This is a genomic window from Halorientalis brevis, assembly GCF_023077655.1.
On record NZ_JALLGV010000004.1, the window covers coordinates 55,566 to 500,283 of the forward strand.

Below are 444,718 nucleotides of genomic sequence, written 5' to 3' on the forward strand. Positions count from 1 at the left end.
TGCCGCATGGGATAAGCCACCAGCAGATGCTCACGTACTACGAAATCTGACAACTGTCTGCCGCACACACTATCCTGATGCACCGGGAACAACTGTAGAACCCAGTGAGGAGGCCAATAGCCTCGAATAACAACTCCCCATCTAACGGGCTGGAAATGTAAAGAAAATTACGAGATGGGTTCGGACGGATTTGAACCGTCGGCCTCCTCCATGTCAAGGAGGTGTCGTAACCAGTCTAGACCACGAACCCTTGCTGCTTGCACTCAAGCGTAATCGGCAGTGGTAATTGAAGGTTTCGGATTCGTCATCGGCGTGCCGTCTGCCAATCAGGACCATGGAAGAGGTGTAGTCAGGAATTGCGGGTTTGTTTGTACGCGAGCGACTTTGTCGCTCGCGCTTTTTTGGTCCAGATTTTTTGATGGGGGTTGAGCGCTCGCCTGCGGCGAGCGCGATGCCCCCATGAAAAAAGGTGGTCCGAAGGGATTAAGTTGATGTACGGATTTGTACATCGTAACACAGACTAGTTCATTGGTGACCACAATGCAGGACTACATAGAACGAGTGACAGAGGGCGAGGATCTCACGCTCGAAGAGGCGCGGGAGGCGGCGACGCTCGTCTTCGAGGGGGCGACGGAGGCACAGATCGGGGCGCTGCTGTCGGCGCTGCGAGCCAAAGGCGAGACCGAGACCGAGATCGCCGGGTTCGCACAGGGGATGCGCGCAGCTGCACGAACAATCGAACCGGAGCGGACGCCGCTGGTGGACACCTGCGGCACCGGTGGCGACGACTACAACACGATCAACGTCTCGACGACGAGCGCCATCGTCGCCAGCGGGGCAGGGGTTCCCATCGCCAAGCACGGCAACTACTCGGTGTCCTCGTCGTCCGGGAGCGCGGACGTCCTGGAAGTCGCCGGCGTCAACGTCGAGGCCGAACCGCCGGCAGTCGAGGACGCGATCGAGAGCAGCGGGATCGGGTTCATGCTCGCGCCGGTGTTCCACCCGGCGATGAAGGCGGTCATCGGGCCGCGGAAGGAGCTCGGCATGCGGACCATCTTCAACATTCTCGGGCCGCTGACGAACCCCGCGGGCGCAGACGCGCAGGTACTCGGCGTGTACGACCCCGACCTGGTGCCGCTCATCGCCAACGCGCTGAAACACATGCCCGTCGAGCACGCCATGGTCGTCCACGGCTCCGGACTGGACGAGATCACTATCCACGACGAGACGACCGTCGCGGAAGTCCAGGGGACCGACGTCGAAGAGTACACCATCGAACCGGCGGATCTGAACCTCGAACGGGCCAGCATCGAGGCCGTCGCGGGCGGCACGCCCGAGGAGAACGCGGCCGACCTCCGTGGGATCGTCGAGGGCGACGTGAACGGGCCGAAACAGGACATCATCCTCGCGAACGCCGGGGCGGCGATCTACCTCTCCGGCGAGGCGGACTCGCATCGCGAGGGCGTCGAGGTCGCGCAGCAGGCGATCGACTCCGGGAGCGCCGCCGAGCAGCTCGCCGAGTTGTGTTCGGGGCAGGCATGACGCGGACGAAGATCTGTGGGATCACGCGCGAGACGGACCTCGACGCGGTCGTGGACGCGGGCGCGGACGCGGTCGGAGTCACCGCGGCCGTGTCGGTCGACACGCCGCGAGAGGTCTCGGTCGACCGCGCAGCGGACCTGATCGCTGCTGTCCCGCCGTTCGTCACGGGCGTTCTGGTCACCATGCCCGAGACGGTCGCGCGCGCTGTCGAACTGGTCGAAGCCGTCGAGCCCGACGCCGTCCAGCTCCACGGCACCCTCGACCCAGACGAGATCGCTGCGGTCGGGCGGGACGTGCCCTCGAAGGTGATTGCAGCGATCGACGCTGAGAGCGACTCGATCGAGGCGTACGCCGCGGCGGCCGACGCACTGCTCGTCGACTCCGTGGACGAACAGGGCGGTGGCGGGACGGGCGAGACGCACGACTGGGATCGCACGCGCGAACTCGTCACCGACCTCGACGTGCCTGTCGTGCTGGCGGGAGGGCTGACGCCGGACAACGTCGCCGCGGCAGTCGAGACGGTCGAACCGTTCGCAGTGGACGTGGCGAGCGGGGTTGAGCAGGAGGGCGGCGTGAAAGACCAGGCGGCAGTACAGGCGTTCGTCGAGCGGGCCACGCGCGCCCGGGTGGAAGCATGATGGACACGTCGCGCGAGGAGTTCGTCGAGCTGGGAGACGAGGCACGAAGCGAAGGCGAGCGACCGGCCGTCGTGCGCGTCGCCGCGGACCTCGACGTGGACGTCGAACCGCTCTCGGCGTACGCCGCGCTGACCGGGCGCACAGCCGAGGCCGACCCCGCTCCCTACGCGTTCCTGCTGGAAAGCGCCGAGAAGGTCGCCTCCAGCGACCCCGACGGAGCGTTCGCACCCTCGATGGAGGAACGCCACGCCCGCTACTCGTTCGTCGGGTACGACCCCGAGGCCGTCGTGACGGTCGACGCCGACGAGACCACGGTCGAGACGTTCGACGACCGCTACGCCGATTACGTGACGCCGGACCGAGACGGCGACACCGTCGACAGTCTGCGCGGGGCGCTCCCGGACGCGACGCTCCGGGGGTTCAACGGCGAGGACCGCCAGCACCTCGACGGCGGACTCGTGGGCTTTCTCTCCTACGACGCCGTGTACGACCTCTGGCTCGACGAGGTCGGCCTCGACCACCCGGACTCCCGATTTCCGGACGCTCAGTTCGTCCTGAACACCAGGACGCTCGTCTTCGACGACATCGACGACACCGTCTCGCTCGTGTTCACGCCCCTCCTGACGCCGGGCGAGGACGCCGGCGACCGGTACGACGAACTGCGTGCGGAAGCGGACCGCGTCGCCGACCTTCTCGCAGGAGACGTGCGCGTCGAGACAGGCGGCTTCGCCCACGAGCGCGACACGGCCGGCCCGCGCGAGGAGTACGAGGACGCCGTCCGCACCGCCAAAGAGCACGTCCTCGACGGCGACATCTACCAGGGCGTCATCTCCCGGAAACGCGAGCTGTACGGCGACGTCGATCCGCTCGGGTTCTACGAGGCGCTGCGCGCGGTCAACCCCTCGCCGTACATGTACCTCCTGGGATACGACGGGATGACGGTCGTCGGAGCGAGTCCGGAGACGCTCATCTCCGTGCGCGGGCGGGACGTGATGTCCAACCCCATCGCGGGCACCTGCGACCGCGGATCGAGCCCGGTCGAGGACCGCCGGCTGGCCGGCGAGATGCTCGCAGACGGGAAGGAACGCGCCGAACACACGATGCTGGTCGACCTCGCACGCAACGACGTGCGGCGCGTATCCGAACCGGGGAGCGTCCGCGTCGAGGAGTTCATGAACGTGCTGAAGTACTCGCACGTCCAGCACATCGAGTCCACCGTCACGGGCTCGCTGGCCGCCGACTCGGACCCGTTCGACGCGACGCGGGCGTCGTTCCCGGCGGGAACGCTCTCGGGCGCACCGAAGATCAGGGCGATGGAGATCATCGACGACCTGGAACGCTCGCCCCGCGGTCTGTACGGCGGCGGCGTGGGCTACTACTCCTGGACCGGCGACGCCGACTTCGCCATCGTCATCCGAACGGCGACGGTCGAGAGCGGAGACGGCCCCTACACCGACGACCTGGCCGGCGACGCGGACCGCATCACGGTCCAGGCCGGCGCGGGGATCGTCGCCGACAGCGACCCCGCGAGCGAGTACTTCGAGACGGAGAAGAAGATGAACGGCGTCCTCACGGCGCTGGACCGCATCGCCGACGTGGACGTGAGCGCCGACAGCGAACCCGCCCCGGATCGGGCGGCCGGTGCCGAGGAGGTGCAGCGATGACCGCCCACGTCACCGACGCCGCGACCGACAGCGAGGAGAAACGAGTGCTGTTCGTCGACAACTTCGACTCGTTCACCTACAACCTCGTCGAGTACACGAGCGAGCACGCCGAGACCGAAGTCCTCCGGAACACGGCCTCGCTCGCCGACGTTCGCGAGGTCGACCCCGACGCGATCATCATCAGCCCCGGCCCCGGCCATCCGAAAAACAGCCGCGACGTGGGCGTGACGATGGACGTCCTCGACGAACTGAGTCCCGAAATCCCGACGCTCGGCGTCTGTCTCGGCCTGGAGGCCGCAGTGTACGCCTACGGCGGGGAGGTCGGGCGTGCGCCCGAGCCAGTCCACGGGAAGGCATTCGCCATCCAGCACGACGGCGAGGGCGTCTTCGCGGGACTGGACCAGGGCTTCCAGGCCGGACGCTATCACTCGCTCGTCGCGACGCGCGTTCCGGACTGTTACGAGGTGAGCGCCACCTGCGAGAGCGACGGGAACGACCTCGTGATGGGCGTCCGCCATCGCGAGTATCCGATCGAGTGCGTGCAGTTCCATCCCGAGTCGGTCCTGACGGCCGTCGGTCACGACGTCATCGCGAACTTCGTCGACGCCGTCTGAGCCGGCGCGCGCGATCAGCCGGCGGCCAGCAGCGTTTCGATCCCGGGCAGTCCGAGACCGAGAACCTGATTCAGCACCAGCATCGTCCCGAGAACGACCAGCCCGACGATGGCGACCTTGATAGCCAGGCCGATCAGGAATCGGACGAGCATGACGACGCCGACGAGGGCGACCAGCCCCACGACGAGTTCCGGCATCGAGAGCATCTGGCTGAGTTGCAACGCGACCATACTCGAATGTGGTAGTCTTGGGACATAAACGCTGCTGGCCGAGCGAACCGCGCCGTCGAAGCGCTCCTTCTCTCGGGTCGCGAAGTCGATCGCTCGCCCGCCGACAGTCGGCGCCTCGACCGCCGCAATCCCTGCGACGTCTACGGGTTTTGAGACGTTCAGTCGCCATCGGCGCACGACGAGTCGGACCTGTCGTCGCGGGCGCACAAATCGCGGTCGAACCCCCGACGATTTCCACTGGACTCCCACGCCACGTCTGTCGATTCTGTCGTCGGTTGTTTCACTTTCACTTCGGTCTGGTAGGCATTAAGACGGGCCGTCACGTTGCTATCCAGCGTAGACAACAGGCCCGCAGATGGCCATTTGCGAGTACGGACTTACAGAACAGTGACAACTGTGTCGAGCCGGTAGAGCAACCCAAAGAGAAGGGTTATTTAGCGATCAATGAGTACACGAATTCCGCCAGAGATGACAGGTCTGAGGCCCACATATCACCAGAGTATCGTACGCCAGGCAGCAACGGAGGAGCCACTATGAGTCGGAACGAACTGACGGTCGACGAAGTAACACTCCCGATCAAGCGGACGGAGGGGGACACGCTCGAAGAGCGATTGACGGGGAACGCCTATCACAACATTCTGCCCGCGCGCTATCTGCGGAAGAACGCGGACGGCAATCTCATCGAAGAACAGGAGGATCTGTTCGACCGCGTCGCGAAGAACATCGCCCTCGCCGAGGCGGTCTACGAAGCCGACAAACGGGACGAACAGATCACGGTCACGCCCGACCAGCTCAAGCCCGACCACCCGCGCCGCGACGAGCTCGCCGCGGAAGTGTTCGGCAAGGGCGTCGCCGCGGACGACGACGCAGAGACGACGCTCTCTATCTACAACGTCAACAAGTTCGCCTACGACACGCTGGTCCCCGAACTCCCCGCGGACATCAAGGAACACGTCGAGGACACCGCCGAGGAGTTCCAGAACCTGATGGAGCGCCTCGCTTTCATGCCAAATTCGCCGACGCTCATGAACGCGGGCGACGAACTACAGCAGCTGTCGGCCTGTTTCGTCGACTCCCCGGCCGACGACATCGACGACATTCACCAGACCGCCAAGGAGGCCGCGCAGGTGTTCCAGAGCGGCGGTGGGATGGGGTACGCCTTCTGGAAGCTGCGCCCGTACGGCGACGCCGTCGGCTCGACCGGTGGCATCGCCTCCGGGCCGATCACCTTCATGCGGACGTACGATCAGATGTGTGAGACGATCGCACAGGGTGGCGCTCGTCGGGGCGCCCAGATGGGCGTCATGCGCGTCTCCCACCCGGACGTCATCCAGTTCATCCACGCCAAGAACAAGGACGTCTCGCTCGCACACTCGCTGCGCCTCAACGACCCCGACGACTACACCCACACGTCCTTCGCGGACGCCCTGGACGAGGCCCGCGAACTCATCGACGACGACGGCAAGGTGCCCAAGCACCTCCGCAACGCCGTCGAGGGCCACCTCTCGAACTTCAACATCTCGGTCGGCGTCACCGACCGGTTCATGGAAGCAGTCCAGAACGACGAGGAGTTCACGTTCACCAACCCGCGCACCGAGGAGCCCCACGTCGCCACCGAGGAGACCAAGGAACTGTACGAGATGTTCGACCTCGGCGAGTACGTCGAGGTCGGCGAGGTCCTCTCGGTCCCCGCCAACGAGGTCTGGCAGCGTATCGTCGAGGGCGCCCACGAGAACGGCGAACCGGGCATCGTCTTCCTCGAACGCATCAACAAACAGCACTCCTTCGACGTGGAGAAGCACCCGGACCACCAGATCCTCGCGACGAACCCCTGTGGCGAGCAGCCCCTCGAAGAGTACGAGGCCTGCAACCTCGGTCACATCAACCTCTCGACGCTCGCCGCTCAGGAGGGGCCGGACTGGCGCGTCTGGTACGACGAGCACGGCGACGAGTACGACTCCATCGAGGCCGCCGTCGACGCCTTCTTGGAGGAGGCCATCGACTTCGAGGAGTTCGACCACCGCATCGAGATGGGGACGCGCTTCCTCGAGAACGTCGTCACCATGTCGGACTTCCCGGTGCCCAAGATCGAACAGAAGGTCCGCGAGATGCGCAAGATCGGCCTGGGCATCATGGGTCTGGCGCAGCTGTACATCCAGCTCGGCATGGAGTACGGCAGCGAGGCCTCCAACGAGGTCGCCCGGCAGGTCATGACCCACATCAACCACGGCTCGAAGTGGGCGTCCCACGAACTCGCCGAAGAGCGCGACGTCTTCGACGAGTGGGACAACTCGAAGTACGCCGACCCCACGGAGTACCGCGAGTGGTTCGAGAAACAGACCGGCCTGGACGCCGACGACTGGGCGGACGGCTTCCCGGTCCGCAACCACAACACGACCACCATCGCACCGACCGGCACGACCTCGATGGTCGGCAACACCACCGGCGGCTGTGAGCCCATCTACAACGTCGCCTACTACAAGAACGTCTCCGACGACGTCCAGGGCGACGAGATGCTCGTCGAGTTCGACGACTACTTCCTCCGGACGCTGGAGGCCAACGACTTAGACGTCGAGGCCGTCAAGGAAGAGGCCCAGGAGCAGATGGCCAACAACGAGTTCGACGGCCTGGAAGGCCTCGAAACGGTGCCGGACGCCATCGGCGAACTGTTCGTCACGACCGGCGACCTCACGGCCAAGCAGCACGCAGCCATCCAGTGTGCCTGCCAGGAGGGCGTCGACTCGGCCATCTCGAAGACGGTCAACGCGCCCAACGACTCCTCGGTCGAGGACGCCGCGGACGTGTTCGAGTACATCTACGAACACGGCGGCAAAGGCGTCACCTACTACCGCGACGGCACCCGCTCGAAGCAGGTGCTGACGACGCGCGCCGACAACGCCGAGTTCTCCGAGATGGACGAAGACGAGGCCGCCGAGGTCCTCACCGAGCAGATCGAGGACATCTTCGGCAGCTTCGAGGAGTTCCTCGAACACGAGGGCGTCCGGGCCGAGGTCGACACCGAGGTCGAGGACCTGTTCGACTTCGAGGCGGCCAAGTACGCCGAGAAGCGCTCGCGACCGGCCGCACTCCGGGGCGTCTCCCAGCGCATCGACACCGGCTACGGCAAGGTGTACGTCACCATCAACGAGGACCCCGCGACGGGCGAGCCGTTCGAGCTGTTCGCGAACATCGGTCACTCCGGCGGCTTCACCAACTCCTTCACCGAGGCGCTGGCGAAGGTCATCTCGACGGCGCTCCGCTCGGGCGTCGATCCGGTCGAGATCGTCGACGAACTCCAGGGCACCCGATCGCCGAAAGTCGCCTGGGACAAGGGCGAGCAGATCCAGTCCATCCCGGACGCCATCGGTACGGCGATGCGCCGCTACCTCGACGACGAGGTCGACAAGCCCTACCCCAAGCAACAGACTCTCGACGAGACCGCGACCGAGGTCGCCGAAGACCCGAACGCCGACGCCGCGACGAACACCGGCTCCGGCGCGCCCGAACCCGACGGCGGTCCCGGCGGTGCGACAGCGAGTGCCGGCGGTGCCGGCGCCAAAGAAGACGCCACCCAGGACCTCATCGCCAGCGGCGAGAGCCCGGAGTGTCCCGAGTGTGGTGCGATGACGCTGTACTACTCCGAAGGCTGCAAGCACTGCGAGTCCTGCGGCTGGTCGGAGTGCTGAGCGGGTAGAATCCGGCGCGTGTGACACGACGGAGCCAGAACCGATCGCCGACGACTGGTCGGTCGCGCCCGCGCGGCGTTACCGACCGATCGATGCCGGTTGCTGCTGTTTTCGTCCACCAGCGAGCGTTTCGCGCGTGATCGTCTGCTGTGCGCGTCTCAGCCGTTTCGACAGCGCTTGCTGTGAGATGCCGAGTTCGTCGGCCAGTTCGGACAGCGTCGTCTCGCGAGGAACGTCGAAGTACCCGAGCTGCTGGGCGGCGACGAGCGCCTCGCGCTGTTTGTCCGTGAGCAGAAACTGGCCGTCGGCGACCGGCGACTCGGGCGTGCGGAGCCGGTCGAGCGTCACCGAGCAGGTCGCTTCGCGGAGTCGATTCCGGTAGGCCGCCAGCGTCTCGTGGTCGGTGGCTCGGACCCTGAAGGTCCACCCGGTCGCACGGCCGACCAGCGTCAGCACCGTGACGTCCGCATCGATGAGCGTCCCGATGCGGCGTTCGACCGCGGGAACCCACTCGATCTCGTAGAGCGCACCGGACCCGGACGTCGCCCGACACGCGACGCGGCGGGTCGTCGGATCGGCGTCGAGTTCTCGCTCGACGTCGATCGCCGTCCCGACCGCCCAGAGGAACGGGATCGAACTGCCGGACGCGTGTGCGACCGTCCGTTCGGCTTCCAGTACCAAGCCCGGTACCTGCGAAAACGTTTCGGCGAGCGCAAACGCCCGGTGCGGAAGCGTGAACTCCGCGATGACACACATATGCTCGCAATCCTGTCGTTCCCACAAGGGGATTATTTCGGCTTCCTTGCGGGGTTCAGCCCTTACGACTCCCGGATCAAGCAGACTTGCTCAGACTCGGTCCCGTCGACTGTCACCGTGTAGCCAGCGTACGAAAAAGTCAGCGTGCGGCTCGCCGTCCCCGCACGGCCGGGAGCGGGCTCGAAGACTGCATCGACGGCGTCGGGGTCGAGAACGCGTGCGAGCGGTGGCAGCTCAAGGGGATCGGTTTCGTCGACCGTCGCGACCAGGCGGACGACCGCTTCGCTCACCGCCTCGCTCTCGCCGACGACTGTCCGACACTGGTCGTCACCATCGGTAACTACGTCGATTCCTGTCATTGTTGTCAGTACTGTCACTCCACGTTCGCTCACCCTGACTGACCTGGTTGTATGTGAAACGTGTTTATGTGGGGGCTACAGCCCTCTGTGCCCCGTTCACGAGGGTCACGGCAACTGGCGTCGTCGCCGGTTGCCCCGTGGCAGGGACGACGGCGACGGTCAGTCGATCGTCTGTGCGACCCAGCCGGTCGGCCCGCTCGGAAACGCGCCCGACCGCTCGCTGGACTGGCGCGCTCCGGTCCCGTCGATCGCCCGGACGACGACCTCGTGGCTGCCGGTCGGCGGGTCGTAGGCGTAGCGCCACTGCCGCCAGACGTCGTCGCCGGGCAGTTCCGCCGAGAGCGTCGCCTCGGTCCAGGTCCCGCCACTGTCGGTCGAAACCTCGACCGACCGGATGCCACGCGTGCCAGCGTAGGCGTGTCCGCCGACCTCCGTGCGGCCGTCGTCGAGATCGTTGACGGCGTGGAGTTTCGCGACGGTGTTGACCGGGCCCGTGCCGTGCCAGCCGCGTTTCTCCCAGTAGCCGTCCACCTCTCTGTCGAGGATCTCGATCTCCGTGAGCCACTTGACGTTGATCTCGCCCCAGTGGCCGGGGATGAGCGCGCGGGCCGGATGCCCGTGCGCCCGCGGCAGTTCGGTCCCGTTCATGCCGTACGCGAGCAACCCGTTTTCCATCGCGGCGATGGGGAACTCCTCGTAGTAGTCGTCGGCAGCCCGCAGCATCACGCAGCCACACCCGCTGTGGGGGTTCGCCCGCTCGACGAGGTCCATGATCGGAACGCCCGTCCAGAGCGCGTTGTCCATCTTGTGGCCGTTGAGGTCCTCACCGACACAGCGGAGCGTCTCGAACCGATCTTCGGACTGCATGGACGTGAGGTCGTCCAGCGTGTAGGTGACCTCCCGTTCGACCGCGCCCGTCACGGTGAGCGTCCAGTCGTCGCCGTCGACTGCCGGGTTGACGGCGCTGTAGTCGACCTCGTAGAAAGTCTCGCTGACGAGCGGCTCGATGCCCGTGACGCCGAGCGACTTCGCGTCGGCGTCGTCGAGCAGCCGCTGGATCTGCTCCGTGCGACTCAGTGACTCGGGCGTCGTGGTGCGCTGGGTTCCCAGGACGTACCCCCCAGCACTGAGTCCCAGTACCGAGAGCGCAGTCGCGAGGACGGTCCGTCGGTCCTCGTCGATCCCGGTCGCGATCGGAAGTGAGGGAACGGCGACTGCGAGCAACACGACCGCCCCTGCGGCCAGCCCCGCGCCGAGCGAGAGCAGCAGGCTCCCGGTCAGCATCACAGCCATGCCCCAGGTTCCAACGGTCGTCAAGACGACCGGCAGTGCCCGGTTGGTGAGCCACTGGCCGACGAACAGCGACAGCGCGGCGATGGTCGCGATACCGCCGATCACCAGCAGGAACGCAGTCAAGAGGTTGAGTTGTTGGCCGAGGCTCCCCAGCACCGTGATCGCGTACCGGACGACGACGTCCGGCATCACCGTCCGGAGCAAGTCCGCGACCGGCGAGACGACGAACGTCGGGGTGTACCCCGCGACGGCGAACGAGCCGACGACGCCAGCCACGCCAGCGAAGACGCCGACGAGAACCGTCGGGAGCGCGCGCCGCACGAGCGTGACAATTCGTGACATGGCCATCGTGAGAGCTAGGGCGCCAGCGGTATTACGTCCACTGTCGCGCAGCTAACAGTGCACCGGCGATCAGACGGCCTCGTTCCCACCCCACCGGCTCGTCGCATCGACGCTCGGCGGGTCACTGGGCCCGTCGACTGGAATTATACGGGACGCGGGTCGGCAGGCCAGCAGTCGGCCGGACACGTCCAGAACAGTCAAGCACGTTCAACAGCACCACACACGTATGGACGACGGTCGCGGGGCCGACGGGACCGACCGGACCGAGAGCGACAGTACCGGCGACGAGCGCAGTGAGCAACCAGTCGGCGGCCGTCCGTGTCCGCGCTGTGAGCGGCCGATGTACAGTCGCCACTGCAAGTACGTCTGTCCGGAACACGGCGTCATTTTCGACTGTGCGGACACCTTCTACTGAGCGACTGCGGTTCAGGGACGTGTGCGGAGCGTCGCCGCGGAGTGACTGCACAGCCGTCTGTCAGGCCAGGTCACCGCCGTCGCGCAGGTGGCGGTACGCCGGGCCGGCCAGCACGAGCACGGCCAGCGAGCCCGCGCCGACCACCAGCGGAAGGCCGCTACTGAGTCCCTGGAGCGAGAGGGTCCGCATCGAACTGCCGGCCGTCACCGCTGCGATCACCCAGGGCGTCTCGCCCAGCGCAGTCCCGACGAGCATCGTCACCGCCGAGACCTGCGAGAGGCCCGCAGCGTACGACACGCCGTCTGCGGGGAGCGGGGCCAGCCGCGCGGCCACGATGCCGCGGAGCGCGCCGGTCGCCTCGACCAGTCGGTCGCCACGCTGCCCGAGGTATCCGAACACGCCGTCGTCGGATCGAACGTAGCGCGCCAGCACGAACGGCGGGAGGCTCGTGACGACGGCCCCGGCGAGCCCCAACGGGATTCCGATCGCCACGCCGTAGACGTAGCCGACCAGCACGGAGACGGCGCTGATCGGCCAGAGCACGAACGGGCGGAACAGATAGATGACTGTCAACGCGGCGAGAAACAGGGCCGGCCGCGACGACAGCGTCTCGGCCTGTCCGAGCACTGCCGCCGGTGAGAGGACGACTGCGGCCGCGAGCACGGCTCCGCCCGCGAGAACGCTGCCGAACAGTTGCCGGCGCGTCGCCCGTTGCATCTATCCATGTGCCCACCGTCTCCGGTAAAACCTCTTGTGGTCGTCTCGGCGCCAACTGGCGTGACACAACGCTTACTTCACCGGCTGTCCCAGCAACGAGTGTGCCCGACAGCGATCAGGTCGCGCTCGGTCTCGACCTGCTGGCCAGTCTGGAACACGAGGAGCTGTCCGTCGCCGAGGCGCTCGACCGGATCGAAACCATCACGACCGATCCGAACGTCCAGCGCGAAATCCTCGACACCGCAGAAGTTCGCGGCATCATCGACCGCGAGGCTGGGTTCGTCCGCCCGACGAGCCACAACTACGTGAGTTTCGAGTCCGACGTCGTCTCCCGGGAGGGCGAGTTTACCTGCCAGCGATGCGGGACCGGCATCTCGACCGGGTACTTCATCAGCTTCGACGCCGGCGAGCACGGTCCCTTCGGCTCGTCGTGTATCCGAAAAGTCACCGGCAGAGAGTAGCCTCAGGCGCGCCCTTCGCGGAGTTCCGCGATGAGCTGATCGATCGTCTCTTGCTGGCTCTCCAGCAGTTCGTTCTGTCGCTCGACGACGGCAGTCAACTCGTCGAGCTGTGTTTTGAGCGCAGCGACGTCGGCCTGCGTACTGGTTTGCTGTGAGGTCTGACTCGACGACTGAGCCTCAGATCCGGACGCTTGTTGGGACGTCCCGCTCGACCCTGAGCCGGACTGGGACGTGGCCGCATCGGCCGTCGCCGCGTCGCTCTGCGTGGTGCGCGATTGCGTCGAGGACGGCTGCGACTGGGTCGATTGGGTCGCTCCCGACTGTTCGTCGTCTGACTCGTCGCTGTCAGTGACCAGCGGGTCGATGCCGTCGCCGATCTCGATGTCGCTGCGACTCTGTCTCGCCGTGCCGCCGGCGTCTGCGGCGTCCTCGGTCGGCGCGATCTCGGCGTTGAGTTGCTCGAGCGAGGAAACCCCGTAGTAGTGGAAGACCGCCTTTTCGAGGACCTGCTGGACCTTCCGCGCGTCGTCGTTCGGGGTTTTGATGCGGCGCGGGTGGCCGTCGATCTCGATGACGATCTCGGTGGCGACGCTGCCGCGGTCGAACGAGAGGTGCGTGAGGTCGGCGAAGGCGTAGACCTCGTAATCGTCGGTCCAGACGTCGGCGCCGATGTGTTTTACGACGCTCGTCTCGGTGACGATCACCGCGAGTTCGCTGAATCGGAACACGCCCGCCAGCGTCTCGTCGGGGGCAGTGACGTCGGCCGCGCGAAGGACGCCCGTCAACAGCAGTTCGAGGACGGGGTCGGCGCGGTTACCCGGGACGGTGAACGTCTCGGTCCCGTCGACGTATTCGAGAACGAACTTCGTCTTGCGTCGTCCCTCCTTGACGTCGAGGCGCTCAACGTCGTGAGTGAACTCTTCGACTTTCTCGTCGCTCAGCAGTCCCTCGGCCCGGTAGAGGAGCGTGCGCGATCCGGTGAGATAGACCGTGTCTTCGTCACCGAGGTTGACGCTCGCCTCGATCTCCTCGCCCCCGAGCACGTTCCGGACGAGGCTAGGTACCTCCATGCCCGTTGTGTGCCGTCCGGGTGGCTTAAATCCGCGGGTAGTTCCACCCCGTCGTGACAACAACCGGACCGTTCGTCGGCCATCCCCGAACGCACCAGTCGGTGCGGTACTGCCCAGCAAACCACCCGGTTCGGCGTCCGCGGGGAACGCTTCTGTGCTCGTCCCGACGTGTCGCGGCCCGCGCCGATCCCCTCTCGGCAGACCACGACAGGGCTATGTCCCAGCGCGTTCGGTGTGTCGCCCCTCGGATGGTGGGGAAAATCCGCCCCACTGTTCAACTGGCTGAACAGTCCCGGGTGTCGGCGAGGGAATCCGCGGACGGAGATGGGAAGCTTAAAGGTGGGCACTCAACTACGAACGAGTGCGCCCGGGTGGCTTAGCTGGACATAGCGCCGCACTCATAGGGTTATCGAGACTCACGCGGCGTGCTCCCGGTCCCCCGAGGAACGTCGAACCTCGAACCTGGGACATGCGGAGATCGAGGGTTCGGAGCCCTCCCCGGGCATTTCCTTTCGTCGCTCGCTTCGTCGAGCGACAGCGCTCGAAATGCCAGCGGTGGGCGGAGAACCCGGGAGGGTCTGCGCGAACGCCAGTGAGCGCAGAGTAGGGAAATCTTCGATTTCCCGTAGTTCGCGGGCCCTCCCCGGGCATTTTCACAGAAACCAGGATCGATAGTGAGCGGTGATGCTGTACAACGCCGCGGCCTGTCACTCCAGCGCGACCGTCCAGTCCCCGTCGGCCTGGACGGCGACCCAGCCGAGGCCGTCGAACCGGAACGCCGACTCGCCCTCGAACTGGCCGATCTCGTTGACGACGAGTTCGGCGAACGCTCCCGCCACCGGATACACCTCGACGATGAAGTTACTCTCGCCGGAGTGGGTCGCGCTCGCGACGTGAGTGCCGGTGAATTGGAAAGGGCCGGAAACGCTGGGACCACTCCCGCGCAGTGACTGTGGCAGCGGTTCGCCGCGTGCCGCCCGTGGCTGGCGGATCTCGACCGCCCAGTCGCCGTCGGCGTCGACGTCGAGGAGATACGATCCCTGTTCGAGCAGCGCTGCGGTCTCACCCTCGTACTCGCCGATGGCGTTCACGAACAGGTCGTCGAACTCGCCCTCTCCGACGAGCGTGACGACGAAGTTCGACGTCCCAGCGTGCGTGGCCGAAACGACGGTCAAGCCCCCCTCGATCTCGATCCCGCGTTCGACGCTCGGCCCGGAGCCGGTGAACGATTGCACCGCCGGCCCGGTCGGGCTCTGGCCTGGCGTCTGGCCGCCGGGCTGTCCGTCCGCAGTTGCTGTCCCAGTCTCCCTGCCGGAATCTCCCTGGGTGGCGTTCGCTCCTCGCTGGCCGTGCAAACCGAGAACGGCCGTCGTCGTTGCAATCGCGGCGAGGTAGCGGCGTCTGTTCATACCCTGCTCTCGGTGGAGTGATTGCAAAACCGTTGGGACGCGTTAGCACTGTTTGGTTCGCGAGCGGTGGTGTCTCCCGCCAGAGAAGCCTGGATCTGTTCAACAGTCGTATTGCAGATGACTCCGAGATTGCGGAGTTTTCGGGCGGAAGGCGGGGAGAAGGCGACAGCGGACGGCGGGCGGCAAACGACTGCCGCGGCGGGATCGAGGCAACCGTGACGGGTTCCGTGTCCTGCTGACTCAGTCAGAGTCGGTCACCGACACCTGGCCGTCGCTGGAAACGACGACCCGATAGCCGAAGTACGTGAACGAGACGGTCCCGTTCGCGCTAGACCGCGAAGGAGGGAAAAGAGCGAATCGAGCGCGTCGGGACCGATCACCTCGGAGAGTGGAACGGGAATGTCGACGAGTTCGATCACCAGGTTCTGCTGATGGGTCAGTAGTTCCCGAACGTTGACGACGCCGTGGACGTCGATCACTTCCGCTGCGAGGCGCGCCCGGTCGCCAGTCGATGCCGTCGCAGTCACCGACGTTCCACCAGCATCTCCGGAAAGCAGAGAAGAAAGTGTTCGATTCGCTGATGGACATTGCTGCGACACAGCCACCGGTCGAGCAGTAACCGAGGTCGGGACCATCTAGCCGCCCGCCCCTCGATACGGCGGTGGTTCCTACTTCCGGACGTCGACGACGTGGTCCGTCGCGATCCACGCGTCACTGTTCCCGGGTTCCGTGAACACCGCGTGACTGCCGTCGCTCTCGTACGCCGCGATCCGCGGCGTCCCAGTCCGCGGCCCGCACTGTGGCTCGTCCTGCCCACTGCACCCCCATGCTTCCTCTCCCGTGTCGTCAGCCTGACTCATGTGTATTGGACACTACCCACAGGATCCGGGGTAGCCGTTCTGCGAACATTGTATGGTCCTTTTTTAACGGCCCAGCAGCGCGAAACAGTCGCAGTGTATCGAGCTATTAGTGCGACGCCCGCGGACGGACACGTATGGACAAGCACTCCCTTCGAGAGCGGGTGTGGGACACCCTCGAAGCGTCGGGGGACGCTCGCTTCCCCTTCCCGCCCCACGGGCGCATCCCCAACTTCGCCGGTGCCGACGACGCGGCAGAGCGGTTGGCTGCCACCGACGAGTGGCAGGCAGCGGCGACGATCAAGGCCAATCCCGACTCGCCCCAGCGACCCGTCCGCCGACGGGCGCTCGAAGCCGGCAAGACCGTCTACATGGCCGTTCCGCGGCTCAGCGACGAACAGTGTTTCCTGGAACTCGACCCGGCGCGCATCGACGACGTCGACCGCGCGACGACGATCTCGGGGTCGTCGGAACTGGGCGAACAGGTCGGCCCGGAAGCCGTTGGGCCGATCGATCTGATCGTCTCCGGTAGCGTCGCCGTGACGACCGACGGCGCCCGAGTCGGGAAGGGAGAAGGGTACAGTGACCTGGAGTACGCGGTGCTTCGCGAACTCGGGCTCGTCGACGCGGAGACGCCCGTGGCGACCACGGTCCACGAGAGCCAGGTCGTCGACGACGAGGTTCCCATCGAGTCTCACGACGTCCCGATGGACGTCGTCGCCACGCCCGAACGGACCGTCCACACGGAGACGGCAGCGACGAAACCCGCGGGGATCGACTGGGACCTGCTGTCCGAGGAGCGCCGCGCGGAGATTCCCGTCCTCGATCGGTTCGCGCCGGAGTGAGCGGCCGTGCGGCGAGCACCGACGGCGACGCCAGCGGAGCGTGCTCGTGACGGTACCGCTAAGGAACGGCCGCTCGAACGGCCGGTATCATGTATCTCTCACCCGTGGTGCGAACGCTCCGGGACGATCCCGTCCCCGGCGAGCGAGTGACGCTCCTGCTCTCGCTGGCGGACGAGCACGCAGACGACACGGCGGCGGTCGAAGCCGACATCGAGGAAACGGTCTCCGAGGCCGGCGGTACCGTCGAGGAGAAACTCCAGTTCAACACGATCGCCGTGACGATTCCCCACGAAGGGATTCCAGCGCTCTGTGAACTCGACGGCGTGGCCTCGATCGAGACGGACGAGACGATCGGCATCACTCCGGGGGACGCGGGAGAAGACTTGGACGGGCTGGATTCGCCCGGGGACACGGAGCGAACCGAGGACTAGGTCGCTTCGGATTCTGCCACTCTGGCCACGTGTTCGACCAGTTCGGAGTAGAGCCCCCGCCTGCCGTCTTTCTGGATCATCTCCGTGATTCCATCGGGGGTCGGTTGCTCGAACAGTTCCCGAGCCTGACTGGTAAAGAGAATAAAGGGTACGTCCGCACAGGTTTCCTCGACCGCCTCCAGGAACTCGAACCCGTTCATCTCGGGCATCTTGTAGTCACTCACGATACAATCGACGTCGACGTTTCGCTCGCGCAACTGCTCGAGGGCGGCAGCCGCGCTCGTCTCCGTCCGCACCGAGAACCGGCTGTCGGTGTGCTCCAGATACTCGCTGGCGAGGTCGACGACGGCGGGGTTGTCGTCGACTACCAACACCCGAACGGTCTCTGCGTCCGCTCCATCCGAAACCATCTGTCTACCAGTAACGTATAACTCTAAAACTATAAACAGAGACGAGTGTTTTCAGAGCGCGAAAACACCCGCGTTGGGCGGGGCCGAGGACGACGAGCCCTGCCCGGGCGACGCGACGAGTCGCCGCGGGAATAATGTGGCTGGAACGCCGATAGCCGGTGAATGGAAGTCTCCGAGTCGATAACGCGTGCCGCTCTCGATACGCTGTCGAGCCAGGTCGCAGTGCTCGACGCCGAGGGCCACATTCTCTTTACCAACAGTGCCTGGGGGACCACGAGCAACGAGTCCGCCCCCGGTTCCGAACCCGAAGGGACCAACTACTTCGATTCGGTCGATCCGACCGACGACGACTACGCAACCGAGGCAGTCAGCGGTATCAGAGCGGTTCTGAACGGTGAGACCGACGCGTTCCGCCTGGAGTACCCCTGTCACTCGCCCGACCAACAGCGGTGGTTCATGATGCGCGCGACGTCGTTCTCCCTGGAGGGGCGAACCTTCGCGACGGTCGCCCACATCGACATCACCGAGCGCCGCCTCGCAGAGATCGAGGCGAACGAGAACGCCGAACAGGCCGAGCGTGAGCGGCAGAATCTCGAACACCTCGTCGACCGCATCAACGGACTCGTCCAGGACATCACACAGTTACTCGTCGGGGCGGCGTCCCGCGAGGAGATGGAAGACGGCGTCTGCGAGCGGCTGGTCGACACCGATCCCTACGTCTGTGCCTGGATCGGTGACGCCGACTTCCCCGAGGAGTACGTCGAGCCGCGGGCGGTCGCCAGCACCGTCGACGTCGCCATCGAGTCGACCGATCAACAGCTCGGCGAGTCGGCGGGCGATCCGAGCGGGCGCGCACTCGCCACCCGAACGGTCCAGATCGTCGAGTCCGCGGGCGACGACGAGCACCTCGCTCGCGTCTACGGCGCCGACAACGTCGCCTCGCTCATCGCGATCCCGCTGGTCGCACGGGACGCCAGTTACGGCGTCCTGACGGTGTGTGCCAGCGAGCCCGACGCGTTCGACGAGCGCGAGCAGGTCGTCCTCGAAGCGCTCGGCCGGGTGATCGCGAACGCCATGAACGCCGTCCAGAGCAAGCGAACGCTCACCACGAACCGCATCATCGAGATGGAAGTCACTCTGGCCGACCAGTCGCTGTTCCCGTGTCGGTTGTCGGCCGAGTTGGACTGTCGGCTCTCCTACTCCGGGTCCGTCTACAAATCAGAGGGCCTGCTCCAGGAGTTCTACACCGTCACCGGTGCCGACTCGGATTCGGTGGCGGCGTTCGCAGACGCAGACGAGGACGTCGTCGGGTATCGACTGCTCGCGGACCACGACGAGGAGTCGCTGTTTCAGTTCACGTTCGACGGATCGCTCATCGACACGCTCGTCGACCGCGGCGCCGTCACCCAGGAGGTCACGAGCGAGAACGGACAGGCTCGATTCACCGTCGAACTCCCCCAGGAAGCCGACGCGAAGTCGCTGTTCGAGTCGCTCTCCGAGCGGTACGACCGGGTCGACCTCGTCGGCTATCACGAACACGAGCGGCCAGTCCAGACCCGCCAGGAGTTCCGCGCCAGCCTCGAAGACCGACTCACCGACCGACAGTTCACCGCCCTCCGAACGGCCTACTACAGCGGGTTCTTCGACTGGCCCCGGGGCGTCGACGGCGACGAACTCGCCGCCATGATGGACATCTCCCGGTCGACCTTCCACCAGCACCTCAGGGTCGCCGAACGGAAGGTCCTCGACGCGTTCTTCGAGCGCGAGTGATACTTTCGAGTATTCGTCGTTCACCCCATCAAAACCCGTTTCACGGGCCAGGGCATGTGCCCAGATACCGGTACATCGTTCGACATGCCAAATACGTAAGGTAGTGGTCATTTATGAGAGCCGTCCCAATCTACCGTACGTAATGTCCCACGAAACTGGCGTGAGTGCTGGGATCGAAGAGGATATCGAGGACGACATCGAGGAGGACATCGACCGCAACGCGGGGTACGATCACGAAGCGGCGAGTGAGATCCAGACGTCGATCGCGGAACTGGAGAGCTCCTCGGTGGAGATCGCCGAGCGAACGCGAGAGATCTCCCAGCTCGCGAACGAACAACACGAGGGGATGGCAGAGGTCGCAAACGAGGTGTCGACGCTGAGCGCGTCCGTCGAGGAGATCGCCTCCTCCGCCGAGGAGGTCGCAGCCTCCAGCAAACAGGCCAGAGACCTCGCCGACGAAGGGCAGGCTTCCGCCGAGGAGGTCGTCGGTGCGATGGAAGAGATTCGAGAGGCGGCCGACAGCGTCGCCGAGGACGTCCGGACCATCCAGGCGAGCGTCACGGAGATCGACGAGATCGTCGACATCATCAACGACATCGCCGACCAGACGAACATCCTGGCGCTGAACGCCTCCATCGAGGCCGCCCGCGCCGGGGAAGCCGGCGAGGGGTTCGCCGTCGTCGCAGACGAGATCAAGGACCTGGCGGGCGAGTCCCAGGCCCAGGCCGGCGAGATCGAGGGGATGATCGAGGAGATTCAGGAGAACACCGAACGAGCGGTGGGAAGCTTAGAGGAGAACAACGAGCGCATCGACCGGGGAATTTCGTCGGTCGACGAGGCGATGGCGAACTTAGAGGAGATCGGCGAGGCAGTTCGCGAGGTGAACAACGGCATCGAAGAGGTCGCGACCGCCACCGACCAGCAGGCAGCCTCCACCGAAGAAGTCGCCAGCATGGTCGATCAGGCGACCACGAACGCCGAAGACATCGCGACCCAGGTCGACGAGATCACTGACGAAGTCGACGGCCAGACCGACCAGATCGTCGACATCAACCAGGCCGTCGACGACCTCATCGAGGACGTCGAGACCATGGCCGCAGCCGACGACTGAGCGGAGCAATTCCTTCGCGTCGTCACGGTCAAGTTCCTGCGGCCGTCAGCACGTGCATGGGGACAGAGTCCGACGACCCGTCCGTCATCCGTTCGATCGCTATCAGCACGGAGGACCTGGTCGCTGCCCTCGAATCTGCCCAGCGGAGCGGCCGTGACGCGGTTCTCCGAGTGACACCGCCGTTCAGTGGCCGCATGCGCGCCCGGCTCCACGTCGAAGGCGACGACCAGTACGACGATCCTTCTCCCATCCACGTCGATCCGACGACGCTCGTCGCCGAGTCCGCACCCGACTATCCCACGCCCGCCCAGACAGAGGACGAAATTCGAGCAGACCCAACGGAGACGTACTCTCGCGAGCGTCACCACGAACGCCACGCGACTGCCGTCGGCGAGTGGCGAGCGAACCTCGGCAGCCACGTCGTCGAAACCACCACCATCGACACGCAGTCCGGCTCCCACGAGATCGAAGTCACACTTCTCGGGTAATCTGAAGGTGGCCTGATACCGCAGTATCGTGCTAACTGGCCACACACCACGCACAACAGAGTTCGTCGCCCGTTATTTTAACCACCTCTCTATCGTAATTTTTGACATGGAGCAACCGCCTAGACTGGCTTAGATACAGCGGTAAAACGTTAGATTCCCTTTGCGTACGTTATGAAAGGTCGGCGCCGAGAGAGCGTCGCGGTGAAATGAGTCGAAACGTGTCGAACTCTCGGCCGGTTATAAGAGGTAGTCGGGCCTTATCTCGAAGTAGACCAACACGATGTCCCCGTCAAGTCCCTCACGAACAGAACTACGAACGGTGCTCGCAGAGAGTGGCGTCCTTCCATCGCTCTCTCGCTACGGCACTGGACTGAAAGCCGGCGTGACCAGCGTCGCGTTCTGGAGCGCCATCATCCTCCCGTTCCTCCACCTCCCTCTCCTGGCGACCGGTCTGGAAAGTACGTCGGTCACGATCGCCTTCACAGCCCTCGTTGCACTGAACGTCCTCACCGCCGTCGTCGGTCATTTCCACCGGGCCGAGTAGCCCGACGACTGCTTGTCACTCCCGCGCCAGCGCCGCCCGCAGCTTCGGGAGTTCGGCCGCCAGCGCGTCGCGTTTCAGTAACGCGAATCCGACGACGATGACCAGAAAGCCGACCGCGGTGTAGCCGTCGATGACCTCGTCGAGCACCAGATAGCCGGAGACGGCTGCGAAGACGGGTGCGACGTACGACACGAGGTTGATTTCGACCGGCCCGAGTCTGTCGAGTAGATCGAAGTAGATGAGAAAGCCCACGGCACTGGCTGCGATCGAGAGGTAGCCCAGCGCTGCCAGTGCTTCCGGCGTCCATCGGACCGCACCCAGCGACTCCGAGGGGAGCGCGACGCTGACGGCGTGCATCAGCGCTGCCCCGCTGAGCATCGACCACGCCTCCATGGTCTCGATCGAGAGGTCGGCGTCGATGCGCCGGGTCAGGACGCTGCCGAGCGCAAAGGAGAGCGCGGCGACGAACACCAGCCCCTTGGCGACGACGTCGGCCGTCAGGAGGTTCGCGGGGTCCGGTCGCGTCAGGATGCCGACGCCCAGCAGTCCCAGCATCGTCCCGACGACGCCGGTCACGGTGAGCCGTTCGTCAGGGAGCAGCGCCCGCGCGAAGCCGGTGGTCAGGATGGGTGAGAGACTGACGATGACCGCCGCCGCCGCACTCGTCGTCTGCTGTTCGCCGACGAACAGAAACGCGTGATAGCTGCCGATCATCAGCGCACCACCGACGATCACCTGCGTCCAGCCGGCCCGGGTCGTCGGCACCCACTTGTCAGTCACCCAGCCGGCGTACCCGAGCATGATGACGCCCGCGAGGTCGTACCGGATGGCCGCGAACAGCACCGGGGGAAAGTACGCCAGCCCGGCCTTGATCGCCATGAACGCGGAACCCCACAGCGCTGCCAGCGTCAGAAACAGGAGGGCGTTGCGATAACGCGTCACGGCCGTGATTCTCCCGTGCCGGCCGAGAAACTTTCGTTTGTCGTCGTGTTTACCCAATGATTATTATCGCTGTTGGCGCTCGTCGCGGAGCGCCCTGAGCATGTCCTCACGGGCGATGATCCCGACGACTGCGCCGTCTTCCACGACTGGAAGCCGGTTGATATCTCGCTCGTCACACAGCAGGTCCAGCGCGTGGTCGATGGTGTCGTCAGGCGCGACTGTCACGACGTCTGTGGTCATCACCGTGCTGATGGGCTTGTTGGCGTTCCGGGCCAGGTCGATGCCGACGTCCAGTTCGTCCCACGAGAGGTCGATGGCGTAGGTCTGGCTCTCCAGGAACGGCGGCAGTCCGACGGGGAGCCACAGCGTCCGATCCGAGGGCTGGAACAGATCCACGAGGTCGCCCTGCGTGACGATCCCCACCAGCTCGCCCTCTCGCGAATCGGTCCCTTCCCCGCTCGATGTTTCCGAGTCACTTCGTGACTCGCCGTCCTCGACGACTGGGTACCCGTTGAACTCCGCGCGAGCCAGGCGCGTGAGGACGTCGGCGACGTCCTCGTCCGGTGCGACGGTCTCGACTTCGCTCTCCATGATGTCACGGGCGGTCAACATAGCTGAAGTGAGGAGTGGCCCATCCGTATGCGTTCCGATCACCTACACCCGCCGTGAGCAGAGAGGGATCGGAGATCCCTCAAGCAGTCGGGCAGAACCCGACGACGGCGGGGTTTGTCGGTGAACTCCCGGTCTGTCCACTATACCGTGGAAGGCGAATACTCGCCGTTTCCGTTCAACGTTCCCGACTTCAGGGCGAGGTGATGGGTCGCCCCTCCAGACCCAGACTTGAGCCGGTTCTGGATGTATCTGTGTGCGATATTGCGTGCCGCGTTATAGTCGGCGTGTAGCTCTTTGCCACACTTCTGGCAGGTGAACTTGTCGCTGTCGCGGTTGTCCTCGTGGGTGAAGCCACAGTCGGCGTGACTGCACCGCTGGCTGGTGTAGGCCGGATGGACTGACTCGACAGTGATGCCTTCGGCATGGGCTTTGTACTCGATCTGACGTTTCAACTCGCGGAACGCCCACTGCTGGAATTTCGAGGCGTTCGAGATACGCTCGCGTATCTGCTCTAAGTCCTCGAACACGATGACCGAACAGCCCTTTGAGACGGCTTCTGCGACCAGTCGCTTCGACGCTTGATGTAAGAAGTCCTCGGACCACCGGGCAAACCTGTCTCCGATGGACTCGATAGTGAGGTGTGCGCTTCGCGTGCCCTGCTGTTGCAGTTGACCGCGGCGACGTTCGTATTCGCGGCGCTTGTGATTCAGGAGGTCGGCGTTGCCGATGAACACCCCCGTGCTGGTGACGGCGAGATACCCGTTCACGTTCCGATCTACACCGAGAACTGTTCGGTTCTCGGTTTCTCCCGACGACTCATCGCGTTCCTGTTTGATGGAAACGTGGAGGTAGTAGGTATCCGTCTGCTGATCGTAGCGGAGTTTCGCGCCCTGTTTGGTCCACTCGTCGCTTTCCATGTACTCGGCCTGCGGGGAGTCGTCCGGGTAGACGTACTCAGCGTGAACACGCCCGTTGCCGTATGCGGCCAGCGAACAGTAGCCGTCAAAGTAGCTGATGGCGTTCGTATTGTAGACGGTCGTGTTCGACGTGAACACGGGTTTCGAGGTTCGTTCGCCCGCTTTCATTTTCTCGACGCACTGTGTGAGCGCGTCGGCGGCATGGTTGACAGCGGCCACGGTCAGGTCCGAGTGCAACCCGGTATCGTCCCGAATGTCGTCGTAGACGAGCGGCTGGAGCCGAGAGCGCGACGTTATCACGTACCCGTCGTCGTCTCCTTGCCATCCCCGGTCGGCAAACCGCTGTGCGGCGTCCCGAAACGTGTTCATGGTGCGTTTCAGCTCGTCGCAGCGCTCATCGGGGACGGCGAGTTTGACGACGGCGGTACGCTGAATCTCCATCGACAGGCCACGGGTGGCACTGACTATCTATAAAAGTCAGGGAGTTAGCCGGGCAGTGACGTGGCAGTTGGTCACGGGAGCTTCCGCGATTCCCGCCCGTCCTGTGGTTCGAGAATCTTCGATTCTCGTCATTATGAAAATCCCCGATTTCCGAACGACCTTACGGAAAGGTCGGACTCCCTCGGTGGCTAAGGTGGGTCCAGGGACTGCTGCTGTCCACCATTGGTTGCGGTCTGCCCATATATTTAAATTCCTCCCGCGATATAGACGACGTATGGCCGCTTACGGCCGGCCGTCCCTTCGGGACTTGTTCGACGAGTCGCCAACGCCGCACATCGCACACCCCCCTCGCACCCATCATCGGGACTTCTACCTCGCAACAGACGGTTCCTTCAGAGGATCGGGTGCCGTCGCCACAGACGGCGGCGACGGGGCAACCAGACCCGCCGGCGGACTCGGCGTTGTTATCGAAACACGCGACGGAGAGCGCGTCGCACGTCTGTCGCTTCCCGACGACGCGCCCGACAACAACGTCGCGGAGTATCGCGCCCTGCACCTGGGACTGGATGTCCTCGCCGCGCGTGCGCCCGACGATGCACGGGTCGGCGTCCTCATCGACCACGACGACCTCGCGGGGAACGTCAACCAGGCGGTCCTGGCGTCCCGCGGCGCAGACTGGGGCACCCACGACGTGTCCGTCCCCGGAGCGACCACGAACCACTGGCGCGGCATCCGCGCGCGCATCAGCGGGTTCGGCGAACTCCGGGCCGCCCGGATTAACAGCGACGTGAACCCGGCGCACCCACTCGCGAACGCTCCCGACCAGTACGACCACGTCAATCACGAATCAGACCGGTGCGTCCTTCCCGAGACGCCGCGTTCGACCGGTGGCACGGACGACCGGTACCCACCGCCGTCCCGAGCCGATCGGCACGCGAGCGACTGACGGCCAGTTGCTTGCTTTTGCAGCCTCGCGTCCGACCCGTGCGGAGTGCCTTTGCTCGACTGTGAAACGATGACCCGAGAGCGTGAGGCTCACCGGACCCGGAGGAAACTCGTCGCCGTTCGACTCGCGCGGGGACCGGGGCACTGGGCGATCCACGCGAGGTCGCCAGCGATCGGCAACAACCCCGAAGACACAGCGACCTTGTGTCAGCAGATTCAGGCACGATGGACTTCAGCGCCGACGCCCGAGAGACGCCACGGGCAAGTCGGGCAGCGAGTGGTTCCAGCGGGCACATCACCGTGACACACGGACAGAACGGCGATCGGGAGGACGAGCGAACCGGAGCGACTGAGCAAGTGCGAGCCCCATCCAGCGTGCGTGCGGGGACCAGACACCATGACTGAGACACAGCAAACGCTCGCAACCTGGCGACTCGACAACGCAGCGATCGACCGCGGGACGTTCTGCTTGTTGGACACCGACCGTCCGGGCATGTGGATAAGTTGTGAACAGCCAGTGTCAGTGAGACACTTCACCGGCCTGTGAACAGGGCCGTGCGCTCGGCGTCAGCGAAGCCCCCGCTCCGAGCGAGGGGTGACGGCGCGGTCGTCCGCGAAAACAGTGCGTGTGACTAGGGCCCGGAGACGTTCCCGGGCATGGACGGCGTCGTGATCCCACCGGGACCGCTCGCAGCCGAATCGGTGGCGGGCGCGTTCGATTCCTTGTCGCCGGTCACGAGGAACTGCGCGAGGTTGCTCACGAACGCGTCGTTGTCGGCGACGGTCGCGGTCGCCGGCGCGAGGAAGTCGGTGTCACCGACGGTCGCCACGTTGCCGACCCGGGCAGCGACCGCGTACGCGTCGGCTCGGCGCGTCGAGGAGAGGCGAGCGCCGTCGCTCTCGACCACTCGCGTCACGTTCGTACTGGTCGTCAGCGGGGTCGCGTCGCGGACGACGACCCGGTCCACGCCCGAGGCGAGCGAGTCGTTTCCGACCGGGCGCGCGAAGACGCTCTGGAAGTTGTTGGCGTTTTCCTCCATGTTGTACAGGTAGCCGGACCCGAAGGAGATGCCAAAGCGCGCGGCGAGGTTCGTCGGCTGACCGGGCGTCACGGTATTCCCGCCCGAGCTACCGATGAGGGGAATCGAGACGGACTGGCTCTGTGACGCGCTGACCGGGTCGGCCAGCATGAGGACGCGACCGCCGGCGTCGGCGAAGGACTCGACGCCGTCGATCTCGCTCTCCGAGTACGTGCTGCTCGGATTGACGACGACGAACGCGTCAGCCGATTCGAGCGTCGAGTTCAGGTTGGAGCTACCGCCGGCCCCACCGAAGCTCTGGCTCTGACCGCCGGTGTAGAACCGGACGTCGTGTCCGTCGCGAACGAGCGCGTCGACCAGCGGCTGTATCTCGCCTTCGCTGACGGCGTTTCCGTGGCTCTTGTCGATGACGATCGTCTTCGCGTCTGCTTCGTCGGGTGCGTCGACGGTCCCGTCGTCGTCGACCGCCGTCGGCAGGAGGGCGTCCGAATCGTACGCCGAGACGTTCACCGCGTTCGAGGTCGTCGACGAGCCTGTCAGGAGCGTTCCCGTGGCCACCGTGCCCGCGAGGACGACGACGACCACGAGTCCGAATACTCCGAGGCCCTTCAACAGATCAGTTCGTGGCATTGGATGTCACCTCAGTTGTGTCCGCAGCAGTCGGAGCGTTCAGCTGTCCGTACACCATGTAATACCGACCTGTCTCGAGGTCGGTGGCGTTGAGCCGTTCCGCTCCGGACGCTCCGGAAGCGTTCAGTCCGAGCTGGCTCAGCGGGCTCTGTGCCGGCGAGCGCATCCGAGCTGTCTGGTAGTCGGACAGTTCCGCCTGCTCGGCCGCGTAGTTGATCGCCGCGTCGAGACCGCCGACCCCGTCGGCGAGACCGAGTTCGACGCCGCGCGTCCCCGAATAGACCTTCGCGTGGGACAGTTCCGTTCGGGAGAGTTCGAGTTTCTCTCCCCGTTCCTCGAAGACTGCACCGACGAACGCGCGCCGCATGGTTTCGACCCGTCGCCGTGCCTCGGCCTGCGTCGCGCTCGTGCTCTTGTCCGGACCAGTCGTAATCTGACCGTCAGGTGCCCCCTGCGGTGGTACGGGTCCTTTGACGCCGATACTCCCGACGACGGTCGCCGGCGAGACGAATATCTTGTCCGCGGGCGCGCTCGTGTAGTACCCGCCGGACGCTGCCATCCCGGTGACGGACACAGCGACCGGCATCTGTTGCTCTGTCCGCTTCACCGCGAGGTAGAGCTGCTCGCTGGACGACGCCAGTCCGCCGCGTGTGTTGACGTCGAGGACGACCGCTTCGATCGACTCGTTCCGTCGTGCTTCTCGCAGGTCATCGACGGCGGTCGTCGCAGTGTCCTCCGTGATCAAGCCGTGCACTTCGATGACAGCCACGGTCCCATCGGACGCCGTCGCGGCGTTCCACGCGTACGGCACGAGTGCGCCACCGACGAGCATTCCGATCACGGCGAAGACGACGAGCGGGCCCCCGAGTCTGTCGAGGAGACTGGGCGAGTCGGGTTTCATGGCGCGACAGCCTCCTGCGCACCAACGCCGGGCGTCTGCGGGGCTCGCAGGCTGACGTCGGTGAATCGAATCGTCTCGGTGACCTCCTGCCCGTCAGCGCGCCAGGTCGACTCCAGCCGGATCGGGACCATGCGTTCGACGTCGACCGAGACCCGCCGTTCGATCAGTCGGGGCTGGTCGGAGTCACCGCTCTGGTTGGTCGCGGGAGTGAGAGAGTAGATAGCCACCCGGCGGTCATCGACCGTCGCCGTCCCGTCGTACACGACGTCGTTGCGCTCGACGAGGTCGGCTGCGAGCGCGCCGTACACCTCCGAAGCGTCGGCGCGGCCGGTCGCAGCGGCTCCGTCCGAGAACAGTCGCGACGGTTCGGGATCGTCGATCACCGTGACCGTGCCGGCGTTCGGCCCGTCCCGGTAGGCGATGCGGAGATAGTCCCCCTTATCGAAGGCCACCGTCGCTCGCGTCGTGTTGTTGTGGCCGCCACGCTCGACCGTCCGAACCATGGTGGCCTGGAAGCCGTCGAGTGCTTCGTAGCGCGATTCAACGTGATCCGCGACGGCGTTCGAGTCGTCGATCTCGGTCCCGGCCGGCGCGAGACAGCCGGCAGTGACGAACAGGAGACCGACGAGTCCGACGAGCGGAAGCCGTCGTGGATTGTCGGGATGGTTCCGTGACATTCAACGGCCGTGGCTACACACGAACCCAATAAGAGACCCTCCGAGAGTTTCTGAACCAGAAAACGGGAGCGGGTTTTATATGTGCTGACAGCACAGTAATTTGATAATCGCTGGTTTTGCCGCGGATCGCGTCCGACGGTCGGGACCGCTCGTCCAAAGATCTGGACCAAAAAGCGCCGACTCAGTAGTCGTTCTGCTGGGCGTCCACAACCCACCTTTTTCCGGTTCGGGGTCGCTGCGCGACCCACTCACCGCAAAAATCTGGACCAAAAAGCGCCGACTCAGTAGTCGTTCTGCTGGGCGTCCACGACCGCGACGGACGCCAGGTTCACGATGTCTTTGACCTCGTCGCCGCGCTGGAGGACGTGGACGGGCTTGTCCATGCCGACGAGCATCGGGCCGATCGCCTCCGCGCCGCCGAGGCGCTGGAGGAGTTTGTAGCCGATGTTGCCGGCTTCGAGGTTCGGGAACACGAGAATGTTCGCTGGCTCTTCCAGGTCCGAGAACTCGTAGGTCCCGTTGAGAATCTCCTCGACGACCGCAGTGTCGGCCTGCATCTCCCCGTCGACCGGGAAGTCACAGGCGGGATCGTCGCGGAGGATCTCGGCGGCCTGGCGCGGCTTGCGCGTGCCCTCGTTGTCCACGGAGCCGAAGTTCGAGTACGACAGCATGGCGGCGCGCGGCTCGATGTTGAACCGACGGGCCAACTCGGCCGTGTGGCCCGTGACCTCGGCGAGCACCTCCGCGTTGGGGTTCTGGTTGACGGTGGTGTCGACGCAGAACACGACGCGGTTCTTGAACGTCAGCATGTACACGCCGGCCGCGTAGTTGGCGTCGTCGGCGGTTCCGATGACCTGCAGCGGCGGGCGCAGCGCCGAGGGGTAGTTGTGCATCAGACCGGTGAGCATCGCGTCGGCGTCGCCCATCTCGACCATGACGCTGCCGAGGTAGTTGCCGTCCTGGATGAGTTCGTCGGCCTCGCGCCGGGTGATGCCCTTGCGCTTGCGGAGTTCGTAGAGTCGCTCGGCGTACGGCGCGAGGTTCCCCTCGCCGGGGTCGATGATCTCCGGGTCGAAATCCAGCGCCAGCGTCTCCATGATCGCCCAGATGCGCTCGCGGTCGCCGATGAGCACCGGCTGTGCGATCCCCTGGTCGACCAGCTGTGCGGCCGCCCGGATCATCTTCTCGTCGTCGCCCTCCGCGAGGACGACGCGCTTTGGCTCGTTCTTGGCCTTGTTCAGGACGACCCGCATCATCTCGCGGGACTTCCCGAGGCGGGCCTCCAGTTCCTCGACGTACTCCTCGATGTCGAGTTCCTGTCGCGCGGCGCCGCTGTCGACGGCAGCCTGGGCGACGGCCGGCGCGACCTCGAAGAGGACCCGCGGATCGAGCGGTTTCGGGATGATGTAGTCGGGGCCGAACTGGAGCGGCTGATCGCCGTAGGCCTTCACGACGGCGTCGGGCACGTCCTGGCGGGCGAGATCTGCCAGCGCTTCGGCGGCGGCGACTTTCATCTCCTCGTTGATTTCCGTCGCACGCACGTCGAGCGCGCCGCGGAAGATGAACGGGAAGCCCAGCACGTTGTTGACCTGATTCGGGTAGTCCGAGCGGCCCGTGGCCATGATGACCGTGTCGTCGCGGGCGGCTTTCGCCTCCTCGTAGCCGATCTCGGGGTCGGGGTTGGCCATCGCGAAGATGATCGGGTCGTCGGCCATCGAGGCGACCATCTCCTGGTCGACGATGCCGCCGACCGAGAGGCCGACGAACACGTCGGCGTCGCGCATCGCGTCCGCGAGGTCGCCCTCGGCGGTGTCCTGTGCGAACTCCCGTTTGAACTCGTTGACGTCGCCCTGTTCGGCGCGGGCCTCGGTGATGATCCCCGAGGAGTCACACATCGTGATGTTCTCGCGTGAGGCGCCGAGCGAGACGTAGAAGCGGGCCGACGCGAGGGCGCTCGCGCCAGCACCGGAGAAGACGATGTCCAGGTCTTCGACGTCCTTGCCCGCGATGTCCGCGGCGTTGAGCAGGGCGGCCCCGGAGATGATGGCCGTGCCGTGCTGGTCGTCGTGGAACACGGGAATGTCCATCTTCTCGCGGAGTTGCTCTTCGACCTCGAAACACTCCGGCGCCTTGATGTCCTCCAGATTGATCCCGCCGAAGGTCGGTTCCATCGAGGCGATGGAGTCGATCATCGCCTGCGTGTCGTTCTCGTCGAGTTCGATGTCGAAGACGTCGATGTCCGCGAAGCGCTTGAAGAGGACGCCCTTGCCCTCCATGACGGGTTTCGAGGCCTGCGCGCCGATGTCACCGAGGCCGAGGACGGCCGTGCCGTCGGAGACGACACCGACGAGATTCCCCTTCGCGGTGTAGCTGAACGCGTCGTCGGGGTTGTCGCGAATGGAGCGACACGGCGCTGCGACGCCCGGAGAGTACGCGAGACTCAGGTCTCGCTGCGTGTTAGTAGGCTTCGTCGTCGAGATCTCGATCTTCCCGGGAGGGTCTTCCCGGTGATAATCGAGTGAATCCTCGTCCAGTCCCATGATGAAACTGGCACCGGGCCAGCGTAAAAAGATAACCGAAAGTGACATTCGACAGTCGTCGATTCCGCGTTACACGTCGACCAATTTATGCCCTCGTGGGCAATAGCTGCGTGTTCCGGTTCGAACGTCGGAACGTTCCACGGACCGCAACTAAGTGGTCGCATTTGTGGAGTGAGTGCAGTGCAACGGTGACCAGAGCGGTCGGTCGGGAGTCAGGACCGAATGGCGGACGTGGAACCGACGCTGAGCGACTGTCGCTGGCGATATCGGGAATCGGACGACTAAACGTATCGATCCGTTATCACGCGCCGGGAACGAAAAGCCGGGTCTAAATACTCGTAGTCCTCACGATTTGGTATGCGATACAGGTTTCGCCACCTCGCCGCGGTGACGACGGGGTTTACCTTCGCGCTCATCCTCCTGGGCGTGTACACGGGTGCAGCCGGCGCGGGGCTGTCCTGTGGTGCAAAGTGGCCGCTCTGTGACGGCTGGATGGGACTGTTCCCTGCAAACTGGCCGAGTTTCATCGAGTGGTTCCACCGTCTCGTCGCGATGGTGACCGGGTTCATGATCATCGGGACCGCCGTCCAGGCGTGGCGCCAGGACCGGTCCAAACGCATCCGCTGGGCCATGACCGCCGCAGTTGCCGTCCTCCCGGTTCAGATCCTGCTCGGCGGGAACACCGTCCTCAATTTCGGCGTCATGGCGTCAGTCGCCCACCACGCCGCCGCACAGATCATCTTCGCGTCGATGATCGCCACGACCGCCTGGTCGTTCGAGGCCGCCAAAACGCCGACCGGGGCCGACGCGGACACCGACACCGACACCGACGCAGGGGCCGAGTCCGGTCAATCGGGACCGGTCCGGCTCTGAGTCGGTCGCTCTTCTCTACGCGACCTACATGAAATCGCCGAGGCCGGACTGCTGGTCGTCGTCAGTGGCCTCCGCGTCCGCGTCCTCGGACCCGTCGTCCGCGCCCTCGTTGTCGCTCGCCGAGTCCTCGTCACCGCTGGCGCTCGCCGCCAGCGTCGCCTGCCCGTCACCGTCGTCCGCATCGTCCGCCCCGTCCGAATCGTCGTCCTCGTCGTCAGTCGTCGATCGCCGCGCTCCCTCGAAGGCACCGCCCGAGTGTTCGACGGCGGCTTCCTCCCGCAACTGCTCTGCGTCCTCGACGATGCGCTGAACCTTGTTGGTATCCTTCCCAGAGCCGGTAATAAATGAGACGTGTTCGGCGCTCAGATCGTAGCGAGCGGCCATCGCAACGGTGAGCTCGCGGTTCTTGCAGTGGTGGGTCATCACCGCCAGGTGGGGCATGATCTCGCGGCGGGCCGTCGCCATGCTGACGCCGCCCTCCTCTGCGATCTGCTGGGCGATGTGGTCGCGTTTGTTCCGCGTGCCACGCGAGCGACCGAGTTTCGACCAGTAACTCGGCGGGCCGTAGCGCGTCCAGCCGCCCTTCTTGCCGTCGCGGGCGGCCGCGACGCCGGCCGTCATGTTGTCGCCGGCGTACCGCCAGTACGAGTAGTCCTGCGTCGCGCGCACGCGACCGAGCCAGCGGTCGGCGTTGGCCAGAAAGTCGTAGGCCCGCGCCAGTTCCGCGCCCTCGTAGTCCTTGGGCATGTTGTCCTCGATCCAGTTGATGAGGTCGTCCGGCGTCTCGTCGACGTCGTAGGACGCTTCCAGGGCCTCCTGGGCGTCGGCCTTCTTGATGACCGTATCGAGGTAGTCGAAGACGCCGTTGGTCGTGTCGCGCTCGCCGGTGACGACGTTCTCCGCCCGGAGTTTCTCGCGGCCTTCACCGAGTGCCTGGAGGTCGTTGATGGCGCCGCGCAGGTCGCCGCTGTTGGTCTGGGCGATCTGTTCGAGCGCCTCGTCCTCGAATTCGAGCCCTTCCTGGCGGCAGACGTCCCGCAGCACCGGCACGATCGAGCGCTTGCCCACGTCCCGGAACTCGATGTCCTGGCAGGCGTTGCGCAGGGAGTTCGACATCTCGTAGTAGTCGTTGGCGATGAGGACCATCGGCTGGCCGGCCGACTTGACGATCGACGTCACGGCCCGCGAGCCACCGCGGTCGACGTTACCGTGGAAGTTGTCGGCCTCGTCGACGATGATGAGCTGGCGACCGCTCCCGCCGAGCGTGGCGTTCTGGGCGGCCCGGCCCGCCATCCGTTCGATGTCGTCTTTCGTCCGCGAGTCGCTGGCGTTGAGTTCCACGGTGTCCCACCCCATGTCGTTTGCCAGCGCGTGTGCCGCCGAGGTCTTCCCGATGCCCGGACTGCCGTGGACGATGACGGCCTCGCGGTGGTCCGCCCACGTGTCGGCCCACTTTTTGAGGGCGTCACGGGCCTTGTCGTTCCCCCGGACCTCCGCCAGCGTCGACGGCCGGTACTTCTCGGTCCAGTCGCTCATTGCACGATGGGAAGCGCGGCCCGCGTTTAGGGATTGCGGAGCGTCACTCGTCGCCGACGCCCTTCAGATCGAGTCGTGGCGCGAACGACTCGTACGTCTCGTCGCTAGACACGATGGGGTCACCGTCGGATTCGACGAGATGAATCGCATCGAACGGCGTGAACCCGTGGTCTTCGACGTACGTCGCCGCCGCGACCACGGTGTCGACGTCGCCGCGAACCTCGACGAGTTGTGCAGCGTTCGTGACGACTCGTTCGGTATCGCGGTCTTCCCGGTAGGCGACCATCAGGAGTTCGATGAGCGTGAACTGGGACGTCCAGAGTGCGTCTTCGTGTTCCCGGTACACCGTTTCGGCCGCCTCGCCCAGCCAGTCTTCGTCCTTGATGAGCGCGAGCAGAAAGTCCGTTTCGGCGTACATTCAGCGCCCGGCCTCGTCCAGCGACGCTTCGCGCGCCTCCGCTCGGAGTTCGTCGGACGACTTGTCCACGTCGTCGAATTCGTCACGAAGTGCTTCGAGAGGGTCTTCGGCGACCGGAATCAACTTGATTCCGTCGTGGACGTCGACGACGTGGTAGTTGTCGCCGTAGCGCTCTCGAATCTCCTTCGGGAGCGTGAGACGCCCGCGGTCGTCGAGCGTTGCATCGGACATATTTCTCTATACGATGGGTGAGTCTAAAAGAGTTCCCCAGATCTATCGTTCTACCCATCACCGACCTCGGGTTTCAGATCACGTTTTAGTGAGTAGGTGGAGTCACCGAAACACACGAGAGACACGCGATTCGGCCAACCGATCGGTCCAATCGCTACCGGTACGGCACGGAAAACTAAGATTTAATAACTCAATGGCCATGAGTTAATACATGACCGTCGTCAGCGTCTCGATGCCGGACGAACTCCTCGAACGGATCGACGATTTCGCGGACAATCACGGCTACACCGGCCGGAGCGAAGTGTTCCGCGAGGCCGCGCGGAACCTCCTCGGCGAGTTCCAGGACAAGCGCCTGGAGGACCGGGAGTTGATGGCCGTCGTCACCGTCATGTTCGACTACGAGACGACGACCGTCGAGGAGAAGATGATGCACCTGCGCCACGACCACGAGGAACTCGTGGCGTCGAACTTCCACAGCCACGTCGGCGACCACTACTGCATGGAACTGTTCGTGCTGGAGGGAGAACTGGAGGACATCTCGACCTTCGTCGGGAAAATCAGAGCGACGAAAGACACCATGTCCGTCGACTACTCGGTGCTGCCGGTCGACGACATCGGCATGCTGTCCTGAGGGCGGGCCCGACCAGCCGCCGTCTCAGCGGTCGCAGTTCCGATCCAGACGCGACCCGCGACGAGACCACCGCCTCCTGCTGCTTCTATCCGTGTGAATCTGATCCGGTAGCTGCTGGCCAACCGCGTTCGAAGCCCGCCGGGAACTGTGCCTGTCTCCAGCCCCTCGAGCGAGCAACAAGTGTCACCGGAACACTATTAATAAAACTTCACATCCCAATCATAGGAGTTATTAGAATAGGCTTTAGATTTAATAATATATGCCGACGCACACTCGTCGAGAGATCATCAGCGCAGGGATCGCACTGGGAGCCGCGGGGACGCTGGCAGGATGTCTGTCGGGGGAATCCAGTCAGACGGGAACGACGGCGCAGGCGTCGTTCCACGTCTTCGGGGACTTCGCATCGAAGGTCGCGGGCGAGACGGCGACGGCGGAGACGCTCGTCCCGCTCGGGCAACACGGCCACGGCTGGGAGCCGGGGCCGCGCGTTCAGGGCGACGTACTCGACGCTGACCTGTTCGTCCACGGCATGGAAGGGTTCCAGCCGTGGGCCGACGACATCGTCACGTCGATCGAGAGCGACGACGCCGCCGTCCGCTCCATCTCTGCAGCCGAGGGAATCGACCTGCACGAGCCCGGAGCGCACCAGGACCACGAGGAGGACGGACACGACGATCATCAGGAAACGGACGGCCACGGCGGGCACGAGACCGAGACCGCCCACGAGGAATCGGACGGCCACGACCACTCGGGAGGGGCAGACCCGCACTTCTGGCTCGATCCGATGCGGGCGAAGCAGGCCGTCGACAACGTTCGAGCGGGGTTCGTCGCCGTGGACCGCGACAACGCTGACGCCTACGCGGAGAACGCCGAGCGCTACCGCGCTGCACTCGACGACCTCCACGAGACGTTCCAGCAGCGACTCGAACCCGCGACGAAGAGCACCATCTTCGTCGCCGGCCACGACGCGTTCGGCTACCTCGGCGAGCGCTACGGGTTCCAGGTCGAGACGCTGACCGGGCTTTCGCCCGACGACACGCCGACGCCCCGGGACATCAGGGCCGCCCAGGAGATCATCGCGACCCACGACGTCGAGTACGTCTGCGCGGACCCGCTGGAATCACAGCAGGCCGCCGAGCAACTGGTCGCCGAGACCGACGCGAGCGAGGTGCTACCGCTCACGTCGATCCCCGGACAGACCGAGGCCTGGGACGAGGACGGCTGGGGATACGTCGAGATCATGGAGAACCTGAACCTGCCGACGCTCGAAGCGGCACTGGACGCGAAATGAGCGAGCGCGACGCAGCGAGCGACCGGTCGGAGCGTCACGTCGTCAGGTTCGACGGCGTGAGCTTCGGGTTCGGCGAGCGACCCGTTCTCGAAGACGTCTCACTGACCATCGATTCCGGCGCGTTCCTCGGACTCGTCGGCCCGAACGGCTCGGGAAAGACGACGCTGGTCGAACTCCTGCTCGGACTTCGGCGACCCGACGAGGGGCGCGTCACACTGTTCGGCGAACCGGCGCACGCGTTCGACGACGGGGAGCGCCTCGGCTACGTGGCCCAGCACGCCACGGAGGCCGCCAGTCGGATGCCAGTGACCGTTCGGGAAGTCGTCAGGATGGGGCGATATCCCCACCGACTCGTCGGTCGGTTCTCCGACGCGGACCGCCGAGCCATCGACGAGGCGCTCGATCGCGTCGACGTCACGGACCTGGCCGACCGCCGCGTGGGGAACCTCTCGGGCGGCCAGCGCCAGCGGGTGTTCATCGCCCGCGCGCTCGCGGCGGAGGCCGACCTGCTCGTCCTCGACGAGCCCACGGTCGGCGTCGACATGGAGTCGCGCGAGCGGTTCTACGACCTCCTCCACGATCTCAACGAGGAGGGACTCACCATCGTCCTCATCGAACACGACATCGGCGTCGTCACGACCCACGCGACCGAGATCGCGTGTCTGAACCGCCAGTTGTACTTCCACGGCGACCCCGAGACGTTCGTCGAGACAGACGCGCTCGCCGACGCCTACGGCGGGAATCAGGCCCCGATCCATCACAGTCACTAACATGCTTACACGAACTCTCCTCCAGACGACGGTCACGGAGCCGCTCAGGGCTGCGTTCGAGTGGTTCCTGCGGGACGCGTGGGGCGCGTTGATGAACGGGCTGAGCGCCGAGCTCGGCGTTCGGATGCTGGGCTATCCGTTCATGCAGCGGGCGTACCTCGCGGCGATCTGCATCGGGATTATCGGCCCGCTCGTCGGGACCTTCCTCGTCCACCGCGAGATCTCGATGATCGCGGACACGCTGGCACACACTGCCTTCGCGGGGGTCGCAGTCGGCCTGTTCCTGAACAGCGCGCTCGCGCTGAACCTCTCACCCATCACCACCGCGTTCGTCGTCGCCATCTGTACGGCCCTGCTCGTGGAACTGCTGGTCCAGCGCGGGTCGGTGACGACGGACACGTCGCTGGCGATGGTCCTGACCGGCGGCTTCGCGCTGGGGAGCGTCCTCATCTCGGTGACCGACGGCGGCATCGCCGTCGGCATCAACGCCTACCTGTTCGGCTCGCTCGCGACCGTCTCGAAGGCCGACGTCGGACTGCTGGTGCTGATGACGCTGCTCGTCTCCTCGGTCATCGGGCTCGCCTATCGACCGCTGTTGTACGTGACGTTCGACCCGACGGCGGCGCGCGTCGCCGGCATCAGCGGCGCGTGGTTCAACCGGCTGATGACCGTCCTCACCGCCCTGGTCGTCGTCAGTGCGATGCAGATCATGGGCGTCATCCTCGTGGCGGCGCTGCTCGTCGTCCCGGTCGCCACCGCCGGTGGCGCTCGCAGTTTCCGGCGGTCGCTCGTCACCGGCGTTCTCGCCGCCGAACTCGGCATCCTCTTCGGGATCACCATCGCCTATCAGTACGGCCTCGCGGCCGGCGGCACCGTCGTCCTGACGGCGATCGGGCTCTACGCCCTCAGGGTCGCAGGCCGACAGGTCGGGGTAGGACGGCTGCTGAGTGGCAGACCCGCAACTGCCGACCGAACGGGGTCGCGACCCAAGGCCGACGGGAGCGACGAGGACTGACGCCGCCGCGGCACAGTCCGCGGGACCGTCACGTCTCGCGGAGCCGACCACCGACGACGACGAGACTCGTCAACACCAGCAGGAACTGCCAGCCGGTCTCGACGAAGGGAAACACGCGGCGGACGTGCTTCGGCTCGGCACCGCGCGTGGGGTCGACGCCGCTGTCGACGTGCATCTCCTGGGTGGAGCCGAGCGGTTTCGCCTCCACCATCCCGGTGTCGAGTTCGACGAACGTCTGGACGAACCCCTGCTTGTTCGAGAGGATCGCTTTCCCGTTGAGCCGGTAGAACTGGTCGTGGAGCGGGTAAAAGAGGTTCACGCCGCTCGTGAAAAAGTCCAGCCCGATGGCCGAGAGGACGACGGCGACGAGGCTGACCCATCCGATCCGTGGCGCGTCCGTACCGAACCGGGCGCGGAGCAGCGACGAGTCGCGAATCCGCGTGTCGTAGGCGAGTGCGGCGGCGACGCCGAGCGGAACGAGGAGCGTGTGAAAGGCTGCCCGGTGGGCGCTCGTGACGACGAGACCGACGAACACGTCGAAGTCCACGAGGACGACGGCGGCCAACACGACGGCGAGACTCCGAGCCGAGAACGCGCGTCCGAGCAATCCGGCGGCGATCAATCCGGCGAGGGCGAGATGAACCACCGTGGAGGGCATACCACAGATGGATGGGCCGACAGCCCCATATTGGTTCCAGCAAGTGTTACCTGTCCGTCGGTGCCTTCCGACCGAGAGGTCGCTGTCGATACGCTTTTGCGTCGGACGTGAGAGGGGATTCAACATGCCTCGCGGCCCCCGTCGGGAACTCGCCGAGAAGATCGCCGGCGAGATCACGCTCAGTGACGATCCGGGCGCCACCCTCCGGAAGTGGCGCACTGATTTCGATGTCTCCCAGACTGAACTCGCCAACCAACTCGACGTCTCCTCGTCGGTCATCTCCGACTACGAGAGCGGTCGCCGGTCGAGTCCGGGGATCGGGATCATCAACCGCGTCGTCGCCGCACTGCTCGACATCGACGAACACCGCGGCGGCGGTCGGATCCGTCAGCACGCCCGCGTGCTCTCGGCCGGCTTCGAGAGCGACATCGTCCACGACCTGCGAGAGTACCCGGCGACCATTCCGGTCGAACGATACTACGACGCCATCGACGCCACCGAAGTCGTCCGGGGCGCCCAGGACACCGTCGCCGGCCACACCGTCATCGACAGCATCGAAGCGATCACGCGCCTCTCCAGCGAGGAGTTCTACCGCCTGTACGGCCAGTCGACGAATCGTGCGCTGGTGTTCACGAGCGTCACGCGCGGCGAGTCACCGCTCGTCGCCATGCGCGTCGTCAATCCCACGCCCAACGCCGTCGTCCTCCACGGCCTGAACGAAGACGCCCTCTGGGAGCACGCCCCGGCGCTCGCCCGCATCGACGGCTTCTCGCTCGCGGTGACGACGGCGGACCTGCCGACGATGCTCGAGAGTCTCGACGAACTTCCCTGACAGCGTGGGTCGCGGCTCCGATCCGGCCTGGTCGCACTACCCGAAAAAGTACGGAATCCCCCACACCGACCCCAGGAGGAACAGGACGACAACGGCGAGCACCAGCACGACTTTCCCGACGGGCGTGCTCGGCGTGACGAACCCGAACAGTCGTTTGGTCCGCGGACCGGCGTGTTTCAACACCGTGTAGAGAACGCGCGCGAACGACATCGCGATCAACAGCGACACGACCGTCGTCGCCAGAAAGATCAAACTGACAAACAGCGGTCGCGGGAGGTTCGCATCCGCCCACGTGACCCCGTCGACGATGAGCGCGGTCCCGGGCGAAAGGAGCCTCGACACACGGTTCGGGAGGACGGCGTACGCGGCACCCGCCACCACGAGGATGCCGACGGACACCTTCTCGGCGAGGCTGGTCATATCCAGGAGTATAGCCTCACTGGATTTGAATCTTCTCGCCGACTGTTCGAAAAGAGATACGTACCGCCAGACGGCAACGGAACCACCCGTGCGTTCGTCAGCCACCTGTCTGACGAACGGTCCGTCCGCGACGCGATTCGTTACTCGACGTACCGGTATTTCCGCTCGCCCATGCGCCCCCAGCCGTCGAAGACGAACTCGCCCTCCGGAGGCGTGAACGCCTCCGCCTCGGCGTCCGTGTCCTTGTCGTGGTTGTGGACGTCGTGGATGTGCTCGTACTCTTCGTAGGAGATGCTGTAGCGGTTGTCGAGTTGCTCGTCGACGTTGAGGGCCGCGATCTCGTCTTCCCAGCCGGACTGGACGGTCTCGGCGTGGACTTCTGCCTGGGCACCGCTGCCGTAGGACGCGACGCCGAGCGTCGCCCCGGTCAGATCCATGTCGTTTTCGAGCGCGTGTTTGAGGCCGCTCGCGCGGGCGACGTGGACGCTGCCCGTGTACCAGTTCCCGACTTCGCGGCTGATCTCGAGCGTCGGGTCGACGACGCGGTCGTACCAGTCACGGTACTGGTCGGTCTCGACGAGCTCGTCCGTGTACTCACCCATCGCGTCGACGTAAGCCTCGTCGGAGTCGAACGCCTCCGGACGGGGCTGGCGACCGATGTCCTCGGCGAGTTCCTCCTCGATCTCCGTGTCGCGGATCGTGTGGCGATAGGCCAGCGCGGCGGCCTTCCGGACCATCCCCGGGAACGGCGTGTGGAAGGGAAGCAGGGTGAAATCGTCCGGGTGGATCGTCCCGGCGACGGACTCGAAGTCCCTGACGGCCTCTCGCATGCGTGCGAGATACACCTGGACGGACCGCTTGCCGTCCACGGAGGGGAACTGCTGGTTCGGCTTGAGGAAGTCCGTCTCGTCCGCGCTCCCGAAACCCTGTTCGGTCGAGAGTTCCACGACGTCGGGGTCTTCGCTGATGAGCATCGCGACGGCACCCGCGCCCTGGGTCGCCTCGCCGGGGTCGCCCCGGGCGTACAGCGCGGTGTCGGTCGCGATGACCAGCGCCGAGCGACCGCGGTGGCGGCCGGCGCGGATCCAGTTGTACGCGTCGTCGATGCTCTGGGTGCCCGCGACGCACGCGAACTTCCGTTCGCCCTTGTTGGCGTGGTGGAAGTCCTCGTCGAACACCTGCTCCAGGCAGCCCGCGATGTACGTCGAGACCGGCTTGGAGTTGTCGAACGCGCTCTCGGTCGCGACGTCGATGCGGCCGATGTCCGCGGGCGTCAGCCCTTTGCGCTCCATCAGCCGATGGGCGGCGTTCGCTCCCATCGTCACGATGTCCTCGTATGCGTCGGGGAACGAACTGGCGTGGAGTCCGAGCCCTTTCGTGTACTTTTCGGGGTCGTCGCCCTTCGCTGGCGCGAACGTCTCAGCCAGGTCGAGTTCTAACTTGCCCGTCCGGATCTCGATGGCGTCGATGCCGACCGCTGTCATATCCTATTCTCAGGAGAGCTACTATAATATATTGTCGTCTGAGCTATCGACAACTGTCGAAGTCAGACGGCCAGGCCCGACGCTCCAATCCGACATCGACGCACAGAGGCATAAACTAATATGTGCTGGCGGCAAATAGACATTTCACTCAATAAATACCGATCTCGACGGCCGGATTCCGGCGGATCGCTGATCGACCGACACTGTCAGAGTATGATACTAGCATGACTTGTTCATCGTCGCGAAAGAAAGTACGAGCAGTGTTTCTGGTGATCGTCGTCGGCCTTTCGACAGTTACGATGACCGCGTCTCTGACGGGAACGGCCGCGGCGACGAACGCGCCGCTGGAGGTCGCCGGGAACGACCTCCCGTCGTCGGCGATCTACCTGGGACAGGAGCTGGAGGTCGGCGTGACCGGCTCGTCCAATCAGGATTTCGAGGTCGACGACGGGGAGACGGTGTTTTTCTACGAGCTACTGGACGGGGACGACATCAGACTGATCGACACCGAGACGGTCGAAAACGGCGAGATAACGCTCGACACCGCCACGCTCGACGACGGCGGTCAGTTCGCGATCAACAACCGGAGTTCCGACGAAGCGTATCAGACCGAGTTCGGGATCTTAGAGCAGGAGTTCGACGCCGAGTGGTCACAGGAGACGGTCACCGAGACCGACGAGGCGGTGGCGCTGGAGATTTCCAGCAATCGCGATCCCGCGTACAACGTGACGATCAGCGCAGACGGTCTCGACTACGACGAACTGAACGCGACGTTCATCCATCCCGGGACGGGACTCACGGAAGTGACCGATCCGAGCCACCTCCCGCTCGACCGCCTCGGATTCGACCGCGACGAGGGCGACGGCCTCAGGGAGCTCCGGAACAGCGGCTACATCACGCTGAACCTCTCGACCTCGACGCGCTTCGCGAACGAAGAAGAGATCGTCGCGAACTTCACGAACGTCGATGCGGAGGAGGGCCTGGCGGCCGGCGAAGAGTACGAGTTCGAGATATTCGTCACCGACACGACCGCGTCGGACAACGTCACGCTCCAGACCGGCGAGACGACTGCCGAGTTCGACCAGGAGCTGTACACGCGTGCCGCCGGCGACCTCGCCGAGTTCTCCGTGTCGCTGGGCGCGACCGACGAAGCCTGGGTCCAGTTCGTCGATCCGGACAGCAACTTCGTGGACGTCCTCTACCTGAGCGACGACGACAACGACGGGGAGGTGACGTTCACCGCCAACACCCGCCTCGTCGGAACCGACCACGCCAGCGTGAGCGGACTCAGCGACGACGACACCGACGTCGTCTACCACTCCAGCGGCGACACCGTCACCAGTCACATTCACGACGAAGCGATCGCCAACAGGGGCACGGCCGTCACGAGTGCGACGTTCTACGACGAGACGGTCGCGGACGAGAACGAGCTGACGTTCAGCGAGTACGTCGAGGACGTGAACGGCAACAGCCCCACGGCACAACTCTCCCGGCCGCTACAGCCGACCGACTACGACCTCGTCGTGGCCAACAACGGTCGGTTCGTCGCCGAGGACGGGGAGCCGACGGTCGACGACGAGATCGGGTCCGCCGAGTTCGACCTCGTGCAACCGAGCATCAGGGACGTCCACACGTGGGCCGCCCCGCGGGGACAGGCCGACGAGGAGAGCACGGTCGCGGACCTCTCGCCGGACCTCACGGCCCGCGACGAGATCGCGCTGGGCGACCGGGCAGTCGTCCAGTTCAACGCGACCGGCCTCGTCGGCGCGATGGCGACCATCGACTACGTCGAAAACGGGAACGACATCACCGACGGACTGGAGGAGGGATTCCCGCCGAACGTCCTGCACGAACTCGCCGTCGGCGAGACGGCGTGGGAAGGCGAGGGCATCCACTTCTCGTTCGAGGGCGAGAAGTTGGTCAACCGGGACCGCAACGAGATTGCCCTCGCGGGGGCGTCCGACAGCGACGCGTACGTGCTGGTCGACCAGCAGACGGCAGAAGACAACGTCGGCGTCGTGAACGTCGTGGTGGACACCGACGCGGAACCGTTCGACGACGGGCTGCAAGACGGCGAGCGGTTCGAGACGGGGTTGCTCTACGACGCGGCCGGCAGTGCGTTTTCCTTCGACGGGGCGGGCCCGCTCGGCGGGCAAAACGGCGACGAGACAAATCCCGCATACCCGTACTTCCCGGACGGATTCAGGGAGAACGTCACCGAGGCTGCGGCGATCACGTTCGGGGAGCCGACTGTCCGGTTCGCGAACACTGACGGGGAAGGCGACGACGAAACCGTCCAGCTGGCACCGGACACCGACGCGCTGGTGTCAGGCACCACGAACGTCGCACCAGGTTCGGAGGCGATGGTGAGCGTCCGGCTCACGCCGCCGGATCAACAGCTGCCGGAGGAGGACCCGAGCTTCCTGGCCCGACAGCAGGTCGACGTCGAGGACGACGGCTCCTTCAGCACCGAACTCGACCTGGGCAGTCGCGTCGTCGGTGAGGAGGGCTACGTCCAGTTCCAGGTCGGCGAGGAGACGATCGACACCTACGACGTCGTCTTCCGCAACGTCAGCCAGGTCGAGGAGCCGTACTTCGACGTGACCGTCGATGCACCCGCACAGACCGCCTACAACGCCACCTTCGACGTGTCCGCCACCGTCACGAACACCGGCGACAGCGCTGGCACCGGCGAGTTGGCGATCGCCGTCGACGGGGACACCGCCGTCAGGGGCGTGTTCGACCTGGACCGCGGGGAGTCCGAGACGCTGACCCAGGAGCTGACGGCGGATCGAACCGCGATCGAAATCGTCGCACGCAGTCAGGACACCGTCGCGAATCGGACCATCAGCGTTCTCGGGGACGACGTCGCAACGGAACAGAACGGGACCGACGCGACCACGAACGGAACAGTCACGACGACGCCCGCGGAGAGTTCACCAGCGGCAACGCCGGACGAGCAGCCGGACAGCGGGACGCCGACCGAACAGCGGACCGGGCAGGAGGAGCGCGGACTGATCGGCTTCGTCCCGGATTACGTCTTCGGGGCGGGCGTCATCACGCTCGCGGGTGGTGGGATCGTGCTGTTCCGCCGCTGGAACACGGTCTAACCGCGCCCCGACGGGTGAGCCGACTGGCCCAGAACGCGGACGGAGTTCCTGACGGCACAAATGGCTAAATGATTATATGTGCGAGGTCTGTCTAGACGGTATGGACGACCAGCGGCGATTGTTCCTCCGAGCCCTCGGCGCCGGGCTCGGGCTGGGATCGGCGGGCTGTCTCACGCGCGGCCCGACCGAGCGGACGCCGGACGCGGAGGTCGTGACCACCCGAGCGGTGACCGACCAACCCGTCGAGGAAACCCCGGAGACTGTCACGACCGAACCCTCGGAACCGGACGTTGACGAGCAGGCGGAGGTGACCGAGGCAGAGGCCAGACTCGCCGAGACGACCGACCGGATCATGGACGAGTTGGCGTGGTTCGCCACCGAATACCCGAACGCGATCGAGGCGTACAAGGAGGCTGGCGACGAGGTCACGTCGGCGGTCAGTGAGGTCGGCGAGACGGTCCCGCTCACCGAGCAGGACGTGCGACGGCTCGACGGCGAGATCGACCGACCCCAGATGGATCAGGGGTGGCCCTGGAACATCTGGTGGGAGAAAGGCGAGAAGCGCTGGCGACGGATAGACGTCGACTGGCAGGAGCCGAGCGAGGACCAGTCGGACGAGACGCCGCTGGCCGCGTCGGACGTCGAGCGGCTACGAGACGAGACACAGGCGTTCGCAGACACCTTCGAAGCGGAGTTCGACCCCCACTTCACTGGTGGGAAGAAGGAACGGCAGTTCAGTAAAAACACGATCGACGTCATCAAGCGGTTCAACGACTTGGGTGACCGGGCGATGGTGGTCGCTGGCCTCGTTCGACTGTTCGAGCATTACGAGGCCGTTGTCAGCGCGGCGTATGTCCAAAAGAACCTCTCCAATGACCCGATACAGAATCGGTTGGCCGACTATATGGTTTCAGACGCTGATACGATCCCTGCTCCGCCGCTTTTCGAGGTCGAGTACCACCAGGGCCAACTCGGTCACACGGCGTTTGTTAACCAGCAGTCAGTAGGCACTGAGCGAACTGAGGCACTGTATCAGGCCAAGCCGACAGCGACCATCGACGGATCGAATCTGGAATCCGGTCAGCTTCGATTGCAGGACGTCGTCGAAGAACTGGAGGTCGGCACGAGTCGGGTCGACAGGTGCTACTGTATCGTATCCGCGTGGGTAGACCTCGACGAGAAGTATTACAGCTCCGAACTCCCCTCACAATCGGTGTTCGTCCAACGGTACCGGGACGCCGACGCCGCTGGCACCGCGCACGAACGACTTCTTGATCGAGACGGCGTGTCCCGGATCGACGGGACCGAAATCGTGCTCGGCGACGGAGATGGCACGACGTGGGAACCAATCATCTTCCCGTTTCGGAGCGAATCCTGGTATGCGTTATCGAAACGAAGCGGGCGCAACCTGTTGATTGCGGCTGTCAGCCGACGGCCGTTCGAGCACCGGGACGGTGAATCTGAGGGCAGTTTACTTCAGCGGGTACTCGGGCTATCGTGGCTACGTTCCGCGCCCGACTTCGATTAGCACAAGATTCCTGAAGGCAGAGGTTTATTCTCTAAGGAATTAACAGGTTTTCTTATTTTCGTTATTACTGTTACCATCAGCCTTCCCCTTAATGACTTTACAGACTTTATTGCCTGCGTCATCTTCTGCTTCGAGTTGTATCTCGTACTGATTGTCGTAATCCCAATTACCTGAGGAAGTCTCCGTTTTGTCTAATCCAGAGAAGGTATCTTGCATTTCGTTGTCGTCTTTGTTGTATACGAATACCGTTACCGAGTCTGGACCGATATCCCCGTCTGGATCTGTAACGGTCCATTCTATCTCGTAGAGAGCTGAACTATACCACCCTATCTCAAAGCTATTGTCAGTCACGTCAAACGTTTCGATAATCGGCGGTTGACCATCTCCATCTCCATCGCCATCTCCACCACCACCACCGCCACCACCGCCGCCTGACGCTTGCACAGTCACGTCGAACGTCACTTCCTGCTCTGCAGGAACGCTGTCCGGGACGTCGTCTTGCTCGCTCGCGCTGAACACGATGTCCTTGTCGCCGGTGCTGCTCGGCTCGTAGGAAAACGAGACGCGGCCATCAGCGCTTGTCGTTTTCTTCACGTCATCGAACTCGCTGCTATCAGCATCCGAATCACCCTCGTCTAGTTCGACCGTCACGTCACTGAGTGGGTTGTTGTGCTCGTCCCGGGCCTCGATGACGAGTTCCTGGGTGTTGCCCTCCGTCACCGAGGATCCGTCGCCTTCGACGTCAGTTACGTACGCCAGTTCCCGCTCCGGAATGCCGTTTCCAACCCCGACGTTCGCCATCCTGAGATTGTAATTCGTGTCGGGTTCCAGTTCGAGAGTGATATCGTAGGGAGAGTCGTCCCCCGTATCGCTGATGTCGGAAATATACTTGTCCGGAGCCGTGCCGTCGGGATCGTACTCCGCTTCGAGTATCGATTCCCAGGTCGCTTCCGGGAACTGTGATTTGAACGTGAGTTCGACGTTACCGGAACCTGTGTCCGTTACCTGAATGGTTCTGTCCGAGGAGCTAACCGGTTCGACGTCGACGCTCACGGTGTCCGAGGCTGCTCGGTCGAGTTTCCCATCGAGCGTGATGACCGTGATGTCTTTGCCGTCGATCAGCGTCTGTCCGGTGACGGGACGATTGCCATCCCGGAACCGGTTGAACAGGACCGAATGCTCGTAGACGCTCACTGGCGCACCCTGATAGACGTTGTACGAGGGATCGTAGACGAGAATCCCAGTGTTGAACGACCGGTCGCCGTTCCAGAAGTCGTCCGTTTCCTCGTCGGTCGCCCTGATATTCGAGAAATCGAACGACGCGCTGTCCGTTTCGTCGGTCCACTGCGTCCGGAGCGATCCCGAAACCGGGCCGGGATTGCGCGCGACCAGTCGGCTGGGGTACCTGGTGCCGAGCGCCACTGACACCGACTTGGAACTGCTCGCGCCCGGCATCGACACGATCGCGTTGCGCACCTCCTGGAGCTGGCCCTGGACGCGCTGATTGTGGTTGAACTCGACGTTCTCGTTCTGGTTCGGGACGACGAACGCCTGGTACGTGCTGAAACTGATGACGAGAATACCAAACAGCAGGACGGCGCCGATCTGAATGGCCTGTGCCCTGTCGTCGTCCCGGAGTTGCATTTCACTGCGATTTGGGTACCCGGACTGATATAAATAGCGGACGGGTCACCCACAGAGGGGCAGCGCTGCCGCTGCGGGAGTGACGCGCATCGGAGAAACGAACGCGCCAGCGCTTACTCGCCCTCTTCGTCCTCTTCGACGACCTCCGGATCGCTCATCGCGGTCTGGAGGCTGTCTAGCCCGTTGACCCACTCGGCGACGAGGCCGAACTCCAGGTCCTCTGCCAGTTCCATCGACAGTTCCTGCCCGTCGATGATGCGCGTCCCTGCCTGGGCACAGTACCCCAGCGCCGCGTCGAGGTCTTCCTCGGCTTCCGCGTCCGCGGCGGCGCGGACGTACTCCTCGATGGTGCCGTCCTCTGCGACGCCGCCCGCGATGTACTCCTCGGCCGCGTAGAACACGCAGACCAGGGAGGTCTGGACGCCGTCGACGAGCATCAGTTTCTCCTCGTCGTCGAGGGTGACCTCCGCGAGGACGATGTCGCGGACGTCCGCGAGCTCGTCAACGGCCTCGTCTTCCTCCAGGTGGCCGTCGTCGTAGGCCGTGATGATCTTGGCGACCGCGATCGCGGTGTCGTCCTGGAGGTTCAACAGGAGGCGCGCCGAATCCTCGTCTTCCGGATCGATGTCTTCTTCGTCGATCCTGTCGATCCAGTTCTGCCAACGCTCTTCCGTGTAGTACGCACCCGGCGGTTCACTCATACCTCGCCCTATACACAGCCGGGAATATAAACACCCTGAGCTACGACCGCCAGCGACGAAGACCTGTCACCGCGACTCAATACCATCCTAACAGGTTCGTCCCGCCCCGCCGATCGCCTACTCGTCGAGGACCGCGTACTGGCGCACGAGCCCACACTCCGGGCACAGCACGGTCACGACCCGCTTGCGTTCGTGGAGTCCGAGCTGCCCTAACAGCCCTTCGCGACGCTCTTCAGTGCGCACGTACGGTGCCTGGTACTCCTCGAGGCCCGCTTTCATCCCGTACTGGACCTGTCGCATGGCCACGCCGCAGTCGGGGCAGTCGACGTCCATGCCCGGCGTTCGGTCCCGCGAGAAATCAGTGGTTCGGCCCTGGCGATCAGGAATCGAGCGTTGCCTCGGTGTCGATGTCGTACACGCGCGAGGGGGTCTCCACGTGTGCGTTCCGGACGGCGTCGTCGTAGCCCTCCTGCAGGAGCCAGCGCACGCGCCGTGGCACGGTCTTGGGACCGAGCACCGCGCCCGGGCGGTCGGGATCGTCGATGAAGTCCGTCTCCATCAGGAACGGCTCGCCCGCCTGGGCCGCGACTTCCAGTTCGTCCTTGTTGCTGAGAACGCTCGGGGTGGGGCCTTCGACGTGGCCGCCCGAGTAGTGTTTGACGACGCGCTCGCGCGGGAGCCCGCGGTCCTCGGCCCACTCGGCGACCTGACGGAAGTCCTCGCCGCCCTCCGTGTGGAGCTGGACGGCACAGCCCGCCTCGGCGCCCAACTCGAAGGCGTGTTTCATCACGTCGTTCGAGGCGTCCCAGCTCTCGTCGCTCACCTCGTAGTGGGGGCGGCCGGACTTGAGCGCCAGCGCAGGCCCGTCGGCGACGTACTCGGCGGCGACGTCGAGGCCGGCCTGCATCAGATCGCGTGCTTCCGCAGGGTCGTACCCGCGGTCTTCCAGCTGAGAGATGAGCGCCGGGTGGACGCCGAGAACGGGCCAGGCGCGCCCGTCCAGCACGTCGGTGGCGTCCGCAGCCGCCTCGACGGTGAGGTCGAACACCTCGCGGAAGTCCTCGGGGGCGTCGACGTCGACCCCGAGCGACCACGAGGGCTTGTTCAGCACGAGGAGGTGCGTGCCGCCGTGGTCGGCGAACTCCTCGACGGCCTCGGTGTTCCGGCCGTTCACCGGATCGAGGTGGAGGTGGTCGTCCAGCACCGGCGTGTCGAGTTCGTCCATGTCCGTACGCGGGCCTGCCGTCGCCAAAAGCGGTTCGTCTCACCACCCGGCCTGCGCAACGGCTTTGTGGATTCCCCCTGAGGTCCCGCACGATGGCCGAGGCCTCTGCGTTCGACGTCGGCGTCATCTTGGTGGCGACGCTCGCGGTCTGGAAGGGGAGCGACTGGCTCGAAGGCGCCAGCGATCAGCTCTCGACGTACTACGGCCTCCCGCTGGTCGTCCAGGGCGCGATCGTCGCCGCGGTCGGTTCGAGTTTCCCCGAACTCGCGTCGGTCGTGTTCGCCGCCGTGTTCGCCGGCTCGCTCGAACTCGGCGTCGGCGCGATCGTCGGCTCCGCGATCTTCAACATCCTGGTGATCCCGGCGCTGGCCGGCATCCTGACCGAGGACGACATCGAGTCCAACCGCACGCTCGTCTACAAGGAAGCGCAGTTCTACATGCTCGCGGTCTCGGTGTTGGTCATCACGTTCGCGCTCGCGGTCATCTACTATCCCGACCCGAACGCCACCAGCGACCTCGTCGGCCTCGTGACGCGCCCGCTCGCCATCATTCCGCTGGGGCTGTACGGCCTCTACATCTTCATCCAGATTCAGGACACGGGCGACTACGAGGCCGAGGAACCCCCGGCCGACCTCGACGTGAAAACGCAGTGGGGCTACCTCCTGGCGGGCCTGGTCGTCATCCTGGTGGCCGTCGAGCGCCTCGTTCACTCCGTCGACCTCATCGGGCAGTCGCTGGGCGTCCCGGGGTTCATCATGGGCGTGACGATCCTGGCGGCGGCGACGAGCATGCCGGACGCCCTGGTGAGCGTCCGGCAGGCGCGCGACGAGCGCGGCGTCGCGTCGCTGGCAAACGTCCTGGGCTCGAACACGTTCGACCTCCTCGTCGCGATCCCCGTCGGCGTCCTCATCGTCGGCCAGTCGCCCATCGACTTCGCCATGGCCGTCCCGATGTTCGGGGTGCTGACCGCCGCAACCATCCTCCTCTTTACCGTCATGCGGACCGACCTCTCGCTGACGGACGGCGAGTCCGCCCTCCTGCTCGTCGCCTACGTGGTGTTCATCGCCTGGGTCATCGCCGAGAGCACGACCACGGTCGTCGACTTCCTCCCGAACTGACGCGGTGGTGGGCGGTGAGTTCGTGTATGGACTTTTACTATCCGGTCGTGAGAACGCCGACACGTGACCAGCGTGAACGCGATCCTCGTCGGCAGTATCGCCGTGGTCGTCGGAGTGGGTGCGCTCGTCCAGGCGCGCGCGCCGTACGGCCGATTCAAGACGATTGCCCAGTTGCTGACCACGACCGAGCAGAAACTCGCGCCGGGCGCGGAGACGATCGTCCGCAGGCGGACGCGCGTGCGGGACCAGGCGACGCCGGAGCGGACGCCCCCCGAGCCGATCGACGGGGCCGCGCCCGCACTCTGGGCCTGGCGGGTCCGCCGGAAGCGAGACGACGACGCAGCCGACGGGAGCCGCTGGACCACCGTCGAGAGCGGGCTCGCCGTCGGCGACTTCGAGTTTACTGACGAGTGGGGACCGGTCAGGTTCGACGAGTCGTGGGTCAGCACCGACCTGGCGGAGTCGCTCGAACGGATAGACGACCCCTTCGAGGCGTCGGACCTCGAACTCGGCACCCCGGACGTCGATCGACCGCTCGGCGAGCCCGGTCTGCTCACTCGGCTCTCGGAGCACCTCGGTCTGACGGGCGAGGACGGACTCCTCGCGGGGCTGGAACTCGGTCGCCGCCTCGGCCTCGAATCGGAGACGCCGGACCGGTACCAGGCCACCATCGTCCGTGACGGCGAGAGACTCCTGCTCCGCGGCGAGATCGCGCGCACTGACGACGGACTCGTCGTTCGCGACACGACGGAGATGCCGCTCGTGGTGGCAAACGGTGCGCTCGAAGACGGGGGCCGACGCCTGCAGTTCAGAGCACGTACGCAAGCGGTCGCCGGGGCCGCGTTGGTGCTCCTCGGCGGTGCGGTCGCCGCTGGTCTGTTTCTCTGAGGGTCGCCGTCACTCCAGCGTGACGGCGTCGTGGGCTGCGGTCCGGAGGGCGTCGGAGCGGCCGTATTCACCGGGCGCGATCGCGAACGTTCGGACGTTGCGTCGGGCGGCCGCCTCGACGACCGGTTTGAAGTCTGTGTCGCGCGAGGCGATGGCCAGCACGTCGATGGCGTCTTCGGCGACGAGCGCGGTCGCATCGACGGCGAGTTTCACGTCCACGTCGCCGCTGGTCGTGACGACCTCGAACCCGTTGGCTTCGGCCGCCTGGATCAGCCCCGGCGAGGCGTGTTCGTCGAGATACAGCCGCGTGACGACGAGGTGGCCCCTGGTTTCGGCGGCGTCGCGAACGTCCGAGAGATCGACGTCGAACTCGGAGCGCAGGACGTTCGGTCCGTCGACGAACAGTCCGACGCGCACGGCTTCGCTCCCATCGAGTAACCGGCCCAGCAGTCCCATATCCTCGCATACGTGGCGGTTGATAAATGACTGGCCGTTTCGGTCGGCGCCGGGAACCCCAGTGGGTACAGCTGCGGGCGGTATTCCGATCGAGTTGCTCGTCGGCGAGCGCCAGATCCTCCGCCAGGAGAAAAGTGCCATCATTGACGCGTCGCGGAACGGCGTCCTCAGCGACGCCGTCGGCGAACGCCTGCTCGAAGAGGTGAACCTCAACCTCGACTACGTCCGTGACGGCATGAGTACCGTCGAAGGCGAACGGGAGGGGTACCAGGAGTTCTGGCGACAGCGAGCGGCCGAACTGGACGTCTACGAACAGTCGACGCCCGTCGAGGGTCCGGAGGAACCCGAGACGACGGTCGACAACGAACGCCCCGACACGCAGCCGACGTAGGGACGCCGGTAACCGGGTGACGGGAGCCGGGTTGATATATAAACACCTTCGGAAGCCAAGCAGGGGTAGTATATGGGTTCGAATGAAAAGGCAGGATTGAGATGAACGCCGATTTATTAGGGCAACAAGCTGGCACGACACTGACTGGTCGCGCTCGGTGCTCGTCTGGAATCTGGACGGGGACGCACGGATGGGGTCGCAGCCGCAGGACTGTTAGATCCTGACATGATGGACGCGAGCTACCGCGTGGCTGGACAGCGCGGAGTGAACGATGAGCAGGGGCCCGAACGGCGGAGCACCTCACCGAGAGGATCCCTCGGACGGCCGGCACGGGACGTCTCGCGGCCAGTGGACGCCGAGGCGGGGACATGAGCGTCATCGCAAGCGTCCGCCTCTCCGCGTCGGATTTCGCGCTCGGCCGGGCATTCCAGGCGGTTCCGGACGCGACGCTTAGCGTCGAGTCGATCGTCCCGATCTCCTCGACAGTGATGCCGTACGTCTGGGTCGAAACTGCCGAGACCGGCGCACTCATCGACGCGCTGGACGAAACCGAGTACGTCGAGCGCGTGACGGTCGTCGCCGAGATGGAGGCGAGACAGCTCCTCGACATCGAGTGGGACGACAGCCCAGACGATCTGATTCCGGTCCTGCTCGAAACGGACGCGATCGTCCTCGAAGCGTCGATGCGGGACGACGAGTGGACCTTCCGACTGCGGTTTCGCGAGTACGAAGCGCTCTCGACGTTCAGCCGCCGCTGTCGGGAGAAAGACATCCGGATCCAGTTACAGCAGTTGTACAGTCCGAGCAAGGCGACCGACGTGCCACAGTGCGATCTGACTCCCGAACAGCGGGAGGTGCTGCAGACCGCGATGGAACACGGCTACTTCGAGGTCCCGCGAGCGGTGACGCTGGACGAACTCGGCGATCTGCTCGACATCTCCGACTCCGCTGCCTCACAGCGGCTCCGGCGCGGACTGGCAACGCTCCTCGAAGCGACGCTCAGCGAAACCACGAGCGACGCGTCCTGAGGCGTCAGGCACCAGAAGCGGACGGGGCCGACTGAACGGTGATCACGCCGTCGTCGCGTGCCGTCACGACCTGTCCAGCGAGTTCGAAGGTGACCGAAACGCTGCCGTCACCCGGGCCGGACGCCAGGAGCGATCCCAGTGCGTCGGCGTCCAGCACGTCGTTCAGGGGTTCGGACATCTCCAGCGGATCGATCTCGGCGGTCTCAGCGACGGCACGGACTACGGTACTCGTGAGCGAGTCCGGGTCTGATTGGTCCCAGGTCCGCCGGCTGCCGTCCTCTGGCCCCCCGTCCGTGACGATCGCTGGCTGCGCGTCCGACTCATCGTCGTCCACTTCGTTTCGGTCAGACCCCATACTCGCGCAAATAACGACCGCGATTATCAAAGTACGGCTTGTATCTCTCCCCGAGGGCGGCCGGCTTGGAGCCATCGCTCGGGCGCGAAGAGAGCCGGGAAAGGACGGTCCGTGCGATCCGCTTGGCGATGCGACGAATCCGGACGCCCGGCGACTCGTCACGAGAGGTCGGGAACGAGCGGCGCCTCGGCCTCGGCGTCGGTTGCGACGCCTCCCGCAGTCGTGATGCGACCGCCTCCGTCGGCCGCGTACGTGTCAGTTGCGAACTCTGGCACCATCGGGTCGATCTCGTCTCGTCGAGGCCGGGTCATGGTCAGTCTGGACGCGATGTCCTCACTCACTCGTCCGACGCCTACGCCCATAAACCTCATGATCGTTCATTATACAACGGGCGGGCGCCAGAGCCGCGGGAGCGTTGACGAACCGTGACCAACAGCGCTCGAAGCGACCCAGCGTTCGAGAAGAGCGTCCCCAGGCGGACGGACGGTCATCCCGTCAGCCGGTACGGTCCGCTCGTCGCCGGATGCGGTCGGCTGCCGATCGGCAGTCGAGACCGACAGTGCACGCTATTCGAGTCGTTCGACCGCTCCAGCGACGGTCAGCGGCGGGTCCGACTCGTCGAGCCGGGAGAACAGCTCGACCACCTGCGGCGGGACGAGATCGCACCGTTCGAGGAGCCCGGTGTCGGTCAGGACCGCACGGGCCGGTCCGTCCCGGACGATGGTCCCGTCGGTGTCGAGCAGCACCACCCTATCGGCGACGTGGGGGGCGAGTTCGGTGTCGGGCGTCGAGACGACGAGGGTCACGCCCTCGGCGGCGAGTTCGTCGAGCAGGTCGAGAATGGCCCGACGATTGGCCGCGTCGACGTTGCTCACGGGCTCGTCGAGGAGGAGGACGTCCGGCTCCGTCGCCAGCGCGCTGGCCAGCGCCGCTCGTCGCTTCTCGCCGCCGCTCAGCCGGAACGGCGGCTTGTCGAGCAGCCCTTCGAGGCCCAATCGGTCCGCGAGGCGGTCGACTCGCTCGTCGGCTTCGGCGGGCGGCACGTCGAGCTGGGCGGGACCGTACTCGACGTCCTCGCGAACGGTGGGATTGAACAGGTAGTCCGCGGGGTTCTGCGTACAGACGCTGACGCGGTCGCGGACCTCGCCTGGAGGCTGATCGGTGCCGAAGTACCGGACTGTACCGCCGTCGGGATCGAGCAGCCCGCCGAGCAACTGGAGCAGCGTGCTCTTGCCCGCGCCGTTCGGCCCCAGGAGCGCCACCCGGTCGCCGCGTTCGATCGCGAGATCGACGCCGTCGAGCGCGAGCGTGCCATCAGGGTACGCGTACCTGACCTCGGACGCCTCGATCACGCTCACAGCACCACCGCCACGACGGCGACCGCGACCAGCGCCGCGAACGCGGCGTCAGCCCGACCGAGTGACTGCGTCCGATCGTAGTGAGTCAGCTGCGTGCCGCCCCGGGCGCGTGCGGCCCGCTGGACGCGCTCGCCACGCTCGATGCTCCGCAGGAGGAAGGTCCCGGTGAAGTTCCCCGAGTCCCGCCACGTCTTCCGGATCCCACGGGCTCGGATGGTGCGGCTCTCGCGTGCGCGAACCATCCGTTCGAGTTCCGCGAAGAAGACCAGCAGATAGCGGTACGTGATCGCCAGCAGCGTCACGGCGACGCCGGGCGCGCGGAGCCGGCGAAGTCCCGCCAGCAGGTCCGTAAATCGCGTGGTCAGCAGCACGAGCGAGAGGAAACCGACGCAGGCCGCGACCCGAACGACGAACAGGACGACGTAGCTCACGCCGGGTTCCGAGAATGGCGTCCCGCCCAGTGCCGGGCCGTCCATCAGGACGGCCTGGGGAGCCACGACGAGGAACGCGAACGCCGGCGGGGCGCTCACCCGCCCGAAGAACGCTCTCGCGGGCACCCGCGACGCGAGCGCGAGCAGCCACGCGAGGCCGCCGAGTGCGGCCGCCGCCGCGAGCGCATCCCTGGTCGCCGCGAGGGCGACGAGCGCGACGAGACCGACCAGCTTCACCGACGGGGCAACGGCCTGGAGGAACCCGTCGCGGTCGGGCGTCTGTTCGGCCAGGAGAAACCAGCGCGCTTTCCCCGCGAGGTTGCCGACCGTGCGGGCGAACAGGTCACTCCGCGTCATGTGTCTGGCCGACGAGTCGACCCAGTCCAGTCGCGACGACCAGCGTGACCGCTGTCCCGACGACGGCCGAGAGGAACGTCCCACTCACTGACCCGAGCCCGGGCACGCTGTAATCGGGCAGGACGCCGGTGTGGACAGGGTCCGCGTCGTCGGCTGCCCCCGTCTCTTCGGCGGCGTTTTCGAGCGGTTCGGCGTACCCGACCTGGCCGGCGGCCCACCCGAACACCGGAGCGAGGACGACGAGGACCAGCAGGACGAGGGCGGCGCGACTGCGCCAGCCGTCGAGATCAGCGCGGGTCATCAGACGCTCACCTCCGGGTCAGCGCCGGGGCGGAGGTCCGGACGCGCGTCGGCGAGGTAGCGGTAGACGACCGCCGTGATCGCACCCTCGACGAGGCCGAGCAGAAGGTGGCCGACGCCCATGATGGCGACCGTCGTCGTCAGTTCGTAGGCGAACGCCGAGGAGAGGCCGAGCTGGACGCCGGCCGTGACGGCAGCGGCGGTGATGCTGAGCCAGCCGGCGACGAACGCCGCCCGAACGTCGCCCACCGGCGAGAGCACCCGATAGACGGCGTACCCGACGTACACCTGGACGATGGCCATGTTGAACACGTTCGCGCCGAGGACGACGACGCCGCCGTCGCCGAACACGAGGCTCTGGATGACGACCACCGTGGCGACACAGAGCGCGCCCAGATGCGGGCCGAGCAGGATGGCGCTGAACGCGCCACCGACGAAGTGAGCACTGGTGCCGCCGGGGATCGGCCAGTTGAGCATCTGCGCTGCGAAGACGCCGGCGGCGACGACGCCGAGCAGGGGCGCCCGCGCGTCGGTTAGCTCGTCACCGCCACGGCGAGCAGCGACGGCGAGGACCACCACCGACGCGACGGCGAGCGCCACCGCGAGCGGCAGGTCCACGTATCCATCGGGAATGTGCATATGTTCACTGACCGACCGGCGCAAATAATACTTTCTCCTTCGCCAGTATTACTGGTCGACGGGGCGCCGGAAAGAAGCGTGAGCCAACCCCTATAGGGACCGGTTTCCTACGCGACGCCATGAGCGACGACATCGACCGGATCAGTCTGACGCTGCCGCCGGACATGGTCGAGCGTCTCGACGGTATCGTCGGCGACTGGGAGTACGCGAGTCGGTCGGAGGCGATTCGGGACGCCCTCCGCGATTTCTTCGCCGCCTACGAGTGGGAGGAAGGGACCCACGAGCGCCACCACGGGACCATCGTCATCGTCCACGACCACCACGAGGACGGCATCGCGGACGCCCTCCAGAACATCCAACACGAGATGGCCGACATCATCACCTCCGTCCAGCACATCCACCTCTCCCACGACACCTGCATGGAGACGCTGGTCGTCGAGGGTCCCGGCGACGCGATCAGCGAACTGGCGAACCGGCTCCGGGCGCAGAGCGGCGTCCAGCAGGTCAAGGTCGTCGTCGTCGACGAGTGACCGCTCGATGTTAACCCGGTGCTGCTTCTTCCCACCGTGGCTATGCGCCGACGTGAGCAAAGTTTATCACCGAGTGGTATTCACTAGTTGTCCATGTCTCGGACCCAGCTAGCGCGTGCACGTGACGGCGAGATAACCGACGCGATGGAGCGAGTCGCCGAGCGGGAGAACCGCGATCCGGCGTTCGTCCGCGAGCAAGTCGCTGCGGGGCAGGCCGTCATTCCGGCGAACCACGACCACGCGGCGCTGGACCCGATGATTATCGGGCGCGAGTTCGCGACCAAGGTCAACGCCAACATCGGCAACAGCGAGACGACCAGCGATCTCGACGGCGAGCTTCGGAAGCTCCACACTGCCGTCCACTACGGCGCGGACACGGTGATGGACCTCTCGACCGGGGACGACTTAGACGAGATCCGCCGGGCGAACGTCGAACACTCGCCCGTGCCGATCGGGACCGTCCCCATCTACGAGGCCGTCAAACGCGCCGGCGGCGCGGCCGAGTTGACCCACGAACTCCTGCTGGACGTCATCGAGAAGCAGGCCGAACAGGGCGTCGACTACATGACGATCCACGCCGGAGTGCGCATGGAACACCTCCCGCTGACCGACGGCCGGACGACGGGCATAGTCTCCCGCGGCGGTTCGATCCTCGCCCAGTGGATGGAGGAAAACGGGATGCAGAACCCCCTCTACGCGAAGTTCGAGGAGATCTGCGAAATCTTCCGCGAGCACGACGTGACCGTTAGCCTCGGCGACGGGCTGCGCCCGGGCTGTCTCGCCGACGCCGGCGACGAGGCGCAGTTTGCGGAACTGGAGACCCTCGGCGAGTTGACTCGGGTGGCCTGGGACCGCGACGTGCAGGTGATGGTCGAAGGCCCGGGCCACGTTCCCCTCGACGACGTGGCCGACAACGTCGAACGCCAGCAGGAGGTCTGTGACGGAGCGCCGTTCTACCTGCTCGGGCCGCTGGTGACCGACGTCGCGCCGGGGTACGACCACATCACGAGCGCCATCGGCGCGACCGAGGCCGCCAGAGCCGGCGCGGCGATGCTCTGTTACGTCACGCCCAAGGAGCACCTGGGTCTCCCCGAGGCAGAAGACGTGCGCGACGGCCTCGCGGCGTATCGGATCGCGGCCCACGCGGGCGACGTGGCCGCCGGCCTGCCGGGCGCTCGCGACTGGGACGACGCGCTCTCGGCGGCCCGCTACGACTTCGACTGGCGCCGGCAGTTCGACCTCGCGCTCGATCCCGAGCGCGCGCGAGCGTACCACGATCAGACCCTGCCCGGCGACAACTACAAGGAAGCGCGCTTCTGCTCGATGTGCGGCGTGGAGTTCTGCTCGATGCGCATCGACCAGGACGCCCGCGACGTGGCCGACGGCGAGATGGACGCCATCGACGGGGCGACGGACCTGGAGTCCTCGGCGGCCGCCGAGGTGAACCTCCCGCCGACCGGTACCCACGACATGAGCCGCGTTCCCGACCTGCCCGAGGCGGTGAGCCCCGACCACGACCACGCGACCGAGTCGGGCGAAGCAGACGACTAGCCGCTCGCACCGAACCGGCTCGAATCCGCGTCTCCGTGCCGACGCACGCGTTCCGGCGCCCGACCGCCCATCGGCCCCTCTTTCTCCCGCCATCTGCTCGACTGTCCACTTCCAGCCGCTAGAATCGTCGTTCCCACGACGAGTGCGCATTTGGCCTGGGGAATATTGACCTATATTAGGTAGACTAGGACGTATGCCCACTAAGCTTTTGTAACAGTAGACGTTCGTTACAGTCGATGAGCGTAGACAGGTCAAACGTCGATTCCGACTCACCGTTCGAACCGTCCGAAACGCCGCCGCTGCGTCTGAGTGCCAGTTACATGGGCTGTCGTCACTGTGAGGAAGGATCGCTCGTGTACGACGCCGACGCCGGCGGCTCACGCTGCCGAACGTGTGGGAAACTCGACTGACGGCTCGCACCCAACCATGAGCATCACCGACAAACTTCGAGGCCACCTGGACAGCACCCCGGCGTTCGCCTGTACGTACTGCGGGCTCACGTTCGAGCAGGACCGGCTCAACTGTCCGGCCTGCGGGTGCGACGTGCGCGACACTCGGTAGTTCGACGGCGAACCCACAGTGCCCGGTAGCGTCGGCGAGCAGTCGTCCCGACCAGTGCCCGAGCTAGCGGACGACGGAATCTACGAGGAGAGAAACGGCAGCGACCCCGTTCAGGACGAGGCGTTACTGCTCGAGAAGTTCGACTTCGTGGCCGTCGTTCGTCTTGGTGAACGCGTAGCGGTCGTCACAGCTCTCGGGATCGCGGTAGTCCTCGGCGTGGCGGGCCATCAGCGTGTCCCAGTCCTCGTGGAGGTCGTCTGCCCGGACCGCGAGGTGGCCCCAGGCGTCGCCCAGTTCGTAGCTCCGGCCGTCGTAGTTGTAGGTGAGTTCGACGGACATCTCCTCGGGGGCAGCGTCCTCGGGTTTGAGGAAGTACAGCGCGAAGTCGTCGAACTCCTCGCGGCGGAACAGGTCGTACTCCAGTTTGCGGGTGTACCAGCCGATAGCGGCGTCGGCGTCCTCGACGCGGACCATGGTGTGATCGAGGCTCCACTTGGCGCCGTGGTCGCGCTCGACGATCTCGATCTCGTGGCCGTCCGGGTCCGTCACGAAGGCGTAGCTCCCGCCGCAGGAGTCGGGGTCGCGGTAGTCCTCGACGCCCTGGTCCAGCAGTTCCTCGTAGGCGTCGTAGACGTCGTCACAGCGGACGGCGATGTGGCCCCAGGCGTCGCCCATGTCGTAGCTCCGGTCGTCGTGATTGTAGGTGAGTTCCAGCATCGCACCGTCATCGTGTTTGTCCGGCGGGGCGAGGTAGACGTTGGTGAACGTCTCGGCCTCCCACCGACCGTACTCCTCGTAGTCGAGGTAGGTCTTGTACCAGTCCAGGGACTCTTCGAGGTCCTCGACGCGCATCATCACGTGGTCGAGCGTCGCGTGCATACACGACGGCACGGGCGGCACGGCGAAAAGGCTAGTGACTCAGTCCGGCTGACGCTCGGTGACGGCCAGCACCCGACGGAAGGCGTCCCGATAGTACCACCAGACGACCGTCCAGAGCAGTAGCGTCCCGACCGGCACGCCGGTGTATCCCACGCGAGGGATGAATCCCCCAGCGAACGCGAGGTTGCTCGCGCCCGCCAGCGCGAGGAGAGCGGCCGTGACGCGGGCGTCCTCGCGCCAGACTACGCCCGAGAGCGCGCTCAGGATCGCCAGCACCACCAGCACCACGGCGATGCCCCACGCCACGAGATACTCCGGAAGGCCGTTCGTGTACCGCAGATAGTAGTCCCAGATCGCAGTGAACGAGGTCGGGTTCGGCGTGAACGAGCCGAACGGGAAGAAGATGGTAGGCGCCCTGCGGGAAAAGACGACGGTCAGGGGAGCGAGGACGAGGGCGGCGACGGCCAGGAGTCGGCGACGGGCGGCGGCCATCACTTCCGGGCCACGATGCGCAGGACGTCTTCGTCGGCGAGTTCGTGGTCCCGGCCGACCTGCTGTTCGTCGTGTTTGGCGCTCGGCCCGGTCACGCGGGCGAAGCGAAAGCGCTCGTCGAAGTTGCCGCCGATCTCCTTACAGACGTCGTCGACGGTGTCGCCCTTCCGGAGGATGACCGGTTCCTCGTAGTCGACGCCTCGTCCAGGTTTGTCCATGTAGATGCGGATGAGCCCGAGCGCCTCCCAGATTTCCTCTTTGAGCGAGTCGAGTCCTTTCTCCTCCTCGGCGCTGATGAAGATGGCCTCGTCGGGGTCGATGTCGTGTGAACGCAGGTTCTCGTTGACCGTCTCCAGGTAGTCCGGTTCGATGAGGTCGGCCTTGTTGACGGCGACGATCGAGGGGATGTACTCCCGGTTGTCCATGACGCCGTCGATGAGGCGGTCGAGGTCGACCTGCTCGCCGATCGTCACGTCGGCGTTGACGAACCCCTGGTCGCGGAGGACTTCCTTGATGGTCCCTTCGTCCAGGTCCAGATCGACGCTGCTGTTGACCGAGAGCCCGTCCTTGTGCTTGCGGCGGATCGAAACGCGAGGGGGCTCCTGGTCGAGGCGGATCTGATTCTTGTACAGTTCCTCGTGTAGGCGTTCGTACTGATCGATCTCGAACACGTCGAGCATGAACACGACCAGATCAGCAGTGCGAACGACCGACAGCACCGCCTGGCCGTCGCCGCGGCCGCTGGCGGCGCCCTCGATGAGCCCCGGGACGTCGAGCATCTGGATGTTCGCACCGTTGTACTTGAGCATCCCCGGGAACACGTCGAGCGTCGTGAACTCGTAGGCGCCGGTCTCGCTGTCGGCGTTGGTGAGGGCGTTGAGGAGAGTGGACTTCCCGACGCTGGGAAAGCCCACGAGGGCGACGGTGGCGTCGCCGTGTTTCTCGACGGCGTAGCCGCCGCCACCGCCGGAGCCGGACTGTTGCTTTTCGAGTTGCTCTTTCTTCTGTGCGAGCTTTGACTTCAGCCGGCCGATGTGGGCCTCTGTCGACTTGTTGTAGGGAGTCTCGGCGATCTCGTCTTCGATCTCCTGGATTTCCTCCTCGAGCCCCATCGTTTCTCCTTCGGCCATCGGTACTCAAAAGCGCTTTCGTTGGGCCTCGTTCCCACGGCCGGTCCCCAGCAGTGTGTAACCTGCCATAGAGTTATCAGTCAGTGGCCAGCAATTGTGCATATCTGATGCGTCGCACAGGCTCACAGACGAGGTCGAAGCATGTCAGTCATGTAGACAAAGCGGACAACTGTCGCGAGACACTGCGTCGGAGGTGCCAGTGAGCAGTCACGGCGAGCGGTCACCCGAGGCTTCACTCGGCCTGCTCGACGCGACCATGATCGGCATGGGCGCGATGATCGGTGCCGGCATCTTCGTTCTCACGGGACTGGCGGCCAAGACCGCCGGCCCGGCAGCCATCCTGGTGTTCGCGCTCAACGGCGTGGTCACCACGTTCACCGGCCTGTCTTACGCCGAGTTAGCGAGCGCCATCCCCAGGAGCGGGGGCGGCTACGCCTTCGTCAACGAGGTGTTCGGCGACCTCGTGTCGTTCCTGATGGGGTGGATGCTCTGGTTCGCGTACATGATCGCCGGCGCGCTGTACGCGCTGGGCTTTGCCCCGAACTTCCTGGAACTGCTCCACATCTACTTTCAGGGCGGCGTGCCGGCCCCCGAACACGCGGCGACGGTGATCATCACCGGGCTGGCGCTGGGCGCTGTCGCACTGCTCGTGCTCCTGAACGCGCTCTCGACGGCAGCCAGCGGGAGCGTGGAGACGGTCTTCACGCTCATCAAGGTGGCCATTCTGGTGGTGTTCGTCGGCTTCGGGTTCACCGCCGCCCGGTTCTCCGGCGCGGAGTTCCAGCCCATGTTTCCGGCGGGCCACACGCCCATCGATCTCCTCCCGGCGATGGGGCTGACGTTCATTGCCTTCGAAGGATACGACCTCATCACCACAGTGACGGAGGAGGTCAAGAACCCGCGGAAGAACATCCCGCGGGCGATCTTCATCAGTCTCCTCGCGACAGTCATCGTCTACTTCGCGGTCGTGATCGTCGCCATCGGGACGCTCGGAGCGGAGGAACTCGGCGCGGCGGGCGAGACCGGTATCGCCGAAGCCGCGAAGTCGTTCATGCCGTCGATTCCGGTTCTCGGTGGCGGTGAGGCGCTCATCATCTTCGGGGCCGTGTTCTCGACGCTGACGGCGCTCAACGCGGTCGTCATCGCGTCGAGCCGCGTCGCGTTCTCGATGGGACGGGAAGGCCAGTTGCTCCCGCGGTTCGGCCAGATCCACTACAAGTACGGGACGCCCGCGGTCGCCATCCTGGCGAGCGCGGTCGTCATGGTGCTCTCGGTGCTGTTCATCCCTATTCGGCAGGTCGGCAACCTCTCCAGCCTGTTCTTCCTGCTGTCGTTCGTCGTGGTGAACGCGAGCGTCATCCGCCTGCGCCGGGAGCGCCCGAACATGACTCGGCCATACGAGATGCCGTTCTATCCGGTGCCACCGGTGCTCGGCATCGTCCTCAACGTTCTGCTCGGCGTCTTCATCAGCTGGCAGACGTGGGCGCTGGGCGTCGTCTGGCTCGGCCTGGGCGTCGTGGTCCACTGGTCGCTCGAACGAGCCAAGGAGAGACGCGGCTCGGGCGCACCGAGCACCGAGGCGGACGCCAGCGGTACCGACATACAGATGCAACCGCAACAGGAGGACTAAGACATGACAACAGACCTTAACGTCGTGATCGCGGGCGGCGGGCGCGTCGGCCTACAGACAGCGCGGATTCTCACCGACCGCGGACACACGGTCCGCATCGTCGAGCGCGACAAGGAGTTGTGCGAGGAGTTGGCCGACGAGTACATCGCCACCGTCATCCAGGGCGACGCGTCGTACCCCGAGATCTTAGAGCAGGTCGACATCGAAAACCAGGACGTCATCGCCGCGCTCACCGGCGAGAGCGGGATGAACCTCGCCATCTGCATGGCGGCGACGGATCTCGCACCCGCAATACGGACCGTCGCGCGCGTGGAGAACGGCAGCGGCGACTCGTACAGACGTTTCGTCGACGCCATCTGCTTCCCGGAGCGAGCGGGTGCGCGGATCGCAGCGAACGAGATCGTCGGCAACGACGTCCAGACGCTGGCAGACGTCACCGGGACGCTGGACATCATGCTCATCCGCGTCGAGGACGGCGCACCCGCCGCGGGCAAGCAGCTGTCCGACGTGCGGTTCCCGTCCGGCTCGTTGATCATCTCCGACGACGAGGGAGAACGCGTCGCCCGGCCGGACACGGTACTCAACGCGGGAAAGCAGTACGTCGTGGCGACCGAACCAGAGGTGGCCGACGAGGTCATGAACCTGCTGCGGGGCTGAGAAGCCGCTACGAAGCGAATCCAGTCGCTCGGAGTCGCTCGACCACGTCCGCGTTCTGGATGAACAGCGTCCCGAGGATACTCATCAGCAACACGTAGCCGACCGCGAAAGCGGGCACGACCGTTCCGAGCGTCGGACCGCCGACACTCGCGGCCAGCGCCGCGATCACCAGCGAGAACTCGCCGCGAGGCACCATCCCGAGACCGACCCGTAGCGAGCGCCGGCTATCGAGCCCGTACACGCGTCCCGAGAGGGCGCCGCTGACCAGTTTGCTCGCCGTCGTCAGGACGAGCGCGACCGCCAGCAGGTCCAGCACCCCGGCGAGTACCGTGATCTCCGTCGTGAGTCCGATGGAGAGGAAGAAGATGGCGGCGAACAGATCGCGCGCGGGGGCGACGACGTGTTCGATGCGCTCCGTGTGGTCCGTCTGGCTGAACGCCGTCCCGACGAAGAAGGCGGCGACGGCTTCGCTCACGCCGGTCGCCAGGGCCGCACCGGCGATGAGCGCGGTGACGCCGAAGACGCGCAGCAAGAACAGTTCGTCCGAATCGGTCCCGAAGAGCCGCTCGACGTACTCCGTGCCGTACCAGGCGACGGCGGTCAGCGTCCCCAGGAAGACGAAGGCGATGCCCACGGCAGTTCCGGCGTCGGCGAGCGTCCCCTCGCCGAGAGCGACGGCCGACAGCACGGCCAGATAGATGGCGATGAAGACGTCCTCGAAGACGAGCGTCCCGAGAATGGGACCGCTCTCGGGGTTGGCGACCCACCCCTCGTCGATGAGCGATTTCGTGATGACGGCGCTAGAAGAGATGTAGACGATGCCCGCCAGAAACAGCGTCTCGATGGGGGAGAACCCGAACGCGAGCGCGAGCGCGACGCCGACTCCGAAGTTCGCGACCAGATCGACGAACCCGATTTTGACGATGCGGGTGCGGTCCCGGAGCAACTGGGTGACGCTGAACTCCAGCCCCAGAAAGAAGAGGAGGAAGACGATCCCGAGTTCCGCCATGCCGGAGATGAGATCCCCGTCGGTGACCAGCGTCAGGGGCACGCTCCCGATGGCCGTCGGCTCGTTCGGACCGACCAGGATGCCCACGAGGATGTAGGCGGGGATCACCGACAGACCGATTCGATACGCCAGCGACCCCGCGACGGCGACCGCCGTGAAGGCGATGCCGATTTCAAGCAGCAGTTCACCGGCCATCGATGTCAGGCGCCCTCGGCGTCGTCGGTCGGCCCCTCACGGTCGCCCGACAGCAGGTCGGTGAGCGCCTGCAGTTCGTCGCGAGTCCCCATCGTCACCAGGATGTCGTCCGCCTCGATGGTGAACTCCGGGCCGGGGTTCGGCCTGGTCTGATCGCCCCGCTGGATCGCGATGACGGACGCGCCGGTGTGCTGTCTGATTTCCGCGTCGCGGAGCGTCTGTCCGGTGAGCGGCGAGTCCGCCGTGACGTCGAGCCACTCGATGATCGCGTCGCCGAGCGGCACCTGCACGTCGTCGAGTTCGACCGGCTGGAAGTACGCACCCTCCAGGATCGAACCGAGTTTCCGCGCCTGCTCGCCGGCCACCGTGAACAGCTTCTCGCTGTCGGCGTTCTCGTCCGGTCGCCGGTACACCTCGCGTTTCCCGTCGTGGTGGATGATAACGATGAGTCTCTCACCGTCGCCAGCGTCAAGTTCGAACTTCTTTCCGACGCCCGGGACCTCGGCCTCGTAGACGGTCATGATCGTAGTTGGGGTCGAGCCACCCAATAAATCCAGCCCACGGTGGGGTACCCGACAGGGAAGCACCCCGCTGTCTCACGCTCGGTCGGTTCAGCCGGGTGCCGACGAGACGCGGAGGTCGGCGACCGCGTCCTTGATTCGATTGGCCGTCCGCCGGGCGTGTGCAGCCGTCGGCGAAACGATCGCCGTCCGGTAGCGGAGCGTCGAGTACCGCTCGCCATCGTCGGTCCGATGCTCGCTGACAGTCGCAAGATGGAATCCGCGTGACGTCCGGTACTCGTACCCGCTGTTTGACTCGGTCGTCCGCAGTCCACTCACGGCGGCAGTGATTCGGTCGTGTGCCTCCCCAGGTGGAACGGCGAGCGTGACCACGTCGTAGTTCATACGGTGCCGTACGGTCGCAAAGGAAATAGACACTTGCCCCGACTGGCCGCTGCCCGTGGTATCAGACAGACAACATAGAATCCGTTTCGACACACCTATACGCCGAGCTGGCGTCGTTTCGGGTGATGCCCGACGCGGCGATGCTGCGCGACAGCACGCAAATCCTGCTCCCTGAGGCCGCCCTGGAGGGCCTCCGGGACGAGCTAGAGAGCCGATTCACGCTCACGATCCTCAAAGACGACGCACAGTATCGGATCGTCGGTAGTCCGGTCGAGATCAAGGAAGCGAGTCGGTTCCTCACGCGCAACGGGATTTCGGTCGAGTGACGGCGTCCCCGTCATATTTTCGTCTGGTGCACCGAGACAAACGATCCCACAGCCGCGCGTGACGGAGTCGCACGGAAAAGCGTCTGTTCGGTCGCAAAAGCAACCCTTAAAACTGCGCCCACGTGATAGCGGAGTATATGGCTGGAACCATTGAGGTACTCGTCCCTGGCGGGCAGGCCAATCCTGGCCCACCGCTCGGCCCGGAGCTGGGGCCGACGCCCGTCGACGTGCAGGCAGTTGTCGAACAGATCAACGACGAGACGGAAGCGTTCGACGGCACGGAAGTGCCCGTCACCGTCGAGTACGAGGACGACGGCTCCTTTACCATCGACGTCGGTGTGCCGCCGACGGCGGAGCTCATCAAGGACGAAGCCGGCTTCGACACCGGCAGCGGTGAGCCCCAGGAGGACTTCGTCGCCGACCTCAGCGTCGATCAGGTCAAACAGATCGCAGAGCAGAAGCAGACCGACCTGCTGGCCTACGACCTGAAAAACGCCGCGAAGGAAGTCGTCGGGACCTGCACCTCGCTCGGTGTCACCATCGAGGGGAACAACCCCCGCGAGTTCAAGGAACTCATCGACGAGGGCGAGTACGACGACCAGTTCGCCGCGGAAGCCTGACTGTCAGGCTCGTTTCTTCCCGTTCGCTCGCGATCACGGAGTGCACACAGCGTCGCCCGTGACGACGTCGCTCGGGGGAGTATCGGTTCGACGGCTTTAAGTTTCGCATCCGATTCCTCACACACAACAGGCGAATGCCTGTGACACGCCGTAGGAGCACTACGCGTACTACGGAGGTGGACAATGGCAGATCAGGACATAGAGCAAGCAGTAACTCGCGCACTCGAGGAGGCCCCGCCGCGGAATTTCCGCGAGACGGTCGACCTCGCGATCAACCTGCGCGACATTGACCTTAACGAACCGTCGAACCGCGTCGATACGGGCGTGGTCCTGCCGGCCGGAACCGGCCAGGAGACCAGTATCGTCGTCTTCGCGGAGGGCGAGACCGCCGTCCGTGCCGAAGACGCCGCCGACGACGTGCTCGACGGGGACGACCTCGAAGAACTGGGCGACGACGACGACGCGGCCAAGGACCTGGCCGACGCGACTGACTTCTTCATCGCAGAGCAGAGCATGATGCAGAACATCGGTCGCTATCTCGGGACCGTCCTCGGGCCGCGCGGGAAGATGCCGACCCCGCTCGACCCGGACGACGACGTCGTCGAAGTCGTCAACCGCATGAAAAACACCGTGCAGATTCGGAGCAAGGAGCGGCGGACGTTCCACACGCGCGTCGGCGCGGAGGACATGGACGCCGAAGACATCGCCGACAACGTCGACGTCATTCTCCGCCGACTGCACGCAGAACTAGAGAAGGGCCCGCTCAACATCGACACCGTGTTCGTCAAGACCACGATGGGCCCGGCAGTGGAGGTCGTCTGATATGAGCGCAGAACGCAAGACAGAGACCATCCCGCAGTGGAAAAAGGAAGAGGTCGACGACCTCGTCGAGACGCTCGGCGAGTACGACAGCGTCGGGATCGTCGACATCACCGGCATCCCGAGCCGCCAGCTGCAGAAGATGCGTGCCAACCTGCACGGCACCGCAGAGCTCCGCGTGAGCCGGAACACGCTCATGCACCGTGCGCTCGACGAGGTCCAGGACGGACTCGAAGACCTCGAACAGTACATCGGCGGGCAGGTCGGCCTCATCGGGACGAACGACAACCCGTTCGCCCTGTACAAGCAGCTCGAGGCCTCGAAGACGGCTGCCCCGATCAACGCCGGAGAGGTCGCCCCCAACGACATCGTCATTCCGGAGGGCGACACCGGCATGGACCCGGGCCAGTTCGTCGGTGAGCTCCAGGCCGTCGGCGCCGAAGCGCGCATCCAGGAAGGCTCCATCCAGGTGATGGCCGACTCGACGGTGCTGGAAGCGGGCGAGACGGTCGACGACCAGCTCGCGAACGTCCTCGGCGAACTCGGCATCGAGCCCAAGGAAGTCGGACTCGACCTCCGAGCAGTGTTCGCCGACGGCGTCCTCTTCGAGCCCGAAGAGCTCGAACTGGACGTCGAGGAGTACCAGGCGGACATCGAAGCAGCCGTTGCGGGTGCTCGCAACCTCTCGATCAACGCCGTCTACCCGACCGCGCAGACGGTCTCCGCGCTCCTGGGTAAAGGAGCGGGCGAGGCCAAGTCCGTCGGGCTCCAGGCCGCCATCGAGGACGAGGAACTCATGCCCGACCTCATCAGCAAAGCGGACGGGCAGGTGCGCGCCCTCGCGGCGCAGATCGACGACCCAGAGGCGCTCCCTGAGGAGCTCCAGGACGTCGACGCAGCTGCACCGGCCGCCGAGGAGGCGGGCGAGGAAGACGAATCGGCAGACGAAGACGACGCCGACGAGCCCGACGCAGACGAAGACGCCGGCGACGACGACGACGATGACGAGGACGCAGGCGATGCGATGGGCGCGATGTTCGGCTAACAACTAAATACCAAACCCACAACTACCAACCATGGAATACGTTTACGCAGCACTCATCCTGAACGAGACGGGCGCAGAGATCAACGAAGACAACCTGACGAACGTGCTCGACGCCGCAGAGGTCGACGTGGAGGAATCCCGCGTCAAGGCCCTCGTCGCGGCACTCGAGGACGTCGACATCGAGGAAGCCGTCGAACAGGCCGCAGCCGTGCCGGCTGGCGGCGCAGCTGCCCCCGCGGGCGGCGCAGCCGAGGGCGAACTCGAAGAGGGTGACGACGACGAGGCCGAGGAAGAAGCAGAAGCCGAAGCAGAAGACGACGGCGACGACGAGGACGACGAGGCCGACGGCGAGGGCCTCGGCGAACTCTTCGGCTAACGCAGCCACACCCTCAATTCTCCACTTTATTCACGCCGACGAGCAGCAGCGCTATCTTGCCGGGATCTTCTTGATCGAGTGAATCCCGACGCCGTTCGGATCGAGCGAGATGTCGAACTTCCGCCAGACGTCCTCGCCGGCTCGCGCCATCAGCTCGCGGAACTTCTCGACGGTCAACACGCGGTAGCGCTGCGTGCCGGCGCTCTCCCACGAGAATCGCAGGATGGCGTCGAACATCGCGGTCGTGAATCCGTACCCGCGGTCGGTGAGCGCACCGACGTCGGCGTGGGTTATCGTCACGGTCCCGTCGCGGTGGTTCAGGATGCGGCGCAGATCCAGCACCAGCCACATGTCTTCCCAGGAGGCGAACTTGTGGACGATCGGGACGAGATTGGAGAGGCTGTCGAAGAAGACGACGTCCCGGCCGACCTCCCGCTCGAAGAAGTCGTTGATCCGATCGAAGAACTCGCGGTAGCGACCCGCGTCGTGGCCGTTCAGCGGCGCCAGCGAGGTGTAGCCGTCGGCGAAGCTGGTGAACTCGATGCCGGCGAGTCCCGCCTCGACCCAGTCCTCGCCGAGCGTGTGCCGCAGTTCCTGTCGAAACCGGTCTTCGCTCATCGTGAGCGAGACGTAGTGGACCGTGTCGGGCTCAGTCATCTCGGCCGTCAGGCTGCCGTACTCCAGCTCGAACTGCTCAGCCCCGACTGCCAGGCGCCGTGCACCATCGCGGCCGTGTACAGGAAGGTTCGATGCCCGGCACCCGGGTCGCCGAGCGTCAGAATCGACTCGCCCGCCGTCACGCCGCCGCCGAGGAGGCGATCCAGGTCCGGCACTCCGATCGGGAATCGCACGTCTGCCATACCGTGACATCTCAGTCTCGACCCATGAAGATTGTCACGCCCGAAAGGAACCAGCGTGAGCCGCTTCACACCGGTCGAACCGACCGCTGTTGGCCGATCCGCGCCCAAATTATCAACTGTGAAACTCGAACGAGAGAGTTAAGCCAGCCTGGATGACAATCAGACACGTTCGGCGGCGCTCAGACCGATGCAGTTTCAATACACGCCCGTAACGGTTCCGCTCGCCCTCGCCGTCGTTCTGTGTGCGGTCAGTGCAGTGGTTGCGTGGCGACAGCGCGACGGCGAAGCCGAACTGTGGGCGGTGGTGATCCAGGTCGCGTTCGGACTGTGGGCGCTGTTCACGCTCTTGACGTTCGCCAGCGTCAGCTACGAGGCGAAACTGTACTGGTTCCTGCTGTTCATCCCGACGATTCCCCTCAGCGTCGTGGCGACGTTCTTCTTTACGCTGCACTTTTGCGGACGCGCCGAGTGGCTCACGCGAGGTCGACGCGCCCTCGTGTCGCTGTTTCCAGTCGCAGTTTTCGGCTTCAGCCTCACGAACGGAACGCACGGACTCGTCGTCGCGGACAGCTGGGTCGCGTCCGGAACGCTCCGGTACACGTGGGGCCCGGCGATGTACGCGACGATCGCCGGGTCGTACGCGATCTGTGCCACGTACACCGTCCTGCTGTTCCGGAAGCTCCTCCGGTCGAGAAACGTCTACAGAAAGCTCAGTTTCGTCATCTGGATGACGGCGATCCTCACCGTTCTGGCGACGGTCGCGTCGGTGACGCGAGTGAGCCCGTTTCCGCACTTCACCCTGCTCCCGCTGACGTATCTGGGAGTCGGGAGCCTTCTCCTGCTCGGGACCACGAGCGTCACGTTCGCTCGGCGGCTGCCGGTCGACCGTGCGCTCTCGCTGTTTCGGTCTCGACTTGACAGCACGATCCCGCTCGCTCGGGATTTCGTCATGCAGGAGGTCGACAATGGGATCGTCGTCCTGGACCCCGACGACAGGGTCGTCGACATCAACGCGACGGCGAAGTTCATGATCGGGACCGAACGGCCCATCGGCAAGCACCTCACGGACATCACGAGACTGAACCAGGTCCTCGACGGGGACGAACTCCTGCCGATCCTCCAGGGCGAGACGCCGGTCGAGACGGTTCACGATCAGATCTGGGTCGAAAGCGACAGCGGCATGCGCTGTTACGACGTGCGCATCTCGGCACTGACCGAGGGGGACGCTGCATCGACGGCCCACGTCATCCTCCTCCACGACATTACGGACCAGAAGGAACGCGAGGAGCAGCTCCAGCGACAGAAAGAGACGCTCGAGACGCAGAAGACGCAGCTCGAACACCAGAACGAACGCCTCGACGAGTTCGCGAGCATCGTCTCCCACGACCTCCGGAATCCGCTGTCCGTCGCCGCCGGCCGGACCGAACTGATGCTGGTCGACGCCGACGACACCGAGTCGGTGACGGTCGAGCGAGACCACCTCGTGGACGTACGGGACGCACACGAGCGGATGGCGAGCATCATCGACGACGCGTTGACGTTGGCGCGACAGGGGAAAGCGATCACCGACACCGAGCCGGTCCTCGTCGAAGCGGTCGCACGGACGGCCTGGGAGAACGTCTCGACTCGGACCGCAAGCCTGACGGTGACCTGTAATCGGACCGTCGAGGCCGACAGAGCCCGGTTGCTCACCGTCTTCGAGAACCTCTACCGCAATTCGCTGGAACACGGACTGGACGACGTGACGGTCACCGTCGGGAACGTCCAGCGAGAGGGCGAAACAGGGTTCTTCGTGGCAGACGACGGCCCGGGCATCCCGGACAGCGAGAAAGACGACGTGCTCGAACGCGGCTACACGACGAGTCCCGACGGGACCGGACTGGGACTCTCGATCGTCACCGACGTCGTCACCGCCCACGGCTGGTCGATCACGGTCACCGACAGCGTCGACGCGGGCGCGCGGTTCGAGATCACCGGTCTCGAACAGCCGGGGACCGAGACGCCAGCCGGCGACTGAGCGGCGCGAACGTTTTTATCCGAAACCGGGACCAGCTCCGCTCGATGGTGGGAACGGTCTTCGGCGTCCGGGTCGCAGTCGCGCCGGAAGCGACCGCGACGGCGCTGACGTTCGTGCTCGGCGGCATCGCACTGGGGACCGTCAGCGGCCTGATACCGGGCCTGCACGCCAACAACATGGCGCTCCTCCTTGCGGCGGGCGCGAACGCGATTCCGGGGCCGCCCCGGTACGTGGGGGCAGCGATGCTCGCGGCGGGGACGGTCCACACGTTCCTGGACGTAGTTCCGACCCTGGCGCTGGGGGTTCCCGATCCCGCGATGGCCGCCTCGGCCCTCCCGGGGCACGAACTCGTCCTGGCGGGCCGCGGTCGGGAAGCACTGCGGTTGTCGGCACTGGGGAGTGGGCTCGCAGTCGTGTTCGCGGTGCCGCTCGCGGTGCCCGTCACCGAGGCCGTGACAGCGATCTATCCGACGCTCCGCGACCACCTGTCGGCCGTGCTGGCCGGCGTCGCGGTCGTGCTCGTGACGACGGAATCGAGCTACCGGGCGACGGTCGGCGCCGCGCTCGCGCTGGTGGCAAGCGGTGTCCTGGGAATGGCGACGCTCGACCTGCAGTCAGGTGGACTCGCGGCTGGCGGGATGCTCGCCCCGCTCTTCGCGGGGTTGTTCGGCGCGCCCGTGCTGCTGGAGGCGATCGGAGGCGGTGGCGTCCCGACGCAAGACAATGCGACGGTCGCGCTCTCCCGATCGGCCGTCGGCGGGCTGGCGCTGGTGGGAACGCTGTCCGGTGCGATCGTCGGGTTCGTCCCCGGTGTCTCGAGCGCCATCGCGGCGACGGGGGCGCTCCTGGCAGTCCCGTATCGGTACGGCGCACGCGGGTTCGTGGTCACGACCAGCGGCGTGAACACGGCCAACGCCATCTTCGCGCTGTTCGCGCTCCAGGCGCTCGGGTCGCCGCGAACCGGCGTGTTGGTCGCCGTCGAGGAGGCGGGCGTCCCGCTCGCGCTCCCGCTCCTGCTCGCGAGCGTCGCGCTGGCGGCCATCGTTGGGTTCCTGCTGGTGCTGGCCCTCGGCGACCGCTATCTGCAGGTGGTCGGCCGCGTCGAGTACACCCGGCTGTCAGTGGCAGTCCTGGGACTGCTCGTCGTCCTGTCGTTCGTGCTTGCAGGAGCGCTCGGTGTCGCCGTCTTTGCCGTCGCGACGGTAGTGGGGTCGATCCCGCCGCGGTTCGGAGCGCGGCGGGCAACGCTGATGGGCGTTCTGCTGGTCCCGTTGTTGCTGAGTGGGTGAGCCCACGACAGGAAGCCGCGACTGACCAGGGAGAATGAACCCTCAGTGGATCGGTCACGGGGCTTCGGTCCGCTCGCGTCTCACCCGGGCAAAGCGATCGTCGGTTCGCAACCGAAACAGACGCACGGGTCAGACGCACGCGAGTCAGGAGTCAGCCGTCCGGCTGACGCGTCGAAAATCGAGGACCAGAGCACACGTAACAGAGACATGAACGGGGTGCAACATTTAACATAGAGTAGCAAGAATGGGTGAACACTAGAAAATATGACCATCAACCCACGTGATTACGACCTCGACGAACTTCGGAAGATGGCCCGCGGTCAGAGCGAGGGTCCACGAAGCCCGCCGGCGAGCGACGAAGACGACGGAGCAGAACCGCCCGAACTGGACGGCTGGGGAACACCCGAACCAGAACTCGGCGCTCCGGAGGGTCTCCTGCAGGAGCAGTTCGACTCCGATATTCACCGGGAACTGCTCCCCCTCGAAGCCGGCGAGGACGAGCTGGCGAAACCGTATCTCGACGCGCTGCCGGAGAACTACGCGGCCGAGATCGTCGTCTTCGAGTGGCTGGATTTCCTCCTGGAGGACTTCGGCTACCAGGGCGCCAACGAAGCACTGCAGTACTACGAGTCGGTCGGCTGGATCACAGAGGACATCCAGACGACGCTCAACGACTACCTGGTCGGGATCAACGAGCCCGACGCGAACACCGTTCAGGACGGCGACATCGACAGCCACAAGCTCAGTCTGGTGTACGTTGCGCGCCTCGTCTCGATGCTCTGACATACCGAAAAGTCGGGGACGGGGACGGGTTCTGCCGCTTTCTTTATCAATTTTGAAGACAAGGAGTAGATTATATATCAGAGCCGCGAGTAGCGACGGCCGTCATGAGCGAGGAAGCGGATGCGGACGACGACGAGGCGGCGACTGAGAGCGAAGACCCGGCCGAGACGGAGGCCGAGGAACGTGTCGAAGAAGAGACCGAAACCCAGGACGTCGAGGCGGACGCAGCGAGCGACGGACCGGTTCCGGTCGGTGTCAAGCTCGGGAGTACGCGGACGGTCATCGCGATCCCGGAAGAGTCGGGCGACGTACGCATCATTCGGACGCTGACCTGTCTGGCGACGTACGACGATCCGCTCACCGGCGAGGAACAGGTCCTCTACGGCGAGGAAGCTGCGACGCAGTACCCCGACCGGGTCCAGTTCATGCTCCGGTCCGGGCTGCCCGAGGACGACGACCGGGCAGAGCTGACGAAGAAGTTCTTCAACACGGTGCTCGAAGAGAACGACGTTCCGGAGGACAGCGTCGTCGTGTACGCGATCCCGACCATCGAGAACGAGCGCGGCCTGGACAACCTCGAAGCCGTCATCCAGGAGAGCGCCATCGGCCAGCGCACGGTCGAGAGCTACCCCGAGTCGCTCTGTGGCGCGATTCCGGCGATGGGCGACGGCCTGGAAGCCATCGGCGAGATCTTCGTGTCGGTCAACATGGGATCGACGAACCTGGAGGCAGCCGCGTACCGTCGCGGCGAGCAGCTCAACCCCTTCGCGACGGGTGCGGTCACCGGGAACGAGGTCGACCGGATGATCGCGAACAACGTCGAGGGCGAGACCCAGGGTCGCGTCAACATCGACACGACGACCGCGCGCGAGTACAAGGAACAGCACGCGGACTTCGTCGACTTCGAGCCGTTCACGGACATCATCCAGCAGCCGGGCGGCGGCGCCCACGAGTTCACCATCGAGCGTAGCGTCATGGACGCCTGCAACCAGTACCTGGACGACGCCGTCGACGAGATCGCCAACAGCTTCCTCCCGGAACTGGCCAACGACCACATCAAGGTCTACCAGCTCGCGCTCGACCAGCCCATCGTCCTCACGGGCGGGATGGCCTGCATCCCGGGCATCGTCGACGAGTTCGAGAACCGACTCAGCGAAGAGCTGAACCGCGACGTCGAGGCAGTGGCCGCCGACAATCCGGACCTCGGTGCGAGCGTCGGTGCCCAGCGCATCGCCGATCACCTGATCGGGAACTAAACGCTCGACTCGCCCGCCCAGGCACGGTGCCAGCGGACGACCCGCGGCGTCGACGTCTCGCTTTTCCGCCCAGCCGGATGCGCCACCGCACCCTCGTGGCGAGCGGCGGCCTCTCGACCACGCTCGGTAGTCGCCTCGCCTGCTTCCGTCGCTGTCCGTCGTAACTCGTCCGGCATGTCGATCTTGAGCCCTGACATTGTGAACTGCCAGACGGTTTCGGCAGCAATCACCTAAAACTCAGTCAGACGCGCGTCTGCACTCCGGCAGACGATGGCAGTGAGACCGGCGTCGTTCAGACGACGCGAGGTCGAAGAGATTCAAACTGAGCAACAGCTGGCCGCATGACTCATATGCAGTGAGTGACAGTACTCAGTACGAACCCGCCATGCTCGCTTCCCACGACGACGACGCAATCAGCGACGAGGAACTGCTCACAGGGACGGGCAGCGGTGGCGTATTCGCCAGTGGGTACCTGCGGGACAAACCGCTCATCGAGTACCTGGGGGAGTCAGAGCGGGTTTCTCACCTGCTATCGAACAAGAAAAAGGGCGTCCGCAGGGAGACAGACGACGACAGTACGGCGTTCACGCCGGGCGACGACTACCGGGCGATCGCCGCGGTGACGGACACGAGGGTGTTGTTCGTCGTCGGGGGCTGTGACGACGGTGACGAGATGTTCGGCGTCCCGTACACCGAGATCGAGGACGTCAAGACGAACCGGGGCGTGTTGAAAAAGAGCGTCGACGTGTGGACGACCAGCGGCGTCCGCTGGCGGTTCTACGTCCGCAGTAGCGTCGACCTCAGGTCGGCAGCGGAGTACCTGGAACGGGCGGCGGTCGTCTGGTCGCGCGTCGAGAGCCAGTTACAACACGCCCGGAAGCACATCGCCGCGATCAGCGACCACACGTCCGAGCGCGACCACGAGGCGGCACGCGAGGCGGCCAAGAACGCACGCGAGTACGTCGAAGAGGCCCAGCGAAAGGCCACGGAACTCACCGAGGACCGGGCGGACGCCATCTGGGAACGCATCCAGCTCACGGAGCAGCGTCTCGACGAGGGCGCCCTCAACATTCACGTCTCCCGCGCGAAAGCGGACGTGGCGTCGGCCGAGCGCCTGTGGCGCCAGGAGCAGTACAACGACGCGTACGACGCGTACCTGGCGGCGCGAAACCAGTACGAGCGAGCGTTAGACCTCGCCAGGGAACGCGATCTCTCGGTGGCCGACGACATCCGGGCGCGGGCAGACCAGGTGACCCAGAGCATCGATCGCCTGTCGAAGTCACCGCTCCAGCGCGCCGAGGAGACCTTCGAGGAGGCCACCGCCGCCACGGAGCTATCCACGAGAGTCGACCTGCTCGCGGACGCCCTGGAGAAGTACCAGTCCGCGCTGGTCCTGGACTGGGGCAACGACACGCAGCGGTTCGCCGGTGACAGCGACGAGATCCGCACGACGATCGAGGCGGTCGTCGACGAACTCGTGGGCGCGCGCCGAGAACTCGCCGACAAGCACTGGCGCGCTGGCAACTGGTACAGCGACGCCGGGCAGTTCGATCAGGCGCGCGAGGAACTCACGGCCGCGAGAGAACACGTCGACGCGGCACTGACAGTCGCCGAGGAACTCAAGCCCGGACTGACCGCCGAGTTGGCGGCCGCGAAGCGAGAGCTCGACGCAGACCTCGACCGCGTCGGAACCGACGACGCAGACGATGCCGCTCCGGACGACGACGAGACCGACGAGCCGTCGGTCCGCGACCGCGTCACCCGTCTCTGGACGGAACGAGACTGGGAGACCACTCACGATCGAGAGGGAGTGGTCGACGTCGTCGCAACCAGAGAGGCTCCGATCCCCGAGAAGCAGTTGCTGGTCGTCGAGGAGCGGTCACCGGACGGCGAGTGCGACCAGTCAGTCGTCGAGTCGGCAGTCGCAGTTCGCGACGCCGACGGCGACGCCGACGTGGTAGTCGTCGTCACGAACGGGTCGTTCACCGAGCGCGCCCGGTCGCTCGCCCGAGAGCACAACGTGAAGCTACTCGACGGGGAGCGCCTCGACGAAGCTCTCGACGCCGCGGGATTCGCGACGACGGACGTGTAGGCCGCGCCTCATCCGCATCACTTTCCTCCAGCGGTACGAACTCGATCGGCCTCCACGAATCGACCACGAGGCATCCCCGCGAGCCAGGCGACGTCGAACTCCACGGACGGTGAGAAACCGGGACCGACGACACTGTGCGCTGGCCCTACTCGAGCTCTTCGACCGCCGCGTCGGGCGCGTTGGCCTTGACGCTCCGGATCCCCTTCTTGGCGTTCGCCTTCGTCGTGTATCCCTCGCCGCTGTCGGCGATGATGTTCCCGTTCGCGTGTCGAAGCCGCCATCGCCACTCGTCCGCGTCGTCTCGGAACAACTCGAAGGTCGCAGTCATCGGTGACGCGTACAGACGCGGGCCACGCCCTAATAGCCAGCGGGAGGCGACGTGACGGGAGTTATATGTCGGGGGCGAGTGAACACCGGGCAGCGACATGGGGGCACTGCTCTCGGATCTGACGGACGACCTCGCACACCAGTACGTGGCGAACGCACACGACCGACTGGCGGCAGACGGACCAGTTGCCGACGCCAGAGCCACCTGGGCCGAGTACGTTCGCGCGTGTCACGGCGACGTGGTCGCCGACGTGACCCTCCCCGAGAGCGACGTCGCCCCCGACGCCGAGACCATCGATCGCGTGTTCGTCCGAGCCTGCTACTTCGACTTTCTCGTCGACTCCCTGCTCGATGCCCTCGAAGGCACCGCTGGCGTCACGCTCCGTAACCGCGACCCGCGCACGAACACCGACGCGCTGTCGGTCGCCCTCGGGCCGCTCCACGACCGCATCCTGCCGCCGGAGCGCGGCCGCGACCGAGTGCGAGCAGCAGTCGACGAGGCGACGCTCCGGCGTCTCGGCCCCGACGCGCTCCGTGACCTCTACCAACGGGTCGTCCCGCGAGAAGTCCGCCTCGCCCTCGGCGAGTACTACACGCCCAGGGGCGTCGCCGACCTGGCCGTCGAGGGACTCGACGTCGACGACCCCGAAACCACGGTCCTCGATCCGGGCTGTGGCTCGGGCGTCTTCCTGACCGCCTGTCTCGACCGCAAGCTCACGGCGCTCGCGGACGAGTCGCCCCAGGAACGACTCGACGCCGTCGTCAGTTCCGTCGTCGGCATCGACCTGAACCCGGTGGCCGTCAAGAGCGCGAAGCTCGCGTACTGCGCGACCCTGTTCGACGACCTGGCGTCGCCTGCGGTCGACGAGATCGAAGTCCCGGTGTTCCTGACCGACGCGCTCGGACTGGTGCGGGAAGACGACCCCCGTGTCAGCGGCGAGATGGCGACCGGAAAGTTCGATGCCCTCGTAGGAAACCCACCCTGGGTCCCCTGGGAGCGGTTGCCCAGCGAACTCAAGACCCGCTTGCGCGAGCGGTACGTGGACGAGTTAGGACTGCAGCCACACGAGGGCGTGGTGGCACGGCTGGGACACAACAACGACGACATCGCGGTGCCGTTCGTCTGGGTCTGTCTGCACCGGTACCTGCGCCGGGACGGAACGGCGAGTTTCGTCCTCAAACGGGACATCATGCGCGGCGCCGCGGGGGCCGTCCTGCGCCGCCTCCAGGTCGGCGACCGGTCCCTGTCGGTCGAACACGTCCACGACTTCGCCGGCCTGGAGCCGTTCCCCGAGGTGGGCGCGAACGCGGCGCTATACCGGTTCGCGGCCGATTCCGACTCTTCGTTCCCCATCGAGACGACGGTCTGGCGGTCGACGGACGGGGCGTCCACGGACTACGGGACGGGGTCGACGCTGCGCGAGACGGCGACGCGACAGCGGACGGAGTTGCGGCCGCTCGACCCCGACGACGCGACCACGGCCTGGATTCGGGCCGACGCGGAGCGCGCGGCACTCGGCGAGTGCGCCCACGACATCAGACACGGGCTCAAAGACGACGCGAACGCCGTGTTCGGGCTCGACCGGGCTGTGCTGGACGAACTGGAGCCCGACCTGGTGTATCCGTACGTCAAGTCGCGGCACGTGCGGAAGTACGGGCTGACCGGGCACGACCTGCGCCTGGTCCCGGCCGAGAAGGCGGGCGAGGACAACGAATCGTGGCTCCGGGAGACCTGTCCGGAGACCTACGACTACCTCGCAGCCCATCGCGAGACCTTGCTCGATCGGTCGTCGTCGTGGCTGGACAAGGGCCCCTTTTACTCGGTGTTCGGTCTCGGGGAGTACACGTGGGCCGACTACAAGGTCGCCTGGTGTCGGCTGGGATTCAAACCGGACTTCGCGGTGCTCTCGACGCGCCAGGACCCCGATCTGGGAGAGCAACCGGTGATCCCCGGCGACCACTACATGTTCGTCGCCACGGACCACCGTGAGACCGCGCACTTCCTCTGTGCCCTGTTGAACTCCGCGCCCTACCAGCGCACGCTCCGGGACATCTCGTCGAACGGGAAAGCCAGTCTCTCGAAGTCCGTCGTCTCGGAGCTCCACCTCCCGGGCTGGCCGGACACGGAGACCAGTCGGCGACTGGCAGCCCTCTCGATGGAGGCCCACGAACTCGTTGGCGAGTCCCACGACGGACAAGACCGGCAGGCAGCCATCGAGTCGATACAGGTGGAGATCGATCGGCTCGTCGAGGAGGCGCTGACCGCCGGACGACTGGGCGAGTAGCGCGACGAGCACCGGCGGTTTCCGAGCGTGAACGGTCGAGCGATTCATTATGGAGGAGCAACAAGTGAGAAATACGACGTGTAGTGTATGGGGGGACGCTTGGACGCCGAGCAGATACTGCGATCCGGGTCCGACGCGGGGTCGTCGGGGGGGTACCTGCGAGGCAAACGACTGACCGACTACTTCGAGGGGTCCGAACGCCCGGCGTTCGTGCTCTCGAACGAGACGAAGGGCATCAAACACGAACGGGGCGGCGAGACAGCGGTCGTCACCCCGGGCGAGGACTACCAGGCCGTTGCAGCCGTTACCAACGAGCGAGTGCTGTTGGTCGTCGGTGGAAACGACGAGCGGGGCGGCCGCAATCGCGAGGTCTCCCTGCCGTACACGGAGATCCGCTCGATCGAGACCAAGACCGGCGTGTTCAAGAGCCGACTGACGATCACGGCCCGAACCAGCGACACGTATCACTTCGTGCTGAGCGGCCGTGAGGCCCTGGACGAGGTCGAGGCGTACGTCGAGCGAGCGATCGCCTACTGGGTCGCGGTCGATCGGCGACTCGAAAAGGCCAGAGACCACCTCTCGACGATCGAGTCCACCATCGAAGCGGGCGATCCACGGGCCGCAGCCGACGCGTATCGCCGGACTCAGGAGTTGCTCGACCAGGCCAGCGAGGTCGCAGAAGCGTTCGAGTCCGGCACCCGCGCGATGGAGCGTCGGATCGACCAGCTCGAGACCCGGCTCACGCTGACGGAGATTCGGGGCCACCGCCTCCGGGGCCGACAGCTCGCCGAGACTGCGACTGACGCGCGAGGCGAGGACGACTACGAGGCAGCGCTCGACGCGTACACCACGGCGAAGTCCCAGTACGAGCGCGCCGTCGACCTCGCCGCGGCGAGCCAGAATCGCGACGCCGAGAAGTTACGATCGGAACTGACGGACGTCTCGAAAGCCGTCGAGGAGATACGGACCGAACCGCTCTTGCGCGCGATGAACGCCTGTGCGGAAGCGATCCAGGCCGACGAACCGGCACCGGAGCGCTGGCGGACGGCAATCGACGTGTGTCACGACGTGCACGGGATTCTCCACCGCGACGACCGGTTCGACGGCGATCCGGCGGCACTTCGCTTTCAGATCGAGTGGCTCGTTCAGAACTGTCTGAACGCACACGAGCGGGCGGCCGAACAGGCCGTGAGGGCGGGCGAGGAGTATCGCGAGCAGGGCGACGACGAGGCCGGACGCAACGCGTTCGAGCGCGCCCGCGAACACCTCCGACGGGCGCGCGACCTGGCCAGGGAGTTCAGGTCCGGCGTCCCCGCGAGATACGAAACCGCCCTCGAAACGGTGTATCAGGCGGCCTGACCGCCCACGGGCGCTCGCAGTGCAGGTTTTCACAGCGTGGGAACGGTCGACGGCGTTGATGTCCCCGACGCCGAAGAGACAGGCGAGCGCCATGAGCGAACGTTCGGACGCGGCACCGACCTGGACCGCATACGAAGTTTCGAACGGTGAGTACGTCGTCTGTGAGCGCGGGAACCCCCACGCGTGGCTCCGCTCCGACGCCGTCGTCCCGCTCCCGGACAGCGAGCACTCGCCGGCGGGCGACGACGAGACGCACGTCCGGGAGTCCTGACGAGTCTCAGTCGGCGAGCCAGTCGGCCACGTCCCCGAGCGCCGCCATTCCGCGGACGTCGGTCTCGCGTTCGGGCAGGACGCTGACCTCGTGGTCCGGAAACCGCTCGCGAGTCTCCGCGATGATCGCCTGCTGTGACTCGTGTCTGGCCTGACAGCGCTGGCAGTCGGGCGCGGGGTCCACGACTACTTTGTTCACGACGAGGCCGTCGACGGGAATCTCGAAGGCGTCGAGTTGCTCGACCAGCCGTTCGGTTTCGGCTAGCGCCATGCGCTCGGGAACGAGGACGACCCGGAACTCGGTTCGGTCGGGGTCGCGAAGGATCGCGGCCACGCGCTCCATCCGTTCCTGGAGGTCGGCGAAGCGGTCCTGTGTCTCTGCCTCTCGGCTGGTCATGTAGTAGGCCGGCCCGAGGACCATGCGCTTGGTCGAGTCGGCGATGCGGCGAACCTGGCTGCGGATCGACATCGCCGTGCGGGCGGTCGCGCCGACCACACTGGGCATATCGAGCAGTCTGAGCGTGTGCCCGGTCGGGGCCGTGTCGAGGACGACGACGTCCCAGCGGTCGCTGGCGGCGTACTCGACGAGCGTGTCGAGGGCCGCGACCTCGTCGCTCCCGGGCGCGAGCCCAGCGGCGAACACGTCTTCGATCTGTTCGTCCTCGACGCGGACGCCGACGTCGGCGAACTCGTCGAACAACGTCGCGAACAGGTCCTCGTACTCGTCCATGCGTGCCTCGGGATCGATCTCGACGGCCCAGAGGTGGTCGGCGAGCCGCGTCGGCTCCGCCCCCACGTCTCGCTCGAACGAGTCCGACAGCGAGTGGGCCGGGTCCGTCGAGACCACGAGCGTCTCCTGGCCGTCGCGGGCGAGACCCACGGCAGTCGCCGCCGCACACGTCGTCTTACCGACCCCGCCTTTGCCACCGTAGAGGAGGTAGCGAGTCACGGCCGGAGTTCCACGGCCAGGTGGAAATGCGTGTGGTGGCCCGGGGGCGGTCCCGGCCCTCGAACTGCGCCACAAGTATTTATCCTTCGAGGGCCGACACGCAGGCGGCGATGTCTCTCTACACGGTCCGGCGCGAGATCGAGTCTGTCGGCACTGCAAACGCGGCGAGTACCGGCGTCGCAAAATCGACGGCGGCCGACGACGTCCGCGAACAACTGACCGAAGCGGGTGCGGACGCGATCGCCGCGCTCGACGTCGAAGCGACGGACGTCTACGAGTTCCCCTCCGGCCCGTTCGATCCGTATCGCGTCCACATCGAGGTGACGCTGTCCGTGACCGTCGAGGCGTCGGACGACGCGACGGCCACCGAAGTTGGCGAGGACCGAATCGCAGAGATTCTGGCAGCGAGCGGCCTCGACGACGTGGAGTACGCCGGTCCGGCCGAGGCCGACGCAGCGGCGTGACTGCGGGCGGCGATCGGGCACTGCGAGGCCCCAGTGTTGCCACTGGCAGGTCCGACTCCGAAGGCCAGGGAGGTCCTAGAGGAAGTCCTCGTCGGGACCGCGACCGGCCGGGTCCTCGGCGGTGTCCCACATGTCGTCGGCGAACTCGTCGGCCATGTCCGTCGCGGGATTGTCTGCGGAAGTGTCACGCGTGTAGGCGTCCAGTCCCGCGGAGAGCAACTCCTCGACGGCCTCCTCTTCAGTGACGAACTCCTCGTCGACGAGCCGTTCGAACTGTGCGTACACGTCCTGTGGAAGCGAGACTTCGACGTTCGGCACGAGGGGAGTTATCCCATCGGACCTTTTCAATCTTGGGGCGAGCGACGTCGGTGCCGCGCCGTCGGGCGCCGACCGACGAGCCCGCTGTGGGGGACGACACGCCTTTGAGCGGCGTCGGCCAATGTCCGCGTATGGGTCGGTTCGGACTGCGCCTGCTGATGGGACTCGTCGGCCTCTCCCTGCTCGCGTTCTACGGCCTGGCTGCCTGGCTCACGTACGCGCTCCTGGCGACGTTCTGGGCCAATCGTCCCCCGCTGGGGACGACCGTCCTCGTCGTCGCGGGGATGACGGTCGTCTTCGGGTATCTGAGCTATCAGTTCGGCACGGCTCGGATCCTGTCGAGTCTGGACGCCGTGGAGATTCCGCGACGCGAAGCGCCGGGGCTCTACGACCGCGTCGACCAGTTGGCGGCGGAGATGGACGTCGACTCCCCGCGGCTCCTGGTCGCCGAGATGTCGTTGCCCAACGCGCTCGCCCTGGGGAGCGCCGGGAACGGCGTCGTCGTGCTCGATCGGGCGTTGTTTCGCTTTCTCACCGACGAGGAGCTGCTGGCGATCCTCGCCCACGAGTTCGCCCACCTGGAGAGCCGCGACAGCCTCGTCCAGACGATGGCCTACAGCGCGATGCGGACGGTCGTGGGGTTCGTCACGTTCGCGTTCCTGCCGCTCTTGCTGTTCGTCACTGGGGTCGCCCGGGCGATGGCCTGGATACGCGGCCGGCCCGCCGAGTGGTCGAAGGGACTGTTCGGGCAGTTCCAGCTGTTCGTCCACAACGGCGTCGCGCTCGTCTTTCTCGTGCTGACGCTACTGATTCGCGCCCACTCGCGCCGTCGCGAGTTCGCTGCCGACGACCGGGCCGCCGAGGTGACCGGCAGACCACTGGCGCTCGCCCGTGCACTCTCGAAGATCGATCGGATCAGCAATCCCGACTGGGGACTGCTCTCCCCGCTGTACACGCGCGGGGACGAGGACAACGGACTGGGGCGTATCTTTTCGACCCACCCCGGGACTGACGACCGCGTGGAGCGGCTGGTCGAACGCGCCAACGCCACCCGCCCCCAGGCCATTCGTCTCCGATACTAGCCCGCGCCGGACGGCCGCCGATCCCGGATCGGCTACCGTTCCGCAACTGCTCGGGTCGGAACGGCCGACACAGTCATGTGTCCTGGGGACAACCCACACAGACATGTGTCTGCCCACCCAGCAACCCTGTAGCGAGGACGGCTGTGACCGGTTCGCGATGCGCGGGACGACGGTGTGTTTCGGGCACGCCTCGATCGAAGAGATCGTCAGCTGAGCCATCGAGGGGCGAGTGGTCCGAGAGGAGCAAGACGCCAGCCCGGCGCGATCAGTTTTTATGTGCCGGAACGACTTCGGTTTCGACGACGGTCAGCACCGTCTCCAACTGCGACTGCCACTCCGTCAGCGTCGCCGCGGTTGCTTCCTGGACGGATTCGAGTTCCCGCTGCTGTTCCGGCGGGAGTTCCGGCAGTTCGTTCCCGCAGGCAGAGCAGTAGTCCTCGTCGAGTTCGTCGACGTCCGTTCGGCACTGGAGACACTCCCAGAACACGGGAAGTTCGCGACTGCACTCACCGCAGAGCTTCGAGTCCTGATCGGCGTCGTAGCCGCATTTCGGACACTTCACCGTCGTCAGGACGTTGATGTAGTCCTGGAAGTAGCCCACGATCTCCAGTTCGTATCGCAGGAGACCCAGAACCTCCTCGGACAGGTGCGCGATCGCGTCGCGCTTCGCCTGGGTGTCGGCCTCGAGATGCAGGTTCGCGAACATTAGCTTGGCCGTGAGAATGTGGTTTTTCGCGTCCCGCGCGTCGATGAGAAAGCTCTCGCTGTTCCTGACGATCTCTCCCTCGTCGACGTCACCGTCGCCGAGCACCTGATTCGCGTATTTCGACACCAGGCTTTCGATCTTGTCCACGTACGCGATCGCCCGTTGGAGGTCCTGCAGTGACTCGATCGGATCGACCATCGAGTCCTCGGCAGCCCCCTCGGCCGAAGCATCGGCCGCCTCGGTGAGTCGTCGCTTACACTGCCGACACACGGTGAGCAGATTCGCAGTATCGTGAGAGCCCCCGGCGTCGAGCGGGACCAGGTGATAGGCCAGCAGTTCGGCGTCGCCCTTTTCACCGCCTTTCCGTTCACAATTCTGGCACGTGTACCCGTCCTGTTCGAACACCTCCCGTCTGCGAGACCGCCAATCTCGCGGATACTCAGTGTTGACCATGAACCCACAGACAGAATTATCGCCTATGATTTTTTCGGCCAAATTATCGTATCTGACTCCTGTACCAGAATATCGGAAAGTTACTTTTGATAACTACCCGAATCAGTTTTGTCGGGTCCGTCACACTCCGAAAGAACCTCAGTAGCAACTCGTGTTCCGCACACTCGAGTTATCATTCAAATCACAATTCCAGGTTCGCTCGGACCGGGCAGGTCACAAAGTGACGTTCTGGGGATAGTAGGACAACGCGTGCCGAGGCGGGCGGGAGTTAGCTGGACTTCGAGTCCAGTTGCGTTTTCACCCGCGACACGCTCGCGTGGATCTCGTCGACCATCGCTGTCTGTTCCTCGTTTGCCGCTGCGACGTCTTCCACCTCGGTTGCGACTGTCTTGGCACGTTCGACAGCCGTGTCGACCATACTGGCGAGTTCCTCTGCGCTGGCGGCCTGCTCGTCCGTCGCGTCGGCGATCTCGTCGATACCGGACGTCGTTTCCTGGATGGCGTCGACGATCGCGACCTGGTTCTCCACGAGCGTCTCGACGTGTCCGACGGCGGACTCGACGTGTGTGTTCGCCGTTTGGACGTTGTCAGTCACGTCGGCGGCGTTGTCCCGCAGTTCCGACACGATCTGCTCGATCTCGTCGACTTCCTGTTTCGACTGCTCTGCGAGCTGTTTGATTTCGTCTGCGACGACGGCGAACCCTTCACCGTCCTGATCGGCCCGGGCCGCCTCGATGTTCGCGTTCAACGCGAGGAGGTTCGTCTGCTCTGCGATCTCGGTGATCACGTCGACGATCTGATCGATTTCGTCGAGTTTGGCGGTGAGGTCCTGCGTGCTCATCCCGACGTTTTCACCCGCTTGGGCCACTTTCTGGGTGATATCGAGGACCGTTTGCCCGGACTCCTGGGACGCCTCGGCTAATCGGCGCGCCTCGTCGCTCGTCGCGCTGACCTCCTCCGCACTCGACGCGATTTCTTCGATCGTCGCGCTGAACGTCGCGATCTCGTCGCTGATCTCGTCGAGATCCTGGGCCTGTTCTCGGCTCACCGAACTTATCTGCTCGGAGCTCGTCGCCACGGTTTCCGACGACGTCTGTAGATCGGCGACTGCAGATTCGACCTCCTCGGCCATCTGCTCCTGCAGTTCCTCGACCATCAACCGCTGTTCGACGAGTTCCGTGACCCGAGACGCGACCTCGAAGGCGCCGACGACTGTGCCGTCATCGGCAGTCAACGGGAACCCCGCCGCCCGGACGTGCCACGTCTCCCCCGTCGTCCCCGTCCCGGTCCTGATCTCGTCTTCCCGAATGGACTCACCCGTTCTGACGACCGTCTCGGCGAGCGTTTCCGTCTCGCCGTCGGTTCCGATGACGTCGTACGCCGGCTTGCCGATCACGTCCTGCTTTTCCCGCCCGATGATGTCCGCCATTCCCTCGTTCCAGTGCGTAATACAACCGCTCTCGTCGACGACGACTACCGGCTCTGGAAACGCTGCAACGACCGTGTCGAACAGTTGCCGCCAGAAGTCACGTTCCCGTCGCAGAGTTGCCTGCTCGTCCGCCCCGTCAGAAAGGACACTCTTCGCGAGTTTTTTCGAACTCATTTTCTGTTTCTTACAGTTTTTCAGAGACACGTAGCTATCTTCAATCTCACGTTCGTATCAGGGCAGACCAGTTCAGCAAACGCGATTCGTCGTGAGACACGTTCTTGTGCTACGGGTTTGGAAAAGCGGTTCTGCCACGTTCGGCAGAGAAAGGACGCTCGGCTCGTCGCGGAGCTGTGACTGAGAGATGAGGCCGTCGTTAGTGAGGATTTGAACCGCGAGGAGTTCGCTACCGCTCGTCCTCTAGGTGCAATCTGTCCAAGGACAGATGTGAACCTCACGAGTTGTTCGGCGCAAAATCAGTGGGTTGGGGCGGGTCGGGATGCTTACGTGGTAGTTGCGGCTTCGTAGGTTGATGTCTTCGCTCATGGGTTACTGATCAGGCAGGTACTTGCGGCGCTGTTCCATCTTCTCGCGTAGGGTCCGCCGGTCGTAGTGGCGGTCAAGAACTTTGTCCGAGACGTTCATCCGATCCTGAACCACGTCGCGCGGCGTATCCTGTAGCAGATAGCGAGTCAACGATCCACTCCGCGCATCGTGTGGTGACCGGGACGACGGGCACTTCGTCGCCATCTTGTACGGTGCTGCCTCGCAGGAGTCGATCTCCCGGTCATGGGGGCACTCTTCACCGTACCAACAGGGCCTTGTAATCGCGTACATCGTGTTCCGAATCGTGGAGACACGCGGCCGGCCCTGTCTCGTCGTCAGAAGCGGATCACGCCCGTAGGAATCCTCGATGTCGTTCCGTGGACCGTTGATGTAGTCGTGGAGAACTTCAGCGACGTACTCGGAAATCCCGTTCCACCGCTCGCCACGTTCCCCGTTCTTCAGTGGGGTATCGGTTTCCGGTCGGTGAACGAAATTCACAGCTGGGCCGTCAACTCTCGGGTGAGTGCCGTCGAGATCTACGTCTTCCAGATCCAATGCACGAATACCACCAGCACGGCAGCCAGTGTGCCACAGCAACAGCAAGATGACGTGCTTCCGGCTGGCGTAGTGATAGCGGTCCAGATAGTGGAGAATACTATCGGCACGGGCCGGGTCGAGCGTGGTGTCGCTTACCTGTTCGTCTTCGCTGACGGTCGGCAGAATAATCTTCGACGGCAAGCTCTCTGGTACTGCATCGACCTTCGAAACGAAACGGAGGAAGACACGAAGCGTGGACAAATGGTTGTAGAGAGTCTGCTGTCCCACCTCGGCGTAATCGTCCATGTAGTGCTGATCATAGTCCTCGAATCCATCACGACGGGCGACGCGGAACGCGTGGAGAGTCCGACCGTCGACGTCGTTCATGTTAGTGATGCCTTCGGCGCGGCACCACCGGACGAACGCTGTTAGCCGATAGCGTTGTGACCGGAACGTCTTCGGCCGAAGTTCCCCTCGTCGAGTATCGAGGTACAAATCCATCGCTGCCTCCGGTTCGAGCGGATCAAGATTGTCGCTCATTCCCGCTCACCGCCACACCCACAGTAGGTGGTAACCGTCTTCGGAAGCTACCTTTGCGAAGTGATTCAGCCCTACCGGGGGCAGGTTCCAGATACCCGTGAGAAGGAATTTCGACAGCGATTCGTGACGCTTTCGTGCGGGATGCTTTTGTCCCGCGGATTTGAAGATAGTCATGCTTCCGTAGCTTGGATACGGGAGCCACGGCGGGCCGATGCTGCAACATCGGGTCCGCTTCTTGCGATCAGACCTGCTTGGTAGAGGTCCGCATGTAGCTTCCGTGAGAGCATACAATTTCCCCAGAGAAGTTAATACTTTTGGGGAAGTTAATAGTGCCAGGGTAAGTATTGATGCATGTCAACTTATACACGCCACCCGCAACTACTTATCCTATGGGCGGCCGAAAACCGACTGTGAGTGATGATAAAATACTAACCATTATCGCTGATGCCACAGATCCGGTACTCTCTGCCCCAGAGATTGCAGATCAACTCACGATTGGCGAGCAGGGAACATATCAACGACTCCAGGATCTCGAAGATCGAGGCTTGGTAGAGAGTAAGAAGATTGGACAGGGGCGAGCGTGGTGGATAACAGACGTAGGAATGGATTTCATTTCAAGCAGTTAATTATTCTTGGGACCTTTTATAGCCGGTTAGTTTTCAAAGAAACCTACGTCATTCTCGTCTAGTCATAGGAAAAAACCAGTTCAACATTCTCAGTTACTCTATCTTGTTACAGAGGTTGAATTGGTTCCACAATCCACTCACAAATTGGCCGTACAATCTCAACTTCTTCTACTATATTTTTCGCAGGGTTCTAAATAAACAGTTGTGTCCACAATACGATGTTGGAATTAATCCTCAGATTTGAGTTTCTCATGGAAATCAATAACAAAGTGCCTATTTCTGAATTTTGAGAATCTACTAACCTGTGCAGAAAAAGTCACAGCCAGGAATAACAATAGCGATGTAAGCAAGTATCTTTGTTCTAGTGTCCAATCAGTCCATCTCATCGTAGGTGTGTATGTTGTTAATATCGCTAATATATTCACTAATGAAAATATGAAAAAAGGCGCCCAAAGCGAGAACGAAATGTTCCTAGAAAAGGTTGTTAGTATATTATATCGACCATATAAAGTCTGCTCACCAAAGAGTTTTGAATACCCTAAGTAACGAACCCAGTTGAAGTCAGGTTTTCCGTTTGGAAGTGATGTCTGATATATGTCTAAATCTACCTTACTTTCTATTTCTTCTTTTATGTTTGACGAGATGGTTGATTCACAATGACCGGCCAGTTCAGTAGATGGATTTGTGATGTTTGTGTTCCCTTTCTTAAACCATTCATCAATATTTTCATCCGGATATTCAGCAGGCAAGAATTTGTAAAGATGCCTAAATTTGAAATGGTCTATGTCGCTGAAAAGTACAGGTTGAAAGGAATCTTCATCGGCATATAGCACTTCTATTATATCATCTTGGCCCTCTTGTTCGGTATTTATTGGAATCACATTCAATATGAGTCCGTGGAGGAGTTTAATCATCGGTAGTTGAAGACTGAACAGCACATAAATGCTGAAAGCCAGTGAAAACAAATACAGTATAAGAGCTTCTGGTGTCGGCGGTTGAGGACTTGGTGATGAAAGGAAGACCTCGGAAATAGACTCAGTGTCGCGTAAAGGTGAGGAAACTAGTAGCAACCCCTGTGACACAAGTAACAATAATGATATTTGTAACATCAGTACTCCGAAAAGAAGCCCGATATTTGTGTGCAATATTTGATTGATCTTACCAGTTATAAAGTGAATTCCTCGTCCAACAATCAACCCAAATATTACAAGTACAATGGCTGCGACGGCTCCAGAGGTCAGACTATCAGGAATATTGTCTAATGATGTATCAGTAGTGACTGGGAACAGCAAAAGCAGAAACATTATTCCAGGCAAAATATCCACTAATATATCATATATTCTAAGTTGCTGTATTGCCATGGTGACAACCCTAAAACCAGATAGTTAATTAATTAACGATAATCAGACTAGCCATATTTTCGATATATGAGACCAGCGTATCATGTGCTTTTTCCCATCTTAATGTAAGTTATCCCGAAAGGTTACTACTCGGTGGATGTCCGGAACCCCCGATGAGTACCAGTAACAAACTGGGAAGAATTGAGTTCTGTGGATGCTCAAAAACCCATATCAGTGCAACAGCCGGCGGTTGCACGTCGATATTTTCCCTCGCCCGGTTTTGCACATACTGACCGGTCACCCCATGTGCAATTTGATCGGTGATCGCTGAGGACCACCGGCGAAATCGCCCTGATCACGCTGGCTACCAGGCCTCTCTTTATATACTATATCCGGTTGAGTTAGTCGAAACAGCTAGGATTCCAGGGAGCATGTGCAAAAACAGGATGCGAATTCACATGAACGAAGGCCGGGAGCGTCGCCTAGAACACCTCGTCGACGCCACTGGTGAACGCACCAAGAGTAAAGCCATCGACACAGCAGCCGAGTACTATATCCAGATGGCTGGGTGTGATGCCGTCCCGACTGGCGCGGTCGAACAGCTGATGCAGTTAGCTGTCGATGAGGGGAGCGTTACACCAGCACAAATTGCGACTATCCTCGATCTCGATGAACTCCCAGTGTGCTACGACCACGAATGGTCAGTCGGGCACAAGTGATGCCTCACGCATTACCACTTACATTTATGAAAATGAACAAAATTGCCATGATATCAGTAACTCCAACAATTCCAAGAGATATGCTTAGACGAGAAATAAGACCAGGTAAATGATACTTTCATTGATGGGTACACCTACGGTAAATTCACACAATCACGCCTTGTCCGGTACATAGTATACGAACCGGTTTTCTCTCTATCCGATTACTGATGTTTGAATCCACATCTTGCTTTACAGATCGAAGTTCAGGTCAGTAGCCCATTGGAAAAACACCCACAATTATTCAGGGATGAACTCAAATGATAGTAATCATATGTATTCTTAGCATATCCTTTGTGTAGAAGACTTAATTGATATGAACACGTCATCTTGGTATAGTGAATAGCTGTAAATTTGAGTTTCATCCAGAATATTGGGAAGGAGCAGCAGATCGCGTTAGACAACCAGAGCCTTGCCCTTACCCAACTTTAGGAGATACTGATTACTGTGCTTTTCATTCTGCGGATGTCGTTAGCATGCTATATTCATCTAGACAGGAATTGCAGAGGGTATATAAAGAGACAATTCGTCAGGTAGGGAGGATAAAGCTGCTCGGTTGTACTGTACTTTATCTTGATTTTCAAGATCTACAAGAGGTTGTTGATCTAGACGAGCCAATCAGTATTGGCTATTCAACATTCAATCACAAAATTGACCTTTCACAGATGAAGTTCGATGATAATGTCAACATATCTGGTTGCAATATACCATCTCTGATCATCCAAAATAGTACACTTTCTGAATATCTTAACCTCTGGGATAGCTCAGTGGCTGTATTCGATTTGAGCAAGACAGAGATCCGTGGTGACTCACATTTCGAGAACACCACGTTTGGTACAGCTACATTCAATAATACAACATTCCACGGCACAGCATCGTTCTGTGAACAAGAACCAGAAGATGCAACAATAAAAGAAGTAAGTGAAGAGATTGGCAAAAGAGGTGCAGAATTCGCCCTGCCTGCAAATTTCCTTGGCACAGAATTTAAAAATCTTGCAATATTTTCTGGTGTGAATTTCAACACTACTGCTATTTTTTCAGATGCAATTTTCCGACTCGGAGGAAGTTTCAAGCGTGTCAAAGCAAAAGTAGGAATGCATTTCGGTTCTGCAAGATTTCTTGGTCGTGTTGACTTCAGTGAGGCATCATTAGGATATACTGGTTTTAATTCAGCACACTTCGAGGATGTTATTAGATTCGAAGATGTGACATTTGGAGGGCAATTCCCGCCATATCTTACAACCTCGATAAGCAATCATATTACTGCTGAAGGGATTCAAAGTTCCATGAATTATGCTTCTGCCTGTCAAAAGGCAATGCGGAACCATTTTTACGCTTTTCTGGCCAGTCAAATGTGGGACCTGTCAGCAAGCTTTGCTGGATCGCGTCCTGATGATTATTTCTATTTTGAAAACGTCTCAGCTACGTCGCCGATAGAGTTCACTCAACTATCATTTGATTATCTGGCTTTGAGCGCGGAAATACACCGTCATCGGAGAGATGCGATTTCCTTAGAAGGAGCGAATATTAACCGTGGAGAATTAATTGTGAAAGATGCTGATAAAACTCGGTATCAATTAAGTCATGCGACTCTTGGCGCGGTTGATTTGGGCTGGCCAAACGGTGAAAGTGCATTTAATAATTTATATATTGCAGACACTCGATTCGATGGATTCGACTTTTCAAACTATCGCAGATCCCTAATAGACTCTGATTGGATTATTGATGGTGTTGCTCTGAAACAGAATGATCAGGAGCCCTTAAAACGAGAAACCACTTACTCAAAAGCAAAAGCGGGAGCCGCTCAGCAAGGAGATACTCACTCAGAATCGAATTTCTTGATAAGAGAGCGACGTTTCCGCAGAGAACGATATATATCGGATATAAAATCAGTAGACAGTTACAAAGACAAACTGAAACTAGGGGTGAATATTATCTCAAATTATCTCTATGATATCTCCTGTGAATATGGTGAAAACCCTCGGCGGATTTTATCATGGTCTATTAGCTCTATATTTATTTTCTCATTTGTCTATTGGCTTACCAAAGAAATCATCATCGAGAAGAAAAATTTAGTTATACAAATAAACACCCAGCAATCTATTGAATATCTGAATTTTAGCCTTCAAGCATTCACTTCATTCTTTCTCCCAGGGAACTTAGCTCCAGAGGCACCGATAATTCATTTCATTAGTTCAATCGAGAGTTTCATAGGTGCATTCCTGACTGCTCTCTTTGTGGCTACTATCGTGCGCACAATTGAGCGCTAATTATCAAATACAGATTGTTAATTTTTACTATATGTTATTATTCATACATGGGTTATTGCATTTAAAACCGTGTAGAACCCGATCTATTCACAGACATGTTTTGTTGCCACCCTCTGTTTTACTCTATTGCTCACTCGGTCGAGATAGCCGCTTTCAGGCGGCAATCGCACTATGCAAGGCAAACTCGACTTACCGGATGCCGTCATCAGCCCGTTTTTTGTGCTGTCGTCGGCCATCGCGATGGGCCTTATCAACTTCGAGCTGATGGGCTTCGATCTCGCCAGTACCGCACTCGAATTTACCTCTGACGGCTACGTCTCGACGGTTACCTACGCCGGGATTATCAGCCTGCTCGCGCTGTTGATCGCCTACGCCACGAATCGCCGGGACTTCTCCGGCATGGGCTTCGTTGAACTGTGGGTGGTCGTCGCCACGGTCGGCCTGGTGATTGCCCCGCCGTTCGTCCCAGTCTTGAGCGGCCTGCTCAGTAACAAGTTCGCCGGCCTCATCGCCGTCGTCATCCAGGCTGGCGGCTACTACAGCCTCTCCTACGTGGGGTAACATGACGGGACGATCCAATCGCAAGAGCGCTATGCGAGCGACACTCCGGCGCGGGCTCTCCGTTACGCTCGCGCTGCTGGTGCTGTCGTCGGCTGGCATGAGCCCGGTCGGGACCGCCGCAGCTTCCCACAACTGCGGCGCGATAGACCTCACCGCTGGCCTCGCAATCACCGCAGGTGGTGAAACGGCCGAGGCCTTCGGACTGGGCACCAACGAGGACTTTGATGGCGACATGCTGCCGGGATGCGACCTGCTGCATGGATCAACCGATACAGGCGCACTCAACGGCACCGACAAAGAGCAGGCCCGCACTGAACTCAAGATCGCCGCGGCCACGGCTGCCCAGCACGCTCGCGACGAACTGAAGTGGTGGCACAACGGCCTCCAGGGCCTCCCCCAGCAGGCTCGCAACGACGCGCTCGCTGCCTACGGCCGCGCGCTCGATAACGGTACCTCACAAGCAGCAGCCCAGATACAAGCCAACGAGTCTGTCAACGAGTTCTACAGCGTCCGCGTGACCAACCTCGTCGCTGACTGGAACAAACTCGTCGTCGCTTGGGACGATTACCAGCACACGGAAGAAACCGAAGGTCTAGACGGGTTCTTTGTCGGCCGACTCCGGACAGATGGAGAGCAGCGGAACGATGCCTCGATTGAGGCGACGGATTCCGTCTCCCTCTCGAACGGGAGTACTGCCGATGCCTACCGGATCAACCAGTACGGGCTCGTCTCTGAAACCGGCAGCACGGTTCTGATGGTGAATCAGACCGTCACTACTCCGAACTCCACGGCATGGAATCAAGTGCTTCAAAAGATGCGCACCCAGCGCGAGCAGACGAAAGCAGAGGTGAAAACCTGGATCGATCAGACCTACGCGGAAGTCCAAGCCGGCGATATCACGTGGTCGCAGGCAGTCGGAGCTTCGACCATCGCCCGCAACTTCGCGGCAGAAGGCAACTTCCAGGCCTGGGCCGCAGTCCGCCTCGCGAACACGCGGAACGTGAGTACGCCGGAGAACCTCTCTACGGTCGGTTACTATTCGGTGACTCACGGGCACCACACCTGGAAAGGAATGCTCGCGAGCGGGACAAATCCCCCCAGCGGCGCATTCGAGAGCGGCCAGACATACGACGGGAGCGAACTTCCGGGGCCGCAGTACCTCATCTCTGATTCCGGAGTGATCGACCTCGACGGCCCGTTTACCATCGAGAACATCACCAACGCAGACGGCGAGATGGTCGAGCGGACTGTTATCAGAGAAGTGCGCTATGAGACTGCCAACGTCTCGAATCTCAAGAGCATCATCGAGACCAACCAACTCCTCCGGGCCGAGCTTGAAGCCCGCGAACAACGGTTGCTCAATCGCTCGACCGGCGGTGGTGGCGGCGGCCTGCTGGCTGACGTGTCTCTCCCCTACGGCGGGGTCGGGGTCGCGGCCGCTGGCGCGCTCCTGCTGGTACTCCTGCTGGTGCTGATGCCACGGAGATAACCGACTACCCGTTTTTCAGACCATGACACTCAAACTATCCAGAGAACACGCACAACTCGCCGCGCTGCTGTCCCTGCTGGCCGTGCTGTTGATCGGAGTCTCACTTCTGTCCGGGACCGCAGCCGCTCAGGAGACGACAGCAACACCGCAGAACACAACCCAGCCAGTCGGTGGCGAACGAATACACGGCGACTTGCTGCTCGTCGAGAAGACGTATCGAGACAACGGCGGCCAGAACGGGACGCTCGTGCTGACGTTCAAAGCCGACAGGCCAACGGCGGTCACGTTGATCGACGCCGGCGCGTTCATGAGCGGGGGCGAACTCCCCACCCGTACTGCCGTAGTTGACGGCCGCACCACCATGACGATGCCTGTTACACAGGTTGGCAGCATGGTCGGTATCACAATCGTCTCCGATGGTGTCCGCTACGCCGTTCCCTACCGAACAAGCGAGAGTGCAGATTCCCACCTCTTCACCGGCAAGCCAACCTGGCAGGACACGCGAATAGCGGGCCTGAGCGGCTTCATCGGTGGCTTGGTGATTATCTCATTCGTCGCCTGGTACCGCGTTCACAGTGATAGGGGCTCCGTGGAGCGTGTCCTATGAACCGCCGAAAAGCAGCCGTCGAACTACTGAAAGCCTATCGCCACTGGATCGGCCTGGCTGTCGTCGTCACGCTCGGCCTGTTGTGGTACTTCGGACTGCCCGATCTCCCGCCCATCCCGCGCGGCCCGCGTCTGTTCGCCATGGGCGCGCTCGCGGCAATCGCGGGCGGGTACGCCCCTGCGATGAAGATCGTCGATTATCTCTACTCGCCAGATGCGACGTTTCTCGTCGATATCGACAGTCGAGACAATGGGTTCGCACTCTATCGTCTCTCGCCGGAGAAGTGGGAACATCTGACCGTCGAGAAGGGTGAACTCTACCGTCTCAAGACCAAGGCCAACGCCTACGCCTGTCGCCAATACTGGCCCGACTACGACGTCTGCATTGGCACCTGGCGCGGATCGTCGACCGATCTAGAGCTGTTGCAGGAACGCGAGCGGATCGACGAAATTCGGCGGACGCTCGAACAGCACGCCCAGGAAGGACTGACGATCCGCACGCGAATGGGCAGCATCGTTCGGACAGCCGTCCAAAACATCGTGAATGACCTCGTGGGACAGTACGAAACCACCGCGATCCATCGAGGCGAACACATCGAGACTGCGGTTACTGACGCAATGGACGACTACGATATCCAAGAGCGGGAAGAACGCGAGCGGAACGAACAGCAGAAACAGGAACACCAGACCGAGGAAACCGACCCAATCTCCGACGACGGACTAACCGATCAGACTGATCGGCAGGCTGTCGCGGATGGAGGCCAGGCCGATGACTGACCGCAAAGCCAGCGAACAGGTCACCTACGCAGCCGCACAGCTGCGCAAGCACGTCAGCGAGGGCGCGATTAATGAGGCGCATGCCCACGCGGGCATGGTCCCGAACCCGGACGCCCGCGAACTGTTGAACTCCCTGGCGACCGCCTTCGATCCGGCAGCACACTCTGGCCTGGATTCCGTCGAAGATTCGGAACTATATCAGACGATCCTTCGGAACAAAGCTACAGACGCGCTCACGGATGCCGTGGAAGCCGGCAACGTCTCGCAGATGCAGTACGCTGTGGGCATGGTTAATCACGATAAAGACGCCGAGAGCCGGTCGTATCGCGCCTGGTTGCACTCGACCTTGATATCCGAAGCCACCTGTCTGTTCGTGACTGGCGGTATGGGTGCCGGGAAAACTGACTGGGCACTCGGTGCGGCCGACGAGTGGCACATGGTCACTCGTGGGCGGATCGTCACTAACGTCGAGAGTGCAGCCGACCGGAACCCGCACGTCGAAGCAGTATCAAGTTTCGCGGAACTGGAAACACTATTCAAGGAGTCCACAGACGACTTTTTCGCGCTGGTGGATGAAACCGGCCAAGGACTCACTGGCGTCGGTGGTGACCAACAGAAAGCCCAGGCGCTCGCGCGCCTGTTGAAACTCGTGCGCAAGGGTGACGCGCCCGCAGGCACGAAGCGCGCGGTGTGTTTCGTCGGGCAGACAATTACTGACCTCTCGCGAGATCTCCGGCGGTTGGTTGCTCAAACTGGTGCGTTCGTTCACAAGGCTTCGAAGAAACGGCTGGAAGTCTACGGCCAGGAACTCGTTGGGAACACCGAAATTCAGGACACCAAGCCCAACACCGTCTATACTGGCATCAAGAAGACGAGACTCAGTTTTAGTACAACTGAAGATCCTTCGTTCGACATGAGCGGGGCGCTCGATGACGGGCAAGATGGTGACGCTGAGACAGCGCGGAAAGATGAAAAATGTCGGCAAGCTCAACGATTACGCGAAAAGGGCATGAGTGGCACAGAGATTGCCGATATCGTGGGAATGAGCAAAACGTGGGTGTACGAACACACCACGGAATCCGCGGAATGGGGCGTGGAATCGACCAACGAATAAATCACTAGCGGGCAAGTGGTTACAGCCGATTCCGTTTCCGGCAGGCGAGTATACTTCTATAATATATGCGCGTATAATATGGTTTTCAGAACTAGTGTATCAATTCCCAAATTGAAAAATACGTCACTCTGATGTACCCTCTCTAATGACGCGATATTGTAAAGACCGGCTTACGTAGGAAAGAGAGGATCGTTTGTTCAGAGCCGAGAGACGGTATCGCTTCTTGATTCCATGCCGTACGAGATTCAATGCAAAGTGAGATTTTGTATCTCACCCCCGGCTTGAATTCATGGGATAGATAACAACCACAGCAGGGGGCGAAGTTTGACATAGGGGAGGGCAGGCAGTCCCCGTCAGACGCATGAATCATTATCAGCCACGGGATTCCTGCCAAGGGTATTTTAAGAGTGGTGGGCCAACGCACAACCGAAATATGTCTGTTCGGACACCCATCGATGGGCTCGCTTCCGCTGAGGACGGCGGCGACATACTCGACTATTTACTCGGTTCTGAGGGATTAGGGTATGGCTCCTTTGTCGACGTGCCAGACGGAATTCTTCGAGGGCGCGGTCAGAACGACTGGTACGAAGTCCATCTCGTGGACGAGGACGGAGATGGAATTATCCGGTATATCGAACTTGAGGCCTCCGGTGACAGTGCATCGTTCAGCGACCTAAAACAGCACCTCAAGCGCCATGGAAGTCCGATAAATGAACTCTTCACAGTTATCGCATATAGGGACGCCGACGAAGGTCCCCTGACAAGCCCATTGAATGACGACCTGACATTCCTTCGTTTAGAACAGCAGTTCTCTTCAGAAGACGTGGAAGTGACGTTCGACTTCAATTATTTCACGGTCAAACAATTCGGGGTCGAACCAGCGTATTTGGACTATCTCAACGACCTCACTGTGGACTCCGGACAGGGACGAACGAGTCTTGAAGGCGATGTCGAGGATGTCTTCTCCATCCGGGAGGTAACACGAAGCTTCTACCAGGACTTCGGAGAGATATTCCGGGAAGATCTTCAGGACGCTATTCATGGGCTGGAAGACCCAGAAGAGAACCTCAACGCTTACACGCGAACCGTTGTCAACCGAGTGCTGTTCCTGCTGTTCATTGAGGAGAAGGGATGGCTCGATGGGGACGTAGACTACGTCGAGAACAGATACGAGGATGTCGCCGACGAGGACGACAAGCACGTCTACGACGACTTCTTCGAGCCGCTGTTCTTCGATGCACTCTCGGAAGAGGGGACGACAGAGTTGGACAACCTCGGCCGGATCCCCTTCCTCAACGGTGGTTTGTTCGAGCGAAAGGATATTGAGGAGGATGTCAAGATTGACGAGGCGTTCTTCGATACGCTTCTCAGCCCGGAGAAAGACGACGGTGGTGAGCCAAAAGGATTCCTCCGTCGGTACAAGATCTCGCTCCGCGAGTCGAACCCAAGCGAGCAAGAGCTAGTCGTCGACCCGGAGTTCATCGGGCGTATCTTTGAGATGTTCATGCAGGAGGACGAGCGCTCGGAGGTAGGCGCGTTCTACACTCCGAAGCCCATTACTGCCTACATGACAAAGAATGCCCTCAAGCAGCATCTGCTGGGGGAGACAGACATCACTCACGAAGAAGCGGTATCACTCGTTAGCGACCATACTGCCCCTGAATCTCTCTCTGATGATCAGATCGAGGATATCAATGACGCGCTTCGTTCTGCGACGGTACTAGACCCAGCAGTAGGCAGTGGCGCGTTCATAATCGCTATGCTGGAGGAATTAGTTGCGGTATCAGAGACACTCGATGGGAGTCGCGGGGATGACCGCAGTAGGTTCCAGCTCAAAGAGGACTTTATTGCTGACACGCTCTACGGCGTCGACATTGATGCTGGCGGCATTGAACTGTGTAAGTTCCGCGTTTGGCTCCACTTGATGCAGGATCTTGATGTTGATCACGAGGAGTTCCTTGATGCAAACGACGAGTTCGCACTTCCTAACCTCGGGTTCAAGTTCTTTGTTGGGAACAGTCTTGTCGGTGAACATGACCCGACTAACGTTGAAGCCCAACAGGAAACACTGACCGGGGGGCTCGACGAAACGCTTGAACAAATCCACGAAGTTCGAACGAAGTATCAGACTGCCCACGGCGACAAAAAAGACCGTCTTACTGAACGTCTTGGCGAACTTACGTCCGATTTGGAGACCCAGTTAGCCGTAGAAAAGGGCAACTGGATGACTCCCGTTGCCGAAGCTGCGAAAGAAACTTTCGCTTGGACTACAAACATTCCGGAGGTAATCTTGGAAGGTGGGTTTGACATCGTTATTGGTAACCCGCCATACGAGGGGCAGTCTCAGCAGGACTACATCGGAGAACTGGCCCGATTCTACGACGAGGAGTACGACTTCTATAAGACCATTCCCCGGATGCGACATGACCTCTACCAGAAATTCATTATCCGGGGCTGGGAGCTGACACGAGAGGGGGGCGTGCTGTCCTATATTACGAGCAATACGTTCTACACCATCGGCTCCAAGCAGACGACTCGACAATTGCTCCAGCAGAACAAGTTACTCGACTTACTACGAGCAAACCCCGACACATTCGATGCGACGGTCGAGCCCGCTATTTTCGCACTGCGGAAACAGAACCCGGACCCATCATGTAAGTTTAATTATATAGATGCATCGGAAACAGAGATCCAAGAGTATCGCTCGTTTGTTCAGGAATTAGATAGTTCAAAGTCAGGCACGGAACGGGTTGAACCGCTTGACTTGCTTGACTCATCCCGCGGATACCGCGTCCGCCTCCAAGTCTACAAAGATACGCTGCGGGGCGCGTTTTTCGAGCCGACGGAGATGAACCTGAGGCTCCATGACCAATTCATGTCCCGGATCAAGGGACTCGCTGAGGAGTGGGAAGCCGAGCTACAGGATGTAACGACATTAAAAAATAATGTGGAAAAAATAAATAGAAACCACATATCAGAATTGGATGCGGGTGACGTGTCTATAATCGGACTACTAACTCTCGGTGGACAAGGGCTAACAACTGATAAAAATGCTAAGTATATGGCATTTTTAGAAGGAACAGAGGAAGCCAATGAGTTAGCTAATCGAAACCCAGATTTCGATCTGAACGAGCGGAATGAAAACGCATATAAATACCTCGACAGGGTCATCAGCGAAGACCGAGTTGCGGATTCTAGTAATCTCACTTCCGATGAACAATTAAATGGAATCGATAGCTCGGAGAAAGCTACGTGGGTTCCAATCGAAAAAGGGTTCCGCCAGTCAGATCTGTACTACAAATCTAAGGTCGAATACATAAACTGGTCAGAAGAGTCATTACAGGAGATTCAAAGTCACAGGAACGGAATTCTGAAAAATATCGACTACTACTTTGAGCCCGGTGTCTTCATTTCTAGAGGTGGATTTGCAAACCTCCGGGCGCGATACACGGATAATCGGGCTATAGACGCTACTGGAAGTATATTGGCACCAACTGACCCACAAAAGCTATCGGTAAAGTACCTCACTGGGATCCTCAACTCGGAAGTACCTATTCACATCACCGAAAATTTCATCAATTCAACCGGAATGGAGACTGCCGACCTCCGGCTGATTCCCATTCCGATTCCGACCGAAGAACAGCGGGAGAGCGTCGAAACACTGGTAGAAGAAGCGATCGAATCTCAGCGAGGGAACCGGTCAGAGTCTCTTGAATCGATTCAGGAAGAGGTTGAAGAGATTGTAGAGCAAATTTATCAGGTGGACTTGGATGAGTAATCCAAACTGGACCGACTACTCCGATGTCCTCGACAACCGAGAATACGATGTCGCCGACCGGGCGAACGCTCTCGCTCCAGAAGCGGAAACCGTCCGTATCGCTGTCGGCTACTTCTACCTCGGCGGGTTTGATCTTCTAAAAGAGAATCTCCGGGGAGCCGAGCGCGTTGAGATCCTCATAGGGACGGACACTAACCAGCGTACTATTGACGAGATAGAACGCGGCTTTGCTGACGATCTGGAGGAGTATGACCGCGACGAAGCCCAGGAGGGTATCAACCGGCTCTACGAACTCATTCAGGAGGACAAGGTCGACGTAAGGGTCTACGACGATAGCCGCTTCCACCCGAAGCTTTACCTCTTCGAACACCCCGCTGGATCTCCGGACCTTGGGCGGGCGATCATCGGTTCCTCGAACCTTTCGGCCAGCGGTCTTCGCGGGAACGTCGAACTCAACGTCGAAAAGAAGGACAACAATACCATCAGGTATCTCGGCGAGTGGTTTGAGGAGATCTGGGCCGAGGCCAGTGAGTTCGACAAAGAGCTGATGTCCGCCGAGATCGAGGACTCACAGTTTGGCGATGATCTCCCTGAAATCGACAGTAGAAAAGAAACGTCGGTTGCTGAGGTCGAAACAATCTCCCCGTACGAGGCGACCAAGCGCTTCATCGTCGAACAGTTCGACCGCGACGTTCGCGAGGGAACCCTGCTTGAGGACATCTCTGGGGACTATGAAGAGCAGTTGACGGCCTTCCAGCAGGATGCATTCCGTGCTGCCCGTCGTCCATTGGAGAAGTACAACGGAGTCATTTTGGCGGACAGTGTTGGGCTCGGTAAGTCGTACATCGGAGCTCCACTCGTACAAGACTACACGACATCACCCGACGAGGTCCTGATCATCGCACCGAAACGGCTCAAGCGGATGTGGATGCGAGACCTGCTTGATCCCGAGATCGGGGAGTTCCCGACGACAGCGGAAAAAACGTTCATGAGCTTCAATAAGCTCTCACGTCTCTCCGAGAAGGAGATTCAGCGACTCCGTGGCGTCGACATGGTCCTCATAGACGAGGCCCACAATCTTCGGAACACAGGAACACAACGATACGCTAAGCTCCAGTCAATCGGCCGTCAGGGCAAGAAATTCGTGATGCTCACCGCGACTCCAATTCACAACTCTGTCAGGGATGTCGACAACCTCATCAAGGTCTTCGCCGACGACGATGACTTCGACATCGAACTGCAGAACCTCTCACCTAGTGAGATTTTCAAACAGTATGATCGCCTCTCAAGTGAGGAAGAAAGGACCGTACGGGAGGAAAATCGCCTCTCAGACTATGAGGAACTCATTGAGTCCATCATGCGCGAGGTTGTAATTTCTCGGGACCGAAAGTACATTCTCGACAACTATGACGACATCACGATAGGAGGTCGTTCGATTAGTGTCCCAGAACGAAAGCCTCGTCTGGTTACTCCGGACGATCCTCGCCTCGACGAACTCTACAGCGAAATCGTCGATATCGTGGTTGGAACGGATGACTCGAAGGACTCCGGACTAAACATCCCATACGTCAGTGCGGACCGGTATGACGCCGATGGCGACCAGGAAGAGGAGCTGATAATCGAGTACCAGAATGCGAGTGTCCTGATGCTCATTAATCTCCTCAAACGTCTTGAGAGTAGTCTGGCTGCCTTCGAGAGTTCCGTCGAGCGACTCATGAAGCGAGAGCGAATCACTCGGAGTATTGCGACGGGTGACTTGGAAGACGCGGAGGCTCGGAGTAGTGCCGTCGAACAAATTAGCGACACATTCGATGACGGCTTTGCGAAGGATGTGGACTTCGATGAGGTTGCCGATGCGATTACCCGAGTTAGTCCGTCCAAGAGAGAAGAGATCGTTCAGGATATTGACGAGGACCTCAAAGAGCTAGAACGCATCAAGCAGAAAGCACAGGATGCACTCCAAACCGAGGAAGGCGGTAAGACGAAAGACGCGAAGGCTGAGCGACTGAAAGCGCTTATCAACCGGGAACTTCCTGACGAGAAGGTTATAATATTTAGCCAGTATGTTCCTACGATTACTCACCTGTTCGAACAGTTAACTCAGGAAGACCCAGCTACGACGGACACAGGTAAGCTCGGGCGAGAGCCAGAGAATCCGACCGTTGGGTTCGTCCACGGAGGAGGTGGGTTCGACGAGCGTATCGTGGAGCGGTTCGCACCGGAGGCACAGAACGCAGACGTCGGCCCTGCAGAGGAGATAGACATCCTGTTAGCTACGGATGTGCTGGGGGTTGGACAGAACCTACAGGACGCTCGGGCCTTAGTGAACTACGACCTCCATTGGAACCCAATGAAGATGGAACAGCGCATTGGGCGGATCGATCGAATCACAACGAGGCACGATGAACTCTGGATATACAACTTCGCCCCGACTGGTGACCTCCGAAAGCAGTTGGGTCTTATCGAGCGGATCGAAGATAAGATCGAAGACATCTCGAACACATTCGGTCACGCTGCGCCGATTCTAGACAGCGCCGAAGAGCAGGTCCATAAGACGCTTATGACGTACGAGCGCTTGGAAGAGGGCGGTGGGGAGTTCGGAGACGAGCGGTTAGAAGGAATTGGGTCAAAGTACGACGACCTCCGGAACTCAGTGAAAGCATTCTGCGAGGAGCACGATGTGGGTATCGACGAGTTGCAGGAGATGCGCGACACTGTTGCAGGCCGAACCGAGCCACAGCATTTCGTTGCACCGAACGACGACGACGAATACGTTACCCTCACTCACTTAGAACATAGTAGCGGTCGCTCCGAATGGAGGACGACCATTTTCGACCCCGAGCGGCTACAGAGCACTACTATCGGCGGTCAGACAATGTTTACACGGTTCCCTCGCCTCGAAACCGACGAGGTCCGAATCTTCGAGTCGTTCTCTTCGTCCGATAACACTCGGCACACCCTTCCCAAAGAAGACTACGAACGTTTGGAGTCCTTCACTAGCGAATTGGAGACACCTAGTACATGGCAGGATGAAATTCTCAGCCGCCAATCAGGCGATAGCGACGTATTAACCGATATTAAGCAATTATGCAGACAATTGGCAGACAGTGACGAAGAGATTAATGAAGAGGCAAAGACTATCGTCAATTTGCTTGAGAGCCAGGAGATGAGTGACTGGGCGGAGAACCAACTTAGAACGATCCACCGGCGTCGACGTCGGTACGGGACCAACGGTACTATTCGAAGAATTCACCACAAGCTCACGCAGGAAATCGAATTAGTCAACCCGGAGACGGTTACGGATGCCGACGTGGCATTAGCAGGTCAACTTGACGCCACGTTCGACAAGTAGATAATGAAAAAATTTTCGCGCGCTTTGCAGCGGTGCGGTGTATTTTGATGAGGTGGCCTTAGCCACACTTCTAAGAGGGAACCGGACACGGTTTGTACGGTTCCTCCTTGGGCAAACGGGGTGACCGCCGATCACTACCGAAGCAGATCTAACCACAAACCACAGTCCAACCATAGAATAGGCCGAATATGCCGGGAAAAGAGGGTATGAGACAGTGATGCCTCTCGCCAGTCGTATGTTACCCGGTTGGCTCAGCGGTCATCCAACTGTCCCAGTCGAAGCCCTCGCGCACCTTGTCGTTGTGCTCTCGGTGACGCTGTTGAACTTCGACGGACGTGGTCCCGTTGATCCCCCGGAAGGTCGCGAGATCCCGGAACCGCTCTTTGCTGCCGTCCTGATAGGTAACGACGACGTGGACGCCAAACAGATTGTTCTCGACGTGTTCGCTGTAGCGTGATTTCACGCGGTCCAGTAGCTCTCTAGCTTCGTCGCGATCTGCTGGCTGGTAGCCAATGGTCAAAAGCTTCCGGCAGTCTGCGGGCTCCGTGTCGATGGAGATCGCGTACTCACGGCGCAGACGCGTCCACGAGTTCTGCGGTCGTTCCTCGGCTTCGTCGGCGAGATCCATCACGGCGCTGCCGATAGCCTGCTCGAAGTTCCCACCGGCTGCACGCACCCGTTTCAGCAGTTTCTGCTGCACGTGCTTACTCACAATTTCGAGTTCGCCGTAGGAATGCTCAATGAGTCCTTCCAACCGGTCGATCACTCTACGGATCGTCCGGTAGGTGTAGCCCGTTCGAGTGGCTGCCTCCTGGGGCGAGATTTTCCCACCGTCAGCTAGCAGTAACTCGGTCACGTCACGGTCGCTCTGCGTCATTTCACCCCAGAGTTTCATCACGCGATGTTCTTGGTCGTCTTCGATCTTCGGCAGGGGACAAGCCACGAGCTTCCGAGCTTTGTTCGTGTTTTCGACTGTCCAGTACGGATCAAATTTGACGAAGGCACTGCCGTCGGCGGTGGTAGCGATACCACACCATTCCAGGCAATTCAGAATCGTCTCTTCCAGTTCACGACGCGCGTCGGCGAGATCGTCCCATCGAACAGTTTCCTCGGTTCGTGCCGTCTGATAAGACACCTCGAATTTCGGGTGGTATGGAGCGTCGTCGGGGTCGTACACTTCCGGATGTTCCGGGTAGTAGTGTTTCAGCTCCTTGCCCAGCTTATGCCCGCGAATCAACTCGCTAGCTTTCTCGTCTTCGACGGTAGCGGTGACGTAGTAGCCGGGAAGTTTGGTGTTGTCTTCAACGTGCTTTCTGTAGCCGCTTCGATCTCCCTGGATCAGCGTGTGACACCGCGCAATTGGTCCGTCCGGCGCGAACAGGGGGCCACTCTGAGAGCGATACAGGCGCACGTAGTAGGCCAGGTCGTTGATGTGGCTGTCGGGGTGCGGTTGGTCGAAATACCGCCCAGCAATCCCGTAGGCGTCCATGACGCGCTTGACGAGCGTCAAGTATGATTCGTGCGGAATGTTCGACGCCTGTACCTGCACGTCCAGATACGGCCCGCCGTAGTCCGGCACTGACACGGGTTTCCCGTTTGACGTGAGATTCGGCCAGCGCGGCCGCACGGTGATAGTCCCGCCCTCGACGCGCTGATCCTGATCGGCAGGTCGGCCGGAATAGTGCGGGGAGTCCTTCGCAACGAAATAGAAGTGGAACTCACGCACCTCCTCGATCTGGAACGACTGGTGACTCCAGGGATCGAGACCACTCTTCGAGTAATCGAAGACCGTCGCCCACTGCTTTCCTCGGAACTGGACCTCTCGGCTGGGCTTCCCGTGGCTCTTCCACTTGTCACCCCACTCTTTCATCAGCCCGTGCATCGCGTAGTACGGTGCCAGGCCATGATCTATGACGGCGGGATCGGGATGAACGCCGAAGGTAAAGCGCACGTCGCCCTCGTGGGGCGCGCACTTGAGATACCGCGACATCAGCGCCTCCGCTCGTCCAGCCGAGGGATGTGGACGGACTGCTGTGAAACCGGATCGAAGACGGGCATCTACTCCTCGGCTTCCAATGCTTCGACGGCTGCGCGCACGTCGGCGTCAGTTGCTTCATCCCGAATCAGTCGTGACGCCCGGACAAACTCGACAGGCCACGGAACGCTTTCAGACTCGTCAAGACTCTGGCGAACTTGTCCGTGCAGACGGCTCACCGTTTCGTGTGAGCAGCCGATGTGATGCGCATACTCGCGCGCACTAAACGGTCCCTGCTCGACGGCCTCGTATACCTCTCGTTCGGCAGGCGTCAGATCTGACAGGCTGGTTCGCTTGATGTTCACGCCTGCTCACCCCCGAAACACTCAGGATTGCCACAAAGATTGTAGTGTGGCAGGTATGCCACGGTCGGCACGTCGGTAAACTCGCCGTCTCGATTCTGTTCCCAGCACGCCGGAAATGGCTCGTCGTGGTCCGAATCGATCCGGTGCAGGGTGTCCGCGTACTGCGAGCGGTTCCGCACGGTCGTCTCTGGAACCTCGCGCGTGGAGGTTGCAGTCTTAGACACCGCACCCACCTCCGGATACGGAAACCACCGGACGCAATGCGTCCGGGGGAACCAACTTCCTCGATTGGACTTTGCACCCCCAAAATTCAGAAACACGATTCCCGGATATTCGGGAGGTACAGCACGCTATGCCCCCAAAATAGCATCCGATGAAAACCGAGAACTTCGTTAGTGGGTTGGGGCGGATTTGAACCGCCGGCTTCCTCCGTGTGAAGGAGGTATCATAACCGGACTAGATCACCAACCCGCGGTCGGACGTATCCCTGCACGCGACTTAAGAGTTACCTTCGAAGGGCGCGGTTCACGCTTCGCGTTTCCGATACGCGTCGATCTTCTCGCGAGCGTCTGCGATCGCCTGCTTCGCCTCGCCCTCTGCCTTCAGCTGGACCTCCTTGAGGTCCTCGCGTACCTCGTCGAGGCGACCCGGTTCCGGTTCCGCGTCGCCACCGGTCAACTGCTTGAACCGCTCCTCGACCGGTTCGAGCTCTTCGACGACACCGCGTTTCGCCGTCTCGCCCGCCCGTTTCAGGTAGTACTGCGTGTCCTCGAAGTGCTTGTTCATATTCGTCCTTACGCCGAGGACAGATATAAGGTTTGTGGCACTACAGTTTCGAAATCGCCACACTGCGGGACGATTCCTCGTACTACCGGACGAACCAGAAGGTTTTTCACTGGTTTAGGCATACCTAAAACTGGCCGAAGCGACCCGCGTCGGCGGGGTCGGCCACAGCGTCTGTTCCACATGTCTGGGCCGCCGAGGACGTTACCGTGGGCACCCTCCGTGGCCCGGTCACCTACACCCGCCAGCGAGTAGTCCAAAGGGGTTTGTCCCAGTGCCGGTAACTGGAGGTATGTTCACACGCCTCTCGATCCCGACGCCGTTTCAGGTCGGGCCGGTCAACGCGTATCTCGCAGGGCGAACGCTGGTCGATCCAGGTCCCGACAGCGAAGAGGCCTGGTCGCGGCTCCTCGACGCCCTCGAAGAGCGCGAGATCGCCCCCGGCGACGTCGAGCGCGTGCTGGTCACCCATCCCCATCCGGATCACTTCGGCCTGGCCCACCGGTTCAGCGACCGCGGTGCCACCGTCGTCGCCAGTCCGGACGCGGCGGCGATCGTGGCCGACTTCGAGGGGCGGTTCGAGTACGAGCGAACTTACTTCACGGACTTCTTCGAGCGCTGCGGGATGGCCGGCGCGACCGCCGAGACCGTCACCGACCTCCCGAAGGCGTTCCTCCGGTACGCACCCAGCGTCCCCATCGACCGCGAGGTCACGACCGACGACAGCATCGTCGTCCAGAACACGACCCTCACGGTCCGGGAGACCGCCGGACACGCGGCGGGCGAACTCCTCTTTCGCTACGCGACGGGCGACGGTCAGCGGGCCATCGTCGGCGACCACGTCCTGGCCGACATCACACCGAACCCGTTTCTCGTCCCGCCGCCCGAACCTGACGCGGACCGGCCGCGCGTCCTCCCCGCCTACAACCGATCCCTCGACCGGTTGCGCGACCAGTCGTTCGATCGGTTCTTGGCCGGCCATCGCGATCCGATCGACGCGCCGTCGGACCGCATCGACGAGATACTGGCCGAACACGACGAGCGAACCGAGAACGTCGCTGCCCTCGTCGACGGGCCGACAACGCCAGTGGACGTGATGGAGGGACTGTTCGGCGACCTCCCGATCACCGAGTACTTCGCCGGGATCAGCGAAGCCGTCGGCCACCTCGACGTGCTGGAATCCCGTGGCGAGGTCGTCGCCAACGATCAGGGCGGCGTGCTCGTCTACGAGCGGACGTGAGGAGAGTCATCGACGATTCTTTCACCGACAGACAGTCTGACAGATAGGTCCGCTTAAACCACTGGCCGATATAGCAAATCGACATGACCATCCGGGGGGTGCTCGTCGTGGGGGCGACGGGAACGCAGGGCGGCGCCGTTGCGCGACGGCTGCTCGCCGACGACCGAGAGATCGACGTGTACGCGCTGACCCGCGATCCGAGCAGCACGGCCGCTCGCAAACTCGCAGAACAGGGGGCGATCGTCGTCAAGGGAGATCTCTGGAAACCACACACGCTCGTGGACGCCATCGAGCCGGTCGACGCCGTCTTCGCCGTGACTGACTACTGGGAAGCCGGTTTCGACGGCGAGGTGACCCAGGGAATCAACGTCGCGAACGTCGCTGCGCGGGCCGACGTCGACCACTTCGTGTTTAGCTCCGTCGCCGGCGCCGACCAGCACACGCAGGTCCCGGTGCTCGACGCGAAGGCCAGGATCGAGCGCCACGTCCGGCGTCTGGACCTGCCAGCGACGATCCTCCGCCCGAGTTACTTCATGCAGAACTTCGAGTTGCGACGCGAGGACGTGACCGATGGCACGCTCGCGCTCCCGCTCGCGCCCGGGACTCGACTCCCACTCACCGACGCGGCCGACGTTGGCCGCCTCGTCGCACGGCTCCTCGAGACGCCGGCGCAGTATCAGGGTGCGGAGATTCCGGTCGCCAGCGAAGAGGTCACGCTGGGCGAGATGGCCGAGGCGTTCGGTGCGGCCCTCCACCGGGAGATGGAGACCGTTCACATCCCGATCGACGTCGTCCGCTCACAGCACGGGGACGCCTACGCGCGCCTGTTCGAGTGGTACAACCGCGACGCGCCGGCGGGGCTCGTCGCGCAGTTCAAGCGACACGTGGACTTCGCGCCCACACCGCTCTCGGCGTATCTCGACAGGACTGACTGGACGCGGCCCGCGCTCCCCGAATCCGGGAAGCCACAGCCGGCTCAGTAACTGGGGCTCTCCTCGGGGACGCCCTCGCGTTTGTTGACCACGCGGGCCAGCGTGAACAGGCAGTCCGACAGCCGGTTCAGGTAGACGATCGCGGCGTCGTTGACGCCGGCCTCTTCGGAGCCGAACGTGACGGCACGGCGTTCGGCCCGGCGGCAGACTGCCCGCGCCTGGTGGAGTTTCGCGCCCGGCTCGCTCCCGCTGGGGAGGATGAACGCCTCCAGGGGATCGAGTTCGTCGTCGTAGTCGTCCATCCAGGTTTCGAGCTGCTCGACGTGTTCGTCCCGGATTTGCGGATCGTCGTCGTCGGGATCGGGATTGGCGAAGTCGGCCTGGACGACGTGGAGGTGATTCTGGATCTCCCTGAGCTGGTCGTCAACGTCGTCGTAGCCAGTCGGCCGAACGACGCCGACGAGCGCGTTGACCTCGTCGACGGTCCCGTAGGCTTCGATCCGGGGACTGGCCTTCGAGACGCGGTCCATGTTCCGGAGGTCCGTCATTCCCTCGTCACCGCGGCCGGTATAGATTTTCATGTGCGCGGAGACGGCTGCCACGGTCTTATAGTACCCGACGACGGACGTGGGACCCACCGCGCGGGAACCCGGAAGTTATGCGGCCAGCGACCCTCTCTAGGAGCGATGGTCTCCGCCCGAAGTCCGACCCTCACGACGATCACGCTGTTCGTGGTGGTGTTCGCCGTCGAGACCGTCGCACGGCTGCTCGGCGTCTTCCCCGCACTGTTCGTCCTGGCGCCGCCGGTGACGACGAATCCCTGGACCATCGTCACCAGCGTGTACGCCCACTCGGGACCGGTGCACCTCCTCTGGAACGCCATCGCGCTGTTGCTCCCGGGGTTCATCCTCGAACACCAGACCAGCGAGCTCCGATATCACGCCTTCTTCGTCGCGGCCGGAGCCACGGCCGGCGTCGCAGAGATCACCATCGGACCGCTGCTGGGCAGCCCGGCGGGCGTCCTCGGCGCCAGCGGCGCGGTCTTCGCGTTCATCGGGTACCTGCTGTCCGCGAACAGGCTCGCAGAAGCTGCCATCGGCGGCGTCGAGCTCTCGGGCCGGACGCAGTTGCTCGCGTTCGTGATTCTGGCGATCGCCGTCACCGTCGCGACCGGGCAGCCGGGCGTCGCCCTCATCGCGCACTTCACGGGCTTTCTCGTCGGGTTGTTGGCCGGGCGAGCACACCTGCTCAGACGGTCGCCGGACCGCTCAGTCCCCAGCAGCCGGTGAGCCAGGCGCCGTCGCGTCGGGACCGTCCGCCTCGTGTTTCGACAACGCGTCGCTGACGGCCCGCATCCGCTCTTCGAACGCTTCCATCTCGTCTGCGAACGCCGTCATGACTTCGTCGAACTCGTTTGCCATACGAGACAGGTCGGACGCTACCGAACTATGGATGATACCTAACTTCGTTAGGTTTCCGACTCGGACACGGAAGAAAACAGGGCGAAGTGGCCGCCTACCCCGGAAAGCGGGTCGGAACGCCGCAGTTCGGCGAGCATCCGTGAAAGGCGACCCGAGGGATTCGATATAGCGGCCACCAGTTTACCGGGCTGCGTTCGCCGCGACAGCCACGACACGCAAAACAGTCGCAACACAGGGTCTATCATCCGAAACCGCCAGCACTGGAGATTTCGAAAGGGAAGAGTGAGCTACGTCGTCCCGGCGACGATGGTCGAAACCGGGACGTTCAATTAGCAGGCGTACGATGCGGGACGTATGAGCATGGACCGCGAGCAGTACTGTCCGAACTGTGAGGAGGACAAGGAGTTCTACCGCGCCGCGAGCACGACCCTGCACCTAGGAGAGAAGGTCAAGTGGCACTGCCCGGACTGTGACTACGGCTTCGTTACGATCGACGGCATCAACACCGGCGCGACGGCCTGATCCGATTCACCCCCCACAGTTGAACACCGCTTCTGCCGACCAATTCTCGATAGCCGAGCCCCAGCTGCGCGGTCGTCGCTGGATCGAACCGATCGCTCAGCTCGACGGCAGTTAACGTGTGTCACAACCCCGTCGTGGCTACCAACGATTGCCCTCCCGACTCGCCGTCGAGGACGGTGACGGCCTCGGCGAGTTCGCCGGATCGAGATGGAGGCCGACTCGGCTGGCGCCGACCCCATCTGCCTGCCACCGGCATCGGTTCGGCGTCAGTTTTCTGATCCAGATGATTCCCATGTGACCCCGGGGAGTCGGCGGGCAGCTAGACCAGGACACCAGCCCGTCTTTTGGCGTCCGCTAGCTGGAACCGTGTCTGAACCGTACTCTCGCCGTCCAGTTCGCCGGAGCGGCCGCGCCGGTTGCCGTCGCAGTCCAGGGCGCCGGATCTCGGCACCGACGTCCGGGATACGCGACTGGTGCCGGCAGCAATCAGAGCGTGAGGGATCACTACCGAGCACTCGGTTCACCAGCGGTCTGTCAGCTCTGGCCCACTCTATTTGCCCGATGACTCTGTGATTCGGCCGTCGCGTCTGCGAGAGGCAGGTCCGTCTAGCGAACAGCGCCAGGCAGATAAACCACATGACGCTATATGAAATCGGAATCTGTGGAGTGAGTGCGTCCGGGAGAGGCACCGCTCAGCGGGACTCGGAGTTCCGGAGACGGTGGTGTGCTCGTGAGCACGCAGCAGCGCAGACAGCACGGCGGGGTAATGAACGGTGTCGATCCGCGCCGACAGTCCGTCCACGGGCACCCGATCGGTGACTGACGGACGTCGATGACGCGTGGCATCTCGCTCATTCGACTATGCGGTGCGTCGCGACCCCGAGAAGCGCGAGACCAAACTAGGTAAGGACGGGAGACGGCGCTACGATTCCTCGTCGAGCGCCTGCCAGGAGAGCCGGGGCGTCCGGGCGGCCGCCACCTGATCGATCCGACGCGCGGCAGTCTGCTGTGGTGCGGCGTCGAGCGCCTCCTCGTCCTCGGCTGCGACGGCGTCGAACGCCGCCGCGAGCTGGTCCAGAGTGCGTTTGTTCTCGATCTCGGTCGGCTCGGTCATCAGCGCCTCGTCGACGATCTCCGGCCACTTCGTCGTCGGCGGGTGGACGCCGTAGTCGAGCATTCGTTTGGCCACGTCGGCGGCGTCCTGCTCGCCCGCACTGGCGACGAACTCGTGATGGAACGGACCGAAGGGCACCTCGTAGTCGATCTGGGCGGCGAGGTAGTTCGCGTTCAGGACGGCCTTGGCGCTGGCGTCCGCGAGGCCGGGATCGCCCAGCCGCGCGATGTAGGCGTAGGTCTTGACGAGCACCAGCCAGTTGCCCTGGAACCCGTGGACCTTCCCGACGGTCTGCTCGGGCTCGAACAGTTCGAACGCGCCGTCGTCGGTCCGCCGAACGCGGGGGCTCGGGAGAAACGGTGCGAGTCGCTCGGCCACGCCGACGGGGCCAGCGCCCGGGCCACCGCCGCCGTGGGGCGTCGCGAACGTCTTGTGGACGTTGTAGTGCATGATGTCGAAGCCCATGTCGCCCGGTCGCGCGCGGCCGAGCAGCGCGTTCAGGTTCGCGCCGTCGTAGTAGAGCAGGCCACCGGCGTCGTGGACGACGCTCGCGATCTCCTCGATGTCGCGCTCGAAACAGCCCAGCGTGTTCGGGTTCGTCAGCATCAGCGCCGCGGTGTCGTCGCTGACGGCCGCCTCGAGTGCGTCGAGGTCGACGCGGCCGTCCTCGGCGCTCGGGAGTTCGAGCACGTCGTAGCCGGCCAGCGCCGCCGTCGCGAAGTTGGTCCCGTGGGCGCTGTCGGGGACGATGACCTCCGAGCGGTCGTTGCCGTTGGCCTCGTGGTAGGCCTTCGCGACGAGGATGCCGGCGTACTCGCCGGCCGCGCCCGCCGGCGGCTGGAGCGTCACCGCGTCCATGCCGCCGATGCGACCCAGGTAGTCCTGGAGCCGGTACATGAGTTCGAGCGTGCCCTGGACGGTCTCGTCGGAGCGGTCGGGGTGGACCCCTGCGGCGGGCAGGGCGGCCACGTCCTCGGTGAACTTCGGGTTGTACTTCATGGTACAGGACCCGAGCGGGAACGGACCGCTCTCGACGCCGTAGCTCATCTGGGAGAGGCGAGTGTAGTGGCGCGCCAGTTCCGGCTCCGAGAGCGACGGCAGTTCGACCGAATCGCGCGTCAGGTCGTCGGGAAGCGGCGAGTCGCCACCGATTTCGACCTCGGTGGTGTCCTTCTCGGCGAGCAGCGGTTCGTAGCGCTCCTCGGAGTCGGTCCACCGGGCCTGCGTGTAGCCCAGCCGGTCGTCTTCGTGGTCGGGACTGTTCTCGGTCATGCGACCACCTCCGTCACCGCGGCGACGAAGTCGTCGACCGCGTCGGCCGTCGTGTCGGTGACGCAGATCTGCAGTTCGTGCTCGTCGACGACGTGAACCGCGAAGCCTTCCGTCTGGAGGGCTGCCGCGACGTCAGCCGCCGGCCGCTCGGTCCGGGCGCAGAACTCCCGGAAGTGATGGCGGTCGTGAGCCGGTGCCCGAACGCCGTCGACGTCGTCCAGTCTCGCGGCGAGGTCGCGCGCGAGCGTGACGCAGTCCTCGGCGAGGTCGACCAGGCCCTCCGGCCCGAGCCAGGCGGCGTGGATCGCCGTCCTGAGTGCGACCCAGGCCTGGTTGGTGCAGATGTTCGAGGTCGCCCGCTCGCGGCGGATGTGCTGTTCGCGGGTCTGGAGCGTCAGCGTGTACGCGCGGCGGCCGCTGTCGTCTTCGCCGACGCCGACCAGTCGACCCGGCACCTGTCGGAGGTACTCCTCCCGGGTCGCGAACAGGCCGATCCCCATCCCGTAGGCGGTCCCGAGGCCGAGCGTGCTCGCGTCGCCGACCACCACGTCCGCGCCGACGCTCGCCGGTTCTTCCAGCAGCGCCAGTGCCACCGGGTCCGAGCCGAGACAGAACAGTGCATCGTGCGCGTGCGCGAGGTCGCCGACCGCCCCGAGCGACTCCTCGATGGTGCCGCGAACGGTCGGGTTCTCGGCGTAGACGAGCGCCACGTCCTCGGCCAGCAAGTCGTCGAGCGCATCGACGTCGACGTTGCCGTCGGCCATCGGGTACGACTCGACGGTGATACCCGAACCCGAAGCGTAGTTCTCGAGGACGGAGCGACGACCCTCGGCCATGCGTTCCGGGACGAGCGCCCGGTCGCCGGAGACCGAGCGGACCCGCTGTGAGAGGGTGGCGGCCTCGCCGAGCGCCGTCGCGGCGTCGTACATCGAGCAGTTGGCCACTTCGAGGCCGGTGAGTTCGACCAGCATCGACTGGTACTCGAACAGGGCCTGCAGGAACCCCTGCGCGACCTCCGGCTGGTACTGGGTGTAGGACGTGAGAAACTCCGAGCGGTCGGCGAGGTGGTCGACCAGCGAGGGGACGTAGTGGTCGTAGTGGCCGCGACCGAGGAACTCGGTCAGGTCGTCGTTGCGACCGAGCGTGTCCCGGAGTTCAGCCCGGATGGACTGCTCGCTCCGCGGCGAAATGTCGAACTGGCCGTCGAACCGAACTGGCTCGGGAATGTCGAACAGATCCTCTTCGCTGTCGGCGCCGACGGCGTCGAGCATCGCCTGCGTCTCCGCGTCGGTGTGAGGTGCGTATGGGCTCCCGCGTGTGTCGTTTTCAGTCATGACTGAACAGGTGTAAAACGTGGCTGCGTCCGGCGCACGGACATCGATGCGCGGGAGTTACGGCCCGGTGCATATGATACTCTCGGTTGCACAGCCGGGGCAAAAAAGCACGCTGCCGGCAACCGACCCGTCCGCGAGCCGACAGCCACACCGGCTACGACTCGTCCCCATCACGGACGGACAGCACCGGCGCGTCCGTGTTCCGGATCACGCGCTCGCCGGTGCTGCGAGTCACGAACCGGTCGAGGCCGCTCCGGGTGTGTCGACCGATGACGACGAAATCGATGGCGTGGTGGCCGATGTAGTCGAGGATCTCCACGGCCGGCGTCCCCTGCAGGACCTGCGTCTCGACGGGCACGTCGTGCTGTGTACCTCGGACGGCCACGTTCCGGACGGCCTTGCCGCAACTGCTTCGCAGCGATTCGACGAGTGGGCCGGAGCTGACGATCCGCGTGTCGGCCACGGAGACGGCGTGGACCGTCGCGTCGAACCGCGAGGCGACGTCGACGGCGTAGCGCGTCGCCGCCCGTGACTCCGGGGTCCCATCGGTGGGAACCAGGATCGTCTCGTAGTCCGTCTTGATGGGGTCCTCTGATCGGGTGACCAGCACTGGTTCTCTCGCCTCTCTGACGACTTCTTCGGTGACGCTCCCGAGGAGAAACCGCGAGACACCGGTCCGGCCGTGGGTCCCCATGACGAGCAGATCGATACCGGATTCGGTCGCGTATCGCCGGATCTCGGTGGTCGGGTTGCCCTCTCGGATCGTGGTCACCACGTCGAGCGTCGGGTCGTCGATGAGTGCTTCGACGCCTCCGATCGCGGCTTCGGCGCGCTCTTCGAGCGTCGTTTTGACGTCCGTCGTCTCGACGTCCGACTCGACGTCGAGTGCAGTCGTCTCGACGACCGAGAGCACGTGTACGGTCGCGTCGTACGCCCTCGCCAGCGCGAGTCCGTGGACGGCCGCACGCTCGCTTCGCTCGCTCCCGTCGGTCGGAATCAGGACCGACTCGAACATTGCACGCAGTACGGGAGCAGGTCCAATAAAAGAAGGGTCGGCGGGGAAGGCCCCGCCAATCAGGCGATCTGGTCTTCGTACTCGTCGGGCGAGAGGAGGTCCTCGAGTTCGCTCTCGTCGTCGAGGTCGACTTCGAGCATCCAGCCCTCGCCGTAGGGGTCGTCGTTGACGAGTTCGGGGGCATCGACGAGGTCGTCGTTGGTGGCGGTGACGGTCCCCGAGACCGGGGCGTAGAGGTCCGACACCGCTTTGATGCTCTCGATCACGCCGAAGTCCTCGCCCTTGGAGACGTCGTCGCCCGCGTCGGGGAGTTCGACGAACACCACGTCGCCGAGTTCGTCCTGCGCGAAGTCGCTGATGCCGATGCGCACCGTCCCGTCCTCGCGACGGGCCCACTCGTGGGAGTCCAGGTACCGGCAGTCCGCTTTCACTTCGAAGGTCATCTATCTAAGAACGGCAACGCCTGGGTTTGTGCCTTTTTCGACTCGCCGCGGACGGTAACGAACACGTTCACGCCCGGACTCCGGTACTCCACGGGGAGATACGCCAGCCCGATGGGCTTGTCCAGCGTCGGACTCATCGTACCGCTGGTCACCTCGCCGATGACGTCGCCGTCGATGTCGGTGACTTCGTAGCCGTGGCGCGGCACGCCCCGGTCGACGAGGCGAAACCCACAGAGTTTCTGCTCGACGCCCTCGGCGTCGGCCTGTTCGAGGGCGTCCCGGCCGACGAACTCCGTGTCGAGTTTGACCGTGAACCCGACGCCGGCCTCGTAGGGGTTGCGCGGGTCGTCCTCGGGGTCGAAGTCCTGCCCGGAGAGGAGAAAGCCCATCTCGATGCGAAGGGTGTCGCGGGCGCCGAGTCCGCACGGCTGGCAGTCGAAGGCGTCCCAGACGGCGTCCGCCTCGTCCCACGGGACGATCAGTTCGAACCCGTCCTCGCCGGTGTACCCGGTCCGGGCGATGAGCGTCTCGACCCCCGCGACGGTGACGGGTTCGGCCTGGAACCGCGAGCAGTCACAGATCGTCGTCCGCTGGTCCTCGGCGACCGCGTCGAGCAGGAGTTGCTCGGCGTCCGGACCCTGGACGGCGAGCATGGCGTACTCCTCGGTGACGTTCTCGACGGTCGCGTCCAGGCCCCACTCGTCGCGGTGGTCGACCCACCGCTCGGACATCTGTTCGTCGTGGCCCGCGTTCGGGATGAAGAGGAACTCGGCGTCGTGGGCGCTTCCCTCCGGGAGTCGATAGACGACCGTGTCGTCCAAGATGGTTCCGTCCTCGTCGGTGATCATCGCGTACTGGGCCTGGCCCGGCGAGAGCGCGCCGACGTCGTTCGTGGTGAGTCGCTGCATCAGTCGCTCGGCGTCGGGGCCGCCGACTTCGATCTCGCCCATGTGCGAGACGTCGAAGATGCCGGCGGACTCGCGGACAGCCTCGTGTTCTCCCCGGATGGAGTCGAACTCCACGGGCATGTCCCACCCGCCGAACTCGGTGAACTTCGCCCCGCGTTCCTCGTGAACCGCATGAAGTGGCGGCGTCCGTTCCGTCATAGGGGTATCGGACCCGCCCAGCGACCTAACTCTTTGCCCTCGGGCAGTCCTCGTGCCCACCGACATGTGACACGGTGACACAGCGTCGCGGTTCCGCACGACGGGAATCCAAAGACAAATATGTCAAATGAGCCAAAATCAGGCGAACCGTTCATGAGGTCCTCCATCCCGCAGTTTCGCTGGGGCACCGCTCACGTCGTCAGGTCGGTCCTGGCCCTGGTGATCGTGGTCCTGCTCCTGGCTGCGGCCGGCGAAGCAGCCGTGCACACGCCGCCCTCGGCCGGGCCGGGAACGATCCGCGAGCCCGCAAACGGCAGCACCGTCATCGCCGTCCAGGGGTACAACATCGGCGGCAACGTGAACCCGAACAAACCGGCTCGTCTGCTGTCGGTCGGTCCGGAGGGCGATGCGCAGTGGGACGTCTCCGGCTCGGAGTTCGACGTGTCGTGGTTCTACGACGTCGACCCGCTCCCCGACGACGATCTGCTCGTGGTCGGGACCGTCGGCCAGCGGACGCGCGTGCTCCGGATCGACCGCTCGACGCAGGAGGTGAAGTGGCGCGAGACGCTGCCGCTGTGGGACACCCACGACGTGACGCTCACCGAGCGCGGGAACCTGCTGATCGCGCACATGCGAAACACGCAGAACGGGACGAGCAACGACCGGGTGTACGTCTACAATCGGACGACCGACGCCGTCGAGTGGGAGTGGCAGTTCAAGAACCACTACGCGAACGACACGGACGTCGGCATCTCGGCCGGGGACTGGACACACGTCAACGACGTCGACGTCGTCGCGCCGGGGCTGTACATGCTGTCGCCGCGGAACTTCGACCAGGTGATCGTGGTCAACCGCTCGACGAAAGACGTCGTCATGCGTCTCGGCGCCGACGGCAACCACTCGATCCTCGACGAGCAGCACAACCCGGCCTACCTGCAGGACGACGCGGGGCGGCCGACGCTGCTCGTCGCCGACAGCGAGAACGATCGCGTCGTCGAGTACGCCTGCGACCGCGGCGATCCCGACCACCCGCTCGACGGGGACATGAAACCCAACTGCGACTGGTCGATGACCTGGGAGGTCGGCGTCGACACGCTGTCGTGGCCCCGCGACGCCGACCGCCTCCCGAACGGCAACACGCTGATCACCGACACCATCAATCACCGCGTCGTCGAGATCACCCCGCGTGGCGACGTGGTCTGGTCGTATCACGCGCCGTGGCTCCCCTTCGACGCCGAGCGGCCGGTCCACGGACAGGAAGCCGGCGGGCCGACGATGGCAGACCAGAACGTGACGGGGTCGTACACCATCGAACAGGACGCGCTATCGGACGCGGTCGTTGACCGGTCGCTCCCCCAGCGCGTCGAGTTGGCGGTCGCGAGCCTCCCCGGAGGCGGACTCCTGGCGAGCGGACTGGACACCTATCAGGGCGTCGCACCCTGGGTGCGGCCCGTCTGGTTCGGCCCGGACGGCTTTTTCCTCGGGGTCGTCGCCGTGCTCATCGCGCTCTGCTGGGGCGTCGCCGAACTCGTCGTCGCTCGCAGCCGGGTCGTCGCCGGCGTTCGCGCCAGCCTCGCTCCCTGGATCGGGTCAGCCGAGAACAATAAGTAAAAGTCCCGGGGTGGTGAAGCGGCGAGTATGGCGAACCCCCACCTGCTGATCCTTGGGCCGCCGGGCGCAGGCAAAGGCACACAGAGCAGCAACATCGCCGCGGAGTTCGGCGTCGAGCACATCACGACGGGTGACGCGCTCCGAGCGAACAAGGACATGGACATCAGCGACATGGACACCGAGTACGACACGCCGCGGGCGTACATGGAAGCCGGTGACCTGGTTCCCGACGCGGTCGTCAACGCCATCGTCGACGAGGCGCTCAACAGCGCCGACGGGTTCGTTCTGGACGGCTACCCGCGCAACCTCGACCAGGCAGAGGAGCTGGAAGACATGACCGACCTCGACGTGATCCTCTCGCTCGACGTGAGCCGCGACGAGCTGGTCGACCGCCTGACCGGTCGCCGCGTCTGCGACGACTGTGGCGAGAACTACCACGTCGAGTTCAACCAGCCCGAGGAGGAGGGCGTCTGCGACGAGTGCGGCGGGGAACTCATCCAGCGCGAGGACGACAACGAGGAGTCGGTGAACAACCGCCTCGACGTGTTCGAGGAGAACACGAAGCCGGTCATCGAACACTACCAGGACCACGACGGCTTCGTCGCCATCGACGGCGAGCAGACTCCCGACGAGGTCTGGGCCGACATCGACGCTGCGATCGACGAGCGCGTCTGATACTGCCGGATTCTCCGGCTGCGCTTTTGCGGACGAGAGTAAAAGGTTGATTAGCGGTGCTTCCCTACAGAGCGCATAATGGCACGGACAGCGGAGAAAGTGGAGTCGCTCGCCAGAGAAGACGGCGAGTTGCTCGACGCGCTCGACGACGTTCTGGACGTTGCCGAAGAGCAGGGCACCGTCGAGTGGAGCGACGTCAGCGGCGAGATGACCAGTGGGCAGTGGGGGCGACTCATCGAGAAGGGACTGCTCGTCGACGCCGACGGCAACGGCTTCGCCGTCGAGGACCCCGACGGCATCCGTGAGGCGCTCTCCGACGACGAGGTCGAGGAGGCGGCGTCGTTCGACACGGACGGCGACTCCTCGTGGTCCCAGTGGGACAAACTCGCCGGCGTCGGCGCGCTCGCGATGATGGCGGGCTACTCGCTGACGTCAGTTCGCAACACGATCGGTGGCGCGCTCGACGTGATTTTCGGTCCCCTGGAAGCGATCCTCCCGTTCTACGTGGTCGTGATGGTACTCGCGATGCTGACGGGGCTGTACTCGACGCTCCTGCAGGCGAACCTGATGGACATGGACAAGATGGGCGAGTACCAGGAGCAGATGAAGGCAATCCAGGAAAAACGCAAGAAGGCGAAGGAACGGGGCGACGAGGAGGCCCTCGACCGCATCCAGCAAGAGCAGATGGACGCCATGGGCGACCAGATGGGCATGTTCAAAGAGCAGTTCCGCCCGATGGTCTGGATCATGCTGCTGACCATCCCGGTCTTCCTCTGGATGTACTGGATGATCCTCTCGCCCGCGCAGTCGCTTCACCCCCAGACGATCACGATGCCGCTCGTCGGCACGAAGACCTGGACGGCGGGCGTCCTCGGGCCGCTCCAGGCGTGGATCCTCTGGTACTTCCTCTGCTCGATGGGCTTCACCCAGATCATCCGCAAATCGCTGAACATCCAGACGACGCCGACGTAGATCGCTCGATTTTCGTTTTCACGCTCGTCTCGGACTCAGTAGTGGTCAGTCCTCGTCGATCTGGACCCGTCGCCCTTGCACGAGGTTCGGCAGGATGTTCCGCAGGAAGTGGACGAACAGCACGAGGACGATCGGCCCCAGGAAGATGCCGTACCAGCCGAACGCAATTGACCCGAGCACGTACGCGAACAGGACCAGGCCCATGTGGAGACTGCCCTTCGACACGTACGACCGGATGAAGAAATCGGGGATCGAGTCGACGACGATCAGCGTCACGACGAAAAAGAGGACGGGATACCACGGGGGCACCGCCCCACCGCGGACGGCCTGGAAGCCGAGATACGCCGTGTAGGGGAAGTAGATGAGCTTGATGCCGATGACCGGCACGATAGTGAAGATGCCGGTCAACAGGCCGAGCAGCAGCGGAAACGCGACACCGGTCCCCCGCGGCGCGACGAAATCGAGGCCGTTGTACACGAGGACGGCGATCAGCGCCGTAATGCCGATGGTGATGAGATTGCCGGTGTAGATGGTCGTCAGATCGTTATCCACGTCGTTCATGAACGAGACGACGGCAGGCGTGCTGTCGAACGTGGACCGGAACCAGGCGGCGATCCGGTCGTCGTCTCGGAGCAGATAGTAGGCGACGGTGACGATGACGAACAGGCGGAGAAGCCAGGTGAACGCCGCATTGGTATAGCCGAGGAGGCGGCCGACGTTCGACCGGAGCAACGAGCGCAGTTGCCCCGGTTCCGCGAGTTGCGCGATGTGCAGATACGGCTGGAGGTACCCGCGGTACTGCTGGATGCCCGTTTGGGTGAACAGGACATTCAGTTCGCGGACGGCAACGAGGCCGCTGTAGCCGAGAATCGCGAGCACCGGGAAGCCCACGATGAGAAGTGTGAGCGTCGCGTTGAGTGCGGGATGGTCGCTGAACCGGGCGAACCACCGGTCGACCGGCCGGATGGCGTAGTAGAGGAAGACGCCGACGACGATGGCGCCGATGAACGAGTACAGCACGAAGGCGACGACGAGCGTCAGGACGAGGCCGGCAACGGTCCAGGCGACCTGCCCGCGGGTCAGATCCCAGCTCGCGCCCATGCACGGACATGGGGAAGGACGGGGAAAAGCGGAGTGTCGGGTCAGGTGTCATCGGGGCCGGGAGGACGCCGGAGCGAAGACACAATCTCTTTTAGCGCCAGTGACCGAGGTCGGGTATGTTGATTACCGTTTCCGGCCCGGCGGGCAGCGGGAAGAGTACGCTCGCTGCCGGCCTGGCCGACGCGCTCTCCGTAGAGCACGTCAGTGGGGGCGACATCTTCCGCGCGCTGGCCGACGAGCGCGGGTACTCGCTCGTCGAGTTCAACAAACTCGCCGAAGAAGACGACCAGATCGACCGCGATCTGGACCGGCGCCTCCGGACGACCGCCGAAGAGAGGGACGATCTCGTCCTCGAATCGCGGCTCGCGGGCTGGATGGCGGGCGACTACGCGGATCTGCGAATCTGGCTCGACGCCCCCTTCGACGTTCGCGTCGACCGCATCGCCGACCGCGAGGGCGACCCCGTCGACCAGGTCCGCGAGAGCGAACGCGAACGAGCCGACAGCGAGGCCCTGCGCTACGAGGAGTACTACGACATCGACATCGAAGATCGCTCGATCTACGACCTCGTCGTCAACACGGCCCGCTGGGACGCCGAGGCGACGCTCGACCTGGTCCTGGCGGCCGCCGAGTCGTACGACCCGGCCGGCGACGAAGGGACGTATCCCGTCGAGAACGTCCGCTACGAGTTCTGAGCAGCGACGACCGGGTCGGCGAGCCTCACCGCGGGGTGCCGACTGGCCCGTCACAGGTGGTTTTCGTCTCCTGATCGACGAGCAGCCCCGTCTGGACGTCGCAGGTGACGGTCGGCACGCGACCGGGCGGCAGCGTCAGCGCCGTCCCGAAGACGGCCGATCTGAAGACGAGGCGCACGCTCGCCGTCAGCTCTGTGCGCTCGCCGTTCCGGACGTGACTGCGGAACCAGGCGTCGACTTTCTCGTTGTCCATCGTGACTGGATACTCGACGCGCCGCCGCTCGCCGGGGGCCAGTGGCGGCTCCGACGTGGCGTCCACGAGCGAGGCTCCGTCGTTCCTGGCCGTGAACAGCGCGACGCCGTTCATCTCCAGGGTCACGTCGAGCACTTCGGGCACGCTCGGGACCGGCACGTCACCTCTGTTGCGAACGTCGAAGTGAAAACGGACGGTCGTCTCCGCGGGGGTCACCGTGCCCCAGGTCGCCCACCCGCGCTCGATCTCGTACCCGACGGCCGGACTGGTGCTGCCGAACCTGAGCAACCCGTCGGTGAGTTGGCTGACCAGCGAACCCGTATCCAGCGCGTAGTTCTCGACGATCCCATCGGCGGCGCTGGAGAGGGCGTCGATGACCGGCGTCTCGTCGTCGAGGACGCGCCGTTCGACGGACGGGATCGCGACCGTCAGCAGCCCCCACGGACCGAAAGCGATCTCACCGCCGGTCGTGACCGCGATCGACTCGTCGCTGCGGACGAACGTCGCCCAGAGATCGGGGACGTTCTCGTGTTCGATCGTCGTCCGCAGTTCGATGGGCTCGCCGTCGCGGTCGAGTTCGATCCCCACTTTCTCGCCGGTCGCGAGGCGGACCCCGTTCATGTCGATGTAGTAGCTGGCCCGGAGTCGGTCACCCAGCGCCGCGAGTAGCGGATGCACGTCCGTCACCCGGACGGTCGTGACGACGTCGAGCCGTTCGTCCCCGCGTGGATGCCACGTCCCGACGTCGACGACCTCGACCTGCGGCCGCTTGAGGAGCGCCGACAGAACCCCCGCGACGAGCAGTCCCGTGGCCCCCACGCCGACGAGCGCGATGGCGTCGACCAGCCCAGCGAGACGCATTGGCGTCCGGTTCGTGGAGGAGACCTATAAAGATCGTGACGCGACGGCAGGAGGCGAACCGGGACGGTTCGCCCGCCAATCGAACAACGTAAGCCGGGGCGGGCCAACGGCACAGACATGCAACGGGGTCCGCCAGCCGAGCGCTCGCCCGCCGATCTGCTCGGATTCGGAGTCGTCAATCTCGACAAGCCACCGGGCCCCTCCGCCCACCAGGTCGCCGCCTGGGTCCGCGACATGGTCGGTGCCGACCGCATCGCCCACGCCGGCACGCTCGACCCGAAAGTCACTGGGTGTCTCCCGCTCCTGCTCGGCGACGCCACCCGGATGGCCCAGGTGTTCGACGACGCCGTCAAGGAGTACGTCGCCGTCCTGGAACTCCACGGCCCCGCCCCGAACGACCTGGCGGACGTCGTCGCCGAGTTCGAGGGGCCGATCTACCAGAAACCGCCCCGGAAGAGCGCCGTCCGCCGACAACTCCGCATCCGGGAGATCCACGAGTTGGACGTCCTGGAGGTCCAGGACCGCCAGGCACTGCTCCGCGTGCGCTGTGAGAGCGGCACCTACGTCCGGAAGCTCTGCCACGACATCGGCCTGGCGCTGGGGACCGGCGCGCACATGGGTCACCTCCGCCGGACGATGACGGGATCGTTCGACGACACCACCCTCGTGACGCTGCCGGACCTCGCCGACGCCCTCGGCTGGTGGGAAGAGGACGACGACGCGACGGCGTTGCGGGACGTCGTCCAGCCGGCCGAGCGCGCGCTCGTGGACCTTCCCCGCGTGACGATCGCTCCGAGCGCCGCCGTGGAGGTCGCGGAGGGCGCGCCAGTGTACGCGCCGGGCGTGATCGACGCCGACGTGGGCAGCGAAGAGACGGAAGCGCGGCCGCTGGTGGCCTGTTACACGCCCGACGAGGCTGCCGTCTGTATCGGCCGGCTGGTCGGTGACCCCGGCGCCGACGCCGGGACCGTCGTGGAATTAGAACGGGTCTTGGCGTAATCGCAAAACGAAGCGTTTAATCGGGGGACACTCCTCTGACGAAATGCGGGACCGTGGGGTAGCGGTATCCTCGGCGCATGGGGTGCGTCGGACCTGAGTTCGAATCTCGGCGGTCCCACTCAACTTTCTGTTAAATTCCCACAGCCGACAGTTCAGAGTCCCTTGATCCATATTCCGAGCTGTGCTACTATTGAATGATGTCGCTCTTTAAATAGCCCTGAGTAACCCAAGCAGGCTGTCAAGAAACTCCGCTTCGTCATCGAACAACTGCACCGTGAACGGTGGCCGTACTCACCAGACGAGTTCGTTCCGACTTTCCAGTTCGTCGAGAGCGGTGCGACTGACGAGCAGGTTCGCCGTGCTGTCGAGCGCGTCGAGAAGGATGATCAGACGTGGTGAACCCGAAAAGCCCAGGCCGACCGGTACGATCCTGACGACTGGTCACCTTCCCAGCGGGATTTCGACGAAGATGCTCTAGTAGATGCAGGGGAATAGTCGGCCCGTGGAAGTTTTCGAGCCGTTGTCCTTCTCGCTCGTTTCGAACAGAGATACTGAATAATACAGTGGGACAACACTTACGAGATCGCCAGACATGGCGGCTATAAGACGCCATTAATCGTTGTAGTAACCACCCCTTACCAGCTGGCAATTCGAAAAGTGATACTGCCAGAAGTTTTATGCAATGTGGTTGGAAACGTTAGAATCAACACCGGGACGTCGGAAAGGGCTGGTCACGGATGCCTGGGTGCATCCGCCTCGTCGTTGCGGAGAGAGCGACAGAGAAACGAGTCCTTTCCGGGGTGCGGTGTGGAAAACGGTACCTACAACCATGAACATCAAACAACTTTGGCAGGAGGACGACGCAGTGTCGCCGGTCATCGGGGTCATCCTGATGGTCGCGATCACGGTCATCCTGGCAGCAGTCATCGCATCGTTCGTACTCGGACTGGGCGATTCCACCAACAAGACGCCGCAAGCGAAGTTCACGTGGGATTATAACGCAAACAATAACAACCCATACGGAAATTTGACAGTGACTCATGATGGTGGTACGACGATCAAAGCAAGCGAGTTGGTGATCAGGGGCCAAGGATTCAGTTCTGGAACGTACAACGGATCTCCAAATGTGGTAGACGGCCCCAACACAGCATGGTCGACTGCCCAAGCAAACGGCTCAGCAACGACAAGCTCCGAAAAGGGTGGCGACAGTGCTGTCGTGTCTGGTGACTATATGAGGATGTGGGTGGACAACGATTACGACCTCCGTCTCGTCTACGAGTCATCCGAGGGCGACAACTCCGCGACGCTCGCCTCCGACACCGGTCCGAAAACGTCGTAACGCAGCACGACTTTTTCCCTTTTATCGCGCCTGAATACCATCGAGTACCTACTGGAGACCTCAGTAAAAGAAAACTGGCTAACGGGACGGTTCCGAATTAATCCTGGTCGTAGAAGAACAGCAGGCAGATCATGACCAGGATGAAGATCAGGAAGATCTCGAAGAGCAGCACGCACGGCTTCCGGTCGCCGTGCTTGTCCTTCCAGTCGCGGTATTTCTCGTGGTCGTGTTTGCCGTCGTCGTGTTTGCCGTCGCGCTCTTTCCCGTGGTCGGGCTTCCAACTGTCGTGGTTCTCGTCACAGTGCTTCCCGTGTTCGTGCTTGTCGTCGTGTTTCTTGTCGCAGTCCTTCCCGTGGCCGGGCTTCCACCCGCCGTGGTTCCCGTCGCAGTCTTCTCCGTGGTCGTAATCCTGCTCACAGTAGCAGGGTTTCTCGTGCTCGCGGTTGCACTCGCAGCGTTTCTCGTGGCCGTGCTTACAACCGCGATGCTTGCAGTCGCAGTCTCTCCAGTCCTTGTGCTTGGAGTCACAGCCCTTCGCGTGGCCCGGCTCCCACCCGCCGTGTTTCTCGTGGCAACCGTCCCAGCGCTCGTGCTTGCGGTCGTCGTGCTTGTAGTCACACTCGTTCCCGTGGCCGGGCTTCCACCCGCCGTGGTTCCCGTCACACCCGTTCCCGTGGTCGTGATCGCGCTCACAGTAACAGGGTTTCTCGTGCTTGCGGTTACACTCACAGCGTTTCTCGTGGCCGTGCTTACAACCGCGATGCTCGTGCTTTCGATAGGCTCGAAGCCGGTATTTGAGCGCACACGCGGGCCCGTAGTGCTTGAAGTCTTTTTTCAGGCGCTTGAAATGCTTCTTGGAGCACTTCGGGAGGTGGGAGTCGACGTGGTCCAGGTCGTCGAAGTTCCCCGCCATGTCTCCGTCGGCGAGGTGTTTGACCAACATGAGGAGTCGCTGCTCCAGCGACTCCCGCATTTTGACCTGCTCGACGTGGGTTTTCGTGACGGTGTCGCCTTTGACGCCCACCTTGAGGTGTTTACAGCCGAACACCTTCTTGTCACGACAGACGGGTGAGGCGTAGAGCTTCCTGACACACATCTTGTCGTGGTGGAGCGACATCCCCCGCCAGTCGAATATATCAGCCTTGCATGGTTTCTTGTGCCCGTGTCCGTCGCCGTCGTGATGCGGTTTGTCGTGGTCGTCATCGTCTTTACCGTCGCCGCCGCTGGAACTTGCCGCAGCAGTCCCTGAAAGGACGCCGACCGTGGTCGCCGAGCCCAGGAGGCGGAGCAGCGTTCGTCGGGACTCTTCGAGAGGGACGTTGGAAAGGCCGTTCGCATCTGCCGTCGGATCTTGGTCACTGGTCATGAATGGTCACGCACGCCCGATTCCCGTCGCCATCGACACCCACCGACAACCCGTATGCGGCGTGCGTCGGACTAGAACCCGGTAGGACGTATGGTTATCTGGTGCCGGAATTACCTGCTGTAGGTCGCTTACCCGTATAATTCGAGAGTGACAGCTCCGCAGAGAGCGTATGAACTCGCAACCAGACGGGAGTGCGTGTCGCAAGTTCACCGCAATCGTCTCCCGTCGACCCAGGTGCCGTCTGGATAGCGGATCGGCCACTCTTCGATAAGTAGCTACTACGGGGGACAGACGGAACAGGAGCGTCCTCTCCACTGGATCGCAGACGCCAAAGCCAGCGTTTGAAGGCGGAACGCCCGCCTACTGTCCCACTGAGAACGCGCAGCTGCCGAGTCGTGTGCTGCCGACCCGCTGGTCTGAGAACTCGCGAGTTGCCACGTCACAGCGCGGCCGGGACCACAGGCTCGCCTTCGGGATCGGCCGGGCCAGTCGTCGAATCGGTACCGGCGTCGCCGGGCCGCTCAGTTCCCCGGGACGGACACGACCGGAATCCCCGCTTTCCGGACGAGGCTGTCGGTGACGCTGCCGACGCGCTCGCGTTCTTGGACGGTTTTCCCCGTCGAACCCATCACCACGAGGTCGGCGTCCACGTCGTCGACGTATTTGAGGATCTCGTCGTCCGGAATGCCCTCCCGGATTTCCGTCACGGTGTCGAGGTCAGCGTTCTCGACGCGGTCGGCGAGTTCGGCGGTCGCCCGTTCGCCCTCGGATTCGAGTTTCGTCTTGATCTCGCCCATTGCGAGTCCCGGCGCGGCGTTCGCGACGCGAGCGTCGGCGACGTACAGCAGATGAACCGTCCCGTCGTGGCGGTCAGCGGCGTCGATCGCGTGGTCGACTGCGCTGGCGGCCGTCTCACTCCCGTCGGTCGGCAAGAGCACTGTCTCGTACATCACCCAATATATCGACGGTCGTGTATTTAAATTCAAGGTGGAGTTCCCAGTCGATGGAAAGACCGGTACGACGAAACGTTGCGCGAGGAGATCCCGAAGGCGTCGCTCAGAGTGGATCTGACGGACTGTCGTGGACGAACTCGACGAGAGACCCACGAGGGAGTGCTACAGGAAGAGGAGACCGACGGCTGCCAGCCCGAGGTACTCGGCGTCCTTGAGGAGGCAGAGCAGGTCGCGGTTCTGGACCGTATCGAGCGCGGACGTGATCAGGAGGGAACTCAGGACGAACGGCAGGAACACGAGGTAGGTGGACGACACCAGCAGGACGAACGGTGCGAGCGCGGCGAGCGCGAGCAGGTCACAGGCGTAGAGGACGTATTTGGTCTTCTCGAGTCCGAGGACGACCGGCACAGTGGCGACGCCGCTGGCGCGATCGCCGGCGACGTCACGGACGTTGAACACTTCGACCGAGACGACGGTCTTGAGAAACATGAACAGCGTCGCGGCAGCGAGCAATCCAGCCGACGCGGACCCGGCGAGGACGGAGGGGAGAAGCGTGAGCGGGATCGCCCACGCGCCGGCGACGAGGACCGTGTTGACCGCGAAGACGTCCTTGAGCCGCACGTCGCGTCCCGGAACGAGCGCCTGATTGTAGAACACGCCAGCGACGACCGGACACAGCGTGATGGCCAGTGCGGCCGGGCCACCGCGGAGCACCGCCAGCGCCGCGGCAGCGAACAAACTGACCAGAATCGCCGCGACGATCTGGGTTCGTTGCGCGGTCACCAGTTCCACCTGCTCCGGACGATTGATGCTGTCTTCGTCGAGGTCGGTGAGTTTGTTCGCCGTGTAGATCCCCAGCGTGACGAGTGCTGCGATGAGCGGCGCAGCCGTGAGCGGGAGCGACAACAGCGACGTGATGAACACCGTCTTCGCAGCGGCGACGATCGCCTGGATGCCCGAGAGGCTGTGGACGTGCAGCGCGACGCGTTTGAACTGTTCGTCGATCGTGTGCGTGTGAACTACCACGTTGATTCACCCGTGCCCTGATGTTCGCCGACACCATAGTGAACCTATTTGCCACCAATCACTGGCAGTGAATTAACACATTACGCGAGAAATGACGACTCACAGGTGACCCGTCCCGCTGAAAATTCCTGTTCGAAATGCGAGCACGATACCAGCTCGTCAGCCACGTGCTCGGAATTACCGCGGCGGCTCGCCCCGTTCGAGGGTAAAGGAGACGGTGGAGCCGTCGCGACGGCTCTGGCCGAACGTCAGATCGTCGCCGGACTGTTCGACGAAGCGATAGACGAGCCACAGGCCGACGCCCGAACTGTGTTCGAGGGGCGTTTCGGTCAGGCCGTTCTCGAGGATCCGCTGTTCCGTCGCGGGGATGCCGGGGCCGTTATCGGCGACCGCGACGCGAACGCGGTCGTCGAGCGTCACGCTGACTTCAACCCACGGCGTGTCCGACGGGTTGTGGATGATCGCGTTCTCGATGAGGTTCGCGATTGCCGCTTCGAGTCCCCACGACGCGTTCACCCACACGTCCTCGGGACAGTCCAGTGAGATGGTCGCCTCGGGGTGGACGTCCCGTTGCCGGCGAACGAGGTCCTCGAGAACGTTCGAGAGGTGCATCGTAGACTTGCCGTCGGTATCGGCGACGATGCGCTGGATCAGCCGGACCTTCTCGCTGGTCTCGACGATGGAATTGACGTTCTCGGTGACCGCCTCGAGGTGGTGCTGGCCGTCCGCGTCGACGTGGTCTGCCAGCACGTCGGTGTGTCCCGTGATGACGGTGATCCGATTGGAGATGTTGTGACGGAGCACGCGCGAGACGACTTCGAGGTGCTGTTGTCGGCGCTGCAGTTCGGTGACGTCGGTCACGTTGACCGTCCACCCGAGATGATGGGGGCCGTCCCTGATCGGGGAAATCTGGAGTTCGAGATGGCACGTCGAGCGGCGATCGATCGTGATCTGGGTCTGTGTCTGGTCGACCGCATCGAACGGGAGGTCGTGTTCGTGCAGGAGGTCGTCGATGGGCCGTTCCTCGTACAGCGGGAGCTGCGGGAAGTAGTGACTGGCAGACTGGTTGTAGTCGTGGACGCACCGGTTCGTGTCGAGGATGATCATCCCCTCGCTGCTCTGTTCGACGGCCGTGTCCCGGGCGACCGGCACGATCTCGAAGAGGTCCTCGGAGATCGCCATGGTCGTCAGCGCTCCGAAGGCAGCGAGACCGAACGGCGTGTAATCCAGCCCGGGAATCGGTGCGACGTCCAGGATCGAGACGATGTTCACGAGAAAGGGGAGGAGCCCGCCGAACATCACCAGGAGTTGCGAGGTGGTGTTGTACCGGGTCTGGACGTGCAGTTTGAGCAGCATGTAAATGCCCGTCATCGCGAGGAGATACGAACCGAGGATACAGACCAGAAACAGCGGTTGAAAGTCCGAATGCACGTAGTGCGGGAAGACGGCGGTCGACCAGCTGATCTCGGTCCAGAGGTAGTTGTGGAACGGATTGGTGACCAGGATCGCCCCCAGCAGTGGCATGGTGATCGTCTCCGAGACGGTGAAGGCCCGCGTGCGGTGCCAGTCTCGGCCCGTGTAGGCCGACGCGAAGACGAAAAAGACCACTGCGACGGCGACGCCAAAGGGCAGTTCCAGCCACACGAGGACGTACTCGACCGCCGGTGGCGCCAGCAACTTCGCCGCCGCACTGAACGAGTACACCGAACAGAGCGCCAACAGCGCGATGAACGGTTTCCGACCCCGAACGTCCGGATACCGAGAGACGACGACCGCGAGTCCCAGCAGTAACACTCCCGAGACGGAAAAGAGAAGGCTCAGAGAGAACTCAATACCGGTGAAAAAATGTCATGTTACGATGGAGTAGTTCGGACGTAGATAAAACAGTTTGGGAAAACTAAGCAGCCAAACCACCGTAAATAACGCCAACAGGGACCCTAAGCGTAATTACACGTGGCACCCCGTTGACAGCACAGGCAATGATACTATTCTAATACATCGAGGACGCCGGACCACAGTAGTGGAGCGAGTCGGCGGTGGGACAGCCGGCGAGCGGGAGCGGCCGTCGACGCCGATTAGATGTAGTCCTCGTCTTCGAGGCCGTCGAGAACGTCGTCCGTGAGCGATTCGACGTCGTCGTAGGGGAAGTCCCCGCCACCGCCCTTCTGGTTGAGTTCCATGGCGGTGAAGCTCACGTCGCCCGACTCGAACGTGGTAGCCGGGCCGTTCGGGAGCGCCGGGACGAGGTCCATCGGACTGGAAACCGGATAGTCTGCGCCTTCGAACGCCTCGACGAGTTGCTCGCGGAGTTCGTCTCTGTCTGCCATAGCGTCGCACAGTTCGATTGCGACCAGACTGAACTTGCTGCCTCGTATTCGAGGGGATTGTTTGGCGTCCCGGAGGGACGGTGGCGCAGACCGTAAGCGGCGACCGCGGGACAGACGGTGCAGTGGGAGGACCAATTTTGAGAATCGCCCGAAGCATTGATGACCACACGGCGGGTTCTTCCGGCAAGACGACATGGCGGCGGGAAACCTCGGCACGATCTCACTCGACGACGCGGACGTAGACTACGACGACTACGTCGGTGTGCTCGAAGGCGGCGTCTTGAACCGCAGCGAGCGAATGCTGGACGCCTACACCGACCTCGAATCGCAGTTCCGCGACCAGTTCGAGGAGGAAGTGACCGAGGACCCCGATCGACATCTCGACAGTTCGGACGGCGTCGAGGCGTTCCGGACCGAGTTAGCGGACGTCTACGAGGAACGACTGTACCCGACGTTGAGTTCGGCCGGCGAGGAAGACATCGGCGGGTACGCTGAGTTCCAGGACACGATGCGGACGCTGTCGGAACTGAACTACGTGCGGTTCTACGAACAGCTCGAGGACGGTCGCAGCGCGGTCTCGAAAACCCGGAACCACAGTTCAAACGCCCTGACGCTGTTGAACGAGGTCGGAGAGATCCTGACCGAGAAGGGCTACACCCACGAAACCAAAGAACCGATCAAAGAGCGGTTCAGCGAGTCGAAACGGCAACTGAAAGCGGCCAACCGTCGCCGGCACGCGGCCAGCGCCACCGTGAAGCGCTGTTACTTCTACTATTTCACCGGCGAGCTCCTGCGCGAGAAGTACGGCCTCGAACCGGCCGAGTACCGCTACGTCGACTTCGACGAGCCGATCCGCGAGCGACTCGACCGGGTCCGCGAGGAGTTCGTGCGCCAGGCGAAGCAGATCAGCCACGGGCGGCGCTCGCTCCAGCACAAGATCGAGTACATCAAGAAGAACTACGACCTCTGAGTCGCGTCGGCAGCGGCGAGGTGCGCAGTCACGAGTTCGTTCACGTTGTACAGCAGGATACCCACGGAGACGAGCGTCGTGAGCAGATAGACGATGAACCCCGGCGGGCCACCGATCGACGTGCCGACGATCCCGCCGGTGATGCCGGCGAGCGTGAGTTCGAGCCAGGTGACGAACACGCGGGAGAGCAGTTTCGGTTCGTCCGGCATCAGTACGACTCCCCGGCCTCGACTGGGCCGCTGAACGCGGAGTAGAGGACGCCGAAGTAGACGAAGACGAGCGGCAGCAGGACGGCCGCCCCGATCGACATGAGATTCAGCGGGAGCGTCGAAACGATCCCCTCGCTGACTGTCACGCCGGCAACCCGGTCGACGTACGGGTAGGTCAGCCGGGCGACGACGGCCACCAGCGCGAACACGAGGCCGGCAGCCGCCGCGAACGCCAGGTAGTGGCGGTCAGCCCTGATCGCCAGCACGTAGCCCACCGCGAGGCCGACGGTCACCCCGACGAGCGCCAGTGCGACCGGCGAGAGCAGCGCCGCGCGAACCGGGGGCGTCGTCGCGTAGATCGTCGCGAGCGCGAGCACGACCAGGATCAGGTACGCGACCACTGCACGCTGTGCGTCAGCCCGCAGGTCCGCGCGCAGGTCGCCGCGGGTCTTGAGTCGAAGGAACGCTGCCCCGTCGACGATCGTGAGTGCGACGACGGCCAGCCCGACCACGACGCCCGGCAGCGTCAGCGTCCGACTCGCGCCGACTGCCCAGTTGGCCGTGAACAGCCCCAGGAAGAACGGGGCCGTGACGCTCCCGACGACGAACGCGCGGCCCCACAAGCGCTGCCAGTTCGCGTCCTCGCGTTGCTCGTACATTTCGGGGGCGAGGCCGCGTAGGATGAGCGCCCCGAGGATGGCGAACATCAGGAGGTAGTGGCGGCTGAACAGACTGGCGTAGACGACCGGAAACGCCGCGAACAGCGCCCCACCGAACACGACCAGCCACACCTCGTTGCCGTCCCAGAACGGCCCGATCGCCGCGATGAGTTGCTCGCGCTCCTCGTGGTCCTCGCGAGTCGCGAACAGCGCCCCCACGCCGAAGTCGAACCCGTCGAGAAACAGGAACGTCCCGAGGATGAAAAACAGGAGGCCGAACCACAGCTCCGCGAGCGGCAGTCCGAACAGCGGCTCGGCGGCCAGCGACAGCGGCTTAGTCATCACCGGCCACCCCTTCAGGAGCGGCGTCCTCGCGCTCGACGACGCGGAGGTCGTCGCCAGTCGGCGGTCCAGCGCGGACGATGCGGGCGATCACGTACGTGTAGAGCGCGAGCAGTCCGAGGTAGACGACCGCGAAGCCCGCGAGCGTCAGGGTCGCCTCGGCACCGGTGAGACCCGGCGAGACCCCCTCGCTGGTCTCGAGGACGCCCTGGATCACCCACGGTTGGCGGCCGACCTCGGTGACGATCCACCCGAGTTCGACGGCGACGATGCCGAGCAGCGTCGACAGCATCAGCGACTTGTGCAGGAGGTCGTCCTCGTAGAGCTCGCCGCGCCACCAGCGGTAGGCCCCCCAGAATCCGAGCAGGATGAACCAGAAGCCCAGCGCGACCATGATGCGGAACGACCAGAACACGAGGGCGACGGGCGGCGCTTCGCCGTACTCGTTCAACCCGACGATGGTCGCCTCCGGATCACCCCCGCTGGCCAGCCAGGACGCCCCGCCGGGGATGCCGATGCCGAACAGTTCCTTGGCCTTCGGGTTCGTCAGGTCCTCGAGGCTCGTCGGGAACGCGACGATGTACTCGGGGACGTAGGAGTCGGTCTCCCAGACGGCCTCCATCGCGGCGAACTTCTGGGGCTGGGTCTCGTAGACGTGTCGCGCGTAGAGGTCGCCGTGGAGCGCCTGCAGCGGCGCGGTGACGACGAGCGCCACGAGGGCAATCTTCAGCGTCGTCTCCCAGAAGCCCACGTTCTCGATGGGGTAGCCCCAGACGTGGTGGCGGAACACGTAGTAGGCGCCGAGGCCGGCCATGAACAGCGCAACCGACAGCACCGCCGCGTTCTGCATGTGGACGAACATGAACGGGAAGCGCGGGTTGAAGTACGCGGCCATCGGGTCGGTCAGCGTCACGATCTGCCGACCGCCTTTCTCGACGAGTTCGTACCCGCGCGGGGTCTGCATCCAGGAGTTGGCGATCAGGATCCAGACCGCAGAGAGCCAGGTTCCCAGACCGACCGCGACCGCCGAGACCATGTAGAGGGCGTTGCCGACCCGCTCACGGCCGAACACGAAGATGCCGAGGAACGTCGCCTCCAGCATGAACGCCATCATGCCCTCTACCGCCAGCGGGCCGCCGAACAGTTCGCCGGCGACCGTCGAGAACGCCGCGAAGTTCGTCCCGAACTCGAACTCCAGGACGATGCCCGTCACGGTGCCGACGACGAACGAGATCGCGAAGATCTTCGTCCAGAAGCGGCGCAGTTGCTCGTAGATCGGCGCACCACCGCGTATCTCCTTCCACGTGAAGTAGACCAGAAACGGGGCGAGGCCCATGCTCATCACGGGGAAGATGATGTGGACGATGGTCGTCAGGGCGAACTGGAATCGACTAGCGAGGACTGGATCGAGCATAGGTTGCGTGACAGGGGATGGTGGGTAGGTGGCGACGGGTGTCGCCCACGAGACGCTCGATTGGGACTACGGGAACTGCGGCCCTATCTCGTTCCCAGATTCTCGCCTGGAGAGAACAGCCAAACACGTTTAGTTGTCCAAGCCCGTAGACGTAAGCTTGAACAGTTTATTCCGGTTCGTCGATCGAAGCCCGTCGGTGCGGCGGTGACCGGGGACCGGACGTTCTAAGCCAGGCTTATCTGGAAATACGCGGTTTCTAACTAATTGACTGGCATTCCAGCCACGGATATGGAATGGGTCCCAGGGCCAGTGACAGTAGCTGTTGCCGCACTCGTCGCAGGGGTCGTCGTCGGGAGTACCGCCGGAGCGACGGCTGCAACGACACAGACCGTCACCGAGTGCACGACGATCACAGAGCCGGGAGCGTACGAACTCTCCGCCAACGTGAGCGCGCCCGCCAATGACACGTGCATCCGCATCGAATCGAGCGACGTCGTTCTCGACGGACAGGGCCAGACGATCACGGGGACGAACGGCGAGAACGCGACGGGGACGGGTATCCTCGTCTCCGCGTCCGAGGGCGGCGATCTGCTGGAGAACGTGACGGTCCGGAACGTCCACGTCGCCAACTGGGGAACCGGCGTCACCTACCGGGACGTGACGGACTCGACGCTCAGTTCCGTTACCGTCACAGACAGCCAGAACGGGCTGACAGTGACCGAAAGCTCGCAGATCACCATCCAGAACACCTCCGCGACGGACAACGAGGACGGCGTCCTCACGCGGGACGTCACCGATTCGACGTTCCACGACACGACCGTCGCGAACAACGAGGGCACGGGCCTGTACACGAGCAACGACTTCGACGGCAATCGGCTCGTCAACACCACGGCCCGTGAGAACGGCGAAACGGGCATTCGCATCGGTCCGGCCTGGAACACCGAGTTCGTCAACACGACCACGAGCAGCAACGGGGGCGACGGGCTCACGATGCTCGACAGCGGCCGCGTCGAGATGAGCCACCTCACGGCGACTGACAACGGCGAGACCGCCCTCTCGCTCACGGCCGTCGCCGGGGCACGGTTCGAGAACGTCACCGTTCAGAACAACACTGGCGCGGTGTACGCCGCCGTCGAGTCGCGCAACGTCACCGTCCAGGCACTGACGATGGGCCCCGGCGGGACGGTCTCACTCACCGCTGGGTCGGCGACTATCACGGACGCCGAACCGCCGGCCGCGCCCGAGGGCTACGAAGCGGTCGGGCCGGCGATCAACGTCTCGCGCGCCGAAGACGGCCCGAGCATGCCAGTTGTGTCGATAACGCTCGACGAACGGGACGAAACGACGCCCGCACTCTGGCAGTACGAGGACGGCGAGTGGCGCGAACTCTCGGACGTCACGTTCGACTCGGGCGAGTACACGCTCACCGCGACTGTCGGGAACGGGATCGTCACCCCGCTCGATACGACGACCGCCGACAACGAAACCGACGGGTAGGCACCGCGTTCAGCGGTCAACCTCGCCCATGATCGTATCGAGGCTGCCGAGAGTCGCCACCAGGTCCGCGACGTACTCGCCTGCTGCCATTTCCGCCAGCGCCGAGAGGTTCGAGAAACACGGGCTGCGGATCTTGAACCGGGCGGGCGTGTCAGTCCCGTCCGAGCGGATGTAGATCCCGAGTTCCCCCTTCGCACCCTCCACGGCCCGATAGATTTCCGTGTCGGGCTCCGGTTTGAGCGTCCGCGGGACGTTGGCCTGCAGCGTTCGGTCGTCTTCGGACCAGTCCGCCAGCAGGTCGACGCACTGTCGGACGATCTTCGCGGACTCTTCGATCTCCTGCAGCCGGACGAGTACCCGGGCGTAGTTGTCGCCGGCGTCCTGCGTCGCGACCTCCCAGTCGAGTTCGTCGTAGTAGCCGTACGGGTCGTCGCGCCGCAGGTCGTAGTCGATGCCCGACCCACGAGCGACCGGTCCGGTCACGCCGTACTCTTTCGCGGTTTCGGGGTCTAACACGCCGGTGTCGACGCAGCGAATCTGGAACAACTCGTTGCTGGTCAGCAGCGTGTGGTACTCGTCGAGTTTCTCGGGGAGGCCATCGAGGAACTCGTGGACGTTCGCGAAGAACTCCTCGCGGGGTTCCGGGACGTCCCAGACCACACCGCCGAGCCGGAGGTAGTTGAACATCATCCGCTGGCCGGTGAGATCTTCGAGGACGTCCTGGACGAGTTCCCGGTCGCGCATCGCGTACATGAACGCGGCGTTGAACTCCCCGAAGATGTCCAGCGCGTACGTGCCGATGGCGATAAAGTGGTTGGCCAGCCGCGAGAGTTCCGCACCCATCGTCCGGATGACCTGCGCGTACTCGGGCACCTCGATGTCCGCGAGGTCCTCGGCCGTGCGGGCGTACGCCCACTCGTTGATCAGCCCGGACGAGAGCCAGTCCCAGCGGTCCGGAAACGGCATGATCTGGTGGCGATAGGTGCTCTGCTGACACAGCTGTTCCTCGCAGCGGTGGATGTACCCGATGTCGGGGTCGACGTCGGCCACCTGCTCGCCGTCCAGCACGGTCTCCAGATGGAGCACGCCGTGGGTCGAGGGGTGATGCGGCCCGACGTTGATGAACATCGTGTCCGCGTGGTTCCCCTCGCCGCGATGGTCTTCTTCCAGCGGGTTGGCGTGCTCGCGGAGCGTGACGATCTGGGGCTGGGTCTGGTTGTACTCGAGCGACAGGGGATGGCCCTGCCAGGTCTCGGGCAGGAGAATCCGACGGAGGTCCGGGTGCTCCTCGTACTCGATGCCGATCAGGTCGTAGGCCTCCCGCTCGTGCCAGTCGGCCGTGGGGAACACCGGCGCGGCAGACTGGCTCACCGGGTCGTCTTTGCTCGTGGGGACGACGACCGACAGCTCCTGGGTCGGGTCGTCGTACTTCCGGAGGTGGTAGATTGACTCGTAGCGGTCCCGGTACTCCTGGGCGGTCAGACAGGCGCAGTGGTCGAAGCCGGCGTCTCGCTTGAGCGTGCTGAGGACGTCCTGGACGTCGTCGGGACGGACGACGAACCCCTCGGCGTTGCCGTGGTCCTCGCGAGCGAGAAGTTTCTCGCCCAGCAACTGAGCGAGGCGGTCGTAGTCCACGCCCGCCTCCGTCGCGCCGAGTTCGCCCGCGCGTGGCGCTGGCTCTTCGAGACTCATCGGCGACGCACCCCCGAGACGGCGCTCACCGTTGGCGTCGACTCTGCAGCGTCGCGTCCGTTCATGACAGTGGGAGTTCGAAGTGAACTGGCAAACGGATTGACTCGTAGTCACTAGCCTATTTATCAATGGCCGGTCAGCAGTCGGACGATGAAGTACCTGCATCTCACGCTCCGGGAGCCGCCCGAGTGGCGCAATCCGATGCACACGTTTCTCATGGGCCACGACGAGATGCACACGGCCGAGCTGTTGAACTGGAACACGAGCGCCGAGGACCTCGACATCATCCTCTTTCGGATCGTCGGTGCCATGGACCCGTACACCGCTGCACTCGACGACTCCGCGTTCGTCGTCGACTACGAGACGGCGCGAATCGACGGCGACTCGTTCTACGTCTACATCGAGCACGAAACCCGTGACGTGGACGACCAGTTCCGCGAACCGTTCCTCGAACGGCGCGTGTTGGCGATTCCGCCCATCGAGTACACGGAAGACGGCGAGACCAAAGTCGCAATCGTCGGCCGTAGCGAGGACGTCCAGGCCACCGTCGACGCCATCCCGGCCGAGATCGACGTCCAGATCGACCAGGTCGGCGAGTACGGCCAGGGCCTCCGGCCGTCACAGTCACTGCTGACCGACCGGCAGCAGGAGGCGGTCAGTGCCGCCCTCGCCCACGGCTACTACGAGGTGCCTCGGGAGGGAACCGTCGAGGACGTCGCTGCCAGCCTCGACTGCGCACCGAGCACCGCCTCGAACCACCTCCGAAAAGCCGAAGCACGACTCGTCCAGGCAGTCACGGCGTCTCAGTGAGCGTCGAGAGCTGGCGGAAACGCCACCGGCGGATGCACTTCGCGTCCGGTACTCGGCGCCGAGCGAGGGGAGCAGTCGAGCTGCACGGTGGATCGACGGGTCGAAAAAATTCGCGGTCAGCGAGGTGACTACGTTACGTGTAGTCCTGCGGATCGGTGTAGTTGCCGTTGTTGTTGGTGTCGAGCTGCACCTCGAGGCCGAGGTCGGGCAGCGTGATCGTATTGGTCGCGAGGTAGGTCGCGCGGATCTGCGCGCCCTCGAGCAGCAGACCGGGGTTGGAACCGCCGGTCAGGTTGACCTGGCGCGTGACCGAGGCTTCGGTCGCGTTCCCCGGTGCGCGCAGCGTGATCATGTTGTGGATACCCTTCCTGGTGTTCGCTGTCTTCTCCTCGTCGATCTCGAGGCCGCTGAACTCAGCGTTGGTCGCTGACAGTTCTGGCGTCTTGAGGAGCAGCTGTCCGGACGTCACGTTCGCGGATCCGCTACCGGCGGTGATGACGAGCCGCGCGTTGGCGTCGGCGACGTTGTACTGATTGAGGTTGAAGCGCTTGATGAGCTTCAGATCGTCAATCGTCACGCCGTTCAGTTCGACGACGCCCTGCGGATAGCCTTCGCCGCTCGAGTAGTTCTCCGCGTCACCGTCACCGGGGTACAGCATGAGGTCCTGCCCCGTGATCGTGTCCGCCTCGATCACGAACCCCCCGATACCTGAGATGGGTGTTGCGAACGCCGTTCCGGTGCTCAAAAAGAGCATGCCGACGACGGCGACAACCCCCAGCGATGCGCCTGTACTTTTCGCAAGGATGCTTTTATCGTACACTTCGTTCCCCCCTAGGGCACAGGTTTGTTTCTCATCTACTCACCTTATACTTATCCCCTATATCACTGGTTATTTATAAACAGAGTGTCGCCTCGACGAGCGCCGTACCAAGTACGCCGAAGAAAAACGGACCGCCAGACACGGCCGGAAACGGCTCGCGAGCGGTTGTGTGCTCGTTACTCCCGCTTCGCGCCGGGGTTGGTCACTGCTCCGTTGGCGGCCGAGCCGAAGTCACGGTGGTACTTCGCGAGCACGCCGGTCGTGTAGGACGGTTCGGGGTCGTCACGCGCGTCGAGCCGCTGTTCGATCTCCTCGTCCGAGAGGTCGACGGAGAGTTCCAGATTGTCGATGTCGATGGTGACGACGTCGCCGTCTTCGAGCGCGGCGATGGGGCCGCCGACGTACGCCTCCGGGGCGACGTGCCCGATGGAGAACCCGCGGGTCGCGCCCGAGAACCGGCCGTCGGTGAACAGCGCCACGTCCTCGGCGTGACCCTGCCCGGCGACGGCGGACGTGACGCCGAGCATCTCGCGCATCCCCGGTCCGCCACGGGGTCCCTCGTTGCGGATGCCGATGACGTCACCGGTCTCGACGTGTCCCTCCTGGACGTACTCCATAGCACCTTCCTCGTCCTCGAAGATGCGGACCGGCCCCTCGTGGTGGAGGTGGTCTTCACCGGTGATCTTGATGACCGCGCCGTCCGGCGCGAGGTTGCCGGTGAGGATGCGGATGGCGCCCCGTTCGTGGATCGGATCGTCGACCGTGTGGAGGAACTCCGCGTCCAGGTCCTCGATGGCCGACGGATCCTGCGCTTCGAGTGCCTCGGCCATCGTGTCGCCGGTGACCGTCAGCGCGTCGCCGTGGAGCAGGTCAGCCTCGTGGAGCGCGTTCAGCACGACCGGAACGCCGCCGACCTCGTGGAGGTCGTTCATCACTTTCTCGCCGCCGGGCTGGAGGTCCGCGATCTTCGGCGTCGTGCGGCTGATGCGGTTGAAGTCCTCGATGTCGAGGTCGACGCCCGCTTCGGCGGCCATCGCCAGGAGATGCAACACGGCGTTCGTGGAGCCGCCGACAGCGACCTGGAGCGCGATGGCGTTCTCGAAGGACTCCTTCGTGAGGAAATCGGAGGGCTTGCGGCGTTCCTGGACGACGTCGACGACGAGTTCGCCGGCCTCGCGGGCGACGTCGTAGCGCGATTCGTCCTCGGCCGGCGGGGACGCAGAGCCGAGCGGTGCGAACCCGAGCGCCTCGGAGATCGAGGCCATCGTGTTGGCGGTGAACATCCCACCGCACGAACCCGCACCGGGGCACGCGTTGCGTTCGAGGTCGTCGAGTTCGTCCTCGGTCATGTCGCCGTCGGCGACCGCACCGACGCCCTCGAAGACGTTCTGGATGGTGACTTCGCGGCCCTCGTGTTCGCCAGGCATGATCGAACCGCCGTAGAGGAAGACGGAGGGGAGGTCCGTCCGGATGGCGGCCATCATCATCCCGGGCATGTTCTTGTCACAGCCGCCGATGGTGACCAGTCCGTCCATGCGCTCGCCGAAGGCGACCAGTTCGACGGAGTCGGCGATGACCTCGCGGGAGATCAGCGAGGCTTTCATCCCCTCGGTCCCCATCGAGATGGCGTCGGAGATAGTGATGGTCCCGAACTCGATGGGCATCCCGCCGGCCTCGTCGGTGCCTTCGTAGGCAGCGTCCGCCACGTCGTCGAGGTGGACGTTACAGGGCGTGATGTCGGCCGCGGGGTTGGCGATCCCGACCATCGGGGAGACGAGGTCCTCGTCGTCGTACCCCATCGCGCGGAACATCGCCCGGTGCGGGGCCTTGTCGGCCCCCTCGGTCACGTCGTTGCTCGGGAGGTCGTCCGGCTTCTCGTGATAGTCGGACGCCGTCCGCTGCTCGGATTCCTGACTCATAATCGAGGACAGTCCCCGTGGCGGCTTTAATTGCCCGGATGCCGCAGTCGGGTTCGGACCGCACCCGTCGCGAGTGCCGGTGCCGAAACGCATTAGCATCGGAGCGAGAACTAACCGACAATGACCGCTCGCGTCGCTGCCGGTGCTCGCCTCCACTTCGGGTTCCAGAACCTCTCGCTCGCCCGCGAGCGGCTGTACGGCGGCGTCGGCGTCGCCCTCGACGAGCCCCGGGTCGTCGTCGAAGCCGAACCGGCCGAGGGCATCCGCTGCGACGACGACCTCGCCGCCGAGTACGCCTGGACGGCCGTCGACCTCCTCGGCGTCGACGGCGCCAAGATCGAGGTTCGAGACCGGCTCCCGCGCCACGTGGGCCTGGGCAGCGGGACGCAGTTCGCCCTCGCGACGCTGACGGCCATCGCCGGCGCCTACGACGTGGACCCGGCGGTCCGCGAGCACGCTCCCGCGCTCGGTCGCGGCGGACGGAGCGGCGTCGGCGTCGCCGCCTTCGCGGACGGCGGCTTCGTCGTCGACGGCGGCCACCCGACGGAACTGTTCACCGCCGCACCGCCCGCCGACGGCCAGTGGAGCGTTCCCCCGGTGACGGCGCGACACGAACTCCCCGAGAGCTGGCGGTTCGTCGTCGTCGTCCCGGAAACCAGCGAAGGACGGAGCGGCCAGCGCGAGGACGAGAGCATGCGCGCGGTGGTCGAACGCGCCGACACCGGGATCGCCGACGAAGTCGGGGGCGTGCTCCTCCGACGGGTGCTCCCGGCCGCTGCGGAAGGTGACCGCGAGACGTTCGGCGCCGGCGTGGCGAAACTCGGGCGCCTCAACGGCGCCTGGTACGCCGACGAGCAGGGCGGCGTCTACCGGCCGCCCGCTGGCCGCATCGTCGACCGACTGGCCGACTGCCCCGCCATCGCCGGGGCCGGCCAGTCGTCGTGGGGGCCGGCCGTGTACGGCGTGACCCAGGAGCGCGGCGTGGATGAGGCGCGAGAGGCCGCACGGGACGCTCTGGGGGCAGCAGGCGTCGAGGGCCGCGTGCTCGTCACCGCGCCGCGGAATCGCGGCGTTCGCGTCGAACGGTAAGGAGTCGGACCGAGGTGACTATTGTTTAGTATATTAGCGCTTGTGAGCGGTCTGTCCGGAAATTATGGATCGCGATCAGCTCAGGTCATACCATCCCCACCACCTCTATTGACAAATAAACAAAACATATTGACTTATCCGACTCTGGTGCCAGAATCGGACATGTATATTGGGAGGTAGGTCCAACCTATGCTTAATTGTGGACCAAAATGAGTTTAGATAGGTACTTAAAATCGGTTGCAGAGGCTTTCAGATATGCAATTGCTGCCATAGCTGGGACACTTGTAGGCAGTTTAGAGGGAATCCCAGTCACGGTAACAAACATGGCTTTAGCTACTCTTGTTCTTGTAGTGATTATTTTGGTTCTGGGCTTCCTCGATTACTTAGTTCAAGTCCATATCAATCCAGAAATCGAAGAATAGTCCAACTTTGTCCCGAGAACCAGACGCAGAGTGTTCCGGCTTAGAGTGACTCTGTCGTCGAATATTAGATGGGAGAGACGGCCATTTATTGAAAAATCTTTTATCATTTTCCTTTGAGTGTCTTCTCGAATGCAACGTCGTGAACTGTTGCGAAAGACTTCCGTCGTGGCTACTTCCGTGGCCGTTGCAGGATGTTCAGAGAATGCCTCGGAATCCCCCGGTGAACAGAACGTCTCGGAATCTCAGGAGGGAGATCGAGAGCAGAGTCCACAAGGATCGAAGCTCGGGAGTGAAAGTTCGCCGTGGCGAGGATTGATGTTCGTTCTCGAAGCCCCTTCGCCGGAGGAGATCAGGCAACAGTTCGATTCACCTGCACCGGTGATTCTCACCGGCGACGACGTCCAAATGGTCTTTTTCGAGACTGACGACCATCGGAAGCTCAGTGAAACGGCCGACAGAGTAGGATACGAAGTGCGAAGCATGTCGTCTATCGTTTGGAGAGGTCAACCAGTCTGTGATATCCGAAGTCAGATTCGTATCCCCGCTACACCTTCGATGGGAGAAGTCCAAGAGGTATTCCCTGATGCTGTCCGCATCTCGCAAGTCGCAACAGCAGGCAGTGGGCGTTTTTGGTCCATCTTCTCTCGATACGAGACGAAAGCAGAGATCTCATCACGTCTCGACGAACTTCAGATTGAAGAGGAGTCCGCATCAGTTATCCTCTACAGCGGGTGTAATCGAAGCAATTCGTAGTATGGATCTTGTCTGACTCTGTACCGAAAGTCTGACTGGTCAGAATCCCCGTAACAACTACGGCACCGCGTCCGTATTGGGCGGTATGGACCGCATCCCCTTCGGCATCCGACAACTCGATACGCTGATCGACGGGGGCGCGCCGCCGGGGAGCGTCGTCTTGCTGTCGGGCGAGTCCGGGGCCGGCTCGCGGGAGTTCATGTACACGAGCGCCATCGTGAACGGCCTGGGGCTCACGGACCAGGACCTCCACGACCTCTACTACGGCGACCTCGCGTCCAGTGCCGACCTCCCCGACGAGATCCACTACATCTCCTTCACCGCCGACAGCGACCAGCTCTACCGCGAGATGAATCGCGTGATGGACGCGGAGGTCGTCGAATCCGGCTTCGATCAGGTCGAGTTCATGGACATGGCGGAAGTGTACTTCCACACCAGCAGCGTCCCGCGACCGTGGTACGCCGAAGAGACGACTCACATCCGGGACATGGCGGGCCGTCACGACCGCGAAGAGCTGTTCGCCGCGCTCGGCGACTACCTCAACGAGCACGCACGGGGAAACCTCGTCATCCTCGACTCGCTGTCGGACCTCATCAGCGCCATCGGCGACGAACACGACTGGTCGGACATCGTCTACCTCCTCAAGGGACTCCAGAAGGCCGCCCACTCATGGAACGGTCTCATCCTCGTCCACGTCAACCACGAGACGGTCACGGCGGTCGAACACGGACAGTTGATCGACGCGGCCAACGGGGCGATGATCTTCGAGTGGGAACAGGGCGGCAGCGAACGCGCCCGGACGCTCGTGTTCAAGAAGTTCCGCGGCGTCCTCTCGCGGATCCAGGACGAGAACATCATCCGCTTCGAGACGGAGATCGGCGACGCCGGGTTCGACATCAGCGACGTTCGAAAGATTCGTTGACACGTCCCGTCAGCGATCCCCCAAACCGACCGGTAGGACCGCCTTACTTCCAGGCGAGACTGTTTTACAATTTGATAAGGAGTGGCAAACTCTTAACTATCGTAGCAGTCAACGTCCGGTAGATGGCCAGCGAGCCGTCAGACGAGCCTGTGTCGGTTTCACTCCCGCCGGAGATCGCAGAGTGGATCGACCAGCAGGCCGCCGACCGGGACACCGACCGTGAGACGGTTCTGGTACAGTTGCTCGCGGCCCACCAGGCGACCGAAGAGTTCGACGACGGCACCGAGATCGACGCCGATCTCCTCGCCCGAACGACCGATCTCGAAGACGAGGTCCGCGACATCATCGCCGGGCGGCTCTCGGACATCGCCGGCGCCGTCGCCGACCGCATCGACGTCGAACAACAGGTGCAGGCGGCGCTCGACGACCAGGTCGCGGCCGCCGTCGACGAGCAGGTCTCCGCGGCGGTTGACGAGCACCTCGCCGAGACCCTCGACGAGCGGGCGACGGACCTGGCCCAGACGGCAGCCGAGCAGGCGAGCCAACAGCTCCAGAGCGAGCTCCAGTCGGTCGAGTCGGACTTCGTGGCGAAGATCGAGGACGTTCGCGATCGCGTGATCCAGGTCAAAAAGGAGACCGACCAGAAGGCCCCGGCCGACCACGAGCACGAGGCGCTGGACGACCGGATTTCGGAACTCGCCGCCGAGACCGAGGAGATCGCCGCAGGGATCGACGACCTGCGCGCGGATTTCGACGCCGAAGGGGCCGACTACGAGGAGCGCCTGGACGAGGTAGACGAGACGGTCCAGGACATGCAGGAGAAACTGCGGACGGTGGCGTACGTCGTCAGGGACCTGCGTGAGAACGCGGCGTTCGACAACAAACGAGACACGTCCGTCGAGCAGCTCAAACGGACGGCCGCCGAACACGACGTCGAGCGCGCCCGCTGTGAGGCCTGTGGTCAGGGCGTCGCCATTTCGCTGCTGACCGAACCGGAATGTCCCCACTGCAACGCGACGGTGACCGACGTCACGCCGGGCACGGGCTTCTTCGGGAAACCGGAGCTGGTCAAGGCACAGGGGATCGAGGCCGCATCGGACGGTGAGCGCCAGTGAGTGACGATTCGGACGAGCGCGACGACCCGTTCGAGTCGTTCGACGCCCCCGACGACGTCGATCCCTTCGAAGACCTTGAGGGACCCGACGACGCCGAGGAGACGAGCGACGCGGGCGAGCCGACAGTGCCGCCGGACGACGATCAGACGCCGCCGGGTCGCATGACCGACGACCCGTTCTCTCAGATCTCCGAACCGGACGACGGAGCGAAGGGACCCGTCGGCAGCGACGCGCACTCGGACGCGGACGCGACCGACGAGAGCGGCGACGGGGCGGACGCGACCGACGACCCGTTCGACTCTTTCAGCAGCGCCGGGACCCAGGGTGGGTCGGACGACGATCCGTTCGGCGCGTTCGAGTCGGTCGGCGTCGACGAGATCGACCCGGACGCGGTCTGGGACGTGCTCTCAGCCGCCGAAGCGGAAGGAATGCCGGAGTTCGACGAGAAGGTCTTCTACGAGGTCTCGAAACACAGGTTCTGCGAGCGCTGTGAGTACTTTTCCGAGCCGCCCGCAGCTTCGTGTTCCTACGAGGGAGCCGCGATCGTGGAGTTCCTCGACATGGAGCAGGTGCGGCTCGTGAACTGTCCGGTCGTCGCCGAGCAGCGAGCGCTCGAAGAGAGCGTCGGCGAGATCGGCTCGGACTGACTACAGGGAGCGCCCGGAGCCCCGTTCCAGCGAGCGGTAGGTTTCGACCACTTCCTCGAAGTCGTCCATCGACTCCCGGAGCTCGTTGCTCAGTTCGACGGCCTCACGCTTGAGCCGGTTGAACTCCTCGTCGTCTTCGAGTTCGCTGGGCGTCCGCTCGGCTTCGAGAACCGACAGCTTCGACAGCAGTTGGAAGAACTCGTCGAGTCGCGGGTCCGACCCAGGCGTGTCGACGTGCTGGTCGAGCGTCGAGAGCAGCGTGTCCTTGTCGACGGGTTTGCAGAGGTAGTCGTCGAAATCCATCTCCAGAATGTTGAGGTCCGGGTCCACCGCCGTCACCATGATGACGGGGAAGTCGTAGCCGCGGTCCCGGAACTCCACGAGGACGTCGTCCCCGTGGATGTCGGGCATCCGGCGGTCGAGCAGGACGGCAGCGACGTGGTCGCCCGCCTTCTCGAGCGCTTGCTCACCGCCGTAGGCGATTTCCGTCTCGTACTCGTCGCGCAGTTTCAGCGCGTACGCCTCGGCCACGTCTTCTTCGTCGTCGACGACGAGCACCGTCTGCGTGAACTTCCCGGACACGTTCGTGCGTGTGTTCCGCGATACGCACTGAAATACCTTTGCGAAATTTCGCGTCGTCGGACCGCCCTCTGGGACTCACAGCTCGGGTTCGTACGTACACTTATTAGCTGGGCTTGACAACGACGAGAGGAGTCGAGTAATGGCGCAGTCGGACTTCCTGGCGGTCCACCCGGACCCAGTCATCCACTACGGGCGCTCGGCAGACGGCATCGTCATCAGGCGGATCAACGCCGCCTTCGAGACGACCTTCGACGTGACTGCGGGGGACAGTGTGTCACTCCAGGAGACGCTCGAGTCGGGAGTGACCGTCTCGGACGTCGCCGACGCCATCGAAAGCGGTGACTCGCTGGACCGCCGCGTCACCTGTCCCGTGGACGGCGACGCGCGCCCGTTCCGCCTTCAGCACATTCCCGCCGAGGACGGCGGCTACCTCGTCTACACCGACGAGAGCGAGCGCGTCGCCAGAGAGCGCGAACTCGAAGCGCGCAACGAGCAGTTGGAAACGTTCGCGAGCGTCGTCTCCCACGACCTCCGCAACCCGATCGACGTCGCCGAGACCTACCTGGCCGCCGCGCGTGAAGAGGACGACCCCGAGCACTTCCGCCGCGTCGCGGACGCGCTCGATCGAATGCGGACGCTCATCGACGACGTGCTCGCGCTCGCCCGCCAGGGGAAGGTCCTCGACGACACCGAACGCGTCACCCTCGCGACCGTCGCCGAAGACGCCTGGGCCACCGTGGACGCGACCGACGCCTCGCTGGCCCTCGCCGACGAGACCGCCACGCTGCAGGCCGACCCGGACCGCCTCCAGCAACTCGTCGAGAACCTCCTGCGCAACGCACTCGAACACGGCGGCCCGTCGATCACCGTCGGCACCATCGACGGCGACCGTACCGGCTGGTACCTCGAAGACGACGGACCGGGCATCCCGGCCGACGAGCGCGCGGACGTCTTCGAGCCGGGCGTGACCAGTTCCACGGACGGCACCGGGCTCGGGCTGGCCATCGTCGAGCGGATCGCCGACGCCCACGGGTGGACGGTCACGGTGACCGACGGCGACGACGGCGGCGCACGCTTCGAGGTCACCGAGGTCGAGTCGCTCCAGCCATTCTAGCCGAAAGAGGCAAATGGGATTCGGGACCGTAGTCTGGGGTATCCACTATGCAATTCTGTGACGAGTGCGGGTCGATGATGCACGCCGCCGACGGGGACGAGATGGTCTGTTCGTCCTGCGGCGCTCGCGTGGCCAAAGACGAGGAGAAAGCCGATCAGTTCGTCACCACCGAAGAGCAAAGCGGCGACGAACTCATCGAAACCGAGGAAGGGGCGAACTTCGAGGGGAAACCGACCGCCAACGACGTCACCTGCGAGAAGTGCGGCCACGGCAAGGCCTGGTACACGATCAAACAGACCGGGTCGGCCGACGAACCGCCGACGCGGTTTTTCAAGTGCCAGGAGTGTGGCTACCGCTGGCGCGAGTACAACTAACGCTCTTTGACTTCGAGGCCGCGGACTTCGTCGAGTTCGAGCCGCCAGCCGTGCATGTCGTCGATGGAGTCGGCGCGCTCGAAGTCGCTGGAGAACCAGCCGTTGTCGTCGAGCGCGTCCACGAGCCGGTCCCAGTCAGCGGTGTCGTGTTCGACCCGCCGGACGGGCCCCGTGATCGCGATGCTCTGCCAGTCGAACCGGCCCCTGATGTCGTTCACGAGCAGCCGCGCCGTCTTGCCGTCGTCGATGAACTCGAACTTGCGGCCGTGGGGGCTGTCTTCGAGGAAGACGAAGGAGACGTCCTCGCCGTCGTAGCCGAACGACACCGGGAGGCTGTAGGGCTCGTCGTCGCTGGCCAGCGAGAGGATGCCCCACCCTTTCCCGACGAGCAGGTCGTCGATGTCGTCGGCGTCCATGGGCGTCCCCATCCACTGCCCGGTGGTATCCATCGTCATAGACGATAGTTGTCGGCCGACGGCCTTGAAACTACGCCACGGGGACGGCTGCCGGTCGATCCACGCAACTGTCGAACGCGGGTAGCAGGGCCGTCGCCGCCGAACCGCGGGCTTTTGTCGCCGCGTGCGTAACGGCCGGCTGTGTCGTCCGACGCCCGTCGCGTCGAGGTCCACCCCGGCAAGGAGGCCGTGGTCGAGTTCGATCCCGAGCTGACCTTCGAGTGCGTCGAGGAGTGTACGTGGTGCTGTCACCACGGCGTCCTCCTCTACGAACCGGACTTCCTCGCCCTGGCGGACTGCGCCAACCTCGCCGAGGCGACGACCTCGTTCCGCGGCGAGGACTTCGTCCGCCAGGAACGGAAGGACCGCGACGATCACGTCGACGAGAACGGCGACGCCTGTTTCTTCCTCCGCGAGGACGGACTCTGTTCGCTGCACGCCGACCACGACTGGAAGCCCGCCCGCTGCTCGGTGTTTCCCCTGACCGTCACCGTCGAGGACGACGAGATCCACGTCGACGTGCGCGAGTCCGCCCACGAACACTGCGAGGGGCTTGACGTCTCCGAGCGCCGCGTCGTCGACAATCTCGACGCGTTTCTCCCGGCCGTCCTCTGGGAACTGGACGATCCGGAAACGCGTCGGGAGCTCTGAAAAGCGGGGGCGTTCGACCTGCTGGTGAGTAGTCAGTACGGTCCGGACCAGCCGCAATCGACGCAGCTGAACAGGCCCTGACCGTTGACCGTTGGCCCCGTACAAGTAGGACACTCGAACATGGATTTGCCGCCGTCCGTGATCGCGACAGGCTCGCCGCCCACGTCTGCGTCGTCGGTGAACCGGTCGGGAAGGTCCGGATGACACGCCGCACAGACCCACTCGATGGTACGGTGCGTTTCGCTTCCGAACGCGCGGTGCCGCCAGACGTGCGTGACCGCACACCCACAGTTGTCACATTCTGTCATCGCTTGGCTAAACGAACGTCAGACTACGGCATAAATCTTGTCCCAATTGTGCACTAATTAGTCCACTATAGATATATTATCCTTATATTGCGGCCAGGGATGGTCGATCGTCAGGAAGGAGCAGAGCACAGTGACCGATCGCACAGAAACGAACCGGTGACGGCCAGTCTCAGGCACCGATCGCGAGCCAGGTGAGAAAGACGACGACGACGCCAAGCGACGTACTCAGGACGGCGTGGAGGCGAAGTCGGTCGAGTTGGTGGTGGGCCTTGTCCGAGAGGCGCGCGACTTCCCCGACTTCGCCGCCGACCTCACACCGCGGGAGGAAGTCCATCGCGACGTGGAGGAAGATACCGGCGGCGAACCCGAAGATCGCGGCGTTGATCGCGGGGCTGGTCGGAAGCTGGACGAGCGCCGAGGGGATGCCAGCGAGTCCGATGCCGGCAGCGGGCAGCAGAATGACAGACGGAGAGCGACCGGCGCTGGCCAGTCGACGCGCGGCAGCGTAGCCGGCAGGGCCCTTGTGGGAGACGATCGCGAGGCCCAGCAGGAGGCCGAGTTCCGGCATCGAGCCGTAGATGAGCCCGATGATGACGCCGGCCGAGAGCGCGTGCGCAGAGAGCTGGACGGCAGTGTTGTCGAACGCAGCGTTGACGTGTGCGAGTCGGTGTCCGAGGACGTGCGAGCCGAAGCCGACGAGGATGCCCGCAGCGACGCCGAACCCGCCGATTCGCGGATCGAGGCCGATCGCCTGCGGGAGCAGAAACACCGCCGCGCTCGTTATCATTGCCCCGCTGGCAAGCCCGTAGCCCCAGACCAGTCCGGTCGGATTCGCCTCGCGGGCGGCCCTGATACCGAACGGGATCGCCCCCGCCATCGCCGCGAAGGCCACCCACGAGATCACGAGCATCTTCCAGATCCCAGCAATCACCGCCACACCGGACAGCAGGGTCAACGCCACGACCCCTGCCATTCCGAGTAGTGACGGAGAGCCAGGAGAGTTAATAATTTTCGTGCTCATGTTATTAGACATCTGCGTTAAAAACGCCCGTTTGTAATAATAAAAGCATCGGTCGAGGAGTCAGAGACGGGGCCAGTCCGGCGAGAACGGGGGTTCGGTCAGTTCGTCGCCCGTTTCCAGGTTTTCAGATCGACCACCTGACCGTCGACGTCGTCGGGTGCTGCCGTCGTCGCTGCCCAGGTGAACATCGGTGCGACGTCTTCGGGATCGCGCCCCTGGGACCCCGCGAGGTCGGTGGCGACCTGCCCGGGGTCGACGATCGCAACCGACTGGTCCAGTTCGGCGGCGAACCCGCGAGCGAGCGCTTCGACGGTGGCCTTCGAGACGGCGTAGGTCCCGTAGCCGGGTTTCGCGTCGCGTGCGATCGCGCCAGAGGGCACGACAATTCGGGCGTCGTCGGCCAGGTGTGGGAGCGATTCGCGGACCGTCGTGAACACGCCCCGCGCGTTGGTTCGGATGTGATCGTCGAATGCGGCGTAGGATTCGCTGGTGAGCGGCGTCTCGCCCGGCGACCCGTGATACACGCCGGCGTTCGCGACGACGACGTCGATCGACCCGCCCTCGCGCGCTGCCGTCTCCATCAACCGTTCCACGTCGAACTCGTCGCGGACGTCCGCGCGCATGGCCGTCACGGACCCGCCCGCGTCGCGGATCGTTTCGGCGGTCGCCTCCAGTGCGTCGGCGTCCCGCGCACAGATGACCACGTGGGCGCCGTCGGCGGCGAACTGCCGCGCGACGGCCGCCCCGATGCCACGGCTCGCGCCGGTGACGACGACTGTGTCCCCGTCCATGTCGTGGCTCTTCGTCGGTCAGCCCCATGGGAGTTCCCCCTCGCTCACCGTCAGTTCGGTGTGTGAACTACCAGCAAACCATACAGGTGAGGTTCCAGCTTTATACAGTTTCGTCACTATATGATATTTAATGAGTACGCTGGAGGGGACGTCCATCGACGTCGTCGGCGGAGGCTTCGGGGGATTGTCGACGGCCTGCTACCTCGCCGACGCCGGCGCAGACGTACGGGTACTGGAGAAGAACGGACAGCTCGGCGGCCGTGCCAGCCGGTTCACCGCGGACGGCTTCCGCTTCGACATGGGGCCGTCGTGGTACCTGATGCCCGACGTGTTCGAGCGATTTTTCGGCCACTTCGGGAAGGCTCCGGAGGATTACTACCGGCTCGAACGGCTGGACCCGCACTACCGCATCTTCTTCAAGGACGGTGACGAGGTCGACGTGCCGGCCGACCGCGACGCCGTCCGGGAGATCTTCGCGTCCTACGAGGACGGTGCCGGCGAGGCGTTCGACGAGTACCTCGCAGAGAGCGCGTCGAACTACGAACTTGCGATGGAGAACTTCGTCTACGAGGACCGGCCCAGACTCAGAGACTGGGTCGACCTGGACGTCATCAAGGCGGCTCCAGTCGGGCTGAAGCTGCTCGGCAACATGCAGGGCCACGTCGAGGACTACTTCGAGAACCCCAAACTCCAGCAGATCATGCAGTACACCCTCGTCTTCCTCGGGGGTGCACCGCACAACACGCCCGCCCTCTACAACATGATGAGCCACGTCGACTTCAACCTCGGCGTCCACTACCCCGTCAAGAACGGCAGCGGGGACCAGATCGGCGGCTTCGGCGCGGTCGTCGACGGCATCGTCGAGCTGGGCGAGGAACTCGGCGTCGAGTTCGTCACCGACGCGCCGGTGGCCGAGATCACCCGCCGGAAGGACGGCTTCCTCGTCGCGACCGAGGACGGCACGGAGTACAACCCCGACCTCGTCGTGAGCGACGCCGACTACGCCCACACCGAGCGCGACCTCCTCCCCGCGCACGAGCAACAGTACGACGACGACTACTGGGACTCGAAGACCTACGCGCCCTCCGCGTTTCTCCTCTATCTCGGCGTCGAGGGCGACGTGGACCCGCTGGCCCACCACACGCTCGTCCTCCCGGAAAACTGGGACCCGCACTTCGAGAAGATCTTCGACGACCCGCAGTGGCCCGACGATCCGGCCTACTACGTCTGCGTTCCCTCCGAGACCGACGAGACGGTCGTCCCCGACGGCGACCACAGCAACCTCTTCGTGCTCGTCCCCATCGCGCCTGATCTGGAGGACGGGCCGGAAGTGCGCCAGCGCTACCGCGACGAGGTGCTGGCGGACATGGCCGACCACACCGGCGTCGACGTTCGGGACCGGATCGTCTACGAGGAGCGGTTCTCGGTCTCGGAGTTCGCCGACCGATACAACTCCATCCAGGGCACGGCGCTGGGGCTGGCACACACGCTCCGCCAGACCGCGCTCTTGCGCCCGCCGCATCGCTCGGACGCCGTCGACGGGCTGTACTTCACCGGCTCGTTCACCACGCCCGGCATCGGCGTCCCGATGTGCCTCATCAGCGGGGAACACACCGCTGACGCCATCATACAGGACAGATGACCGACGGCGCTCTCGACGTCCGGACCCGACTCGAAGCGGTCACCGACTACCTTCCCTCCGAGGAGACGCCGCTGGGGTATCTGTTCTGGCTCTCCCGCCCCCGGTTCTGGCTGTATCTCGGCGGCCCGGTCATCGTCGGGGCGACCTACGCGGCCGACACCGTCCCCGAGCTGTTCGCACCGATTCCCGTGCTCTTGCTCATGTTCTTTACCGTCCCGGCGAACGTCTTCCTCTACGGCGTCAACGACGTCTTCGACGCTGACGTCGACGAACTCAACCCGAAAAAAGAGGACAAGGAGGTCCGCTACCAGGGCCGCACCTGGGTCGTCGCCGTCGTCGTCGCCAGCGGCCTGCTCGGACTGCTGTTCGTGCCGTTCGTTCCGACGGCGGCCGCGCTGGCGCTGGGACTCTGGTACTTCCTCTCGATCGAGTACAGCGCGCCCCCGCTCCGGTTCAAGACGACGCCGCTGCTGGATTCGATCTCGAACGGCCTGTACATCCTCCCCGCTGTGGTCGCCTTCACCGCCGTCGCCGGCGAACTGCCGCCGACGCTCGCCGTCGTCGCCGGGTGGCTCTGGACGATGGGCATGCACACGTTCTCGGCCATCCCGGACATCGAACCCGACCGCGAGGCCGGCATCACGACCACCGCGACAGTGCTCGGGAAGCGTCGCACCTACGCCTACTGCGCGCTCTGCTGGCTGGCGGCGGCCGTCATCTTCTGGCAGGTCCACCCGTTCTTCGGCGGCCTGCTCGTCCTCTATCCAGCCCTCGTCTTCGGGATCGCCCGGTCGAACATCGACGTCGACGACGCCTACTGGTGGTATCCCGCCATCAACACCCTCACCGGAATGGCGATGACGCTGGCGGGCCTCTGGGTACTCGTGTTCGGCTATGGCGGTTGAGAGTATGACCCGCGAGCGGGTCGAGACGCGACTGGACGACCTCGTGCGGGAGAACCGCTTTCTCATCGCGGTCGTCTTCCCCGCGATGGGTGCGCTCTTGCTCGTCGCCAGCGCCGAGTCCCTGCTCCCCGGACCGCTCAACTTCAACCCGTATCTCATCCTCTTCGGGACGCTCGTGATGCGACTCCCGCTCGTGGCGGGCGTCGCACCGCTCACCGACCGGCGGGCGCTCCTCGCGATGGGGGCGCTCACGGTCTACTCCTACGGTATCGAGTACGTCGGCACGACGACCGGCTGGCCGTACGGCGAGTTCGCCTACGGGATCGATCTCGGGCCGATGCTGTTCGGGGAGATTCCCCTCGGACTGCCAGTCTTTTTCTTCCCGCTGGTCCTGAACAGCTACCTGCTCTGTCTCCTCCTCCTGGGCGACCGGGCGAAACAGTGGTTCGTCCGGCTGCCCGTGGTGATCGCGGCGGTCATCGCGGTCGACCTCGTGCTCGACCCCGGCGCGGTGGGCCTCGGATTCTGGGCCTACGACGCCGGGGGCACCTACTATCAGGTCCCGTGGTCGAACTACCTCGGCTGGGTCCTCTCTGCGACCGTAGCCGTCGGACTGTTCGACGTGGCCTTCGACCGCACCGCGCTCATCGCGCGGGTCCAGCGCTGTGAGTTCATGCTCGACGACCTGGTGAGCTTCGTCATCCTCTGGGGGTCGATCAACGCCTACTTCGCGAACTGGGTGCCCGTGGCGATCGCCGGTCTGTTCTTCCTCGGTCTGGTGCAGATCGAGCGCTTCGACTTCGCGGTCGTACGGACGGTGCCGCTGATCGGCGAGAAGTTCTGAGGGGGGCTGCTGTCAGTCCCGTTCCCGCTGCTGGGCGATGCGCTGGAGCGCATCGGCGATCGCCTCGACGGCGAGGAGGAAACGCCACCCGACGTACAAAAAGCCCGCCAAGACGACGGGAAACAGAACCAGAAGCGGGGTCTGAACAATGAACAGTGCGTACCCGAGCAGGACCGCGAACAGCAGGACGCTACCACCGAACCAACTGGACGGAATCGGGGGCGGGGAGTAGCCAGCCATTGCCGTCACAAAACACGTTTGACAGAAATAAGTTCAGTCTTCGTGAACCCAAGTACGTGAGTGTCGACCCCTCCGGATGAGTCACTGCGTCGGGACGGATTCGGGCGGCTCGAACCCCGGCGAGTGGGCCGGGACGTCGCCGATGGTCGAGACGCGCTCGAAGACGGCCTCGGGATCTTTGTTCCAGATCCAGTGCCAGCGGGTCTTCGCGACGAGCCACGCCTTCCGGGTCGTCGAGAGTTGCGGCGTTTCCGAGAGCACGTCGAAATCGCGCTTGCGGATGAGTCGGTGATGGTCGGCGTACAGCACGGCGGCCAGCAACACGGCGAACTGGCAGTCCTCCGGGAGGTATTTGATGCCCGCGACGCCCTCGCGGTACAGCTGTTCGGCCCGGTGGAGTTCGTGACGCATGGCCGAGCGGAACCCCTCGGACAGTTCGAGATCCTCGATCTGTTTCTCGGTCACGCCGTACTGCTCGTAGGTCTCGGCGGGGAGGTAGATGCGGTCGCGGTCGACGACGTCCTCGCGAACGTCCCGCAGGAAGTTCGTCAGCTGGAAGGCTTCGCCGAGAGCGCCGGCGTGCGGCCGAGCGACCTCGGGGTCCTCGGTGTCCATGATGGCGGTCATCATGTAACCGACGGCCGACGCGGACCCCTGCATGTACGCTTCGAGTTGATCGTAGGTCTCGTAGCGGTTCGTTTCGATGTCAGTCAGCATCGCGTCGACGAACAACTCGACGTCCTCGTCGGTGATGTCCGTCTGGCGGCGAACCTCGTCGAACGCCGTCAGTACGGGGTCGTCGGTCTCCCGCCGGCCGAGCGCTGCCTCCCGGATGCGAACGAGTTCGGCCTCCTGCTCGGCGGGCGTGTAGTCGTTGTCTTCGTCGTCGACGACTTCGTCGGCGATCCGGAAGAACGCGTAGAGCACGTACGTCTTGTGTCGGACGCGCTCGGGGAGGAGCCGCGTGGCGTAGTAGAACGTCTTTCCAGTCCGTCTGTGAATCGCCTTGCTCTGTTCGAGGGAGTCGTTGCGTACCATTACGTGTCAGCTTCGCCGAATCGTAGCGGTCTCTGGACGCCCCGTCCGGGGCGACGTCGGCTATCCATTGCCATCCGTCAGCTTACCTGACCGGAGGGTTCGCACCACGTTAAGGAACATACCTTACTGGTTGGTATTCGAGAGCGTCAGGTGCGCACTCATCTCGACGCGCACGGGGACTGTCCTCTCCTGGCAGTCGATGCGATGGACCTACGGGCTGAAGCCCCCTCAAGATAGGTTCCAGCTACGCCCCGCATGCGTTCCCGGTACATACGACCGGAAGGTCTTTTGCCGGTCTCTAACGTACGGTCGCGTATGGTCCGAGAGCAGCTCCAGACGGCAGCGGACGACCTCCGAACGGCGATCGAATCGGCAGAAGACGACGCGAGCGAACGGCTGACGGAACTGGCCGAGAAACTCGACGCGCTGGCGACGGACGATCGCGGGCCGGACCACGGCAGCATGGCGCGCATCCAGAACACGCTCAACGACATCAAGGAGGACGTCGAGGAGGACGCCGTCGAGGCGATCGACGACGCCAAAGCGAAGATCAGCGACTACCGGTCGACCGTCGAAGGCGTCTGAGGAAAGGCATGTTAGGAAGTACCAGTACCAAAACATTTTAGAGAACGGGAGGAGAGATTTCGCTACGATGAGGGGTGGCCAGCAGAGACAACCACGAGGGTTGCAGAAAGCGAACAGGCAGTTGCTGCTAGCGTCAGAACTGACGTACGAGGAGGACGTCGCCGAACGGTTGGCCGGCCTGGCCCACCAGGTTGGAGAACTCGCGTCGACCGACGCCACCGAGTCCGAGGCCATCGAGACCATCGGCGTGCAGCTACAGGATCTCCGCAGTGAGACTCACTCGGACGTCCACGACGCCATCGTCCGCGCGCAGGAGTTGCTCTTGCCCTACAGCCAAACGGTGTAACCGCCCGCCGAACGCAGTCCCATGTTCCGTCTGCTCACCCACGAGCGGTGACTATTCGTCCAGAATCTTCTCCGCCAGCATCGGCACGAACGTCCATAATCCACCTTTTTCCGCGTCGGGTCGCCTCCGGCGACCGCTCGCGCAAAAACGTGGGCGAAAAAGCGCTCGCTCACTCCGTTCCCGAGCGGTGACTACTCTTCGTCCAGAATCTTCTCCGCCAGCATCGGCACGAACGTCCACAATCCACCTTTTTCCGCGTCGGGTCGCCTCCGGCGACCGCTCGCGCAAAAACGTGGGCGAAAAAGCGCTCGCTCACTCCGTTCCCGAGCGGTGACTACTCTTCGTCCAGAATCTTCTCCGCCAGCATCGGCACGAACGTCCACAATCCACCTTTTTCCGCGTCGGGTCGCCTCCGGCGACCGCTCGCGCAAAAACGTGGGCGAAAAAGCGCTCGCTCACTCCGTTCGCGAGCGGTGACTACTCTTCGTCCAGAATCTTCTCCGCCAGCATCGGCACGAAGGTCCCGATGTCGGTGACCATCCCGACGGCCTGTGCGCTGCCGCGGTCGAGGAGCTGGGTGACCGTCGCCGGGTTGATGTCGACGCACACAGTTCTGGTGGTCGAGGGGAGGCAGTTCCCGACCGCCACCGAGTGGAGCAACGTCGAGAGCATGAGAACGAGGTCGGCCTCGTGGGCCTGTTCGCGAATGGCGTTCTGAGCCTCGACGGAGTCGGTGATCGTGTCCGGGAGCGGGCCGTCGTCGCGGATGGAACCCGCGAGCACGAACGGCCGGTCGTTCTCGACGCACTCGTACATGACGCCGGATTCGATCACGCCCGTTTCGACGGCCTCCTCGATGCCGCCGGCGCGGATGACTTCGCTGATGGTGTAGATGTGATGTTTGTGTCCCTTGCGAGGGTGGTCGAGCGACTCGGTGTCCATGCCGAGGGAGGTGCCGTAGAGGTCGCGCTCGATGTCGTGAACGGCGAAGCCGTTGCCAGCGGAGATCATGTCGACGAACCCTTCCCGGACGAGGCGAGCGAGGTCCTCCCGAGCACCCGAGTGGATGAGGGCGGGCCCACAGACAGCGAGCACCGTGCCGTCCTCGGCTTTGGTCTCCTCGATGGCCTCGGCGATGTTACCGATAGTCGTCTCGGAGGGGCGCTCCGAAGAGACGCCGCCCTGCATGAATCCGAAGGCGCCTTCCTGGTCGCGGGGACGCTCGGGGGGCTTGACGCGGATACCTGCTTCGCCGGTCACCACGAGGTCGTCGGCGTCGATGGCGTTGAGCACCTTCGTGTAGGCGCGCGGTTCGCCGTCGGGGCCGCCTTCGGGTTCCACGACGACGGCACAGTCCATCTCGACGTCCTCGACGGAGAGCCACTGGCCCTCGTAGCGGATCTGCGTCGGGTGGTTGGTCGTCGAGTAAAAGCCCTTGGGGACGACCTGATCTTCCGGGGCGGGTTCGAGCGTCGCGTCCTTCGGGTCGGCGGGATTGGCGCCGTTCTGGTGCAGTTCGTGGACGATCGACTGGAGCGTCTCCTGGTCGTCGGCAGTCACCAGGAGTTTGGCGTACGATTCAGCGTCCTTGTGGCGACCGATCTGGAACTCTTCGACCTCGAAGGCACCTCCCATGTCCATGATGATGCCGAACGAGGTCTGCATCATCCCGGAGTCGATGATGTGTCCCTCGAGTTCGACTTCGCGCGAGACTGTCATGCTCGAGAAATGGACGGACGGCGATAAGTGGGTTTGGGTCGAGCGTCGACCACGACGGCGGAACTAGGGAACGCCGGTTACAGCCTACATACTTTGGCACAACATTCATTATCGTCGTCGTACACGTTCCTGTACCGGATCCAACATATACACACGTCAACTATTGCTGGGCGTGTGTTGGTCGCAGACGAGACGGAGTCGGCCGCTGGGAGACAATGGGATTCGAATACACGAACTACGTCCTGCCGTACGTCGTCGCGGTGCTCGTCAACCTGGCGCTGATCGCCAGGCTCTGGCGGTACCGGAACCGCCGCGCAGCCAGGGGCTTTCTGTTCGACGTCAGCGGGATCGTCCTGCTCTCGGTGTGTAACGCGTTGCAGTTGCTCTCGACGACCGTCGGGGCCAAGCTCTTCTGGTGGAACTGGCGGTTCGTCCCGATCACGTTCATGGCTGTCGGCTACATGCTGACGGCCGTCGAGTACACCAACCGCGACCACTGGCTCACCTACCGGACGGGGGCAGCACTCGCAGCGGTTCCGATCGTCACCCAGGCACTCATCTGGACCAACGACAGTCACGGGCTGTTCTACGGGTACGCGTACGACGAGGCGGCGAACCTGCTGGTCCCGCAGTTCGGACCGCTCTACTGGCTGTTCGCAGCGTTCGTCGTGGGCTGTCTCGGCGTCGGGATCTATCTCCTCTTGGATCTTGCCCGGACACAGGTTGCGTTCACCAGGCAGGCCACGATCCTGCTCGGGTCCATCCTGCTCGTCCTCGCCGGGGAACTGCTCTGGTGGTTCCACGTCATCCCCATCGATCCGGCCCCGCTGACCAGCACCGTCAAAGTCGCGGGCTTCCTGTTCGGCGTCGCTCGCTTCGAGTTGCTCGACATCGTCCCCGTCGCCCGGAAGACGGTCATCGAGAACATGCGCGACGCGGTGTTCGTCGTCGACCGGACGAACCGCATCGTCGACGTCAACCAGGCGGGCAAACGGCTGGTCGGCGACGGCGACGTCGTCCGCAACGCCATCGACGAGGTGTTCGACGCCGAGACGATTCGGGCCCACGAAGACATGCGTGAGGGGCAAACCGAACTCACGCTGTCGCTCGACGGCGAGCCGCGACACTTCGACTTCCAGATCTCACCGCTCTCCGCCGACGGAGCCGCCCACGGCGGGCGGCTGTTCGTCTTCCGCGACGTCACCGAACGCAAACGCCGCGAAGACGAACTCGCGATCCTCAATCGGATCGTGCGCCACGACATCAGAAACGACATGTCCGTCATCGACGGCCGCGGCGCGCTCTTGGAAGAGTACGTCGAGGAAGGCGGCCAAGAACACCTCCAGAAGATCCGCAAGAGCAGCCAGCACGTCGTCGAGCTGACAGACAACGTGGGTACGCTCATGGAATCGATCGCGAGCGAGCAGACGATGGAGGTCGAACCGACTGCCCTCAGCGCGGTCCTCGAAACGCAACTGGATCGCGCCCGGATGCGTCACGACGCAGCCGAATTCGTCGTGGAGGGCGCGATTCCCCAGAACAGTCTCGTGACGGCGAACGAGATGCTGTCGTCGGTGTTCACCAACCTGTTCAACAACGCCGTCAACCACAACGACTCGGACGCGTGTCGCGTGACCGTCTCGGTCACGGAGACGCCCGCTTCGGTTCGCGTCGAGGTGGCAGACGACGGGCCGGGAATTCCGGACGAGAAAAAAGACGACATCTTCGGCCGTGGAGCGAAAGGACTGGACAGTTCCGGGACCGGCGTCGGCCTGTACCTCGTCGATACGCTGATCGACCACTACGGTGGCACGATCACCGTCCGCGACAACGAGCCCACGGGCAGCGTCTTCGTGATCGAACTCCCCCGGGCAGCCAGCAGGCAAGCGCAGTCACAGCCGGTCGACAACCGGTGAGCGCTCCGCGTCGAGCGCACCGGGACGGTCGGGACGGTGCCGCCGAGTCCCGACGACCAGAGGGGCGACGCGCCGGCGATCACGGCTACTCACCCGACGTGACAGTCCACGCGCCAGGCCACGTCGTCGGTCGCGGCACGCAGGTGCTCGAACAGGCCGCGCAAGCCCGGCGAGTCAGTGGCCGGGAGGACGTGGAGCCGGACTGTCCCGTCCCGGATGCTCACCCGGAACACGTCGCCCGTCGCCTCGTCGTTGACGAGATACAGCGGCATCGGGAGGTCGAACCAGTCGCCGTACGTGTATCGCTCCCCGGCGAGCACCCCTTCGACGATCGACTGGAGCCGATCGTCCGACTGGGCCGGCGTCGGGGTGAGCGAAAACACCGTCTCACCCTCGTACTCGACGCCGCCGCTGTGTGGGTAGCGCCGCTCTGGCCGGCACGGGATGGCGAACTGATCCTCGGTCCCGTCGTCTGCATCTGACACGATATCCGCCTAGCAAGAGATATGATGTCATCCCATTTAAGAACGTGGCTGCGACGGGTGCGTCTCCGTACGTTCGACGGGGACAGTCCGCCGTGACAGTCGGGATAAAAGCCGGCTACGGTCGGTGAAACGTGTAACGGAGTCGGCCCCCGTCACCGTCGATTGCGACGGTCAGTTCGCCGCGGTCGTGGTCGAACAGGAGCGTCTCGACGCCGTCGCGTTCGAAGGCGTGGAGCGGCATCCCCGTTTCGACGGTCCCGTCGCGCGTGACGACGACCTTCGCGTTCGGAAACTCACAGATGACGCGGTCGTCGGTCACCGTGAACTTCCCGCCCTGGCAGAACTCGTCGAGGTGGTCGACGACCGTCTCCCACTCGGCGAGTTGCACCTGGTCGGCACCCCCATCCGGCAAACAGGTTCCTCCTGCCGGCTGTTCCATACTCGTACCTGTACGCCGTCGTGTATATGTGTGACGGCGCGTCTGACGCAGACACTGCGCCACAGTGCAGCCGGCCGACGCGCCGGTGTCGCGCGACGCCCCGCGCCGATCACGCGAAGAGGTCGTCGTGGCGCTGTGCGAGGTTCGTGTAGTCCCCGGAGCTGTAGGCCTCGAACACCGATTCGGGATCGATGTTCGTCTCCGCGAGCGGCGTGACCGACGCTGGCATGCCGCGAACGAACGACTCCGGTGGAACCTCGTACCCCTCGGGGACGACGGTTCCCATGGCGACGATCGAGCGTTCGCCGATGGTCGAGTCCGACAACGTGGAGTTGAACCCGACGAGACAGCCCTCCTCGACGGACGTGTCGTTGAGGATCACCCCGTGGCCGACCATCACGTGGTCGCCGACAGACGAGGCGTGTACCACCGCGTTGTCGCCGACGTGTGACTGCTTGCCGACGTGGACCGGGCCGACGTCGCCGCGGAGCACCACACCGGGCCAGACGCTGGCGTTCGCGTCCACCGTGACGTCCCCGACGACCGTTGCCTCCTGACTCACGTGTGCGTAGCCGTGAATCTCTGGAGTGGTCCCCTCGAACGCGTACTCGCGACTGTCCACCATACGACGCCGCAGGGAGTAGTCTACTTAAATCATTGGCTCGCTGGCACGTAGGTGGTTCCCAGAGCGGCGTGATACAGGCTCGAACTGCGACCGTCTGGGAGGGAACTGGTGGTCAGTTCGGGGCGTCAGCGACTGTCAGCAGCGGGGGCTGACATTGGAGGCGCGGGCGCGCGTGCAGCGTCGTCCCGGCTCCTCTCGACAGACCGAGAAAGGTAAGCCCCCGGGGTGGGAATCACCGGGCGATGAAACTCGCACGGGCTGACACACCTGACGGCGTCGTCGAGGGCGAGTACGTCGACGGCGTGATCGAAACCGACGACGCATCGTACGAAATCGGCGAGGACGCGACGCTGCTCGCGCCGTGTGACCCCGACGTGCTGTTCTGCGTCGGCCGGAACTTCGGCGAGAAGGTCGACCAGATGGACTACGACGTCCCGGACGTGCCGGACTGGTTCATCAAACCGCCGCACAGCCTCCACCCGCCGGAACAGCCGATTCCATACCCCGAGTGGACCGAGGAACTGACCTACGCCGGCGAACTCGCCGTCGTCATCGACGAGGCGTGCCACGAGATCGACGAGGACGAGGTCGACGACGTGATCCGGGGCTACACCATCCTCAACGACATGGACGCGCTGGACCAGGAACGCCGGACGGCACGCAAGGCCTTCGACCACTCCGGCCCGCTTGGTCCCTGGATCGAGACCGACTACGAGCCGGTCGGCAAGGAGATGGAGACGACGATTAACGGCGAGCGTCGCCAGCACGACAACACCGAGAACATGTTCAACAAACCCCGAGAGGTCGTCGCCTTCCTCTCGGAGCGCTACACGTTCCGCCCCGGCGACGTCATCTCCTTCGGGAGCCCGGCCAACCCCGGCCTGGTCGAACCCGGCGACGAGATCGAGATTCGCTACGAAGGGATCGGAACGCTCCGAAACACCATCGAGTAATCGCCCGCCCGTTTTCGCGTTACTGTTCGTCTTCGATGTCGACGACGAGCACCGGCAGTTCGGCGCCCTCGACGACTCGTTCGGTCACGCTGCCCAGGGACGCCAACCGATCGCGCCCCGTCCGGCCGTGGGTCCCCATCGTGATCAGATCGATCTCCGCGTCGGCCGCGTAGTCGATGATCTCCTTGTGCGGAATCCCCTCACGGAGGTCGGAGACGACGTCGAGGTCGGAGTCCGCTAGCCGTTCGACCGCGTCGTCCAGCGCACGCTGGCCCTGCTGTTCGAGCGAGGCGGCGACGTCGTCTTTGGTGTCGTCGTCGGCCGCCAGGTACACCCGACGGTCGACCACGGACAGCACGTGCAACGTCGCGTCGTTGTCCGCGGCGATGTGTGCCGCGTGGTCGAGGGTCTTCGCCGTCCCGCTACTCCCGTCAGTTGGAACGAGTATCCTGTCGTACATCTCTGTAACGTCTCGGGAATTGGGGCGGCGCGTACTTGAAACAGGAGCCCGGTTCCAGGCGAGTGAGAGGACGCCGGCACCCGACGTGCGACGCCAACCCCCGGTCGAGAGACGTGTCAGAACGCGTATCCTGTATTCGAGAACAGGTCACGTGGGAAACCGGGACCAGGGAACGCGGACCCACCGCATAAGCGATCGTACTTGTTTACTCAGTTGTGTATAGCGATACAAATACGGTGACGGGGGCACACGGTACAGGCACGATTTCAATGAGAGCGGAGATTCACCAGACGTTCGTGGGGCTGCCGGCGTCGGGTCGCGAGGTGGGGCGATGACGAGCGACGAGCCGGTGCGGCTGGAACTGTACGTCAGGTCGCTGCTGGCCGAACAGGCGCGAAGCCAACAGGACGAAGTCATCGAGCGGCTGAACGCGCTCAAGGACGACGGTGCCATAGACGAGTTCCAGGTCGTCATCTGGGGGCGGCAGGCGCCGGCCTCACCGGCCCAGGCGCGAACCGACGCGGGCGTGTTCGTGCTCAACCGCGTGGCGGTCTTCTCGGAGTGGGCGGCGGCCAACGGGCTCTCCGTCGACGAGCACTTCGAACACCGGAGCGTCGAGTCCAGCATCGTCAACGAGTCCTATCAGGCAGTGCGGTTCCCCGTCATGACGCTCGCCGAGTATCACGGCCAGGACCTCGCGTTCGTCGCCCCCGCGACCGAGCAGGACGCGACCCACACGGTACGTGAGCGTCTCGCTCACATCGAGCGGGAAGACCAGCAAGCGGCGGGCACCGACGAGTTCGAGCGGTTGAGCAGCGCCTACTCGGAACCGCCGCGGCAGTTGACGCTGGCCGGCAGAGACGGCCCCCACGTGACCGGCGTCTGAATCTGCCAGGGGTCTACGGGAGCCGTCGACGAGTCCGTGTTCACCGGTGGCGGAACGCGTAACTGTGCTCGTCGCCAACTGCGAAGTATGTCCCAGGACGCCAATCAGGATCTTCCGGAGACCGACGAGGAGTGGCGCGAGGTTCTCACCGACGAGGAGTACCGCATCCTCCGCGAAGCGGGGACGGAACCGAAGTTCAGCGGCGAGTACGTCGACCAGAAAGCCGACGGAACGTACGTCTGTGCCGGCTGTGGAACGGCGCTGTTCGATTCCGACACCAAGTTCGAGTCCGGCTCGGGGTGGCCGAGTTTCTACGAGGCGGCCAAGGACAACGTCGAGACGCGACTCGACACCAGTCACGGCATGCGACGGACGGAAGTCGTCTGTGCGACCTGCGAGGGCCACCTCGGCCACGTCTTCGAGGACGGCCCGGACCCGACGGGCAAACGCTACTGCATCAACTCCGCCGCGCTCGATTTCGAGTCCGAGGACGAGTAAGACTGTTTTCCGCGCGCTCACTCGATTCCGCCGGCACCGCTCGGTGCGTCACCCAGGTCGTACCTCTCGCTCTCGATACCGAGTTCGTCCAGTGCCGCTTCGAGGTGGCGCTCTTCGGCGTACTCCGCGCCGTCGTCCTCGCGGAGCCGCTGGGCGGTCGCCAGCACCTCGCCGCGGCGGTCGTCGGGCACGTCGAATTTGTCGGTCGCCAGTTCGATCACGAGGCCGTTGTGGTCGCGGGTGTACAGCGAGTGGAAGATGCCGCGGTCGAACTCGTTGAACCCTTTGCCGGCGTCCGCGAGCGCGTCCTTGACCTCGGCGAACCGGTCGGGATCGACGCGAAAAGAGAGGTGGTGCACCGACCCGACGCGGTGGCGATGGGGCGCGGGGTTCGAGTCGCGGTCGTCGCGCACGAAGAAGGTGAGAATGCGGCCGTCGCCCGTGTCGAAAAACAGGTGCGTCGTCTCCGGGTCGTCGAGGTTGGGCTGGCGCAAGACCAGCGGCATACCGAGCAAATCGCGGTAGAACGCGAGCGTGTCTTCCTCGTTGCTCCCGATGAGCGTGATGTGGTCAGTCCCGCTCACGTGCATCGGGCTCTCGGGGATTTGGGCCGTCACTGCGGGCGAGTCGGATTCCTGCTCGTCGGACATACCCCGGCGTACGGACGCGCGCTACAAACACCTGTCCCGAATTGTGCCTGCCGACGTTACAGCTATCGGGCGATGACGCTCTCGGGGCCGTCGCGGGACCTGGATCGTGGTACACGTTATCAAGAGTTCCAGACAACTTATCCGTGCTTCGCTCGTAGATAGAGTATGAGTGAAGAATCCGGGCGGCGGAATCTCCGCATGCCCAACGATGACGAGGTATTCGCAGTCGTCACCCAACACAACGGTGGCAACCACGTCCGACTCCAGTGCGAAGACGGCAAAAGCCGGATGGGACGGATCCCAGGTCGAATGAAGTTCCGGACGTGGATCAACGAGGAAGACGTCGTCATCGCCGAACCGTGGGACTGGGACGACGACAAAGCGAACATCGAGTGGCGCTACGACGGCCGCGACGCCGACCAGCTCCGCGACGAAGGCCACATCCAGTAACGCAGCAGTCGCTGTCTGATGCAGTTTCTTCCATTTTCTCGACGCCGAGTGACGACGAGCGACCGCACTGTGGGTCGTCGAGCCGTTTCAGCAGGGGAACGGTCCGTCGCTATTCGACGCCCCTGTCCTGTCAGGGAGTCCGGGCGACACAGCACTTAGGTGAGACACAGGCGAACACGACCCATGGAGGCACCTGGCGAACTCCGTTCGGCCGCGGACAGCCACGACGAGATCACGATCGCTCGCCGCGAGTACGAGGACGAGAACGTCGTCGTGGTGGATTTCGGCCCCGCAGTCCATCCGTCGCTCGACGTCGTCGGTGACGTGGCGATCGTCGTCGCGGGCGACGATCAGTACGAGTTCGAGATTCCGCCAGATGCGTCGGACATCACTGTCAACGACGGAATGTTGCTCATCACGAGTGCACAGACCGACGAAAACCGCTAGCGGTCGACACCGCTCGGAATCGGAGAGACCACATGACAGTACGAGACGCTGAACTCAGAGCCGTGGTCAGACGCGACGTCGTCGACGTCTGGGGCGAAGGGGACGTCGACGTGCTCGACGAGATCGTGGCTCCGGACATTGTGATCCACGAGCCGTCGGCACAGGACGACGTCGAAGGGCGAGACAGCTACCGGGAACTCGTCGAGACGTATCGGACTGCGTTCCCGGATTACGACACCACCGTGGAAACGGTCACCACGGACGAAGACACGGCGATGGTACGCTACACCGCTCGGGGGACGAACGACGGCGAGTTCATGGGGATGGCGCCGACCGGCCGGTCGGTGGTCGCGACCGGTATGGAACAGTTCCGCGTCGCGGACGGGGTAATCGCCGAGAAGTGGTCGCTCTTCGATACGCTGGGACTGCTCCAGCAGCTCGACGTAGTCCCCGGTATCGAAGAACTGGTCCGGCGAGCGGCCGACAGCTGACGGCCCTCGCGAGTTCCCCGCCGAACGGTATGTCGGCGTCGCGTCGACACCCGCACTTACTCCAGATGGTGGTAGTCCAGTTCGTGTCCCTCGTCGAGAGCGGCCCGGACCTCGCTCGATGGTTCGGGCACGCCGCGGGTGTAGTGGTCCATCCCGATGACGCCGCGCCGGAACAGGACGTTGCGGTGCCAGTCGGGATCGGGCGCGTCGAAATCACGCCGGAAGTGCGCCCCGCGGGACTCCTCGCGAACGAGTGCACCGCGGAGAACGCCCTCAGCTAGCGTCAGCATGAACGAGAGGACCACGGCGCGCTCGAAGTCCCCGTCCGTCCGGTCACCCTCGACGCGGAGGTCGCCGGTCCGCTCGCGGAGCGCCCCCAGTTCAGCGAGACCGGTCTGGAGACCGTCCTCGTCCCGGATGATACCGGCGTACTCGTCCATGCAGGTCCGGAGGTCGGCGATGAGGGAGCCGGGCCGGACGGACCCGTCGGACGTGGCCAGGTCGTCGAGCGCGGTCATCGCTCGTTCGGCGTACGCCGCCATTCCGTCGGGTAGGGAAGGCGTCTCGGGGCGCTGACCGGCGAGGTGCTCGCCGACGACAGTTCCCATGGCGACGGTCTCAGCGAGGGAGTTCCCGCCGAGGCGGTTGGCGCCGTGGACGCCGGCCGCGGACTCGCCGACGACGTACAGCCGGTCGATTCGAGTCGCACCGGTCGTCCAGTCGACGTCCACGCCACCCATCGTGTAGTGGGCGGTCGGGGCGACTTCCATCGGTTCCGCGGTGACGTCGACGCCGAGCGACGCGAACCGCTCGACCATCGCCGGGAGCCGCTCTCTGACGTACTCGGCGTCGCGGTGACTGACGTCCAGGTACACCCCGCCGTTCTCGGTGCCGCGGCCCTCCCGGATCTCACGGGCGATGGCGCGAGCGACCACGTCGCGGGCGTCGAGTTCCATCTGGTCTGGCGAGTACCGCGCCATGAACCGCTCGCCCGCCGCGTTGAACAGGCGACCGCCCTCGCCGCGGACGGCTTCGGTCACGAGCCGGCCGGCCCAGTCCTCGCCGTAGCGGTCGCCCACCATTCCGGTCGGATGGAACTGGACGAACTCCAGATCCATGAGGTCAGCACCGGCTTCGTATGCCAGTGCCGGGCCGTCGGCCGTGTTCTCGTCGTCGCGCGAAGAGTGGCGGCCGTACAGCGCCGAGAAGCCGCCGGCAGCGACGACTACGTAGTCGGCGACGAACAGGACGAACTCGCCGTTCGTCAGGTCCACCGCGACGGCACCGTACACGCGCTCGCCGTCGGACAGCAGGTCGGTGACGAGCACGTTCTCGCGGTAGGGCACGTCGAGCGACTGTGCCGTCGCGACGAGCGTGTCGAGGATGGCCTCGCCGGTCCGGTCGCCGACGAACGCCGTCCGGCGGAACGACTGGGCGCCGAAGTACCGCTGGTTGATCCGTCCATCGGCGGTGCGGTCGAAGTCAGTCCCCCACGCGTCGAGTTCGCGAAGTTGGGCGGGCATGGCCTTCGCCACGGTCTCGACCGCGACGGGGTCGTTCAGGAAGTGGCCCTCTTTGAGCGTGTCCGCGGCGTGGACGGTCCAGTCGTCCTCGGGGTCGAGACTCCCCAGCGCGCCGTTGATGCCGCCGGCTGCCCAGATGGTGTGTGCGTCGCCGTGGGCTCGTTTCCCGACGACGAGCGTCTCGACGCCGCGGTCGACGAGTTCGATCGCCGTGCGGGCACCGGCTGCACCCGCACCGATGACCAGAACCGGCACGGACACCGTCTCGTAACGGGATCGCTGTACTGCTGTGTTCGCTGTGGCAGAGCTGCCGTCGCTCTCACCGGGTGGTTGCTGAGGTGCCATGTGAGGAGTATCACCGAATGCCGCCCGGGCGGCTATTCTGTCCTAATCTAGGCAACGGAAGTATATGAGCATCGCGCGTGGCGCGGGATAAGTTGCAGTATACCCAGTTCTGACGGCCAGCAGTGGTGGTTTCGTGGAAATCGTTGCAGGCACAGCGTGGTGGTCCCGGCGTCGGCGATCACCTACCGCTGCCAGACGGTGTGATTCCGCAGCGAAAAGACCAGGTCGTCCTCGACGGTCGCGGTCCGTCGCGTGGTGACGACGCCGCGGCTGTCGTTGTTCTCCGAGACGCGTTTGTCCTCGACGGTCAGCGAGACCGAAAGCGTGTCACCCGGCCGAACGGGCGCGGGCAGGCGCACGTCCTCGAAGTTTCCGGCGGCGACCAGGTCCGAGTCGCCGTAGAAGTGCTCGACGACGAGCGGTTGGGTCAGCGCGAACGTGTGGATGCCGCTGGCGATCAGGCCGTCGAAGTGTGATTCGGCCGCGGCGTCGGGATCGGTGTGGATGGCGAGCGGATCGTGTTCCTCGCCGAACGCGAGGATCTCCTCTCGCGTTGCCGAGGTCGTCCCGCAGTCGATCGTCTCGTCGACAGTCACGTCAGCGAACGTCCGATAACTCATCGCGTGAAGGCGAGGGTGTCAGGGGAATAGAGGTTACGTTCCGGCGGGCCGGTCCGGTCAGTCACACATCGACAGAAAGCCAGGCGCGGATCGCCGGAGGAATTACCGTGGGTGCGACCGTATCGTCGACGATGCTGGTGCTCGGCGACGCGCACGCGGCCGACCCGGACAATCGCGCAGCCCTGGTGAACGCGTACGACGACGCGGCGGCCGACGTTGCGCTCCAGGTGGGCGACCTGGAGTGGTACGACCTCCCCGTCGAGACGTGGTTCATCGCCGGGAACAACGAGGACCTGGACGTCATCGACGCGCTCCGAGACGGCGCAATGCTGCCCGAGGTGACCAACGCCCACCTGCTCGCGAGCACGGCCGCCGAACTCAGTGGGCTGCGAATCGCCGGGCTGTCCGGCAACTACGCCCCGACGAAGTTCGACCGCCCGTGCAGCGAACTCTCCGGCGGACGGCGGCGCCACTTCACCCGCGAGGAGGTCGACCAGCTCGCCGCCATCGAGGACGTGGACGTGCTCATGACCCACGAGGCACCGACCGGGCTGCTGTACTTCGGCTACGATCCGGGTTGCGGGCACGTCAACGACCTCCTGGCGGCACTCGACCCCGACCTCTGTCTCGTCGGCCACCACCACCGCCACAAAGAAGCCGAGATCGAGGGCTGTCGCGTCGTCAGTCTCGCGCCCGCCTGGGAGCGATACTACACGCTCGATCCGACCGATCTGACGCTTGCGAGCCACGAGACGCCCGACTGAGACCGGTTCGCCGGGCGTCGCCACTCAGCCTCTGGATGCACGGTCACGTCCAGCGTCGGTGCTGTCGGTGGATCTGGGTGTAAAAGAACGAAGTCACGCTGTGTCGCTCTGTGGCGACAGTACGAAACTCTAGTTACGAACGACGTTGGTCGCGCGCGGGCCCTTCGGGGCGTCCTCGATGTCGAAATCGATCTCGGTCCCTTCCGTCAGGTCCTCGCCGCCAACGTCTTCCATGTGGAAGAAAACGTCCTCGTCCGCGTCCTCTGTGTCAATAAAGCCGTAACCGCCTGTGTCGTTGAAGAAATCAACCTTACCGTTTGCCATTGCAAATAGACAAATGCAGACTACAGGGATAAAGGTTCTGCATTCGTCCGTAAAATAGGATTTCAGATAGACGAACATCCAGTCCAAAAGTTTTGTAGCGGACATTCGACCACGCACAGTCGGTTCTCGGGGAGATAGTACTGGATTCGTCACAACGAGCGACAGGTTCCGTCGTATCCACAGTTCTCGTCGTGCCGGCACGTGCGACGAGATGCGATGAGCCGACGGGGCTTTACGTGTCGAGGGCAGTCCTCAGACGTGGATTCTAACGAGGTTCGGCAGGAGTGGGCAGAGCGGAGTGGGGAGTACTCGCCGGAATATTACGCGTACTACGGCCCTGACGAGACGAGCGAGTCGATCCGCAGTATTCTCGACCGGTTCGTCGCCCGCGACGCGTCCGTCCTCGAACTGGGCTGTAGTTCGGGTCGCCACCTGGCGCACCTGCTCGACCACGGCTTCGAGAACCTGGCGGGCATCGAGGTCAACGGAGACGCGTTCGACGTCATGGAAGAGACGTATCCGGCGCTTGCCGACCAGGGGACGTTCTACCACGCCGCGATCGAAGACGTCGTCGGCGACTTCGAGGACGGGCAGTTCGACGCGGTCTACTCGGTGGAGACGCTCCAACACCTCCATCCGGACGTCGAGTGGGTCTTCGAGGAGATCGCCCGGATCACCGACGACCTCCTCGTCACCGTCGAGAACGAGGGCGGGGAGGATCAATCGCACTCGGACGACCCCGACGTCAACTACGTCAACGACGACTTTCCCCTGTACTATCGCGACTGGAGCCGCGTGTTCACCGAGTTCGACTTCGTCGAGGTCGACGCCGAGGTGGGGGAACGAGACACCGTCAGGACGTTCCGCTCGGCATAGCCAGGATCGGCCAGAAATTGGGCCTCGGCACTCATAGGGTTCGTCACTGCCGGGTGTCGAGGCCGGCTCTGAACCGCAGTCCATCGTCATCGGCCATCGGTGGCTACGAGGCGGGGAGGCAAGTCGGTTGCCCTCCGTCCCGCGGATCGGACGGCGCTTACTCCACGATAGCCGTGAGCACGCTGGCCGCGCGGCGACCCGCACGGCCGTCCATCGGAATCCCGAGCCTGTCGAGCCAGGCGTCGCGACGGTCCCGTTCTGCCTGCGAGTGGCCGTCCTCGTAGAGGCGGTCGACTGTTTCGATTGCCAGCTCGTCGGTCGTCGTCCCGATCTCGGGGACCTCGTTGGTCTCGGAGACGACGTCGGTCAGCTGGAGCAGCGGACGTCCGGTGTGCAGCCACTCGGTGACGGTGCCCGAGTAGTCCGAAATCAGTACGTCGGCCCACAGCAGGCTCTCGACCGGCGACCACGCGTCGTCGAACGTGACGGTAGGCAGGTCACAGATGCGGTCGCGACACTTTCGAACCAGCGAGCGCGCAGGCTGTTCGAGCGTGTCGTGTGGATGCGGGCGAAAGCGGAGGTGATAGTCGGAGCCAGCGAAGGTATCGAGGACGTGTTCGGCCGTGTTGCACAGGGAGCCCTGTCCGTAGCGGGTGTTCGTGGGGGCGTATAGCACGCGTCGCTGGCGCGGCGGCTCCGAGTCGACGAGCGCGTCGGCTTCCGGGATGCCGACCGTCTCGACGGCGAGGGGCGACTCGGTCTCGCGGTACTGCGTCGCCCACCACTCGCCGGGCGCGAGTGCCGCGTCCATCAGCGGGAACACCTCTTCGACGTCGACCTGAACCGTTCCGCGGCCGATCGACGCGCCGTGTCGCACGTGGACCAGCGGGTACTCGGTCTGGAAGTCGACGTCCCTGTGGCGGTAGTTGTGGTTGTAGACGACCACTGACGGGTCGATCTCGCGGACCTGACGGTTCACGTAGCCGACGTCCATGTACGCGAGGTCGACCTCGTCGATCTCGTCAGTGCACCCTTTGGCCGCCGGCCGAAGCGGCAGGTACGCCGACGCCACGTCGACGTGGGGATCGATCGCCTCGAACGTCTTGGCCTGGAAGGGAAACTCTACGGTGTAGAGAATCTCGGGCATAGTGACGGCCCATCCAGGATACGCCAGAACCGTGGTTAACTGTTGGGAGAGTCAGAACGGCGACAAGAACGCGGCAGCGGCCGCTCAGGCGATGTCCCAGCGGTCGGTCGTCACGCCGTCGACCCCGACGTTCCGGAGCGCTGCGATCTCGTCGGCAGTGCGGGCGGCTTTCCAGGCGACGACGTCGAGGCCCGAACTCTGGGCTGCGGTGACGACGTCGGTCTCCAGACAGAGGTCGTAGTGAGGGTGGACGACGTCACAGCCGTGTTCGATCGCGATCTTGAGGCTCGTCGACGGGTCGGACTCGAACAGATAGCCCGTGGGAACGGTCCAGTCGACGGCGTTGACTTCCCGGAGGGAAGCCGGGCGGAACGACGACACGGTCACGTCCACGTCGTAGTCGGCGACGACGTCTCGAACGTCCGCGGCGATGCCAGTGTCTTTGAGTTCGAGTTGCGCCCGAACGCCCTGGGGGAAGGCGTCGAGCACGTGGTCGAGTTTGGGAATCGACTCGCCCGAGTCGAGCACGTCGAGGTCCCGGAGTTCGGTCCAGCTGAGGTCGGCGATCGGACCGGACCCATCAGTCAATCGGTCGACAGTCTCGTCGTGAAAGACGACCAGTTCCCCGGATCCACACCGACGCACGTCGACCTCGATGGCATCGAGGTACTGAGCAGCGCGTTTGACCGCCCTGACGGTGTTTTCCGGACACTGGGCGGCACAGCCCCGGTGGCCGATGAGCTCCATTACCGGCCTCCAAGCGTAGGACCGCATTAACGCTATCGGCTCTCTCGTCTGTCATCCCCCCAACGAGTTTCGTCCGAGTAACCCGCTGTTTCGACCGGGTGAAACCGATCCCGGTAGCCACGGACGTCTCAGGTCTGGAGATCGAGCCCGTCAGCGGCGTCTAGGGGGAGCTTACGGCGGGCTGCAAAGAGGTCACGCGGGTAGTTGATCTCGATGTGATGGTCTGCGGGAATCGGCACCATTTCGGTCTCGACGGTGGGATACAGCACGGGATACCACTCGGTGCGATGCTGACTCAGGTGATCGCGGACCGCATCGACGTGCGTGCTGTCGATGACGCCGAGGCCGGCGTGCCGGTGTCCGGTAATCATCCCGTACTCGGTGACGAGTCCCCGGTCGTCACACCGGACCGCCGTCGACCCGTCCTGGTAGCCCGGAATGCACCCGACGACGCTTCGCGCAGTCGTCGACGAGTGGCTGTCGATGAGCGCCGTGACGGCCGCTTCGGTCACGACGACGTCCCCGTTCAACACGAGCACGTCGTCGTCCACGCCGGCGAGGCCGCGACGGAGCGATTCCGCGTTCTCGTAGTCGTCCCAGTCCTCGAAGACGATGGTTCGCGCGTCCGTGATCTCGTCGATCACGTTCTCGTAGGCGTAGCCGAGCACGACGGTCATCGAGTCGACGCGCCCGGAGAGGACGCGTTTCTGTCGCTCGTACAGCGTTCGCCCGGCGAGATCGATGAACGCCTTGGGGATGTCCGACGCGTGAGAGCCGAGGCGGCTCCCCTCACCGGCGGCGAGGATTACTGCGTGCACGCCATCACCTCCGTTGCCGCTCGTTTCCCAGCGCGACCGTCCATCGGGACGCCGAGATCCGCCAGCGTGGTCGAGCGCTCCCGTGCCACGCTCGCCGGGTACCCGTGTTCGTACAGTTGATCGACAGTCGCGAGCGACAACTCCTCGGTGACCATACCGACGACGGGTACGTCGAGGTCGGCTTCCGTGTCGGTCACCTGGAGCAGCGGACGTCCGGTGTGGAGCCACTCGGTGATGATGCCCGAACAGTCAGAGATCAACAGGTCGGCCCACAGCATGCTCTCGCGGGGCGTGGTGGTGTCGTCGAAGGTGACGTTCGGCAGGTCCGCGATGCGCTCCTTGCAGGCTTCGGTGAGCGTGCGCCCCGGTTCCTCGATGCGGTCCATCGGATGGGGGCGGAATCGAAGCTCGTACTCGGAGTCGGCGAACGTATCGAGCACCTGTGTGGCCGTCCGGAGATAGCTGCCGCCGCCGTAGTTGTGGTTCGTCGGGGCGTAGAGGACTCGGCGCTCGCGGGGCGGGTCCGTGCTGACCAGTTCGTCCGCTTCCGGGATGCCGACGACCCGCACGTCCACGTCGTCCGGAAACTCCTCGCGATAGTGTCGCGCCCACTGCTCGCCGGGCGCGAGGGCGAGATCGACGACGTCGCCGAGGTCCCGCGTCGTGTTTCGCGCTTCGCCCCGTCCGAGTGACGCGCCGTGTCGCACGTGGACGAGGGGATACTCGCGCTGGAACGCCGGTCGCTCGTCGAGCACTTCCGTCCCGAAGCGGTGGTTCTGGACGACGACGTCGGGGTCGATGTCGAACACGGCCGCGTCGAGGTCCTCGACTGACGCGATCGATCGTTGGACGACGGGAATCGAGGTCGGACAGCCCGCCTCGGGCCGCAAGGGGAGCACAGCCGATGACGCGTCGACGTACCGGTCGATCGCGACGAACGTTTTCCGCATGAAACGTCGGTCGAACGTGTAGAGGATGGTAACCATGGTGACCCGATCAAATCCGTCCGCGGTGGTTGGCTGGCGATTCGCACCGACTCCGTAGCTCTCAATACAACAAAGGTGGCGTACATACACCAGCCAAATCATTAATCTTATCGCCTAATGTATTCGAAAACAACTGTAACAACCCGGACAGGACGTGACAAAAGCCCGTATACCAAGCCTCAGCCACGGCCCTGGCTGACACCCGTCCATGACCGTGAATCACCAGCTAGTTTTAGCAGCGTTCCGGCCGAAGTCCCAGCGGGAGGTACGGTACATGAAGGCATTCGTCATGGAAGAGCTCGAGGAAGTCGGCTTCGCGGAGAAGGACGTGCCGGAGCCGGGACCGACCGACGCCATCGTCCGGCCGACGAAGGGACTGGTGTGTACCTCGGACGTCCACACCGTCCACGGCGCGATCGGCGAGCGCGAGAACCTGACGCTCGGCCACGAGGCCGTCGGCGTGGTCGACGCCGTCGGATCGGCGGTCACGGACTTCGAGCCCGGTGACCGCGTCGCCGTCGGCGCGATCACGCCCGACTGGGGGTCCGCTGCTGCCCAGAACGGCCACCCGTCCCAGTCCGGCGGCGCGCTCGGCGGCTGGAAGTTCGCCAACGAGAAAGACGGAGTGTTCGCGGAGTACTTCCACGTCAACGAGGCGGACGCGAACATTGCCCACATCCCTCAGGGCGTCTCGGACGAGGAAGCAGCCTACGTCGCGGACATGATGAGCACCGGGTTCATGGCCGCCGAAAACGCAGACATCCCGATGGGTGGAACGGTCGCCGTGTTCGCGCTCGGACCGGTCGGCCTCATGGCCGTCAAGGGCGCGGCGTTGCAGGGCGCCGGGCGGATCATCGGCGTCGAGGCCGTCCCCGAGCGGATCGAGCTCGCGCGACGGTACGGCGCCGACGACGTGGTGAACTTCGAGGAGGAGGACCCGGTCGAGGTCATCACCGCGCTCACCGACGGCGAGGGCGTCGACGCCGCCATCGAAGCGCTGGGAGCCAACGCCGCCTTCGAGAGCTGTATCGCAGTCACGAAACCCGGCGGCACGATCTCGAACGTCGGCTACCACGGCCAGGGCGAGTACGTGAACATCCCCCGGAGCGAGTGGGGCGTCGGAATGGCCGAGAAAGACATCGTCACCGGCCTCTGTCCGGGCGGGCGCCTGCGGCTCCAGCGGTTGCTCAGACTCCTCGACGAGGGGCGCGTCGACCCCACGCCGATGACGACCCACGAGTTCGACTTCGCGGCCGTCGACGAGGCCTTCGAGCTGATGGAGAGCAAGGAAGACGGCATCATCAAGCCGCTCGTCGACTTCACGTAGCGATGGCCGGCCCTCACCGTGGTTATTTTTTGACCTGCGGTATCGAATGCTGGTATGCTCTCAGTACTGCCGGGGACCGACCGGTACCGAACTGGCTGGTGGGCGCTCACGCTGGCGCTCGGAGCGGCCTTCGCGTTCGTCTTCTACTCGTTCGTCGGCACGTTCGTCTTCGGCGTCTTTCTCTACTACGGGCTCAGGCCGCTCCAGCACCGGTTACAGCGGCACGTCTCGCCCGGCATCGCCGCGCTCGTCGCACTCCTCGCCGTGGCACTCCCCACGCTCGTCATCGTCGGCTCGCTCGCCGTCGTCGGCGTCGGCGAACTGGTCACGTTCGTGGAGGACGCACCGATCGAAGAGACGATCACGTCCTACGTCGATCTCTCGGACCTCACCGATCCGATCGACGGTGCCGAGCAGGTCGCGACCGGCGGCGACAGCCCCGTCCAGAGCGTCGTCGCCGCCAGCACCGGCGTGCTCCTGTTCCTGACCGACGTCCTCCTCCACCTGTTCATCACGGTGACGGTCGCGTTCTACCTGCTGCGTGACGACGACAACATCCGGGGCTGGTTCGAATCGAGCGTCGCCGACCGGGGAGCGCCGGCACACGCGTACGCGACTGCCGTGGACCGCGACCTCGGAACCATCTACTTCGGCAACGTCCTGTTGGTGGCCGTCGTGGCCGCCATCACCCTCGTGTTCTATCACGGGTTCAACCTCCTCGCACCAGCCGGTCTGACAGTCCCGTTCCCGACGGCACTCGCACTGCTGACCGGCGTCGCGAGCATGGTCCCGATCGTCGTGGGAAAGCTCGTCTACGTCCCGCTCACGGCGTATCTCGGGGTCGTCGCGGCCCGGACCGACCCCTCGTTGCTGCTCTTTCCGGTCGGTCTGTTCGTGGCCTGTCTCGTGTTCGCCGACCTCGTCCCGATGGCGGTGCTGCTGCCGCGCATCGCCGGGCGCAAGACCCACGTCGGCCTCGTCCTGTTCGCGTACATCCTCGGTCCGATCCTCTTTGGCTGGTACGGCCTGTTTCTCGGCCCGCTCCTCCTGGTGCTCGGCATCCAGCTCGTCCGCATCGGCTTCACCGAGTTGCTTCACGGCAGACCGCTCACCCCGCAGGTGACGGCCGCGCCCGCGATCGGATCAGACCCCATCATCGCCGACGAACACACCGCAGAAGACGCCGGCGACGACGGCGCCGAGTCGGACGACACTGAGACGACAGCGTCGGAATCGTGACCTGTCGGCGTCGAAACCCCTCGCTCGATTCTTTTCCTGCTCGCCGTGGACGCCAGTGATATGGATATCACCAGGGGCGTGCTCATCGCGCTCGCACTCGTGCTGTTGGGGCTCTCGGTCGCGTTCGTCGCCCCCTTTCTCCAGTTTTTCCTGCTCGCCGTGTTGCTCGCCTACCTCCTCGAACCGGCACAGAGACGTCTCACACCGCGAATCGGCGCGCGAGTTGCAGCGAGCCTGCTCGTTCTCGTGGCCACGCTGGCGTTGCTGATACCGCTCGTCGTGGTCGGGCAGGTCGTCGTCTCTGAAGGGCTCAGCCTGGTCCGACAGGTCAGACAGGGGGACATCACGCTCGCGCAGGCAGAGCAGGTGATCTACGGCGTCACGGGGCTCCGGGTCGATATCGCGGGAACGCTCCAGTCGGCCCTCAGCGACGGGGGAACTCAAGCGTTCGGCAGCCTCCTCGGTGCGTTCGGTGCCGTGACGCACCTGTTCGTCGGACTCGGGCTGACGGTGTTTCTCCTCTATTATTTCCTCAAGGACGGGACCGCGTTCATGGCCTGGTTGCGTCGAACGCTCCCGCTCCCGGACCACGTCCAGAACGAACTCTACGCCGCGCTGGACGACATCATGTGGGCGGTGCTGGCCGGACACGTGTTCGTGGCGGTCGTCCAGGGCGTTCTCGCAGGGATCGGTCTCTTCGTCGTCGGGATCCCCAGCGCCCTGTTCTGGACCGCCGTGATGGTGGTTCTCTCGCTGCTCCCGATCGTCGGCTCGTTTCTGGTCTGGGGCCCCGCGGTCCTGTTCCTGATCGCGAACGACCAGCTGCTCCCCGCGGTGTTTCTCCTGTTCTGGGGGAGCGTCATCGTGGGTCTCTCGGACAACTACCTGCGGCCGATCGTCGTCGATCGCTACGCCCAGGTCAGCCCCGCCGTCATCGTCCTCGGGCTCGTCGGCGGCATCACCGTCATGGGCATCATGGGCCTGTTTTTCGGCCCGATCGTCATCGGCGCACTCCGCGCGACCCTCGACGTGTTCCGCGACGAGTACCGCTCGCCCCCCGGAACGTAGCACGCAGGCCGTCACCGACTGCGGACTCCTCACTCGGCGACGCGCTCGCGGGCGGCCGCGACCACCAGCGGCAGCGTGATTGTCGCGTCGGCGTACACGGACGCGTTCCGTGCCGCCTTCTCCAGTTTGCCCCAGGAGCGGGCTTCGTCCAGCGTCGCCCCCGAGAGGCCGCCGGTGGACGGCTGGTCCATCGTCAACTGCACTGCGTAGTCGTAGGCGTCGGGCGCGACCAGCATCGTCTGGAGGACGAAGTTCTTGGGGACGCCGCCGCCGACGACCAGCGCGCCCGCTTCGTCCGCCTCGAACGCCTGATCGGTGATGGTGTTCATGTCCGCGAGCGCGTCGAGCGAGAACTCGCTCGTCTGGCCGTACATCCACGCCTGGAGCCCCAGCACGGAGTCCTGGATGGCCGGACAGTAGACCGGCACGTCGTGTTCGTACGCCGCGGCGGCGATGCCCGGGCCTTCCTCGACGTCCGCCCGTTCGTTGACCTCGCCGTTGGCCCGGCCCAGTTCCGCAACCAGTCGCTGGATGCTGACGGTGCCTTCCTCCTCGACGGCCGGAAACACCTCGTCGCGGAGGTGGCCCTCGAACAGCGCGAAGTGCTCCTGGGGGAGATACACGTTGTAGATGCGGTCGACCTCCTCGTCTCGCAACTGTTCGTCGTGTTCGCGCTCGGTCTTGCCCTCGGCGTGGACCTGCCCGTGGTGGTGTTTCCCGCCGATGGCCTCGATGGCGTCGTGGGTGAGGTTCGCGCCGGTCGTGACGAGCGCGTCGACGTGGCCGTCGCGGATGAGGTCGGCGACGATGCGGCGCATGCCGCTGGGCACCATCGCACCGGCGAGGCCGACGAAGTTCGTCACGTCGTCGTCCAACATCTCGGCGTAGATGTCGACGGCCTCGTGGAGGTCCGCCGCGCCGATGCCGGCCTCGCCGTACTCGTCGGCGAGCTGGCCGACGGTCATGCCGGCGCGCGCCTCGGCGTGGGCGATCGGATCGTGCGAAAAGGTCTCCCGTTCCGGTGGCTGCCACTCGTGGTCGTCCTCGGTCATTGCAGGAGGATTGCGACCGAGCGGTTTCAACGGCGCGGTTCGAGACCCCGGCGACTCACCCTTGCCCGCCAGCGAGCGCGCTCGCTTCGGGGAGCGTCCGCAGGTACAGCATCGCGGCCGTGCCGACGAGGGGGCCGACGACCAGCGGGACGAAGGCCCAGCGCCACCCGACGGCCTCGGCGACGACCGGCGTCAGCTGGATCGACCCGATCGTCAGGAGGTAGCCGATGGCCGTCTGCAGGGTCAGCGCCGACCCGACGTAACTGTCCTCGGCGAGTTCCGAGACGGCCGCCGAGAACTGCGCGGAGTCGGCCACGACGGCGAACCCCCAGACGAGCACGAAGGGCACGAGGACGACGACGGGGCCGCCGAAGACGAACCCGGCACCGACGCACGCGGCCCCGCTGACGACCATGCTCGCGCTCGTGATCGTGGTCCGCCCCATCCGATCGGCGTAGATGCCCGCGACGAGCGCCCCCGCGCCGCCGACGGCGATGGTCCCGAACGCGACGAGCGCGGCGAAGGCCGCCGACTCGCCGCCGCTGGCCGCGAAGCTGGCGGCCAGGTAGACGGGAATCCACGTCCAGACCGCGTACAGCTCCCACATGTGCCCGAAGTAGCCGAGGTTGGCCAGCATCGTCCCCCGGTCGCTGACCATCCGGCGCACCGCACCCGGGTCGAACGGCGCTGCCGGAGCCTGGTGCGGGCCCGGCCGCACGGAGAGGACGAGCAGGCCGCCGATCCCCGCCAGCCCTGCCGCACCGAGGAGAACCAGTCGCGGCTGGCCGACGCCGCCGACCGCCCGGAGCAGGTGTGGCATGGCCGATCCGACGGTCAGTGCGCCGACGAGCGACCCGATGGCGAACCCGCGGCCCTCCCGGAACCAGCCGGCCATGATCTTCATACCGGGGGGATAGACGCCGGCCAGCGCGACGCCGGTGAGAAAGCGCAGGACGACGGCCGGGAGGAACGACGAGACCGCCAGTGCGATGGTGGCGGTCGCGACCGCACCGACGACCGCGGAAACGGCAAAGAGGTGGCGCGGCGGAACGGCGTCCGAAAGCGTAAACACCGCCGAAAGCAGTGCGCCGACGACGAAGCCCAGTTGCACGGCGTTCGTCAGCCACGCGGTCTCGGCACCCGAGAGGCCCCACGCCGCGGCGAGTTCCGGCCCGACGGCCGACGCCGAGAACCAGAGCGTCATCGCCAGCAACTCGGCGAGCGCGAGGACGATCAGGACGCGGTACTTCCGGCTCGACGATTCCCGGGCGGCGATGGACTCGTCAGTTTCCGCGGTACTCATCTGTCGAGAGAATGACCGCAAGCCGTGTAAAACTGGGGTCGGCGTGGCGGTGAGCGCACACGATCGCAGTGAGCAGTCAGTTCGTCGTCGTGATCTCGACGACGTCCCGGTGGTCGAGTTCGTGATCGGAGCCGATCTGGCGGCCCGACCGAACGTCTTTCCCGTGGAGGAACCCGTCGCCGATGTCGGTGTGCAGGAAGTACGCGAACTCCTCGGCGGTCGCGCCCTCGGGGAGGACGAAACAGTCCTGCAGGAAGGTGCCGTCCTCCTGGGGACTCTCCGCGCCGGGGAAGACGGCGATGGCCCCGAACTCCTCGAACAGCGCGGTCTCGATGGCCTGCTGGACGCCCGTCCCCTCGAACGCCGTGACGAACGACCGAATCTGTTCGAGGCCGGCCGCCTGCTCGTCGCTCAGGTCGGCGACGATGTCGAACTCGCTCGCGCCGGGACGGTACTCGACGGCGCCCTGCTCGTCGGCCTGCTTGAGCGCCTTCTCGGCGTGCGCAGAGACGGGGACGACAGTCAGGTGCTCGTACTCGGGATCGCTGGTGATCTCCTCGAAGTTTTCCTGTGCCTCGGGGGTGTCCATCTTGTTGGCCGCGACGATCATCGGCTTGGTCCGGATGCGAATCTCGCGAGCCAGGCGTTCCCGGTCGTCTTCGTCCCAGGTCTCCGGGTCGAGGTCGAGTCCGAGCGAGAGGATGACCTGCTTGATCTCGTCTTTGTTCGTCCGGAACGCGCTCATCTGCTCGGCGAGGTCGACCTCGATCTCCTTCTCTTCGCCTTCGTACCCCGACCGGTAGCGCTCGATCCCCTTCTCTAAGATGTCGAGGTACCACATGTCGAGTTCGTTCTCCAGGAAGTCGATGTCCTCGCGGGGGTCGTGACCTTCAGTGGCTTCGCCCTCCATGTCCGTCGTCCCCGAGAAGTCGACGACGTGGACCAGCACGTCCGTCTCGTTCAGGTCCGAGAGGAACTGGTTACCCAGTCCCCGGCCCTCGTGGGCACCCGGGACGAGGCCAGCGACGTCGACGAGTTTGACGGGAACGTACCGCGTCCCCTCCTCGCAGTAGCCGTGGTTCGGCGTGCAGGTGTGGTCGAACTCCGGCGCGGCGCAGTCGACTCGCACGTAGGCCTCGCCCACGCTCGGATCGATCGTCGTGAAGGGGTAGGCGCCCTCCGGCACGTCGTTCATCGTGGCAGCGTTGAAAAACGTCGACTTCCCCACCGAGGGTTTGCCGACCAGCCCGATCTTGTAACTCATTGCACCGACATAGCCGAACGATTCGCTAAAGGGTTTCTACCCTGATAAGTAGTGGGAGAGAGTGACAGACAGGCCCCAAGACAGGGGCGTTCTGAAAACGCTCGTTCGATTTTTGTAAACTATTATGCCAGAAATAAACTTATGTTGGGTCGGGGACGAGGTATTCGCATGAGCGAACCCGTCAGCGAGTACGAACACCTGACGACGAAAAAGCGCCAGCGACAGGGGAACACGGAGCTGGCGCAGGTGACGGACGTCGCCGTCGGGACCCGGACGGTGGTCCTCACGGCCCGGTTCGACTGGCGTGCCGAGGCGGTCCGGTTTCGCTACGAGCTGAACGACGACCGGGACGTCCTCCAGCTCGAATCGCTCGCCGAGTCCGCAGGGTTCGCGTTCGAGCAGGTCGAGTTCCTCGAGGGCGAGACCGTCGAGGTCACCTACACCGGCGGCGAGTGGGTGCCGTCGGCGCACGCCGCCCACGTCGAGGGGAGTGGCTCGGCGGCCGAGACGTTCAGGACCGAACTGCGCCTGCTGGCGCGGGAACTCGCGCGACTGCCGAACCTGCCGCGCCGCGCCATCCGCGCGCTCCGGACGGCGACGACACAGCAGACGATCATCGGCGTCATCCTTGTCAAGAAAGTGCTCGTCCTGGTCCTGCTGGCGTGGTATCTCCTATAGTACCCCGGGAAGCAGACAGGAGCGTGGCATCGCGCTTTTGCCCGTCGACGGAGAAGGTACCGGTATGGCAGGTCCGGAGCGCGAAGACGCCGCCACACGTCGGGCGAAGTTAGCCGAAGCCATCACGGCTCATCGGCGGGCGGGCAGCCAATCGGCAGTGTACTTCGGTGCCGAAACCGACGACGAGTCGCCGGTCGTCGAGTACGTCGACCGCGAGATCACCGTCGAGGTCGGCGACGCCGAGCGCGACCGGTTGGACGCGCTGCTCGCGGACTTCCACGTGTTCAAGATCGCCCAGCCGGCGACCCGGAAAGCCCCCGCTGGCGAGATACACATTTCCGCGCTGGCGGACCCGAAACACACCGCGGACTTCGTCGACCGGCTGTTTCTGGACGTCTACGACTTCGAGGAGAGCTACGCGCTGGCGATCGTCGAACCGTAGCTATTCGAGCAGGGGCAGAACGATACCGAAGACGATGGGCGCCAGGAGCGCGACGAAGATGCCGAGGAACTCCATGTCGACGAAGAGCGTGTGTTCCCACCCGGGAAGCGGGCCGAAGTACGTGCTCCCGATCACGTCGGCCAGCAGGCCGGCCACGAACAGCGAGATGCCGATCAGGAAGCTGCGCTTGGTCCACGTGGGATAGTCGATCGATCGTGTGCGTGCCATTATCGGGTATCGGGACGACCGTTCGTTTAACCTTTTTGGGAGGTGCGCCGAGAACGGTAGGTTTTCATCGGTCGGTTTTCAACACCGCGACAGATGTATATCGTCATCGTCGGGGCGGGTGACATCGGGACGCCGCTCATCGAGATCGCGACGGCCGGCGGCAACGAAGTCGTCGTCATCGAACGCGATGCCGAGCGGGCCGAACGAGCGTCGAGACAGTACGACTGTCTCGTCATCAACGACGACGCGACGGTCAAAGAGACGCTGAAAGACGCCGGTTCCGACCGGGCAGACGCGCTCATCTCGACGACCGACCAGGACGCGACGAACATCATGGTCTGTTTGCTCGCACAGGAACTGGACGTGCCGGAAGTCGTCTCCGTCGTGCACAATCCCGAGCACATGAGCCTGTTCCGACAGATCGGCGTGAACACGATGGAGAACCCCCAAAGCCTCATCGCCGAGCACCTGTATCGGGCGGTCAAGCGCCCCTCCATCGTCGACTTCATGCGCATCGGTGAAGAGGCGGAAGTGTTCGAGATCAGCGTCAAGGAGAACGCACCTATCGTCGGGAAGACGCTCCAGGAGGCCAACGAAGAGGGGCTCGTCGGGGGCGAGACGCTGGTCGTCGCCATCGAGCGCAACGGCCGGGGCGAGCCGATAACGCCCCGCGGGAACGTTCGGATAGACGCCGGCGACCTGCTAACGGTTTACTCGGCGACGGGAGCGACGCCCGGCGTGACGGACGTCTTCGGCCATACCGAGGACCATAGCTGACATGTCGCGACGGAACGACGGCCTGCTCCCGACCGACCTCAGGATCATCGCCCGGGACATCGGGAAGCTCCTGTTGATGGAAGCCGGGCTGATGGTCATCACGGCAGCCATCGCCCTCGGGTTCCGGGAGTTCTACGCCGCGATGGCTTTTTTCCTCGCGGCGGGTGCGACCGCGTCCGTCGGCGGACTGGCCAATCGCGGGTTCGTGGACGCGCCGAATCCCCGGATGAAACACGGGATGGTCATCGCCGCCGGCGGGTGGTTCATGACCGCCGCCTTCGGCGCCATCCCGTTCTTTCTGACGGCCTGGCTGACCCCGCCAGCAGTCATGGACACGTTCGTCCCCGCGGGCATGGACACGAGCGCGTGGGAACCGATCAAAGTCGGCGGCACGACGACGCTGTCCAGTCTCGCGTACTTCCGGGACCCGCTGCACGCCTTCTTCGAGAGCATGAGCGGCTGGACCGGCAGCGGCCTGACGATGGCGATTCACGAGCCGTCGCTCCCCCGCTCGATCCAGTGGTGGCGCTCGTTCATCCAGTGGGTCGGCGGCGTCGGCGTGATCGTGCTCACAGTCTCGATCCTCTCCCGCCCGGGCAGCGGAAGTTACACGCTCTATCGGAGCGAAGCCCGCGAGGAGAAGATCCATCCCAGCGTCGTCTCGACGGTGCGGACGGTCTGGAAACTCGTCGTCGGGTACACGCTATTGTCGTTCGTGCTCCTGTTCGGCGCGATCCTGGCGAGCGACAGCGCGTACGCCCAGTCGCTCCCGCTGTGGGAGGCCGCCTGGCAGGCGCTCAACCACGCCATGACCGGCCTGACCACGGGCGGGTTCTCGGTCACGGACAACTCCATCGCGACCTACAACTCGCCGCTGGTCGAGACGGTTCTGCTCCCGATCATGATTCTGGGAGCCATCGCGTTTCCCGTTCACTACCTCCTCGTTCACGACAGACAGTTCGCTGAACTCCGCGAAGACCTCCAGACGCGGTGGCTGTTCGTCCTGCTCGCGCTCGGCGTCGTCGGCCTCTCGCTCCAGAACGCGCTGTCAGTCCCGGTCGCCAGCGACGCCTTCGCGACCCAGTCGTTCCTCCCGCAGTCGGTTCAGGTGCTGGGTCCCCAGGAGAGCGACGCGGTCCGGGACTCGACGTTCCAGTGGGTGAGCGCCCTCTCGTGTACTGGCTTCCAGTCGGCACCGATCGGTCGCTGGGTCGCTGGCGGCAAAGTGATGCTCGTCGGTGCGATGACGCTCGGCGGTGCCGCTGGGTCGACCGTCGGCGGCATCAAGATCATCCGCGGGTACACCATCGCCCGGGGGATCATCTGGCAGTTCTCGCGCGTGTTCCTGCCGAAGAACGCCGTCATCACCGCCCGCCTCGGGGACCGCACGCTCGACCGCGAGGAGATGGAACGGGAGTTCAGCGAAGCGGCGATCGTCACGATTCTGTGGATACTCCTCCTCATCGCGAGCAGTATCGTGCTTGCCAACGTCGCGCCAGGCTTCGGCTACGCCGACGCGCTGTTCGAGGTCGCCAGCGCCCAGGGCAACGTCGGCCTCTCCTCGGGCATCACCGGCCCGACGATGCACCCGCTCGCCGAAGCGATGTTCACGCTCAACATGTGGATCGGTCGCCTGGAGATCATTCCGGTGCTCGTCTTCGTTCGGTCAGCGATCTACGGGCTGGAACCCTGATCCGAGTGTCTCCAAGCGAGACCTGAGCGTCGGAGAAGCCCGCCGAAGCGGAACTACTGTTCGGCCTCTGGGATGGCAGTCGTCGGCTCCTCAGAATCGTCAGTCGTACGCGACCGGCCGGTGAGAGACCGATAGATGGGATACACGTAGTCCTCGACAGGACCGTGAACACCGCGCGGTCCGGCGAAGACGATTACTGGGACACCGGCCCCATCGGCCAGATCGATCACGCGATCAGGCGTGCTGCCGAATACCCACTTGCGGAGTCGCCGCGTCCGTGTGGCACCGATGAGGAGAATCCCACCGTTTTCGACGGCAGTATCGACCAGTCCCTGCGCGACGGTCGTCGCAGTGACGTTCTGAACGTTGACCGTTGGTGCGTCGGACAGTGCAGCCAGCGTCTCGTCCGACGTCTCCGCTCGTCCCCCGCCACCCTGGGGCGTGACGTTAATGACGTTTATTTCGACGCCACTCAGGCCGAGACGCTCGACGAGTGGGAGGGCAGCCTGATGATGCGGACCGCCGCCGGCACCGACGTTGACGACGTCGATGTTTGTCGGGTCGGTGAACCCGTCGACAAACATGACGGGACACGGTGTTTTGTACTCGACTTGCTCTGCGACGTCGGTGTGTTCTTCGGGATACCCCATCAGAATCTGGTCGGCGTCGGTGTTTCGAGCAGTCTGGACGATGTCGAACGCGACGTCCTGGCAGGTGTGGCCTTCCACTGTGTACTCGGCGTCGACGTCGACGTCGGCGAGCAGTTCTTCAATCCGACGAGTGCGCCCCACGGCGGTCTCCGTCACCGCCTCGAAGGGCGTTTGTTCGGGAACCCGCGTCACGTTCAAGACCTGTACGATCGGGTCGTCGGCCTGCAAATTCCCCAGGAGGGCGGCCAGTTGAGTATAGTGTTGGGCACGCTCCGGTCGAGCAACGGCAACGAGAATCCGATAGCGATCTTCGGTTTCCGGCTCGGCTCCCGTCGGTTGGGTCTCCCGGCCGGCACCCGGCTGTGACGGTGCCACGACTTCCTCGAACAGTTCGTCTACGTTCGGCGCGCCGCCCCAGACCAGATATCCGAGGAGGACGACGGCGTTGACTACCAGACCCACGATGACGCCTTTCACTGGCAAGTTGTAGATGAGCGCAACGTTGGCCAGGATGCCCAGGACGGGAACGTACGGGACGCCAGGCACCCGGAATCCCCGTTCAATGTCCGGATACCGCCTCCGGGAATAAATGAGTGCCACGTTGACTAGTGACAGCGGGAGCAGGAGGTTGAGCGTCGCGAACCCGGTGAGCACCGTCAGTCCCAGGTCGGTCAGCGTGAGCGCGCCGAACAGCGGGAACGGGACGGTCAGATCGAACGGAACCAGTCCGCCACCCTCGGCTGGAAACACACCGATGAACAGCAGGATGAGAACGACGATCGTGCCGGTCGCCGCCGTGACGCTCCAGTATGGCGTGTTGTAGCGGCGGTGGATGCGGGAGAACGGCCGGGGTGCCTGGCCCTGTCGGCCCATCAGCGACCCGATACCCGTAGCTGCGAGGATGCTCGCATTCGATGCGCTGACCATGCTGAAGATGGCACCGGCGACGATGAGCGACTGGCCGATCGGTCCCAGGAACGCCGACGCGACCCGACCCATCGCCGTCTCGCCTTCCTGGGCGATGATCTCCGCGGGAATCGGCGAGTTCACCATGGCGATGATGACGAACGCGTAGAGGACCGTCACGGTGAGAATGCTGGCGGCGATGGCTCGCGGGACGGTCTTGCGGGGTTCGATGATCTCGCCGGCGCTGGCGGCGATCGCCGAGAAGCCGAAGAAGGTGATGAACGCCAGCGCGGCGATGGTGACGATGCCGACCGCGTCAGTGGAGAACCCACCGGCGAAGGTCCCGACGGCCGTGGTCGGCCCCTCGAACGCGAACGCGCCGCCGACGAACGCGATCAGGACAGCCACTTTCGCCCCCGTGACGAGCAGTTGGAAGGTCCCGCTCTCCTCGGTGCCTCTCGCGTTCAGCCACCCGAGGAGGAGGACGGCCAGGATACCTGTCGTGCCGTGTGGAAGCCAGTGGAGCGACTCAGGGACGATAAACCGGAAGAACCACTCGTCCATCGTGGCCAGGTAGAAGGCCGTCGTGCCGGTGTACCCCAGGAACAGCATGGCGCCGATGGTGTACACCAGCGTCTCGTGTTCGAAGGTTCGCGACGAGAAGAGGTACCCACCACCGTTCTCCGAGTAGATCGAGGCGAACTCGGAGTAGGAGGCCGCTGTGATGCCGGCGACGACGGCCGCGATGACGAACGCGATGACGGCGCTGCTACCGATCTCTGCCACGGCAGTGCCAGACAGGGAAAAGATGCCCGCCGCGATCATCGTTCCGAGGCCGATTGCAAAGGCGATCTTGAATCCCAGTGTTCGCGTGTGCTCGACCATTAGCTAGCACACGCCACGCACACGCAAAAGTGGTCGGCCGCAGCTCGTCGTAGCCGTGTCAGGACCGCCAGTAGGCACTTGTCAGCAAGACTAGCACCGGGATGATCTCCAGGCGACCGATCCACATCAGAAACACCATGAACAGCTTCGAGGTCCGAGGAAAATCGAGATAGGAGTTCATCGGGCCGACCACGCCGAAGCCCGGCCCGACGTTCCCAAGCGTCGCCGCGACCGCACTCATCGCGTCGAACGCCGTGAGGTGGAAGTCAGAAACCCGAGTAGCGTCGATCAGGATGATGACCACCGCCACGAGGAAGATTGCCAGGTACAGCAGTGTGAACACGTAGATACCGCGGAGCGCCTGCTCGTCGAGCGCACGGCCACCGAGCCGAACTGGTCGAACGGCTTCCGGGTGGACCGTCGTGAACAGTTCCCGCCGGATGGACTTGATGATGACCAGCCACCGGACGATCTTGATGGCACCGCCGGTCGATCCGGCAGAACCGCCGATGAACATCCCGAACAGCAGCAGGTACTGGGTCACGCCGCTCCAGGTGTTGAAGTCCATGCTCGCGTAGCCGGTCGTCGTCACGATCGAGACGACCTGGAACGTGGCGTGCCGGAGCGCCGGCTCCCACTCACTGACGATCGGCGGGATCAGCTCCGGGACCATCGCCAGTCCTGCACCGGTGAACAACAGGACGGCGCCGACGGCACTCAGCGAACCCATGATGCCCAGGTAGAACCGGAACTCGCTGTCCTCGAACAGCACGCCGGGCTCGCCGGTGAGCGCTCGCCAGAACAGCGCGAAGTTCGTCCCTGCGACGATCATAAACGGGATGATGACCCACTGAACGGCCGCCGAGAACGCCTCGATACTCCGGGCCTCCGGGGAGAACCCCCCGGTCGGCATCGTCGTGAACGGGTGTGCGATGGCGTTGTACAGTCCCATGTTCGGGGCCAGTCCCGCGAGGTGGAGACCGTACAGGAGCAGGAACTGCAGGACGGTGAACCCAGCATACGCAAGCCAGAGCGCCCGCGCCGTCTCGGCGATCCGGGGCGTCAGCTTCTCGATGCCCGGACCCGGCGCTTCCGCGTCCATGAGCTGTGCGCCACCGACCGAGAGTTCCGGCAGAATGGCGACGGCGAGAACGACGATTCCCATGCCGCCGAGCCACTGAGTGAGTTGCCGCCACAGCAACAAGGCGTGGGAGTGGCGCTCCAGCGAGATGTCGCCCATGACGGTCGCGCCGGTGGTCGTGAACCCGGACATCGTCTCGAACAGCGCGTTGACCGGATAGCTAAGGGTCGAGGGGTCCTCACCGAGGTACCCCGACAGCAGGTACGGAAGCGTCGCGATGATCGGCACGAGCAGCCACGTGAGCGCAACCATGAGGAAGCCCTCGCGGGCGCCCAGGTCGGGGTCGGGGTCAAGCCGTTCGAGGAAGTATCCGATCACGACGACGGCCCCGATGGAGATGCCGAAGGCGACGACTCCTTCCCGGTAAACGAGTGCCGTGACGAGCGGGAGGAGGAGTGCGACCGAGAGGTACTTGATGACGGTGCCGACGAGACTCGTCGCCGCCCGCCAGTCGACACGGAGATGCATCGTCACAGTTTCGGCGTCGCCTCCTCGATCGCGTCGGCGTCGACGAACACGACGACGTGGTCGTCGACCTCGATGACAGTGTCACCGCGTGGTTTCACGAATTCACCGTTCCGCGTAATCGCGCCGATCACGACGCCGTCGGGGAGGTCGCCGACGGACTCACGGATCGGTTTCCCCGAGAGGACGCTCTCGCCGTCGACTTCGATCTCCATGACCTCGGCGCGATCGGACTCGATGAGTGCGACGTTCTCGGCGTGCTGTTCGCGAGTGAACCGCGTGATCTCCTCTGCCGTCGCCTCGCGCGGGTTGACCGCGACGTCGACGCCGACCTCCTCGAACAGATCGACGTACGCACCGTTGTCGACCACCGAAATTGCGCGGTTCGCCCCGAGTCGCTTCGCCAGCAGTCCGGACAACAGGCTCTTTTCGTCGTTGTCCAGTGCGGAGACGACCACGTCCACGTCGTCGACGTGCTCGCGTTCGAGGAACTCACGGTCGGTCGCATCGCTCTCCATGACGGTCGTCCCCGGGAGCTGCTCGGCGAGTTCCCGTGCCCGTTTCGGGTCCTGTTCGATCAAGCGTGGCTTGAGCCCCTGGTCTTCGAGCAGGCGGGCGATGTGATAGCCGATGTCACTACCGCCGTCGATGAGCACGTCGGTAACGGCCTCCGCATCAGGCGCGACAGCAGTGCCGAACTGACGGACGCTCTCGGGACTCCCGATGACGACGACCTCACTGTTCGGTTCGATGACCGTCTCACCGCGAGGGATGACGACTTCGTCGTCGCCGAGCAGGGCCGCGAACGTCAGCGATTCGAACCGATCAGCCTCTTGCACCGTCTGGTTGGCGACCGGGCTGTCGGGCGCGATGGTGAACTCGGCCATCTGGACGACTCCCTGCGCGAACGTATCGGCGTCTCGGGCGGCCGGGAGTCCGATGACGCGAACGACCGTCTGCGCGGTCAGGAGGTTCGTGCCGACCATGTGGTCGACGCCGAAGGCACCTTCGGCCTGTTGCCACGTGTTCAGGAACTTCGTACTCTTGACGCGGGCGATCGTAAAGGCATCACCGACGGTCTTTGCCGTCCCGCAGGTGACGATGTTCGTCTCGTCGTCGTCAGTACTGGCGATGAGCAGGTCCGCCTTCTCAATGCCCGCTTCTTTGAGCGTATCCACGGAAGCACCGTCGCCTTCGACGGCGAGGACGTCGATCGCGTAGGTCAGCGATTCCACGCGGTCGGGATCGATGTCGACGACCACGACTTCGTGACTGTCGGCAAGACTCGCCGCGATGGTCGACCCGACCTGGCCTGCACCGACGATAATTACGCGCACGGACGATCACCCGGCACAGGATTCATATCGCGGTGGTTCTGTCGGGGTGGGTAAGTGAATTTCCCTTCGGGCGGACCGGCGATTGCACCCAGACCTGTGTGAAGACATGTACGAGAACTTAAGTTCAGTCCGGACTCACCGACGGATATGAATCGTCACGCCGTCGCTGGATTCGGAACACTGGCCGAAGCGACCGGACACGGATACGTCTCTACACATGTCTGACCTGTTCGAGCGCGTGCTGCTCCCCGTCGCCAGCCGCGACGACGCCCGTTCCACTGCCCGCGCACTCGCCCCGTACGTCGGCGAGCACGTCGTCGCCGTCCACGTCGTCGAGAAGGCTGGCGGAGCACCGGACAAGGCCTCCGTCGAGCAACGCGAGGAGGAAGCCGAACGTATCTTCGAGATCGTCCACGAGGAGTTAGACGACGCCGTCGACGTCGACACCCGCATCGACTACGGGACCGACGTGGCCGAGACGATCTTCGCGGCCGCCGACGAGGAGAACGCGACGAGTGTCGTCTTCACGCCGCGGGGCGGCAGTCGATGGATGCGTCTGCTGACTGGCGACGTCGCACTCGACCTCATCACCAAGCGAGACCGACCGGTCGTCGTCCTGCCCGACGGTGATACGGAATGAGCGACGAGGAACTCGCCAAGGACCTGGGCCCGCTCGCGGCGCTGACCATCGGCGTCGGGACGATGATCGGTGCCGGAATCTTCGTGCTGCCCGGCGACGCCATCCAGAAATCCGGCTCGTTCGCCATCATCGCCTTCCTCATCGGCGGCGGGATTGCGCTGTTGACCGCGCTGTCGGCCAGCGAACTCGGGACCGCCATGCCGAAATCCGGCGGCGCCTACTACTACGTCAACCACGCGCTCGGCCCCCTGTTCGGCTCGATCGCCGGCTGGGCGAACTGGCTCGGGCTGGCCTTCGCTTCGGCATTCTACATGGTCGGCTTCGGCGAGTACATCCAGGACATCGTCGGTCTCGGCGACACGATCAGGTTCGGCGCTGTCGTCGTCGGCCTCGGAGAGCAGGTCGGCCTCGGCGCCACCATCGTGAGCATCGGTGAGACGATCGGCCTCGGCCCCATCGCGATGGACGCAGTGACGCTGCTGGCCCTCGTCGGTGGTGCGTTCTTCATCACCGTCAACTACGTCGGCGCGAAAGAGACCGGCCGGCTCCAGAACGTCATCGTCGTCATCCTGGTGGCGATCCTGACCGTCTTCACCATCGCCGGCGCGCTCCGGGCCGATCCGGCGAACCTGCCGACGGCCAAGGGGTACGGGCCGATGATGGTGACGACCGGGATCATCTTCGTCTCGTATCTCGGCTTCGTCCAGATCACGAGCGTCGCCGAGGAGATCAAAAACCCCGGGAAGAACCTTCCCCGGGCGGTCATCGGGAGCGTCGTCCTCGTGACTGCCATCTACGCGCTCGTGCTGGTCGCGATGAGTGCCGCCGTCGAGCAGGGCTTTATCGCGGCTGAACAGGCTGCCGGGAACATCGTCGTCGTTTCGGCCGCCAGCGAGCTTCTGGGACCGATCGGTGCCGTCTCGATGCTGTTCGGCGGACTGCTGGCGACGGCGTCCTCCGCGAACGCGTCGATCCTCGCGTCCTCACGGATCAACTTCGCCATGGGCCGCGACAGGCTCATCACGCCGGCGCTGAACAACATTCACCCCCGATTCGCGACGCCGTACCGATCGATCGCGGTGACCGGCGGGCTCATCCTGTTTTTCATCCTGGCGGCGAACGCCATCGGCGGGAACGCCATCGTCTCGCTGTCCAGCACGGCGAGTTTCCTGCACCTGGTCATCTACGGGCTGCTCAATATCGCACTCATCGTGATGCGGACGGCCGATCCGAGCGAGTACGAACCAGACTACCGGGTGCCCCTGTACCCGATCACCCCCATTCTGGGCGCGATTTCCTCGTTTGCCCTGATCTACTTCATCGACGCGACGATCCTCCAGCTCGGGTTCGCACTCGTCGGCGCGGCCATCTTGTGGTACTTCGTGTACGCCCGCTCGCGCGCGGAGAAACAGGGCATCCTCGGCGAGTACATCCAGGAGCGCTCCGAAACGATGCCCGATTCGGCCGTCGCAGCCGCCAGCGGCGTCGAACCCGACGGGGGAACGTACCGCGTGATGGTCCCGCTGGCGAATCCCGAAAACGAGAAAGAACTGATCACGCTCGCCAGTGCCGTAGCCAAAGAGCGGAACGGGAGCGTCCTCGCAACCCACATCGTCACCGTCCCCGACCAGACGTCGCTGGCGTACGGTGCCGAACACGTCGACGAGATCGACGGCCAGTCCGAAGAACTGCTGGCAGCCGCCAAGGACGACGCCGAAACGTTCGACGTGCCGGTCGAGACCCAGACCATCGTTTCGCACCGCTCGTTCGAGGAGATCTTCAGTGCCGCCCGGACCCACGACGCCGACCTCGTCGTCATGGGATGGGGTCCCGACGCCCACGGGTCGCCCGGCCGCGCCGAGTCCGCCATCGACGAACTCGCACACGACCTCCCCTGCGATTTCCTCGTGCTGAAGGACCGCGGCTTCGACGCCTCGAACATCCTCGTCCCGACGGCCGGCGGTCCGGACTCGGACCTGAGCGCGGCCATCGCCAAGACGCTCCAGGCCGAGTTCGACAGCGAGGTCACGCTCCTGCACGTCGCCGACGACCAGGCGGAAGGCGAGACGTTCCTCAGCCAGTGGGCGGCCGACCACAGTATCGGCGACGCCCGGCTGCGCGTCGAGACCGGCGACGTCGAGACGGCGATCGAAACCGCCGCCGAAGACGCCTCCCTGCTCATCATCGGCGCGACCGAGGAAGGGCTGCTCTCGCGACTCGTCCGCGGTGCGCTCGTCCTCGACGTGATCGACGACGTCGAGTGTTCGGTGCTGCTCGCCGAGAAGAAACGCAATCGGTCGCTGCTCGAACGGCTGATCGGGTGACCAGTCGCGCGCAGTCGCTGTTTGCTACGGTCTCCACACCGGGTCTCGTGACGTTCGTTCAGGGGTCAGTTCGACGTGCGTCCGCGCTGGAACCGTCCGTCGCGTTCGCATGTGACGAGCAGCGTCGTGATCACCCGGTCGGCAGTGGCAGGAGGTGCGTCCGTCGGGAACTCGATTCGGTCGATGAACTGCCTGTCCGTCGGCGTAAGTCGTGACTGGAACGCGCCCCCGTCGGCCTCGGTGGTGACGAGCCCAGCGTCGAAGGCGATCTGCCGCTCGGCTTCGAGTCCGGGGCCGTACACCGGCCCGTCGTCGACCTCGTACGTTTCGTACGGCGGCCCATCCGACGACGGGGCACGCAGACGACCGCCGAGGGAGATGGCGACTGCCCCAGCCGTGAGCACGGCTCGCCGTGTCGGGCCCACGTGCTGATGACCGCGGGAGACGTGATCAGGTGGTTGGAAATGAAAACGGGTGTGTCGCGTTAGTCGCTGCCGAAGACCTGGCGCACCATCGGTACTGGTCGTGGTGTTCGAACGCAACGCCACTCGGTGGAACGCTCAGCACGTTGAATCACCGCGCTGGTCGATCGACATTGCCCCGATTGCTCCGATGATCCGTACTCAGCTGAAAGGGTTGTCCGCCGTATCCAGTCGGGTGATGTCTTCGATCACGTCGAAGTCATCGTCGAACGAATAGAGATACTCGATGTCTGCTCGCTCCATGTACGCAACGATGGTTGCATCACCGAACGCGAACCCATCGTAGGTTTCAAAAAGTTCCACGGCACGGTAGAAATCCTTCTGTGCTGAATGCACCAACTCGAAGCCCGCTGAGTCGGAGAGGCGATTGCGGAGGTCGACCGCAATATCGTGGCGTTGCCGCTCGTGAATCCAGTTCAAGGATTCCAAAAGCACGTAATTCGTGACGCGGGCGGTCGGAAGGTCACCCCTATCGATGGCGTAGACGATTTCTTCCGCCTGTTCGTGCCGGGCATCCGAACTCGTGTCCTTGTAGTCGATGAGAACGTTGGAATCGAGGACGGCAACCGCCATTCAGGCATCCTCAGGGAACGCCGGATCATCCTCGTTCCCGGTGAGATCGTGCGTTTCGAGGCCATCGCCACCCATCGAAGCCTTCAGATCGTCGTCTTCGAACGCACCGTAGCGCTGTCGAACGATTTCAATGGAGAGATTTCCCTCCTCGTCGGTATCCCAGCGAAGCTTATCGCCCGCCTCGATGTCGAGCCGTCGACGTAGCGCCGCCGGGATCGTGACCATCCCCCGCTCACTTACTTTCGTCTCTTCGGGAGTGTCCTCAGTTGCCATACTCACACGTATAGGCCCTCGCGCAATACATGTTGCGCCACATGCAACCAACCAGTGATGGTCAGTTTGGTACTATAGTATAATTGGCACCGCATCCGCTACGTCAGATGGGCACAGCTAACCGGTTCGATGCCCCGCAAAAAAATAGAGAAGTTGTATTTAATCTGAGCCGAAGACCTGGCGCATCATGGGGTGCATCTCCATGAGCTGTTCTTCGGCGATCTCCTCGTAGAGCTTGTAGGTGATCGAGACTGTCAGCAGCAGGCCGGTCCCACCGACGTTGCCGATGGTCCCGAGCATGTTCGCTGCGACGGCGAGCAGTCCCACGAGCGCACCGCCGATGACGGTGACCTGCGGGATGTACCGTTCGAGCACCTTCTCGATCACGCCGGGGTTCTGCCGGAAGCCCGGGATCTGCATCCCAGAGCCGTGAATCTGCTGGGCAGTCGCCTCCGGCCCCATGTCGGTGGTTTCGACCCAGAAGATCGCGAAGATCGCGCCGCCGATGACCATGAACGTCAGGTCGATCAGCACGCGAATCGCGATCATCCAGGGTTCGGCCGTCGTCTGGCCGAGCCACCACATCCACTGGCCCGGTGACTGGATCGGCGCGAGGAAGTAGAACAACCCGCCGACGGGCTGCCCACTCGAGTACACGCCGAGCCAGCCCGGCATGTTCGCCATCTGGGCGTTCAGGATGCGTCCCAGGAACTGGACGTTGGCCTGCAGCGCGCGGACGAGAATCATCGGCAGGACGCTGGCGTAGATGAGCTTGACCGGGAAGCGGCCACGCGCACCTTTCACCCGCGAGTTGCTGAGCGGAATCTCGACGCGGACGCTCTCGGCGTACACGACGACCACGAAGATGAGGACCGTCGTGAACAGCGAGATGATCCCGTACTGGGAGTTGAACAGCGCCTGCTGGAGGCCACCGCCGAACAGCGGCCCGATCTGGAGGTCCCCCATGGCGATGGCGATCCACGCCGGGATGAACCCGATCGTCTGACCGCCGATCTGCGGAACCGTGAAGAGACCGCCCACCAGCGACTGGCTGATGCCGGCGATGATGAACAGACCCACACCGGAGCCGACGCCCCACTTCGAGACGACCTCGTCCATGAACAGGATGAGGATCCCTCCGACGAAGATCTGCGCGAACATCAACCACTTGACGCCGAGCGCCCCGATGCCAAGCTGGTTGGCGACCGTCGGGCTCGCCGGAAGGAAGTTCCCGGCAAACACCATCGGCAGGCCGGTCAGGCAGATCATCACGATCACCAGGAACTTCTGGAGGCCCTGGTACAGAATCTGATCGCGCGGATTGTTCTGGGTGTCGAGCCCCAGCAGGTCCGCGCCACCCAGCAGCTGCAGCACGATGGACGCGGTAACGATCGGTCCGATACCGAGCTGCAGGATGGTACCTCTGCCGCCAGCCAGGATCGAGCGGAAGCGTCCGAAGACGTCTCCGGCGCCACCAGTTCCCAGCCCGTACAGGTAGACGTTCGTCAGGAAGAAATACAGCACCAGGATACCGGCAGTCCAGGCTAGCTTGCGCTTGAAGGGGACGTGTCCCTCCGGCCGACGGACTGACGGCATCCGGGTGAGTACCGGTTCAGCGGTCTCTTTCCAACCCATGCTACGCGGCCTCTTCTGACTCCTCGTCCGTAGATGTATCGGCTTCCATCTCGGCCTGGCGCTCCTCACCGCGTTCGGTCAGTTCCGCCTCTCCGCCGGCCGATTCGAGCAGTTCCGCGGCGCTGTCGGAGAAGTCGTCGGCGACGACGACCAGTTCGTTACGTACCTGGCCGCCACCGAGGACCTTCACGACGTCGACCGCGTGCCCGTCCTCGACGACGTCGCGCGCGTCGATGCGGTAGCCGCCGTCCGTCTCCTCGGCGACGCCGTCCGCAGCGAGCAGCGCAGCGTCCTCGTCGAGTTCGCGGACGTCGATCTCCGCAACCGATTCCTGGAGCTTCTGGGGCCGCTTGAAGCCGGATTTCCCGAGCGGTTCGTGGTTGTGGAACTCGTGTTTGTCCCGACCAGCGTTCCCACGGCCACCTCGGTGGCCTGCGCCACGTCGGTTCTTGTGCGTGCCGCCACCGTGCGTGCGTGATCCACGCTGTCGTCGTTTCTTACTCGTCATTGTTATCGCATCGCTGTGAGGAGCTCGTCGATCTCCTCGGTCGTGTGTTTGCCGAGCTGCCCACCCGCCTGGGTCGGCTGTTTGAGCCCGTCGTGTCCACCACGCGGCGGGTGCAGCCGGAGGACCGGTGCGAGTCCCTGCTCGCGCAGCGTCGTCTCTTCGGAAAGCAGTCCGAAGGCCAGCGCCTCGATGTCGTCGAACTCGGTGTTCTCGGCGACCCACTCGTCGTCGACGTCGGCGTCGCCTTCCAGGGGCTCTGCGCGCGTGCGCAGCAGCGTCTCCACCGTTGCCTGGCTCGGCTCGCCGTGTGCGACGTAGTCGTTGACCTTCGTGATCATCCCGCGGTAGGCGTCCGTATCGGGCACCAGCGTGCAGTGGTTCACGTCGTGGACGTTGAGCATCTTCAGCGTGTCGTGCACGTCCTGTGCCATGTTGACGTCACCGCGAAGCTGAACGAGCGCTTTCATTACTCGATCACCTCACGCTTTTCCATCGTCCGCTCTGGCACGCGTGCCTCGGCGGTACGTTTGAGTGCGTTGAACGTCGCCTTCGCGAAGTTGACCGTCGTCCGGGTGTTCCCCGAACTGCGCGTCCAGATGTCCTCGATCCCAGCGAGTTCGAGGACGTGCCGGACGGTCTCTCCGCCCGCCAGTCCGAGCCCACGCGGGGCTGGCTGGAGTTCGACCTCGACGCTGCCCGCTTTGCCGGTCGTACGAAGTGCGACGGTGTGGGGTCGCCCACAGCCACACTCCCAGGACCCGCAGCCGCGGGAGACGTTGATGAGGTTCAGTTTGCCGACTTCGATCGCTTTCTGGATCGCACCACCGACCTGGTCGTCACGCCCCTCGGCGTAGCCGACGAGGCCGTCGCGGTTGCCCACGACGACGACGCACCGGAACTTCACCCGGCGCCCGGAGTCGGTCATGCGCTGGACCATGTTGATGTCCAGCACTTCGTCTTCGAGGTCGGGGACCAGCTGGTCGACGACCTCCGGTTCCTTCAGCGGCAGGCCGGAGTTCAGCGCTTCCTCCATCGAGTCGATCTCGCCGTCGCGGACCTTCCGGCCGAGCCGCGTGCGCGGTTCCCATCCGTTGTTGCTCATAGTTCAGCCTCCATCAGTGTCTCTCGCACGTCGTTGAAGTGCGATGGTAGCTCTGTGGCGTCGAAATCGCCCGAATACAGCTCGTCGTCGAGCTGTTCGGCGTACTCAGCGATGTGCTCGCCGCTGGTGCGCTCCCAGTCTGCCAGCACGCTGTCGTTGTGGGGGATCTCGAGCCCGGCGTCGATTGCGCCTTCCTGTACTGCGAATACTTTACTGCCCGGTGTCGCCGTGTTGAGCCCGATGTCGAGCACAGCCTCCTCGAGGCCGGCGGCGAGCGCGCGCTTGCCTGCGAGCAGCCCCGTGAGATACGCGGCCGAGATGTTCCCGGTGGGAGCCTCCCAGCCGAACTCGTCGAGGTCGCTCGAATGTGCGCTCGCAACGGTCTCGTCGCCCTGTGGGCCAGTGACGATCAGCTGCGCCGTAGTATGCTGGTTGCTCTTGCGAGCGACCAGCCGGGGTTTCCCGGATTTCAGCAGGCGCAACCTCTGATGGTAATCAGTCCGGGCCTCGCGGCGACGCCGCATCGGCACCTTGTATCGTGGTCCTGTTGCCATGATTAGTTACCTCCGTACTGTTCGTCGATGTAGCGTTGCATGTCCGCGACGCTGTCGAACTCGCCACCGCCGGCCTGATCGTACAGTTCGCGGTACTCGGATTTCGACAGGTCGCCCTCGTCGCGCATCTCCCGCAGCGTCCGCCGCTGGGCGCGGATGCGACTCTGCCAGTCTTCTTTCTTGTTCTGTCGACCGCCCGCCTTCCCGCGGCGGGTCCCGGCACCCTTCTGGTGCCCGTAGGAACGCTTCTGCTGGCGCTCTCGCGCACGACCGCGCGAGTTGCCCTTGGCGTCCTCCGATCGGATGACACCCTGATCGACCAGTTCGCGAACGTCCTCGCGAGTGATCGCGTCGGCGATTTCGCCCTGCTCCTCGGGGTCGAACCAGACTTTGTTCTTCCCGACGTCGAGGATGTCCGCTGCGAGTCGCTTCTGTGCACTCAGGTCAGTCATTCTTCGACCTCCACTTCGACGTAGGTCGGGTTCAGGACGCGAATGTCCTGTTCCTCGGCCTGCTCTTCGATGGTCTCGCGCTTGCGCGCGCCGACCTTCGAGGCGATACGTACCGCCTGCGTGTCACCGTCGACGCCGTCGAGGTCGTCCGCGTTGTGGACGCGCACTTCCTCGAACCCGCTCGGGTGACGGCCGCGCACGGCTTCCGGTCGGCGGTAGCCCGCTTCGACCTTCGGACCTTTGCCCTTGACACCGCGGCGCTGCTTCGAGAGCCCGCCGCGTGGTCGACGCCACGACGTGGGCGTGCGCTTTTTCTTGTGGTAGTCCTGGCGGTTGAACTGCGGGTTCCCCTCGGCCTTGCGGGCGTTGAGGAGCCGCTGTTCGTCCTCGGACAGGTCCGGCGTCTTCTCGGTCAGGCCGCGCGCCTGGAGCTCCGTTTCGATTTCCTCGGCCTCCTCGGCCTCGGGCTCCTCGGGCGCTTCCTCTTCGACCTCTGCCTCTGCTTCTTCCTGGACCTCGAGACCGCCGACGTCCGCTTTGATACGGGCCGCCAGTGCGTTCCCGACACCGTCGATTTCTGCCAGTTCGTCCTGGCTCGCACCGCGCACGTCGTCGACCGTCTCGTAGCCGGCCTCGCGCAGCGAGTCTGCCTTGGAGTCACCGACACCGCTGATGTCCGTCAGGTCCTCGAATTCTTGTTCTTCGTCTGCCATCAGGCCTCACCTCGGTTCGGTTTCTGCGTGATGTAGACGCCGTCCTGGAACACCCGGATGTCCTTGTCCGTGACGCGGGTGAGCTGTTCGATGTCGGCGGCAGTCTGCCCGACGGCCTCGATGTCCGAGCCCGTCAGGGTGATCTCCTCGCCGTCGACGTCGACCTCGGTGTCCCCGTGGATTGTGGTCCGCCGGGGCGCTTTCTCACCCAGGAAGTTCTCGATGACGACGTCGCCGTCCTCGACGCGCACCTTCATCGGGAAGTGAGAGTAGAAGACTTCCATCTCGTACTCCCAACCGTCCGTCACGCCGTGGAACATGTTCCTGACGTGGCTCTCGAAGGTGCCGATGGTCGAGTTCGTTTTGGCGTCTGTCTCTTCGCTCTCGATGACGACCTGCCCGTCCGCGACGGACACGTCGATGTCCGGATACCAGAGGCGGCGCGTAACCGTTCCGTTGGGACCCTCGACCGACAGGTCGAGATGGTCCATTTCGGCTGTCACGTCCTCCGGAATGTCGAGTTCTACTCGGTTCATTGTTAGTACACGTACGCGATCACCTGGCCACCGACGCCCTCCTCGCGGGCCTCGTAGTGGCTCATGATTCCGTGGCTGGTGGTCACGACGAGCGTCCCGTAGTCACGGGCCGGGAGGAACCGCTTCTCCCACTGCTCGAACTCGTCTGCGCCCGCACTGTAGCGGGGCTTGACCGGACCACATTCGTTGATCGCTCCTTTCAGTTCGACCTCGAACTTGCCAGCTTTGCCGTCGTCGACGAAGCTGAAGCCGTCGATGTACCCGCGGTCGTAGAAGACCTCGAGCACGCTACCGATCTCGTTCGAGGCGGGCTGTACCGTCTGTTCCAGATGCCCGACACTCTCGGCGTTGTTAAGCCCCGACAGTGCGTTGGCCAGTGGATCGTTCCCTGTCATGAGTACTTCTTGAAGCCCATGCCGCGTGCAATCTCTCGGAAGCACTGCCGGCAGAGGAAGATGTCGTACTTGCCGACAAGCCCCTGCTCGCGCCCGCAGCGCTGGCAGGAACGGAGCTGCTCCGTTCGCTTTGCCGTCTGCTCTCCGGTCGGGTCACGCTCGGCCTCCTCGGTGGCTGCCTCGGCGTCGGCGTCTTCTCGTTCACTTTCGCTCATTCGTTCACCTCCACGTCGAAGGTCGACTCGACGAACGCGACTGCGTCGTCAGGATTGAGTCGATGGTTCGACGGAATCGGCCGTGAGGCCTTGTCGCGCTTGGCCACGCGATAGCCGGGACGCACCATGTTGACGGTGACGTCCAGCCCGTAGATTCCGATGTTCGGGTCGTACTCCTGGCTCGGGAAGTCGGTGTGTTCCTCGACGCCGAAGCTGAAGTTGCCCGTGTCGTCGAACTGCTTGGCGTCGAGTTCGACCAGCGGGAGCGCCGTCTGGAGGAACTCCTCGGCGTCGTCGCCGCGGAGCGTGACCTTCGTCCCGATGGGATCACCCTGGCGGATGTTGAACTCGCCGACCGTCTCCTTGGCCGTGGTTCGCACCGACTGCTGTTCGGTGATCTCCTCGATGATGTCCTCGGCGTTCCCCAGTTCGCGACCACCCTGGCCGATTCCCATGTGGACGACGACCTTCTCGATGCGCGGTTCGCGCATCTCGTGGAAGTCAGCACTGGCGTCGCTGTCGGAGCTCATTCGTCATCACCCGTGAAGTTCTCGTCGATGACGACGACGTACTCTTCGACCGTCTCGAAGCCCTCGCCGTCGTCCTGCTCGACGATCACGTTGTTCGAGGAACTGCCAGGCGTGACCTGGATCTCCTCGATCGTGCCGATCTCGCCCGCGTGTGCCCCGTCGACTGCCGTGACGAGCGCACCCTCTTCGTAGGCGAAGTGTGCGACGATCTCGTCGCCCTCGTTGGCGACGACGATGGAGTCGTTGCCACCGTACTCGCTGGCGTCTTCGACGACGAGGGTCTCGCCGTCGTGGAGCGTCAGCTGCACGTCGCCACCGGTGACGTGCTGTTTGTTGACGATCTTCCCGAGCTTGGAGTCGGCCGCGTCCGCGTCGATGGCGGTCAGCGCCAGCCGACCACCGTCGCCGGGGAACACGCGGTAGTACTCGTCGCGCTCGGTGAAGGCCATGATGTCGAACATTCCGACCGGACGCTCCTCGTCGGAGACCGCTTTCCCGTTGATCAGGACGTTGTCCTGGTTCAGCGCGTAGCGCGCCTCCTTGCGGTTGTCGACGTAGCCGAGCACGTCCCGGAGGACGATGAGCAGGGGCACCCCTGCCTCGCCGTGGGGACCGGCGTCGGCTTTGACGGTGAACGTCTCGGTCTTGCGTTCGACCGGCCAGCTTTTCGGTACCGAGAGTCGTTTCTGATGCTTCGTCATGCGCTATCCTCCTCAGATTCGAGTCGTTCCGTGCGTACCTCGTCCTCTAAGTTCAGGTCGGTCACGCGAAGGTTGCTGGAGTCGAGCGGGCGCGGCACTTCCTCGCCGTCCGCTTTCTCCAGCGTGACGTCTTCCACGTGGATGACGCCCTCGCGCAGGTCGACGGCGATCACTTCGCCGGACTCGCCAGCGAAGTCACCGCGCATGACCTCGACCGTGTCGCCCTGGTTGACGCGCACGTTGCGCTGGCCGTACTCCTCGCGGAGGTCGTCGGCCAGCGTCGCGCGAACCTGCGAGTGCTTCTCGTGAAGCGGGGCGCGCTCGGTCTGGGTACGCTGTTTGGATGGTTGTCGTGTCATACTAGACGATCATTGTGGCCGTGCTTGCGATTGCTCCGAACCGCTCTGCGACCTCCCGCGCGATGGGACCCTTGATCTCGGTCCCGCGGGCTTCCTCGTTCTCGTCGATGATGACCGCCGCGTTGTCCTCGTATTTGACGCGCGTGCCGTCCGGCCGGCGGATCGGTTTCCGCTGGCGGATGATCACGGCTTCGAGCACCTGGCGGCGCATCTCCGGCGTGCCCTTGGTGACCGAGACGGTCACCTTGTCGCCGAGGCCTGCCTTCGGGTGTCGGTTCTTCGTCCCGGAGTAGCCCGAGATCGAGATGACCTTCACCTCGCGTGCGCCGGTGTTGTCGGCACACGTCAGCAGCGAGCCCTTCTCGAGGCCCTGCGTGACGTCAGCACCGAGTGCTTCCATCAGTCGTCACCTCCGGCCTGGGCAGTCGTCGTGACGTCAGCTTCCGCCAGCTGTTCCACGACGACGTGGCTTTTCGTCTTCGAGAGCGGTCGTGTCTCTGCGATACGAACCGTGTCGCCTTCCTGCAGATCGATGCAAGGGGGAGCGTGTGCGGGCACCCGGGACCGGCGTTTCATCAGCCGGTTGTATTTGGGTACCTTCACGTCGTACTCCCGCTCGACGATTACGGTCTTGTCCATGTCTGTGGAGGCAACCTCTCCTTCGAGCGTCTGTCCGCGCACACCGAGTGTGCCGTGGAACGGACAGTTCTCGTCGGAACAGGTTTCCTCCGGCTCTGGTACGTTAAGTCCTAGCGCCATTTCGAATCACCTGTTCGTTCCGTGCGTCTGGCCGGCCGCGCGACGAGTCGCTCGCCCTCGACGGTCACTGTCTCACGGCTCTCGCCGTTCGACTGTGTCGAGGCGCTTCGCGCCTCGCTCTGCCCGTCAGGCGTACTGAACTCGAACGTCGCGTCGGCCTTCGGCACCTGCCACACCCGCTCCACGCCGGACACAGTCGCCGCTATCGAAAGCGTCCGCGTCGTCTCCATGACGACCTCGCCGGCGACGCCGACGAGGTCCGGATTCGACGCGGCGGCCACCCGAACCGGGAGGCCGATGAGTTCGTGTCGCGGCAGTGTTGCGGATGTCAGTGGCATTGTTCTATTCCTCTGCGTCCGCGAAGTCGCCTTCCTCGTTCTGAATCGTCTTGATTCGGGCGATCGCTTTGCGGATCTCCTTGATGCGCCCCGGATTCTCCGGCGCGCCACCTGCGGCCTGAACGGCGTTGGCGTTCAGCAGCTCCGTCTCGAGGTCCTCCAGTTCTGCCTCCCGTTCGGGCGGCGTCATGTCTCGGATTTCCTCAGTGTGGAGGATCGTCATTCGTCGTCACCCTCCTCGTCTCGCGGCTCGTCGCCGCTCGATTCCGCGGACTCCTCGTCCGCGCTTTCCATCTCCTCGACGAGTTCCTCGGCTTCCGCCTCGGTCTCCTCGTCGACTTCCGACTCGATGGCCTCGTCGAGTTCGTCGATGTCGACGTCCTCGGGCTCCTCGTCCGGAACCTCGACGTCTTCCTCCTCGACGATCTCCTCTTCGACGACGTCCTCGTCAGCCTCGTCGGCTGCCTCGGCCGCCTCGCCTTCCGGCGGGGCACCGAGTTCGGGTTCGCCTTCGGCGGCTTCGCCTTCCTCGGGCTCGCCTTCGAGCAGTTCCTCGACGCCTTCCTCGGAGACGTCCGCGACGTACTCCTCGACGTCGGCGTCTTCGTAGATCTGGAAGTCGTCGGGGAGCTGGGCGTTCGGCGGGATGATCTTGACGTCGACGCCGATGGTGCCGAGCTTCATGACCGCGACGCCCTGGCCGTGGTCGACGATCTCCTCTGCGGGCTCACCGTTGTGCTTGATGTAGCCACGGTTGAACTTCTCCACGCGCGAGCGTGCGCCCGTGACTTTCCCGCTGAGGACGATCTCCGCACCGAGCGCGCCGGCTTCCATGATCCGGTCGATCGTGGTGTGACCGGCTTTGCGGAAGTACCAGCCGCGCTCGAGCGCGTTCGCCAGGCGGTCGGCGACGATCCGAGCGTTCAGGTCCGGCTCTTCGACTTCCTGCACGTCGATCTGCGGGTCTTCGAGGTCGAACCGCTCTTCGAGTTCCGTCGTGACCTTCCGGATGTTCTTCCCGCCCTTGCCGATGACCATCCCTGGCTTCTCGGCTTTCAGGACGATCTGGGTGCCCATCGGGGTCTTGGCGACGTCCATGCCGCCGTAGCCCGCGCGACCGAGTTCGTCTGCGAAGAACTCGTCGATCTGGGTCCGCTGAAGGCCGTCCTCGATGAACTGATGTTCGTCAGCCATTATTCCTCAGCCTCCTCGAGGATCAGTTCGACGTCGACTTCCGGGGAGTTCCACGCGGTCGCCCGCCCCATCGCGCGGGGCTTGCGGCCGGGGCTCTCGCCGACCTTGTGGGCAGCGACGTGCAGAATCTCCATGGATTCGCCGTCGAAGCCCTGGTTGTCGGCGTTCCCGATCGCGTTCTCGAGCAGGTCCTGGAAGGCCTCGCTGGCCTTCTCGGGGAACCGGCCGGCGTCCCAGCCCTCGATGTCCTTGCGGTGGCCGACGCCCGAGTTGTGAGATTTGAAGGGGACCGACTGCTTGCCCTCGATGACGTCGTCGAGGTACGCGACTGCGTCGCTGGCAGTCATGCCCTTGATCTCCCGGGCGATGGCCTTACTGTGCTTGTGGCTCATCTGCCGTTCCCGAAGCATGGCTTTCGCCGTCGTGTCCGGGTCCGGGTCGATTGAGTAGCTGATTCCCATGTGTTACTTGAGTGGTACGAACTTCGAGGAGCGAGTCGCACCGATACCGGCCTGACCGTGTTCGACGCTCGTCCGCGTGAGCTGGAACTCGCCCAGGTAGTGACCGAGCATCTCCGGCTCGACCTTGACGCGCTCGAAGTCCTGGCCGTTGTGAACCGCGAACGTGAGATCGACCATCACCGGCAGCACCGGCATGTCGCGCAGGTGCGTGCGGATCGGATCGTTGGCCGTCTCCTCTTCGCCGGCCTCGCGGGCCTCCTCGAGCAGCTTCTGCTGTTCGACGGTCAGGCCGCGCTCGATACTTCGCCGCTGTCGAGCGGGGAGCAGTTCCGCGACTTCCTCGATGTCCATCGCCTGCAACTCGTCTAGCGTGTGGCCACGGAAGGAGAACTCACCCTCGTGACCGATCTGGTACTCCGAACTCATTCGTTACCACCCTTCCCGCCGCGGCCGGTCTTCCGGGAGCTGATGTCCCCGACCTTCCGGCCCGGCGGCGCGTTCCGCGAGATGGACTTCGGCTTGCCTGGGTGCTGGCGGCCGCCACCACCGAACGGGTGGTCGACGGCGTTCATCGCCACACCACGAACGTTCGGCCACTTCGTCCCGCGGGCTTTCATCTTGTGGTACTTGTTCCCGGCTTTGACCATCGGCTTCTCCGTCCGACCGCCACCGGCGACCACGCCGATCGTGGCCCGGCAGTCCGGATCGAGCCGCTTGATCTCGCCCGAGGGCAGCTTCACGACCGCGACGTTGCGGTCGTGGGTGAGCAGCTGGGCAGAGACGCCCGACGCACGGGCAAACTTCCCACCGTCACCGGGGTTTGCCTCGACGTTACAGACCGGGACCCCTTCCGGAATCTCGGCCAGCGGCATCGTGTTGCCCGGCGCGATCTCCGCGGAGATACCGACCTGGATCTCGTCGCCCAGACCGATCCCTTCGGGAGCGAGCACGAGGCGCTGGTCGCCGTCCTCGAACTCGATGGCCGCGACGGGTGCGCTGCGGGCCGGGTCGTGTTCGATGTCCACGACCGTCCCGGACACGAGGTCCGCGTCTTCGACTTTGCGATGCGACAGGTCCGCCTTGTAGCGGTGCGACGGGGCCCGGAACGTCGGACCACCGCGACCGCGTCGTTGTCCCTGAATTCGTCGTCCCATGATCAGAACACCCCGATCCTGGACGCGATTTCCTCGGCGTCGTCGTCAGGTGAGAGCTTCACCGTCGCCTTCTTGTTGCCCTTCATCGTGACCATCGTGTTCACGTTCACGACGCCGACCTCGAACTGGGACTCGATCGCGTCGGCGATCGCGTCCTTCGAGGCGTCCGCGTCGACGATGAACTCGAGCTTGTTCTCGAAGTCCATCTTGTTCATCGCTTTCTCGGTCACGTGGGGGTGGCGAAGGACGCTCATCGGTCCGCCACCTCCTCGAGGGCACTCTCGGTCCAGACCGTGAGTCGACCGGGCTCTCCGCCGGGTGCGAGGTCTTCCGCGTTGACCTCGCGGGCGGTCGTCACGGTGGCACCCGCGAGGTTGCGGGCGGCGCGCGAGGGTTCCTCGCTCGTGACGAACAGAATGGAGGACGGACGGCGGTACTTGCGTCCGCGCGTCTTCCCCTGGCCGGCCTTGATCTTCTTGTCGTCCGCGCGCTCGATGTCGGCAGCGATGCCGAGCGCTTCGAGCACGTCGACGACCTCCTGGGTCTTGACCAGATCCTCGAACTCGTCGGAGACGACCAGCGGCAGTTCGGCGTCGTCGTCGAACTGGTGACCGCGCTCTGCGACGAGTTCGGCGTCCGTCGTGGCCGCGATGGCCGAGCGGACGGCGAGCTTGCGCTCTTTGTCGTTGATGTTTCGCGTGCGATCCTTCTCGGACTTCGGCGGGTGCGCCGGTCGTCCGCCGACCGTCTGGGGGACGCGGCGACCCTTCCCACCGTTACGGGGGACGTGAGCCATACCGCGGCCGGACCCGAACGACTCGGCCGGCGTGCGGAGACCGGCGTACTCGTCGGCGCCGTAGTCCTGTTTCCGGTTCGCCTGTGCGGCGACGACCGCCGACCGGATGAGATCCGTTCGGAGCGGGGTCTCGAAGACCTCGGGGAGGTCGACGTCGCCCTCGCCGTCGCCGTCCAGGCTGTGTACTGTCGCGTTCATCCTTGGTTAGACTCCGTGGACACGTAGCGCACCTCGGGATCGAGGCGCGGCTGGTCGTTCGGCCGTACCGCCGGCCGGAAGCGCAGGAGGCGCTTGTCCGGCCCGGGCAGCGAGCCCTTCACCAGCGCGTACGGACCGTCGACTTCACCGTAGTTGATGAAGCCGCCGTCGACCGTCGGGTCGTCGCCGTCGCCGAGATCGACGAGGCGCTTGTTCAGTTCGGTCCGCTGGTGATAGCCCATCTGCCCCTGCTGGGGCACGGTCGAGCGCACGCGGGAGGGGTTCCACGGGCCGAGGTTACCGATCCGGCGCCGCCACCCCTGGCGGGCGTGCTTGCCTTTGCGTTTCTGGACGCCCCATCGCTTGACGGGGCCCTGTGTCCCTTTCCCTTTCGTGACACCGGAGACGTCCATGTACTCGCCGGCGCGGAACACGTCCGTCATGGCGTGTTCGCCGCCGTCCTCGACGAGTTCCTGGGCGAAGTCGACGCGCTCCTGGAGGGAGCCACCGCCGACACGCGTCTCCATCACGTCGGGCTTTTTCTTGGGGACGCTCTCGACGTCGCTCGGGACCGTGTGCGTGATGACGCGCACGTCCGCGAGACGACCGTCGTCAAGAGCGTCTTGCAGTTCATCTGCACCTGCGGCAGCGCCGTCCTCGGGAAGGTCGAGAGTCCGGTCGAGTTCCGGGTGGAACTCGTCGGTCCAGACCTCCGTGAGCGGGCGCATGCCGTAGGGCGTATCCTCGTATGCTCGCACGGCGACCGCGCGCATCGGCGGCGTCTCGACGACTGTGACGGGTACGGTCTCCTCCATCCCCTCGCGCGGGGAGTTGGGTTCGTCGTTGATCATCACGACGTGGGTCATGCCGGCCTTGTACCCGGCGAAACCCTGGAGACCCGGCTGTCCGTCGTCGTCCGGCCAGGTGTTGAATCGCGGCACCTCGCCAGCCGCACGACTACGCGGGCCAAAGCCCAGCGAGCCTTTGCGTGGTCTGCTTGGTTGTGGCATCGTTGGTTCACTCCGTGAGTGACAGGCAGGCGAGCACGGCGAACATCGCTTCTTCAGTTCGCACGACCTCGCTGCCCTGATTCGGAACCGCGTCAAGCCAGAGGTCGAACCGGGATCCATCCGGTTCATCTAGTTCGTCTCCGTCGGTCGCTTCGGCGGCTGCGACTCTCTCGGTTCCCTCCGAGGGTACCTCGGAAGGATCGAACCCGAGAATCTCCGGCAGTCCGCGTTCGGGCGACCCGAACGCGACCGTCATACCGCGTGCACCAGTGTCGGCGACGATGTCGCCGAGTCGGCTGACACTCAGCTGTTCGCCGTGCCGTGAAGTGGCGATGCGAACGCCGGCGTCGTCACGCGAGAGTTCCGTCGAGAGGTCCGACGCGATCACGTCGTAGCCCCGTGGGGACTGATCGACGAGTTTCGCGCGGACCGGCCGTCGCGAAGAGACCCTGATGGTTACGCGTTCCCCCTCGCCCAGTTCCATACCGTCCGGAACGGGCAGGGAGACCGGGTGTTGCAGTCCGCAATTGACCCGAACGCGTCCCTCAGATCCGACCTCGGTCACGATTCCCTGTCTTAACGACCCCGATTCGTCCGAACCGGAGCCGGTCTGTGGTGCGGTGCGGAGCGGCGGCATGACACCGACGTACTCCAGTTCGTCCCGCTTGCCCCACGCCTCCTTTCGGAGGTACGGCGGCGTCGCGGCGTACCGCAGCACGGTTTCGACGAACCCGTCACCCCACCGGCCCTCCGCCCCGGAATCGGGGAAGACGACCAGGCGATCGACCCGGAACACCGTCGCCGCGCGGGCGACGTAGCCGAGTTTGCGAGTTGCCTCGCGTTTGTCCTCGGCTTCCCGGGTCAGCGATGACGGCACGAGTACGCTGACTGTCATGCCGTGACGCTTCCACGCCACGCCACTAGACTGTGCCGAAACTACTCTACTCCCATCTTAAAAAGAAACCGTTTCTCGACCGCGGTGAGACGCGTTCACACGGGCCAGAGAGCGGCAATAAAGCGGTTTTTGCGTGAGCAGTAATCGGAGACGCTTCTGGTCGAACGGACACCTACCGAATCCGTAGTTCGTAGCCGAAAGTCCCCCTGGTGTATACAACCCTGGTCAACCGGCGTAAATGTGGTTTGTTTTCATTCCACGCACCCAAGATAATTACACAGAGTATGTGTTGAAATTTGGCCATTTTAACTTAAAGGACACCCCATATCCGGCAGCATAAATGAGTTAGTAACTGGGGAGATACTGGGTGTAGATGACAAACGACATTGGGGGCAGTGACAGCAGCACGGGGGAACGACCAAGCGAGAACGAAGACGCCGGGGGACGAGTGTCCCGACGCGACGTACTCAAAACGTCGTCGACGGCTGCAATCGGAGCAGCAGGGATCGGGGCCGTATCAGGGACTGCCGCAGCAGAGGATACCTCGAACGAAGAGGACGAACTCGACCTCGGCGTCTTCGAGTGTGTCGAGGACGGGCTTCGCATCGACTGCAACAAAACGGTCCAGCTCGACCCGTGGTGGTGGAACGGCGACTACGAACCGGACTTCGATGTCAGTAGCCTCGGCGACGAAGTCCTCGTGTACATTCACGGTCTCTTTGCCGAACCCTTCGCCGAGGAGCAAGCGACGCTGCTCCAGCGGTCGACCGGGTTCGACGCCGATAACGTCGTCGCGATGAAGTGGCCGTCGACGGACGTGACCTACACCGACCCCTGGGATCGGGCCGCAGAGTACGGTCGGAAGACCGCCGAATGGATCATCGACGAGCTGTGGGCACAGAATCCGGATACGACAGTCAACGTCGTCGGCCACTCACTCGGCGGTCGTGCGGCCCTCAACATGCTGAACCGACTCGAAGAACGCGGACGGCAAGTCGAGAACGTCGTCACGGTGGGGGCGGCCGACATGGCACGGTTCGTCTGTGACCACGACGAGACCGGCGACCGGATCTACAACTACTACGACGGCATCGACCAGGGCGCCGAACGGGTCTACGTGTTCTACTCCAGCGACGACTTCGCGGTCGGCACCATGCACGAACTCTGGGGCGATCTGTTCTGGTACACGCCGGACGGCGAAGGACTCGGTGCCGAGGGCCCGACCTGTTCCAACTACCCGGACAAACTCCGTCCCGTCGACGTGAGCGCCGAGGTCCAGAACCACTGTGAGTACTACAAACCCGACGGTGCACCGGAGACGCTCACCAAGGCAGTCGACGGTCAGCTCTAGGTAGCCTTATCAACGGCACCTATTGTCCGGTAGTTTTCAAGTACAGTTTCCTGTGCTAGCCAGGAAAGACGCTCTCGAAAGGAGTCACGGCCCAGAACCGGAGTCCCGCTGGTGACTCAGCGTCCTGGTTCTGGTCACTCGAACTCGACGTTCGAGCCGAGCCACGCACCCAGAGTCAGTCCGTAGATCGCGTGGCTCACGTGGAAGATCCAGCGTTCGTCCGGATCCAGGTTCATCCCGAGCAGCCGCTGAAAGATCACTTGCGTCCCGAACACCGACAGCACCAGTGCGTAGAGCGTCGCCCAGAGCGTTCCCTGTCGCTCCTGGTGAACCTCCGAACCGCGGAGCCGCGACCCGACGGCCGCAGTGAACGCAGTGGCCGCGCCGATGCCGTAGAGGAAGTGGAGCAGGAGCGCCTGCACGGGGTAGTCGTCCGGGTCGCCGGTTCCGACGTACGTGGCCCAGAACTGTGCCGTCGGCGGCAGCGAGTCGGTGATTGGCATCCGGAACAGCGTCATCACGGCCGTCGCGATCGTCCCACCTTCGACGCCGAGCCTGAGCGTCCGAGACGCGGGTCCCGTTTCGGACGGACGGTGTGTTTCCTGGTGACTGCTCGCCTCGACGCCGTTGCCAGTGGGGTTCGTCTTCGCGGACATACGAGGGCTCTGGCAGACACCTCCACTCCGAGTCGTGTATGCGTACTCCCGGTTCGGTGTCGGGATGGTTTCGTCCAACGGCGGCAGCACCTGGGACGCGCTCGGGACGCTGCCGGCAGGCAACCCGTGGGCATCGGTGGACGGGAACCGGCGTTTATGCCAGTGCGCGTGGTACGACGATGCACCCGTGATCGGACGTACTCAGTGGGCCATCGCAGAGGGGTACATCCCCGAAGGGAGTCACGGCCCCGAACCGGAGATGACCAGCCACGAAACGATCTGTTTTCTCAACGCCGGTGACGAGGACGCACACGTCGAGATCACGATCTTCTTCGAGGATCGCGACCCGGTCGGCCCCTACGAAGTGACCGTTCCCGCCCAGCGGACGGAACACGTCCAGTTCAACGACTTCGAGGACCCCGAACCGATCCCTCAAGGCACGGCGTTCGCCAGCACCATCGAGTCGGACCAGCCGATCGTCTGTCAGCACACCCGACTGGACTCCAGGCAGGCCGAGAACGCGCTGCTGTCCACGGTACCCTACGCGGGAGAGCAGTAAGCCCTCCTCCCGACCCGCCCCTCACCTGGTCGAACGGCCCCACAGAGTGGGACAGCAAACAATATCGGCTCCAGTAACCAGAACTAGTATACAATATCCGAGCCAACGCCACATCAATTCACAGCTGTCAGAAAGATCTTTGAGTGCAGTCGCTGTTGGTTGGACCACGTCACAAGATACCGCGGTTTCGGAAGGCGATACGTCGACGTACTCGCGGACGTTCACGAACGAGGAGGTCCAGCAGTTCGCGGCGTTGTCGAAAGACCAGGGCTACCATCACATGGTCGAAGACGAGGAGGGGACGGTCGTCCTCCACGGGTTGCTCACGGCGACGATGCCGACGAAACTCGGCGGTGATCTCGACTTCCTCGCGCGCACGATGGAGTTCGAATTCCCCAGGCCTGCCTACACCGGCGTCGAGATCACCTGTGAGTCCACTATCGATGAGGGAACGGAGCGGGACGGGCGGACGGAGATGGTCGCCTCGTTCGTCTGCGAGACGGAAACCGGCGACGTGGTCCTCCGTGGGCGGTCTGAGGGAGCCGTGATGGGGTGAGACTGAGTGGGTGACAATAGCACGCCGCACTGCGATTTTGGCTCCGATTCGGAAGCCTTATACTTCCCACCCCGAATAGAGTGAAGTGTAGCAGGCAAGGCGCGCTGGTGGTGTAGTGGTATCACAGGACCCTGCCACGGTCCTAACCCGAGTTCAAATCTCGGCCAGCGCACTTCTACAGAAGCAATCCACGTAGCGACGCGTTTCATCGCGTCGCGTCTTTGCTTCTGGTGTATGCGGAGTAGAGATTTGAATGAGAGAAGACGCAGCGTCCGAGCGGAGCGAGGACGACCGTCTTCGCCTGGTTCAAATCTCGGCCGGCGCACTTCCACCTTTTTCATCGTCAGGTTTCCTCGCTCGCTGGCTCACGGCTACGCCGTTCGCATTGTCGAGGCGCTTCGCGCCTCGCTCTGCTCGCTGCGGGAACCCTCCTCGAAAAACGTGGGCGAAAAAGCCGAACGCTCGCTTCGCTCGCGTTCGGTACAATCCGTAGTCATAACCGGTGAGTGGCTGCCTTCGCCTGGTTCAAATCTCGGCCGGCGCACTTCTCCGAACGCCGACCTACGAGCGACAGCCGTGCGTGTCGCAGACGACGGAGGTAAATTGCCAAGGAACAGAGAACGAAATCAGGATTCCTCGGCCTGTTCCTCGTAGGTCCCTTCTTCTTTGGCTTCGTCGTCGGGCTCCGAGGCTTCTTCTTCGACGTCCTCGGTGTCGATCTGGACGGTCGTGCTCGTGGACGGCGGTTCCTCTGTGTGAGTTCGGAGTCGCTGTTCGCCGCCGAGGGGGATCTCGACGGGGAGCCGGTCCTGGAGATCCTTGGCGATCGATTCGACGCGGTGGCGGACCGTCGCGACCTCCTCTTCGAACTGCTCGACGTTTCGGTCCACGTGGTACACGTGATCGCGCGGGAGGTGGCGCATCAGATCGTTGCCGTCCTCGTCGGTACCGACCGGGAGTACCCAGTGGTCCTGTGCGTACAGCAGTTCCTCGTTGTCGACTGTGATCTCCGTGCGGCCCTCGTCGGGGTCCTCGTAGACGATCGTCGCTTCGCCGAGTTCGAGCTGGTCCATGGTACACTATCGCTAGATCGTGCGGACGGTTAGCCTCTCCGTCCGTCGGTTTCGTGAGATAACAGCGGCCCGTCAGGCGCGCAGTGACGGCAGCAGTATCCCCTGCAGATGCAGGCCTTGCGTTGATTCGATGGCTCGCCATAGCGCGGCTCCCCACGATGCCACGGTCGTATCAGGACATACTCGTCGAGGAGATACAGGCAGGACTACACCAGATACGTCGGCCAGGAGCAGGGCTGTTCCTCTCCGGGCTGTCCGCGGGGCTGGACATCGGGTTCGGACCGCTTCTCATGGCAGTGACGCTCTCCCAGAGCCAGGGGATACTCGCCGAACCAGTGACGAACCTCTTGGTGGCCAACGCCTACGCCATCGGGTTCGTGTTCGTCGTGCTGGGTCGGTCGGAACTGTTCACCGAGCACACGGCGATCGCAGTCGTCCCGGTGCTCTCCGGTGAGGCCACGGTGAGAGACCTCGGCCGACTGTGGGCCATCATCTACGTCGCAAACCTCGTCGGTGCCGTGCTGTTCGCACTGCTCGCAGTCTGGTTGGGTCCGTCACTGGAGACCATCGAGACAGGTGCCTTCACGGAGATCGCACACGGCCTCGTGGCGTACCCCTGGGACGTGACGCTGCTCGGCGGCGTGTTCGCCGGGTGGCTCATGGGACTGATGGCGTGGCTGGTCGCCGCAGGCCGGAGCACCATCAGCGAGGCCTTCTTCGTCTGGATCATCGCGACCGCCATCGGCTACGCCCACCTCCCGCACTCCATCGCCGGGAGCGTCGAGGTGCTGCTCGGCGTGTTCGCCAGCGATGCGATCTCGGTCCGGGCGTACGCCACCTTCCTCCTCTGGGCGACGCTGGGCAACATCGTCGGCGGGTCGGTGTTCGTCGCCCTTCTGAAGTACGGCCACGGGGTCGTCCCCGGCGACGAACCCGACCAGGAAGCCGTCGAGCGGACCGTCGACGAGCAAAGCGAGTAGCACAGTCCCGGTCCCGCACTCCGCTCGGGTGCGAGTTCCGTAGTGGAGATCCAGTGCCGGAACGGCAAAGCACACGTTCCCCGAGCGACGAGTGCGCATATGATCGGCGTCGTCGGCGGTGGCATCGCAGGGTTGGCTGCGGCCTACCGGCTTCAGCAGCGCGGCCGCGAGGTGCAAGTGTTCGAGGCGAGCGAGGACCTCGGGGGACTGGCCGGGGTCTACGAGACGGCCGGCGACCCCATCGAGAAGTTCTATCACCACCTCTCGAAGTCCGAGGAGACGATCGTCGACCTCATCGAGGAGTTGGGGCTGGGCGACCGACTCGAGTGGCTGTACATGAGCAACGCGTTCTACGTCGACGGCGTCGTCCACCCGATGGACAAGCCCTGGGAGATCGCCGCGTATCCCCACCTCTCGCTGTACGACAAGTACCGGCTCACGATGCTCACCCTCGAGATCGACGTGCGCGGCTGGCTCCCTTCGTTCGACACCTACGAGAGCCTCCAGGACTTCGAGGACGTACCCATCAAAGAGTTCCTGCTGGACCACACCACCCGCAGCGTCTACGAGAACTTCTGGGAGCCGCTGCTCGACGCGAAGTTCGGCTCCCGGAAGGAGGACGTCAGCGCCGCGTGGCTGCTCGGCCGCGTGAAGTTCCGCGGCGAGCGCGACCTCCTGCGCGGCGAGATCCTGGGCTATCTCCAGGGCGGGTTCGCGCCGCTCATCGGCGCGCTCGTCGACGCCGTCGGCAGAGAGAACATCACCACGGGCGCACGCGTGAGCGATCTCGACACCAGCGAGGAACGGGTGCGGTCGCTGACCGTGGAGACGGCCGACGGGACGACGACTCGGGACGTGGACGCGGCCGTCGTCGCCGCGATGCCGAACGTCCTGGAAGACCTCACCGGGTACCCCTGCGAGATCGACTTCCAGGGGACGGTGTGTTCGGTGTGGAGCATGGACGAGTCGCTCACCGACACCTACTGGCTCAATCTCGCCGACGAGGCGCCGTTCGGAGTGTTCATCGAACACACGAACTTCGTCCCGCCCAAGCGCTACGGCGACGAACACCTCTACTACACCGCCAGCTACGTTCAGGACCCCAGCGAGGAGCTCTGGCGGATGGACGACAGCGAGGTCGAGGAGCTGTGGATGGACGGCATCGCGGACCTCTTCCCGCAGTTCGAGTCCGAGAGTGTGAACTGGGTCGAGACCGCCCGCAACCCCCGGACGGCGCCCGTCTACGAGCGCGGCTACCTCGACATGGTCGTTCCGTACGACCTCTCGGACGCCGTGGCCGAGGGCGTCTACTACGCCGGCATGGCGAGTCGCGCCCAGTACCCCGAGCGGAGTCTCAACGGGGCTATCGAGGCCGGCTTCGCGGCCGCGGACCGAATCACGGACGACGCAGTGACCGCCTCGACGACGGACGGCCACGAGGCGGTCACTGAGTGAGGCGAACGGCCGAGTCGGACACGTAACAACAGGCCACATATTTATAGTGTATCCGCCTGTTCGACAGATATGAGCGACGACGCGGTTCTACTCGAGGTTTCCGACCAGATAGCGACAGTGACGTTGAACAATCCGGACATGCGCAACGCCCTGACGGCGGCGGTGTCTTCGGGGATCGTCGACGCGCTCGACGAAATCGAGGGGACCGACGCACGCGTCGTCGTGTTCGAGGGGGCGGGCAGCGCCTTCTGTGCCGGCGGGGACATCAACACGATGATGGAAGGGCTATCCAGGGACGTCCCGGCCTGGCGAAAGGCCGAGGAGATCATGTCCGGTCTCCACCGCGCCATCGAGCGAGTCATCCGGTGTCCGCTGCCGACCGTGGCGAAGATCGACGGCCAGGCGTTCGGTGCGGGAGCGAGCCTGGCGATCGCCTGTGACGTCCAGGCCGTCCACGAGGACGTCGACATGAGCTTCGCCTTCCGGAAGGTCGGACTGGCGGTTGACTCGGGAACGTCCTGGATGCTCCCGCGCCTGGTCGGCGCGAACGTGGCGAAACGACTCGTTCTGACTGGGCAGGTCTTCTCCGCAGAGGAGGCTCAAGAGATGGGCGTCGTCACTGACGTGTACGCCGACGAGGAGTACGAGGAGCGGACGGCCGAACTGGTCGCCGAAATCGCCGAGGGACCGACCGTCGGTCTGAAGATCTCCAAGCGTCTCATCCGTCAGAACGCCACCAAGTCGCTCACCGAAGCGCTCGACGACGAGGCGACCGCGCAGGCGCTCGCACTCGGCTCCCAGGACCACGCCGAGGGAGCCAGCGCGTTCATGGAAGGACGGGACACCGAGTTCGAAGGCCAGTAAGCAGTCGTTCGCGAGCCGCGAGCGCTATCTCAAACGGCCGTTTGACTTTACAGAAGGCAGTTTACGCTGTCGCTGGTGCGGTGAGACATGAACCGCCGCACGGTCCTCGCGACGATCGGTACCGCAACAGTCGCGACCGCCGGCTGTCTCAGCGACGCCGGCGATCGCTCGAACGACGCGACAACGAGCGCTGACGGGACCGAGACCGACGATTCGGGGAGCGACCCGTCCGACGAAACGACGACGACCGACGGGACGCCGGGATCGGACCCGGACGATCCGTTCGCGGACGCGGACTGTCCCTCCTTCGCGGACGGCGTCGACCGGACGGTCTGCTGGCCGACGGCCGACCCGGACTCGGAGCCGATCTATCTCGACGCCTCGACGGCCGTCTTCGAGCCGACGACCGGCGACGACAGCGTCGAGACGATGGCGTTCGTCCTCCACAACGAGTCGGGAGCGCCGTTCGGGCTCAACCCCCACGCCTGGGCGATCAAGCGCCAGACCGAGAGCGGGTGGGAACACGTCGCGCCGGAGGAGTGGATCGAGCCCTGGTACACCGTCGAGAGCGGTCAGCGCTACACCTGGCAGCTGAGCGTCGAACAACGTACCCAGGCAATGGCCGAGCGAACGATGACCGTCACGCAGGACCTCCAAGACGGCACGTACGCGTTCCAGATCACAGGCCTGGCCGGGGAACAGGAGACGGACAAGACGCACGTCGAGTGTCTCGCCCTGTTCGAGGTCTCACGACAGAACTGACGGGATCGTCCGGATTACTCGGCGTCGACTTCGTCGTCCACGCCGGGCGCTTGCTCGACGTCCACGTCCTCGGGTTCCTCCTGACCGCCGACGACGAGGTCGCCCTCGCCGGTTTCGACGTACACGTCGTCGGCGAAGCCACCCTCGGCGTGGGGGTGATCGGGATCGTCGAGTCGCTCGGGCGTCGATGGGGCGTCTGGGATCCCACCGGCCGGCTCGAACTCGCCCAGGGGATCAGCGATGGTGATGTCGTGGGACTCGAAGAACGCCTGATACCGCTCGTAGTGGGTTTCGAGTTCGTCGCTCGGGAACTCCATCATCTCGGTCCAGCCGTGGTTGTAGAAGTCGAAGTTCGCCTGGATGTGGGTGATCTCGCGGGCTTCGGCCTCGGGGAGGCCGGCTTCGAGCGCGGCGAGATAGACGTCCATCGTGCCCTCGAAGAACGCGTCGAGGTGCTCGCGACGCTCCTCCTGGCGCGCGTCGTCGGCTCGTTTCAGGAAGACGCTGGTGTGGAGGTCCACCAACCAGTCGTTGGTCTTGTCCCCGACGACGGGCATCGTGAGTGCCTTCTTGGCTGCCCAGTGACGGACGTTCTGGCGGATCTTCATCTCGTCGTCTCGGTAAGGACGCAACCCCCTAAAACGTCCCGGCTGGCGACCCCGTCTATGAGACCGCCACACATGGGAGCCGTTGTGGGGGTGGCGACAATGATGGAGATAGCAATGCACATTAGGCACGGTATGCAACTCCCCGTACATGAGCGCGTCGCACGTAATCATCGGTGACGGCATCGCGGGGAGTTCCGCGGCAGAGACTATCAGGGAAGAGGACCCGGACGCCGACATTACGGTCATCACCGAGGAGGGTGAGGCACTGTACAATCGCATTCTCATCAAGGAGTTCGCGAAGGGCAAACTGCCCGAGGCGCCGATCTCGATCCACGAGGAAGACTGGTACGCCGAGCGCGACATCGACCTCGAACTCAACACGGTGGTCACCGAAGTCGACACGGACGCCAAGGAAGTCCACACGTACGACGGCGACACCTACGAGTACGACAAGCTCCTGGTCGCCACCGGTGGGACGCCGACGCAGCTCCCGGTCGACAACGCAGACGCCGAGGGCATCCACCACTTCTGGACGTTCCAGGACGCCCGCGCCATCCGCGAGAGCGCCGAGGAAGCCGACACCGGTATCGTCGTCGGGGCCGGCCTGCTCGGCATCGACCTGGCGGCGATCTGTGGCGCACAGGACGTCGAGGCGAACTACCTGATGCGGGGCAACTGCTGGTGGCGCTACGCCCTCACCGAGGACGGCGCGGAGATCATCCACGAGGCGCTCGAAGAGAACGGCGTCACGCCCGTCTTCGACTCCGGCGTGGACCACTTCACGACCGACGACGACGGCCACGTCACGGGCGCCGTCGACCCCAACGGCGAGGAGTTCGACGGCGAGTTCGTCGGCGTCGCCATCGGCCTGAACTTCAACACGGAGTTCCTGGAGGGCTCAGGGCTAGAACTCGACGACGGTATCGTCACCGACGAGTACATGCAGACCAACGTCGAGGACGTGTACGCGGCGGGCGACATCACCCGGTTCTACGACACCATCCTCGGCGAGCAGGCACAGAACGGTGCCTGGGGCTCGGCCAAAGAGCAGGGCGCCGTCGCTGGGAAGAACATGGTCGCCGACGCCGAGGAAGAGGAGTTCCGCTGGGTCTCCTCGTACTCGATCACCCACTTCGACTTCCCGTTCCTCTCCTTTGGACACCCGACCATCGGCGACGAGTACGCAGAGCGCAAGTACTCCGACTCGGAGTGGCGCCGCATCGCGTTCAAGGACGGCAAGGTCGTCGGCGGCGTCCTCATCGGCGATCTGGCCCCGCAGTCGAAGTTCAAACAGCTCATCCGCGAAGAGCGCGAAGTCGGTGACCAGAAAGAGGTCCTCCTCGAACAGAGCGTCGACCTCGACAAGCTCGACGCCTCCGCGGAAGTCGAATCCGAGTAATCCCCCGCGCTCCGCCGCTCATCCCGTTCTTTTCGTCACCGCCGTCGTAAAGCGACGCCGCGGCGAGTGATCGACCCGTCCAGAGTTCCCGACAGGGCACCGGACAGGTCGACGCAGTATCCAAAGCGTTTTCTCCGGGCACTGCCGACCGGCAGGTATGGACGGAGGCGGGAGCAGCGACATGACCCTGGCGTTCGAGCTCGATGCACTCAAACAGCTCGCCTACCCGGACGAGGTGTTCAACGACGCGCGCCAATGGAGCGAGTACGTCGGCGTCGTCTCCGAGAAACCGACGTACGTCGTCACCAACTTCACGCGCAAACATCGCATCCGACAGGACTTCTTCTCCGGGCCGCGCGGCCGCGAAGAGAGTCTGACGAACGTCAAAGCGCAGTTCGAGACTGACCGACACGTGTTCGTCGGCACCTCCGAGGACGACGCGGCGCTCGCCGACGAGGTCGAGTGGGAGTACCTGCCCGTCGAGGACGCCGCCGAAGCGGCCGACTGGGAACTGGGCGAACCGGAGTCGCCCGACCAGCAGACGGACGACGAACGCGACGACTGGCCCTGACGGGCGACGTGACGGCGGAGGGAACGGTTTTTTCACGCGGACGGGAGAGTATGCCGTCATGGCCCTGGAAATCGATACCGCCCTCCGCGAGGGGTTCGAGCGGACGTTCGCACGCGCCGGTCTCATCCTGATCGCGGTGTTCGTGCTCTTCGGGTTCGCCAACGCCGTCATCTCACAGTCGCTGTCAGCGCAGGTGTTTACCCTGCTGGAACAGTCGTTCGATCAGTCGTTCCAGCAGGAACCGAACCCGTTCGGCCCGGAGGCACAGACCCCGACGCCGTTCGCGGTCCCGCTTCCGCTGTCGGTCCTGGCGCTGCTGTCGCTCGCGTCGGTGCTGGTCGCGGAGGCGATCCACGTCGTCTCGATTCGCGCGTTCGCCAGCGACCAGACGGACGCGATACGGAGAGACCTGGCGACGCGTCGGATCGGGCTCGCGACGATCAACGGCGTCGTCGGCGGGATCATCGCGGGGACGCTCACGCTGCTCGGGCTGCTCTTTCTGGTTGTGCCGGGGATCTACGTCGCTATCTCGCTGTTTTTCGTGCGCCAGGAAATCGCCGTCGCGGACAAGAACTTCATCGACGCACTGGCCGATAGCTGGAGTCTGACAGACGGGAACCGCTGGGAGTTGCTGGGACTCGCAGTCATCGTGATCGTCATCAACCTCGTCGCGAGCAGCCCGGGCACGCTCATCGGGTACCTGGACCGAACGTTGGCCACGGCTGTGAGCATCCTCGTCAGCGCGGTCACGACCGTCTTCGGCATCGCCGTCGCCACTCGCGCCTACGATCAACTCCGTCGGGAGCGCGACGCGAAACTGGGACTCGACGACGGTGACACCGACACCGGGTCCGACGGGAACTGGAACACCGGCACCTAGTGGACACCCGTCGTTTTTCTTTCCGCACGTGGACGATCGACGTGATGGCAGACCCAGACATCGACATCGAAATCGAGGTGGACGTCGAGGTGGATTCGGACGAACTCGAAGTCGAAGTCGGCGAGAGCCGCGAGTTCGAGGCGGAACTCGAACGGGAGGGACTCGAAATCGAGGTCGAAGCCGACGTGGAGATCGAAGAGGAGGGAGCGGCCACTCCCGACGAGTACGTCGACCTCGACGAGGAAGATACCGAGGACGACGAGAACGGTGGAGACGAAGACGCCGGGGGAGAAGACGACAGCTAACCACCCGACGGCCCGCCGTCGCAGTTCGCGGTGTTTAACCGACCGAAGTGCAAAGGGAGCCACATGGCAGAACCGCGCGTGCCGGGGAGCGGGGGAGACGGTATCGAGTTGCCCTGTGGCGAAACGATCACGCCACACGACCTCGACATGGGGTTGCGCGAGTACGACTGCGCCTGTGGCGACCGCCACGCGGTCGTCATGGACATCCACCCCCTGGGTCGATTCGTTCCGGAGTCGCTGGCCGACGTGTTGCGGGCCACCGTCGAACCCGCCGACGAGTTCGACGAGTTCACCACTGCCCATCTGATGGGCATGGTCTTAGAGGAGTTCCCCGAAGCCGTCGTCGCCGAGGACCTCTCGGAAGACGGCCAGGTCGGCTACTCGTTGCTGTGGCTCAGCGACTTCGACTCGCGCCGACTCCACGAGATCGTCGTGGAGCTCCTGGTCGAACTGATGGAACACGCGATGAGCCACGCCGGCGACGACGACGCCATGGCCGAGTTCGAGGCCCAGATGCTCGAGTTCGACGTCGAGGAGTTCGTCGAACGCTACCGCCAGGAGCGTGACTTCGACTCCGAATACGACACGGCGATCTGAACGACTCTTCTCACCGGATCGGACGAGAGGTGACGCCCGGGGGTTCGTGTCGTGCTCACGACCGACGTGTGTCTGACGGCGTTTAATGTGTCAGTACGACGTGTCTATGCGTATGCGCTTCCGTCAGGGTGATTTCGAGCGGATCCGGGCCGTGCTCGACGACACCGACGCTGACGAACCGCTGACAGCGCGCGAGATCCTCGACGTGATGGAAGAACACGGAGAGGAGTTCGACAGCGCTCACCGCATCGCGACGGTGCTCGGTCGGCGCGCAGAAACCGATGACGTCGAGGTCATTCGTGAACAGCCCTACCGGTACCGGTTCCAGGACGGGACCTGATCGGCCGCCAGGGTGTGAGCGGCAGTTCGGTGTCCCGGAGGCCCCGCCAGCTCGTCCGGTCGCGTCTCCCCGATGCTGTTTTGACGACAAAACGATCGATTTCGCGAGCGACGGGCGTCCCGACCGCTCACTGGCCTCAAACGAATCCGTGAGGACGCGGTGACGACGTTGCTTCCAAAGCGATGATGCTATCAATGAGAAGGAGCCAACCTGGATATAGACGCAGCTACCCCGGTGCCACGGTTGTTCGTCCTCCACTGACAACCACTGCGACGTGAGATTCGTCGCCGACGCCCCTGGCAACCGTGGTCGGGAGCGGAGTCGATCAGAACGTGACACGGAACGAAGACAGAAGGGATATATCGGCGACCGAGAAACAGTCGCCGAGTACGATGTCAACTCGGGGGCAGGTCCCCGACCCGACGAGACGACGTGTGCTTGCCGCGGCCGGCGTCGGAGCCGCAGCAGCCACCAGCGGCTGTCTCGGGCGGTTGCGATCTATCTTCGGGTGGCAAATCGACGGGTCAGTCAGTCTCAAGATCGGAACCCTCCCAGCAGACACCGACCCGTACGCCCTCCGCATCGCCCGGCAGGTCAAGGCGTGGTTCTCGGCTGCAGGGATCAACACGCAAGTCGTGCCGACCGCAGAGAAGGAGTTGCGCCAGCAGGTCCTGTTGCAACACGGGTTCGACGTGTTCGTCGGCCGGATGCCACACGCCGAGCCGCGCCCGGACACGCTCTACTCGCTGTTGCATTCGACGGGCGTTCCCTCGCCAGGGTGGCAGAACCCGTTCGGCTACGCGAACCTCGGCGTCGACGACCTGCTCGAGACCCAGCGACGGACGACAGGGCAGGAGCGGCGGAACGCAGTGGCCGCCATGCAGCGAAGTCTCGCCCGCACCCAGCCGTTCAGCATCGTCGGGTTTCCCGACGACATTCGGGCGGTCCGAACCGACCGGTACGCGAACTGGGAAAACGCCGACCTGCGGTCGCCGCTGGGCTACCTCGCGCTGAGCCGTGCGGAAGGTGAGGTGGAGACGCCCGGCGAACTCCGAGTCGTGACGACGCGGGGGCGAACGGTGGGGAACCTGAACCCGCTGGCCGTCGAGTTCCGCGACCGGGGGCCGATCACGGACCTGCTGTACGATTCGCTGGGCCGGCGGTACGGCGAGAACGGCGGGATCGAGCCGTGGCTCGCCACGTCGTGGCAGTTCGTCGAAAACTCGGAGACGCCTCGTCTGGACGTGCAACTGCGGCCGAACGCCGTCTGGCACGACGGGAAATCGCTGACCGCCGAGGACGTTCGGTTCACTTACGAGTTCCTCGCGGACACGAGCGCGCGTGACAGCGACAACGTCATTCCGGTCCCGCGGTACCGTGGGGAGTCGAGCCTCGTGGACGAAGTACGGGTCCTCGGCGACGACAGGATCGAGATCGCGTTCACGGACTGCTCGCGGGCGGTCGCGATGCGGGCGCTCACCGTGCCGATCCTCCCGGCACACGTCTGGCGACAGCGGCGAAACCCGGCGACCATCGGCGGCGTCACGGTCAGCGACGTGGTGACCGAGGCACTGGTCACCGACAACACCCCACCGGTCGGGAGTGGGCCGCTCCAGTTCGACGGGAACCCGTCGGGACGACTCGCCCTCACGCGGTTCGACGACCACTTCCTCCACACCGGAGCGCAGTTCGACGGCCCGGCGTGGCTGCAAAACGGCGTCGCGTTCGATCGGCTCGTCGTTCGCGTGGCCGTCTCGGAGCTGACCGCGGCCGGGTCGGTCGCGGACGGCACCGTCGACGCGGCCGTCTCGCCCCTCGGTGCGAAGGCGCTGCCCAGGATCGAGGACAGTGACGACGCGCAGAAACTGGTCGAGCAGTCGCCGTCGTTCTACTTCGTCGGCTACAACGCGCGACGCTCGCCGCTGACCAATCCCCGGTTCCGCAACCTCCTCGGGCGGCTCATCGACAAGGAGTATCTCGTCGAGAACGTGTTCGAGGGGCACGCGACGCCGGCAGCGAGTCCGCTGGCAGGAAGCGACTGGCTCCCGACCGATCTCGAATGGGGCGACGGCGACCCCATGACGCCGTTCTATGGCTCGGACGGAACGCTGGACGAGGAACGAGTGGAAAAAGCCCTCGAGACGGCTGGCTACCAGTACGACGCCGGGGACGTCGTGAAACGATAATCCATGGCGCTCCTCAGTTTCACCGCGAAAACACTCGTGGTCGTGCTCAGTCTCGTCGGCGTCGCGTCCGTGGCCATCGTCGGGCCGCGCCAACTCGAGGCGACCGTTCGGTCGCTTCGCGACCGCGTCCGCGCGGCCGGTCCCTCGATCGGGGTCCTGGGGGTCGTCCTCGTGATCAACAGCCTCGTGCGGGAGGCCGGGGGCGACCTCATGTGGATGATCGGCATCAACATCACCGGGTACATCCACTCGGTAGAGGGCGCGTTCGTCGCGGACGTCCAGTCGCTGGCGACGCCCATGTTGACCGAGTACTTCTCGTTCATCTACGTCTACGGCTACGCGTTCCTGCTCATCTTCCCCGTCGTGCTGTACCTGGCGCTGGAGAGCGCCGAGTCCCTCCGGGAGATGACCATGGCGTACACGCTGAACTACGCCATCGGATTGGTGTTTTACGTCCTGTTCATCTCCTTCGGTCCCCGGAACCTCATCGCCGACCAGGTGCAGTCGCTCCTGTACACGGACTGGCCGAAGGCCCAACTCATCACGAGCCAGGTCAACCGCAACACGAACGTCTTTCCGTCGCTGCACAGTTCGCTGTCGGTGACGGTCGCGCTCCTCGCCTACCGGACGCGCGAGCACTATCCGAAGTGGCCAGTCGTGGCGATCCCAATGGCGGTGAGCGTGGTCATCGCGACCATGTACCTCGGCATCCACTGGGGCACCGACGTCGTCACCGGCGTCGCACTCGGCGTCTTCAGCGTCTACGCGGCCGAGCGCATCCGCAAACGGACGTCCTGACGGCGTCTCGGGGCCCCGCCGCACCGACAGCCATCGGATACGAATTTCGAAATTCGATTGCGATGCTCGCAATCTTTCGCCGAGTTTATTACGATGTGCGAACTGCAAATGGGTAATGACAGACGGATCAGGCGATGACCAGACGATTCTGCTCATCGGTAGCGGCCCCATCAAGATCGGGCAGGCTGCGGAGTTCGACTACTCCGGTGCACAGGCCTGTCGCGCACTCCAGGAAGAGGGTGCGCGAGTCGTGCTGGTGAACTCGAATCCGGCGACCATCATGACGGACCCGGAGATGGCAGACAAGGTGTACATCGAGCCGATCAACACCGAAGCCATCGCCGAGATCATCCGGAAGGAGAACCCCGACGGCGTCATCGCTGGCCTGGGTGGACAGACCGGCCTGAACGTGACGGCCGAACTCGCCGAGGAGGGCGTCCTCGAGGAACACGACGTCGACGTGATGGGCACCCCGCTCGACACCATCTACGCGACGGAAGACCGCGACATGTTCCGTCAGCGCATGGAGAAGATCGGCAAGCCCGTCCCGCGTTCGGAAACTATCGAATCGATCGACGAGGTCGAGGACGCGGTCGAGGCCGTCGGCGGCCTCCCGGTCATCATGCGGACCACCTACACGCTGGGTGGCCAGGGGTCGGGCGTCATCGGCGACATGGACGAACTCAAAGACGCCACCCGCAAGGGGCTCAACCTCTCGCGCGACAACCGCGTGATGATCACCGAGTCGATCGACGGCTGGATCGAACTGGAGTACGAGGTGATGCGCGACGCCGACGACTCCTGTATCATCATCTGCAACATGGAGAACATCGACCCCATGGGCATCCACACCGGCGAGTCGATCGTCGTCACGCCCAGCCAGGTCATCCCCGACGAGGGCCACCAGGTCATGCGCGACACCGCCCTCGACGTGATCCGCGAACTCGGCATCCAGGGCGGCTGTAACATCCAGTTCGCCTGGCGCGACGACGGCACGCCCGGCGGCGAGTACCGCGTCGTCGAGGTCAACCCGCGCGTCTCTCGCTCCTCCGCGCTGGCCTCGAAGGCGACCGGCTACCCGATCGCCCGCGTCACCGCCAAGGTCGCGATGGGCAAGCGCCTCCACGAGATCGAAAACGAGATCACCGGCCAGACCACCGCGGCCTTCGAGCCAGCGATCGACTACGTCGTGACCAAGGTGCCGCGCTGGCCCAAGGACAAGTTCCGCGACGTCGAGTTCGCGCTCGGCCCCGCGATGAAGTCGACCGGGGAAGCGATGTCCATCGGTCGGACCTTCGAGGAGTCGATGCTGAAGGCGCTCCGTTCCTCTGAGTACGACCCTGCCGTCGACTGGCAGGACGTCAGCGACGACGAACTCGAGAGCCAGTATCTCGAACGCCCGACGCCGGACCGCACGTACGCGGTCTTCGAGGCGTTCGAGCGCGGCTACACCGTCGAGGAGGTCAACGAACTGACCGAGATGCGCGAGTGGTACCTCGAACGCTACAAGCGCATCGCCGAAGCCGCAGCGTCCGCGGCCGAGGGCGACTTCGAGACCGCCGGTGACGTCGGCTTCACCGACCAGGAGATCACCGCCATCGCCGGCGGCGAGTTCAACGACACGCACGCGTCCTGGCTCCCCGACCGCGACGAGGCGAACCAGGTCGACGCCGACGAGGTCGAGGCTGACGGCTCCGGAATCACGGTCGATCAGGTCGAGGACGAAACTGCCCCGCGGACGTTCAAACAGGTCGACACCTGTGCGGGCGAGTTCGCCGCCTCGACGCCGTACTACTACTCCGCACGCGAGCCGATCTCGGGACTCGGGCGCGACGAGGTGCAGGTCGACCGCGACGTCGAGAGCGTCGTGGTCGTCGGCGGCGGTCCGATCCGCATCGGACAGGGCGTCGAGTTCGACTACTGTTCGGTCCACGCGGTCCGCGCGCTCGAAGAGGCCGGCATCGAGGTCCACGTCGTCAACAACAACCCCGAGACCGTCTCGACGGACTACGACACCTCCGACGGCCTGTTCTTCGAGCCGGTCACCGCCGAAGAGGTCGCCGACGTCATCGAGGCGACCGGCGCCGACGGCGTGATGGTCCAGTTCGGTGGCCAGACCTCCGTCGACATCGGCGAACCCCTCGAAGACGAGATCCAGCGCCGCGACCTCGATTGTGAGATCATGGGCACGTCCGTCGAGGCGATGGACCTCGCCGAGGACCGCGACCGGTTCAACCGCCTGATGGACGACCTGGGCATCGCCCAGGCCGAAGGTGGCACCGCGACCTCCGAGGCAGAGGCCCTGGAGATCGCCCGCGACATCGGCTACCCGGTCCTCGTGCGCCCGAGCTACGTGCTCGGCGGTCGCGCGATGGACGTGGTGTACAACGACGAGGACCTCGAAACCTACATCGAGGAGGCCGTTCGCGTCTCCCCGGACAAGCCGATCCTCATCGACGACTTCCTCGCCGACGCCGTCGAACTGGACGTGGACGCCGTCGCCGACGGCGAGGACGTTCTCATCGGCGGCATCATGGAACACGTCGAGACCGCCGGCGTCCACTCCGGCGACTCCGCGTGTATGATCCCGCCGCGCTCGCTCTCCGAGGACACGCTCGAACGCGTGCGCGAGGTCGCCGAGGACATCGCGACCGCCCTCGACACCGTGGGCCTGCTGAACGTCCAGCTCGCCGTCCGCGACGGCACCGTCTACGTGCTGGAAGCGAACCCGCGCTCCTCGCGTACCGTCCCGTTCGTCTCGAAGGCGACGGGCGTCCCGATCGCGAAACTGGCCGCGAAGGTCATGGCCGGCGCGACCCTCGGGGAACTGGACGTGGACGAGCAGATCCCCGACCAGGTCTCGGTCAAGGAGGTCGTCCTGCCGTTCGACCGCCTGCCGGGCAGCGACCCGCGCCTCGGCCCGGAGATGAAGTCCACGGGTGAGGTCATGGGCACCGCCGGCTCCTTCGGGAAGGCCTACCAGAAGGCCCAGATGTCCGTCGGCAAGCCGATCCCACTCGAAGGGAAGGCCATCGTCGACCTGCCGGTCATCGGCTTCGAGGACCACTTCGACGTCTCGGACCTCGACGACTACGAGGACGTCGACGCCATCAAACAGCAGCTCCGCGACGGCGAGATCGACATGGTCGTCTCGCGCAACCGCGAGATTCTCGAAGTGTGCGTCGAGGAGACCATCACGTACTTCTCGACCATCGAGAGCGCCGAGGCGGCCCTGGAGGCCATCGAGTCGGCCGACCAGCCGCTGAACGTCCAGGACGTCGCCGCACGCCCCAAGGACCGTCGCGACTGGGGCTCGTTCTAAGCGGTCCGACTCGCCCCCTCGTTCGCGTTCGCTGACCGATTTCGTTTTGCGGCCGGTTGTCTGAACGACGGAGTGTCGACAGCCCGTACTGAGGACGAGCATTCGTCGAAAAGACGGGTCGCATCCGTTGGATTCCGCCCCGATAGGCGAGATCCGGTCACTTGGCGCTCGGTTTCGCCTCGTCGGACGACGATTGTCGGCCCGAGGAAGATTCGTACGTGTCGATGCCCAGGAGCGAGTTGAGGACGCAGGTCTGCATCGCGGCTGTGGCTGTGAACACCACTCCGAGGAGGAGTGCAACCGCTGCAAGGGCCACGCCGAGCGTGCCTGTTCCGAGGCTGACGAGGCCAGTGACGGCCGCGATGCCGAGTACGATCAGTAGCGGTCCGACGACGAACCGGGCGAGACGGTCGTATCCACCGACGTTTTTCTCCATGATGAGGTTCACCAGTTCGGACAGTACGCGCTGCGAGGAGATAAGTTAGCGAGTCGCTGCCTGTCCAGTATCCGTGCTGCTGGTGCCCATCCAGCGCGTCGACACCACTCTCCACTCGTCCTGGCGTTTTTCTCACTGGTTCTCCGACGTCAGGTATGACCGACGCTGTCGTCGACGCCGCCTTTCCAGAACTCGCCAGTATCGAGAACGCTGACCTCCGGGACGGAGTCGTCTCCGCCTGGGAGACAGCGATCGAGGACAACGACATCGAGAACCTCGAGAGCGTCCCGTGGCTCCCACCGACGCAGCGTGCCCTCGGTCTCGACGACGAGTCCCTGGTCGACCACGTCCGAGACGTCACAGCAGGGGCCGTCGCCCTGGCGGAGACGCTGCTGGAGCGGCGCGAAGTCGGCCTCTCGCTGGACACCGTCATCGCAGGTGCGCTGGTACACGACGTGAGCAAACTGTACGAGTTCGACGGGATGGAGACGACCGCCGTCGGTGACCTGCTCGGACATCCGTACTACGGCGTGCACGTCGTCGCACGGGCGGGACTGCCGGTCGAACTCGCACACATCGTTCTCTCGCACACGAGTCGAACGACGGTGGAACCGGCGACGCTCGAAGCGGCGGTCGTTCGCCGAGCCGACGAGATCGCGACGACGGCGATCCGGTCCCGAGCGACCGACGATCTCCGGACCGTGTGAGCAGCACTGACCCAGTCGGCACGGCCCAACCAGTCAGTTCGAGCGCAACAAGTTACTTCGCCGTGGCTGTGGAGAACGAACCGTGCCCAGTGACTACGACCGCGTCCTCGTGGCCGGGGCCAGCGGCCGGACGGGCCGGGAGGTTCTCGACGTGCTGGCCGGCCGTGACCTGACGGTCCAGGCGATCACGCGCTCAGCCGAGAACCGCAGCGAACTCCTCGAGCGCGGCGTCGACGAGGTCGTCGTCGGTGATTTGCTCGACCCTGCCGACGCCGAGGACGCCGTCCAGGGGTGTGACGGCGTGCTCTGTGCCGTGGGGTCGTCGCTTCGATCGATGTTCGGCCCCGCGCTGGTCGACGGGCAGGGCATCATCAATCTGGCCGAGGCCGCCGCCAGGGAGGGCGTCGAGCGGTTCGTCATGGAGAGCTCCATCGGCGTCGGCAACTCAAAGTCCGAGGTCCCGCTCCCGTTCCGGCTGCTGCTCTATCGCGTCCTGAAAGCGAAGGGGCGTGCCGAGCAGTACCTCGCGATCACAGGGCCGCCACACACGATCATCCGCCCCGGCGGGCTCACTGACGGGCCACCGAGGAACGACGTGCTCGTGGCCGAGGGCGGCGACACGATCACTGGCATGATTCCCCGCGCCGACGTGGCACGTCTGATGGTCAGTGCGCTCTGGACGCCAGAAGCCGAGAACCGAACCTTCGAGGTGGTTACACGGAAGGGACTGCGGGGCGAGGCGACGGGACTGGTCGACGTCGACTGGGCGCCGCCGGTCGACGGGGCGAGGGCCGTCGCTCCCGACGGGAGTCACAGGAAAACGAGAGAGAACGGCAGGTAGTCCTCAGTTTTCAGTCATCGCCAGCACGTCGTCGAAAAAGCCCAGCGAGTCGTGGGGACCGGGATGGGCCTCGGGGTGGTACTGGCGGGTGATGATGTCGAGGTCGTCGTTCTCCAGGCCCTCGGGCGTGTCGTCGTTGACGTTGATCTGCGTGACTTCCAGATCACCGGGTTCGGCGACGGTGTAGCCGTGGTTCTGGGTGGTCATGACGACCTGGTCGGTGCGGAGGTCACGGACTGGCTGGTTGACGCCGCGGTGGCCGAACTCCATCTTCTCGGTGGAACCGCCGAGCGCGTTGGCGATGACCTGCTGGCCCAGGCAGATGCCTGCCAGCGGCGTCTCACCGGCGTACTCGTCGACGACCTCGGCGGCCTGCTCGAAGTTCTGCGGGTCGCCGGGGCCGTTCGAGATGAAGAGGAGGTCCGGGTCGACGGCGGCGACGTCGTCGGCCGTCGCGTTGTAGGGCAGGACGTGGACCGTCGCGTCGCGCTCGACGAGCGAGTCGACGATCGATCCCTTGGCACCGCAGTCCACCAGCGCGACGTCCGCACCGTCGCCGTCTTCGTTGTAGACGGTCGTCTCACCGACGCTGACCTGCGAACCGATGTCCGTGTGATCGGACATGTGCTTGCACTGGTCGAGCTGGTCGAGCGCGTCCTGTTCGGTGACGTCCGGGCCGGCGGCGATTCCGCACTTCATGGCTCCCTCGTCGCGAATGCCCGTGACGAGTTCGCGCGTGTCGAGGTGGTCGACGGCAGGTACGTCCTCGGATTCGAGCCACTCGGCGACGTCGTCGGTGAGTTCGCGAGCGACGACGCCGCGCGGGTGGACGCGGTCGGACTCGAATCGCTCCTCTCGGACGCCGTAGTTTCCGATCAGCGGATACGAGAAGGTGAGGATCTGTTCTTCGTAGGAGGGATCAGTGAGGCTCTCCTCGTACCCAGTGTAGGCGGTCGTAAACACCAGTTCCCCGCGAGTCGTGCCCGGAGCGCGAGCGCGTGCTTCGATGACGCGCCCGCCCTCGATGGCCACATAGGCGTCCGACATTACGAGATACGTATCCGCCACCCGTTCATAAGTGTTGCTTTCGAAGCTGAGTTACGAATTTCGCAATCCTCAAGTACAGTCACAGACAACTCTCGCATCTCAATGGACGATCTGGACCGTCAGATTCTGAGCATCCTCCGGCGGGATGCCAGAACGCCGTACACGGAGATCGCCGACCGGGTGGGAACGTCCGAGGGAACGGTCCGCAATCGGGTCGAGCGACTGGTCGAGGACGGGATCATCGAGCGCTTTACCGTCGCGACGTCGACGGGGAACGTCAAGTCGATGATCGAACTCAGCGTCGACGTCAACGTCGACACGTCCGCGGTGTCGGACCGCATCATCGAGTGGGAAGAAGTCGACTCGGTCTGGCAGGTGTCGGGCGACCAGGACATCGTGCTCGTCGTCGACGCCGCCGACACGGAGCGCGTCAACCAACTCATCACCAGAGCCCGAGAGTTGGACGAGGTCGTGAATACGAAGACTCGTCTCATTTTGGACGAGCGGCTCGGCTGAGTAACGCGAAGCGATCTTTTCACAGGGGTTCTCGGAGTTTCTCTTTGGACGACGCTGGAGAGTTACTGTTCTCCCGGCGGTGGGCCGACGCCCGGCGTGAGCCAGTCGGGGCGGTCGAGGTCGCCTTTCTCGGTGTGGACGGAGCGGTAGACTCGTCGCAGGAGTCGGTGTGGCAGCCAGTCGGTGACGCGCGGTTCGACCCGGCCGTCGCGGATGGCGGCGACGACGCTTTCGGGCGTGAGCCGATCGGCGTCCACGGCAGTGTAGGCGCGACCCACCTCGAACGGATAGTGGGCGTCGCTGCCGCCGACGGTCGGCAGGTCGTGCTCGTCGGCCAGGATCTCCACCCACTCGCTGGTCCGCGGGTGCTTGCCGTTGATCTCGATAGCGTCGAACGGCGCGTCGACCTCCCGCACGCTGCTGTTCCGGTAGGGGTGAGCGATGATGGCGGCACAGTCGCGCTCGTGAGCGAGTTCGACGACCGCCAGCGGGTCGAGCGCGTCGACGCGCGTGACGGTGGGCGGGTCCGGGCCGACGACGAGGACGTGCCCGCGGGTACTCGACACCTCGATGCCGGGGATCGTCGTGACGCCGTCGACGGGCGACACCGGCTCGTAGTAGTCGTGGTTCGTGAACGCGACGCCGTCGAGACCGCGAGCGCGGGCGACGGCTGTCACCAGCCGCGCGCCGACGGGATCGAACGGCGTCGGTCGCGAGGGAAACCCGTGGAAAAAGCGGGTATGCGTGTGAAGGTCAACGGCGAACACACCGGAAGGAAGCGGTAAGAGTCCTTTTGGGTTCTGTCCACTTCTCTAGCGGGTAGTGACCGACGGGCGGAGTGACCTGTGCGACGGACGTCCGGACGGCGGTACCGCACCGGACGAGACGCGTGTACTCGTTCTCAATCCCACGAGCGGAACCAGCGCCCACGTCGAGCGCATCCGAACGCTCGCAGCCCAGCACGGATTCACAGTGCAGGAGACCGAGCGCGAAGGCCAGGCGATCGAGTTAGCGGCCGCTGCGGCCAGCGACGGCGCGTCAGTCGTCGCTGCGGCCGGTGGCGACGGCACGCTGAACGAAGTGGTTCGGGGTCTCGTCGCGGCCGACGCCCTCGGCGACGTCGTGTTCGGGGTCATCCCCGCGGGAACAGGCAACAACTTCGCCGGAAACGTCGGCATCGAAAGCGTCGAACACGGGTTCGACGTCATCGAGGATGGAACCGAACGGGACATCGATCTCGGGTTCGCCGGTGATCGTCCGTTCTTGAACTCCTGCATCGGTGGCCTGACCGCCCAGGCGAGCAGCGAGACGACGTCGGAACTCAAAGCGGACCTCGGCGTCGTCGCCTACGTCCTCACGATGTTCCGAACGGCCGTGGACTTCGAGGGGACGAGACTGCGCATCGAGACGGACGAGACTGCCGAGCGGGCCTGGCAGGGGACGGCCGTCCTGTTGCTCGTCGGGAACGGCCGTCGGTTTCCGTCGCGGGGACAGACGCAGGCCGACGTGGAAGACGGCCTGCTCGACGTGGCCATCATCGAGAAGAAACCGGGGTCGAACCTCGCGGGACTCGCCAGATCGACGGCGCGCGAACGGCTCCTCGGCGCTGACGCCGACCACGTCACTCGGGTGAAAACGGCTGGGCTGACCGTGCGCGTCCTGGACGACGATCCGACGACGTTCAGTCTCGACGGCGAGGAGGTGACCGCACGGGAACTGGCCATCGAGGTCAGCCCGGCCTCGCTTCGACTCCGGGTGGGCGAGGGATACGAGCCACATCCGGAGGGGTGACCGAGTCACCACGTGTCCGACGGCATGAAGCGAAGGGTGTTTGAACCCCGTCGTCAATGAAACAGGCATGAGTTCCGACGACACGTCCGGGGACGGTCTCGGTGACGACCTCCAGCACGAGAACGCTGGGCAGGACGTCATCAAGGTCGACGCCGACGACAACGCACTGGGGACCGTCAACCGACTGGACGCACACACCGGTGACGGCATCCGACACCGCGCCTTCACGAGCCTGCTGTTCGACCAGGACGACAACATCCTGCTGGCCCAGCGCAGCCCCGACAAGCGCCTCTGGGACACCCACTGGGACGGCACCGTCGCCTCCCACCCCGTCGAGGGCCAGAGCCAGGAAGATGCCACCCGACAGCGACTCGAAGAGGAACTCGGGGTCACGCCCGACCAGTACGACAATCTCCGGGTGACCGACCGCTTCGAGTACAAACGGTACTACCAGAACGAGGGCGTCGAACACGAGGTCTGTGCGGTGCTGAAGGCGACGCTGGTCGACACGACGCTCGATCCCGATCCCGAAGAGGTCGCCGGCGTCATGTGGGTCCCCTACGAGCGCCTGCACGAACACCCGCGCTGGTATCGGCAACTGCGCCTGTGTCCCTGGTTCGAGATCGCGATGCGGCGCGACTTCCAGGACTGACACCGAGCCTGATTTTCATCCCTGGTAACTGGCGGGTCGGGTTTTTGCCCCCTGACGCAGGGAATTTCCACATGGACGTCGAGACGTACGAGTCGCTCGGCGGCCAGGTCGCGCTGGTCACGGGAGCGTCCCGCGGAATCGGGGAGGCCATCGCCGCGAAGCTCTCCGGACTGGGCGCGACCGTGTACGCTGGTGCCGAAGACACCGATGAGCTCTCCTGTGACGACCAGCGGCCGCTCGAACTCGACGTCACGTCCGAGGACGACGTCGTCGAGGCGATCAACGTCATCGACGACGAGAAAGGGCGACTCGACATCCTCGTCAACAACGCCGGCGTCATGGACACCCGCGTCGCCCTGGAGGAGATGCCCACCGGCGTCATCGACCGGACGTTCTCGACGAATCTGCGCGGTCCCGTCCTCCTCACCAAGTACGCACTGCCGCTGTTGCTCCTGCGCGACGGGAGCCGCGTCGTCAACGTCTCCTCGGGGTTGGCGTCGCTGACCGGCGAGATGGGGCGCGGCATGGCAGCCTACCGCGTCTCCAAGACCGGCCTCAACGGGCTGACCGTGTATCTCGACGGCGAGTACCGCGATCAGGGACTCATCGCCAACGCGGTCTGTCCCGGCTGGACCCGCACCGACATGGGCGGCCCATACGCCGAACGGAGTCCCGAAGAAGGCGCGGAAACGCCGGTCTGGCTCGCGCGGTTCAAGCCACAGAGCCCGAGCGGTGAGTTCTGGCGCGACCAGCAGGTCATCGACTGGTAACTGTGGCTCCGATCGTCCGTCCGCAAATCGGTTTTTCGGGGGAACCACCCACAGCACTATACCGGTCGGTCAAGACTTGCCGAGCAATGAGTGAGGGTCGGGGACGGGGCACCAGCCGACGGGAAGCACTCGTCTGGCTCGCCGTGCTGTCGATCCCGCCCGGCGTCGGGATGGTCGGATTCGTCGCCGTCGCGATGGCCGGTGGAGCAGTCACCCCGGGAGCGATCGCCGCCGGAGTCGCGACGACGGGCCTCATAGCGGGCGTTCTCACTGTCGTGCTCGAATTCGGACCCGACGAGGAGACTACCGATTGACGCGTTCGATGCGACCGGTGTCGAGCCACTCCTCGTAGGTGTCCGTCAATCCCCGCGTGTCTCGCAGCCGCAACAGCGTGTGGGGGAAATCGCCCGGCAGCATCACGTCGAGCGTCGAGAGCGGCGCGTCGTCGAGGCCTCCGCTGTCGCGTCTGGACCGGACGAGCGTCGGGAACTCGCTCCCGAACGAGGGCGCGTGGCCAGCCTGGTGGACGCGGAGGACTCGCGGCGCGTTCGGACACACGTACACCTCGTCACCGAGCGTGTACCCTCGAAGGCAACGGGTCGCGAGCCAGGTCCGCAGGCCGCGCAGGAACGACCCAGACGCGGGGTCTCGGTCCGGGCTCCCGGTAGGTCCGTGATGGGCGTCGAAGGCTTTCAGATAGCGGTACCAGCCGAGTTCGTACTCGACGAGTTCGGGGCCTTGACTCCCGTCGCGCTGCTGGGAGCCTGGTCCGGGAGACGACCGCAGGACACCCAGGAGTCGGTGCCAGATCGAGAAGACGGCGATGACGACCGAACCGACCACGAGCGTGGCGACCGTGCGGACCGTCTCGCGTCCGACGGCACGATAGCCGCGCCGTTTCACGTCTCGTTTTCGTCTGGACATGACACGGCATCGAACGGTAGCCGGAATAGGTCTTGTGTTGACACGTACAGAAAGCATATATCGGTCGATTCCACACCAGCGGTCGTGCGGGCCGTTCTGTTCACGAGCGAGGAACCACTGTATCTCCCGCGGTATCTGAGACCCATCCTCGCGAGCCACGCCGATGTCATCGAGGAAGTGGTCGTTGCGCCGTTCGATACACCCACCACCGAGCAGCTTCGCGACCAACTCGGAATGTACGGATTCCGCGCAGGCACGCGGCTGGCCATGCGTTACCTCCGTGGGACGCTGTTGGACGCACTCCCCGGGCGACTGGGCTGGCAGCTGGCGGGTCGGCCCCACTCGGTCGAGGCAGTGGCGCGGCGGTACGACGTTCCGTTCGAGCGCGCGTCCGACGTGACCGACCCGGAGTTCGTCGAGCGGGTGGCGAGGCTGGACCCCGATCTGTTGCTCTCGATCGTCGCCGGGCAGCGCCTGTCGGCGGAACTGCTCGACTGTGCGACCGACGCGGTCAACCTGCACGGGTCGCTACTCCCCGCCTATCGCGGCCGGGCGACGGCGTTCTGGCCGCTGTACTACGGCGACGACCAGACCGGAGTGACGGCCCACCGGATGACCGAACAGTTCGACGCGGGGCCGATCCTCACGCGGCGACCCGTTCCGATCGAGCCGACGGACACCGTCGACTCCATCTACCGGAAACTCGCCTCGGCCGGAGCGACCCTCGCCGTCGACCTGCTCGACCGATATCCCGACTTGCCCCCGGAGACGCCGAACGAGACGAGGGCCGCCGACTACCACGGTCTGCCCGGACCGGCGGAGCGCCGCGAGTTCCGCGACCGCGGCAACGAGTTCCTCTAATCCCCGACCGAGTTGGACGTACGCTGCCCCCAACTGGTCTGTTTGCCGCAGAGACCCGACCGCATACACTCCAGTTCGGCGCTCGCTCACGTAGCGTTCGATTCCACAGCAACACACGTCGGGATGAACTGGGAACTGAACGCGGGTAACGGGCTACAAGACGACTGCCAGCCGTCAGGCGTCGTGGTGACTTGACGGATCGTCTCGCGTCTACGTACCAGTCGGTCTCCAGACAGCGTGGTTTGGTCCCGAGAATCGAGGGGTCAAGAGCGATGCCGACGTACTCACGCCATGGGACGCACTACCAAACTCAACGAGCTGCGTAGCCTGGTGGCCGAGCTCCACTACCCGCTCGACTGTGAGACCGCGAGCGAGGCGGTCGACGACGTGACGCTCCAGTTGGCCGACGGGACCAAGAACCTCGGCGCGGTCATCGCGGACTCGAACGCCGACGCCTTCGAGACCGCCGAAGAACTGGAGACGGAGGTTCGGAACCTGCTGCCTCGACGCGCCGTGGGCGAACCCTACCAGTCCGAGGGCGAAGGATAGCCGATGCCCCACGAGAGCGCCTGGCACTGTACAATCTGTGAAAGCCGTCGGGGGCGATCGGGCCCTCGTCGAGGCGCGTGACGGCACGGGGACCTACGCAGTCAAGCCGAGTCAGGTGGATCGCGACCGCGGACGCGCGACCCGCAGCGAGTGACTCAGTCCAGCAGCGACACCAGGTCACCGACGTCGTGGTCGTGGAGCCGCTCGACGACGTCTTCGACGTCCTGAACGCGCTCGTCGTTGTACCGCGTGGCAGCCAGCCGTTCGTATTTCGTCTCGATCTGTCCCCAGTCCATCGGCTGGGTCGGATGGCCCTGGAAGGCGTCCTTCTCGATCTCGACGGTCGTCCCGTCGTCGAGGACGACCTGGAGGACGGCCGGCATCTCGCCGTTCTCGAACCGCTCGGTGAGTTCCCCGTTTTCCTCGACGTCGACGACTCGGAGGAGGCGCTGGACGTCCGCTCGCTGGATGCGGTCGCGGTCGTACTGCCTGCTGGTCATCTCGCGGTCGACGAGCGCGGCTGCGAGCATGTAGGGCAGCGAGTGGTCCGCCTGGGCTTTGGTCTCGACCTCGTAGCGGCTTCCCTCGCCGCCGCCGATGATGAGTTTCGCGCCGTGGAAGGTTTCGAGGTGGATCGCCTCGACGTCGTCGGGGTCGAGGTCGGTCTCCACGGCGATCTCGATGATGCCTTCGACGGCAGATTGGGCGTACGTCTCGGCGACGTACCGCTTGGTCATGGTGTCGAACACGTGGCCACAGCCGGGATCGAGGTTCACCTCGAAGTCGCCGGCGACGACCTGTTTCCAGCCTTTCTGGCCCTCGAAGAGGTTGGTCGGCCCCTCCATGCCGTTGCGGGCGAGCAGACAGGCGTAGACGGCGTTGCGGGCGGCGTTGGCGCTGGCGATTCCTTTCCACTCGTTGATACCGCCGGTCCTGGTGACCCGGAGCGCGTTGTGGGCCGTGCCGGCGATCCCGATGGCGTTGCGGAGTTGGTCGCGGTCGAGGCCGAGCACCTTCCCCGCGCCACAGGCGGCCGAGACGACGGTGTGGGTGACGTGGTCGAACCCTCTGTCACGGACGGGGGCGTTCCAGGCGAGTTCGCCCTGGACCTCGTAGGCCACGCCGATCCCCTCCAGAAGGTCCTGGCCCGAGGCGTCGACGACCTCGCCACAGGCGACGACGCTGGCGACGTTGTCGCTGGGGTGTGGCGTCTCCCCGGGCGCGAGAAACGAGTCCATGTAATCGAGATAGCGGGTGAGCGCCGTGTTGTGCATGGCTGCCTGCGGCGGTGAGGCAGTTCCGCTTCGACCCCAGAGCCGACACGGCCCGTCTTCGTCGAGGTCGAGCACCGTCTCGGCGACGACGTCGACCGGGTCCGCACCGAGCGCCCCGATGGCGATCCCGACCGAATCGAGGACGCGTTTCTCCAGTTCGGTCACTGCCTCGTCGCTGAAGTCGTCGTACGTGACCGACGCCACGAAATCGGCCAGTTCTGCCGTCGTTGTCATGCACCCCCATACTACGAAGCGTCCCAAAAGGCTCCTTGCAGGTTGGTCAGCCGGTACTCGGCGTGCAGCGCCGGGTTCGCGGGGTTTTCAGTCGGTCGGCCGGTGATCGGGCGTCGCCGATTGCGAGTTCACGATTCCGTCGACCGTTGCTGACTCGGACGCATCGGCCGCGTCCGACGGCCCGGACCCGGCGTCGTCGGAGACGCGCGGGAGTTGCAACCTGACGGTAGTGCCGTCGTCGTCGTTCTCGAAGGCCAGACGGCCGCCGAACTGTTCGGCGACCCAGTTGACGACCCAGAGGCCGACGCCGCTCCCGTGTCGAAGCGCCGTCTCTTTGCCCTCCGTAAGCACTTCCAGCTCGTGGTCTTCGATGCCGGGACCGTCGTCGCTGATCTCGAGGACGGCGAACTGATCGCCCGGGTAGCCGACGACGGAGACGACCGGCTGGCCGTCGTTGTGTTCGATGGCGTTGACCAGGAGTTCGTGGATCGCCACCGCGACGGCCAGGCCAACGCTGACGTCGAGGTCCGACGGGACGTCGACCGTGACGCTGGCCTGGGGGTACGTCTCGCGGATCTGTTCGACCTGCTCGACGACCGTCGCTTCGAGATTCAGTTCCACCCGTTCGGGGTCGTCGAGCAGCCGCGCGGCCTGGCCGACCTTGTCGCTTCGCGCCGTGATCTGGGTGGCAGTCGATTCGATCTGGTCGATCCGCTCGAGGAGGTCGCTGTCGGTGAGTTCGTGCTCGAGGAGTTCGGCGTTGCCGGCGATGACGTTCATCTCGTTGCGGAGGTTGTGTCTGAGTAGTCGGTTGAGAACGTCCAGTCGCTGGCGTTGTTGCCGTTGCTCCGTAACGTCCCGGAGGCTCACCAGTCGCCCGGCAACCATCCCTCGCGCTCGGTTGAGCGGGGAGACGCGCACGTCGTAGTACCGGACGCCGTCACCGCTTTCGAGGGACAGTTCCGTCTGCGTTCGCCCTTCCGTCGCCGAGTCGAGCAGTGTCGCGACCGCCGGCAGCACGTCGTCGATCGGCTGGCCGATCGCCTCGTCTTCCGGACGGTCGAGTAGCTCCGCGGCCGCCGGGTTCAGATCGGCGATCCGATCGTTCTCGTCCGTGACGATGACCCGGTCGTCCATGTTCTCCAGAATCTCGTCGCGGGCCACGTCGCGTGCGACGGGGACGATCTCCAGTAACTGTCGCCGGAGGATCGTCGCCGCGATGAGGAACCCAGTGAGCAGGAAGCCGACGTTCGTCGGATCGAGCCCGGCGGGGAACAGACCGAACGTGTAGAGGACGTTCCCGAGCACGGGGACGGAGCCAGCGACGAGCAGCGCCGTCGCCTGTGCTCGGTACAGCCCTTCGGCGAGGAGAATGACGCGCAACAGGAGCGCACCGGCGACGAGTATCGTCACGTAGGAGTAAATGATGTGGACGTAGTACGCGGGCCCGAAGGTCTCGGTGATTACCCGGAACCCGTTGATCGTCGTCACGCCGAGTCCTCTTCGGACGAGGTCGGGAACGAGCCAGACGGCGGCCGCGTTCATCGCCGGCTCGACGAGCAACGCGCCGAGCGACCACGACCGCAACCACTCCTCGTTGCCGGTGTATTCGAGCACCAGCAACAGAAAGGAAAGCGGAACGAGCCCGGAGATCGCGAGCTCCATCTTCGTCCAGAACACCATCCCCGCCAGATCGGCGTGAGCGAGGTTCATGCCCTCGGCGAACGACCAGACGCTCGCGCTGATCATGAACAGCGCCAGCGGACGCGCACCGGTCCGGTCACGGTGGAAGAAGGCGAACAGCGCGACCCCGAGACCCACGACTGCGGAGAGAAACACCGGCGCCGTGTACGGGGTGTACTGGAGGGCCATCTACTGTCCGTAGTAAACCATAACGAGCTGTCACGAATAAGGATTCGGGCCGGAATCCCGAGCCTGAGAACGGAAAGCCCGAACGTGTCCAGCAGTCAGGCCAGCAGTTATCGAGCGCGAGAACGCACGGCGGACCAGACTGCGATGGTTCCGAGCAGGAACGCGGGGACCAGTGGCAAGACGAGATACGTGTGTTGCAGGCCGAGGCCGAGGCTGGCGACGGCCTCCTGGACCGTGGGGAGCACGTACAGCATCCCGGGAACGACGAGGAACGCCAGCACGACGGCTCCGACGAGCAGCCAGCCGCGCCAGTCGAACTCCGCGTCGGTCTCCGCCGGGGTGTTCCGCGGGTATTCGTCGCGTCGGTCGGGTCCATCGTCGTCGCTGTCGGCGTCGGACGAGTCGGCGGCCGTCCGACCGGCACCCGGTTCGTGGACGTATGTATCGTCGGTCACGGTCGTCAGAGTTCGCTGTCGGGGACGACGACAACTTTGCCGAAGCCCTCGCGGTTTTCGAGCATCTCGTGTGCGCGATCGATCTCGCTCATCGGCAGCACGTCGCGGACGCGGGGTTCCATGTGGCCCTCCCAGACGAGTTCGAGCACGTCGTCGACCTCGCCGGGCGTGCCCATCGTCGAGCCGAGCACGTCGAGCTGGTTCCAGAAGATGCGGTTGATGTCGGTCTCGGGGTTCGGGCCGGTCGTCGCGCCGCAGGTGACGACGCGGCCGCCCTTCGCGAGGCTCGCCAGCGACTGCTGCCAGGTCGCGGCCCCGACGTGGTCGACGACGACGTCGACGCCGCGCTTGCCCGTGATGTCGCTGACCTCGTCGGCGAAGTCGTCCGTCTCGTAGTTGATGACCTCGTCGGCACCGAGTTCGCGCGCGTAGTCGAGCTTCTCCTCGCTGCTGGCGGTCGCGTACACCTCGGCGCCGGCGTACTTCGCGATCTGGAGTGCGGCGTGGCCGACGCCTCCGCTGGCACCGAGCACGAGCACGGTCTCGCCGGGCTGGAGCTCTGCTCGCGTCATCAGCATCCGCCAGGCGGTCTGGAAGACCAGCGACGACGAGCCTGCGACCTGCCAGTCGACGTGATCGGGGACGGGGACGAGATTGTCCGCGGGCACGGCTGCCTGTTCGGCGTGGACGCCACGGACGTGCTCGCCGAGGATGTGGTAGTTGACACACAGCGTCGGGTCGCCGTCGCGGCAGAACTCGCAGTGGCCACACGAGACGCCGGCGGAGACGGCCACGTGGTCGCCCGGTTCGAACCGCTGGACCTCGTCGCCGACTTCCGTGACGACGCCGGCGGCGTCACTCCCCGGGATGTGTGGCATCTCCAGGTTGATCCCAGGCAGTCCGCGCCGAGTCCAGACGTCGAGGTGGTTCAACGCAGCCGCCTTCACGTCTACGAGGACCTCATCCTCGGCCGGATCTGGGTCCGGGAACTCGCCGTACTCTAAGACGTCGGTGTCGCCGTGTTCCGAGAATTGGACTGCCTGCATACCAGGGGTGTTCGCGCGCGCGTGCAAAACGCTGGCGAATCTCGTGGGTTGCGTCCGCAGCCGTGGCGGAAAATAGGAGGCCGCGTACGGGGACGCCTGGACGGAGTGCAGTTCGAGCGACCCGCGCCGGGGGACGGTTTACAAGCACGGCAGCGTAAGTCACCGCATGGTCGACTTCCAGTCACGCGACACCCGATTTAGCGACGACGACGATGGCGGCGCGGACGAACCGGAGGAGCAAACAGACGACGAGACGCCCGAATCCACCGACCTCAGCCACGACCACGGCCACGACCACACGGACCACGAGCATCACGCACACGACGTGGAGACCCTGGGCGTCGGCATCGTGACGATCTCGTCGACGCGAACGCGAGACGACGACCCTGCAGGCGACGTGATCCAGGCAGCCATCGAGGACGCAGGCCACGAGGTGGCGGTACGGGACGTCGTTCGCGACAACTACGACGGCATCCAGAACGCACTGGACGCGCTGGTCGGCCGCAGTGACGTCGACCTCGTCGTCACGAGCGGCGGTACCGGCGTCACCCCCGACGACGTGACCGTCGAAGCCGCGGAGCCGCTGTTCGACAAGGGCCTCCCGGGCTTCGGCGAGCTGTTGCGACTGCTCTCCTACGAGACGGTCGGCACGAAAGCCATCTGCACCCGTGCGACCGCCGGCATCGCCGACGGCGTCCCCGTGTTCTGTCTCCCGGGGAGCGAGAACGCCGCCAAACTCGGCATCGAGAAGATCGTCGTCCCCGAAGCAGGTCACCTCGTCGGCCTCGCGACCCGCGAGTGAGCGGCTCTCTTGCCGGGGGCTGTCTCATCAGCCGGGAGCACCAGTGACGCACTCCCCGAGCGAGCGCTGGTGGCTGAACCCACACCCGCTCCCCGGGACGTGAGTGAGCGTCGTCCGGAGTCCGCCCGCAGCCGCCCGTTGTATCATGAGTGACGAGCCCTCGTTCACGGTGACAGTCGTCGTGGTCGAGTCGGCGTTGCCAGCAGCGTCGGTCACGGTCACCCGCGGCGTGTAGGTCCGGGCTCTCTCGTACGTGGTCGTGATCGTCGGCGTCGTCGTGTTGCGCTCGGTGACGCCGTCGCCGTCGACGTCCCACTGGTACGAGACGACGCCAGTGTCGTCAGTGGCATTGGCCGCCGACAGCGTCACTCGCTGGGAGACGCCGATAGTCGAGCGGTTCGTCGAGATGGAGGCCGTCGGCGGCGTCCGGTCGCAGCCACCGGGCCGAATCGTGACGGGTTCGTCCAGAGCGAGCGTAGCGACCGGCCACCCACCGCCCGAGAGCAGCTGCCAGGAGTCGATCCGTCCCCCCTCGCTCCTGGGCTGCCACGTTCCCCACAGCGCGGCCTCCTCGTTGAACGACGGCTTGATGGTGATGCCCGACTGCCCGGCGGCGCCGAGTCCGCGGAACGCTGCACCGTCGGTCCGCTCGTCCTGCCAGACCCAGTCGATCGTGCTCCGCGAGCCACGGTGGGCGAAGTTGTCGTCACGGCCGGTGTAGTGGTCGTCCTCGACGGCCCACGTCCCAGCGGCGGGCAGCCCGGTGATCGTAAACGAGACGGCACCGCCGCCGGATTCGTCGTACTGGTCGTGGAGGATCACCAGGCTGTCGCCGTTCGCACCGTCGTAGACGAACAGTCGGCTCTCCTGGTTTTGCTGAATACGTCGCGTCCCCGCAGAGCTGAAGCTGAAGTTCGGGCTGTAGTCGTAGAACTGCGAGACCGTCTGTGACCCGTCGCCCAGCGCCGTCACCTCGTAACAGGTCCCGTTCTGTGAGACCGCGTAGATCCCGTCGGCCGCCGGTGATGCGACGTCACCATGAGTTGGCGAACTCTCTATCCCCCTGACGGGAACAGGGACGACCCCGGCAGTCGTGACTGCCGCAACCACCACCGCCGTCAGGGCGAGAGTGCGGAGTTCGAGCGCGAGGCCGAAGCGGCCCATCACGCGACACCATCCACGGGCGTGTCACTGTGCGGAGTGCCCAGCATGCTACTCACCCCTCTGTTCGACGGAGTGGGTCATTGTTATCCGAGCGTTTTGGCGGTAAGCAGCCGCTTCCAGTCGGCGTCGCCGATCGAAAAAAGAGACGCGTCGCGGGCAGTCCTCAGCGCTGACGGGTCAGCGCCGCCACGGAGAGCACCAGCGCGACCAGGCCACCGAGAACACCGAATCCTGGCCCGTCGGAACTCGTCGTGGACGCCTCAGTGACAGTGGCCGTGTTCGCGGACGCCCCGTCGTCGTCGGCCGGCTCTGAGGGAGTCGGTTCCGGCGACGTCTGCGCGGTCGTCGTCTGTCCGTCCGAGTCGCTGTCGGACGAGTCCTCGCCCGGATCGGGGCTCGTGATGACTTCGTCGTCGCGGACGACGAACGATTTACTCTGGTTGCCGATGAGCGCACGGTACTGTCCGGGGTCCTCGAACACCAGTGCCGACGACGTGACCGACCCCTGGCCGCTGGCGACGGGAATCTCGGTCTCGTTGACGACAGTCGCGTTGACACCGTCTTCGCCAGTCCTGACGACAGTCAGGTTGAGGCTGTACCCGTCGGGGAGCTCGTCGGTGTCTGAGAGCCAGACGGTCGCCGAGACGGGATCGCCCGTCGTCACCGAGGTCGTGTTCATCTGGACGAGCAGCGGCGTGGGGCGCGTCTCCGTCTCCTCGTAGAAGTTCACCGAGGACTGGGTGATTCCGGCCATCGGCCCACCGTCCGAGTCTCCGTAATTGACGTCCGACCCATCAGAATCGTCAGAGCCGTCGTTGCCGTCGTCGCCGTCGTTGCCATCGTTCCCGTCGTCGCCGTCGTCGCCATCGTTGCCATCGTTCCCGTCGTTGCCGTCGTCGCCGTCGTTGCCGTCCTTCGCGACGACCTGGAACGTCTTTGTCAGTTCGTTGGCGTTGCCAGCGCTGTCCCTGATGTCCAACGTGACGCTGTGCGTGCCGGTGGTCGTGAAGGTCTCTTCGAACGACCGGCCGTCGGGGCCTTCCACGCCGTCGACGTACCAGCAGACGTGTTCGATCTCGCTTTCGTCCGAGATGTTCGTCGCACGAACGGTGATTGACTCGTCGACGACCACTGGGTCGGGCACCACGATGGTCGCAGTCGGCGGCTCCGTGTCAGCGCCGTCCGAGCCGTTGCCACCGTCCGATTCGCCTGTCACCGACACGGTCGCAGTCGCCGCGTCGGTCTGTCCGTCGGCGTCGGTGACCGTCACTTCCGCCGTGTACTCGCCGGCAGCTTCGTACGCGTGCGTGACGGTCGGATCGTTCGTCCTGTCGTCGACGTAGCCGTCACCGTCGAAGTCCCACGCGTAGGTGTCGATGCCGCTGTCGTCCTCGCTCCCGCCCGCGTCGAAGCTGACCGCCTCGTTGACCGCCGCGTCCGACGGCGACGCCGTGAGCGAGGCCGTCGGCGGGTCGTTCTCGTCCGATTCGTTGGTCACGGTCACTGCTGCGCTCGCCGTGGCGGTCTGTCCGTCTGCGTCGGTGACCGTCACGGTCGCAGTGTAGTCGCCCGCGGTCTCGTAGGCGTGCGTGACGGTCGAACTCTGTGTGGTTTCGTCGATAGTACCGTCGTCGTCGAAGTCCCAGGCGTACTCGGTGATGCCCTCGTCGTCCTGGCTGCCGCTCGCGTTGAAGGACACCGATTGACCGGGCGCCGCGTTCGACGGCGACGCCGTGAGCGAGGCCGACGGCGGCTCACTCACGTCCTCGGTCACGGACACGGACGCGGTCGCCGTGTCAGTGTTGCCGTCGGCGTCGGTGACCGTCACTTCCGCCGTGTACTCGCCGGCCGCGCCGTAGGTGTACTCGACGTTCGAGTCCTGAGTCGTCCGGTCGGTGCTGCCGTCGCCGTCGAAGTCCCAGGCGTACTCGGTGATGCTGGCGTCGTCGCTGCTTCCGCTCGCGTCGAAGCTGACCGATTCGTTCACTGCTGGGTTCGATGGCGACGCCGAGAGCGATGCGGTCGGCGCGGTCCCACCACAGGGTCCGCGCGTGATGGTGACGTCCTGATCCATCTGCAACGTCCGGTTCTCGCCGTCGGCGGTGTACAGCCGCCAGGCTTCGGTTCTGTTCTGACCACCGGACCAATTCCAGTCTCCCCAGTGGTTCGCCTCCTCGTTGAACTCGGGATCGATCGTGAGTTGCAGGTCGTCAGTGGTCGTGAGCCCGCGGAACGCGCCGCCATCGGTTCGGTCTCGTTTCCACTTCCAATCGACGTGCGCGGTGGTCCCGCCAGTATTCCAGTCGTCGTCGGTGTTCTCGCCGTAGTAGTCGTCCTGCACCACCCAGTCCCCGCCGCTGGGCAGGCCGGAGAAGTTCATGGTGATCGTGCTCCCGTACGGCGCCACGCCGTGTTCGTCGTGAACGAGACCGAGACTGTAGCGATCGTTCGTGCCGTGGTAAATGAAGAGGGAACTCTCCTGATTTTCCTGTACCGCAGTGGTGTTGATCGAGCTGTAATCAGTTTCCCGTCCCTGGTAGTTGAAATAGTCATCCACGGTTTCGGTCCCGTCCCCGAGCGGCGTGACCTCGTAACACTGGTCACCCTGCCTGACGGCGAACGTTTCGTGCGACCCGTTGCCGTCGTGCTGCAGCGCGGTCGCCTGGGCAGTGGCCGACGAGCTCGCACTGACAGGGCCGGCCATGGCGACGAGCGACCCCACCACGAGCACGACCAGTGCGAGACTCCGGACGCGGTGGCGCGTCCCGCTCATGCGAGTTCGCCCCCAGTCCCGGTCGATTGAGTCACTCGCACGCGACCCGAAGACGGGCGGACCCGTCCCGGCGTGGCCACCCCCTCGGGCCATCGATGTGATCTCACGCTGACCATCGGATTACGAGCAGGTAATCCAGTCATGTAGTTCGGTCAGAGCGTCCACGTTCTGTCCCATTGTTATAGACAGTCTGCGGGTCGCGTTCGATTGGTTGCGGAAAGGCTCGACTACGGGAACGATTATGCGTCCGTTATTAGGCTTGTGGCCAGCTATGCGGGCGAAACTCGCGACGCTGAGAAAACGGTGTTTACCGGCGGGTCAGCGGTGTGATTCCGTCTCCCGCCGGAACAAAACGAGTGGTTGGTGCGGTATTTCGAGGAGTAGCCGCCGACTTACCCCGGCAGCGGACAGAGGCTCGCAGTCAGCACAGCGACCTCGTCGGTCTCGTTTCGCGCCCCGTGGGTCGCCCCGCGTTCGTTGAGAACGACGCCGGGCGCCGCAATCGTCGCTTCCTCGTCGTCCCGGACGACTGTGACCGTCCCAGCCAGGACGTGAAACACGTTGGTCGCGTCGGCGTGTTCGTGGGGCGCGAGTTCGGCGCCGGGACCGAGCGCGAACACCTTCACCAGCACGTCGTCGGTCACCGCCAGTTCGTCGTCGATGACCTCTCCCTCGGCGGGGTCGAGGTCGGGAAGTCGATCGAGCGTCATGCCCACATGTCCGGCCGACTCGGCCTTATCGGTTCGGGCGGCGGTCGCGACGACCTGCCGCCACACGTGGGTTTTAGCGGTTCCAGTCCCGAGCGGCCACATGGTCTCTGCACTCGGGGACGACGTCTGGTGGTACGACCTGCGCGGGGTGAACGCCTATCTCGTCGACGACGGCGGGACGCTCACCCTCGTCGACGCGGGCAATCCCTGGGACGGGCGCACTCTGATGCTCGGCATCGAGGACGCCGGCTACGCGCTGCAAGACCTCGATCGAATCCTCCTCACCCACTACGACTTCGATCACGTCGGGGCTCTCGGCCGTCTCCCCGGCCTGGACGCGACCGTCTACGTCGGCCAGGGTGACGCGCCGTTCGTGACTGGCGAGCGGACGCCCCCACTGCGCAACCACAAAGGACTCCTCCAGCGCGTGCTCGGCCCCGTTCTCAAAGCCCCGGAACTCCCCGTCGAGACAGTCGCCGACGGCGACGAGATCGGTTCGTTCACCGCCTACCACACGCCCGGGCACACCCCGGGACACGTCGTCTACGTCAGCGAGGCCCTCTCGGTGGCGTTTCTGGGCGATCTCGTCGTCGAGTCCAACGGAGCGCTGCAGACGTCGCCGTGGCTACTGAGTTACGACGCCGACGAGGTCGAGGAGAGTATCCGCGAGCTCGTCGGTCAAATGCCGCGAGTCGAGATCGTTGGCATGGGACACGGCGTCCCGTTCCGACACGGGGGAAGCGAGCGACTAGACGTGCTCGCGAAGGCGCTCTGAGACGGTCACTCGGCAGCCAGTTCCTCGGCGACGGCGTCGGCGCTGAACAGTTCGGGATCGAGGAGCATGTCGGCCTGGCCCTTGGCGAACTCCGGGAGCGAGTCAGTGGCGTAGACGACGACGTGCAGGTCGTCGTTTAAGTCCTTGGCGACGGGGATCGACGTCGCCAGTCCCGTGTCGGTGAGCACGAGCAGTTCCGCGTCGACGATTCCGGCCTCTTCGAGCGCGGGGCGGTTCGCTGTTCCCGCGGCTCGGGTAACGTCGATACCCGCTTCGTCCAGTGCCGCTCCCAGGTCGTGCTCGTCGGGACCGGCGATGACTGCGTTCATATATCACTCCCTGACGCCCCTGGGGTTTGGCTCTCACGGTCCGGGGCCGTCCTCGGCGCGTCGAAAACCACCCGCGCCGACGAAAAGAAACGGCGGAGCGCTTACTCGTACTCGATCGTCGCCGGCGGCTTGTGGGTCACGTCGTAGAGGACGCGCGCGACGTTGTCGTTCTCGCCGGTGATGCGCGACTGGATGCGCTGGAGCGTCTGCCAGTCGATCTCCTGGGCGCGAGCGGTCATGCCGTCGCGGGATTCGACCGAGCGAACCGCGACGACCCAGCCGTGGACGCGGTTGTCGCCCTTGACGCCCGTGGCCTTCCCGATGACTGCCGCGAGCGCCTGCCACGGCTCGTACTCTTCGAGTTCCTCCTCGACGACGTGGTTGGCCTCGCGCGCGACCTCGAGTTTCTCCTCGGTGACCTCGCCGATGATCCGGACTGCGAGACCGGGGCCGGGGAACGGCATGCGCTCGGAGATGATCTCCTCCAGATCGAGTTCGCGTGCGACCTCGCGGACCTCGTCCTTGTAGAGGTCTCGCATCGGTTCGACGATGCCCTCGAAGTCGATGACGTCGGGCAGGCCGCCGACGTTGTGGTGGGACTTGATGGTCCCCTCGCTCTCGATGCGGTCGGGATAGATGGTCCCCTGGACGAGGTAGTCCGCGTCGACCTCCTTGGCGACCGTCTCGAACTCGCGGATGAACTGCTCGCCGATGATGTGCCGCTTCTCTTCGGGGTCGGTCTCGCCTTCGAGCGCGTCGAGGAACCGGTCCTGAGCCTCGACGATGCGCAGCGAGTCCATGTAGTCGAACGTCTCGCGGATCTCGTCGGTCTCGCCCTTTCGCATCAGTCCCGTGTCGACGTAGACGGGCGTGAGTTGGTCGCCGATCGACTCGTACGCCAGTGCGGCCGCCGTCGAGGAGTCGACACCCCCGGACAGCGCGATGATAGCGTGTCCATCGCCGACTGCCGCTGCGATTTCGTCTTTCTTCTCTTCGATGAAGGAATCGACGTCGACCATCAGGCCTCCACCTCCTCTTCAGTGCGACCGCGCGCCTCGTCACCGTCGAGAATCGCCTCCAGCAGACCGACGAACGGCGGTGATGCCCGGCCGGGTCGCGAGCGGAACTCTGGGTGGAACTGCGTCCCCAGGAAGTACGGGTGGTCGGGGAGTTCGAGAATTTCCATGCGGTTATTGGTGTGACCGGAGAAGACTAAGCCTGCCTCTTCGAGGTCGTCGATGTATTCGGGGTTGACCTCGTAGCGGTGGCGGTGGCGCTCCGTACAGGAGGTGTCACCGTAGATCTCGTGGGCGACGGTCCCGGCGTCGATGTCCGTCTCGTGGGCACCGAGGCGCATCGTGCCGCCCATGTCTTCGAGGTCGTACTGCTCTGGCAGCAGGTCGATGATGGGATGGGACGTGTCGGGTTCGATCTCTGCGGAGTGTGCGTCTTCGAGTCCCAGGACGTTCCGGGCGAACTCGACGACGGCCATCTGGAAGCCGAGACAGAGGCCCAGGTACGGCACGTCGTTTTCACGCGCGTAGCGGACCGCTTCGATCTTTCCTTCGATGCCGCGGGAGCCGAAGCCGCCAGGGACGACGACGCCGTCGACGTCGTCGAGTTCGCCGTCGTAGCCGTCGGCGAGTTCCTCGGAGTGAACCCAGATCGGGTTCACGTCCACGCCGGCCTCCAGGCCGGCGTGTTTCAGCGACTCGTGGATCGAGATGTAGGCGTCTTCGAGTCCGTACTTCCCGACGAGTGCGATGTCGATCTCGCCCGTCGTCTCCCGGGTCACGAGTTCGCGCCAGCGGTTGTCCCGTTCGTCCGCGGGGAGCGCTTCGTCGGCCAGGTCGAGCCGTTCCATGACGTACTCGTCGAGGCCTTCCTCCTCGACCATCAGCGGGACGTGGTAGATGTCGTCGACGTCCGGGTTCGAGAAGACGGCGTCCGTCGGCACGTCGCAGAACAGCGCGATCTTCTCCTTGACGTCGGGGTGGAGTTTGTCTTCACACCGACCGACCAGGATGTCCGGTTGGAGCCCGATCGAGCGCAGTTCCTTCACGGAGTGCTGGGTCGGTTTGGTCTTCTGCTCGCCGTTTTTCGAGTAGGGGACGAGCGTGACGTGCGTGAAGAGGATGTCGTCCTCGTCCTGTTCGTGGGCGAACTGCCGGAGCGCTTCGAGGAACGGCATGCCCTCGATGTCTCCGATGGTGCCGCCGACCTCGACGATACAGACGTCGTGGCCCTCGGCCGCCTCTCGGATGCGGCGCTTGATGTCGTCGGTGATGTGCGGGATGATCTGGACGGTCTTCCCGAGGTAGTCACCGGCACGCTCTTTCTCGATGACGTGCTGGTAGACCTTCCCCGTGGTGACGTTGTGGTCGAAGGTCATGTCGATGTCGAGGAACCGCTCGTAGTTCCCCAGGTCGAGATCGACCTCGCCACCGTCTTTCAATACGTAGACTTCCCCGTGCTGGTAGGGGTTCATCGTCCCTGCGTCCACGTTGAGATACGGATCGATCTTGACGGCGGTCACGTCGAACCCGGCGTTAGACAGCAGCCGTCCCGTACTCGCGGCTGTGATGCCTTTCCCAAGCCCTGACATGACCCCGCCGGTTACAAAAATGAACTTCCGGCCCTTCGAGGGGTCGTAGTTCCGCTCTGGTTCCGTCGGCATACCGACGGTGCGCGCGCGCCAGTCAAAACGATTTCGGAGCAGTCCCCCCGTGGCACTCGCTGGCAGCCGCCTCACCCCCGTTCGCGAGTGCACGAGAGTTTCTGACAACGCGCCAACAAACTAGCCAGGTTTAAGTACGAAACCGCGGGAACACCAGTTCACACGGGTATGAAATCGGTTCTGGTGGGGATTATAGTCTTGGTTGCACCGCTTACGGGGGTATCTGCCGCGGACGTCGACAGCGAGTTGCCGCTCGCGGACGCGGGGCTGGACCAGCAGACGCCGGTGGGTGCCACGGTGCAGTTGGACGCCACCGGGTCGCGCGACCCCGACGGGACGATCGCCGCGTACAACTGGACGATCGAGACGCCGAACGGCTCGACGGTCACGCCAGCGTGCCGCTCCTGCGGTCGGACCTCGTTCCGGCCGTACCGCATCGGCCAGTACAACGTGACCGTCACGGTCACCGACGACGAGGGCCACACCCACGCAGACACGTTACATCTCACCGCCGAGCCGGGACGTGGTCCGACGGTCGACGTATCTGGACCTGAAAACCCAATTGTCGGCGCCAACACGACCTATACAGCGGACAGCACAGCCGGCAACGTGCCGTTGGACCGCATCGAGTGGCAGCGAAACGGGAGTACGGCCGTCAACCAGAGCCTCAGCGGCGAGCAACAGACCGTCGATCACGGCTTCTCGTTTAGCGAGCAGGGAGAGACCAACGTGACCGCGATCGTCGTCGACGTGGCCGGTCAGCAAGCGAACGCCTCGATGACAGTTGATCCCCGGACCGCGAGTCGTGGTGGGAATGGTGGCGGAAATGCGCCACAGGGATATTACCAACCAAATTTGGACGGTGGAACGTACTTAGAATCGGAGGGATCGAGCACGGCCGTGAGCCCATTCACTGGCGAGAGCGTGGGAACAGTGGTATGTTGCTCGTCCGGTGGCCCAGGCGATAGTTTCGGTTCTCATGTCGATGACGGATCAGATAATTCGGGTACTGATGGCGGCCACAGTAACGGCGGATACAATAGTGGAGACAACAGTAATACAGGCATCAGCCTCTTTTGATATGTTTACTACCAGATAGAATTATTTGCCAATTTGATCAGCTTCATAGGCAATTTCTTTCCGAATGATATCAAATATCTCTGATGATGGGTCTTTAGACGAGATTCTTTCAACATCGGTATCATTGTACATATGCCAAGTTCGAATATCATAGGTTCTCGGGCTGGAGCGATATCTTTCTTCTAAAAACACATCTGTTACTCTGGAATATTTATCACGGGTGAGCTCGCTCCCGATACTATCTATTACTTTATACATCTCAATAGCACGTGTTTGATTTAATTGTGGTGAGGTTGAAGTAGAGTAGTCGACGAAGAGGACCGAACCATATATTTCCGCTCGGAGAAGGGAGACATTTTGCGGTAGTTTTTGGTTTCTTATATCTTCGAATGGCTCCACATTTCGAGCAGAACTAATATCTTCATATGAGTCCGCTGTTGCAGTTATTGCTTTTATGATAGTCGAATCATCCCAATCCCTAGAAGTGTAATAGAGTGACCATGCTTCGTCAATGACTAAAAGACCACTTGGCCGCTCAGAGCTATGGTTTTCATATTCGACTGCTTTTATTTCATCAAATGAAATATTGTCAGGAGACATTATTGATTGGTTTGAAACATGATTGTAGACAATAGATATGACTCTAATTTCATTTAACCCTTTACTGGTGTTATAGTATTCCACGCGAAGCCGCGTATCGTTCGCTGTTCCGGAGCCGTATTCCTCGATCTCGATCGATTTGATCTCGACCATCCCCGAGTGGAGCGTGTTGTTGTCGGGCAGTGGGGTGTCGAGCGAGGCCATCCGAGTCGAGTTCGAGCGGAGAATCCGACTCAGCATCGCCACGTATTTCGGCTGATCGTCACTCGAATTGTTGCTCGGGGGACGCTGCGGCTCCGACTCGTTCTCGTCCGGCGTGGGTGTCGGCGTTGCCGTCGTATTGGGAACTAGCGTCGTCGGCGTCGCCGTGGTCGGCGTCGCCGTCCCAGTCGAATTGTTCGCGGGCGTCTGCTCACCGGTGAGCACGTACAACCCAGCGCCACCGGCCGCAGCGGCCAGAAACACGGCCAGAACGGCGAGTACAGTTCGATTCATCGACCCTTCCCCCGTGACCGGTTGCGGTCCGCCATCGTGTTCGAGAGAGTGAACGTCGTCATCACGCTGGGATACATCTTTTCTCCCACATATTGTTTCGGAAACGAAGAGCGTGAAGCGAAGGATCGCTCCCAGCGACTCCACAGACGGCGGACCGGTCCGACGTTACTCCACGGTGTCCCAGCGCACGTCGTTGTACTCACGTTGTTGGCCGCTGGCGAACGTCTCTTCGAGTTGTTGCTGGAGTGCCTGTTTCTCCTGGCGACTGATCCGCGCGAGTTCGTCGGCCTTTTCGACCGCCAGCGGTGGGCCGGTCCGAGCGGCGACGTCCGTGAGAATCTGCATCGTCAGGTCCTCGCGGAGGTCCTCGTCGCGGGTGAACGCGTAGGGGGCTTCGACGCGATAGATCAACTCCTCGCGGGGGTCGTAGATGACGAAGAAGGTGACTTCGTAGGCGTCGGGGTCCAGTTCCTTGTCGAGGTCCAGATCGAGGTCGCCAGCGGTCGAGAGCGCGCGGTTGGCCCCGCAGCGGGAGACGAACCAGTTGGTGAACGTCAGCGCGTCCGTCTTCGTCTCGCCGTCGTCGTCGGTCCGGCGGAGCAGTTGCTCGAAGAAGGCCGCGTCGTTCACCCAGGGCGCGTTGTGCTTGCGGCGGACCGCGCGGGTGATCGCCTTCGAGGCCGTGCTCTTGACGAAGCCGACGAGGGGAATCTCGCGGGCGACGAACGTCTCGACGAGGTCGACGTAGTTCTGGACGACGTCCTTGGGACGCTCGTCCTCGACGAGGACTTCCGCCAGTGTAGGGTCCTGGTTCGTCCACTTCAGGAGGCCGGTGGGGTAGATGGGGCCGTCGAGGATCAGCAGGTCGTCGACCACCTCGGCCTGGAGTTCGGCGTGGTGACTCTCGGCGAGGTAGAGCGCGAGCGCGTGGACGACGGTCTGCTCGAAGCGGTCGACGCGGGGCGCTTGCATGATGCGGCCGCGGCTGAACCCGCGGTCGAACATCGTCCAGTCGTCTTCGCCGACGGCGACCGTGGCGTCGTTTGAGTGGACGGTACTCACGACCGAGCGCGCGCGATGGAGTTCCAGCTCGGAGGGGACCGAAGCCATCGCGGCCTGGGCCACGTCGATGACGAGCCCGTTCTTGAACGTCGTGGGATTGATCGTGCCCGAGTCGAGGCCGTGCTGGGTGGGAAAGCGGGGTTCCATGAGCGCGGCGTCCTCGACGTCGACGAGACGGCGGCGCTGCTCGCCGAGCGGTTCGAGGACGGGCGTTCCGTCCTCGTAGAGGGGGTCGAGGAACTCTTCCCAGACGGTGTTGGCGAAGTCCCGGTGATCGCTGGCGTCGACGCCGCTCTCGATGCGGCCAGCGAGTTGGGCGATGCCGTCGAAGTGCACCGGGTCGAGGGTCATATCCTGCCATCGAAGGGGGTCATCAAAAACTTCCGGGAGGCAGGGCGACGGCGACGCTATCGGGTGCGGACGCTATCGAAAGAAAACGGGCGAATCAGTCGTCGCGGCCGGTCTTCTCGTTTAAGACTTCCGTGATGGCTTTCTGATAGGAGTTGAAGTCCCGGATGGTCGCGCCGTCGGTCGTCATGAACACGCCGTCGCGGTCGCTGGTCACGCGGAGGAGGAAGCCGTTCTCGAACACGCGGATGGTGTACTTGTACTCGCCGAGTTCGGTGCCGCGGTAGGCGTCGGTCGTGTTCTTGAAGCCGCGCCACTCGTGGCCGATGAAGCTATCGAGGTCGGCGTCCCGTTCGAGGTCCTCACGGAGGTACAGTTGCTCGAAGTTCGAGCGCGTGAAGTACGTGAGCGAGCGCAGGCTGTCACCGGCCGCCGTCCGTGCGGTGGTAACGAGTTTGTCCGCGAAGTCCTCGTCCACGATTGAGGTCACCATGGCTTCACACTGGCTTCCCCTATATATAACACCGGTGGTCTCCGGCACCTGCTGCCGGGGCCGACGACGGCTGCAGGGAGTCCGACGGCTCTTTAGGCCCCTGTGTCGTCCCCTGGGATATGCAGGTGGGCCTGATCATCCTCGACGGCTGGGGACTCAATCCCGACGCGGACGCTCGCGACGCCGTCCGCGCCGCGGAGACGCCGAACTTCGACCGCTACCGCGAACAGGGCGCGTTCGGGACGCTCGAAACCCACGGCCGCCGCGTGGGTCTCCCCGAAGGCCAGATGGGCAACAGCGAGGTCGGCCACCTCAACATCGGTGCCGGCCGCGTCGTCAAGCAGGAAGCGACCCGCATCAGCGACGACATCGCCGAGGGCACCCTCGCGGAGAACGACGCCATCGTCTCCGCGTTCGGGCACGCCCAAGCCAACGACGGGCGCGTCCACTTCATGGGACTGGTCAGCGACGGCGGCGTCCACTCATACCAGGCGCACCTCCACGCGCTCATCGAGATCGCCGCCGACCAGGGCGTCGACGCCGTCACCCACGCGTTCACGGACGGACGCGACACCTCGCCCACGGGCGGCGAGTCCTACCTCGCGGACCTCCAGGCCCACGCCGACGAGCAGGGGACGGGCCACGTCGCGACCGTCACCGGCCGCTACTACGCGATGGACCGCGACCAGAACTGGGAGCGCACGAAGCGCGCCTACGACGGCATCGTGAACCGTGAGGCCGACCACACGGCAGCGACGGCGGTCGGCGCGACAACCGAGTCCTACGAACGGGGCGACACCGACGAGTTCGTCGAGCCGACGCTGATCGAGGGCGGTCCCGCCCTCCAGGACGGCGACGCCGTCGTCTTCTTCAACTTCCGCTCGGACCGGGCGCGCCAGTTGACCCGGATGCTGGCCGACATCCGCCCCGAGTGGGAGTTCGAGACGAACCCACCGGAGACGCGAGTGGTCACGATGACCGAATACGACAGCACGTTCGAGGTCCCGGTCGCCTACCCGCCGAACCAACCCGCGGACGTCCTCGGCGAGGTGCTCGCGGACACCGACCACACGCAGCTCCGGATCGCCGAGACCGAGAAGTACGCCCACGTCACCTACTTCCTCAACGGCGGCCGAGAGGTGGAGTTCCCCGGCGAGATCAGGGAGATCGTCGAGAGTCCCGACGTGCCGACCTACGACCTGCAACCGGAGATGAGCGCGCCCGAGGTCGCCGACACGGCCAAGGACGTCATTCAAACCGACGACCCGGACGCGATGGTCCTCAACTTCGCGAACCCGGACATGGTCGGGCACACCGGCGACCTGGACGCGGCGACCGCGGCCGTCGAAGCCGTCGACGACCAACTCGGTCGACTCGTCGACGCACTCGAAGCCGCCGGCGCACACACCATCATCACCGCCGACCACGGCAACGCCGACGACATGGGGACCGAGGAGAACCCCCACACTGCCCACACGCTCAACCCAGTCCCGTTCGTCTATCTCGACCGCGACGGGACCAGTGGCGGGCGAACTGTCAGAGACGGCGGAACGCTGGCGGACGTCGCGCCGACGATCCTCGCACTGATGGACATCGATCAGCCGGCTGCGATGACTGGCGAGTCCTTACTCGAGTAGTTCGAGACCCATCAGGAGAGACGCGCCGAGTCCGGGCTTCGCTGGCCGATCACTCGACCGGGCGCCACGTCGTTTCGACGGCCGTCACCGAACAGCCGTCCGGCAGGAGTAACGCACGCTGAGCGGCTGGCAAGGCGTTCTTTCGTCAGACAGCGCGTTGCTAACTAAGCGCTCTGAGCTCCTATCCGCGGGGATGAAGTCGACAGGAGAGCCAGAGACCGAGCAGATCGAACACCTCCCGGAAGGTGACGAACAGACGCTCCGTGCCTCGCTTGCGGGGACTCTCGTCACACCGGAGGACGAGGCGTACGACGAGGCGCGGCAGGTGTGGAACGGGATGATCGACAAGTTTCCCGCCGCCATCGCGCGCTGTACCGGGACGGCCGACGTGGTCGCAGCCGTCGAGTTCGCCCGCGACCACGACCTCCTGCCTGCGGTCCGGGGCGGCGGCCACAACGTCTCGGGCAACGCGACCTGTAACGGCGGGCTCGTCATCGACCTCTCGGAGATGGACGGCGTGCACGTCGATCGCCGCGAGCAGACGGTTCGCGCCGAGGGTGGCGCGACGCTCGGCGACGTCGATCGCGAAACCCAGCTGCACGGGCTCGCGACGCCGCTCGGCGTGGTCTCACAGACCGGAATCGGGGGGCTGACCCTGAGCGGTGGCATGGGGCACCTGCGACGCGAGTACGGCCTGGCCAGTGACAACCTCCGGTCCGCAGAGGTCGTGACCGCCGACGGCGAAGTGCGGACGGCCAGCGAGGAGGCCGACAGCGACCTCCTCTGGGCGCTGAAAGGGGGCGGCGGGAACTTCGGCGTCGTCACCTCGCTGGAGTACGACCTCCATCCCATCAGTCCCGACGTGTTCGCACTGTTCGTCTGGTACCACGGCGACGACGGGCGCGACGCGCTCCACGGCTTCCGCGAGTGGGCCGCCGACGCACCCAGGGAAGCCAGCGTCCTGCCGTTCACCGCCCACGTGCCCGACATTGAGGAGTTCCCAGAAGCTGCCTGGGGTGAGCCAGCCGTCGTCTTCCTCGGCTGTTACGACGGGAGCGAGGACGAGGCGACGGAGACGTTCGAGCCGCTCCGGAGCCTCGCCGAGCCGATCGCCGACCTGAGCGGGGCGATGGACTACACCGAGTTACAGACGATGCTCGACGAAGACTACCCCGACGGGCTGCGCTACTACTGGAAGTCGGTCTTCCTCACTGACCTCACCGACGCGGTCATCGACCAGATGATCGACCACGGACTGGCGAGTCCGTCGAAGCTCTCGACGGTCGACGTCTGGCATCTCGGTGGCGCGATCGCCGATCCGGACCAGGACGAGACGGCGTTCTGGCACCGCGACAAGCCCTACCTGCTCAATTACGAGGCCAACTGGGAGGACCCGGCCGACGACGACGAGAACGTCGCCTGGGTTCGCGAGGGAATCGAGACGGCACGAGACCTGGCAGTCGCCGGCGGTCAGTACGGCAACTTCCCGGGGTTCAACGAAGACCCCGCCCAGATCCTCTTCGGCGACAACTACGCCAGGCTATCCGCACTCAAAGCACTGTACGACCCCGACAACCTGTTCCGACGCAATCAGAACATCACGCCAAACCAGTAACGCTGCGTGAAAATACCGTCAGGTAGCGCGAGACTACCGCGGGCGCTCCGTCGGTCTCGAACTCTGCACGAACGCGTACAGCAGGACTGCGACGAGCAGCACTTGCACGACTTTGTCGGCGACGCCGATCGTGAACTCGTCCATCCCGCCCAGCACCCACAGCGGGACCTGCACAGCGGTGAATCCGGCCCCCAGGAGAGAGAGGAGGCGCCGTCGCTTCTCGGTGAACAGCAGCAGGGCGATGCCGAGGAAAAAGCCGATTCCCGCGAGCAGGAACGGCACTGCCTCCCCGGGTTCGCCCCACTCCTCGAGGGCGAGCAAGAGATGAATTCCACCCGAAATCGCTGCGAGGAGGACAGCCCCACCCAACAGTCCCGGATTGGACGTGAGCGTGATCGGTCGCTCCAACATCTGATGTGACATACAGGTTCGAGTTGCCCGCCACCGTAATTGACGGTTGCTTCCCAATTGTCGAATTATCGTACGTTCGTCGGCTTATCTCCGGAGAATGGTAAAATAGTTCGGTAGTCACGGAAGAATACGTATAGCCAGGATATGGTCTGCCGAAGTGTCACGCCGGCCGCCGTCCCGTTCCGACGGGGGCGGGCCGGTCGGCGTGTTCGGGCACGTCGAGGGTGGCAATGCCGGCACCGATCGCCAGGATCGCCACGGGAAGTGCGATCGGCGGCTGGGCGAACAGCCCCTGAACGAGGACGAGCGCCGCGAGTATCGTCCCGATCGCCAGGAGCGCCACGCCCGTCACCGTCTCTTTGATTGTCGTCATCGTCGTCACCTCAGGTGTAACTACGTCGCCAGCCAACATGAAGGAGGGGCTACATTCCCGGGTCGTGGGAACGGCAACCGAAACCAGGCTACAGACGGGACGGAACGTCAGCCAGTCCGGAACGAGTAGTCCAGCGCGTCAGCCGAGTGCGTCAGCGACCCCATGGAAATCACGTCCACGCCCGTGCCCGCGTAGTCGGGGACGTCGGCGATGGTGATCCCACCCGAGGCTTCGGCGAGCACCGACGAATCGGCGTCTCGGAGCAGTTCGACCGCCGCCTCGGTCTCGGCCGGCGTCATGTTGTCCAGGAGGACGACGTCCGCGCCAGCCTCGACGGCTCGCGGTGCGTCCGCGGGCTGTTCGACCTCGACTTCGACCTTCGTCGCAAAGGAGGCCCGTTCTCGAAAGTGGGCGATGGCCGCCTCCATGCCCATCTCGGCGACGTGGTTGTCCTTGACCATCACCATGTGCGAGAGGTCGAGCCGGTGGGTGTCGCCGCCGCCCGCGACGACGGCTCGCTTCTCGATCCCCCGAAGGCCGGGCGTCGTCTTGCGAGTGCCTGCGATCGACACGTCGTCGCTCACACCATGTGCGGCGTCGACGGCCCGTCGCGTCCGCGTTGCGATGCCGGAAGCGTGACCCGCGACGTTGACCGCCACCCGCTCGCCGCGCAGGACGTCCTGTGCAGGACCGTCTGCCGTGAGTAGGGTGTCGCCGGCCCGGATTCGGTCACCGGATTCGACCTGCTGCTGGGCGGTGACGCCCAGATACTCGAACACGGCGACAGCGGCGTCGAGACCGGCGGCGACGCCGTCGTCCTTGGCGACGAGCCGGCCAGTCGTCTCACCGGGGACGAGGTTCGTCACGTCGTGGTGGCCCAGGTCTTCCCGCAGCCAGTCTTCGATCTTCGAGTCGGGAATCATCAGTCGTCGGCGTGTGGTTCGGCCGTCTCCTGATCCGGTTCGACCAGGTGGTGACAGCCGACGGATTCGTCGTTCTCGGCGGCCTGCCGCGCGATCAGCAGCGAGGTGACCGCAGCCGAGCGGAGTTCGTACAGCGACCGCGAGGTCCGCGTCCGGGTGTAGGCGTCGACCTCACCCTTGAGTCGACGCAGGACGGCCATCGCGCGGGTGAGGTCCTCGGGTTCGCGTTCGAGGCCGATGTACTCGTCCATCACGCGACGGAGGCGGTGGAACTTCTCGCGGGCGAACTGCTCTGGCAGTTCCGGGTCGCGCTGGAGCAGGTCCGGCGCTTCGATCGTCTCGACGGGGGTGCCGGCGGCGTCCTCGCCAGCGCGGAGTCCCCAGACGAGTCCTTCGAGAAGCGACGTGGAGGCGAGGCGGTTGGCACCGTGGACGCCCGTCCGGGCACACTCGCCGACCGCGTAGAGGCGATCCAGCGACGACTGCCCGCGGTCGTCCACCTCGATGCCACCACAGAGGAAGTGTTCGGCGGGTGCGACGGGGATGCCGTCTTCCCAGTCGACGCCGTGGTCCTCACACTTGGCTGCGAGGTCCGGGAACTCACCCTCGAAGTCGAGCGGAGAGACGTCCAGCACCACCTCGCCCGTCTCGTCGCGTTCGGTCTTGACTGCGCGCGCGACCACGTCGCGGGGCGCGAGTTCGGCGTCCTCGTGGTAGTCGGGCATGAACCGCTCGCCATCCCCGTTCTGGAGGACGGCCCCCTCGCCGCGAACAGCCTCGCTGACGAGGAAGGGGCTGTCGCGCTCCGCGGTTCCACCGCTCCGCTTCGAGGTGCTTCGCACCTCGCTATCGACGCAGACGGTCGGGTGGAACTGGATGTACTCCATGTCCGTCACGTCCGCCCCGGCCAGCGCGGCCATGGCGATCCCGTCGCCCGTAGCGCCGTCGGGATTGGTCGAGCGCGGGTAGAGGTCGCCGATGCCACCGGTGGCCAGGATCGTCGCGCCGGCGTAGTACGGCTCGAACTCGCCCTCGGATTCGAGGACGGCGCCGTAGACGCGCCCCTCGTGGCGGACGAGTTCGAGCGCGGCGGTGTCGTCTCTGATCTCGACGTTGTCCTGCTCGTCGAGGTAGTTCAGGAACGGGACGTGGACGTGCTTGCCCGTCGAGGCGTCGACGTGCAGGATTCGGTTCTCCGAGTGTGCGGCCTCGCGGCCGAAGTCGAACTCCGCGTCGCCGTCTGCTTCATCGAAGTCGACGTCCAGCGTCTCCAGCAGGACGTCACGGACTGCCTCGTTCGCGTGTTCGACCAGCACGTCGACGGCCTCGGGATCGGCCGTGTCGCTGGAGGCCTCGACGATGTCGGCCTTGAACTGCTCGGGGTCGTCCCGCGCGATGGCGATGCCGCCCTGTGCCCACCACGAGGAGGCACCCTCCGGGCGTTTCGCCTTCGTCGCGACGGTCACGTCGGCACCCTCGCGAGCGGCGGAGAGTGCTGCCGCGAGCCCCGCGATGCCGGACCCGACGACGAGGACGTCAGTAGTCTTCTCGCTCATGGGTTAGATCTCCAGCATCCGGTCGAGTGCGACCTGTGCGAGTTCTTTCTCCTCGGGCGCGACCCGGATGACGTTCCGTTCGCGGCCCTCGACGAGCTCTTCGAGGACCCACGCCAGGTAGTTGGGATCGATCTGGCGCATCGCGTTGCAGTCCATGCAGGCGTCACCGCACAGCGGCATGACGTCGACCTCGGGATGCCAGCGGCTGAGGTGGTTCGTCAGGTGAATCTCGGTCCCGATCGCCCACTGCTCGCCGGGGTCGGCGTCGGCGACGGTCTCGGTGATCGTCGACGTCGAGCCGACGACGTCTGCGGCTTCGACGACCTCGCGGCGACACTCGGGGTGAACGACGACGTTCACGTCGGGGTGTTCTTCGCGGACGTCCTCGATATGGCTCTCGCGGAACCGTTCGTGGACCTGGCAGTAGCCGTCCCAGAGGATGATGTCGTTCTCGGCGGCAGCGGCGGCGTCCTTGCTTTCTGGATCCCACGGGTCCCACTCGACGATCTCGTCTTCCATGCCGAGCCTGTGGGCCGTGTTCTCTCCCAGGTGCTTGTCGGGGAGGAACAGGACCTTGTCGCCCTTGTCGAAGGCGTACTCGAAGGCCTTGTGGGCGTTCGAGGAAGTACAGACCAGGCCGCCCTGTTCCGCACAGAAGGCCTTGAGGTCCGCGTAGGAGTTCATGTAGGTGATCGGGATGATGTCGTCGTCCGTCTCGGCCGTGATCTCGGCCCAGGCGGCGTCGACCTGCAGCGCTTCGGCCATCCCGGCCATCGGACAGGACGCCTCCATGCTCGGGAGGATCACCTTCTGGTCGTCGTCGGTGATGATGTCCGCCGATTCGGCCATGAACGTGACGCCGCCGAAGACGACGTACTCGGCGTCGGCGTTGGCAGCCTCCTTCGAGAGCTGGTAGGAGTCGCCGATGAAGTCGGCGTGCTCGACGATCTCGCGGCGCTGATAGTTGTGGCCGAGGATGACCACGTCGTCGCCGAGTTCGTCCAGCGCGGCCTCGATGCGTTCTGTGCGTTCGTCCTCGTCCAAGTCCCGGTACGCCGGTGGGAGCTGTTCTAAGTTGTCGTACTTGAAGAGACTGAGGTCAGTCTCGAATTGGGCTGTTTCCATTTCCGGCACGGTCGGCCACCTTGTTGAGTATTGGAATGAACGAACGCACATATTGAAAAGATTTTGCCTTCAATATTCGGCTATGGTGGCTGATCTGGCAGATGTTGCCGCAGTAATCGAGATTTAATCACCCATGGAGAGTCGAAAGTGGATTCCTGTCTTCGATGGCGTCAGCGCCCGTCGTAGACGATCTCGCCGTCGATGACGGTCATCGCCACGTTGATTTCGCCGATCTCCGCGTCGGTCACCGCCCACGGGGAGCGCTCCAGGACGGTGAAGTCAGCCCGTTGTCCGACGTCGACGGTACCCAGGCGATCCTCGTCGAATCCCGCGTATGCTCCGCCGCGAGTGTACGCCCGCACGGCCTCGGTTACCGAGAGTTGCTGGCCAGTACCGGGCGCAGTGACGGCCTGCTGGATCCCGAACAGCGGATCGAGGGGCATGCAGTCGCTGCCGAACGCCAGGTCCGCGCCCGCGTCTAGGAGGTCGCGAAAGCGGTTCGTGGCCTGCCGGCGGTCTCGTCCGAGTCGTCTGTCGTAAAGCCCGTCGTCGCGCGCCCACTTCAGGAAGTTCGGTTGGGCGGACACGACCAGGTCCGACGCACCGAGCCGTTCGACGAGGGGGTCCGTGAGCACCTCCGCGTGTTCGATGCGATGCCGAGCCGTCCCATCGGTCTCGACGAACCCGTCCAGCGTGGCCCCGATGGCCTCGTCGCCGATGGCGTGGACGGCCGCCTGCAACCCGGCGTCGTCGACGCGGTCGGCAAACGCCCGGAGAGCGTCGGGGTCCCGGAGCCACTGGCCGGCCGCGTCCCCCTCGCCAGCGTCGCTCTCCTCGGCATCGGCGTACGGAGCCGAGAGTTTCGCCGTGCGACTCCCGATGGACCCGTCGCAGTAGGTTTTGATCGCGCCCACGCGCAATCGGTCGCTCCCGTGATTGGGTGCCAGTCCGGTCGCCTCGACGGCGTCGAGGTAGTCGTCCCAGTAGTTCAGTCGAACGCGGAGCGTGAGGTCGCCAGCACGGGCGAGGTCGTGGTAGGCCCGCGGAATCGGCCGTCGGCGGACCATGTCGTGGACGGTCGTCACGCCGACCTCGTGGGCTCGCGCCTGGGCCGCCCGGAGCAGGTCCCGGGCCGCCGACCGCGTCAGCCCCACCGCCTCCCAGACGGCGTCGGTCCCTGCCTCGGTCACGACGCCCGTCGGCCCCCCGTTTCGAGTGTGGACGTTCTCGTCGCGGACCGCCTCCCGGACCCGTTCGAAGGCGACGGAGTTGAGGGAAACCAGGTGGAGGTCCTCGCGGAACGCCGCGACCGGTCGCTCGTCACTCACGGCGTCGAGGTCCCGACTGGTGAGGTACCGGCGGTCGTCCCAGGCACTCTCGTCGTAGCCGAAGCCTAAGATCCACTCCTCGCGGGCGTCGCCGACCGCGCGAAGCCGATCGACACACTCGGCTGGCGTCGCGGCCGGCGAGAGGTCGGCGTCCACCAGGTAGTGACCGACGAGCGCGAGGTGGGTGTGAGCGTCCACGAATCCCGGCAGGAGGACGCGATCCTCGAGATCGACCACGTCGGTGTCGACGCCCTCCAGAAAGGCAGTCTCGTAGGCGCTGCCGACGCGAACGATCGCGCCGTCGCGGACGGCGACGGCCTCCGCGCGCGATGGGGAGTCGGTCAGCGTGTGAACCCGGCCGTTCGTGAAGACGCGATCGGCTGCCCCGGTCATGTCCACGACAGCGGTCGGCAGCGACCTAACCGTTGGGGGGTAAACGGCGTTTACCGAACGCGGCCGCGATCGACGACGGCGGGACTGTCAGCTGCCGTACCCACCACAGTCTATTTTTGGATCGTAGCCGTACACTACCAGTCGATGGACGTGCTTCGCTCGCCGCCGTCGTGCACCGTCCAGCGCAGGGAACCAGGGTCGGACCACGGACCGATGAGTGCCGGCTCTCGCCATCCCGCTGAGGTGAACCCGTGACGGAGGAACCGACGGCTGATCGGCGTGACGTGCTGCGGTCCCTGGGTGGCGTCCCCACCGGCGCCGCGCTCGTCGACGCACTCGGCAATGACCCGTCGGGCCGGTCACTGCCCACGGAGTCGCTGTCGGGGGAACCGGAGCCGGTCGAACCCGACCCTGACGCCGACCGGGTGTTCCCGCAAGGCGTCGCATCCGGCGATCCGATGAGCGACGGCGTCGTCCTCTGGACCCGCATCGCCCCGGACGCCTACAGTAGCGGTGGTCAGCTGACCCTGCAGATGACCGCCGCCAGTGGTTTCCACGCGTTCGGGCCGCTGTGGTCGATCGAGACGGACAGTCTCCCGGACAGGGATTACACCGTCAAGGTCGATCTCGCCGGCCACCTCGAACCGGATCGGGAGTACCACTACCAGTTCGTCTACGACGACGTGTACGGGCCGATCGGCCGCTGTCGCACGCTCCCGCGGGCCGGATCGTCGCCCGAGAGCGTCCGGTTCGGCGTCGTCACCTGCCAGAACTACCGGAAGGGCTACTACGGCGCCTTCAACCACCTCGCCGCCGAAGACCTTGACTACCTGCTCCACCTGGGCGATTTCATCTACGAGTGGGCGGGCGACTCGACGCACGACGGACGGTCGATCACGCTCCCGAGCGGGCACGGGCTCGCGTGGAACCTGGCCGACTTCAGACACCTCTATCGGACCTACCGCTCCGATCGGTTCCTCCAGCAGGCGCTCGCGCGCTACGCGATGATCGCCACCTGGGACGATCACGAAATCGTGAACAACCGCTACTGGGACTACGAGGCGGGGCGACCGAAGGCGGGAAAGGGCGCACATCCGCGAAACGACGACGCCGCGTTCATGCGCCAGTTGTTCGCCGACGGCATCCAGGCGTGGTGGGAGTACATGCCGGTCCGCGTCCAGTACGACCCCGACGCGGCGCACTTACACGACCGCCTGCGTCTCTGGCGGTCGTTTCGCTTCGGCGACCTGCTCGACCTGGTCGTGACCGACGAGCGACTGTTCCGCTCCCAGTCCGACGAGGACCCACGGGTCGATGTCTCCGACGCCGCCCTGTCAGCACCGGGGAGCGTCGACCTCGACCACACCATGCTGGGCGCCGCCCAGCGCGAGTGGTTCGCCGACGCCGTCACCGACGACGCGACGACCTGGACGGCCTGGGCCAACGAGGTGTTGAACATGCACCTCGACACCGAGTACAACGGGAAAAAGCAGTTCGACAACGGCGACGCCTGGGACGGCTACGAGACCGAGCGCCGGCTCATCATGCGCTATCTCGACCGCCAGGACGTCGACAACTTCGTCGCGCTGACGGGCGACCTCCACACTGCCCTGGCGGGCTACATGCGCACGGACTACGACGAGGCGCCCGACCCCGACGCCCGCGTCGGCGTCGAGTTGATGACGCCGGCGCTCACGAGCATGAATCTCGCAGAGGCCGGCGACATCTCGGACAACCCGTTCGCCCAGGATCTCGCCCGGAGTGCCATCCTCCGGAACAACCCGCACCTGCAGTTTTTCGATAGCTTCCATCACGGCTACGCGGTCGTCGAGTTCACGCCCGACGCCTGCGAGTACACCGCCTACGCCGTGGACAAGACCGTCGACTCCACCAGCGCCAGCAAGCACAAACTCGCAGCCTTCAGCGTCCCCGAAGGAGAAGTCCGGCTGAATCGCAGCTAGCCGACCGCGGTTGTGCCACCGAGTCGCACGAACCGCAAGCCCTCAAGCCGACAGCGCCGCTCCGTACTGGTACGGCGACGGAGCGACGTGCCACACCCGTCGTCGTCTTGCACGCTCCGGTCACAGCAAAGCCGTACCGCCACGCCAACCCGCAGTTCTCACTCGACGCATCCGGTGTGGGTTCGTCCCACACCACCAGTTTCGACGAATCGGCAATTGTTAGGAGGGCTGGGTGTGACACCACGTCCAATGACAGACCCGAGTGCCCTCGCCGACCGCGTCCGCGACGGTGAGCTCCGGCTCCACGAACTGGAGGCCCACGCAGACCACGAGACGGCAGCCGCCGCCCGGCGGGAACTGCTCGAAGCCGAGACCGGCGCCGACCTCTCGACGGTCGGCGAGTACGCCTTCGACGCCGAGGCCGCCGAACCGAACATCGAGAACATGATCGGCGGCGCGCAGGTCCCGATGGGCGTCGTCGGCCCCGTCCCCGTCGACGGCGAAGCCGCCGACGAGGAACACTACCTCCCGCTCGCCACGTCGGAGGGCGCGCTGCTCGCCAGCGTCAACCGCGGCTGCTCGGCCATCCGAGAAGCGGGCGGCGCGACCGCTCGCGTCCTGAAAAACGGGATGACCCGCGCCCCGGTGTTCAGCGTCGCCGACGTGGGCGAGGCAGCGACGGTCGCCGCCTGGACCCGCGAGAACGTCGACCGCCTGGCCGAGGCCGCAGAGTCAACCACGAGCCACGGCGAGCTCACCGACGTGACGCCGTACGTCGTCGGCGACTCCGTCTTCCTCCGGTTCGTCTACGACACGAAAGACGCCATGGGGATGAACATGGCCACCATCGCCACCCAGGAGGCCTGCGACCTCGTCGAGGACGAGACGCCGGCCTCGCTCGTCGCGCTCTCGGGCAACCTCTGTACCGACAAGAAGCCAGCAGCCATCAACGCCGTCGAAGGGCGCGGTCGCACGGTCGCAGCCGACGTGCTCATCCCGCACGACCAGGTCGAGGCGAAACTCAAAACGACCGCGGACGCCATCGCCGAGGCCAACACCCGAAAGAACCTGGTGGGGTCGGCCAAAGCGGGCAGTCTGGGATTCAACGCCCACGCGGCCAACGTCGTCGCCGCGGCGTTCCTCGCGCTGGGGCAGGACATCGCCCAGGTCGTCGAAGGCTCCAACGCCATCACGACGGTCGAAGCCCGCGAGGAGGGGCTGTACGCCAGCGTCACGATCGCGAGCCTCGAAGTGGGAACGGTCGGCGGCGGGACGAAGCTCCCGACGCAGGCCGAAGCCCTGGACGTCGTCGGGGTCCGCGGGGGCGGCGACCCCTCCGGCAGCAACGCCGACGCGCTCGCGGAGGTCATCGCCACGGGCGCACTCGCGGGCGAACTCTCCCTGCTCGGGGCACTGGCGTCGAGTCACCTCTCCTCGGCCCACGAAGAACTCGGACGATAGCGGGCCTGGATTCACCCGACGTCGTCGAGCGGTTCCGCGGTCGGCACCAGTACCTCCTGCGCCTGTTCGTCGGAGACGATTCCCACGAGCAGCAGCGCCATCCCGATGACGAACAGGACGACGAGCCCCGGGATGAACAGGTCGCCGAGTTCCGCACCGAGCAGTCGGTCGGCGAACAGCAGTCCCCACCCAGCCGCCAGGAACGCGAACCCGAACGTGTACCGACGGTAGCCGAGTTGCGAGAAGCCGACCGCGCCGATCACGAACGCCAGGAAAAAGAACAGCTGCCCGACGCGGTGGAATCGGAGGCCGAGCACCGTCGGCCGGGACAGGGACACGTCCGTCAGGACCGCCAGCGTCCCCAGCACCAGCAGCCCCCACAGTCCGTAGATCGATACGCTCACGGTCGATCCCGTCTGCTCGTCCATGACTACTGGTCCACAGTTTCACCGATAAATGTCGCAGTCTGGCCAGTGAAATTTTCTATCGGACAATCATGTCGCTGCGATTCGGCTGAACGCGTCAGCGAACCAGAGAGTGAAGCGACTGCCACGGGCCGACCGCGGAACGACAGCCGATCAGAGCAGCCGATACGTGCCGTCGCTCCGAGTCACCTCGCCGCGGCGGGCGAGTTTGTCGAGGGCGTCTCGGACGTAGTCGGCGGGGACGCCGCGGTCGGTGGCGTATCCGACCACGTCGTCCTCGGTCGGCTGGTCGAGGTCCCGCAGCGCACGCACGACGAGATCTTTCCGGCTCTGCCCGCCGCCGCTCCCCTGTTCGACGCGCTTCCCGGCGGCGGCGACCTCGTCGGCGTCGATCCCCGAGCCTTCGAGGTACTCTTCGTCGTCGACGCCGACCTCGTCGACGTACGTGTCCATCTCGGCGAACGAATCCAGTTCGGCGAAGGCGTCCTCGTGGCCCTGTCGCTTGGCGAGCATCGCCGCGCGGACCTCGCGGGCGTGGTCCGGGTCCTCGGTGGTGACGAACTGCTTGCGTTTGGCGTACTGGCGAGTCGTCCCGCACTGGGGACACTCGCTGCGCTCGGGCCGTCCCTCGACGACCCAGAGCGCGCTGCATTCGCTGCACCCGACCACGGCGTACATGGCAGGGGCTGGGAGGTGACGCCCATTGAATCCTCCGACGAGAGGTCGGGGGGTCGCAGCTCCCGCGGAAGGCTTAGGTGGTCGCCGTTCGATGTGGCGCTCCATGGATACACAGACGCTGTCCGCGGGGAACACGGTCGAAGTGGTCGAGGGCGTCCACCTCACGCAGCTCGTGGCGGGCGACCGAATGAGCATCCAGCACTTCCACGTCGAACCCGGCGCGACGGTCCCCGAACACAGCCACGAACACGAACAACTGGGCTACGTGTACGACGGCACGCTCGTCTTCGAGGTCGCAGGGGAGGAGTTCGTCATCGGGGCGAACGAGTCGTACGCCATTCCGAGCGAGGAGCCACATGCGGCCGTCAACCGGGGCGACGACCCGGTTCGCGGGCTCGACGTGTTCGCGCCGGCGCGGCCCGACCCCGACTGGGCACAGTAACGGCTGGTGGTCGGTGGGACCGCGGCAAAAAATCGGGGCGTGATCCGGTCGGTTTAGGCGAGGTCGCGGATGTTGTCGGCAACGCGCTCGGCGTACTCGCTGCAGGCGAGCTTGGTGCCGTTCTGGATCTGGCGCTCGATGTCGTAGGTGACGTGCTTGGACTTGATCGTCTCCTCGACGGCGTCGACGACGAGTTGGCCGGCGTCCTTCCAGCCCATGTACTCGAGCATGAGCTTCCCGGAGAGGATCATCGCGGTCGGGTTCACCTTGTCCTGGCCCGCGTACTTGGGTGCGGAGCCGTGGACGGGTTCGGCCAGACAGCGGCCGTCACCGAAGTTCGCACCGGGTGCGATGCCCAGACCACCGATCTGGGCGCCACAGGCGTCGGAGAGGTAGTCGCCGTTCAGGTTCGGCAGGGCGAGCACGTCGTAGTTCTCCGTGCGCGTGAGGATCTGCTGGAGCATGTTGTCGGCGATGCGGTCGTTGACGACGACCGCGTCCTCGGGCTGTTCGCCGTCGCGCTCCTCCCAGAGCGTGTCCTCGGTGATGACTTCCTCGCCGTACTCCTCTTCGGCGACCTCGTAGCCCCAGTCGCGGAACGCGCCCTCGGTGAACTTCATGATGTTCCCCTTGTGGACGAGCGTCACCGAGTCGCGGCCGTTCTCGAGCGCGTAGTCGATCGCTTTCCGGACGAGGCGCTTGGTCCCGAACTCGGTGATCGGCTTGATGCCGATGCCGACCGGACCGTCGTGGATGGTGCTGTCGAAGCCCATCTCGTCTTCGACGAAGTCACGGACTTTCTCGGCGCCCTCGGTGCCGGCTTCCCACTCGATGCCGGCGTAGACGTCTTCGGTGTTCTCCCGGAACGTGACCATGTCCATCTGGTCCGGGCGCTTGACCGGAGACGGGACGCCCTCGATGTGATACGTCGGGCGCACGTTGGTGTACAGGTCGAGCTTCTTCCGGAGCGCGACGTTCAGCGACCGGAAGCCTGCGCCGACGGGCGTCGTCAGCGGCCCCTTGATCGCGACGTTGAACTCCCGGATCGCCTCGGTGGTGTCGTTCGGGAGGTTCTCGTCGTACTTCTCGCGTGCACTCTCGCCCGCGTACACGCGCATCCAGTTGATCTCGCGTCCGGTCGCCTCCGCAGCGGCTTCCAGCACCTGCTGTGCTGCCGGTCCGACGTCCACACCGATGCCGTCACCGTAAATGATGGGGATGATCGGGTTCTCCGGCACGTCGAGTTCGTCGTTGTCCGGGTCTACGACCTCGATTTTCTGGCCGTCCGCGGGCACATCGACCTTCTCGTAGGACATATGGCCGAACTTCACACGTCGGGCTAAAAGGCCTACCGCTTCTAGGGAAACTCTCGACAACTTTCGGGAAGATTATTTGCAATGCGACCGACGACGCGGCGCATCCGACCAGTTTCCGCGTGGGCACCGACCCGTCGCTGCCGGCCGGAACCGCGCCGAACACAAGTCCTTTGCCGCCCTTCGCCGAACGAGCGTGTATGACAGACGTGGACCTCGACGCCGAGCAGTACGAGAAAAACCGGGAGGCCGGTGAGATCCTCGCGCAGGTACGCAACGAAGCCGTTGAGAAGGTCGAAGTCGGTGCCAGCCACCTGGAGGTGGCCGAGTGGGCCGAGGACCGCATCCGCGAACTCGGCGGCGAGCCGGCGTTCCCGGTCAACATCAGCATCGACGAGGAAGCCGCCCACGCCACGCCGAGCATCGACGACACCAGCACGTTCGGCGAGGACATGGTCAACCTGGACATCGGGGTCCACGTCGACGGCTGGCTGGCCGACACCGCCGTCACCGTCGACCTCTCCGGGAACCCCGAACTCGCAGAGGCCAGCGAGGAGGCGCTCGAGGCCGCCCTCGATACGGTCGCACCCGGCGTCGAAACCGGCGAGGTCGGCGCGGTCATCGAGGACGTCATCGAGGGCTACGGCTACAACCCCGTGGTGAATCTGACTGGCCACGGCCTCGGCCACTGGGAGCAGCACACGCCACCGAACATCCCGAACCGCGCGGTCGATCAGGGCATCGAGTTCGAGGTCGGTGACGTCGTCGCCATCGAGCCGTTCGCCACCGACGGCGCCGGGAAGGTCCGCGAGGGGAGCGACGAGGAAATCTTCGCCCTCGAAAACGACGGCTCGGTCCGCAACCGCCAGGCGCGCCAAGCGCTCAAGCAGATCACCGACGAGTTCCGGACGCTCCCGTTCGCGACCCGCTGGCTCGACACCTCGCGCGCGGAGATGGCCGTCCGCCGCCTGAAACAGCAGAACATCCTCCACGGCTACCCCGTTCTCAAAGAAGAGGACGGCTGTCTGGTGAGCCAGAAAGAACACACGATCATCGTCACCGAGGACGGCTGTGAAGTGACGACGGAGTTATAATGCGGCTGACGAGCAGCCACGGACCGTCCGCTATCGAGTCACACGGTGAGTCAACGATTTCGATGAGGACGGTAGTTGCGTAACGAAATCGCAACAGGGAGACACGGTAATCGGCGACCTCAATCTACCGATCGCGTTTCGGCTGACGAGTGTTCTTCCGGGACACTGTCGGTTTGCTCTCGGTTGAGAATCCGTCTCGGCCCCGTCCAATCGAGGTCCCTGCGAAGGCAGACCTCGAGGATGCTCTTGAAGACGAGCAGGTCGTGGAAATGTTTGTAGCCGATAACGAACAGCGGTGAGAGCGCTGACAGCGACAGGTCGTCCCGCTCGACGCTGACTGCGAAGACGGAGATGGCCAGGACCACGCTGGTGTAGACCGCGAACATCGCCACTGTTCTGACCACGTCGCCGGCGAGGAGACGTTGAACGAGAACGCCGAGGATAATCCAACTCGCCAGCGGCAACACGAACATTTCGACGACCTGCATCGGGTACGAGATTCGGTGAAGGTAGCCGTATCGGTGGTCGAGTGCAACACGCCAGTGTTTCAAGAGCGTCATGACGTTTCCCCGGTACCAGCGCATCCGCTGGAGATACAGGTCGTACCAGGTATCCGGTGCTTCAGTATACACGGTCGCCTCGCTCGTTCGAACCGACCAGCCAGCGCGCAGCAATTTCACGGTGAGATCGAAGTCCTCAGTGAGCGTCTCGGGGTCGTAGCCAGCGACGTCTTCGATCGCCTCCCGGCGAAAGGCACCGAGACAACCGGGAACGATCGGGACAGTCCCGAACGAATCGAGAACGCGCCGGTAGACGTTCAGGCCGACGATGTACTCCAACCGCTGCAGAGCGAGGATCAGCGATCCGCCGTTTTCGATCTTGACCCTCCCGGCGACGGCACCGATCGACTGATCAGCCAGTAACGGCGAGACCGCAGCTTTGAGCGCCGAGTCGGCGATGACGCTGTCGGCATCGACACAGACGACGACGTCGCCCGATGCGAACAACAGTCCGTAGTTGAGTGCTGAATACTTCCCGCCGTTCTCCTTGTGAACGGTTTGGACTCGTTCGTCACTGATTGAAAGGGCCTCCGAGAGTGTGTCGTCGGTGCTCCCGTCGTCGACGACGACGACCTCGACTTTTTCGGCCGGATAAGAGGCGTTGAGGATTGCCGACACGGTTCGTCTGATGTACCCGACTTCGTTGTACGCCGGAACGATGACGCTAATCGTCGGCAGTTGCTCGTCGGCGTCGAACGCGGTGTGGCTGGTGGTGGTGTGGATCGTCGCCAGTGGGAACATGAACCAGAGTGACGTCAGGACGAGAAACAGCGCCAGGAAGTGAACGAGGCCGGCAGCAGTTGTCGGAAGCCACCCGAGCCAGGCAGTGGTGATGCCACACCCGACGAGCGCGACGACGAGATGCGGGAACGTGAACAGACCCTGTAGTCGTCGAGTGTAGCGGACGACCACATACGACCAGATCAGGTACCCGATTAACAGTCCAGTGAACACGGCGAGTGCGAAGACGACGCGACGGTCCGTCTCTGCCAGCAGGAGCCAGCCGAGTATGATTAACGGCACGCTCACCACCAGTGAGGCCCAGTCGATGCGGTCTCTCCAGGTCCGAAGTGAGGCGAGAGAGCTCTCCATCCGGATCACCCCGCAGCCCCGGACCTCACAGTACGGTCACAGTCTGCGGTGCACGGAACGATCCACCCATCGTCGACGCGACGGATCGTCCCACGCTGAATGCCGTCTGTATACTGATCGACCGTCATGAACGCGACGCCCTCTTTCGACTGCATGTAGTCGATAAACTGGCGCAGTCGCTCCCGCTTGGCCGGAGTGTCGAACGTCGGATAGTGGATCATCTGTACATAGACAGTCCCGTTGCGATACGCGCGGTCGAAGTCGTCAGTGAGTTCGGTGTCGTTCCGAAATCGATTGGTCGACCAGTCTGCGACGAACGACGCCGAGTTCGGGACGTGGGACACTCCGTGTGCCCGGAACGGCGACGTCTTCCCGTAGTACTCGCGGGTGAACCAGCTACCACCAGAGATCGTTTGATAGCCGACCTGAGCGACTTTCTTCGCCGTCGTATTATCGTAGGTGTTCATTGGCGGGACGAACGTCTCTGGTCGCTCGCCAACACACTGCTTGACGATTTTCGTCCCCTTTTGGATGCGCTCGAGTTGGTTTCGGGGCGAGAGCCCGCCGAACTCACTACCGCTGTAGAACGCTGTCAATTTCTCGTGCGTGTAGCCGTGAAGAGCGAACTCGAACAGTTCAGGGTGGCGTCGGTGTCGTCGTCGCAGATACGTGCAGGTATCGTCTGTTTCGTCGATAGGACGGTCACCGGTCATCGGAATGATACCCTGCGTCACGGGAACGGATTCCTCCACAAAGATCCGGTCCACTGCGCGCATCGTCTCCGTCCGATAGTACGGTTGTATGTCGTCGTTCCGGAAGATAACGATCGTCTGAACCCGGTGCGTCGGCGGACTGGCATCGGCGGGAGCGTTCACGTACGGTCCAGCCACGAGCGTCCCTGTTATCGAGATCGTGAGGATGACGACGAGCACGACACCAGTAAGGAGACGGCGCCGGAGACTGACGGACGCGTCAGGAGAGAGCGGAAGATATCCACCACGTCCGTGGTCGCGGGGTTCCCCGTCGGGTAGTGACGCGTCGCCAGTGGCCTCCGGAGAATACTCTCCGACGGCTTCGACCACGTCGTCATTCGTCTCGTTCGGGGATTGAGTCACGATCTCTGCAACTCCGAACCGCTCGTCACACTTCGAGCAGACGAAATATGTGGCGACCTCGACAAACGCGTCAGTGGCAGCAGTGTAGTCGTCGCTGCATTCAGGGCACGCAGCCGCGGCCTGAAAGGCCGATTCTGGTTTGATACACCCGCAGACGGAGTGTTCGACTGCCGTGATCCGAACGAGTTCCGCCCCGCAGTCTCGACACGAGCGGATGCCACCGGGTTCCGACATTGAGGGGTGTTTGTACTACATACATTGTCGTTGTAATTTACTCCATGTACAACCTACAATCACTCACAGCAGAAATCACGTTGGCGAGTGAAGTGTAGAAGCGGTTGTCTATACAGCAGACGACTCCGGACAGACAGTCTTTACCCCAGCGTCGACGTCCGATTCCAATCACCGAGACGGGCCCGGAAGTCACAAAGTAGTTGAAGGAAGTGTCACTCAGCATACACTTCCCAGTTCGGGAATTGTTAAAAAAATGGTAACAGTCCGGACACAACTCGTCACCTGTAATCCCGGTAAGCGTCAGACATTACCACATTCATCCATTCCAGAAGTGTGCAAGGGGAGGAAGTTAGCGGGATGAACCGGATGTCAGCTCACGCGTTGTTCATGCGAAGCGCGGTTTGGGCGCCACAGATACGGCACTCGCTCACACGGTACGGTTCACGCGAGTACTCTGCGTTCTCGGGATTCGAACTCTCCGTCATGATCTGAACGGAGACGTCGTGTGGTGTCTCACGTCCACAGTGTTCACAGTGTTCGGTCATCCCATCGAACGTGCCGTCGGTGGCTGACATCACACCGTGGCGTACCGACGATGGGAGCATAAAAACCCCATTTCGTTCGGCTCCGTTCATACCGTTTTTCGGCCGCCTTCTTGCGGTTTTGTCCCTGAGACGTTGAGAGTCGTCGAAACTGTTCAAGGACCGTTCTAAGGCCCCCATCTGACTCCCAGCGATGAAAACGGCCGAACGATTTATAAGTCGCATTCGCCCAGAACCGGTCGATTGTTTTCAGACTTTGATTCTGGTCGGGTTTCGGCGCCAATACTCGGGGTATCCGATTCTCAGGAGCAATACTATCTCCGAGACGGAGTGTCCGTGGCCGTTATGCGAGTCGGGGTCACAGGACCCCTATGGAGCAGGTGTTCGCCCCCTGGCGAATCGACTGGATCGAGCGGTCGGACGAGAACGCGGACGTCGAGGAGTGCGTCTTCTGCGAACTCCCCGACTGGGAGGACGATCGCGAAAACCGGCTCGTCGCCCGGAGCGAGCACGCGTTCGTCCTGCTGAACAACTACCCGTACAACCCGGGGCACGCGATGGTCATTCCCCACCAGCACACCGGCGACTACCGGGACCTGGACGAGGCGGTCCTGCTCGATCACGCCAGACTCAAACAGCGAACGATCGAGGCGATGGAGACGGCACTGCAACCGGACGCGTTCAACGCGGGCCTCAACCTCGGCGGCGGGCCGGCCGGCGGGTCCATCGACGATCACCTCCACACCCACGTCGTCCCTCGCTGGGACGGCGACACCAACTTCATGCCCGTCATCAGCGACACGAAGGTGATCGTCGAGGCCGTCGCAGACACCTGGGAACGACTGCACGGAGCCTTTGGCGAGCAGGACGGCGTCACAGTCCCCGGCGAGGACCAGGCAGTGATCGTCGAGTGAGATCACTGCGCACGCGCAGACAGCCACGGGCGACTTTTAGTGCCACGTTTCGAAAGGGTGGGTAATGGCACGGTCTTCGGCCCTTCGACGAGTCGCCGTCGTCGTCCTCGGTGTCAACCTCTTGTTGGCGCTGGCGAAAGGTGCGACGTGGTACGTCACCGGCAGTCTCGCCGTCGGGTCCGAAGCCGTCAACAGCCTCGCAGACTCCGTCTACAGCGTCGTCATCCTCGCGGGGATCTACCTGACGACGCAGCCGCCGGACTTCGAGCACCCTCACGGCCACGAGCGCATCGAACCGTTCGTCGGCCTGTTCATCGCGCTCGGGATCTTCGCCGCCGGCGCGGCCGTCATCTGGCAGTCGGGGACTGCACTCCTGACGGGGAACGTGACCGTCACCCGGAACCCGATCGCGATCGGCGTCCTAGCGGGGGCGGCAGCCGCAAAGTACGTACTCTACCGGTTCTGTCTCAAGATCGGCCGCGAGCACCACTCGCCGGCCGTCATCGCGACGGCGAAGGACAACCGACTCGACATCCTCACCGCCGGGGCCGCGCTCGTCGGCGTGGCCGGTGCTGCCGCCGGTTTCCCACTGCTCGACCCGCTGGCTGCGACCCTCGTCGGGATCGGCATCCTCGCGACCGGCGTCGACGTGGTCCGCGACAATCTCGATTACCTCGTCGGTGCCGCGCCGCCGGAAGACCTCCGCGCCGAAATCGTCCGTCGGGCGCTCGCTCACCCAGAAGTCGAAGGCGCCCACGACGTCATCGCCCACTACGTCGGTCCGGAGATCGACGTCTCGCTCCACATCGAAGTCGAGGGCGACCGGACGTTACTAGAAGCCCACGACATCGAGACGGCCATCATCGAGTCGATCCGGGCGCTCCCGGAAGTCGACGACGTGTTCGTCCACGTCGACCCCAAGGAACTCGGCGAGTGGAAAGAAGACGCCGAGATCGACCGTCTCGTCGGCCGGAAACCGGAAGCAGACGGCGACTCGTGAGCGCCCCAGTGCGTTCGAGTTGCGCCACCAACACTTACCAGAGTGCCCGACTAACACCAGACTATGTCCCCGTCGCTGATCGACACCCCTCCATACACGTACGTGTTCTACGCCGTGTTCCTTGGATGGGTCTTGCTGAACGCACGACTGCTGGGCCGGGAACGAACGGGTGCGGTCCGGCGCGAACGCCGCCACTCGAAACTCGTACTCGGCACTCTCACCAGTGCAGGCATCGTGGCAGCTGTCGCCTTTCACTACGTCGCACCGTGGGCAGCGATGAGAGCTCCGCGACCGGCCTTCTGGTTCGGCATCGTGTTTCTGATCGCCGGCGGCGTACTCAGGGAGTGCGCCGTTCAGAAACTCGGACGGTACTTCACGGTCGACCTCGGTGTCGAGGACGACCAGTCCGTGATCGAAGACGGCCCGTACCACTGGGTCCGCCACCCGAGCTACCTCGGGAGCACGCTGTCTTATCTCGGAATCGGCGTCGTCTTCGCGAACTGGCTGAGTCTCGCGGTCGTTGCCGTCTCCCTCGCGGTCGGGTACTGGTACCGTATCACCGTCGAGGAGGAGCTATTGCGCGCGGAACTGGGCGACGCGTACGAGGAGTACGCCGAGCGAACGCCCTACCGGCTGGTGCCGGGACTCTGGTGACGCCGTCGACTCCGGAATACGACCGAATCGCTAGCTCGGCACCCCGAACGCGTAGACGGTGTTGTGGCTCGTGATCTCGACGTCGACGACGTCGCCGAGTTCGAGTCCGCGCTCCTCGCCGTCGGCGATGACGACCTGCCGGTAGGCCTCGTCGTAGCCCACCAGCGACTCGTCGGTGCCGTCCTCGATCAACAGTACCGACTGCTCGGTACCGACCATCTCCTCGTACGCCTCGCCGACGAGGTCCATCTTCAGTTCGCTCAGCTCCTTCGAGCGGTCCTTCTTGACCTGGCCGCCGAGGCCCTTCATGTTCGCGGCGTCGGTGCCCGGCCGCTTCGAGAACCGCGTGACGTTGATCTTCTCGGGGCGGGTTTCACGCATCAGCGCTATGCTCTGTTCGTGATCGGCGGGTTCTTCGGTCGGGAAGCCCGCGATGAAGTCAGTCGAGAGCGTCCAGTAGTCCAGCGACTCGTCGAACGTCTCGACGACCTCAACGTACTCGTCGACGTGGTGCTGGCGGCGCATGTCGGCGAGCACGTCGTCGCTGCCGGACTGGACCGGCGCGTGCAGGAAGTTGTACAGCTTCTCGTTCTCGGCGAACACTCGGGCCAGTTCCTCGCGAACGCCGTGAACGCCCTTCGGGTTGGCCATCCCGACGCGAACGCGGAACTCGCCGTCGATGTCACAGATGCGGTCCAGCAGTTCCGGGAGGAGACTCGTTCCCTGGTTGGTGTCCCAGCCGTAGACGCCGGTGTCCTGGCCCGTGATTCGGATCTCCTTTGCGCCCGCGTGCACGAGCGAGCGCGCCTTCTCGACGTTCTCCTCGACGGACGGGCTCTCGATGCGGCCGGTCGCCTGCTTGGTGATGCAGTACGAACAGTCGCTCATGCAACCGCGAGCGATCGGGAGGATGCCGACGACCCCGGAGAGCACCGGTTCGGTGTCCGGCGTGACCGTCGGGCACTCGCCGTTGAGAACGTGCTGTGGAACGTCGTCCCAGTGGAGTACCTCCGCGTCGATCTCCTCCTCGCGGAACAGCTCGCCCTGCGCGAGCGCCATACAGCCCGTGACGACGAGATCGCCCGGCGTCTCGGCGTCCAGTTCTTTGGCCCGCCGGAGCATGTTCTGCTCCGTCTTCTCAAGGACGGTACAGGTGTTGAGGATCGCCACGTCGGCCTCGTCGGGGGCGTCCGCCGGGTGGTGGCCCCCCTCGCGGAGCGCCTGCTCGATCTGCTGGGTCTCCCCGCGGTTGGAGGTACACCCGTACGTCTCGATGTGATAGCGGGCCATGCGACTCGTCTGCTACTCGCGGCTGGGCGAGCAAAAGCGCGACGGATTGCACTCCCGAATCCGGGTCGAACTCGGCATCGTTTTCCCGCTGGTCCCGGTACGACCGCGCGTGACGCAGGACCGTCAGGCAGCCGATTCGGCGCCGACGATTTCACGGACCGGAATCGCGGTGTTCATCGCCGGCGTCGCGAGCATGGGGCTCGAAATCCTCGCCGGTCGGCTCCTGGCACCGACGTTCGGCAGCGGCATCTACGTCTGGGGCTCGATCATCGGCGTCTTCCTGGCCGCCCTCAGCCTGGGGTACTGGATCGGCGGCGTCCGCGCCGCCGTCGAGGCGTCCCGAAGTGCGATGGCGTCAGTTCTGCTCGGCGCAGCGATGGGCGTCGCGGTGGTGATCGTCCTCGGCGAGCCGTTTCTCGATGCGATGGCGGGGCTCCCCGTCCCCCAGCGGTACGCGCCGGTGATTCCGATCACCGCCCTCTTCGGTCCGCCGACGGTGTTGATCGGGTTCGTCAGCCCGTACGCGGCCGAACTCGACAGAGCCGAAAGCACCGGTACCGCCTCGGGACGCGTCTACGCCCTGGGAACCGTCGGCAGCATCGTCGGTGCGTTCGGAACGACGTTCGTGTTGATCCCCTCGGTCGACGTGACCACGATCGGACTCGCGTTCGGTCTCATGCTGGTCGGTGCGGCTGCGACGGTCACCCCGAGATCGGACACCAGAAACTGGGGCGGCGCGGTGCTGGTCCTCGCGCTTCTGGTCGGTGCGTTCACCCTCGCGACCGTCGGGACCACGGTCGGCGACTCGACGGTCTACCAGACCCAGACCGCCTATCAGGACCTTCGCGTCGCCGACGACAACGGGATTCGGACGCTGTATCTCGACGGCTCACCACACGGCGCCCTGGACAAGGACCGGCCCGACAGGTACGTCTTCGAGTATTCGCGCTATTTCCACCTGCCACTGCTTCTGCGAGACGACCCCGAGGTCGACCGCGTCCTGTTCATCGGTGGCGGCGGGTTCTCGGGGCCGAAACGGTTCGTCGAGGAGTACAACGCCACCGTCGACGTCGTCGAGATCGACCCGGAAGTCGTTCGAGTCGCGAAAGAGTACTTCGACGTCGAGGAGAGCGATCGCCTCCGGGTCCACACGATGGACGGCCGGGTGTATCTCGACCAGACCAACAGGACGTACGATCTGATCGTGGTCGACGCCTACCGATCCGATCGAGCGCCACACCACCTCACCACGGTCGAGTTCATGCGCCTGGCCAGGACACACCTGACAGACGACGGCGTCGTGCTCGCGAACGTCATCTCCGCGCGGTCGGGCGTGGGGTCCGCGTTCTACCGCGCCGAGTACCGCACCATGAACCAGGTGTTCCCGACGGTCTACAGTTTCCCGACCGCCGACCGGAATTCACGGCAGAACATCGAGTTGATCGCGACGCAGACCGCGACTCGGGTGACGCGTGCGGAACTCGAGCGGCGGCAACGCGAACGCGACGTCGGAATCGAGCTCGCCGAACCCGTCTCGCAGTATCGGTCGAACGTGCCGGTCGGAGACGCACCGATCCTCCGCGACGACTACGCACCCGTCGACCGGTTACTCCGCTCCCAGGCCGGGGAGCGATACGTGGTCGAGCGGGCGAACGACACTACGGACTGATCCGGTCAGTTCCACAGCGACTCACCCCTCTTGCTCGGCCGCCGCTCGCCACTCCTCGACGATGGTGACGCCGCTACTGGCACCGATGCGCTCGGCGCCGGCGTCGAGCATCGCCTCGGCGTCCGCCCACGAGCCGATGCCGCCGCTGGCTTTGACCGGGAGGTGCTCGCTCATGCGTTCGACGTCGGCCACCGTCGCACCGCCGTCGGCGAAGCCGGTCGCCGTCTTCACCATGTCGGCGTCCGCCTCGGCGGCGAGCGCACACGCGCGGTCGATCTCCTCGTCGGTCAACAACGGCGCCTCGACGATGACTTTCACCGGGATCGGCACGGCTGCGACGACCTCGGCGACGTCGTCGCGATACGCGTCCTCGTCGCCGGCTTTCAGTCGGCCGGCGTTGGCGACCAGATCGATCTCGTCGACGCCGGCGTCCCACGCCCGTTCGGCCTCGGTCGCTTTGACGCGGGACGTGTGCTGCCCCTGCGGGAACCCCACGACCGTCGCGATCGTCGTCTCGGGCGCGTAGCTCGCGGCCAGTTCCGCGTAACACGGTGGGAGACAGGCGTTCATCCCGTGTTGGATGGCCTCGTCGAGCACTCGTAACACGTCCTCGTCCGTCGTCGTCGGCCCGAGAACCGTGTGGTCGATCCGTCCCGGCACGTCCATGCGCGCCCATACAGTCGCCTGGTTAAAAAGGTGGCCGGGAGTACCGGAAGGCTTTCGGCGGCCGGCCCGCCCCCTCCGATATGCTCCCGCGTGGCCTCACACCGGTTCCGTTGCAGGTGCTCCCCGAGGGTCTCGTCGTTCCACCACTCCCGTATCTGGCTGGGATTGTGGTGGGGCTCGCCGTCGTCGGTGGCAGCCTCTTCCGCCAACGACCGGCCGTTACACGGAGAGTAGTCGTCGCCTTCGGGCCGTGGATGGTCACCGGGGCGGCGTTACACGTTCTCTACCAGCTCGAAAGCGCACCGGCCGTCGTGGCACCGCTCCTGAGTGCCCCGACGGTGTACGCCACGACCTTCCTCGTCGCTGGCGGGGTCTGGACGACGCTCGTCGCCATCGAAGGCCTCACTGTGCCCACGCTACTGGGTGGCGTCGGTTTCGTCACGGCCATCCTCGCCAGTGCAGTCGTGCTGGCGGCCGGGGCAGCCAGCGGCAGCCTCTCACTGCAGTTCCCGGTACTCGGTCTGCTCCTCTCGATCGTCTTCACGGCCGTCGTGTACGTACTCGTCCGGTCGGTTCGACCGTCGATCACGACGGCGACCGGCAGTCTCGGTGCGCTCGTCGTGTTCGGGCACGTTCTCGACGGCGTCTCGACGGCGATCGGTGTCGATCTGTTCGGAACGGCAGAGCGGAGCCCGATTCCCCGCGCGATCATGGACGTCGCCGGGTCACTTCCGACAGCATCGGTCGTCGGGACCGGCTGGTTGTTCGTCCTCGTGAAGGTCGGCGTCGCCGTGGCAGTGCTCGCCCTGTTCGCCGATTTCGTCGAAGAAGACCCCGTTCAGGGAAACGTCGGTCTCGGCGTCGTCGCCGCTGTCGGCCTCGGACCAGGAGCGCACAACCTCTTGCTGTTCGCTGCCGCACCGATATAGGTAGCCGTTCGATCACCCCGACCGTCGTGCGTGTCGCTTCCGCCCGTTCCGGTGGACCATGAGAATTCTGACCCACCACTCACCGTAGCGACTGCGTCAGCGACTCGAAGAGGGGATCGCTGCCCGGCGATCCATAGGGGAAGCTAACGTCGGCGTTACGAACGCCAGGTCTCAGACGGAGGCCAGTGGCTATCAGGCCGGCGAGTGAGAGAACGTGTTGGGGGGTACGAAATGGGGGCGGAAGTGACCGCCCCGTGGTGTTGGGTTGGGGGTACGAGAGTGAGGTTCGGTGTTTGTGGGGTGAGGGGGTGTGGACGCGGCAGACGAAGACGGACACCGAACGGAACCGTCCACGTCTCCGCGTCCCTATCCGTTCAATACGCTCGGTGAATCATAAAGGTTACTGCTCGTGAACCTTACTTCGTAAGGGCGAAATTTGGAGTTAGAGCCTCTGAGCAGTAATGGTTAGAATCCCAAGGTTAATGCGTATGCACGAAATATGGATGTATATGTCCTCAGACTCCGACTCAGACGAGTATCCTCGGGCACCCGCCCAGAAGGCTCGTGACGAGAACATTCTCGGAGTCTTCGAGGCGACCGACGACCCGGTACTGACGACGTCGGAGGTCGCCGAGGAGCTACCCATCGGCAAGCGTGCGACGCTCAACCGATTGGAAGACCTGGTCGATCGGGAGGAGATCGACTCGAAGGACGTTGGCGTCGGACGTGTGTGGTGGCGTGCAACACCTGCCGAACCCGAAGAACCCGAGAGTGAGGCCGCTGAAGTCGACGTGCCAGCCGACGAACCAGCCGAGGTTTCACCGCCCCCGGGTGCACCGGTGACAGAGCCGATGAGCCGGCCACCACAGGCTTCGGAGATCGAGGAGAGCCCGAAGTGGGCCTTCATCGGGAGCCTCGGCCGGCACTCGATTTTCGCGGGGATTTTCCTGCTGGGACTGTTGATTACCGAGACGTCGACGCCGACTCAGCAGTTACTGCCCGTCTCCGTGGGCCGGCTGTTCCTGACGGCGTTCGTGTTCTTCCTCATCGGCTTCCCGTCGTACGTCACGTACCGGACGAAGCAGTACGTCGAGTCGACGGACCTCTCGCTGTCGCAGTTCCTCGGTCCGATATCGAGTGGCGGTGAGGATTCTGGAACGTGATCGTCGCACACGCAACGCACGTGACACCCTTGCCGGCACCGCTCTGGGTAGCCGTCGCGATCCTCTCCGGCTTGGCCGCAGCGATCTTCATGAACGTCCCGATGCTGGGCCTCCCGGAGGGGTACACGCCGGCAGTCGTCACCACGTCGGTGATCCAACAGACCGTTCCCTCGCAGGTGTCCAGCCGTGCTGCCGTGGCCGTTCACCACGCGTTCGGCCCGCTCGCAGGCGCCGCGTACGCTGTCTGTGGGATCGCCCTGGACGGCGTCTTCCCCCCGGTCTCCCGCGTGGCGGGTCTCTCTCTCGGCGCACACGCCGTCGCCGTCGCGCTCGTCACCGCGTTCAGCTTCGGGGTGTTCGCGTACAACATTCTCCCACAATACGGGGGTGCTGCCCGCGACCGGGCCGGAGCCGTCCGGCGGCACTGGCTCGCGTCGACGGCGGTGTTCGGTGCGTCGCTGGGGATCGTCGTGCCGCTGGCGGCGACCGCAGTCCGATGAAGTCCCCCGTGGTTTTGTAGTGGCCCTCCCAAGGGAGTCGCATGTCCAAGCAACCACATCTCCTGGTGAGCGAAGGGGACCTGGCCGACGTCGCACTGATTCCCGGTGACCCCGGTCGCGTCGACCGGATCGCGTCGCTCTGTGACGACTCGACCGTCGTCGCCGAGAACCGCGAGTACAAGGTCGTCAACGCCACCTTCGAGGGACGAGACCTGACGATCTGTTCGACCGGCATCGGCTGTCCGTCGGCAGCGATCGCCGTCGAAGAACTCCACGCGGTCGGCGTCGAGACGGTCATCCGCGTCGGGACCACCGGGGCGCTCCAGGCCGGCATCGAGATCGGCGACATGGTCGTCGCGACCGGGGCAGCCAAAGACGAGGGGACCTCGAAGCGCTACGAGAGCGAGACGCTCCCCGCCGTCCCCGACTACGACGTGCTGTCCGCGCTGGTCGACGCTGCGGAGGCAAACGGCGAGGACGTCCACGTCGGCCCGATCGCCACTGACGACGCCTTCTACGCCGAAACCGAGGCGTACGTCGACGACTGGGAAGCCGCGGGGATGTTGGCCGTCGAGATGGAGGCCGCAGCCGTGTTCTCGCTGGCTCGGCGAAAGGGAATGCGAGCAGGCGCTATCTGTACGGTCGACGGCAACCTCGTCGAGGGCACGCAGAAGGGCGAAACCGACGACGAGGAGCTGCCGACCAAAGCGAAGAACAACGTCGAGCGCGCCATCCGAATCGCACTGGCTGCGACGACGACGCTCTGAATCCGGGCACTGTCTCGTCGGAATTATTTTATTTGATCACCGGAAACGGAGAAATACTTGCCGGGGTGGTAGGATTCGAGATCACGTTATGGTACTGCACGTCGACGACGACGAGGAACTGCGGAAGCTGGTGTCCGCGTGGATGGGAGCGCACACCGAGGACATCGAGATCATCGCGAAACGGGACGCCGACGCAGCGCTCGCGACGTTGCGGTCGACGTCCGTCGACTGCATCGTCAGTGACTACGAGATGCCGGGCGCCGACGGCCTGACGTTTCTGGAGCGGGTTCGAGAATCCCACCCGAACCTCCCGTTCATCCTCTTTACGGGGAAAGGGAGCGAAGAGATCGCCAGCGAAGCGATCTCCGCCGGCGTCACCGACTACCTCCAGAAACAGAGCGGCACCGAGCAGTACGAGGTGCTCGTCAACCGCATCCGGAACGCGGTGGAGCGGCGACGCACACAGGCGGCCCTCGAAGAGAGCGAACAGAAGTACTCGACGCTGGTCGAAGAGGCGAACGACGGCGTCCTCATCGTCCAGAACGGAACGTTCACGTTCGCAAACGAGACGGCGGCGACGATCCTGGGCACGACAGTCGACGAGGTTCAGGGGGCGTCCATGCCCTCCTTCGTCGTCCCGGAGGACCGGGAAATCCTTGCCGACCGGTACGTGCGACGCGAAGACGGCGGCGACGTTCCGAACCGCTACGAGTTCACTGCCCTCCGGCCAGACGGCGAGCGCGTGCCCATCGAACTGACGTCCTCGCGGATCACCTACGACGGCGAGCCAGCAGTGATGGCCATCTGTCGGGACGTCTCAGAGCGCACGAGCCGCGAGCGCGAACTCGAACAGTACCGGACGCTCGTCGAGACCGTCGGTGACCCGATGTACGTCCTCGACACGGAGGGCCGGATCACCATGGTCAACGAGGGGTTCACTGACCACGCGGGCGTTCCGCGGAGCCAACTCGAAGGTGCTCACGTCTCGGAGTACATGAGCGAGGAGGCAGTCAGGAAGGGGACGACGCTCATCCAGGAGCTCCTCGAAAGCGATGGCCGAGACCGCGGCCGCTTCGAGTTCGAGACCGACCTGCGCGAGGACCGCCGTATCTTCGAGGACAACGTCGCCATCCTGACCGACGAAGACGACGAATACGTCGGGTCCGTCGGGATCCTGCGGGACGTGACCGAGCGCAAAGAGCGCGAGCGGGACCTGGCCATGTACCAGACGATCGTAGAGACCATTCCCGACGTGGCGCTCGCCATCGACGCGGGTGGGACTATCATCGAGATCAACGAGACCGGCGCCGAGATGATCGGCCGACCGAAATCCGAGCTCCTCGGCACGTCGATCCCGGAACTGGTCACGGACGGCGTCGTCGCGGAGTCGGCCCTCGAGAAACACGTCGATGCTCTCCGTGACCTCCTCTCTGCCGACAGCGACGCTGACGAGGCCGTGTTCGAGTTCGTCGCCTATCAGGACGACGGCGAGGAGCGGATCTTCGAGAACCGACTCGCCCTCCTCCCCTACGAGGACGCGTACCGGGGCACGACGGGGATCGTTCGTGACATCACCGAGCGCAAAGAACGCGAACGACAGCTCCAACGACAGAACGAACGCCTCGACGCGTTCGCCGACGTGCTCTCCCACGACCTGCGAAATCCCCTCGGAGTCGCGATGGGACGCGCCGAGCTCCTCCGCAGGGAACTGGCCGACCGATCGGCCCCCGGCGAAGGAACGCTCACGACCCACCTCGACCACGTCGATCGCGCGCACGACCGCATCGACGACATCATCGACGACGTCCTCACGCTGGCCAGACAGGGAGAAACCGTCGCTGACAGCGACCGCGTCGCCCTGACGACGGTCGCCGAAGACGCCTGGCTCCACGTCGAGACGCGAGAGGCGACGCTCCGCGTTCCCGACGCGGGGGCGATCCGGGCCGACCCGAACCGACTCACGCGCCTGCTGGAGAACCTCTTTCGGAACGCGGTCGAACACGGCGACTCGAACGTCACCGTGACGGTCGGCGTCACCGACGACGGGTTCTACGTCGCCGACGACGGGCCGGGGATTCCCCCAGCGGAACGGGATCGGATCTTCGAGTCCGGGTACTCCCGTTCGCCAGACGGGACCGGCTACGGACTCGCGATCGTCGCCGAGATCGCTGGCGCCCACGGCTGGGACGTCACCGCCACCGAAAGCGCGTCGGGTGGCGCGCGATTCGAGTTCTCCTCGGTCGAGACGAGGTAGCGGCGGATCGTTTTTATACGCTGGTCAGCATAGGCCACCCCATGCGCGACCGGTTGCGTGAGCGCTACCACGCCGCACTGACGCGAATCAGGCGGTTCGAGCGCCGCGAGAGCTACGAGATCCGTCGCTGGCTCGAGAATACGCGCAACCTCGTTCACCTCTCGATCGTGATTTTCGTGCCGCTGCTCATCGCGCTCGTGACCTGGCTGTCCAACGCAGTCGGGATTTTGCCGTATCTCCTCTTTCCGCCGCTGGCGTCAGGGACGTACACGCTCTTTGCCGAGCCCGAAAGCGAGTACGCCTCCCCCAGCCGGTTCATCGGCGGCCTCACGATCGGTGCGTTGTGTGGCTGGTTCTCCTACGAACTCCTGACGGGAAGCACACAGTCCGGCGGCTTTACCGTCTCGCCGACCGCCGCAGCGGTCAGTATCTTCCTGACCGGGCTGGTGACGTGGCTCCTGAACGTCGAGGAAGCGTCCGCGTACTCCAGTGCGCTCCTGGTCCACATCATCGACGTGGGAAACGTCGCCGACATCTCGGTCGTGCTCGTGTCGGGCGTGACGGTCACCGTCACGCCGCAACTCACGTACGTCGCCAGCGTGTTCGTCTCCTCGACGCTCGTCGCAGGCGCGTTCGTCGTCTGGTACCGCCAGTTCTACGAACAGCGTGCCCAGTACCTCTACGAATCGACGAAGGGGGACGACCACGTGCTGGTCCCGATGCGAACCGAGTCCGCGGACCAGACGGCGATGCTCGGCGCCCGACTCGCCGCGGCCCACGACGCCGGGAAGGTCGTCTTGCTCGACATCGTGGACAGTGAAGCGGTCGCGGCCGCCCAGCGGGAACTCCTCAGCCGTGACGCCGCCCGGCTCTCCCCGAACGTCGGCGCAGACGGCGGCAGTCCAAACTCCGAGGAGACGGTCTCGGAGGGCGCGACCGACTCGGAGCCGCGATCACCTGGTCTCTCTCCCGCCGACCTCATGGACAAGATCGCCGCCGACAGAGCGGTCGCGGCGGCAGCGACGCGGCTCGAAGAGCGGGCGGCCGAGATCGAAACACAAGTCGGCGTCCCCTGCGAGGTCGTCGTCGCCGTCGACACCGGGAACACCGCCTCGCTCGTCCTCGAGACGGCGCGGCAGGCGAACTGCGACCTCATCGCCACGCCCTACGAGGAACAGTACGGGAGCCTCTCGCCGTTCGTCCGCTCGTTGTTTCGGGGGAACGTGGACGTGCTCGTTCACCGCTCACAGAGCGGGCGAACCCGGTGGCGGCGCGTGATGGTCCCCGTCCGCCGGGCAGGAGACGTCGCCCACGCGATGATCGACTTCGCGATCCGACTGACGGGACAGACCGGACAGGTCAGCGTCTGTAACTGCGTCGAGCAGGGACGGAAGATGCGGCGCGCCCAGGAGATGCTCTCGGACCTGGTCGACCCGTTCGACGGGCCACTGGAGACGCTCGTCTCCCCCGACCCCATCGCCGAGTTCCTCGATCATCACGCCGCCGAGTACGACCTCGTGTTCATGGGCGCGAGCATGGACCGCAGCGCCGCCTCGCGGCTCATCTCGCCGCCGACCTTCGAGCGAATCCAGGACCTCGACTGCGACGTGGCCATCGTCGACCGCAAGTTCCGCCAGTGATTCTCACTCTTCGAGGAGTCGGTCGGCGAGCGACTCGACGTCCGCGTCGCCGAGCGCCGACTCGACGAGCAGGTGGCCGCCGATCAGCGCCGGACTGATGACCGCGTCCGCCCCCGCACGGCGCAGTTTGTCGACGTTCTCGCGTTCGGTCGCGGCCGCGACGATGCGAATATCGGCATTGAGTGATTTGGCGGTGAGGATCGCCAGCGCGTCGTCGGCGTCGTTGTTCGTCGCCGCGACGACCGCGCGAGCGTCCGCGATGCCGACCTGGTGGAGCGGGTCCTCGTCGCTGGGGTCGGCCGTGAGTACGTCGACGTCGCGGTTGCGGAGGTCCGCGGCCGCGGCCGTGTCGGTGGTCACGACGACGAACGGCGTCGCGCCCTGGAGCTCCTCGATGATCGGTTCCGTCAGGTCGCCGTAGCCGAGGACGACGACGTGGTCCTCGAGCAGTTCGAGCTGTCTGTCAGTCATGGTTCCGAGTGCATGTGCGAGTCTGGCCTCGATGGCCGGACCGAGCAGCGAGCCGAGTGCCAGCGCGAAACTGACCGTCCCGAGCAGGACGACCGACATGGAGAACAGTCGCGCCCGCGCGGACAGCGAGGGGACGACGTCCCCGTAACCGACCGTGCTCGCCGTGACGATGGTGTAGTAGATCGCGTCGGTGAGCGTGTTGACGCCGTCGAACTCCGCGCGCAGCGCGTAGGCTCCGACCGTTCCGTAAACGAGGGTCCCCGCGAGGGCGGCACCCGCGGCCAGTTGCGCCGTCGAGAGGTCGAGGTGTCGGTCGAACCGCCGGTAGTTGATGAGGACGGCCGGCAGTGAGAGCAGCGACAGCACCACGAGCGGGTACGACGCGACGTTCGACTGCGCGAGCCCCTGGAGCGCCGTCATCGGCAACAGCAGGACGGTCGAATACCAGGCCACGCGCAGTCCCCTGCGGAGGCCGAGGGCGCTCCCCAGCATCAGAAAGCCGGTGAGTGCGCCGGTGAACCCGGCGGTCTGGGCGACGGCCGTCGGGACGTGGGGCGCCAGTGGCCCCTGGACGTCGGTGGCACCGATTTTCAGGATGCCAGTCCCGAACGAGAGCAGCGCGACGATCGTCGTCGTGACGACGGCCGCGCGGGTGCGGAGCAGCGTCCCCCGGGGTGCCATGTCCACCGTTCGGAGGGGCGGCCGGATAAGTTCGCGGGACAGGCGAACATCGCCGGCGGTCGCCGGGCGAGTTTGTAACCGGAAACGGTGTCGCCAGTACTGGTTAGTGAGCAGGTGGCATGCTCCGGCGTATGGCGTCGGCACCAGTCGAGATCCTCCTCGGCATCTATCTCGGAATCCTCACCGGCATCATCCCGGCGCTCGTGTCGTGGGCGCTGGGATTCGGGTTTAAGTACTTCACCGGCGTGACCATCCCGCCCCTGGGCGTGTTGGTCCTGGCAGTCGCGCTCGCCGGAGTCAGCGGCGGCCTCCTCGCGCTGGCGAATCCGGCAGTGACCGAATCGGCGAATGCGCCCACGCTCGTCACCGGCATCCTCGTCGTGGCCGCGCTCTCGCTGTACGCACACGCGAAGGGCGATCAGATGGGCGAGACCGTGCCAAAGCGGCTCTCGCTGTCGACGCTCCGCGAGCGGACGCTCTCGCGTGACGTCGTCGAACTCATCGGCGGCCTCGACGAAGTCAGGATTCGCGTCACCGGCGACGTGGCGGACATGGAGGGGTTTCCACCGTTACCCGCCGACCTGCGGGCAGAGATCCGCGACGCCGAGTACACGTTCCCGGCGGACCTCCGGATCTCGGCGCTCGAAACGCGATTCGCCGAACGACTCCGGACCGAGTTCGACCTCGGCGACGTGGCCGTCAGCATCGACGAGCGCGGCCAGGCGTCGGTCGTCGCCGCCCCGCCGTTCTCGGGACTCTCGAAACGCGTCTCCATGGGAGAACGCGCAGTCTCCGTCGAGACGCTCGTTCCGACGGGACTCGCGCGCGGCGACGAGGTCCGACTCGTCACGGACGGCGGGCGACTCGTCGGAACCGTCGTCAGCGCGCAGTCGGACGAGAACGCGTCCGGCCGGGAGCAGCCGGCAGCGTCGACACGCGACGCGGCCAACCCGACTGAAGACGACGAGGAACCCGTCTCGTCGCCGGTCCGAGCGCCGACGACGACCGGCGGTCGCGGTCGGCTCACCGTCGCCGTCCCACACCGGGACGCGGGAGAACTGGTCGAGGCAGACGCCGTCCAGGTCGTCGTCGAGGCCCAGGGGAGCCGTCTGGAGTACGAACTCGTCTCGCTCCTCCGGCGAAACGGCAAGCTGTTCCAGCGGTTCACGGTCACGTCGGGCAGTCCGATCGAGGGCGCGACGCTCGGGACGGCAACCGTCCGGGAAGCCTACGGCGTCGCGGTGCTGGCGGTCAGACGGCAGTCCGGCTGGACGCTCGTGCCGACGGGAACCTTCGAGTTCACGGAGAGCGACGACGTGTTCGCCGTCGGCAGCCGCGACGCGCTCGACCGCTTCGCGGAGGCAGTCGCGTAGCGATGTCGATCGAGACGGCGGCGGGACTCGCGCTCCAGGACGTCTCGGTGATCGACAACCCGGTGATCGCCGTCACCCGACTGGTGGGGATGGCGCTCCTCTCGGGATCGCTCTCCGGCACCGTCGCGCTGGTGTTCCGGTGGTACGCCAACGAACGCGTCCAGCCCGGCCTCCCGGTTCTCGTCGGCCTCAGCGGGGTCGCTGCGTATCTCAACACCCGCCGCGCCCTCGGACACGTCATCACCGGGACGGGACCGGACCCGCTTTCGACGACGACGGCGCTGTTCAACGTCAGCGCGTTCCTCGTCGCCGGCGTCGCCGCGTACGGCGCGATCGCCGTCGGAGACCGCCTCGGCAAAGACGTGTTCGTCGCGGCCGGCGGTCGAAAGGTCAACGGCGAGGTGAGCCGCGTCGTCGAGGCCGTCGGCCGGGTCATCGCCGTCGAACTCCCCGAGGAGATCGACGACATCGTCGGCTACGATCCCGTCCCGGCGGAGACGAAAGCTCAGCTCGCCGGCCACACGTTCCTCTTTCCGAAGCGATTGACCGTCGGCGAGCTCGAACAGCGACTGCGAACCCGGCTCAAAGCCGACTACGACGTCGGCCACGTGGACGTCGACGTCGCAGCCGACGGCAGCGTCGAGTACCTCGCGCTGGGCGCGCGCGCCGCCGGGATCGGCCCGACGCTCCCGCCGGAAACGGCCGCCGTCGCGATCAACGCCGACCCCGCGTTCGCGGCCAGCGCCGGCGACGTCGTTCAGGTCTGGACGACCGACCCGATCGAGCACGTGACGACGGGCGAGATCCGCGGCATCGCCGACGACGTGGTGACCCTGGCGATCGACGCCGCCGACGCGGACGGACTCGATCAGACCACCCGGTACCGGCTGGTGACGCTCCCCGTCGAGCCACGCGCCGACCGCGAGTTCACGTCGCTGCTCCGGGCTGCAGACGAGACGATGAGCATCGTCACCGTTCGCGACGGGAGCCCGCTCGCCGGCCAGCCCCTCGGCTCGCTCGCCGTTACCATCATCGCCGTTCGGGTCGCCGACGGCGACGTCGAAACCCTCCCGAAACGCAGTCGTCTCGTCGATCCAGGCGACGCGCTCTACGCCATCGCTCGCCCGGAGGAACTCCGCAAGCTCGACGCGGCGGCTGCCGCTCGCGGCGACACTCCCGAGAGCGAGCCGACCGAGCCGCCCGCCGAAGGGGACTGAGCGGACCCGGAATCCTCTTTGTCGCCGCGGCCGCCTCTTCTGGTATGCAGTGGAAGCTCTTCGCCAATCTCGCGGAGACTGTCGGTACCAAGGAAGTCTCGGTGGACGTCGATCCCGGCGCGACGTTCGGCGACGCGCTGGACGCGCTCGTGGACGCCCACCCGGAACTCCGCGAGGAAGTGCTCGACGAGAACGGCGAGATCGAGGACCACATCCGCGTCCTCCACAACGGGGACAACCCGTTCGTCGAGAAGGACGGGTACGAGACGGAATTGGCAGAGGGCGACGAACTGGCGCTGTTCCCGCCGGTCAGCGGTGGCTAACTCTCACTCAGGTCTTTCTCCAGCACGAACTCGGGTGCCTCGCCGACGTTCGCCCGCGCGTACGCCGCGTCTGAGACGTGGCGCGCAGTTTCGGGGATGACGACCCGCGTCTCGTCCACGCCGAGCGCCGCGGCGTCGCGTTCGATGGCCGCGAACACCGTCTGCGCGGCCGGAACGTCCGTCCAGGTCGCGAAGCCGTACTCGGCGTACCGCGTCTCACCGTCCGTACTCTCGTAGTCACGCACGCGCACGGCCGCCGCGCGCGTCCCGTTCTCGCCCTGCACCGCGAACACGCGCTCGTCGTCGGCTACGTCCAACAGCTGCTGGCGAGACAGTTCCGAGACGGCCCACGTCTCCGTCGGATCGAGCATCAGGCCGCGAAGCTCCGCCGTCACCGCGGAGCGCTGCCAGCAACTCCAGGCGGCCGCGGCGTCGTCGGTGACCGACAGCTCCCCCGAGGTCTCGGCCGGCGCTTCGGCGTCGGCGTCAGGCTCCGGATGCGCGAAGCGAAACTGGGTCGCTGGTTCGAAGCCCACCGCTCGCGACTGCCCGAGGCCGGCGTCGTTCCACGAGAAAACGAGGTTGCGACACACCGTCGCGCCCCGGTCGCGCGCCCACTCGAACACGGCCTCGGTGAGCGCGACGGCGACGCCTTCACCTCGGAAGTCGGGGTCGACGCGCATCCCCTGTGCCCAGGCCTCGTGGTCGCTGAGCAGGACGCCCTGGCAGAGCCCGACCACGTCACCGTCGACTTCGGCGACGAGCGTCCGCTGGCTCGGACCGTCGGACGCTACCCACTCGCGGAACACGTCGGCGATGTAGTCGCCGACGTCGCGGTCGGCCCAGGTGTCCTCGGTGAACGCCGCGACCGCCTCGTAGTCGTCGGCCGCGGCCTGGCGGACGGTGGGCGCCATCGTCTCAGGTCCAGGGAACGGAGCGGTCGGTGATCTCGCCAGCGAGCGGTTCCTGCATCGTCTCGGCGACGTCCTCGGCGTTTGCGAGCGCCCACATCAGCTTGACTTTGGCCGTGCCGGGGAGCATGTCCTCGCCTTCGACGACGCCGGCGTCGAGCAGATCCCGGCCGGTGTCGTAGACGCGATCGCAGACGCGCCCGTCGAGACACTGGCTCGTCATCACGACGGCGGTGCCGGCGTCGGTCAGTTCGTCGATCGTCTCGATCCAGTCGGTGTTGACGTGGCCGAGACCGGTGCCCTCGATGACGACGCCCGCGGCGCCGTCGGCCGCGGCTTCGAGCAGCGCGGGGCTGGTGCCGGGCGTGAACTTCACGAGGTCCACGTCGGTTTCGAGGTCGTCGGCCAGCGCCAACTCGCGCTCGCCGCGCTCGACGTGGTCTCGGTTGAAGGTGACCTCCTCGGCGTCGTAATCGACCTGCCCGAGCGGTTCCGAGCCGACGGTCTCGAAGGCGTCGCGCCGAGAGGTGTGGTTCTTCCGAACGCGCGTCCCGCGGTGGAGCGCGCAGACGTCGTCGGACTCGCTTTCGTGCATGCAGACCAGCACCTCCGCGCAGTCGTCCTTGGCGGCCTCGACCGCGCAGACGGCGTTCATGACGTTGTCCGAGGACGGCCGGTCGGCCGAGCGCTGGCTCCCGGTGAACACGATGGGAACCGGCGTGTCGAGCATGAAGGCGAGCGCCGAGGCGGTGAACTGCATCGTGTCGGTCCCGTGCATGACGACGACGCCGTCCGCACCGGCTTCGATCTCTTCTTTCACTGCGTGGGCGAGGTCCTGCCAGACGTCGGGCGTCATGTTCTCCGAGAGGATGTTCGCGACGACGCGACCCCGGTAGTTCGCACGGCCGGCCAGGTCCGGGACGGCTCGCAGCACGTCCTCGGCGTCGAACTGAGCGGTCACTGCGCCGGTGCGGTAGTCGACGGTCGAGGCGATGGTCCCGCCGGTCGAGATGAGCGAGATGGTCGGCAGGTCCTCGTCGAACTCGATTTCGGACTCGCCGTCGGTGTCCTGTGCATCCTCGACGGCGTACACGTCAGATTCGAGTACTTCCACGTCCGCCGCGTCGCGGTCGACGCCGACGTTGTACCCGCTATCGAGCTTCACGACGAGGTTCTCCGTCGTCGTGGAGGGCAAGAGGACGCCCTCGTACGTCTGGTCCGCGCGGTCGACGCGGACCCGGTCCCCTGGGTTCATACGCTCGCGTACCGCACGCCCGGACTTGAAACCATCTTTTCGCGCACCGCGCCGGGAAAAGACTCACGTCCGCACAGGTCGAATTCTCACACACGATGGCTGAACGAACCGACCAGCGAGATCGGTCGGTCGACGACTCCGCAGACCTGCTCGACGACGCCGGCGTCAGAGCGGACGTCGATCCGGGCCCGGACGTCGACCGCGGACCGGGGCCGGACGAGCCGGCAGCAGCCGCCAGCGAGGCGACGATCACCAGCCGGCTCCGAGAAAGCCTGGCGTCGCCGTTCAGCGGCCTGTTCTCCGTGCGGGTGTTCCTGTTCGTTCTCGGACTCGTGCTGGTCGCGATGGTCGCCGCGGGGTCCGTCGTCCCGATCCCGTTCCTCGGCGGCCTCGCCGGGTTCGTCGGGATCGCGACGGTCGGGTTCGGCGTCGGACTCGCCGACGCCAGACCTCGGTACCTGGAGTTGCTGCTCGCCGGGGCGATCGCCGCCGGCCTCGGCACGCTACTCGACCACCTGATCCTCGCTGCGTTCGGGCTGGGACTGCCGCTGGTCGTGCTCGGCGTCGGTGCCGGGAGCCTCGCCGGACTCGTCGGCCACTACTTCGGTCGCGACCTGCGCGACGGCCTCACGAGAGACCTCTAGTCGCGGAGCCGCCACTGACCGCCGTCTTTGCCGACGATGCCACGCTCGGCGAGTTCCGACAGGGCCTCCCTGACGACCGGGTTCGGGGCTTCGGTGCGCCGGGTGAGCTCGTCGACGGTCTTCGGGCCATCGGCGAGCGTCCCCAGGAGGTCAGCGTACAGTCGCGTGTCGTCGGTCCCGAGTTCGTCGCTGAGTCGCTCCATCACGTCGGCGAGTCTGCCCTGAACCCACCGCTGGGCCATCGACAGCTCGTTCTCGAGCTGTTCGAGCGTGTTCAGCTCCGCGGCGAGGTCGGCGAGTTCGCTCGCGTCGTCCGTGTTGAACTCGATCTTGAGATGGCGGCAGGTCGATCCCACGTCGAGACTCTGGCTGGCCGGGTAGGCGCTTTTCATGCCGAACCCGTAAGGGGAGACGCTCACCTCCAGGCGGAGGTTCTGAGAGATGAAGTAGTACTTCCGGCGCTGGTCGTCGACGCGACTCTCGATGAGGCCCGCCTCCTCTAACTTCCGGAGGTGGTCGATGACTGCCTTGGGGCTCACACCGAGGTACTCGCTGATCTCCGTCACGTAGCAGGGCTTCCGTGCGAGCAGCCGGAGGATACGCCTGCGATTCTCGTTACCCAGGAGGTTGAGTAACTCGGCGGAGTCCATTTACCGGACGTAAGCGAAGGGTAGTGAAAAGGTTAACTGCAAGCCGCCGGCGCGTCACCGACCACGTGGGTTGCCGTTGCCGCCCGGTTGGGAGCCCCCATTGCCGCCCGGTTGGGAGCCCCCATTGCCGCCCGGTTGGGAGCCCCCATTGCCGCCCGGTTGGGAGCCTCCACCGCCGGCCTTCTGAGAGTCTCCGTCACCGGCCTTCTGGGAGTTGCCACGGTCGGCGTTCTCGTTGGGTTCATCGCCAGCGCTTCCACTGGACGGGTTCTCGTCGGCACTCGGGCTCCCGGCGCCCTGACCGTCACCGCTCTTCGGGTTTCCCGAACCACTGCCCGCGCTCTCGCTATCCTCGGAAGCGACGCCAGTATCGTCGTCAGGAGCGTTCGCTGCCCCGTTAGCTGCGTTTTCGGAGTCACCTGACCGCCTGGACTCGCCCGCGTTTGGAGTCCCGCTGTCGGACCCGTTGTTCCCAGGGCCTTCTGACGCGTCGTCGGCCCGTCCGGGCGCCGACTCTGACGGCCCCGTCTCGTCGGCCCCGGTCTCATTCGCGTTCGGGCCGGCCTTCGCCGGTTTCCCAGGAGCATCGGGCCCGTTCGTCTCGTTGGCTGGACCGACGTCCGCCGGTCGACCAGGTTCGGCTGGCTTCCCAGTGTCATCGGGTCGACCAGCGTTCTCCGGTGGGCCGGCTTCTTCCGGTTGGTCAGCACGGTCCGGCGGCCCACGCTCGTCGCGTCCAGGCGGGTTCACGACGGGGAGCCGCCTGGCGGTCTGTGCGACCTCGCGGCCGCTCACGTTTGCGGCTTCGGTTCGCAGTCGGTCGAGTCGCGTGTCGTTCACACCGGCGCTCGTCGCCGCGGTCTCGGTGTCGTTGATAGATTGCTGGAGCGAGTCGATCTGTTTCGTGAGATGAGTCGCCTGCGCCACGTAGGCGACCTCCGGAAGCGTGCCGTTCTCGTGTCTGGCCTCCAGGTCGCCCATCCGCGCTTCGAGACGGTCCAGTCGACGGTCGAGCGTCCGGATTCGGTTCTCGACGACGCGGTCCCGTTGGGAGCCGTTCGACGCGTTGAACTCCGCCCGCCACATGCCCGCGTCGATGGACCCGTTGACCTCGGCCGAGCTCGCCTGCATAAACGAGGAGATCTGCGTCCCCAGGCTCACGCCACCGCTACTCGATCCGTTCGTCTCGTTTGCCGCGAGCGCTGCCGCCGGGCCCGTGGCCCCGTCACTGGCCGTCGAGCCAGCAGCCGGGGCCACCGCGAGCGCAGTCCCCACAGCGACCAGTAGTACAACCAACGTAGCCTGACGGACGCTCATGTTACTCACCCCTTATCCAGAAAGACACAAAAAAGCGAACATCCGTTCGTACCGTTCAACCGACCACGTTCGCGGACTCACATCGTCTAATAGCGTTTACTTTCCGTTCTGACCCGGTAATCTATCGAGCGCGAGACCGGCGAGCGCGACTGAGAGCAGGGAGAGTATAACCGTCGAAACGACCAGTACGAGCGTCGGTTCGTACCGCAACGGCGGATGCAGGCCGAACCCGTAGTCGAGGATATCGTTTCCCACCGACAGGACGAGTGCGGCCGCCAGCGCGCCCCGAGTAGTCGCTCCATAATGGGGGATTAGGTACGCTTCAGCGACGAAACCGAGGTGCGTGAGGATGATACCGAAGTACGCCCACACCGCTGGAAAGTACGCCGTAAAGCCGAGATTGAGGGCGACGAACGTCCACAGTCCCATCTTCACGAGCCACACGAACGCGAGCGTGTGGAGGTACGCCAGGACCCGCGTCCGAGGCACGGCGTCGAGCGGCCGGCCGATGAACGGAAGCAACGTGGCGATCGACAGCGCCATCAGGAACACTGCGACCGGCGAGTCGACGTAGAACGGCCAGAGGAACGTCGAGACCCCGGGCATCGTCGCGACGTAGTATTGGATGCCGACCAGCACCGCGAACACGTTCGCCACGAGCAGCCAGACGAGGCTCGGCGCGTTTCCGAGATAGTACTGTGCCCACCGCGCGGGGATGACCCGCCCCTCACGTCGCCACATTACCCCATCCTGCCCGCCCGTCCCCAAAGCCGTGTCGCCTCCGACCGCCCGAACCCGCTGTTTGCACGACGGCATAAGTCCACTGGCCAAGGCTTTTATCCGATCGGTTGGTAGGCGTTATCGTATAGCATGTTCGAACGGTTTTCGAGCGGATACTACCTCGGCCGGTTGTACGTCGAGCCGGACGAGCGGGAAACGGCAGCCATGTGTCGCGAGCAACACGAGCGAGTCAACGAACAACTGTATACAGACGGCGAGGGCATCCAGCGCCTCGACAACCCGCTCGTGATGAAACTCGACGCGAGTCACTTTCCGGTGACGGGCGACGATGGGCTCCCGCCAAATACGCTCGCAGTCCCCGAAACCGTGCTCGAAGACAGTCGAATTCGGAACCCGCCCGCGCTCCGAGAGGTCCTGCTCGCAAAGGCCGATCGGGCCAAACAGCTCCTCGAACTGACGGGCCAGTTCGAGTTCGACGAGGAAAGCGACGGCAGCGGTTTCGGCGGGAATTTCGGCGGCCAGGCATTTTAAGCCCTCAGCGATTCCCTCTCCGGTGATGCTGGACCAGCTGCTCGGGCGCGCCGAACTGAAAGCGCGCATTGCGGACCTCGAAGACGAGAAGGAACACCTGGAACGACAGCTCGACGCCGAGCAGGAACGCCGCGCGGACGCGGCGAGCGCCCGCCAAGAAGCCGAAAAGCGCGTCAACCGGCTCGAAGACCGCATCGCCGAACTCGAGGGCACCGTCGACCGACTCGAAGGCGACGACGGCGGCCACCTCGACTTTCGTCGCACCGAACGGCTCCGCGGCGAGCGGCTGACCGAAGTCCTGGACAGACTCGACTCCGTCGAGACGGAACGCGAAGGCGCGCTGACGGCCTACGTCGACGCAGACGTCCCCGACCGCGTGCGGGACGCACTCGGTGAACGGGCGGCGCTCGTCTCGCGGGCCGCCCCCTGTCTCGTCTGCGTCGACGACGCGGGGCTCGTCAGCACGGCGCTTTCCGTGCCCGCACCGCCGGCCCCGTTCGCCGAGTGGAGCGCCGGCTTTTCGTTCGAGCGATCGTGGCTCGAACCGACCGGCGAGTTCACGCTCGCGCTGGTCCGATCGGACCTGTTCGCCATGGGGGAGTACGACGGCCGCGAGCGGACCGCCTTCCACGGGTTCGACTCCGAGCTGAAGAGCCAACACTCCAAGGGCGGGTTCTCCCAGGCGCGCTTCGAGCGGCTCCGCAACGAGCAGATCGACACCCACGTCGACCGCTGTCTGGAAGCGCTCGACGAGCGCGAGACCGAGCGGCTGTACGTCGTGGGCGAACGGACGGTTCTGGGCGAGTTCTCCGACGTGGCCGACGCCACGGCGACGGTCGACGCGACCGGCGATCCCGAGGACGCGCTGGCGGACGCGTTCCACGACTTCTGGACGGTCAAACTGCGCGGGCTCTGACCGTCAGCGCGACTCGACGCGACGACCCACGACAACCAGTCCCAGGAGCGCCGCGAGTGCGGCGATCGCAGTGAATCCGGGACCGTCGCCGCTGGAGGTCGTCTCGGTCGCAGTCACAGTCTCGGACGACTCTGCGTCGCTCCTTTCGGTCGCAGTCACAGTCTCGGTCGAGTCGGCGTCGCTCCTCTCGGTCGCAGTCTGCGTCTCTGTCGACTCGGTGTTGCTCCCAGCGGTGTTGTTCTGACGCGGTGACTCGGGCAGTTCGTCGAAGTCCAGCGGTGCCGGGAGCGCACCGGCACGAAGTGCGAGCGAGAGGTCCCGCGCTTCGGACATGTTCGCTGCCGTGATGACGAACTCGGGATCGTTCACGAAGTCACCCGTCTCGAACGTCTGGGCGAGTCCAGCACTCATCTGGGCCGCGGAGACGACCTCGCCGTCGTACACCGTGTACAGACAGTGGCCCGAGGCGTTGTCGGGGTCTTCCTTCGCAGTGTCGGTCTGGCAGTCCGCGATACCCTCGTCGCTCGTGAACCCGAAGTTCTGCATCGCGTTGGAGTAGTTTTGGGCGGCCTCGTCCGTCAGCGTGACCGGAACGAGAGGGGTGGTACCCGGCCGCCCCGACCGTGCCGAGCCGACGGTCTCGAAGTCTTCGTTCGTCAGCAGCGTCACGTCCCGATGGACGGTGTCGCCGTCGCGCTGGACCGGGAAGTGAGCGACCATCTCGACGCGTCCCTGGAAGGTGAGATTCTCCACGATCACGGCGGGGTCTGTATCGGTCGCCCTGATGCGGACACCACGAGCACCGCCGTCGGTCGTCACCGACGCAACCGTCGCGTCGATATCTGCGCCAGCGAGGCGCTCGTCGATGATCCTGACCGTCTCGGTCTGGGTATGTGCGCTCACGCCGTCGTGAACGGTCGCGGCCGACGCGTTCAGGCCGGCGGTTCGGAGCGCATCGCGCAGGGCCGTCGTCGAGACGTTGCCCTCGCGCACTTCGACCGCGGTCTCTTCGGGCGCGACGCGGACCGTTTGTTCGTCCACGTCGAGTTCGGCGGCGACAGTCGCGCGGATGTCGTCCACGTCTGCGTCCGGCGAAATCGTGACGTTCGTCGCTGTCGTCCCTTCGATCTCGGCCGTCAGGACGGTCTCGTTCCCGTTCGGGACGGTCGCTGCTCCGGCCGCCGAGCCGACCGTCATCGCGACGGCCAGCGCGGCGAACGCCAAGAGGACTGCAGGGCGGCGCATGACCGTAGATGACGCTCATCTAACACAAAAAGGAGGCGGTGGCGGTGTTTATGTCCGGGGACGCCGACACCCCGGCCATGAACGTCGCGATCCTCGCCCACGAGCAGTTCCCCGACCGGGCCAAGACTGCCGTGGGCATCCTCCGCTACGCGGACTACGACGTGGCCGCGGTCCTCGACCGGGAGACTGCGGGCGACCGCGTCGCCGACCACCTCGCCGACGAGCGCGTCCAGGACGCCCCCATCGTCGCCGGAATCGACGGCGTCGAGGGACCGCTCGACGCGCTCGTCATCGGCATCGCACCGATCGGTGGCGGCTTCGAGGAGTCCTGGCGGGCCGACGTCCGCGGCGCGCTCGGACGCGGCTGCGACGTCGTCTCCGGCCTGCACTACTTCCTCGAATCCGACGAGGAGTTCCGAACCCTCGCTGCAGAGCACGACTGCGACATCTGGGACGTCCGCAACCCGCCCGACGACCTCACCGTCTCGGCCGGGCGGGCGGCCGACGTGGACGCCGACGTCGTCCTGACGGTCGGGACCGACTGCTCGACGGGGAAAATGACCACCAGCGTCGAACTCGTCGAGGCCGCCCGGGAGCGCGGCGTGGACGCGGCCCTGATTCCGACGGGCCAGACCGGCATCATCGTCGAGGACTGGGGCATCCCCGTCGACCGCACGGTGAGCGACTTCACCGCGGGCGCGGTCGAGCGCATGGTCCGCGAGCGCGGCGCCGACCACGACCTGCTCGTCGTCGAGGGCCAGGGCTCGATCACGCACCCGGCCTACTCGGCGGTGACCTGCGGCATCCTCCACGGCGCGATGCCCGATCGACTCGTCCTCTGTCACGAGGCCGGCCGGGAAGCGATCCACGGCTATGAATCGTTCCCGATCCCGCCGCTTCCCCAGGTGGTCTCGCTGTACGAGGACCTCGCCGCACCGGTGTCGGCGGCGGACGTCGTCGCCGGCTCGCTGAACACCTCGCACCTCGACGACGGTGACGCGAACGAAGCGATCGTGGAGTACGCCACGACGCTGGACGCGCCAGCGACGGACCCCATCCGGTTCGGGACCGACGAGATCCTCGACGCCGTGCTATGACCCTCACCACGGACTTCACCTGGCACGACCTGCCGCTCGACGTTCCCTTCGGTATCTCCCGGGGGACGACCGAGCGGTCCGGCAACGTCGTCGTCCGCGTCACCGACGAGGACGGCACCGTGGGAATCGGCGGCGGCGCACCGGTGGAGTACTACGGCGAGAGCCGCGAGAGCGTCGAAAGCGTGCTGCCGGACTTGCTCTCGGTGGTCGAGGACGTGGACGACCCCTTCCAGCTCCAGCGCATCGAGCGACGGCTGCGAGACGTGGTCGGCGACGCGACCAGTGACCCCGCGGCCCGCAGCGCCGTCAGCGTCGCCCTCCACGACCTCGTCTGTAAGCGACTCGACGTGCCGCTGTATCGCTACTGGGGCCTCGATCCGGACCGGCCCGTCACGTCGTCGTTCACCATCGGCCTGGCCGACACCGAAGCGATGGCCGACCGCGCCGCCGAGACCGTCGACGCCGGCTACTCGGTCCTGAAAGTGAAGCTCGGGACCGACCGCGACAGGGAGGTCGTCAGGGCCGTCCGCGCGGCCGCGCCCGAGGCGACCGTCCGCGTGGACGCCAACGAGGCGTGGGACCCCGATGAGGCCGTCGCCATGACGGAGTTCCTGGCCGACCACGGCGTCGAGTTCGTCGAACAGCCGGTCCCAGCAGCCGATCCGGAGGGGCTGGCTCGCGTCCGCGAGGAGGGCGCGCTCCCCGTCGCAGCCGACGAGAGTTGCGTCACGGCCCGGGACGTGCCGGCAGTAGCCGACAGCGTCGACGTCGTGGTCGTCAAGCTCGCGAAGTGCGGCGGGCTCCAGGCGGCGCGCCGACAGATCCACACCGCTCACGCGCACGACCTCGACGTCATGCTGGGCTGTATGACCGAGAGCAACGCCTCCATCGCGGCCGCCGCCCACCTCACGCCGCTGGTCGAGTACGCCGACCTCGACGGCGCGCTCCTGCTGGCGGACGATCCCTTCGACGGCGTGCCGATGCCGGGCGGACGCATCGACCTCACAGCCAGCGTCGGGCCGGGCACGGGAGTCTCGGAGCGATGAGGGTCGGCGACGAGCGGGGCCGACGGGCGGCGCTCGTCCTGCTGCTCGTCGCCCTGCAGGTGGGGATGCTGTTCGATTACGGACGGTACGTCGAACGCCGACCGACCGCCGAGGACTTCGCCGACGACTACGGGACGTACGTCGGCCGGACAGTGCAGTTCGACGGTACCGTCGTCGCGACGGACCCCACAGTCGTCGCCGTCGACGGGACGAGCGACCGGCTCGAACTGACGTTGCACGGGTTCGATCGGTCCGTCGAGCGAGGCACGGCCGTCGACGTCTTCGGGACCTTGCACGCCGACCACACCGTGCAGGTCAAAAGCGGCGTGGCACAGCAGACGGCGAACAGAATGTACATGTACGGCATCAGTTTCGTCGCGCTCGTGTTCGTCGTCGGCCTCGGGCTGCGGGACTGGCGGTTCGACGCCCGGGCCCTCGTGTTCCGAAAGCGGAGGGACGAGTAGATGCCGGACTTCATGACGCACGTTCTCGTCGCGTACGTCGCGCTCCAGGTGAGCGCGTGGCGCGTCGACTGGCTCACGCGACCGCGGATCGTGACCGGGATGGCCGGCGCGCTCGTCCCCGACCTGGTGAAGGTCAAGCTGCTCGTTCCGTCCTATCAGGTCGAATCCGCCCTCGGCGTGGCGTTCTCGTGGGAGCCGCTCCACCGGCTCGGTGGTGCCCTGCTGACGGCGGCGATTCTGAGTCTCTTCGTCGAGCGGTCCGAGCGGCGCGTCGTGTTCCTGCTGCTGGTCGGGGGCCTCCTCTCGCATCTCCTGCTCGACGCGTTCCTCCTCCGCCCGGTGCCGTACACGTACGACCTCCTGTACCCACTGACGCACTGGCGAGCGCCGATCTTCGATCTGGACCTGTACCTGTCCAGCGATTACTGGCCGTCGATCGCGACGGGGGCGGTAGCACTGGTCGTGTTCGGCGTGACGCGGCGGCGGGAGTGAGAACGGGCCGGCCCTTACAGCCACTCGGCGAACGTGTCGTGCTCGTTCGAGCGCCGGACGTACTCTGTTTGCATCGTCGCCAGGGCGGCCTGGAGGTCGGCACCGTCGGCCAGCGCCTCGCGCACGCGCTCGATCTTCCACTGACTCGGCGTCGTCCGCGCCTCCCAGCGGGTTTCGAGGGGGCCGAGGTACGTCTCGACCGTCGACTCGGCCACGCCGAGGTCGTCGAGGCCGCGACGGGCGTACTCGAACACCTCGGCGAAGACGGTCTCGGGATCGTCGGTCCGCTCGCCGTCCGCGGTGATCCACGCGAACTCGGCGTCCAGCCCGTTCTCGACGACCGAGTAGAAACAGGCCTCGGCGGCGTCCCAGTCCAGGTCCGTAAGTGGGTGGTCGTCGACGACGAGGCCGTTGACGAGCCCGCCGACGAGACACTGGAACCCGACGATGTCGCGGATCGACGGTTGCGTCGGGAGGGGACGGTACTCGATGCGGAGCGAGCGCTCGTCGCTCAGTCCGTCGACGGGGTCGCCGCCGATGACAGTCCGGAGCCACCGCCAGTACGTCCCGCGCTTGTGATCGAGTTCCCAGAAGTTGTCCGCGTACACGTCGCCCTCCCCCTCGCCCGCGAGCCACTCCGAGAGGAACGGGGAGACGACCGGGTCCGCGACCAGGTAGTCCACCACGTCGGTCGCCGTCTCGACGTCGTCGGGCACCCGGACTTTCCGTTCTCCCGTCTGGTTGACCGACTGCTCGAAGGCGGCGATCCGGAGTTCGTGGTGGGTCTCGGTCAGGAGGCGCTCGGGGTCGACGTCCTCGTCGTACAGGTCACCGGGCAGGAACGGCGAGTTCGTCGCCAGCGCCAGCACCGGACCGAGCGTCCGGATGGCCGCGTTGTAGTATCGGGGGAACGCGTCCGTCGAGGGGATCTGGACGTGCGGTTGGATAGAGGTCGCGAGCGATTCGAACAGGATCGTCGGGAAACTGATCGACGCGCCCGGGACGTCGAACTCGATCTCGCCGCCGGCCTTCCGGACGCAGTCGCGGTCGATGCCCCAGTAGCGCGAGATCGCACGCATGTTCGAGGGGACGGTCACCCCGTCGCGTTGCTCGGTGGCGGCGAGGTACTGGTAGCTCCCCTCGTCCGGTGGGAGCGTCCACATGGCGTCGAGAACGAGGTCGCACCCCGCGTCGCGAGCCGCGTTCTGTGCCGCCGCCCACTGCGTCCGGAGCGCGTCGGCCTGGGCTTCGATCCCGGCAGTCGTGAACGGGTCCGGGTCGGTGTTCAGTTCCGCGTTGTGCAGGCCGAGTTCCTTGTTGCAGGCGTCGAAGACGTCGTCGGGAATCCGGGTCAGCGCGCCGTCGTCGACGGCGTACACTTCCAGTTCCAGCCCGACGGCGAACCCGTCGGTGTCGAGGGCGCCACGGGCGAGTTCCTCCCGCAGGAACGCCGCCTGCTCCTCGACGCGAGCCCCGAACGTCGGGTAGGTGTCGGCCGACAGCGACCGCTCCACCAGTTCCACGCGATCGGTCATTGCTCACAACCTACGAGAGCGGTCGGTTTAGCCTGTCGATTGTTCTCACCGTTTAAATTCCCGGAACATCGTCACGATATTTTTTTGATGGAGTGGCGAGAATTCAGTGGTACGAATGGTGGGGGACATAGTCACGGTCGCCGGGGGGAAAGGCGGTATCGGGAAAACGACGACGGCGATCAACGCGGGCGTCGCGCTCCAGGAAGCGGGCCACGAAACCGTCGTCGTCGACGCCGATCTCGGCATGACGAACCTGGGGAAGATTCTCGACTTGGATCACCAGCCGCGACTGCATCACGTGCTGGCAGGGGAAGCCGAGATGAGCGAGGCGATCACCGACGGGCCGGAGGGACTGTCGATTCTGGCCGGCCACGAGAGCCTCGAAGCGTTCGCCCACGGCGATCCGTCGAACCTCCGGCCGGTGTTGCACTCGCTGGCCAGGAACTACGACGTCGTCCTCGTCGACACCGGCGCGGGCGTCTCACAGGAGACGATGATTCCGATGGACGCCTCGGACGGCGTGCTCCTGGTCACGACGCCGAAATCGGTGTCGATCGTGGACGCCCGGAAGATGTCCGAACTCGCCGAGCGCGTCGAAACGGACGTCGTCGGGGCCGTCGTCACCAAAGCCGACAAGGACACGGCAGTGTCGGCCGTCGCCGACGAACTCGACGAGGAGATCCTGTCGGTGGTGCCCCAGGACGACGTGGCCGCGGCCGAGGAACCGCTCGTCGTGACCGCCAGCGAAAGCTACGCCGCACAGGCGTACCGCCGGCTCGCGATGAAGCTCACGGACTACGTCGGGACGCCCGTCAAACAGACCGCGGAGTCATAGGACGCACGCCGGTCGCACAGCGGCGCCGGCCTCTTCACCCGCTCCTGAAAGCGATCAGAAACGTCCTAAATAATTACACGCAAGGTATTTTTCCCTGTGAGTAGATATATCGGGTACGCAATGGGGGAAGTGTACGCCATCGCCGGGGGAAAAGGTGGTGTCGGGAAGACGACGGCCACCATCAACACCGGTATCGCGCTCGAACAGGAGGGACACGACGTCGTCATCGTCGACGCCGACCTCGGCATGACGAACCTGGGAGGGATGCTCGGCATCGAGCACACGCCGACGATCCACGACGTGCTGTCCGGTCGCGCACCGCTCAGTGAGGCGCTCGTCGAGGGACCGGCCGGCGTGACCGTGCTGCCGGGGGCCGACCGACTGGAGGCGTTCGTCGACGCCAGTCCGGAGAACCTGCGACCGCTGATCGACGAACTGCGCTCGTCGTTCGACGCCGTCATCGTCGACACCGGCTCCGGGCTCTGCCAGGAGACCGTCGTCCCGATGCGAGTGGCCGATTCGGCGCTGCTCGTGACCACGCCAGAAGAGGTCGCCATGGAGGACACGCGGAAGATGGCCGACCTGGCCGATTCGGTCGACACGGGACTGCTCGGGGCCGTCGTCGTGCAGGCCGAGCCGGACACGACGATCCCGGAGATCGCCGACGAACTCGGCGTGACGGTCCTGGCGGCGGTCCCGAAAGACCGCGACGCAGCCAGCGACGAACCGGTCGTCGTCAACTATCCGGACCACCTCGCGACGCAGGCCTACCGGACGCTCGCCCAGAAGGTCGGGAACTTCGTTACGGCCCGCGCGTCGGACTGAGACGGTCTGCTGGAAGGCAGTGACGCATGGACCACCCACCATCGGGTGATCGCCGCGGTACCCAGTGACGGCAAACCGTCTGAGCCGAGCCGCCGTGTCGCCCGGCTCTCAATACACTTATCCCATACGGTCGGCTTGCCACGGGTATGAGCGAGGTCACGGTCACGCTACCAGACGGTTCGACCCTCTCCGTCGCGGAGGGGTCCACCGTCGAGGACGTCGCCTACGAGATCGGACCGGGATTGGGGAGTGACACTATCGCGGGCGTCGTCGACGGCGAACTCGTCGACAAGCACGCGCCACTCACCGAGGACGTCGAGATCGAGATCGTCACGGAGTCCGCCGACGAGTACCTCGACGTGCTACGTCACTCCGCGGCCCACGTCTTCGCCCAAGCGCTCCAGCGGGAGTTCCCCGACGCGAAACTCACGATCGGCCCCTGGACGGACGACGGGTTCTACTACGACGTCACCGGCGTCGACATCGACGAGGACGATCTCGAAGACATCCAGGCGGAAGCCGAACGGATCATCGAGGCCGACTACGACATCGAGCGCGAGCTCGTCGACCGCGAGGAAGCGTTCGAGCGCTACGAGGACAACCCCTACAAACAGGACGTCCTCGAGACGGAAGCCGCCGGCGAGGACCCCGTCTCCTTCTACCAGCAGGACGATTTCTACGACCTCTGTCAGGGACCGCACGTCGACTCGACCGGCGAGATCGGCGGGTTCGAGCTGCTGGAGATTTCGGCGGCCTACTGGCGCGGCGAGGAGGAGAACGACACGCTCACCCGCGTGTACGGGACCGCCTTCCCCACCGAAGAGGGGCTCCAGGAGTTCCTCGAACAGCGCCGCAAGGCCGAGGAGCGCGACCACCGGAAGATCGGCCAGGAGATGGACCTGTTCTCCATCGACGAGACGACCGGGCCGGGGCTCCCACTCTATCACCCCAACGGGAAGACGATCCTGAACGAGCTGTCGGACTACGTCGCCGGGCTCAACCGCGACGCGGACTACCGCGAGGTTGAGACGCCCCACGTGTTCCGGACGGAACTCTGGAAGAAGTCCGGCCACTACGAGAACTACCGGGACGACATGTTCCTGCTGGACGTCAACGACGAGGAGTACGGCCTGAAGCCGATGAACTGCCCAGGCCACGCCACCATCTTCGACCAGGGCCAGTGGAGCTACCGCGACCTCCCCGTCCGGTACTTCGAGGACGGGAAGGTCTACCGGAAAGAGCAGCGGGGTGAACTCTCGGGGCTCTCGCGCGTCTGGGCGTTCACCATCGACGACGGCCACCTGTTCGTCCGCCCGGACCAGATCGAAAGCGAGGTCGAGGCGATCATGGACATCATCCTCGACATCCTCGACACGTTCAACCTCACCTACACGGTGCAGTTCGCGACCCGCCCGGAGAAATCCGTGGGCAGCGACGAGATCTGGGAGAGAGCCGAAGCCCAGCTCGAATCCGTCCTGGAGGACGCGGACATGGACTACGTCGTCGAGGAGGGCGACGGCGCGTTCTACGGCCCGAAGATCGACTTCGCGTTCGAGGACGCCCTCGGTCGCCACTGGGACGGCCCGACGGTCCAGCTGGACTTCAACATGCCCGAGCGGTTCGATCTGACCTACACGGGCGAGGACAACGAGGAACACCGGCCGGTGATGATCCACCGCGCGCTGTACGGCAGTTACGAGCGGTTCTTCATGGTGCTCACCGAGCACTACAACGGGAAGTTCCCGACCTGGCTGGCCCCCGAGCAAGTACGGATATTACCGATCAGCGACGACAACATCCCCTACGCCAAGGAAGTCAAGCACCGCCTGGGCGACTACCGCGTGACCATCGAGGACCGCTCCTGGACGGTCAAAAAGAAGATCCGCCAGGCCCACGAGGATCGGGTCCCCTACATGCTGATCCTCGGTGACGACGAAGAGGAAGCGAAGACGCTCTCCGTTCGCGACCGCAAAGAGCGCGAGACGAAAGACGTCGAGATCGACGCGTTCCGCGAGCACCTAGAGAGCGAAGTCGGCGAGCAGCGGCCGGACCCGGACTTCCTGGACTAGGCGTTCGAATCCATTTCTCGCAGCACGAACGGCCCGATGGCGAGCGTCCGCTTCGCGACGGTCGCGATGCGCAGGATGTACGCGACCAGCAGGACGAACGGCGTCAGTGCGACGACCGTCGCCGCGCTCGTCAGCCAGACGATGCCGTCGACGCCCAGGACGGTCCAGGCGACCGACGCGCCGTCGTCGACGTAGACGATCATCGCGACGGAGACGGCAAGGGCGGGGAGCGCCGTGTACAGGAGCACGCGCGAGAGGTCGATGAGTTCCCACTGGAAGTACAGCGTCTTGACGTGCTCGCGTGCGGGACCGAACAGCTCGAGGAGTTCCAGTAGTTCGTCGAGAGCGTTCGTCACGTCGTCCGGGAGTGCGTCGCCGTGCTCGGCACGGATGCGACGGGCCTCGTAGATCTTCACCGAGTAGTTGAAGTTCAGTGCGGCAGACACCACCGCGAACGTCCCGAACTGCGCGCCGTCGAGTTGCTGACTGACTCCATCGGCGTTTTGACGGATCTCCGCCGTGAGCGACTGAATCTCCTCGCGTGCCTGCGGGTCGCTGCTCTCGGTCGCGGCCGCCGCGAGCGTCTCGCTCCTGGCCGCCGCCGCGTCGACGAGTGCCCCCAGGAATGCACTGGGTTCGGCAGGCACGACGCCCACCGACAGCGTCGACGCCAGGTCCTGGCGGAACGAGAGCGCCCCCTCCATGCGGTCGCGCTGGTCGCCCAGCGGGCCGAGTTCCTGCGAGAGCACGAGCTGGTTGATCGTGACGACGAGCGTGACGCCGGTGATGATCGCCGTGGTGAGCGCCTGGAAGAGCGTATCGATCGGGTCCGTGGACGTGAGCGCCGAGCCGAGCGAAACGGGATCGAAATGCCCGAGCACGACGAACGTGAGAAACAGCCCGGCGAGCACCACGCCGGCGAGTACCCATCGATTGGCCTCCAGCAGGAGCCACAGTTTCAGCCGACTGCCCGGGACGCGACTCCGCATCGTGTCGGCGCCGTTGTCCTGATCCGCGTTCGAGGCCATGCGAAAAGGTCGCCCCACAGCCGGAAATCAGTACGCCCGGGCAATCGCCGGCCGGGCCACCGGTCCAGTGTCGTCAGCTCTTCTCTTCTTCTCTGAGTTCTTCGAGTTCCGCGTCGAGTTCCTCGTCGCTGACCTCGCTGTCGCCGGTCTCGGTGTCCGTCGTCTCCACGTCGGTCTCGACGTCGTCCGCTACCTCCCCGTCGCCTTTGCCCATCTCCTCTTTGAGCGTGTCGAGTTCGGCGTCGACCTCGCCTTCGGTGCGCATCTCTTCGAGTTCCCGGTCCAGTTGGTCCTTGTCCGAGAGGGCGTCCTCGAAGGCGCCGCTCTCCTGGAGTTCGTCCATCGCGGCCGCGCGGGCTTCCATCTCGTCGGTGCGTTCCTCGGCGCGTTCGATCGCCCGCCCGACGTCTTCCATCTCCTCGCCGGCCCCAGTCATGGCTTCGGAGACGCGGTTGGAGGCCTCGGCGGCCTTGTACCGGGCTTTCATCGTCTCTTTCTTGGTGCGGAACTGCTCGATGCGGCTCTGGAGCTGATCTTTCTTCTCGATGAGCTGATCCTGTTGGCGCTGGAGCTGCTGAATCTGGGACTCCAGATCCTCGATCTGGTTCATCTTCTGCTTTTTCTTCTCCAGTGCGCGGCGAGCGAGGTCTTCGCGATCCTGTCGCACTGCTTCCCGGGCCTGCTCGTTGTGTTTGTCGACGTTCTCTTCGAGGCGGCGCTGCTGAATCTCCAGGCGCTTTTTCTGGGTCGTGAGGTCGGCGATGCCCTGCTTTACCTCCTGGAGTTCGTCGCGGAGCTGCTCGTAGGAGTAGTCCAGCGTCTCGGCTGGGTCCTCCGCCCGGTTCAAGACGGAATTGATCTTCGACCGGATGACGTAGGAGGCGCGCGAGAGGATACCCATGTCGGCCCGTTGGGCACCGTCGACCTTAAAACACTTACACGCATCGAGGTCGAGAAACAAATATGAGCGACGAGATCCGCATCGCGGGCGCCCGAGACGTCCGCGCGACGGTCGATACGCCCGACGCCGACGCTGCAGTCGTCGCCTGCCCGCCGCACCCGCAGATGGGCGGCTCCCGGACCGATCCGCGACTCCGGGGCGTCGGTGACGCGCTCGCCGACCACGGCATCGCCTGCCTCCGCCTGGACTACGGGCCGTGGGACGAGGGGAAGGGAGAACGACTGGACGCGCGGAACGCCCTCGCGTACGCCCGGGACCGCTACGAGCCGGTCGGGCTCTTCGGCTACAGCTTCGGCGCGGCCGTCGCGCTGCTCGCCGCGGCCGACAGCGACCCCCAGCCGGCGGCCCTCGGCGTGTTGTCACCGCCAGCGGCCGCCGGCCACGAGTTCGAGACCGTCGCTGCCCTCGACGGCATCGACTGTCCAGTCCAGGTACTGTACGGTGAGCGCGACGAGACCGTCGACTGGGAGCCGGTGGTCGAGCGGGCTCGCGAGCGTGGCTGTGCCGTCGATTCCTACCCCGCCGATCACTTCTTCGTCGGACAGACGGAGCAGATCGCCGCGCGCGTGGCCGACTTTTTCGCCGAGGCGCTGTAAGCTCAGGAGCGACGGCGCCACTGCGGGTCGGCGTCGAGTTCCGGGAGCGCCGCTTCGAGGTCGGTCTGCGTCGCACCGTAGAACCGTTTCCGACCGACGGGCGTCCGGACGCGGACGATGACGGTGTTGCTCGTCGCCGCGTAGAACGAGAGTCGCCGCGGCGTTTCCGTGTGCGTCCACTCGCTGTGGAGCGTCGATTCCCCGTCCTCGACGATTCGAGCACCCAGTTCCCAACTCAAGCGAGTCAGAGCCGAGAGGGCAGACGGCACAGCAGGCGGCAGATCGACTGTGTCCGTGTCAGCGTCCCTCGGGGCATGAGTCGCCATACCACAGGACTAGACTGACGTGATTAAGAATGTACCTATTTCGACGAGAGCCGGGGCGTCAGTTCGCTTCGGATTCGGCCTGGACGACGTCGATGTCGACCTCGGCAGGGTCGAGGCCGACGCGGGCGAACTGGGTGCGGATGTGCTCCTCGGCGGCGTCGATGGCCTGCTCGCGGGTCTCGAACCCGTGGGGCATCGGCGACTCGAACGCGACGTTCAGTTGCCGACCGTCGATCTCGGTCTGTTGTCCGCCGCTTTCGACCTCGTAGAAGGAGTCACAGACCCAGATGTAAGGGGCGTCCTCGTCGGGCGCGCCCTTGAACGACGGGGAGCGCTCGCCGCGCTCGTACAGCGTGCCGGTCAGGTCAGTGCCGCCGGCGTGGCCGCTAATGAGTAACATACCCACACGTACGTGACGAGCAGGGAAAAAGTCACCTGTGGGGGTGGTCGAGCACCCTTCTTCCTGGCAGGCCCGGAGACGGAGATCAGCGTTCGGCTTGGCGACGCAGGGCAGGACCAGATCGGCCTGTCGGTCGACGTCATAGCATTTCGCGTCGGACTGGTCGACGCCCCCGCTCGCGTGTTGCCTGTCGTCGGACATGGCAGGTAAGGGTACCACGGCGACCCGTTTGACCGTCGTGGCGGGCTCCTGCGTGGAGACGGACGATCGGTTTCGCGGTGCCCGTCTCAGTCGAGCGAACGTATCGCCGAGCGGCGACAGGGGAAACGCGTTTGACCCGGGGGTCCGATGGAGCCAGTATGTCAGATCTGGGTGACTTTACGGATTTCGACGCAGACGACGGGGGTGACGAGGACGACGACGCGCCGAGCGAGGAGACGGTTGCAGACGACGCGTCGCCGACTGAGCCGACGACCACCGACGCGACGGACGCCGACGCGGAGACGCCGGAGTTCGAGACGGTCGACGTCTCGCCGGCGGGCAGCGACCGTGGCATCGGCGTCCTCTCGGCCTCCGAAGGACTGACGATCAGCGAGGACCCGGACGACACGGCCCTGCGCGCGTACGTGACGGTCCAGAACCGCTCGCAGGTCCGCATCGGCAAGTACCTGCTCGTCCCGTATCCCGACGACGAGCGGTTGTTCTGTCGGATCACGGCGCTGGAGTACGCCCAGGAGTTCCGGACCGACGACGCGACCGAGATTCACGCGCGGCGCGCGATGCGCTCCCGGGGCATCGACGAACAGGACTTCAAGTTCATCGCCACGCTGGAGCCAGTGGCGGTACTCTTCGAAGAAGACGGGGAACTCAAGCGCCGGATGACCGACCGGGTTCCCAAGCCCGAAACAGTGGTCCGGGCCGCGACAGACAAGAGCGAGATCAAGACCGGCCTGAAGATCCCCGAGGACGGCGTCTTCCTCGGGCACCTCGCAGTGGGCGGCGAGCGCGTCCAGACCGCCGCCGAACCGCCGACCATCGACTACCGGCTCAAAGACGACTACGACGCGGGCGACCCGCTCGTGTTCCGCCACACCCTCGTCGCCGGGGGGACTGGCTCCGGGAAAACCCACGGCTCGAAGAACATCCTCCGGCAATACCTCGACGAGGACCGCAGCTATCCGGTCGCCTCGGGGAGCGACCGGGAAGTGCAGACCGCCGTCGTGCAGTTCGACCCCCAGGACGAGTACGCCCAGATGCACGACGACAACCCCGACATGACCGACGAGGACCGGCGACGACTCGAACGGGAAGGCGTCGCCTACGGCGGCCACGACGACACCGTCGCGTTCGTCCCGAAAGTCGGCGGCAGTTCCTACGCCGCCGACCACCACCGCGCCGAGCAGGTCGAGTTCACCATCCCGTTCTCGATGGTCCGGGGCAACCCCTGGCTCGTCTCCGGCGGCGGCCTCAACGACAACCAGTACTCCGCGTTGCGCTACCTCCTGAAGCGCTTTTTCGACAACTACGGCTCGAACGGGAGCTACGAGCAGTTCATCTCGTTTCTCGACGACCCCGCGCTCAAGGAGGAACTCGACGAGAGCGGGCGCGTCCACGAGGCGACGTTCGACGCCGTGCGCCGGCGTGCGCGGGGCTTCGGCGACGTGTTCGACCAGGACGCCCGGCCGATCACCGAGCTGATCCACGAGTTCGTCCGTCCCGGTGGTCTCACGGTCGTGCCGACCTACCACATCAACGAGAGCCGGACCACCGAAACGATCGTCCTGGCGCTGTCGAGTCTCCTGGTAGACGAGAAGCTCTCGAACGATCCGCACTTCGACCGGATCAAAGAGACGCCCCTCGTCGTCGGGATGGACGAGGCCCACAACTTCCTGACCGACGCCGACAGCGTCCAGGCCCGGAAGGTCATCGGGAAGTTCACCGAGGCGGCGAAACAGGGCCGCAAGGAACGGCTCGGCCTCTTCCTCATCACCCAGGACCCCCAGGACATCGCCGAGCCGGTGTTCAAGCAGATCAACACGACCGTCGTCCTCAATCTCGGCGACGACGACGCGATCTCCGCGGTGAACATCCCGTCGAACCTCGAAGCCAAGGTCCCCTACATGGAGAAAGGCCAGATGGTCGTCTACTCGCCGGACAACTCCGAACCGGTGGAACTCATCGGCCTCCCGGTGTGTGTCACCAAACACGGCCGCGACTGAGCACCCGACGGTCCCCGTCGAGCACGAACTATTTAATCGTGGTAGATGTTATGGAATACCATGAGCAAGCGAATCTTGGTTCCGCTGGACGGGTCGTCGCAGGCCTGGGAAGCCTTCGAGTTCGCCATCGACGAATTTCCGGACGACGAACTCGTCTTGCTCAACGTCATCAATCCCGCCGAGGCGGGCTACAGCGCGCAGGCGTCCATCCCGAGTTTCTCGGAGGAGTGGTACGAGCACGCCCAGTCCGAGGCCGAGCATCTGTTCGAGCGCGCACGAGACCGGGCGAACGGCCGCGACGTCGTCGTGACCGAGGACACCGTCGTCGGCAAGCCCTCGCGTGCGATCGTGCAGTACGCCGAGGAACACGACGTCGACCAGATCGTCATGGGGAGCCACGGCCGCTCGGGCGTCACGCGCATCCTGTTGGGCAGCGTCGCCGAGAACGTCGTCCGCAGTTCGACGATTCCCGTGACCGTTGCACGGTAAACCACTTTTTTACGTCGGGGGGTCGCTCCCAGCGACCCCCATCGCAAAAACCTGGACTAAAAACTGCTGCCGGCTCGCTTCGTCGCCGGACTACGTCCGGCTGCCAGCGGGACCTTCGGTCCCTCCCTGCTCGCGGATGCTTGTCTGCTCAATAGATGATCTTATTGATTGGATTGAGACTACATCCTGGTTAGGAGTCGTGATGTCACCAATCCGTTCATACTCCATGACACTCTGTTGATTAGGTATGCCCAATCAGTGGATACTAGCTGGACGGTATCTATGGCACCTCTTTGTTGGAAAGCCAACCCGTTCACGTACTGCGTTCCTCGTGGGGGCGGTCTGTCTCACAGTGGTCGTCATGATATTCGGACGCATCGTGCTGCCAGCCGCATGGTTCCAGTTTCATCCAGAGGCAGTCATCCTGATCAGCATTGTTGTCGGTGTCATCGCTGGCTGGGGAAGATACGGTTTGGGAACGGGGTTCATTGGCACTGCAATTTTCGTTAGTGGATTCTACTTGTGGTACTTACCGACAGCTAACACATTTCCTCAAAGTACAGTTGGCTCGGTAAGTCTTCACACCGCGGGAGTGATCTGCACGCTCAGTACGATTACTGGTAGTATCGGCTATTTTGTCGGTGCTGGTGAATACCGTCCTGTGACCGAAGACCTCAATGCGTAAGTCAATACACCGTTCCCACAGGAATGTGCGATAAGTCCGTCTGTAGACTTTCAGCGTACGTCCTTGACTATCGACCTACCGACTCCTCAACGATATTTTAGGCCAATAATTCTGCCCTCTAACTACTGTGGCACCGTGCTGACTATGCGCCCTGTACTGCCCACCAGCATCCGCGAGCAGGGAGGAACCGGAGGTCCCGCTGGCAGCCGGCGCGAAGCGCCGGCGTTCACGAGAGCTACGCTCTCGTGCGCCAACCAGAACGCTTCGCGTTCTGGTGACGACGAAGCGAGCGGTTCACCAGAAGACTCGCTTTGCTCGTCTTCTGAGCCATTCGCTCGTTCCCTGCGGTCACTCACGAAGACACCGGACGCGCCGTCGGCGCGTCCGGCTTTTTTGGTCCAGATTTTTTGCGGGAGTGGTGCGCTTCGCGCACCCGACCGCAAAAAAGGTGGTTAGAAAATATTCGCCTGCTGATACACGGAGATGCCGTCGCCGGTGATCTCGTAGGGTTTGGTCTCGCGGGAGTGGTTGGCGTTCCGGATCTTCTGGATGGAGACTGCAGTACGGGTCTCGCGGGTCTCCTCGCGGACGTACCGGAGGTGGATCACGGCGTCGGTGAGGTACTCGATGATGCCGTGGCGGGACGAGTACTCGTGGTCCTCGCTGGCCTCGGAGGTGAGCATCGTCGTGACGCCGGATTTCTTCAGCGACCGGGTGAAATCGAACACCTGAGTGCGCCGTTTCGCCTGGTCGTTGTACATCATCTCCAGCAGGGAGACCGAGTCCAGGACCAGTCGATCGGCGCCGAAATCCTCGATGAGGGTGGGAAGTTCCGCCCTGATGTTGTCGAGGCTGTTCGCCATCTCGACGGGATCCAAGTCGACGATCGCGAGTTTGTCCTCTTTCTCGTACTGCTCGAAGTTCCAGTCGCGCTCGGCCGCGGTGGCCATGATGGCGTCGCGGCTCTGTTCGAGCGTGATGAACACGGCCTTCTCGGGGTCGTCTTTCTGGAGGCCGTGGTGGAGAAACTGCAGGCCGAACGTGGTCTTGCCGGTCCCGGCCGATCCGATGGTGACGATGAGGTGGCGTTCGGGAATGCCGCCCTGGATCATGTCGTCTAGGCCTTCGATCCCGAGTTTGATCCGCGGGAGGTCGGAATCTAAGTCCTCGTCGTCGAAGTCGCCGCCACCGCTGTCACCGCCGCCACCGCCGAACGCAGAGGCGAAATCGTCGTCGAACAGGTCGCCGTTGCCGTCACCGCTCTTGCCACCGCCGAACGGACTGTCGCCGCCGTCGCTCCCACCGAAGGGGCTGTCACTGCCAGCGTCACCGTCTCCCCCACCGAAGGGGCTGTCCGTGTCCCCGTCCGCAGTATCACCGAACGAGCTGTCGCTGTCAGTGTCCGCTGCACCGAACGGGCTGTCGTCTGCATCGTCGGCGGAGGGACTGTCGCCGTTCGCGTCGTCGCTGCCGAACGGGCTCTCCCCGTCGCCAGTACCAAACGGGCTGTCGCTGTCAGTGTCCGCTGCGCCGAACGGGCTGTCGTCTGCATCGTCGGCTGGGTCCCCAGCGTCAGTGTCACCGTTCTCGGGAGACTGCGGGTCGTCGGCCGAGGCCTCGGGCTCGTCGTCGTCGCCGAGCGCGCTCTCGAACCAGTCGTCGTCGGCGGATTCGTCCTCGCTCATCGAACAACACTCGCTCCCGGCCGGGGGGCCATGGATAGCAGTTGGGATGCGGATAAATTAAGGTTGCCTGTATTTGACGTCGTCACAGTGCCGAACTGACTGGCAGGAATCGCGGGACGGACGCCGCTCGTGGGCGGATTCGAGTGGGTTTATACTTTCGGGGGGGCAAAGCCCGACGAGATGAAAGTCGGGATCGTCGCCCAGCGGGACAATCCCCGCGCTGCGACGCTGGCGGGCGATATCGTCGAGCGACTGCGGGCCGACGACAGCGCAGTCGTGGTCGACAGAGAGACGGCCGCGCATCTGGCTGCCGAAACCGACCACTCGGTGCCGGGCGTGGCGATCGAGGAGATGGCGACCTGCGACCTCGTCGTCTCCATCGGGGGCGACGGCACCTTCCTCTTTGCCGCCCGCGGGGCCGGCACGACGCCGGTGATGGGCATCAACCTCGGCGAAGTCGGCTTCCTGAACGCCGTCTCACCTGCCGACGCCGTCAGCGCCGTCAGCGACGAAGTCGACACGCTCCGCGAGGAGGGGCCGGCCGCCACACGGGCGATGAGTCGGCTGGCGGCCGGCGGCGAGGACTGGACGCTCTCCCCGGCGATCAACGAGATCGCTATCCTCGGACCCCAGCGCGGCCACGGCCAGGGGCTCGACCTCGAGGTGACCGTCGACGGGGCGATGTACACGAGCGGGCACGCGGACGGGGTCCTCGTGGCGACGCCGACCGGGAGCACGGCCTACAACCTGAGCGAAGACGGCCCGCTCGTTCATCCGGGCGTGGACGGGTTCGTCATCACGGAGATGGCGGGCGAAGAGCCCATGCCGCCGCTGGTGGTCGACGAGGAACGCACCATCGAGGTGACGGTGTCCGAGGCGGACCACGCGGTGGTGGTGAGCGACGGACGGGAGGATGAGACTGTCACGCCGCCGGCGACCATCGAACTGCGGCGTGCAGGTGAACCGGTCCACGTCGCGGGACCGCCGTTGGATTTCTTTGCTGGACTCGGGAAACTGGACTGACTACTTGCGAGCGGTCACGTACACCATCGGACCGATCACCAGCAGTGCGATGCCGAAGAACTTCCAGTGAGGCTTTGCTAGCATGCTCTGTGGGGTGAGCAGGTAGATGACCCCGAACGTCATGAACTGGAGTGCGATGACTTTGCGCGATTTCAGCGGCAGCGCTGCCAGGAACCCAAGGACGAGAATCAGGAAGATCGCCTGCCCGATGTTGTACTGGAGCAGGAAATTGTCGATCACCTGGAGCGGTAACGCGTACATTCCTATTGCGAGAGTCCTCCTGTAGCAGCCTAAAAACTTCCGTTACGCGTTCGAGAGCGAAAACGACCCCACGGCGCGGTCACGACGGGCCCGTCATGTCCAGCGGGCGCAGCCAGACGTACCAGATGAGCACCATCGCGCCGAGATAGCCGCTGACCCACACGACGATGCCCAGCAGCTCGTAGCCCGCCTGTGCGAGGGCGTAGTCCGCCAGCCCTGGCAGGATTATTCCGCCAGCCAGTACCAGCGCGAACTTCAGCCGTTCGGACAGCGCCATCACCGCCCACCTCCGGACGTGTCGATCATACAGAGTGGAACGGGCTGGACCGGGGAGAAAGGTGCGGTTTCAGTTCGGCAACCGACCGCCAGCGGCCGGCCGACCACCCCTCGGCGATGTGATTCGTCGCGCGCAAAGTATAACCCGTCGCCACAAAAACAGGGATGCATGGCGAACGATTCGGAGGCTACCCTCCTGGTCGTCGACGACGAGAAGGAGGTCGCAGACGTCTATGCGCTCAAGCTAGAGCGCGAGTACACCGTTCGCGTCGCGTACGGTGGCGAGGAAGCCCTCGAAAAGGTCGACGACGAGGTCGACGTGGTCTTGCTCGACCGTCGGATGCCGGATAAATCGGGCGACGACGTGCTCGAGGAGATCCGGGAGCGCGAGTTGGACTGTCGGGTCATCATGATCACGGCAGTCGACCCGGACTTCGACATCATCGAGATGCCGTTCGACGACTACCTCTGCAAACCCGTCGAGAGCGACGACCTGCTCGGTGCCGTCGAACAGCAACTCAGCGCGAGCGAGTACGACGACCGTCTCAGCGAGTACTACGAGGTGACCTCAAAGCTGGCGCTCCTGGAAGCCGAGAAGACCCCACAGGAACTTCAGACGAACGACGACGTCGTCGCCCTCCGCGAGCGCGCCGAGGAGCTGAAATCGGAGATGGACGACGCGCTGACGGACTTCGACGACTTCGAGATGGCGTTCCGGGAGATCGGTCGCCATCCCGGACGCTGACGACGTGCGGGCGCTTGCACTGGGAGAGACCACCGGTGAGCATCGACCCGTGACACAAGTTATAACTCAGCGAGCCTCCGAACTCGGAGTATCGTGGGTCGTTCTCGTCCACACGTCGTAATCGTCGACGACGAGCGTGACATCGCCGACATCTACGCGAAGAACCTCGAGGGGAGCTACGAGACGTCCGTCGCGTACGGCGGCGAGGAAGCGCTCGACGTGATCGACGACGGCGTCGACGCCGTGTTGCTCGACCGCCGCATGCCCGATATGTCGGGTGACGAGGTGCTCGCCGAACTTCGCGAGCAGGGCATGGACTGCGCAGTCATCATGGTGACCGCCGTCGATCCCGACCTGAACATTCTCGACATGGGGTTCGACGACTACCTCTCGAAGCCGGTCGACGAGGAGACCCTCGAGTCGACGCTCGAACGGCACGTCGATCCGGTCGCAGACTCCGAGCGCGTCGAGGAGTACTTCTCGCTGCTCTCGAAACTGGAGGTGCTCGAAGCGGAACTGTCCGGCGCCGAACTCCAGGAGAGCGACGAGTTCAAACGAACCGCGCGCAGAGCCCGAGAGATGACCGAACAACTCCGCGAGGAGATCGACGACTTCGAGTCGCTCGTCGAAACCTACCGGAACATCGACCGCTCGCCCGGCGACGACGGACGCTGACGTGCGGAGCAGAGTGAATTTCTAGCTAGTTTATTAGAGTTTACAAACCGGTTAAGCGGAGAGCGGCCAATAGGGTCGGCATACCAGTTGCCGCCCGAACGCTGGTGGGGGACCTCCATGGACGCGTACCAACGAGTGATCGATTGGGTCGACGACCGTATCGTCAACAGCCCCGGGAAAATCATCCTCCTCTTTCTCGGGCTGACAGTCCTGTTCGTCGGCGGGCTCGGGAACATCGAGACCGAGACCGGACAGAACCAGTTCATCGAGGACTTAGAGTCCTTCGAGGCGCTGGAAGACATCCAGCGCGACTTCGGCGCGAGCTTCACCAGCGGGAGCACGTCGAGCACGACGCTGCTGCAGGACAGTCAGAACGTCCTCTCGAAACCGACCATGGTGCGGCTATTACGGGCCCAGGAGCGGGTCGAGAACCAACACGGGATGCGGGTCGAGTCCACGTCGAGTCCGGCCGGCGTCGTCGCGCGGACGCTCGACCCGAACGCGACCACCCTGCAGGAAGAGATCGACGCCATCGAGGGCGCGACGCCGGCGGAGATCGACGCCGCCGTCCGGACCGCCGCCGAGCGGAACCCCGGCTTTACGAACCAGTTGAGCGACGACTTCAATCGCAGGGCAGCGTCGGCCGCGGCCGCGCAGGCGACGATCACGCACGGGACGAGCGACATCCCGGACCGGGCCGACCGGGTTCGACGCGTCGTCTCGACCGCCGGGCAGGACATTCGCGTGCTCGGGAGCCAGCCGGACACCATCTCGGACTCGCTGGTGTTGGTCTTGCCGGCGGCGTTCGTCCTCATCGTCGTCTTCCTCGTCGTCGCTTACCGCGACCTGGTGGACCTGCTGCTCGGCATCGCGACCATCGTCATCGCACTGCTGTGGACGTTCGGCTTCCTCGGCCTGGCCGGCATCGCCTTCAACCCGCTGCTCGTCGCCGTGCCGCCGCTGCTGATCGCCGTGGGAATCGACTTCGGCATTCACGCCGTCAATCGCTACCGCGAGGAGCGCGCCCAGGACCAGGACATCGAGCGGTCGATGCGCATCACGACCGACCAGCTGCTCGTCGCCTTCTTCATCGTCACCGGGACCACCGTCATCGGGTTCCTCTCGAACCTGGTGAGCGCGTTCCCGCCGACCCAGGACTTCGGGCTGGTCGCGGCCATCGGCATCGTGTTCACGTTCCTGTTGTTCGGCGTGTTCCTGCCGGCCCAGAAGGTGTACGTCGACCGGCTCCGCCGAAAGTACCCACTCCCGACCATCAGCGAGCGACCGCTCGGGGCGGCGGACTCCGCACTCGGCCGAGCACTCGGCGGCGGCGTCACCATCGCGAAGCGCGCGCCCCTGGCGTTCATGCTCGTCGTCCTGGTCGTCACCGGCGGCGTCGGCTACTACGCGACGGGGATCGGGACCGGCTTCTCGCCGGAGGACTTCATGCCCGCCGAGGAGACGCCAGAGCCGCTCCAGTCGCTCCCCGAGCCGTTCCGCCCGCCCGCGTCGTACCAGTACGTCGAGAACTACAACTTCCGCGAGGAGAAGTTCGACCAGGACGGCCAGGTGTTGCTGTACGTCGAGGGGCCGATGACACGCGACACTGCCCTGGAGTCCATCTATCGGGCGGGTGCAGACCCACCGCCGACGTTCCGACGCGACGATCGGCGAGCGAAGTCCCAGAGCATCGTCACGGTCATCGAGTCACGGGCAGCGGCCGATCCCGAGTTCGCGCGGCTGGTCGCGCGCAACGACCGCAACGACAACGGCGTGCCGGACGACAATCTCGACGAGATCTACGACGCGTTGCTCGACTCACCCGCGCGCGAGCAGGCGCTGTCGTTCATCGGTGAAGACCGCCGGAGCGCCCGCGTCGTCTACACCGTCGACGACAGCGCCGACGACGTGGCGACGACCGTCGACGCGCGGGCGGTCGCGGCCGATCACCGCTTCGACGCGTCGGCCACCGGTTTCGCGGTCATCTTCCAGGACGCGACGGCCGTGCTGTTCGAGGGCGTCGTCCAGAGTTTAGCGCTCTCGCTGCTGGGAGCGTCGGTGTTCCTGATCTTCATCTACTGGGTGCTCGAAGGACGGCCGTCGCTCGGGATCGCCAACGTCGTCCCCATCGCGGTGAGCGTCGCGTTCGTCGTCGCGTCGATGCGAGTGCTGGGCGTGAAGTTCAACGCCTTCAACGGGACGATCCTGGCGATCACGATCGGCCTGGGGATCGACTACTCCGTCCACGTCGTCCACCGCTTCGCCGACGAGTTCGAGGAGCGACCGCTCATGCCCGCGCTCACGCGAACCATCGTCGGAACCGGCGGCGCACTGACTGGGAGCATGCTGACGACGGTGTTCGGCGTCGGCGTGCTCTGGCTCTCGTTGAACCCCGCGATCGGCGTGTTCGGCATCCTCACGGCATTGAGCGTCGTCTACGCCTACCTCGCCTCGCTGTTCGTGCTGCCCTCGACGCTGGTGCTGTGGGACCGGGTGGCCAACAGCTCACGATCCGCCGACCCGATGGCAGGCGGCGAGTCCAGTACGTCCACGCCACACGAATCGCTCACGGAAGACTGAGGCCGAAAAGCACCGCGGGATGCCGCCTGAGGAACGGCATCGCGGTTAAGCTGGCACGTGGTGCTTGCGGGACGGCCGTTGAGGAGACGTGGGCTCGTCTCCCGCCGGTGAGAGACCGGAAGCGATGTACCACCCACCCACCGGCACCAGATACTTCACACAAAACGGAAATGAAAATTGCCCCGGTGATACGTGGGGATTTAAGTTTGTCAGAAAGCGACAGGCCTGGCGGTCGCCGGCTCAGTCCTCGTCTTCTTCGTCGGTGTGGGCGATCAGAACCGATCGGTCCGTATCAAGCAGGACGCTCTGGGTGACGCTCCCGAACAGGACCTTGCCCGCCGGGGAGCGCTTGCGACCGCCCAGACAGACGAGGTCGGCGTCCAGTTCCTCGGCGACGTCGAGAATTTCGGTGGCAGGCTGCCCGCTGCTTTCGTCCATCGTGTACTCGATGCCTGCCTCCTCCAGAACGTCACGCGCGCGCCGAGCGGACTGGAGCTGGGAAACCGACGCCCCGGAGGGGTTGTCGGTGAACGAGTGGAAGATCGTCACGTGGATCTCGTCCGCATCGCCCGGAAGGTCCGTGATCGCCGTTGCCTGTGCAGTTGCGCGCTCGTCGCTCTCGTCGACCGGGAGGAGTACCTCGTACATACCCGGTGGTCGAGGGCACGTCTCATAAATTCCCACGTCAGTTACCAACTGTGGAGAACGACTGGCCGGCAGCGTCGCCTAGTCGACTAACCCGACGTCGTGAACGTGGCGCGTGAGGGCTCTTTCCGTCTCGAACGTCACACCGCAGGCGTCACATCGGTAGTCGTCGTCTCGGTCCATAGGCGAAACTACCACACGACGCAGGAAGAACCTGGCGGCGACTGTGTGCGGTCGACGCACGCGAGTCTGTCGCGGGGGGTACCGCAGGAAACCGACGACGGACAGGTAACGGAGAGTAATCAGGTTCGAGAAGGTGACTATATACCGCCGGCTGTCGAACGGCACGCCATGAGCGAGGACGGACAGGAAGGCGACCCAGTGGAGATCTGGTGTGCGGGCGAGGAGTGGTGTGCGGTGACGGCGACGGCGTCGCTGATCGGCAAGAAGTGGCATCCGGTCATCGTCGACCGATTGCTCACGAACGGCCCACTGGGATTCAACGCGCTCAAAGAGGCCGTCGACGGGATTTCGAGCAAGGTGCTCTCGGACAGCCTCGAAGACTTAGAAGAGCGCGGCATCGTCACCCGGGAGGTAATCAGTGAGAAACCGTTCCGCGTCGAATACGACCTGACGGAACGGGGTCGAGATCTCGGGCCGGTCATCGACGCGATGCGGACGTGGGGGAAGGCCCACCTCGTCCCGGCAGACGAAAGAGAGTCGTAACTACTCTTCTTCGACGACGGCCGACGGCAGTTCGGGGTCGTCGGACTGGAGCACGTCAGTGACGCCGCTGGCAGCGAGCACGTCGATGCGGTCTTCGACGGTGCACACCGAGCCGTCGTCAGAGCAGGGGGCGACGAACGCCAGGTCACCGTCGCGGTACTCGGCGAGAGTCAGACTGGGGAGGACCAGCGCGGCGTACTCCTCGTCCATGATCTCGGATTCGACGCGTCGCGTCTCGAAGAACGAATCGACGGACCGACCGGTCTCGGCGGCCCACGAGCGGAACTGCTCGACGCGGTCGAGGACGAACTGCCCGGCGTCGGTGTTGGCGGCAGCAGTCGAGAGACTGATCTGATGGCCCCAGACGTGGACGTTGAAAGCCTCGATCCGGTCCGCCGACTCGAGGTCGTCGAGTCGCTCGATGGCGACGTTCTGTTGGGCGTGGCCGGCCCGCGGCGCGAGCGAGCGGACGTGCAGATCGACGGTCACCGCCTCCTGTGAGGTGTCTGCGTTCATGTTGACCCCGGCTGTTGAGATAGACTTGATGATGAACGATAAAGATTTTGTGCGCTCGTAGGAATCGCCGGACTGCTCGGTGATACTCCCCGATTTCAGTCGTGAAATTGACAACCACGAACCGGTTTCAGTTACCCGTCGAGTTTCTCGGTAGCGGTTCTGAACAACCCGTCGAGGATTTCGGGCGTGGTCGGATGGAACGCGCGGTCGGGGACCGCGCGGACGTCCATCCCGGTCTCGACGACGACCTGCATCGTTTTGGCCATCACGTCCGCGTGGTAGTGCAGCCCCTGGTAGCCCAGTACCGTTCCGTCGGTGGCGTCGACGACGAGCGACGCCCGGCCGGCAGCGGCGTCTTTGGTCTTGAAGACGCCGTCGCTGCTCGCTTCTCGGGAGACGGCGACGAAATCGAGGCCGGCGGCCTCGGCGGCCGCCGCCGAGTAGCCCACGCGGGCGTACGGGTACACGCCGAGCGCCGAGAACACGACGTGGTGATGGACGTTCTCGTAGGGGACGAGCGGTTCGCCAGCGGCGTGGCGACGGACGTTCGCCGCCGCGGTGAACCCCTGCTCTTTGGCGACGTGGAGGATCGGTTCCTTCCCGTTGACGTCGCCCGCGACGAAGACGCGCTCGTCGTCGCGGGCCTGCATCGTGTCCAGTACCCACCCGGGATCGGGATTCAGTCGCGTGTGTTCGAGCCCGAGCCCGTCGAGATTCGGCCGACGGCCGGTAAACAGGAACAACTGGTCGGCGTCGACGGTGGCGCGTTCGTCGTCGCGATCCGTGTGCAGCCGGACGCCGCCGTCGTCGGTCGGCTCGACGCGCTCTTCGTAGGTCTCGGTGAGGATCTCGATACCGAGTTCGTCGCGGTAGATGTCGAGGAGCGCCTCGCCGAACGCTGGGTCGGCCTCGTCGAGCGGGCGCGCGTCGTGTTCGACGACGGTGAGGTCCATCCCGCCGGCCTCGGCGAGGTACGGGACGAGTTCCATCCCCACGTACCCGAAGCCCATGACGACGCCCGAGTCGGGTAACGCGGTCGCGTCGAGGACGTCGGCGCTGGTCATGAACTCGACGTCGTCGATCCCGGGGAGGCCGGGGACGTTGACCACCGAACCGGTCGCGACGACGACGTAGTCGGGGACGTACTCGCGATCGCCGACGCGGACGGTCCGGTCGTCGACGAAGCGCGCGGTGTCGTGGACGAACTCGACGTGGTCGCGCTCGGTCAGCATCTCGACCGCAGCGCGTCGGTGTTCGGCGAAGTTGTGGATGTGCTCGTCTTTCGTCCCGACGACCGCGTCGAGGTCGACGTCGGGCGCGTCGGTCACCCGGTGGTCCGCGCGGGCCTGGAACCGATGGGCGCCCGCCGAGAGCACCTCCTTGGACGGCATGCAGCCGTCGAGGATGCAGAGGCCGCCACCCGGGTCGCCGTCGTCGACGAGCGTGAGCCGGTCGATTTCCGGGGCGTCGACGAGGTCAGTAGCCACGGCGACGCCCGCGCTCCCGTACGCGCCGATGATGAGGACGTCCATATCCACCACACCATGACCGGCCCATTCAGTGTTGTCCCGCTCTGGTTTCCGGGCCACACAGTCGCCACGTATTGATCGACCAGCCACAGACTGATTGGCCACGCAGTGGAAGACGAGCGTAATGACCGAACCACTGCACGTGGAGGCGGGCGAGCTACACGCAGACGAGTTCATCGAGGCGCTCACCGACGGCCGCCGCGTCGTCGTCCGGACGGAACTCCTCGGAACCGAGCAGGAGGTCACGCTTCGGTGGGACGGCGAGGTGTTCTACTGCGACACGCCCACCCGACTCCACAAACACGAGAGTGAAGCGGAAATGCGCCAGTGCATCGAGAACCAGGGGTACGGCCGGACGGGAGAGTGACCCCAAACGACCGATGGGGACGGACCGAGGGCCATCCACGATACGTGGTAACACTTAACAATGTCGTGGCGTGTAGGTATCATCGTCGGACGAAAACAGCCCATCCCATGTCAGTAGAACCAATGGACGATACGAATCCCCAGACCGCCGGAGTCGCTGAGCAAGACGATCGATTCGCAGAACTGGAAACCGGTGACGGCGTCATCATCTACGACCGACAGAATCACCGCGCCTGGGTCCAGGCGGACGACGCGGTCATCGTCACAGACCGGCGGTAGCCCACCCACCAATCACGGAGCCACTTCGACCGCAGCCCGTTTTCCCGGCCGAGCGGCGAGACGTGTCACGCGACGCGATCCGCCTCGTCTTTTATGAGCGTCGACCACCAGCGTAGTCGTATGCCCGACCTCGTGACCTTCGGGGAGACGATGCTCCGGCTCTCGCCACCGGGAGACACGCCGATCGAGACGGCCGACTCGTTCGACGTCCACGCCGCCGGAGCCGAGAGCAACGTCGCCGCCGCGGCCGCCCGACTCGGCGCCGACGCCGCCTGGCTGTCGAAACTCCCGGACTCACCGCCCGGCCGGCGGGTGACAGGTGCACTCCGACGCCACGGCGTCGAGCCAGCAGTGGTCTGGACCGACGACGGCCGGCAGGGGACCTACTACCTCGAATCCGGGGACCAGCCCCGTGGCGCGACCGTCGTCTACGACCGCGACCACGCGGCCGTCCGGACGGCCACGCCCGACGAACTCGCGACCGACCGCGTCGAATCGGCCAGCGTCTTCCACACGACCGGCATCACGCCGGCGCTCTCGGACACGCTCGCGCGAACGACGGGCGATCTCCTGACGCTCGCACGGGAAGCCGGCACGACGACGACGTTCGACCTGAACTACCGGTCGAAGCTCTGGGAGCCGGCCGAGGCGCGGGAGACGCTGACCGATCTCTTTCCCCACGTCGACGTGCTCGTCGTCGCCGAGCGGGACGCCGAGACGGTGCTCGGACTGTCGGGGCCGGCCGACGAGCAGGCCCGGCACCTCGCCGGCGAGTACGACTTCCAGACGACCATCGTCACGACGGGCAGCGAGGGCGTAGTCGCGCTCCACGACGGCGAACTCCTCGAACAGCCGGCGTTCACGGCCGGGGACTCCCACCCCGTCGGCACGGGGGACGCCTTCGTCGGGGGATACCTCGCGAAGCGACTGCAGGACGGAACTGTCGCCGACGCGCTGACGTACGGCGCGGCGACGGCAGCGCTGAAGCGCACCATCCCCGGCGACGTCGCGGTCGTCACGCCGGCAGCAGTCGACCGCGTGGTCGCCGGCGACGACACCGACATCTCCCGATAGCCGCGTTCCAGGGAGAGACAACGACGCCGCGAAACCGCACCGGCGACGCCGAACCGATCACTTCTCCGGACACTTGCTGCAGAGTCGCACGGCCGGGTGTCCGATACGCCACTGCGGCGGGCCCAGACCGGTCGATCCACGCCCACATTTCCCGCGACAATAGTGTGATAAAACTTGCCACACCAAATTGATAGATATTAATTCGATATTGAGTAAACTCTTTACAGGAGTACCCCGTACGGGTACGTATGGCCACGTCACGACAGTATCCGGACGACATCTTCGTGGAGGGGAAGTTCCAGACCGACGAGGTGCTCGAGGTCACGGACCTCGCAGCGGGCGGGACGTTCGCGCAGGTCGGTGCGGCGGGACCCGACGAGGCGCGGGACGCGATCGACGCCGCGCACCGCGCACAGCGGGAGATGCGCGAGACGACGCTCGTCCAGCGCGCCGAGTGGCTCGAAACCATCGCCGACGAGATCGAATCCCGGAAGGCGGAACTCGCGGACATCATCGTCCGCGAGGCCGGCAAGCCGATTTCGAGCGCGCGCGGCGAAGTCGACTCGGCAGTCGAGCGGTTCCGCCGCGCCGTCGAGGAGGTCCACGACCTCCAGGGCGAGTTCCTCGAAGGGACGACCGCGGGCCACGAAGGCTGGAAGGCCATCGTCAAGCCCCAGCCGGTCGGGACCGTGCTCGCGCTGACGCCGTACAACTACCCTCTCGCGACGACCGCGCTCCAGGTCGCGCCCGCGCTCGCCGGCGGGAACAGCGTCGTCCTCAAGCCCGCGACGAAGACGCCCGTCAGTGCAGCCGTCCTCGCGGACTGCATCGAGGCGGCCGACCTTCCCGACGGTGCGTTCAACTACGTCGCCGGCCGGGCCAGCGACATCGGTGACGTGCTGGCCGGCGACGACCGCATCGACGCTATCGCCATGACCGGCTCCTCGGCGGCGGGCAAACACGTCGCCCGCGAGAGCGGCATGGTGAACCTCCACATGGAACTGGGCGGCAACGCGCCGGCCGTCATCTTCCCCGACGCCGACCTCACCGACGCCGTCGGCCAGTGTGCCAAGGGCTCGTTCAAGTACGCCGGCCAGCGCTGTTCCGCCGTGAGCCGCGTCCTCGCCCACGAGGACGTCCACGACGAGATGGTGGACCTCCTCGACGCGGAGATGGACAACTGGGAGGCCGGCGACCTCTTCGACGAGGAGACCACGTTCGGCCCGCTCATCAGCGAGGAGCAGGCCGACTACGTCGAGGAGCTCATCGCGGACGCCGTCGAGAAGGGCGCCGACCTCGTGCGCGGTGGCGAGCGCGAGGGGCAGTTCGTCGAGCCGACGCTGCTGGCGAACGTCCCCCACGACGCCCGCCTCATCCACGAGGAGCAGTTCGGGCCGATCGCCGTCGTGACGAAGTTCGAAGACGAGGCCGAGGCCCTGGAACTCGCCAACGCTGGTGACATGGGACTCGACGCGGCAGTGTTCACGGCGGACTACGACCGTGCGATGGACGTGGCCGAGCGCATCGAGGCCGGCGCGGTCCGCATCAACGGCGCGCCGTCCCACGGTCTCGGCGACATCCCCTTCGGTGGCGTCAAGGACTCGGGAATCGGTCGGGAAGGCCTCGGCTACAGCATCGAGGCGTTCGTCACCACCAAGAGCATCGTCCTGTAGTCCGAGTCCCCGGCGTTCTCCCGGATTCGGACAGACGTATCCCCCTGTAGTTTCAATCACCAGCAAACGCGCCTGGGCCGTTCGCCAGCGGCCCAGTCCCGGAGGAATCCTGTATGCGAAACGCAAAAATCGTCTGTACGATCGGTCCGGCATCGGAGTCGCGCGAACAGCTACGGGCACTGATCGAGGCCGGCATGGACGTCGTCCGGATGAACGCCAGCCACGGCACGCCCGAGGAACGCGCCGATCTCATCGACCGCGTCCGCGAGGTCAGCGGCGAACTGTCGGCGCCGATCCCGGTCGTCCACGACATCGCCGGCCCCGAGGTCCGGACCGCACCGATCGACGAGCCGATCCACGTCGACGCCGGTTCGACCGTCCGGTTCGTCGCCAGCAACGACGCCACGTCCGACGAGATCGGCCTGTCGATGTCCATTTCGGCCGTCGAACCTGGCGACCGCGTGCTCTTAGACGACGGTCGCATCGAGACCACCGTCGAATCCGTCGCGGACGACGTCGTCGTCGCCCACGTCGAGGACGGCGGCGAACTCGGGGGGAGAAAAGGCGTCAACGTCCCCGGCGTCGACCTCGACCTCCCGACGATCACCGACCAGGACCGCCGGGAACTCGAAGTCGCCGTCGAGAAGGACGTGGACTTCGTCGCCGCGAGTTTCGTCCGCGACGGCGAGGACGTCTACGAGATCGGCAAACACATCGACGACCTCGGCGGCGACGTCCCCATCATCGCCAAGATCGAACGGTCGGGCGCCGTCGAGAACCTGGACTCGATCATCGACGAGGCCTACGGCATCATGGTCGCCCGGGGCGATCTGGGCGTGGAGTGCCCGATGGAGGAAGTCCCGCTCATCCAGAAGCGCATCATCAAGCAGTGCCACGCCGAGGGCGTACCGGTCATCACCGCCACGGAGATGCTCGACTCGATGGTTCACGCGCGCCGCCCCACCCGTGCGGAGGCCTCCGACGTGGCCAACGCCGTGCTGGACGGCACCGACGCGGTCATGCTCTCCGGGGAGACGGCCATCGGCGACCACCCGGCCCGCGTCGTCGAGACGATGGACCGCATCATCCGCGACGTGGAGGGGAGCGAGGAGTACGCCGAGTCACGGGAACAGCGCGTCCCGGCCGCGGGCGAGACCAGCACCGACGCCCTGGCGCGGTCGGCCCGCTACCTCGCGCGGGACGTCGACGCCAGCGCGATCGTCGCCGCCTCGGAGTCCGGGTACACCGCATTGAAAGCCGCGAAGTACCGCCCGGACATGCCCGTGATCGCCGCCACGCCCAGCGAGCGCGTTCGACGGCAACTGGCACTCTCGTGGGGGATTCAGCCCAGATACGTGCCCTACACGAACGGCGGCGCCGACGCGGTCATCCAGACGGCAGTCCAGTCGGCGCTCGACGCCGGCGTGGCCGAGGCCGGCGAGACCGTCGTCGTCCTCTCGGGGATGATGACCGAACTCGAAGGGCTCGACACCGCGAACATGCTCAAAGTCCACGTCGCCGCCGAGACGCTGGCGTCCGGCCGCTCGGTCGTCGAGGGGCTCGTCTCCGGGCCGCTCGTCCGCGTCGGCGACGGCGACCTCTCGGCGGTGCCCGAGGGCGCGATCCTGGCCGTGCCCGACGAGTTCGACGGGGAGTTCGACGGGGACGTCTCGAAACTCGGGGGCATCATCGACGGCCATCAGGGCGTCACCGGCTACGCCGCCATCGTCGCCCGCGAGATCGACGTGCCGATGATCTCGGACGCCGACCTGCCCGACGTCGGCGACGGGACCGTCGTCACTCTCGACGCGGAACGCGGCGTCGTCTACGAGGACACGGTCGGCGACCGAGCGGACGCGACGGAGTAGCAGCCACCATTTTCCGCGTGCACTCACGTCCAGCGAACGGGCTTAAGTGTGCCAGCGCCCTCAGTGCCCTGCATGTACGCGGGAGTCGACCTCGGCGCGACGAACGTCCGAGCCGTGGTCGCGGACGACGACGGGACGATTCTCGGGGAGGACCGACGCGGGACCCCCCAGGGACCGGGCGGCATCGCCGTGACCGAGGCCGTCCTCGACTCGCTCCGAACGGCCTGCGAGACTGCCGGGGCCGACCCGACCGAGATCCGCGCGGTCGGCATCGGTTCCATCGGCCCGCTCGACCTGGCGGCCGGGGAAGTCCAGGACCCCGCGAACCTCCCCGAAACCATCGACCGCATCCCGCTGACCGGCCCCGTCGAGAACCTCGTCGAGAGCGACCAGGTCTACCTCCACAACGACACCACGGCCGCGGTCATCGGCGAGCGGTTCCACAGCGACCGCAACCCCGACGACATGGTGTATCTCACCATCTCGACGGGCATCGGCGCTGGCGTCTGCGTCGACGGCCACGTCCTCACCGGCTGGGACGGCAACGCCGGCGAAGTCGGCCACCTGACGGTCGACCCCGCGGGACGGCTCGTCTGTGGCTGCGGCCACGCCGGCCACTGGGAAGCGTACTGTTCCGGGTCGAACATCCCGCACTACGCCGAGTTCCTCGCCGAGACCGAAGGCGTCGAGACCGAGATGGCCGTCGCCGACCCGAACTTCACCGCTGCGGACGTGTTCGCCGCCGCGGGCGGGGACCCGCTGGCCGATCTGGTGCTGGAGCGAGTGACAGAGTGGAACGTCATCGGCGTCGCGAACGTCGTCCACGCGTACGCGCCGCTGGCGATCTACGTCGGCGGCGCGGTCGCCCTGAACAACCCCGAGCAAGTCCTCGATCCGGTTCGCGACCGGCTGGACGACGCGGTCGTGTCGAACGTGCCAGACCTGCAGCTGACGAATCTGGGCGACGACGTCGGGGTGAAGGGAGCGCTCGCGAGCGCGCGGACTGGGGGAACTGGTGACCGGTCCCGAATCCGTCGGTGAGGGACCGCAGCAGAGCCGCCGCAGGTGGTACAGGCGACCGGTCCCGAATCCGCAGGTGAGCGCTTCTCCAGTGGGTTTTCGCGGCATTCCTCGCACTACCATTTCGCGACCGGCTGCGCGCACGTGGCCACACCCCAGAGTAACCGATTTACGTTACAGTTTCGCGACTGTCAGCGATGCCGAATTCGAGACATATCACGTCCAAAACGACATCGCGCGGCCGAGAGACGTGACGACGCACCCAACCCAGACGTTACTATAACCGTTTGCATCCAGAGTTAGATTTATTTCGACAAAGGCCGAGACTGTAGTACAGAGTTCGACAATTCATGGAGAAGATCAGACCAGTGAATCCGGCGACTGGGGAACAGATCGACGCGTACGAGCAGGCAGACGAGGACGACGTCGAAGCGGCGCTCGCCCGGGCGTCGGACGCGTTCGAGTCCTGGCGACAGCGACCGATGCGCGAGCGCGAGCAGTTACTGCTGAACGCTGCGGACGTGCTCAGGGATCGCAAGGCGGAGTACGCCGAGTTGATGACCCGAGAGATGGGGAAACCGATCTCGCAGGCGACGGCGGAGATCGAGAAGTGCATCTGGGGCTGTGAGCACTACGCCCAGCACGCGAGCGCGTACCTCGCCGACGACCACTACCCGAGTCCGGCCGGCTCGACCGTCAAGACGGCGTACGATCCGCTCGGGGTCGTCCTGGCGGTGATGCCCTGGAACTTCCCGTTCTGGCAGGTGTTCCGGTTCGCCGCGCCGTATCTGACGGCGGGGAACGTCGGGGTGCTGAAACACGCCTCGAACGTCCCGGGGTGTGCGCTCGCCATCGCGGACGTGTTCCGGGAGGCCGGCTATCCCGAGGGCGTCTTCCAGTCCGTCCTGGCGCCGTCGAGCCTCGTCGACGACATCATCGCCGACGAGCGCGTCGAGGCAGCGACGTTGACGGGGAGCGGCCCGGCCGGGAGAGCCGTCGCGTCGACCGCCGGCGAGCACCTCAAGAAGACCGTGCTCGAACTCGGCGGCAGCGATCCGTTCGTCGTCCTCGAAGACGCCGACGTCGAGCACGCAGCGGAGCGCGGAGCGTGGGCGCGCAACCAGAACGGTGGCCAGTCGTGCATCGCCGCCAAGCGGTTCGTCGTCCACGACGCCGTCTACGACGAGTTCGTCGACCAACTGGTCGAGGAAGTCGAGGCGCTGACCGTCGGCGACCCGATGGACGAGTCGACCGACGTCGGGCCACAGGCGCGCCAGCGGTTCCTCGAAGAGCTCCACGAGCAGGTCACCGCCAGCGTCGAGGCCGGGGCGACGGTCCTCACGGGCGGTGAACCACTCGACCGCGATGGAGCGTACTACCCGCCGACGGTCCTCGCGGACGTGCCCGCGAACTGCCCGGCCGACTCCGAAGAGCTGTTCGGTCCCGTCGCGACCGTCTACCGCGTCGACGACGAGGCCGAGGCTCTCGAGGTCGCCAACGACACTCGGTTCGGTCTGGGCGCGAGCGTCTGGACCGCCGACCGCGAGCGCGGCGAGCGACTCGCCGGCCAGATCGACGCCGGCTGCGTCTACGTCAACCAGCTCGTGAAGTCGGACCCACGAGTGCCGTTCGGCGGCGTCGGCGATTCGGGGTACGGTCGGGAACTCTCCGCGATCGGCATCCAGGAGTTCGTCAACCGGAAAACCGTCTGGATCGAGTGATCGCCAGCGGCGGCGTCAGTCCGCCCTGGTGTCGTAGAGGCGTTTGAACACGGTGGTGGGGAACCGGGGTTCGACGCGGCTGGGCGGGCGGCCGTGCCCCTCGCTCGCGGCCTCCTGCCGAACGCGTTCGACGATGCCGGTCTCGGCGAGTTCGTAGAGGAACCGCTTGACGGTGCCCGAAGTGAGATCGACCGAGGCCGTCTCGACGATGGCGTCAGTCGTGCGCTCGACGGATTCACGGGCGTCGTCGTCCAGGTCGACGAGCGTGCGAAGAACGAGCTGGCGGTTCTGCGGAAGTGCCACGACGCGGCCCAGCGAGCTACAGGGCCGCGGGACGTCCATCATGCCCGCAGTGATGTCCTCGCTGTGGATTCGCGACCGACCGTGGCTCGCGGCGCGGTCGGCGGCCCCGAACAGGGCCGCCAGGGCGTCGTGGGCGTTTCCCTCGGCCCAGTCGGCGATCTCGCGGGTCTGCTCGTGCTGGAGCGCTCGCTCGGAGAGGCCCTCGGACGCGCGGCCGGTGAGGATGTCGACCAGGTCGTGGCGGCGGTACGCCGGCACCTCGATGCGTTCCGGCGGGAGGTCCGCCGACAGTTCGTCCGGGTCGGGCCGGCCGATGGCGACCCAGGTGAGCGACGAATCGAGCGGCGCGAGTCGCTCGGCGATCGTCGCCAGTTCACAGGTCTCGGGCTCGCCGACGTGGTCGATGGCGACGATCACGTTCTCGCCCGGCGGTCGGAGCGAGTCTGCGAGCCGAGCGCGGAGGGTGTCGGTGCCGATGCCTTTCTCCGGGATGGACTCCGCGGAGACGGCGTCGAGGATGGTGCGGTACTGTGCGAAGGCGCTCGCGGCCTCGCGGCTGTCGACGTAGACGAACTGCGGGGCGTTCGTCGGCTGGGAGCGCGTCGTCGTGTGGATGACCGACTGGGACTCCGAGAGCTGTGCCGAGAGGTTCGACCACAGCGCGGTGACGACGGCCGACTTCCCGGCGCCCATCGGTCCCCAGACGTAGGCATTCGGCGGCAGGCCGCCGTCGAACACCGGATCGAGGTAATCCAACAGGCGTTCGAGAACGGGACCACGGCCGGTCGGCTCGGACACGTGGGCGATCGGACTGATCGCCTCGTAGTCGAGCACGAGGGGAGCAGTGTTACCGGTGCGACGGCGTCGGCGGATGCGAGCTTTCAGATCCATCGGCGTTGTGTTCGGTGAACGATCATTCGTCGGGGAAGCGACGACCGGACGTAACGTTCGGTTGGCAGTACAGTAAGGAAAGTGATGTGATTCGGTCAGACCCCGGCCGGGAGCGGGACCCAGACGCTCGTCGGGAACACGCCGGCGATCGTCAGGACCCCGATCAAGAAGGTACAGAAGACGATCGCTGCGGCCGGCGGGTCCCAGTGCGTGTCGCCGTGAGCGTAGAAGACGCGCTGGAACGTTTCGCCGAACAGTGCTCCGATGACGCCGAAGGCAGCGCCGACGAGGACGGCGACCGCAGCGCCCTGCCCGGCGAGTGCGGCGTCCCCGGAGGCCATCACTGCGAGCGTCGCCGTGCTGGCCGGCAGAGTGATGTGATGCGTGACCGGGATCTGCTCGACGCCAAGGTTCAGGAAGGTCAGCGTCGCTGCGCTGATGCCGAACGCCAGGAACGCGCTGCCAGTGACGACGGCCGTGTAGGCACCGAGAATTCCGGCGACGAGGCCGATCATGGCGACGTTGGCCCACTTGTACTGGTGGCCGAGCCACGGCTCGACGGCGAGTCGCTCTTTCACCGTGCCACCGTCGGTGGCCGCGGCGGCCGTGCTACGAGCAGGGCGCATCTCTTCGCGTGCGAACGGCGTCATGTCCAAGATGCTGTCGCCCCGAACCTCGCCGATCAGCGGGTACCCGAAGGCCAGGCGGTGGAACAGCGCCGAGAGCACGACGCCGATGGCGATCGGGTCCCACGGGACGCCGAAGTTGAACGAGACCTGCCGGATCAGCATTCCGAGAATGCCGAACACGCCGCCGACCGCGAGCACGTCGGGCTTGGTGCCGAGCGCGTAGGCGATGTTCTTGGCCTCGTGATAGTCGAAGCCGGAGTCCATGTACCCTTTCCGCGCCGCGTAGGCAGCCGCGGCCGCACCGCCCGCAAAGGAGATGTGCGGACCGAACACCGGCCCGAACGCCACGCTACCCGTGATGCCGGTCCCGATCTGGCCCTGGATCGCGCCGAGTTCGCCCGCGATCGCCTTCGTCGCGAGGTTGGACGCCTCGCCGGCGATCACCATGAACCCGGTGAAACAGAAGGCCGGGAGCGCGCCCAGTGCCGCGCCGAACGCGCCACCGGCGAACGCGGCAATCCAGAGCGCCGGATTGCTGAGCGCTTCGACGAGCGCTTCGACGGCCATCCTCAGTCACCTCCGTCTGTGGCCCAGTTCTTCGAGCGCTCGACCGCCTCGGCCCAGCGCTCGTACTTCTCGTCGTACCCGTCTGGGTTCTCGACCGCGAACTCCCGGTCGACCTGCCAGTTGTCCCGGAGTTCGTCCAGCGTCTCCCAGTAGCCGACGGCGAGGCCGGCCGCGTAGGCCGACCCCAGCGCGGTCGTCTCGTCGACTTCCGGCCGGACGATCTCCGTGCCGATGATGTCCGACTGGAGCTGACAGAGGAAGTTGTTCTTGACCGCCCCGCCGTCGACGCGCAGACTCGTCGTCTCGACGCCGGAGTCGGCCTCCATGGCTTCTGCCACGTCGCGCGTCTGGTACGCGATGGACTCCAGGGTCGCGCGGACGATGTGTTCGCGGCGCGTGCCGCGGGTCATCCCGACGATGGTGCCGCGTGCGCGGCCGTCCCAGTGGGGGGCGCCGAGGCCGGTAAAGGCGGGGACCAGGTAGACGCCGTCCGTGGAGTCGACCGAGCGCGCCATCTCCGCGGTCGCGGCCGCGTTGTCGATGAGATCGACGTCTTCGAGCCACTCGATCGCGGCGCCGGTGATGAAGATCGCGCCCTCCAGCGCGTACTGGACGGGTTCCCCCGAGCGCTGGAAGCCGATCGTCGTCAGCAGGCCGTGATCGGACTCGACGGCCTCGTTGCCCGTGTTCATCAGGTAGAACGAGCCCGTCCCGTAGGTGTTCTTCGCGTCGCCCTCGTCGAAACAGGTCTGGCCGAACATCGCGGCCTGCTGGTCGCCGAGCGCCCCCGCGACCGGAACGGCTTCGCCGAGGAAGCCGTCGGCGTCGGTGTACCCGTAGTAGTCCTCGTCGGACGACGGGCGTACCTCCGGGAGCATCGACGCGGGGACGTCGAACTCCTCCAGGAGTTCGGCGTCCCACGCCAGGTCGTGGATGTTGAACAGCATCGTCCGTGAGGCGTTCGAGACGTCCGTGATGTGGTTGCCGGTGAGGTTGTAGATGAGCCACGCGTCGATCGTCCCCATCATCAGCTCCCCGTTCTCGGCGCGGTCGCGGATGTCCTCGGTTCGAGACCGATCCATCTTGATCGGATCGGCGTTGTCGAGGATCCACTCCGTCTTGGTCGCGGAGAAGTACGCGTCGCACTCCAGTCCCGTCTTTTCCCGGATCCACTCGACCTTGCCGGCTTCCTGGATCTCCTCGACCCGGTCCGTCGTCCGACGGTCCTGCCAGACGAGCGCGTTGTGGACCGGCTTCCCGGTCTGGGCGTCCCAGACGATCGTCGTCTCGCGCTGGTTCGTGATACCCAGCGCTTCCAGCTGACTCGGTTCGAGACCGGCCTCGGTGAGACCGGTCGTCACGACGTCTTTGGTGTTCTCCCAGATCTCCATCGGGTCGTGTTCGACCCACCCGGGTTCCGGATAGATCTGTTCGTGCTTCTGGTAGGCGTTGGCGACGACCTGGCCGCTATGGTCGAAGACCATGAACCGGGTCCCGGTCGTCCCTTGATCGATCGCACCGACGTAGGTGTCTGTTGGCATATGGCGTTCACCACTCTGGTGTCGACGACGGCTTTCTTTACTGCCAAAGCCGTCTTAGCGGTAAAAATTATAGTCTATGATGATAAGTGTTACGCAGTAACGCACCTCTAGAACCGGATATAAGCAAAGAGAGGTGACGAGGAGGTGATGCCAGTGGCCCGAAGTTCCAACAGGTAGTAGTGCTCGAAGGCGGTGGTCCGGACCCGGACAGACCGAGCACCGCAGCTCGGTGAGCCACAGCACGGAAAGCGTGATCTCCTGCCCGGGACAGAACCCGACACGGGGGCGGAATTCCCGTCGCTCGTTTAGAAAAGCGGACAGTTCGGGACGCGCGGAGCGACTCGGTTCCCCGCCGCGTCAGCGCTGGGTTGGTGGCTGGCGGGCGATCAATCATGACGAGTGAGTAGAGTATTTTACTGATAGTGATTCCCCTGCGGTAAAAATATGTATACGCAGTCCAATGTGGGGACAGTGCGATGGCTGACACACCGAGCGTTCTCGTGATCGGCGGTGGGTCGACGGGCTGTGGCATCGCCCGGGACCTGGCGATGCGCGGCGTCGACGTCACCCTCGTCGAGAAGGGGAACCTGACACACGGAACGACGGGGCGGATGCACGGGTTGCTCCACAGCGGCGGCCGGTACGCCGTCGCTGACCAGGCCAGTGCCAAAGAGTGCATTCAGGAGACGCGCGTCCTCGAAGACATCGCGAGCCACTGCGTCGAGGAGACGGGCGGGCTGTTCGTCCAGCGCCCCGAAGACTCCGACGAGTACTTCGAGCGGAAGCTCCGGGGCTGTGACGAGTGCGACATCCCCACGGAAGTTCTCTCCGGGCGGGAGGCACGCAAGCGCGAACCGTACCTCGCGAAGGACGTCAAGCGAGCGATCGCCGTCCCCGACGGGGCCGTCGACCCCTTCAGGCTCTGCGTCGCGAACGCCCGCAGCGCGGAGAACCACGGCGCCCGCATCGAGACCCACGCCGAGGTGACCAACCTGCTCGTCGAGGCCGGCGAAGTCGTCGGCGCCGAGGTTCGACACCGGAGCGGCCCGGGAAAGCGCGACCACGGCGCGGCCGGAACGACCGAAGAGATCGCGGCCGACTACGTCGTCAACGCCACGGGCGCGTGGGCCGGCCAGATCGGCGAGATGGCCGGCGTCGACATCGAGGTCCGCCCCTCGAAAGGCGTGATGACCGTGATGAACGTCCGGCAGGTGGACACCGTCATCAACCGCTGTAAGCCGAAGGGCAACGCCGACATCATCGTGCCCCACGAGACGACGGCCATCCTCGGGACCACCGACGCCGAGGTCGACGATCCCGAAGACTACCCGGAAGAGCAGTGGGAGGTCGACCTGATGATCGACGAACTCTCGAAACTCGTCCCGGTCCTCCAGGAGGCCCGAACCATTCGGTCGTACTGGGGCGTTCGTCCGCTGTACGAACCGCCGGGCGCCGGCACCGAGAACCCCGAGGACATCACGCGGGACTTCTTCCTGCTCGATCACACCGAGCGCGACGATCTCCCGGGCATGACCTCGATCGTCGGCGGGAAGTTCACGACCTACCGGATGATGGCCGAGGACATCAGCGACCACGTCTGCGCAAAGCTCGGCGTGTCAGCCACCTGTCGAACCGCAGACGCTCCCCTGCCGGGCAGCGAGGACTTCCGCGTCCTGGAGGACGCGATGGACGACTACGGGCTGACCTCGCCCATCAAGAAACGATCCGTCCAGCGCCTCGGCGACCGGGCCGACGAGGTGCTCTCGACGACCGACCCCAACCCCGTCGTCTGTGGCTGTGAAGGCGTCACCCGCGCGGAACTCCAGGACGCCATCAGCCAGGCCGGCACTGACCTGAACGCCGTCCGCATTCGGACCCGTGCTTCGATGGGGAACTGTCAGGGCGGGTTCTGTACCCACGCAATCGCCCAGGAACTCCACCCGGAGTACGACGCCGAGCAGTCGTACGCGGCGCTGGACGAACTCTATCAGGAACGGTGGAAGGGCCAGCGCCACGCGCTGTGGGGCGAACAGCTCTCGCAGGCCATGCTCACCTACGCGCTCCACGCGACCACCATGAACCGAGACGCTGATCCCGCCCGGCGGGAGGACACCATCGACTTCGCGGCGTTCGACGACGGGAGGGGGGCAGGTGCCAGCGCGAATCGAACGAGTGCGGCCACGGACGGAGGTGAGCGGCGTGGCGATTGAACAGGACGTTCTCGTCGTGGGCGGCGGACTCGCCGGAATCACGGCAGCCATCTCGGCCGCGCGGTCGGGCGCCCACGTGCGCCTGGTCTCGTACAAGCAGTCCACGCTCCGCCACGCCAGTGGACTCGTCGACGTCCTCGGGTACACGCCGGACGGCGAGGGGCCGCTCGTCGATCCGTTCGACGCCATCGACGACCTCCCGGAGGGGCACCCATACGAGCGCGTCGGCACCGACGCCGTCGCGTCGGGACTCGCCCTGTTCGACGAGATCACGGCCGGTACCTACGAAGGCAGCCACACCGACGCGAACGCGCTCGTGCCGACGCACGGTGGCACGATCAAACCCACGGCCCGCTATCCAGACAGCGCTGCCGCCGGACTGGCCAGCGACGGCCGAGACGCACTGCTCGTCGGGTTCGAGCGCCTGCCCGGGTTCGACGCGCCGCTGGCGGCGACCCACCTCGGTGCGACGGGTGCGCCGTTCCGGGCGCGGGGCGTCACCGTCGAGTTCCCGGTGAAACTCAGCGCGGACCCGAAGGTGACCCGCTTTGCCCACCTGCTCGATCAGGACGAGGGCATCGACGGCGGGACCCGTGGCGTGCGACGTGCGCTCGCGGAGCTGGTGAAAGGGCACCTCGACGGCGCCGAGCGGGTCGGCTTCCCCGCAGTGCTGGGCGACGACCATCCCCGCGAAGTCCGTGCCGACCTGGCCGAGTACATCGGCGCCGACGTGTTCGAGGTCCCGATGGGGCCGCCGAGTCTCCCGGGCATCCGGCTGGAAGACCGACTCTTCGCGGCCCTCGACGAGGCCGGCGTCAGCATCGAGACCGGCAACCCCGTCGTGGGCTTCGAGCGCGACGGCGACACCGTCGCGTCAGTCACGGTGAGTCGAACGGGCAACGAGGTCCCCTATGCGGCCGAGCAGTACGTTCTGGCGACCGGCGGCCTGGTCGGGAAGGGTCTCGACTCGGACCGCGAGGGCGTCCGCGAGCCCGTTTTCGACTGCCACATCGCACAGCCACCGGACCGCTACGACTGGTTCGGGGACGACGCCTTCGGCGACCACCCGTTCGCCCGCTTCGGCGTCGATCCCGACCGGGAGTTGCGGCCCGTGGACGCCGGCGGCACAGCGGAGTTCGACAATCTCCGGGCTGCCGGTGCAGTGCTGGGCAACTACGACTTCGCAGCGGAGAAATCAGGCAGCGGCGTTTCGCTGGCGACCGGCTACCACGCAGGCACACTGGCAGGAGAGGAGGCGACATGAGCGACGCAGAATCACCCCCAGACGACGACGTACCGTCCGTCCCCGACGACGAGATACCCGCCGGCGACGAGTTCGAGCCGGTCCAGGTGTTTCCGGACAGCGACCTCGACCTCCGGGAGGGCGCCGACGACTGTTACAAGTGCTCGACGTGCGATACGAACTGTCCGGTCGCGGAGGTCGACGACGACTTCCCCGGCCCGAAGTTCCAGGGGCCGGAGCAGTGGCGGCTCAAGCGCAAGGACGACGAGGACATCGACGCCTCGATCATGGACTGCTCGAACTGCATGCGCTGTGACACCGCCTGCCCGTCGGACGTGCCCCTCAGCCAGATGCACAACGAGGCCCGCGGCGAGTACGTCGACGAGCAGATGGACACGTGGTCCGTCGAGTACTGGCGCAACCGCGTCCTCGCGAACTACCGCATCAGCGCCTGGTTCGCGAGCAAGATGCCCCGCCTCGCCAACGCGGTGATGAGCAATTCGCTCGTCCGGCAGGTCGGCGAGAAACTGTTCGGCGTCACAGCCGAGCGGGAGTTCCCCGCCTTCGCCGAGCAGACCTTCCGCGAGTGGTGGGCCGAGCGCGGCGGCCCGAAAGTGCAGAGCGAGGACAAGCGCGTCGCGTACTTCCACGGCTGTTATTCGAACTACAACACGCCAGAGGTCGCCAAGGCGATGGTCCGCACCTTCGAGCACTTCAGCTACCAGATCGCGGTCCCCGACCAGGGCTGTTCGGGCACGCCGATGTTCGCCAATGGCATGTTAGACGACGCCCGTCGCGACGCCGAACTCAACATAAAGGAGTTCTCACAGCTCGTCGAAGAAGGGTACGACGTCATCTGTTCCTGTACCTCCTGCTCGATGGCGCTCCGTCAGGAGTACCCGGAGCTCTTTTCCTTCGAGGGTACCGCGAAAGTCTCCGCGAGCACCTACGAGGCCGTCGAGTACCTCCGGATTCACGAGGATCTGGGGAGTGCGATCTCGGACGCCGAGGTCGAGTTCCCGGACCTGGCGTACCACGCGCCGTGTCACGCCCGGAGCCAGGGCCTCGATCGGCAGGCGGTCGAGTTGTTCCGCGACCTCGACGGCGTCAAGATCGAGGACGTGGGCGAGTCCTGTTCGGGGATTTCGGGCACGTACGGCTGGAAGTCCGAGAAGTACGAGAAGTCGATGGCCATCGGCGAGGAGATGTTCGAGCACATGGACGAAGCCGAGGGCGAGACCGGCATGACCGAGTGCCCGACCTGCGCGATGCAGATGGAACACGGCTCTGGCTACGAGATTCGCCATCCGCTGGAAGTGCTGGAGGCGGCGCTCGTTTCGCGGTGAGCTGCCCCACCGTCGTTCGGGACGACGCCACTCAGCGCGGAATGCCGTAGGTCTCGTCGTCGAGGTCGATCATGTAGACGCGCTTTTCGGTGTCGATGTCGTCGATGCGGGCCACGTCCTGGTCGTCGAGTTCCCAGTCGGCCACCTGGAAGTTCGAGCGGATGTGTGCGGGCGTCGAGGACTTGGGAATCGTCACGACGCCCTTCTGGATCTGCCAGCGGAGGACGACCTGGGCCGGCGTCTTCTCGTAGGACGCGGCCACGTCCTGCACGACGGGATCGTCGAGCACTTCGGTGCGGGCGAGCGGCGCGGCCGCGGTGAGGACGACGTCGTTATCCTCACAGTACGCCAGGAGGTCGTCCTGGTTGAGCCAGGGGTGGTACTCCACCTGGTTGACGGCGATGGGGACGTCGCTCACTTTCTGCGCGAACGTGAGCTGGTACTTGCTGAAGTTGCTCACGCCGATATTGCGGACTTTCCCCTCCTCGTGGAGGCGTTCGAGGGCGTCCAGCGTTTCCCGGAGCGAGATCGTCGGGTTCGGCCAGTGGATCAGATAGAGGTCGAGGTAGTCCGTTCCGAGCCGGTCGAGGCTGGCCTCGCATGACTCCAACACGGACTCGTAATGGAGGTTCTTCGGGAGGACTTTCGAGGTGAGGAAGACGTCCTCGCGGTCGTACTCGGACAGCGCGGCGCCGACCTCGGCTTCGTTTTTGTAGCCTTCGGCGGTGTCGACGTGGGTGTAGCCCGCGTCGAGCGCCGTCCGAACTGCGTCGGTCACGGTCTCGCCGGAGATGTTCCACGTCCCAGCGCCGAGTTGCGGCATCTCGTCGCCACTGGGCAGCGTTCGCGTCGGAATAGACATACGAGTCTGCCTTCACAGGGGTCGTCTAAAGGGCTGCCGACTTCCGGGACGCCGGTCGTGACCAGCCGACAACAGCCGTCTCACCCCGTATTCTTCATCCCGGCAGCGATCCCCTGCACAGTCAGGCGGAGCGTCCGCTCCTGTTGGGGCGAGAGGTCGGCCTCACCGAGCAGGCGCACCTGTAGCAGGTTCAGCGGGTCGACGTAGGGGTTTCGGCGCTGGAGGTTCTCCTCGAGCCACTCGCGGGTCAGCAGGCTGTCGCGACCGGTGATCTCGCAGACTAAGTCGACGGCGGCTTCGTACTCCTCGCGGATGCGCGGGAAGATGCGCTCCCGGAGGTCGTCGTCCGCGAGGTCGGCGTACTCACTGGCGATCTCCACGTCCGTGCGGGCCAGCGCCTGGGACGCGTTGTCGAGCACCGTCCGGAAGAACGGCCACTCGCGGTACATCTCGGTGAGCGTCTCGACGTCGCCGCCCTCGTCGAGGTAGTGCTGGAGGCCAGACGCCAGCGAGTACCAGCCGGTGATGATACACCGGGATTGGGTCCAGGAGAACACCCACGGGATCGCCCGGAGGTCCTCGACGCTGCGCTCTTCCGACCGGGAAGCCGGGCGCGACCCGAGGTTGAGGTCCTCGATGACGGTGATGGGCGTCGCCTGCTCGAAGTACTGGACGAACCCCTCGGTTTCCAGCAGGTCCTGGTACTCCGCGCGGGCGGCGTCGCTCGCGATGTCTAGCGCGTCCAGCCACTCGTCGGGGATGGTCTCGGCGCCCTCCTGGAGGGCTTCGTACCGCGCGCGGATCTGGGCGTTAGCCATCTGTTCTAAGTTCCGCTCTGCGATGTCGTCGTTGGCGTACTTCTCGGAGATGGCTTCGCCCTGTTCGGTGAACTTGATCTGGCCCGACACCGTCTCCCGGGGGAGCGCGAGCATCGCGTCGTTCATCGGGCCGCCGCCGCGGGAGATCGACCCGCCGCGGCCGTGGAACAGGCGCATCTCCACGTCGTAGTCGTCTGTGATCTCGGCCAGGCGCTTCTGGTTGCGGTGAAGGCTCCAGTTCGCGGCGAGATAGCCGTTCTCCTTGTTCGAGTCGGAGTAGCCCAGCATGATCTCCTGGAGGTTGCCCCGCGCCTCGAGCGCCTGCGAGTAGGCCTCGTTCTCGAACAGCGTCCCCATGATGCGCCGCGCCCCGGAGAGGGCGTACTCGGTTTCGAGCAGGGGGACGACGTCCAGCCCGCAGTAGCCCGGGAGGTCCACGATGCCGGCCTGATCGGCCAGGAAGAGAACTTCCAGCACGTGGCTGGGTTCCTCGGCCATGCTGACGGCGTAGGTGTCGATGGCGTCGACGCCGAACTCCCGCTGCCAGTCGGCGAGTTTCTCGAACCGCCGGAGAACGCGACTGGCCGTGTCGCCGAGGTCAGCCCTGTCCTCGACGTCCACGACGGCGTCGTCCTGGAGGATCGCCTCGGTCAGCACCTCGGTCCGTTCGTCCTCGTCCATCTCGGCGTAGTCGATGCTCTCGCGAGCGAGCGCCTCGGAAACGGCCGTGGTGTGCTGTTCCTGGTGGTCGCGCACGTCGAGGCTGGCCATCGCGAAGCCGAACGTTTCGACCTTGCGGACGAGCGGGTCGACCTGCGTCTCGGCGACGTCGGCGGCGTCGTTCGCGCGCAGACTGTCTGCGATGACCCGCAGGTCCGTCGCGAGTTCGTCGGCGTCCCGGTAGCCACCCTGGCGGACGTCCCCGACCCTGAGGACGCGTTCGCGCATCAGTTTGAGCTTCTGGCGGTACGGTTCCTCGGGGTAACGCGCCTCGGCCCCGCTGGCGACGCCGGGGAGTCGCTCGCGGTCGGCGGCGAGCCGGTCCTCGAAGGCCGAGCCGGGGTCGATCTGACTGGCGTCCTGGCTGAGGACGCCGGACAGCGCCTTGAGTTCGTTCCGGTACATCGGGAGGACGGTCTCGCGCTGGCGCTCCAGGGTCTCCTCGGTGATCTCTGGGGTGACGTAGGGGTTGCCGTCGCGGTCGCTGCCGGCCCACGAGCGGAACTCGTAGAGCTTGGGGACGTCGACGTCGGCGTCGAACTGCTCGTCGAGATGGCGTTCGAGTTCGTCGTACACCTCACTGATGACGTCGAAGAGGACGTTCTCCAGGTACCACTGGACGTTCAGCGCCTCGTCGGTCACCTCCGGCCGTCGCCGGCGGACCTGCGGGGTCTGCCAGAGGCTCGTCACCTCGGCGTGGAGGTCCCGCTCGACGGCCCGTTGCTCCCGGTCGGTCAGTCGGACTTCGTCGAGCGTTTCGAGATCGTCGGCGACCGACCGGAGTTTCGCCTTGACGGTCTTCCGGCGCGCTTCGGTCGGATGGGCGGTGAAGGTCGGCTGGATCAGCACGTCCGTCAGCACCTGCTCGACGGTCTCGGGGTCCGCGTCGGCGTCGGCGAGTCGGCTGACCGCCGCTTCGATGCTGTCCGAGAGCATCCCTCGCTGGCTGCCCTCGCGGATCTCCCGCACCCGGTGGCGTTCCTCCGCGAGGTTGATGAGCTCGAAATACGTCGTGAACGCCCGCGCGACGACGTCCTGGCGATCCGCCTCCAGTCGGTCGAGTTCCCTGTGGACCGCCTCCCGCGACGCCGCCTCACCGCGCCGGTAGGCGATCGCCGACGTCCGCAATCGCTCGACGGTCTCCAGCGCGTCGGTCGACGCCTGTGCCGCCAGTATCTCTCCCAGTAGCGACCCCAGTTCCTGCACGTCCTGGGTCACGTCCCTGGCGTGTAAATCCATACCATATCACCACACAGCGCCACGTAAAACACTGACGAAAATTCCCAAATTACAACTCATACTCGAGTAAATATCTATTACATATCGGCGCGGCGCGGTGAGTGTGAGTGACGGTCGCGAGTCGAACTCCGGGAACGAGTCGCGCAGGAACACTGCGCCGTCGGGACGGTCCGGACGGTCGAGGCCGTCTCAGCCGTCGAAATTCGCCCGGAGTTTAAGACAGAGACCACGGTATCGGTTGGCATGGGGCTTCTGAATTGGTTCACCGGGCTGTTCGAGGCGGACGAGGCGTCGGGAGACGGCGGCGGCGCCGCCGATGCGCCAGCGGAACTGGACCTGCAGGTCGACGTCGAGCGTCGCGCGGGAGCGATCATGGAACACTACGAGCTGGCGAGCGAAGACGCCCGGCGGATCGCCGAGATTCTCGACGCGGCAGTGAGTCGCGAGGACGGGTACGCCAGAACGATGATCGTCGACCAGCTGGTTCGCGAGGTCGACGTCGACGAGGACCGCGCCCGGACAATCGTCGACACGGAAGTCGGGTCCATCCGCAACCTCGCTCGCGTCCGGAAGTTCACTGCACAGAGCGACGACGAGGTCAGCGTCCGCTGGGTCGACTCCGTGGGCAGGGACGACTCGCCTGTCTGTGCCGACGTCCGGTCGGCGATCGACGCGGAGGGCCCCGTGACGCCCGACCGCCTGCGCGAACTGATCCGCGAGGCGGCCAGCGATCACGACGGCGGCACGCCCGAGCGCGCCGAGGACCTGATCCCCCACGAGTCCTGTCGTCACACTGTCGTCAGGCACTTCGAGACGAGCTAAGCACCCCGGGCCAGCCAAACGTCTTTTTCAGTCCGGCGTGAACCCACGGTATGGACATCCACCGGTACTTCGACGAGTTCACCGAGCGAGACTGGCAGGCCACGAGCGGTGACCAGGAGCCAGTCCGCTTCGCCATGATCGGCCTGGGATGGTGGACCCGTGAGGAGGCCATCCCCGCCGTCGCCGACTCGGCGCTCTGCGAGACGAGCGTCGTCGTCAGCCGCGACAAAGAGAAGGCCCAGTCGGTCGCCGACAGCGTCGAATCCGTCGAAGCCGGCATCACGGACGAGGAGTTCCACGACGGGGTCGCCCGGGACATCTACGACGCCGTCTACGTCGCGACGCCGAACGCCACGCACCTGCCGTACGTCAAATCCGCCACCGAGTTCGGGAAGGCCGTCCTCTGTGAGAAGCCGATGGAAGCTACCGTCGATCGAGCCGAAGCGATGGTGACTGCCGCCGAGGACGCCGGCGTCACCCTGATGGTCGCCTACCGAATGCACACGGAACCGGCCGTTCGACGGCTCCGCGACCTCGTCGAGGAGGGGCTGCTCGGTGAGCCCGTGCAACTCCACGGGCACATGTCCCAGCGGCTCATGGAGATGATCCCGAATCCGGATCAGTGGCGACTGAATCCGGACCTCGCAGGCCCGGGCGCGAGCGTCACCGACATCGGCCTCTACCCGCTGAACACCGCTCGCTACGTCCTCGACGCCGATCCGGTCGCGGTCCAGGCGAGCATGGACTCGACGAGCGACGCCTTCGACGCCGTCCCCGACGAACGGGCGGCGTTCACGATCGAGTTCCCGGGCGGCGTGTTTGCTGCCTGTACCGCCAGCCAGAACGCCGTCCAGTCGAGCCACCTCCAGGTGATCGGAACGGAGGGAACAGCGACGCTCGACCCAGCGTTCTTCGCCACGGAGCCTCGGGAACTCACGGTCTCTCGCGCCGGGACGCGCGTCGACACCACCTTCGAGCAGGTCGACCAGATGCGCGAAGAGTTCGACTACTTCGCGGACTGCCTGCACACCGACCGGGAGCCGGTCGGCGACGGCCGCCACGGCCTCGTCGACATGCGTGCCCTCGAAGGCATCTACGAGGCTGCCGAGCGCACCGAACGCGTCGAGTTGTAAGGTCGAGAACGCTCAGGTCTGCACCTCGAACCGCACGCCGCCGGCGTCGCTCTCGGTGAGCCGGACGTCCCACCCGTGGGCGGAGAACACTTCCTCGACGATGGCCAGCCCGAGCCCGGTTCCGGTCTCGGTCGTCGAGTACCCGTACTCGAAGACGGCGTCGCGTTCGTCGGCGGGAATCCCCGGACCGTCGTCGGCGACGAAAAAGCCAGACGGCGTCGTCCCGACGCGGAGCGACACGTCCGGCCCGGCGTGTTCCAGGGAGTTCCGGAAGAGGTTCTCGAAGGCCTGGAGCAGCCGCTGGGGGTCCGCGTCGAGGCGCCCGTCGGCGTCGATCGTCAACTCGCCCGTCGGCGCGTCGACGTGTTCCCAGGCGTCTCCGGCGACGGTCGCCAGGCTCACGGGTTCGGTTTCGTCGACGGTCTGGCCCTGGCGAGCGAGCGCCAGCAGGTCGTCGATGAGTTCTTCCATGCGCTCGTGGGCGCCGTCGACGGCCGCGAGGAGGTCCGAGTCGCACTCGTGGCGCGCCATGTCCAGGTTCGACTCGGCCATCCGCAGCGGGTTCCGGAGGTCGTGCGAGACGGTGCTGGCGAACCGCTCCAGTCGCTCGTTCTGGCGATGGAGTTCCCGTTCGCGTTCGAGTCGGTCGGAGACGTCTCGGCCGATGCCGACGATGCCTTCGACGGTGCCGTCGGCCTCGGTCACGGGTGCGCCGGTGAACTCGTAGGGGATGCGATCGCCGTCGCTGGTGACGATTCGGGCCTCGGCGCGCGCACGGCCGCCGTCGAGAATCGCCTCGATCGCCCCGGTTATCGCCGCCACGTCCTCGTCGGCGATCAGTTCGAGCGGGCCCATGTTCTCGATCTCGCGCTCGCTGTAGCCGGTCGCCTCGAGCAGCCGGTCGTTCCAGCGGATGTAGTTCAGGTCCTCGTCGAGCGCGTACATGATGTCCGGGATCGAGTCGACGAGGCCGTCGATAAACGCGCGCTCCTCGCGGAGTTCCGCCTCCCGTTCGGCGCGATTGCAGGCGGTTGCGGCGCTCGTCGCGAGCACCTCGGCGACCTGGCGGTCGAGATCGTCGATTCGATCCGGTTCCGTGGCCCCGAGCACCAGCACCCCGTACTCGCCGATCGGGACGTACATCGCTGACTGCACCGGCGATCGGTCGGCGTCGTCGTCGATCGCAGCGAGGTCATCGGCCATCAGGATCTCGCCGGTCTGGAACGCGTCGCCGACCGGCGGTTCGTCGACGGCGTAGGTCGGACGGTCGTCCATCCGCTCGCGAACCATCTCGGTCGACGCGACGGGGACGAGTGCGTCCGCCTCGTCGTCGTAGAGCCGGACGGTGCTGAGTTCGAACCCGAGGACGTCGCGCGCGGCCGCCAGCGTCGTCTCGGCGACGGTCCGGTGGTCCGGCGCGTCCATCAGGTCCTGCGTCGTCTCGACCAGTCCCGAGAGCTTCCGCTGGCGTTCCTGCTGGGCCGTGATGTCCCTGATGACCCCGGCCGTCCCGGTGAACGAACCGTCGTCGTCGTAGACGATCGTCATGTGGTCCTCGGCGGGGATGTCGGAGCCCTCCTTGGGCTGCAGTGGGAACTCGAAGGTGGTCTCGACGGACTGGCCCGCCAGCAGCGACCGGAGCTTCTCCTCTGCCGACTCGACGGTCGCGTCGTCTTTGATGATCCCGACGTGTTCGCCCAGCAACTCCTCGCGGTCGTAGCCGGTCAGGTCTGCGGCGGCGTCGTTGACCAGTTCGAAGCAGCCGTCGTCGTCGAGAGCGTACACGACGTCGTCGACGGCGTTGATCGTCTCCTCGAACCGTTCGAGTTCGCGCTGGCGTTTCCTGCGTTCCGTGACGTCGCGACCGACGCCGACCGTGCCGGCGAAGGCACCGTCCTCGCGGAGGATTTCGAGGTTCGTCTCCACGGGGACGCGTTCGCCATCGGCGCACTGTACCTCGAACTCGATGGGGGCCGGCGAGTCGTCGCCCTCGTTCAGTGCGGTCGTGATGTGGGCTTCGACGGCCGCGACGTCGTCGTCGCTCATCACGGTCGAGACGTGCGCGCCGAGCAACGTCTCGCGGGCGTATCCGGTCCGTTCGACGAGCGTGTCGTTGACCATCGTGAACCGGCCGTCGGGGTCGACGCGGTAGACGAGGTCGGCGGCCGCGTTGATCCCCGTCTCGTAGGCCTCCAGTTGCTCCTCGCGTTCCTTGCGGTCGGTGACGTCCCGGAAGTACGCCGACAGGCCGGCGTCGTCGGGATACAGCCTGACCTCGAACCACGCCGCCAGCGACTCGTAGTAGGCCTCGAAGATGACCGGCTCCTGTGTCTCCATGGCGCGGCGAGCGTTCGCCTCGAACGTCGTCCCGGACGCGCCGGGGAACACGTCCCAGATGGGCTCACCCAGGACGGCGTCCTCGGTGACGCCGAGCAACTCCTCGGCGTGTGAGTTCAGGAACGTGAACCGGTCGTCGGCGTCGAGGGCGAAGACGCCGTCGTCGATGCGCTCGAACACCGCTTCGACGTCCGCGGTCGCGGCCGGGGGCTCGTCGGTCGGCCCCGGCGATCCCGAGTACGGCGTCACGTGTCGGCAACGACCTCCTCGATCTGCTCGGCGAGCGATTCGAGGTGATCCATCCCCTCGCCTTTCTCGACGTAGGCCGTCACGCCGGCGTCGATGGCCTCGCTTTCGACCGCGTTACTCCCCTTCCCGGTGTAGAGGATGAAGGGGATGTCGAGGCCGGCGTCCCTGACGCGGGCGAGGACGGACAACCCGTCCATCGCGGGCATCTCGAAGTCACAGAGCAGCAGATCGAAGCCGTCGGGGTCGTCCCGTAGGCGGTCGAGCGCGCCGTTCGGATCGGTCGTCGTCTCGATGCGGATGCCCTCCCAGAACCGCTCGAAGTAGTTCTCCGTCGTCGCCAGTGAACCGCGCTCGTCGTCGAGGTGCAGGACTCTGATCGGACGGTCGGTCGCGTCGAACGACACCAGCATTACGGGCCGACCTCCGGGCGCGTGGCGCCGAGGAGCGTCTCGACCAGTTCGTCCGCGGGCGTGACGTGGTCGACGTATCCGCTCTCGCGGGCGTTCGATGGCATCCAGTGGGCCGGACTCGATTCGTCGTCTTGCGCGACGGTCGTCCCGCCCGCGCGCTTGATCGCCTCCACGCCGGCGGTCCCGTCCGTTCCGAGTCCCGTCATCACGACGCCCACGAGCGGTCCGTCGACGGTTTCAGCTGCCGACTGCATCGTCACGTCGGCCGACGGCTGCACGGTCACGTCCCCGTCAGCCTCGACGTGGCCGAGCGTGAGTTCCGTCCCGTCGTCGGCCGCGACGGCGAGGTGTGAGCCGCCGTTGGCGACGACGATCTCGCCCGGGCCGAGGCTCGCGCCGTCCATGGATTCCCGGACCGTGTACTCGCTGATCGCGTCGAGGTTGCGGGCGAACTGGGCGGTGAACCGCTCTCGGAGGTGCTGGACGACGAGCACGCGAAAGCCAGCCTCCCGCGGAAGGGACGCGAGGTGCTGTTTGAGCAACCGCGGCCCGCCGGTCGAACTCGCGATGACGACGACCGGGTTCGCGTCCGGCATCGCGGTGGGTGCCGACGCCGCCGTCGCGTCCCGATCTGTCTGCTCGTCTTCGTCTGGGGCGAGCGGTTCCGGCTGGACCTTGGCGGCGTCCTCGATGGTGTCGATCAGTTCCGCCTTGTACTCGTAGAGATCCAGCGACGGCTCCTCACCGGGTTTGTGGAAGTAGTCCACGGCACCGGCTTCCAGCGCCGAGAGGGTGGTCTCGGCCCCGTCCTCGGTGTAGCGGCTGAGCATGACGACCGGCGTGGGCCGAGTGGTCATGATGCGCTCGACGGCCTCGATGCCGTCCATTCCCGGCATCTTCACGTCCATCGTCACCACGTCCGGTTCGTGGTCGTCGACCATGCTGATGGCCTGCTTACCGTTTCGCGCTTTGCCGACGACCTCGTGGCCCGCCTCCTCGAGGTAGCTGGCGACCTGTGACTGCGTGAAGTGCGAATCGTCGACGACGAGAACTCGTATCATAAGGTATCCTGTCTGGGCGTTCGGAGACTGCCAGCGAATGCTGGTAGCTGCGTGACGCTGCGAATTCGGGTCGATCTGTTGCTGTGAGGGTGTGGGAGGCGCATGCGAGTCACGCCTGGAACGGCGTCTCGGATCGGAGTCTGTCTCATGGGTTGGGGGAATCCCGATGCGTCCATGGCCCGACAGCGCCCGCAGCGGACCCCAGCGAGCCACGGCGAACGAACGCGTTCAGTGTCTGATCCAACACAACTCGCATATAAAAGCGCGATACCTAACGAGAGGGGTACTGACCGCTACTGGCGGAACCGAGCCGTCGCGAGGGGGCGAGGGCGGCCGGAGTGAGCGCCGTGGTGCGGACGGGGAGTCAGCGACCCGTGAGCCTCACGCGTCGTCGAAGAGGGTTTCGCCCTCGACCATGTGGTCGGCGACGGCGTCCATGTCGAGCGTCAGCCCCAGCCCCGGTTCTTCAGGGATCTCGATGTAGCCGTCCTCGATGACCGTCTCTTCCACCAGGTCCGCCCACCAACCCAGCTCGTAGGAGTGGTACTCGACGGCCAGCGCGTTCGGGATGGCAGCGCCGACGTGGGCGCTGGCCATCGTCGCGACGGGCGAGGAGACGTTGTGCATCGCCACGGGGATGTAGTAGGTGTCCGCGAAGTCGGCGATCTTCCGGGTTTCCCGCATCCCGCCGACCTTCGGGAGGTCCGGTGCGACGATGTCGACGGCCTGTTCTTCGAGGAGGCGGCGGTGGCCGTGCTTGCGGTAGACGTTCTCGCCGGCCGTGATCGGCGTCGTTGTACCGTGGGTGACCTTCCGCTGAACGTCGTGGTTCTCCGGCGGGACGGGGTCTTCCAGCCACCAGACGTCGTACTCCTCGATCGCACTCGCCAGTCGCTCGGCGCTGTTGGGCGTGTACGTCCAGTGGCAGTCGAAGGCGACGTCCGCGCGGTCGCGCACGCGTTCGGTCACTGCCTCGACGATCTCTACCTTGTGGCGGACCTCGCCGGGCCGGAGGTGGCGGTTCGCGCGGTCTTTCTCGTGGCCGGAGGGCACGTCCAGGTCGAACTTGAGCGCGTCGTAGCCCAGTTCCTCGACGACGCGCTCGGCCTCGTCTGCACAGGCCTCCGGATCGGCCTCCTCCTCAGTGTGGCAGTCACAGTAGACGCGGACGCTGTCGCGGTACTTCCCGCCGAGCAGCTGGTAGGCGGGCACGTCCAGGAGTTTCCCCGCCACGTCGTGCAGCGCGACTTCGATCCCGGAGATCGCGGTGACCGTCACGCCCTCGATGGAGCCCTCGCCGGACATCTTCTGGACGAGGTGCTCGAACAGTCGGTCGATGTCGAGCGGGTTCTCGCCCACGACGAAGGGTTTCATTCGCTCGATGAGTTCGGGGACGCCAGCGCCCCAGTAGGCCTCGCCGGTGCCGACGACGCCCGCGTCGGTGTAGACGCGCACGAGCGTCCAGGGGAAGTTCCCGTCGACCATCGTCGTCTGCACGTCCGTGATTTCCACGTCGCGCCCGCCTCCGCGAGCGCCGTCGACGCCCATCGTCTCCCCGGAGAGGTCCCGCATCGTGTACTCCGCGTTCGGGTCGTGGAGGCCGGCATAGTCGATACGCATGCCCGGCTCTAGCACCCAGCAGACAGTAAAGGTTGAGCGCGGCGCGGGCCCGACGTCAGCGCCGTCGGTCGCTCACTTCTCGGACTCCCGCTCGTCGAGAATGTCGTCCAAGTCGCGTTCGATGTCGTGACGGTTCCCGCCGATGTCGGCGTTCATCCGCTTGAGCCAGACGAAAAACATCAACACGAGCCCACCGAGCACGACGAGGACGCCGACGAAGCCGGCGACCAGCTGGCCCAGCCGACCGCCGAGCGTCGCCGCCCACACGAGGATCGCGATCCCGCCCAGCACCAGCGCGACGACCGACGGAAACCCCACGTACTCCGTGAACGACCCCAGCATACCTCACTCTCACCGTGGCACCGCTATCAACGTTGGGACGGCTTCGGCCGCTAACAGCGCCCCGCTGTGACCCGGACTACAACAGGTCCAGGTCCCGGAGATCGGTCTCCAGCGCCGCGCGGTCGTCCGCGTCCATCGTCCGCAGCGGACTCCGGAGCGACCCGACGTCGAAGGCCACGTCGCGGAGGGAGAGCGCGGTCTTGACGCCGGCCATGTAGGGGCCGCGCTTGAGCGCGTCGCGAACGTCGTAGACGGTGCTCTGAAGCTCGCGAGCGCGCGCTTCGTCGCCAGCGTCGTAGGCGTCGTAGAGGTCGACGACGAGCTCCGGGAACACGTTCGCGACGGCGCTGACCATCCCGGGACAGCCGATTTCGAGGCCCGCGAAGAGGAGCGAGTCCGACCCCGAGAGGAAGGTCAACTCGGGGAGGGCGTCGATGGCCTGCCCGAGCCACGGGACGTTCTTGCTGGAGTCTTTCACGCCGGCCAGCCCGTCGATGGCAGCGAGGTCGGCCAGCGTGTCCAGCGAGAGAGAGTTGCCCGTCTTGCTCGGGATGTGATAGACGTACACCGGGACGTCGACAGCGTCGGCGACCCGGCGGTAGTGCTCGACGGCCCCGTCGTGGTCCAGCGGGTAGTAGTACGGCGTGACGACGATGACGCCGTCGGCGCCGGCGGCTGCCGCGTGTTCGGCGTGTTGCACCGTCTCGTAGGTGCTCGGCGCGCCCACCCCCGCGACGACGGGGACCTCGTCGACGGCATCGACGACGGCCTCGACGACGCCGTGGCGCTCCTCGGGCGTTAGCAGCGGAACCTCACCGTTGGTCCCGAGCGGAAACACGCCGTGGCAGCCGTGCTCGACGACGAACTCGGCGTGCGCGGCCGTCGCCTCGTAGTCGACCGATTCCTCGTCGTCGAAGGCGGTCACGGTCGGCGGGACGACGCCGTGCAGGGAGAGCGGATCGTCTCGCCCTGGCGCGGGAGCAGCGTTCACCATATCCTGGCTTGCCACGGGCTGGCGGTAATAGTTTCTCCCATCAGCCAATGGTTTTTCGAGAGTGAGTTAACTTTTTGAACCCAGAGTGCATTGGTATGGATACCTATGTGCCAGATAGAAATCAGCCGGTCGCTGGCCGCACGGGTGGGGACCCACGAAGCGCACGTCGCCGTCCGTGACGGAGACACGGTACAGGACGTCATCGAACGGCTCTCGGCCGAGTACGGAACGCAGGTCCAGACGGGGATGCTCGACGGCGAGCGCCTCCGCTCGGACGTCATCGCAGTCAGGAATCCCGACGCCGACCACGAACCGGTCACTGCGGCCTCGCCGCTCACCCCCGGTGACACGCTCGAGTTCCACCTGACCTCCGAACACGACAAGGTCACGCACGCCTGAACGCCGCTGACTCTCCTGCTCTCCACCTGTTCGCCGTTTCTCGGCGTCTTCTCAGCCTTCCAACCGCGCGAGCCTGTTGAGCGCGTAGACGGTCTGGAGCACGTCGGTCGCCTTCCCGGGATCGAAGACGAGTTCGTCCGTGTTCATCACGTGATCGAGCACGTCGCGTGAGGCGTGTTCGGGCGCGGCCGCCAGTCCGTAGTCGTGCTCCTGGACCCACCGCATCACCCGGAGGTCGCTCTTGCTGTCGCCCATCACCACGCTGAACGGCTCGTCGATGTCCAGTACGTCGAAGGCCGCCTCGACGCCGACGACCTTGTTGAGTTCGAGGCTGCCGATCTCGGCGGCGTCGGCCTCGTAGTAGGCGACGTCGATCCGCTCGAACACGTCCCGGACGTCGGCGGGCACGTCGTCGGCCGTCGCGTCCGGGTACTCGCCGTGCTCTTCGAGGACGGTCCGAATCTCGGGGTCCTGGGCCGCGTAGAAGGCCCGCGCCCACTGGCCGGCCAGCTCGGCGTCGGCGTCAGACCCGAGTTCCTCGCAGACGGTGTCGCCGAGCAAGTCGAGTTCGTAGATCAGCGCCTCGTCGATGACGGCCCGGGCGTCGCTGCTTCCCGTCTCGAAGTTGGGTTTCATCGTGACGTTGAACTCGTTGCCCTGGAGGTGACAGCCCCGTCGAAGGTCGTCCGGGGCGTCCGAGAGGACCCGTGAGCGGACGGCGTCGAAGACGTTCCTGATTTCCGCGCCCAGGTCCTCGTACAGCAGTTGTTTGGTGTCGCCACCGTGGCCGGGCGTGAACACGCCGGTGCCGGCCTCGTAGACGATGCTCACGTCCCCCGAGTGGACGAGTTCGTTACCCAGGCCCTGGATGAGGAACCCCTTGACGTTTTCCAGGGTCTGGCCGGTACAGACGACGATGGGGATGCCGTCCTCGTAGAACTCCGTCAGGAGGTGCAGCGTGTCGCGGGGGATCTCGTTGTCGGTCTGGCCGGCCGACCGGAGCGTCTCGTCGACGTCCAGTACCAGCGCGTTGACGGGCTGGCCGTGTTTCGAGAGCAGATCGAGCGCCGTGAACGCCTGTTCCCGGGTGGCCTTCGACGCGATGGCGGCGAAGGTCTCGCCGGTGCTGGGGAAGGCGTCGCGGATCTCGTCTTTCCCTTCGGCGAGTTCGTCGCTGGCGTTCTGCCAGTGTTCCAGGGCGACCCGCGAGTCGACCGGCGGAAAGAGATCGACGAAGTCCTGATAGGCCCGGAGTCGACCGGTGTCGAACTCGTCGTAGAGGCGGTAGAGCTGGTCGTAGCGTTCCATATCTCCGTGTGGACGCGTCAGACCAAAAGACTGCGGGGGCCGCGGGGTGGGACGAGTACGACGGACCGGCGAATCCACTCGCAGTGACGGAGAGAGCGGTCCGGGAATGCAGGGAGAATCTGTCCGTGCTTTCTGTCCAAGTCAGCCGGTATCGACCCTGCGATCCGAATATTTACTCATTACCAAATAAATTATTCGGTGTGTGGTGAGCACGGTGCGGACAGCTGGCAGACGCCAGTCCCGGGCCGTCGTCCAGAGCGGCCGGGGAAAGGACAATAACGAACGCCGTCGAACGGGCTACCTATGAAGAATATCGACGACCTGATGACTAGCGCGGCGGAGCTGGCGGATCGGGGGCTCTCGAAGGGGGAGATCGCTGACGAGCTGAACGTCTCCCGTGAGACGGCGAGCTGGCTGGTCGAGCGCAGCGGCAAGAGCACGACCACGACCCAGACACAGCAGTCCACCGGCGGCCCGGACGACATCCACGTCGACTGGAACACGATCGGTCGCGACTCGAACCGCATGTGGCACATCAGTGCTGCCCTGGCCGACCTGCTCTCGAAACAGGGCGAAGAAGTGGACCTGACCATCGGCATCGAGAAGGCGGGTGCACCGCTGGCGACGGCCGTCGCTCGCGAACTGGATACGGACCTGGGAACCTACGCGCCGCGGAAACACCAGTGGGACGACGACGACATGGACGAACTGGGCGGGACGTTCTCGCGCAACTTCGCGAAGATTCGCGATCGGGAGTGCTACGTCGTCGACGACACCATCACCAGCGGGACGACGATGACCGAGACCGTCCAGGCGATCCGCGAGCAGGGCGGCGAGCCGGTGGCCTGCGTCGTGCTGGTCGACAAGAAGGGGACCGAGGAGATCGAGGGCGTCCCCGTCTACTCGCTCGTTCAGGTCATCCGCGTCGGCAACGACGACTGAAAGGAAGGGTTGATTTGACTCGTCGGACTCACCTCCGACATGGCCGACGACCTGTACGCCGCACTCGAGCGCGTCGCCGAGCGGTTCGACTTCGGCGAGTACGAGGCGCAGGCGTATCTCTCGATTCTCGAACACGGACAACTGACCGCCTCCGAGATCGCCGACCACACCGACATTCCCCAGCCGCGCGTCTACGACACCGTCCGCGGCCTCGCCGACGCCGGCCTCGTCGAACTCCAGGAGACCCGGCCGATGCGCGTCCTCGCGATCGACCCCGAGGAAGCGTTCGACGACATCCAGTCCTCGCTGGACGACCTCGTCGACGGGCTCGAACAGCGCTACACCGCCCCCGCCCGCGACACGGAGGCCGTCTCGCTCATCAAGTCCCGCTCGACCATCCTCCGGTACCTCGAAGAGGTCATCACCGGCGCGGAGTACGAACTCATCCTCTCGCTGTCGCCCGAACTCCTCGAACGGTTCGAGGACGAGCTGATCGCCCAGCACGAGGACGGCGTCGCCATCGAACTCCTGCTGTCGCCGGCCGCCGAGGTGCCCGACCCCGAGTCGTTCGACTACCTCGAGGTCGCCACGACCGTGCGCGCCCGCCGCGGAATCACGACCCCCATCGTCGCCGTCGCCGACGGCGACTACTCCGTCTACGCCACCCAGGAGGCCCTCCGCGGCGATCGCGACCGCTACGGCGTCATCTTCAACCGCTCGGAACTGGGGTTTCTCGTCTCCGGGTTCCTCAACACAGTCCTCTGGACGACCGCCGAAACCATCGCCGAGGGACCGGACGACCGGCCGTTCCCGCGCCGCTACGCGACCATCCGCCGGTGCATATCCGACCTGCGCCACGCCGAGGGCGACTTCTACGCCTCCATCGAGGGCCGGGACGTGCGCTCGGGAGACCGCGAGGTCGTCGAAGGACCGATCGACGACGCGACCTTCGGCGCCGGCCGCGAGACCGCGACCCTCATCGTCGAGACCGACGACGGCCCCGTCGAAGTCGGCGGCCAGGTCGCCGCCTTAGAAGACATCGAAGCCCACGAGATCCGCGTCGGGAAAGACCAGCCCCCGGGCGTGTAACGACGCGCGAGACACCAGGGAGCGCGTCGGAGGTCCACGAGTCGGTCGCGATTCTGACCGCCGCCGTTTTCGCGGAGTGCGGTATCCAGTCCGTCGAGCGACGCTCACGCGTCGAGCGCGCACCAGTCGCTGGTCAGCAGACGGAAAGAAAACGGAAAACGAATCGCGACTCGGGTCCCCGGCTACAGGATGTCGTCGTACTCGTAGGTGTCGATCTCGACGCCTTCCTCGGTGACCTCGGCGACGACCAGTCCGTTCCCGGAGCCGGTGTCGCGCTCGGCTGCGGCGTTGACCGCGTCGGCGGCGACGACGCGCGCCTCGTCCATCGAGAGGTCGTCCTCGTAGCGACTCTCCAGGGTCCCGTACGCGACGGTGAGCCCGGAGCCGGTGACGGTGTAGTCGTCTTTCATGACGCCGCCAGCCGGGTCGATGCTGAACACGTGGCTGCCCTCGTCGTCGACGCCGCCCAGGATCGGGTTGATGGCGAAGAAGGGGCCGCCGCGGGCGAAGTTGCCGGCGAGCGTGGCCAGTGCGGGAATCGAGATGTCCTCGCCGCGGCGGACCTCGTAGAGGTTGACCTCGGCGCGAAGCGAGCGGATAAAGGACTGGGCACCACCGACCGAGCCCACGAGCGTGAGAGCTGCCGTCGGGTGGATCTGCTCGACCTTCTGGACGTTCTTGTTCGAGACGAAGCGGCCGCCGAGCGAGGCGCGGCGATCGGTCGCGACGATGACGCCGTCGTCGTTCGCGATGCCGACGGTCGTCGTCCCGGTCTTGTTCACCTTCTCGTTGTCCTTGCCACTCGTGGACGGCAGCGTGCCGAGTTCCGGTTCGTAGGGGCTCTGCAGGCCGTCGTCCAATCTGGGCTGTTGCGTCGGGTCCATGCCGTGGTTCCAGTCAGTCATTCTTCCTCACCTTCGGTGTCTACGTCTTCGAGGTACGTTGCGATCTCCTCGTCGGTGTGCTGGCGATACTGCTCGGTCTCGACGTCGATGGTCCCCAGGGCGACGCCCTCGGGAGTGACTTCGCTGTCGCCGACCTCGGCGAGGGCGGACAGCGCGAGATCGATCCCGCCGTCGAGATCCAGGTCCTCGCGGTACTCCTCTTCGAAGTAGCTGAGGAGATCTTCACGATTGCCACCCACGGCGAGTGCCTGCCACTCGTAGGGCGTCCCCGACGGGTCGGTCTCGAACAGGCGCGGCTCGCCGTTCTGGATGCCGCCGACGATCAGCGCGACACCGAACGGGCGTGCGCCGCCCGTCTGGGTGTACTGCTGGATCTGGTCGGTGATGTCCTTGGTCAGCGACTCGACGTCGATCGGCTCCTCGTAGCGCAGTTGGTTGACCTGCGCGTCCCGCCGGGCGAAGTCGATGAGCTGGCGGGCGTCGGCGACGTGGCCGGCGCTGGCGATGCCGACGTGGTCGTCGATCTTGTGGAGTTTCTCGACGCTCGACCGCTCCAGAAGTGGAGAGCGAACGCGCGTGTCGGCCGCGAGAACGACGCCGTCAGTCGTGCGGACGCCGACGCTGGCTGTCCCGCGCTTGACGGCCTCGCGGGCGTACTCGACCTGATAGAGACGTCCGTCCGGGGAGAAGATAGTGATCCCCCGGTCGTACGCCTGCTGTTGTGAGTTTCCCTGCATGATTTGCATCGAAAGCCGGGAGTGGCCTTCACCTCCGGTTAGTGCCACCCGTATTTAAACCCATTTATGGTAGCAAGTGACACCGTGATCGCGTGTCGACGAGACCGTAAGGTCGATTGTGGCAGGAGGTGGAGTCCCGGTTGTGGTCAAGGGCACGTACACAATACTCGTGAATCTTCCGGAAGCGGCGACTGTCACCGTCGGTGCACTCGGCGAGCAAACGTTCCCAGCCGGCTACTACGCGTACACGGGCAGCGCGTTCGGTCCCGGCGGGTTCGCACGCGTCGATCGCCACGTGGAAATCGCCGCCGGCGACCGCGACGCCCGCCACTGGCACGTCGACTACCTCCTCGGTGATACCCCCGCACGGATCGAGACAGTCGTCCGCTCGCCCGAGGTCGACGTCGAGTGCGCGGTCGCCCGAGCTGTCGCCGACGTGGGCGAGACCGTCGTCACGGGGTTCGGTGCGTCCGATTGCGACTGTGACACCCACCTCCACCACGCGACTGCCAAAGACAGGTTGTTGACTGCAGTACGTAGTGCCCACGAGTGACGCTTCGTTTGAGCGGGGCCCGCCCGGCTTACCGCCCCTCGAACTCCGGCTCGCGATCCTGAAGGAACGCCTGGACGCCCTCGCTGAAGTCCTCGGTCGTGATGATTCGCTCCTGCGCGCGGGCTTCCGCCCGCAGTGCCTCCTCCAGCGGGCGGTGACTGTTGCGTTGCACCAGCCGCTTGGTCTCGCCCAGCGCCAGCGTCGGTCGCGAGGCGAGCGTCGCCACGCGCTCGGCGACCGCGTCCTCGAACTCCTCGCTCGAGATCGCCTCGGTGGCGATCCCCAGCTCGACCGCCTCCGCGGCGTCGACCCGCCGTCCCGTCATCAGCAGATCGAGTGCCCGCCGAACGCCCACCAACCGCGGGAGGACGTACGTGGCACCGGTGTCCGGCGCGAGGCCGATGTCGGTAAAGCCCCAGCCGAACTGGGCACCGGCTTCGGCGTAGACGAAGTCACACGCCGTCGCGATCGACGCCCCCGCACCCACGCACGCGCCCCTCACGCGGGCGACGGTCGGTTTCGCCATCCGAAGGAGGGCCGTCGCGATGGCGTTCAGTCCGGTTTCGAGTTCCTGGCTCACGCTCGCACCGGCGATGCCCTCCGTGAGATCGAGGCCGGAGCAGAAGTCCTCACCCGCGCCCGTGACGACGACACACCGGACGCCGTCGTCGGTCGCCAGCGAGCGGAGCTCCGCGGCCATCTCCTGGCAGGCCTCGGCGCTGATCGCGTTCTTGCGCTCCGGGTTCGAGATGGTGATCGTTGCGTAGTCTGCCTCTCGCGTCACGTCGATGGTTGTCATTGCACTCACCGATGTACTGGAGCCGGAGAGAGTTGTTGCCTCGGATGGAAGGCCTCGATGCAGAGACAGTTCGGGACGGTCGCCTCGAAGGTCTCGGACCCCTTCTTACAGCCGAGACACCGAACCATCGGCTCTCTCCTCCGTTGGATGCGTCAGTCACCAAGCCAGCCAGACACCGAATCCAACGACGAACGTGGACATGACCGGTAGGTACGTGGGGACCAGCCGGTAGAATCACCAGATGGTAGCGGGGTGTGGTTTGAAACAAACTCAACTCCGTTTTGAGCGGTGGCTCCAGGATGAGTAGTATCGCCGGAAATTAGGTGGCTGGGGAGATAAGGCCCCAGTCTTCGAGCGGTCAAAGACCGCCCGAAAGTCAGGTGGGCCAATCCGGATTTGAACCGGAGGCCTCCCGGTTATCAGCCGAGCGCTCAACCTGACTGAGCTATTGGCCCAGGTGAGCGCATTAGGGTGTATCCCCCTGGTTATGTTAAGCGTTTCTTTTCACCAGAGGGCTGTGGGTGACTCACATCCCCCAAAAGACGTGCTGGCGTCGACAGAACTCGCCCGTTACCGGTCGGTCTCGTCGTCTCGACTCGAGCCGCCGTCGGGATCGATGTCGTAGACGTCGTCGTCCATCTCGTAGCTGTCGTCGGCCGTACCGCCGGCCGAGTCGCCACCCGGGAACCCGCCGACGTAGACGTTGCCGGAGGCGAATCCGCCCGTCTTGGCGTCGACGTACGGGGAGACGACCCACTTTTTCGTCGCGACCCGGATCGGATAGCGCGTCACCGGAACCACCAGGAGGAGGCCGATGAGGTCGGTGACCAGGCCGGGCGTCAGCAGCATGGCACCGGAGACCAGCAGGAGGCCACCGTCGACGAGTTCGTTCGTCGGGGGCTCACCCTGACCGAGTTTGCGCTGTATCTTCCGGATGGTGTGGCGGCCTTCGGCGCGGACCAGCAGCATCCCGATCAGTGCGGTCAGGACGACGATGAGGACCGTCTCGAGAGTCCCGAACCACGCTGCCACCGCCACGAGCAGCATGACGTCGAACAGGGGAATGAGCAACAACAGCGCAATGATGCGCAGCATACCCGCCTTTAGTGGCCGCGCACCCAAAATAGAACCGCTTCGCCACCACTTTTTCGTCAGGGGGTATCCTCGCGAGCCGGGGGCTCGCTGTGGGTACCCCCTGAAGCGAAAACCCGGACTAAAAAGGCCGACGGCGAAGCTGTCGGTGAACCGCCTCCCTCCGGTCGGCGGATGCGAGTGTGCTCAACAGCGATGCACGCTGGCCGAACGTGCGTGATCGCCATTGCAGAGAGCAAACAGCTGACCCGCACAGTTGCGAGCGACAGCGCCTGCGGGGAATAGATCGGCACGTCGACCGCTCCGGATTTTGACCGTAGTTATCGGTCAGAAAGTCTTAGTACGCTCCGCGTGGTAACTGGTGTCATGGTTCGGTGTCCGCGGTGTGGAAACGCAGTCGATCAACTGCAATCGCTCCCGCGTGCGGCAATCACGGCTGGCCCACGAGCAGGGACAACCAGCGACGAGGACGTGAGGGCATGTAGCTGGTGTATTCACGAGATTATCGAAGGATGACGCCACTTCGGCGAGTGGGGGAGCGGTACTGACCAGCGCATTCGCCCGAACTCAGTGAGGGTGAAAGTCGGCTCGTCGTTCTTTTTGGGTTATCCGTTCGCGGGGCGGTCGCCGCCAGCGACCCGGCGCTCGCGAGAGCGAACCGCTCGTGAGCCAACCAGAAACCGGCGGTATCTGGTGCAGAAGAAAAAGATGGGATGGCAGAATACTTGTCCGGCGACGGCCACCGCCCGGTATGGACGAACACGCGGCGGACACCAAAGTGGAGTGGCGCGAATGGGGCGAAGAGGCCTTCGCGGTGGCCGACCGCAGTGGCAAACCCGTCTTGCTCTCGCTGTCGGCCCCGTGGTGTACCCACTGTCACGAGATGGACGCGACGACGTACTCGGAACCGCGCATCGCGGCCAACGTCAACGACGGGTTCGTCCCCGTCCGCGTCGACGTGGACCGCCACCCGCGCGTCCGCGAACGCTACAACATGGGCGGGTTCCCCTCGACCGTGTTCGTCACGCCCGAGGGCGAGATCATCACTGGCGCGGGCTATCTGGGTATCGACGGGTTCCGGGACATCCTCACGTCGGTGCGCCAGACCTGGGACGCGAAGGGCACCGAGAGCGGCCGCGTCCCGCGCGCGCTCCGTGACGGCACGCCACCGGCCGGCGAGGTCACGCCGCGCATCGAGGAGCACATGGTCGAACAGTTGCTCGCGGCGTTCGACGACGAGTTCGGCGGCTGGGGAACGGACACGAAGTTCCCGCTCCCCCGGACCGTCGAATTCGCCCTCGTTCGGGCGCGCGACCAGGCCACCCGGACGCTGGAAGCCATCCGGACCCACCTGCTCGACACCTACGACGGCGGCTTCTACCGCTACGCCCTGGAACGGAACTGGGGTGGCGCCAGTCGGGAGAAGCTGCTCGACGAGAACGCGGGGCTGATCCGCGCGTTCGCTCGCGCGTACCGCTACACCGGCGACGAGGGGTATCGCGAGCCCGCCGAGCAGACCGTCGACTACCTCACGACGACGCTGTGGACCGGCGACGCCTTCGCCGCCAGCCAGGCCGGGTCCGAGGAGTACTACCAGCTCGAACCGACCGACCGCGAGGACGCCGACGCGCCCCACGTCGACGAAACCGTCCTGGCCGACCGGAACGGGCTGGCCGCGGGGGCACTGCTCGCCCTCCACGCGTACACGGACGACGAGCGAGCGCGGCGCTACGCCGAGCGAGCGCTCGACCACGTGCTGACCGAACTCGTCGACGACGGCGAAGTGCTGCACTTCGCGGACCCCGAGACCGGCGAGGTCGGCGAGGCGGGACTCCTGCTCGACCAGGCCCGCGTGCTGGAGGGACTGACCACGGCCTGGCAGGTCACCGGTGACCACGCCGAGGACGCACGCGCGATCGCGGACTACACGCTCGACGAATTACAGGACGCCGACGGCGCGTTCCGCGACGGGCCGGCCGCGGGCGCAGGCCTCTGTGATCGCGCCCTCTATCCGTTGGATACGAACGTCGAGCTCGCGGACGCGCTGCTAGACCTGGCAGCCCTGACTGGCGAGGAGCGGTACCGCGATGCAGCCCGGGACGCGGTCGCTGCGTTCGCCGGCGCGGCCGACCGCATGGGCGTCGAAGTGGCCGGCTACGCGGCGGTCACGTCGCGACTCCAGTCCCCGCGAACCTTCCGGGTCGGAACGCGAGCGGGCAGCGACCTCCACCGCGCAGCGCTCCGCATCGCCGATCACGAGGCCGTCGTCGTGCCGGGCGCCGACGTCCCGGACGGCGAAGTCCACCTCTTCGAGGGCGGCGAACAGGTGGGCACCGCCGACACCCCGGATTCGCTGGCGGACCTCGCTACCGACGCCTGAGTCCGGTGGACGCGCCAACGCACGCATCGGTCCCTCGCTGAAACCAGCGAAATCGCAGGGCATATACACATCACTGTGTGAACGTACAGTATCGACAGGTCATTCGGCAGACACTCCCCGCGTCGTCGGGGAGACCGACACCCGTCGGCGCCGCCTCGAACCGACGGACAGGTTTCCGAATCGGACCTGCGCACAGAACCCGGCATACCCGGGTAATTCCCGCCGTGACGGACCCGAGTACCATAATACACAGTGGTAAACCTGCGATGCGTTTATAAGCCCCCGAACCAACCTAACGTAATAATGGCAAGTCTGAGAGATTTGGGGTTGTCCGAATACGAGGCGCGCGCCTACCGCGCGCTGCTGAAGACTGGGCCGACGACTGCCAAAGAGTTGTCACGTGTGAGCGACGTGCCGATGGGTCGGATCTACGACGTCCTCAACAGCATCGAGACGTACAACCTCGTCCGGAGTCAGAGCGCGAGCCGGCCGAAGAAGTACGTCGCCGTCGAGCCACAGACGGCGCTCGACCGGCTGCTCGAAGACAAAAAGCGGGAACTCGACGAGAAGGCGAGTCAGTACGAGAACATCGTCGACGAGCTCGTGGGCGAACTCGAGACGGCCGAGCCGGTCGAGGAGACGTTCTGGACCGCTGCCGTCGGCCCCGAGGAGACGGTCGACCTGCTCGTCGAGCGGCTGGCGGCCGCGGACGAACGGATCATCATGGTCGCGTCGACGCTCTCCCAGCAGTTCGACATCGACATGGTCGGCGACCTGATCGTCGAGGAACTGGGCGACGCACTCGACCGCGGCGTGGACGTGTCGCTGCTGATGCGGCCGGAACTGGTCGGCGAACTGCCCGAGAGCGTCGGCGAGCACTACCGGACACATCTCGCCCGCCACGACCAGTTCTCGCTGCGGACCTCCGGGAACGTCACGGGGACCTTCGAACTCATCGACAACGCCGAAGTGTGCATCGAGGTGCCGCACCCGCTCAACGCCGAGGAGACGTTCGCCATGATCGACCTCAAGGACCGGGAGTTCGCCGCGAACGTCAGGTCTGAGTTCGACCCCAAGTGGGAAGACGCCGAGCCGCTGAACCTCTAGGCGCTGCTCGCTGTCGGTCGAGCCGTTTCGCAGGGGAAAAGAACGCTACTGTTCGATCGGGAGCGCCTGGTTCGACTGTATCCACGCGTTCGGGTTCTCCGGGTCGGAGATCATCGAGACGGTCTGTGCACCGATCGGGAATTCTTCGTACAGTTCGCGGATCGCGGGGGTCGTGTCGGCCGTATTCATTTGCTGGGGTCTACCTCTCAGGTTCGACAGCAGTACCGTCGACGACGACGGTCAGGTCCGAGCGGACTTCCACGTCGTGCCCGTGGTAGCGGAACGTCACGGACAGACCGTCGGCCCGTGATTCGAACAGGCGATCCAGTGCGTCGGGATCGACCGCCATGAACAGCGGCCTGTTGAGGTCGACTGGATCGACGTCGCGCACCGACGCGACCGCGCGCACGACTGCATCGGTTGGCTGGACGGGACGCTGCCGTTCTTTTATCGTGTTCATTACGCTAACCCAGGGGAGAGAACGGCCTGGGGTTGCCCGCTATATGTATAAACAGCCGCCAGCTAGCGGTGTAACTGTATTCACCGCCCGGTCTCGACGGCGTCAGCAGCGTCCCAGGCGCCGAACTGGCAGTCTGAGCCCGCCCGTGTGGCTGGGGTAACAGGCAGACAGTGGTCGCGGTGATCACATCGGCACTCCGTCTTCGTCGCTCGCGCGCGGACGGTCCCCAGTCGAAGCCCGCCGCCACAACGATGTCTGTCGTCGGAGGCAAGATCGGGATCGGAATCGAGCAACTGGCAACCGAGCCACGACGGCATTCGGTTCAGACGGGACACAGCAACGGTCCTGGCGCCGGACGCGATTGTCGCGACTGGCCGGTGGCGATCGACCCGTGAGAGAACACCCGAAACCACCGCGTCGGGGAGCTTCCCAGCACGGCTTGCCGGAGGACAGGTGGTGCGTTTCACGTCCCAATTGCTACCTGTGGATCGAGAGATCCGCACCGCACAGCGACGTAAGTCCGTCTTACTCAGCGGAGTACCCTGTGAAGAGGCACTAAAAACGAACGCCACAGGGACGAAGCGGCCGCAACGACCGGCGACGCCCGCGCGAAAGAGGAGCGCTCACACCCGCCGAAAGTAGGCTAAACTTTACCGTTGGGCTCTTTACCGCCAGAACCGTTTCGAATTGAAGATATGGCTCGGTCCGCTTTGCGGTGGCTCGTTCCCGACGTTCTCAGGGAGCGGTTCGCGTTGAAGTTCACGGTGGCACTGGTCGTCCTGGCGGTCGTGGTAGCGGCGCTCGGAGTCGGCGCGGCGTTCAGCGTCGGCGCCCGATACGGGGTCGCAGCGACGTTCCTCGGCGTTGGACTCGTCGCGCTCGTCGGGTACTCTCTCGGACGGGACGCGGCGACGGCCATCACCGACCTGTCGGAGAAGGCCCAGCAGTTAGAGCGCTACGAGGGGATCATCCAGGCGGTCGGCGATCCCATGTACGCACTCGATGCGGACGGGAACTTCCTGTTCGTCAACGACGCCATCGAACAGCTGGCCGGCTACGACCCCAGCGAGTTGGTCGGCGAGCACGTCTCGACGGTGATGACGGAGGCGGACCTGGCGACGGCACAGGAACTGATCCGGGACGTGCTCCAACGCGGCGAAGCGCCGTATCTCACCTTCGAGATGGCGGTCCAGACTGCCGACGGCGGCGAGGTGCTGACGGAAAACCACATGGCGCTGCTTCCGGCGGAGGACGGCCAGTTCCGTGGAACCGCCGGCGTCGTCCGCGACATCACCGAGCGCAAACAGCGCGAACAGGAACTGGAAATCGCCGACAAGCTGTTCGAGAGCACGCAGGACGTCCTCTACGTGATCGACGTCGACGAGGAGAGCGACGAGTTCCGGTTCGAACGGGTGAATCCCGCGTTCGAGGAGGAGACTGGCCTCTCGAACGCGGACATTCGGGGCCGAGATCTGCGAGCTGTCTTCAGCGAGGAAGAAGCCAGCGCGATGATCGAAAACCATCGCACGTGTATCGAGCAGCAGGAACCCATCGAACTCGTCGAACAGGTCGCAGTCCCCGAGGAAGGGACGTACTGGGAGACGCGGATGGCACCCGTCGTCACCGACGGCACCGTCGAGCGGGTCGTCGGGGCCACGCGCAACATCACCGAGCGCAAGCGGCGCGAAGAAGAACTCGAGCGCCAGCGCTCCCTCCTCACACAGACCCAGGAACTCGCCCACGTTGGCGGCTGGGAACTCGACCTCGGTGGAGACCCACCGTACGAAGGAACCCTCACCGACGAGCTCAAACGCATTCACGAGGTTCCGCTCGACGAGTCGTTCGACATGGAGCGGGGGATCGAGTTCTACCATCCCGAGGACCGCCCCCGCGTCCGCGACGCGGTCGAGCGCGCCATCGAGGACGGCGAGCCCTACGACATCGAAGTGCGGCTCGTCACCGCCGAGGGGAACGAACGGTGGGTGCGGACCACCTGCGAACCCGTCATCGACGACGGAGCGGTCGTCAAGCTGCGAGGGACGCTCCAGGACGTCACCGAGCGCAAACAGCGCGAGCGGGAACTGGAAGCGGCGACCGAGCGCCTCGATTCCATCGTGTCGAACATCCCCGTGATCCTGTTCGCGGTCGACGACGACGGGACGTTCACCCTCTCGGAAGGAAACGGACTGAAGAAACTGGGCCTCGACCCCGGCGAGGTCGTCGGCGAGTCGGTGACAGACGTCTACGCGGACAACACGGACGTCGTCGAGGCCATCGAGCGCGCACTCGACGGGGAGCGAGTGAGCAAAACCGTCGAGATCGGCGACATCGTCTTCGAGAGCACCTATCAGCCGGTGTTCGAGGACGGCGTGGTCACGGAGGTCATCGGCGTCGCCTTCGACGTCACCGAGCGCAAACGCCACGAGCGGGAGCTCCGGAAGACGAACCGGCAGCTCAACGCGCTCATCGAGAACACCGCTGAAGCCGTCTACATCAAGAACAGAGCCGGCGAGTACGAACTGATGAACGAGGCCGCGGCCGGGCTCTTCGACCTCGAACCCGAAGACGTGGTCGGGAAGCGCGACGAGGAGCTCTTCGACGAGGAGACTGCGGCTGCACTCCGTGAACAGGACAGGCGGCTCGTGGAGACCGGCAAGCAGATCAACGCCGAGGCGGTTCGGTTCATCGACGGCGAGAAGATCACGTTCCTCGACAACAAGTTCCCCTACCGCGACGCGGACGGCGAGATCATCGGCGTCATGGGACTCAGTCGCGACATCACCGAGCGCAAACAGCGCGAACAGGAACTCGAAATCGCCGAGACCCTGTTCGAGAACACCCAGGACGCGCTCTTCGTGATCGACGTCGACGAGGACGCCGACGAGTTCCGGTTCAAACGCGTGAACCCAGCGTACGAAGCGACCACTGGGTTCCCGAACGAGGAGGTCCGCGGAGAGACCCCTCGAGCGGTCTTCGGCGACGAAGACGGCGAGACCCTCTTGGCGCACTACAGAGAGTGCGTCGCCCAGCGGGACCCGCACAAATACGAAGTCCAGCTGTCGATCCGCGACTCGGAGACGTGCTGGGAGACCCGGCTCGCACCCGTCGTTATCGACGACACCGTCGAACAGATCGTCGGGGCGACGCGGAACATCACCGAGCGCAAAGAGCGCGAGGACGAACTCCAGCGCCAGCGCTCCCTCCTCGAACAGGCCCAGGAGATCGCCCACGTCGGCGGCTGGGAACTCGATTTCCGCGGAGAGCCGCCGTACGAAGTCCAGCTCACTGACGAACTCAAACGCATTCACGAGGTTCCGCTCGACGAGTCGTTCGACATGGAGCGGGGGATCGAGTTCTACCATCCCGAGGACCGCCCCCGCGTCCGCGACGCGATCGAGCGTGCCATCGAGGACGGCGAGCCCTACGACATCGAAGCACGCTTCATCACCGCCGAGGGCAACGAACGGTGGGTCCGGACGACCAGCGAACCAGTCCTCGAAGACGGCGAGATCATCAAGCTCCGGGGCTCACTCCAGGACATCACCGAGCGCAAGGAGCGCGAACAGGAACTCGAACGCCAGCGCTCCCTCCTCGAACAGGCCCAGGAACTCGCCGGCGTCGGCGGCTGGGAAGTCGACCTCGCGGGGGAACCACCGTACGAAGTGTCGCTCACCGACGAACTCTACCGCATCCACGGACTCTCTCCGGGCGAGAACTTCGACCTGGAGACGGGGATCGAGATGTACCATCCCGAAGATCAGGCGGGCGTTCGCGAAGTCGTCACGCGCGCGATCGAGGAGGGAGAACCGTACACCGAGGAATCGCGCCTCATCGGCGCCGATGGCGTCCAGCGATGGGTACGGTCCGCCGGGGAGCCGGTGTACGAGGACGGAGACGTCGTCAAGCTCCGAGGCGCACTCCAGGAGATCACCGAGCGCAAAGAGCGCGAGCGCGAACTGGAGGCAACGACCGAGCGCCTCGACTCCGTCGTGTCGAACATCCCCGTGATCCTGTACGCACTCGACGATGACGGCACGTTCACGCTGTCTTCCGGCAAAGGGCTGGAGAAGCTCGACCTCGAACCCGGCGAAGTCGTCGGCGAGTCCGTGGAGGACGTCTACGAGGGGCGAGACGAGATCCTCGAAGACGTCGCGCGGGCGCTCGACGGCGAGACCGTCAACTCGGTCCGCGAGATCGACGGCGTCGTCTTCGAGAGCACCTATCAGCCGGTATCCGAGGACGGCGAGGTCACGGAGGTCATCGGCGTTTCCTTCGACGTCACCGAGCGCAAGGAGCACGAACGGGAACTCGAGCGGCAGCGCTACCTCCTCGAACAGGCCCAGCAACTCGCCGGCGTCGGCGGCTGGGAACTCGACCTCACAGCGGGACCGCCGTACGACCTCCAGTTCACGGACGAGCTCAAGCGCATCTACGGCGTCCCGCTCGAGGAGTCGTTCGACCTGGAGAAGGGGATCGAGTTCGCGCACCCGGACGACCAGCAGGAGCTTCGCGAACTCGTCGAGGGCGCGCTCGAAGCGGGCGAACCGTACAGCTTCGAGTGCCGACTCATACGCGCGGACGGCGTCGAGCGATGGGTGCGATCCTCGGGCGAGCCCGTCCGTGCGGACGGCGAGGTCGTCAAGTACCAGGGCGTCCTCCAGGACGTCACTGACCGCAAACAGTACGAGCTAGCGCTCGAATCGCTCCACGACGCGACCCGGGAGTTGCTCCACGCGGAGTCCGAAGCCGCGATCTCTGAGACCGTCGTCGACATCGCCGAGGAGATCATCGACGTACCCGGAGTCGGCGTCTACCTGCTCGACAGCGAGGCCAACGCGTTCGCGCCGATCGCGATGACGACGGGATACGGCAGCCTGTGTGACGGCGTGCAGCCGCTCCCGATGGGGGACGACGAATCAGCGGCCTGGCAGGCGTTCGTCGACGGGGAGACCGTCTCGCTCGACGACCGCGCATCGCTTCAGTGGCTGCTCCACGACGAGACGCAACCGGACCGTTTCCACACGAGCCGTGGAGACCGCTCCGAGACCGCGACGGAATCCGACGCGACCACACAGAGTGGTCTGGTCGTGCCAGTCGGAGACCACGGCGTCGTGACGGTGGTATCGGCCGACGAGTCGGTTGACAGCCGGACGCGACAGCTCGTCGAGACGCTCGTCGCGACGACGGAAGCGGCGTTCGACCGCCTCGAAAGCGAGTCGAGCCTGCGAGAGCGAGACGAACAGCTCCAGGCACAGAACAAGCGCCTCAGGCGCCAGGTCGAGATCACCGACATCATCCGGAACGTCGACCAGTCGCTGATCGACGCGACGTCCCGCTCCGAGATCGAGACCGCCGTCTGTGAGCAGCTCGCCGAAAGCGACGTGATTTCGTTCGCCTGGATCGGCAGCCACGACAACACCGACGAAGCCGTCGTCCCCCAGACGTGGGCTGGGCAGGGCCAGCGCTACCTCGACAGCGTCGCCCTGACGGGCGAGGACAGCGAACCCGCCTGGCAGACTGCCGACGCGGAGTCGCCGACGGTCGTCGGAAGCGTCCTGGAGCGACTGCGCTCCGAGCCGTGGCGCAGAACGGCCCTCGAACACGACTTCCAGTCGGTCATGAGCGTCCCGGTCAGACACGACGAGTACACCTACGGCGTGCTGGCCGTCTACGCAGACGAACCGAACGCGTTCGGCGATCTCGAACGGTCCGTGTTCGTCGAACTCGGTGAGACCGTCGGGAACGCCATCAGCGCCGTCCAGACGAAGCAGGCGCTCTACATGGACACTGCCACGGAGCTGAAGCTCCGCTTTTTCAACGAGGAGTCGCTCCTGTTGAAACTCGCGACCGAGGCCGACTGTCGCGTCGAGTTCGACGGCCTCTCGGCCGACAGCGGCGAGACGACGCGGCTGTTTTTCACCGTGACTGACGCGCGCGCGGCGGAGATTACAGCGCTTCTGGACCGGTTCGTGACAGTGTCCGAGTACCGGATCATCAGCACGACCGACGACGGCGACCACTTCGAGGCCACCATCTCGGAAGGGCTCGTCGCCTCGACGCTCGTCTCACACGGCGTCCGGCCGCGCTCGATGATCGCCGAGAACGGGGAACTGGACGTCATCGTCGACGTGCCGCGCGAGACGGACGTCCGCGAGTTCGTCGAACTGCTGCAGGATCGCCACCAGTCCGTCGAACTCGTCGCACGGCGCGACGTCGAGCGCTCGATCGGCACGAAAGCCGACCTCGTCGAATCCCTCCTCGGCGCGTTGACCGATCGACAGCGCGAGACGCTCACCACTGCGTACTACAGTGGCTTCTTCGAGTGGCCGCGCGAGACGACCGGCGAGGAAGTCGCGACCATGCTCGACGTCTCACAACCGACCGTCAACCGGCACCTCCGACTCGCACAGCGCAGCCTGCTCGGCCAGTTGTTCGACGCCGAACAGCAGCCGGCGATGCCCACCGCGTAGGCCGCCCACAGCGACGCGGTTTCCGGCCTAAGCTGACCATAGCTGTCCGTAAGCCGAGACAACCGTATACATATTGCCTCGCCAGCGAGCCGACCGAATACACGTACCGGCCAGTCCTATCGCGTAACGGTACCTTACCGTTCGATAGGCGATACCGTCGAGACGGCGTCCGACCGACTCGACTCGCACCCACCGATGCTACTGAACACACTCACCGACTCATCGACGCACCTTCGAGCCAGTCTCGTCGAAGCAAACCGAGCCCTGCTGGCCGCGTCCGGCCTGTCCACGAGCACGCAGGACGGCGACGCCCCGGCCGACGAGATCGAACCGGCCGCCGACCTCCCGAACTGGGACGTCACCACCGACGTCGACGATCCCGACGAACTCACCGTCGGCGACAGCGTCCGGTTCGGCAAGACGATCTCCGATGCGGACGTCACCCAGTTCGCCGCCGTAAGCGGCGACACGAACCCGCTCCACCTGGACGAAGCGGCAGCCAGCGACACGATGTTCGGCACCCGGATCGCACACGGGATCCTCGTCTCCGGGCTGATCAGCGCCGCGCTGGCCCGTCTCCCCGGTCGCGTCGTCTACCTCTCACAGGACCTGGAGTTCCACAGTCCGGTCTACCTCGGCGCCCAGGTCACCGCCGACTGCACAGTCGTCGAACCGATCAGCGACGACCGGTATCGGCTGTCGACGACGGTCACCGACGAGGACGGAACCGTCATCGACGGTGAAGCCGTGGTGCTGGTCCAGCCCGGAACCGAGAGGGATGACGAACGCTAATTCGGCGCACAGGAGCCCACAGCGCGAATCCAACAGCCGAATGACACACTGTCACTGCTGCGGGTCGGCGATCGACACCTCCGATTGGTACCCGATCGTCACCGCGAAGGACGAACGCGGCAACGTCGCGCTCTACGCGTTCTGTGACAAGCAGTGTCGCGAGACGTGGCGTGCCCAGACGGCCGATTGATCGGAAGAACCACAGTGACGAACGAAGCGGTTGGTCTCCCCGGCAGCGCCCGTGACCCGCCGTGCGGACGAGCCGTCACCTGTGCCGCAGTTTCTGAACGGCGTAGACGATCGACGCGATCAGCCCGGGAATCGCCCCCATCGCGATCACGATCCCCAGGTCACCGATGAGTCGGGAGAAGACCAGCAGTGCGACCGGGAAGTAGTACACACCGCTCGGACGCCACGCGTCGGGTTCGCCCTCGCCGGACTCTGCGGCCAGCGCGTGGGCGAGCCGCTCGTGATAGACGTGGAGACCAAGCACCAGCGGCGACAGCGGAACGAGCGCGACTCCCAGCAGCGCTACCGGAGCGAACACGAGCGCCAGCACGGACGCCGGAACGAGCACGACCCCCAGCAGCGGAAAGATCGGCCAGGGAATCTTCCGCCAGACCGGTAAGAACAGCGTTACTCGCGGCCCGTCCGGCAGCGAGAGCGACGTCGGCTCCGTGACCACGCCACCATCGGTCACGTCAACCGTGTCCTCCGTTCCCGACGCACACTCGTGATCGCCCGGGAGTCGGTGGTCGATGCAGAACGCGTCCCCGCAGTCACGACAGTCGTATGCCGTCTCTATCCCATCCCCACATTCGGCACAGCTTGCCATACGTCCGTCTATTTCTATAAGACGATAATAATCTTGGGCATCTGACACCCCACCTTTTTCATCGTCGGGTCGCCAGCGGCGACCACTCCTCGAAAAACGTGGGCGAAAAACGGACCGCTCGCCATGCTCGCGGTCCGTGAACCGCCTCCCTCCGGTCGGCAGACGCTAGTCGTCCCCGTTGACCTCGCCCACGAGCGTCCCGAACTCCGCGACCCGTTCCGCGTGGGCGTTGTGCTGGTGGATCGACTCGTCGTTGGACTGTTTCATCGTCACGATGGCGTCCTCGGGGAGATCCGGGAACGCGTCGACGACGCCCTCGGCCATCGAGCGGACGCAGTCCTCGACGAACTTCGCGTCCTTGTGGGACTCGTAGGTCATGTGGTCCTCGTCCGGGCGCTTGGCCAGGTTGTAGATGCGCGCGCTCATCGAATCGCGGGCGACCTCGATGATGTCGTTCAGGTCCGCCTCGGGCGCGCCCTCGCTCTCGATGGTCAGCGTGGCGTGGCCCCGCTGGGAGTGGCCTGGCTGCGGTACCTCTTCTAAGAACTGGTCGATGACTTCGTCCTCGACGTTCAGGCCGCGGAGCGTCTCCCGTGCGCGGGACGTGCTCATTCCCTGCGAGCAGGGACAGACGGTCATCCCGGTGACGCGGGCGCCGATCTCCTCGTGGGTGCCATCCTCGGTGGCGGTCGCCGAGGCGATGATGTCCGCGGTCGACTGGGTCGGGCGGTCGCTCTCGGGCGTCCGCTCGCGGGTGACGTACTCCGCCTCCATGCGGACCTCGGCCTTGGTCGTGTAGTCGTGCTTGTCGAGCAGCCGTTCGGCGGCCTCACCGCAGACGTCTTCGACGCGGTAGGCTTCCTCTGCGACGGCGGCTTCGAGCGTCTCGTCGATGACCTCCATGTTCCGGGACATGTCTGCGCCCTTCCGCCAGGACGGCAGGTCGACGAACACCGAAAAGTCCGCCATGAGAACGATCGGACGGTCGTCTTGGCGACCGAGTTTGACGAGTTTCTCGACCCCCGTGACGCCGACACGGTTCAAGCCCACGCGTACTTCCGGACTGGATGCCTGGACGTCCGGCAGTTGCTGACTCATTGGAGTCTTCTTAGGCTTGAACTACCGTTAGTGCTTTCGAAAAGAAATTTGCTCTGCGTGAAGCCAGTCCCGGCTCCCACGGCTCGCACGCTCAGGAGCGGTCGACGTCTCCGGTGGGCTGACCGGTCGAAGCGGGATCCGCGACGGCCGCTTCCGATTCAGGAGGGTTCTCCGCCGCTGGGAGGTGGAGCGTGACGACACTGCCCCGGGGCTCGTTCTCGTCGATCGCGATGGTGCCCCCGGATTCGGTGACGATCCAGTTGATGATCCAGAGGCCGAGGCCGCTGACGTGATCGAGTTGGGTCTCCCGTCCGCGCAGGAGGACCTCGCGTTCGTCCTCGTGGATGCCGGGGCCGTTGTCGGTGATCTCGATCGCCACGTCACCGGCGTCGGTCAGCCAGACCGAGACCGACACCTCGACCAGCGGGTCCGGATTGTCGTTGTGTTCGATCGCGTTCTCGAGGGCGTTGGAGATGGCCGAATCGACGAGTTCGATGGCCGAGGCGTGCGCCGAATCGGGCAGGGCCGTGTCGATAGAGAGGTCGGGGCGTTCTGCCTCGATTTCGGCGACGACCTCGCGGACGGCTGCCGCCACGTCGATCGGTCGCGACTCGACGTTTTCCCCGTCGAGCGCCTGCTCGATCTGGCGGACCTTGGCGCTCAGATCGACCATGCCCGAGACGTGGTGCTGGATGGCCTGGACCCACTCGGCGTCGGGGTGGTTCTGCATGCCGAGTTCGGCGTACCCCAGGATGACGTTCGCCTCGTTGCGCAGGTCGTGACGCAGCGCCCGGTTGAGCACGTCCAACCGTTGTTCGCGCTGTCGGCGGTCGGTCACGTCCTGGAGGCTCACGAGCCTCCCGCGCAGCAGCCCACCGCCACGGCGCAACTCCGTCACCCGCACGTCGTAGTGGCGAAGCGTCCCGTTCTGCCGAAGCGCGACCTCGGTCCCGGTGTCGTCCTCAGAGAGCGTCTCGTCGCTCACGTCGGTCAGCGCGTCCGCGAGCCCCGGAACGACCTCGTCGATGGGTTCACCGACGATGGCAGCGGCCGGCTCACCCGCGATGTGCCTGGCGGGTTCGTTGAAATCCGAGATGCAGCCGCGGTCGTCGAGGATGAACACCGCCTCGACGAGGTTGTCCAGGAGTTCGTCACGGGCGATCTCACGTGCGACGGGCATCAGTTCGAGGAGTTTGTGTCTGTAGATGGCGATCAGAAACGCCACCGCCGTCACCGAGAACGCGACCGGCGTCGGGTCGATTGGGACGGAGAGGAGGCCGGACACGTACAGCGCGTTGCTGAGCCAGGGTGCCATCACCCCGACGAGGACGGCGGCGGACTGGCTCCGAAACACGGTCTCCGAGACCACGTAGGTTCGGACGAGCAGATACGTCCCCACCAGCGTCAAGAGGTACGAATAGGCGCTGTGGAACCAGAACCAGGGACCGTACTGAACGGCGAGCGTCGAAACGGAGCCGGTGTGCTCGACGACCCGGCGCGTCCACATCAGCTGGTGCGAGGGATTCGTCCAGACCACGAGCTGTGTGAGCACCGGGACCACGAGCAGCGGGAGCGGTCCGTACCGAGTCAGCCACACGTCGCGGTTGGCGTACTCGACGGCGAAAAAGAGGAACGCGACCGGGACGAGAGAGACGCCGACGAACGCGAGATTAGCGAACGCCCGGAGTCCACCGGGGTCGGTTCGAGCGACGCCGAGTGCGGCGGTCGCCGCCCAGACGGCCGTCGCAGCGGAGAGAACAGCCAGTGGCGTGGCGCCCGCCGCCTCGCGGTGGCGGAACGAGACGACGGCAGCGGCTAACAACAGGACTGTTACACCGGCGAACAGCACCGTATACGGCGTCTGTTCCCATGCCATGAGAGCCAGCGACGGCTATGACGGAGAGTCGAGGGAGTCGAAATCGGGTTCCGGCATCCGGAAGAGCGCGCCGAACTCGCCCTCCTCTAAGTCCATCACAGCGTCGTCGAGTTCCGCTTCGAGTTCGTTGATTCGATCGGTCAATTCCTGGTACTCCTCGTTGGTTTCGAGCGCCGACTGGCTCTTCGAGGTCTGGAGCGCAGCCCGCTTCGAGACCAGCGAGAAGTACTTCTGGAACGTGTCGTCGTACGACGAATAGGTGAGCAGTCTGTCCACCGTCTCGTAGAGATCGTCCCGCGAGACCGGCTTGACGACGTAATCGTCGAAGCCCATGTCGAGAATGTCGAAGTCCGGATCGACTGCCGTCACCATCGCCACGCGGCAGTCGTATCCCTCCTCGCGGATGTGTTCTAAGACCTCGTCACCGGACATGCCCGGCATCCGGCGGTCCAGGAGGACGGCGTCGATCTCCTCGTCCAGCTTCTCGACCGCTTCCGACCCATCATAGGCTGTCCGGACGTCGTATTCGTCCTGGAGATGAGCCGCATAGACGTCCGTGACTGCAGATTCGTCGTCGACGATGAGGATTGTTGTTTCGCCCAAACCTATCCACTCACGTTATCAGGTCGCAAAGAACAGGCAAAAAGTTTCCGCCCGTTCCTCAGAAATGAAAATCAGGATGCACGAACGCAGTGGCTGCCCGTGTGGGCGGAATCGGACGAATGCGGAGCGGTGGCAACCGTTCTGAACACGCAGTCAGTCGGTCCGCCGGACGGTTGCGGCCGAACTGTCGACGTGGCTACTCGTCGGACGGCCCAGCGGCGACCGTCCGGCCGTCGTGGAGTTCGCGGAACACGGCCGCGAAGTCCTCGTCGTCGAACTGCTCGACCCTAGCGTCGAGTTGCTCGCGTACCTCCTCCCGTCGGGCCGTCAGGTCCGCGAACTCCTCGCTGTTTTCGAGCGCCGCGTCGCTCTTGTTCGCCAGCAACGTCGCGTACTTGGTGCTGAGGACGTAGTACTCCCGGAGTTTCGCCTCGTATTCGGCGCACGTCAGCAGTCGCTCGAGCGTCTCGAACAGGTCGTCGCGAGAGACGGGCTTGATGACGTAGTCGTCGAACGGCATCTCGATGATGTCGAAGTCCGGGTCGACCGCCGTCACCATCGCCACGCGACAGTCGAGACCGCGCTCACGAATCTCGTCGAGGACGTCGTCGCCCGACACGCCGGGCATCCGACGGTCGAGCAGCACCACGTCCACGTCCGGCCCCAGTTCGTCCAGTGCCTCCTCCCCGCTGTATGCCGTTTCGACGCGGTACTCGGACGACAACTGCGCCGCGTAGGCGTCGGCCACGTCGGGTTCGTCGTCCACCACCAGAACGGTGGGGAGGTCACCGGAACTCATCAGGGTAGCACCTTAGACGCAACAGAATGATAAGCGTTCCGGATGTTTCGATAGACCAAGACGTTTTGCAGCTGCCACCACGAGGCAAAGTCCGCGCTTCAGCGACGCTCACCGCCAATTCCACCCCGTCGTGAGTGAGAGAGTTACAGTAATCATCAAACCGAGAGATCGACTGACGAGAAACGCTGGTTCGCTCGCACGTGGGGCGAAAAATCACTCGCCAACGATCTCGTCGTACCGCGCGCCCGTCTGTTTCAGCGTCTCGGTCGAGTACAGTCGCTCGTGCTCGCAGGGCAGGTACTCGTCGGCGAGTTCGTCGATCTTCTCGTCGACGGCCGCCGATTCGCGGCCGTGAATCATCGTGAAGAGGTTGTACGGCCAGTCTTGCTCGGGGCGGCGCGGGCGGTGATAGCACAGGGTGACGTAGGGCAGCGAGCCCGCAGTCGACCCCCACTCGTCCAGTTTCTCGTCGGGCACGTCCCACACCACCATGCAGTTGCTGTCGAAGCCGGTCGCGACGTGGTTGACCACGCAGCCGATGCGCTTGATACACCCATCGGCGAGCAGTCCCTCGATGGCCGCTAACACGTCAGCCACGTCGGCGCCCACCGCGTCGGCGACGTCCCGATAGGGCGTCGCCGACAGCGGGAAGCCGTCCTGGATTTCGAGCAGGAGCCGCCGATCCAGCGCGGAGAGGTCCGCCGCGGCGTCCTCGCTGATTCGAGTGGCCGAGGCGTCCGTTTCTGCGAAGGATTCCCGGGCGAAGCGGTCAGTGTTCACGACGGGGAACTCCAGATCGATGTAGTAGTCGGTGAGCATCGGGAGGACGAGGACGTCGAGGCCGGTTCGGTCCTCGATCTCGGCGATGATGCGGTCGCGCGTCTCCCGCGACCCGGCAGTCACGACGAACCACATGTTCCACTCGTGATCCCGTCGGTAGTTGTGGTTGACCTGTCGGTAGCCGTTGACGACCTCGGCGACCTCGTCGAAGCGGTCGTCGGGCGCTGCGACGGCTGCCAGCGTCGACGACCCGATGACGGGCGGGTTGAGCACGGCGCCGAACCGACGGAACACGCCCTCGTCGCGGAGCCGTTCGACTCGCTGGAGGGCGTCGGTTTCCGTGATACCCAGATCGTCGGCGACGACGCGGAACGGCCGTTCGGCGATTGGGAAGTCGCTCTGGTAGCCGTCGATCAGGGCCGCGTCCGCGTCGTCGATCTCGTCGCGCCAGTCGCCCGACTGGAGGCTCATTAGCCGGCCTATGGAGTCGTGGCGTGTAATCCTGTCGTTTCACCGCAACTGGTCAGCAACGAACGGGGACAACCTATTCGTGGGAGCGCCGGCCAGTAGGGAGCGATGGTCAGGTACTTCGATGATATCGAGGTCGGAGAAACCTACGAGCACGGCAGCCAGGACGTCACGAAAGACGAGATCGTCGAGTTCGCCGAACAGTACGACCCGCAGCCGTTCCACGTCGACGAGGACGCCGCAGAAGAGACGGCGTTCGGCGGCCTCGCAGCCAGCGGCTGGCATACCGCTTCGATGTGCATGCGCCTGCTCGTCGAAGTGATGGACGAGGCCGACTGGGCGTCCCAGGGGGCACGCGGCGTCGACGCCCTGCGCTGGATTCGGCCAGTCCGCCCCGGCGACACGCTCTCGGTCGAGGTCGAAGTCGTCGACAAACGAACCGACGAAGACAATCCTGCGGTCGGCCACGTCGACAGCAAGCTCACGGGGTACAACCAGGACGGCGAGGCGGTCATCTCCTGGATCGGGTTGGGCATGGTCGAGCGACGTCACGACGACCAGTGAGCGGCCACACCCCGGCTCGCCAGTCGAAGTGCCGTCACGTCGAGAGCGTATCTCATCGGGTTGGTAAGTGAGCCTCCTTTTCACGACGGATGCGGGCTGATAGCGGGGTAGCAGCCCGATATACAGGCGAATCTACACGTTTTTGCTCGTGCCGACCGACCAGTCGAAAATGGGTGTCCAACCGGACCCCTCCGAGGTGTTCCAGCGGGCGGTCGATGAAGGGCAACGGCGGCTGGACCAGTCGCCACTCGAACTCTTCGCGACCAGTTTCATCGCCGGCTTTACCATCGTCTTCGGGATCGCCGCGCTCGGCATCGTTGAGGCGGCGTTCGCGTCGCAGTTCGAGGACATTGCCAGCGTCGCCGGGGCGCTCATTTTCGGCACTGGCATCGTGTTCCTGGTGGTCGGTCGCGCGGAGCTGTTCACGGAGAACTTCTTCGACCCGGTCGCGGCGGCGGCCGAGAACTCCCAGTCGTGGCTCGTCTCGAAGCTCGTCCGCCTGTGGGTCGTTACCTTCGTCCTCAACCTCGTCGGCGGCGCACTGATGGTGTGGGTCCTGTCGGTCGACGGTGCACTCCCGTCAGGAACGGCTCACGCGTTACGCGGGTTCGCCGAGGATACCGTCGTCCGAGACCCGGTCGCTGGCTTCGCGAAAGGCATCACTGGCGGCGGTCTCGTCACGCTACTCTCCTTTCTCTTGTCGGCGGTCAATAGCGTCAGGAGTCAGATCACGGTCTCCTACATGGTCGGAGTTCTGTTGGCGCTGGGGCCGTTCGACCACGTCATCGTCACCGTGTTGCACCTGTTGTTCGGCGTCTTTTTCGGTGCCGACATCGGCCTCGGAACGCTGGCCGAAATCACAGCCGTCGTCACTGCCGGGAACATCGTCGGCGGACTCGGACTGGTGACACTGTCTCACATCGCGCAGGTGCAGGGGGCGCGCGAGGACGGCGGGTGAGACCCGACGTCGCAGCGTCGCGGTCGTCGTTCGGCGTCGTGGGAGAAGCGGCGCGTTCCGCAGGCTATTTCGCTCTGGCGGCCCGAGCGCCGAGTATGGCAGAAGCGACCCAGGAGTTCGGCGAGTGGCCGCTCAAACGGCTGATGACCGAAGTCGTCGGTTCGGGGCCCAAATCCGCAGCGGACATGGACCACGCGCAGGCCCGGGAGGCCTTCGAGCGCATCCTGGCCGACGAACCCGACCCCACGACGTTCGGCGCGTTCATGCTGGCCAACCGCTGGAAGCGCAACAATCCCGAGGAGCTGTCCGCGTTCACCGACGTCATGCGCGAGCAGTCCGTCGTGACGGCCGAACCCGACGCCGACCCCGTCGATTGCGGGGCGAACTACGACGGCAAAGCCGACACCGCCATCCTCGGTGTGGCCGCGGGCGCCGTCGCTGCGGCCGCCGGCACCCCGATCGTCATCCACTCCGGGGACCGCATCCCCTCCCAGAAGTCCGACTCGTACAAGCACGTGCTCGACGAACTCGGCGTCCGGACCGACCTCGAACCCGAAGAGAGCGCCGACATGGTCGACGAGGTCGGCGTGGGCTACTACTACCAGCCCAACTTCAACCCCGGCGTCGACGACATCTGGGAGCGACGGGACCAGATGGGCGTCCGGACGTTCGTCAACACCGTCGAGACGCTGGCCAACCCCGCCAACGCCGACGTCCACCTCGGCAGTTTCTACCACCTGCCCTTCGCCCTCAAGATGACCAACACCCTCCGGGAAGCCGAGACCCAGGACGTCAGCCGCGTCCTGATGTTCCAGGGCCTGGAAGGCTACGACGACGTCCGCCCCGGCTCGACCGTCGTCGCCGAGTGGAGCGAGGGCGACGAGGAGGTCGCCGACTTCGAGATCGAGACGCCCGAGTACGGGATGGACTTCGAGAGCGAGGACCTCGAAGTCGACGACGTCGCCGCCGACTCCGCGACGATCACCGAGGAAGTGCTGGCCGGCGACCGCGACGACCAGTTCGCCGACGCCGTCGCCGTCAACGCCGCGCTGCGCATGTACGCCCGCGAAGACGTCGACACCCTCGACGACGGACTCGACGTCGCGCGCGAGACCATCGAGAGCGGCGACGCCGAAGCGGTGCTGGACGACCTGCAGTCCTTCTAACTCACGCGGGCGTTTCTGCGGTTTCTCCCGTCAGTTCTTCGGAGCCACGACCCAGGAACACCAGCCCGACGCCCGTCGTCAGCAGGTTGACGCCGAGGATGAGGCCGAGTCCCCAGGCGGCAGTCGACGGCAGGCCGGCCCACAGGAGTGCGGCGAGCAACAGCGAGAGCAAGCCGCTGAAGACGTTCCACTCCCAGTTTGGCTCGTTTCGGACGGTGAAACTCAGCCCGATGAGGACGAGCCCTTCGACGGCGAGGAACGCGACGAGCAGCACGGTCAGCGACGCCAGCGTGAGAACCGGGTTCGCCATCAGCAGGATGCCGGCCCCCGTGTAGAGGAGCCCCAGGAGCACCTGTGCGATCGAGCCGCTCCAGCCGGCCGCCGAGAAGGCGTGCGCGTAGTGGAAGACGCCGCCGACGATCAGCGTCGCCCCGAACAGAAGCGCCAGCGAGATGCCGGTCACGAACGGGAACGCGATCGCCAGCACCCCCAGCAGCGCGAGCAGGACGCCGGCCGCCTGGAGCGTCCGCCGCTTGTCGGCGACCACCGTCGCCAGCGTCGCGTCGGTCGGTGTTTCCGTGCTCATACGCGCGCACAGGAACCGGAGACGGGTAAGGATATTCACGATAAATGGTTATATTCGAGTGGAGTTACGCGCCGCTGGCATGCCGGTCGGTTTCGGGTCACTCGGGAACGACTGTGACGATCACCGAACCGTGAGCGCGCCGTAGATGGCGAGCAGGACGGCGAGGAAGGCGACGAGGGCCGCGCCGTCAGCGCCGAGCGACTCGCGGAGGGCGACCCAGAGACCGAGGAACGCCGCGAAGACGGCGAGTGCGACGCCGAGCCCCCAGAGCGCGGCGCGGCCCGGACTGTCCCGCCGCGAGCGTTTGCTGTAACTGTACGGTGGGAGCGCGCCCATCGCGAGCGTCGTGAGGAAGACGGCGTAGAGGTTGCCGTCGAAACGCAGGTAGATGACGAGAACGGCAGGCAGCGCAGCGAGGAGTCCGGTAACCAGGACCGCGTTCGTCGCGGCCATTCCGCTGGTGCCCTCCGCCGTCGCCCGGTCAGTGCTCATGGCGGCACCTCGCAGCCCGGGACAAAAAACGGGCCGCTCCGTGCCGAACGGTGGCACGACAGCACCAGTCGACAGCACATTTATCGGGACAGACCGCATGCGTGGGGGCATGACCGGTGACCTCTCGACCGGGGTCGAACTCCTCGACAGCGCCATGGGTGGCGGCGTGCCACCGGGCAGTCTCGTGGCACTGACCGCGCCGCCGCGCGCACAGAGCGAACCGCTGTTGTACGCGATGGCGGCCGAGAACCCGACGCGATACCTTTCGACGCTTCGCACGAGCGACGAGGTGACCGACGCCATCACCGCCACGCTGCCCTCGACGGCCGGCGTCAGCATCGACGTCCGCGCGGTCAGCGGTGACGACATCCTCGCCAGCCCGGAGCAGTATCTCGGCGGCCTTGACTCGCACTCGCTGGTGATCATCGACCCGACGACCGAACTGGAGCAGGGTGACCGCGAACGCTACCGCTCGTTTCTGGACACCTGCAAGCGCGCGCTCCGGATGACCGACAGCGTCGGCCTGCTCCACTGCCACGAGAACACGCCCTCGGTCCTCCGCCGGGACATGACGCTGGCCCGCGCCGACCAGGTGTGGGACGTCTGTGCCGAGGTCATCGACGAGAACCTCCGGACCCGGATGGCCATCACCAAGGTCCGCGGTGGCTCGCCGTTCGGACTGGTCGATCTGAACTTCTCGGACGGCGGCGTGACCGCCGACGCGCGGCGCTAATCGGACGACCAAATGGCCCCAGACACCAGACTTTTCCCCTGACCCGACGGAGGGGACTCCATGAGCAACCCGACTGTCACGCTGTCGACGAACCACGGAGACATCGAAATCGAACTGTTCGCAGAGCGCGCGCCGACGACCGTCGAGAACTTCCTCAACCTCGCCGAACACGACCCCGCGGCGAACGACGAACCCGGCGTCGAGACGACGACGTGGGAAGACCCCGAGACGGGCGAGGTCCGCGGCGACTCACTGTACGAGGGGATCACCTTCCACCGCATCATCGAGGACTTCATGATCCAGGGCGGGGATCCCACGGGGACGGGTCGAGGCGGCCCCGGCTACCAGTTCGACGACGAGTTCCACGACGAGCTCCGCCACGACGGCCCCGGCAAACTGTCGATGGCCAACTCCGGCCCCGACACGAACGGCTCACAGTTTTTCATCACACTCGGCGCACAGCCACACCTCGACGACAAACACGCCGTCTTCGGCGAAGTCGTCGACGGGATGGACGTCGTCGAAGAGATCGGCGCCGTCGAGACCGACGGCAGAGACAAGCCGCTCGACGACGTCGTCATCGAATCCGTCGATATCGACCGCTGAGGAACGCGACCAACACCGAACCACGGTGACGAACGCCTCGTCACCGAGTCGTCGTTCACGTGACGACGAGAGTTTCGCTCGCTGAAACTGTCATAGCTGCTTTATTACACGGCTCGCGGAACATCCGACCAGCATGGTCCCGCCTGCAGAGCAGCCCTCCACACCCGAGAGCTGGTACCGTCCACGAACACGCTCGCGACTGCCGCCAAGCCGAGCGGTCCGACGCGCACCGATCGGCAGGCGGCGGTCCCGGCGACCGAGCGCGCCGCGACCGGTTAGCGCCGGAGGTCACCGATGACGCTCCGTACGGAATCCCTCGGGAAACAGTACGGCGAGGGGACGTGGGGGGTCCGCGACGTGACTCTCGAATTAGAAGAGGGGATTCACGGCCTCCTCGGGCCGAACGGGTCGGGGAAATCGACGCTGATGGGGATTCTCTCGACGATCCTGAAGCCGACGACGGGCACAGCCACCTGGAACGGAACGGACATCGTCGAGTCACCCGGCACCGTGCGATCGGTACTCGGCTATCTCCCGCAGGACTTCGGCGTGTACCCGGACCTGACGGTGACGGAGTTTCTAGAGTACATGGCTGCCTTGCGGGGACTCGACAGCGAGACGGCGAGCGCACGGATCGACGAGTTGCTCGAACTGACGAATCTCACCGGCGTCCGAACCCGGAAGCTCGAGACGTTCTCCGGCGGGATGCGCCAGCGCGTCGGGATCGCGCAAGCGCTGCTCAACGACCCCGAGCTGCTCGTCGTCGACGAGCCGACAGTGGGACTCGATCCCGAGGAGCGGGTCCGCCTGCGCAGCGCGCTCGCCAACACCGCGACCGACCGGGTGGTCGTCCTCTCGACGCACATCGTCCCGGACGTGGAGGCGACAGCGAACGAAATCGCCATCCTCGACGACGGCCGGTTGCTCACACACGCGACGGTCGACGAACTGATCGACCGGGTCGCCGAGACCGTCTACGAGTGCGTGGTGCCGCGGTCGGAACTGTCCACGCTCGCCGACCAGTATCAGGTGTGCAGCACTGTCCAGCGGTCCGACGGCGTCAAAGCCCGGGTGCTCGGCGAGTCCCCGCCCACGGAGACCGCAGCGCAGGTCCCGGCGACGCTCGAGGACGCGTACCTCGAAACGGTCGAACGACCACACTGACATGCGCCGGATCTATCACGTCGCGCGAGCGGACTTCCTGCAACGGGTGCGATCCCGGCGGCTGCTAGTCGTGCTCGCTGTCGTGGCGTACCTCGGGTACCTCGTCAACGTCGGCGCGATCGAGCTCGCCTACCAGATCGAGATGGGAGACGCGCTGACGAACGTCCACGGCGCGAACACGGCGTCGTTCGTCGGCCTCAAAGCCGGCATGACCGCCGCTGCGGTGTTGCTGTTCGGCGGGTTCTACCTCATGAAGGGCACACTCGAGCGCGACCGGCAGACCAACGTCGACCAACTCGTCGGAACGACCCCGGTCACCGACCGGGAGTTCCTGGCCGGGAAGTGGCTGAGCAATATCGGGTACGGCGTCCTCGTCCTCGCGACGCTGGGCTTCGCAACAGTCGTCAATCACGCGGTCCACGGCGTCGGACCGACCAAGCCGCTCGCACTCCTGGGACCGATCGTCGCGTTCGGGCTCCCGCTCTGTGCCCTCGTCGGCGCAGTGTCACTGCTGTTCGAGTCCGTCGAGCGACTCCGGGGAACCGGCGGGAACGTCGGTTACCTGCTGCTCGCGACGGTCGCACTGGCGAGTCTCGCCTCCGCAGAGGGGACGCCGCCGAGCGAGTTGCCGCTCTGGATCAAGGCGAGCGATCTCCTCGGTCACGTCGCTGTCTACACGTTAACTGCGGACCCGCTAACCGCAGCGGTGCCCGCAGCCGACGGCGTGCTCCCGTCGTTCGGCCTGCTCGAGGGCGACCAGACGTTCACCTACGATGGGCAGTCGTGGCCGATCTGGATATACGTTCAGCGTGCCGGCCTGGTGCTGCCAGCGCTGGTCGTCGTCCTCGTCGCGGCGGTTCCGTTCCGGCGGGTCCGATCAGTGACGTCCTCGGAGCAAACCGGGCGCTTGTCGCGACTCACCGCACTGCTACCTGCAGTCTGGTCCGGTCGCGAGAACAGCGACCCCGACGAGACCGCGGCCGACTCACAACCCGTCGATTCGGTATCACTCACGCCCGTCGAAGACCGGAGCACGGGGGGGTTCTGGCGCCTCGTGGCTGCGGAGGTGCGGCTGGCTGTCCGGGGCCGGCGGTGGTGGTGGTACGCTGGTGTAGCCGCGCTCGTCCTCGTCCCGATCGGGACTCTCCTGCGCGGCGGGCTGGCGAGTTCTCACGCCACGGTCACGCGACAGGTTCTGGTGCCGCTCGCGTTCGTCTGGCCGATATTCGTCTGGTCGGAGATGGGCGTGCGGACGACGCGACACCGACTGACGGCGCTGGTGCTTTCGTCGAAGTACCCTGTCGAACAACTCGTTGCAGAGTGGATCGCTGGGATCGCCGTGGCCGTCAGCGTCAGTAGCGGTCTGGGAGCGCTGTTCGTCGTCAGTGGGCAGCCAGCACTCCTCGTCGGACTCGCGAGTGGTGCGGTGTTCGCCCCGTCACTGGCGCTCGCAGCGGGGACCTGGAGTCAGTCGTCATGGCTGTTCGAGCTGTCTTACCTGATGCTGTGGTACGTCGGACCGCTCAACGGTGCAACACCGGTCGATTTCCTCGGTTCGACCGCCGCCAGCATCGAGACCGGCGTCCCACTCGCCTTCCTCGGTGTGGGGATCGCGCTGTTCGGTGCAGCACTGCTCCATCGGAAACTCGAGCTGCGGTGAGCGGGCGACTCTCTGCGTCAGTCGCACCGAGCAGCCGACAGTTCCCGCTCGCTGACGGGAGCCCACGACTAAGGCCCTCAGGCTCGTTTTGTCGAGACATGCACTGGCGCGACAGCCCTGTCGACGTGCCCCGTGTCTGGTCCGACGACTGGCGTGTCGGTCGCGGCCGCCACACCGGTGTTGATCCGACGTGAGCCCCGTGACCGACGGCGGCTTCGACCGGAAACGGGTCGGGCTGTGGGCCATCTTTCTGGTGCTGGTGGTCGGATCGCTGTTCGTCGCCTGGCAGTACGTCGGCACGCTCATCCTCGGGTTGTTCGCCTACTACGTCGCGCGTCCGGTGTTCGAGCGACTGGAGCAGCGCATCCCCACACGAACGCTCGCAGTGGCGGTGACGCTGCTGGTCGTGGCCCTGCCGGTTCTGTTGCTGTTGGGGTGGACGGTCACGACCGCGGTCCAGCAGTTCTCTGCGCTGCTCGGGTCCGACATGGCAGACCAGTTCGGTACGTTACTGGAGCCGTACGTCGGTACGTCGCCGTCGCTCGCGGACCTCGAGACGAACGCCAGAGCCGTCCTCGAAGACCCATCGCAACTCGACCGGCTGAACCAGTCGGCCACGACAGTGCTGGGGACCCTCATCGACTCGATCGTCTCGGTGCTGAACGCGCTCATTCACCTGTTCATCACACTCATCGTCGCGTTCTACCTGCTCCGGGACGACTACCGCATCGCAGCGTGGGCACGCGAAACCTTCGTGACGGCCGACGGCGTCGTCGACTCGTACCTGATGGCGGTCGACAGCGACCTCCAGAGCGTGTTCTTCGGGAACATCCTCAACGCGCTGCTCACCGCCGTGCTGGGCGTCGTCACGTACAGCGGGCTCAACCTCGTCGCGCCCGCCGCCGTTCGGATCCCGGACCCGGTGTTGATCGGTCTAGTCGCTGGCGTCGCCAGCCTCGTGCCGGTCATCGGCATCAAACTCGTCTGGGTTCCCATCGGTGCGTATCTACTCGGGAACGCGCTGCTGGTCGACCCGACCGCGGTGTGGTTCGTGGCGCTGTTCGCCGGGGTGTCGATCATCATCGTGGATACGATTCCCGATCAGTTGCTCCGCCCGTACGTGAGCGGGCGAACGCTCCACGTCGGTGCCGTCATGCTCGCCTACACGATCGGCCCGCTTCTATTCGGGTGGTACGGCATCTTCCTCGGCCCCTTCCTGCTCGTCGTGGCCGTCGAGTTCGCCCGCCACGTGTTCCCCTGGCTGGTCGATCCGGAGTACACCCCAGCGAGGGCCAGAACGGAGCCGATCTTCGCGTCCCAGACGGCATCCGAGACGGCACCGGAACCACCGGGAGAGCAGGCAGAGCTGACTGCGACGGTCCCTGCCGAGGAGTCCGACGAGCCGACGCAGTCGGGCGGGCAACCGCCGGCGAGCGGAGGGGAGTCATCCGATTCCGTCGCCGAAGACGGGTCGGTCGCCTCGGACGACGGGCAGGGAGACTCGGCGCAGTAGAGAGCCCCGACGACAGATCGGGACCACAGTTCGCAACTACAGCACACACAGGCTGAAACTATCCTTTTGCCACTGCTGGTGAATATTTCTCGGTGTCCGTTGCAGCGCGGTTTCACGTTCTCGACCGAGTCGTCCCGGGCTGTCCGCCCGAATCGTGGTCCCCACAACAGTAGCCATGAACTCCGATAACTCAGACGATACCATCGACGCAGACTCACAAGACGAGCCGACAGATACCCGATCAGAACGCGTGACGTCCGCGGGAGAACCGGGCGTGCAGTCGCTGGCAGCGAACCGGACGCTCGTGATGGCGGTCGGCGTGCTCATCGCTTTGCTGGGCATCGTCGCCATCCTCGCGCCGTTCGTCTCGGGCCTCGCACTCACGCTCGTGTTCGGTGGCCTCCTCGTCGCCGGCGCGATCTTCCACACCGCCTCGGCCTTCGCGGCACGAGGGTGGAGCGGCTTCGCCTTCGGCGTCCTCCTCGCCGTCCTCTACGGGATCGCTGGGGTCGCCTTGTTGGCGAATCCGACGCTGGGCCTGGTGACGTTGACGCTCCTGCTCGGCATCTACTTCCTCGTCGAAGGGCTCGTCCAGTTGTTGATGGGGTTGCGCATCCGAGCGAACTCGAACTGGGGATGGATGCTGTTTTCCGGCATCGTCTCACTCCTCCTGTCCTCGCTCATCCTGCTCGAATTCCCCAGCAGCGCGGCGTGGGCGGTCGGCCTGCTGTTCGGGGTGAACCTCCTGACGACGGGCGTCGCGATGGCCTCCCTGGCGATGGCGGCGACGCCCGAGGCAGCCCCGACGGCGACCGGTCCGGTCGGAGAGACCAGGACCTGAGGCTGAAACGACAGACGAAAGGTCGGCGGGTCCAAACTGCGGGTATGGCCGACGAGGACGGGCCGATCGACCCGAGCGAGATCGGTGAGCAGGACGCACCGCCGGTCGAAGACAAGCCCTACAAGATCGTGTTCGAGGCGAACAAGTGCTTCGGCGCGGGGAAGTGCGCCGAGGTCTCGGACAACTGGGATCTCGACATCTCGACCGGCGTCGCCAAGCCCAAGACGTACTTTTTCGACGAATCGGAACTCGACCACAACGTCCGCGCCGCCGAGGTCTGCCCGGCGAAGAAAGACGACGGCGTCATCCACGTGGTCGACCGCCGGACCAACGAGGAGATCGCGCCGGACCCCCACGGCGACGGCACGCTCAGCGTCGACTGGTAGTTATCCGTCGAGCGTCCCGTCGCGGTAGGTTTCCGCTTCGTCTCGCAGATAGACGCCCGCTTGCGGATGTTGATCCGCGTCTTCGACGACCTCGCCAGCGTCTCGTGCGTCTGCCAGCGCCGCGCGCGCCGTCTCGCGATCGACCCGTCCGACCACGGCGACGATGTCCAGCAGTTTCTGCTGAGGAATCCCCGGCCCGACCTCGGCAGTCCCGCGGTCGAGGACGAACTCCGGTGCGTCCCGTTCGAGAAAGGCGATGTACTCGGCCACGTCGGTCGAACCGCCGAGCGCCGCGTGCCACTCGGCCGGATACAGACTGAGTCGGCCGTCGCCGAGTTCGTAGAGACGGTCCCGGTCCGTCCACGTTTCCGCGTCGGTGAGCCGATCAGCGACGCCCTTGTCGAACGCCTGGAGGTCGAAGTCGACGTCACGGCGCTCCGCGAGCGCCTCGGCGTAGGTCGTCAGCCGGTCGCGCTCGATGCCGGGCTCGTCGTCGTGTGCGCGTTCGGCCAGCGAAACCAGGTCTTCCACCAGTAGCGTCTCGCCCCGGTGTGCGGCCTCCTCGAGCACGTCGTCGGAGAGTTCGGCCATGGACGCGATTCGGGTGCGACGCGAATAAGTCACAGGAGTTGCGTGCCGAATTTTAAATCCAATAGCGAGGAATTTACCGCCAGCTAATGAACAGAGGGCGACAGCATCAGCAGCGAGGGAGGGAAACGGAAGCGGCAGTCACGAGCGAACTGATCGAGCGGGGCATCTCAGTCCTGACGCCAGCGTTCGGCAACGAGCGGTACGATATGGTCATCGATCGAGACGGGGATCTAGAACGTGTCCAGGTGAAAACGGCGTACAGGCACACACAAAAAGAGCAGACCGTCGTCGTGGAGTTCGATACGACGGTGTATCAGAGTAGCGGGACACCACAGAGAACGTACTATACGGCCGACGAAATCGAGTCCTATTTGATCCACTGCCCGAATCGAGAGACGACGTTGTACGTTCGGTTCGATGAAACGCCGAAGACCCAGATGAACTTCAGTTTCAGAGAGAAGACAGCGTACAACGATCACAACCAAAAAGCAGTAAACTTCGCGGTGGATTACACACTAGACGCGAGACTGTGAGGGGGTAGCCAAGTGGTCAACGGCGCGGGTCTTAAGAACCCGTCTCGAAGGAGTTCCGGGGTTCGAACCCCCGTCCCCTCATCCACTTTTGCCGATCGCTCACGTCGGCGTGGAGTCGGGCACAGCACCGCACGGCAACGCAACGGCCGTCTCCACGTGGTTCGAATCGCATCCTGTTGCGACCAACCTGTGAGCAGCAGGTGCATCGATGGATTCGAACGAGGGGAGTCGCAGCGGCCGACCGGAGTGAGTCCGATCGTCTCCACGTAGTTCGAGTTCACCCCAGCACGTTCCTGAAGGTGAATCCGGAGTAGCAAGCGAACTCGAACAGTAACATCGCCCGAGAGAGCCCGTTCCGGCCGGTGGTTCTCGCTCGAAGAAAACGGCGTATACGCGACTGCACTGAGCAGCTCACTCGGATCGTCGTTACTGGAAGTGTCGCTTACTCTGAGTAGTCCCGTCGCCAGCAACTGACGGCGTCGCAAGAGAGACCGCGGTATTCTGGGGAAAGAGAGGGTCTAGAATGGCAAGTAAGGGCTACAGTCCGGCAGACGTGAGATAACAAAGGGAACGTTCGTGGATGGCAGGATTCGTAGTCCAGTCCCCAGGACGGGTCACGTGGGGCGTGGGCTACACGTAATCCATGCCAAGCAACAACGACCCTCAATCAGCAACCGACGAGACAGATCCGCTGGCAGGCGACGCGACACGACGCGACTTTCTCAAAGGGAGCGGTACCGTGGCAGGATCGGGGATGCTCTTCTCCGGATCCGACGTACAGCCCTTCGAGGAAGCGCTCGCGGGCTGTGACGAGACGGTCCCCGACGAGCCGACCAACGGCGGGAAGGTCTGTCACTTCGAGGTCCACGCCATCGACGTCGACATCGTGTACAACCGCTACGGGTTGCACCAACCCGTCGGCGTGATGTACGCGTTGAAAGACGACCTCGACCGGATCCGCGAGGTTTCGGGCAAACGGCCCTGCGGCAACAACGTCGTCTTCGAGGACGAGGATGCAGCTTTCTTTTGCGACGACGTCCCGGACGACGAACTGGCCGGGCCGGACTCGCGGCTCATTCAGCCGCTCACGCTCCGGGCGAACAAGGGTGACATCATCGAGATCGAGTTCCACAACGACCTCGACCGCCACGCGTCGATGCATCAGACGTCGCTGCCCTACGACGTCGAAGACTCGGACGGGATGGAGGTGGGTTTCAATCCGAACACGACCGTGCCGCCTGGCGAGTCCATCACGTATCGGTGGCACGCCAGGCACTTCGGCGGCCACTTCTTCCTCGACGGAGCGAACCAGGCGTTCGACAGCGCCGAGGAAGACCCGCAGGAGGTGAACCTCCTCTCTCGTGGCCTGTTCGGCTCAGTCGTCGTCCACCCGAAGGGGACGACCTGGACCGACCCGTATACGGGCGAGGAGGTCCAGGGACGCGTCCAGGCCGACGTACACGTGCCCGACGAGATCAGCGAGGAAGCCCAGACCGCCGGGTTCGTCCCAGGGGTCAGTTTCCGGCAGTTCATCGTCCACTACCACACGCCCGAAGGGATACAAACGGCGGATGGCGGCGAGCTCACGTATCCAAACGACGACACGCCACAGACTGTCCACGCCATCAACTACCGGGCGGACCCAACCGGGAACCGGATCCCGACGCTGGACCTCGACGATCCCGACATCGAAGAGCTCAGCGAGAACTTCTACAGTTCCTGGCTCCACGGCGACCCCGGCGGCGGTGACAACGTCTACCCGATGTACGTCGGCGACCCGGTGATGGCGATTCCGATGGGTGCATCCGTCGAAGAGAACCACGTCCACCACCTCCACGGCCACCGCTGGAAGGAGACGCCGCCGCTGGACGAATCGGACACCATCGACTCCCAGACAGTGGGCAACGGTGCCGTCCACCACAGCCCGTACGTGACCGCAGCCGGGACGCCCAGAGCGGGCATCAACGACTTCACGTCGGTTCGCCCGGGGATGGACTTCGACGAGTCGTTCGAGGTCGGTGCCGGCGGCGCGCACAAAACGACCGGTGACGTCCTGTTCCACTGCCACCTGTTCCCCCACTACGGCGAGGGAATGTGGGGCGTCATGCGCGTCCTCGACAAGGAGCGAGAGGGACTGAAAAAACTCCCGAACAACGACCCGCCGCTCGACGCCGACTCGGCCATCCCGGGCTTCCCCGAGTTCATTCCCGGCAAGTTCGGCGACGCACCGCCGTTCCCGCCGTACGGGGCGGCCGGCCTCAACGACTTCCGGAACCCGGAACCCGACGAGGAGGAAGCGCTCACCCGACGGGGCGAGATCCTGCCTGGTGCGCCGTACACAGACCCCTGCGATCCCGAGATCGACGACGACATCTACGACGGCCCGGAGACGGAGTTCGAGGGCGAAAAGCAGGAGTACACCATCGTCGCCCTCCCGGCCGACATCGTCTACAACGACGACGGGCACCACGACCCCAACGGGATCGTCTACGTGTTAGAAGAACACGCCGACCTGGTCCGGGAGGGGAAGATGAACCCCGAACCGCTGGTGATCCGGGCGAACGTCGGCGATTGCGTCGAGATCACGTTCAAAAACGAGGTCACGGAAGAGAACATCGCTGCGATCCCGGGCGATCGGTTCCCCGAGAACCCGCCCGATCAGGACATCGGTGCGGACACCGTCCCCATCGAGGAAGGCGGGAAGTCGAACCACATCCACTTCGTCTCCTACGACCTGCTCGGGTCGGACTCGCTGGCGACGGGCTTTAACTACCGCCAGGACGCTCAGCCGGACGAGCGTAACAAGTACCGGTGGTACGCCGACGAGGAGGGGACCATCTTCTTCCACGACCACATCACCGGCATCGAAGACGTGATGCACGGCTCGTTCGCGGCGATCGTCGTCGAACCGCCGGGATCGGAGTGGCTCGACCCGTACTCGGGAGAGCCCATCCGGAGCGGGACCCAGGCGATCATCGACCCCGAAGACGGTGACGCCTACCGCGAGTTCTGCGTGGCGTATCAGGACTTCGCTCAACTGATCGACCGAGATGGTGAACTCGTCAATAACCAGCAGGAGCACAACGAGAACGCGGGCGTGATGGCGCTCAACTATCGCAATACGCCGTACTACACGCGCAACGACGAGGACCCGGCGTACGTCCACTCTTCGTTCGTCCACGGCGATCCCTCCACGCCAGTGTTCGAGGCCTACGAAGACGATCCGGTCCGGTTCCGACTCTGGCAGGGGGTCTACGAGGAACAACACAACTTCACGATCCACGGCCGGCGGTTCGACGACGTGGGCGTCGGCCCGGAGAACGCCACGACACAGGTCATCGGAACGTCCGAAGCGTTCACGTTTGACCTCCAACAGGATCAGAACTTCGTTGATGGCGACCACGACCACAAGCACGGTCAGAAACACGGACACCACGACCACAAGCACGGTCGCAAACACGGTCAGAAACACGGACACAAACACGGCCGCAAACACGGACGCAAATTCTTCGAGGAACTCGACGTGAATCCAGCGGGGCTTCCCATCAGGGACTACGTCTACGGCTCCGCAGTGGTCGACGACCTCTGGGACGGGATGTGGGGGCTGTTCCGCGAGTTCGGCGGGCGGGTCGACCATCTTCATCCACTCCCGGACTGTGAGCCGCCGGACGAGAAGATCCACCGAGAGGAACTCAAAGAGATGGGCCATCCGGCCCCGTGGAGCGACTTCGACTGGAGCGAGTACGGGCAACTCGCGCGGCTGTTGTACGGGAAAGACGACGACAGGCGATTCCCCCCAGACAAGGACGCCCGCCAGAACGACGCCATCGACGGGAACCCGCCGCCGCTGGCACCGACGCCGGGCGATCCGTGTCCCGACGACGTCTGCCTCCGTGAGTTCGACGTCACGGCGTTCAACACCGAGATCGAGTACAACGAGTTCGGCGACCACGATCCGCTGGGAATCGCCTACGCGCTCGACTGCGACGTCGAGGAGATCAAAAACGGCGACCTCCCGCTGACCCCGCTGGTCTTACGTGCGAACCAGGGAGACTGCATAGAGGTCACGCTGACCAACGACATCGACTTCGACGAGATCGACGTCGAGCACGACCATCCCGAGATGCAGGGGCCAGATCAGGAGTGGGAGCGCTCTGAACGCATCTCTATCCACGCGAAGCAACTGTTCTACGACGTGCTCGGCTCCGACGGCACGACGGCGGGGTTCAACTGGGACCAGACGATCGGTCCCGGCGAGAGCATCACCTACCGGTGGTTCGTCAACGGAATCAGTACGAGCGCGGTCTTGCACGACTACGCGGACCTCCGAAGCAACCGCCACCACGGTGCGTACGGTCGACTCATCGTCGAACAGGAGGGCGTGAAGTTCCTCGATCCGACGACGGCCGAACCCGCACCGCAGGGCCGTGCCGATTCGGCGATGCTGAAGGTGCCCCACGGCACGGACCGCCGCGACTTCGCCCTCGCCTTCGCCGACGGCCAGTACATCTTAAACGAAAACGACCCCGACGACTGTGTGGTCCCGCCCGGCCCTGACGTCGAGAATCCGGACGCCCCGTGTAACCAACTCGGTGACCCCGAAGACCACGGCTATCAGGCGATCAACTACCGGTCGGCGCCGTTCGAGCGCCGGTTCGAGGAGGACCTCGAGCCGTGGCAGGTGTACGCCTCCGACATCGACCCCCCCGGCGACCCCGACACGCCGATTCCGCGCGCCATGCTGGGCGACCCCGTCACGTTCCGCGTCCAGAAGACCGCGGACAAAGCCGACGGCCTCGTGTTCCACCTCTCGGACCACCAGTGGCTGCGACTCGACGATATCGAAGAATCCGACACGATCGGCGTCAACGACGACATCAGTGTCACCCGATCCGACAGCATCACCCCACTCGGGGGCGCCGGTGGCCTGGCCGAAAGCACCGGCGACTTCATCTACCAGGAGACGAGACAGCGCCGCAAGCTAGAAGCCGGGTACTGGGGGATCTTCCGCGTTCGGGACCGCCCCGAGGAATTCGAGACGCCGGTGCAGCCGTTGCCTGACGTCGCCGAACACGAAGGCTACTACCCCGAGGATCGGCCGGGATGGAACGTCTCCTACGGTGACGTGACCGGCAACGGTCACGACGACGTGCTCATCGGCGTTCCGGACAGCAGTCTCAACGGCCACGACGCCGGCGCAGCGTACGTCTTTTACGGCCCAGTCGACGAGCGGGAAATCCTCGACCTGCTCGACGCCGACGCGCAGCTCCTGGGCGAGTCGGCCGGGGACCGCGCCGGCAGGAAAGTCAAGATCGTCGGGAACTCGCTCCTCGTCGACGCGACCTGCCGTGACACTCCCTACGTCATCGACGGCCACGAAAAGCCCGAGGGGACCTGCCGCCTCGGTGAGATCGACACCATGGGCGACGAGCACTGACGCCGGTCGCTCTCCGCCCGTCTTCGGGAACACTGTGACGCTCGTGTGATCGAGAGCGGGACCCTTCGCCGGACACAACGGGCTTTTGCCGACGACGACTCTAGAGGCTGGCAATGACCGACGAGATTCCCGAGCGGGCAGCGAAGACCTTCGACGCTCACGACGCGTTCGAGCGCGACGGCGACGCCTTTCTCGTGACGACCTCTCGCTTCGAGAGCCGCGTCACCGCAACCGACACGGACGACTGGGCGCTGGAATACGCGCTCACCGTCCGGGCACCGATGCTCTCCAGTGCGACCGCGGACGAGGTCGGCGACGCCGTCGAGTCCGGGTGGTTCGACACCTACGAGCGCCGACTGGAGGACGCACCGATGGCAACCCGTGCGGACGTGGAACTCGACGATCTGACCGTCACCGAAGAAGACGGCGCAGCCGTCGCCACGTTCACCTTCGAGTACGGCAACGCCGACCACGCACCGGAGGTCGCGAAGGCCATGGCCGAGTACGTTGAGGGAACCTACGTCGAGGGAGCCGTCCCGGGCTACGACTACGAGGGCGTGGTCGCGGACCTGCTCGGCGAAGCCAGTTCGGCGGGGCAGGGCGAGGGGACCGGGACGCCGCTGTAGCGGTCGCCAAAAAAGCAAGCATCCGCCGAGTCCGAAGGACGAGGCGGTTCACTGCGACCGAGCGGAGTGAGGTCGCAGCAGTTTTTAGCGTAGATTTTTGCGAACCGGGTGCCCGCAGGGCCGTAGGCCCGAGGACACCCGGTGAAGTAAAAAGGTACTAATCCATCGCAATGTACGTCTGCGTGTTCTCGATGCCGTCGATGGACTGGATGCCGTCTGCGGCGACGTTCTTGACTTCGGCTGGGGAGTCGACCGCCACTTTGGCGATGAAGTCGACGTCGCCGGCGACGATCGAGGCTTCGACGATCCCCTCGATGGCCTCGATCTCGGATTTCAGGCGGTCGGCCTCGCCCGAGAGCGCCTTGACCATGACGTAGGCAGTGACCACGCTCAGGCACCTCCCATGGCTGCGGCGCGGGTGTTGCCGTCACCGACGATGATCTGGCGGACGTCGTCGAGCACCTCGAAGTCCGCGAGCACGACGAGGCGGTCGTCCGTTTCGAGCGACGCGTCGGCGTCCGGGAGGCCGAACGTCTCGCCCTGCTTGCCGAAGGCCAGCACCTGCGCCTTGGCGGGGAGTTCGAGTTCGCTGAGGGTGTACCCCTGCATCGGCGAGCCCTCGGTGACCGTGAGTTCGACCATCTGGAGGTTACGGGCGATGTCGGCGACGGCGCGGATGGACCCGCCCATGAGCGCGTTCTTGGCGGCGATGGCACCGAGGCGTTCGGGGTAGATGACCTCGTCGACGTCCGAGGCGTACCGGCGGTAGATGTCCTCGCGGTAGTCCTCGTCGATGCGCAACACGGTGCGACAGCCGTGGTGCTTGGCGATCAGACAGGCGATGAAGTTGTCGTTCAGATCGCCCGAGAGCGCGCCGAGCGCGTCGGCGCTGGCCAGGTCTGCCTGGGCCAGCACCGCCTCGGTTGATCCGTCACCCGCGATCACGTCGAACCCCTCTTTGCGGGCGCGCTCGACGGACTTCTGGTCTTTCTCCACGACGACGACCTCGTGTCCTTCCTCCTTGAGCACGCGCGCGGTGCGCAAGCCGACGCGACCCGCACCCATGATAACGAATCTCATATGCTACATAATCCCACGGGAAGTCATAAAGCTATCCCGGTCGGTCGCCGGCGGCCGTCGGAGATCGTGTCAGAACCCATATACTGACTTCTCAGTACGTGGTCGGAACAAAGCTTTTGCTGTGTGACGGAGTACCACATGTCACGATGGTACGGGCCTACATCATGGTGAAGACGGCAGCGGGGAAATCCGAGGCGTTACTCACGGAGACTCGGGAGTTACCGGGGATCGACGAGGCACACATCGTCGCCGGCAAGTACGACGTCATCGCGGAGGCCCAGGATGACGAAGTGTACGACGTGATGCACTCGGTGGCGACGGACATCCGTGATCTCGACGGCGTCGCCGACACGCGCACCTACATCTGCCTGGAGTGAGACTCAGCGGTCCGGCTCGTCGCGCTCAGCGCGACCTCGCACTGTCTCTCGTTGCTCGCGGACGCGTGGTGACAGGTCCGCGTAGGCGTGCTCGAACACGTCGTCGGGGCCCGACTCACCTGCCGCTTCTGCGATTTCGACGGCGTCGTCTATCGCCTCGGTGGCTTCCTCGCGAGCGTGGTCGCGGAAGCCGTCGTAGACGACGTTTTCAGCGCGGAGGTACTCCGCGAACCGGTCGATGGGGTCGCGCGTCCGCCACTCGGGGAGCTCCTCGTCGCCACGATACCGGTCGGGGTCGTCGCTGGTGGTGTGTGGCCCCTGGCGGTAGGTCAGGCTCTCGACGAGCACCGGTTCGGACTCGCGGACGCGCTTGAGCGCCGACCGGACGAACTCGAAGACCGCCAGCGGGTCGTTGCCGTCGACCTGGCCGCCCGTGAACCCGTAGGCGTCGGCCTTCGCCGCGATGGAGGGAGCGGCGGTCTGGCGGTCCCGCGCGGTGCTGATGGCCCAGTGGTTGTTCTCGCAGAAGAACAGGACGGGGGCGTCGAATACTCCGGCGAAGTTGCAGGCCTCGTGGAAGTCGCCCTCGCTGGTCGCACCGTCGCCGAAGTACGCCACGACGGCGTGGTCGGCGTCCTCGTAGCTCGCGGCCATCCCCGCGCCGACCGCGTGGGGGAGCTGGGTCGCGATCGGAATCGCCTGCGGGAAGTGCGGGAGGTCGTGGTCGGAGTGAAACTCCGGGTGGCCGCGGCGAAAGCGCAGCAGATCGCTCGGCGGAACGCCGCGGGCCAGTTGCATGGCGTTGGCGCGATAGGTCGGGAAGAGCCAGTCGTCGGCGGCCATCGCGTGGGCCGCGCCCACCTGTGACGCCTCCTGTCCGCGGAACGGGGGATACCCGCTCATCCAGCCGCGCCGCTGGAGCGCGAGCGCGCGCTCGTCGAACACCCGCGCTCGCACCATCGCCGCCAGCAACTCGCGTGCCTGGTCCTCGGCGATCGTCACGTCCGAGAACTCCCGCTCACCGATGACCCGATGCATGGCAGAGTGCTCCGAGGGAGAGGGTAAAAAGGGTGACCTCACCTCGGGCGCGGTTCCGACACGCCAAAGGTTCCGTGGCACGTACGCCCGATATGGTCAGCGTCGCCGACGTCGTGGGACTGCTCGTCATTCTCGGTGTCAACACCACCATCGCAGCGCTCGCGACGCGGTTCTTCCGAGTGCGACTGAACACAGGCTGGGGGAGCGCGCTCTACACCGCCCTGTTGTTGCCGCTGCCGCTCGTGGCAGTGGTGTTGGTCCTGGGCGGCATCGGACTGGGACCCAACCTGGGAACCGCGAACGCGGTCCTGGGCGTCACGATCGTCCTGCCGATGGCGCTCGGCATCGCCTTCGACTTCTTCTGGATGCCGGCTCCCGACGAGGTCGACGTCCCCGACCGGACCCGTCAGCAGCGAACCCGGTAGCGGGGTCGCTCAGTCGCGACGGGCAGCGATCGCCGTCGCGGCTTCGTCCAGCACGGCCTCGGGAGACTGGGTCGCGTCGATGCGGACGAAGCGGTCCGGATCGGCCGCGACGAGGGCCTCGTAGTTGTCGCGAACCCGTTCGAGATAGTCCGTCTGTTCGAACTTGTTCGTCGCACCGCTGCGTTCCGCGCCAAGTTCCGGTGGCACGTCGAAGTACAGCGTGCAGTCCGGGACCCGCGTAAAGGGCTCGTGAATCTCCTGGACGTACGCCATCGGCTCGTCGATTCGTCCCTCGAGACTCGCACCCTGGTAGGCGTACCGCGAGTCGGAGTAGCGGTCTGAGACGACGAGGTCACCGTCGGCGAGCGCGGGACGGATCACCCGCGAGAGATGGTCGGCGTGGTCGGCGGTGTAGAGGAACAGTTCGGCCAGGGAATCGGCGTCGTCGTCGGTGATCGAGCGGTAGACGGCGTCGCCGTACCAGGAGTCGGTCGGCTCACGGGTGAAGGTGGCGTCGAACTCGTCGTGGAGCCCCTCCCAGACGGTGGTCTTCCCGCTGCCGTCGATCCCCTCCAGCGTGATGAGCATACCGTCACTGCGAGGGACGGCCTGTAAACGATTGCGCTCGACCGAGCAGTCGTGCTACCTATCGACGTACCCAACCAGTTGCGCACCATCCTTAAAGAGTTATAAAACGAACAGTAGGTCGTATGAACGTACTCGTTGTCGGCGGCAGCGGTTTCATCGGCACCCACTTGAGTGAGGAACTCACGGAACGCGGCCACGACGTGACCGTCGTGTCGCGCACGCCCGAGGACGAGGACCTCCCGGAAGGCGTCTCGACCGTGCGGGGTGACGTGACCGCCTACGACTCGATCGAAGGCGCCTTCGAAGGAAAAGACGCCGTCGTGTTCCTGGTCGCCCTCTCGCCGCTGTTCAAGCCGAAAGGGGGCGACGACCAGCACTTCGCAGTACACACTGAGGGGACGCGGAACGTCGTCGCTGCCGCCGAGGAACACGGCGTCGACCGGCTGCTCCAGATGAGCGCGCTGGGCGCCGACTCGAACGGGTCGACGGCATACATCCGCTCGAAGGGAGAGGCAGAGGAGATCGTCCGCGATTCCGCGCTCGACTGGGTCGTCTTCCGCCCGTCCGTGGTGTTCGGCGAGGGCGGCGAGTTCGTCTCCTTCACGAAGAAGCTAAAGGGGATGTTCGCACCCGGACTCCCGATCTACCCGCTACCGGGCGGCGGCGAGACGCGGTTCCAGCCGATCTGGGTGGGCGACCTCGTCCCGATGCTGGCTGACGCGCTAGAGGAAGACGAACACGTCGGCGGGACCTACGAGATCGGTGGCCCGGAAGTGCTCACGCTGCGGGAGATCACGAACATGGTGTACGACGCCGAGGGGAAGTCCGTCTCGATCGTTCCGATTCCGATGGGACTGGCCGGCATCGGCCTGAAACTCGGGGGCGCGGTTCCTGGGTTCCCGATGGGCGCAGATCAGTACCGATCACTCAAGTTCGACAACACGACAGCAGACAACGACGTCGCTGCTTTCGACGGAGACTCCCCCGACATGCGGACGCTGCAAGAATACCTGACGGCGGCGGGATAAGGACCCATTTTAGGGGCGAGTAAGAGGTCATTAAACTGGATGCTTTCAGGCGATTTGTCGTTTAATGAGTCGTTCTAATTGTTGATAAGCGGGCATAAAACTTATACACATTATGGGACTGTTTCTTTTCATACGGAGACGAAGATATGAAACTCGCGATGATCGGGTTCGGCCAGGCGGGCGGGAAAATCGTCGACAAGTTCCTCGAGTACGACGAACGGACGGGAAGCGGGATCGTCCGCTCCGCCGTTGCCGTCAACACCGCTAAAGCCGACCTACTGGGTCTCGAAAACGTACCGGAAGACAACCGGGTCCTGATCGGACAGGCCCGAGTGAAAGGACACGGTGTCGGCGCCGACAACGAGTTAGGTGCCGAGATCGCCGAAGAAGACATCGACGAGGTGCAGGGAGCCATCGACAACATCCCTGTCCACGAAGTCGATGCCTTCCTCATCATCGCCGGGCTCGGCGGTGGGACCGGTTCCGGGGGTTCCCCGGTGCTGGCGAAACACCTGAAACGAATTTACACCGAACCCGTCTACGGGCTTGGTATCCTGCCCGGCGGCGACGAAGGGGGCATCTACACGCTGAACGCCGCCCGTTCGTTCCAGACGTTCGTGCGCGAGGTGGACAACCTGCTCGTGTTCGACAACGACGCCTGGCGCAAATCCGGCGAGTCCGTCGAAGGTGGCTACGACGCCATCAACGACGAGATCGTCAAGCGGTTCGGCATCCTGTTCGGTGCCGGTGAGGTCAACCAGGGCGGCACCGTCGCAGAGAGCGTCGTCGACTCCTCGGAGATCATCAACACGCTCGCCGGCGGCGGCGTATCCACCGTCGGCTACGCCGCAGAAGAGGTCGAGCAGGAGAACGACGGCGGCCTCCTCTCGCGGTTCAAGGGCGGTGACGACGACGACGGCATGGATTCGGCCAACACCACCAACCGGATCACCAGCCTCGTCCGCAAGGCAGCGCTCGGTCGGCTGACGCTGCCCTGTGAGATCGAGGGCTCCGAGCGCGCGCTGCTCGTCATGAGCGGTCCGCCACAGCACTTGAACCGGAAAGGCATCGAGCGCGGCCGGAAGTGGCTCGAAGAGCAGACCGGGAGCATGGAGGTCCGCGGTGGCGACTACCCGGTGCCGGACTCGGGCTACGTCGCGAGCGTCATCCTCCTGTCGGGCGTCCACAACGTTCCGCGCATCAAGGAGCTCCAGCAGGTGGCCATCGAGGCACAGGACAACATCGACGAGATCCGTGACGAAAGCAAAGCGAATTTAGAGGAGTTAGTCGAGGACGAAGATGATGAGTTGGATCCGCTCTTCTAAGACAGCGGTGGTAGCGGCGCTGCTGGTAGTCCTGCTGGGGGCTACCGGGACGGCGGCGGCGCTAGAGCTGAGTGCATCGAACGTTCCGGAGGAAGCCGAAGTCGGCTCGGAAGTGAACACGACGGTCGTCATCGACGACGCGTACACCGAAAACGCCGAGTGGACCCTCCGCACCGAGACGGAACTGAACAACGTGAGCTGGACGGTCGAGGAGTACGACCAGGGCAGCCGCATCAACCAGTGGTCCGGCGGCGAGAAAACCTTCGAGCAGGCGCTCGCCAGCGACCCCAAGGGCGACGAGGTTCGCATCACGATCCGCGGGGACGTCCCAGCCCTCGAAGATCCGAACTACGAGCCCCGCGAGAACGTCACGCTCGTCGCAGTCAAGCGCACGACGGGTAGCAACACCGAGACGCTGAAGACGTACAGCGTCCACCACTACACGAACGAGAGCAAGACGGCTCGCGAGGCGATCGACTCCGCACAGGCCACCATCGAGCAGGCCGGCGGTGACTCGGAAGCGCAGAGTGACCTCGATCAGGCGATCTCCTCGTACAACAGCGGCAACTACGAGAACGCCATCTCCAACGCCAACGACGCCGAGAACCAGGCACAGCAGAAAAAGCAGTCCAAGCAGACCAACCAGATGCTGCTGTTCGGTGGCATCGGTGCTGTGGTCCTGTTCGTCGTGGTCGGCGGCGTCTGGTACTGGCGCAACCAGCAGGACGACTACGACAAACTGCGGTAAGTTCGTCTCCGACTGCGGCTCGTTTTTCTGCCCCGGTCTTCACCGGCAACCCGCCGCGCGCGGCTATCCGTCGATCGAAGAGACCGGGGTGATTTAGTGGTCCCGCGGAAAGACGCGACCATGCGCGTCGTCGTCCCGTTCGCGACCGAGATGCCCAAGACGCGACTCGGCGGCGTACTCACCGACGCCGAACGCGAGGCCTTCGCTCGCGCGATGCTCAGTGACGTGCTCTCGGCGCTCGACGCGACCGATCACGACCCGGAACTGCTCGCCACTGATCCCGTGGAGAGCGACGTCCCGGTCACCGTCGACGACCGACCACTCACCGAGGCAGTCAACGCGGTACTCGCGTCGTCCTTCGAGACGGGAGCGCACGAGGCGGTCGCCGTCGTCATGGCCGACCTCGCGTTGGCGACGCCACGGGCGCTCCAGAACCTGTTCGCAGCCGACGGCGACGTGGTCCTGGCACCCGGACGGGGCGGCGGGACGAACGCGCTCCTCGTGCGACACCCCGCGTTCCGCGTCGACTATCACGGCGCCTCGATCCGCGACCACCGTCGCGCGGCCGAGCAGGTCGGGGCCACGGTGAGGGAGGTCGATTCGATGCGACTGGCCACCGACGTGGACGAACCGGCAGATCTCGTCGAGGTGCTCCTCCACGGGTCGGGCCAGTCACGCGAGTGGCTCCGCGAAGCGGGGTTCGATCTCGACGTGACCGACGGCAGAGTCGGCCTCGCGCGCGACGGTACACCAGTGGAAACCAACTGACCGCCACATGTTAACAAGCTTCTAAGACCGTCGAGCCCGTAGCGTCGGTACCGTGTCCCTGCCCGCCCGGCTGTACCTGCTCGTCATCACGGTGCTGTTGTTAGCGGCGCTCATGATCTGTATCCCCGTCATCGTCAACATCGTCCGCGAGGGGCTCGACCGTCGTGAGCAGTGGCGAGCCGACGAGATGGAGATGTACAGTCCGGACCCGGAGTTCGAGGCCGGACCGCCAGCAGTGCTCGACGAGGAGACTCCCGACCTGCCACCCGGGATGGTCGCCTGTCCGTACTGCGGGGCGACGAACGAGTCCGGGTTCGCGTACTGTGGCCGCTGCGTGAGCCCGATCTGACGGGCTCGCCGGAACTGGACCCTTTTTCCGAGTCGAGTACGGAGCAATCGATGTGATTCCGGGGGCCACCGAGTACGGGATCGACGTCGCGCCAGCCCAGGCAGCGATCGAGCGATTGCTCGACGTCGAGCCGGCGGACGTCGAGCCGGCAGCCGAACTCTCCTACTGCCGAAACGTGTTCGTTCCGCTGACGACCGCCTGCCGCTACACCTGTACGTACTGCACGTACTACGATCCGCCGGGCCAGGCCGATCTCATGTCCCCCGACGAAATTCGCGAGACGGTCCGTCGCGGCGCGGACGCCGGCTGCACGGAGGCGCTGTTCACGTTCGGCGACGACCCCGACGACCGCTACGCCGCCGTCCACGACCAGCTCGCCGAGTGGGGTCACGACTCGATCCACGCGTACCTCCGGGAGGCCTGCGAGATCGCGCTCGAGGAGGGACTGCTTCCGCACGCGAACCCGGGCGACCAGACGCGCGAGCAGCTGGCACTCGTCGCCGACGTGAACGCCTCGATGGGAGTGATGCTCGAAACCACCGCCGAGGTGCAGGCCCACGGGGGCCCGCGGGCGAAGAGTCCGGGCCAGCGACTCGACACGATCCGGACCGCCGGCGAACTGGGCGTCCCCTTCACGACCGGGATTCTGGTCGGCATCGGCGAGGACTGGACCGACCGCGCCGAGAGTCTGCTCGCCATCCGGGAGTTACACGAGCGCTACGGCCACGTCCAGGAGGTCATCGTCCAGCCGGTCGTCGAGAACGAGCGCTGGCAGGACGGAACGCCCAGCGTCGAGACGCTGCGCCGCGTCGTCGCGATGGCCCGCGCCGGCCTGCCCGACGACGTGAGCGTGCAGGTGCCGCCGAACCTCGCGCCGGCAAGAGATCTCGTCGACTGCGGCATCGACGACCTCGGCGGCGTCTCGCCGGTGACGGTCGACCACATCAATCCCGAGTACGAGTGGCCGGGCCTGCGCGAACTGGAAGCCGTCGCCGACCACGCGGGCGTGCCGCTCACCGAGCGCTTGCCCGTCTACGAGCGGTACGTCGACGAGGAGTGGCTCTCGCCGACGATCCGCGACGCGCTCCGGGCCGACGACGACGCCGGCGAACGGTTCCGAGCGTGTCTGTCCGACCCGCCCGAACAGCAGCCCTGAGCGTCGACTCGCGGGAGACGCAGCCACGGGTGCAGAACGCACCGCGGAGTCCACGGCACCGATTTACTGGAATCGTTCGGCGAGCACCAGCAGCAGCATCGAGGACGACCAGCCGAGCGGTGAGCCCAGAATGTGCTCGCCGCTGTCGGTCGTCTCCTCGGCAAGGTAGCCGCTCGGGGCCGTCTGTGCGAGCACGTCGTCGAGGATCGCGTCGGCAGTGTGGGTATCGCCCGCCCGCGCGAGCGCGCCGGCAGCCAGCAGCTCCCCGGGAATCCAGGCGATGCCCTGCTCCTTGTAGTTCTCTCGCAGCGCGCTCGTGATGGTTCCGACTTCACCGAACGCGGCGGCCCAGCGGGACGGCCAGACAGCCGCGCCGTTGAACCCCTTGAGGTCGCGCTGAGTTCCCCAGAACCCGACGTCTGTGACGAACTGGTCTCGGTCGAAAAACCGGTCACGCAGAGACTGGCCGATCGTCTCGGCGGCCTCGCTGTACGGCGCCGGGTCCTCGTCCGCGACCCGTGCGAGCGTCGCGCCGGACAGCAACCCCTCGTAGGCCATCGCGTTCGTCCAGAGGGACTGGTGCGAGGACGTCGGACCCTCCTGGATGTCGGGCGTCGCGACCAGCAGGCCGTTGCTCGCGACGGCGTCGACGGTGTAGTCGAGCGCGTCTCTGACGGCGGGCCAGGCGGCCCGGCGGAACGACTCGTCACCGGTCTCGTCGTACAGCTCCCGAACCGCCCACGCGTAGATCGGTTGCTGGTCGTTCTCGACGGTGAGGACGCCCGCGTCGACGCCGCGACTGTCGTAGCACTGCCGGAACGAGCCGTCGTCCTCCTGGACGTGCGGGAGGTACCGGGCGAGGTATCGCTTCCCCGGCTCCGGCAGACCGGCGCGGGCGAGCGCGACGGCGGCGAACGATCCGTCACGCGGCCAGGTCGGGTAGTACGAGGGCTGGAGGTTGCCCGACGCCGAGATGCTTCCAGAGGACGGGTCCGCCAGCTTGGAGACCGTGATCGCCGCGCGGACGGCCGCCTCGCGGTACCTGGCCGGGAGCGCGTCGACCTGGAGATTCCCGACCCGATCCGCCCAGTATCGACGAGCGCGAGCCAATCGCCGGTCGCGGCTCGCGGCCAGTTGTTCGGGCAGTCGCGCGACGTCGGGGCCGCCGGTGACGAAGATCGTCAGGTCCTGGTACTCGCCGGGCGGCACCGAAAGGTCGAACCCGAGGACGCCCGAGAGGTAACGCCCCTCGACGCTGGCGCGGTCGCTCTCGACGACGGACGGGAGGAGGCCAGCGGGAGCGTTGGCGGTCGCCTCGTCGGAGTCGCCGGGACCGGTCCGGGCAACGCTGCTATGTGTGACCGGCGAGTCGCCGTAGATCGACAGCTCGTAGGGACCGTCGAGGTCGGTCCAGCGCAGCCCGTCGTCGGCGACGAGGCGGTTCTCGTCGGACTGCCAGACGACGAAGTTCTGCTGGTTGGCCGTGACGTTCGCCTGGGTGTGATAGTAGAACTCGCCGTCGAGGCGCGCACTGGACTCGTTGTGGACCCGGAACTCGCGAGCGATGGTTTCGGTCCCGGGAACGACGCCGAACGTCTCGTCGACGAGGACGCGACCGGCAGCGTCGTCCCGCGAGCGAACCGTGGCGTCGTCTGCTGCCCCGGTGAGTGCGGCGCGCGGGAAGTCGTACTGCAGTTCGAGGAGCCCAGTGTCGGGCTCGTAGTCGATCCCGTGATCGGCGGCGTCGTCCCACAGCCAGGTCGTCGTCCCGTCGAGGCGGAGGCCACCGAACCCGCCCGCGTGTGGTTTCGCTCCCAGGTGCGGCGCAGCGGCGTCGTGAGAGTAGTAGGGGAGGTGGTGGGTGAAGCCGGTCGCGGGAAAGAGGAGCGTGCTCATGCGGCCGGTTTCGGTGACGCCGGCCGCGATGCCGTCGTCCGGCGTCGAGACGAACCCGGCCTCCGCGGAGAGCTCCTGCATCCCGCCGAGCTTGTTCCCGAACAGCATGGTGAGCTGTGGAACGGTCGAGATGGCGGCGTCCCAGCAGTACTGCCAATCGACCGGGGACGAGCGCGCGAGCCGTGCGATCGCCGCCGGTGGGAGATCGAGGTTCCGAAGATCCATGGGCAACGTCGAGAGCCGGTAGCCCGCCGTCGCAGCCCCCGTCGTCCCGGTAACGACCCCGACTTTGGTCAGCGTGGAGAGAAAATCACGGCGCGTGGGACCGTCTACCATGATTTGCGAGGGAGTACCTACGGCGTGGAGACGGAAAAACACTGCCGCCGTCGCGCGGTTCTCGTCAGTCGCTCGTCACGGTTCTGCCGAGATGTACGGCGAGAAAGACCGGGGTGCCAGCGTCACAGCAACGGCGTGCCGTCGGCCTTCGGCCCGAGACGCGGGCCATGGGGCGACTCGTCGGGGTCGAGGCGGCGGACCTGCTCGTAGTCGGTCGAGCGCTCGGCCGGGACGCGGCCGATGGCCGCGATCATGTCCACGTACTCCTGGACCGAGCGGTACTCGCCGAACTCGCCGCCGGCGCGCTTGGTGATCTCCTCGGAGAGGATGGTGCCCATGAAGTCGTCGGCCCCGCAGTTGAGCATCTTCAGGCCCTGGGCGTCGCCGTACTTCACCCACGAGGACTGGACGTGGTCGACGTTGTCGAGGAAGAGCCGCGACACGGCGATCATCAACTCGTCCTCGTCGGTGCTCGCGCCACCGTCGACCATCCCGCGCTCGAACAGCGGCGTGTCGTGATGGACGAACGAGAGCGGGACGAACTCCGTGATCGCGCCGGTGCGGTCCTGCAACTCGCGGACGCGCTCCAGGTGGAGCGCCCGGTGGGCCTCGTTCTCGACGTGGCCGTACATGATCGTCGCCGTCGTGTCGAGGCCGACCGACGCGGCGGCCTCCATCGCCGTCAGCCACTCGCCCGTGTCGATCTTGCCGGGGCAGATCACGTCCCGCACCTCGTCGACGAGGATCTCGGCGGCGGTCCCCGGCACCGAGTCCAGCCCGGCGTCCTCGAGTCGGGAGAACACCTCCTCGTAGGACCAGTCGGTCCCGCGTCGGGCGTGATAGGCCTCTTCGGGCGTCATCGAGTGGACGTGGACGCCGTCGACGCTCATCGCCTCGATCTGCTCGCAGTAGGTGCCGGGATCGGTGTCGTACTCGGCGGCCGGCCGGTAGTTCAGGTCGCCGCGGTCGCTCGCCTGCAGGATCTCCAGGTGTTCGTCGTCCAGCGCGAGCGCCGGATGGAGCCCCGAAACCGACGTCACCTCGTAGATGCCCATCTCGACGGCGTCTTCGACGATCCGCCGGGATTCGGCGGGCGTCTTGGTGAACCCGTCGTGGTCGACGTCGGCACTCGTCCGGAACTGTTCGGAGCGGTCCTTGAAGTTGCAGAACAGACAGCCAGTGTTGCAGGCGGTCGTGACGTTGTTGTTTACGTTGGCGACGAAGGTGACCTGCTCGCCGACGACGTCGGCCCGGCGGCGGTCGGCGGCTTCGAGGACGCGCTCTTTGCGCTGGCGGTCGATCCCCTCGCGATCGGTCCCGGTCGTGAACAGTTCGATCGCGTCGGCGACCGTTAGCCGGTCGCCGTCGCGGGCCTTCGCCAGGGCGTTCTCGAACGACTGGTCCGTCTCAGGTCTGTGATCGAAGTCGAACTCGTCGGATGGGGTGACCGACGGTTCGAACGCGTCCGACATTGCTCGGTCGAACGCGAGGAACGCGCAAAAACGTGGCGGGTCTGCGTTCAGTCGTCGCCGGCCGTTTCGGCCGACCCGCCGAGACCGAGGTCGAGCAGGTCGGACTCCGCTCGGTCGGCGTCGGACGTGGCGCGCTCCAGCGAGATCGTGACCGTACACCCGCGCTCCGTGTTCTCGAACTCGATCTCGCCGCGCGAGAGGTCGACGACCCAGTCGACGAGCCACAGCCCCACGCTGGAGCCGTGTTCCAGCGCCGTCTCGGCCTTCCGTTCCAGCACGTCGAGTTCCGTGTAGGGAATCCCGGGCCCGTTGTCCGCGACCTTCACCACGACCTGTTCGTCGACCCTTTCGACGGCCACGACCACCTGCGGGTCGGTCTCGTCGTTGTGCATCGCCGCGTTCTCGACGACGTTCTCGACGGCCTGGGAGAGCGCCCAGTGTGCGCGCACCGAACAGCGATCGGGCAGCGACGTCTCGAAGTCGACCGCGGGGAAATCGGTCGCGACCGTCTCGACGGCGTCCTCGACGATGTCCACCACGTCGAGTTCGTTCCGGGTGCGGTCGCCTTCGAGCAGCCGTTCGACGGTTCGGGCCTTCTCGCTCGCGTCGAGGAGGTTGTCGCTTTTCTCCTGGATGGTCTGGAGCCGTTCGGCGCTCAGTCCCGTCGCCTCTTCTTCGAGCAGTTCGGCGTTCGTCTTGACCACCGAGAGGTCGTTACGGACGTTGTGCCGGAGCACGCGGCTGAGCACCTGCTTCAGCAGGTCGAGTTCGTGCTGTTTCTGCCGCAGGTCCGTCACGTCGTAGAAGAGTACCGTCCAGCCCAGTCGTCGGTCGTTCCGGTCGGTCAGCGCGGAGACGCGAACCAGGAAGGTTCGCGTGGTGCCGTGGATAGTCGTCGTGAACTCGTGCCCGTCGAGCAAGTCCGCGACGGCGGCGGGGTCGGACGCAGTTCCGTCGGTCGACTCGTCGGTCGAGCGGACGCTCGGCAACGTCTCCGCCAGTTCGACCATCGCGACGACGCCCTTGCCGACGACGTCGTCGTCGAACCCGAGCAGGTGCTCGGCCGCCTGGTTCAGTTCGATGACCACCCCGTCGGCATCGTAGACGAGGACGCCCCCGTCGATGGCCTCGATGAGAGCGTTCTCCGGCAGCGACACGACGTCGTAGGTGCCCGAGCGAGCGATCCCGACCGCGACGAAGCTGCCCGCGACGACGTACGCGAGCGGCTGGGGCTCGAACGCGGCCGGAAAGAAGGCAAAGCCGACGCCGAAGAGCACGGCCGTCGCGCCGGCCAGCACCAGCATGGTGTTCCGCCAGCGGTACAGTTGCTGGTCGGCTCCCAGCGTGTACGCCGCGAGCGAGGCGACGCTCCCCGCGACCAGCAGCGTCACGTACCCATAGTACACAAGCATCGCCGGCCCGAAGGAGAACGTCAGCGGCGAGGCCAGGCCCGACGGATCGGCCACGGCGACCGACGACCAGAACAGCGAGTGTCCGCCGGCGAACGCCGGGGACGCGTTGGTGACGATCACGAAACTCCCGAGTCCCAGGGGGAGGGCGACGAGCGCGAGCGCCCGCCGGGTCGCCAGCCGGCGACGGTCCGTCCAGACCAGCGTGAAGACGTACCAGAGGAACACGACGCCCGCGCCGAGAACGCTGCACAGCTGCCAGAGCAGTACCTTCGTGGGCAGCGACGGCGCGATCAGCAACAGCAGGTACAGCATCGACTGGACGGTGCCGACGAGCGCTGCGACGAGCAGGAACTGCATCCCCGTGACGTTCCGGTTGGTCCAGTAGAGATACCCGAACGCGGCCATCGCTACGGCGCTGAGCAGATACCCCCCGAGAAGCAGTGCACTCGTCACCATCGGATACGGATAGGTGACGGGTAAACCGCCTTGTAGGTTTGGCCCGCGTTCTCAGTTTTGAGTCCGGTCGACTGCAGCGTACGAGTCTCGCGGCGGCAGGTCTAACGCTCCGGCAGTCAGAAGAGGACGCCCGCCTGGAGCGCGGCCACGAGCACCGTGAGGACGCCGACGCTGGCGACCGTGGTCGTGAAGATCGCGGTGCTCAGGTACTCAGGCGCGGAGATGCCGTCGTGGGTGACGGTGTCGGCGTACTCGATGGTCAGGGCCAGCGGGATCACGGCTGCCGGGGTCGCGGACTCGAGGACGAACACCTTCGCGACCGTCGGATCGGCAAACCCAAGCGCGAGTGCGAGTCCGATCCCGACGAACGGGGCGACGACGAGCTTCAGCACCGATGGTGTGACCGAGCGGGAGACCGCCGTCACGTCCGTCTCGGCCAGTTGAATGCCGAGGATGAGCAACATCACGGGGATCGACGCGTCGCCGACCAGGCCGATCGTCTCCATGACGGCGGTCTCGGGGGCCGGCGCGACGCCGAGTGCACGCACCACGACGCCGGCGACCACCGCGTACAGCAGCGGGAGTCGGAAGATCTCCGTCACCGCCCCGACCGCGCTGCGACTGGTTCCCCGAGAGGCGATGTAGACGCCCAGCGTGTAGACCACGAGGTTCTGGACGGTGAGATAGAGGACGGCGGTCGTGCGGCCGGTGTCCCCGAACGCGAACTCGGAGAGGGGGATACCGACGAACCCCGAGTTCGGGAACGCCGCGGCGAGCATGAGTGCGCCCAGGAGCGGCCCGGACTCGCCGGTGAGTCGGCCGACTGCCCAGGCGATGGCGATCATGAGCACGGCGTAGCCGACCACGCCGACGCTCAGCTTGACCACCGCGCCGCCACCGAGGTCGGTCGTCACGATGCTGTGGAAGGCCAGCGCCGGCACGAGCACGTACAGCCCGGCCGTGTTCAGCGGTCCGACCTCGACGTCGGTGGTCAGCGCCAGCAGATAGCCCACCACGGCGACGGCGAGGATCGGCAACACGGCGTTGGTGAACGCGGCCGTCAACGACACGGTGACTCACCCCCGCACGAGGGTCGCACTGGTCGCTGTCGAAGTCTGGCGTCGATCGTGCGTGTCACTGCGAGGTGCATACGCCTCCTCGGCGCTCGACCCACGAGTATCATTTCAGAAACCCATTCAGTCGCGGAAACGTCGTCAGCGGCGCGTGGACTTTCAGCGCCTGAAACCGTTTCGCGGTTCGAAGCCCTCTATGTCGGTGACCGAGTACCCGACCCTATGAGCGATTCGCTCGCGGAGATCGAGTTTCTCGCCGGGTCGCCCTATCGGATCGAGGTGTTACAGGCGCTGACCGACGACGCGTACACGCGCCGGGAACTCGGCGACGCCGTCGACGCGTCACAGCCGACGATCGGGCGCGTCCTCAGAGATCTCGCCGAGCGACACTGGATCGCCTACGACGGGGAGCGCTACCGCGCGACCGCGACCGGCGAACTCGTCGAAGCCGGCATCACCGACCTCCAGGACCGCCTCGAGACGGAGACGCGGCTCCGCGACGTGATCCCCTGGCTCCCGACCGAGGCGATGGACGTGAGCCTCCAGGCGTTCAGCGACGCGACGATCACCACCCCGAGCGGGACGCGACCGAACGCCCCGATCCAGCGAATGGTCGAACTGCTGGAAGAGGCCGACACCGCGCTGCTCCTCTCACACTCGTTCAACAGGCACAAGCTCGACCTGCTGAGCGAGCGGGTCACCGACGGGACGCTCACCGCGAAGGGCGTGTTCAGCGCCGACGCGATCGACGCGATCGTGGAGACGCCAGAGCTGAGCCAGCGACTCCGCGAGATCAACGACGCGGCGGGAGCGTCGATCCGGGTGGCCAGCGAGGAGGTCCCGTTAGCGATGGAGGTCACCGACGACCGGACGCACCTGCTGTTGCGTGACGAGGAGGGCCTCGTCCGCGCCTCGATCGACACCGACGACGAGCGCGTCAGGGCCTGGGCAGCGGACGTCCACGAGCGCTACTGGGAGCGAGCGACACCGATCGACAGCGCCGAAATCGGATGAAAACGTCTTAGTGGTGAGGGGCGAACCACGAGACAATGACCAGCAGTCAGCGTCTCGGCGGACAGCCGGGGGAGACGAGATGACGAGCGTCAAGGAGTTCCGGATCGAGGAGGACGCGACCGCCACCGAGTTGGGTCGCGGTGCGTTCGTGTTCACGGACGACTACTCCGTGTTCGACTGGGGGAAGATGCCCGACGCCATCCCGAACAAGGGCGCGAGCCTCTGTACGATGGGCGCGTTCAACTTCGAGTTGCTCGAAGCCGCCGGCGTCCCGACCCACTACGAGGGCGTCGTCTCCAACGGCGAGATCGTCCCCCTCGAGGAAGTGCTCGATCCGCCCCGCGAGATGGCCATCCAGCTGACCCAGGTCCCCGACCTACCCCACGACGGCCGCGACTACGACTACGAGAGTTACTACGCCGACGCCGGCGACAACCACCTGATCCCCCTGGAGATCGTCTTCCGCAACACCGTGCCCGTCGGATCGAGTCTCCGCTCCCGCGCCGACCCCGCGGAGTTCGACCTCGACTACGACGAGTGGCCCGAAGAGGTCGTCGACCTCCCGGAGCCGGTCGTCGAGTTCTCGACGAAACTGGAAGAGTCCGACCGCTACCTCAGTCGAGCGGAAGCAGACGAGATCGCAGGTCCCGTCGCCATCGACGACCTGGAAGAGACGGCGCTGGCCGTCAACGAACTCGTCACCGAACGTGCCCGAGAGTGCGGCCTGGTCCACGAGGACGGCAAGATCGAGTGCTTCTATCACGACGGACAGGTGTACGTCGCCGACGTCGTCGGGACGTTCGACGAGAACCGCTTCTCGTTCGACGGCCAGGAGGTCTCGAAGGAGGTCATCCGCCAGTACCACAAGCGGACCCAACCCGAGTGGGTCGAGGCCGTCAGCGAGGCCAAATCGGAGGCCAAAGCCGAAGACCTCGCCGACTGGAAGTCCCTCTGTGAGCAGGATCCGGAACCGCTCCCGGACCACGTCGTCGACGCCGCTCGCGACCTCTACACCGCGGGAACCAACGCCTACATCGGCCGCGACCTGTTCGAGGCACCGACGCTGTCCGAGGCCGTCGAGAGCGTCCGAGAACTGAAGTAGGAAGAGCGCAGTCGATTTTTGCGAGCGCGGAGCGGCGTTCGTGTTACTGCTGTTGGGGCTGTGGGACCGACACCCGTCCGGAGACGAGACTGCCCACGCAGAGGGTGCCACCGGCGAGGGCCGGCAGCGCCCACAGCGGATCGTGATACATGAACACGAAGGTGTCGATGGCCAGTCCGATGCCGACGGCGCCGGCGACGGGTGCCAGCCGCGGCTTCATGAGCGCCAGCAGCCCCATCCCGGTGATACCCACGGCGATGTTCATCACGTGTATGATCGGGAGGATGAAGCCGAACGTCACGTCCTGCGTCAGGTACGCGGCCGTGACGAACCCGGCGACCACGAGGACGATACCGCCCGCCTCAGTTATGCTCCGCGTTTGCATGTTGTATTTTACTTCTGTACTGGCCGTAATAAACTTAATGAGCCACCAGTAGCAGGTCCTTGAGTACCTCGGGAGAACCGTGCCAGCCACGGCCGTGACTGGCGTCGAAACGTCAGAGGACACGTAGAGAACGTGACCGACGGGAGACGGGCCGTCGAGAAGCGGCCGCCCTGAACAGCACCGGTTCAGCCGCCGGCTTCAGCGAACCCGACATCGCGGCTCGGACCGGCGTCCTCCTGCTCGCGGCTCGCTCCACTCACCGCTCGCACAGTCCGAGGCCTCCCATCCGGTCGGCCTCGCGTCAATCGTCGGCTTCAACGAAGCCGATATCGCGGCTCGGACCGACGTCCTCGCCGGTCAATCATCGGCTTCGGTCTCTTCCGGCTCCTGATTCGCCACGACCTCGCCGAGCCCGTCGATCGGCCGATCGGGATTGGCCCTGTCGAGATCGTCCGGCGCACCGAGCTGGACGGACTCCTCGCTGACGTCGTCGCGGAGTCGCGTGCGCCCGCGGTGGACGGACACCTCGTCGTCGAGGTGGAGTCCGATAGCTTCGATGAGGGCCTCGGCCTCCAGCGGCTGGCCCATCTGCTGGAGTTCCTCCTCGGTGGCGTCGTCCGGGACGTTGAACGCCCGCTGGGTGATGATGGGGCCCTGATCGAGGTCGGTCGTGACGTAGTGGGCGGTCACGCCGGCGATGCGGACGCCCTCCTCGATGGCCTGCATGTACGCTTCGGCACCGGGGAACGCCGGCAGCAGGGAGGGATGGACGTTGATGATGCGGCTCTCGTAGCGGAAGACCACGTCGGGACTGAGAATGCGCATGTAGCGCGCGAGGACGACGAGGTCTGCCTCGTACTCCGAGAGGAGTTCGAGGAGGTGGTCCTCGTCGGGCGTCCCTTTCTCGTCGCCGATGTCGTGGAAGGGGACGTCGTACTTCTCGGCCAGCGGCTGGAGGTCGTCGTGGTTGCCGATGACGACGCCGATGTCCGCGCCCAGGTCGCCGTTGGCCCAGGCCTCGAACAGCGCTTCGAGACAGTGGGACTCCTTGGTGACGAGGACGGCGATGGACTGTGTCTCCCGGTCGGCCGGGAAGCGGACCTGAATGTCGACGCCCAGATCGTCGCCGAGGTCGGTCAGGTCCTCGCGGAGTTTCTCCTCTGTGCAGACCATCTCCGTGGTGTCGACGTGCATCGTCATCCGGAAGACGCCCTCCCGGACGGCCTGATCCAGATCCTCGATGTTGATGCCCCGCTCGAACAGCAGGCTGGTGACGTTCGCGATCAGTCCGGTGTCGTCCTCGCCGACGACGGTGATTTCGGTCAGTTTGTGCTTGCGCGTCACGGCGACCACCACCGGCACCCGCGTGCGAGGGTACTCATTGGTCACCGACTCAGCATGGGCCGGCGAAAAAAGTTGTTTTTTGTCGCCAGCACGCGCATTGCCACCGAATACACCCCGCCGCATCGAACCCGCAGCGCTCACGCCGTAGACCTTTGTGTGAGAGCAGCGAAGGCGACGACGAACGCAGGATGCGCTACGCCACGTTCACCGTCGTCGCCGAGTCGGGCTTTACCGGCGTCGGACGGACGATCTCGAGCCACCCGGCGATTACCCACGAAGGCATCCAGAACATCACGCTGCTGGGCGACGGCACCGTCCTGATGCTCACGCAGTTGCGAGGCGACCTCGAACTCGCCCGGACCATTCTGGAGGAGCGCGACGACATCCGCCAGTGCGAGGTGTTCGGGCGCGAGGAGGGGTACGCCTACATCCACGCCGAGGCGACGGAGGTCGTCCAGCAGTTGCTCACCGTCGAGCGCGAGCACGAAGTGCTCATCTCCACGCCGATCGAGTTCGGCGAGGCTGAGCATGGTAAGGGAGAAGAGTTGCGCGTGACGCTGCTGGGCGAGGACCGCACGCTCCAGCGCGTCGTCTCGAACGCGCCCGACGCCGTGGACGTGCGCCTCGAAGAGACCGGCGAGTACCAGCCGAACCTCGACGAGGTCGCGGCGCTGCTCACCGACCGCCAGCGAGAGATCCTCGCGACGGCGGTCGAGATGGGATACTACGAGGTGCCGCGGGAAACGACCCAGCGGAAGATCGCGGACGCGCTCGACGTCGCGCCGGGGACGGTCACCGAACACCTCCAGAAGATCGAGTCGAAAGTCCTCACGCCGCTGGTCCGGTGAGCGGTGCGATCAGTCGCTCGCCGCTGGGTCGTCGACGTTCTCGAGTTTCACCAGTTCGTCGACGCCCGGGATTTCGGCCGTCGCGTCGGTCAGGATGTCGATGCGCCGCGTGAGTTTGTCGCTGGCGTACTCGACCAGCGGGACGGGATCGGCCTCCTCGACCTGATTGGCCTGCACCGTCTCGGAGATCAGCGGGAGCAACGACTGCAACGTGTCCTGGACGACGGCCTCGTCGACGCCCTCCTCGTGGATGAGGTGGCGGACTTTGTGCATCCCGAAGCCGACGTGGCGGCCCTCGTCGGAGCGGACGAAGTTGACGCCCTTGACCAGCCCCGGCAGATGCGCCGTCTCGATGTCGTCGGCGTAGATGTCGGACTTCTCCTCTTTGAACCGGGAGGTGAGCCCGTAGTAGCCGGTCTGGGCCAGCACGCTCTCGACGACGAGGTGGTAGTGACAGTACGCCTTCGCCCGGTTCTCGGGCGTGTCCTCGGTCAGCAGGCGCTCCATGGCGGCTTCGGTCCGGTCGAACAGTTCGACGTACCCTTCGGGGAACCACCGCTGGTCGGTGGGGTTGACCACCTCGTAGCCGCGCTCCTCCGCAACGGGGTTGATGACGTTTCGCCAGTACCGGTCGAAAAACTGGGTGTGTTTGGCCTCCTCGTAGATCTGACTGGAGACGAACATCTGGTCGTCGATGTCCTCGAGCACGAGCGCGAGCGGCATCAGGTCCTCCGTGACGGCCTCTTCGCCGGCCCCGAACAGCGCGATGGTCCCGCGGAGGGCGTCGAAGTGCTCCTGACCCTGGTCCTCCTGCGCGAGCATGTTCTCGCGGTCCTGTTCGAGCAGGTCCTCGGACACGTCCTCGTAGGGGTCCCAGTGGCGGTAGACGGCGTTCTCGAAGTAGCCCTGTGCGAACGAGTCCGGGTCGAGTCGCATGTCGCGACTCGTGTCCTCGACCTGTGTCATACTACCACGTGCCACAGGGATGTGCATACGACTGCTGCCTAGCTTGCTAGGTGGATTTTTGTATCAGTCGCGGTGGCCGACACACCCAAGTCACAAGCGTTTTCGTCCGGGGCGACCGCACTCCGGGTAATGACCGCCTATACCGCGACCGTGACGGTTCGGCTGAAACACGGGGTGCTCGACCCCGAGGCCGAGACGACCCAGCGCGCCCTCGAACGACTGGGCTTCGAGTTGGAGGACCTGCGCTCTGCCGACCAGTTCGAGGTCGACCTGGACGCCGCCGACGCCGACGCGGCCGCCGAGCGCGCCGACGAGATGGCCGAACGCCTGCTCGCGAACCCGACCATCCACGACTACGAGGTCGAAGTTCAGGAACGATGACCTCACTCGCTCCCGCTCGCGTCCGACGGACGCTCACCTCCCGTTCCCTGGTCACCCTCGCCACCAGGAGGTGGCTCGCGTGACAGTCGCCGTCATCCGCTTCGGCGGGTCGAACTGTGACCGCGACGCCGTCGCCGCGCTCGCCGAACTCGACGTCGACGCGGAACTCGTCTGGCACGAGGACGGCCTGCCCGAGGACACCACGGGCATCATGCTCCCCGGGGGCTTCTCCTACGGGGACTACCTCCGGGCCGGCGCGATGGCCGCCCGCTCGCCGATCATGAACGAGGTGCGCGAGGCCGCCGACGAGGGCGTTCCCGTCCTCGGCGTCTGCAACGGCGCCCAGATCGGCTCCGAGTCGGACCTCACGCCCGGCGCGTTCACCACCAACGAGAGCGCGCGCTTCCAGTGTGAACACGTCTACCTCCGCGTCGAGAACGCGGACACGCCCTGGACCGACGCCTACGAGGAAGGCGAAGTCATCCAGTTGCCCATCGCCCACGGCGAGGGCCGCTTCGAGATCAGCGACGACAAGCTGGACGAGCTGGAGGCCGAAGACCGCGTGCTCTTCCGGTACTGCGACGCCGAGGGGAACGTCGACGACGACGCCAATCCCAACGGCTCGAAACACAACGTCGCGGGCGTGCTCGGTGAGCACGACTCCGTGGCCGTGCTGATGCCCCACCCCGAGCGTGCAGCGCTCCCGGACATCGGTCCGACCGACGGGCAGGGCGTGCTGACTGGTTTCGCGGAGTAAGACCCTCAGACGGGGCAAAATACGTTCGTTCGGTCTCGTCGTGTGAGAACCGACCCAGGACTGAAATCTCCTGAGCACCTAACTGTTAGCATGGCGACGACCGACGACGCAGACGACACGGGTGAGACCGAGCGGGTCTGGCTGGTCGAACGCACCTACGGGGACGACGAGCAGAACATGATCATTCTCACGTACGCGACGCCGGACGGCCGGCGCGACTTCCGGAAGGAGCGCGCGCTGCCGAGTTTCACCGGCCCCGACCGGGCGACGCCGGTCTCGATAACGGTCGAGGATTCGAACCTCGGCACCGTCGACGACGAGGAAACGCGAGAGCGGTACGCGAACGAGGTCGAACGGATGGCCGAGAAACACGACCCCGACGCGACGCTCTGAACCCGCCCGCGCCACGTGCTGCCAGCACACTTATCCATCGGCTGTTCGACATCTGACGTGGTGACCAACTGGTGTCGAACATCGTACTCACTGCCGTCCTGTTGCTCGTCGGACTCGCGCTCACCGTCGGCGGCGTGTTCATCTACCGAACCGGACTGAAACTGTTCGGATTCCTGCTTGGCGGCGGCGCCGGCTTCTTCGCGGCCAGCGCCGCGAGCGTCGGGCCGATCCCGACCGTCGCCGGCATCCTCCTGCTGGGATTCGTCGGGCTCGTGATCGCACAGAAGATCTACGTGCTCATGCTCCTCGTCCCCGGTGCGGCGACCGGGCTCGGCGCTGCGCTGACGCTGACGGGCACGTCGATGTCCCCCGTCACGAACCTCGCCGATCCGGTGATCCTGGCTGGGCCAGTCATCGGGGCCGTCGTAGCGGTGCTCCTCCAGAAAGTCGTCGTGGTGTTCGTCAGCGCCGCCTGGGGCGCGTACCTGACGTGGGCCGCACTGGCGACCGATGCCATCGTCGCGTCGCTGACCAGCCTCTCGGTCCCGACGCCGCCGACGTGGGCGAACGCCCTGTTCGGCGTCGGCGTCGTCGTCCAGATTCTCACCTGGGCCGTCACGCGCCGCTACGACGACGGGGAACTGAAAGCGAAAGTGAAGGGCCTGTTCGGTCGCATCTCGGGCGGCGGGTCACGTCCCGAGCGCGGCGTGTGATCTATCGCGCGAGCGGCTGATTGTACCCGGTTTCTCGTTCTCTGACGACGTCCCAGGTCAGTTCACACTCGCAGGACACCTGCTCGAACACCGATGGGTCCTGCCGGAGGTCGAAGTCCTTGATCGCCGTCTGGACTTTGTCGTCGCACTCCCCGCAGTTGTGCGCGCCGCGGTCGCTGCCGTGGCCGACGGGATCGGAGACGACGATGGCGTCAACGTCGGCGGTCGACTCCAGTACCTCGGCGACCGACCAGAGCCACGGCGGTCGGTAGCCCCCGTCGTGGTACAGGTCTTCGACCATCGTGTGGCGCTGGACGTTCGTGGGGTTCATCGACACCGTGTGGCAGGCCTCCACGTCGGCGCACCGCCGCACGGAGCGTTTCATGTCTGCGATGGCCTCCGGCTCCGAGAGGAACGGGGGCTTCATCAGCAGATACGCCTTGATGCCGCCACCGGCCTCCTGGGCGTGTTCGGCCGCGCGCTCGAACTCCGAGAACTCGAAGTACTTGTTGACGCAGTCCCGACGGACGCGGTCCGTCGCGGTTTCGAGGCCGATCGCGACGTCGGTCTCCAGGCCGTGCTGGGTGAAGTCCTCGATCTTCTCCAGCTCGACGAAGTCCGGCAGCGACTCGACGACGATGCGATCGCGGTCGGCGAACTCAGAAGCGATCGCCCTTCGAGTTTCGGCGGGGACCTCGCGTTCGTCGAGGAACGAGCCGGAGGTGTATATCTTGATGAGGCCGGACTGGTCCTCCGCATTCTCGGCTTCGTGCTCCAGACAGACGTCGATCTGTGCCATGAGGTCTTCGTGGGAGACCGACCCGCCCTCGACTGACTCGGCGACGTAGCCACACATCGTGCAGCCCCCGGCGCGGGCCCACCGGCAGCCGCCGGTGTTCAGGATGATGGTCAGCGACTGGTAGACGCCGTCGGGCGTGTTGTCCTCGTCGATCCAGACCCGCGTGGGTTCCCGCGGGTCGTAGGTCTCGTCCTTCCGGGAGCGGATCTCCCGCATCGCCTTGTTGTGGGCGTCCATCCCCTTCCCCTGCTCGTAGACGTCGGGGCTCGGCTTGCTCATTACCCCTCGCTATCGGCCCGAACGGTAAAGGCTCACCGTCACGGCTGCCGGCTGGACACACCCAGCCCCGGTCACCAGACCACGAGAGCCCAGTCCCCTATCTCTGGCATCCGTTCGTTCCAGCACTGTCGACGCCCCGGCCCATATTCGAACCCAGTTCAATTTTAAACTCCATTATTGTATGCAAAAGGGCTTTATACAATATAATTAAACTAGGGGCCGTCCGAGTGGTCGATCACTCGGGACAGGAGAGATAGATGGCAAAGTCAGCACACACGGAGACAGCGACGGACAGAGACCCGGAATCGGCGCTGGAAACCGCACGCCACCAGTTAGAGCGCGCGGCGGCACACGTCGACGTCGACGAGGGCGTCATCGAGCGCTTGAAACATCCCACGAAGGTGCTCAGCGGATCGATTCCGCTGGAGCGCGACGACGGGACCGTCGAGGTGTTCACGGGCTATCGCGCACAGCACGACGACGTGCGGGGCCCGTACAAGGGCGGTCTCCGCTACCATCCGGACGTGACCGAAGACGAGTGCGTCGGGCTGGCGATGTGGATGACCTGGAAGTGCGCGGTGATGGACCTCCCCTTCGGCGGTGCGAAGGGCGGCATCGTCGCCGACCCCAAGGAACTGAGCGAGGACGAGCGCGAGCGACTCACCCGCCGGTTCGCCGAGGAGATGCGCGACTTCGTCGGGCCGACCAAGGACATCCCGGCGCCGGACATGGGGACGGACGCCCAGACGATGGCCTGGTTCATGGACGCCTACAGCATGCAGGAAGGCGAGACGGTGCCCGGAGTCGTCACGGGCAAGCCACCGCTCATCGGCGGAAGCTACGGCCGCGCGGAGGCGCCGGGTCGGAGCGTCGCCATCGTCGCACGCGAGGCGGCCAGCTACTACGACATGGACCTCGACGACGTGACCGTCGCCGTGCAGGGCTTCGGGAGCGTCGGGGCCAACGCGGCACGCCTGCTCGACGAGTGGGGCGCGACGGTCGTGGCGGTCAGCGACGTGAACGGCGGGGTCTACGACCCCGAGGGACTGGCGACCGAGGAGATCAACGCACACGAGGAACAGCCGGGAGCCGTGACCGACGTGGAGGGAGCACGACAGGTCACGAACGCCGAGTTGCTGGAGCTCGACGTGGACGTCCTCGTGCCGGCGGCGGTCGGGAACGTACTGACCGAGGCCAACGCCGACGCCGTGCAGGCCGACATCGTCGTCGAGGGAGCCAACGGACCGACGACGACGGCGGCCGACCGCATCTTCGCCGAGCGTGACGTGGCAGTGATCCCGGACATCATCGCGAACGCCGGCGGCGTCACCGTGAGCTACTTCGAGTGGCTCCAGGACATCAACCGCCGTCAGTGGACGGTCGAACGCGTGCGGGAGGAACTGGAGGAGGAGATGCTCTCGGCGTGGGCCGACGTCCGCCGCGAGTACGAGGCGCGGGACGTGACCTGGCGCGACGCGGCGTACATCGTCGCGCTCTCACGCGTCGCCGAGGCCAAGAGCACGCGCGGGCTCTGGCCGTGACCGCACGCGAATAACGGTTATCGAACGTCGTCCCAGTCGTCGGAATTGCCCTCGTGGAGTTCGCCTCTGGCGTGCTGTTTTCGCGGCCAGATCGTGATGACGATCATGAGTCCGTAGAACACGCAGAGCGCTCCGACCACGACGACGCCCGGAATGTAGGCGATGCCGGCGGCGGCGAGCCACGTCTGTTCGCCGGGTGTAAACGCCGTGATCCGGAAGAGCCACGCGACGAGCAACACGCAGAGCAAGGCGAGGTACACGCGACGGAGCCGGTTCGAGAGCGCTTCGCGAAACGAGATTTTCGTCGTCGGCGTGCGGAAGTCCTCGCTGAGTGCGACGCGCCAGTCGTGGTCTTCGACCTCGCGCGTCGGGTCGAGCGCGTTCGCGAACAGGTTCTCCTGCAGCATCCGGACCCGCGTCCGATACACGTCGTAGTGCTGGTACCGCCGCGCCTCGATGCCGAGGAAGGTCGCGACGGCACCGACCCCGATCAGGAGGATGTAGTGTGGGTTGTCGGTGTTCGAGAACGCCCACGTCAAGATAGCTGCCATCAACGTCACCGTCCACTTGGTCGTCTCGTCGAGCCGCTGGCGCCACGTCGTGACGCGCGACATCTCGCCCCGGTAGAAGTGGGCCATCACCGATCCGAGCCCCGTGTTCTCGTCGACCATCTCCCGGCCGATCTCCCGCTGTTCCGGGGCGGTCGGGTCGATGTCGTCGCGGTTTGACTCGCTCATTCGTGAGACACTCACTAGCGTAAGGGGCCAGCGCTCGATAAGCGTCGTCCCTCGTCTCGCGCACGCCACACGAATAGCACAGAACAGGTCGGCAGCGGAATCGGTCGAGCGGTCGCAGAACGTCAGACGCCGAACGTGGTCAGTCGCCGTCGAAGGTGTGAGCCTCGACGTGCGAACTACCACTGGAGAGGCGCGACTGGACCACCAGGCCGACGCCCAGCAGGACCCACAGGAGGACGATGCCCCACTCGAAGGGCCACTGGAGCGCCGAGGGCGCGCCCGGCAGGTACATCCCGGTGAACCCGAGCGTGAGCGCGAGCGCCAGGACGCCGACGGCCTTCCCGGCCGGGAGCTTCAGCGGTCGGTCCATCTCGGGTTCGCGGACGCGCAGGACGAGGAAGGAGATGACGACCATCACCCACGCGACGACGATTCCCAGCCCGCCTGCGTTGACGATCCAGATGAGCATCTGTTCGCCGAACAGCGGCGCGAACACCGACAGGCCGCCGATGAGCGCGAGCGCTCGCGACGGGGTGTCGGTCTCGGGGTTGACGGTCGCGAGCGTCTCCGGCAGCATGCCGGACTCGGCCAGCGCGTAGATGGCGCGGCTGCCGCCGAGCAAAAAGGAGTTCCAGCTGGTGAGGATGCCGGCGATGCCCGCCAGCGCCATGATCTTCCCGATAGCGGCGCTACTGAACAGCGCCTCCATGGCGGCGGCCGCGGGCAGCGGACTCTCGACCAGCACTGACCCCGGCAGCGCTCGCCCGGAGGCCCAGATGACGAGGATGTAGAACAGCGCGGCGACCGACACGGACGCGACGATCAACAGGCCGAGCGTCCGTTCGGAGACGTCGGCTTCACCGGCTGCCTGGGGGATGACGTCGAACCCGACGAACATGAACGGCGTCATGATGGCGACGGTGAGCACGCCAGCCATCCCGGAGTCGGCGAACGGCGGCGTCGACGTCGAGTGGCCGTTGGCCACCGCACCGATGGCCAGCGTGATGCCCGCGAGGCCGATGACCACCGTCAGGATCGTCTGGAACTGCGCGGCCGGCTGGACGCCCTTGTAGTTCAGGTACGTCATGACGATCGCGCCGACGCCGCCGACGAGAACCCACGTCCCGTAGACGGTCTGGCCGGCGACCGTCCAGAGCGGGAGCGCGTTGAACCCCGGTACGACGTACGCGAGCGACGACGGGAACGCGACGACCTCGAAGACGACGACGCCGACGTACCCCAAGATCAGCGACCAGGTACAGATGAACGAGCCGATCGGTCCCAGTGCACGCATGCTGTAGACGTGTTCGCCGCCGACGAACGGCATCGCCGAGGCGAGCTCGCCGTAGATCAGCCCGACGACGGCGACCATGAACGCACCGAGGATGAACGCCAGGACCGACCCGGTGACGCCACCCTGGTCGATCCAATACCCCGACTGGATGATCCATCCCCACCCGACCATGGCTCCGAACGCCAATACGAACACGTCGCGCTTGGAGAGAACGCGCGAGAACTTTCCGTCCGTTTGTGTGTCATCCATATGCAGTCGTTTTCAGACAGATGTATATATCTTACTGAGTTCAGGAATTAAGCTATTATTTGAACTTAATCCAACAGTAGGCGCAATAGTCAGACATAGTTGATTATAATTGAGGCAAGTTACGCTAGCAACATCTCGTAACGAACGGGACGCAAAAGCTCGCTCGGTCGCCAGGGGAGAGGGTGTCAGCCGTCCAGGACGACGTTCTGGAGGGCAGCGTCGCCGTCGCGGAGCGCCCGGACGTTCGACGCGACGACGTCGGCCAGGCGCGGCCAGTGTTGCGGCGTGTGTCCGCCGGTGTGTGGCGTCACGAGGGCGTTGTCGAGGCCCCAGAGCGGATGGTCGGCCGGGAGCGGCTCGGGGTCGGTGACGTCGACCGCTGCACCGCGGATACCGTTCGTCCGCAGCGCCGCGACCAGCGCGTCCGTGTCCACGACGCCACCGCGGGCGACGTTGACGACGACGGCCGAGGGCTCCAGCGTTGCGAGCGCCTCGGCGTCGATGAGGTGTCGCGTCAGGTCCGTCAGCGGACACGCGAGCACCAGGTAGTCCGTTCGCGCGAGCGCGTCGTGGACGGCGTCGTACCCCAGTACCTCGTCGGTCGGTCCGCCCTTCTCGGGGGAGTGACGGACGCCGACGGTGTCGACGTCGAAGCCGGCGAGGCGGTCGACGACGGCCGTGCCGATCGACCCGAGGCCGACGACGGTGACCGTCGAGTCCTTGAGTTCCGTCGACTGGACGTGTTGCCAGACGCCACGGGTGTTGCGCTCCCAGCTCACGTGGAGTCGACGGGCGAACGTGAGCAGGTACCCCAGGACCTGTTCGGCGATCCCCGGCGCGTGGATGCCGCTGGCGTTGGTCACCGTCACGCCCCGGTCGGCGAGCGCGTCGCGCGGCAGGTGGTCGGTCCCGGCGAACGTACAGGCGAACAGTTCCAGGGCCGCGGCGCGGTCCAGCAGGTCGCGGTCGATGGCGTTGCCGGTCACGACCGTCGCGTGGCGGACGAGGTCGCGTTCGGCAGCGGGCGTCGACGCACGCGCGACCGTCCACGCCGGGAGTCGGTCGGCGAGTTCGTCGGCGTACGCGCGCGTCGAGAGCCCCTCGGTGCCCTCGCGCAACACGAGGACGTCGGGCGAGTCGGCCATTCAGTCCCCGGCGACGACGGGTTCTTCCGGAACCGTGCCGTCGTCCCGCCAGCCGCGGATGTCGTAGTACTCGTCGAGTGCGTCCTCGAAGCCGGGGAGCTCGTATGGGAGGCGGTCGTCGCCGCGGTCGAAGCCGCGCTGGTTGTTGAAGTGGCGTTCGAGGGTGACGACCTCGGCGCCGATCGACAGCAGCTCGCCGATGTCCCGCCCGAACAGGCCCTCCAGCCGGTCGTGGGTCATGAAGTCACGCGAGAACCGGCAGATGATGCCACAGTCCTCCAGGGCACGCTGGTTCTCCTGCTGGACGAGCAGTTCGGGTTTGCCGTCCAGTCCGTCGCGGCTGACGGCGTCCTCGTCTGAGACGAGCGGGTACTCGTAGGAGTAGATCACCGAGAACATGTGGTCCGCGCCGCGGTTGGCCGTGGCGTAGGAGAGCCCCTGGCCGTTGAGCGTGCGGCCGTCGTGGGCGGGGAACTCCATGCCCTTGACGGTCCAGTTTTTCACGCCGAGTTCGTCGTGGAACCGGTCGATTCCTTCCGCGAGCAGGTCGCCCTCCTCTTCGCGGTGGGCGATCTTCTCGACCAGGTCCTCGATGAGGTCCGTGTTCCCGAACTCGTCGTTGGCTGCGAGGTACGCCGACACCACGTCGCCGGCGCTGATCGTGTCGAGGCCGTAGCGGTCGCACTGCTCGTTCGAGCGCATCACGTCGACCACGTCGTCGACGCCCGCGTTCGAGCCGAACGCCATCACCGTCTCGTACTCCGGACCTTCGGTTTCGATGCCGGCGTCCTCGTCTTTCGTCGGGAGCTTGCACGCGAACGCGCAGGCCGAACAGGTTCCCTTCTTGTACTTCTTCTCCTCGACGGCGTCGCCGCCGATCGCGCCGGCGCTCTCGAAGGACGTCTCCTCGAAGTAGTAGCTCGGCAGCGCCTCGATCTCGTTGGCGTACTCCGTGACGCTGGTGGTCCCCTGGCGCTTCATGATGTGGTCTTCCGTCGCGGCTTCGCGGTGAACGTCCATTTGCAACGGCGGGATCTCGATCTCGGGTGCGGAGTCGCCGCTGAACGTGATCGCCTTGACGTTTTTCGCACCCATGACGGCGCCGAGGCCGCCGCGACCGAACGCGCGCGTCTCCGAGGTCATAATGCAGGCGAAACGGACCTCGTTCTCGCCGGCCGGCCCGATGACCGCCGTGTTGTCCACGTCGATCTCCGGCCGCTCGGTGAGCGCGGCGACGGTCTCGGGCACCTCTGCGCCTTCCAGTTCCGGGACCGGTTCGAACTCGACGCCGTCGTCCGTAACGTGGACGGCGACTAACTCGTCGCTCGCACCGTGGAACTCGACGGCGCCGTAGCCCGTCGCGGCGAGGTTGCGCGAGAGGAACCCGCCGGCGTTCGAGGAGAGCAAGCCGTCGGTCAGCGGCGAGACGCCGGTGCAGTTCGTCCGGCCGGTGAAACTCATGGTCGACGCCTGCATCGGCCCGGTGGTGAAATACAGGCGGTTCTCCGGCGAGAGGGGGTCGACGTCGAACGGGATCCGCTCGTGGGCGAGTTTGGTGGCTACGCCCCGGCCCCCGATGAACGACTCGAGGACGCCGTCGATGGACTCGGTGTCTGTTCGCTGGGCGGTCAGATCTATCGACAGAAGGTCGCCCACAGTGTGCAGCATTACGCAGGGTATGAGAGTGCTGGATATTAAATCCACGCCATCAGTAGAACTAAATCCGACTTTTAGCTCGATACTGAAACATCATCCGAAGCCAGTGACTGCCGGGGAGCGGCGTTCGTTTGCCACCCGAACCGCCGGTTTGCTGCGGGAGATGTTCAGTAATATGGCCATATATCGTACTCAATACAAAGATTTAGTATCTAGTAGAATTGTGTTCTACCATGGCTGTAGAACAGGCGTTCGACGAGCTCCACTTCGCACAGGAGCCGAGTGTCGAAACGGCGATTCCCGGACCGGAGTCGAAGAAACTCCTCGAGCGACAGCGCGAGATCGACAGCAGCGCCGTCGCCTACCCGAAGGCCGTCCCCATCGCCATCGACGAGGCGAAGGGTGCGACGATCCGCGACGCCGACGGGAACACCTTCCTCGACTTCTTCGCCGGCATCGGCGTCCTGAACGTGGGCCACTCGAACCCCTACGTGCTGGAGGCAGTCCAGGAGCAGACCGAGAAGGTCACTCACACCATCGACTTCCCGACCGAAGCACGGCTCGACCTGATCGACGCGCTCAACGACATCGCGCCGGGAGCGCTCCCGGACAACAACCGCGTCGTCTTCGGCGGCCCGACCGGCAGTGACGCCATCGAGGCCACCATCAAACTCGCCAAGTACAACACGGGCGGCGACGGCCTCATCGCCTTCCGCGGCGCGTATCACGGCGGCAGCGCCGGCGCGCTCAGCCTCACGGCTGGCAAGAAGTACAAGGAGGACTACGCGCCGATGCTCCCGAACGTCCACCACGTGCCGTATCCCTACGCGCACAAACAGGGACTGGACCCCCAGGAAGCCAAGGACCGCGCCCTCGAGAACGTCCGAGAACTCCTCGAAGACCCCTACAGCGGGTTCGCGAACCCGGCGGGGATCTGGGTCGAGCCGATCCAGGGCGAGGGTGGCATCGTCACCCCGCCGGAGGGCTTCCTCCCCGGTCTGAAGGAGATCGCCGAGAACAACGACATCCCGCTGATCGTCGACGAGATCCAGACCGGCTTCGGCCGGACCGGCGAGTGGTTCGCGAGTGACCACTACGACGTGACGCCCGACGCCATGCCGATGGCGAAAGCGATCGGCGGCATCGGGCTCCCGCTCTCGGGGACGATGTACCACGAGGACCTGGACACGTGGGAGGCCGGCGGCCACGTCGGCACCTACCGCGGCAACGCCCCGGCGATGGTCGCCGGCGTCCGCGCCATCGAGTACATCCGGGACAACGACCTGCTCGCGCACTCGCGCGAGGTCGGCAGCTACATCCGCGACCGCCTGCGTGAGTCCGCTGGCGTCAACGACCGTCTCGTCGACGTCCGCGGAAAAGGGCAGTTCACCGGTGCCGAGTTCGCCGACGGCGAGGACCAGACCGGCAAGGAACTCGTCAAGGAAATCCGCCAGGACTGCTACGAGCAGGGCGTGCTCGTCTGGTCGGCCGGCCGCCGCGGCAACGTGCTCCGCCTGATCCCGCCGCTCGTTCTCACCCAGGAGCAGGCCGCCGCAGGGATGGATATCATCTGCGAGTCCATCGAACAGCACGCGCCCTGACCGTCGTCACGTCCCCGCCTCACCGCGGTGTAGACATCCCGACCAGCATACATTTATATGCCCCCACTATCATTGGACAGTATTCAGAAGTCGCCCATGGACGAGAAAGACATTCGGATTCTGACCACCATCGCCAGAGACGGCACAGCGAGTCCGGATAAGATCGAAGACGCGACCGGTATCCCGAAATCGACGGTGCACTACCGGCTCAACCAACTTCGCGAGTCCGGCGTCATCAAAAACGACCTCTACGACATCGATCTGGACAAGGTCGGCCTCTCGATCACGCTCATCTCGGAGATCTGGGCGGAGTTCGAGGAGGGCTATCACGACACCGTCGGCGAGAAACTCGCCGCCGTCGAGGGGGTCAACCAGGTATACTTCACCATGGGCGACACGGACTTCGTCGCCATCGCCCACGTCGCCAACCGCGAGATGGTCGAGGAGCTCGTCGAAGACTACGAAGCCATCGAAGAGATCGAACGCACCTCCTCGAAGTTCGTCATCACCACAGTCAAAGACGAACAGAACCCGCTCAACGACTTCGAGGTCGAGACGCTCGTCGACGCGCTGGCAGAATGAGAAAAACGCGCTTCTCTCGAATCTGATCCGAACCGCCCCGGTCAGATGATGTCGTTCTCGTCCAGTTCGTCGATCGTGCCGTAGTCGTACCCGAACTCACGGAGGACTTCTTCGGTGTGCTCGCCGAGCAGCGGCGGGTGGCGGTCGATGGCAGTGGGCGTCCGCGAGAAGTGCATCGGACTGCCCGCCATCTCGACGGTCCCGATGGTCGGGTGGTCGACTTCCTGGTGCATGTTCCGGGCCTGGACCTGGGGGTTCTCGAAGACGTCCTCCATGTCGCGGACGCGGCTGGCCGGGACGCCGGCCTCCTCCATCCGTGCGACGGCCTCGGCGGTCGAATACTGTGCGAACTCCTCGTCGAGAATCCGATCGAGTTCCGACCGGTTCTCGACGCGATCGGCGTTGACCGCGAAGCGCTCATCGTCGATGAGGTCCTCGCGGTCGAGGCCCCGGCAGAACTTCGGCCAGAGGTTCTCGGAGGCCGTCGCGACGACGACGTAGCCGTCGCTGGTCTCGAACGCCTGGTACGGCGCGATGGTGGGGTGTTTGCTCCCCATGCGCCCCGGCGGGTCGTCGGTCGCGAAGTAGTACGACGCCATGTAGGTCATCCAGGCGACCTGGCCGTCGAGCAGGCTGACGTCGATCTTCTGGCCGGTGCCGTCGCCGAACTCGCGGTAGAACAGCGCCGCGAGGATGGCCTGGGTGGCGTACATGCCGGCACCGATGTCGGCGATGGCGACGCCCACCCTGACGGGCGGCCCGTCTTCCTCGCCGGTGATGCTCATCAGCCCGCCTTCGGCCTGCATCATGATGTCGTAGGCCGGGCGGTCCTTGTGCGGGCCCCACTCGCCGTAGCCCGACAGCGAGCAGTAGACCAGTTCCGGGTTCTCCTCGCTGAGGGTCTCGTAGTCGAGGTTCCAGTCTTCCATCTTCCCGACGCGGAAGTTCTCGACGAGGACGTCGGCCTCGCTGGCGAGGTCGCGGAACACGTCGCGACCCTCCTCGCTGGCGAGGTTCAGCGTCAGCGAACGCTTGTTGCGGTTGACGCTGACGTAGTAGGCGCTCTCGTCGCCGTAGGTCGGCGGGTGCCAGCCGCGGGTCTGGTCGCCGCCGTCGGGGCGTTCGATCTTGATGACCTCCGCGCCGAGATCGCCCAGTTGCATCGTACAGAACGGCCCGACGAGGACGCGCGAGGCGTCGAGGACGGTCAGTCCGTCGAGGGGCTGTTCGTCGCTGTCTGGGGTTTGTGCTTCGCCGGTCATGGATTACTCGAAGGCCGCGATGCCGGTGAGGTCCTGGCCGAGGATGAGCGAGTGGATGTCGTGGGTCCCCTCGTAGGTGTACACCGTCTCCAGGTTGGCCATGTGGCGCATCGGCGAGTAGTCGGCCGTGATGCCGTTGCCGCCGAGCATGCCGCGGGACGTCCGGGCGATGTCGCGAGCGACGTCGACGTTGTTGCGCTTTGCCATCGAGACGTGCTGGGGACGGAGGTCACCGCGCTCTTTGAGGTCGGCGAGTCGGTGGACGAGCAGCTGGCCGAGCGTGAACTGGGTCGCCATCTCCGCGAGTTTGCCCTGCTGGAGCTGGAAGCGAGCGATGGGCCCGCCGAACTGGTCGCGGTCCTTCGAGTACTGGCGAGCCTCCTCGAAGGCGTCGCGGGCTGCACCGAGCGCGCCCCAGGCGATGCCGTAGCGCGCCTGCGTGAGACAGGACAGCGGGCCTTTCATGCCTTCGACGCCCGGGAGAACGTTCTCCTCGGGGACGCGGACGTCGTTGAGTCCGATCTCGCCGGTGATCGACGCGCGGAGCGAGAGTTTCTCGTCGAGCTTGTTGGTGGTGACGCCGTCGCGGTCGGTCTCGACGAGGAACCCTCGCACGGGGTTGTCCTCGGCCGACCGGTCACGGCCCCAGACGACGGCGACGTCGCTGATGGGGGAGTTCGTGATCCAGGTCTTCGCGCCGTTGAGAACGTACTCGTCGCCGTCTCTCTCGGCGTGGGTCTCCATCGCGGAGGGGTTCGAGCCGTGTTCCGGTTCGGTCAGCCCGAAACAGCCGACGGCCTCGCCGGTCCCGAGTTTGGGCAGCCACTCGTCTTTCTGTTCCTCGCTGCCGTAGGCGTGGATCGGGTACATCACGAGCGCGCCCTGGACCGAGGCCATCGAACGCAGGCCCGAGTCGCCGGCTTCCAGTTCCTGCATCAGGAGACCGTAGGCCTTCTCGCTGACGTTGGGCAGCCCGTAGCCCTCCAGATTGGGCGCGTAAAAGCCCATCTCGCCCATCTCCGGGATGAGCTCTTTCGGGAACGTTCCCTCGATGTAGTGTTCGGCGATGTCCGGCTTGACCTCGTTTTCGACGAAGTCGCGAGCGCTCTGCTGGATGAGCCGCTCTTCGTCCGACAGGTCCGCCTCGAGTTGCACGTAGTCGAGCATTGAGTTGGACAAAAGACTCCAGTAACAATAGTTTTTCGGAGGTGATCCATATTTTCAAAATAATCTCGTATACAGTCCAAATATTTCGAACAGTCCCCCGCGAGGACGGAGAGTGTAGAATCTCACCCGTGGTGGTCGAGCCGCCCGCCGCTATACGACTGTCCAACTTACCCCCCTATTTTCATAATTAAGGAGATACTGGAGCGGTCACAAAAATCGTTTGTAGTCCTATATTGGCATCAAATGCTGAATAGAGTCCAAATTTACAAAAGTATTATATAGAGAGATGCAAAAGAGACTGGCAGACATGCGAGATAACAACATGAACACAACAGATAGAAGACAGTTCGTGAAAGCAGCGGGGCTGGCGAGCACCCTGGGCGTGGCCGGCGTGGCCGGCTGTATGGGGGGCGGGTCGGACCGTGGCGGAGACAAGTTCAAGTTCGGTGTCGTGACGTCGCTCTCGGGCGACCTGCGATTCGGCGGTGAGGTCACCCGGCGCGGGTACGACCTCTGGAAGAAGACGGTCAACGAGAACGGTGGCATCGAGATCGACGGCAGCAAGTACGAAGTCGAACTCTCCTACGCGGACGCGAAGTCGGACCCGAGTACCGGTGCCGACGCGGCCTCGAACATGATTTCAAACGAGAGCGTCGACGCCGTCCTGGGTCCGTACTCCAGCAACGTGACGCTGGCGGTGTCTCCGATCATGGAGAAAAACCAGACGCCGCACATCACCGGCAGCGCCGAGTCACCGCGCATCTGGGAAGAGCAGTACAAGCACACGTTCGGGACCGTCCCGACGGTGACGCTCATCGCGCGGCAGGCCGCAGAGGAGATCCTGTCACTCGACCCCGCCGCCGAGTCCGTCTACGTCAGCGGTGTCAACGGACCGTTCTCGAAGGCGACGGCGAGTGCGATGCGGAACGCGGCCCAGAACAAAGACGTCGAGGTGCTGGCCTACGACCTGAACCCGTCCGACACCGACTGGACGAGCGTGGTCAGCAGCGCGAAGGACGCGGACCCGGACCTGCACTTCCACGGTGGTCACATCGGCAGCCACGTGAGCCTCCTGAAGGCAGCAGACCAGCTGAACTACGATCCGAACGGCTTCTTCTGCCACTACGGTGTGAACACGTCCAGCTTCAAGGACGGCCTCGGCGCGAACGCCGCGGGGACGTTCGGTGCGACGGTGTGGCTGCCGGGCGTCGAGCGCACGGGCGGCAAACTGTTCGGCTCCGCCGCGGACTACGCCGAAGCGTCACAGGCCGAGTTCGGCGAGGCCCCGGACTACACGCAGGCCGGCTCCAGTGCTGCGGGTATCGTCTACCAGCAGGCGCTCGAAGAGCTGGGCGCGGCCCCGCCGCTCTCGGACTCCCAGAAGAGCAAGCTCGTCAGCATCATCGAGGACATCGAGGTCAAGACGTTCTACGGGGACGTCTCGTTCGACAAGGAGGGCGACTTCTACCACAACAACACGTCCACCAGCCCGCTGCCGATCCAGTTGCAGGACGAGAACGAGGCAGTGGTCGTCGGATCGTCGGCGTCGGCGTCCGAGGCTGACTACCCAGTCGGGAAGTGAGCGAGGATGGTCAGCACAGATCTCCTCGCACAGTCGATCGTGAACGGCCTGCTGCTCGGTGGCATCTACGTCACCGTCGGCGTGGGCTTCGCGCTCGTGTTCGGCGTCCTGGAGATCATCGACTTCGCCGTCGGTGAGTACGTGATGTTGGGCGCGTTCATGGGCGCCATCGTCGCGCCGATGGTCGGCGGCGAGGGACTGCTCGTCGTTCCCCTCGCGTTCATCGCCTTCTTCCTCGTGGGCATGGTCATCCAGCCGTTCCTGCACCACGTCACGACCGGCGACCGACCGATGCCGCTGTTGATGGGGCTCGTGTTCACGTTCGGCCTCGCGATCTTCATGCGCGGGTCGGTGTTGACGATCTTCGGCCCGAACACGCGGGCCGTGCCGACGAAGACGCTGGAGGGCGGCATCGACGTCACGGGCATCGGGACCTTCCCGGAAGTCCGCGTCGTCACCGCCGTCGTCGGCGTGCTCGCACTCGTCGGGTTCATGTACTACCTCTACCGGACGACCGGCGGGACGGCCATCCGGGCCATCGCCGAGGACCGCGACATCGCCCGCCTGATGGGCGTGAACATCAACCGCTACCAGTCCATCGCCTACGGCGTCTACGCCGGCCTGACGGCGACGGGCGGGGTGTTCATCGGCCTCATCTACTCCGCCGGCCCCGGCATGGGGCTGCAGTACACCGCGTTCGCGTTCTTCATGATCGTGCTCGCGGGCCTGGGCTACCTGCCCGGCATCATCGTCAGCGGACTCGTCCTCGGACTCGCACAGTCACTGACGGCCATCTACATCGGCGGCGATCTGGTGTTTTTCGTCCTGTTCGGGATGATCTACCTGCTCCTGCTGGTCCGGCCCGAGGGACTGCTCGGCAAAGGGGAGGTGGCGTGACGTGGGCGCAGAAAACGACCTGACGGTCCGCGACCGCCTCCAGGGCCTGCTCGACCGTGACGACTCCCACCTCTGGCTGTTCGGCATCGGAACGGTCGTCCTCGCACTCCTGCCGCTCGCGCTCAACACCTTCTGGACGCGCATCGCGCTGGGCGTCCTGCTGTGGGTCGGCCTGGCCCAGTCCTGGAACATGATCGGCGGCTACGCCGGCTACCTGGACTTCGGCCACGGCGCGTACTTCGGCGTGGGCGCGTTCGTCACCGGCATCGCCATGGCAGAACTTGAACTGCCGTTCATCGCCGGGCTCGTAATAGCGGGCGCCTTCTGTGCGGTGTTGGCATACGCGGTCGGCGTTCCGACGCTCCGACTCTCCGGGGCGTACTTCGCCATCGCGACGTGGGCGTTCGCCGAAGCGATGAAAGAGCTCGCGCTCATCGTCGAGATCACCGGCGGCACGTACGGGATGACCATTCCGACGGGGGCCGACTCCTCGGGCATCCCGTTCGTCGGCTGGCCCGACGAGATGTTCTTCTACTACCTGATGATGGCGCTGACGCTCGGCACTATCGTGCTGGCGTACTGGCTCTTCGAGCACAGCGAGTTCGGCTTCCGGGTGAAAGCCATCCGGGACCACGAGGACGCCGCCCAGTCGCTGGGCATCAACGCCACGAAGATCAAGCGCCGCGTGTACGTCCTCTCGTGTGTCATCGCCGCGCTGTTCGGCGGAGCGAACGCGTACTACATCACGTTCATCCACCCGAACGACGTGCTCGCGCCGATCATCACCGACCAGATGATCATCATGGCGCTGCTGGGCGGCCTCGGGACCATCGGCGGTCCCATCATCGGCGGCGTGTTGATCTTCCTGCTCAACCGCATGAGCTCGCTGTTCCTCGGGAGCACGACGCTCTACCTGCCGCTGATCGGTCTGCTCATCATGGTGATCGTCCTGTTCGCACCGAGCGGCGTCGTCGGCATCCTCCGCGGCGAAGTCGGCCGCGAGGACGTCAAACGCAACCTGCGCGAACTCGGGGAGAAGTTCAACATCTTATAGCCATGTCCGAGACACTACTCCAGACCGACGGCCTCACGAAGACGTTCGGGGCACTGACTGCGAACGACGACATCACGCTCAGCGTCGACCGCGGAGAGATCCGCGGCATCATCGGTCCGAACGGCAGCGGGAAGACGACGTTTTTCAACTCGCTGACGGGCTTCTACACGCCCGACGGCGGGACGATTACCTTCGAGGGCACCGACATCACCGGCTGGGAACCCCACAAGATCGCCCGCCAGGGAGTCGGCCGCACGTTCCAGATCGCCGCGCCGTTCGAGAACATGACCGTCCGGCAGAACATGCTGGCGGTCCAGACGCCGAAAGACGTCGACGAACACGAGCGTGCACAGGAAATCCTCGAGTTCCTCGAGATCGACCACATCGCCGACGACGACGCCAGCGGGATGAGCGGCGGGCAGAAGAAACTGCTCGGACTCGGTCGAGTGCTGATGCTCGACCCGGCGTGTATCCTGCTGGACGAGCCGACGGCCGGCGTCAACCCGGCGCTGGCCGACCGCATCCTCGATCACCTGCGGGAACTCAACGACCAGGGGACGACGTTCATGATCATCGAACACGACATGGACGTCCTCAAACAGATCGTCGACACCGTCTCCGTGCTCGATCAGGGCAAGCACATCGTCCAGGGCACCTTCGACGAGGTCAGTACGGACGACCGCGTCCGCGAGGCGTACCTCGGCTCGGCCGACGACGAGGAGGTACCGATATGAGCGGCCAACAGCAGACCCGATCCGATCCGCCGGTCCTCCGCGCGGAGGGCATCGTCACGGGTTACGGCGACCACGAGGTCATCCACGACGTCACCATTCAGTCCCACGAAGGGATCACGTGCCTGTTCGGGCCGAACGGCAGCGGGAAGTCGACGCTGCTGAAGACCCTCAACGGCATCGTCCCCATCTGGGACGGGACGATTACGTACGGCGACGTCGACCTCTCGAACGCAAAGCCCGACGAGATCGTCAAGGAGGGCATCGCGACGGTGCCCCAGGGCGGCGGCGTCTTCGGGACGCTCACCGTCGAAGAGAACCTCCGCGTCGGCGGCTTCACCGTCTCCGACCAGGACGCGTACGCCCGTCGCCGCGAGGAAGTCCTCGACGCGTTCCCGGCGCTCGAAGACAAACTGGGCGACCGGGCGGACTCGCTGTCCGGCGGGCAGCAGATGATGGTGAGCCTCGGCCGGGCGATGATGACCGGCGCGGACACCTTCCTGCTCGACGAACCCAG

At 64.9% G+C, this 444,718-nt stretch carries 450 protein-coding genes, 7 tRNA genes and 1 pseudogene (1 of these 458 running past the window's edge); 230 read left to right on the forward strand and 228 right to left on the reverse strand.

Features of this window, described 5'->3' with window-relative positions:
• Positions 1-175: 175 nt before the first annotated feature.
• Positions 176-250, reverse strand: a tRNA-Val gene (locus MU553_RS08455).
• A 290-nt stretch (positions 251-540) separates the two neighbouring features.
• Between MU553_RS08455 and trpD the strand changes: the two genes are divergently transcribed.
• Genes trpD through trpG form a run of 4 tightly spaced genes read left to right on the forward strand, consistent with a single transcriptional unit; the run spans position 541 to position 4,458 of the window.
• A complete protein-coding gene (gene trpD, locus MU553_RS08460) occupies positions 541-1,542 on the forward strand; it encodes an anthranilate phosphoribosyltransferase (protein WP_247377688.1) in 1,002 nt (333 codons plus the stop codon).
• On the forward strand, positions 1,539-2,180 hold the full coding sequence (locus tag MU553_RS08465) for a phosphoribosylanthranilate isomerase (protein ID WP_247377690.1): 642 nt from the start codon (positions 1,539-1,541) through the stop codon (positions 2,178-2,180). The genes trpD and MU553_RS08465 overlap by 4 nt, the downstream gene beginning before the upstream one ends.
• Complete coding sequence (gene trpE, locus MU553_RS08470; RefSeq protein ID WP_247377693.1) at positions 2,177-3,844, forward strand: anthranilate synthase component I; 1,668 nt, start codon at positions 2,177-2,179, stop codon at positions 3,842-3,844. The genes MU553_RS08465 and trpE overlap by 4 nt, the downstream gene beginning before the upstream one ends.
• Complete coding sequence (gene trpG, locus MU553_RS08475; RefSeq protein WP_247377696.1) at positions 3,841-4,458, forward strand: anthranilate synthase component II; 618 nt, start codon at positions 3,841-3,843, stop codon at positions 4,456-4,458. The genes trpE and trpG overlap by 4 nt, the downstream gene beginning before the upstream one ends.
• A gap of 14 nt (positions 4,459-4,472) precedes the next feature.
• Here trpG and MU553_RS08480 read toward each other — a convergent pair whose 3' ends face one another.
• Positions 4,473-4,688: a hypothetical protein gene (locus MU553_RS08480; RefSeq protein ID WP_247377698.1), complete on the reverse strand. Its 216-nt coding sequence runs from the start codon at positions 4,686-4,688 to the stop codon at positions 4,473-4,475.
• 533 nt (positions 4,689-5,221) lie between these two features.
• On the opposite strand from MU553_RS08480, the gene MU553_RS08485 reads away from it, so the two are divergent.
• Positions 5,222-8,374 carry an adenosylcobalamin-dependent ribonucleoside-diphosphate reductase gene (locus tag MU553_RS08485; protein WP_247377700.1) on the forward strand — a complete coding sequence of 1,051 codons (3,153 nt, stop codon included), beginning with the start codon at positions 5,222-5,224 and terminating at the stop codon, positions 8,372-8,374.
• Between the two features lie 78 nt (positions 8,375-8,452).
• On the opposite strand, the gene MU553_RS08490 is transcribed toward MU553_RS08485, so the two are convergent.
• From MU553_RS08490 to MU553_RS08500, 3 genes are all read right to left on the reverse strand, one after another.
• Positions 8,453-9,130 (reverse strand): helix-turn-helix domain-containing protein, encoded by a 678-nt coding sequence (locus MU553_RS08490; protein ID WP_247377702.1) that lies wholly within the window; start codon positions 9,128-9,130, stop codon positions 8,453-8,455.
• Between the two features lie 62 nt (positions 9,131-9,192).
• On the reverse strand, positions 9,193-9,489 hold the full coding sequence (gene ddfA, locus MU553_RS08495) for a DdfA family disk-determining factor (protein WP_247377703.1): 297 nt from the start codon (positions 9,487-9,489) through the stop codon (positions 9,193-9,195).
• 159 nt (positions 9,490-9,648) lie between these two features.
• Positions 9,649-11,124, reverse strand: a complete 1,476-nt coding sequence (locus tag MU553_RS08500) for a molybdopterin-dependent oxidoreductase (RefSeq protein WP_247377705.1) — start codon at positions 11,122-11,124, stop codon at positions 9,649-9,651.
• Positions 11,125-11,350: 226 nt separating this feature from the next.
• On the opposite strand from MU553_RS08500, the gene MU553_RS08505 reads away from it, so the two are divergent.
• A complete protein-coding gene (locus MU553_RS08505; protein WP_247377708.1) occupies positions 11,351-11,539 on the forward strand; it encodes an HVO_2523 family zinc finger protein in 189 nt (62 codons plus the stop codon).
• 60 nt (positions 11,540-11,599) lie between these two features.
• Here MU553_RS08505 and MU553_RS08510 read toward each other — a convergent pair whose 3' ends face one another.
• Positions 11,600-12,256: a TVP38/TMEM64 family protein gene (locus MU553_RS08510; protein ID WP_247377710.1), complete on the reverse strand. Its 657-nt coding sequence runs from the start codon at positions 12,254-12,256 to the stop codon at positions 11,600-11,602.
• Positions 12,257-12,357: 101 nt separating this feature from the next.
• Between MU553_RS08510 and MU553_RS08515 the strand changes: the two genes are divergently transcribed.
• Positions 12,358-12,717: a DUF5830 family protein gene (locus MU553_RS08515; protein WP_247377712.1), complete on the forward strand. Its 360-nt coding sequence runs from the start codon at positions 12,358-12,360 to the stop codon at positions 12,715-12,717.
• A gap of 2 nt (positions 12,718-12,719) precedes the next feature.
• Here the strand turns inward: MU553_RS08515 and MU553_RS08520 are convergent, their stop codons facing one another.
• Positions 12,720-13,787 (reverse strand): DUF7115 domain-containing protein, encoded by a 1,068-nt coding sequence (locus tag MU553_RS08520; RefSeq protein ID WP_247377713.1) that lies wholly within the window; start codon positions 13,785-13,787, stop codon positions 12,720-12,722.
• Positions 13,788-14,152: 365 nt separating this feature from the next.
• Between MU553_RS08520 and MU553_RS08525 the strand changes: the two genes are divergently transcribed.
• Positions 14,153-14,292 (forward strand) — tRNA-Met (locus tag MU553_RS08525).
• Positions 14,293-14,494: 202 nt separating this feature from the next.
• On the opposite strand, the gene MU553_RS08530 is transcribed toward MU553_RS08525, so the two are convergent.
• The 3 genes from MU553_RS08530 to MU553_RS08540 all read right to left on the reverse strand — a co-directional run bounded on the left by MU553_RS08530 (position 14,495) and on the right by MU553_RS08540 (position 16,056).
• Positions 14,495-15,196 carry a hypothetical protein gene (locus MU553_RS08530; protein ID WP_247377715.1) on the reverse strand — a complete coding sequence of 234 codons (702 nt, stop codon included), beginning with the start codon at positions 15,194-15,196 and terminating at the stop codon, positions 14,495-14,497.
• A gap of 240 nt (positions 15,197-15,436) precedes the next feature.
• On the reverse strand, positions 15,437-15,784 hold the full coding sequence (locus tag MU553_RS08535) for a HalOD1 output domain-containing protein (protein WP_379813784.1): 348 nt from the start codon (positions 15,782-15,784) through the stop codon (positions 15,437-15,439).
• 80 nt (positions 15,785-15,864) lie between these two features.
• Positions 15,865-16,056 carry a DUF7331 family protein gene (locus tag MU553_RS08540; protein WP_247377719.1) on the reverse strand — a complete coding sequence of 64 codons (192 nt, stop codon included), beginning with the start codon at positions 16,054-16,056 and terminating at the stop codon, positions 15,865-15,867.
• A 134-nt stretch (positions 16,057-16,190) separates the two neighbouring features.
• On the opposite strand from MU553_RS08540, the gene MU553_RS08545 reads away from it, so the two are divergent.
• Entirely contained in the window at positions 16,191-16,898 is a 708-nt protein-coding gene (locus tag MU553_RS08545) for a 5-formyltetrahydrofolate cyclo-ligase (protein ID WP_247377721.1), read from the forward strand.
• Positions 16,899-16,987: 89 nt separating this feature from the next.
• Positions 16,988-17,329, forward strand: coding sequence for a hypothetical protein (locus MU553_RS08550; RefSeq protein WP_247377723.1), 342 nt, complete (start codon positions 16,988-16,990; stop codon positions 17,327-17,329).
• On the opposite strand, the gene MU553_RS08555 is transcribed toward MU553_RS08550, so the two are convergent.
• Complete coding sequence (locus MU553_RS08555) at positions 17,326-17,739, reverse strand: response regulator (protein ID WP_247377724.1); 414 nt, start codon at positions 17,737-17,739, stop codon at positions 17,326-17,328. The genes MU553_RS08550 and MU553_RS08555 overlap by 4 nt on opposite strands.
• Before the next feature lie 162 nt (positions 17,740-17,901).
• Between MU553_RS08555 and MU553_RS08560 the strand changes: the two genes are divergently transcribed.
• From MU553_RS08560 to MU553_RS08575, 4 genes are all read left to right on the forward strand, one after another.
• Positions 17,902-19,509 carry a bacterio-opsin activator domain-containing protein gene (locus tag MU553_RS08560; RefSeq protein ID WP_247377726.1) on the forward strand — a complete coding sequence of 536 codons (1,608 nt, stop codon included), beginning with the start codon at positions 17,902-17,904 and terminating at the stop codon, positions 19,507-19,509.
• Positions 19,510-19,651: 142 nt separating this feature from the next.
• Complete coding sequence (locus MU553_RS08565; RefSeq protein WP_247377729.1) at positions 19,652-20,620, forward strand: methyl-accepting chemotaxis protein; 969 nt, start codon at positions 19,652-19,654, stop codon at positions 20,618-20,620.
• Between the two features lie 56 nt (positions 20,621-20,676).
• Entirely contained in the window at positions 20,677-21,108 is a 432-nt protein-coding gene (locus tag MU553_RS08570) for a DUF8009 family protein (RefSeq protein WP_247377731.1), read from the forward strand.
• Between the two features lie 280 nt (positions 21,109-21,388).
• Positions 21,389-21,652, forward strand: a complete 264-nt coding sequence (locus MU553_RS08575; RefSeq protein WP_465262010.1) for a DUF8028 family protein — start codon at positions 21,389-21,391, stop codon at positions 21,650-21,652.
• Positions 21,653-21,667: 15 nt separating this feature from the next.
• Here MU553_RS08575 and MU553_RS08580 read toward each other — a convergent pair whose 3' ends face one another.
• From MU553_RS08580 to MU553_RS08590, 3 genes are all read right to left on the reverse strand, one after another.
• Positions 21,668-22,594 (reverse strand): DMT family transporter, encoded by a 927-nt coding sequence (locus MU553_RS08580; protein WP_247377735.1) that lies wholly within the window; start codon positions 22,592-22,594, stop codon positions 21,668-21,670.
• Between the two features lie 63 nt (positions 22,595-22,657).
• Entirely contained in the window at positions 22,658-23,206 is a 549-nt protein-coding gene (locus tag MU553_RS08585) for a CBS domain-containing protein (RefSeq protein WP_247377737.1), read from the reverse strand.
• A 140-nt stretch (positions 23,207-23,346) separates the two neighbouring features.
• Positions 23,347-24,564, reverse strand: coding sequence for an RNA-guided endonuclease InsQ/TnpB family protein (locus MU553_RS08590; protein WP_247377739.1), 1,218 nt, complete (start codon positions 24,562-24,564; stop codon positions 23,347-23,349).
• A gap of 274 nt (positions 24,565-24,838) precedes the next feature.
• On the opposite strand from MU553_RS08590, the gene MU553_RS08595 reads away from it, so the two are divergent.
• Together MU553_RS08595 and MU553_RS08600 are read left to right on the forward strand one after the other, a co-directional pair.
• Positions 24,839-25,510 (forward strand): ribonuclease H family protein, encoded by a 672-nt coding sequence (locus MU553_RS08595; RefSeq protein ID WP_247377741.1) that lies wholly within the window; start codon positions 24,839-24,841, stop codon positions 25,508-25,510.
• Between the two features lie 396 nt (positions 25,511-25,906).
• Positions 25,907-26,056, forward strand: coding sequence for a hypothetical protein (locus tag MU553_RS08600; RefSeq protein WP_247377743.1), 150 nt, complete (start codon positions 25,907-25,909; stop codon positions 26,054-26,056).
• Positions 26,057-26,141: 85 nt separating this feature from the next.
• Here the strand turns inward: MU553_RS08600 and MU553_RS08605 are convergent, their stop codons facing one another.
• The 4 genes from MU553_RS08605 to MU553_RS08620 form a co-directional block, all read right to left on the reverse strand.
• Entirely contained in the window at positions 26,142-27,179 is a 1,038-nt protein-coding gene (locus MU553_RS08605; RefSeq protein ID WP_247377745.1) for a GldG family protein, read from the reverse strand.
• A complete protein-coding gene (locus MU553_RS08610; protein WP_247377747.1) occupies positions 27,166-28,080 on the reverse strand; it encodes a S49 family peptidase in 915 nt (304 codons plus the stop codon). The genes MU553_RS08605 and MU553_RS08610 overlap by 14 nt, the downstream gene beginning before the upstream one ends.
• Positions 28,077-28,757, reverse strand: coding sequence for a LolA family protein (locus tag MU553_RS08615; protein WP_247377749.1), 681 nt, complete (start codon positions 28,755-28,757; stop codon positions 28,077-28,079). Before MU553_RS08615 ends, MU553_RS08610 begins: the two co-directional genes overlap by 4 nt.
• 281 nt (positions 28,758-29,038) lie before the next feature.
• Positions 29,039-31,297 (reverse strand): NADP-dependent malic enzyme, encoded by a 2,259-nt coding sequence (locus MU553_RS08620; protein ID WP_247377752.1) that lies wholly within the window; start codon positions 31,295-31,297, stop codon positions 29,039-29,041.
• A gap of 357 nt (positions 31,298-31,654) precedes the next feature.
• Here MU553_RS08620 and MU553_RS08625 point away from each other — a divergent pair, with 357 nt between their 5' ends.
• A complete protein-coding gene (locus MU553_RS08625) occupies positions 31,655-32,170 on the forward strand; it encodes a COX15/CtaA family protein (protein WP_247377754.1) in 516 nt (171 codons plus the stop codon).
• Positions 32,171-32,194: 24 nt separating this feature from the next.
• Here MU553_RS08625 and MU553_RS08630 read toward each other — a convergent pair whose 3' ends face one another.
• The 3 genes from MU553_RS08630 to MU553_RS08640 are packed head-to-tail and all read right to left on the reverse strand — an operon-like array spanning position 32,195 to position 34,355.
• Positions 32,195-33,706: a replication factor C large subunit gene (locus MU553_RS08630; RefSeq protein ID WP_247377756.1), complete on the reverse strand. Its 1,512-nt coding sequence runs from the start codon at positions 33,704-33,706 to the stop codon at positions 32,195-32,197.
• A 43-nt stretch (positions 33,707-33,749) separates the two neighbouring features.
• Positions 33,750-34,124: a PIN domain-containing protein gene (locus MU553_RS08635; RefSeq protein ID WP_247377758.1), complete on the reverse strand. Its 375-nt coding sequence runs from the start codon at positions 34,122-34,124 to the stop codon at positions 33,750-33,752.
• Positions 34,125-34,355 (reverse strand): AbrB/MazE/SpoVT family DNA-binding domain-containing protein, encoded by a 231-nt coding sequence (locus MU553_RS08640; protein WP_247377760.1) that lies wholly within the window; start codon positions 34,353-34,355, stop codon positions 34,125-34,127.
• A 211-nt stretch (positions 34,356-34,566) separates the two neighbouring features.
• Here MU553_RS08640 and nikR (MU553_RS08645) point away from each other — a divergent pair, with 211 nt between their 5' ends.
• The 4 genes from nikR (MU553_RS08645) (at position 34,567) to MU553_RS08660 (ending at position 38,062) form a co-directional block, all read left to right on the forward strand.
• A complete protein-coding gene (nikR, locus tag MU553_RS08645) occupies positions 34,567-34,986 on the forward strand; it encodes a nickel-responsive transcriptional regulator NikR (RefSeq protein ID WP_247377762.1) in 420 nt (139 codons plus the stop codon).
• A 259-nt stretch (positions 34,987-35,245) separates the two neighbouring features.
• Positions 35,246-36,277: a metal ABC transporter substrate-binding protein gene (locus MU553_RS08650; RefSeq protein WP_247377764.1), complete on the forward strand. Its 1,032-nt coding sequence runs from the start codon at positions 35,246-35,248 to the stop codon at positions 36,275-36,277.
• Positions 36,274-37,047: a metal ABC transporter ATP-binding protein gene (locus MU553_RS08655; RefSeq protein ID WP_247377765.1), complete on the forward strand. Its 774-nt coding sequence runs from the start codon at positions 36,274-36,276 to the stop codon at positions 37,045-37,047. The genes MU553_RS08650 and MU553_RS08655 overlap by 4 nt, the downstream gene beginning before the upstream one ends.
• 1 nt (position 37,048) lies before the next feature.
• Positions 37,049-38,062, forward strand: a complete 1,014-nt coding sequence (locus tag MU553_RS08660) for a metal ABC transporter permease (protein ID WP_247377768.1) — start codon at positions 37,049-37,051, stop codon at positions 38,060-38,062.
• A gap of 28 nt (positions 38,063-38,090) precedes the next feature.
• Here the strand turns inward: MU553_RS08660 and MU553_RS08665 are convergent, their stop codons facing one another.
• Positions 38,091-38,720: a metal-dependent hydrolase gene (locus tag MU553_RS08665; protein WP_247377770.1), complete on the reverse strand. Its 630-nt coding sequence runs from the start codon at positions 38,718-38,720 to the stop codon at positions 38,091-38,093.
• A 124-nt stretch (positions 38,721-38,844) separates the two neighbouring features.
• Here MU553_RS08665 and MU553_RS08670 point away from each other — a divergent pair, with 124 nt between their 5' ends.
• Positions 38,845-39,552 carry a helix-turn-helix domain-containing protein gene (locus MU553_RS08670; RefSeq protein WP_247377772.1) on the forward strand — a complete coding sequence of 236 codons (708 nt, stop codon included), beginning with the start codon at positions 38,845-38,847 and terminating at the stop codon, positions 39,550-39,552.
• Positions 39,553-39,588: 36 nt separating this feature from the next.
• Here the strand turns inward: MU553_RS08670 and MU553_RS08675 are convergent, their stop codons facing one another.
• Both MU553_RS08675 and hmgB read right to left on the reverse strand, forming a co-directional pair.
• Positions 39,589-39,972 (reverse strand): hypothetical protein, encoded by a 384-nt coding sequence (locus MU553_RS08675; protein WP_247377773.1) that lies wholly within the window; start codon positions 39,970-39,972, stop codon positions 39,589-39,591.
• Positions 39,973-40,112: 140 nt separating this feature from the next.
• Entirely contained in the window at positions 40,113-41,456 is a 1,344-nt protein-coding gene (hmgB, locus tag MU553_RS08680) for a hydroxymethylglutaryl-CoA synthase (RefSeq protein ID WP_247377775.1), read from the reverse strand.
• A gap of 299 nt (positions 41,457-41,755) precedes the next feature.
• Here hmgB and MU553_RS08685 point away from each other — a divergent pair, with 299 nt between their 5' ends.
• A complete protein-coding gene (locus tag MU553_RS08685; RefSeq protein WP_247377777.1) occupies positions 41,756-44,566 on the forward strand; it encodes a BGTF surface domain-containing protein in 2,811 nt (936 codons plus the stop codon).
• A gap of 100 nt (positions 44,567-44,666) precedes the next feature.
• On the forward strand, positions 44,667-46,094 hold the full coding sequence (locus tag MU553_RS08690) for a hypothetical protein (RefSeq protein ID WP_247377779.1): 1,428 nt from the start codon (positions 44,667-44,669) through the stop codon (positions 46,092-46,094).
• A 39-nt stretch (positions 46,095-46,133) separates the two neighbouring features.
• Here the strand turns inward: MU553_RS08690 and MU553_RS08695 are convergent, their stop codons facing one another.
• The 4 genes from MU553_RS08695 to MU553_RS08710 form a co-directional block, all read right to left on the reverse strand.
• Complete coding sequence (locus MU553_RS08695) at positions 46,134-47,555, reverse strand: hypothetical protein (RefSeq protein ID WP_247377780.1); 1,422 nt, start codon at positions 47,553-47,555, stop codon at positions 46,134-46,136.
• Positions 47,556-47,851: 296 nt separating this feature from the next.
• On the reverse strand, positions 47,852-48,439 hold the full coding sequence (locus MU553_RS08700) for a DUF2150 family protein (RefSeq protein WP_247377782.1): 588 nt from the start codon (positions 48,437-48,439) through the stop codon (positions 47,852-47,854).
• 117 nt (positions 48,440-48,556) lie between these two features.
• A complete protein-coding gene (locus MU553_RS08705) occupies positions 48,557-48,772 on the reverse strand; it encodes a hypothetical protein (RefSeq protein WP_247377784.1) in 216 nt (71 codons plus the stop codon).
• 46 nt (positions 48,773-48,818) lie between these two features.
• Positions 48,819-49,664, reverse strand: coding sequence for a TatD family hydrolase (locus MU553_RS08710; RefSeq protein ID WP_247377786.1), 846 nt, complete (start codon positions 49,662-49,664; stop codon positions 48,819-48,821).
• Positions 49,665-49,756: 92 nt separating this feature from the next.
• Between MU553_RS08710 and MU553_RS08715 the strand changes: the two genes are divergently transcribed.
• Complete coding sequence (locus tag MU553_RS08715) at positions 49,757-50,782, forward strand: sodium:calcium antiporter (RefSeq protein ID WP_247377788.1); 1,026 nt, start codon at positions 49,757-49,759, stop codon at positions 50,780-50,782.
• A gap of 63 nt (positions 50,783-50,845) precedes the next feature.
• Complete coding sequence (locus tag MU553_RS08720) at positions 50,846-51,670, forward strand: hypothetical protein (protein ID WP_247377790.1); 825 nt, start codon at positions 50,846-50,848, stop codon at positions 51,668-51,670.
• 9 nt (positions 51,671-51,679) lie between these two features.
• On the opposite strand, the gene MU553_RS08725 is transcribed toward MU553_RS08720, so the two are convergent.
• Entirely contained in the window at positions 51,680-52,126 is a 447-nt protein-coding gene (locus MU553_RS08725) for an NYN domain-containing protein (protein WP_247377794.1), read from the reverse strand.
• A 61-nt stretch (positions 52,127-52,187) separates the two neighbouring features.
• Here MU553_RS08725 and MU553_RS08730 point away from each other — a divergent pair, with 61 nt between their 5' ends.
• Both MU553_RS08730 and MU553_RS08735 read left to right on the forward strand, forming a co-directional pair.
• Positions 52,188-52,517: a hypothetical protein gene (locus MU553_RS08730; protein ID WP_247377796.1), complete on the forward strand. Its 330-nt coding sequence runs from the start codon at positions 52,188-52,190 to the stop codon at positions 52,515-52,517.
• A 368-nt stretch (positions 52,518-52,885) separates the two neighbouring features.
• On the forward strand, positions 52,886-53,545 hold the full coding sequence (locus MU553_RS08735; protein WP_247377798.1) for a helix-turn-helix domain-containing protein: 660 nt from the start codon (positions 52,886-52,888) through the stop codon (positions 53,543-53,545).
• A gap of 4 nt (positions 53,546-53,549) precedes the next feature.
• On the opposite strand, the gene MU553_RS08740 is transcribed toward MU553_RS08735, so the two are convergent.
• From MU553_RS08740 to MU553_RS08765, 6 genes are all read right to left on the reverse strand, one after another.
• A complete protein-coding gene (locus MU553_RS08740; protein WP_247377801.1) occupies positions 53,550-53,900 on the reverse strand; it encodes a HalOD1 output domain-containing protein in 351 nt (116 codons plus the stop codon).
• A 158-nt stretch (positions 53,901-54,058) separates the two neighbouring features.
• The gene (locus MU553_RS08745; protein WP_247377804.1) at positions 54,059-54,241 is read right to left on the reverse strand and encodes a hypothetical protein; all 183 of its coding nucleotides are present in this window, start codon (positions 54,239-54,241) and stop codon (positions 54,059-54,061) included.
• A gap of 225 nt (positions 54,242-54,466) precedes the next feature.
• Positions 54,467-55,258 carry an energy-coupling factor ABC transporter ATP-binding protein gene (locus MU553_RS08750; RefSeq protein WP_247377806.1) on the reverse strand — a complete coding sequence of 264 codons (792 nt, stop codon included), beginning with the start codon at positions 55,256-55,258 and terminating at the stop codon, positions 54,467-54,469.
• On the reverse strand, positions 55,255-56,046 hold the full coding sequence (gene cbiQ, locus MU553_RS08755; protein WP_247377809.1) for a cobalt ECF transporter T component CbiQ: 792 nt from the start codon (positions 56,044-56,046) through the stop codon (positions 55,255-55,257). The genes MU553_RS08750 and cbiQ overlap by 4 nt, the downstream gene beginning before the upstream one ends.
• Positions 56,033-56,347: a PDGLE domain-containing protein gene (locus MU553_RS08760; protein ID WP_247377813.1), complete on the reverse strand. Its 315-nt coding sequence runs from the start codon at positions 56,345-56,347 to the stop codon at positions 56,033-56,035. Before MU553_RS08760 ends, cbiQ begins: the two co-directional genes overlap by 14 nt.
• Positions 56,347-56,985, reverse strand: a complete 639-nt coding sequence (locus MU553_RS08765; protein ID WP_247377815.1) for an energy-coupling factor ABC transporter permease — start codon at positions 56,983-56,985, stop codon at positions 56,347-56,349. The genes MU553_RS08760 and MU553_RS08765 overlap by 1 nt, the downstream gene beginning before the upstream one ends.
• 119 nt (positions 56,986-57,104) lie before the next feature.
• Between MU553_RS08765 and nikR (MU553_RS08770) the strand changes: the two genes are divergently transcribed.
• The 4 genes from nikR (MU553_RS08770) (at position 57,105) to MU553_RS23575 (ending at position 59,627) form a co-directional block, all read left to right on the forward strand.
• The gene (gene nikR / locus MU553_RS08770) at positions 57,105-57,515 is read left to right on the forward strand and encodes a nickel-responsive transcriptional regulator NikR (protein ID WP_247377818.1); all 411 of its coding nucleotides are present in this window, start codon (positions 57,105-57,107) and stop codon (positions 57,513-57,515) included.
• Between the two features lie 93 nt (positions 57,516-57,608).
• Positions 57,609-59,066, forward strand: a complete 1,458-nt coding sequence (gene thiC, locus MU553_RS08775) for a phosphomethylpyrimidine synthase ThiC (RefSeq protein WP_247377820.1) — start codon at positions 57,609-57,611, stop codon at positions 59,064-59,066.
• A 236-nt stretch (positions 59,067-59,302) separates the two neighbouring features.
• Positions 59,303-59,476 carry a hypothetical protein gene (locus tag MU553_RS08780; protein ID WP_247377823.1) on the forward strand — a complete coding sequence of 58 codons (174 nt, stop codon included), beginning with the start codon at positions 59,303-59,305 and terminating at the stop codon, positions 59,474-59,476.
• Positions 59,477-59,492: 16 nt separating this feature from the next.
• Complete coding sequence (locus MU553_RS23575; RefSeq protein ID WP_282594268.1) at positions 59,493-59,627, forward strand: hypothetical protein; 135 nt, start codon at positions 59,493-59,495, stop codon at positions 59,625-59,627.
• 123 nt (positions 59,628-59,750) lie between these two features.
• Here MU553_RS23575 and MU553_RS08785 read toward each other — a convergent pair whose 3' ends face one another.
• From MU553_RS08785 to MU553_RS08795, 3 genes are read right to left on the reverse strand one after another with little or no spacing between them, the layout of a single operon-like run.
• The gene (locus MU553_RS08785) at positions 59,751-60,506 is read right to left on the reverse strand and encodes a VOC family protein (RefSeq protein WP_247377825.1); all 756 of its coding nucleotides are present in this window, start codon (positions 60,504-60,506) and stop codon (positions 59,751-59,753) included.
• Between the two features lie 39 nt (positions 60,507-60,545).
• Positions 60,546-60,998 (reverse strand): TIGR04206 family protein, encoded by a 453-nt coding sequence (locus MU553_RS08790; protein WP_247377828.1) that lies wholly within the window; start codon positions 60,996-60,998, stop codon positions 60,546-60,548.
• Positions 60,998-62,110 (reverse strand): OBG GTPase family GTP-binding protein, encoded by a 1,113-nt coding sequence (locus MU553_RS08795; protein ID WP_247377830.1) that lies wholly within the window; start codon positions 62,108-62,110, stop codon positions 60,998-61,000. Before MU553_RS08795 ends, MU553_RS08790 begins: the two co-directional genes overlap by 1 nt.
• Positions 62,111-62,327: 217 nt before the next feature.
• Between MU553_RS08795 and MU553_RS08800 the strand changes: the two genes are divergently transcribed.
• Positions 62,328-63,758 (forward strand): APC family permease, encoded by a 1,431-nt coding sequence (locus MU553_RS08800; protein WP_247377832.1) that lies wholly within the window; start codon positions 62,328-62,330, stop codon positions 63,756-63,758.
• 3 nt (positions 63,759-63,761) lie between these two features.
• Positions 63,762-64,415, forward strand: coding sequence for a potassium channel family protein (locus MU553_RS08805; RefSeq protein WP_247377835.1), 654 nt, complete (start codon positions 63,762-63,764; stop codon positions 64,413-64,415).
• Between the two features lie 7 nt (positions 64,416-64,422).
• Here MU553_RS08805 and MU553_RS08810 read toward each other — a convergent pair whose 3' ends face one another.
• From MU553_RS08810 to MU553_RS08820, 3 genes are all read right to left on the reverse strand, one after another.
• Positions 64,423-65,619 (reverse strand): cation:proton antiporter, encoded by a 1,197-nt coding sequence (locus MU553_RS08810; RefSeq protein WP_247377837.1) that lies wholly within the window; start codon positions 65,617-65,619, stop codon positions 64,423-64,425.
• Between the two features lie 5 nt (positions 65,620-65,624).
• Positions 65,625-66,140: a cation:proton antiporter regulatory subunit gene (locus MU553_RS08815; protein ID WP_247377839.1), complete on the reverse strand. Its 516-nt coding sequence runs from the start codon at positions 66,138-66,140 to the stop codon at positions 65,625-65,627.
• Between the two features lie 90 nt (positions 66,141-66,230).
• Complete coding sequence (locus MU553_RS08820; protein ID WP_247377841.1) at positions 66,231-66,524, reverse strand: hypothetical protein; 294 nt, start codon at positions 66,522-66,524, stop codon at positions 66,231-66,233.
• A gap of 125 nt (positions 66,525-66,649) precedes the next feature.
• On the opposite strand from MU553_RS08820, the gene MU553_RS08825 reads away from it, so the two are divergent.
• From MU553_RS08825 to rpl12p, 5 genes are all read left to right on the forward strand, one after another.
• Entirely contained in the window at positions 66,650-66,850 is a 201-nt protein-coding gene (locus tag MU553_RS08825) for a VNG_1110C family protein (RefSeq protein WP_247377843.1), read from the forward strand.
• 137 nt (positions 66,851-66,987) lie between these two features.
• Positions 66,988-67,470 carry a 50S ribosomal protein L11 gene (locus MU553_RS08830; protein ID WP_247377845.1) on the forward strand — a complete coding sequence of 161 codons (483 nt, stop codon included), beginning with the start codon at positions 66,988-66,990 and terminating at the stop codon, positions 67,468-67,470.
• A gap of 183 nt (positions 67,471-67,653) precedes the next feature.
• Positions 67,654-68,292, forward strand: coding sequence for a 50S ribosomal protein L1 (locus tag MU553_RS08835; protein ID WP_247377847.1), 639 nt, complete (start codon positions 67,654-67,656; stop codon positions 68,290-68,292).
• A gap of 1 nt (position 68,293) precedes the next feature.
• Positions 68,294-69,334: a 50S ribosomal protein L10 gene (locus tag MU553_RS08840; RefSeq protein ID WP_247377850.1), complete on the forward strand. Its 1,041-nt coding sequence runs from the start codon at positions 68,294-68,296 to the stop codon at positions 69,332-69,334.
• Between the two features lie 31 nt (positions 69,335-69,365).
• Positions 69,366-69,710: a 50S ribosomal protein P1 gene (gene rpl12p, locus MU553_RS08845; RefSeq protein WP_247377851.1), complete on the forward strand. Its 345-nt coding sequence runs from the start codon at positions 69,366-69,368 to the stop codon at positions 69,708-69,710.
• Positions 69,711-69,761: 51 nt separating this feature from the next.
• On the opposite strand, the gene MU553_RS08850 is transcribed toward rpl12p, so the two are convergent.
• Positions 69,762-70,367, reverse strand: a complete 606-nt coding sequence (locus tag MU553_RS08850; RefSeq protein ID WP_247377852.1) for an RAD55 family ATPase — start codon at positions 70,365-70,367, stop codon at positions 69,762-69,764.
• Between the two features lie 8 nt (positions 70,368-70,375).
• Complete coding sequence (locus MU553_RS08855) at positions 70,376-70,570, reverse strand: hypothetical protein (RefSeq protein ID WP_247377855.1); 195 nt, start codon at positions 70,568-70,570, stop codon at positions 70,376-70,378.
• Between the two features lie 187 nt (positions 70,571-70,757).
• Between MU553_RS08855 and MU553_RS08860 the strand changes: the two genes are divergently transcribed.
• From MU553_RS08860 to MU553_RS08875, 4 genes are all read left to right on the forward strand, one after another.
• Positions 70,758-72,587 (forward strand): histidine kinase N-terminal 7TM domain-containing protein, encoded by a 1,830-nt coding sequence (locus MU553_RS08860; RefSeq protein WP_247377856.1) that lies wholly within the window; start codon positions 70,758-70,760, stop codon positions 72,585-72,587.
• Between the two features lie 44 nt (positions 72,588-72,631).
• Positions 72,632-73,876, forward strand: a complete 1,245-nt coding sequence (locus tag MU553_RS08865) for a tripartite tricarboxylate transporter permease (RefSeq protein ID WP_247377858.1) — start codon at positions 72,632-72,634, stop codon at positions 73,874-73,876.
• A 264-nt stretch (positions 73,877-74,140) separates the two neighbouring features.
• The gene (locus tag MU553_RS08870) at positions 74,141-74,659 is read left to right on the forward strand and encodes a FlaD/FlaE family flagellar protein (protein ID WP_247377860.1); all 519 of its coding nucleotides are present in this window, start codon (positions 74,141-74,143) and stop codon (positions 74,657-74,659) included.
• Positions 74,660-74,763: 104 nt separating this feature from the next.
• Positions 74,764-75,915: an actin-like salactin gene (locus tag MU553_RS08875; RefSeq protein WP_247377862.1), complete on the forward strand. Its 1,152-nt coding sequence runs from the start codon at positions 74,764-74,766 to the stop codon at positions 75,913-75,915.
• Here the strand turns inward: MU553_RS08875 and MU553_RS08880 are convergent.
• Positions 75,912-76,112: a hypothetical protein gene (locus MU553_RS08880; protein ID WP_247377864.1), complete on the reverse strand. Its 201-nt coding sequence runs from the start codon at positions 76,110-76,112 to the stop codon at positions 75,912-75,914. The genes MU553_RS08875 and MU553_RS08880 overlap by 4 nt on opposite strands.
• 158 nt (positions 76,113-76,270) lie before the next feature.
• Between MU553_RS08880 and MU553_RS08885 the strand changes: the two genes are divergently transcribed.
• The gene (locus MU553_RS08885; protein ID WP_247377865.1) at positions 76,271-78,007 is read left to right on the forward strand and encodes a restriction endonuclease; all 1,737 of its coding nucleotides are present in this window, start codon (positions 76,271-76,273) and stop codon (positions 78,005-78,007) included.
• A gap of 145 nt (positions 78,008-78,152) precedes the next feature.
• On the opposite strand, the pseudogene MU553_RS08890 reads toward MU553_RS08885, so the two are convergent.
• Positions 78,153-78,329 (reverse strand): annotated as a pseudogene (locus MU553_RS08890) (HVO_2922 family protein); the annotation flags it as partial.
• 103 nt (positions 78,330-78,432) lie between these two features.
• Between MU553_RS08890 and MU553_RS08895 the strand changes: the two are divergent.
• The 3 genes from MU553_RS08895 to MU553_RS08905 all read left to right on the forward strand — a co-directional run bounded on the left by MU553_RS08895 (position 78,433) and on the right by MU553_RS08905 (position 82,249).
• On the forward strand, positions 78,433-80,619 hold the full coding sequence (locus tag MU553_RS08895; protein WP_247377867.1) for an N-6 DNA methylase: 2,187 nt from the start codon (positions 78,433-78,435) through the stop codon (positions 80,617-80,619).
• An 87-nt stretch (positions 80,620-80,706) separates the two neighbouring features.
• A complete protein-coding gene (locus MU553_RS08900; RefSeq protein ID WP_247377869.1) occupies positions 80,707-81,978 on the forward strand; it encodes a PH domain-containing protein in 1,272 nt (423 codons plus the stop codon).
• Positions 81,979-82,036: 58 nt separating this feature from the next.
• Positions 82,037-82,249, forward strand: coding sequence for a DUF7331 family protein (locus MU553_RS08905; RefSeq protein WP_247377876.1), 213 nt, complete (start codon positions 82,037-82,039; stop codon positions 82,247-82,249).
• A 6-nt stretch (positions 82,250-82,255) separates the two neighbouring features.
• Here the strand turns inward: MU553_RS08905 and MU553_RS08910 are convergent, their stop codons facing one another.
• Positions 82,256-83,197, reverse strand: coding sequence for an ArsA family ATPase (locus MU553_RS08910; RefSeq protein WP_247377878.1), 942 nt, complete (start codon positions 83,195-83,197; stop codon positions 82,256-82,258).
• A 110-nt stretch (positions 83,198-83,307) separates the two neighbouring features.
• Between MU553_RS08910 and MU553_RS08915 the strand changes: the two genes are divergently transcribed.
• Positions 83,308-83,661, forward strand: a complete 354-nt coding sequence (locus MU553_RS08915) for a hypothetical protein (RefSeq protein WP_247377880.1) — start codon at positions 83,308-83,310, stop codon at positions 83,659-83,661.
• A gap of 75 nt (positions 83,662-83,736) precedes the next feature.
• Here the strand turns inward: MU553_RS08915 and MU553_RS08920 are convergent, their stop codons facing one another.
• Positions 83,737-83,979, reverse strand: a complete 243-nt coding sequence (locus MU553_RS08920; RefSeq protein ID WP_247377883.1) for a DUF7120 family protein — start codon at positions 83,977-83,979, stop codon at positions 83,737-83,739.
• A 131-nt stretch (positions 83,980-84,110) separates the two neighbouring features.
• Here MU553_RS08920 and MU553_RS08925 point away from each other — a divergent pair, with 131 nt between their 5' ends.
• Positions 84,111-85,061 carry a M48 family metallopeptidase gene (locus tag MU553_RS08925; protein ID WP_247377885.1) on the forward strand — a complete coding sequence of 317 codons (951 nt, stop codon included), beginning with the start codon at positions 84,111-84,113 and terminating at the stop codon, positions 85,059-85,061.
• A gap of 265 nt (positions 85,062-85,326) precedes the next feature.
• Here MU553_RS08925 and MU553_RS08930 read toward each other — a convergent pair whose 3' ends face one another.
• The 3 genes from MU553_RS08930 to MU553_RS08940 form a co-directional block, all read right to left on the reverse strand.
• Complete coding sequence (locus MU553_RS08930; RefSeq protein WP_247377887.1) at positions 85,327-86,220, reverse strand: double zinc ribbon domain-containing protein; 894 nt, start codon at positions 86,218-86,220, stop codon at positions 85,327-85,329.
• Between the two features lie 268 nt (positions 86,221-86,488).
• Positions 86,489-87,823 (reverse strand): methyl-accepting chemotaxis protein, encoded by a 1,335-nt coding sequence (locus MU553_RS08935; protein ID WP_247377888.1) that lies wholly within the window; start codon positions 87,821-87,823, stop codon positions 86,489-86,491.
• 372 nt (positions 87,824-88,195) lie between these two features.
• A complete protein-coding gene (locus MU553_RS08940) occupies positions 88,196-89,269 on the reverse strand; it encodes a tyrosine-type recombinase/integrase (RefSeq protein WP_247377892.1) in 1,074 nt (357 codons plus the stop codon).
• 410 nt (positions 89,270-89,679) lie between these two features.
• Between MU553_RS08940 and MU553_RS08945 the strand changes: the two genes are divergently transcribed.
• Positions 89,680-89,895, forward strand: coding sequence for a winged-helix domain-containing protein (locus tag MU553_RS08945; RefSeq protein ID WP_247377894.1), 216 nt, complete (start codon positions 89,680-89,682; stop codon positions 89,893-89,895).
• A 227-nt stretch (positions 89,896-90,122) separates the two neighbouring features.
• Here the strand turns inward: MU553_RS08945 and MU553_RS08950 are convergent, their stop codons facing one another.
• Positions 90,123-91,256 (reverse strand): hypothetical protein, encoded by a 1,134-nt coding sequence (locus MU553_RS08950; RefSeq protein ID WP_247377897.1) that lies wholly within the window; start codon positions 91,254-91,256, stop codon positions 90,123-90,125.
• Positions 91,257-91,693: 437 nt separating this feature from the next.
• Between MU553_RS08950 and MU553_RS08955 the strand changes: the two genes are divergently transcribed.
• The 9 genes from MU553_RS08955 (at position 91,694) to MU553_RS08995 (ending at position 105,940) form a co-directional block, all read left to right on the forward strand.
• Positions 91,694-91,954 carry a hypothetical protein gene (locus tag MU553_RS08955; protein ID WP_247377900.1) on the forward strand — a complete coding sequence of 87 codons (261 nt, stop codon included), beginning with the start codon at positions 91,694-91,696 and terminating at the stop codon, positions 91,952-91,954.
• A 377-nt stretch (positions 91,955-92,331) separates the two neighbouring features.
• The gene (locus MU553_RS08960; RefSeq protein WP_247377902.1) at positions 92,332-94,263 is read left to right on the forward strand and encodes a pentapeptide repeat-containing protein; all 1,932 of its coding nucleotides are present in this window, start codon (positions 92,332-92,334) and stop codon (positions 94,261-94,263) included.
• 171 nt (positions 94,264-94,434) lie between these two features.
• Entirely contained in the window at positions 94,435-94,824 is a 390-nt protein-coding gene (locus MU553_RS08965) for a DUF8023 family protein (RefSeq protein WP_247377905.1), read from the forward strand.
• Positions 94,825-94,855: 31 nt separating this feature from the next.
• Entirely contained in the window at positions 94,856-96,313 is a 1,458-nt protein-coding gene (locus MU553_RS08970) for an Env/VP5 family phage fusion protein (RefSeq protein ID WP_247377907.1), read from the forward strand.
• 22 nt (positions 96,314-96,335) lie between these two features.
• Positions 96,336-96,920 carry a DUF8063 family protein gene (locus MU553_RS08975; protein WP_247377910.1) on the forward strand — a complete coding sequence of 195 codons (585 nt, stop codon included), beginning with the start codon at positions 96,336-96,338 and terminating at the stop codon, positions 96,918-96,920.
• On the forward strand, positions 96,917-97,696 hold the full coding sequence (locus tag MU553_RS08980; protein ID WP_247377913.1) for a DUF8125 domain-containing protein: 780 nt from the start codon (positions 96,917-96,919) through the stop codon (positions 97,694-97,696). Before MU553_RS08975 ends, MU553_RS08980 begins: the two co-directional genes overlap by 4 nt.
• Positions 97,689-98,810, forward strand: a complete 1,122-nt coding sequence (locus tag MU553_RS08985; protein WP_247377915.1) for a hypothetical protein — start codon at positions 97,689-97,691, stop codon at positions 98,808-98,810. The genes MU553_RS08980 and MU553_RS08985 overlap by 8 nt, the downstream gene beginning before the upstream one ends.
• A 433-nt stretch (positions 98,811-99,243) precedes the next feature.
• Positions 99,244-102,588, forward strand: a complete 3,345-nt coding sequence (locus tag MU553_RS08990) for an Eco57I restriction-modification methylase domain-containing protein (RefSeq protein ID WP_247377918.1) — start codon at positions 99,244-99,246, stop codon at positions 102,586-102,588.
• A complete protein-coding gene (locus MU553_RS08995; protein ID WP_247377921.1) occupies positions 102,581-105,940 on the forward strand; it encodes a helicase-related protein in 3,360 nt (1,119 codons plus the stop codon). Before MU553_RS08990 ends, MU553_RS08995 begins: the two co-directional genes overlap by 8 nt.
• A 238-nt stretch (positions 105,941-106,178) precedes the next feature.
• On the opposite strand, the gene MU553_RS09000 is transcribed toward MU553_RS08995, so the two are convergent.
• From MU553_RS09000 to MU553_RS09015, 4 genes are all read right to left on the reverse strand, one after another.
• Positions 106,179-107,930: a DUF7845 domain-containing protein gene (locus MU553_RS09000; RefSeq protein ID WP_247377924.1), complete on the reverse strand. Its 1,752-nt coding sequence runs from the start codon at positions 107,928-107,930 to the stop codon at positions 106,179-106,181.
• A 346-nt stretch (positions 107,931-108,276) separates the two neighbouring features.
• Positions 108,277-108,504 carry a hypothetical protein gene (locus tag MU553_RS09005; RefSeq protein WP_247377927.1) on the reverse strand — a complete coding sequence of 76 codons (228 nt, stop codon included), beginning with the start codon at positions 108,502-108,504 and terminating at the stop codon, positions 108,277-108,279.
• Positions 108,505-108,676: 172 nt separating this feature from the next.
• A tRNA-Val gene (locus MU553_RS09010) sits at positions 108,677-108,751 on the reverse strand.
• A 54-nt stretch (positions 108,752-108,805) separates the two neighbouring features.
• Entirely contained in the window at positions 108,806-109,066 is a 261-nt protein-coding gene (locus tag MU553_RS09015) for a DUF7553 family protein (protein ID WP_247377930.1), read from the reverse strand.
• A gap of 289 nt (positions 109,067-109,355) precedes the next feature.
• Here MU553_RS09015 and MU553_RS09020 point away from each other — a divergent pair, with 289 nt between their 5' ends.
• Together MU553_RS09020 and MU553_RS09025 are read left to right on the forward strand one after the other, a co-directional pair.
• The gene (locus tag MU553_RS09020) at positions 109,356-110,303 is read left to right on the forward strand and encodes an MBL fold metallo-hydrolase (RefSeq protein ID WP_247377933.1); all 948 of its coding nucleotides are present in this window, start codon (positions 109,356-109,358) and stop codon (positions 110,301-110,303) included.
• Between the two features lie 83 nt (positions 110,304-110,386).
• Entirely contained in the window at positions 110,387-111,286 is a 900-nt protein-coding gene (locus MU553_RS09025) for an NmrA/HSCARG family protein (protein WP_247377937.1), read from the forward strand.
• Here the strand turns inward: MU553_RS09025 and MU553_RS09030 are convergent.
• Entirely contained in the window at positions 111,280-111,816 is a 537-nt protein-coding gene (locus MU553_RS09030) for a cob(I)yrinic acid a,c-diamide adenosyltransferase (protein WP_247377940.1), read from the reverse strand. The genes MU553_RS09025 and MU553_RS09030 overlap by 7 nt on opposite strands.
• 105 nt (positions 111,817-111,921) lie before the next feature.
• Here MU553_RS09030 and MU553_RS09035 point away from each other — a divergent pair, with 105 nt between their 5' ends.
• Positions 111,922-112,524, forward strand: coding sequence for a rhomboid family intramembrane serine protease (locus tag MU553_RS09035; RefSeq protein ID WP_247377943.1), 603 nt, complete (start codon positions 111,922-111,924; stop codon positions 112,522-112,524).
• Here MU553_RS09035 and MU553_RS09040 read toward each other — a convergent pair.
• Complete coding sequence (locus tag MU553_RS09040) at positions 112,504-112,656, reverse strand: hypothetical protein (RefSeq protein ID WP_247377945.1); 153 nt, start codon at positions 112,654-112,656, stop codon at positions 112,504-112,506. The two genes, MU553_RS09035 and MU553_RS09040, sit on opposite strands and share 21 nt — an antisense overlap.
• 354 nt (positions 112,657-113,010) lie before the next feature.
• On the opposite strand from MU553_RS09040, the gene MU553_RS09045 reads away from it, so the two are divergent.
• Positions 113,011-113,178, forward strand: a complete 168-nt coding sequence (locus MU553_RS09045; protein ID WP_247377949.1) for a DUF7838 family putative zinc beta-ribbon protein — start codon at positions 113,011-113,013, stop codon at positions 113,176-113,178.
• Positions 113,179-114,100: 922 nt separating this feature from the next.
• On the opposite strand, the gene gcvPB is transcribed toward MU553_RS09045, so the two are convergent.
• The 5 genes from gcvPB to gcvT form a co-directional block, all read right to left on the reverse strand.
• Entirely contained in the window at positions 114,101-115,564 is a 1,464-nt protein-coding gene (gene gcvPB / locus MU553_RS09050) for an aminomethyl-transferring glycine dehydrogenase subunit GcvPB (protein WP_345893368.1), read from the reverse strand.
• Positions 115,561-116,898: an aminomethyl-transferring glycine dehydrogenase subunit GcvPA gene (gene gcvPA / locus MU553_RS09055; protein WP_247377951.1), complete on the reverse strand. Its 1,338-nt coding sequence runs from the start codon at positions 116,896-116,898 to the stop codon at positions 115,561-115,563. Before gcvPA ends, gcvPB begins: the two co-directional genes overlap by 4 nt.
• 154 nt (positions 116,899-117,052) lie before the next feature.
• A complete protein-coding gene (locus MU553_RS09060) occupies positions 117,053-117,913 on the reverse strand; it encodes a universal stress protein (RefSeq protein ID WP_247377954.1) in 861 nt (286 codons plus the stop codon).
• 59 nt (positions 117,914-117,972) lie between these two features.
• The gene (gene gcvH / locus MU553_RS09065; protein WP_247377957.1) at positions 117,973-118,356 is read right to left on the reverse strand and encodes a glycine cleavage system protein GcvH; all 384 of its coding nucleotides are present in this window, start codon (positions 118,354-118,356) and stop codon (positions 117,973-117,975) included.
• Positions 118,353-119,462, reverse strand: a complete 1,110-nt coding sequence (gene gcvT, locus MU553_RS09070) for a glycine cleavage system aminomethyltransferase GcvT (protein ID WP_247377961.1) — start codon at positions 119,460-119,462, stop codon at positions 118,353-118,355. Before gcvT ends, gcvH begins: the two co-directional genes overlap by 4 nt.
• A 153-nt stretch (positions 119,463-119,615) precedes the next feature.
• Here gcvT and MU553_RS09075 point away from each other — a divergent pair, with 153 nt between their 5' ends.
• The 3 genes from MU553_RS09075 to MU553_RS09085 all read left to right on the forward strand — a co-directional run bounded on the left by MU553_RS09075 (position 119,616) and on the right by MU553_RS09085 (position 122,720).
• Entirely contained in the window at positions 119,616-121,073 is a 1,458-nt protein-coding gene (locus MU553_RS09075; RefSeq protein ID WP_247377966.1) for an aryl-sulfate sulfotransferase, read from the forward strand.
• 27 nt (positions 121,074-121,100) lie between these two features.
• A complete protein-coding gene (locus MU553_RS09080) occupies positions 121,101-121,748 on the forward strand; it encodes an adenylate kinase (protein ID WP_247377968.1) in 648 nt (215 codons plus the stop codon).
• 78 nt (positions 121,749-121,826) lie between these two features.
• Entirely contained in the window at positions 121,827-122,720 is an 894-nt protein-coding gene (locus tag MU553_RS09085) for a DUF106 domain-containing protein (protein ID WP_247377971.1), read from the forward strand.
• Between the two features lie 45 nt (positions 122,721-122,765).
• Here MU553_RS09085 and MU553_RS09090 read toward each other — a convergent pair whose 3' ends face one another.
• Positions 122,766-123,821, reverse strand: coding sequence for an AI-2E family transporter (locus MU553_RS09090; RefSeq protein WP_247377974.1), 1,056 nt, complete (start codon positions 123,819-123,821; stop codon positions 122,766-122,768).
• Positions 123,822-123,937: 116 nt separating this feature from the next.
• Between MU553_RS09090 and cmk the strand changes: the two genes are divergently transcribed.
• A complete protein-coding gene (gene cmk, locus MU553_RS09095; protein WP_247377976.1) occupies positions 123,938-124,516 on the forward strand; it encodes a (d)CMP kinase in 579 nt (192 codons plus the stop codon).
• A gap of 25 nt (positions 124,517-124,541) precedes the next feature.
• On the opposite strand, the gene MU553_RS09100 is transcribed toward cmk, so the two are convergent.
• Positions 124,542-125,630: a hypothetical protein gene (locus MU553_RS09100; RefSeq protein ID WP_247377979.1), complete on the reverse strand. Its 1,089-nt coding sequence runs from the start codon at positions 125,628-125,630 to the stop codon at positions 124,542-124,544.
• Between the two features lie 117 nt (positions 125,631-125,747).
• Between MU553_RS09100 and MU553_RS09105 the strand changes: the two genes are divergently transcribed.
• The 3 genes from MU553_RS09105 to MU553_RS09115 all read left to right on the forward strand — a co-directional run bounded on the left by MU553_RS09105 (position 125,748) and on the right by MU553_RS09115 (position 127,968).
• Complete coding sequence (locus MU553_RS09105) at positions 125,748-126,629, forward strand: RNA-guided pseudouridylation complex pseudouridine synthase subunit Cbf5 (protein ID WP_247377981.1); 882 nt, start codon at positions 125,748-125,750, stop codon at positions 126,627-126,629.
• Between the two features lie 47 nt (positions 126,630-126,676).
• A tRNA-Pro gene (locus MU553_RS09110) sits at positions 126,677-126,747 on the forward strand.
• 711 nt (positions 126,748-127,458) lie between these two features.
• Entirely contained in the window at positions 127,459-127,968 is a 510-nt protein-coding gene (locus tag MU553_RS09115; protein WP_247377984.1) for a type IV pilin domain-containing protein, read from the forward strand.
• A 97-nt stretch (positions 127,969-128,065) separates the two neighbouring features.
• Here MU553_RS09115 and MU553_RS09120 read toward each other — a convergent pair whose 3' ends face one another.
• The 5 genes from MU553_RS09120 to MU553_RS09140 all read right to left on the reverse strand — a co-directional run bounded on the left by MU553_RS09120 (position 128,066) and on the right by MU553_RS09140 (position 133,640).
• Positions 128,066-129,334, reverse strand: a complete 1,269-nt coding sequence (locus MU553_RS09120) for a hypothetical protein (protein ID WP_247377985.1) — start codon at positions 129,332-129,334, stop codon at positions 128,066-128,068.
• A 521-nt stretch (positions 129,335-129,855) separates the two neighbouring features.
• Entirely contained in the window at positions 129,856-130,284 is a 429-nt protein-coding gene (locus tag MU553_RS09125; RefSeq protein ID WP_247377988.1) for a universal stress protein, read from the reverse strand.
• 165 nt (positions 130,285-130,449) lie between these two features.
• Positions 130,450-131,313, reverse strand: coding sequence for a UbiA family prenyltransferase (locus tag MU553_RS09130; protein WP_247377990.1), 864 nt, complete (start codon positions 131,311-131,313; stop codon positions 130,450-130,452).
• Positions 131,314-131,490: 177 nt separating this feature from the next.
• Complete coding sequence (locus MU553_RS09135) at positions 131,491-133,107, reverse strand: histidine kinase N-terminal 7TM domain-containing protein (protein ID WP_247377993.1); 1,617 nt, start codon at positions 133,105-133,107, stop codon at positions 131,491-131,493.
• Positions 133,108-133,388: 281 nt separating this feature from the next.
• Positions 133,389-133,640, reverse strand: a complete 252-nt coding sequence (locus tag MU553_RS09140) for an MTH865 family protein (RefSeq protein WP_247377995.1) — start codon at positions 133,638-133,640, stop codon at positions 133,389-133,391.
• Between the two features lie 193 nt (positions 133,641-133,833).
• Here MU553_RS09140 and MU553_RS09145 point away from each other — a divergent pair, with 193 nt between their 5' ends.
• The gene (locus tag MU553_RS09145) at positions 133,834-134,610 is read left to right on the forward strand and encodes a hypothetical protein (protein WP_247377998.1); all 777 of its coding nucleotides are present in this window, start codon (positions 133,834-133,836) and stop codon (positions 134,608-134,610) included.
• On the opposite strand, the gene MU553_RS09150 is transcribed toward MU553_RS09145, so the two are convergent.
• From MU553_RS09150 to MU553_RS09160, 3 genes are read right to left on the reverse strand one after another with little or no spacing between them, the layout of a single operon-like run.
• On the reverse strand, positions 134,598-134,819 hold the full coding sequence (locus MU553_RS09150; protein ID WP_247378000.1) for a hypothetical protein: 222 nt from the start codon (positions 134,817-134,819) through the stop codon (positions 134,598-134,600). The two genes, MU553_RS09145 and MU553_RS09150, sit on opposite strands and share 13 nt — an antisense overlap.
• A complete protein-coding gene (gene cydB / locus MU553_RS09155) occupies positions 134,819-135,820 on the reverse strand; it encodes a cytochrome d ubiquinol oxidase subunit II (RefSeq protein WP_247378001.1) in 1,002 nt (333 codons plus the stop codon). The genes MU553_RS09150 and cydB overlap by 1 nt, the downstream gene beginning before the upstream one ends.
• Entirely contained in the window at positions 135,813-137,234 is a 1,422-nt protein-coding gene (locus tag MU553_RS09160) for a cytochrome ubiquinol oxidase subunit I (RefSeq protein WP_247378003.1), read from the reverse strand. Before MU553_RS09160 ends, cydB begins: the two co-directional genes overlap by 8 nt.
• Before the next feature lie 288 nt (positions 137,235-137,522).
• Here MU553_RS09160 and MU553_RS09165 point away from each other — a divergent pair, with 288 nt between their 5' ends.
• A complete protein-coding gene (locus MU553_RS09165) occupies positions 137,523-138,731 on the forward strand; it encodes a right-handed parallel beta-helix repeat-containing protein (protein ID WP_247378006.1) in 1,209 nt (402 codons plus the stop codon).
• A 9-nt stretch (positions 138,732-138,740) separates the two neighbouring features.
• Here the strand turns inward: MU553_RS09165 and MU553_RS09170 are convergent, their stop codons facing one another.
• The gene (locus MU553_RS09170; protein WP_247378008.1) at positions 138,741-140,423 is read right to left on the reverse strand and encodes an NADH-quinone oxidoreductase subunit D; all 1,683 of its coding nucleotides are present in this window, start codon (positions 140,421-140,423) and stop codon (positions 138,741-138,743) included.
• 150 nt (positions 140,424-140,573) lie between these two features.
• Here MU553_RS09170 and MU553_RS09175 point away from each other — a divergent pair, with 150 nt between their 5' ends.
• A complete protein-coding gene (locus MU553_RS09175; RefSeq protein ID WP_247378011.1) occupies positions 140,574-141,233 on the forward strand; it encodes a helix-turn-helix domain-containing protein in 660 nt (219 codons plus the stop codon).
• Between the two features lie 133 nt (positions 141,234-141,366).
• Here the strand turns inward: MU553_RS09175 and MU553_RS09180 are convergent, their stop codons facing one another.
• On the reverse strand, positions 141,367-141,987 hold the full coding sequence (locus tag MU553_RS09180; protein ID WP_247378015.1) for a DUF6230 family protein: 621 nt from the start codon (positions 141,985-141,987) through the stop codon (positions 141,367-141,369).
• 242 nt (positions 141,988-142,229) lie between these two features.
• Positions 142,230-143,972 (reverse strand): dihydroxy-acid dehydratase, encoded by a 1,743-nt coding sequence (ilvD, locus tag MU553_RS09185; RefSeq protein WP_247378017.1) that lies wholly within the window; start codon positions 143,970-143,972, stop codon positions 142,230-142,232.
• Positions 143,973-144,092: 120 nt separating this feature from the next.
• Here ilvD and MU553_RS09190 point away from each other — a divergent pair, with 120 nt between their 5' ends.
• From MU553_RS09190 to MU553_RS09215, 6 genes are all read left to right on the forward strand, one after another.
• Positions 144,093-145,061 (forward strand): beta-ribofuranosylaminobenzene 5'-phosphate synthase family protein, encoded by a 969-nt coding sequence (locus tag MU553_RS09190; protein ID WP_247378021.1) that lies wholly within the window; start codon positions 144,093-144,095, stop codon positions 145,059-145,061.
• 209 nt (positions 145,062-145,270) lie between these two features.
• Positions 145,271-145,483 carry a hypothetical protein gene (locus tag MU553_RS09195; protein WP_247378023.1) on the forward strand — a complete coding sequence of 71 codons (213 nt, stop codon included), beginning with the start codon at positions 145,271-145,273 and terminating at the stop codon, positions 145,481-145,483.
• A gap of 129 nt (positions 145,484-145,612) precedes the next feature.
• Complete coding sequence (locus MU553_RS09200) at positions 145,613-146,236, forward strand: hypothetical protein (RefSeq protein WP_247378026.1); 624 nt, start codon at positions 145,613-145,615, stop codon at positions 146,234-146,236.
• An 85-nt stretch (positions 146,237-146,321) separates the two neighbouring features.
• Positions 146,322-147,158, forward strand: a complete 837-nt coding sequence (locus MU553_RS09205) for an RAD55 family ATPase (protein ID WP_247378028.1) — start codon at positions 146,322-146,324, stop codon at positions 147,156-147,158.
• Between the two features lie 122 nt (positions 147,159-147,280).
• The gene (locus MU553_RS09210; protein WP_247378030.1) at positions 147,281-148,273 is read left to right on the forward strand and encodes a hypothetical protein; all 993 of its coding nucleotides are present in this window, start codon (positions 147,281-147,283) and stop codon (positions 148,271-148,273) included.
• Complete coding sequence (locus MU553_RS09215) at positions 148,270-148,920, forward strand: DUF8135 domain-containing protein (RefSeq protein ID WP_247378033.1); 651 nt, start codon at positions 148,270-148,272, stop codon at positions 148,918-148,920. The genes MU553_RS09210 and MU553_RS09215 overlap by 4 nt, the downstream gene beginning before the upstream one ends.
• Here the strand turns inward: MU553_RS09215 and MU553_RS09220 are convergent, their stop codons facing one another.
• Positions 148,921-149,478, reverse strand: a complete 558-nt coding sequence (locus MU553_RS09220; protein WP_247378086.1) for a response regulator transcription factor — start codon at positions 149,476-149,478, stop codon at positions 148,921-148,923.
• Positions 149,479-149,641: 163 nt separating this feature from the next.
• Between MU553_RS09220 and MU553_RS09225 the strand changes: the two genes are divergently transcribed.
• A complete protein-coding gene (locus MU553_RS09225; RefSeq protein ID WP_247378036.1) occupies positions 149,642-150,616 on the forward strand; it encodes a sensor histidine kinase in 975 nt (324 codons plus the stop codon).
• 47 nt (positions 150,617-150,663) lie between these two features.
• Positions 150,664-150,990 carry a transcription factor S gene (locus MU553_RS09230; protein ID WP_247378039.1) on the forward strand — a complete coding sequence of 109 codons (327 nt, stop codon included), beginning with the start codon at positions 150,664-150,666 and terminating at the stop codon, positions 150,988-150,990.
• On the opposite strand, the gene MU553_RS09235 is transcribed toward MU553_RS09230, so the two are convergent.
• Positions 150,987-151,445 carry a pyridoxamine 5'-phosphate oxidase family protein gene (locus MU553_RS09235; RefSeq protein ID WP_247378040.1) on the reverse strand — a complete coding sequence of 153 codons (459 nt, stop codon included), beginning with the start codon at positions 151,443-151,445 and terminating at the stop codon, positions 150,987-150,989. The genes MU553_RS09230 and MU553_RS09235 overlap by 4 nt on opposite strands.
• 141 nt (positions 151,446-151,586) lie before the next feature.
• Between MU553_RS09235 and MU553_RS09240 the strand changes: the two genes are divergently transcribed.
• A complete protein-coding gene (locus MU553_RS09240; RefSeq protein ID WP_247378043.1) occupies positions 151,587-152,096 on the forward strand; it encodes a YkgJ family cysteine cluster protein in 510 nt (169 codons plus the stop codon).
• Between the two features lie 32 nt (positions 152,097-152,128).
• Here MU553_RS09240 and MU553_RS09245 read toward each other — a convergent pair whose 3' ends face one another.
• The 3 genes from MU553_RS09245 to MU553_RS09255 form a co-directional block, all read right to left on the reverse strand.
• The gene (locus MU553_RS09245) at positions 152,129-152,404 is read right to left on the reverse strand and encodes a hypothetical protein (RefSeq protein ID WP_247378045.1); all 276 of its coding nucleotides are present in this window, start codon (positions 152,402-152,404) and stop codon (positions 152,129-152,131) included.
• Between the two features lie 169 nt (positions 152,405-152,573).
• Positions 152,574-153,437 (reverse strand): ZIP family metal transporter, encoded by an 864-nt coding sequence (locus MU553_RS09250; protein WP_247378046.1) that lies wholly within the window; start codon positions 153,435-153,437, stop codon positions 152,574-152,576.
• 86 nt (positions 153,438-153,523) lie between these two features.
• Positions 153,524-154,216, reverse strand: a complete 693-nt coding sequence (locus MU553_RS09255) for an SDR family NAD(P)-dependent oxidoreductase (protein WP_247378048.1) — start codon at positions 154,214-154,216, stop codon at positions 153,524-153,526.
• Between the two features lie 130 nt (positions 154,217-154,346).
• On the opposite strand from MU553_RS09255, the gene MU553_RS09260 reads away from it, so the two are divergent.
• The 3 genes from MU553_RS09260 to cruF are packed head-to-tail and all read left to right on the forward strand — an operon-like array spanning position 154,347 to position 157,607.
• A complete protein-coding gene (locus MU553_RS09260) occupies positions 154,347-155,858 on the forward strand; it encodes a phytoene desaturase family protein (RefSeq protein WP_247378050.1) in 1,512 nt (503 codons plus the stop codon).
• Entirely contained in the window at positions 155,855-156,763 is a 909-nt protein-coding gene (locus tag MU553_RS09265) for a prenyltransferase (protein WP_247378052.1), read from the forward strand. Before MU553_RS09260 ends, MU553_RS09265 begins: the two co-directional genes overlap by 4 nt.
• Positions 156,753-157,607, forward strand: a complete 855-nt coding sequence (cruF, locus tag MU553_RS09270; RefSeq protein WP_247378055.1) for a bisanhydrobacterioruberin hydratase — start codon at positions 156,753-156,755, stop codon at positions 157,605-157,607. The genes MU553_RS09265 and cruF overlap by 11 nt, the downstream gene beginning before the upstream one ends.
• Positions 157,608-157,619: 12 nt before the next feature.
• On the opposite strand, the gene MU553_RS09275 is transcribed toward cruF, so the two are convergent.
• Positions 157,620-157,847: a DUF8066 domain-containing protein gene (locus tag MU553_RS09275; protein WP_247378057.1), complete on the reverse strand. Its 228-nt coding sequence runs from the start codon at positions 157,845-157,847 to the stop codon at positions 157,620-157,622.
• An 81-nt stretch (positions 157,848-157,928) separates the two neighbouring features.
• Positions 157,929-158,885, reverse strand: a complete 957-nt coding sequence (locus MU553_RS09280; RefSeq protein ID WP_247378058.1) for a phytoene/squalene synthase family protein — start codon at positions 158,883-158,885, stop codon at positions 157,929-157,931.
• Positions 158,886-159,200: 315 nt separating this feature from the next.
• On the opposite strand from MU553_RS09280, the gene MU553_RS09285 reads away from it, so the two are divergent.
• Both MU553_RS09285 and MU553_RS09290 read left to right on the forward strand, forming a co-directional pair.
• Positions 159,201-159,470, forward strand: coding sequence for a DUF7553 family protein (locus tag MU553_RS09285; RefSeq protein ID WP_247378060.1), 270 nt, complete (start codon positions 159,201-159,203; stop codon positions 159,468-159,470).
• A gap of 67 nt (positions 159,471-159,537) precedes the next feature.
• Positions 159,538-159,816, forward strand: coding sequence for a DUF7553 family protein (locus tag MU553_RS09290; RefSeq protein ID WP_247378062.1), 279 nt, complete (start codon positions 159,538-159,540; stop codon positions 159,814-159,816).
• A 477-nt stretch (positions 159,817-160,293) separates the two neighbouring features.
• Here the strand turns inward: MU553_RS09290 and MU553_RS09295 are convergent, their stop codons facing one another.
• Positions 160,294-161,535, reverse strand: a complete 1,242-nt coding sequence (locus MU553_RS09295) for an ornithine cyclodeaminase, nickel-pincer nucleotide-dependent (protein WP_247377552.1) — start codon at positions 161,533-161,535, stop codon at positions 160,294-160,296.
• A gap of 215 nt (positions 161,536-161,750) precedes the next feature.
• Between MU553_RS09295 and MU553_RS09300 the strand changes: the two genes are divergently transcribed.
• Complete coding sequence (locus MU553_RS09300) at positions 161,751-163,451, forward strand: histidine kinase N-terminal 7TM domain-containing protein (protein WP_247377550.1); 1,701 nt, start codon at positions 161,751-161,753, stop codon at positions 163,449-163,451.
• A gap of 89 nt (positions 163,452-163,540) precedes the next feature.
• On the opposite strand, the gene MU553_RS09305 is transcribed toward MU553_RS09300, so the two are convergent.
• The 3 genes from MU553_RS09305 to MU553_RS09315 all read right to left on the reverse strand — a co-directional run bounded on the left by MU553_RS09305 (position 163,541) and on the right by MU553_RS09315 (position 164,997).
• Positions 163,541-163,936 carry a hypothetical protein gene (locus MU553_RS09305; protein WP_247377548.1) on the reverse strand — a complete coding sequence of 132 codons (396 nt, stop codon included), beginning with the start codon at positions 163,934-163,936 and terminating at the stop codon, positions 163,541-163,543.
• A gap of 115 nt (positions 163,937-164,051) precedes the next feature.
• Positions 164,052-164,375 (reverse strand): hypothetical protein, encoded by a 324-nt coding sequence (locus MU553_RS09310; RefSeq protein ID WP_247377546.1) that lies wholly within the window; start codon positions 164,373-164,375, stop codon positions 164,052-164,054.
• A gap of 109 nt (positions 164,376-164,484) precedes the next feature.
• Entirely contained in the window at positions 164,485-164,997 is a 513-nt protein-coding gene (locus tag MU553_RS09315) for a gamma carbonic anhydrase family protein (RefSeq protein WP_247377573.1), read from the reverse strand.
• Between the two features lie 245 nt (positions 164,998-165,242).
• Between MU553_RS09315 and MU553_RS09320 the strand changes: the two genes are divergently transcribed.
• Positions 165,243-165,953, forward strand: a complete 711-nt coding sequence (locus MU553_RS09320) for a fumarylacetoacetate hydrolase family protein (protein ID WP_247377544.1) — start codon at positions 165,243-165,245, stop codon at positions 165,951-165,953.
• A gap of 19 nt (positions 165,954-165,972) precedes the next feature.
• Here MU553_RS09320 and MU553_RS09325 read toward each other — a convergent pair whose 3' ends face one another.
• Positions 165,973-166,413 (reverse strand): universal stress protein, encoded by a 441-nt coding sequence (locus MU553_RS09325; RefSeq protein WP_247377542.1) that lies wholly within the window; start codon positions 166,411-166,413, stop codon positions 165,973-165,975.
• 331 nt (positions 166,414-166,744) lie between these two features.
• Between MU553_RS09325 and MU553_RS09330 the strand changes: the two genes are divergently transcribed.
• Positions 166,745-167,299 (forward strand): HTH domain-containing protein, encoded by a 555-nt coding sequence (locus MU553_RS09330; RefSeq protein ID WP_247377540.1) that lies wholly within the window; start codon positions 166,745-166,747, stop codon positions 167,297-167,299.
• A gap of 87 nt (positions 167,300-167,386) precedes the next feature.
• A complete protein-coding gene (gene msrB / locus MU553_RS09335) occupies positions 167,387-167,797 on the forward strand; it encodes a peptide-methionine (R)-S-oxide reductase MsrB (protein ID WP_247377538.1) in 411 nt (136 codons plus the stop codon).
• A 17-nt stretch (positions 167,798-167,814) separates the two neighbouring features.
• On the opposite strand, the gene MU553_RS09340 is transcribed toward msrB, so the two are convergent.
• Positions 167,815-168,447: a VOC family protein gene (locus MU553_RS09340; RefSeq protein WP_247377537.1), complete on the reverse strand. Its 633-nt coding sequence runs from the start codon at positions 168,445-168,447 to the stop codon at positions 167,815-167,817.
• 165 nt (positions 168,448-168,612) lie between these two features.
• Here MU553_RS09340 and MU553_RS09345 point away from each other — a divergent pair, with 165 nt between their 5' ends.
• The 3 genes from MU553_RS09345 to MU553_RS09355 all read left to right on the forward strand — a co-directional run bounded on the left by MU553_RS09345 (position 168,613) and on the right by MU553_RS09355 (position 169,835).
• Positions 168,613-168,897 carry a translation initiation factor eIF-1A gene (locus MU553_RS09345; protein ID WP_282594228.1) on the forward strand — a complete coding sequence of 95 codons (285 nt, stop codon included), beginning with the start codon at positions 168,613-168,615 and terminating at the stop codon, positions 168,895-168,897.
• A gap of 183 nt (positions 168,898-169,080) precedes the next feature.
• Complete coding sequence (locus tag MU553_RS09350) at positions 169,081-169,344, forward strand: DUF7127 family protein (protein ID WP_247377535.1); 264 nt, start codon at positions 169,081-169,083, stop codon at positions 169,342-169,344.
• A gap of 32 nt (positions 169,345-169,376) precedes the next feature.
• Positions 169,377-169,835, forward strand: coding sequence for an ester cyclase (locus tag MU553_RS09355; RefSeq protein WP_247377533.1), 459 nt, complete (start codon positions 169,377-169,379; stop codon positions 169,833-169,835).
• A gap of 56 nt (positions 169,836-169,891) precedes the next feature.
• Here the strand turns inward: MU553_RS09355 and MU553_RS09360 are convergent, their stop codons facing one another.
• A complete protein-coding gene (locus MU553_RS09360; protein WP_247377531.1) occupies positions 169,892-171,703 on the reverse strand; it encodes an L-aspartate oxidase in 1,812 nt (603 codons plus the stop codon).
• 182 nt (positions 171,704-171,885) lie between these two features.
• The gene (locus MU553_RS09365; protein WP_247377528.1) at positions 171,886-172,323 is read right to left on the reverse strand and encodes a MaoC/PaaZ C-terminal domain-containing protein; all 438 of its coding nucleotides are present in this window, start codon (positions 172,321-172,323) and stop codon (positions 171,886-171,888) included.
• A gap of 131 nt (positions 172,324-172,454) precedes the next feature.
• Here MU553_RS09365 and MU553_RS09370 point away from each other — a divergent pair, with 131 nt between their 5' ends.
• Positions 172,455-173,087, forward strand: a complete 633-nt coding sequence (locus MU553_RS09370) for a metallophosphoesterase family protein (protein WP_282594254.1) — start codon at positions 172,455-172,457, stop codon at positions 173,085-173,087.
• Between the two features lie 129 nt (positions 173,088-173,216).
• On the opposite strand, the gene MU553_RS09375 is transcribed toward MU553_RS09370, so the two are convergent.
• Positions 173,217-173,411, reverse strand: coding sequence for a cold-shock protein (locus MU553_RS09375; RefSeq protein ID WP_247377525.1), 195 nt, complete (start codon positions 173,409-173,411; stop codon positions 173,217-173,219).
• A gap of 258 nt (positions 173,412-173,669) precedes the next feature.
• Here MU553_RS09375 and MU553_RS09380 point away from each other — a divergent pair, with 258 nt between their 5' ends.
• On the forward strand, positions 173,670-174,287 hold the full coding sequence (locus MU553_RS09380) for a class I SAM-dependent methyltransferase (RefSeq protein ID WP_247377523.1): 618 nt from the start codon (positions 173,670-173,672) through the stop codon (positions 174,285-174,287).
• 157 nt (positions 174,288-174,444) lie between these two features.
• Here MU553_RS09380 and MU553_RS09385 read toward each other — a convergent pair whose 3' ends face one another.
• From MU553_RS09385 to MU553_RS09400, 4 genes are all read right to left on the reverse strand, one after another.
• Positions 174,445-175,434, reverse strand: a complete 990-nt coding sequence (locus tag MU553_RS09385; protein WP_247377521.1) for a CDP-glycerol glycerophosphotransferase family protein — start codon at positions 175,432-175,434, stop codon at positions 174,445-174,447.
• Between the two features lie 84 nt (positions 175,435-175,518).
• On the reverse strand, positions 175,519-176,181 hold the full coding sequence (locus tag MU553_RS09390) for a glycerophosphodiester phosphodiesterase (RefSeq protein ID WP_247377519.1): 663 nt from the start codon (positions 176,179-176,181) through the stop codon (positions 175,519-175,521).
• Positions 176,182-176,309: 128 nt separating this feature from the next.
• Entirely contained in the window at positions 176,310-176,999 is a 690-nt protein-coding gene (locus tag MU553_RS09395; protein ID WP_247377517.1) for an NTP transferase domain-containing protein, read from the reverse strand.
• Positions 176,987-177,985: a CDP-glycerol glycerophosphotransferase family protein gene (locus MU553_RS09400; protein WP_247377515.1), complete on the reverse strand. Its 999-nt coding sequence runs from the start codon at positions 177,983-177,985 to the stop codon at positions 176,987-176,989. The genes MU553_RS09395 and MU553_RS09400 overlap by 13 nt, the downstream gene beginning before the upstream one ends.
• 274 nt (positions 177,986-178,259) lie before the next feature.
• Here MU553_RS09400 and MU553_RS09405 point away from each other — a divergent pair, with 274 nt between their 5' ends.
• From MU553_RS09405 to MU553_RS09415, 3 genes are read left to right on the forward strand one after another with little or no spacing between them, the layout of a single operon-like run.
• Positions 178,260-179,312 (forward strand): NAD(P)-dependent alcohol dehydrogenase, encoded by a 1,053-nt coding sequence (locus MU553_RS09405; protein WP_247377514.1) that lies wholly within the window; start codon positions 178,260-178,262, stop codon positions 179,310-179,312.
• A 54-nt stretch (positions 179,313-179,366) separates the two neighbouring features.
• Positions 179,367-180,551, forward strand: coding sequence for an AI-2E family transporter (locus tag MU553_RS09410; protein ID WP_247377511.1), 1,185 nt, complete (start codon positions 179,367-179,369; stop codon positions 180,549-180,551).
• A 60-nt stretch (positions 180,552-180,611) separates the two neighbouring features.
• The gene (locus tag MU553_RS09415; protein WP_247377509.1) at positions 180,612-181,619 is read left to right on the forward strand and encodes an AI-2E family transporter; all 1,008 of its coding nucleotides are present in this window, start codon (positions 180,612-180,614) and stop codon (positions 181,617-181,619) included.
• A 29-nt stretch (positions 181,620-181,648) separates the two neighbouring features.
• On the opposite strand, the gene MU553_RS09420 is transcribed toward MU553_RS09415, so the two are convergent.
• From MU553_RS09420 to MU553_RS09430, 3 genes are all read right to left on the reverse strand, one after another.
• Entirely contained in the window at positions 181,649-182,671 is a 1,023-nt protein-coding gene (locus MU553_RS09420; RefSeq protein ID WP_247377507.1) for a deoxyhypusine synthase, read from the reverse strand.
• A gap of 55 nt (positions 182,672-182,726) precedes the next feature.
• Positions 182,727-183,974, reverse strand: a complete 1,248-nt coding sequence (locus MU553_RS09425; RefSeq protein WP_247377505.1) for an MFS transporter — start codon at positions 183,972-183,974, stop codon at positions 182,727-182,729.
• Between the two features lie 76 nt (positions 183,975-184,050).
• Positions 184,051-185,238: a redox-regulated ATPase YchF gene (locus MU553_RS09430; RefSeq protein WP_247377503.1), complete on the reverse strand. Its 1,188-nt coding sequence runs from the start codon at positions 185,236-185,238 to the stop codon at positions 184,051-184,053.
• Between the two features lie 168 nt (positions 185,239-185,406).
• On the opposite strand from MU553_RS09430, the gene MU553_RS09435 reads away from it, so the two are divergent.
• Both MU553_RS09435 and MU553_RS09440 read left to right on the forward strand, forming a co-directional pair.
• Positions 185,407-185,916, forward strand: a complete 510-nt coding sequence (locus tag MU553_RS09435; RefSeq protein ID WP_247377502.1) for a hypothetical protein — start codon at positions 185,407-185,409, stop codon at positions 185,914-185,916.
• A gap of 64 nt (positions 185,917-185,980) precedes the next feature.
• The gene (locus MU553_RS09440) at positions 185,981-186,358 is read left to right on the forward strand and encodes a DUF7975 family protein (RefSeq protein WP_247377500.1); all 378 of its coding nucleotides are present in this window, start codon (positions 185,981-185,983) and stop codon (positions 186,356-186,358) included.
• Here MU553_RS09440 and MU553_RS09445 read toward each other — a convergent pair whose 3' ends face one another.
• Positions 186,359-186,586: a DUF7860 family protein gene (locus tag MU553_RS09445; RefSeq protein ID WP_247377498.1), complete on the reverse strand. Its 228-nt coding sequence runs from the start codon at positions 186,584-186,586 to the stop codon at positions 186,359-186,361.
• A gap of 93 nt (positions 186,587-186,679) precedes the next feature.
• On the opposite strand from MU553_RS09445, the gene MU553_RS09450 reads away from it, so the two are divergent.
• Together MU553_RS09450 and MU553_RS09455 are read left to right on the forward strand one after the other, a co-directional pair.
• A complete protein-coding gene (locus tag MU553_RS09450; RefSeq protein WP_247377496.1) occupies positions 186,680-187,363 on the forward strand; it encodes a potassium channel family protein in 684 nt (227 codons plus the stop codon).
• 1 nt (position 187,364) lies between these two features.
• Positions 187,365-189,056 (forward strand): potassium transporter TrkG, encoded by a 1,692-nt coding sequence (locus MU553_RS09455; protein ID WP_247377493.1) that lies wholly within the window; start codon positions 187,365-187,367, stop codon positions 189,054-189,056.
• 53 nt (positions 189,057-189,109) lie between these two features.
• On the opposite strand, the gene MU553_RS09460 is transcribed toward MU553_RS09455, so the two are convergent.
• From MU553_RS09460 to trkA, 3 genes are read right to left on the reverse strand one after another with little or no spacing between them, the layout of a single operon-like run.
• Positions 189,110-191,497, reverse strand: coding sequence for an amino acid permease (locus tag MU553_RS09460; protein WP_247377491.1), 2,388 nt, complete (start codon positions 191,495-191,497; stop codon positions 189,110-189,112).
• A gap of 58 nt (positions 191,498-191,555) precedes the next feature.
• Complete coding sequence (locus MU553_RS09465) at positions 191,556-193,106, reverse strand: TrkH family potassium uptake protein (RefSeq protein WP_247377489.1); 1,551 nt, start codon at positions 193,104-193,106, stop codon at positions 191,556-191,558.
• Positions 193,107-193,108: 2 nt separating this feature from the next.
• Entirely contained in the window at positions 193,109-194,440 is a 1,332-nt protein-coding gene (gene trkA, locus MU553_RS09470; protein WP_247377487.1) for a Trk system potassium transporter TrkA, read from the reverse strand.
• 217 nt (positions 194,441-194,657) lie between these two features.
• Here trkA and MU553_RS09475 point away from each other — a divergent pair, with 217 nt between their 5' ends.
• Positions 194,658-195,080: a universal stress protein gene (locus MU553_RS09475; RefSeq protein WP_247377485.1), complete on the forward strand. Its 423-nt coding sequence runs from the start codon at positions 194,658-194,660 to the stop codon at positions 195,078-195,080.
• Positions 195,077-197,404, forward strand: a complete 2,328-nt coding sequence (locus MU553_RS09480) for an amino acid permease (RefSeq protein ID WP_247377483.1) — start codon at positions 195,077-195,079, stop codon at positions 197,402-197,404. Before MU553_RS09475 ends, MU553_RS09480 begins: the two co-directional genes overlap by 4 nt.
• Positions 197,405-197,469: 65 nt before the next feature.
• On the opposite strand, the gene MU553_RS09485 is transcribed toward MU553_RS09480, so the two are convergent.
• The 28 genes from MU553_RS09485 to MU553_RS09620 all read right to left on the reverse strand — a co-directional run bounded on the left by MU553_RS09485 (position 197,470) and on the right by MU553_RS09620 (position 213,237).
• Positions 197,470-197,829, reverse strand: coding sequence for a hypothetical protein (locus tag MU553_RS09485; protein ID WP_247377481.1), 360 nt, complete (start codon positions 197,827-197,829; stop codon positions 197,470-197,472).
• A gap of 198 nt (positions 197,830-198,027) precedes the next feature.
• A complete protein-coding gene (locus MU553_RS09490; RefSeq protein WP_247377479.1) occupies positions 198,028-198,459 on the reverse strand; it encodes a type II toxin-antitoxin system VapC family toxin in 432 nt (143 codons plus the stop codon).
• On the reverse strand, positions 198,460-198,732 hold the full coding sequence (locus MU553_RS09495; RefSeq protein WP_247377477.1) for an AbrB/MazE/SpoVT family DNA-binding domain-containing protein: 273 nt from the start codon (positions 198,730-198,732) through the stop codon (positions 198,460-198,462).
• Positions 198,733-198,891: 159 nt separating this feature from the next.
• Positions 198,892-200,367, reverse strand: coding sequence for a preprotein translocase subunit SecY (gene secY / locus MU553_RS09500; RefSeq protein ID WP_247377475.1), 1,476 nt, complete (start codon positions 200,365-200,367; stop codon positions 198,892-198,894).
• A gap of 1 nt (position 200,368) precedes the next feature.
• Complete coding sequence (locus MU553_RS09505) at positions 200,369-200,875, reverse strand: uL15m family ribosomal protein (protein WP_247377473.1); 507 nt, start codon at positions 200,873-200,875, stop codon at positions 200,369-200,371.
• A gap of 2 nt (positions 200,876-200,877) precedes the next feature.
• Entirely contained in the window at positions 200,878-201,342 is a 465-nt protein-coding gene (gene rpmD, locus MU553_RS09510) for a 50S ribosomal protein L30 (protein WP_247377471.1), read from the reverse strand.
• Positions 201,342-201,977, reverse strand: coding sequence for a 30S ribosomal protein S5 (locus MU553_RS09515; RefSeq protein WP_247377469.1), 636 nt, complete (start codon positions 201,975-201,977; stop codon positions 201,342-201,344). The genes rpmD and MU553_RS09515 overlap by 1 nt, the downstream gene beginning before the upstream one ends.
• On the reverse strand, positions 201,974-202,531 hold the full coding sequence (locus MU553_RS09520; protein ID WP_247377466.1) for a 50S ribosomal protein L18: 558 nt from the start codon (positions 202,529-202,531) through the stop codon (positions 201,974-201,976). The genes MU553_RS09515 and MU553_RS09520 overlap by 4 nt, the downstream gene beginning before the upstream one ends.
• Positions 202,532-202,533: 2 nt before the next feature.
• Positions 202,534-202,983, reverse strand: a complete 450-nt coding sequence (locus MU553_RS09525; RefSeq protein WP_247377464.1) for a 50S ribosomal protein L19e — start codon at positions 202,981-202,983, stop codon at positions 202,534-202,536.
• The gene (locus tag MU553_RS09530) at positions 202,980-203,696 is read right to left on the reverse strand and encodes a 50S ribosomal protein L32e (protein ID WP_247377462.1); all 717 of its coding nucleotides are present in this window, start codon (positions 203,694-203,696) and stop codon (positions 202,980-202,982) included. The genes MU553_RS09525 and MU553_RS09530 overlap by 4 nt, the downstream gene beginning before the upstream one ends.
• Positions 203,696-204,232: a 50S ribosomal protein L6 gene (locus MU553_RS09535; protein WP_247377459.1), complete on the reverse strand. Its 537-nt coding sequence runs from the start codon at positions 204,230-204,232 to the stop codon at positions 203,696-203,698. Before MU553_RS09535 ends, MU553_RS09530 begins: the two co-directional genes overlap by 1 nt.
• 2 nt (positions 204,233-204,234) lie before the next feature.
• Positions 204,235-204,627, reverse strand: coding sequence for a 30S ribosomal protein S8 (locus tag MU553_RS09540; RefSeq protein WP_247377457.1), 393 nt, complete (start codon positions 204,625-204,627; stop codon positions 204,235-204,237).
• Complete coding sequence (locus MU553_RS09545; RefSeq protein ID WP_247377455.1) at positions 204,624-204,842, reverse strand: 30S ribosomal protein S14; 219 nt, start codon at positions 204,840-204,842, stop codon at positions 204,624-204,626. Before MU553_RS09545 ends, MU553_RS09540 begins: the two co-directional genes overlap by 4 nt.
• The gene (locus MU553_RS09550) at positions 204,839-205,372 is read right to left on the reverse strand and encodes a 50S ribosomal protein L5 (protein ID WP_247377453.1); all 534 of its coding nucleotides are present in this window, start codon (positions 205,370-205,372) and stop codon (positions 204,839-204,841) included. Before MU553_RS09550 ends, MU553_RS09545 begins: the two co-directional genes overlap by 4 nt.
• Positions 205,369-206,073: a 30S ribosomal protein S4e gene (locus tag MU553_RS09555; protein WP_247377451.1), complete on the reverse strand. Its 705-nt coding sequence runs from the start codon at positions 206,071-206,073 to the stop codon at positions 205,369-205,371. The genes MU553_RS09550 and MU553_RS09555 overlap by 4 nt, the downstream gene beginning before the upstream one ends.
• Complete coding sequence (rplX, locus tag MU553_RS09560) at positions 206,070-206,432, reverse strand: 50S ribosomal protein L24 (protein WP_247377448.1); 363 nt, start codon at positions 206,430-206,432, stop codon at positions 206,070-206,072. The genes MU553_RS09555 and rplX overlap by 4 nt, the downstream gene beginning before the upstream one ends.
• A gap of 1 nt (position 206,433) precedes the next feature.
• Positions 206,434-206,832, reverse strand: coding sequence for a 50S ribosomal protein L14 (locus tag MU553_RS09565; protein WP_247377446.1), 399 nt, complete (start codon positions 206,830-206,832; stop codon positions 206,434-206,436).
• Positions 206,832-207,191 carry a 30S ribosomal protein S17 gene (locus MU553_RS09570; RefSeq protein WP_247377444.1) on the reverse strand — a complete coding sequence of 120 codons (360 nt, stop codon included), beginning with the start codon at positions 207,189-207,191 and terminating at the stop codon, positions 206,832-206,834. Before MU553_RS09570 ends, MU553_RS09565 begins: the two co-directional genes overlap by 1 nt.
• Positions 207,182-207,529, reverse strand: coding sequence for a ribonuclease P protein component 1 (locus tag MU553_RS09575; RefSeq protein ID WP_247377442.1), 348 nt, complete (start codon positions 207,527-207,529; stop codon positions 207,182-207,184). Before MU553_RS09575 ends, MU553_RS09570 begins: the two co-directional genes overlap by 10 nt.
• A 4-nt stretch (positions 207,530-207,533) precedes the next feature.
• Entirely contained in the window at positions 207,534-207,752 is a 219-nt protein-coding gene (gene rpmC / locus MU553_RS09580) for a 50S ribosomal protein L29 (RefSeq protein ID WP_247377441.1), read from the reverse strand.
• Positions 207,749-208,723, reverse strand: coding sequence for a 30S ribosomal protein S3 (locus MU553_RS09585; RefSeq protein ID WP_247377439.1), 975 nt, complete (start codon positions 208,721-208,723; stop codon positions 207,749-207,751). The genes rpmC and MU553_RS09585 overlap by 4 nt, the downstream gene beginning before the upstream one ends.
• Entirely contained in the window at positions 208,723-209,184 is a 462-nt protein-coding gene (locus MU553_RS09590) for a 50S ribosomal protein L22 (RefSeq protein ID WP_247377437.1), read from the reverse strand. The genes MU553_RS09585 and MU553_RS09590 overlap by 1 nt, the downstream gene beginning before the upstream one ends.
• Positions 209,185-209,187: 3 nt before the next feature.
• Positions 209,188-209,610 (reverse strand): 30S ribosomal protein S19, encoded by a 423-nt coding sequence (locus MU553_RS09595; protein ID WP_247377434.1) that lies wholly within the window; start codon positions 209,608-209,610, stop codon positions 209,188-209,190.
• On the reverse strand, positions 209,607-210,338 hold the full coding sequence (locus tag MU553_RS09600) for a 50S ribosomal protein L2 (protein WP_247377432.1): 732 nt from the start codon (positions 210,336-210,338) through the stop codon (positions 209,607-209,609). The genes MU553_RS09595 and MU553_RS09600 overlap by 4 nt, the downstream gene beginning before the upstream one ends.
• Before the next feature lie 2 nt (positions 210,339-210,340).
• Positions 210,341-210,592, reverse strand: a complete 252-nt coding sequence (locus tag MU553_RS09605) for a 50S ribosomal protein L23 (RefSeq protein ID WP_247377430.1) — start codon at positions 210,590-210,592, stop codon at positions 210,341-210,343.
• Complete coding sequence (gene rpl4p, locus MU553_RS09610; RefSeq protein ID WP_247377427.1) at positions 210,589-211,332, reverse strand: 50S ribosomal protein L4; 744 nt, start codon at positions 211,330-211,332, stop codon at positions 210,589-210,591. Before rpl4p ends, MU553_RS09605 begins: the two co-directional genes overlap by 4 nt.
• Entirely contained in the window at positions 211,329-212,342 is a 1,014-nt protein-coding gene (locus MU553_RS09615; protein ID WP_247377425.1) for a 50S ribosomal protein L3, read from the reverse strand. The genes rpl4p and MU553_RS09615 overlap by 4 nt, the downstream gene beginning before the upstream one ends.
• Positions 212,343-212,349: 7 nt before the next feature.
• Positions 212,350-213,237, reverse strand: a complete 888-nt coding sequence (locus MU553_RS09620) for an RNA methyltransferase (protein WP_247377423.1) — start codon at positions 213,235-213,237, stop codon at positions 212,350-212,352.
• A 373-nt stretch (positions 213,238-213,610) separates the two neighbouring features.
• Between MU553_RS09620 and MU553_RS09625 the strand changes: the two genes are divergently transcribed.
• A complete protein-coding gene (locus MU553_RS09625) occupies positions 213,611-214,588 on the forward strand; it encodes an alpha/beta fold hydrolase (protein ID WP_247377421.1) in 978 nt (325 codons plus the stop codon).
• 134 nt (positions 214,589-214,722) lie between these two features.
• Here the strand turns inward: MU553_RS09625 and MU553_RS09630 are convergent, their stop codons facing one another.
• Positions 214,723-215,244: a hypothetical protein gene (locus MU553_RS09630; RefSeq protein ID WP_247377418.1), complete on the reverse strand. Its 522-nt coding sequence runs from the start codon at positions 215,242-215,244 to the stop codon at positions 214,723-214,725.
• Between the two features lie 187 nt (positions 215,245-215,431).
• Between MU553_RS09630 and MU553_RS09635 the strand changes: the two genes are divergently transcribed.
• The 3 genes from MU553_RS09635 (at position 215,432) to MU553_RS09645 (ending at position 216,531) form a co-directional block, all read left to right on the forward strand.
• The gene (locus MU553_RS09635) at positions 215,432-215,803 is read left to right on the forward strand and encodes a sensory rhodopsin transducer (protein WP_345893367.1); all 372 of its coding nucleotides are present in this window, start codon (positions 215,432-215,434) and stop codon (positions 215,801-215,803) included.
• Positions 215,804-215,942: 139 nt separating this feature from the next.
• On the forward strand, positions 215,943-216,359 hold the full coding sequence (locus tag MU553_RS09640; RefSeq protein ID WP_247377414.1) for a hotdog family protein: 417 nt from the start codon (positions 215,943-215,945) through the stop codon (positions 216,357-216,359).
• 101 nt (positions 216,360-216,460) lie between these two features.
• Positions 216,461-216,531, forward strand: a tRNA-Gly gene (locus tag MU553_RS09645).
• Between the two features lie 454 nt (positions 216,532-216,985).
• Here MU553_RS09645 and MU553_RS09650 read toward each other — a convergent pair.
• Positions 216,986-217,432 (reverse strand): YagK/YfjJ domain-containing protein, encoded by a 447-nt coding sequence (locus MU553_RS09650; protein ID WP_247377411.1) that lies wholly within the window; start codon positions 217,430-217,432, stop codon positions 216,986-216,988.
• A 158-nt stretch (positions 217,433-217,590) separates the two neighbouring features.
• Between MU553_RS09650 and MU553_RS09655 the strand changes: the two genes are divergently transcribed.
• The 4 genes from MU553_RS09655 to MU553_RS09670 all read left to right on the forward strand — a co-directional run bounded on the left by MU553_RS09655 (position 217,591) and on the right by MU553_RS09670 (position 221,493).
• Entirely contained in the window at positions 217,591-218,412 is an 822-nt protein-coding gene (locus MU553_RS09655) for a formate/nitrite transporter family protein (protein WP_247377409.1), read from the forward strand.
• Positions 218,413-218,511: 99 nt separating this feature from the next.
• A complete protein-coding gene (locus MU553_RS09660) occupies positions 218,512-219,867 on the forward strand; it encodes an NAD(P)/FAD-dependent oxidoreductase (protein ID WP_247377407.1) in 1,356 nt (451 codons plus the stop codon).
• Between the two features lie 69 nt (positions 219,868-219,936).
• Complete coding sequence (locus tag MU553_RS09665) at positions 219,937-220,731, forward strand: enoyl-CoA hydratase/isomerase family protein (protein WP_247377405.1); 795 nt, start codon at positions 219,937-219,939, stop codon at positions 220,729-220,731.
• A gap of 87 nt (positions 220,732-220,818) precedes the next feature.
• The gene (locus tag MU553_RS09670) at positions 220,819-221,493 is read left to right on the forward strand and encodes a hypothetical protein (protein ID WP_247377403.1); all 675 of its coding nucleotides are present in this window, start codon (positions 220,819-220,821) and stop codon (positions 221,491-221,493) included.
• Positions 221,494-221,507: 14 nt separating this feature from the next.
• Here the strand turns inward: MU553_RS09670 and MU553_RS09675 are convergent, their stop codons facing one another.
• Entirely contained in the window at positions 221,508-222,101 is a 594-nt protein-coding gene (locus MU553_RS09675; RefSeq protein ID WP_247377401.1) for a DUF6149 family protein, read from the reverse strand.
• A 148-nt stretch (positions 222,102-222,249) separates the two neighbouring features.
• On the opposite strand from MU553_RS09675, the gene MU553_RS09680 reads away from it, so the two are divergent.
• The 9 genes from MU553_RS09680 (at position 222,250) to carB (ending at position 232,499) form a co-directional block, all read left to right on the forward strand.
• On the forward strand, positions 222,250-223,500 hold the full coding sequence (locus tag MU553_RS09680) for an NAD(P)/FAD-dependent oxidoreductase (RefSeq protein WP_247377399.1): 1,251 nt from the start codon (positions 222,250-222,252) through the stop codon (positions 223,498-223,500).
• Between the two features lie 157 nt (positions 223,501-223,657).
• Entirely contained in the window at positions 223,658-224,071 is a 414-nt protein-coding gene (locus tag MU553_RS09685; RefSeq protein WP_247377397.1) for a DUF7124 domain-containing protein, read from the forward strand.
• Between the two features lie 58 nt (positions 224,072-224,129).
• The gene (locus tag MU553_RS09690; RefSeq protein WP_247377395.1) at positions 224,130-224,951 is read left to right on the forward strand and encodes a DUF7847 domain-containing protein; all 822 of its coding nucleotides are present in this window, start codon (positions 224,130-224,132) and stop codon (positions 224,949-224,951) included.
• Positions 224,952-224,995: 44 nt separating this feature from the next.
• The gene (locus tag MU553_RS09695; RefSeq protein ID WP_247377393.1) at positions 224,996-225,256 is read left to right on the forward strand and encodes a hypothetical protein; all 261 of its coding nucleotides are present in this window, start codon (positions 224,996-224,998) and stop codon (positions 225,254-225,256) included.
• Between the two features lie 63 nt (positions 225,257-225,319).
• Positions 225,320-225,853: a DUF5815 family protein gene (locus MU553_RS09700; RefSeq protein ID WP_247377391.1), complete on the forward strand. Its 534-nt coding sequence runs from the start codon at positions 225,320-225,322 to the stop codon at positions 225,851-225,853.
• A gap of 112 nt (positions 225,854-225,965) precedes the next feature.
• On the forward strand, positions 225,966-226,193 hold the full coding sequence (locus MU553_RS09705) for a hypothetical protein (protein WP_247377389.1): 228 nt from the start codon (positions 225,966-225,968) through the stop codon (positions 226,191-226,193).
• Between the two features lie 392 nt (positions 226,194-226,585).
• Positions 226,586-228,379, forward strand: a complete 1,794-nt coding sequence (locus MU553_RS09710; protein WP_247377387.1) for an ABC transporter substrate-binding protein — start codon at positions 226,586-226,588, stop codon at positions 228,377-228,379.
• A 3-nt stretch (positions 228,380-228,382) separates the two neighbouring features.
• Positions 228,383-229,177: a phosphatase PAP2 family protein gene (locus MU553_RS09715; protein ID WP_247377385.1), complete on the forward strand. Its 795-nt coding sequence runs from the start codon at positions 228,383-228,385 to the stop codon at positions 229,175-229,177.
• 115 nt (positions 229,178-229,292) lie between these two features.
• Complete coding sequence (gene carB / locus MU553_RS09720) at positions 229,293-232,499, forward strand: carbamoyl-phosphate synthase large subunit (RefSeq protein WP_247377383.1); 3,207 nt, start codon at positions 229,293-229,295, stop codon at positions 232,497-232,499.
• Positions 232,500-232,656: 157 nt separating this feature from the next.
• On the opposite strand, the gene MU553_RS09725 is transcribed toward carB, so the two are convergent.
• Positions 232,657-232,935 (reverse strand): YgaP family membrane protein, encoded by a 279-nt coding sequence (locus MU553_RS09725; protein ID WP_282594253.1) that lies wholly within the window; start codon positions 232,933-232,935, stop codon positions 232,657-232,659.
• 155 nt (positions 232,936-233,090) lie between these two features.
• On the opposite strand from MU553_RS09725, the gene MU553_RS09730 reads away from it, so the two are divergent.
• On the forward strand, positions 233,091-233,642 hold the full coding sequence (locus tag MU553_RS09730; RefSeq protein ID WP_247377379.1) for an HD domain-containing protein: 552 nt from the start codon (positions 233,091-233,093) through the stop codon (positions 233,640-233,642).
• A gap of 82 nt (positions 233,643-233,724) precedes the next feature.
• Positions 233,725-234,483, forward strand: coding sequence for an SDR family oxidoreductase (locus MU553_RS09735; protein WP_247377377.1), 759 nt, complete (start codon positions 233,725-233,727; stop codon positions 234,481-234,483).
• A 3-nt stretch (positions 234,484-234,486) separates the two neighbouring features.
• Here the strand turns inward: MU553_RS09735 and carA are convergent, their stop codons facing one another.
• Positions 234,487-235,530: a glutamine-hydrolyzing carbamoyl-phosphate synthase small subunit gene (carA, locus tag MU553_RS09740; RefSeq protein WP_247377375.1), complete on the reverse strand. Its 1,044-nt coding sequence runs from the start codon at positions 235,528-235,530 to the stop codon at positions 234,487-234,489.
• Positions 235,531-235,632: 102 nt separating this feature from the next.
• On the opposite strand from carA, the gene MU553_RS09745 reads away from it, so the two are divergent.
• Positions 235,633-236,046, forward strand: a complete 414-nt coding sequence (locus tag MU553_RS09745; RefSeq protein ID WP_247377373.1) for an Lrp/AsnC family transcriptional regulator — start codon at positions 235,633-235,635, stop codon at positions 236,044-236,046.
• Positions 236,047-236,108: 62 nt separating this feature from the next.
• Here MU553_RS09745 and MU553_RS09750 read toward each other — a convergent pair whose 3' ends face one another.
• Positions 236,109-236,813, reverse strand: coding sequence for a PHP-associated domain-containing protein (locus MU553_RS09750; protein ID WP_247377371.1), 705 nt, complete (start codon positions 236,811-236,813; stop codon positions 236,109-236,111).
• Positions 236,814-236,868: 55 nt separating this feature from the next.
• Here MU553_RS09750 and MU553_RS09755 point away from each other — a divergent pair, with 55 nt between their 5' ends.
• The 4 genes from MU553_RS09755 to MU553_RS09770 all read left to right on the forward strand — a co-directional run bounded on the left by MU553_RS09755 (position 236,869) and on the right by MU553_RS09770 (position 239,573).
• On the forward strand, positions 236,869-237,837 hold the full coding sequence (locus MU553_RS09755) for a diacylglycerol/lipid kinase family protein (protein WP_247377369.1): 969 nt from the start codon (positions 236,869-236,871) through the stop codon (positions 237,835-237,837).
• 67 nt (positions 237,838-237,904) lie between these two features.
• Positions 237,905-238,489 carry an isopentenyl-diphosphate Delta-isomerase gene (gene idi, locus MU553_RS09760; protein ID WP_247377366.1) on the forward strand — a complete coding sequence of 195 codons (585 nt, stop codon included), beginning with the start codon at positions 237,905-237,907 and terminating at the stop codon, positions 238,487-238,489.
• Between the two features lie 71 nt (positions 238,490-238,560).
• Positions 238,561-239,259 carry an SDR family NAD(P)-dependent oxidoreductase gene (locus MU553_RS09765; protein WP_247377364.1) on the forward strand — a complete coding sequence of 233 codons (699 nt, stop codon included), beginning with the start codon at positions 238,561-238,563 and terminating at the stop codon, positions 239,257-239,259.
• A gap of 86 nt (positions 239,260-239,345) precedes the next feature.
• Entirely contained in the window at positions 239,346-239,573 is a 228-nt protein-coding gene (locus tag MU553_RS09770) for a hypothetical protein (RefSeq protein ID WP_247377362.1), read from the forward strand.
• Here MU553_RS09770 and MU553_RS09775 read toward each other — a convergent pair.
• Positions 239,563-240,183, reverse strand: a complete 621-nt coding sequence (locus MU553_RS09775) for a hypothetical protein (RefSeq protein WP_247377360.1) — start codon at positions 240,181-240,183, stop codon at positions 239,563-239,565. The genes MU553_RS09770 and MU553_RS09775 overlap by 11 nt on opposite strands.
• Positions 240,184-240,267: 84 nt before the next feature.
• Here MU553_RS09775 and MU553_RS09780 point away from each other — a divergent pair, with 84 nt between their 5' ends.
• Together MU553_RS09780 and MU553_RS09785 are read left to right on the forward strand one after the other, a co-directional pair.
• Positions 240,268-241,044 carry a methionyl-tRNA formyltransferase gene (locus tag MU553_RS09780; protein WP_247377358.1) on the forward strand — a complete coding sequence of 259 codons (777 nt, stop codon included), beginning with the start codon at positions 240,268-240,270 and terminating at the stop codon, positions 241,042-241,044.
• Positions 241,045-241,335: 291 nt separating this feature from the next.
• Entirely contained in the window at positions 241,336-241,593 is a 258-nt protein-coding gene (locus MU553_RS09785) for a DUF5789 family protein (RefSeq protein WP_247377356.1), read from the forward strand.
• 155 nt (positions 241,594-241,748) lie between these two features.
• Here MU553_RS09785 and MU553_RS09790 read toward each other — a convergent pair whose 3' ends face one another.
• The 4 genes from MU553_RS09790 to MU553_RS09805 form a co-directional block, all read right to left on the reverse strand.
• Complete coding sequence (locus tag MU553_RS09790) at positions 241,749-243,101, reverse strand: MmgE/PrpD family protein (RefSeq protein ID WP_247377354.1); 1,353 nt, start codon at positions 243,099-243,101, stop codon at positions 241,749-241,751.
• 87 nt (positions 243,102-243,188) lie between these two features.
• The gene (locus MU553_RS09795) at positions 243,189-244,973 is read right to left on the reverse strand and encodes a histidine kinase N-terminal 7TM domain-containing protein (protein ID WP_247377351.1); all 1,785 of its coding nucleotides are present in this window, start codon (positions 244,971-244,973) and stop codon (positions 243,189-243,191) included.
• A gap of 107 nt (positions 244,974-245,080) precedes the next feature.
• Positions 245,081-245,428, reverse strand: coding sequence for a DUF7977 family protein (locus tag MU553_RS09800; RefSeq protein ID WP_247377349.1), 348 nt, complete (start codon positions 245,426-245,428; stop codon positions 245,081-245,083).
• A gap of 5 nt (positions 245,429-245,433) precedes the next feature.
• Positions 245,434-246,474 carry a zinc-binding dehydrogenase gene (locus MU553_RS09805; protein WP_247377347.1) on the reverse strand — a complete coding sequence of 347 codons (1,041 nt, stop codon included), beginning with the start codon at positions 246,472-246,474 and terminating at the stop codon, positions 245,434-245,436.
• Positions 246,475-246,640: 166 nt separating this feature from the next.
• Between MU553_RS09805 and MU553_RS09810 the strand changes: the two genes are divergently transcribed.
• A complete protein-coding gene (locus tag MU553_RS09810; RefSeq protein WP_247377345.1) occupies positions 246,641-247,276 on the forward strand; it encodes a MogA/MoaB family molybdenum cofactor biosynthesis protein in 636 nt (211 codons plus the stop codon).
• Positions 247,277-247,303: 27 nt separating this feature from the next.
• On the opposite strand, the gene MU553_RS09815 is transcribed toward MU553_RS09810, so the two are convergent.
• The 3 genes from MU553_RS09815 to MU553_RS09825 all read right to left on the reverse strand — a co-directional run bounded on the left by MU553_RS09815 (position 247,304) and on the right by MU553_RS09825 (position 251,923).
• A complete protein-coding gene (locus MU553_RS09815) occupies positions 247,304-248,440 on the reverse strand; it encodes a PKD domain-containing protein (RefSeq protein ID WP_247377343.1) in 1,137 nt (378 codons plus the stop codon).
• Positions 248,441-248,603: 163 nt separating this feature from the next.
• Positions 248,604-251,213 carry a PKD domain-containing protein gene (locus MU553_RS09820; RefSeq protein WP_247377341.1) on the reverse strand — a complete coding sequence of 870 codons (2,610 nt, stop codon included), beginning with the start codon at positions 251,211-251,213 and terminating at the stop codon, positions 248,604-248,606.
• A gap of 392 nt (positions 251,214-251,605) precedes the next feature.
• Positions 251,606-251,923 carry a cupin domain-containing protein gene (locus tag MU553_RS09825; protein ID WP_247377339.1) on the reverse strand — a complete coding sequence of 106 codons (318 nt, stop codon included), beginning with the start codon at positions 251,921-251,923 and terminating at the stop codon, positions 251,606-251,608.
• 100 nt (positions 251,924-252,023) lie between these two features.
• On the opposite strand from MU553_RS09825, the gene MU553_RS09830 reads away from it, so the two are divergent.
• The gene (locus tag MU553_RS09830) at positions 252,024-252,698 is read left to right on the forward strand and encodes an MBL fold metallo-hydrolase (protein ID WP_247377337.1); all 675 of its coding nucleotides are present in this window, start codon (positions 252,024-252,026) and stop codon (positions 252,696-252,698) included.
• Positions 252,699-252,703: 5 nt separating this feature from the next.
• On the opposite strand, the gene MU553_RS09835 is transcribed toward MU553_RS09830, so the two are convergent.
• The 3 genes from MU553_RS09835 to pyrG all read right to left on the reverse strand — a co-directional run bounded on the left by MU553_RS09835 (position 252,704) and on the right by pyrG (position 255,704).
• Positions 252,704-253,027: a DUF7126 family protein gene (locus MU553_RS09835; RefSeq protein ID WP_247377335.1), complete on the reverse strand. Its 324-nt coding sequence runs from the start codon at positions 253,025-253,027 to the stop codon at positions 252,704-252,706.
• A 101-nt stretch (positions 253,028-253,128) separates the two neighbouring features.
• Complete coding sequence (gene guaA / locus MU553_RS09840) at positions 253,129-254,046, reverse strand: glutamine-hydrolyzing GMP synthase (RefSeq protein WP_247377334.1); 918 nt, start codon at positions 254,044-254,046, stop codon at positions 253,129-253,131.
• On the reverse strand, positions 254,046-255,704 hold the full coding sequence (pyrG, locus tag MU553_RS09845; protein WP_247377331.1) for a CTP synthase: 1,659 nt from the start codon (positions 255,702-255,704) through the stop codon (positions 254,046-254,048). Before pyrG ends, guaA begins: the two co-directional genes overlap by 1 nt.
• Before the next feature lie 198 nt (positions 255,705-255,902).
• Between pyrG and MU553_RS09850 the strand changes: the two genes are divergently transcribed.
• Complete coding sequence (locus tag MU553_RS09850) at positions 255,903-256,784, forward strand: PKD domain-containing protein (RefSeq protein ID WP_247377329.1); 882 nt, start codon at positions 255,903-255,905, stop codon at positions 256,782-256,784.
• Positions 256,785-256,805: 21 nt separating this feature from the next.
• Here MU553_RS09850 and MU553_RS09855 read toward each other — a convergent pair whose 3' ends face one another.
• From MU553_RS09855 to MU553_RS09865, 3 genes are all read right to left on the reverse strand, one after another.
• Positions 256,806-258,023, reverse strand: a complete 1,218-nt coding sequence (locus MU553_RS09855) for a hypothetical protein (protein ID WP_247377327.1) — start codon at positions 258,021-258,023, stop codon at positions 256,806-256,808.
• Between the two features lie 21 nt (positions 258,024-258,044).
• The gene (locus tag MU553_RS09860; protein WP_247377325.1) at positions 258,045-259,292 is read right to left on the reverse strand and encodes a DNA double-strand break repair nuclease NurA; all 1,248 of its coding nucleotides are present in this window, start codon (positions 259,290-259,292) and stop codon (positions 258,045-258,047) included.
• A 94-nt stretch (positions 259,293-259,386) separates the two neighbouring features.
• On the reverse strand, positions 259,387-259,782 hold the full coding sequence (locus tag MU553_RS09865) for a DUF7522 family protein (RefSeq protein ID WP_247377323.1): 396 nt from the start codon (positions 259,780-259,782) through the stop codon (positions 259,387-259,389).
• A 119-nt stretch (positions 259,783-259,901) separates the two neighbouring features.
• Here MU553_RS09865 and gpmI point away from each other — a divergent pair, with 119 nt between their 5' ends.
• Both gpmI and MU553_RS09875 read left to right on the forward strand, forming a co-directional pair.
• The gene (gene gpmI, locus MU553_RS09870) at positions 259,902-261,419 is read left to right on the forward strand and encodes a 2,3-bisphosphoglycerate-independent phosphoglycerate mutase (RefSeq protein ID WP_247377321.1); all 1,518 of its coding nucleotides are present in this window, start codon (positions 259,902-259,904) and stop codon (positions 261,417-261,419) included.
• A gap of 193 nt (positions 261,420-261,612) precedes the next feature.
• Positions 261,613-263,034: an FAD-binding oxidoreductase gene (locus MU553_RS09875; RefSeq protein WP_247377320.1), complete on the forward strand. Its 1,422-nt coding sequence runs from the start codon at positions 261,613-261,615 to the stop codon at positions 263,032-263,034.
• A gap of 33 nt (positions 263,035-263,067) precedes the next feature.
• Here MU553_RS09875 and MU553_RS09880 read toward each other — a convergent pair whose 3' ends face one another.
• The 6 genes from MU553_RS09880 to MU553_RS09905 form a co-directional block, all read right to left on the reverse strand.
• Positions 263,068-263,457, reverse strand: coding sequence for a DUF7475 family protein (locus MU553_RS09880; protein ID WP_247377317.1), 390 nt, complete (start codon positions 263,455-263,457; stop codon positions 263,068-263,070).
• 148 nt (positions 263,458-263,605) lie between these two features.
• Positions 263,606-263,818: a hypothetical protein gene (locus MU553_RS09885; protein WP_247377316.1), complete on the reverse strand. Its 213-nt coding sequence runs from the start codon at positions 263,816-263,818 to the stop codon at positions 263,606-263,608.
• A gap of 107 nt (positions 263,819-263,925) precedes the next feature.
• A complete protein-coding gene (gene nadC, locus MU553_RS09890; RefSeq protein ID WP_247377314.1) occupies positions 263,926-264,741 on the reverse strand; it encodes a carboxylating nicotinate-nucleotide diphosphorylase in 816 nt (271 codons plus the stop codon).
• Positions 264,741-266,297, reverse strand: a complete 1,557-nt coding sequence (locus MU553_RS09895; RefSeq protein WP_247377312.1) for an L-aspartate oxidase — start codon at positions 266,295-266,297, stop codon at positions 264,741-264,743. The genes nadC and MU553_RS09895 overlap by 1 nt, the downstream gene beginning before the upstream one ends.
• Positions 266,298-266,300: 3 nt before the next feature.
• The gene (nadA, locus tag MU553_RS09900) at positions 266,301-267,422 is read right to left on the reverse strand and encodes a quinolinate synthase NadA (protein WP_247377310.1); all 1,122 of its coding nucleotides are present in this window, start codon (positions 267,420-267,422) and stop codon (positions 266,301-266,303) included.
• A 170-nt stretch (positions 267,423-267,592) separates the two neighbouring features.
• Entirely contained in the window at positions 267,593-269,143 is a 1,551-nt protein-coding gene (locus MU553_RS09905) for an amidohydrolase (protein ID WP_247377308.1), read from the reverse strand.
• Between the two features lie 251 nt (positions 269,144-269,394).
• Here MU553_RS09905 and MU553_RS09910 point away from each other — a divergent pair, with 251 nt between their 5' ends.
• On the forward strand, positions 269,395-271,104 hold the full coding sequence (locus tag MU553_RS09910; protein ID WP_247377307.1) for an alkaline phosphatase D family protein: 1,710 nt from the start codon (positions 269,395-269,397) through the stop codon (positions 271,102-271,104).
• A 249-nt stretch (positions 271,105-271,353) separates the two neighbouring features.
• Positions 271,354-272,565, forward strand: a complete 1,212-nt coding sequence (gene hmgA, locus MU553_RS09915) for a hydroxymethylglutaryl-CoA reductase (NADPH) (RefSeq protein WP_247377305.1) — start codon at positions 271,354-271,356, stop codon at positions 272,563-272,565.
• 11 nt (positions 272,566-272,576) lie between these two features.
• Here the strand turns inward: hmgA and MU553_RS09920 are convergent, their stop codons facing one another.
• Positions 272,577-272,993 (reverse strand): hypothetical protein, encoded by a 417-nt coding sequence (locus tag MU553_RS09920; RefSeq protein WP_247377303.1) that lies wholly within the window; start codon positions 272,991-272,993, stop codon positions 272,577-272,579.
• 150 nt (positions 272,994-273,143) lie between these two features.
• Positions 273,144-273,668 carry a DUF5817 domain-containing protein gene (locus MU553_RS09925; RefSeq protein WP_247377301.1) on the reverse strand — a complete coding sequence of 175 codons (525 nt, stop codon included), beginning with the start codon at positions 273,666-273,668 and terminating at the stop codon, positions 273,144-273,146.
• A gap of 103 nt (positions 273,669-273,771) precedes the next feature.
• On the opposite strand from MU553_RS09925, the gene MU553_RS09930 reads away from it, so the two are divergent.
• Complete coding sequence (locus MU553_RS09930; protein ID WP_247377300.1) at positions 273,772-274,110, forward strand: cupin domain-containing protein; 339 nt, start codon at positions 273,772-273,774, stop codon at positions 274,108-274,110.
• 53 nt (positions 274,111-274,163) lie between these two features.
• Here MU553_RS09930 and icd read toward each other — a convergent pair whose 3' ends face one another.
• Positions 274,164-275,426: an isocitrate dehydrogenase (NADP(+)) gene (gene icd / locus MU553_RS09935; RefSeq protein ID WP_247377298.1), complete on the reverse strand. Its 1,263-nt coding sequence runs from the start codon at positions 275,424-275,426 to the stop codon at positions 274,164-274,166.
• Between the two features lie 197 nt (positions 275,427-275,623).
• Here icd and map point away from each other — a divergent pair, with 197 nt between their 5' ends.
• A complete protein-coding gene (map, locus tag MU553_RS09940) occupies positions 275,624-276,517 on the forward strand; it encodes a type II methionyl aminopeptidase (RefSeq protein WP_247377296.1) in 894 nt (297 codons plus the stop codon).
• Positions 276,518-276,636: 119 nt separating this feature from the next.
• On the opposite strand, the gene MU553_RS09945 is transcribed toward map, so the two are convergent.
• From MU553_RS09945 to MU553_RS09955, 3 genes are all read right to left on the reverse strand, one after another.
• Positions 276,637-278,100: a glycosyltransferase family 2 protein gene (locus MU553_RS09945; RefSeq protein WP_247377294.1), complete on the reverse strand. Its 1,464-nt coding sequence runs from the start codon at positions 278,098-278,100 to the stop codon at positions 276,637-276,639.
• A 74-nt stretch (positions 278,101-278,174) separates the two neighbouring features.
• Positions 278,175-279,284 (reverse strand): DUF2334 domain-containing protein, encoded by a 1,110-nt coding sequence (locus MU553_RS09950; RefSeq protein WP_247377292.1) that lies wholly within the window; start codon positions 279,282-279,284, stop codon positions 278,175-278,177.
• Positions 279,285-279,892: 608 nt separating this feature from the next.
• Positions 279,893-280,093, reverse strand: a complete 201-nt coding sequence (locus tag MU553_RS09955; protein WP_247377290.1) for a DUF7835 family putative zinc beta-ribbon protein — start codon at positions 280,091-280,093, stop codon at positions 279,893-279,895.
• A gap of 338 nt (positions 280,094-280,431) precedes the next feature.
• Between MU553_RS09955 and MU553_RS09960 the strand changes: the two genes are divergently transcribed.
• The 3 genes from MU553_RS09960 (at position 280,432) to MU553_RS09970 (ending at position 282,628) form a co-directional block, all read left to right on the forward strand.
• Positions 280,432-280,974, forward strand: a complete 543-nt coding sequence (locus tag MU553_RS09960) for an HIT family protein (RefSeq protein ID WP_247377288.1) — start codon at positions 280,432-280,434, stop codon at positions 280,972-280,974.
• Positions 280,975-281,038: 64 nt separating this feature from the next.
• Positions 281,039-281,974, forward strand: coding sequence for a cation diffusion facilitator family transporter (locus MU553_RS09965; protein WP_247377287.1), 936 nt, complete (start codon positions 281,039-281,041; stop codon positions 281,972-281,974).
• A gap of 63 nt (positions 281,975-282,037) precedes the next feature.
• Positions 282,038-282,628, forward strand: coding sequence for a methyltransferase family protein (locus tag MU553_RS09970; protein WP_247377285.1), 591 nt, complete (start codon positions 282,038-282,040; stop codon positions 282,626-282,628).
• A gap of 30 nt (positions 282,629-282,658) precedes the next feature.
• Here the strand turns inward: MU553_RS09970 and MU553_RS09975 are convergent, their stop codons facing one another.
• Positions 282,659-283,918, reverse strand: a complete 1,260-nt coding sequence (locus tag MU553_RS09975; RefSeq protein ID WP_247377283.1) for a tRNA (N(6)-L-threonylcarbamoyladenosine(37)-C(2))-methylthiotransferase — start codon at positions 283,916-283,918, stop codon at positions 282,659-282,661.
• Between MU553_RS09975 and MU553_RS09980 the strand changes: the two genes are divergently transcribed.
• Positions 283,917-285,587 (forward strand): spermidine synthase, encoded by a 1,671-nt coding sequence (locus MU553_RS09980; RefSeq protein ID WP_247377281.1) that lies wholly within the window; start codon positions 283,917-283,919, stop codon positions 285,585-285,587. The genes MU553_RS09975 and MU553_RS09980 overlap by 2 nt on opposite strands.
• Before the next feature lie 21 nt (positions 285,588-285,608).
• Here MU553_RS09980 and deoC read toward each other — a convergent pair whose 3' ends face one another.
• Positions 285,609-286,253: a deoxyribose-phosphate aldolase gene (gene deoC / locus MU553_RS09985; protein ID WP_247377280.1), complete on the reverse strand. Its 645-nt coding sequence runs from the start codon at positions 286,251-286,253 to the stop codon at positions 285,609-285,611.
• Positions 286,254-286,333: 80 nt separating this feature from the next.
• Here deoC and MU553_RS09990 point away from each other — a divergent pair, with 80 nt between their 5' ends.
• The 6 genes from MU553_RS09990 to MU553_RS10015 all read left to right on the forward strand — a co-directional run bounded on the left by MU553_RS09990 (position 286,334) and on the right by MU553_RS10015 (position 293,506).
• Entirely contained in the window at positions 286,334-287,182 is an 849-nt protein-coding gene (locus MU553_RS09990; protein WP_247377278.1) for a DUF63 family protein, read from the forward strand.
• 509 nt (positions 287,183-287,691) lie between these two features.
• Positions 287,692-288,345 (forward strand): hypothetical protein, encoded by a 654-nt coding sequence (locus MU553_RS09995; protein ID WP_247377276.1) that lies wholly within the window; start codon positions 287,692-287,694, stop codon positions 288,343-288,345.
• Positions 288,342-288,845, forward strand: a complete 504-nt coding sequence (locus MU553_RS10000) for a hypothetical protein (RefSeq protein WP_247377275.1) — start codon at positions 288,342-288,344, stop codon at positions 288,843-288,845. The genes MU553_RS09995 and MU553_RS10000 overlap by 4 nt, the downstream gene beginning before the upstream one ends.
• 41 nt (positions 288,846-288,886) lie before the next feature.
• Positions 288,887-289,612 carry a guanosine phosphorylase gene (locus MU553_RS10005; protein WP_247377273.1) on the forward strand — a complete coding sequence of 242 codons (726 nt, stop codon included), beginning with the start codon at positions 288,887-288,889 and terminating at the stop codon, positions 289,610-289,612.
• An 88-nt stretch (positions 289,613-289,700) separates the two neighbouring features.
• Complete coding sequence (locus tag MU553_RS10010) at positions 289,701-291,866, forward strand: hybrid sensor histidine kinase/response regulator (RefSeq protein ID WP_247377271.1); 2,166 nt, start codon at positions 289,701-289,703, stop codon at positions 291,864-291,866.
• Between the two features lie 41 nt (positions 291,867-291,907).
• On the forward strand, positions 291,908-293,506 hold the full coding sequence (locus MU553_RS10015; RefSeq protein WP_247377269.1) for an HPP family protein: 1,599 nt from the start codon (positions 291,908-291,910) through the stop codon (positions 293,504-293,506).
• Between the two features lie 3 nt (positions 293,507-293,509).
• Here the strand turns inward: MU553_RS10015 and MU553_RS10020 are convergent, their stop codons facing one another.
• On the reverse strand, positions 293,510-294,658 hold the full coding sequence (locus MU553_RS10020; RefSeq protein WP_247377266.1) for an NAD-binding protein: 1,149 nt from the start codon (positions 294,656-294,658) through the stop codon (positions 293,510-293,512).
• Positions 294,659-294,789: 131 nt separating this feature from the next.
• On the opposite strand from MU553_RS10020, the gene MU553_RS10025 reads away from it, so the two are divergent.
• The 3 genes from MU553_RS10025 to MU553_RS10035 are packed head-to-tail and all read left to right on the forward strand — an operon-like array spanning position 294,790 to position 297,571.
• Complete coding sequence (locus MU553_RS10025; RefSeq protein WP_247377264.1) at positions 294,790-296,031, forward strand: potassium channel family protein; 1,242 nt, start codon at positions 294,790-294,792, stop codon at positions 296,029-296,031.
• A gap of 2 nt (positions 296,032-296,033) precedes the next feature.
• On the forward strand, positions 296,034-297,248 hold the full coding sequence (locus tag MU553_RS10030) for a TrkA C-terminal domain-containing protein (protein WP_247377261.1): 1,215 nt from the start codon (positions 296,034-296,036) through the stop codon (positions 297,246-297,248).
• Between the two features lie 44 nt (positions 297,249-297,292).
• On the forward strand, positions 297,293-297,571 hold the full coding sequence (locus tag MU553_RS10035) for a ubiquitin-like small modifier protein 1 (protein ID WP_247377259.1): 279 nt from the start codon (positions 297,293-297,295) through the stop codon (positions 297,569-297,571).
• Here the strand turns inward: MU553_RS10035 and MU553_RS10040 are convergent.
• Both MU553_RS10040 and gatD read right to left on the reverse strand, forming a co-directional pair.
• Positions 297,568-298,485, reverse strand: coding sequence for a GNAT family N-acetyltransferase (locus MU553_RS10040; RefSeq protein WP_247377257.1), 918 nt, complete (start codon positions 298,483-298,485; stop codon positions 297,568-297,570). The genes MU553_RS10035 and MU553_RS10040 overlap by 4 nt on opposite strands.
• A 4-nt stretch (positions 298,486-298,489) precedes the next feature.
• Positions 298,490-299,737: a Glu-tRNA(Gln) amidotransferase subunit GatD gene (gene gatD, locus MU553_RS10045; protein ID WP_247377255.1), complete on the reverse strand. Its 1,248-nt coding sequence runs from the start codon at positions 299,735-299,737 to the stop codon at positions 298,490-298,492.
• A 95-nt stretch (positions 299,738-299,832) separates the two neighbouring features.
• On the opposite strand from gatD, the gene MU553_RS10050 reads away from it, so the two are divergent.
• Complete coding sequence (locus tag MU553_RS10050; protein ID WP_247377253.1) at positions 299,833-300,381, forward strand: hypothetical protein; 549 nt, start codon at positions 299,833-299,835, stop codon at positions 300,379-300,381.
• Here MU553_RS10050 and MU553_RS10055 read toward each other — a convergent pair.
• The 3 genes from MU553_RS10055 to MU553_RS10065 all read right to left on the reverse strand — a co-directional run bounded on the left by MU553_RS10055 (position 300,378) and on the right by MU553_RS10065 (position 303,089).
• Positions 300,378-301,031, reverse strand: a complete 654-nt coding sequence (locus MU553_RS10055) for a metalloregulator ArsR/SmtB family transcription factor (protein WP_247377251.1) — start codon at positions 301,029-301,031, stop codon at positions 300,378-300,380. The two genes, MU553_RS10050 and MU553_RS10055, sit on opposite strands and share 4 nt — an antisense overlap.
• Before the next feature lie 54 nt (positions 301,032-301,085).
• Entirely contained in the window at positions 301,086-302,348 is a 1,263-nt protein-coding gene (locus tag MU553_RS10060) for a hypothetical protein (protein ID WP_247377249.1), read from the reverse strand.
• Positions 302,349-302,444: 96 nt separating this feature from the next.
• Positions 302,445-303,089 carry a DUF1405 domain-containing protein gene (locus MU553_RS10065; RefSeq protein ID WP_247377247.1) on the reverse strand — a complete coding sequence of 215 codons (645 nt, stop codon included), beginning with the start codon at positions 303,087-303,089 and terminating at the stop codon, positions 302,445-302,447.
• Positions 303,090-303,218: 129 nt separating this feature from the next.
• Between MU553_RS10065 and MU553_RS10070 the strand changes: the two genes are divergently transcribed.
• Together MU553_RS10070 and MU553_RS10075 are read left to right on the forward strand one after the other, a co-directional pair.
• Complete coding sequence (locus tag MU553_RS10070; protein ID WP_247377246.1) at positions 303,219-303,620, forward strand: DUF5802 family protein; 402 nt, start codon at positions 303,219-303,221, stop codon at positions 303,618-303,620.
• A gap of 25 nt (positions 303,621-303,645) precedes the next feature.
• Complete coding sequence (locus MU553_RS10075) at positions 303,646-304,536, forward strand: Vms1/Ankzf1 family peptidyl-tRNA hydrolase (protein WP_247377243.1); 891 nt, start codon at positions 303,646-303,648, stop codon at positions 304,534-304,536.
• Positions 304,537-304,539: 3 nt separating this feature from the next.
• On the opposite strand, the gene MU553_RS10080 is transcribed toward MU553_RS10075, so the two are convergent.
• Positions 304,540-305,781 carry a SecDF P1 head subdomain-containing protein gene (locus MU553_RS10080; protein WP_247377241.1) on the reverse strand — a complete coding sequence of 414 codons (1,242 nt, stop codon included), beginning with the start codon at positions 305,779-305,781 and terminating at the stop codon, positions 304,540-304,542.
• A gap of 77 nt (positions 305,782-305,858) precedes the next feature.
• On the opposite strand from MU553_RS10080, the gene MU553_RS10085 reads away from it, so the two are divergent.
• Genes MU553_RS10085 through MU553_RS10100 form a run of 4 tightly spaced genes read left to right on the forward strand, consistent with a single transcriptional unit; the run spans position 305,859 to position 308,880 of the window.
• Positions 305,859-306,878 (forward strand): N-acetyltransferase DgcN family protein, encoded by a 1,020-nt coding sequence (locus tag MU553_RS10085; RefSeq protein ID WP_247377571.1) that lies wholly within the window; start codon positions 305,859-305,861, stop codon positions 306,876-306,878.
• The gene (locus tag MU553_RS10090) at positions 306,875-307,924 is read left to right on the forward strand and encodes a dipeptide epimerase (RefSeq protein WP_247377239.1); all 1,050 of its coding nucleotides are present in this window, start codon (positions 306,875-306,877) and stop codon (positions 307,922-307,924) included. The genes MU553_RS10085 and MU553_RS10090 overlap by 4 nt, the downstream gene beginning before the upstream one ends.
• On the forward strand, positions 307,921-308,388 hold the full coding sequence (locus MU553_RS10095) for an OB-like fold-containing membrane protein (RefSeq protein ID WP_247377237.1): 468 nt from the start codon (positions 307,921-307,923) through the stop codon (positions 308,386-308,388). The genes MU553_RS10090 and MU553_RS10095 overlap by 4 nt, the downstream gene beginning before the upstream one ends.
• The gene (locus tag MU553_RS10100; RefSeq protein WP_247377235.1) at positions 308,389-308,880 is read left to right on the forward strand and encodes a metal-dependent hydrolase; all 492 of its coding nucleotides are present in this window, start codon (positions 308,389-308,391) and stop codon (positions 308,878-308,880) included.
• Positions 308,881-308,894: 14 nt separating this feature from the next.
• Here MU553_RS10100 and MU553_RS10105 read toward each other — a convergent pair whose 3' ends face one another.
• Positions 308,895-310,415, reverse strand: coding sequence for a glutamate-cysteine ligase family protein (locus MU553_RS10105; protein ID WP_247377233.1), 1,521 nt, complete (start codon positions 310,413-310,415; stop codon positions 308,895-308,897).
• Between the two features lie 115 nt (positions 310,416-310,530).
• On the opposite strand from MU553_RS10105, the gene MU553_RS10110 reads away from it, so the two are divergent.
• The 3 genes from MU553_RS10110 (at position 310,531) to thrS (ending at position 314,144) form a co-directional block, all read left to right on the forward strand.
• The gene (locus MU553_RS10110) at positions 310,531-311,250 is read left to right on the forward strand and encodes a MinD/ParA family ATP-binding protein (RefSeq protein ID WP_247377231.1); all 720 of its coding nucleotides are present in this window, start codon (positions 310,531-310,533) and stop codon (positions 311,248-311,250) included.
• A gap of 120 nt (positions 311,251-311,370) precedes the next feature.
• Positions 311,371-312,075 carry a MinD/ParA family ATP-binding protein gene (locus MU553_RS10115; RefSeq protein ID WP_247377229.1) on the forward strand — a complete coding sequence of 235 codons (705 nt, stop codon included), beginning with the start codon at positions 311,371-311,373 and terminating at the stop codon, positions 312,073-312,075.
• A gap of 146 nt (positions 312,076-312,221) precedes the next feature.
• Positions 312,222-314,144 carry a threonine--tRNA ligase gene (gene thrS / locus MU553_RS10120; protein ID WP_247377227.1) on the forward strand — a complete coding sequence of 641 codons (1,923 nt, stop codon included), beginning with the start codon at positions 312,222-312,224 and terminating at the stop codon, positions 314,142-314,144.
• Here thrS and MU553_RS10125 read toward each other — a convergent pair.
• Entirely contained in the window at positions 314,141-315,172 is a 1,032-nt protein-coding gene (locus tag MU553_RS10125) for a DUF7972 family membrane protein (RefSeq protein WP_247377225.1), read from the reverse strand. The two genes, thrS and MU553_RS10125, sit on opposite strands and share 4 nt — an antisense overlap.
• Positions 315,173-315,245: 73 nt before the next feature.
• Positions 315,246-316,073 (reverse strand): PspA/IM30 family protein, encoded by an 828-nt coding sequence (locus MU553_RS10130; protein ID WP_247377223.1) that lies wholly within the window; start codon positions 316,071-316,073, stop codon positions 315,246-315,248.
• Between the two features lie 62 nt (positions 316,074-316,135).
• On the opposite strand from MU553_RS10130, the gene MU553_RS10135 reads away from it, so the two are divergent.
• Entirely contained in the window at positions 316,136-316,729 is a 594-nt protein-coding gene (locus MU553_RS10135; protein WP_247377221.1) for an alpha/beta hydrolase, read from the forward strand.
• 2 nt (positions 316,730-316,731) lie between these two features.
• On the opposite strand, the gene MU553_RS10140 is transcribed toward MU553_RS10135, so the two are convergent.
• Positions 316,732-317,055: a hypothetical protein gene (locus tag MU553_RS10140; RefSeq protein ID WP_247377219.1), complete on the reverse strand. Its 324-nt coding sequence runs from the start codon at positions 317,053-317,055 to the stop codon at positions 316,732-316,734.
• A gap of 58 nt (positions 317,056-317,113) precedes the next feature.
• Positions 317,114-317,455 carry a YfdX family protein gene (locus tag MU553_RS10145; protein WP_247377217.1) on the reverse strand — a complete coding sequence of 114 codons (342 nt, stop codon included), beginning with the start codon at positions 317,453-317,455 and terminating at the stop codon, positions 317,114-317,116.
• Positions 317,456-317,814: 359 nt separating this feature from the next.
• Here MU553_RS10145 and MU553_RS10150 point away from each other — a divergent pair, with 359 nt between their 5' ends.
• From MU553_RS10150 to MU553_RS10160, 3 genes are all read left to right on the forward strand, one after another.
• Positions 317,815-319,674 carry an ATP-binding protein gene (locus MU553_RS10150; RefSeq protein ID WP_247377215.1) on the forward strand — a complete coding sequence of 620 codons (1,860 nt, stop codon included), beginning with the start codon at positions 317,815-317,817 and terminating at the stop codon, positions 319,672-319,674.
• A gap of 60 nt (positions 319,675-319,734) precedes the next feature.
• Positions 319,735-320,163 (forward strand): universal stress protein, encoded by a 429-nt coding sequence (locus tag MU553_RS10155; RefSeq protein ID WP_247377213.1) that lies wholly within the window; start codon positions 319,735-319,737, stop codon positions 320,161-320,163.
• Between the two features lie 247 nt (positions 320,164-320,410).
• The gene (locus MU553_RS10160) at positions 320,411-320,848 is read left to right on the forward strand and encodes a hypothetical protein (RefSeq protein WP_247377211.1); all 438 of its coding nucleotides are present in this window, start codon (positions 320,411-320,413) and stop codon (positions 320,846-320,848) included.
• Positions 320,849-321,300: 452 nt separating this feature from the next.
• On the opposite strand, the gene MU553_RS10165 is transcribed toward MU553_RS10160, so the two are convergent.
• Positions 321,301-322,533: a KaiC domain-containing protein gene (locus tag MU553_RS10165; protein WP_247377209.1), complete on the reverse strand. Its 1,233-nt coding sequence runs from the start codon at positions 322,531-322,533 to the stop codon at positions 321,301-321,303.
• Positions 322,534-322,713: 180 nt separating this feature from the next.
• Here MU553_RS10165 and MU553_RS10170 point away from each other — a divergent pair, with 180 nt between their 5' ends.
• Positions 322,714-323,556 (forward strand): NAD(+)/NADH kinase, encoded by an 843-nt coding sequence (locus MU553_RS10170; RefSeq protein ID WP_247377207.1) that lies wholly within the window; start codon positions 322,714-322,716, stop codon positions 323,554-323,556.
• Here the strand turns inward: MU553_RS10170 and MU553_RS10175 are convergent, their stop codons facing one another.
• A complete protein-coding gene (locus tag MU553_RS10175; RefSeq protein WP_247377206.1) occupies positions 323,557-323,817 on the reverse strand; it encodes a DUF8006 family protein in 261 nt (86 codons plus the stop codon). It abuts the gene before it with no gap.
• A 79-nt stretch (positions 323,818-323,896) separates the two neighbouring features.
• Positions 323,897-324,094 (reverse strand): DUF7996 family protein, encoded by a 198-nt coding sequence (locus MU553_RS10180; protein ID WP_247377570.1) that lies wholly within the window; start codon positions 324,092-324,094, stop codon positions 323,897-323,899.
• A 168-nt stretch (positions 324,095-324,262) separates the two neighbouring features.
• On the opposite strand from MU553_RS10180, the gene MU553_RS10185 reads away from it, so the two are divergent.
• From MU553_RS10185 to MU553_RS10195, 3 genes are all read left to right on the forward strand, one after another.
• Entirely contained in the window at positions 324,263-324,838 is a 576-nt protein-coding gene (locus MU553_RS10185) for a response regulator (protein WP_247377204.1), read from the forward strand.
• 93 nt (positions 324,839-324,931) lie between these two features.
• Positions 324,932-325,513 (forward strand): response regulator, encoded by a 582-nt coding sequence (locus tag MU553_RS10190; RefSeq protein WP_247377201.1) that lies wholly within the window; start codon positions 324,932-324,934, stop codon positions 325,511-325,513.
• A 117-nt stretch (positions 325,514-325,630) separates the two neighbouring features.
• Positions 325,631-328,093 (forward strand): efflux RND transporter permease subunit, encoded by a 2,463-nt coding sequence (locus MU553_RS10195; RefSeq protein WP_247377200.1) that lies wholly within the window; start codon positions 325,631-325,633, stop codon positions 328,091-328,093.
• A 240-nt stretch (positions 328,094-328,333) separates the two neighbouring features.
• Here MU553_RS10195 and MU553_RS10200 read toward each other — a convergent pair whose 3' ends face one another.
• Positions 328,334-328,741 carry a universal stress protein gene (locus MU553_RS10200; protein WP_247377198.1) on the reverse strand — a complete coding sequence of 136 codons (408 nt, stop codon included), beginning with the start codon at positions 328,739-328,741 and terminating at the stop codon, positions 328,334-328,336.
• A gap of 348 nt (positions 328,742-329,089) precedes the next feature.
• On the opposite strand from MU553_RS10200, the gene MU553_RS10205 reads away from it, so the two are divergent.
• Positions 329,090-329,464 carry a winged helix-turn-helix transcriptional regulator gene (locus MU553_RS10205; protein WP_247377196.1) on the forward strand — a complete coding sequence of 125 codons (375 nt, stop codon included), beginning with the start codon at positions 329,090-329,092 and terminating at the stop codon, positions 329,462-329,464.
• On the opposite strand, the gene MU553_RS10210 is transcribed toward MU553_RS10205, so the two are convergent.
• Together MU553_RS10210 and MU553_RS10215 are read right to left on the reverse strand one after the other, a co-directional pair.
• Positions 329,465-329,980, reverse strand: coding sequence for an HTH domain-containing protein (locus MU553_RS10210; RefSeq protein WP_247377195.1), 516 nt, complete (start codon positions 329,978-329,980; stop codon positions 329,465-329,467).
• A gap of 131 nt (positions 329,981-330,111) precedes the next feature.
• Positions 330,112-331,512 (reverse strand): FAD-dependent oxidoreductase, encoded by a 1,401-nt coding sequence (locus MU553_RS10215; protein ID WP_247377192.1) that lies wholly within the window; start codon positions 331,510-331,512, stop codon positions 330,112-330,114.
• A 121-nt stretch (positions 331,513-331,633) separates the two neighbouring features.
• On the opposite strand from MU553_RS10215, the gene MU553_RS10220 reads away from it, so the two are divergent.
• From MU553_RS10220 to MU553_RS10250, 7 genes are all read left to right on the forward strand, one after another.
• Positions 331,634-331,876: a DUF8001 family protein gene (locus MU553_RS10220; protein ID WP_247377191.1), complete on the forward strand. Its 243-nt coding sequence runs from the start codon at positions 331,634-331,636 to the stop codon at positions 331,874-331,876.
• Positions 331,877-331,983: 107 nt separating this feature from the next.
• Positions 331,984-332,154: a DUF7331 family protein gene (locus MU553_RS10225; RefSeq protein ID WP_247377189.1), complete on the forward strand. Its 171-nt coding sequence runs from the start codon at positions 331,984-331,986 to the stop codon at positions 332,152-332,154.
• A gap of 120 nt (positions 332,155-332,274) precedes the next feature.
• A complete protein-coding gene (kdgK1, locus tag MU553_RS10230; protein WP_247377187.1) occupies positions 332,275-333,228 on the forward strand; it encodes a bifunctional 2-dehydro-3-deoxygluconokinase/2-dehydro-3-deoxygalactonokinase in 954 nt (317 codons plus the stop codon).
• Positions 333,229-333,476: 248 nt separating this feature from the next.
• Entirely contained in the window at positions 333,477-334,901 is a 1,425-nt protein-coding gene (locus MU553_RS10235; protein ID WP_247377184.1) for an aldehyde dehydrogenase family protein, read from the forward strand.
• Positions 334,902-335,014: 113 nt separating this feature from the next.
• Positions 335,015-336,769, forward strand: a complete 1,755-nt coding sequence (gene pyk, locus MU553_RS10240) for a pyruvate kinase (RefSeq protein ID WP_247377182.1) — start codon at positions 335,015-335,017, stop codon at positions 336,767-336,769.
• A 72-nt stretch (positions 336,770-336,841) separates the two neighbouring features.
• The gene (locus MU553_RS10245; RefSeq protein WP_247377180.1) at positions 336,842-337,810 is read left to right on the forward strand and encodes an ROK family protein; all 969 of its coding nucleotides are present in this window, start codon (positions 336,842-336,844) and stop codon (positions 337,808-337,810) included.
• Positions 337,811-338,148: 338 nt separating this feature from the next.
• Positions 338,149-339,510, forward strand: a complete 1,362-nt coding sequence (locus tag MU553_RS10250) for an NAD-dependent succinate-semialdehyde dehydrogenase (protein ID WP_247377569.1) — start codon at positions 338,149-338,151, stop codon at positions 339,508-339,510.
• A 15-nt stretch (positions 339,511-339,525) separates the two neighbouring features.
• Here the strand turns inward: MU553_RS10250 and MU553_RS10255 are convergent, their stop codons facing one another.
• The 3 genes from MU553_RS10255 to glpK all read right to left on the reverse strand — a co-directional run bounded on the left by MU553_RS10255 (position 339,526) and on the right by glpK (position 343,441).
• Positions 339,526-340,704, reverse strand: a complete 1,179-nt coding sequence (locus MU553_RS10255; protein WP_247377178.1) for a Cdc6/Cdc18 family protein — start codon at positions 340,702-340,704, stop codon at positions 339,526-339,528.
• Positions 340,705-340,799: 95 nt separating this feature from the next.
• Positions 340,800-341,900 (reverse strand): DUF7973 family transport facilitator, encoded by a 1,101-nt coding sequence (locus MU553_RS10260; RefSeq protein WP_247377176.1) that lies wholly within the window; start codon positions 341,898-341,900, stop codon positions 340,800-340,802.
• Positions 341,901-341,902: 2 nt separating this feature from the next.
• On the reverse strand, positions 341,903-343,441 hold the full coding sequence (glpK, locus tag MU553_RS10265; protein ID WP_247377174.1) for a glycerol kinase GlpK: 1,539 nt from the start codon (positions 343,439-343,441) through the stop codon (positions 341,903-341,905).
• Between the two features lie 476 nt (positions 343,442-343,917).
• On the opposite strand from glpK, the gene glpA reads away from it, so the two are divergent.
• The 3 genes from glpA to MU553_RS10280 are packed head-to-tail and all read left to right on the forward strand — an operon-like array spanning position 343,918 to position 348,240.
• Positions 343,918-345,651, forward strand: a complete 1,734-nt coding sequence (glpA, locus tag MU553_RS10270; protein WP_247377172.1) for an anaerobic glycerol-3-phosphate dehydrogenase subunit GlpA — start codon at positions 343,918-343,920, stop codon at positions 345,649-345,651.
• On the forward strand, positions 345,641-346,915 hold the full coding sequence (glpB, locus tag MU553_RS10275; RefSeq protein ID WP_247377170.1) for a glycerol-3-phosphate dehydrogenase subunit GlpB: 1,275 nt from the start codon (positions 345,641-345,643) through the stop codon (positions 346,913-346,915). Before glpA ends, glpB begins: the two co-directional genes overlap by 11 nt.
• Positions 346,912-348,240, forward strand: coding sequence for an anaerobic glycerol-3-phosphate dehydrogenase subunit C (locus MU553_RS10280; protein ID WP_247377168.1), 1,329 nt, complete (start codon positions 346,912-346,914; stop codon positions 348,238-348,240). The genes glpB and MU553_RS10280 overlap by 4 nt, the downstream gene beginning before the upstream one ends.
• Positions 348,241-348,271: 31 nt before the next feature.
• Here the strand turns inward: MU553_RS10280 and MU553_RS10285 are convergent, their stop codons facing one another.
• Both MU553_RS10285 and ppc read right to left on the reverse strand, forming a co-directional pair.
• A complete protein-coding gene (locus MU553_RS10285; RefSeq protein WP_247377166.1) occupies positions 348,272-349,102 on the reverse strand; it encodes an aldo/keto reductase in 831 nt (276 codons plus the stop codon).
• Positions 349,103-349,182: 80 nt separating this feature from the next.
• Positions 349,183-351,879, reverse strand: coding sequence for a phosphoenolpyruvate carboxylase (gene ppc / locus MU553_RS10290; protein WP_247377165.1), 2,697 nt, complete (start codon positions 351,877-351,879; stop codon positions 349,183-349,185).
• A 243-nt stretch (positions 351,880-352,122) separates the two neighbouring features.
• Here ppc and MU553_RS10295 point away from each other — a divergent pair, with 243 nt between their 5' ends.
• The gene (locus MU553_RS10295; protein WP_247377163.1) at positions 352,123-352,701 is read left to right on the forward strand and encodes a hypothetical protein; all 579 of its coding nucleotides are present in this window, start codon (positions 352,123-352,125) and stop codon (positions 352,699-352,701) included.
• A gap of 50 nt (positions 352,702-352,751) precedes the next feature.
• Entirely contained in the window at positions 352,752-353,834 is a 1,083-nt protein-coding gene (gene gfo6 / locus MU553_RS10300) for a D-xylose 1-dehydrogenase Gfo6 (RefSeq protein ID WP_247377161.1), read from the forward strand.
• A 12-nt stretch (positions 353,835-353,846) separates the two neighbouring features.
• On the opposite strand, the gene MU553_RS23760 is transcribed toward gfo6, so the two are convergent.
• The 6 genes from MU553_RS23760 to MU553_RS10330 all read right to left on the reverse strand — a co-directional run bounded on the left by MU553_RS23760 (position 353,847) and on the right by MU553_RS10330 (position 360,847).
• Positions 353,847-356,420 carry a PAS domain S-box protein gene (locus tag MU553_RS23760; RefSeq protein ID WP_247377159.1) on the reverse strand — a complete coding sequence of 858 codons (2,574 nt, stop codon included), beginning with the start codon at positions 356,418-356,420 and terminating at the stop codon, positions 353,847-353,849.
• On the reverse strand, positions 356,417-356,830 hold the full coding sequence (locus MU553_RS10310; RefSeq protein WP_247377157.1) for a response regulator: 414 nt from the start codon (positions 356,828-356,830) through the stop codon (positions 356,417-356,419). Before MU553_RS10310 ends, MU553_RS23760 begins: the two co-directional genes overlap by 4 nt.
• On the reverse strand, positions 356,830-357,891 hold the full coding sequence (gene cheB / locus MU553_RS10315) for a chemotaxis-specific protein-glutamate methyltransferase CheB (protein ID WP_247377155.1): 1,062 nt from the start codon (positions 357,889-357,891) through the stop codon (positions 356,830-356,832). Before cheB ends, MU553_RS10310 begins: the two co-directional genes overlap by 1 nt.
• A gap of 381 nt (positions 357,892-358,272) precedes the next feature.
• Entirely contained in the window at positions 358,273-359,511 is a 1,239-nt protein-coding gene (locus MU553_RS10320) for a mandelate racemase/muconate lactonizing enzyme family protein (RefSeq protein ID WP_247377153.1), read from the reverse strand.
• Between the two features lie 72 nt (positions 359,512-359,583).
• A complete protein-coding gene (locus MU553_RS10325) occupies positions 359,584-359,853 on the reverse strand; it encodes a hypothetical protein (protein ID WP_247377149.1) in 270 nt (89 codons plus the stop codon).
• Between the two features lie 76 nt (positions 359,854-359,929).
• Complete coding sequence (locus MU553_RS10330) at positions 359,930-360,847, reverse strand: dihydrodipicolinate synthase family protein (RefSeq protein ID WP_247377147.1); 918 nt, start codon at positions 360,845-360,847, stop codon at positions 359,930-359,932.
• Between the two features lie 105 nt (positions 360,848-360,952).
• On the opposite strand from MU553_RS10330, the gene MU553_RS10335 reads away from it, so the two are divergent.
• Positions 360,953-361,246 carry a ubiquitin family protein gene (locus tag MU553_RS10335; protein WP_247377145.1) on the forward strand — a complete coding sequence of 98 codons (294 nt, stop codon included), beginning with the start codon at positions 360,953-360,955 and terminating at the stop codon, positions 361,244-361,246.
• Positions 361,247-361,297: 51 nt separating this feature from the next.
• Here MU553_RS10335 and MU553_RS10340 read toward each other — a convergent pair whose 3' ends face one another.
• Positions 361,298-362,554 carry an HAD family hydrolase gene (locus MU553_RS10340; protein WP_247377143.1) on the reverse strand — a complete coding sequence of 419 codons (1,257 nt, stop codon included), beginning with the start codon at positions 362,552-362,554 and terminating at the stop codon, positions 361,298-361,300.
• Between the two features lie 303 nt (positions 362,555-362,857).
• Here MU553_RS10340 and gfcR point away from each other — a divergent pair, with 303 nt between their 5' ends.
• Both gfcR and trmB read left to right on the forward strand, forming a co-directional pair.
• Complete coding sequence (gfcR, locus tag MU553_RS10345; RefSeq protein WP_247377141.1) at positions 362,858-363,496, forward strand: transcriptional regulator GfcR; 639 nt, start codon at positions 362,858-362,860, stop codon at positions 363,494-363,496.
• A 39-nt stretch (positions 363,497-363,535) separates the two neighbouring features.
• Positions 363,536-364,585: an HTH-type sugar sensing transcriptional regulator TrmB gene (gene trmB / locus MU553_RS10350; RefSeq protein ID WP_247377139.1), complete on the forward strand. Its 1,050-nt coding sequence runs from the start codon at positions 363,536-363,538 to the stop codon at positions 364,583-364,585.
• 182 nt (positions 364,586-364,767) lie between these two features.
• On the opposite strand, the gene psmB is transcribed toward trmB, so the two are convergent.
• Together psmB and psmA are read right to left on the reverse strand one after the other, a co-directional pair.
• On the reverse strand, positions 364,768-365,469 hold the full coding sequence (psmB, locus tag MU553_RS10355; RefSeq protein WP_247377567.1) for an archaeal proteasome endopeptidase complex subunit beta: 702 nt from the start codon (positions 365,467-365,469) through the stop codon (positions 364,768-364,770).
• Between the two features lie 17 nt (positions 365,470-365,486).
• Positions 365,487-366,227 (reverse strand): archaeal proteasome endopeptidase complex subunit alpha, encoded by a 741-nt coding sequence (gene psmA, locus MU553_RS10360; protein WP_247377137.1) that lies wholly within the window; start codon positions 366,225-366,227, stop codon positions 365,487-365,489.
• A gap of 142 nt (positions 366,228-366,369) precedes the next feature.
• Here psmA and MU553_RS10365 point away from each other — a divergent pair, with 142 nt between their 5' ends.
• The gene (locus tag MU553_RS10365; RefSeq protein ID WP_247377135.1) at positions 366,370-366,780 is read left to right on the forward strand and encodes a GIY-YIG nuclease family protein; all 411 of its coding nucleotides are present in this window, start codon (positions 366,370-366,372) and stop codon (positions 366,778-366,780) included.
• A gap of 28 nt (positions 366,781-366,808) precedes the next feature.
• Here the strand turns inward: MU553_RS10365 and MU553_RS10370 are convergent, their stop codons facing one another.
• From MU553_RS10370 to MU553_RS10380, 3 genes are all read right to left on the reverse strand, one after another.
• Positions 366,809-367,579 (reverse strand): enoyl-CoA hydratase/isomerase family protein, encoded by a 771-nt coding sequence (locus MU553_RS10370; protein WP_247377133.1) that lies wholly within the window; start codon positions 367,577-367,579, stop codon positions 366,809-366,811.
• A 381-nt stretch (positions 367,580-367,960) separates the two neighbouring features.
• Positions 367,961-368,034 (reverse strand) — tRNA-Ile (locus MU553_RS10375).
• Positions 368,035-368,149: 115 nt separating this feature from the next.
• Positions 368,150-368,674, reverse strand: coding sequence for an FxsA family protein (locus MU553_RS10380; RefSeq protein WP_247377131.1), 525 nt, complete (start codon positions 368,672-368,674; stop codon positions 368,150-368,152).
• A 748-nt stretch (positions 368,675-369,422) separates the two neighbouring features.
• Here MU553_RS10380 and MU553_RS10385 point away from each other — a divergent pair.
• On the forward strand, positions 369,423-371,051 hold the full coding sequence (locus MU553_RS10385) for a DUF255 domain-containing protein (protein WP_247377129.1): 1,629 nt from the start codon (positions 369,423-369,425) through the stop codon (positions 371,049-371,051).
• A gap of 303 nt (positions 371,052-371,354) precedes the next feature.
• Positions 371,355-372,158 (forward strand): TrmB family transcriptional regulator, encoded by an 804-nt coding sequence (locus MU553_RS10390; protein ID WP_247377127.1) that lies wholly within the window; start codon positions 371,355-371,357, stop codon positions 372,156-372,158.
• A 45-nt stretch (positions 372,159-372,203) separates the two neighbouring features.
• Here the strand turns inward: MU553_RS10390 and MU553_RS10395 are convergent, their stop codons facing one another.
• Together MU553_RS10395 and MU553_RS10400 are read right to left on the reverse strand one after the other, a co-directional pair.
• Positions 372,204-372,347 carry a hypothetical protein gene (locus MU553_RS10395; RefSeq protein WP_247377125.1) on the reverse strand — a complete coding sequence of 48 codons (144 nt, stop codon included), beginning with the start codon at positions 372,345-372,347 and terminating at the stop codon, positions 372,204-372,206.
• Between the two features lie 10 nt (positions 372,348-372,357).
• Positions 372,358-372,618, reverse strand: coding sequence for a HalOD1 output domain-containing protein (locus tag MU553_RS10400; protein ID WP_247377123.1), 261 nt, complete (start codon positions 372,616-372,618; stop codon positions 372,358-372,360).
• Between the two features lie 695 nt (positions 372,619-373,313).
• Here MU553_RS10400 and MU553_RS10405 point away from each other — a divergent pair.
• The 3 genes from MU553_RS10405 (at position 373,314) to MU553_RS10415 (ending at position 380,070) form a co-directional block, all read left to right on the forward strand.
• On the forward strand, positions 373,314-379,088 hold the full coding sequence (locus MU553_RS10405) for a PAS domain S-box protein (protein WP_247377121.1): 5,775 nt from the start codon (positions 373,314-373,316) through the stop codon (positions 379,086-379,088).
• A 195-nt stretch (positions 379,089-379,283) separates the two neighbouring features.
• Positions 379,284-379,880, forward strand: coding sequence for a MaoC family dehydratase (locus MU553_RS10410; RefSeq protein ID WP_247377119.1), 597 nt, complete (start codon positions 379,284-379,286; stop codon positions 379,878-379,880).
• A 40-nt stretch (positions 379,881-379,920) separates the two neighbouring features.
• Entirely contained in the window at positions 379,921-380,070 is a 150-nt protein-coding gene (locus MU553_RS10415; RefSeq protein ID WP_247377117.1) for a DUF7576 family protein, read from the forward strand.
• Between the two features lie 75 nt (positions 380,071-380,145).
• On the opposite strand, the gene MU553_RS10420 is transcribed toward MU553_RS10415, so the two are convergent.
• From MU553_RS10420 to ahbB, 6 genes are all read right to left on the reverse strand, one after another.
• Complete coding sequence (locus MU553_RS10420) at positions 380,146-380,715, reverse strand: AN1-type zinc finger protein (RefSeq protein WP_247377114.1); 570 nt, start codon at positions 380,713-380,715, stop codon at positions 380,146-380,148.
• 165 nt (positions 380,716-380,880) lie between these two features.
• Entirely contained in the window at positions 380,881-381,813 is a 933-nt protein-coding gene (mptA, locus tag MU553_RS10425; protein ID WP_247377112.1) for a GTP cyclohydrolase MptA, read from the reverse strand.
• A 91-nt stretch (positions 381,814-381,904) separates the two neighbouring features.
• Positions 381,905-383,689 (reverse strand): histidine kinase N-terminal 7TM domain-containing protein, encoded by a 1,785-nt coding sequence (locus tag MU553_RS10430; protein WP_247377110.1) that lies wholly within the window; start codon positions 383,687-383,689, stop codon positions 381,905-381,907.
• Positions 383,690-383,704: 15 nt separating this feature from the next.
• Positions 383,705-384,292 carry a response regulator gene (locus tag MU553_RS10435; protein ID WP_247377108.1) on the reverse strand — a complete coding sequence of 196 codons (588 nt, stop codon included), beginning with the start codon at positions 384,290-384,292 and terminating at the stop codon, positions 383,705-383,707.
• Positions 384,293-384,488: 196 nt separating this feature from the next.
• Positions 384,489-385,091, reverse strand: coding sequence for a response regulator (locus MU553_RS10440; protein ID WP_247377106.1), 603 nt, complete (start codon positions 385,089-385,091; stop codon positions 384,489-384,491).
• A 213-nt stretch (positions 385,092-385,304) separates the two neighbouring features.
• Positions 385,305-386,342 (reverse strand): siroheme decarboxylase subunit beta, encoded by a 1,038-nt coding sequence (gene ahbB, locus MU553_RS10445; RefSeq protein WP_247377104.1) that lies wholly within the window; start codon positions 386,340-386,342, stop codon positions 385,305-385,307.
• Positions 386,343-386,447: 105 nt separating this feature from the next.
• On the opposite strand from ahbB, the gene MU553_RS10450 reads away from it, so the two are divergent.
• The 3 genes from MU553_RS10450 to MU553_RS10460 all read left to right on the forward strand — a co-directional run bounded on the left by MU553_RS10450 (position 386,448) and on the right by MU553_RS10460 (position 389,027).
• Entirely contained in the window at positions 386,448-386,903 is a 456-nt protein-coding gene (locus tag MU553_RS10450; protein ID WP_247377102.1) for a MaoC family dehydratase, read from the forward strand.
• Between the two features lie 169 nt (positions 386,904-387,072).
• A complete protein-coding gene (locus MU553_RS10455; RefSeq protein WP_247377100.1) occupies positions 387,073-387,861 on the forward strand; it encodes a formate/nitrite transporter family protein in 789 nt (262 codons plus the stop codon).
• Positions 387,862-387,956: 95 nt separating this feature from the next.
• Positions 387,957-389,027 carry an anthranilate phosphoribosyltransferase gene (locus MU553_RS10460; RefSeq protein ID WP_247377098.1) on the forward strand — a complete coding sequence of 357 codons (1,071 nt, stop codon included), beginning with the start codon at positions 387,957-387,959 and terminating at the stop codon, positions 389,025-389,027.
• 1 nt (position 389,028) lies between these two features.
• On the opposite strand, the gene MU553_RS10465 is transcribed toward MU553_RS10460, so the two are convergent.
• Together MU553_RS10465 and MU553_RS10470 are read right to left on the reverse strand one after the other, a co-directional pair.
• A complete protein-coding gene (locus MU553_RS10465) occupies positions 389,029-389,613 on the reverse strand; it encodes an HdeD family acid-resistance protein (RefSeq protein ID WP_247377096.1) in 585 nt (194 codons plus the stop codon).
• Positions 389,614-389,733: 120 nt separating this feature from the next.
• Complete coding sequence (locus MU553_RS10470; protein ID WP_247377094.1) at positions 389,734-390,105, reverse strand: hypothetical protein; 372 nt, start codon at positions 390,103-390,105, stop codon at positions 389,734-389,736.
• A gap of 109 nt (positions 390,106-390,214) precedes the next feature.
• Here MU553_RS10470 and MU553_RS10475 point away from each other — a divergent pair, with 109 nt between their 5' ends.
• The 7 genes from MU553_RS10475 to MU553_RS10505 all read left to right on the forward strand — a co-directional run bounded on the left by MU553_RS10475 (position 390,215) and on the right by MU553_RS10505 (position 397,008).
• Positions 390,215-390,838, forward strand: coding sequence for an RAD55 family ATPase (locus MU553_RS10475; protein WP_247377093.1), 624 nt, complete (start codon positions 390,215-390,217; stop codon positions 390,836-390,838).
• Positions 390,839-390,898: 60 nt separating this feature from the next.
• Positions 390,899-391,444, forward strand: coding sequence for a peptidylprolyl isomerase (locus MU553_RS10480; protein WP_247377091.1), 546 nt, complete (start codon positions 390,899-390,901; stop codon positions 391,442-391,444).
• A 294-nt stretch (positions 391,445-391,738) separates the two neighbouring features.
• Positions 391,739-392,608, forward strand: coding sequence for an ABC transporter ATP-binding protein (locus tag MU553_RS10485; protein ID WP_247377090.1), 870 nt, complete (start codon positions 391,739-391,741; stop codon positions 392,606-392,608).
• 1 nt (position 392,609) lies between these two features.
• Entirely contained in the window at positions 392,610-394,268 is a 1,659-nt protein-coding gene (locus tag MU553_RS10490; RefSeq protein ID WP_247377088.1) for an ABC transporter permease, read from the forward strand.
• 190 nt (positions 394,269-394,458) lie between these two features.
• Positions 394,459-395,781, forward strand: a complete 1,323-nt coding sequence (locus MU553_RS10495) for an AI-2E family transporter (RefSeq protein ID WP_247377086.1) — start codon at positions 394,459-394,461, stop codon at positions 395,779-395,781.
• Positions 395,782-395,956: 175 nt separating this feature from the next.
• Entirely contained in the window at positions 395,957-396,622 is a 666-nt protein-coding gene (locus tag MU553_RS10500; RefSeq protein ID WP_247377084.1) for an HdeD family acid-resistance protein, read from the forward strand.
• A 44-nt stretch (positions 396,623-396,666) separates the two neighbouring features.
• Entirely contained in the window at positions 396,667-397,008 is a 342-nt protein-coding gene (locus MU553_RS10505) for a ferredoxin (protein WP_247377083.1), read from the forward strand.
• Here the strand turns inward: MU553_RS10505 and MU553_RS10510 are convergent, their stop codons facing one another.
• On the reverse strand, positions 397,009-397,599 hold the full coding sequence (locus MU553_RS10510) for a hypothetical protein (RefSeq protein WP_247377081.1): 591 nt from the start codon (positions 397,597-397,599) through the stop codon (positions 397,009-397,011).
• Between the two features lie 86 nt (positions 397,600-397,685).
• Between MU553_RS10510 and MU553_RS10515 the strand changes: the two genes are divergently transcribed.
• From MU553_RS10515 to MU553_RS10530, 4 genes are all read left to right on the forward strand, one after another.
• On the forward strand, positions 397,686-398,132 hold the full coding sequence (locus MU553_RS10515) for a group I intron-associated PD-(D/E)XK endonuclease (protein ID WP_247377079.1): 447 nt from the start codon (positions 397,686-397,688) through the stop codon (positions 398,130-398,132).
• A tRNA-Leu gene (locus tag MU553_RS10520) sits at positions 398,131-398,213 on the forward strand. The genes MU553_RS10515 and MU553_RS10520 overlap by 2 nt, the downstream gene beginning before the upstream one ends.
• A 562-nt stretch (positions 398,214-398,775) precedes the next feature.
• Positions 398,776-403,569, forward strand: a complete 4,794-nt coding sequence (locus MU553_RS10525; protein ID WP_247377078.1) for a multicopper oxidase domain-containing protein — start codon at positions 398,776-398,778, stop codon at positions 403,567-403,569.
• Between the two features lie 113 nt (positions 403,570-403,682).
• Positions 403,683-404,195: a DUF5813 family protein gene (locus MU553_RS10530; RefSeq protein WP_247377076.1), complete on the forward strand. Its 513-nt coding sequence runs from the start codon at positions 403,683-403,685 to the stop codon at positions 404,193-404,195.
• Between the two features lie 157 nt (positions 404,196-404,352).
• Here MU553_RS10530 and MU553_RS10535 read toward each other — a convergent pair whose 3' ends face one another.
• A complete protein-coding gene (locus MU553_RS10535) occupies positions 404,353-404,583 on the reverse strand; it encodes an Lrp/AsnC family transcriptional regulator (protein WP_247377075.1) in 231 nt (76 codons plus the stop codon).
• A 2-nt stretch (positions 404,584-404,585) separates the two neighbouring features.
• Positions 404,586-405,275 carry a potassium channel family protein gene (locus tag MU553_RS10540; RefSeq protein ID WP_247377073.1) on the reverse strand — a complete coding sequence of 230 codons (690 nt, stop codon included), beginning with the start codon at positions 405,273-405,275 and terminating at the stop codon, positions 404,586-404,588.
• A 146-nt stretch (positions 405,276-405,421) separates the two neighbouring features.
• Here MU553_RS10540 and MU553_RS10545 point away from each other — a divergent pair, with 146 nt between their 5' ends.
• Positions 405,422-405,652, forward strand: a complete 231-nt coding sequence (locus MU553_RS10545; protein ID WP_247377071.1) for an Lrp/AsnC ligand binding domain-containing protein — start codon at positions 405,422-405,424, stop codon at positions 405,650-405,652.
• Between the two features lie 3 nt (positions 405,653-405,655).
• Here the strand turns inward: MU553_RS10545 and MU553_RS10550 are convergent, their stop codons facing one another.
• Entirely contained in the window at positions 405,656-406,690 is a 1,035-nt protein-coding gene (locus tag MU553_RS10550; RefSeq protein WP_247377069.1) for a thiamine pyrophosphate-dependent enzyme, read from the reverse strand.
• Between the two features lie 92 nt (positions 406,691-406,782).
• On the opposite strand from MU553_RS10550, the gene MU553_RS10555 reads away from it, so the two are divergent.
• Positions 406,783-407,115, forward strand: a complete 333-nt coding sequence (locus MU553_RS10555; protein ID WP_247377067.1) for a DUF7991 family protein — start codon at positions 406,783-406,785, stop codon at positions 407,113-407,115.
• A gap of 9 nt (positions 407,116-407,124) precedes the next feature.
• Here the strand turns inward: MU553_RS10555 and tmk are convergent, their stop codons facing one another.
• The gene (gene tmk / locus MU553_RS10560; protein WP_247377066.1) at positions 407,125-407,703 is read right to left on the reverse strand and encodes a dTMP kinase; all 579 of its coding nucleotides are present in this window, start codon (positions 407,701-407,703) and stop codon (positions 407,125-407,127) included.
• A gap of 122 nt (positions 407,704-407,825) precedes the next feature.
• On the opposite strand from tmk, the gene MU553_RS10565 reads away from it, so the two are divergent.
• The 6 genes from MU553_RS10565 to cofG all read left to right on the forward strand — a co-directional run bounded on the left by MU553_RS10565 (position 407,826) and on the right by cofG (position 413,077).
• Positions 407,826-408,731 (forward strand): complex I NDUFA9 subunit family protein, encoded by a 906-nt coding sequence (locus tag MU553_RS10565; RefSeq protein WP_247377065.1) that lies wholly within the window; start codon positions 407,826-407,828, stop codon positions 408,729-408,731.
• A gap of 146 nt (positions 408,732-408,877) precedes the next feature.
• Positions 408,878-410,056 (forward strand): tubulin/FtsZ family protein, encoded by a 1,179-nt coding sequence (locus tag MU553_RS10570; protein ID WP_247377063.1) that lies wholly within the window; start codon positions 408,878-408,880, stop codon positions 410,054-410,056.
• The gene (locus MU553_RS10575; protein ID WP_247377061.1) at positions 410,034-410,804 is read left to right on the forward strand and encodes a hypothetical protein; all 771 of its coding nucleotides are present in this window, start codon (positions 410,034-410,036) and stop codon (positions 410,802-410,804) included. Before MU553_RS10570 ends, MU553_RS10575 begins: the two co-directional genes overlap by 23 nt.
• Before the next feature lie 120 nt (positions 410,805-410,924).
• Positions 410,925-411,572, forward strand: coding sequence for a 2-phospho-L-lactate guanylyltransferase (gene cofC, locus MU553_RS10580; RefSeq protein WP_247377566.1), 648 nt, complete (start codon positions 410,925-410,927; stop codon positions 411,570-411,572).
• A 52-nt stretch (positions 411,573-411,624) separates the two neighbouring features.
• A complete protein-coding gene (locus tag MU553_RS10585; RefSeq protein WP_247377058.1) occupies positions 411,625-411,921 on the forward strand; it encodes a DUF7577 domain-containing protein in 297 nt (98 codons plus the stop codon).
• A 52-nt stretch (positions 411,922-411,973) separates the two neighbouring features.
• A complete protein-coding gene (cofG, locus tag MU553_RS10590) occupies positions 411,974-413,077 on the forward strand; it encodes a 7,8-didemethyl-8-hydroxy-5-deazariboflavin synthase subunit CofG (RefSeq protein WP_247377056.1) in 1,104 nt (367 codons plus the stop codon).
• Between the two features lie 63 nt (positions 413,078-413,140).
• On the opposite strand, the gene MU553_RS10595 is transcribed toward cofG, so the two are convergent.
• The 4 genes from MU553_RS10595 to MU553_RS10610 form a co-directional block, all read right to left on the reverse strand.
• On the reverse strand, positions 413,141-415,309 hold the full coding sequence (locus MU553_RS10595; protein ID WP_247377055.1) for a glucosidase family protein: 2,169 nt from the start codon (positions 415,307-415,309) through the stop codon (positions 413,141-413,143).
• Positions 415,310-415,431: 122 nt separating this feature from the next.
• The gene (gene cofH, locus MU553_RS10600; RefSeq protein WP_247377053.1) at positions 415,432-416,781 is read right to left on the reverse strand and encodes a 7,8-didemethyl-8-hydroxy-5-deazariboflavin synthase subunit CofH; all 1,350 of its coding nucleotides are present in this window, start codon (positions 416,779-416,781) and stop codon (positions 415,432-415,434) included.
• A gap of 47 nt (positions 416,782-416,828) precedes the next feature.
• A complete protein-coding gene (locus MU553_RS10605; protein ID WP_247377051.1) occupies positions 416,829-418,649 on the reverse strand; it encodes a histidine kinase N-terminal 7TM domain-containing protein in 1,821 nt (606 codons plus the stop codon).
• A gap of 116 nt (positions 418,650-418,765) precedes the next feature.
• Complete coding sequence (locus tag MU553_RS10610; protein ID WP_247377049.1) at positions 418,766-419,719, reverse strand: AEC family transporter; 954 nt, start codon at positions 419,717-419,719, stop codon at positions 418,766-418,768.
• A 225-nt stretch (positions 419,720-419,944) separates the two neighbouring features.
• Between MU553_RS10610 and MU553_RS10615 the strand changes: the two genes are divergently transcribed.
• Positions 419,945-420,736, forward strand: coding sequence for a helix-turn-helix transcriptional regulator (locus MU553_RS10615; protein WP_247377047.1), 792 nt, complete (start codon positions 419,945-419,947; stop codon positions 420,734-420,736).
• 79 nt (positions 420,737-420,815) lie between these two features.
• Positions 420,816-421,838, forward strand: coding sequence for a phosphoribosylaminoimidazolesuccinocarboxamide synthase (locus MU553_RS10620; protein ID WP_247377045.1), 1,023 nt, complete (start codon positions 420,816-420,818; stop codon positions 421,836-421,838).
• Positions 421,839-421,881: 43 nt separating this feature from the next.
• On the opposite strand, the gene MU553_RS10625 is transcribed toward MU553_RS10620, so the two are convergent.
• A complete protein-coding gene (locus MU553_RS10625) occupies positions 421,882-422,223 on the reverse strand; it encodes a hypothetical protein (protein ID WP_247377043.1) in 342 nt (113 codons plus the stop codon).
• 357 nt (positions 422,224-422,580) lie between these two features.
• Positions 422,581-423,576, reverse strand: a complete 996-nt coding sequence (locus MU553_RS10630) for a formyltetrahydrofolate deformylase (RefSeq protein WP_247377563.1) — start codon at positions 423,574-423,576, stop codon at positions 422,581-422,583.
• 179 nt (positions 423,577-423,755) lie between these two features.
• Here MU553_RS10630 and MU553_RS10635 point away from each other — a divergent pair, with 179 nt between their 5' ends.
• A complete protein-coding gene (locus MU553_RS10635) occupies positions 423,756-424,415 on the forward strand; it encodes a helix-turn-helix domain-containing protein (RefSeq protein WP_247377040.1) in 660 nt (219 codons plus the stop codon).
• A gap of 9 nt (positions 424,416-424,424) precedes the next feature.
• On the opposite strand, the gene MU553_RS10640 is transcribed toward MU553_RS10635, so the two are convergent.
• Positions 424,425-425,381 (reverse strand): ferritin family protein, encoded by a 957-nt coding sequence (locus MU553_RS10640; protein WP_247377037.1) that lies wholly within the window; start codon positions 425,379-425,381, stop codon positions 424,425-424,427.
• A gap of 129 nt (positions 425,382-425,510) precedes the next feature.
• On the opposite strand from MU553_RS10640, the gene purS reads away from it, so the two are divergent.
• The 4 genes from purS (at position 425,511) to MU553_RS10660 (ending at position 427,625) form a co-directional block, all read left to right on the forward strand.
• Positions 425,511-425,762 carry a phosphoribosylformylglycinamidine synthase subunit PurS gene (gene purS, locus MU553_RS10645; protein WP_247377034.1) on the forward strand — a complete coding sequence of 84 codons (252 nt, stop codon included), beginning with the start codon at positions 425,511-425,513 and terminating at the stop codon, positions 425,760-425,762.
• A gap of 79 nt (positions 425,763-425,841) precedes the next feature.
• Complete coding sequence (gene purQ, locus MU553_RS10650; protein WP_247377032.1) at positions 425,842-426,519, forward strand: phosphoribosylformylglycinamidine synthase I; 678 nt, start codon at positions 425,842-425,844, stop codon at positions 426,517-426,519.
• A 90-nt stretch (positions 426,520-426,609) separates the two neighbouring features.
• A complete protein-coding gene (locus MU553_RS10655; protein WP_247377030.1) occupies positions 426,610-426,912 on the forward strand; it encodes a DUF7967 family protein in 303 nt (100 codons plus the stop codon).
• Between the two features lie 71 nt (positions 426,913-426,983).
• The gene (locus MU553_RS10660) at positions 426,984-427,625 is read left to right on the forward strand and encodes a hypothetical protein (RefSeq protein ID WP_247377028.1); all 642 of its coding nucleotides are present in this window, start codon (positions 426,984-426,986) and stop codon (positions 427,623-427,625) included.
• Between the two features lies 1 nt (position 427,626).
• On the opposite strand, the gene MU553_RS10665 is transcribed toward MU553_RS10660, so the two are convergent.
• Positions 427,627-428,703, reverse strand: coding sequence for an archaeosine biosynthesis radical SAM protein RaSEA (locus tag MU553_RS10665; RefSeq protein WP_247377026.1), 1,077 nt, complete (start codon positions 428,701-428,703; stop codon positions 427,627-427,629).
• Between the two features lie 257 nt (positions 428,704-428,960).
• On the opposite strand from MU553_RS10665, the gene gdhB reads away from it, so the two are divergent.
• Positions 428,961-430,244, forward strand: coding sequence for a glutamate dehydrogenase GdhB (gdhB, locus tag MU553_RS10670; protein WP_247377023.1), 1,284 nt, complete (start codon positions 428,961-428,963; stop codon positions 430,242-430,244).
• Between the two features lie 17 nt (positions 430,245-430,261).
• On the opposite strand, the gene MU553_RS10675 is transcribed toward gdhB, so the two are convergent.
• From MU553_RS10675 to MU553_RS10690, 4 genes are all read right to left on the reverse strand, one after another.
• Positions 430,262-430,981 carry a DUF2270 domain-containing protein gene (locus tag MU553_RS10675; protein ID WP_247377021.1) on the reverse strand — a complete coding sequence of 240 codons (720 nt, stop codon included), beginning with the start codon at positions 430,979-430,981 and terminating at the stop codon, positions 430,262-430,264.
• Between the two features lie 139 nt (positions 430,982-431,120).
• Complete coding sequence (locus MU553_RS10680) at positions 431,121-432,524, reverse strand: APC family permease (RefSeq protein WP_247377019.1); 1,404 nt, start codon at positions 432,522-432,524, stop codon at positions 431,121-431,123.
• A gap of 185 nt (positions 432,525-432,709) precedes the next feature.
• Positions 432,710-433,669 carry a D-2-hydroxyacid dehydrogenase gene (locus tag MU553_RS10685; RefSeq protein ID WP_247377016.1) on the reverse strand — a complete coding sequence of 320 codons (960 nt, stop codon included), beginning with the start codon at positions 433,667-433,669 and terminating at the stop codon, positions 432,710-432,712.
• Positions 433,670-435,337 carry an aldehyde ferredoxin oxidoreductase family protein gene (locus MU553_RS10690; protein WP_247377014.1) on the reverse strand — a complete coding sequence of 556 codons (1,668 nt, stop codon included), beginning with the start codon at positions 435,335-435,337 and terminating at the stop codon, positions 433,670-433,672.
• Positions 435,338-435,558: 221 nt separating this feature from the next.
• Here MU553_RS10690 and MU553_RS10695 point away from each other — a divergent pair, with 221 nt between their 5' ends.
• A complete protein-coding gene (locus tag MU553_RS10695) occupies positions 435,559-436,926 on the forward strand; it encodes an aspartate aminotransferase family protein (protein WP_247377012.1) in 1,368 nt (455 codons plus the stop codon).
• Between the two features lie 96 nt (positions 436,927-437,022).
• Positions 437,023-437,508 (forward strand): Lrp/AsnC family transcriptional regulator, encoded by a 486-nt coding sequence (locus tag MU553_RS10700; protein WP_247377010.1) that lies wholly within the window; start codon positions 437,023-437,025, stop codon positions 437,506-437,508.
• Positions 437,509-437,549: 41 nt separating this feature from the next.
• Here MU553_RS10700 and MU553_RS10705 read toward each other — a convergent pair whose 3' ends face one another.
• Positions 437,550-438,770 carry a CaiB/BaiF CoA transferase family protein gene (locus MU553_RS10705; protein ID WP_247377008.1) on the reverse strand — a complete coding sequence of 407 codons (1,221 nt, stop codon included), beginning with the start codon at positions 438,768-438,770 and terminating at the stop codon, positions 437,550-437,552.
• Between the two features lie 3 nt (positions 438,771-438,773).
• Positions 438,774-439,937, reverse strand: a complete 1,164-nt coding sequence (locus tag MU553_RS10710; protein ID WP_247377005.1) for an acyl-CoA dehydrogenase family protein — start codon at positions 439,935-439,937, stop codon at positions 438,774-438,776.
• A gap of 307 nt (positions 439,938-440,244) precedes the next feature.
• Between MU553_RS10710 and MU553_RS10715 the strand changes: the two genes are divergently transcribed.
• The 5 genes in view from MU553_RS10715 to MU553_RS10735 are tightly spaced (at most 6 nt apart) and all read left to right on the forward strand, a layout consistent with a single transcriptional unit that may run on beyond the window.
• On the forward strand, positions 440,245-441,519 hold the full coding sequence (locus tag MU553_RS10715) for an amino acid ABC transporter substrate-binding protein (protein WP_247377003.1): 1,275 nt from the start codon (positions 440,245-440,247) through the stop codon (positions 441,517-441,519).
• Positions 441,520-441,525: 6 nt separating this feature from the next.
• Entirely contained in the window at positions 441,526-442,416 is an 891-nt protein-coding gene (locus MU553_RS10720; protein ID WP_247377001.1) for a branched-chain amino acid ABC transporter permease, read from the forward strand.
• A gap of 1 nt (position 442,417) precedes the next feature.
• On the forward strand, positions 442,418-443,470 hold the full coding sequence (locus MU553_RS10725) for a branched-chain amino acid ABC transporter permease (RefSeq protein ID WP_247376999.1): 1,053 nt from the start codon (positions 442,418-442,420) through the stop codon (positions 443,468-443,470).
• Positions 443,471-443,472: 2 nt separating this feature from the next.
• Positions 443,473-444,204, forward strand: coding sequence for an ABC transporter ATP-binding protein (locus tag MU553_RS10730; RefSeq protein ID WP_247376997.1), 732 nt, complete (start codon positions 443,473-443,475; stop codon positions 444,202-444,204).
• Positions 444,201-444,718 carry the 5' portion of an ABC transporter ATP-binding protein gene (locus MU553_RS10735; RefSeq protein WP_247376995.1) on the forward strand. 220 nt of this gene lie beyond the right edge of the window, so the window shows 518 of its 738 coding nt (coding positions 1-518); its start codon is at positions 444,201-444,203; its stop codon lies off the right edge, out of view. The genes MU553_RS10730 and MU553_RS10735 overlap by 4 nt, the downstream gene beginning before the upstream one ends.

Bases quoted from the DNA above. Each gene is read 5' to 3' on its own strand.
- MU553_RS09165 (WP_247378006.1), top strand. From the start codon at position 137,523: ATGGAATGGGTCCCAGGGCCAGTGACAGTAGCTGTTGCCGCACTCGTC.
- gatD (WP_247377255.1), bottom strand. From the start codon at position 299,737: ATGAACCCAGGGGACCGGGTCCGCGTCGACCGCGCGGACCAGACGTAC.
- pyrG (WP_247377331.1), bottom strand. From the start codon at position 255,704: ATGCCGACGGAACCAGAGCGGAACTACGACCCCTCGAAGGGCCGGAAG.
- MU553_RS10090 (WP_247377239.1), top strand. From the start codon at position 306,875: ATGACCCTCACCACGGACTTCACCTGGCACGACCTGCCGCTCGACGTT.
- cmk (WP_247377976.1), top strand. From the start codon at position 123,938: ATGTTGATTACCGTTTCCGGCCCGGCGGGCAGCGGGAAGAGTACGCTC.
- MU553_RS09495 (WP_247377477.1), bottom strand. From the start codon at position 198,732: ATGGCAACTGAGGACACTCCCGAAGAGACGAAAGTAAGTGAGCGGGGG.
- MU553_RS09730 (WP_247377379.1), top strand. From the start codon at position 233,091: ATGACCGACGCTGTCGTCGACGCCGCCTTTCCAGAACTCGCCAGTATC.
- MU553_RS08875 (WP_247377862.1), top strand. From the start codon at position 74,764: ATGAGCGAGGAAGCGGATGCGGACGACGACGAGGCGGCGACTGAGAGC.
- MU553_RS08660 (WP_247377768.1), top strand. From the start codon at position 37,049: ATGCTTACACGAACTCTCCTCCAGACGACGGTCACGGAGCCGCTCAGG.
- MU553_RS08860 (WP_247377856.1), top strand. From the start codon at position 70,758: ATGCAGTTTCAATACACGCCCGTAACGGTTCCGCTCGCCCTCGCCGTC.
- MU553_RS08670 (WP_247377772.1), top strand. From the start codon at position 38,845: ATGCCTCGCGGCCCCCGTCGGGAACTCGCCGAGAAGATCGCCGGCGAG.
- MU553_RS09400 (WP_247377515.1), bottom strand. From the start codon at position 177,985: ATGGTTACCATCCTCTACACGTTCGACCGACGTTTCATGCGGAAAACG.
- MU553_RS10145 (WP_247377217.1), bottom strand. From the start codon at position 317,455: ATGTTACTCATTAGCGGCCACGCCGGCGGCACTGACCTGACCGGCACG.
- MU553_RS09235 (WP_247378040.1), bottom strand. From the start codon at position 151,445: ATGACGATGGATACCACCGGGCAGTGGATGGGGACGCCCATGGACGCC.
- MU553_RS08805 (WP_247377835.1), top strand. From the start codon at position 63,762: ATGACAACAGACCTTAACGTCGTGATCGCGGGCGGCGGGCGCGTCGGC.
- icd (WP_247377298.1), bottom strand. From the start codon at position 275,426: ATGTCCTACGAGAAGGTCGATGTGCCCGCGGACGGCCAGAAAATCGAG.
- MU553_RS09330 (WP_247377540.1), top strand. From the start codon at position 166,745: ATGACGAGCGACGAGCCGGTGCGGCTGGAACTGTACGTCAGGTCGCTG.
- MU553_RS10025 (WP_247377264.1), top strand. From the start codon at position 294,790: ATGGCGTCGGCACCAGTCGAGATCCTCCTCGGCATCTATCTCGGAATC.
- MU553_RS10050 (WP_247377253.1), top strand. From the start codon at position 299,833: ATGGCTGAACGAACCGACCAGCGAGATCGGTCGGTCGACGACTCCGCA.
- MU553_RS10080 (WP_247377241.1), bottom strand. From the start codon at position 305,781: ATGCGCCGCCCTGCAGTCCTCTTGGCGTTCGCCGCGCTGGCCGTCGCG.
- MU553_RS08480 (WP_247377698.1), bottom strand. From the start codon at position 4,688: ATGGTCGCGTTGCAACTCAGCCAGATGCTCTCGATGCCGGAACTCGTC.
- MU553_RS08610 (WP_247377747.1), bottom strand. From the start codon at position 28,080: ATGAAACCCGACTCGCCCAGTCTCCTCGACAGACTCGGGGGCCCGCTC.
- MU553_RS09325 (WP_247377542.1), bottom strand. From the start codon at position 166,413: ATGTACGACAGGATACTCGTTCCAACTGACGGGAGTAGCGGGACGGCG.
- MU553_RS08995 (WP_247377921.1), top strand. From the start codon at position 102,581: ATGAGTAATCCAAACTGGACCGACTACTCCGATGTCCTCGACAACCGA.
- MU553_RS08500 (WP_247377705.1), bottom strand. From the start codon at position 11,124: ATGTCACGAATTGTCACGCTCGTGCGGCGCGCGCTCCCGACGGTTCTC.
- MU553_RS09075 (WP_247377966.1), top strand. From the start codon at position 119,616: ATGAGGTCCTCCATCCCGCAGTTTCGCTGGGGCACCGCTCACGTCGTC.
- MU553_RS10625 (WP_247377043.1), bottom strand. From the start codon at position 422,223: ATGCAAACGCGGAGCATAACTGAGGCGGGCGGTATCGTCCTCGTGGTC.
- kdgK1 (WP_247377187.1), top strand. From the start codon at position 332,275: ATGCCCGACCTCGTGACCTTCGGGGAGACGATGCTCCGGCTCTCGCCA.
- MU553_RS10705 (WP_247377008.1), bottom strand. From the start codon at position 438,770: ATGACCGGCGAAGCACAAACCCCAGACAGCGACGAACAGCCCCTCGAC.
- gcvPB (WP_345893368.1), bottom strand. From the start codon at position 115,564: ATGACCGAGAACAGTCCCGACCACGAAGACGACCGGCTGGGCTACACG.
- MU553_RS09450 (WP_247377496.1), top strand. From the start codon at position 186,680: ATGTATATCGTCATCGTCGGGGCGGGTGACATCGGGACGCCGCTCATC.
- MU553_RS08585 (WP_247377737.1), bottom strand. From the start codon at position 23,206: ATGTTGACCGCCCGTGACATCATGGAGAGCGAAGTCGAGACCGTCGCA.
- MU553_RS23575 (WP_282594268.1), top strand. From the start codon at position 59,493: ATGAGCATCACCGACAAACTTCGAGGCCACCTGGACAGCACCCCGGCG.
- MU553_RS08600 (WP_247377743.1), top strand. From the start codon at position 25,907: ATGACTGAGACACAGCAAACGCTCGCAACCTGGCGACTCGACAACGCA.
- MU553_RS09575 (WP_247377442.1), bottom strand. From the start codon at position 207,529: ATGCCACTGACATCCGCAACACTGCCGCGACACGAACTCATCGGCCTC.
- MU553_RS09445 (WP_247377498.1), bottom strand. From the start codon at position 186,586: ATGGCACGCACACGATCGATCGACTATCCCACGTGGACCAAGCGCAGC.
- MU553_RS10165 (WP_247377209.1), bottom strand. From the start codon at position 322,533: ATGAGCGAGGACGAATCCGCCGACGACGACTGGTTCGAGAGCGCGCTC.
- MU553_RS10005 (WP_247377273.1), top strand. From the start codon at position 288,887: ATGTCCAAGCAACCACATCTCCTGGTGAGCGAAGGGGACCTGGCCGAC.
- MU553_RS08970 (WP_247377907.1), top strand. From the start codon at position 94,856: ATGCGAGCGACACTCCGGCGCGGGCTCTCCGTTACGCTCGCGCTGCTG.
- MU553_RS09765 (WP_247377364.1), top strand. From the start codon at position 238,561: ATGGACGTCGAGACGTACGAGTCGCTCGGCGGCCAGGTCGCGCTGGTC.
- MU553_RS09595 (WP_247377434.1), bottom strand. From the start codon at position 209,610: ATGAGTTCGGAGTACCAGATCGGTCACGAGGGTGAGTTCTCCTTCCGT.
- MU553_RS09805 (WP_247377347.1), bottom strand. From the start codon at position 246,474: ATGCAGGCAGTCCAATTCTCGGAACACGGCGACACCGACGTCTTAGAG.
- MU553_RS10655 (WP_247377030.1), top strand. From the start codon at position 426,610: ATGGCGACGACCGACGACGCAGACGACACGGGTGAGACCGAGCGGGTC.
- MU553_RS10400 (WP_247377123.1), bottom strand. From the start codon at position 372,618: ATGAACACGATAAAAGAACGGCAGCGTCCCGTCCAGCCAACCGATGCA.
- rpl12p (WP_247377851.1), top strand. From the start codon at position 69,366: ATGGAATACGTTTACGCAGCACTCATCCTGAACGAGACGGGCGCAGAG.
- MU553_RS10730 (WP_247376997.1), top strand. From the start codon at position 443,473: ATGTCCGAGACACTACTCCAGACCGACGGCCTCACGAAGACGTTCGGG.
- MU553_RS10405 (WP_247377121.1), top strand. From the start codon at position 373,314: ATGGCTCGGTCCGCTTTGCGGTGGCTCGTTCCCGACGTTCTCAGGGAG.
- MU553_RS10540 (WP_247377073.1), bottom strand. From the start codon at position 405,275: ATGAGATTCGTTATCATGGGTGCGGGTCGCGTCGGCTTGCGCACCGCG.
- MU553_RS09920 (WP_247377303.1), bottom strand. From the start codon at position 272,993: ATGGACGAGCAGACGGGATCGACCGTGAGCGTATCGATCTACGGACTG.
- MU553_RS09785 (WP_247377356.1), top strand. From the start codon at position 241,336: ATGGGACGCACTACCAAACTCAACGAGCTGCGTAGCCTGGTGGCCGAG.
- MU553_RS10575 (WP_247377061.1), top strand. From the start codon at position 410,034: ATGAGTTGGATCCGCTCTTCTAAGACAGCGGTGGTAGCGGCGCTGCTG.
- MU553_RS10335 (WP_247377145.1), top strand. From the start codon at position 360,953: ATGTGCCAGATAGAAATCAGCCGGTCGCTGGCCGCACGGGTGGGGACC.
- mptA (WP_247377112.1), bottom strand. From the start codon at position 381,813: ATGAGTCAGCAACTGCCGGACGTCCAGGCATCCAGTCCGGAAGTACGC.
- MU553_RS09710 (WP_247377387.1), top strand. From the start codon at position 226,586: ATGTCAACTCGGGGGCAGGTCCCCGACCCGACGAGACGACGTGTGCTT.
- MU553_RS09230 (WP_247378039.1), top strand. From the start codon at position 150,664: ATGCAATTCTGTGACGAGTGCGGGTCGATGATGCACGCCGCCGACGGG.
- MU553_RS09505 (WP_247377473.1), bottom strand. From the start codon at position 200,875: ATGACGAGTAAGAAACGACGACAGCGTGGATCACGCACGCACGGTGGC.
- MU553_RS09835 (WP_247377335.1), bottom strand. From the start codon at position 253,027: ATGAACGCAGTCATCGCCGGTCCCGACGAGCACGACCTGGGAGCGGCA.
- MU553_RS10195 (WP_247377200.1), top strand. From the start codon at position 325,631: ATGGACGCGTACCAACGAGTGATCGATTGGGTCGACGACCGTATCGTC.
- MU553_RS08505 (WP_247377708.1), top strand. From the start codon at position 11,351: ATGGACGACGGTCGCGGGGCCGACGGGACCGACCGGACCGAGAGCGAC.
- MU553_RS09585 (WP_247377439.1), bottom strand. From the start codon at position 208,723: ATGGCTGACGAACATCAGTTCATCGAGGACGGCCTTCAGCGGACCCAG.
- MU553_RS09040 (WP_247377945.1), bottom strand. From the start codon at position 112,656: ATGGCAAACGAGTTCGACGAAGTCATGACGGCGTTCGCAGACGAGATG.
- MU553_RS09570 (WP_247377444.1), bottom strand. From the start codon at position 207,191: ATGGCGCTAGGACTTAACGTACCAGAGCCGGAGGAAACCTGTTCCGAC.
- MU553_RS08560 (WP_247377726.1), top strand. From the start codon at position 17,902: ATGGAAGTCTCCGAGTCGATAACGCGTGCCGCTCTCGATACGCTGTCG.
- MU553_RS08590 (WP_247377739.1), bottom strand. From the start codon at position 24,564: ATGGAGATTCAGCGTACCGCCGTCGTCAAACTCGCCGTCCCCGATGAG.
- thrS (WP_247377227.1), top strand. From the start codon at position 312,222: ATGAGCGAGGTCACGGTCACGCTACCAGACGGTTCGACCCTCTCCGTC.
- nadA (WP_247377310.1), bottom strand. From the start codon at position 267,422: ATGGAAACAGCCCAATTCGAGACTGACCTCAGTCTCTTCAAGTACGAC.
- MU553_RS10565 (WP_247377065.1), top strand. From the start codon at position 407,826: ATGAACGTACTCGTTGTCGGCGGCAGCGGTTTCATCGGCACCCACTTG.
- MU553_RS09145 (WP_247377998.1), top strand. From the start codon at position 133,834: ATGGCGGCGGGAAACCTCGGCACGATCTCACTCGACGACGCGGACGTA.
- gdhB (WP_247377023.1), top strand. From the start codon at position 428,961: ATGGCAAAGTCAGCACACACGGAGACAGCGACGGACAGAGACCCGGAA.
- MU553_RS09140 (WP_247377995.1), bottom strand. From the start codon at position 133,640: ATGGCAGACAGAGACGAACTCCGCGAGCAACTCGTCGAGGCGTTCGAA.
- MU553_RS09565 (WP_247377446.1), bottom strand. From the start codon at position 206,832: ATGGAAGCACTCGGTGCTGACGTCACGCAGGGCCTCGAGAAGGGCTCG.
- MU553_RS08615 (WP_247377749.1), bottom strand. From the start codon at position 28,757: ATGTCACGGAACCATCCCGACAATCCACGACGGCTTCCGCTCGTCGGA.
- MU553_RS08870 (WP_247377860.1), top strand. From the start codon at position 74,141: ATGACCATCAACCCACGTGATTACGACCTCGACGAACTTCGGAAGATG.
- MU553_RS08830 (WP_247377845.1), top strand. From the start codon at position 66,988: ATGGCTGGAACCATTGAGGTACTCGTCCCTGGCGGGCAGGCCAATCCT.
- gfcR (WP_247377141.1), top strand. From the start codon at position 362,858: ATGAAGAATATCGACGACCTGATGACTAGCGCGGCGGAGCTGGCGGAT.
- MU553_RS08880 (WP_247377864.1), bottom strand. From the start codon at position 76,112: ATGTCAGGGCTCAAGATCGACATGCCGGACGAGTTACGACGGACAGCG.
- MU553_RS08825 (WP_247377843.1), top strand. From the start codon at position 66,650: ATGCCCGACGCGGCGATGCTGCGCGACAGCACGCAAATCCTGCTCCCT.
- MU553_RS09125 (WP_247377988.1), bottom strand. From the start codon at position 130,284: ATGTACGAGACAGTGCTCTTGCCGACCGACGGGAGTGAGACGGCCGCC.
- MU553_RS08905 (WP_247377876.1), top strand. From the start codon at position 82,037: ATGTCCCCGACGCCGAAGAGACAGGCGAGCGCCATGAGCGAACGTTCG.
- MU553_RS08895 (WP_247377867.1), top strand. From the start codon at position 78,433: ATGGGGGCACTGCTCTCGGATCTGACGGACGACCTCGCACACCAGTAC.
- msrB (WP_247377538.1), top strand. From the start codon at position 167,387: ATGTCCCAGGACGCCAATCAGGATCTTCCGGAGACCGACGAGGAGTGG.
- MU553_RS10510 (WP_247377081.1), bottom strand. From the start codon at position 397,599: ATGGCCGAACTCTCCGACGACGTGCTCGAGGAGGCCGCACACCGGGGC.
- MU553_RS09440 (WP_247377500.1), top strand. From the start codon at position 185,981: ATGGCAGGTCCGGAGCGCGAAGACGCCGCCACACGTCGGGCGAAGTTA.
- MU553_RS08900 (WP_247377869.1), top strand. From the start codon at position 80,707: ATGGGGGGACGCTTGGACGCCGAGCAGATACTGCGATCCGGGTCCGAC.
- MU553_RS10035 (WP_247377259.1), top strand. From the start codon at position 297,293: ATGCAGTGGAAGCTCTTCGCCAATCTCGCGGAGACTGTCGGTACCAAG.
- MU553_RS09705 (WP_247377389.1), top strand. From the start codon at position 225,966: ATGCGCTTCCGTCAGGGTGATTTCGAGCGGATCCGGGCCGTGCTCGAC.
- MU553_RS08990 (WP_247377918.1), top strand. From the start codon at position 99,244: ATGTCTGTTCGGACACCCATCGATGGGCTCGCTTCCGCTGAGGACGGC.
- MU553_RS09960 (WP_247377288.1), top strand. From the start codon at position 280,432: ATGGAGCAGGTGTTCGCCCCCTGGCGAATCGACTGGATCGAGCGGTCG.
- nikR (WP_247377818.1), top strand. From the start codon at position 57,105: ATGAGCGACGACATCGACCGGATCAGTCTGACGCTGCCGCCGGACATG.
- MU553_RS09725 (WP_282594253.1), bottom strand. From the start codon at position 232,935: ATGGAGAAAAACGTCGGTGGATACGACCGTCTCGCCCGGTTCGTCGTC.
- MU553_RS10340 (WP_247377143.1), bottom strand. From the start codon at position 362,554: ATGGAACGCTACGACCAGCTCTACCGCCTCTACGACGAGTTCGACACC.
- MU553_RS09260 (WP_247378050.1), top strand. From the start codon at position 154,347: ATGAGTACGCTGGAGGGGACGTCCATCGACGTCGTCGGCGGAGGCTTC.
- rpl4p (WP_247377427.1), bottom strand. From the start codon at position 211,332: ATGAACGCGACAGTACACAGCCTGGACGGCGACGGCGAGGGCGACGTC.
- MU553_RS08930 (WP_247377887.1), bottom strand. From the start codon at position 86,220: ATGGTCAACACTGAGTATCCGCGAGATTGGCGGTCTCGCAGACGGGAG.
- MU553_RS10605 (WP_247377051.1), bottom strand. From the start codon at position 418,649: ATGGTGACGAGTGCACTGCTTCTCGGGGGGTATCTGCTCAGCGCCGTA.
- MU553_RS10065 (WP_247377247.1), bottom strand. From the start codon at position 303,089: ATGTGGCGACGTGAGGGGCGGGTCATCCCCGCGCGGTGGGCACAGTAC.
- secY (WP_247377475.1), bottom strand. From the start codon at position 200,367: ATGGGTTGGAAAGAGACCGCTGAACCGGTACTCACCCGGATGCCGTCA.
- MU553_RS08810 (WP_247377837.1), bottom strand. From the start codon at position 65,619: ATGGCCGGTGAACTGCTGCTTGAAATCGGCATCGCCTTCACGGCGGTC.
- MU553_RS09480 (WP_247377483.1), top strand. From the start codon at position 195,077: ATGAGCGACGAGGAACTCGCCAAGGACCTGGGCCCGCTCGCGGCGCTG.
- MU553_RS08780 (WP_247377823.1), top strand. From the start codon at position 59,303: ATGAGCGTAGACAGGTCAAACGTCGATTCCGACTCACCGTTCGAACCG.
- gcvT (WP_247377961.1), bottom strand. From the start codon at position 119,462: ATGACGGAACGGACGCCGCCACTTCATGCGGTTCACGAGGAACGCGGG.
- MU553_RS09795 (WP_247377351.1), bottom strand. From the start codon at position 244,973: ATGGCCCTCCAGTACACCCCGTACACGGCGCCGGTGTTTCTCTCCGCA.
- MU553_RS09525 (WP_247377464.1), bottom strand. From the start codon at position 202,983: ATGACTGACCTGAGTGCACAGAAGCGACTCGCAGCGGACATCCTCGAC.
- MU553_RS08705 (WP_247377784.1), bottom strand. From the start codon at position 48,772: ATGGACGTCGACTGCCCCGACTGCGGCGTGGCCATGCGACAGGTCCAG.
- MU553_RS09605 (WP_247377430.1), bottom strand. From the start codon at position 210,592: ATGAGCGTCCTTCGCCACCCCCACGTGACCGAGAAAGCGATGAACAAG.
- MU553_RS10085 (WP_247377571.1), top strand. From the start codon at position 305,859: ATGAACGTCGCGATCCTCGCCCACGAGCAGTTCCCCGACCGGGCCAAG.
- MU553_RS09060 (WP_247377954.1), bottom strand. From the start codon at position 117,913: ATGTTCGAGTCGGTCCTGATTCCGACCGACGGGAGCGAGCGAAGCGAG.
- cheB (WP_247377155.1), bottom strand. From the start codon at position 357,891: ATGATACGAGTTCTCGTCGTCGACGATTCGCACTTCACGCAGTCACAG.
- MU553_RS09770 (WP_247377362.1), top strand. From the start codon at position 239,346: ATGAGTGAGGGTCGGGGACGGGGCACCAGCCGACGGGAAGCACTCGTC.
- MU553_RS09265 (WP_247378052.1), top strand. From the start codon at position 155,855: ATGACCGACGGCGCTCTCGACGTCCGGACCCGACTCGAAGCGGTCACC.
- gcvH (WP_247377957.1), bottom strand. From the start codon at position 118,356: ATGACCTTCGAAGTGAAAGCGGACTGCCGGTACCTGGACTCCCACGAG.
- MU553_RS08835 (WP_247377847.1), top strand. From the start codon at position 67,654: ATGGCAGATCAGGACATAGAGCAAGCAGTAACTCGCGCACTCGAGGAG.
- MU553_RS08535 (WP_379813784.1), bottom strand. From the start codon at position 15,784: ATGTCCATCAGCGAATCGAACACTTTCTTCTCTGCTTTCCGGAGATGC.
- MU553_RS09245 (WP_247378045.1), bottom strand. From the start codon at position 152,404: ATGACAGAATGTGACAACTGTGGGTGTGCGGTCACGCACGTCTGGCGG.
- MU553_RS08595 (WP_247377741.1), top strand. From the start codon at position 24,839: ATGGCCGCTTACGGCCGGCCGTCCCTTCGGGACTTGTTCGACGAGTCG.
- MU553_RS09925 (WP_247377301.1), bottom strand. From the start codon at position 273,668: ATGTACGCCGTGGTCGGGTGCAGCGAATGCAGCGCGCTCTGGGTCGTC.
- MU553_RS09930 (WP_247377300.1), top strand. From the start codon at position 273,772: ATGGATACACAGACGCTGTCCGCGGGGAACACGGTCGAAGTGGTCGAG.
- MU553_RS10015 (WP_247377269.1), top strand. From the start codon at position 291,908: ATGCGCGACCGGTTGCGTGAGCGCTACCACGCCGCACTGACGCGAATC.
- MU553_RS10100 (WP_247377235.1), top strand. From the start codon at position 308,389: ATGCCGGACTTCATGACGCACGTTCTCGTCGCGTACGTCGCGCTCCAG.
- MU553_RS09375 (WP_247377525.1), bottom strand. From the start codon at position 173,411: ATGGCAAACGGTAAGGTTGATTTCTTCAACGACACAGGCGGTTACGGC.
- MU553_RS09415 (WP_247377509.1), top strand. From the start codon at position 180,612: ATGGATATCACCAGGGGCGTGCTCATCGCGCTCGCACTCGTGCTGTTG.
- MU553_RS09465 (WP_247377489.1), bottom strand. From the start codon at position 193,106: ATGCATCTCCGTGTCGACTGGCGGGCGGCGACGAGTCTCGTCGGCACC.
- MU553_RS09410 (WP_247377511.1), top strand. From the start codon at position 179,367: ATGCTCTCAGTACTGCCGGGGACCGACCGGTACCGAACTGGCTGGTGG.
- MU553_RS10635 (WP_247377040.1), top strand. From the start codon at position 423,756: ATGCGCTACGCCACGTTCACCGTCGTCGCCGAGTCGGGCTTTACCGGC.
- MU553_RS09420 (WP_247377507.1), bottom strand. From the start codon at position 182,671: ATGACCGAGGACGACCACGAGTGGCAGCCACCGGAACGGGAGACCTTT.
- MU553_RS08915 (WP_247377880.1), top strand. From the start codon at position 83,308: ATGTCTCTCTACACGGTCCGGCGCGAGATCGAGTCTGTCGGCACTGCA.
- MU553_RS09435 (WP_247377502.1), top strand. From the start codon at position 185,407: ATGAGCGAACCCGTCAGCGAGTACGAACACCTGACGACGAAAAAGCGC.
- MU553_RS08485 (WP_247377700.1), top strand. From the start codon at position 5,222: ATGAGTCGGAACGAACTGACGGTCGACGAAGTAACACTCCCGATCAAG.
- MU553_RS09115 (WP_247377984.1), top strand. From the start codon at position 127,459: ATGAACATCAAACAACTTTGGCAGGAGGACGACGCAGTGTCGCCGGTC.
- MU553_RS10380 (WP_247377131.1), bottom strand. From the start codon at position 368,674: ATGCTGCGCATCATTGCGCTGTTGTTGCTCATTCCCCTGTTCGACGTC.
- gpmI (WP_247377321.1), top strand. From the start codon at position 259,902: ATGCAGGTGGGCCTGATCATCCTCGACGGCTGGGGACTCAATCCCGAC.
- MU553_RS09965 (WP_247377287.1), top strand. From the start codon at position 281,039: ATGGCACGGTCTTCGGCCCTTCGACGAGTCGCCGTCGTCGTCCTCGGT.
- MU553_RS09655 (WP_247377409.1), top strand. From the start codon at position 217,591: ATGCCACGGTCGTATCAGGACATACTCGTCGAGGAGATACAGGCAGGA.
- MU553_RS10055 (WP_247377251.1), bottom strand. From the start codon at position 301,031: ATGGACTCCGCCGAGTTACTCAACCTCCTGGGTAACGAGAATCGCAGG.
- MU553_RS09955 (WP_247377290.1), bottom strand. From the start codon at position 280,093: ATGTCAGCCACCGACGGCACGTTCGATGGGATGACCGAACACTGTGAA.
- MU553_RS09775 (WP_247377360.1), bottom strand. From the start codon at position 240,183: ATGTCCAGACGAAAACGAGACGTGAAACGGCGCGGCTATCGTGCCGTC.
- MU553_RS10255 (WP_247377178.1), bottom strand. From the start codon at position 340,704: ATGGATCTGAAAGCTCGCATCCGCCGACGCCGTCGCACCGGTAACACT.
- MU553_RS10410 (WP_247377119.1), top strand. From the start codon at position 379,284: ATGCTACTGAACACACTCACCGACTCATCGACGCACCTTCGAGCCAGT.
- MU553_RS10370 (WP_247377133.1), bottom strand. From the start codon at position 367,579: ATGACAACCATCGACGTGACGCGAGAGGCAGACTACGCAACGATCACC.
- MU553_RS08490 (WP_247377702.1), bottom strand. From the start codon at position 9,130: ATGTGTGTCATCGCGGAGTTCACGCTTCCGCACCGGGCGTTTGCGCTC.
- MU553_RS08570 (WP_247377731.1), top strand. From the start codon at position 20,677: ATGGGGACAGAGTCCGACGACCCGTCCGTCATCCGTTCGATCGCTATC.
- MU553_RS10140 (WP_247377219.1), bottom strand. From the start codon at position 317,055: ATGGCGACTCATGCCCCGAGGGACGCTGACACGGACACAGTCGATCTG.
- MU553_RS09875 (WP_247377320.1), top strand. From the start codon at position 261,613: ATGAAGTCGACAGGAGAGCCAGAGACCGAGCAGATCGAACACCTCCCG.
- MU553_RS08530 (WP_247377715.1), bottom strand. From the start codon at position 15,196: ATGAACAGACGCCGCTACCTCGCCGCGATTGCAACGACGACGGCCGTT.
- MU553_RS09545 (WP_247377455.1), bottom strand. From the start codon at position 204,842: ATGAGCGAAAGTGAACGAGAAGACGCCGACGCCGAGGCAGCCACCGAG.
- MU553_RS08850 (WP_247377852.1), bottom strand. From the start codon at position 70,367: ATGACTGAGCCCGACACGGTCCACTACGTCTCGCTCACGATGAGCGAA.
- MU553_RS08540 (WP_247377719.1), bottom strand. From the start codon at position 16,056: ATGAGTCAGGCTGACGACACGGGAGAGGAAGCATGGGGGTGCAGTGGG.
- MU553_RS09690 (WP_247377395.1), top strand. From the start codon at position 224,130: ATGGCCCTGGAAATCGATACCGCCCTCCGCGAGGGGTTCGAGCGGACG.
- MU553_RS10070 (WP_247377246.1), top strand. From the start codon at position 303,219: ATGTTCGAACGGTTTTCGAGCGGATACTACCTCGGCCGGTTGTACGTC.
- MU553_RS10200 (WP_247377198.1), bottom strand. From the start codon at position 328,741: ATGTACGAGGTACTCCTCCCGGTCGACGAGAGCGACGAGCGCGCAACT.
- MU553_RS10615 (WP_247377047.1), top strand. From the start codon at position 419,945: ATGAGCGATTCGCTCGCGGAGATCGAGTTTCTCGCCGGGTCGCCCTAT.
- MU553_RS10385 (WP_247377129.1), top strand. From the start codon at position 369,423: ATGGACGAACACGCGGCGGACACCAAAGTGGAGTGGCGCGAATGGGGC.
- trmB (WP_247377139.1), top strand. From the start codon at position 363,536: ATGGCCGACGACCTGTACGCCGCACTCGAGCGCGTCGCCGAGCGGTTC.
- cofH (WP_247377053.1), bottom strand. From the start codon at position 416,781: ATGTCGGACGCGTTCGAACCGTCGGTCACCCCATCCGACGAGTTCGAC.
- MU553_RS10115 (WP_247377229.1), top strand. From the start codon at position 311,371: ATGGGGGAAGTGTACGCCATCGCCGGGGGAAAAGGTGGTGTCGGGAAG.
- trpD (WP_247377688.1), top strand. From the start codon at position 541: ATGCAGGACTACATAGAACGAGTGACAGAGGGCGAGGATCTCACGCTC.
- MU553_RS10620 (WP_247377045.1), top strand. From the start codon at position 420,816: ATGACGAGCGTCAAGGAGTTCCGGATCGAGGAGGACGCGACCGCCACC.
- MU553_RS08925 (WP_247377885.1), top strand. From the start codon at position 84,111: ATGGGTCGGTTCGGACTGCGCCTGCTGATGGGACTCGTCGGCCTCTCC.
- MU553_RS08550 (WP_247377723.1), top strand. From the start codon at position 16,988: ATGTATCTCTCACCCGTGGTGCGAACGCTCCGGGACGATCCCGTCCCC.
- MU553_RS10220 (WP_247377191.1), top strand. From the start codon at position 331,634: ATGACCGAACCACTGCACGTGGAGGCGGGCGAGCTACACGCAGACGAG.
- hmgB (WP_247377775.1), bottom strand. From the start codon at position 41,456: ATGACAGCGGTCGGCATCGACGCCATCGAGATCCGGACGGGCAAGTTA.
- MU553_RS09475 (WP_247377485.1), top strand. From the start codon at position 194,658: ATGTCTGACCTGTTCGAGCGCGTGCTGCTCCCCGTCGCCAGCCGCGAC.
- MU553_RS10685 (WP_247377016.1), bottom strand. From the start codon at position 433,669: ATGGCCGACTCGCCCGACGTCCTCGTGTTGCGCGAGGGCACCGAGGGG.
- MU553_RS08630 (WP_247377756.1), bottom strand. From the start codon at position 33,706: ATGAGCGACTGGACCGAGAAGTACCGGCCGTCGACGCTGGCGGAGGTC.
- MU553_RS08625 (WP_247377754.1), top strand. From the start codon at position 31,655: ATGCGATACAGGTTTCGCCACCTCGCCGCGGTGACGACGGGGTTTACC.
- MU553_RS09665 (WP_247377405.1), top strand. From the start codon at position 219,937: ATGAGCGACGACGCGGTTCTACTCGAGGTTTCCGACCAGATAGCGACA.
- MU553_RS10320 (WP_247377153.1), bottom strand. From the start codon at position 359,511: ATGCGTATCGACTATGCCGGCCTCCACGACCCGAACGCGGAGTACACG.
- MU553_RS09000 (WP_247377924.1), bottom strand. From the start codon at position 107,930: ATGTCGCGGTATCTCAAGTGCGCGCCCCACGAGGGCGACGTGCGCTTT.
- MU553_RS09085 (WP_247377971.1), top strand. From the start codon at position 121,827: ATGGCACGGACAGCGGAGAAAGTGGAGTCGCTCGCCAGAGAAGACGGC.
- MU553_RS09455 (WP_247377493.1), top strand. From the start codon at position 187,365: ATGTCGCGACGGAACGACGGCCTGCTCCCGACCGACCTCAGGATCATC.
- MU553_RS10205 (WP_247377196.1), top strand. From the start codon at position 329,090: ATGAGCGAGGACGGACAGGAAGGCGACCCAGTGGAGATCTGGTGTGCG.
- MU553_RS10245 (WP_247377180.1), top strand. From the start codon at position 336,842: ATGTACGCGGGAGTCGACCTCGGCGCGACGAACGTCCGAGCCGTGGTC.
- MU553_RS09515 (WP_247377469.1), bottom strand. From the start codon at position 201,977: ATGAGCAACAACGGATGGGAACCGCGCACGCGGCTCGGCCGGAAGGTC.
- MU553_RS09180 (WP_247378015.1), bottom strand. From the start codon at position 141,987: ATGCTCTTTTTGAGCACCGGAACGGCGTTCGCAACACCCATCTCAGGT.
- MU553_RS08985 (WP_247377915.1), top strand. From the start codon at position 97,689: ATGACTGACCGCAAAGCCAGCGAACAGGTCACCTACGCAGCCGCACAG.
- MU553_RS09295 (WP_247377552.1), bottom strand. From the start codon at position 161,535: ATGACAGTCTCGCGCGAAGTCGAACTCGAGGGACACATCATCGACTCC.
- ddfA (WP_247377703.1), bottom strand. From the start codon at position 9,489: ATGACAGGAATCGACGTAGTTACCGATGGTGACGACCAGTGTCGGACA.
- MU553_RS09340 (WP_247377537.1), bottom strand. From the start codon at position 168,447: ATGTCCGACGAGCAGGAATCCGACTCGCCCGCAGTGACGGCCCAAATC.
- MU553_RS10690 (WP_247377014.1), bottom strand. From the start codon at position 435,337: ATGCTGCACACTGTGGGCGACCTTCTGTCGATAGATCTGACCGCCCAG.
- MU553_RS09430 (WP_247377503.1), bottom strand. From the start codon at position 185,238: ATGAGTTACAAGATCGGGCTGGTCGGCAAACCCTCGGTGGGGAAGTCG.
- MU553_RS10570 (WP_247377063.1), top strand. From the start codon at position 408,878: ATGAAACTCGCGATGATCGGGTTCGGCCAGGCGGGCGGGAAAATCGTC.
- MU553_RS10180 (WP_247377570.1), bottom strand. From the start codon at position 324,094: ATGGCGCTGTCCGAACGGCTGAAGTTCGCGCTGGTACTGGCTGGCGGA.
- cbiQ (WP_247377809.1), bottom strand. From the start codon at position 56,046: ATGACGCGGAGTGACCTGTTCGCCCGCACGGTCGGCAACCTCGCGGGG.
- MU553_RS08760 (WP_247377813.1), bottom strand. From the start codon at position 56,347: ATGACCCGCGCTGATCTCGACGGCTGGCGCAGTCGCGCCGCCCTCGTC.
- MU553_RS08640 (WP_247377760.1), bottom strand. From the start codon at position 34,355: ATGTCCGATGCAACGCTCGACGACCGCGGGCGTCTCACGCTCCCGAAG.
- MU553_RS08740 (WP_247377801.1), bottom strand. From the start codon at position 53,900: ATGGGGTCTGACCGAAACGAAGTGGACGACGATGAGTCGGACGCGCAG.
- MU553_RS09685 (WP_247377397.1), top strand. From the start codon at position 223,658: ATGGACGGAGGCGGGAGCAGCGACATGACCCTGGCGTTCGAGCTCGAT.
- MU553_RS10475 (WP_247377093.1), top strand. From the start codon at position 390,215: ATGACCGGTGACCTCTCGACCGGGGTCGAACTCCTCGACAGCGCCATG.
- MU553_RS09425 (WP_247377505.1), bottom strand. From the start codon at position 183,974: ATGAGTACCGCGGAAACTGACGAGTCCATCGCCGCCCGGGAATCGTCG.
- MU553_RS09350 (WP_247377535.1), top strand. From the start codon at position 169,081: ATGGAGGCACCTGGCGAACTCCGTTCGGCCGCGGACAGCCACGACGAG.
- nikR (WP_247377762.1), top strand. From the start codon at position 34,567: ATGACCGTCGTCAGCGTCTCGATGCCGGACGAACTCCTCGAACGGATC.
- MU553_RS10555 (WP_247377067.1), top strand. From the start codon at position 406,783: ATGGTCAGCGTCGCCGACGTCGTGGGACTGCTCGTCATTCTCGGTGTC.
- MU553_RS10285 (WP_247377166.1), bottom strand. From the start codon at position 349,102: ATGTCTATTCCGACGCGAACGCTGCCCAGTGGCGACGAGATGCCGCAA.
- MU553_RS09660 (WP_247377407.1), top strand. From the start codon at position 218,512: ATGATCGGCGTCGTCGGCGGTGGCATCGCAGGGTTGGCTGCGGCCTAC.
- MU553_RS10665 (WP_247377026.1), bottom strand. From the start codon at position 428,703: ATGAGCAAGCCGAGCCCCGACGTCTACGAGCAGGGGAAGGGGATGGAC.
- tmk (WP_247377066.1), bottom strand. From the start codon at position 407,703: ATGCTCATCACGCTGGAGGGGATCGACGGCAGCGGGAAGACCACCGTC.
- MU553_RS10160 (WP_247377211.1), top strand. From the start codon at position 320,411: ATGCCCAATCAGTGGATACTAGCTGGACGGTATCTATGGCACCTCTTT.
- MU553_RS10075 (WP_247377243.1), top strand. From the start codon at position 303,646: ATGCTGGACCAGCTGCTCGGGCGCGCCGAACTGAAAGCGCGCATTGCG.
- MU553_RS10715 (WP_247377003.1), top strand. From the start codon at position 440,245: ATGCGAGATAACAACATGAACACAACAGATAGAAGACAGTTCGTGAAA.
- MU553_RS10110 (WP_247377231.1), top strand. From the start codon at position 310,531: ATGGTGGGGGACATAGTCACGGTCGCCGGGGGGAAAGGCGGTATCGGG.
- MU553_RS08980 (WP_247377913.1), top strand. From the start codon at position 96,917: ATGAACCGCCGAAAAGCAGCCGTCGAACTACTGAAAGCCTATCGCCAC.
- MU553_RS10675 (WP_247377021.1), bottom strand. From the start codon at position 430,981: ATGAGCGAGTCAAACCGCGACGACATCGACCCGACCGCCCCGGAACAG.
- MU553_RS09170 (WP_247378008.1), bottom strand. From the start codon at position 140,423: ATGAGTCTCGAAGAGCCAGCGCCACGCGCGGGCGAACTCGGCGCGACG.
- MU553_RS10455 (WP_247377100.1), top strand. From the start codon at position 387,073: ATGGGTGTCCAACCGGACCCCTCCGAGGTGTTCCAGCGGGCGGTCGAT.
- MU553_RS08865 (WP_247377858.1), top strand. From the start codon at position 72,632: ATGGTGGGAACGGTCTTCGGCGTCCGGGTCGCAGTCGCGCCGGAAGCG.
- MU553_RS09275 (WP_247378057.1), bottom strand. From the start codon at position 157,847: ATGGCTGGCTACTCCCCGCCCCCGATTCCGTCCAGTTGGTTCGGTGGT.
- MU553_RS09280 (WP_247378058.1), bottom strand. From the start codon at position 158,885: ATGGTACGCAACGACTCCCTCGAACAGAGCAAGGCGATTCACAGACGG.
- MU553_RS08555 (WP_247377724.1), bottom strand. From the start codon at position 17,739: ATGGTTTCGGATGGAGCGGACGCAGAGACCGTTCGGGTGTTGGTAGTC.
- MU553_RS10640 (WP_247377037.1), bottom strand. From the start codon at position 425,381: ATGACACAGGTCGAGGACACGAGTCGCGACATGCGACTCGACCCGGAC.
- MU553_RS10480 (WP_247377091.1), top strand. From the start codon at position 390,899: ATGAGCAACCCGACTGTCACGCTGTCGACGAACCACGGAGACATCGAA.
- MU553_RS08765 (WP_247377815.1), bottom strand. From the start codon at position 56,985: ATGCACATTCCCGATGGATACGTGGACCTGCCGCTCGCGGTGGCGCTC.
- MU553_RS09255 (WP_247378048.1), bottom strand. From the start codon at position 154,216: ATGGACGGGGACACAGTCGTCGTCACCGGCGCGAGCCGTGGCATCGGG.
- MU553_RS09540 (WP_247377457.1), bottom strand. From the start codon at position 204,627: ATGACAGGGAACGATCCACTGGCCAACGCACTGTCGGGGCTTAACAAC.
- MU553_RS09100 (WP_247377979.1), bottom strand. From the start codon at position 125,630: ATGCGTCTCGCTGGGCTGGTCGACGCCATCGCGCTCGTCGGCGTGGGG.
- carA (WP_247377375.1), bottom strand. From the start codon at position 235,530: ATGTCGGACGCCTATGTGGCCATCGAGGGCGGGCGCGTCATCGAAGCA.
- pyk (WP_247377182.1), top strand. From the start codon at position 335,015: ATGCGAAACGCAAAAATCGTCTGTACGATCGGTCCGGCATCGGAGTCG.
- MU553_RS10155 (WP_247377213.1), top strand. From the start codon at position 319,735: ATGAGCAAGCGAATCTTGGTTCCGCTGGACGGGTCGTCGCAGGCCTGG.
- MU553_RS08820 (WP_247377841.1), bottom strand. From the start codon at position 66,524: ATGAACTACGACGTGGTCACGCTCGCCGTTCCACCTGGGGAGGCACAC.
- MU553_RS10095 (WP_247377237.1), top strand. From the start codon at position 307,921: ATGAGGGTCGGCGACGAGCGGGGCCGACGGGCGGCGCTCGTCCTGCTG.
- cruF (WP_247378055.1), top strand. From the start codon at position 156,753: ATGGCGGTTGAGAGTATGACCCGCGAGCGGGTCGAGACGCGACTGGAC.
- MU553_RS09045 (WP_247377949.1), top strand. From the start codon at position 113,011: ATGAGCATGGACCGCGAGCAGTACTGTCCGAACTGTGAGGAGGACAAG.
- MU553_RS09790 (WP_247377354.1), bottom strand. From the start codon at position 243,101: ATGACAACGACGGCAGAACTGGCCGATTTCGTGGCGTCGGTCACGTAC.
- MU553_RS09285 (WP_247378060.1), top strand. From the start codon at position 159,201: ATGGTCCGAGAGCAGCTCCAGACGGCAGCGGACGACCTCCGAACGGCG.
- glpK (WP_247377174.1), bottom strand. From the start codon at position 343,441: ATGCCAACAGACACCTACGTCGGTGCGATCGATCAAGGGACGACCGGG.
- MU553_RS09030 (WP_247377940.1), bottom strand. From the start codon at position 111,816: ATGAAAATCTATACCGGCCGCGGTGACGAGGGAATGACGGACCTCCGG.
- MU553_RS10395 (WP_247377125.1), bottom strand. From the start codon at position 372,347: ATGAATACGGCCGACACGACCCCCGCGATCCGCGAACTGTACGAAGAA.
- MU553_RS10490 (WP_247377088.1), top strand. From the start codon at position 392,610: ATGCGCCGGATCTATCACGTCGCGCGAGCGGACTTCCTGCAACGGGTG.
- MU553_RS09320 (WP_247377544.1), top strand. From the start codon at position 165,243: ATGAAACTCGCACGGGCTGACACACCTGACGGCGTCGTCGAGGGCGAG.
- MU553_RS10450 (WP_247377102.1), top strand. From the start codon at position 386,448: ATGGTCAGGTACTTCGATGATATCGAGGTCGGAGAAACCTACGAGCAC.
- MU553_RS09830 (WP_247377337.1), top strand. From the start codon at position 252,024: ATGGTCTCTGCACTCGGGGACGACGTCTGGTGGTACGACCTGCGCGGG.
- rpmC (WP_247377441.1), bottom strand. From the start codon at position 207,752: ATGACGATCCTCCACACTGAGGAAATCCGAGACATGACGCCGCCCGAA.
- MU553_RS09105 (WP_247377981.1), top strand. From the start codon at position 125,748: ATGCAACGGGGTCCGCCAGCCGAGCGCTCGCCCGCCGATCTGCTCGGA.
- MU553_RS10550 (WP_247377069.1), bottom strand. From the start codon at position 406,690: ATGCATCGGGTCATCGGTGAGCGGGAGTTCTCGGACGTGACGATCGCC.
- MU553_RS10310 (WP_247377157.1), bottom strand. From the start codon at position 356,830: ATGCTGGTGTCGTTCGACGCGACCGACCGTCCGATCAGAGTCCTGCAC.
- MU553_RS08965 (WP_247377905.1), top strand. From the start codon at position 94,435: ATGCAAGGCAAACTCGACTTACCGGATGCCGTCATCAGCCCGTTTTTT.
- MU553_RS08655 (WP_247377765.1), top strand. From the start codon at position 36,274: ATGAGCGAGCGCGACGCAGCGAGCGACCGGTCGGAGCGTCACGTCGTC.
- MU553_RS10215 (WP_247377192.1), bottom strand. From the start codon at position 331,512: ATGGACGTCCTCATCATCGGCGCGTACGGGAGCGCGGGCGTCGCCGTG.
- gfo6 (WP_247377161.1), top strand. From the start codon at position 352,752: ATGGACATCCACCGGTACTTCGACGAGTTCACCGAGCGAGACTGGCAG.
- cydB (WP_247378001.1), bottom strand. From the start codon at position 135,820: ATGACTAAGCCGCTGTCGCTGGCCGCCGAGCCGCTGTTCGGACTGCCG.
- MU553_RS09700 (WP_247377391.1), top strand. From the start codon at position 225,320: ATGGCAGAACCGCGCGTGCCGGGGAGCGGGGGAGACGGTATCGAGTTG.
- MU553_RS08465 (WP_247377690.1), top strand. From the start codon at position 1,539: ATGACGCGGACGAAGATCTGTGGGATCACGCGCGAGACGGACCTCGAC.
- MU553_RS09370 (WP_282594254.1), top strand. From the start codon at position 172,455: ATGCTGGTGCTCGGCGACGCGCACGCGGCCGACCCGGACAATCGCGCA.
- MU553_RS10170 (WP_247377207.1), top strand. From the start codon at position 322,714: ATGAAAGTCGGGATCGTCGCCCAGCGGGACAATCCCCGCGCTGCGACG.
- MU553_RS09120 (WP_247377985.1), bottom strand. From the start codon at position 129,334: ATGACCAGTGACCAAGATCCGACGGCAGATGCGAACGGCCTTTCCAAC.
- MU553_RS09625 (WP_247377421.1), top strand. From the start codon at position 213,611: ATGACAAACGACATTGGGGGCAGTGACAGCAGCACGGGGGAACGACCA.
- MU553_RS09195 (WP_247378023.1), top strand. From the start codon at position 145,271: ATGAGTTTAGATAGGTACTTAAAATCGGTTGCAGAGGCTTTCAGATAT.
- MU553_RS08690 (WP_247377779.1), top strand. From the start codon at position 44,667: ATGGACGACCAGCGGCGATTGTTCCTCCGAGCCCTCGGCGCCGGGCTC.
- MU553_RS09365 (WP_247377528.1), bottom strand. From the start codon at position 172,323: ATGAGTTATCGGACGTTCGCTGACGTGACTGTCGACGAGACGATCGAC.
- MU553_RS08735 (WP_247377798.1), top strand. From the start codon at position 52,886: ATGAGCGTCATCGCAAGCGTCCGCCTCTCCGCGTCGGATTTCGCGCTC.
- MU553_RS09460 (WP_247377491.1), bottom strand. From the start codon at position 191,497: ATGGTCGAGCACACGCGAACACTGGGATTCAAGATCGCCTTTGCAATC.
- MU553_RS09015 (WP_247377930.1), bottom strand. From the start codon at position 109,066: ATGAACAAGCACTTCGAGGACACGCAGTACTACCTGAAACGGGCGGGC.
- MU553_RS08950 (WP_247377897.1), bottom strand. From the start codon at position 91,256: ATGGCAATACAGCAACTTAGAATATATGATATATTAGTGGATATTTTG.
- MU553_RS09390 (WP_247377519.1), bottom strand. From the start codon at position 176,181: ATGGAGCTCATCGGCCACCGGGGCTGTGCCGCCCAGTGTCCGGAAAAC.
- MU553_RS09200 (WP_247378026.1), top strand. From the start codon at position 145,613: ATGCAACGTCGTGAACTGTTGCGAAAGACTTCCGTCGTGGCTACTTCC.
- MU553_RS09825 (WP_247377339.1), bottom strand. From the start codon at position 251,923: ATGACGCTCGATCGACTTCCCGACCTCGACCCCGCCGAGGGAGAGGTC.
- MU553_RS10235 (WP_247377184.1), top strand. From the start codon at position 333,477: ATGGCCACGTCACGACAGTATCCGGACGACATCTTCGTGGAGGGGAAG.
- MU553_RS08840 (WP_247377850.1), top strand. From the start codon at position 68,294: ATGAGCGCAGAACGCAAGACAGAGACCATCCCGCAGTGGAAAAAGGAA.
- MU553_RS09590 (WP_247377437.1), bottom strand. From the start codon at position 209,184: ATGGGAATCAGCTACTCAATCGACCCGGACCCGGACACGACGGCGAAA.
- MU553_RS10175 (WP_247377206.1), bottom strand. From the start codon at position 323,817: ATGTACGCGTTACCGCTCCAGGTGATCGACAATTTCCTGCTCCAGTAC.
- MU553_RS09905 (WP_247377308.1), bottom strand. From the start codon at position 269,143: ATGACCGGGGCAGCCGATCGCGTCTTCACGAACGGCCGGGTTCACACG.
- MU553_RS09150 (WP_247378000.1), bottom strand. From the start codon at position 134,819: ATGCCGGACGAACCGAAACTGCTCTCCCGCGTGTTCGTCACCTGGCTC.
- MU553_RS10525 (WP_247377078.1), top strand. From the start codon at position 398,776: ATGCCAAGCAACAACGACCCTCAATCAGCAACCGACGAGACAGATCCG.
- MU553_RS09205 (WP_247378028.1), top strand. From the start codon at position 146,322: ATGGACCGCATCCCCTTCGGCATCCGACAACTCGATACGCTGATCGAC.
- MU553_RS10390 (WP_247377127.1), top strand. From the start codon at position 371,355: ATGGCAAGTCTGAGAGATTTGGGGTTGTCCGAATACGAGGCGCGCGCC.
- MU553_RS09820 (WP_247377341.1), bottom strand. From the start codon at position 251,213: ATGAGCGGGACGCGCCACCGCGTCCGGAGTCTCGCACTGGTCGTGCTC.
- MU553_RS09675 (WP_247377401.1), bottom strand. From the start codon at position 222,101: ATGAAGATCCGCCAGAACGTCCGTCACTGGGCAGCCAAGAAGGCACTC.
- MU553_RS09670 (WP_247377403.1), top strand. From the start codon at position 220,819: ATGAACCGCCGCACGGTCCTCGCGACGATCGGTACCGCAACAGTCGCG.
- thiC (WP_247377820.1), top strand. From the start codon at position 57,609: ATGTCTCGGACCCAGCTAGCGCGTGCACGTGACGGCGAGATAACCGAC.
- MU553_RS10225 (WP_247377189.1), top strand. From the start codon at position 331,984: ATGTCAGTAGAACCAATGGACGATACGAATCCCCAGACCGCCGGAGTC.
- MU553_RS09535 (WP_247377459.1), bottom strand. From the start codon at position 204,232: ATGAACCGAGTAGAACTCGACATTCCGGAGGACGTGACAGCCGAAATG.
- MU553_RS08725 (WP_247377794.1), bottom strand. From the start codon at position 52,126: ATGGGACTGCTGGGCCGGTTACTCGATGGGAGCGAAGCCGTGCGCGTC.
- MU553_RS10135 (WP_247377221.1), top strand. From the start codon at position 316,136: ATGAGCGACGAGATCCGCATCGCGGGCGCCCGAGACGTCCGCGCGACG.
- MU553_RS09975 (WP_247377283.1), bottom strand. From the start codon at position 283,918: ATGGCCCGCTATCACATCGAGACGTACGGGTGTACCTCCAACCGCGGG.
- rpmD (WP_247377471.1), bottom strand. From the start codon at position 201,342: ATGAAAGCGCTCGTTCAGCTTCGCGGTGACGTCAACATGGCACAGGAC.
- MU553_RS09745 (WP_247377373.1), top strand. From the start codon at position 235,633: ATGGACGATCTGGACCGTCAGATTCTGAGCATCCTCCGGCGGGATGCC.
- MU553_RS10500 (WP_247377084.1), top strand. From the start codon at position 395,957: ATGAACTCCGATAACTCAGACGATACCATCGACGCAGACTCACAAGAC.
- MU553_RS10105 (WP_247377233.1), bottom strand. From the start codon at position 310,415: ATGACCGATCGCGTGGAACTGGTGGAGCGGTCGCTGTCGGCCGACACC.
- MU553_RS09555 (WP_247377451.1), bottom strand. From the start codon at position 206,073: ATGACGAAGCATCAGAAACGACTCTCGGTACCGAAAAGCTGGCCGGTC.
- cofC (WP_247377566.1), top strand. From the start codon at position 410,925: ATGCGCGTCGTCGTCCCGTTCGCGACCGAGATGCCCAAGACGCGACTC.
- psmB (WP_247377567.1), bottom strand. From the start codon at position 365,469: ATGGACCCGACGCAACAGCCCAGATTGGACGACGGCCTGCAGAGCCCC.
- MU553_RS09290 (WP_247378062.1), top strand. From the start codon at position 159,538: ATGAGGGGTGGCCAGCAGAGACAACCACGAGGGTTGCAGAAAGCGAAC.
- MU553_RS10420 (WP_247377114.1), bottom strand. From the start codon at position 380,715: ATGGCAAGCTGTGCCGAATGTGGGGATGGGATAGAGACGGCATACGAC.
- MU553_RS10440 (WP_247377106.1), bottom strand. From the start codon at position 385,091: ATGAGTTCCGGTGACCTCCCCACCGTTCTGGTGGTGGACGACGAACCC.
- hmgA (WP_247377305.1), top strand. From the start codon at position 271,354: ATGACAGACCCGAGTGCCCTCGCCGACCGCGTCCGCGACGGTGAGCTC.
- psmA (WP_247377137.1), bottom strand. From the start codon at position 366,227: ATGCAGGGAAACTCACAACAGCAGGCGTACGACCGGGGGATCACTATC.
- MU553_RS09600 (WP_247377432.1), bottom strand. From the start codon at position 210,338: ATGGGACGACGAATTCAGGGACAACGACGCGGTCGCGGTGGTCCGACG.
- MU553_RS10460 (WP_247377098.1), top strand. From the start codon at position 387,957: ATGGCAGAAGCGACCCAGGAGTTCGGCGAGTGGCCGCTCAAACGGCTG.
- MU553_RS08605 (WP_247377745.1), bottom strand. From the start codon at position 27,179: ATGCCACGAACTGATCTGTTGAAGGGCCTCGGAGTATTCGGACTCGTG.
- MU553_RS10150 (WP_247377215.1), top strand. From the start codon at position 317,815: ATGTCAGATCTGGGTGACTTTACGGATTTCGACGCAGACGACGGGGGT.
- MU553_RS09650 (WP_247377411.1), bottom strand. From the start codon at position 217,432: ATGGACCAGCTCGAACTCGGCGAAGCGACGATCGTCTACGAGGACCCC.
- ilvD (WP_247378017.1), bottom strand. From the start codon at position 143,972: ATGAGTCAGGAATCCGAGCAGCGGACGGCGTCCGACTATCACGAGAAG.
- MU553_RS09355 (WP_247377533.1), top strand. From the start codon at position 169,377: ATGACAGTACGAGACGCTGAACTCAGAGCCGTGGTCAGACGCGACGTC.
- MU553_RS09865 (WP_247377323.1), bottom strand. From the start codon at position 259,782: ATGGTGACCTCAATCGTGGACGAGGACTTCGCGGACAAACTCGTTACC.
- MU553_RS10030 (WP_247377261.1), top strand. From the start codon at position 296,034: ATGTCGATCGAGACGGCGGCGGGACTCGCGCTCCAGGACGTCTCGGTG.
- MU553_RS08700 (WP_247377782.1), bottom strand. From the start codon at position 48,439: ATGAGTGAACCGCCGGGTGCGTACTACACGGAAGAGCGTTGGCAGAAC.
- MU553_RS10010 (WP_247377271.1), top strand. From the start codon at position 289,701: ATGGTACTGCACGTCGACGACGACGAGGAACTGCGGAAGCTGGTGTCC.
- MU553_RS08715 (WP_247377788.1), top strand. From the start codon at position 49,757: ATGGCCGAGGCCTCTGCGTTCGACGTCGGCGTCATCTTGGTGGCGACG.
- MU553_RS09025 (WP_247377937.1), top strand. From the start codon at position 110,387: ATGACCATCCGGGGGGTGCTCGTCGTGGGGGCGACGGGAACGCAGGGC.
- MU553_RS09490 (WP_247377479.1), bottom strand. From the start codon at position 198,459: ATGGCGGTTGCCGTCCTCGATTCCAACGTTCTCATCGACTACAAGGAC.
- MU553_RS10430 (WP_247377110.1), bottom strand. From the start codon at position 383,689: ATGGCATGGGAACAGACGCCGTATACGGTGCTGTTCGCCGGTGTAACA.
- idi (WP_247377366.1), top strand. From the start codon at position 237,905: ATGAGTTCCGACGACACGTCCGGGGACGGTCTCGGTGACGACCTCCAG.
- MU553_RS09175 (WP_247378011.1), top strand. From the start codon at position 140,574: ATGAAGTACCTGCATCTCACGCTCCGGGAGCCGCCCGAGTGGCGCAAT.
- MU553_RS09160 (WP_247378003.1), bottom strand. From the start codon at position 137,234: ATGCTCGATCCAGTCCTCGCTAGTCGATTCCAGTTCGCCCTGACGACC.
- MU553_RS08545 (WP_247377721.1), top strand. From the start codon at position 16,191: ATGGACAAGCACTCCCTTCGAGAGCGGGTGTGGGACACCCTCGAAGCG.
- MU553_RS09695 (WP_247377393.1), top strand. From the start codon at position 224,996: ATGGCAGACCCAGACATCGACATCGAAATCGAGGTGGACGTCGAGGTG.
- MU553_RS09385 (WP_247377521.1), bottom strand. From the start codon at position 175,434: ATGCCCGAGATTCTCTACACCGTAGAGTTTCCCTTCCAGGCCAAGACG.
- MU553_RS08650 (WP_247377764.1), top strand. From the start codon at position 35,246: ATGCCGACGCACACTCGTCGAGAGATCATCAGCGCAGGGATCGCACTG.
- MU553_RS08685 (WP_247377777.1), top strand. From the start codon at position 41,756: ATGACCGCGTCTCTGACGGGAACGGCCGCGGCGACGAACGCGCCGCTG.
- MU553_RS09360 (WP_247377531.1), bottom strand. From the start codon at position 171,703: ATGGCACCTCAGCAACCACCCGGTGAGAGCGACGGCAGCTCTGCCACA.
- trpE (WP_247377693.1), top strand. From the start codon at position 2,177: ATGATGGACACGTCGCGCGAGGAGTTCGTCGAGCTGGGAGACGAGGCA.
- MU553_RS10060 (WP_247377249.1), bottom strand. From the start codon at position 302,348: ATGAGCGTCCGTCAGGCTACGTTGGTTGTACTACTGGTCGCTGTGGGG.
- MU553_RS10130 (WP_247377223.1), bottom strand. From the start codon at position 316,073: ATGGGTATCCTCTCGCGCGCCTCCTACGTCATCCGGTCGAAGATCAAT.
- MU553_RS09225 (WP_247378036.1), top strand. From the start codon at position 149,642: ATGGCGCAGTCGGACTTCCTGGCGGTCCACCCGGACCCAGTCATCCAC.
- MU553_RS09815 (WP_247377343.1), bottom strand. From the start codon at position 248,440: ATGGGCCGCTTCGGCCTCGCGCTCGAACTCCGCACTCTCGCCCTGACG.
- MU553_RS08675 (WP_247377773.1), bottom strand. From the start codon at position 39,972: ATGACCAGCCTCGCCGAGAAGGTGTCCGTCGGCATCCTCGTGGTGGCG.
- MU553_RS10470 (WP_247377094.1), bottom strand. From the start codon at position 390,105: ATGAGCACTGACCGGGCGACGGCGGAGGGCACCAGCGGAATGGCCGCG.
- purS (WP_247377034.1), top strand. From the start codon at position 425,511: ATGACCGCCTATACCGCGACCGTGACGGTTCGGCTGAAACACGGGGTG.
- gcvPA (WP_247377951.1), bottom strand. From the start codon at position 116,898: ATGACTGAAAACGACACACGCGGGAGCCCATACGCACCTCACACCGAC.
- MU553_RS09680 (WP_247377399.1), top strand. From the start codon at position 222,250: ATGAGCGCGTCGCACGTAATCATCGGTGACGGCATCGCGGGGAGTTCC.
- MU553_RS08785 (WP_247377825.1), bottom strand. From the start codon at position 60,506: ATGCACGCGACGCTCGACCACGTGATGATGCGCGTCGAGGACCTCGAA.
- MU553_RS10545 (WP_247377071.1), top strand. From the start codon at position 405,422: ATGGTACGGGCCTACATCATGGTGAAGACGGCAGCGGGGAAATCCGAG.
- MU553_RS08635 (WP_247377758.1), bottom strand. From the start codon at position 34,124: ATGTACGCCGAAACGGACTTTCTGCTCGCGCTCATCAAGGACGAAGAC.
- MU553_RS08795 (WP_247377830.1), bottom strand. From the start codon at position 62,110: ATGGGGCTCGAGGAGGAAATCCAGGAGATCGAAGACGAGATCGCCGAG.
- map (WP_247377296.1), top strand. From the start codon at position 275,624: ATGACAGACGTGGACCTCGACGCCGAGCAGTACGAGAAAAACCGGGAG.
- MU553_RS09620 (WP_247377423.1), bottom strand. From the start codon at position 213,237: ATGACAGTCAGCGTACTCGTGCCGTCATCGCTGACCCGGGAAGCCGAG.
- MU553_RS08520 (WP_247377713.1), bottom strand. From the start codon at position 13,787: ATGGAGGTACCTAGCCTCGTCCGGAACGTGCTCGGGGGCGAGGAGATC.
- MU553_RS10700 (WP_247377010.1), top strand. From the start codon at position 437,023: ATGGACGAGAAAGACATTCGGATTCTGACCACCATCGCCAGAGACGGC.
- rplX (WP_247377448.1), bottom strand. From the start codon at position 206,432: ATGACACGACAACCATCCAAACAGCGTACCCAGACCGAGCGCGCCCCG.
- MU553_RS09210 (WP_247378030.1), top strand. From the start codon at position 147,281: ATGGCCAGCGAGCCGTCAGACGAGCCTGTGTCGGTTTCACTCCCGCCG.
- MU553_RS09715 (WP_247377385.1), top strand. From the start codon at position 228,383: ATGGCGCTCCTCAGTTTCACCGCGAAAACACTCGTGGTCGTGCTCAGT.
- MU553_RS10710 (WP_247377005.1), bottom strand. From the start codon at position 439,937: ATGCTCGACTACGTGCAACTCGAGGCGGACCTGTCGGACGAAGAGCGG.
- MU553_RS10695 (WP_247377012.1), top strand. From the start codon at position 435,559: ATGGCTGTAGAACAGGCGTTCGACGAGCTCCACTTCGCACAGGAGCCG.
- MU553_RS09895 (WP_247377312.1), bottom strand. From the start codon at position 266,297: ATGAGCGAGAAGACTACTGACGTCCTCGTCGTCGGGTCCGGCATCGCG.
- MU553_RS08565 (WP_247377729.1), top strand. From the start codon at position 19,652: ATGTCCCACGAAACTGGCGTGAGTGCTGGGATCGAAGAGGATATCGAG.
- MU553_RS09880 (WP_247377317.1), bottom strand. From the start codon at position 263,457: ATGTCACATCAGATGTTGGAGCGACCGATCACGCTCACGTCCAATCCG.
- MU553_RS09810 (WP_247377345.1), top strand. From the start codon at position 246,641: ATGGTCGACTTCCAGTCACGCGACACCCGATTTAGCGACGACGACGAT.
- MU553_RS10515 (WP_247377079.1), top strand. From the start codon at position 397,686: ATGAACAGAGGGCGACAGCATCAGCAGCGAGGGAGGGAAACGGAAGCG.
- MU553_RS10260 (WP_247377176.1), bottom strand. From the start codon at position 341,900: ATGGCCGTCGAAGCGCTCGTCGAAGCGCTCAGCAATCCGGCGCTCTGG.
- deoC (WP_247377280.1), bottom strand. From the start codon at position 286,253: ATGGACGTGCCGGGACGGATCGACCACACGGTTCTCGGGCCGACGACG.
- MU553_RS08955 (WP_247377900.1), top strand. From the start codon at position 91,694: ATGAACGAAGGCCGGGAGCGTCGCCTAGAACACCTCGTCGACGCCACT.
- MU553_RS10280 (WP_247377168.1), top strand. From the start codon at position 346,912: ATGAGCGACGCAGAATCACCCCCAGACGACGACGTACCGTCCGTCCCC.
- MU553_RS08935 (WP_247377888.1), bottom strand. From the start codon at position 87,823: ATGAGTTCGAAAAAACTCGCGAAGAGTGTCCTTTCTGACGGGGCGGAC.
- nadC (WP_247377314.1), bottom strand. From the start codon at position 264,741: ATGATTCCCGACTCGAAGATCGAAGACTGGCTGCGGGAAGACCTGGGC.
- MU553_RS10020 (WP_247377266.1), bottom strand. From the start codon at position 294,658: ATGGCACCCCGGGGGACGCTGCTCCGCACCCGCGCGGCCGTCGTCACG.
- MU553_RS09995 (WP_247377276.1), top strand. From the start codon at position 287,692: ATGTCCTCAGACTCCGACTCAGACGAGTATCCTCGGGCACCCGCCCAG.
- MU553_RS10330 (WP_247377147.1), bottom strand. From the start codon at position 360,847: ATGGTGAACGCTGCTCCCGCGCCAGGGCGAGACGATCCGCTCTCCCTG.
- MU553_RS10325 (WP_247377149.1), bottom strand. From the start codon at position 359,853: ATGCTGGGGTCGTTCACGGAGTACGTGGGGTTTCCGTCGGTCGTCGCG.
- MU553_RS08790 (WP_247377828.1), bottom strand. From the start codon at position 60,998: ATGGCCGCCGCCCGTCGCCGACTCCTGGCCGTCGCCGCCCTCGTCCTC.
- ppc (WP_247377165.1), bottom strand. From the start codon at position 351,879: ATGGATTTACACGCCAGGGACGTGACCCAGGACGTGCAGGAACTGGGG.
- MU553_RS10125 (WP_247377225.1), bottom strand. From the start codon at position 315,172: ATGGCCTCGAACGCGGATCAGGACAACGGCGCCGACACGATGCGGAGT.
- MU553_RS10040 (WP_247377257.1), bottom strand. From the start codon at position 298,485: ATGGCGCCCACCGTCCGCCAGGCCGCGGCCGACGACTACGAGGCGGTC.
- MU553_RS10210 (WP_247377195.1), bottom strand. From the start codon at position 329,980: ATGAACGCAGACACCTCACAGGAGGCGGTGACCGTCGATCTGCACGTC.
- MU553_RS09520 (WP_247377466.1), bottom strand. From the start codon at position 202,531: ATGGCAACAGGACCACGATACAAGGTGCCGATGCGGCGTCGCCGCGAG.
- MU553_RS10485 (WP_247377090.1), top strand. From the start codon at position 391,739: ATGACGCTCCGTACGGAATCCCTCGGGAAACAGTACGGCGAGGGGACG.
- MU553_RS09860 (WP_247377325.1), bottom strand. From the start codon at position 259,292: ATGACCCTCGACCCGGTGCACTTCGACGGCATCGCCCAACTCGCTGGC.
- MU553_RS08575 (WP_465262010.1), top strand. From the start codon at position 21,389: ATGTCCCCGTCAAGTCCCTCACGAACAGAACTACGAACGGTGCTCGCA.
- MU553_RS08510 (WP_247377710.1), bottom strand. From the start codon at position 12,256: ATGCAACGGGCGACGCGCCGGCAACTGTTCGGCAGCGTTCTCGCGGGC.
- MU553_RS09020 (WP_247377933.1), top strand. From the start codon at position 109,356: ATGTTCACACGCCTCTCGATCCCGACGCCGTTTCAGGTCGGGCCGGTC.
- MU553_RS08620 (WP_247377752.1), bottom strand. From the start codon at position 31,297: ATGGGACTGGACGAGGATTCACTCGATTATCACCGGGAAGACCCTCCC.
- MU553_RS09310 (WP_247377546.1), bottom strand. From the start codon at position 164,375: ATGGAACAGCCGGCAGGAGGAACCTGTTTGCCGGATGGGGGTGCCGAC.
- MU553_RS10505 (WP_247377083.1), top strand. From the start codon at position 396,667: ATGGCCGACGAGGACGGGCCGATCGACCCGAGCGAGATCGGTGAGCAG.
- MU553_RS09980 (WP_247377281.1), top strand. From the start codon at position 283,917: ATGCGACTCGTCTGCTACTCGCGGCTGGGCGAGCAAAAGCGCGACGGA.
- MU553_RS08665 (WP_247377770.1), bottom strand. From the start codon at position 38,720: ATGCCCTCCACGGTGGTTCATCTCGCCCTCGCCGGATTGATCGCCGCC.
- MU553_RS09630 (WP_247377418.1), bottom strand. From the start codon at position 215,244: ATGTCCGCGAAGACGAACCCCACTGGCAACGGCGTCGAGGCGAGCAGT.
- ahbB (WP_247377104.1), bottom strand. From the start codon at position 386,342: ATGAGCCTCCAGTCGGGCGACTGGCGCGACGAGATCGACGACGCGGAC.
- MU553_RS09885 (WP_247377316.1), bottom strand. From the start codon at position 263,818: ATGACGACAATCAAAGAGACGGTGACGGGCGTGGCGCTCCTGGCGATC.
- MU553_RS09345 (WP_282594228.1), top strand. From the start codon at position 168,613: ATGAGTGAAGAATCCGGGCGGCGGAATCTCCGCATGCCCAACGATGAC.
- MU553_RS09035 (WP_247377943.1), top strand. From the start codon at position 111,922: ATGGTCTCCGCCCGAAGTCCGACCCTCACGACGATCACGCTGTTCGTG.
- MU553_RS09080 (WP_247377968.1), top strand. From the start codon at position 121,101: ATGGCGAACCCCCACCTGCTGATCCTTGGGCCGCCGGGCGCAGGCAAA.
- MU553_RS09090 (WP_247377974.1), bottom strand. From the start codon at position 123,821: ATGGGCGCGAGCTGGGATCTGACCCGCGGGCAGGTCGCCTGGACCGTT.
- MU553_RS09550 (WP_247377453.1), bottom strand. From the start codon at position 205,372: ATGAGCTCCGACAGCGACGCCAGTGCTGACTTCCACGAGATGCGCGAA.
- MU553_RS10595 (WP_247377055.1), bottom strand. From the start codon at position 415,309: ATGGTAGACGGTCCCACGCGCCGTGATTTTCTCTCCACGCTGACCAAA.
- MU553_RS08815 (WP_247377839.1), bottom strand. From the start codon at position 66,140: ATGACCGTCTACGAGGCCGAGGTCCCGGGCGTCGGAAAGAAGTTCGAA.
- MU553_RS10720 (WP_247377001.1), top strand. From the start codon at position 441,526: ATGGTCAGCACAGATCTCCTCGCACAGTCGATCGTGAACGGCCTGCTG.
- MU553_RS08975 (WP_247377910.1), top strand. From the start codon at position 96,336: ATGACACTCAAACTATCCAGAGAACACGCACAACTCGCCGCGCTGCTG.
- MU553_RS09300 (WP_247377550.1), top strand. From the start codon at position 161,751: ATGGGATTCGAATACACGAACTACGTCCTGCCGTACGTCGTCGCGGTG.
- MU553_RS09615 (WP_247377425.1), bottom strand. From the start codon at position 212,342: ATGCCACAACCAAGCAGACCACGCAAAGGCTCGCTGGGCTTTGGCCCG.
- MU553_RS08710 (WP_247377786.1), bottom strand. From the start codon at position 49,664: ATGGACGAACTCGACACGCCGGTGCTGGACGACCACCTCCACCTCGAT.
- MU553_RS09990 (WP_247377278.1), top strand. From the start codon at position 286,334: ATGCTCCCGCGTGGCCTCACACCGGTTCCGTTGCAGGTGCTCCCCGAG.
- MU553_RS08940 (WP_247377892.1), bottom strand. From the start codon at position 89,269: ATGAGCGACAATCTTGATCCGCTCGAACCGGAGGCAGCGATGGATTTG.
- MU553_RS10415 (WP_247377117.1), top strand. From the start codon at position 379,921: ATGACACACTGTCACTGCTGCGGGTCGGCGATCGACACCTCCGATTGG.
- trpG (WP_247377696.1), top strand. From the start codon at position 3,841: ATGACCGCCCACGTCACCGACGCCGCGACCGACAGCGAGGAGAAACGA.
- MU553_RS09970 (WP_247377285.1), top strand. From the start codon at position 282,038: ATGTCCCCGTCGCTGATCGACACCCCTCCATACACGTACGTGTTCTAC.
- MU553_RS10465 (WP_247377096.1), bottom strand. From the start codon at position 389,613: ATGAGCACGGAAACACCGACCGACGCGACGCTGGCGACGGTGGTCGCC.
- MU553_RS10295 (WP_247377163.1), top strand. From the start codon at position 352,123: ATGGGGCTTCTGAATTGGTTCACCGGGCTGTTCGAGGCGGACGAGGCG.
- guaA (WP_247377334.1), bottom strand. From the start codon at position 254,046: ATGGTCGACGTCGATTCCTTCATCGAAGAGAAGAAAGACGAAATCGCA.
- carB (WP_247377383.1), top strand. From the start codon at position 229,293: ATGACAGACGGATCAGGCGATGACCAGACGATTCTGCTCATCGGTAGC.
- MU553_RS09405 (WP_247377514.1), top strand. From the start codon at position 178,260: ATGAAGGCATTCGTCATGGAAGAGCTCGAGGAAGTCGGCTTCGCGGAG.
- MU553_RS09530 (WP_247377462.1), bottom strand. From the start codon at position 203,696: ATGGCAGACGAAGAACAAGAATTCGAGGACCTGACGGACATCAGCGGT.
- MU553_RS10530 (WP_247377076.1), top strand. From the start codon at position 403,683: ATGACCGACGAGATTCCCGAGCGGGCAGCGAAGACCTTCGACGCTCAC.
- MU553_RS09190 (WP_247378021.1), top strand. From the start codon at position 144,093: ATGACCGCTCGCGTCGCTGCCGGTGCTCGCCTCCACTTCGGGTTCCAG.
- MU553_RS09250 (WP_247378046.1), bottom strand. From the start codon at position 153,437: ATGTCTAATAACATGAGCACGAAAATTATTAACTCTCCTGGCTCTCCG.
- glpA (WP_247377172.1), top strand. From the start codon at position 343,918: ATGGCTGACACACCGAGCGTTCTCGTGATCGGCGGTGGGTCGACGGGC.
- MU553_RS10185 (WP_247377204.1), top strand. From the start codon at position 324,263: ATGGCGAACGATTCGGAGGCTACCCTCCTGGTCGTCGACGACGAGAAG.
- MU553_RS10680 (WP_247377019.1), bottom strand. From the start codon at position 432,524: ATGGATGACACACAAACGGACGGAAAGTTCTCGCGCGTTCTCTCCAAG.
- MU553_RS08855 (WP_247377855.1), bottom strand. From the start codon at position 70,570: ATGGCAGACGTGCGATTCCCGATCGGAGTGCCGGACCTGGATCGCCTC.